The sequence below is a fragment of the Lacinutrix sp. 5H-3-7-4 genome (assembly GCF_000211855.2).
Lineage (GTDB): Bacteria > Bacteroidota > Bacteroidia > Flavobacteriales > Flavobacteriaceae > Lacinutrix.
Map to the genome: position 1 here is coordinate 2,643,546 of NC_015638.1, position 461,373 is coordinate 3,104,918.

The 461,373-nt window shown below is 30.4% G+C and carries 423 protein-coding genes, 3 tRNA genes, 2 other RNA genes, 2 pseudogenes and 1 riboswitch (2 of these 431 running past the window's edge); of the genes and pseudogenes, 233 read left to right on the forward strand and 197 right to left on the reverse strand.

The annotated features are described in order from the left end of the window. Positions 1–418 carry the 3' portion of an RNA polymerase sigma factor gene (locus LACAL_RS11900; protein ID WP_013870994.1) on the forward strand. The gene continues 167 nt to the left of window position 1, outside the view, so 418 of the gene's 585 nt are visible here — the last part of the coding sequence; the start codon falls outside the window, past its left edge; it ends in the stop codon at positions 416–418. A 58-nt stretch (positions 419–476) separates the two neighbouring features. Then, entirely contained in the window at positions 477–620 is a 144-nt protein-coding gene (locus LACAL_RS15460) for a hypothetical protein (RefSeq protein WP_013870995.1), read from the forward strand. Positions 621–672: 52 nt separating this feature from the next. On the opposite strand, the gene nth is transcribed toward LACAL_RS15460, so the two are convergent. Next, positions 673–1,329, reverse strand: coding sequence for an endonuclease III (gene nth, locus LACAL_RS11905; RefSeq protein WP_013870996.1), 657 nt, complete (start codon positions 1,327–1,329; stop codon positions 673–675). Positions 1,330–1,375: 46 nt separating this feature from the next. Between nth and bcp the strand changes: the two genes are divergently transcribed. Further along, a complete protein-coding gene (gene bcp, locus LACAL_RS11910; protein WP_013870997.1) occupies positions 1,376–1,831 on the forward strand; it encodes a thioredoxin-dependent thiol peroxidase in 456 nt (151 codons plus the stop codon). 74 nt (positions 1,832–1,905) lie between these two features. On the opposite strand, the gene LACAL_RS11915 is transcribed toward bcp, so the two are convergent. The 7 genes from LACAL_RS11915 to gcvT all read right to left on the reverse strand — a co-directional run bounded on the left by LACAL_RS11915 (position 1,906) and on the right by gcvT (position 9,084). Continuing rightward, positions 1,906–2,628, reverse strand: a complete 723-nt coding sequence (locus tag LACAL_RS11915; protein ID WP_013870998.1) for a YebC/PmpR family DNA-binding transcriptional regulator — start codon at positions 2,626–2,628, stop codon at positions 1,906–1,908. Between the two features lie 112 nt (positions 2,629–2,740). Beyond that, positions 2,741–3,775: a hypothetical protein gene (locus LACAL_RS11920; protein ID WP_013870999.1), complete on the reverse strand. Its 1,035-nt coding sequence runs from the start codon at positions 3,773–3,775 to the stop codon at positions 2,741–2,743. 3 nt (positions 3,776–3,778) lie between these two features. Then, positions 3,779–5,839, reverse strand: coding sequence for a carboxy terminal-processing peptidase (locus LACAL_RS11925; RefSeq protein ID WP_013871000.1), 2,061 nt, complete (start codon positions 5,837–5,839; stop codon positions 3,779–3,781). Positions 5,840–5,907: 68 nt separating this feature from the next. Further along, complete coding sequence (locus tag LACAL_RS11930; protein WP_013871001.1) at positions 5,908–6,198, reverse strand: 4a-hydroxytetrahydrobiopterin dehydratase; 291 nt, start codon at positions 6,196–6,198, stop codon at positions 5,908–5,910. Positions 6,199–6,243: 45 nt separating this feature from the next. Further along, complete coding sequence (locus LACAL_RS11935; protein ID WP_013871002.1) at positions 6,244–7,077, reverse strand: sugar nucleotide-binding protein; 834 nt, start codon at positions 7,075–7,077, stop codon at positions 6,244–6,246. A gap of 15 nt (positions 7,078–7,092) precedes the next feature. Then, positions 7,093–8,007 (reverse strand): glutaminase, encoded by a 915-nt coding sequence (locus LACAL_RS11940; protein ID WP_013871003.1) that lies wholly within the window; start codon positions 8,005–8,007, stop codon positions 7,093–7,095. Between the two features lie 6 nt (positions 8,008–8,013). Next, complete coding sequence (gcvT, locus tag LACAL_RS11945; protein WP_013871004.1) at positions 8,014–9,084, reverse strand: glycine cleavage system aminomethyltransferase GcvT; 1,071 nt, start codon at positions 9,082–9,084, stop codon at positions 8,014–8,016. Positions 9,085–9,271: 187 nt separating this feature from the next. Between gcvT and LACAL_RS11950 the strand changes: the two genes are divergently transcribed. Then, positions 9,272–10,903: an aminopeptidase P N-terminal domain-containing protein gene (locus tag LACAL_RS11950; protein ID WP_013871005.1), complete on the forward strand. Its 1,632-nt coding sequence runs from the start codon at positions 9,272–9,274 to the stop codon at positions 10,901–10,903. 11 nt (positions 10,904–10,914) lie between these two features. Here the strand turns inward: LACAL_RS11950 and LACAL_RS11955 are convergent, their stop codons facing one another. Continuing rightward, entirely contained in the window at positions 10,915–11,703 is a 789-nt protein-coding gene (locus LACAL_RS11955) for a PhzF family phenazine biosynthesis protein (RefSeq protein ID WP_041301513.1), read from the reverse strand. A gap of 159 nt (positions 11,704–11,862) precedes the next feature. Between LACAL_RS11955 and LACAL_RS11960 the strand changes: the two genes are divergently transcribed. Beyond that, positions 11,863–12,495 (forward strand): SDR family oxidoreductase, encoded by a 633-nt coding sequence (locus LACAL_RS11960; RefSeq protein WP_013871007.1) that lies wholly within the window; start codon positions 11,863–11,865, stop codon positions 12,493–12,495. A 75-nt stretch (positions 12,496–12,570) separates the two neighbouring features. On the opposite strand, the gene LACAL_RS11965 is transcribed toward LACAL_RS11960, so the two are convergent. From LACAL_RS11965 to LACAL_RS12005, 9 genes are all read right to left on the reverse strand, one after another. Then, entirely contained in the window at positions 12,571–13,131 is a 561-nt protein-coding gene (locus LACAL_RS11965) for a hypothetical protein (RefSeq protein WP_013871008.1), read from the reverse strand. A 10-nt stretch (positions 13,132–13,141) separates the two neighbouring features. Further along, positions 13,142–15,544 carry a TonB-dependent receptor domain-containing protein gene (locus LACAL_RS11970; RefSeq protein WP_013871009.1) on the reverse strand — a complete coding sequence of 801 codons (2,403 nt, stop codon included), beginning with the start codon at positions 15,542–15,544 and terminating at the stop codon, positions 13,142–13,144. Between the two features lie 144 nt (positions 15,545–15,688). Then, a complete protein-coding gene (locus LACAL_RS11975) occupies positions 15,689–16,027 on the reverse strand; it encodes a hypothetical protein (RefSeq protein ID WP_013871010.1) in 339 nt (112 codons plus the stop codon). Next, on the reverse strand, positions 16,027–16,521 hold the full coding sequence (locus LACAL_RS11980; RefSeq protein ID WP_013871011.1) for a DUF6787 family protein: 495 nt from the start codon (positions 16,519–16,521) through the stop codon (positions 16,027–16,029). The genes LACAL_RS11975 and LACAL_RS11980 overlap by 1 nt, the downstream gene beginning before the upstream one ends. Before the next feature lie 25 nt (positions 16,522–16,546). Further along, entirely contained in the window at positions 16,547–16,981 is a 435-nt protein-coding gene (locus LACAL_RS11985) for a DUF6146 family protein (RefSeq protein ID WP_013871012.1), read from the reverse strand. A 93-nt stretch (positions 16,982–17,074) separates the two neighbouring features. Beyond that, positions 17,075–17,713 carry a DUF937 domain-containing protein gene (locus LACAL_RS11990; protein WP_013871013.1) on the reverse strand — a complete coding sequence of 213 codons (639 nt, stop codon included), beginning with the start codon at positions 17,711–17,713 and terminating at the stop codon, positions 17,075–17,077. Positions 17,714–17,825: 112 nt separating this feature from the next. After that, entirely contained in the window at positions 17,826–18,788 is a 963-nt protein-coding gene (locus LACAL_RS11995) for a D-2-hydroxyacid dehydrogenase (RefSeq protein ID WP_013871014.1), read from the reverse strand. A gap of 72 nt (positions 18,789–18,860) precedes the next feature. After that, on the reverse strand, positions 18,861–19,922 hold the full coding sequence (gene serC, locus LACAL_RS12000; RefSeq protein ID WP_013871015.1) for a 3-phosphoserine/phosphohydroxythreonine transaminase: 1,062 nt from the start codon (positions 19,920–19,922) through the stop codon (positions 18,861–18,863). Between the two features lie 112 nt (positions 19,923–20,034). After that, positions 20,035–21,093 carry an acyl-CoA reductase gene (locus LACAL_RS12005; RefSeq protein ID WP_013871016.1) on the reverse strand — a complete coding sequence of 353 codons (1,059 nt, stop codon included), beginning with the start codon at positions 21,091–21,093 and terminating at the stop codon, positions 20,035–20,037. A gap of 73 nt (positions 21,094–21,166) precedes the next feature. Here LACAL_RS12005 and LACAL_RS12010 point away from each other — a divergent pair, with 73 nt between their 5' ends. Next, positions 21,167–21,520 carry a 4Fe-4S dicluster domain-containing protein gene (locus tag LACAL_RS12010; protein ID WP_013871017.1) on the forward strand — a complete coding sequence of 118 codons (354 nt, stop codon included), beginning with the start codon at positions 21,167–21,169 and terminating at the stop codon, positions 21,518–21,520. A gap of 77 nt (positions 21,521–21,597) precedes the next feature. Here LACAL_RS12010 and LACAL_RS12015 read toward each other — a convergent pair whose 3' ends face one another. Next, positions 21,598–22,713, reverse strand: coding sequence for a carboxypeptidase-like regulatory domain-containing protein (locus LACAL_RS12015; RefSeq protein ID WP_013871018.1), 1,116 nt, complete (start codon positions 22,711–22,713; stop codon positions 21,598–21,600). A gap of 208 nt (positions 22,714–22,921) precedes the next feature. On the opposite strand from LACAL_RS12015, the gene ychF reads away from it, so the two are divergent. Next, positions 22,922–24,016 carry a redox-regulated ATPase YchF gene (gene ychF / locus LACAL_RS12020; protein ID WP_013871019.1) on the forward strand — a complete coding sequence of 365 codons (1,095 nt, stop codon included), beginning with the start codon at positions 22,922–22,924 and terminating at the stop codon, positions 24,014–24,016. Between the two features lie 75 nt (positions 24,017–24,091). On the opposite strand, the gene LACAL_RS12025 is transcribed toward ychF, so the two are convergent. Further along, positions 24,092–24,916 (reverse strand): phosphatase PAP2 family protein, encoded by an 825-nt coding sequence (locus tag LACAL_RS12025; RefSeq protein WP_013871020.1) that lies wholly within the window; start codon positions 24,914–24,916, stop codon positions 24,092–24,094. Between the two features lie 229 nt (positions 24,917–25,145). Here LACAL_RS12025 and LACAL_RS12030 point away from each other — a divergent pair, with 229 nt between their 5' ends. Beyond that, positions 25,146–27,005: a DNA topoisomerase IV subunit B gene (locus LACAL_RS12030; protein WP_013871021.1), complete on the forward strand. Its 1,860-nt coding sequence runs from the start codon at positions 25,146–25,148 to the stop codon at positions 27,003–27,005. Between the two features lie 75 nt (positions 27,006–27,080). Beyond that, a complete protein-coding gene (locus tag LACAL_RS12035) occupies positions 27,081–29,804 on the forward strand; it encodes a DNA gyrase/topoisomerase IV subunit A (protein ID WP_013871022.1) in 2,724 nt (907 codons plus the stop codon). A 15-nt stretch (positions 29,805–29,819) separates the two neighbouring features. On the opposite strand, the gene LACAL_RS12040 is transcribed toward LACAL_RS12035, so the two are convergent. The 3 genes from LACAL_RS12040 to LACAL_RS12050 all read right to left on the reverse strand — a co-directional run bounded on the left by LACAL_RS12040 (position 29,820) and on the right by LACAL_RS12050 (position 31,533). Next, complete coding sequence (locus LACAL_RS12040; RefSeq protein WP_013871023.1) at positions 29,820–30,614, reverse strand: TerC family protein; 795 nt, start codon at positions 30,612–30,614, stop codon at positions 29,820–29,822. A gap of 10 nt (positions 30,615–30,624) precedes the next feature. Further along, positions 30,625–31,011 (reverse strand): hypothetical protein, encoded by a 387-nt coding sequence (locus LACAL_RS12045; protein WP_013871024.1) that lies wholly within the window; start codon positions 31,009–31,011, stop codon positions 30,625–30,627. A gap of 105 nt (positions 31,012–31,116) precedes the next feature. Beyond that, positions 31,117–31,533, reverse strand: a complete 417-nt coding sequence (locus LACAL_RS12050; protein ID WP_013871025.1) for a helix-turn-helix transcriptional regulator — start codon at positions 31,531–31,533, stop codon at positions 31,117–31,119. A 312-nt stretch (positions 31,534–31,845) separates the two neighbouring features. Between LACAL_RS12050 and LACAL_RS12055 the strand changes: the two genes are divergently transcribed. The 3 genes from LACAL_RS12055 (at position 31,846) to LACAL_RS12065 (ending at position 34,125) form a co-directional block, all read left to right on the forward strand. Then, the gene (locus LACAL_RS12055; protein WP_013871026.1) at positions 31,846–32,991 is read left to right on the forward strand and encodes a M14 family zinc carboxypeptidase; all 1,146 of its coding nucleotides are present in this window, start codon (positions 31,846–31,848) and stop codon (positions 32,989–32,991) included. Between the two features lie 65 nt (positions 32,992–33,056). Continuing rightward, positions 33,057–33,536 (forward strand): Lrp/AsnC family transcriptional regulator, encoded by a 480-nt coding sequence (locus LACAL_RS12060; protein ID WP_013871027.1) that lies wholly within the window; start codon positions 33,057–33,059, stop codon positions 33,534–33,536. A gap of 73 nt (positions 33,537–33,609) precedes the next feature. Then, the gene (locus tag LACAL_RS12065) at positions 33,610–34,125 is read left to right on the forward strand and encodes a DinB family protein (protein WP_013871028.1); all 516 of its coding nucleotides are present in this window, start codon (positions 33,610–33,612) and stop codon (positions 34,123–34,125) included. 7 nt (positions 34,126–34,132) lie between these two features. Here LACAL_RS12065 and LACAL_RS12070 read toward each other — a convergent pair whose 3' ends face one another. Both LACAL_RS12070 and aroB read right to left on the reverse strand, forming a co-directional pair. Beyond that, on the reverse strand, positions 34,133–34,423 hold the full coding sequence (locus LACAL_RS12070) for a hypothetical protein (RefSeq protein ID WP_013871029.1): 291 nt from the start codon (positions 34,421–34,423) through the stop codon (positions 34,133–34,135). Between the two features lie 85 nt (positions 34,424–34,508). Continuing rightward, positions 34,509–35,576, reverse strand: coding sequence for a 3-dehydroquinate synthase (gene aroB / locus LACAL_RS12075; protein ID WP_013871030.1), 1,068 nt, complete (start codon positions 35,574–35,576; stop codon positions 34,509–34,511). Between the two features lie 91 nt (positions 35,577–35,667). Here aroB and LACAL_RS12080 point away from each other — a divergent pair, with 91 nt between their 5' ends. Continuing rightward, positions 35,668–36,840, forward strand: coding sequence for a proline dehydrogenase family protein (locus LACAL_RS12080; protein WP_013871031.1), 1,173 nt, complete (start codon positions 35,668–35,670; stop codon positions 36,838–36,840). On the opposite strand, the gene LACAL_RS12085 is transcribed toward LACAL_RS12080, so the two are convergent. The 6 genes from LACAL_RS12085 to LACAL_RS12105 form a co-directional block, all read right to left on the reverse strand. Beyond that, positions 36,837–37,217, reverse strand: a complete 381-nt coding sequence (locus tag LACAL_RS12085) for a DUF4258 domain-containing protein (RefSeq protein ID WP_013871032.1) — start codon at positions 37,215–37,217, stop codon at positions 36,837–36,839. The two genes, LACAL_RS12080 and LACAL_RS12085, sit on opposite strands and share 4 nt — an antisense overlap. Positions 37,218–37,316: 99 nt before the next feature. Then, positions 37,317–38,516: an alanine dehydrogenase gene (locus LACAL_RS12090; protein ID WP_013871033.1), complete on the reverse strand. Its 1,200-nt coding sequence runs from the start codon at positions 38,514–38,516 to the stop codon at positions 37,317–37,319. Between the two features lie 65 nt (positions 38,517–38,581). After that, complete coding sequence (locus tag LACAL_RS12095; protein ID WP_013871034.1) at positions 38,582–39,136, reverse strand: hypothetical protein; 555 nt, start codon at positions 39,134–39,136, stop codon at positions 38,582–38,584. Continuing rightward, positions 39,078–39,221, reverse strand: coding sequence for a hypothetical protein (locus tag LACAL_RS15465; RefSeq protein WP_013871035.1), 144 nt, complete (start codon positions 39,219–39,221; stop codon positions 39,078–39,080). The genes LACAL_RS12095 and LACAL_RS15465 overlap by 59 nt, the downstream gene beginning before the upstream one ends. A 190-nt stretch (positions 39,222–39,411) precedes the next feature. Then, a complete protein-coding gene (tsaE, locus tag LACAL_RS12100; protein ID WP_013871036.1) occupies positions 39,412–39,819 on the reverse strand; it encodes a tRNA (adenosine(37)-N6)-threonylcarbamoyltransferase complex ATPase subunit type 1 TsaE in 408 nt (135 codons plus the stop codon). A 24-nt stretch (positions 39,820–39,843) separates the two neighbouring features. Next, positions 39,844–41,397, reverse strand: a complete 1,554-nt coding sequence (locus tag LACAL_RS12105) for a response regulator (protein ID WP_013871037.1) — start codon at positions 41,395–41,397, stop codon at positions 39,844–39,846. A gap of 37 nt (positions 41,398–41,434) precedes the next feature. Between LACAL_RS12105 and LACAL_RS12110 the strand changes: the two genes are divergently transcribed. The 22 genes from LACAL_RS12110 (at position 41,435) to hisIE (ending at position 64,309) form a co-directional block, all read left to right on the forward strand. Continuing rightward, positions 41,435–42,664 carry an HD domain-containing protein gene (locus LACAL_RS12110; RefSeq protein WP_013871038.1) on the forward strand — a complete coding sequence of 410 codons (1,230 nt, stop codon included), beginning with the start codon at positions 41,435–41,437 and terminating at the stop codon, positions 42,662–42,664. Positions 42,665–42,688: 24 nt separating this feature from the next. Then, positions 42,689–43,717 (forward strand): UDP-3-O-(3-hydroxymyristoyl)glucosamine N-acyltransferase, encoded by a 1,029-nt coding sequence (lpxD, locus tag LACAL_RS12115; RefSeq protein ID WP_013871039.1) that lies wholly within the window; start codon positions 42,689–42,691, stop codon positions 43,715–43,717. Next, positions 43,704–45,110 (forward strand): bifunctional UDP-3-O-[3-hydroxymyristoyl] N-acetylglucosamine deacetylase/3-hydroxyacyl-ACP dehydratase, encoded by a 1,407-nt coding sequence (locus tag LACAL_RS12120; protein ID WP_013871040.1) that lies wholly within the window; start codon positions 43,704–43,706, stop codon positions 45,108–45,110. Before lpxD ends, LACAL_RS12120 begins: the two co-directional genes overlap by 14 nt. Positions 45,111–45,121: 11 nt before the next feature. Beyond that, positions 45,122–45,907, forward strand: a complete 786-nt coding sequence (lpxA, locus tag LACAL_RS12125) for an acyl-ACP--UDP-N-acetylglucosamine O-acyltransferase (RefSeq protein WP_013871041.1) — start codon at positions 45,122–45,124, stop codon at positions 45,905–45,907. 19 nt (positions 45,908–45,926) lie between these two features. Continuing rightward, positions 45,927–46,493: an elongation factor P gene (gene efp / locus LACAL_RS12130; RefSeq protein WP_013871042.1), complete on the forward strand. Its 567-nt coding sequence runs from the start codon at positions 45,927–45,929 to the stop codon at positions 46,491–46,493. Between the two features lie 61 nt (positions 46,494–46,554). Continuing rightward, positions 46,555–47,487 carry a UDP-3-O-(3-hydroxymyristoyl)glucosamine N-acyltransferase gene (locus tag LACAL_RS12135; RefSeq protein WP_013871043.1) on the forward strand — a complete coding sequence of 311 codons (933 nt, stop codon included), beginning with the start codon at positions 46,555–46,557 and terminating at the stop codon, positions 47,485–47,487. A 4-nt stretch (positions 47,488–47,491) separates the two neighbouring features. Beyond that, complete coding sequence (locus LACAL_RS12140) at positions 47,492–47,896, forward strand: nuclear transport factor 2 family protein (protein ID WP_013871044.1); 405 nt, start codon at positions 47,492–47,494, stop codon at positions 47,894–47,896. A 63-nt stretch (positions 47,897–47,959) separates the two neighbouring features. Further along, positions 47,960–48,832 carry a succinate--CoA ligase subunit alpha gene (gene sucD, locus LACAL_RS12145; RefSeq protein ID WP_013871045.1) on the forward strand — a complete coding sequence of 291 codons (873 nt, stop codon included), beginning with the start codon at positions 47,960–47,962 and terminating at the stop codon, positions 48,830–48,832. A 190-nt stretch (positions 48,833–49,022) separates the two neighbouring features. Beyond that, positions 49,023–51,998 (forward strand): pitrilysin family protein, encoded by a 2,976-nt coding sequence (locus LACAL_RS12150; RefSeq protein ID WP_013871046.1) that lies wholly within the window; start codon positions 49,023–49,025, stop codon positions 51,996–51,998. 150 nt (positions 51,999–52,148) lie between these two features. After that, on the forward strand, positions 52,149–52,895 hold the full coding sequence (fabG, locus tag LACAL_RS12155; RefSeq protein ID WP_013871047.1) for a 3-oxoacyl-[acyl-carrier-protein] reductase: 747 nt from the start codon (positions 52,149–52,151) through the stop codon (positions 52,893–52,895). Positions 52,896–52,947: 52 nt separating this feature from the next. Then, positions 52,948–54,981, forward strand: a complete 2,034-nt coding sequence (locus LACAL_RS12160; RefSeq protein ID WP_041302003.1) for a hypothetical protein — start codon at positions 52,948–52,950, stop codon at positions 54,979–54,981. 12 nt (positions 54,982–54,993) lie between these two features. Beyond that, complete coding sequence (locus LACAL_RS12165; protein ID WP_013871049.1) at positions 54,994–55,806, forward strand: prohibitin family protein; 813 nt, start codon at positions 54,994–54,996, stop codon at positions 55,804–55,806. A 269-nt stretch (positions 55,807–56,075) separates the two neighbouring features. Further along, positions 56,076–56,933: an ATP phosphoribosyltransferase gene (gene hisG / locus LACAL_RS12170; RefSeq protein WP_013871050.1), complete on the forward strand. Its 858-nt coding sequence runs from the start codon at positions 56,076–56,078 to the stop codon at positions 56,931–56,933. Continuing rightward, complete coding sequence (hisD, locus tag LACAL_RS12175; protein ID WP_013871051.1) at positions 56,934–58,217, forward strand: histidinol dehydrogenase; 1,284 nt, start codon at positions 56,934–56,936, stop codon at positions 58,215–58,217. Between the two features lie 81 nt (positions 58,218–58,298). Then, positions 58,299–59,348, forward strand: a complete 1,050-nt coding sequence (hisC, locus tag LACAL_RS12180; RefSeq protein ID WP_013871052.1) for a histidinol-phosphate transaminase — start codon at positions 58,299–58,301, stop codon at positions 59,346–59,348. Positions 59,349–59,380: 32 nt separating this feature from the next. Continuing rightward, positions 59,381–59,596, forward strand: coding sequence for a GIY-YIG nuclease family protein (locus tag LACAL_RS12185; protein ID WP_013871053.1), 216 nt, complete (start codon positions 59,381–59,383; stop codon positions 59,594–59,596). A 111-nt stretch (positions 59,597–59,707) separates the two neighbouring features. Continuing rightward, positions 59,708–60,847: a bifunctional histidinol-phosphatase/imidazoleglycerol-phosphate dehydratase HisB gene (gene hisB / locus LACAL_RS12190; protein WP_013871054.1), complete on the forward strand. Its 1,140-nt coding sequence runs from the start codon at positions 59,708–59,710 to the stop codon at positions 60,845–60,847. Beyond that, positions 60,847–61,428 carry an imidazole glycerol phosphate synthase subunit HisH gene (hisH, locus tag LACAL_RS12195; protein WP_013871055.1) on the forward strand — a complete coding sequence of 194 codons (582 nt, stop codon included), beginning with the start codon at positions 60,847–60,849 and terminating at the stop codon, positions 61,426–61,428. The genes hisB and hisH overlap by 1 nt, the downstream gene beginning before the upstream one ends. 20 nt (positions 61,429–61,448) lie before the next feature. After that, positions 61,449–61,895, forward strand: a complete 447-nt coding sequence (locus LACAL_RS12200; protein ID WP_013871056.1) for a DUF3592 domain-containing protein — start codon at positions 61,449–61,451, stop codon at positions 61,893–61,895. A 113-nt stretch (positions 61,896–62,008) separates the two neighbouring features. Then, the gene (gene hisA / locus LACAL_RS12205; RefSeq protein WP_013871057.1) at positions 62,009–62,752 is read left to right on the forward strand and encodes a 1-(5-phosphoribosyl)-5-[(5-phosphoribosylamino)methylideneamino]imidazole-4-carboxamide isomerase; all 744 of its coding nucleotides are present in this window, start codon (positions 62,009–62,011) and stop codon (positions 62,750–62,752) included. A gap of 78 nt (positions 62,753–62,830) precedes the next feature. Next, on the forward strand, positions 62,831–63,586 hold the full coding sequence (hisF, locus tag LACAL_RS12210; RefSeq protein ID WP_013871058.1) for an imidazole glycerol phosphate synthase subunit HisF: 756 nt from the start codon (positions 62,831–62,833) through the stop codon (positions 63,584–63,586). Between the two features lie 120 nt (positions 63,587–63,706). Next, positions 63,707–64,309 carry a bifunctional phosphoribosyl-AMP cyclohydrolase/phosphoribosyl-ATP diphosphatase HisIE gene (gene hisIE, locus LACAL_RS12215; protein WP_013871059.1) on the forward strand — a complete coding sequence of 201 codons (603 nt, stop codon included), beginning with the start codon at positions 63,707–63,709 and terminating at the stop codon, positions 64,307–64,309. Between the two features lie 46 nt (positions 64,310–64,355). Here the strand turns inward: hisIE and LACAL_RS12220 are convergent, their stop codons facing one another. From LACAL_RS12220 to LACAL_RS12230, 3 genes are all read right to left on the reverse strand, one after another. Continuing rightward, positions 64,356–65,555 (reverse strand): S41 family peptidase, encoded by a 1,200-nt coding sequence (locus tag LACAL_RS12220; RefSeq protein ID WP_013871060.1) that lies wholly within the window; start codon positions 65,553–65,555, stop codon positions 64,356–64,358. A gap of 95 nt (positions 65,556–65,650) precedes the next feature. Further along, entirely contained in the window at positions 65,651–66,448 is a 798-nt protein-coding gene (locus tag LACAL_RS12225) for a LytTR family DNA-binding domain-containing protein (RefSeq protein WP_013871061.1), read from the reverse strand. Positions 66,449–66,515: 67 nt separating this feature from the next. Next, a complete protein-coding gene (locus tag LACAL_RS12230) occupies positions 66,516–66,932 on the reverse strand; it encodes a hypothetical protein (RefSeq protein WP_013871062.1) in 417 nt (138 codons plus the stop codon). Between the two features lie 97 nt (positions 66,933–67,029). On the opposite strand from LACAL_RS12230, the gene LACAL_RS12235 reads away from it, so the two are divergent. From LACAL_RS12235 to LACAL_RS12255, 6 genes are all read left to right on the forward strand, one after another. Further along, the gene (locus LACAL_RS12235) at positions 67,030–67,806 is read left to right on the forward strand and encodes a tRNA pseudouridine synthase A (protein ID WP_013871063.1); all 777 of its coding nucleotides are present in this window, start codon (positions 67,030–67,032) and stop codon (positions 67,804–67,806) included. A gap of 155 nt (positions 67,807–67,961) precedes the next feature. Beyond that, complete coding sequence (locus tag LACAL_RS12240; RefSeq protein WP_013871064.1) at positions 67,962–68,465, forward strand: Dps family protein; 504 nt, start codon at positions 67,962–67,964, stop codon at positions 68,463–68,465. Between the two features lie 50 nt (positions 68,466–68,515). Then, on the forward strand, positions 68,516–69,421 hold the full coding sequence (locus tag LACAL_RS12245; protein WP_013871065.1) for a mechanosensitive ion channel family protein: 906 nt from the start codon (positions 68,516–68,518) through the stop codon (positions 69,419–69,421). A gap of 44 nt (positions 69,422–69,465) precedes the next feature. Continuing rightward, the gene (locus LACAL_RS15220) at positions 69,466–69,621 is read left to right on the forward strand and encodes a DUF1328 family protein (protein WP_013871066.1); all 156 of its coding nucleotides are present in this window, start codon (positions 69,466–69,468) and stop codon (positions 69,619–69,621) included. 113 nt (positions 69,622–69,734) lie between these two features. Then, the gene (locus tag LACAL_RS15470; RefSeq protein ID WP_013871067.1) at positions 69,735–69,875 is read left to right on the forward strand and encodes a hypothetical protein; all 141 of its coding nucleotides are present in this window, start codon (positions 69,735–69,737) and stop codon (positions 69,873–69,875) included. A 93-nt stretch (positions 69,876–69,968) separates the two neighbouring features. After that, positions 69,969–70,643 carry a DUF2461 domain-containing protein gene (locus tag LACAL_RS12255; RefSeq protein WP_013871068.1) on the forward strand — a complete coding sequence of 225 codons (675 nt, stop codon included), beginning with the start codon at positions 69,969–69,971 and terminating at the stop codon, positions 70,641–70,643. 15 nt (positions 70,644–70,658) lie between these two features. Here LACAL_RS12255 and LACAL_RS12260 read toward each other — a convergent pair whose 3' ends face one another. Beyond that, entirely contained in the window at positions 70,659–71,075 is a 417-nt protein-coding gene (locus LACAL_RS12260; protein WP_013871069.1) for a hypothetical protein, read from the reverse strand. 112 nt (positions 71,076–71,187) lie between these two features. On the opposite strand from LACAL_RS12260, the gene LACAL_RS12265 reads away from it, so the two are divergent. Next, entirely contained in the window at positions 71,188–72,087 is a 900-nt protein-coding gene (locus LACAL_RS12265; RefSeq protein WP_013871070.1) for a DUF72 domain-containing protein, read from the forward strand. Positions 72,088–72,090: 3 nt separating this feature from the next. Further along, positions 72,091–72,477 (forward strand): acyl-CoA thioesterase, encoded by a 387-nt coding sequence (locus tag LACAL_RS12270; protein ID WP_013871071.1) that lies wholly within the window; start codon positions 72,091–72,093, stop codon positions 72,475–72,477. A gap of 22 nt (positions 72,478–72,499) precedes the next feature. Here the strand turns inward: LACAL_RS12270 and LACAL_RS12275 are convergent, their stop codons facing one another. Continuing rightward, on the reverse strand, positions 72,500–72,781 hold the full coding sequence (locus tag LACAL_RS12275) for a DUF3817 domain-containing protein (RefSeq protein ID WP_013871072.1): 282 nt from the start codon (positions 72,779–72,781) through the stop codon (positions 72,500–72,502). 102 nt (positions 72,782–72,883) lie between these two features. Here LACAL_RS12275 and LACAL_RS12280 point away from each other — a divergent pair, with 102 nt between their 5' ends. The 3 genes from LACAL_RS12280 (at position 72,884) to LACAL_RS12290 (ending at position 79,615) form a co-directional block, all read left to right on the forward strand. Next, complete coding sequence (locus LACAL_RS12280; RefSeq protein ID WP_013871073.1) at positions 72,884–75,715, forward strand: pitrilysin family protein; 2,832 nt, start codon at positions 72,884–72,886, stop codon at positions 75,713–75,715. Between the two features lie 124 nt (positions 75,716–75,839). Beyond that, positions 75,840–76,748 (forward strand): serine hydrolase, encoded by a 909-nt coding sequence (locus LACAL_RS12285; protein ID WP_013871074.1) that lies wholly within the window; start codon positions 75,840–75,842, stop codon positions 76,746–76,748. A gap of 32 nt (positions 76,749–76,780) precedes the next feature. Further along, positions 76,781–79,615, forward strand: coding sequence for an Npt1/Npt2 family nucleotide transporter (locus LACAL_RS12290; protein ID WP_013871075.1), 2,835 nt, complete (start codon positions 76,781–76,783; stop codon positions 79,613–79,615). Here LACAL_RS12290 and LACAL_RS12295 read toward each other — a convergent pair. Both LACAL_RS12295 and LACAL_RS12300 read right to left on the reverse strand, forming a co-directional pair. Beyond that, positions 79,612–80,934: a serine hydrolase gene (locus LACAL_RS12295; protein ID WP_013871076.1), complete on the reverse strand. Its 1,323-nt coding sequence runs from the start codon at positions 80,932–80,934 to the stop codon at positions 79,612–79,614. The genes LACAL_RS12290 and LACAL_RS12295 overlap by 4 nt on opposite strands. A gap of 17 nt (positions 80,935–80,951) precedes the next feature. Further along, a complete protein-coding gene (locus tag LACAL_RS12300; RefSeq protein ID WP_013871077.1) occupies positions 80,952–83,855 on the reverse strand; it encodes a PEP/pyruvate-binding domain-containing protein in 2,904 nt (967 codons plus the stop codon). 218 nt (positions 83,856–84,073) lie between these two features. On the opposite strand from LACAL_RS12300, the gene LACAL_RS12305 reads away from it, so the two are divergent. After that, complete coding sequence (locus tag LACAL_RS12305; protein ID WP_013871078.1) at positions 84,074–84,502, forward strand: PepSY-like domain-containing protein; 429 nt, start codon at positions 84,074–84,076, stop codon at positions 84,500–84,502. A gap of 64 nt (positions 84,503–84,566) precedes the next feature. Here LACAL_RS12305 and LACAL_RS12310 read toward each other — a convergent pair whose 3' ends face one another. Beyond that, positions 84,567–84,722, reverse strand: a complete 156-nt coding sequence (locus tag LACAL_RS12310; RefSeq protein WP_013871079.1) for a YqaE/Pmp3 family membrane protein — start codon at positions 84,720–84,722, stop codon at positions 84,567–84,569. 182 nt (positions 84,723–84,904) lie between these two features. On the opposite strand from LACAL_RS12310, the gene LACAL_RS12315 reads away from it, so the two are divergent. The 6 genes from LACAL_RS12315 (at position 84,905) to LACAL_RS12340 (ending at position 91,291) form a co-directional block, all read left to right on the forward strand. Further along, positions 84,905–85,411 carry a peroxiredoxin-like family protein gene (locus tag LACAL_RS12315; protein ID WP_013871080.1) on the forward strand — a complete coding sequence of 169 codons (507 nt, stop codon included), beginning with the start codon at positions 84,905–84,907 and terminating at the stop codon, positions 85,409–85,411. 21 nt (positions 85,412–85,432) lie between these two features. Beyond that, entirely contained in the window at positions 85,433–86,479 is a 1,047-nt protein-coding gene (locus tag LACAL_RS12320) for an NAD(P)-dependent alcohol dehydrogenase (protein WP_013871081.1), read from the forward strand. 21 nt (positions 86,480–86,500) lie between these two features. Next, the gene (locus tag LACAL_RS12325; protein ID WP_013871082.1) at positions 86,501–87,403 is read left to right on the forward strand and encodes a YihY/virulence factor BrkB family protein; all 903 of its coding nucleotides are present in this window, start codon (positions 86,501–86,503) and stop codon (positions 87,401–87,403) included. Positions 87,404–87,542: 139 nt separating this feature from the next. Next, positions 87,543–88,940: an NAD-dependent succinate-semialdehyde dehydrogenase gene (locus LACAL_RS12330; protein WP_013871083.1), complete on the forward strand. Its 1,398-nt coding sequence runs from the start codon at positions 87,543–87,545 to the stop codon at positions 88,938–88,940. Between the two features lie 130 nt (positions 88,941–89,070). After that, a complete protein-coding gene (locus tag LACAL_RS12335; protein WP_013871084.1) occupies positions 89,071–90,390 on the forward strand; it encodes a DEAD/DEAH box helicase in 1,320 nt (439 codons plus the stop codon). A gap of 91 nt (positions 90,391–90,481) precedes the next feature. After that, on the forward strand, positions 90,482–91,291 hold the full coding sequence (locus tag LACAL_RS12340; RefSeq protein ID WP_013871085.1) for a DUF1566 domain-containing protein: 810 nt from the start codon (positions 90,482–90,484) through the stop codon (positions 91,289–91,291). Between the two features lie 4 nt (positions 91,292–91,295). Here the strand turns inward: LACAL_RS12340 and LACAL_RS12345 are convergent, their stop codons facing one another. The 6 genes from LACAL_RS12345 to LACAL_RS12370 form a co-directional block, all read right to left on the reverse strand. Then, a complete protein-coding gene (locus LACAL_RS12345; protein ID WP_013871086.1) occupies positions 91,296–92,297 on the reverse strand; it encodes a type IX secretion system membrane protein PorP/SprF in 1,002 nt (333 codons plus the stop codon). Between the two features lie 21 nt (positions 92,298–92,318). Next, on the reverse strand, positions 92,319–100,529 hold the full coding sequence (locus LACAL_RS12350) for a T9SS type B sorting domain-containing protein (RefSeq protein ID WP_041301523.1): 8,211 nt from the start codon (positions 100,527–100,529) through the stop codon (positions 92,319–92,321). A gap of 61 nt (positions 100,530–100,590) precedes the next feature. Then, on the reverse strand, positions 100,591–103,122 hold the full coding sequence (locus LACAL_RS12355; protein WP_013871088.1) for a PorP/SprF family type IX secretion system membrane protein: 2,532 nt from the start codon (positions 103,120–103,122) through the stop codon (positions 100,591–100,593). Between the two features lies 1 nt (position 103,123). Next, entirely contained in the window at positions 103,124–104,587 is a 1,464-nt protein-coding gene (locus LACAL_RS12360) for a gliding motility-associated C-terminal domain-containing protein (RefSeq protein ID WP_013871089.1), read from the reverse strand. A gap of 89 nt (positions 104,588–104,676) precedes the next feature. Then, complete coding sequence (locus tag LACAL_RS12365; RefSeq protein WP_013871090.1) at positions 104,677–105,978, reverse strand: hypothetical protein; 1,302 nt, start codon at positions 105,976–105,978, stop codon at positions 104,677–104,679. A gap of 191 nt (positions 105,979–106,169) precedes the next feature. Continuing rightward, positions 106,170–106,622, reverse strand: a complete 453-nt coding sequence (locus LACAL_RS12370; RefSeq protein ID WP_041302007.1) for a hypothetical protein — start codon at positions 106,620–106,622, stop codon at positions 106,170–106,172. A gap of 468 nt (positions 106,623–107,090) precedes the next feature. Between LACAL_RS12370 and LACAL_RS12375 the strand changes: the two genes are divergently transcribed. Both LACAL_RS12375 and LACAL_RS12380 read left to right on the forward strand, forming a co-directional pair. Beyond that, complete coding sequence (locus tag LACAL_RS12375; protein WP_013871092.1) at positions 107,091–108,548, forward strand: tail fiber domain-containing protein; 1,458 nt, start codon at positions 107,091–107,093, stop codon at positions 108,546–108,548. Between the two features lie 106 nt (positions 108,549–108,654). Beyond that, a complete protein-coding gene (locus tag LACAL_RS12380) occupies positions 108,655–109,407 on the forward strand; it encodes an aspartate/glutamate racemase family protein (protein ID WP_013871093.1) in 753 nt (250 codons plus the stop codon). Between the two features lies 1 nt (position 109,408). On the opposite strand, the gene LACAL_RS12385 is transcribed toward LACAL_RS12380, so the two are convergent. Then, positions 109,409–109,753: a helix-turn-helix domain-containing protein gene (locus LACAL_RS12385; RefSeq protein ID WP_013871094.1), complete on the reverse strand. Its 345-nt coding sequence runs from the start codon at positions 109,751–109,753 to the stop codon at positions 109,409–109,411. Between the two features lie 246 nt (positions 109,754–109,999). On the opposite strand from LACAL_RS12385, the gene LACAL_RS12390 reads away from it, so the two are divergent. The 19 genes from LACAL_RS12390 (at position 110,000) to LACAL_RS12480 (ending at position 125,944) form a co-directional block, all read left to right on the forward strand. Next, positions 110,000–110,674: an NAD(P)H-dependent oxidoreductase gene (locus LACAL_RS12390; protein WP_013871095.1), complete on the forward strand. Its 675-nt coding sequence runs from the start codon at positions 110,000–110,002 to the stop codon at positions 110,672–110,674. 26 nt (positions 110,675–110,700) lie between these two features. Then, the gene (locus tag LACAL_RS12395) at positions 110,701–111,708 is read left to right on the forward strand and encodes a zinc-binding alcohol dehydrogenase family protein (RefSeq protein ID WP_013871096.1); all 1,008 of its coding nucleotides are present in this window, start codon (positions 110,701–110,703) and stop codon (positions 111,706–111,708) included. Positions 111,709–111,728: 20 nt separating this feature from the next. Further along, positions 111,729–112,202 (forward strand): cupin domain-containing protein, encoded by a 474-nt coding sequence (locus LACAL_RS12400; protein ID WP_013871097.1) that lies wholly within the window; start codon positions 111,729–111,731, stop codon positions 112,200–112,202. 34 nt (positions 112,203–112,236) lie between these two features. Beyond that, complete coding sequence (locus LACAL_RS12405) at positions 112,237–113,070, forward strand: DUF4437 domain-containing protein (RefSeq protein WP_013871098.1); 834 nt, start codon at positions 112,237–112,239, stop codon at positions 113,068–113,070. 1 nt (position 113,071) lies between these two features. Continuing rightward, positions 113,072–114,178: an L-dopachrome tautomerase-related protein gene (locus LACAL_RS12410; RefSeq protein ID WP_041301528.1), complete on the forward strand. Its 1,107-nt coding sequence runs from the start codon at positions 113,072–113,074 to the stop codon at positions 114,176–114,178. A 111-nt stretch (positions 114,179–114,289) separates the two neighbouring features. Beyond that, positions 114,290–115,153 carry an AraC family transcriptional regulator gene (locus LACAL_RS12415; RefSeq protein ID WP_013871100.1) on the forward strand — a complete coding sequence of 288 codons (864 nt, stop codon included), beginning with the start codon at positions 114,290–114,292 and terminating at the stop codon, positions 115,151–115,153. Positions 115,154–115,287: 134 nt separating this feature from the next. Beyond that, positions 115,288–116,133, forward strand: coding sequence for an enoyl-CoA hydratase/isomerase family protein (locus tag LACAL_RS12420; RefSeq protein ID WP_013871101.1), 846 nt, complete (start codon positions 115,288–115,290; stop codon positions 116,131–116,133). A 38-nt stretch (positions 116,134–116,171) separates the two neighbouring features. Continuing rightward, positions 116,172–117,155, forward strand: a complete 984-nt coding sequence (locus tag LACAL_RS12425) for a zinc-dependent alcohol dehydrogenase family protein (RefSeq protein ID WP_013871102.1) — start codon at positions 116,172–116,174, stop codon at positions 117,153–117,155. A gap of 204 nt (positions 117,156–117,359) precedes the next feature. Further along, the gene (locus LACAL_RS12430; RefSeq protein ID WP_013871103.1) at positions 117,360–118,322 is read left to right on the forward strand and encodes a 2OG-Fe(II) oxygenase; all 963 of its coding nucleotides are present in this window, start codon (positions 117,360–117,362) and stop codon (positions 118,320–118,322) included. Positions 118,323–118,456: 134 nt separating this feature from the next. Further along, positions 118,457–119,248 carry an SDR family NAD(P)-dependent oxidoreductase gene (locus LACAL_RS12435; RefSeq protein ID WP_013871104.1) on the forward strand — a complete coding sequence of 264 codons (792 nt, stop codon included), beginning with the start codon at positions 118,457–118,459 and terminating at the stop codon, positions 119,246–119,248. Positions 119,249–119,334: 86 nt separating this feature from the next. After that, complete coding sequence (locus LACAL_RS12440; RefSeq protein ID WP_013871105.1) at positions 119,335–119,955, forward strand: MarC family protein; 621 nt, start codon at positions 119,335–119,337, stop codon at positions 119,953–119,955. Positions 119,956–119,976: 21 nt separating this feature from the next. Next, the gene (locus LACAL_RS12445; RefSeq protein ID WP_013871106.1) at positions 119,977–120,573 is read left to right on the forward strand and encodes an NAD(P)H-dependent oxidoreductase; all 597 of its coding nucleotides are present in this window, start codon (positions 119,977–119,979) and stop codon (positions 120,571–120,573) included. Between the two features lie 4 nt (positions 120,574–120,577). After that, a complete protein-coding gene (locus LACAL_RS12450) occupies positions 120,578–122,470 on the forward strand; it encodes a monovalent cation:proton antiporter-2 (CPA2) family protein (protein WP_013871107.1) in 1,893 nt (630 codons plus the stop codon). Continuing rightward, entirely contained in the window at positions 122,470–123,351 is an 882-nt protein-coding gene (locus LACAL_RS12455; protein WP_013871108.1) for an AraC family transcriptional regulator, read from the forward strand. The genes LACAL_RS12450 and LACAL_RS12455 overlap by 1 nt, the downstream gene beginning before the upstream one ends. A gap of 120 nt (positions 123,352–123,471) precedes the next feature. After that, on the forward strand, positions 123,472–123,837 hold the full coding sequence (locus tag LACAL_RS12460) for a hypothetical protein (RefSeq protein ID WP_013871109.1): 366 nt from the start codon (positions 123,472–123,474) through the stop codon (positions 123,835–123,837). A gap of 294 nt (positions 123,838–124,131) precedes the next feature. Next, complete coding sequence (locus tag LACAL_RS12465; protein WP_013871110.1) at positions 124,132–124,509, forward strand: nuclear transport factor 2 family protein; 378 nt, start codon at positions 124,132–124,134, stop codon at positions 124,507–124,509. Between the two features lie 8 nt (positions 124,510–124,517). Then, a complete protein-coding gene (locus LACAL_RS12470; RefSeq protein ID WP_013871111.1) occupies positions 124,518–125,138 on the forward strand; it encodes a ferric reductase in 621 nt (206 codons plus the stop codon). 3 nt (positions 125,139–125,141) lie between these two features. Further along, a complete protein-coding gene (locus LACAL_RS12475) occupies positions 125,142–125,402 on the forward strand; it encodes an FAD-binding oxidoreductase (RefSeq protein WP_013871112.1) in 261 nt (86 codons plus the stop codon). A gap of 35 nt (positions 125,403–125,437) precedes the next feature. After that, positions 125,438–125,944, forward strand: a complete 507-nt coding sequence (locus tag LACAL_RS12480; RefSeq protein ID WP_193364034.1) for a hypothetical protein — start codon at positions 125,438–125,440, stop codon at positions 125,942–125,944. 39 nt (positions 125,945–125,983) lie between these two features. On the opposite strand, the gene LACAL_RS12485 is transcribed toward LACAL_RS12480, so the two are convergent. After that, entirely contained in the window at positions 125,984–126,889 is a 906-nt protein-coding gene (locus LACAL_RS12485) for a DMT family transporter (RefSeq protein ID WP_013871113.1), read from the reverse strand. Positions 126,890–127,109: 220 nt separating this feature from the next. Here LACAL_RS12485 and LACAL_RS12490 point away from each other — a divergent pair, with 220 nt between their 5' ends. After that, positions 127,110–129,251, forward strand: a complete 2,142-nt coding sequence (locus LACAL_RS12490; protein ID WP_013871114.1) for a catalase — start codon at positions 127,110–127,112, stop codon at positions 129,249–129,251. A gap of 66 nt (positions 129,252–129,317) precedes the next feature. Here LACAL_RS12490 and LACAL_RS12495 read toward each other — a convergent pair whose 3' ends face one another. Then, positions 129,318–129,701, reverse strand: coding sequence for a DUF983 domain-containing protein (locus tag LACAL_RS12495; protein ID WP_013871115.1), 384 nt, complete (start codon positions 129,699–129,701; stop codon positions 129,318–129,320). Between the two features lie 125 nt (positions 129,702–129,826). Here LACAL_RS12495 and LACAL_RS12500 point away from each other — a divergent pair, with 125 nt between their 5' ends. After that, positions 129,827–130,705 (forward strand): AraC family transcriptional regulator, encoded by an 879-nt coding sequence (locus LACAL_RS12500; protein WP_013871116.1) that lies wholly within the window; start codon positions 129,827–129,829, stop codon positions 130,703–130,705. A gap of 897 nt (positions 130,706–131,602) precedes the next feature. Here LACAL_RS12500 and LACAL_RS12510 read toward each other — a convergent pair. Beyond that, positions 131,603–132,334 carry an NUDIX domain-containing protein gene (locus tag LACAL_RS12510; RefSeq protein ID WP_013871118.1) on the reverse strand — a complete coding sequence of 244 codons (732 nt, stop codon included), beginning with the start codon at positions 132,332–132,334 and terminating at the stop codon, positions 131,603–131,605. A 216-nt stretch (positions 132,335–132,550) separates the two neighbouring features. Between LACAL_RS12510 and LACAL_RS12515 the strand changes: the two genes are divergently transcribed. Genes LACAL_RS12515 through LACAL_RS12540 form a run of 6 tightly spaced genes read left to right on the forward strand, consistent with a single transcriptional unit; the run spans position 132,551 to position 139,432 of the window. Continuing rightward, entirely contained in the window at positions 132,551–133,372 is an 822-nt protein-coding gene (locus LACAL_RS12515; protein ID WP_237700988.1) for a hypothetical protein, read from the forward strand. A 53-nt stretch (positions 133,373–133,425) separates the two neighbouring features. Then, complete coding sequence (locus LACAL_RS12520; RefSeq protein ID WP_013871120.1) at positions 133,426–134,490, forward strand: substrate-binding domain-containing protein; 1,065 nt, start codon at positions 133,426–133,428, stop codon at positions 134,488–134,490. Between the two features lie 15 nt (positions 134,491–134,505). Then, a complete protein-coding gene (locus LACAL_RS12525; protein WP_013871121.1) occupies positions 134,506–136,029 on the forward strand; it encodes a sugar ABC transporter ATP-binding protein in 1,524 nt (507 codons plus the stop codon). A gap of 20 nt (positions 136,030–136,049) precedes the next feature. Continuing rightward, positions 136,050–137,018, forward strand: coding sequence for an ABC transporter permease (locus tag LACAL_RS12530; RefSeq protein WP_013871122.1), 969 nt, complete (start codon positions 136,050–136,052; stop codon positions 137,016–137,018). Positions 137,019–137,032: 14 nt separating this feature from the next. After that, positions 137,033–138,517 (forward strand): mannitol dehydrogenase family protein, encoded by a 1,485-nt coding sequence (locus LACAL_RS12535; protein WP_013871123.1) that lies wholly within the window; start codon positions 137,033–137,035, stop codon positions 138,515–138,517. A 12-nt stretch (positions 138,518–138,529) separates the two neighbouring features. After that, entirely contained in the window at positions 138,530–139,432 is a 903-nt protein-coding gene (locus LACAL_RS12540; RefSeq protein WP_013871124.1) for a carbohydrate kinase, read from the forward strand. Positions 139,433–139,547: 115 nt separating this feature from the next. Here LACAL_RS12540 and LACAL_RS12545 read toward each other — a convergent pair whose 3' ends face one another. From LACAL_RS12545 to LACAL_RS12570, 6 genes are read right to left on the reverse strand one after another with little or no spacing between them, the layout of a single operon-like run. Beyond that, positions 139,548–140,354 (reverse strand): type 1 glutamine amidotransferase domain-containing protein, encoded by an 807-nt coding sequence (locus LACAL_RS12545; RefSeq protein ID WP_013871125.1) that lies wholly within the window; start codon positions 140,352–140,354, stop codon positions 139,548–139,550. Positions 140,355–140,370: 16 nt separating this feature from the next. Then, positions 140,371–141,528, reverse strand: a complete 1,158-nt coding sequence (locus LACAL_RS12550; RefSeq protein ID WP_013871126.1) for an iron-containing alcohol dehydrogenase — start codon at positions 141,526–141,528, stop codon at positions 140,371–140,373. Positions 141,529–141,549: 21 nt separating this feature from the next. After that, positions 141,550–142,545 (reverse strand): NADP-dependent oxidoreductase, encoded by a 996-nt coding sequence (locus LACAL_RS12555; protein ID WP_013871127.1) that lies wholly within the window; start codon positions 142,543–142,545, stop codon positions 141,550–141,552. Positions 142,546–142,557: 12 nt separating this feature from the next. Next, the gene (locus tag LACAL_RS12560) at positions 142,558–143,190 is read right to left on the reverse strand and encodes a nitroreductase family protein (protein WP_013871128.1); all 633 of its coding nucleotides are present in this window, start codon (positions 143,188–143,190) and stop codon (positions 142,558–142,560) included. Between the two features lie 6 nt (positions 143,191–143,196). After that, complete coding sequence (locus tag LACAL_RS12565) at positions 143,197–143,862, reverse strand: NAD(P)H-binding protein (RefSeq protein WP_013871129.1); 666 nt, start codon at positions 143,860–143,862, stop codon at positions 143,197–143,199. A 1-nt stretch (position 143,863) separates the two neighbouring features. After that, positions 143,864–144,448, reverse strand: coding sequence for a TetR/AcrR family transcriptional regulator (locus tag LACAL_RS12570; protein WP_013871130.1), 585 nt, complete (start codon positions 144,446–144,448; stop codon positions 143,864–143,866). Between the two features lie 161 nt (positions 144,449–144,609). Between LACAL_RS12570 and LACAL_RS12575 the strand changes: the two genes are divergently transcribed. Continuing rightward, a complete protein-coding gene (locus LACAL_RS12575; RefSeq protein ID WP_013871131.1) occupies positions 144,610–145,698 on the forward strand; it encodes an alkene reductase in 1,089 nt (362 codons plus the stop codon). 83 nt (positions 145,699–145,781) lie between these two features. Here LACAL_RS12575 and LACAL_RS12580 read toward each other — a convergent pair whose 3' ends face one another. Next, positions 145,782–147,095: a Na+/H+ antiporter NhaC family protein gene (locus LACAL_RS12580; protein ID WP_013871132.1), complete on the reverse strand. Its 1,314-nt coding sequence runs from the start codon at positions 147,093–147,095 to the stop codon at positions 145,782–145,784. A gap of 49 nt (positions 147,096–147,144) precedes the next feature. After that, positions 147,145–147,241, reverse strand: a riboswitch (SAM-I-IV-variant riboswitch). 508 nt (positions 147,242–147,749) lie between these two features. Between LACAL_RS12580 and LACAL_RS12585 the strand changes: the two genes are divergently transcribed. The 8 genes from LACAL_RS12585 to LACAL_RS12615 all read left to right on the forward strand — a co-directional run bounded on the left by LACAL_RS12585 (position 147,750) and on the right by LACAL_RS12615 (position 157,358). Beyond that, positions 147,750–148,334, forward strand: coding sequence for a DUF6515 family protein (locus LACAL_RS12585; RefSeq protein WP_013871133.1), 585 nt, complete (start codon positions 147,750–147,752; stop codon positions 148,332–148,334). A gap of 129 nt (positions 148,335–148,463) precedes the next feature. Beyond that, positions 148,464–149,087, forward strand: coding sequence for a TetR/AcrR family transcriptional regulator (locus LACAL_RS12590; RefSeq protein ID WP_013871134.1), 624 nt, complete (start codon positions 148,464–148,466; stop codon positions 149,085–149,087). Positions 149,088–149,099: 12 nt separating this feature from the next. Then, positions 149,100–149,585: a DUF962 domain-containing protein gene (locus tag LACAL_RS12595; protein WP_013871135.1), complete on the forward strand. Its 486-nt coding sequence runs from the start codon at positions 149,100–149,102 to the stop codon at positions 149,583–149,585. Between the two features lie 173 nt (positions 149,586–149,758). Further along, positions 149,759–151,393 (forward strand): tetratricopeptide repeat protein, encoded by a 1,635-nt coding sequence (locus tag LACAL_RS12600; protein ID WP_013871136.1) that lies wholly within the window; start codon positions 149,759–149,761, stop codon positions 151,391–151,393. 183 nt (positions 151,394–151,576) lie between these two features. Further along, complete coding sequence (locus LACAL_RS12605) at positions 151,577–152,068, forward strand: hypothetical protein (protein ID WP_013871137.1); 492 nt, start codon at positions 151,577–151,579, stop codon at positions 152,066–152,068. Positions 152,069–152,253: 185 nt separating this feature from the next. Continuing rightward, positions 152,254–153,267 (forward strand): LLM class flavin-dependent oxidoreductase, encoded by a 1,014-nt coding sequence (locus LACAL_RS12610; protein WP_013871138.1) that lies wholly within the window; start codon positions 152,254–152,256, stop codon positions 153,265–153,267. 422 nt (positions 153,268–153,689) lie between these two features. Next, complete coding sequence (locus tag LACAL_RS15475; RefSeq protein ID WP_013871139.1) at positions 153,690–153,827, forward strand: hypothetical protein; 138 nt, start codon at positions 153,690–153,692, stop codon at positions 153,825–153,827. Positions 153,828–154,019: 192 nt separating this feature from the next. After that, positions 154,020–157,358 (forward strand): P-loop NTPase fold protein, encoded by a 3,339-nt coding sequence (locus LACAL_RS12615; RefSeq protein WP_013871140.1) that lies wholly within the window; start codon positions 154,020–154,022, stop codon positions 157,356–157,358. Positions 157,359–158,236: 878 nt separating this feature from the next. Here LACAL_RS12615 and LACAL_RS12620 read toward each other — a convergent pair. The 3 genes from LACAL_RS12620 to LACAL_RS12630 form a co-directional block, all read right to left on the reverse strand. After that, complete coding sequence (locus LACAL_RS12620) at positions 158,237–158,926, reverse strand: Crp/Fnr family transcriptional regulator (protein ID WP_013871141.1); 690 nt, start codon at positions 158,924–158,926, stop codon at positions 158,237–158,239. An 88-nt stretch (positions 158,927–159,014) separates the two neighbouring features. Then, complete coding sequence (locus LACAL_RS12625; RefSeq protein WP_013871142.1) at positions 159,015–159,302, reverse strand: hypothetical protein; 288 nt, start codon at positions 159,300–159,302, stop codon at positions 159,015–159,017. Positions 159,303–159,390: 88 nt separating this feature from the next. Continuing rightward, positions 159,391–161,142 (reverse strand): hypothetical protein, encoded by a 1,752-nt coding sequence (locus LACAL_RS12630; protein WP_013871143.1) that lies wholly within the window; start codon positions 161,140–161,142, stop codon positions 159,391–159,393. A 159-nt stretch (positions 161,143–161,301) separates the two neighbouring features. Here LACAL_RS12630 and hpf point away from each other — a divergent pair, with 159 nt between their 5' ends. Beyond that, positions 161,302–161,604, forward strand: a complete 303-nt coding sequence (gene hpf, locus LACAL_RS12635) for a ribosome hibernation-promoting factor, HPF/YfiA family (RefSeq protein ID WP_013871144.1) — start codon at positions 161,302–161,304, stop codon at positions 161,602–161,604. A 69-nt stretch (positions 161,605–161,673) separates the two neighbouring features. On the opposite strand, the gene LACAL_RS12640 is transcribed toward hpf, so the two are convergent. From LACAL_RS12640 to LACAL_RS12650, 3 genes are all read right to left on the reverse strand, one after another. Beyond that, positions 161,674–162,906 (reverse strand): class I SAM-dependent rRNA methyltransferase, encoded by a 1,233-nt coding sequence (locus tag LACAL_RS12640; protein WP_013871145.1) that lies wholly within the window; start codon positions 162,904–162,906, stop codon positions 161,674–161,676. Between the two features lie 4 nt (positions 162,907–162,910). Further along, positions 162,911–164,032, reverse strand: coding sequence for a DEAD/DEAH box helicase (locus LACAL_RS12645; protein ID WP_013871146.1), 1,122 nt, complete (start codon positions 164,030–164,032; stop codon positions 162,911–162,913). Positions 164,033–164,166: 134 nt separating this feature from the next. Further along, complete coding sequence (locus LACAL_RS12650) at positions 164,167–165,720, reverse strand: DEAD/DEAH box helicase (protein ID WP_013871147.1); 1,554 nt, start codon at positions 165,718–165,720, stop codon at positions 164,167–164,169. A 102-nt stretch (positions 165,721–165,822) separates the two neighbouring features. On the opposite strand from LACAL_RS12650, the gene LACAL_RS12655 reads away from it, so the two are divergent. The 8 genes from LACAL_RS12655 (at position 165,823) to LACAL_RS12690 (ending at position 176,083) form a co-directional block, all read left to right on the forward strand. Further along, positions 165,823–166,638, forward strand: coding sequence for a DUF1853 family protein (locus tag LACAL_RS12655; protein WP_013871148.1), 816 nt, complete (start codon positions 165,823–165,825; stop codon positions 166,636–166,638). A 90-nt stretch (positions 166,639–166,728) separates the two neighbouring features. Beyond that, positions 166,729–169,026: a type IA DNA topoisomerase gene (locus tag LACAL_RS12660; RefSeq protein ID WP_013871149.1), complete on the forward strand. Its 2,298-nt coding sequence runs from the start codon at positions 166,729–166,731 to the stop codon at positions 169,024–169,026. Further along, on the forward strand, positions 169,027–169,602 hold the full coding sequence (locus LACAL_RS12665; protein ID WP_013871150.1) for a pseudouridine synthase: 576 nt from the start codon (positions 169,027–169,029) through the stop codon (positions 169,600–169,602). 71 nt (positions 169,603–169,673) lie between these two features. Continuing rightward, positions 169,674–170,921 carry a mechanosensitive ion channel family protein gene (locus tag LACAL_RS12670; RefSeq protein WP_013871151.1) on the forward strand — a complete coding sequence of 416 codons (1,248 nt, stop codon included), beginning with the start codon at positions 169,674–169,676 and terminating at the stop codon, positions 170,919–170,921. An 85-nt stretch (positions 170,922–171,006) separates the two neighbouring features. Further along, on the forward strand, positions 171,007–171,684 hold the full coding sequence (locus LACAL_RS12675) for a TetR/AcrR family transcriptional regulator (protein WP_013871152.1): 678 nt from the start codon (positions 171,007–171,009) through the stop codon (positions 171,682–171,684). Further along, positions 171,684–173,348 (forward strand): peptidase domain-containing ABC transporter, encoded by a 1,665-nt coding sequence (locus LACAL_RS12680; RefSeq protein WP_013871153.1) that lies wholly within the window; start codon positions 171,684–171,686, stop codon positions 173,346–173,348. Before LACAL_RS12675 ends, LACAL_RS12680 begins: the two co-directional genes overlap by 1 nt. A 1-nt stretch (position 173,349) precedes the next feature. After that, entirely contained in the window at positions 173,350–174,696 is a 1,347-nt protein-coding gene (locus tag LACAL_RS12685; protein WP_013871154.1) for an HlyD family secretion protein, read from the forward strand. A gap of 1 nt (position 174,697) precedes the next feature. Next, on the forward strand, positions 174,698–176,083 hold the full coding sequence (locus LACAL_RS12690; protein ID WP_013871155.1) for a TolC family protein: 1,386 nt from the start codon (positions 174,698–174,700) through the stop codon (positions 176,081–176,083). Between the two features lie 54 nt (positions 176,084–176,137). Here LACAL_RS12690 and LACAL_RS12695 read toward each other — a convergent pair whose 3' ends face one another. Then, a complete protein-coding gene (locus LACAL_RS12695; protein ID WP_013871156.1) occupies positions 176,138–176,590 on the reverse strand; it encodes a cold-shock protein in 453 nt (150 codons plus the stop codon). Between the two features lie 97 nt (positions 176,591–176,687). Continuing rightward, entirely contained in the window at positions 176,688–177,404 is a 717-nt protein-coding gene (locus LACAL_RS15085; protein WP_148256143.1) for a hypothetical protein, read from the reverse strand. 503 nt (positions 177,405–177,907) lie between these two features. On the opposite strand from LACAL_RS15085, the gene LACAL_RS15605 reads away from it, so the two are divergent. Then, positions 177,908–178,042 (forward strand): hypothetical protein, encoded by a 135-nt coding sequence (locus LACAL_RS15605; RefSeq protein WP_013871158.1) that lies wholly within the window; start codon positions 177,908–177,910, stop codon positions 178,040–178,042. 71 nt (positions 178,043–178,113) lie between these two features. Here the strand turns inward: LACAL_RS15605 and LACAL_RS12705 are convergent, their stop codons facing one another. After that, positions 178,114–180,102, reverse strand: coding sequence for a thiamine pyrophosphate-dependent enzyme (locus tag LACAL_RS12705; RefSeq protein ID WP_237700989.1), 1,989 nt, complete (start codon positions 180,100–180,102; stop codon positions 178,114–178,116). Between the two features lie 144 nt (positions 180,103–180,246). Here LACAL_RS12705 and LACAL_RS12710 point away from each other — a divergent pair, with 144 nt between their 5' ends. The 6 genes from LACAL_RS12710 to LACAL_RS12735 all read left to right on the forward strand — a co-directional run bounded on the left by LACAL_RS12710 (position 180,247) and on the right by LACAL_RS12735 (position 185,005). Beyond that, on the forward strand, positions 180,247–181,194 hold the full coding sequence (locus LACAL_RS12710; RefSeq protein ID WP_013871160.1) for an isopenicillin N synthase family oxygenase: 948 nt from the start codon (positions 180,247–180,249) through the stop codon (positions 181,192–181,194). 70 nt (positions 181,195–181,264) lie between these two features. Further along, entirely contained in the window at positions 181,265–181,591 is a 327-nt protein-coding gene (locus LACAL_RS12715; RefSeq protein ID WP_013871161.1) for a translation initiation factor, read from the forward strand. 4 nt (positions 181,592–181,595) lie between these two features. After that, positions 181,596–182,537, forward strand: coding sequence for a DUF1835 domain-containing protein (locus tag LACAL_RS12720; protein ID WP_013871162.1), 942 nt, complete (start codon positions 181,596–181,598; stop codon positions 182,535–182,537). After that, positions 182,527–183,396 carry a nucleoside phosphorylase gene (locus LACAL_RS12725; RefSeq protein ID WP_013871163.1) on the forward strand — a complete coding sequence of 290 codons (870 nt, stop codon included), beginning with the start codon at positions 182,527–182,529 and terminating at the stop codon, positions 183,394–183,396. Before LACAL_RS12720 ends, LACAL_RS12725 begins: the two co-directional genes overlap by 11 nt. Before the next feature lie 106 nt (positions 183,397–183,502). Beyond that, positions 183,503–184,357, forward strand: coding sequence for a substrate-binding domain-containing protein (locus LACAL_RS12730; RefSeq protein ID WP_013871164.1), 855 nt, complete (start codon positions 183,503–183,505; stop codon positions 184,355–184,357). Positions 184,358–184,408: 51 nt separating this feature from the next. Next, positions 184,409–185,005 (forward strand): hypothetical protein, encoded by a 597-nt coding sequence (locus LACAL_RS12735; RefSeq protein WP_013871165.1) that lies wholly within the window; start codon positions 184,409–184,411, stop codon positions 185,003–185,005. On the opposite strand, the gene LACAL_RS12740 is transcribed toward LACAL_RS12735, so the two are convergent. Continuing rightward, positions 185,002–185,670, reverse strand: coding sequence for a uracil-DNA glycosylase (locus LACAL_RS12740; protein WP_013871166.1), 669 nt, complete (start codon positions 185,668–185,670; stop codon positions 185,002–185,004). The two genes, LACAL_RS12735 and LACAL_RS12740, sit on opposite strands and share 4 nt — an antisense overlap. Before the next feature lie 63 nt (positions 185,671–185,733). Between LACAL_RS12740 and LACAL_RS12745 the strand changes: the two genes are divergently transcribed. From LACAL_RS12745 to LACAL_RS12765, 5 genes are all read left to right on the forward strand, one after another. Next, the gene (locus LACAL_RS12745; protein ID WP_013871167.1) at positions 185,734–187,227 is read left to right on the forward strand and encodes a YfcC family protein; all 1,494 of its coding nucleotides are present in this window, start codon (positions 185,734–185,736) and stop codon (positions 187,225–187,227) included. Positions 187,228–187,247: 20 nt separating this feature from the next. Then, entirely contained in the window at positions 187,248–188,372 is a 1,125-nt protein-coding gene (locus LACAL_RS12750) for an FAD-dependent monooxygenase (protein WP_013871168.1), read from the forward strand. A 20-nt stretch (positions 188,373–188,392) separates the two neighbouring features. Then, entirely contained in the window at positions 188,393–189,202 is an 810-nt protein-coding gene (locus LACAL_RS12755) for an SDR family oxidoreductase (RefSeq protein WP_013871169.1), read from the forward strand. Between the two features lie 129 nt (positions 189,203–189,331). Beyond that, a complete protein-coding gene (locus LACAL_RS12760) occupies positions 189,332–191,500 on the forward strand; it encodes a DNA mismatch repair protein MutS (protein ID WP_013871170.1) in 2,169 nt (722 codons plus the stop codon). Further along, complete coding sequence (locus LACAL_RS12765) at positions 191,500–191,940, forward strand: thiol-disulfide oxidoreductase DCC family protein (protein WP_013871171.1); 441 nt, start codon at positions 191,500–191,502, stop codon at positions 191,938–191,940. Before LACAL_RS12760 ends, LACAL_RS12765 begins: the two co-directional genes overlap by 1 nt. 67 nt (positions 191,941–192,007) lie before the next feature. Here LACAL_RS12765 and LACAL_RS12770 read toward each other — a convergent pair whose 3' ends face one another. From LACAL_RS12770 to aroC, 14 genes are all read right to left on the reverse strand, one after another. Further along, positions 192,008–192,262, reverse strand: coding sequence for a hypothetical protein (locus LACAL_RS12770; protein WP_041301536.1), 255 nt, complete (start codon positions 192,260–192,262; stop codon positions 192,008–192,010). Between the two features lie 237 nt (positions 192,263–192,499). After that, the gene (locus LACAL_RS12775) at positions 192,500–193,156 is read right to left on the reverse strand and encodes an aspartate/glutamate racemase family protein (RefSeq protein ID WP_013871173.1); all 657 of its coding nucleotides are present in this window, start codon (positions 193,154–193,156) and stop codon (positions 192,500–192,502) included. Between the two features lie 6 nt (positions 193,157–193,162). Further along, positions 193,163–194,110 (reverse strand): L-histidine N(alpha)-methyltransferase, encoded by a 948-nt coding sequence (locus LACAL_RS12780; RefSeq protein ID WP_013871174.1) that lies wholly within the window; start codon positions 194,108–194,110, stop codon positions 193,163–193,165. 1 nt (position 194,111) lies between these two features. Further along, positions 194,112–195,266 (reverse strand): ergothioneine biosynthesis protein EgtB, encoded by a 1,155-nt coding sequence (gene egtB / locus LACAL_RS12785; protein WP_013871175.1) that lies wholly within the window; start codon positions 195,264–195,266, stop codon positions 194,112–194,114. 2 nt (positions 195,267–195,268) lie between these two features. Continuing rightward, a complete protein-coding gene (locus tag LACAL_RS12790) occupies positions 195,269–195,619 on the reverse strand; it encodes a DUF1622 domain-containing protein (protein WP_013871176.1) in 351 nt (116 codons plus the stop codon). Between the two features lie 23 nt (positions 195,620–195,642). Continuing rightward, positions 195,643–196,368 (reverse strand): flavodoxin family protein, encoded by a 726-nt coding sequence (locus LACAL_RS12795; RefSeq protein ID WP_013871177.1) that lies wholly within the window; start codon positions 196,366–196,368, stop codon positions 195,643–195,645. Between the two features lie 83 nt (positions 196,369–196,451). Beyond that, positions 196,452–197,492 (reverse strand): glutathione synthetase, encoded by a 1,041-nt coding sequence (locus LACAL_RS12800; RefSeq protein ID WP_013871178.1) that lies wholly within the window; start codon positions 197,490–197,492, stop codon positions 196,452–196,454. Between the two features lie 100 nt (positions 197,493–197,592). After that, entirely contained in the window at positions 197,593–199,434 is a 1,842-nt protein-coding gene (locus tag LACAL_RS12805; protein WP_013871179.1) for a flavohemoglobin expression-modulating QEGLA motif protein, read from the reverse strand. Beyond that, entirely contained in the window at positions 199,435–200,265 is an 831-nt protein-coding gene (locus tag LACAL_RS12810; protein WP_013871180.1) for an N-formylglutamate amidohydrolase, read from the reverse strand. An 8-nt stretch (positions 200,266–200,273) separates the two neighbouring features. Continuing rightward, positions 200,274–200,609 carry a hypothetical protein gene (locus tag LACAL_RS15090; protein WP_013871181.1) on the reverse strand — a complete coding sequence of 112 codons (336 nt, stop codon included), beginning with the start codon at positions 200,607–200,609 and terminating at the stop codon, positions 200,274–200,276. 2 nt (positions 200,610–200,611) lie between these two features. Further along, on the reverse strand, positions 200,612–201,442 hold the full coding sequence (locus LACAL_RS12820; RefSeq protein ID WP_013871182.1) for a sulfurtransferase: 831 nt from the start codon (positions 201,440–201,442) through the stop codon (positions 200,612–200,614). 18 nt (positions 201,443–201,460) lie between these two features. After that, positions 201,461–202,498, reverse strand: a complete 1,038-nt coding sequence (gshB, locus tag LACAL_RS12825; RefSeq protein WP_083817729.1) for a glutathione synthase — start codon at positions 202,496–202,498, stop codon at positions 201,461–201,463. Between the two features lie 169 nt (positions 202,499–202,667). After that, positions 202,668–203,993, reverse strand: coding sequence for a dicarboxylate/amino acid:cation symporter (locus LACAL_RS12830; protein ID WP_013871184.1), 1,326 nt, complete (start codon positions 203,991–203,993; stop codon positions 202,668–202,670). Positions 203,994–204,096: 103 nt separating this feature from the next. Further along, complete coding sequence (gene aroC / locus LACAL_RS12835) at positions 204,097–205,155, reverse strand: chorismate synthase (protein ID WP_013871185.1); 1,059 nt, start codon at positions 205,153–205,155, stop codon at positions 204,097–204,099. Between the two features lie 205 nt (positions 205,156–205,360). Here aroC and LACAL_RS12840 point away from each other — a divergent pair, with 205 nt between their 5' ends. Further along, complete coding sequence (locus tag LACAL_RS12840; RefSeq protein ID WP_013871186.1) at positions 205,361–206,212, forward strand: UDP-2,3-diacylglucosamine diphosphatase; 852 nt, start codon at positions 205,361–205,363, stop codon at positions 206,210–206,212. Here LACAL_RS12840 and LACAL_RS12845 read toward each other — a convergent pair. Next, the gene (locus tag LACAL_RS12845) at positions 206,204–209,116 is read right to left on the reverse strand and encodes an FAD-binding and (Fe-S)-binding domain-containing protein (protein ID WP_013871187.1); all 2,913 of its coding nucleotides are present in this window, start codon (positions 209,114–209,116) and stop codon (positions 206,204–206,206) included. The genes LACAL_RS12840 and LACAL_RS12845 overlap by 9 nt on opposite strands. Before the next feature lie 111 nt (positions 209,117–209,227). Here LACAL_RS12845 and LACAL_RS12850 point away from each other — a divergent pair, with 111 nt between their 5' ends. Beyond that, positions 209,228–209,719: a hypothetical protein gene (locus LACAL_RS12850; protein ID WP_013871188.1), complete on the forward strand. Its 492-nt coding sequence runs from the start codon at positions 209,228–209,230 to the stop codon at positions 209,717–209,719. A gap of 34 nt (positions 209,720–209,753) precedes the next feature. Here the strand turns inward: LACAL_RS12850 and bshA are convergent, their stop codons facing one another. From bshA to LACAL_RS12910, 12 genes are all read right to left on the reverse strand, one after another. Further along, the gene (gene bshA, locus LACAL_RS12855) at positions 209,754–210,899 is read right to left on the reverse strand and encodes an N-acetyl-alpha-D-glucosaminyl L-malate synthase BshA (RefSeq protein WP_013871189.1); all 1,146 of its coding nucleotides are present in this window, start codon (positions 210,897–210,899) and stop codon (positions 209,754–209,756) included. A 90-nt stretch (positions 210,900–210,989) separates the two neighbouring features. Then, a complete protein-coding gene (locus LACAL_RS12860) occupies positions 210,990–213,953 on the reverse strand; it encodes a glycoside hydrolase family 3 N-terminal domain-containing protein (protein WP_013871190.1) in 2,964 nt (987 codons plus the stop codon). Positions 213,954–214,081: 128 nt separating this feature from the next. Continuing rightward, positions 214,082–215,305 carry a phosphoserine phosphatase SerB gene (gene serB / locus LACAL_RS12865; RefSeq protein WP_013871191.1) on the reverse strand — a complete coding sequence of 408 codons (1,224 nt, stop codon included), beginning with the start codon at positions 215,303–215,305 and terminating at the stop codon, positions 214,082–214,084. Positions 215,306–215,346: 41 nt separating this feature from the next. Next, positions 215,347–215,832 (reverse strand): hypothetical protein, encoded by a 486-nt coding sequence (locus tag LACAL_RS12870; RefSeq protein ID WP_013871192.1) that lies wholly within the window; start codon positions 215,830–215,832, stop codon positions 215,347–215,349. A gap of 31 nt (positions 215,833–215,863) precedes the next feature. Continuing rightward, the gene (locus LACAL_RS12875) at positions 215,864–217,375 is read right to left on the reverse strand and encodes a PH domain-containing protein (RefSeq protein ID WP_013871193.1); all 1,512 of its coding nucleotides are present in this window, start codon (positions 217,373–217,375) and stop codon (positions 215,864–215,866) included. Further along, the gene (locus tag LACAL_RS12880) at positions 217,362–217,877 is read right to left on the reverse strand and encodes a PH domain-containing protein (RefSeq protein WP_013871194.1); all 516 of its coding nucleotides are present in this window, start codon (positions 217,875–217,877) and stop codon (positions 217,362–217,364) included. Before LACAL_RS12880 ends, LACAL_RS12875 begins: the two co-directional genes overlap by 14 nt. Positions 217,878–217,881: 4 nt before the next feature. Continuing rightward, on the reverse strand, positions 217,882–218,076 hold the full coding sequence (locus LACAL_RS12885; protein WP_013871195.1) for a hypothetical protein: 195 nt from the start codon (positions 218,074–218,076) through the stop codon (positions 217,882–217,884). Positions 218,077–218,096: 20 nt separating this feature from the next. Beyond that, positions 218,097–218,888 carry a (Fe-S)-binding protein gene (locus LACAL_RS12890; protein ID WP_013871196.1) on the reverse strand — a complete coding sequence of 264 codons (792 nt, stop codon included), beginning with the start codon at positions 218,886–218,888 and terminating at the stop codon, positions 218,097–218,099. A 21-nt stretch (positions 218,889–218,909) separates the two neighbouring features. Further along, positions 218,910–219,248, reverse strand: coding sequence for a hypothetical protein (locus tag LACAL_RS12895; protein WP_237700990.1), 339 nt, complete (start codon positions 219,246–219,248; stop codon positions 218,910–218,912). After that, positions 219,241–220,554, reverse strand: a complete 1,314-nt coding sequence (locus LACAL_RS12900; protein WP_013871198.1) for a (Fe-S)-binding protein — start codon at positions 220,552–220,554, stop codon at positions 219,241–219,243. Before LACAL_RS12900 ends, LACAL_RS12895 begins: the two co-directional genes overlap by 8 nt. Before the next feature lie 14 nt (positions 220,555–220,568). Continuing rightward, a complete protein-coding gene (locus LACAL_RS12905) occupies positions 220,569–221,507 on the reverse strand; it encodes an MlaD family protein (protein ID WP_013871199.1) in 939 nt (312 codons plus the stop codon). A gap of 56 nt (positions 221,508–221,563) precedes the next feature. Then, positions 221,564–222,751, reverse strand: coding sequence for an N-acetylmuramoyl-L-alanine amidase (locus tag LACAL_RS12910; RefSeq protein ID WP_013871200.1), 1,188 nt, complete (start codon positions 222,749–222,751; stop codon positions 221,564–221,566). A gap of 17 nt (positions 222,752–222,768) precedes the next feature. Between LACAL_RS12910 and LACAL_RS12915 the strand changes: the two genes are divergently transcribed. Together LACAL_RS12915 and LACAL_RS12920 are read left to right on the forward strand one after the other, a co-directional pair. After that, entirely contained in the window at positions 222,769–225,543 is a 2,775-nt protein-coding gene (locus tag LACAL_RS12915) for a putative LPS assembly protein LptD (RefSeq protein WP_013871201.1), read from the forward strand. A gap of 43 nt (positions 225,544–225,586) precedes the next feature. Further along, the gene (locus LACAL_RS12920; protein ID WP_013871202.1) at positions 225,587–225,967 is read left to right on the forward strand and encodes a RidA family protein; all 381 of its coding nucleotides are present in this window, start codon (positions 225,587–225,589) and stop codon (positions 225,965–225,967) included. 13 nt (positions 225,968–225,980) lie between these two features. On the opposite strand, the gene LACAL_RS12925 is transcribed toward LACAL_RS12920, so the two are convergent. From LACAL_RS12925 to LACAL_RS12955, 7 genes are all read right to left on the reverse strand, one after another. Next, a complete protein-coding gene (locus tag LACAL_RS12925) occupies positions 225,981–227,669 on the reverse strand; it encodes an NAD(P)/FAD-dependent oxidoreductase (RefSeq protein ID WP_013871203.1) in 1,689 nt (562 codons plus the stop codon). 48 nt (positions 227,670–227,717) lie between these two features. Further along, on the reverse strand, positions 227,718–228,329 hold the full coding sequence (locus tag LACAL_RS12930; RefSeq protein ID WP_013871204.1) for a MarC family protein: 612 nt from the start codon (positions 228,327–228,329) through the stop codon (positions 227,718–227,720). Further along, positions 228,330–228,839, reverse strand: coding sequence for a DUF3124 domain-containing protein (locus tag LACAL_RS12935; RefSeq protein WP_013871205.1), 510 nt, complete (start codon positions 228,837–228,839; stop codon positions 228,330–228,332). A gap of 98 nt (positions 228,840–228,937) precedes the next feature. Further along, positions 228,938–229,801 (reverse strand): BadF/BadG/BcrA/BcrD ATPase family protein, encoded by an 864-nt coding sequence (locus tag LACAL_RS12940; protein ID WP_013871206.1) that lies wholly within the window; start codon positions 229,799–229,801, stop codon positions 228,938–228,940. 102 nt (positions 229,802–229,903) lie between these two features. Further along, entirely contained in the window at positions 229,904–230,905 is a 1,002-nt protein-coding gene (gene gap, locus LACAL_RS12945) for a type I glyceraldehyde-3-phosphate dehydrogenase (protein ID WP_013871207.1), read from the reverse strand. Positions 230,906–230,927: 22 nt separating this feature from the next. Then, a complete protein-coding gene (pfkA, locus tag LACAL_RS12950) occupies positions 230,928–231,914 on the reverse strand; it encodes a 6-phosphofructokinase (RefSeq protein WP_013871208.1) in 987 nt (328 codons plus the stop codon). A 180-nt stretch (positions 231,915–232,094) separates the two neighbouring features. Continuing rightward, entirely contained in the window at positions 232,095–236,468 is a 4,374-nt protein-coding gene (locus LACAL_RS12955; RefSeq protein WP_013871209.1) for a translocation/assembly module TamB domain-containing protein, read from the reverse strand. Between the two features lie 148 nt (positions 236,469–236,616). Here LACAL_RS12955 and tsaD point away from each other — a divergent pair, with 148 nt between their 5' ends. The 8 genes from tsaD to LACAL_RS12995 all read left to right on the forward strand — a co-directional run bounded on the left by tsaD (position 236,617) and on the right by LACAL_RS12995 (position 243,624). Then, entirely contained in the window at positions 236,617–237,639 is a 1,023-nt protein-coding gene (gene tsaD / locus LACAL_RS12960; RefSeq protein WP_013871210.1) for a tRNA (adenosine(37)-N6)-threonylcarbamoyltransferase complex transferase subunit TsaD, read from the forward strand. A gap of 52 nt (positions 237,640–237,691) precedes the next feature. Continuing rightward, the gene (locus LACAL_RS12965; RefSeq protein ID WP_013871211.1) at positions 237,692–238,306 is read left to right on the forward strand and encodes a hypothetical protein; all 615 of its coding nucleotides are present in this window, start codon (positions 237,692–237,694) and stop codon (positions 238,304–238,306) included. Between the two features lie 114 nt (positions 238,307–238,420). Next, a complete protein-coding gene (locus LACAL_RS12970) occupies positions 238,421–239,056 on the forward strand; it encodes a peptidylprolyl isomerase (RefSeq protein ID WP_013871212.1) in 636 nt (211 codons plus the stop codon). Then, complete coding sequence (locus LACAL_RS12975) at positions 239,056–239,760, forward strand: 16S rRNA (uracil(1498)-N(3))-methyltransferase (protein ID WP_013871213.1); 705 nt, start codon at positions 239,056–239,058, stop codon at positions 239,758–239,760. The genes LACAL_RS12970 and LACAL_RS12975 overlap by 1 nt, the downstream gene beginning before the upstream one ends. A gap of 144 nt (positions 239,761–239,904) precedes the next feature. Beyond that, positions 239,905–240,573, forward strand: coding sequence for a DUF4159 domain-containing protein (locus tag LACAL_RS12980; RefSeq protein ID WP_013871214.1), 669 nt, complete (start codon positions 239,905–239,907; stop codon positions 240,571–240,573). A 197-nt stretch (positions 240,574–240,770) separates the two neighbouring features. Further along, positions 240,771–241,271, forward strand: a complete 501-nt coding sequence (locus LACAL_RS12985) for a TrmH family RNA methyltransferase (protein ID WP_013871215.1) — start codon at positions 240,771–240,773, stop codon at positions 241,269–241,271. A gap of 69 nt (positions 241,272–241,340) precedes the next feature. Next, positions 241,341–242,432 carry an AI-2E family transporter gene (locus LACAL_RS12990; protein ID WP_013871216.1) on the forward strand — a complete coding sequence of 364 codons (1,092 nt, stop codon included), beginning with the start codon at positions 241,341–241,343 and terminating at the stop codon, positions 242,430–242,432. Between the two features lie 10 nt (positions 242,433–242,442). Then, complete coding sequence (locus LACAL_RS12995) at positions 242,443–243,624, forward strand: hypothetical protein (protein WP_013871217.1); 1,182 nt, start codon at positions 242,443–242,445, stop codon at positions 243,622–243,624. On the opposite strand, the gene pdeM is transcribed toward LACAL_RS12995, so the two are convergent. The 9 genes from pdeM to LACAL_RS13035 form a co-directional block, all read right to left on the reverse strand. Then, on the reverse strand, positions 243,621–244,271 hold the full coding sequence (gene pdeM, locus LACAL_RS13000) for a ligase-associated DNA damage response endonuclease PdeM (RefSeq protein ID WP_013871218.1): 651 nt from the start codon (positions 244,269–244,271) through the stop codon (positions 243,621–243,623). The two genes, LACAL_RS12995 and pdeM, sit on opposite strands and share 4 nt — an antisense overlap. A 1-nt stretch (position 244,272) precedes the next feature. Then, entirely contained in the window at positions 244,273–246,726 is a 2,454-nt protein-coding gene (locus LACAL_RS13005; RefSeq protein WP_013871219.1) for a ligase-associated DNA damage response DEXH box helicase, read from the reverse strand. 1 nt (position 246,727) lies between these two features. Further along, the gene (locus LACAL_RS13010; protein WP_013871220.1) at positions 246,728–248,317 is read right to left on the reverse strand and encodes an ATP-dependent DNA ligase; all 1,590 of its coding nucleotides are present in this window, start codon (positions 248,315–248,317) and stop codon (positions 246,728–246,730) included. Next, positions 248,317–249,345, reverse strand: a complete 1,029-nt coding sequence (locus tag LACAL_RS13015) for a ligase-associated DNA damage response exonuclease (RefSeq protein ID WP_013871221.1) — start codon at positions 249,343–249,345, stop codon at positions 248,317–248,319. Before LACAL_RS13015 ends, LACAL_RS13010 begins: the two co-directional genes overlap by 1 nt. A 108-nt stretch (positions 249,346–249,453) precedes the next feature. After that, on the reverse strand, positions 249,454–249,615 hold the full coding sequence (locus LACAL_RS15480; protein WP_013871222.1) for a hypothetical protein: 162 nt from the start codon (positions 249,613–249,615) through the stop codon (positions 249,454–249,456). Between the two features lie 78 nt (positions 249,616–249,693). Further along, positions 249,694–249,767 (reverse strand) — tRNA-Arg (locus LACAL_RS13020). Positions 249,768–249,785: 18 nt separating this feature from the next. Beyond that, positions 249,786–249,860, reverse strand: a tRNA-Pro gene (locus LACAL_RS13025). A gap of 30 nt (positions 249,861–249,890) precedes the next feature. Then, positions 249,891–249,979, reverse strand: a tRNA-Ser gene (locus tag LACAL_RS13030). A 91-nt stretch (positions 249,980–250,070) separates the two neighbouring features. Further along, entirely contained in the window at positions 250,071–252,116 is a 2,046-nt protein-coding gene (locus LACAL_RS13035) for an HD family phosphohydrolase (RefSeq protein WP_013871223.1), read from the reverse strand. 137 nt (positions 252,117–252,253) lie between these two features. On the opposite strand from LACAL_RS13035, the gene LACAL_RS13040 reads away from it, so the two are divergent. Then, positions 252,254–253,429 (forward strand): acetyl-CoA C-acyltransferase, encoded by a 1,176-nt coding sequence (locus LACAL_RS13040; RefSeq protein WP_013871224.1) that lies wholly within the window; start codon positions 252,254–252,256, stop codon positions 253,427–253,429. 24 nt (positions 253,430–253,453) lie between these two features. Then, positions 253,454–254,203: a C40 family peptidase gene (locus LACAL_RS13045; RefSeq protein ID WP_013871225.1), complete on the forward strand. Its 750-nt coding sequence runs from the start codon at positions 253,454–253,456 to the stop codon at positions 254,201–254,203. Positions 254,204–254,260: 57 nt separating this feature from the next. On the opposite strand, the gene LACAL_RS13050 is transcribed toward LACAL_RS13045, so the two are convergent. Both LACAL_RS13050 and gyrA read right to left on the reverse strand, forming a co-directional pair. Beyond that, positions 254,261–255,499 carry a tetratricopeptide repeat protein gene (locus LACAL_RS13050; RefSeq protein WP_013871226.1) on the reverse strand — a complete coding sequence of 413 codons (1,239 nt, stop codon included), beginning with the start codon at positions 255,497–255,499 and terminating at the stop codon, positions 254,261–254,263. Positions 255,500–255,526: 27 nt separating this feature from the next. Continuing rightward, positions 255,527–258,058 (reverse strand): DNA gyrase subunit A, encoded by a 2,532-nt coding sequence (gyrA, locus tag LACAL_RS13055; protein ID WP_013871227.1) that lies wholly within the window; start codon positions 258,056–258,058, stop codon positions 255,527–255,529. A 422-nt stretch (positions 258,059–258,480) separates the two neighbouring features. On the opposite strand from gyrA, the gene LACAL_RS13060 reads away from it, so the two are divergent. Next, positions 258,481–261,039 carry an ATP-dependent Clp protease ATP-binding subunit gene (locus LACAL_RS13060; RefSeq protein WP_013871228.1) on the forward strand — a complete coding sequence of 853 codons (2,559 nt, stop codon included), beginning with the start codon at positions 258,481–258,483 and terminating at the stop codon, positions 261,037–261,039. A gap of 69 nt (positions 261,040–261,108) precedes the next feature. Further along, positions 261,109–261,519 carry a hypothetical protein gene (locus LACAL_RS13065; RefSeq protein WP_013871229.1) on the forward strand — a complete coding sequence of 137 codons (411 nt, stop codon included), beginning with the start codon at positions 261,109–261,111 and terminating at the stop codon, positions 261,517–261,519. A 124-nt stretch (positions 261,520–261,643) separates the two neighbouring features. Here the strand turns inward: LACAL_RS13065 and hutH are convergent, their stop codons facing one another. Continuing rightward, the gene (gene hutH, locus LACAL_RS13070; RefSeq protein ID WP_013871230.1) at positions 261,644–263,155 is read right to left on the reverse strand and encodes a histidine ammonia-lyase; all 1,512 of its coding nucleotides are present in this window, start codon (positions 263,153–263,155) and stop codon (positions 261,644–261,646) included. 131 nt (positions 263,156–263,286) lie between these two features. Here hutH and LACAL_RS13075 point away from each other — a divergent pair, with 131 nt between their 5' ends. Continuing rightward, positions 263,287–264,345: a TlpA disulfide reductase family protein gene (locus tag LACAL_RS13075; protein ID WP_013871231.1), complete on the forward strand. Its 1,059-nt coding sequence runs from the start codon at positions 263,287–263,289 to the stop codon at positions 264,343–264,345. Between the two features lie 85 nt (positions 264,346–264,430). Here the strand turns inward: LACAL_RS13075 and LACAL_RS13080 are convergent, their stop codons facing one another. Next, positions 264,431–265,993, reverse strand: coding sequence for a bifunctional ADP-dependent NAD(P)H-hydrate dehydratase/NAD(P)H-hydrate epimerase (locus LACAL_RS13080; RefSeq protein ID WP_013871232.1), 1,563 nt, complete (start codon positions 265,991–265,993; stop codon positions 264,431–264,433). 152 nt (positions 265,994–266,145) lie between these two features. Here LACAL_RS13080 and thrA point away from each other — a divergent pair, with 152 nt between their 5' ends. The 3 genes from thrA to thrC are packed head-to-tail and all read left to right on the forward strand — an operon-like array spanning position 266,146 to position 270,847. After that, positions 266,146–268,590, forward strand: coding sequence for a bifunctional aspartate kinase/homoserine dehydrogenase I (thrA, locus tag LACAL_RS13085; protein ID WP_013871233.1), 2,445 nt, complete (start codon positions 266,146–266,148; stop codon positions 268,588–268,590). A gap of 8 nt (positions 268,591–268,598) precedes the next feature. Beyond that, positions 268,599–269,519, forward strand: a complete 921-nt coding sequence (locus LACAL_RS13090) for a homoserine kinase (RefSeq protein WP_013871234.1) — start codon at positions 268,599–268,601, stop codon at positions 269,517–269,519. Between the two features lie 32 nt (positions 269,520–269,551). Then, a complete protein-coding gene (thrC, locus tag LACAL_RS13095) occupies positions 269,552–270,847 on the forward strand; it encodes a threonine synthase (RefSeq protein ID WP_013871235.1) in 1,296 nt (431 codons plus the stop codon). A 2-nt stretch (positions 270,848–270,849) separates the two neighbouring features. Here thrC and LACAL_RS13100 read toward each other — a convergent pair whose 3' ends face one another. Genes LACAL_RS13100 through msrA form a run of 3 tightly spaced genes read right to left on the reverse strand, consistent with a single transcriptional unit; the run spans position 270,850 to position 272,354 of the window. Beyond that, a complete protein-coding gene (locus LACAL_RS13100) occupies positions 270,850–271,152 on the reverse strand; it encodes a hypothetical protein (protein WP_013871236.1) in 303 nt (100 codons plus the stop codon). 55 nt (positions 271,153–271,207) lie between these two features. After that, positions 271,208–271,804: a GTP cyclohydrolase I FolE gene (gene folE / locus LACAL_RS13105; RefSeq protein ID WP_013871237.1), complete on the reverse strand. Its 597-nt coding sequence runs from the start codon at positions 271,802–271,804 to the stop codon at positions 271,208–271,210. A gap of 1 nt (position 271,805) precedes the next feature. Next, on the reverse strand, positions 271,806–272,354 hold the full coding sequence (gene msrA, locus LACAL_RS13110; RefSeq protein WP_013871238.1) for a peptide-methionine (S)-S-oxide reductase MsrA: 549 nt from the start codon (positions 272,352–272,354) through the stop codon (positions 271,806–271,808). Positions 272,355–272,533: 179 nt separating this feature from the next. Between msrA and LACAL_RS13115 the strand changes: the two genes are divergently transcribed. The 5 genes from LACAL_RS13115 (at position 272,534) to LACAL_RS13135 (ending at position 279,592) form a co-directional block, all read left to right on the forward strand. Beyond that, complete coding sequence (locus LACAL_RS13115; RefSeq protein WP_013871239.1) at positions 272,534–275,053, forward strand: DUF5916 domain-containing protein; 2,520 nt, start codon at positions 272,534–272,536, stop codon at positions 275,051–275,053. 52 nt (positions 275,054–275,105) lie between these two features. Further along, positions 275,106–275,765 carry an ABC transporter ATP-binding protein gene (locus LACAL_RS13120; RefSeq protein WP_013871240.1) on the forward strand — a complete coding sequence of 220 codons (660 nt, stop codon included), beginning with the start codon at positions 275,106–275,108 and terminating at the stop codon, positions 275,763–275,765. A 54-nt stretch (positions 275,766–275,819) separates the two neighbouring features. Next, on the forward strand, positions 275,820–277,520 hold the full coding sequence (locus LACAL_RS13125) for a hypothetical protein (protein ID WP_013871241.1): 1,701 nt from the start codon (positions 275,820–275,822) through the stop codon (positions 277,518–277,520). Then, positions 277,513–278,277: a TIGR02757 family protein gene (locus LACAL_RS13130; RefSeq protein WP_013871242.1), complete on the forward strand. Its 765-nt coding sequence runs from the start codon at positions 277,513–277,515 to the stop codon at positions 278,275–278,277. Before LACAL_RS13125 ends, LACAL_RS13130 begins: the two co-directional genes overlap by 8 nt. 112 nt (positions 278,278–278,389) lie before the next feature. Continuing rightward, complete coding sequence (locus tag LACAL_RS13135; protein WP_013871243.1) at positions 278,390–279,592, forward strand: ATP-binding protein; 1,203 nt, start codon at positions 278,390–278,392, stop codon at positions 279,590–279,592. Between the two features lie 68 nt (positions 279,593–279,660). Here LACAL_RS13135 and LACAL_RS13140 read toward each other — a convergent pair whose 3' ends face one another. Together LACAL_RS13140 and LACAL_RS13145 are read right to left on the reverse strand one after the other, a co-directional pair. After that, a complete protein-coding gene (locus LACAL_RS13140; protein ID WP_013871244.1) occupies positions 279,661–279,975 on the reverse strand; it encodes a DUF6799 domain-containing protein in 315 nt (104 codons plus the stop codon). A gap of 109 nt (positions 279,976–280,084) precedes the next feature. Next, positions 280,085–281,992: a peptidase M61 gene (locus tag LACAL_RS13145; RefSeq protein ID WP_013871245.1), complete on the reverse strand. Its 1,908-nt coding sequence runs from the start codon at positions 281,990–281,992 to the stop codon at positions 280,085–280,087. A gap of 129 nt (positions 281,993–282,121) precedes the next feature. Here LACAL_RS13145 and LACAL_RS13150 point away from each other — a divergent pair, with 129 nt between their 5' ends. The 5 genes from LACAL_RS13150 to LACAL_RS13170 are packed head-to-tail and all read left to right on the forward strand — an operon-like array spanning position 282,122 to position 287,337. After that, complete coding sequence (locus LACAL_RS13150; protein ID WP_041301543.1) at positions 282,122–283,129, forward strand: glycosyltransferase family 2 protein; 1,008 nt, start codon at positions 282,122–282,124, stop codon at positions 283,127–283,129. A 32-nt stretch (positions 283,130–283,161) separates the two neighbouring features. Then, a complete protein-coding gene (locus LACAL_RS13155; protein WP_237700991.1) occupies positions 283,162–285,108 on the forward strand; it encodes a BatA domain-containing protein in 1,947 nt (648 codons plus the stop codon). Continuing rightward, positions 285,105–286,358: a dihydroorotase family protein gene (locus tag LACAL_RS13160; protein WP_013871248.1), complete on the forward strand. Its 1,254-nt coding sequence runs from the start codon at positions 285,105–285,107 to the stop codon at positions 286,356–286,358. Before LACAL_RS13155 ends, LACAL_RS13160 begins: the two co-directional genes overlap by 4 nt. Continuing rightward, positions 286,358–286,687: a DUF4870 domain-containing protein gene (locus LACAL_RS13165; protein WP_013871249.1), complete on the forward strand. Its 330-nt coding sequence runs from the start codon at positions 286,358–286,360 to the stop codon at positions 286,685–286,687. The genes LACAL_RS13160 and LACAL_RS13165 overlap by 1 nt, the downstream gene beginning before the upstream one ends. 2 nt (positions 286,688–286,689) lie before the next feature. Then, a complete protein-coding gene (locus LACAL_RS13170; RefSeq protein WP_013871250.1) occupies positions 286,690–287,337 on the forward strand; it encodes an alpha/beta hydrolase in 648 nt (215 codons plus the stop codon). A 6-nt stretch (positions 287,338–287,343) separates the two neighbouring features. Here LACAL_RS13170 and LACAL_RS13175 read toward each other — a convergent pair whose 3' ends face one another. Both LACAL_RS13175 and LACAL_RS13180 read right to left on the reverse strand, forming a co-directional pair. Beyond that, positions 287,344–287,784 (reverse strand): hydrolase, encoded by a 441-nt coding sequence (locus tag LACAL_RS13175; protein ID WP_237700992.1) that lies wholly within the window; start codon positions 287,782–287,784, stop codon positions 287,344–287,346. Between the two features lie 121 nt (positions 287,785–287,905). After that, on the reverse strand, positions 287,906–288,667 hold the full coding sequence (locus tag LACAL_RS13180; protein WP_041301544.1) for an MBL fold metallo-hydrolase: 762 nt from the start codon (positions 288,665–288,667) through the stop codon (positions 287,906–287,908). A 105-nt stretch (positions 288,668–288,772) separates the two neighbouring features. Between LACAL_RS13180 and LACAL_RS13185 the strand changes: the two genes are divergently transcribed. Next, positions 288,773–290,224: a hypothetical protein gene (locus LACAL_RS13185; protein WP_013871253.1), complete on the forward strand. Its 1,452-nt coding sequence runs from the start codon at positions 288,773–288,775 to the stop codon at positions 290,222–290,224. A 69-nt stretch (positions 290,225–290,293) separates the two neighbouring features. Here the strand turns inward: LACAL_RS13185 and LACAL_RS13190 are convergent, their stop codons facing one another. The 8 genes from LACAL_RS13190 to LACAL_RS13225 all read right to left on the reverse strand — a co-directional run bounded on the left by LACAL_RS13190 (position 290,294) and on the right by LACAL_RS13225 (position 297,647). After that, positions 290,294–291,322 (reverse strand): hypothetical protein, encoded by a 1,029-nt coding sequence (locus LACAL_RS13190; RefSeq protein WP_013871254.1) that lies wholly within the window; start codon positions 291,320–291,322, stop codon positions 290,294–290,296. Positions 291,323–291,835: 513 nt separating this feature from the next. Beyond that, the gene (locus LACAL_RS13195; protein ID WP_013871255.1) at positions 291,836–292,384 is read right to left on the reverse strand and encodes a 1-acyl-sn-glycerol-3-phosphate acyltransferase; all 549 of its coding nucleotides are present in this window, start codon (positions 292,382–292,384) and stop codon (positions 291,836–291,838) included. A gap of 1 nt (position 292,385) precedes the next feature. Beyond that, positions 292,386–293,468: an iron-containing alcohol dehydrogenase family protein gene (locus LACAL_RS13200; protein WP_013871256.1), complete on the reverse strand. Its 1,083-nt coding sequence runs from the start codon at positions 293,466–293,468 to the stop codon at positions 292,386–292,388. 20 nt (positions 293,469–293,488) lie between these two features. Continuing rightward, positions 293,489–294,109 (reverse strand): CatA-like O-acetyltransferase, encoded by a 621-nt coding sequence (locus tag LACAL_RS13205; RefSeq protein WP_013871257.1) that lies wholly within the window; start codon positions 294,107–294,109, stop codon positions 293,489–293,491. Position 294,110: 1 nt separating this feature from the next. Next, entirely contained in the window at positions 294,111–294,815 is a 705-nt protein-coding gene (locus LACAL_RS13210; RefSeq protein ID WP_013871258.1) for an HAD family hydrolase, read from the reverse strand. Position 294,816: 1 nt separating this feature from the next. Beyond that, the gene (kdsB, locus tag LACAL_RS13215; protein WP_041301546.1) at positions 294,817–295,545 is read right to left on the reverse strand and encodes a 3-deoxy-manno-octulosonate cytidylyltransferase; all 729 of its coding nucleotides are present in this window, start codon (positions 295,543–295,545) and stop codon (positions 294,817–294,819) included. A gap of 77 nt (positions 295,546–295,622) precedes the next feature. After that, the gene (locus LACAL_RS13220; RefSeq protein ID WP_013871260.1) at positions 295,623–296,189 is read right to left on the reverse strand and encodes a DUF4126 domain-containing protein; all 567 of its coding nucleotides are present in this window, start codon (positions 296,187–296,189) and stop codon (positions 295,623–295,625) included. Positions 296,190–296,210: 21 nt separating this feature from the next. After that, entirely contained in the window at positions 296,211–297,647 is a 1,437-nt protein-coding gene (locus LACAL_RS13225; protein WP_013871261.1) for an ATP-dependent RecD-like DNA helicase, read from the reverse strand. 119 nt (positions 297,648–297,766) lie between these two features. Between LACAL_RS13225 and LACAL_RS13230 the strand changes: the two genes are divergently transcribed. Genes LACAL_RS13230 through LACAL_RS13240 form a run of 3 tightly spaced genes read left to right on the forward strand, consistent with a single transcriptional unit; the run spans position 297,767 to position 299,863 of the window. Further along, a complete protein-coding gene (locus LACAL_RS13230) occupies positions 297,767–298,507 on the forward strand; it encodes a hypothetical protein (RefSeq protein ID WP_013871262.1) in 741 nt (246 codons plus the stop codon). Further along, on the forward strand, positions 298,491–299,312 hold the full coding sequence (locus tag LACAL_RS13235) for a DUF3822 family protein (RefSeq protein ID WP_013871263.1): 822 nt from the start codon (positions 298,491–298,493) through the stop codon (positions 299,310–299,312). Before LACAL_RS13230 ends, LACAL_RS13235 begins: the two co-directional genes overlap by 17 nt. Continuing rightward, the gene (locus tag LACAL_RS13240) at positions 299,312–299,863 is read left to right on the forward strand and encodes an RsmD family RNA methyltransferase (protein WP_013871264.1); all 552 of its coding nucleotides are present in this window, start codon (positions 299,312–299,314) and stop codon (positions 299,861–299,863) included. Before LACAL_RS13235 ends, LACAL_RS13240 begins: the two co-directional genes overlap by 1 nt. Positions 299,864–299,907: 44 nt before the next feature. Here the strand turns inward: LACAL_RS13240 and rnpB are convergent. Beyond that, positions 299,908–300,232, reverse strand: an RNA gene (gene rnpB / locus LACAL_RS15140) — RNase P RNA component class A. A gap of 221 nt (positions 300,233–300,453) precedes the next feature. Between rnpB and LACAL_RS13245 the strand changes: the two are divergent. From LACAL_RS13245 to LACAL_RS13255, 3 genes and pseudogenes are all read left to right on the forward strand, one after another. Next, positions 300,454–302,183, forward strand: a pseudogene (locus LACAL_RS13245) (DNA polymerase III subunit gamma/tau). A 54-nt stretch (positions 302,184–302,237) separates the two neighbouring features. Continuing rightward, positions 302,238–302,798, forward strand: coding sequence for a hypothetical protein (locus tag LACAL_RS13250; protein ID WP_013871265.1), 561 nt, complete (start codon positions 302,238–302,240; stop codon positions 302,796–302,798). Between the two features lie 11 nt (positions 302,799–302,809). Then, positions 302,810–303,391 carry a tRNA-(ms[2]io[6]A)-hydroxylase gene (locus LACAL_RS13255; protein ID WP_013871266.1) on the forward strand — a complete coding sequence of 194 codons (582 nt, stop codon included), beginning with the start codon at positions 302,810–302,812 and terminating at the stop codon, positions 303,389–303,391. Positions 303,392–303,477: 86 nt separating this feature from the next. Here LACAL_RS13255 and LACAL_RS13260 read toward each other — a convergent pair whose 3' ends face one another. The 4 genes from LACAL_RS13260 to LACAL_RS13275 all read right to left on the reverse strand — a co-directional run bounded on the left by LACAL_RS13260 (position 303,478) and on the right by LACAL_RS13275 (position 307,632). Continuing rightward, the gene (locus LACAL_RS13260) at positions 303,478–304,008 is read right to left on the reverse strand and encodes a porin family protein (protein WP_013871267.1); all 531 of its coding nucleotides are present in this window, start codon (positions 304,006–304,008) and stop codon (positions 303,478–303,480) included. A gap of 107 nt (positions 304,009–304,115) precedes the next feature. After that, a complete protein-coding gene (locus LACAL_RS13265) occupies positions 304,116–305,027 on the reverse strand; it encodes a Ppx/GppA phosphatase family protein (protein ID WP_013871268.1) in 912 nt (303 codons plus the stop codon). After that, a complete protein-coding gene (gene ppk1 / locus LACAL_RS13270; RefSeq protein WP_013871269.1) occupies positions 305,021–307,084 on the reverse strand; it encodes a polyphosphate kinase 1 in 2,064 nt (687 codons plus the stop codon). The genes LACAL_RS13265 and ppk1 overlap by 7 nt, the downstream gene beginning before the upstream one ends. A 38-nt stretch (positions 307,085–307,122) precedes the next feature. Then, positions 307,123–307,632: a histidine phosphatase family protein gene (locus tag LACAL_RS13275; protein ID WP_013871270.1), complete on the reverse strand. Its 510-nt coding sequence runs from the start codon at positions 307,630–307,632 to the stop codon at positions 307,123–307,125. A gap of 410 nt (positions 307,633–308,042) precedes the next feature. On the opposite strand from LACAL_RS13275, the gene LACAL_RS13280 reads away from it, so the two are divergent. Genes LACAL_RS13280 through LACAL_RS13305 form a run of 6 tightly spaced genes read left to right on the forward strand, consistent with a single transcriptional unit; the run spans position 308,043 to position 324,073 of the window. Next, a complete protein-coding gene (locus LACAL_RS13280) occupies positions 308,043–311,810 on the forward strand; it encodes a hypothetical protein (RefSeq protein ID WP_013871271.1) in 3,768 nt (1,255 codons plus the stop codon). Further along, positions 311,767–315,402 (forward strand): hypothetical protein, encoded by a 3,636-nt coding sequence (locus LACAL_RS13285; RefSeq protein ID WP_013871272.1) that lies wholly within the window; start codon positions 311,767–311,769, stop codon positions 315,400–315,402. Before LACAL_RS13280 ends, LACAL_RS13285 begins: the two co-directional genes overlap by 44 nt. Then, positions 315,386–316,582: a hypothetical protein gene (locus LACAL_RS13290; RefSeq protein WP_013871273.1), complete on the forward strand. Its 1,197-nt coding sequence runs from the start codon at positions 315,386–315,388 to the stop codon at positions 316,580–316,582. Before LACAL_RS13285 ends, LACAL_RS13290 begins: the two co-directional genes overlap by 17 nt. Then, positions 316,539–321,179 (forward strand): gliding motility-associated C-terminal domain-containing protein, encoded by a 4,641-nt coding sequence (locus LACAL_RS13295; protein WP_013871274.1) that lies wholly within the window; start codon positions 316,539–316,541, stop codon positions 321,177–321,179. The genes LACAL_RS13290 and LACAL_RS13295 overlap by 44 nt, the downstream gene beginning before the upstream one ends. An 8-nt stretch (positions 321,180–321,187) precedes the next feature. Further along, positions 321,188–322,132, forward strand: a complete 945-nt coding sequence (locus tag LACAL_RS13300) for a type IX secretion system membrane protein PorP/SprF (RefSeq protein WP_013871275.1) — start codon at positions 321,188–321,190, stop codon at positions 322,130–322,132. Next, on the forward strand, positions 322,133–324,073 hold the full coding sequence (locus LACAL_RS13305) for an OmpA family protein (RefSeq protein WP_013871276.1): 1,941 nt from the start codon (positions 322,133–322,135) through the stop codon (positions 324,071–324,073). A 207-nt stretch (positions 324,074–324,280) separates the two neighbouring features. On the opposite strand, the gene LACAL_RS13310 is transcribed toward LACAL_RS13305, so the two are convergent. Beyond that, positions 324,281–324,772, reverse strand: coding sequence for a CAP domain-containing protein (locus LACAL_RS13310; RefSeq protein ID WP_013871277.1), 492 nt, complete (start codon positions 324,770–324,772; stop codon positions 324,281–324,283). Positions 324,773–324,955: 183 nt separating this feature from the next. Beyond that, a complete protein-coding gene (gene pdxH, locus LACAL_RS13315) occupies positions 324,956–325,603 on the reverse strand; it encodes a pyridoxamine 5'-phosphate oxidase (RefSeq protein WP_013871278.1) in 648 nt (215 codons plus the stop codon). Between the two features lie 83 nt (positions 325,604–325,686). Here pdxH and LACAL_RS13320 point away from each other — a divergent pair, with 83 nt between their 5' ends. After that, the gene (locus LACAL_RS13320; protein ID WP_013871279.1) at positions 325,687–326,001 is read left to right on the forward strand and encodes a DUF3784 domain-containing protein; all 315 of its coding nucleotides are present in this window, start codon (positions 325,687–325,689) and stop codon (positions 325,999–326,001) included. On the opposite strand, the gene LACAL_RS13325 is transcribed toward LACAL_RS13320, so the two are convergent. From LACAL_RS13325 to rpsA, 5 genes are all read right to left on the reverse strand, one after another. Next, on the reverse strand, positions 325,998–326,903 hold the full coding sequence (locus LACAL_RS13325; protein ID WP_013871280.1) for a ribonuclease Z: 906 nt from the start codon (positions 326,901–326,903) through the stop codon (positions 325,998–326,000). The two genes, LACAL_RS13320 and LACAL_RS13325, sit on opposite strands and share 4 nt — an antisense overlap. Beyond that, on the reverse strand, positions 326,903–327,235 hold the full coding sequence (locus LACAL_RS13330) for a hypothetical protein (protein WP_013871281.1): 333 nt from the start codon (positions 327,233–327,235) through the stop codon (positions 326,903–326,905). The genes LACAL_RS13325 and LACAL_RS13330 overlap by 1 nt, the downstream gene beginning before the upstream one ends. A 3-nt stretch (positions 327,236–327,238) precedes the next feature. Continuing rightward, the gene (locus tag LACAL_RS13335) at positions 327,239–328,168 is read right to left on the reverse strand and encodes an aspartate carbamoyltransferase catalytic subunit (protein WP_013871282.1); all 930 of its coding nucleotides are present in this window, start codon (positions 328,166–328,168) and stop codon (positions 327,239–327,241) included. Between the two features lie 119 nt (positions 328,169–328,287). Further along, positions 328,288–328,827, reverse strand: a complete 540-nt coding sequence (pyrR, locus tag LACAL_RS13340; protein ID WP_013871283.1) for a bifunctional pyr operon transcriptional regulator/uracil phosphoribosyltransferase PyrR — start codon at positions 328,825–328,827, stop codon at positions 328,288–328,290. Between the two features lie 179 nt (positions 328,828–329,006). Further along, positions 329,007–330,845, reverse strand: coding sequence for a 30S ribosomal protein S1 (gene rpsA / locus LACAL_RS13345; protein ID WP_041302028.1), 1,839 nt, complete (start codon positions 330,843–330,845; stop codon positions 329,007–329,009). Between the two features lie 375 nt (positions 330,846–331,220). On the opposite strand from rpsA, the gene LACAL_RS13350 reads away from it, so the two are divergent. Next, positions 331,221–331,598, forward strand: a complete 378-nt coding sequence (locus tag LACAL_RS13350; protein ID WP_013871285.1) for a LysM peptidoglycan-binding domain-containing protein — start codon at positions 331,221–331,223, stop codon at positions 331,596–331,598. Positions 331,599–331,661: 63 nt separating this feature from the next. Here the strand turns inward: LACAL_RS13350 and cmk are convergent, their stop codons facing one another. The 6 genes from cmk to lon form a co-directional block, all read right to left on the reverse strand. Then, entirely contained in the window at positions 331,662–332,357 is a 696-nt protein-coding gene (gene cmk / locus LACAL_RS13355) for a (d)CMP kinase (RefSeq protein ID WP_041301555.1), read from the reverse strand. Positions 332,358–332,471: 114 nt separating this feature from the next. Further along, a complete protein-coding gene (locus LACAL_RS13360; protein WP_013871287.1) occupies positions 332,472–333,527 on the reverse strand; it encodes a hypothetical protein in 1,056 nt (351 codons plus the stop codon). A 69-nt stretch (positions 333,528–333,596) separates the two neighbouring features. Continuing rightward, positions 333,597–334,616, reverse strand: coding sequence for a type IX secretion system protein PorQ (porQ, locus tag LACAL_RS13365; RefSeq protein ID WP_013871288.1), 1,020 nt, complete (start codon positions 334,614–334,616; stop codon positions 333,597–333,599). 78 nt (positions 334,617–334,694) lie between these two features. Further along, positions 334,695–335,165 (reverse strand): LysM peptidoglycan-binding domain-containing protein, encoded by a 471-nt coding sequence (locus LACAL_RS15580; RefSeq protein WP_013871289.1) that lies wholly within the window; start codon positions 335,163–335,165, stop codon positions 334,695–334,697. A 19-nt stretch (positions 335,166–335,184) separates the two neighbouring features. Continuing rightward, positions 335,185–336,300 carry a LysM peptidoglycan-binding domain-containing protein gene (locus tag LACAL_RS13375; protein ID WP_013871290.1) on the reverse strand — a complete coding sequence of 372 codons (1,116 nt, stop codon included), beginning with the start codon at positions 336,298–336,300 and terminating at the stop codon, positions 335,185–335,187. 1 nt (position 336,301) lies between these two features. Continuing rightward, positions 336,302–338,749 (reverse strand): endopeptidase La, encoded by a 2,448-nt coding sequence (lon, locus tag LACAL_RS13380; protein WP_013871291.1) that lies wholly within the window; start codon positions 338,747–338,749, stop codon positions 336,302–336,304. Between the two features lie 277 nt (positions 338,750–339,026). Here lon and LACAL_RS13385 point away from each other — a divergent pair, with 277 nt between their 5' ends. The 4 genes from LACAL_RS13385 to LACAL_RS13400 all read left to right on the forward strand — a co-directional run bounded on the left by LACAL_RS13385 (position 339,027) and on the right by LACAL_RS13400 (position 342,063). Then, positions 339,027–339,584, forward strand: coding sequence for an RNA polymerase sigma factor (locus tag LACAL_RS13385; RefSeq protein WP_013871292.1), 558 nt, complete (start codon positions 339,027–339,029; stop codon positions 339,582–339,584). Between the two features lie 38 nt (positions 339,585–339,622). After that, positions 339,623–340,180: a hypothetical protein gene (locus LACAL_RS13390; RefSeq protein ID WP_013871293.1), complete on the forward strand. Its 558-nt coding sequence runs from the start codon at positions 339,623–339,625 to the stop codon at positions 340,178–340,180. Beyond that, positions 340,158–341,249 (forward strand): hypothetical protein, encoded by a 1,092-nt coding sequence (locus LACAL_RS13395; protein ID WP_013871294.1) that lies wholly within the window; start codon positions 340,158–340,160, stop codon positions 341,247–341,249. Before LACAL_RS13390 ends, LACAL_RS13395 begins: the two co-directional genes overlap by 23 nt. Before the next feature lie 82 nt (positions 341,250–341,331). Next, the gene (locus LACAL_RS13400; protein WP_041302032.1) at positions 341,332–342,063 is read left to right on the forward strand and encodes a head GIN domain-containing protein; all 732 of its coding nucleotides are present in this window, start codon (positions 341,332–341,334) and stop codon (positions 342,061–342,063) included. Between the two features lie 70 nt (positions 342,064–342,133). Here the strand turns inward: LACAL_RS13400 and LACAL_RS13405 are convergent, their stop codons facing one another. From LACAL_RS13405 to LACAL_RS13435, 7 genes are all read right to left on the reverse strand, one after another. Continuing rightward, the gene (locus tag LACAL_RS13405) at positions 342,134–343,288 is read right to left on the reverse strand and encodes a hypothetical protein (RefSeq protein ID WP_013871296.1); all 1,155 of its coding nucleotides are present in this window, start codon (positions 343,286–343,288) and stop codon (positions 342,134–342,136) included. A gap of 36 nt (positions 343,289–343,324) precedes the next feature. After that, positions 343,325–344,626, reverse strand: coding sequence for an MFS transporter (locus LACAL_RS13410; protein ID WP_013871297.1), 1,302 nt, complete (start codon positions 344,624–344,626; stop codon positions 343,325–343,327). Between the two features lie 63 nt (positions 344,627–344,689). Then, positions 344,690–345,520, reverse strand: a complete 831-nt coding sequence (locus tag LACAL_RS13415) for a M48 family metallopeptidase (RefSeq protein WP_013871298.1) — start codon at positions 345,518–345,520, stop codon at positions 344,690–344,692. Between the two features lie 102 nt (positions 345,521–345,622). Then, entirely contained in the window at positions 345,623–348,028 is a 2,406-nt protein-coding gene (locus LACAL_RS13420; protein WP_013871299.1) for a glycoside hydrolase family 31 protein, read from the reverse strand. A 119-nt stretch (positions 348,029–348,147) separates the two neighbouring features. Then, complete coding sequence (gene glgB, locus LACAL_RS13425; protein WP_013871300.1) at positions 348,148–350,055, reverse strand: 1,4-alpha-glucan branching protein GlgB; 1,908 nt, start codon at positions 350,053–350,055, stop codon at positions 348,148–348,150. 4 nt (positions 350,056–350,059) lie between these two features. Continuing rightward, positions 350,060–351,325, reverse strand: coding sequence for a glucose-1-phosphate adenylyltransferase (locus tag LACAL_RS13430; RefSeq protein WP_013871301.1), 1,266 nt, complete (start codon positions 351,323–351,325; stop codon positions 350,060–350,062). A 6-nt stretch (positions 351,326–351,331) separates the two neighbouring features. Then, positions 351,332–352,735, reverse strand: a complete 1,404-nt coding sequence (locus LACAL_RS13435) for a glycogen synthase (protein ID WP_013871302.1) — start codon at positions 352,733–352,735, stop codon at positions 351,332–351,334. A gap of 165 nt (positions 352,736–352,900) precedes the next feature. Between LACAL_RS13435 and msrB (LACAL_RS13440) the strand changes: the two genes are divergently transcribed. From msrB (LACAL_RS13440) to LACAL_RS13450, 3 genes are read left to right on the forward strand one after another with little or no spacing between them, the layout of a single operon-like run. Continuing rightward, positions 352,901–353,380 (forward strand): peptide-methionine (R)-S-oxide reductase MsrB, encoded by a 480-nt coding sequence (gene msrB, locus LACAL_RS13440; protein WP_013871303.1) that lies wholly within the window; start codon positions 352,901–352,903, stop codon positions 353,378–353,380. Next, positions 353,380–353,775: a peptide-methionine (R)-S-oxide reductase MsrB gene (msrB, locus tag LACAL_RS13445; RefSeq protein WP_013871304.1), complete on the forward strand. Its 396-nt coding sequence runs from the start codon at positions 353,380–353,382 to the stop codon at positions 353,773–353,775. Before msrB (LACAL_RS13440) ends, msrB (LACAL_RS13445) begins: the two co-directional genes overlap by 1 nt. Continuing rightward, the gene (locus LACAL_RS13450; RefSeq protein ID WP_013871305.1) at positions 353,768–354,298 is read left to right on the forward strand and encodes a DUF1572 family protein; all 531 of its coding nucleotides are present in this window, start codon (positions 353,768–353,770) and stop codon (positions 354,296–354,298) included. Before msrB (LACAL_RS13445) ends, LACAL_RS13450 begins: the two co-directional genes overlap by 8 nt. Before the next feature lie 4 nt (positions 354,299–354,302). Here LACAL_RS13450 and LACAL_RS13455 read toward each other — a convergent pair whose 3' ends face one another. Beyond that, positions 354,303–355,586, reverse strand: a complete 1,284-nt coding sequence (locus tag LACAL_RS13455) for an NAD(P)/FAD-dependent oxidoreductase (protein ID WP_013871306.1) — start codon at positions 355,584–355,586, stop codon at positions 354,303–354,305. A 118-nt stretch (positions 355,587–355,704) separates the two neighbouring features. On the opposite strand from LACAL_RS13455, the gene lpdA reads away from it, so the two are divergent. Next, entirely contained in the window at positions 355,705–357,081 is a 1,377-nt protein-coding gene (gene lpdA, locus LACAL_RS13460; protein ID WP_013871307.1) for a dihydrolipoyl dehydrogenase, read from the forward strand. 79 nt (positions 357,082–357,160) lie between these two features. Here lpdA and LACAL_RS13465 read toward each other — a convergent pair whose 3' ends face one another. From LACAL_RS13465 to LACAL_RS13480, 4 genes are all read right to left on the reverse strand, one after another. Beyond that, entirely contained in the window at positions 357,161–357,799 is a 639-nt protein-coding gene (locus tag LACAL_RS13465; protein WP_013871308.1) for a porin family protein, read from the reverse strand. 208 nt (positions 357,800–358,007) lie between these two features. Further along, positions 358,008–358,424, reverse strand: a complete 417-nt coding sequence (aroQ, locus tag LACAL_RS13470) for a type II 3-dehydroquinate dehydratase (protein WP_013871309.1) — start codon at positions 358,422–358,424, stop codon at positions 358,008–358,010. 77 nt (positions 358,425–358,501) lie between these two features. Next, positions 358,502–359,131 (reverse strand): outer membrane beta-barrel protein, encoded by a 630-nt coding sequence (locus tag LACAL_RS13475; protein ID WP_013871310.1) that lies wholly within the window; start codon positions 359,129–359,131, stop codon positions 358,502–358,504. Between the two features lie 242 nt (positions 359,132–359,373). Then, positions 359,374–360,063, reverse strand: a complete 690-nt coding sequence (locus LACAL_RS13480; protein WP_013871311.1) for a porin family protein — start codon at positions 360,061–360,063, stop codon at positions 359,374–359,376. 165 nt (positions 360,064–360,228) lie between these two features. On the opposite strand from LACAL_RS13480, the gene xerA reads away from it, so the two are divergent. Continuing rightward, positions 360,229–361,125: a site-specific tyrosine recombinase/integron integrase gene (gene xerA, locus LACAL_RS13485; RefSeq protein ID WP_013871312.1), complete on the forward strand. Its 897-nt coding sequence runs from the start codon at positions 360,229–360,231 to the stop codon at positions 361,123–361,125. A 144-nt stretch (positions 361,126–361,269) separates the two neighbouring features. Continuing rightward, positions 361,270–362,388, forward strand: coding sequence for a PAS domain-containing sensor histidine kinase (locus LACAL_RS13490; protein ID WP_158306398.1), 1,119 nt, complete (start codon positions 361,270–361,272; stop codon positions 362,386–362,388). A gap of 38 nt (positions 362,389–362,426) precedes the next feature. On the opposite strand, the gene rny is transcribed toward LACAL_RS13490, so the two are convergent. The 4 genes from rny to LACAL_RS13505 form a co-directional block, all read right to left on the reverse strand. Then, a complete protein-coding gene (gene rny / locus LACAL_RS13495) occupies positions 362,427–363,998 on the reverse strand; it encodes a ribonuclease Y (RefSeq protein ID WP_013871314.1) in 1,572 nt (523 codons plus the stop codon). Between the two features lie 70 nt (positions 363,999–364,068). Continuing rightward, a non-coding RNA gene (gene ssrS / locus LACAL_RS15225) (6S RNA) lies at positions 364,069–364,207 on the reverse strand. Between the two features lie 58 nt (positions 364,208–364,265). After that, the gene (locus LACAL_RS13500; protein WP_013871315.1) at positions 364,266–364,559 is read right to left on the reverse strand and encodes a cell division protein ZapA; all 294 of its coding nucleotides are present in this window, start codon (positions 364,557–364,559) and stop codon (positions 364,266–364,268) included. 15 nt (positions 364,560–364,574) lie between these two features. Continuing rightward, positions 364,575–364,865 (reverse strand): hypothetical protein, encoded by a 291-nt coding sequence (locus LACAL_RS13505; RefSeq protein ID WP_013871316.1) that lies wholly within the window; start codon positions 364,863–364,865, stop codon positions 364,575–364,577. 258 nt (positions 364,866–365,123) lie between these two features. Here LACAL_RS13505 and LACAL_RS13510 point away from each other — a divergent pair, with 258 nt between their 5' ends. Together LACAL_RS13510 and LACAL_RS13515 are read left to right on the forward strand one after the other, a co-directional pair. Further along, positions 365,124–366,809, forward strand: a complete 1,686-nt coding sequence (locus LACAL_RS13510; RefSeq protein WP_013871317.1) for a M23 family metallopeptidase — start codon at positions 365,124–365,126, stop codon at positions 366,807–366,809. 11 nt (positions 366,810–366,820) lie between these two features. Continuing rightward, positions 366,821–369,280 (forward strand): carboxypeptidase-like regulatory domain-containing protein, encoded by a 2,460-nt coding sequence (locus LACAL_RS13515; RefSeq protein WP_013871318.1) that lies wholly within the window; start codon positions 366,821–366,823, stop codon positions 369,278–369,280. On the opposite strand, the gene LACAL_RS13520 is transcribed toward LACAL_RS13515, so the two are convergent. Further along, positions 369,277–370,116: a tyrosine-type recombinase/integrase gene (locus LACAL_RS13520; RefSeq protein ID WP_237700993.1), complete on the reverse strand. Its 840-nt coding sequence runs from the start codon at positions 370,114–370,116 to the stop codon at positions 369,277–369,279. The genes LACAL_RS13515 and LACAL_RS13520 overlap by 4 nt on opposite strands. Before the next feature lie 129 nt (positions 370,117–370,245). On the opposite strand from LACAL_RS13520, the gene LACAL_RS13525 reads away from it, so the two are divergent. From LACAL_RS13525 to LACAL_RS13585, 13 genes are all read left to right on the forward strand, one after another. After that, entirely contained in the window at positions 370,246–371,874 is a 1,629-nt protein-coding gene (locus tag LACAL_RS13525) for a hypothetical protein (protein WP_013871320.1), read from the forward strand. Between the two features lie 346 nt (positions 371,875–372,220). Next, entirely contained in the window at positions 372,221–373,162 is a 942-nt protein-coding gene (locus tag LACAL_RS15100) for a TIGR02281 family clan AA aspartic protease (RefSeq protein WP_083817726.1), read from the forward strand. Positions 373,163–373,167: 5 nt separating this feature from the next. Continuing rightward, positions 373,168–373,392, forward strand: a complete 225-nt coding sequence (locus LACAL_RS13535; RefSeq protein WP_013871322.1) for a hypothetical protein — start codon at positions 373,168–373,170, stop codon at positions 373,390–373,392. A gap of 191 nt (positions 373,393–373,583) precedes the next feature. After that, positions 373,584–374,471 carry an AraC family transcriptional regulator gene (locus tag LACAL_RS13540; RefSeq protein WP_013871323.1) on the forward strand — a complete coding sequence of 296 codons (888 nt, stop codon included), beginning with the start codon at positions 373,584–373,586 and terminating at the stop codon, positions 374,469–374,471. Between the two features lie 83 nt (positions 374,472–374,554). Then, a complete protein-coding gene (locus LACAL_RS13545; RefSeq protein ID WP_013871324.1) occupies positions 374,555–375,313 on the forward strand; it encodes an SDR family NAD(P)-dependent oxidoreductase in 759 nt (252 codons plus the stop codon). A gap of 38 nt (positions 375,314–375,351) precedes the next feature. Beyond that, on the forward strand, positions 375,352–375,639 hold the full coding sequence (locus LACAL_RS13550) for a hypothetical protein (RefSeq protein ID WP_013871325.1): 288 nt from the start codon (positions 375,352–375,354) through the stop codon (positions 375,637–375,639). Positions 375,640–375,723: 84 nt separating this feature from the next. After that, positions 375,724–376,338 (forward strand): hypothetical protein, encoded by a 615-nt coding sequence (locus LACAL_RS13555; protein ID WP_013871326.1) that lies wholly within the window; start codon positions 375,724–375,726, stop codon positions 376,336–376,338. Between the two features lie 53 nt (positions 376,339–376,391). After that, complete coding sequence (locus LACAL_RS13560; protein WP_013871327.1) at positions 376,392–377,471, forward strand: NAD(P)/FAD-dependent oxidoreductase; 1,080 nt, start codon at positions 376,392–376,394, stop codon at positions 377,469–377,471. A gap of 324 nt (positions 377,472–377,795) precedes the next feature. Beyond that, a complete protein-coding gene (locus LACAL_RS13565; protein WP_013871328.1) occupies positions 377,796–378,245 on the forward strand; it encodes a hypothetical protein in 450 nt (149 codons plus the stop codon). Beyond that, positions 378,245–378,691 carry a UPF0158 family protein gene (locus LACAL_RS13570; protein WP_013871329.1) on the forward strand — a complete coding sequence of 149 codons (447 nt, stop codon included), beginning with the start codon at positions 378,245–378,247 and terminating at the stop codon, positions 378,689–378,691. Before LACAL_RS13565 ends, LACAL_RS13570 begins: the two co-directional genes overlap by 1 nt. Before the next feature lie 126 nt (positions 378,692–378,817). Continuing rightward, positions 378,818–379,630, forward strand: coding sequence for a metallophosphoesterase (locus tag LACAL_RS13575; RefSeq protein WP_013871330.1), 813 nt, complete (start codon positions 378,818–378,820; stop codon positions 379,628–379,630). Between the two features lie 152 nt (positions 379,631–379,782). Then, positions 379,783–380,604, forward strand: coding sequence for a hypothetical protein (locus LACAL_RS13580; protein WP_013871331.1), 822 nt, complete (start codon positions 379,783–379,785; stop codon positions 380,602–380,604). 343 nt (positions 380,605–380,947) lie between these two features. After that, complete coding sequence (locus LACAL_RS13585) at positions 380,948–381,799, forward strand: hypothetical protein (protein ID WP_013871332.1); 852 nt, start codon at positions 380,948–380,950, stop codon at positions 381,797–381,799. A gap of 76 nt (positions 381,800–381,875) precedes the next feature. Here the strand turns inward: LACAL_RS13585 and LACAL_RS15230 are convergent. After that, a pseudogene (locus LACAL_RS15230) lies at positions 381,876–382,184 on the reverse strand (transposase); the annotation flags it as partial. Between the two features lie 597 nt (positions 382,185–382,781). Here LACAL_RS15230 and LACAL_RS13595 point away from each other — a divergent pair. From LACAL_RS13595 to LACAL_RS13625, 7 genes are all read left to right on the forward strand, one after another. Beyond that, positions 382,782–383,021, forward strand: coding sequence for an ArsR/SmtB family transcription factor (locus tag LACAL_RS13595; protein ID WP_371200053.1), 240 nt, complete (start codon positions 382,782–382,784; stop codon positions 383,019–383,021). Positions 383,022–383,065: 44 nt separating this feature from the next. Beyond that, positions 383,066–383,335: a hypothetical protein gene (locus tag LACAL_RS13600; RefSeq protein WP_013871334.1), complete on the forward strand. Its 270-nt coding sequence runs from the start codon at positions 383,066–383,068 to the stop codon at positions 383,333–383,335. Positions 383,336–383,345: 10 nt separating this feature from the next. Further along, entirely contained in the window at positions 383,346–383,951 is a 606-nt protein-coding gene (locus LACAL_RS13605) for a short chain dehydrogenase (RefSeq protein ID WP_013871335.1), read from the forward strand. Positions 383,952–384,179: 228 nt separating this feature from the next. Continuing rightward, a complete protein-coding gene (locus LACAL_RS13610; protein WP_013871336.1) occupies positions 384,180–385,400 on the forward strand; it encodes an alpha/beta hydrolase-fold protein in 1,221 nt (406 codons plus the stop codon). 32 nt (positions 385,401–385,432) lie between these two features. After that, the gene (locus LACAL_RS13615; protein ID WP_013871337.1) at positions 385,433–385,861 is read left to right on the forward strand and encodes a VOC family protein; all 429 of its coding nucleotides are present in this window, start codon (positions 385,433–385,435) and stop codon (positions 385,859–385,861) included. Positions 385,862–385,915: 54 nt separating this feature from the next. Further along, on the forward strand, positions 385,916–386,314 hold the full coding sequence (locus LACAL_RS13620; protein WP_013871338.1) for a VOC family protein: 399 nt from the start codon (positions 385,916–385,918) through the stop codon (positions 386,312–386,314). 42 nt (positions 386,315–386,356) lie between these two features. Then, a complete protein-coding gene (locus LACAL_RS13625; protein WP_013871339.1) occupies positions 386,357–386,818 on the forward strand; it encodes a RidA family protein in 462 nt (153 codons plus the stop codon). A gap of 9 nt (positions 386,819–386,827) precedes the next feature. Here the strand turns inward: LACAL_RS13625 and LACAL_RS13630 are convergent, their stop codons facing one another. After that, positions 386,828–387,586 carry a helix-turn-helix domain-containing protein gene (locus LACAL_RS13630; RefSeq protein WP_013871340.1) on the reverse strand — a complete coding sequence of 253 codons (759 nt, stop codon included), beginning with the start codon at positions 387,584–387,586 and terminating at the stop codon, positions 386,828–386,830. A 42-nt stretch (positions 387,587–387,628) separates the two neighbouring features. Further along, positions 387,629–388,771: an MFS transporter gene (locus LACAL_RS13635; RefSeq protein ID WP_013871341.1), complete on the reverse strand. Its 1,143-nt coding sequence runs from the start codon at positions 388,769–388,771 to the stop codon at positions 387,629–387,631. Positions 388,772–388,973: 202 nt separating this feature from the next. On the opposite strand from LACAL_RS13635, the gene LACAL_RS13640 reads away from it, so the two are divergent. The 7 genes from LACAL_RS13640 to LACAL_RS13670 all read left to right on the forward strand — a co-directional run bounded on the left by LACAL_RS13640 (position 388,974) and on the right by LACAL_RS13670 (position 395,545). Continuing rightward, positions 388,974–389,921 carry an SDR family oxidoreductase gene (locus LACAL_RS13640; RefSeq protein ID WP_013871342.1) on the forward strand — a complete coding sequence of 316 codons (948 nt, stop codon included), beginning with the start codon at positions 388,974–388,976 and terminating at the stop codon, positions 389,919–389,921. 23 nt (positions 389,922–389,944) lie between these two features. Next, positions 389,945–390,553, forward strand: coding sequence for a hypothetical protein (locus LACAL_RS13645; protein ID WP_013871343.1), 609 nt, complete (start codon positions 389,945–389,947; stop codon positions 390,551–390,553). 18 nt (positions 390,554–390,571) lie between these two features. Next, a complete protein-coding gene (locus LACAL_RS13650) occupies positions 390,572–391,384 on the forward strand; it encodes an AraC family transcriptional regulator (protein ID WP_013871344.1) in 813 nt (270 codons plus the stop codon). A gap of 19 nt (positions 391,385–391,403) precedes the next feature. Continuing rightward, complete coding sequence (locus LACAL_RS13655; protein WP_013871345.1) at positions 391,404–391,907, forward strand: heparan-alpha-glucosaminide N-acetyltransferase domain-containing protein; 504 nt, start codon at positions 391,404–391,406, stop codon at positions 391,905–391,907. A gap of 139 nt (positions 391,908–392,046) precedes the next feature. Then, complete coding sequence (locus tag LACAL_RS13660; RefSeq protein ID WP_013871346.1) at positions 392,047–392,373, forward strand: multidrug efflux SMR transporter; 327 nt, start codon at positions 392,047–392,049, stop codon at positions 392,371–392,373. A 175-nt stretch (positions 392,374–392,548) separates the two neighbouring features. Next, positions 392,549–393,595: an ACR3 family arsenite efflux transporter gene (gene arsB / locus LACAL_RS13665; protein WP_013871347.1), complete on the forward strand. Its 1,047-nt coding sequence runs from the start codon at positions 392,549–392,551 to the stop codon at positions 393,593–393,595. A gap of 102 nt (positions 393,596–393,697) precedes the next feature. Further along, entirely contained in the window at positions 393,698–395,545 is a 1,848-nt protein-coding gene (locus tag LACAL_RS13670) for a PLP-dependent transferase (protein ID WP_013871348.1), read from the forward strand. A gap of 67 nt (positions 395,546–395,612) precedes the next feature. Here LACAL_RS13670 and LACAL_RS13675 read toward each other — a convergent pair whose 3' ends face one another. Beyond that, complete coding sequence (locus LACAL_RS13675; RefSeq protein WP_049791526.1) at positions 395,613–395,888, reverse strand: helix-turn-helix domain-containing protein; 276 nt, start codon at positions 395,886–395,888, stop codon at positions 395,613–395,615. Positions 395,889–396,044: 156 nt separating this feature from the next. On the opposite strand from LACAL_RS13675, the gene LACAL_RS13680 reads away from it, so the two are divergent. Both LACAL_RS13680 and LACAL_RS13685 read left to right on the forward strand, forming a co-directional pair. Beyond that, entirely contained in the window at positions 396,045–396,557 is a 513-nt protein-coding gene (locus LACAL_RS13680) for a VOC family protein (protein ID WP_013871350.1), read from the forward strand. 107 nt (positions 396,558–396,664) lie between these two features. Next, positions 396,665–397,300 carry a transglutaminase family protein gene (locus tag LACAL_RS13685; protein WP_013871351.1) on the forward strand — a complete coding sequence of 212 codons (636 nt, stop codon included), beginning with the start codon at positions 396,665–396,667 and terminating at the stop codon, positions 397,298–397,300. Between the two features lie 75 nt (positions 397,301–397,375). On the opposite strand, the gene LACAL_RS13690 is transcribed toward LACAL_RS13685, so the two are convergent. Continuing rightward, complete coding sequence (locus LACAL_RS13690) at positions 397,376–399,754, reverse strand: TonB-dependent receptor (RefSeq protein WP_013871352.1); 2,379 nt, start codon at positions 399,752–399,754, stop codon at positions 397,376–397,378. 223 nt (positions 399,755–399,977) lie between these two features. On the opposite strand from LACAL_RS13690, the gene LACAL_RS15325 reads away from it, so the two are divergent. Further along, complete coding sequence (locus tag LACAL_RS15325) at positions 399,978–400,151, forward strand: Lacal_2735 family protein (protein WP_013871353.1); 174 nt, start codon at positions 399,978–399,980, stop codon at positions 400,149–400,151. Here LACAL_RS15325 and LACAL_RS13700 read toward each other — a convergent pair. Together LACAL_RS13700 and LACAL_RS13705 are read right to left on the reverse strand one after the other, a co-directional pair. Continuing rightward, positions 400,148–400,930, reverse strand: a complete 783-nt coding sequence (locus LACAL_RS13700; RefSeq protein WP_013871354.1) for an alpha/beta fold hydrolase — start codon at positions 400,928–400,930, stop codon at positions 400,148–400,150. The two genes, LACAL_RS15325 and LACAL_RS13700, sit on opposite strands and share 4 nt — an antisense overlap. After that, on the reverse strand, positions 400,930–402,072 hold the full coding sequence (locus tag LACAL_RS13705) for a cysteine desulfurase family protein (protein WP_013871355.1): 1,143 nt from the start codon (positions 402,070–402,072) through the stop codon (positions 400,930–400,932). Before LACAL_RS13705 ends, LACAL_RS13700 begins: the two co-directional genes overlap by 1 nt. Before the next feature lie 133 nt (positions 402,073–402,205). Here LACAL_RS13705 and LACAL_RS13710 point away from each other — a divergent pair, with 133 nt between their 5' ends. Next, the gene (locus LACAL_RS13710) at positions 402,206–403,168 is read left to right on the forward strand and encodes a hypothetical protein (protein ID WP_013871356.1); all 963 of its coding nucleotides are present in this window, start codon (positions 402,206–402,208) and stop codon (positions 403,166–403,168) included. Here LACAL_RS13710 and LACAL_RS13715 read toward each other — a convergent pair. After that, positions 403,165–403,728 (reverse strand): Smr/MutS family protein, encoded by a 564-nt coding sequence (locus tag LACAL_RS13715; RefSeq protein ID WP_013871357.1) that lies wholly within the window; start codon positions 403,726–403,728, stop codon positions 403,165–403,167. The two genes, LACAL_RS13710 and LACAL_RS13715, sit on opposite strands and share 4 nt — an antisense overlap. Further along, positions 403,725–403,934: a hypothetical protein gene (locus tag LACAL_RS13720; RefSeq protein ID WP_013871358.1), complete on the reverse strand. Its 210-nt coding sequence runs from the start codon at positions 403,932–403,934 to the stop codon at positions 403,725–403,727. The genes LACAL_RS13715 and LACAL_RS13720 overlap by 4 nt, the downstream gene beginning before the upstream one ends. 154 nt (positions 403,935–404,088) lie before the next feature. Here LACAL_RS13720 and LACAL_RS13725 point away from each other — a divergent pair, with 154 nt between their 5' ends. The 3 genes from LACAL_RS13725 to LACAL_RS13735 all read left to right on the forward strand — a co-directional run bounded on the left by LACAL_RS13725 (position 404,089) and on the right by LACAL_RS13735 (position 406,604). After that, complete coding sequence (locus LACAL_RS13725; protein WP_013871359.1) at positions 404,089–405,882, forward strand: T9SS type A sorting domain-containing protein; 1,794 nt, start codon at positions 404,089–404,091, stop codon at positions 405,880–405,882. A gap of 95 nt (positions 405,883–405,977) precedes the next feature. Beyond that, on the forward strand, positions 405,978–406,262 hold the full coding sequence (locus tag LACAL_RS13730) for a DUF2752 domain-containing protein (RefSeq protein WP_013871360.1): 285 nt from the start codon (positions 405,978–405,980) through the stop codon (positions 406,260–406,262). 12 nt (positions 406,263–406,274) lie between these two features. Continuing rightward, the gene (locus LACAL_RS13735) at positions 406,275–406,604 is read left to right on the forward strand and encodes a CCC motif membrane protein (RefSeq protein ID WP_013871361.1); all 330 of its coding nucleotides are present in this window, start codon (positions 406,275–406,277) and stop codon (positions 406,602–406,604) included. Positions 406,605–406,679: 75 nt separating this feature from the next. Here the strand turns inward: LACAL_RS13735 and rocD are convergent, their stop codons facing one another. After that, positions 406,680–407,924: an ornithine--oxo-acid transaminase gene (gene rocD, locus LACAL_RS13740; RefSeq protein ID WP_013871362.1), complete on the reverse strand. Its 1,245-nt coding sequence runs from the start codon at positions 407,922–407,924 to the stop codon at positions 406,680–406,682. A 172-nt stretch (positions 407,925–408,096) separates the two neighbouring features. Between rocD and rlmD the strand changes: the two genes are divergently transcribed. Genes rlmD through LACAL_RS13760 form a run of 4 tightly spaced genes read left to right on the forward strand, consistent with a single transcriptional unit; the run spans position 408,097 to position 411,260 of the window. Continuing rightward, positions 408,097–409,509, forward strand: a complete 1,413-nt coding sequence (rlmD, locus tag LACAL_RS13745; RefSeq protein ID WP_013871363.1) for a 23S rRNA (uracil(1939)-C(5))-methyltransferase RlmD — start codon at positions 408,097–408,099, stop codon at positions 409,507–409,509. A gap of 2 nt (positions 409,510–409,511) precedes the next feature. Next, positions 409,512–410,030: a DUF6452 family protein gene (locus LACAL_RS13750; protein WP_013871364.1), complete on the forward strand. Its 519-nt coding sequence runs from the start codon at positions 409,512–409,514 to the stop codon at positions 410,028–410,030. Then, positions 409,996–410,733, forward strand: coding sequence for a DUF6048 family protein (locus tag LACAL_RS13755; RefSeq protein ID WP_013871365.1), 738 nt, complete (start codon positions 409,996–409,998; stop codon positions 410,731–410,733). Before LACAL_RS13750 ends, LACAL_RS13755 begins: the two co-directional genes overlap by 35 nt. Beyond that, the gene (locus LACAL_RS13760; protein ID WP_013871366.1) at positions 410,733–411,260 is read left to right on the forward strand and encodes a DinB family protein; all 528 of its coding nucleotides are present in this window, start codon (positions 410,733–410,735) and stop codon (positions 411,258–411,260) included. The genes LACAL_RS13755 and LACAL_RS13760 overlap by 1 nt, the downstream gene beginning before the upstream one ends. Here the strand turns inward: LACAL_RS13760 and LACAL_RS15105 are convergent. Genes LACAL_RS15105 through LACAL_RS13775 form a run of 3 tightly spaced genes read right to left on the reverse strand, consistent with a single transcriptional unit; the run spans position 411,257 to position 414,783 of the window. Beyond that, positions 411,257–412,012, reverse strand: coding sequence for a DUF2181 domain-containing protein (locus LACAL_RS15105; protein ID WP_013871367.1), 756 nt, complete (start codon positions 412,010–412,012; stop codon positions 411,257–411,259). The two genes, LACAL_RS13760 and LACAL_RS15105, sit on opposite strands and share 4 nt — an antisense overlap. After that, positions 411,999–413,660 carry a sulfatase-like hydrolase/transferase gene (locus tag LACAL_RS15110; RefSeq protein ID WP_013871368.1) on the reverse strand — a complete coding sequence of 554 codons (1,662 nt, stop codon included), beginning with the start codon at positions 413,658–413,660 and terminating at the stop codon, positions 411,999–412,001. The genes LACAL_RS15105 and LACAL_RS15110 overlap by 14 nt, the downstream gene beginning before the upstream one ends. Continuing rightward, positions 413,611–414,783 (reverse strand): class I SAM-dependent RNA methyltransferase, encoded by a 1,173-nt coding sequence (locus tag LACAL_RS13775; protein WP_013871369.1) that lies wholly within the window; start codon positions 414,781–414,783, stop codon positions 413,611–413,613. The genes LACAL_RS15110 and LACAL_RS13775 overlap by 50 nt, the downstream gene beginning before the upstream one ends. A 133-nt stretch (positions 414,784–414,916) precedes the next feature. On the opposite strand from LACAL_RS13775, the gene LACAL_RS13780 reads away from it, so the two are divergent. From LACAL_RS13780 to LACAL_RS13790, 3 genes are read left to right on the forward strand one after another with little or no spacing between them, the layout of a single operon-like run. Continuing rightward, positions 414,917–415,648, forward strand: coding sequence for a bifunctional 2-polyprenyl-6-hydroxyphenol methylase/3-demethylubiquinol 3-O-methyltransferase UbiG (locus LACAL_RS13780; protein ID WP_013871370.1), 732 nt, complete (start codon positions 414,917–414,919; stop codon positions 415,646–415,648). Further along, positions 415,648–416,322, forward strand: coding sequence for a zinc/iron permease (locus LACAL_RS13785; protein WP_013871371.1), 675 nt, complete (start codon positions 415,648–415,650; stop codon positions 416,320–416,322). The genes LACAL_RS13780 and LACAL_RS13785 overlap by 1 nt, the downstream gene beginning before the upstream one ends. A gap of 10 nt (positions 416,323–416,332) precedes the next feature. Further along, positions 416,333–416,761: a DUF4268 domain-containing protein gene (locus LACAL_RS13790; RefSeq protein WP_013871372.1), complete on the forward strand. Its 429-nt coding sequence runs from the start codon at positions 416,333–416,335 to the stop codon at positions 416,759–416,761. Between the two features lie 17 nt (positions 416,762–416,778). Here the strand turns inward: LACAL_RS13790 and LACAL_RS13795 are convergent, their stop codons facing one another. Together LACAL_RS13795 and LACAL_RS13800 are read right to left on the reverse strand one after the other, a co-directional pair. After that, positions 416,779–417,405, reverse strand: a complete 627-nt coding sequence (locus LACAL_RS13795; RefSeq protein ID WP_013871373.1) for a hemolysin III family protein — start codon at positions 417,403–417,405, stop codon at positions 416,779–416,781. 5 nt (positions 417,406–417,410) lie between these two features. Next, positions 417,411–418,079 (reverse strand): DUF4294 domain-containing protein, encoded by a 669-nt coding sequence (locus LACAL_RS13800; protein WP_013871374.1) that lies wholly within the window; start codon positions 418,077–418,079, stop codon positions 417,411–417,413. 124 nt (positions 418,080–418,203) lie between these two features. On the opposite strand from LACAL_RS13800, the gene LACAL_RS13805 reads away from it, so the two are divergent. The 5 genes from LACAL_RS13805 to LACAL_RS13825 all read left to right on the forward strand — a co-directional run bounded on the left by LACAL_RS13805 (position 418,204) and on the right by LACAL_RS13825 (position 422,442). Continuing rightward, the gene (locus LACAL_RS13805) at positions 418,204–419,292 is read left to right on the forward strand and encodes a M42 family metallopeptidase (RefSeq protein ID WP_013871375.1); all 1,089 of its coding nucleotides are present in this window, start codon (positions 418,204–418,206) and stop codon (positions 419,290–419,292) included. Positions 419,293–419,367: 75 nt separating this feature from the next. Continuing rightward, positions 419,368–420,528, forward strand: a complete 1,161-nt coding sequence (locus tag LACAL_RS13810; protein ID WP_013871376.1) for an aminotransferase class V-fold PLP-dependent enzyme — start codon at positions 419,368–419,370, stop codon at positions 420,526–420,528. Continuing rightward, positions 420,529–421,077: an NUDIX domain-containing protein gene (locus LACAL_RS13815; protein WP_013871377.1), complete on the forward strand. Its 549-nt coding sequence runs from the start codon at positions 420,529–420,531 to the stop codon at positions 421,075–421,077. 18 nt (positions 421,078–421,095) lie between these two features. Next, positions 421,096–421,779 (forward strand): PrsW family intramembrane metalloprotease, encoded by a 684-nt coding sequence (locus LACAL_RS13820; RefSeq protein ID WP_013871378.1) that lies wholly within the window; start codon positions 421,096–421,098, stop codon positions 421,777–421,779. A gap of 33 nt (positions 421,780–421,812) precedes the next feature. After that, entirely contained in the window at positions 421,813–422,442 is a 630-nt protein-coding gene (locus LACAL_RS13825; RefSeq protein WP_013871379.1) for a hypothetical protein, read from the forward strand. 5 nt (positions 422,443–422,447) lie between these two features. On the opposite strand, the gene LACAL_RS13830 is transcribed toward LACAL_RS13825, so the two are convergent. The 4 genes from LACAL_RS13830 to LACAL_RS13845 form a co-directional block, all read right to left on the reverse strand. Further along, positions 422,448–423,071, reverse strand: a complete 624-nt coding sequence (locus LACAL_RS13830) for a MarC family protein (protein ID WP_013871380.1) — start codon at positions 423,069–423,071, stop codon at positions 422,448–422,450. A 93-nt stretch (positions 423,072–423,164) separates the two neighbouring features. Then, positions 423,165–424,946 (reverse strand): cytochrome-c peroxidase, encoded by a 1,782-nt coding sequence (locus LACAL_RS13835; protein WP_013871381.1) that lies wholly within the window; start codon positions 424,944–424,946, stop codon positions 423,165–423,167. 1 nt (position 424,947) lies between these two features. Continuing rightward, complete coding sequence (locus LACAL_RS13840) at positions 424,948–426,399, reverse strand: alkaline phosphatase PhoX (protein ID WP_013871382.1); 1,452 nt, start codon at positions 426,397–426,399, stop codon at positions 424,948–424,950. A gap of 135 nt (positions 426,400–426,534) precedes the next feature. Continuing rightward, the gene (locus tag LACAL_RS13845) at positions 426,535–428,304 is read right to left on the reverse strand and encodes an ABC transporter ATP-binding protein (protein WP_013871383.1); all 1,770 of its coding nucleotides are present in this window, start codon (positions 428,302–428,304) and stop codon (positions 426,535–426,537) included. Between the two features lie 120 nt (positions 428,305–428,424). Here LACAL_RS13845 and LACAL_RS13850 point away from each other — a divergent pair, with 120 nt between their 5' ends. Together LACAL_RS13850 and LACAL_RS13855 are read left to right on the forward strand one after the other, a co-directional pair. Next, positions 428,425–429,636 carry a multidrug effflux MFS transporter gene (locus tag LACAL_RS13850; RefSeq protein WP_013871384.1) on the forward strand — a complete coding sequence of 404 codons (1,212 nt, stop codon included), beginning with the start codon at positions 428,425–428,427 and terminating at the stop codon, positions 429,634–429,636. A 313-nt stretch (positions 429,637–429,949) separates the two neighbouring features. Continuing rightward, a complete protein-coding gene (locus LACAL_RS13855; protein ID WP_013871385.1) occupies positions 429,950–431,329 on the forward strand; it encodes a hypothetical protein in 1,380 nt (459 codons plus the stop codon). 104 nt (positions 431,330–431,433) lie between these two features. On the opposite strand, the gene LACAL_RS13860 is transcribed toward LACAL_RS13855, so the two are convergent. Continuing rightward, positions 431,434–431,619: a CsbD family protein gene (locus tag LACAL_RS13860; protein ID WP_013871386.1), complete on the reverse strand. Its 186-nt coding sequence runs from the start codon at positions 431,617–431,619 to the stop codon at positions 431,434–431,436. A 206-nt stretch (positions 431,620–431,825) separates the two neighbouring features. On the opposite strand from LACAL_RS13860, the gene LACAL_RS13865 reads away from it, so the two are divergent. Next, positions 431,826–433,133, forward strand: coding sequence for a patatin-like phospholipase family protein (locus LACAL_RS13865; RefSeq protein ID WP_013871387.1), 1,308 nt, complete (start codon positions 431,826–431,828; stop codon positions 433,131–433,133). Here LACAL_RS13865 and LACAL_RS13870 read toward each other — a convergent pair. The 7 genes from LACAL_RS13870 to LACAL_RS13900 all read right to left on the reverse strand — a co-directional run bounded on the left by LACAL_RS13870 (position 433,126) and on the right by LACAL_RS13900 (position 441,058). Then, entirely contained in the window at positions 433,126–433,860 is a 735-nt protein-coding gene (locus LACAL_RS13870) for an acyl-CoA desaturase (RefSeq protein ID WP_013871388.1), read from the reverse strand. The two genes, LACAL_RS13865 and LACAL_RS13870, sit on opposite strands and share 8 nt — an antisense overlap. Positions 433,861–433,920: 60 nt before the next feature. Then, positions 433,921–434,493 carry a Crp/Fnr family transcriptional regulator gene (locus LACAL_RS13875; protein ID WP_013871389.1) on the reverse strand — a complete coding sequence of 191 codons (573 nt, stop codon included), beginning with the start codon at positions 434,491–434,493 and terminating at the stop codon, positions 433,921–433,923. Between the two features lie 109 nt (positions 434,494–434,602). Beyond that, on the reverse strand, positions 434,603–435,163 hold the full coding sequence (locus LACAL_RS13880; RefSeq protein WP_013871390.1) for a YceI family protein: 561 nt from the start codon (positions 435,161–435,163) through the stop codon (positions 434,603–434,605). 96 nt (positions 435,164–435,259) lie between these two features. Beyond that, positions 435,260–435,844: a Crp/Fnr family transcriptional regulator gene (locus LACAL_RS13885; RefSeq protein WP_013871391.1), complete on the reverse strand. Its 585-nt coding sequence runs from the start codon at positions 435,842–435,844 to the stop codon at positions 435,260–435,262. 89 nt (positions 435,845–435,933) lie between these two features. After that, positions 435,934–437,643 carry a serine hydrolase gene (locus tag LACAL_RS15115; RefSeq protein WP_013871392.1) on the reverse strand — a complete coding sequence of 570 codons (1,710 nt, stop codon included), beginning with the start codon at positions 437,641–437,643 and terminating at the stop codon, positions 435,934–435,936. Positions 437,644–437,700: 57 nt separating this feature from the next. Beyond that, positions 437,701–439,608 (reverse strand): acetate--CoA ligase, encoded by a 1,908-nt coding sequence (gene acs / locus LACAL_RS13895; RefSeq protein ID WP_013871393.1) that lies wholly within the window; start codon positions 439,606–439,608, stop codon positions 437,701–437,703. Positions 439,609–439,675: 67 nt separating this feature from the next. After that, positions 439,676–441,058, reverse strand: a complete 1,383-nt coding sequence (locus LACAL_RS13900; protein ID WP_013871394.1) for a sodium:alanine symporter family protein — start codon at positions 441,056–441,058, stop codon at positions 439,676–439,678. Positions 441,059–441,231: 173 nt separating this feature from the next. Between LACAL_RS13900 and LACAL_RS13905 the strand changes: the two genes are divergently transcribed. The 9 genes from LACAL_RS13905 (at position 441,232) to LACAL_RS13945 (ending at position 447,182) form a co-directional block, all read left to right on the forward strand. Further along, complete coding sequence (locus tag LACAL_RS13905) at positions 441,232–441,795, forward strand: TetR/AcrR family transcriptional regulator (RefSeq protein WP_013871395.1); 564 nt, start codon at positions 441,232–441,234, stop codon at positions 441,793–441,795. 74 nt (positions 441,796–441,869) lie between these two features. Beyond that, on the forward strand, positions 441,870–442,421 hold the full coding sequence (locus tag LACAL_RS13910) for a carboxymuconolactone decarboxylase family protein (protein ID WP_013871396.1): 552 nt from the start codon (positions 441,870–441,872) through the stop codon (positions 442,419–442,421). Between the two features lie 93 nt (positions 442,422–442,514). Beyond that, entirely contained in the window at positions 442,515–443,207 is a 693-nt protein-coding gene (locus tag LACAL_RS13915; protein WP_013871397.1) for an SDR family oxidoreductase, read from the forward strand. 63 nt (positions 443,208–443,270) lie between these two features. Further along, positions 443,271–443,585 carry an EthD family reductase gene (locus LACAL_RS13920; RefSeq protein WP_013871398.1) on the forward strand — a complete coding sequence of 105 codons (315 nt, stop codon included), beginning with the start codon at positions 443,271–443,273 and terminating at the stop codon, positions 443,583–443,585. A gap of 18 nt (positions 443,586–443,603) precedes the next feature. Then, positions 443,604–444,275: a hypothetical protein gene (locus tag LACAL_RS13925; RefSeq protein ID WP_013871399.1), complete on the forward strand. Its 672-nt coding sequence runs from the start codon at positions 443,604–443,606 to the stop codon at positions 444,273–444,275. 23 nt (positions 444,276–444,298) lie between these two features. Then, a complete protein-coding gene (locus tag LACAL_RS13930; RefSeq protein WP_013871400.1) occupies positions 444,299–444,943 on the forward strand; it encodes a DsbA family oxidoreductase in 645 nt (214 codons plus the stop codon). Positions 444,944–444,945: 2 nt separating this feature from the next. After that, positions 444,946–445,353, forward strand: a complete 408-nt coding sequence (locus LACAL_RS13935) for a hypothetical protein (RefSeq protein WP_013871401.1) — start codon at positions 444,946–444,948, stop codon at positions 445,351–445,353. Positions 445,354–445,365: 12 nt separating this feature from the next. Continuing rightward, entirely contained in the window at positions 445,366–446,445 is a 1,080-nt protein-coding gene (locus LACAL_RS13940) for an L-dopachrome tautomerase-related protein (RefSeq protein WP_013871402.1), read from the forward strand. A 29-nt stretch (positions 446,446–446,474) separates the two neighbouring features. After that, positions 446,475–447,182 (forward strand): haloacid dehalogenase type II, encoded by a 708-nt coding sequence (locus tag LACAL_RS13945; RefSeq protein ID WP_013871403.1) that lies wholly within the window; start codon positions 446,475–446,477, stop codon positions 447,180–447,182. 178 nt (positions 447,183–447,360) lie between these two features. Here LACAL_RS13945 and LACAL_RS13950 read toward each other — a convergent pair whose 3' ends face one another. Both LACAL_RS13950 and LACAL_RS13955 read right to left on the reverse strand, forming a co-directional pair. Next, positions 447,361–448,314, reverse strand: coding sequence for a phosphoribosylaminoimidazolesuccinocarboxamide synthase (locus LACAL_RS13950; RefSeq protein WP_013871404.1), 954 nt, complete (start codon positions 448,312–448,314; stop codon positions 447,361–447,363). A 76-nt stretch (positions 448,315–448,390) separates the two neighbouring features. After that, positions 448,391–449,347, reverse strand: a complete 957-nt coding sequence (locus tag LACAL_RS13955; protein WP_013871405.1) for a PhoH family protein — start codon at positions 449,345–449,347, stop codon at positions 448,391–448,393. A 122-nt stretch (positions 449,348–449,469) separates the two neighbouring features. Here LACAL_RS13955 and LACAL_RS13960 point away from each other — a divergent pair, with 122 nt between their 5' ends. The 6 genes from LACAL_RS13960 to LACAL_RS13985 all read left to right on the forward strand — a co-directional run bounded on the left by LACAL_RS13960 (position 449,470) and on the right by LACAL_RS13985 (position 455,651). Further along, positions 449,470–450,318 (forward strand): S-adenosyl-l-methionine hydroxide adenosyltransferase family protein, encoded by an 849-nt coding sequence (locus tag LACAL_RS13960; RefSeq protein ID WP_013871406.1) that lies wholly within the window; start codon positions 449,470–449,472, stop codon positions 450,316–450,318. Positions 450,319–450,341: 23 nt separating this feature from the next. Beyond that, entirely contained in the window at positions 450,342–450,638 is a 297-nt protein-coding gene (locus LACAL_RS13965; RefSeq protein ID WP_013871407.1) for a putative quinol monooxygenase, read from the forward strand. A 4-nt stretch (positions 450,639–450,642) separates the two neighbouring features. Then, positions 450,643–451,437: an SDR family oxidoreductase gene (locus LACAL_RS13970; RefSeq protein ID WP_013871408.1), complete on the forward strand. Its 795-nt coding sequence runs from the start codon at positions 450,643–450,645 to the stop codon at positions 451,435–451,437. A 32-nt stretch (positions 451,438–451,469) separates the two neighbouring features. Then, positions 451,470–453,869 carry a gliding motility-associated ABC transporter substrate-binding protein GldG gene (gene gldG / locus LACAL_RS13975; protein WP_013871409.1) on the forward strand — a complete coding sequence of 800 codons (2,400 nt, stop codon included), beginning with the start codon at positions 451,470–451,472 and terminating at the stop codon, positions 453,867–453,869. A 124-nt stretch (positions 453,870–453,993) separates the two neighbouring features. Beyond that, positions 453,994–455,112: a DNA polymerase III subunit beta gene (gene dnaN, locus LACAL_RS13980; protein WP_013871410.1), complete on the forward strand. Its 1,119-nt coding sequence runs from the start codon at positions 453,994–453,996 to the stop codon at positions 455,110–455,112. A 152-nt stretch (positions 455,113–455,264) separates the two neighbouring features. Next, the gene (locus LACAL_RS13985; RefSeq protein WP_013871411.1) at positions 455,265–455,651 is read left to right on the forward strand and encodes a hypothetical protein; all 387 of its coding nucleotides are present in this window, start codon (positions 455,265–455,267) and stop codon (positions 455,649–455,651) included. 60 nt (positions 455,652–455,711) lie between these two features. Here LACAL_RS13985 and LACAL_RS13990 read toward each other — a convergent pair whose 3' ends face one another. From LACAL_RS13990 to LACAL_RS14010, 5 genes are all read right to left on the reverse strand, one after another. Beyond that, the gene (locus tag LACAL_RS13990) at positions 455,712–456,269 is read right to left on the reverse strand and encodes a hypothetical protein (protein ID WP_013871412.1); all 558 of its coding nucleotides are present in this window, start codon (positions 456,267–456,269) and stop codon (positions 455,712–455,714) included. Between the two features lie 65 nt (positions 456,270–456,334). Further along, a complete protein-coding gene (locus tag LACAL_RS13995) occupies positions 456,335–458,869 on the reverse strand; it encodes a T9SS type A sorting domain-containing protein (RefSeq protein ID WP_013871413.1) in 2,535 nt (844 codons plus the stop codon). Positions 458,870–459,056: 187 nt separating this feature from the next. Continuing rightward, the gene (locus tag LACAL_RS15120) at positions 459,057–460,274 is read right to left on the reverse strand and encodes a hypothetical protein (protein ID WP_013871414.1); all 1,218 of its coding nucleotides are present in this window, start codon (positions 460,272–460,274) and stop codon (positions 459,057–459,059) included. 113 nt (positions 460,275–460,387) lie between these two features. Further along, complete coding sequence (locus LACAL_RS14005) at positions 460,388–461,140, reverse strand: LytTR family DNA-binding domain-containing protein (RefSeq protein ID WP_013871415.1); 753 nt, start codon at positions 461,138–461,140, stop codon at positions 460,388–460,390. Between the two features lie 3 nt (positions 461,141–461,143). Then, positions 461,144–461,373, reverse strand: partial view of a histidine kinase gene (locus LACAL_RS14010; RefSeq protein WP_013871416.1) — the end only. 2,674 nt of this gene lie beyond the right edge of the window; the window shows 230 of its 2,904 coding nt (coding positions 2,675–2,904); the start codon falls outside the window, past its right edge; the stop codon is at positions 461,144–461,146.

Consider the following 461,373-nt stretch of genomic DNA (forward strand, 5'->3'; position numbering starts at 1 on the left):
TATTAAAGTAATACGTACCTTAAAAAAAGGCAAATATAACGAAGAAGGTAAATTTTTACCTTGGGTTATGCGTATTGCTCATAATCTTGTTATAGATTATTTTAGAAAAAATAACCGTATGCCTAAATTTGATAATAGTGGTGAGTTTAGTATTTTTTCTGTACTTAGTGACTCTACACTAAATGCAGAAAAAGCCATAATTAAGAACCAGGTTGAAACAGATGTAAGACGATTAATAGAAGAGTTACCATGCGATCAAAAAGAAGTTTTGGTAATGCGTATGTATCAAGATATGAGTTTTAAAGAAATCTCTGAGCGTACTGGAGTTAGTATAAATACTGCATTAGGACGTATGAGATATGCAATTATTAATATGAGAAAAATAATAGAAAAACATAATATTATTTTAACAAATTAATATTTACAATATTAGCATAAAAGTTACGTTATATATTTGATTTTAAACAAACAAATACATGGCAAAACTTTACTCTAAAAACTCAAACACAAACAAACAAATGAACCCAAAAGATGAGACAGTAAGTTTCATTCTTAATTACTCCAAGGCTTTAAGTGTTATAAATTATAATAAAATGAAGTTTGAAGCACTTCTGAATTAGACTAAAAAATCCTGATTTTATAAATCAGGATTTTTTTATATAGCTTAAAATATTATTTTTTAAGTTTTTCGTATGCTTTTAAAACAGTACTTCTACCAATAGTTTTAGTAATGATATCTTTTTCTAAATCCCAACCACGAGCTGGTGAATACTCTCTACCGTACCAAATTATTTGAAGGTGTAAGTCGTTCCAGGTTTCTTTAGGGAATAAACGTTTGGCATCTTTTTCGGTTTGAGTTACACTTTTTCCATTTGTTAAATTCCATCTATACATTAACCTGTGTATATGCGTATCTACAGGAAAAGCTGGTACTCCAAAAGCTTGAGACATAACTACACTTGCTGTTTTATGCCCAACGGCTGGTAAGGCTTCTAGAGCTTCAAAACTTTTTGGAACTTCACCATTATGCTTATCTATTAGTATGTGAGACAATCCATGAATGCCTTTACTTTTCATTGGCGATAATCCACAAGGTCTTATTATTTCTTTTATTTCTTCAACACTCATTTTTATCATGTCGTAAGGATTGTCTGCTTTTGCAAACAATAAAGGCGTAATTTGGTTTACTCTTACATCTGTACATTGTGCAGAAAGTAAAACAGCAACTAATAAAGTGTATGGATCTTTGTGATCTAACGGAATAGGAATTTCTGGATATAATTCATTTAACGTATTTATAACGAAATCAACCTTTTCTTGTTTAGTCATTAATTGTATTTTTGATAAAAATTATTGAAAACTCAAAATTACAACTATGAATACATTAAAGCAAGGAGATAAAGTACCAGATTTTACAGTTAACGATCAAAGTGGAAATGCTATTTCATTAAGTGATTATAAAGGAAAAAAATTAATAGTATTTTTCTATCCTAAAGCAAGTACACCTGGTTGTACAGCAGAAGCTTGTAATCTTACAGATAATTATAAAGCATTACAAGATGAAGGTTATGAGATTTTAGGTGTTAGTGCAGATTCTCAAAAACGCCAGACTAATTTTAAAGAAAAATATAAATTCCCATTTCCGCTTTTAGCAGATGAAGATAAAGAAGTTATTAATGCTTTTGGTGTTTGGGGAGAAAAGAAATTTATGGGTAAAACTTACGATGGTATCCATAGAAAAACTTTTTTAATTGATGAAAATGGAGTAGTGGAGCATGTAATTGATAAAGTAAAGACCAAAGATCATGCAGCGCAGATATTAAGTTTATAGGTATAAATTTATAATCGTAAAAGAAAAGGAACTATTTTAAATAGTTCCTTTTTTTTGTTGTGCTTTATTTTTTATTAAGCCTCTGTACTTTCTTCCATAGTGTGATATACATTTTGCACATCATCATCTTCTTCAATTTTCTCTAATAGTTTTTCTACATCTGCTTGTTGTTCTGGAGTAATTTTTTTTGTGACTTGCGGTATACGTTCAAAACCAGAAGATAATATTTCTATTTCACGTTTTTCTAATTCTGCTTGTATGGCTCCAAAACTTTCAAAAGGAGCATAAATTAAAATACCATCATCATCGGCAAAAACTTCTTCTGCACCAAAATCTATAAATTCTAGTTCTAATTCTTCAGGATCTAAGCCTTCAGCATTAATTCTAAAATTACAAGTATGGTCGAACATAAAAACTACAGAACCAGAGGTACCTAAACTACCATCACATTTATTAAAATAGCTACGTACATTTGCTACTGTTCTTGTATTGTTATCTGTAGCTGTTTCTACTAAAATGGCGATGCCGTGTGGTGCATAACCTTCAAAAATTACTTCTTTATAATCACCTTGACCTTTTTCACTTGCTTTTTTTATAGCACGTTCAATATTGTCTTTTGGCATGTTTACAGACTTCGCATTTTGAATTACTGCACGTAGTCTAGAATTAGCATCTGGATCTGGACCACCTTCTTTTACTGCCATTACTATATCTTTTCCAATACGTGTAAAGGCTTTACTCATAGCAGCCCAACGTTTCATTTTTCGTGCTTTACGAAATTCAAAAGCTCTTCCCATTTAAAAAAATTATTTTTATAGTTTTTGTTTTTTCTATTTGAAGAATGTTAAAACCAAAAACTTATTAGTTATTTATAGTGTTTTGACAAATTTAAAAAAATCTCAGTAAATTCTAGTCTTTTGGTATATGTCTATCTAAAAACTTTGCTTTTGTAGTTTCAAGTTTTTCTAATACTTTTTGACGTTCTGTATTTAATTTAGTATTTGTTTTATTATAGATAGTACCTGCTTTATTTATTTCTTTAATTTTTTTGTTGTAGGCATCTACTTGAGGTTTAGTTCTTTTTTTCTCGGGTGTTTTTTCTAATGTGTTTTTTATAGTTTTAAAATCTTCCTGTAAAATAAAAAAATCTGCTATTACCGGAATTTTATTTTCAGTTTCATCTATAAAAAAGTCAAAAACTGCTTTTGTAGCTAAAATTATGCTTTTGTCATTTTTATAAGGTTCTATTGTTTTTAAAATTTCTAAGCCTTCTTTTGCAGTTTGATTTAATGCATTAGCATTTTGTTGTATGCCGCTAACATCGTTATTTTTAATAGCATCCCAAAGATAAACTTCATTTATATATACTTTAAAAAAGATTAGATATAGTGCATTAGAGTGATTAAATACAGCATTAGATATGGTCATTTTCTTTCCTAAATCGTTATCACTTTCAATAATATTTATATTATGTTTTGCTGCATATTCATAGAAATTTGCTTCGTATTCTGCTTGAGAGTCTGCCATTTTTTTATCGGCTAATTCTTGAGCTAAAATGTAGGCTTCCATTAAATCGTACGATTGCTCTGCAACAGCTTTCATATCAATTATTTTTGCATAATCTTGTTTTAACAAACTTTCATTTAAACGTATGTGTTTTAAAACATTGTTCTTATAATCATCATTATTGTAAGCTTTAGCTTTTTCAATTTTACTTATAGCTTTTTCAACAGTTTTAATAAGTGTTTTTCTTTTGTTATTTACATTGCGGTCGCTTTTACTGTGCGCGACTGCTTTTGTATATTTCCAAGTGCTTTTGGTTACAGTTTCAAGTTCTTCTCCTAAAAATTCTAAATATTCTAAAGCGGTATCAAATTGCTGTGCATTGCTTTGAAATGAAATAAGCAACAATATAATTAGACATAATTTTGTGAGTAGTTTCATAAGTTAGTTAGGTGTTAGTGTTAGTGTTAGGTAGTCTATTAATATATTAAGGGATTCTTTTATAACTATATCCTGAGATATTATTTTTTTTATTTTTTCGTTTTCTACTTTATCTTTTTCATTATAGTTTATAATTTCTTGAGTAGATGTTGTATTAGATGTACTAAAAAGAATAGGCGCTTTAGTTTCATTATTAAAAATATAATCCATTATTTTTTTTCGTTTTTCTTTTTCAAGAGCAATACTTTTTAATGATAATGGGTATTTTTCACCTTTATTAAATAATAGTTTGTGTAATGTTTTATTTGTTTCTTTAATTTTAGAGAAGTTACTATCTAATTCTAATCGAGTTTTACTTTTCTCTGCAATATTTTTTACACTTATTAATTTTAAAGGTTTATGCTTAAGTTTTATGGTTGTAGAATCGTTTTTTAGTGCATAGGGTTTAAAACTTTCGGCAGTTTCAAAATTATCATATAGCGATGGAAAAGTGATATCTGGTATAACACCTATGGATTGATGACTTTTACCAGTTGGTCTATAAAAAACATCTGTTGTTATTTTACTAAAACCGTAATTTTTATTGGCGCTAAGCGGAAGAATTAATTGTGCGCTAGATTTACCATAGGTTTGAGAACCAACTATAATTGCACGATTATAATCTTGCATTGCAGCCGCAAAAAGCTCTGAAGCTGAAGCACTAAATTCATTAACTATTATAAGTAATGGTTTATTAAAAAATTGCCCTCTTTTATTGTCTCTAATTGTAAAGTTTTTATTGTCTTTAGATTGTATTATTGATATTGGTCCACGATCTATAAACATACCAGATAATGCTATAGCCTCTTGCATAGATCCACCACCATTAAAACGTAAATCAAGAATTAATGCGCTAATATTTTCTTTTTGAAGCTTATAAAGTTCTTTTGCAATATCACTGGTTAAACCTTTACCGTTAGGTGACTCTCTATCTGTATAAAAGCTAGGTATTTTTATATAACCTATTGTTTTATTTGTATTTAATAAATAGCCTCTTACAGCATTATCTTCAACATTAATTTTACTTTTTATTAGTGTTATGTTTTGCAGTGTTCCGTTTTTCTTTTTTAGAGAGAATGTGACTTCTTGATTGTTTTCGTCTTCTAAAAACATATTTACATCTTGATTAGAAACGCAAAGTATTTCTAAACTGTTTTTGTTTGAAGTTAAGGATTTTATAACATCATTTTCTTCAATTTTACCATTTTTAAAGGCAGAACTTCCAGGAATTATATGTGCAACTACAATATCTCCAGTATTATTTTTTTGTGTTATTATACCAAAGGATTGTATGCTTTTTGATAGTTGATTTTCGTAAGTGGTTTTTTCGGTATTATTAAAAAAAGTTGAATTAGGGTCGTTAACTTGAACCATTGCATTTAAAAAGGCTTCTTCTACAAAGCGCAAAATACCATTACTTTTATTTAAAAACTCTTCTAACAAACATAATTCGTTATTTATAACTTTAGTTTTGGCTTCTGTTTCTAAAGTTTTAAAATTAGCTTCTATGGTATTAATATCTTTTTGCTCCTCAATTAATTTTGTAATTATTTTATAACTAATTTTTTTTCTTAATCTTAATTCTTGGGCACTTTCAGTTTTACTATAGCTAAAGTCTTTACGTGGCGTAAATTGCAGCGTTAAATTTCCAGAATAATCAAGAGGTTCATTTTTTAATGCTTCAATTTTCTTTTTTAAAGCTTGTATTCTTTTTTCTAAGACTAGCGCATAATTATTTAAAAATTGGCAATTGGAATTAGAAATGTAATTATCGAATTTTAGTTCTTCTGTTTTAAATTTTAAAATATCACTTTCTAAAAAATAGTCTTTTTCAGGATCTAAGATTTTAATAAATATTTCAAAAACACCTTGAGATGTACTATCGTTAAGGGCTTTTGCAGAATAATGTTTTGCATTAATTAGGTTTTGTAAAGCATTTATTTGCTCACAAAAGCGCAAGTTGTCTTGCGAAAAACTTAAAAGAGAGCAAAAAAAGAAAAAAAGAAGTGTTAGTTTTTTAATCATTTAAGGGATAACAGTAAAAACCGTAAAGTACAAAAAAAGAGTTATTTATAAAGTTTTAGTCTTTTTTATTACTCTTGTTCGTCTATAATATCTTCTATTGCTTTTGCTAATTCAATATCTTTTAAGGTGACACCATTAGCATCGTGTGTTGATAATGAGATGTTTAGCGTGTTGTAAACATTTGCCCAATCTGGATGATGGTTTAATGCTTCACACTCAAAAGCGATACGAGACATTACACTAAAACAGTCTTTAAAATCTTTAAATTCAAACTCTGTATGTATGGCGTTATCTTTAAAATTCCAACCAGATAAGGTTTTTAGATGTTTTTCTATTTCTATTTCTGTAAGCTTAGACATTTTATTTTTTTTAATTTATAAGCCTAAGTTAATAATTTTAATGTATTAAACTTCTAATTCGCTTAAAATTTCGTTGCTATACAGTTGTAGGTGTTTTGGTAGCATATTGTGTTTGCTCATTACTGCTAAATAGCGTTCATTATTTGTAGTATATACGTTTTTTAACGACGGTTTACTGTATCCTAAACTTTGTATAATTTCTTTAAAGAAATCGTCGTGATGTACAAGGTCATTACTTCCTAGGTGAAAAATACCATGTTTGTTACGGTTAATAATATAATGTATTTGTTGTGTTACTTTAGTATCTGTAGTAACATTCATTACCAGATTAGGAAATACCTCTATTGGTAAACCTTCTTTTATAAAGGCTTTTATTTCTTTAATTCTTGGTGATTGTGCACCAAAAACCATTGGCAATCTAAGTATTGCGGTATATTTTTTTGGTAGTCTAAGCAGCATGTTTTCAATTTTAATTTTAAAATGACCGTACATGCTATGGCTTAATGTTTTGTCGTTTTCGTAACTTGGGAATTTGCTATAGGCATCAAATACATTTGCTGAAGATAGAAACAAAAGTCGTGCATTGTTTGCTACTATATATTCTATTATATGCGAATGTGCTAATACTTGTGCTGAAAAATTTCCGCGTAGCGCAGAAATAATTACGGTTGGTTTTATGGCTTCTAAAATTTCAAAAATATCATCTTCTTCAACATTATATTGAAAGTAATGCTGGTTTTTATCAAAGCTATATTTATCTGTTCTATAAGTACCAAATGTTCTAAAGTAGGAGCATAGTTCTTTATAAATTGCTTCGCCAATAAAACCACTGGCTCCAATTATTAAAATTCTATGTTTCTTATCAATTTCGTGCTTCATTAATACTATTTACTATTAAAAAATAGAACGTTTTGTTTTTGTAGTAAATTGCTCTAAAGCTTGCATTCCTATTAAAGAATTTCCTTTTTCATTTAATCCTGGAGCCCAAGTAACAATTACAAAATCATTAGGTAAAAGAGCAACAATACCGCCACCAACACCACTTTTCCCAGGTAAACCAACCTCGAAAGCAAATTCTCCAGCTTCGTCATAAAAACCGCAGGTAAGCATAATTGCATTAATACGTTTTACTTGATTTAATGTAAGGTGCTTTGTTTTATTTATACATTCTCCTCTGTGAGTAAATAAATAGAAAGCATTAGCCAATTGCTTGCAACTCATTTCTATTGCGCATTGGTGAAAGTAAAAGTCTAAAACCTCTTCTACATCATTGTCGAGATTATTGTATGCTTTTAAAAGATTTGCAGCTGCATAGTTATTAAAACCAGTACGCTTCTCAGACGCGACAACTTTTAAATTAAAATCTATAGTTTGATCTCCAGTAATTTCTCTAACATAATTTAAAAAGTCTTCTTTAGGATTTTTTAAATGTGTTACTAAAATATCTGCAATAACAATAGCACCAGCATTTATAAGTGGGTTTCTAGGTATGCCGTTTTCCTGTTCTAAAAGTGATAAGTGATTAAATGGGTTTCCAGATGGTTCCACATCTACACGTTGCCATAGGTTTTTATTTTCGAAAGTAATAGCTTTAGATAAAGCTAATACTTTCGAAATACTTTGTATAGAAAATGCTACATCCCAATCTCCTGCATGGTAATCTTTACCGCCTAAATGTTTTAAGTATATACCAAAACTAGAAGCACTTTGTTTTTCTAGCTCTGGAATGTAAGAAGCTACAGTACCTTTATCTTTAGTGGTTTTTAAATCACTATAAATCTCATTTATAACTTCTTGAAAATCTATCATTAACTATTATTGTTTGTAAAAAGGTAGTTTTACAACTGTAGCAGGCACTGCTTTTTTACGAATTTGAATATTAATTTTACTATTAACGTCTGTAAAAATAATTGGCACATAACCTAAACCAATACCTTGACCTAAGCTTGGAGACATTGTACCAGAGGTTACTTCACCTATTTTTTTACCTTGGTTATCTACAATATCATATCCTTGTCTTGGAATACCACGCTCGTCTAATTTAAAAGCAATAAGTTTACGGTCTACACCTTGGCGTTTTTGCTCTTCTAAAGCATCAGAGTTTGTAAAATCTTTTGTGAATTTTGTAATCCAACCTAAACCAGCTTCTAAAGGTGATGTAGTATCTGTAATATCATTACCGTAAAGGCAATATCCCATTTCTAGACGTAAAGTATCTCTGGCAGCTAAACCAATTGGTTTTGCACCAGCTTGTGTAACTTTATCCCAAATTTGTTTTACTTCATCATTTTTACAGTAAATTTCAAAACCGCCACTACCCGTATATCCAGTTGCAGAAATAATTACATTTTCTATACCAGCAAAATCACCAACAACAAAGTTGTAAAATTTAATTTCAGCTAAATCATGGCTAGATAAAGGTTGCATTTTTTCTACTGCGTTAGGACCTTGTATAGCTAATAAAGAATAATCTTCACTTAAATCTCGCATATCTGCATTTACATCATTTTTAGATGAAATCCAGTTCCAATCTTTTTCAATATTGCTAGCATTAACAACTAGTAAATAGGTTTCTTCTTTTAACTTATATACAATTAAATCGTCTACAATACCACCATCATCATTTGGCATACAAGAATATTGTGCTTTACCAACAGTTAGTTTAGAAGCATCGTTACTACAAACTTTTTGTATTAAAGCAAGCGCATTTGGGCCTTCAATTAAAAATTCTCCCATGTGAGATACATCAAAAACACCACAATCCTTACGTACAGCTTCATGTTCTACATTAACACCATCGTATTGTACAGGCATATTATAACCAGCAAATGGTACCATTTTAGCATTTAAGGCTTCGTGTGTTTTTGTTAAGGCAGTATTTTTCATAGTCTTGTATTTTATTATTCCGCAAGTGCGTATTCTATTTTAGATTGATTTTGAAAAGCAAAAGTATTGAAAAATATCGATTTGACTTTCACTATAAATCGATAAAAAAAGTGTTAATTTCTTTAACGCTTTTAAGTATATATACTTATAATTGATTAATTTTCAACATCGAAAAAACTATATATAAATGAAAACTAAACGTTTACTCTTTTTTATACTTCTTGCAGTTAATATAATTTTCGCTCAAGATGGCAATCCTACAGATTATTTAAAACCAGAATTTCACAAAGGAAGACGAGATGCTTTAAGAGCAAAAATGCCAAAAAACAGTGTCGCAGTATTTTTTGCAAACCCTGTAAGAAATCGAGCTAACGATGTAGACTATATTTACCATCAAGATCCAGATTTTTATTACCTAACGGGTTATAAAGAACCTCATACTGCTTTAATTGTTTTTTCTCAAAACCAAACAGATAGTGATGGAAAACAAGTAAATGAAATTTTATTTGTACAAGAAAAAAATAAACAAGCCGAAATGTGGACAGGCTCTAGATTGGGAGTAGAAGGAGCTAAACAAAAACTTGGATTTAAAAACGTTTTAACAAGTAAAGACTTTTTAGATTTGGATATAGACTATTCTAAATTCGACAAAGTGTTTTTTCATAATTTTAATGATGATTACCGTGATTCTTCAAGAAATAAAGCAGATTTATACAACTTGATAAATACATTTAAAACACAAGTGAATTTTGAAAAAGATAAAGAGTCACCAATGGTGAAGCAAATAAAAACTATTATTAAAGCTACAGAAATAGAAAACAGTGCGAATGTAGCACAAAGAATAGGTGAAGTAATAACGCAATTTCCAGAGGTTAAAGAAGATGTAGAAATAATGCAATATGTAGAAGCCGAAAGCAATAGCATTAGAGATGAAATAAAAAAACAACTTATTAAAATTGATGCTAAGCCAGAAGAAAAAAATTACGATACCAGAAGTTTATCTACATATATGGCAGAGTTGAGAGAAATTAAAACAGCCGAAGAATTAGTATTATTAACCAAAGCCATTCGTATTTCTGCTCAAGGTCAAATTGAAGTTATGAAAGCCATGCATCCAGGCATGTCTGAAACCGAAATACAAGGTGTTCACGAATTTGTGTATAAAAAATATGGTAGTGAGTACGAAGGTTACCCAAGTATTGTTGGCGCAGGAAACAATGGTTGTGTTCTACACTATATAGAGAATACAAAAATGAAAGTTGAAGACGATTTAGTACTTATGGATTTAGGTGCAGAGTATCACGGTTACACAGCAGATGTTACAAGAACAATTCCTGCTAATGGAACTTTTAGTAAAGAGCAACGCGCTATTTATGATATTGTCTTAGAAGCACAAAATGCAGGTATAGAAAAATGTCAAGTAGGAGAAGTGTTTTGGGCTAGTAATCAAGCTGCACAACAAGTAATTAATAAAGGTTTAGCTAGGTTAGGCATTATAGAAAATGAAAATGTAAAGCATAATTATTTACCTCACGGTACATCACACCATATAGGTTTAGATGTTCATGATCCAGGCACTTATGGACCTTTAGCAGCAAATCAAGTAATAACGGTAGAACCAGGTATTTATATACCAGAAGGAAGTGATTGCGACCCAAAATGGTGGCGTATTGCTGTTAGAATTGAAGATGATATATTAATAACCGAAAATGGACCCGTTAACCTTTCGGCTGAAGCGCCAAGAAAAGCAGATGAAATAGAAAAATTAATGAAAAAGAAAAGTGCTCTAGACGATTTTAAACTACCTAAATTAGATTAAAAATAAAGTTATTATTCTGTCCATAAATACCCACAGGAATAGGTTTTAGCTTTACCAGAAATTATAACACGATTTTCTTTATTTATACATGATAAGTGTCCGCCGCGTTTAGATAGTTGTATTGCTTCTAAACTATTTTTTTGTAAATATTTAGCCCAAAATGGTACTAAAGAGCAATGCGCAGAACCTGTAACAGGATCTTCTAAAATAGAAGCTTGTGGTGTAAAAAAGCGTGAAACAAAATCGCAAGTATTTCCTTTTGCAGTAACAATTACTCCGCCAGGATCTAAATTAATTTTATCGAAAACAGCGCGATTTACTTTAATATTTTCAATAGCTTTTTGTGAGTCGTATACTAAAACATAATCTCTTGATTTATATATAGCTTTAGGTTGAATGTTTATAGCATCTTTTATTATACTAGGTAAAGTTGCTTTAGCAGGCATTCTAGATGGTAAATTTAAAGCGTAAGTACCATTATTTATTAATACCGTTAATTCACCACTTAAAGTTTTAAATGTAATTTTATTTTCAGGATATTTTAAAATAGTTTTTATGCAATGTGCAGTAGCAAGTGTTGCATGACCACACAAATCCATTTCAATTTCAGGTGTAAACCAACGCAAATGAAATATGTTATCTGTTTTTACAAAAAAAGCAGTTTCTGCAACAGCATTTTCTTTAGTGATATTAAACAATGTTTTATCTGGTAACCAATAATCTAAAGGTACTACACAAGCAGGATTACCTCCAAAAATGGTATTAGTAAAAGCATCTATTTGATAAAGTTCTAATTTCATACACTTTAAATATATAAAATATTGCTTTATAGATATATTTAAGTGCATTCTTAAAATTACTATAATCATATATTAAAAGCGCGTTAAACCTGTATTAAAATGGAGTTAAACACTTTAAAATATTACTGTTACAGATTTTATTATAATTACCTTTAGAATATGGAAAATATATTAGTAGCAGGTGCAAACGGCACCACAGGAAAACAAATAGTAAATCTTTTAAACGAATCGCAATATTTTAATCCTATTGCAATGGTTAGAAAAGAAGAGCAACAAGAACAATTTAAAGCTAAAAGTATTGACACCGTTTTAGCCGATTTAGAAAAGAATGTAGACCATGCTTTTAATAATGTAGATAAAGTAATATTTGCAGCAGGATCTGGAGGTAAAAAAGTTAAAGAAGTTGATGAAAATGGTGCTAAAAAAATGATTGATGCTTCAAAAAACACAAATGTAAGAAAGTTTGTTATGTTAAGTTCTATGGGTGCAGATAATCCAGAACAAGCAGAAGATCTTCAAGAGTATTTAAAAGCAAAACATAATGCAGACGTTTATTTAAAAAATAGTGGTTTAGATTATACTATTGTTAGACCAGGAACTTTAACAAACGATAAAGCAACAGATAAGATTGAGCTTCAAGAAAAATTAAATAAAAGCGGTGAAATTAGTAGGGCAGATGTGGCACAAACTTTAGTGAGAACTCTAAATGATGATATTTCAAGTCAAGCAACTTTTGAAATTATAAAAGGTGATACACTTATTGGTAAAGCATTAGAGCCAGTTGCTGTATAATTAGCTTCAATAAATAGATAAAAAAAAGAGAAGTCATTGACTTCTCTTTTTTTTTATCTATCAATACTATAAATATTACTCTACTGTAACATCAAAAGTAACTTCAATATCTGTTTCTCCACCAGCGTCACTAGCTCCTGTGTTAGGTTTTGTTGGTTCGTGACGTAATGTAAATGTTAAGGTTCCAGCACTTGCAGTTAAAGCTTCTAAATCAAACGTTGTACCTAAAGGGTTGCCATCTGTATCAAAACTTGTATAAGTTGTACTTACGTCAAGATTTCCGCCTACAGTATAGAAAAATTGGTGTTCAACGCTTTCTTCTTCAACTTCTTCTGTAATAACTTCTGCAGGATCTTCAGTTTCGTTTAATAACTCAATTGTACCATTATAAGTTGTTCCTGCAATTAAATTTCCAGAAACAGTTACCGTTGGTAAATTTGGTCCATCACCATCTAAATCTTGGCTAGAATACTCAACTACAGTTCCTCCACCAACAGGTGTTAATGTTACATTAATTGTTGTAATTAATTCTTCTTCGTTAACAGGAACTATTGCTATAGCATCATCATCATCTGAACATGAAACAGTTAATAAAGAAGTAAATAAGATTGCTGCTAAAATTTGTATTTTTTTCATTTGTTTTGTGTTAATAGTTAATTTTAAGGTTTATTAAAAAATTTCTACTTAAATCGTCTGCATAATAACGTAAGCGATTTAAGTAATTTCGGTAGGATTTATTAAAAATATTAGAAACATCAAAACCTACCGTTATTGCTGTTCCTTTGTTAATTTTAAAATCTATACTAGAACTAAAATTTAATAAATGGTAAGCATCTGGTGGTGTACTTACATCTACAGTTTCCATTGTTCCGGTTTCGGGAACAAAGACTTCAAAATTATTATTAGGGTATTCATTTTGTTCAAAAACATAATCACTTTGTAATTTTAATCTCAGGTTATTAAGTTTTGAATTTTTGTAAATAACCTCATTTTTAATATTTACTGGAGGAATATTTATTAAAGCTTCATCTCTTGTTTTATCGTAACCTTTTACTAAAGAAAACTGGTGATTATATTGAAAATTATTTGTGAATTTATAAGCGGCATCTATATCTAAACCTATAAGTTGCGCATTTGTTTGCCTATATTCCCAAACTTGAAAATTACCTCTAATGGTTTGAGAAACTCCAGTTGGCTCTATAACAATAAAATCGTTTATAAAATTAATATAAGGATTTATAGAAAAGTTAAAAACATTACTTTCTCGTTGTAGTGTTAATGAAATTTTGTTTGCTGTTTCAGATTTAAATTGCAAATCTCCATATTCTATTCTTGAAGCAGAGTGGTGCAGTCCTTCGCTAAAAAGCTCTGAAGGATTTGGTGCTCGTGAAGCTAAAGAGTAGTTAAACAATAACTTATATGTATTGTTAAATTTATATGTAAAACCTGCTGTTGCAGATGGATTGTAAAAATTTAATTTTGGATTCGCTAAAACTTGGTCTCCAAAATCTCCTTCAATAACAATATCTTGAAAAATTGTATCGTAATTTCTGCTTTCCCAAAACGATGTTCTATAAAACTTTAAAGCGTCTACATGCGTATAATCAAACCTGGCTCCAATTTCTAGCAAAATAGTATTATTAATCTCGCTATTATATACTGCATAAGCTGCTAAATCGTATTTATCATAGTCTGGTATTAACCTTCGAACACCAGTATTAGGATCTGCAAAATTGTTTTGATATTTAGCCATCACACCTGTTTTTAAGTTAGATTTATTAGATAATTTTGAGTCTAAATCAAAAAGTAAAGTGTGTGTTTGTAAATTTAAATCTAAAGAAGGTTTGTCTTTATCATCGCCACGCCTAATATCAAATTCTAACCTTTTATTTTGTTGATAATCATATTGAAAACTTAATTTACCAAGGTTTTCTAATTTTTTAAAACCTTTTAAAGTTGCTAAATGATGTTCAACATCCTGTTTTGGTGCGTCTATATCGTAAGAAAAATCACTTACAAATAAAGGTTGAGGATTGTTAATTGCTCTAACTTGATCTTGTGCGCCACCTAAGTGCGATGCTCTTAATATTCCAATTTCACTTTTATATAACGAGTAATAAGCCTCGATACCGTAATTAAATTTATTTAAGCCACCACTTAAAGAAAAATTACGTTCAAAAACACCTGTATTACTTAAATTGTAATTTGGAGCTTCAAAATCACCAAACCTTTTTAAAGTACCTTGAGCTTTTGCAAACCAACCACTTTGAAAGCTTTTGGTAAGTTGTGAGGTTATTGTTCCTCCACCTCCATTTGATGCTCCTGTAATAATGGTTTTACCATATAAAGTATCTTTTACCGGTGCTTTTGCAGTTTCGGTTATAATAATACCACCAATAGCATTACCGCTATATTGTAATGCGCTTGCACCTTTAATTACTGTAATATTATCTACAGCATTAATATCAACATTTGGAGCATGTTCTGCTCCCCAATCTTGATCTTCCATTCTAACGCCATTATTCATCATAACTACACGACTACTGTGTAAACCATTAATTAATGGTTTTACAATTGCATTTCCTGTATTTAGAGATGAAACACCAGAGATACCATTTAAAGCATCTCCTAAAGAAAAACTACTGTAACGTTCTAATTCATCTTTAGAAATTTTACTTTCTAAAGTTGTATTTGTCTTGTTATTATAATGATTTCCTTTTATTATAATTTCATTTAATTCTTCTAGATGATGCTCTAGCCAAAACACTTTATTTAAATCTTTAGAGATATCAATATAGTGAGTTTGTGTTATGCAAAATGGATGAGATATTTGAATTGTATATTTGCTATCACATAAATTAGTAATAGAAAAAGTACCATCTGCATTTGCTAAAACAGTTTGGTTTGTTTCAATTATTTCAACCTTAGCATCAACCAAAGCTGTGTTGTCGTGACTGTCAATAATTTTTCCAGAGAACGTATTATTACAGTTTTGTGAAATACCTGTAAAACATCCTATAAAAAATAATATTAGCGTTAAAAAGCGCATATGTTTTATGTGTAATTGAATTTTATTAATTATTAGTTTAGAAATAATTAATAAGGAATAAATATATAATCATGATATTATAGCTGTAAATAGCTATAAACCATGTTATAAATTGTTTTAAATATGTTGAGAGAGTGTTTCTCTTTATGAGAAAATGTAGTGTGGTGGACCACGTTGTTTTATGTCAAAATAATTTTGACTGACTATGGATTTGTAAAAAGAATAAATACGTTTATTCTTATACTCTTGCTTAAGTATAGTTATTTTGTTAAAAACTAAAGCGTAAGCATTATTTAATTTAAATTTATAAAATTCACATTCAAAATCTGTAGCATGAATGTGAGTTGTAGATTTATCAACACAAACAACGTGTTCGTGAGATTCAAATACATGAAATGCTTTTACAACCGTAGGTAATGCAACCGCTAACACTAATAAAAGTGAAGCACATTTAATAATTATATGATTTTTAATTTTTTGCATTAATCTAAAAAGCGTCCTAAACCAAAACGGCGTAACATTTTTTTCTCAAACTCCCAGAAAAATTTACCTTGACCTAAAAGCCAACCAATGGTTACTAGTAATATTTGGTAAAAAATTAGCCCAATGATAATATATAAAATCCAGTATACAAATATATTTAAGTTTTCTTTAGTAATTCCTATAAATTTAATTATTGGTTTACCAACTAATACAGAGGAAGAACCAGTGATGGCAAATACAATAAATATTCTTATAATTTCCCAACGTTGTTTAACAATCCATTTATTTTCTAGTTTTTTAAAAAGTAATAATGTAATTTTTAATAGAAAAAATGTGATTAACAAGGCAAATGCAATTTGAGCTGCTATATGATATTCTTTTCTAAATAACCCTGTTAATCTATATGCCGAATAAAAAAGTCCTAAAAGACCTAAAGCAGGAAAGAGTAATTGCCAATTCTCTGTTATTTCCCAACGCTTTTTAAATGCTTTCATGTATTAAATTTGGCAGCAAAGGTAATTAATTTGTGGGAACAACACCTCCTAAAAGGTTTTGGTTATATTGATTTTGAAAAAAAATGAAATAATTATAAAGTTTGTAGTTAACATCGTAACCGTAATCTATATTTGGTTGATAATCTATTTGCATTTCGTACAAATTAGGATTATAACGTTGTGGTCTTAACACACGCGTATTCCATTCTATTACATAGCGTTGGTTTTTATTTTCTAAGTAGTTTTGAGAATAATAATTTTTGGGTTGTGCTCTTGAAGCTAACCATGTATTAAAACCTGGTTCGATAATAATAATATCGTATTCAAGTTTATCACTAGATATTGTTAAGGTATCTCCAACCTGGGCTTTTGCTTTTTGTATTGTGCTGCTGCTATTATTAGTAGATTTACAACTTACTATTAAAATAAAAACTGAAACAATAAGAACTATATTTTTCATGATTTTATTTTAAAAATACAAAATATATAGGAGTTGTATTAATAAAAAAGAGCCAAACACTAGTTTGGCTCTTTTTTAATAATTTTTAAAAGCTTATTTACCTCCAAAAAGGCCTCCAAGTAAACCACCTAATCCTCCAGATTTTTTTGCGTTACCTAAAACCATTCCTGCAACATCGTCTACAATACTACCATCACCATCTGCATCAAGTATAGACTCTAAGAAGCTTTGTTCTTTATCTGCAGAGTTTCCTCCTAAAAGTCCACCTAATAAATCTCCAATACCATTAGATGAGCTTACATTTTGTTGTTGCGCTTGTTTACCTAAAACACCCATTAAAATTGGAGCGGCTACTTTTAAAATATTACTAACAGATCCAGCATCAAGACCAGATTTTTCTCCTAATATTTTTTCAACACCTTGTTTTTTAGCACCTAGTACGTGACCTAGAATTTTATCTCCATCTTGCTTAACCTCTTCATCAACTCCGCCACCAAATAATCCACCAAGATTATCTAATATACTACCATCGTGTTTTCCTTGAATAGCTCCCATTAAACCTTCGGCTCCTTGAGGAGTTGCTGCGTTACGTTGCATAGCTTTCATTAATACAGGAAGCGCCATTGTTAATACACTACTTGTTTTGTTTGTATCGTTTCCTGTTGATCCAGCAACACCACTAATAATAGTTTTTCCTAAATCACTTTGTAATAAATCTAAAATTCCAGACATTCTAATAATTGTTTTAAGTTATAATTGTTTTGAAAAGGTACATAAAAAAAGCCTCAACGTTAAAATTGAGACTTTCATTTTATTTGAAATTTTATTTTTCACCGATTAAGTGTTAGTTTTTATCGACAAGCAACAGGTTTTTTATTTGTGATGCTAACTCTAAACCAATACGGTCTTGAGCTTCGTTAGTAGCTGCACCAATGTGTGGTGTTAATGAAACTTTAGGATTCATTAGTACTTGAACAGCTGGTTTTGGTTCGTCTTGAAAAGTATCTAATCCTGCAAAAGAAAGCTTACCGCTATCTAAAGCTTTTATTAATTCTACTTCGTTAACAACACCTCCACGAGCAGCATTTATTAATGCCGCACCATCTTTCATCATTTCAATTTCTTTAGCACCAATAACATAGTCTTTTTGTGCAGGTACGTGAAGTGTAATAAAATCTGATTGCTTTAAAACGTCTTCCATTGGTTGCGTTTCAATAGTAATATCTATAGATTGCCCATTAAAAAATTCAACTTTAATATCTGCTTTTTCTAAAAATTTATCGCTTGCTATAACTTTCATTCCAACGCCTAAAGCGATATTTGCAACTTCTTGGCCAATACGTCCAAAACCTATTATACCCAAGGTTTTTCCTTTTAACTCAACTCCTTTAGCGTAATTTTTCTTTAGTTTTTTAAACTGTGTATCGCCATCTAAAGGCATATTACGGTTTGCATCAAATAAATAACGAACACCTGTAAAAAGGTGAGCGAATACTAACTCTGCTACAGAGTGAGATGAGGCTGCTGGAGTATTTATTACATATAAACCTTTGCCACGAGCATAATCTACATCTATATTATCCATACCAACGCCACCACGACCTATAATTTTTAGACTAGGACACGCGTCTATTAAATCTTGTCTTACAGTTGTTGCGCTTCTAACTAAAAGCACAGTAATATTATTTTCGTTTATATAATTTATTAATTGTTCTTGAGCTACTGTTGTTGTAGAAACCTCAAAACCAGCTTCTTCTAAAGCGTTAATTCCACTTTGAGAAACACCATCGTTTGCTAATACTTTCATTTAAAAAAGGTATTTATAAATTCCGTTATAACGGAAATAATTTTTATTTAATTTTTAATTACTATAAAATTATTAAGCTTTACTTTCAAGCTCGCTCATAACTTCAACTAAAACTTTTACACTATCTAGAGATAATGCATTGTACATAGATGCTCTATATCCACCAACACTACGGTGACCATTAATACCATTAATTCCAGCTTCTTGTACCATGGCATCAAAAGTTTCTTTTAAATTTTCGTTTTCTAGAGTAAAGGTTGCATTCATTTTAGAACGGTCTTCTTTTGCTGCATAACCTTTAAATAGCGGATTTAAGTCTATTTCAGAATACATTAACGTTGCTTTCTTTTCATTTTCTTCTTCTATAGCTTTAATACCGCCTAAGTTTTTAAGCCACTCCATGGTTAGCATTGATGTGTACACTGCAAAAACTGGAGGAGTATTAAACATACTTCCTTTTTCTATATGTACTTTATAATCCATCATAGATGGTATTTTACGAGAAACTTTTCCTAAAACATCTTCTTTTACAACAACAAGAGTTGTTCCTGCTGGTCCCATATTTTTTTGTGCACCAGCATAGATTAAATCAAATTGAGAAAAATCTAACGTTCTTGAAAATATATCGCTACTCATATCGCAAACCATTGGAATATCTAGCTTTGGAAAACTTTTCATTTGGGTTCCAAATATGGTGTTGTTTGATGTGCAGTGAAAATAATCGTAATCTGAAGGGACATCGAAACCTTTAGGGATATAATTATAATTTGCATTTTTTGAAGATGCTACCTCGTAAATATCATCGTAGATCTTGGCTTCTTTAATGGCTTTAGCACTCCAAGTCCCTGTATTTAAATAACCAGCACGTTTTTCTAATAAATTTAGCGCAACCATTAAAAATTGTGTACTAGCTCCGCCTTGTAAAAATAGAGCTTTGTAGCCTTTGCCTTCAAGACCTAAAAGCTCTAGAGCAAGTGCTCTGGCTTTTTCCATTACATCTACAAACGGTTTACTTCTATGGGATATTTCTATAAGTGATAATCCGTTATCAAAATCTAGTAAAGCTTCAGATGCTTTTAAAATTACTTCTTTTGGTAATACGCAAGGTCCTGCGCTAAAATTATGTCTTTTCATTGAAAAATTAATTTTTCATTTCCGATAAAGCGGAAATATTATGTTTGTAATAACAGTTACAAAGGTGCTAAATTATGTGCGCAATTTTGTTATAAATATGATAATTTATCAACTATAATTTTAACAAAAAAGCAATTGTGTCTTCATTATCTGCATAATCCCAAAGTTCTGGTTTTTGGGTGTTTCCAAATTTAATTTCTTCTTCTGTAAAATTATTTGCTACTATGCATTGTATGTTTTCTGCTTCATTTTTTAATTTTGATTGAAGCGATTCTTTAGCGTCATAATACTCGTAAAACACTGTGGCAATGGGTGAAGCAAAGCTTTTATCTTCTTTAATCATTAAAAAACCGTTTTCAAGCATATCAAACTCGCTCATTAAATATACGGCTTTATTATAATCGTAATTATTTGCGTATTTTGCTTCGTTTATTATGGGATGCCACTTGTATATAGCTTCAAAAAATGCATTAAAGTTATAGTTTTTTGGTACAAATAATTTTGAAACATTTCTACAGCCTAATCCATAGTATCTAAAAATATCTTCAGACAGTTGTTCTAATTCTACTTTAGTTTCGTTGCCAGTAAGAACTGCAACCGAATTTCTATTTTTTCTAATTATAGATGGCTTATTTTTAAAATAATACTCAAAATAACGTGCAGTATTATTGCTTCCTGTAGCAATTACTGCATCAAAGTTTTCAAGCTTGTCTTCAGTAAAACTAATTTTTCCTTTAAATTCTGGTTCTACATGTTCTAAATATTTTGCTAGAAATGGGAGTAAATGCTTATCGTTAGACGATTGCTTAACAAGTACAGCATGTCCCGAAATTAAAACAGATAAAAAATCATGGAAACCTACTAATGGTATATTTCCAGCCATGATAATGGCTACTTTTTTTTTGTTAGTTCCTGCAAAATCATACGCTAATGTCCATTTGTTTAATTTGCTCTCTGTAAGCGAATTACACCAACCTTTTATAGCGTATACAATATTTGTTTTTGTAAACCAACCGTTATGTTCTTGTGCTAGTTTAATTTGATGTTTAAAACCGCCAAAAAACAGTTCGTTATGAGGTATATTGTTTTTTTGCTCAAAATCCTCTGTTGAAAATTGTTTTAAAAAGGCTCCTAGTTTGGAGAAAGCGTTAATTCTTTGTTGTAATTCCATTTGGTATTTGCGTAAGACTTGTTTAGTCGTTATTTTTGCGCTGCAAAGTTAAGCAAACAAAAACGAATCTACTATGGCAATTATTATAACAGACGAATGTATAAACTGTGGTGCTTGTGAGCCAGAATGCCCAAATACTGCAATTTATGAAGGAGCAGACGATTGGCGTTATAAAGATGGTACAAGTTTAGAAGGTAGTTTAGTATTACCTGATGGAAAATCTGTAGATGCAGATGAAGCTCAAGAACCTTTAAGCGATGAGATTTACTATATAGTTCCAGATAAATGTACAGAGTGTAAAGGTTTTCACGAAGAACCACAATGTGCGGCAGTTTGTCCTGTGGATTGTTGTGTTCCAGATGATGATAATGTTGAAACTGATACTGTTTTATTAGCAAAGCAAAAATTTATGCATCCAGAAGAATAAACAAAAAACACATTTTTATACAAATTAAAAAAGCCGGATGTTTTATAACAACCGGCTTTTTTCTTTTTCAATGCAATTTATTCTGTATCTGTCATTTCGAAAACTAAAAACTCCATAATTCTATCTGTAGTTGTAAAACCGAAATCATCATTTTCGGTATGGAAAGAAGAATAAAATACGGCACCTTGACCTAAAAGAAAGGTAAACGCTAGGTCTTTGTTTTCAGTTATAATAGTATTGTTTTCATCTCTATAGTCAACGCTACCATTTAACCATGAAATAGTAGTTGCAGGATCATAAGTGTCAACAACTTGCCATGAATTTAAAAACTCATCTATTTCTACGGTATCGTCTATAGAGATTCCAAAATTTAGTAATAACCATGCACTTAAGTTCCCATCTAAAATTGTAGCATTTGTACTTAAAGATTGTCCGCTTCTACGTGGTGTATAAAACGATAAATAATTAGTGTCATTATTTGTAATTGTATTTAATAAGCTCGAAGACCAATCTGTTACATATAAAAAACCACCATTGTTTACATAATTCATAAGGTTTTGTTCATAAGTTAGGTTATCTATATGCGAGCTACAGTTTATAAATAAAATATCGTAAGATGCTAATAGGGTAGGATTTGACATTAAATCTGAAAATGAAAAATCTACATTTGGTTCTAATTCAGGATTTCTATTTTGCATATCTTTTTTTGTGCTAAAATGGTTATGAATTAGGTTAGTGTTTTTTCCTGTAGATGTGCCATTAATAATATCGAACAAAGGTTCGCCACTAATTGGGTTTACCAAACCAATACCGTAGAGAACACTTTCAATATTATCAAAACTTCCTGTTATAACTCCAATATTTGGTAATGTTTCAATTTTATAATTCTCCAATATTGTTTCTTCTTCAATATTTATTTGTTTTATAGTAGAAAACAAACCTTTGGTGATTTTTAATGTATAATTTCCGCTTTCTAAAGAGAGGTTAAAATTTCCTTCAGCATTAGTTGTTGTATGGTGAAAAACTTCATTATCTATACTTGCTTCAACCTTAGCGTTTACAATTGGGTCTAAATTATTTGGTGCTAAAAACTTACCAGAAACAATAAAGCTTTCAATTGTTGAGTCTGGTTTTTCATCTTTACTACAAGAAAATGCAAGAAAAAGGCTTAAAATTACAATTAAATGTTTCATAAAAGTTGGTTTTAAATTATTGATTATAAATAAATTATGAATATCTATTATATAGATACAACAACTTAAAAATAATAATTCCTACTATTAAAAATTATTATGTTGCCTATTAACTGAAGATTTAAAGAATTAACTACATTTGCAAACATTAAAAAAGAAATTAAAATAATAAAATTCTCAATGAGTTGAGAGTGAAAATATATTTACAATGAAAGCAGGAATTGTAGGCTTACCAAACGTAGGAAAATCGACATTATTCAATTGTTTATCTAATGCAAAAGCGCAAAGTGCAAATTTTCCTTTTTGTACTATAGAACCTAATATTGGTGTAGTAAATGTACCAGATCCAAGGCTTCAAAAATTAGAATCTTTAGTAAATCCAGAACGCGTAATACCGGCAACAGTAGAGATTGTTGATATTGCAGGTTTAGTAAAAGGAGCTAGTAAAGGAGAAGGTTTAGGTAATCAGTTTTTAGCAAATATTCGTGAAACTGATGCTATTTTACACGTATTGCGTTGTTTTGACAACGATAATATAGTGCATGTTGATGGTAAAGTAGATCCTATTAGCGATAAAGAAACTATAGATATTGAGTTGCAGTTAAAAGATTTAGATACTGTAGAAAAAAAGCTTGATAAAGTAAAACGTGCTGCAAAAACAGGTAATAAAGAAGCTCAAAAAGAAGAAGCTGTGCTTTTAAAACTTAAAGCAGGTTTAGAAGCAGGAAAGTCTGTTAGAGCAATTGAGTTTACAGAAGATGAAGATAAAGAGTTTGTAAAGCCAGCACAATTAATTACAGATAAACCAGTAATGTATGTTTGTAATGTAGATGAAAGTGCTGCTGTTAATGGAAACGCATACGTAGATCAAGTAAGAGAAGCCGTTAAAGATGAAAATGCAGAGGTTTTAGTACTTGCAGTTGGAACTGAAGCAGATATTACAGAATTAGATGATTATGAAGAGCGCCAAATGTTTTTAGCAGATATAGGTTTAGATGAGCCAGGATCTGCTAAATTAATTCGTGCTGCATATAAATTATTAAACCAGCAAACGTATTTTACTGCAGGCGTAAAAGAAGTGAGAGCTTGGACAGTAAATATTGGAGCTACAGCACCACAAGCTGCTGGAGTTATACATACCGATTTTGAAAAAGGCTTTATTAGAGCCGAAGTAATTGGATATAAAGACTATGTAGAATTTGGTAGTGAGGCTAAAGTAAAAGAAGCAGGTAAAATGAGAGTAGAAGGTAAAACATACATCGTTAAAGATGGTGATGTAATGCACTTTTTATTTAATGTTTAAATAGTAACAAAAACTAAATTATATAAAAAAGCGAGATGAATTTTCATCTCGCTTTTTTATTATAACATTTATACTTTAAAAAGTATAAGTTAAAGATAGTGCCTGGTAATTATCTCCAAACCTAGTTTGTCCCATAATAGGATGAAATCCTATTTTAGAATCTTTTTTCTTTTTATGTAATTCAGGAATATAATAACCAGCTAAAGCACCTAAAGCGTAACCCAAAGCAACATCTGTTAAAAAGTGCTGTCCAGCTTCTATTCTAAGGTACCCAACCGCAGCAGGTAAAACTATTGCTCCAGCCCAAATATAAGGTATAGCAGGAGAATCTGGATTAAAGTCTTGAAACACTTTTGCTGTGAAAAAAGTAGCTGTAGTGGTTGCGGCTACGTGGCCAGAGTAAAATGATCTAGTAGCAGTAGTACGGTTAATTTTATTTAAAGGTGTAGACTCGTTATAAACATATGGTCTTGCTCTGTTACTTAATCCTGCAGCAATTGTGAATAGAGTAGATGTTGTAGCTAAACTTTCTATATAAATACCAAAAAGTTGTCCACTATGGTCGTTTGCTTCATCATCAAACATCATAACCATTGGAGCAGCAAACGATAGGTAAAAAGGAATATCACTAAGGTTACTTGCGTTTTCACTATAATTACCAACAGCCCATTTATCTATAAAATTAATATCGTCTTGTCTAGCTCTAAAATCTTCAATCTCTTGAGTAGTAAAAGGATCTTTTTCAGAAATAATTAAAACACCACCAACAGTTCCTGCTAAAGCAGCTCCAGTCCAAATACCATCTCTAGTCCAATCCCACTCGTATGGAGATTCACTTTTTTGAGCATTAAGGTTAAAAATTATAGTAAATAAAAGAAATGTAAGAATACTGTTTTTCATAAAAATTAGAATGGTTTTCCTACTAAATTAGAAATAGAGAGCTTGATAAATAAGTAATTAAGTTTATCTTAAGACTAATACAGTATACGAGCAAAAAGTTTTAGCATACGAGCACAAAAAGTAGCTCACTTATTAAAACGTTATTGTTAATTACTTTATTAAAGCAGTGTTTCATTTTTTATGGCGTTGTATTATATTAGCAACCTATCACGAAAATTTACTCAATTCTATGTCTGAACAAACCAAATATACCGAAGATAATATACGCTCGTTAGATTGGAAAGAGCACATACGTATGCGACCAGGTATGTATATTGGTAAATTAGGTGATGGTTCTTCGCCAGACGATGGTATTTATATTCTTTTAAAAGAGGTTCTTGACAACTCTATAGATGAGTTTGTTATGGGAGCAGGAAAAACCATAGAAATTTCTGTTCAAGGTAGCAAGGTCATTGTTCGAGATTATGGACGTGGTATCCCATTAGGTAAAGTGGTAGACGTTGTATCTAAAATGAATACCGGTGGAAAGTATGACTCTAAAGCCTTTAAAAAATCGGTTGGATTAAACGGTGTTGGTACAAAAGCAGTAAATGCATTATCATCTTATTTTAGAGTAGAATCTTCTAGAGATGGCAAAAGTGCATCGGCAGATTTTGAACAAGGAAACCTTGTAGACGAAGAGTTTTTAGAAGAAACATCACGTAGAAAAGGAACAAAAGTATCTTTTATTCCGGATGAAATCATCTTTAAAAATTACAAATTCCGTAGTGAATATGTAGTTAAAATGCTTAAAAACTATGTATACTTAAATCCAGGGTTAACCATAGTTTTTAATGGCGAAAAATATTATAGTGAAAATGGTTTAAAAGATCTTTTAGCTGAAAAAACAACTGAAACAGATTTACTATATCCAATTATTCATCTTCGTGGAGATGATATTGAAGTAGCTTTAACACACAGTAAAACGCAGTATAGCGAAGAATATAATAGTTTTGTAAACGGACAAAACACAACGCAAGGAGGAACACACTTAACAGCTTTTAGAGAAGCAGTTGTAAAAACCATTCGTGATTTTTATGGCAAACAGTATGATGCGTCAGATATTAGAAAATCTATAATTTCTGCCATAGCCATAAAAGTTATGGAACCCGTTTTTGAGAGTCAAACAAAAACAAAATTAGGATCTACAGATATGGGAGGCGATTTGCCAACCGTTAGAACCTATATTAACGATTTTTTAAAAACCCACTTAGATAATTACTTGCATAAAAACTCTGACACAGCAGAGAAAATTCAACGCAAAATACTTCAGGCAGAACGCGAACGTAAAGAATTATCAGGAATTAGAAAATTAGCCAAAGACAGAGCTAAAAAAGCCAGCTTACACAATAAAAAACTACGTGATTGTCGTGTACATTTTGGCGATACTAAAAACGAAAGAAACCTTGAAACGACCTTGTTTATTACCGAGGGAGACTCGGCATCTGGTAGTATTACAAAATCAAGAGATGTAAATACACAAGCCGTTTTTAGTTTAAAAGGAAAACCATTAAATTGTTACGGTTTAACAAAGAAAATTGTTTACGAAAACGAAGAGTTTAATCTCTTGCAAGCAGCATTAAATATAGAAGAATCTTTAGAAGATTTACGTTATAACAATGTAGTAATTGCAACCGATGCCGATGTTGATGGTATGCACATTCGTTTGTTATTAATTACGTTTTTCCTTCAGTTTTTTCCAGAAGTGATAAAAGAAGGACATTTATATATATTGCAAACACCTCTATTTAGAGTTCGAAATAAAAAAGAAACAATCTATTGTTATTCTGAAGAAGAACGCCGCGATGCAATAGAAAAATTAAAACCAAAACCAGAAATCACGCGATTTAAAGGTTTAGGTGAAATTTCGCCAGATGAATTTGTTCATTTTATTGGTGAAGACATTCGTTTAGATCCTGTAATGTTAGACGATAATATGTCTATAGACGAGCTATTATCTTTTTACATGGGAAAAAACACACCAACAAGACAAGAATTTATTATTGATAATTTAAAGGTGGAATTAGATTTAATTGAGGAAGATAAATAAACCATTTGTCATTTCGTACTAGATACGAAATCCACAAAAGAAAAATAGATTTCTGCTTTAGCAGAAGTAATAAGTATGACTGAAGACCAAAACGACGACCTAACAAACGAAAATTTAGAAAATCAAGAACCACAAGAAACTATTACCAGGATTACTGGTATGTATAAAGAGTGGTTTTTAGATTATGCTTCGTATGTAATTTTAGAACGTGCAGTACCAGCAATTGAAGATGGTTTTAAACCTGTACAACGTCGTATCATGCACTCTATGAAGGATCTTGACGATGGGCGTTACAATAAAGTGGCTAATATTGTTGGTCATACCATGCAGTATCATCCGCACGGTGACGCCAGTATTGCAGATGCTATGGTGCAAATTGGTCAAAAAGATTTGCTAATAGATACGCAAGGAAACTGGGGAAATATTTTAACTGGAGATCGTGCAGCAGCCTCAAGATATATTGAAGCTCGTATTTCAAAATTTGGTTTAGATGTTGTTTATAATCCTAAAATAACCGAGTGGCAACAAAGTTATGATGGACGTAGAAAAGAACCAGTAAATTTGCCGGTAATGTTTCCGCTATTATTAGCACAAGGAGGCGAAGGTATTGCTGTTGGTCTATCAACAAAAATTTTACCTCATAATTTTATAGAGCTAATTGAGGCTTCAATAAAACACTTACAAGGCAAACGTTTTACACTAGTTCCAGATTTTCCAACAGCAGGAATTGCAGATTTTTCTAATTATAACGATGGGTTACGTGGAGGAAAAGTGCGTGTACGTGCAAAAATTTCTCAAGTAGATAAAACAACTTTAGCTATAACCGAAATTCCTTACGGTACAACAACATCATCGCTAATAGATTCTATTCTAAAAGCAAATGATAAAGGAAAAATTAAGATTAAAAAAATTGAAGACAATACTGCCGCCGAAGTAGAAATATTAATTCATTTACCATCAGGTTTATCGCCAGATAAAACCATTGATGCTTTATATGCTTTTACAAGTTGTGAAAGTTCAATTTCACCATTAGGCTGTGTAATTGAAGATAACAAACCATTATTTATTGGTGTTACCGAGATGCTTAGACGCTCTACAGATAACACTGTTCAATTATTAAAACAAGAATTAGAAATTAAACTTGGTGAGTTTGAAGAGCAATGGCACTTTGCAAGTTTAGAGCGTATTTTTATAGAAAATAGAATATATCGCGATATTGAAGAAGAAGAAACTTGGGATGGTGTTATAAATGCAATAGACAAAGGACTTCAGCCACATATAAAACATTTAAAAAGAGCAGTAACAGTTGAAGATATTACACGTTTAACCGAAATTAGAATTAAACGTATTTCAAAGTTTGATATTGATAAAGCACAGCAAAAAATTGATGCTTTAGAAGAGCAAATTGCAGAAGTAAAACACCATTTAGCAAACTTAATAGATTATGCTATTGCTTATTTTTCAAGACTGAAAAAAGAATACGGTGAAGGTAAAGAGCGTAAAACAGAAATTCGTGCTTTTGAAGATGTAGATGCTACAAAAGTTGTTATTAGAAACACGAAACTTTATGTAAATAGAGAAGAAGGTTTTATAGGTACATCTTTACGTCGTGATGAGTATGTTTGCGATTGTAGCGATATAGATGATATTATTGCATTTACAGCTTCTGGAAAAATGATGGTTACCAAAGTAGACTCTAAAACATTTATAGGAAAAAATATAATTCACGTTGCAGTCTTTAAAAAGAAAGACAAACGCACCATTTATAATATGATTTATCGAGATGGCACTAAAGGCGCTAGCTACATTAAGCGTTTTGCAGTAACATCAATGACTCGCGATAGAGAATACGATTTAACAAACGGAAGTAAAGGATCAAAACTTTGGTATTTTTCTGCAAATCCTAATGGTGAAGCCGAAGTTATTTCGGTATTTCTACGACAAGTAGGTAGTGTTAAAAAATTAAAATGGGATATTGATTTTGCCGATATTTTAATAAAAGGTAGAGCAAGTAAAGGTAATGTAGTTACAAAATATGCTATTAAAAAAATAGAACTAAAAGAAGAAGGCGTGTCTACATTAAAACCAAGAAAAATATGGTTTGATGACGCAGTACAACGTTTAAATGTAGATGGTCGTGGAGATTTAGTTGGTGAATTTAAAGGAGAAGACAAGCTATTAATAATAAATCAAAAAGGAATTGTAAAAACTGTAACACCAGAGGTAACACTGCATTTTGATAGTGATATGATTGTTATGGAAAAGTGGAATCCTAAAAAACCTATTTCGGTTATATATTTTGATGGCGAAAAGGAGAAGTATTACGTAAAACGTTTTCTAATTGAAAATGAAGATAAAGAAGAATTGTTTATCTCAGACCATGAAAACTCACAATTAGAAATTGTATCTACAGATTGGAAACCTATGGCAGAAATTGTATTTGCTAAAGAAAGAGGTAAAGATCGTAGAGATAATGAACAAGTAAACATTGAAGATTTTATTGCCGTTAAAGGTATATCTGCATTAGGAAACCAGCTTACCAAATACAAAGTTAATCAAGTAAACTTATTAGAGCCTTTAGAATATATTGAGCAAGAAGAAACTCCTGTTGAAGAAATAGAGGAAAAAGATGAGGTTACAACAGATACAACTTTGCCTATAGATGTTCCTGTTGTGGAAACAGAAAAACCTAAAAAAGAATTTATTAGTAAAGAGGAAAAAGCTAAAAAAGCTTTAGAAAGAGCAATCCAAAAGAAAAAAGAAAACCTAGAAGATGATGAGCAAACATCATTATTTTAATAGCTTTTCTAATTTCTAATTTCTAATTTTTGGTTTTCTTGTTTTGTTATTTAAAAATTCTACAAACAACGAAAAAGCAATTGCAAAGTATAAATAACCCTTAGGTATAGCGCCTACTTTTTTACCAAATAGAGTAGCTTCACTTAAATGTGCTGCTTCGGTAATTAACATAAAGCCTATTAAAATTAAAAAGGCTAATGCTAATATTTGGATACTAGGATGGCGCTCTATAAAAAGTCTTATTTTATTAGCAAAACCAATCATTACAGCAATAGAAATTACAACAGCAATAATCATTAAAACAAGATTGTAATTGTGATTATCACTCAAACCATTAGTCATACCAACAGCTGTTAAAATAGAATCTATAGAAAATATAAAGTCAATAATTAAAATTTGAACTAAAGCTTGCTTTAACGATTTAATAACTTTGCCTTTTACAGAGTTTTCATCATGATTTGGTGTTTCTACCTTTTCTCTAATTTCAGAAGTGCTTTTATATATTAAAAACAAACCTCCAGCAAATAATATAATACTCTGCCAAGTAAAGTCTATAGTTAACCAACTAGATTCTAAGCTGTAAAAAGGTTTAGATAAACCTATTAAAAACGATACAAAAAACAACAAAATAACACGTTGTACCATTGCTAGTAAAAGTCCAATATTAGTAGCTTTTTTCCTTTGCTCTTCAGGTAACTTATTAGCGGCAATAGATATAAATATAATATTATCAATCCCTAAAATAATCTCTAAAAACGTTAAGGTAAGAAGAGCAAAAATAGCATCAGTTGATAATAAGAAGTCTAACATAGTTATTTAGTTATTTTTTTAGTTTGTAAGCGGTACCTTTTTGTTTAATAGATTTACCAACATAACTGTATTCAAAAGTATAGCTTGAATCTGTAGTTGTAAGAATTTTTAAATGAATATCATTTTTGTCAACCATACGTTTTGGGTTGATAGTTTTAAAAATAACTTCACAATCATTAATCCATCTAATTTTAGATTTCTGTACTTTACCATCAAACTCTTCAATTTGTAAAGTATCATTTCTAATAATTTTACCTTGTTTTTCTACACCAGCATCTGTATAGTTAAAAGTAAAAACACCTGTTTTATAATTTGTACAATTTCTTTCTGGTTGTTGGCAGCTATAATTTAAAAATAAACTAAAAAAGATAATTAAAAGTAAAAGTGTTTTCTTCATGTTATAAAATTGTATTTAAGCAAAATTACAAAATGAAAACCTTAAAATGTTATTTTTTTGTACTTGCTTAGAATCGCGTATTTAAAAATAAATAGGAGATAGTGCTTAATTTTCAAAATTTGAAAAACTACCATCTTTATAAAAAATGATGATACGTTCAATTTCTTTTTTAGAATTTGAAGAAATTATTTTTTCAACAGAAATTTCTTTCGGTAAATTTTCATTTTCAGATTTTGAAAATAAATCTTGATTTTCGGCAATTGGTTTTTTTTCAATTTTTGGCTTATTATTTTCAACTGATGGAAAATTTCCTTTTCCATTCATTAACCAATACAATTCTACTTCCGGAAAAGTGGAGAGTACTTTAAGTACAAATTCTAAACTTGGTTTATTTCTTCCAGAGAGAATGTGTGAAATACTAGAGCGTTGCACACCAATTTTTTCGGCAAAAGATGATGCACTTTCACCGTAATAATCTATTACTTTTTTTAGTCTTTTAGTAAATTCTTGGTTGTTTATCATTGCGATACAAATGTAAACAATTAGTTTGAATTTACCTGTTTACATTTGTAAAACTATTAGTTTTTATAGCAAATATTCAACGCTTAGACCACTATTTTAATTAAATTATAACTTTATATAAATAGATTTAATAGACTGATTAGCAATGTAGTGAAATATATTTTAAAAATTCAGCAGGTTTTTATAATTACTAAAGTTTTTAAATCTTAAAAAAACCTATTTATTGGTTACAGCTGTAAATTACATTTGTAACATTTTGTGTTTACATTTGTAAAACAGATATTGTTTACATTTGTAACATAAAAATACCTAATGAAAAACGATCTCTTAAAAAACCTTTATAAAAAACATAAAGAAACCAGTTTGTCTGGTAGATATATTCACACAAATACTATTGCTCCTCTTTTGGGTAAGCATAGTAAATTTTTTAAAATAGAAACTATAGGTCAATCTGTTTTAAGTGAAAATATATTCTCAATAACTCTTGGTGCTGGTCCAAATAAAATACTAATGTGGTCTCAAATGCATGGTAACGAGTCTACAACTACAAAAGCATTATTTGACTTATTAAACCTCTTTAGTGAAGACGAGTCTAATATCATTCTTAAAAATTGTACTATTGTTATCGTGCCTATTTTAAACCCAGATGGCGCTTTAGCTTACACACGCTTAAACGCTAATAGTGTAGATTTAAATCGAGATGCACAAACTCTATCGCAGCCCGAAAGCGTGGTGTTAAACACTCTCTTTAATAGTTTTAAACCGCATTTTTGCTTTAATCTCCATGGGCAGCGCACTATTTTTAGTGCAGGAAATACTAGTAATAGTGCAAGTTTGTCTTTTTTGTCTCCAGCGCAAGATCAAGAGTGTACTATTACAGATAATAGAAAAATAGCAATGTCTTTAATTGTAAAGATTAATAGTATGCTTCAGGAAGAGTTGCCAAATCAAGTAGGGACTTATGATGATGCATACAATATAAACTGTGTAGGTGATGCTTTTCAAAGCTTAAACGTGCCTACGGTGCTTTTTGAAGCTGGACATTGTAAAAACGATTACAATAGAGAAGAGGTAAGGCGTTATATCTTTCAGTCTTATTTAGTGGCTTTAAACGCAATAGCAAATAACCAAATAGACTTGTTAGATTTTAAAGATTATTTAGTTATTCCTGAAAATAAAAAGCTATTTTTTGATATAATTATTAAAAATGCACTTGTAAATAATAAGCTTATTGATATTGCAGTGCAATTTGAAGAGCAATTAATTAACAAAAAAGTAAAATTTATACCAAAAGTTTCAAAAATTGATAATTTAGACGGTTTTTTCGCACATAGATACTTAGATGCCAATGGTTGTAAAGTACTCGAAGGCTTGGACATAGAATTAGAAATAGGTAGCGAAATCGATTTCGTAATCATCGACAATGTAAAATTATTATTAAATATTAAGTATTCTTAGTTTTTGATGTATAAAATTCATTAAAAATGTATTATTTTTGCTTTTTATTTAAGAAAATAATCAAAATGGCAAAATTTAAATTAGACGAAATTGATCATCAAATACTTGATATGTTGATTGATAATACAAGAGTTCCTTTTACAGATATCGCAAAAAAATTGTTAATATCTGCTGGAACTGTGCATGTAAGAGTGAAAAAAATGGAAGATGCAGGAATTATTAAAGGCTCTTCATTAACTTTAGACTACAAAAAATTAGGATATTCATTTATAGCTTATGTAGGTGTTTTTCTTCAAAATACATCTCAAACAAAGTTTGTTTTAGAGCGTATTAACGAAATTCCATTTGTAACAGTAGCTCACGTAACTACAGGGAAATTTAATATTTTCTGTAAAATTAGAGCAAGAGATACAGAACATGCAAAAGATGTTATATTTATGCTAGATGATATTGATGGCGTTTACCGTACAGAAACAATGATTTCGTTAGAGGAAAGCTTAAATGATAAAAAGCGTTTAATGCACGATATTTTTAATACTTTATAAGTTTTTAATAACAACAATTTAAAGTCCTTTAGCTATCTTGCTAAAGGATTTTTTTTTAACTCATTTTTAAATTATGCGAGTAACAGACTTAAACGATACTGAATTTATACCTTATTTCCAGCCCTATATTAACAAGTTAGGAGATTTAATTTTAATTGATAGTTTAGAAGATGGTTTGGAAAAAACAATTAACTTTTTTCAATCCATTCCCGAAGAAAAATTGGAATTTAGATACGCAGAAGACAAGTGGACAATTAAAGAGATTATTAATCATTTAATAGATTCAGAAAGGGTTTTTTGTTATCGAGCATTGCGTTTTTCTCGTCAAGATAAAACTGCCTTAGTTGGTTTTAATGAAGACGCTTATGTGCTGAATAGTAATGCAAACGACAGACAACTTAAAGCTTTACTTGAAGAGTATTCTTTGCTTAGGCAAGCTACAATTATTATGTATAAATCTTTTAATTCTGAAGTTTTAAAATTAAAAGGCCAAGCAGGTAGCGGTATGGTTTCGGTAAGGGCGTTAGGTTTTTTAATTGCTGGTCATGAAAAACACCACTGCGAAGTTATAAAGGAGCGTTATTTATAATGTTAAACTAACTATCCTCATTGTCGTTAAATGACTCATCTATTAAAATGTGACCGTCTTCATTTAAAACTAAGTCATCCTTATCACTAAAATTCGCCATAGAGTAATGCAGTTTACTGCCTACTTTTACAAGATAAATAGTGTCTTCAGTTTTAATTTCTACAGCTTCTATAGTTTCGTTTTTATGGTTGTCAAATACCACAATATCATCGTCTCCATAACCGTCTGGAAATTTTTGCGTTAATAAGGTTAACACTTTGGGAGTTAATTTTTTATAGTCTACAATTACTCTGCGCATAACATTTGGATTTTAAGTTAGTGCTTAAGTCTAGTAATAAAATTAATAGCTCTATAAAATTACAAATTTTTAAATAAATAAGAGGCTAGAGGTTGTAAAATTTAAAAGCTTCTATAATGTGTTTTTCATCAACAATACAATTAGCCTTAGGTTTGCCAATAGCTTCTAGAAGCACAAAATTTACATTTCCATGTTCATTTTTTTTGTCGTATTTTAATAAATCTATAATAGGAGCGTAGTCTGCTTCTAGAATTTCTACATGACCGTAAACGGCTTTTAAAATGGTTTTAATTTCGCTGTTTAATGTTTTAGGAAAATCACAGTATATTACAGATAAATAGTTAGCTAAAACCATTCCAATAGCAATAGCTTCACCATGTAATAGACGTTTTTTACTGTCATTGTTTATGTAATAAGACTCTATGGCATGACCTAGAGTGTGACCATAATTTAAAGTTTTTCTTAAGCCTTTTTCTTCAGGATCTTGTTCTACTATGTTTTTTTTAATAATAATAGACTCGTAAATTAAGCCGTCTAAATCATCAATTGTAGATTGAGATAAATCTTTTAGTTTGTTCCAGTAAGTATAATCATGTATTAATCCATGTTTAAGCATTTCGGCTAAACCAGAACGCATCTCTAATTGCGGTAAAGTATTTAGGTATGATGTATCTACAACAATTAATTGCGGTGTGTTAATTACACCAATTTGATTTTTTAAATGCCCTAAATCAATACCTGTTTTGCCACCAATAGAGGCGTCTACCATAGCAAGTAAAGATGTTGGTATATTAATAAAATCTATACCGCGCTTAAAAGTAGAAGCTACAAAACCGCCTAAATCTGTAACAACGCCACCACCAATATTTATAATAACACTTTTTCTATCTGCTCCATATTCAGACAGTGCTTCCCAAAGACCAAGACATATATCAAGATTTTTTTGTTCTTCACCAGCTTCTATTTCTAGAATATCGTACTCAATTTCGGTGCTAATTTGGGCTAAAAAAAATGGAACACACTCAATATTAGTGTTTTCATCTGCTAAAATATAAACCTTAGAGTAGTTTGCTTCTTTTAAATGTTTATTTAAAGCTGTATAACCATCGTTGTTAAAAAAAATGGTGTAATCCTGAGTTGTAATTGGTGTCATTTAAAAGTGAATTTTTATGATGTAAAAATAAGGAGTTTTTAAAGAAATATGATAGACATCAATTATATTTGCGTAAATTTTTTTTTAGCATATGAATACCGAAAAAATCTTTAATAACACCAAAATTGCTTTTGCTTTAAAAAGTAATTCTGAATTAGACCGTGCTTATTATTTATTTAAAATGATAGCAAATAGACCTTTGGTGAAAATTGGTACTACACTTACAAATATTGCTTTAAAATTAAGGTTACCTGTAACTAGTTTAATACGTATTACGGTTTTCGATCATTTTTGTGGTGGTGTTAATGAGAGAGATTGTATACCAACTATAGATAGTATGTATGGTGCTAGGGTTTGTTCGGTATTAGATTATTCGGTTGAAGGAAAAGCTTCCGAAAATCAATTTGATGATGCTACAGAGCGTTTAATTAAAATTATTGAATTTTCAGAAAAAAAAGACGCAATGCCTATTGTAGTTTTTAAACCTACAGCATTAGGTAGGTTTTATTTATTTCAGAAAAAAGGAGAAGGAAAAGCTTTTACAGCTGAAGAAGAAGCAGAATGGCAAAGAATAATTGGAAGGTTAGATAGGCTTTGTAAATTATCAAAATCTAAGGATGTTGAAGTTTTAATTGATGCTGAAGAAAGCTGGATGCAAACAGCAGCAGATGAGATAATTGAGTTAATGATGGAACGCTATAATAAAGATGTTCCTTATGTGTATAATACATTACAAACCTACCGTTGGGATCGGTTTGATTTTTTAAAGGCTTCTCACGAAAGAGCTAAGGAAAATGGTTATAAACTTGGCTACAAAATTGTGCGTGGCGCGTATATGGAAAAAGAGCGTGAACGTGCAATTGAAAGAGGTTATGAGTCTCCAATTTGTAGAGATAAAAAAACAACAGATGACAATTTTAATAAATGTCAAAAGTATATTTTAGAAAATATTAACGACATCTCTATTTTTGTTGGTACGCATAACGAGGAAAGTACATACTTAGCAATGCAGCAAATGGAATTGTTAAATATTAACAAAGAAGATAATCGTGTTTGGTTTGGTCAGCTTTATGGTATGAGCGATCACATTAGTTTTAACTTGGCGGCAAAGGGATATAATGTTGCAAAATATTTACCTTTTGGACCAGTGAAAGATGTTATGCCTTATTTAATTAGAAGAGCAGAGGAGAATACATCGGTTGCTGGACAAACAAGTAGAGAGTTGACTTTGCTTGATAAAGAAAGAAAAAGAAGACGCGCTTAGTTTATAAATTTTATAGTTTTTATAAAAGCTTTCTCTTTACAGTTTTCTATTATTAAAGCCGTTTCTTTATTATCTATTTCGCCTTCAACAAAATATATTCCACAAGGTTTTTTTCTACTTTCACTTTTAGAAAAATTTATATCACCTTTATATAAAATATAATTTATTTGAGTAGTATCAATACTTTTATTTACTAAAAAGTCTTGAGCCTCTGTAGTGTAGATAAGTTGTTTTGAATTAATACTTTTTAAAACTCTTGCATCTGGACCATAATCAAATTTACAAGATGCTTTTCTTCCATTAAGAAAAAAAGCGAGCAATATTAAACCAATGGCAAAACCGCCAAAATAATATCCAAATCTTTTAAGTAATTGCATTAAAAAGAGAATTTTTAGTCACCGTTATAGTGATGAGCTATCGTTTTGCAAAACTCGGTAATTTAACCGATTAATAATAGGAAAAATTCAAATTGTTATTTAAAAAATAAGTAAGTTAACATCGTTGTATTTTAAATCAAACCATTCACCAACAGCTCGGCTTGTTAAAATACCATGATAGAAATATAAACCGTTTTTTAGGCCGCGATCCATTCTTAAAGAATGCTCTAAACCACCATCTTCGGCAATTTTTAATAAATAAGGTGTAAAAATATTGCTAATAGAAGCAGAGGCAGTTCTAGAATAACGTGCAGGAATATTAGGAACACAGTAATGTGTTACTCCGTATTTTTTAAACGTTGGGTTTTTATGTGTTGTTACTTCGCTAGATTCAAAACAGCCACCCATATCAATACTTACATCAATAATTACAGAGCCTTTTTTCATTTGTTCAACCATAGCTTCGCTAACAATTACTGGAGATCTGTCTTTACCACGAACAGCACCAATAACTACATCGCAACGCTTTAGTGCTTTGTTAAGGTATTTTGGTTGTATGGTTGAAGTATATAATGTTCGGCCTAAATTAGCTTGAACACAACGTAGTTTTGTAATAGAATTATCGAAGATTTTCACATTAGCTCCTAAGCCAATAGCGCTTCTAGCAGCAAATTCGCCAACAGTTCCTGCTCCTAAAATCACAACCTCTACAGGAGGTACGCCGCTTATGTTGCCAAACATTAGGCCGTTTCCTTCGTTAGAATTACTCAATAATTCTGAAGCAATTAATACTGAAGCTGTTCCAGCTATTTCACTTAATGCTCTAACAGCAGGATATGCGCCATCATCATCTCTAATAAATTCAAAAGCTAAAGCTGTAATGCGTTTTGTAGCTAATGTTTCAAAATATTTTTTGCTTTGTGTTTTTAATTGAAGTGCAGAAATTAATATAGTTTGTGGGTTTATTAATTTTAATTCTTCTATAGTTGGTGGTTCAACTTTTAAAATCATTGGGCAAGCGTAAACTTTTGCAATGTCGTTTGTGATTTCAGCTCCGTTTTCACTATAATCTTTATCACTAAATTTAGAACCTTCGCCTGCGCCAGACTCTATAAGTACACGATGTCCATTATTTACTATAGCAGAGACTGCATCAGGTGTTAGGCAAACGCGTCTTTCTTGAAAAGAAGTTTCTTTTGGGATACCTATAAATAGGGAGCTTTTGTCTTTTAAAATTTCTAATTTTTCTTCTTGAGGAAGTAATTGTGCTTTAGAAAAAGGAGTAATGGATTCTGCCATTTTTAATTATTCATTTTTATATGCATTCAAAATACAAATAAAAATTTTATATAAGAAAGTATAAATTAAAAATACTGCTTAATTTTTCCCCAAATAGTTTTTGGTTTAAACATTAATTCGTCTTCTAATTCTTGTGTGGTTTTGTTTATAGTGTTTAATGTATTGAACATATGGGACCTCATTAAATATATTGAAGGAATTACTATAGCCATAACAGGAACTAAATGAATTAATTGAAATTCATCAATATATTCCATATCATCGTTTAATGCGCCAAAAATTTGATATGTAAACATTGCAATTGGAACTAATAATGCATGATACCACCAGTGTCTGCATGTAAAAAACCAAATAAATAATAAAAGAACAGGAACTGCTTTCATTAAAATAGACCATATGCCTACTTGGGCATCTTCATAGAAACCACTTTCGTAAGTAAAAAACCATGTCTCCCACGTTTTAGTTTCGGGAACATATTCATAAGTATAAAAAATAAAGGGAGTAATTGCTATAATTGTAGCAAAAATACTCCCTAAAATAATACTCTTGTTGAACTTTAGTTTATCCGTGTTTACGTATTTTAAGTTTTGCTTTGTCAACTCCTGTGTGCGTTTGCTCATTTAAATCAATAATGTTTGTCGCGTTTGCAGTGAATAATACACCACCAAAAATAGCTAATGCTAATACATACTTTTTTGTTTTCATAATGTTAGGGATTTTAAAGGGATTAAATTAATTAATTACTCAAATCTATATAAAAACCTAACTGGTATGACGCGCAAATGTTAAAAAAATGTTAAAAAAATGGTTTTGCTCAATTTTGGTTACGGGAAAAACCGTAAACGGCTCAAAAATACACTTTTTTATGAGATAAAAAAGCGCATTACTGCTATCGTTAATTAACCAATGTTAATATTCTTTCTTTTGGATTAGTTGCTGTAATAGAAATCGTGTTAAAATCGCTTTCAATTATGTTTTTAGCAATTTCAGGCCATTCTATTAAAAGCCAGGCATCTTTATTTAAATAGTCTTCTATGCCAAAATCGTATAATTCTTCTTCGTTCTCAACTCTATATAAATCGAAATGAAATATTGAGGTGTGTCCGGTATTATATTCGTTAACTAAAGAAAAGGTTGGGCTACTTACAACATCATCACTTTCAAGAGCTTTTACAATAGCTTTAATAAGTGTTGTTTTGCCCATACCCATTTCTGCATCAAATAATAAAATTTTTGATGTACTTTTTTTTATAATTTTTTTAGCTACAATATCTAGCGTATCTAAAGTATATGTTTCCTGCATTAAAAATTTTTTAGCAAAAATAATTTATTTCGGATTTAAAACTACAAACGGAATAATCATTTCTTCAAGAGAAACACCACCGTGTTGGTATGTGTTACGGTAATAACTAACATAATGATTGTAATTATTTGGATAAGCAAAAAACAAATCGCTTTTAGCGAAAATGAAAGAGCTATTCATGGATAAAGAAGGTAGGTGTATTGTTTTAGGATTCTTTGCAGCTAATACATCTTTGTTTTCATAGCTTAAACTACGACCTGTTTTGTAACGTAAATTTAAACTTGTATCTCTATCGCCAATAACTTTAGAAGGGTTTTTTACATTAATAGTACCATGATCTGTTGTTAGTATAAGTTTAAAGCCCATTTGTTGTGCATGTTGTATCATCTCTAATAAAGGAGAATTTTTAAACCAACTTTGGGTTAGTGACCTGTAAGCTTTATCGTTAGAGGCTAACTCTTTTACTACATCCATTTCTGTTTTAGAATGAGATAACATATCTACAAAATTGTAAACAACTACAGTAAGATCGTTTTCTTTAAGGCCTTTAAAATTATCAGCTAATTTTTTTCCGTCTTTTAAATTAGTGATTTTATAATACTCGTGTTTAAGGTTTGTTAGTCCTAAACGTTTCATTTGAGCATTTAAAAAATCGGCTTCATGTAAATTTTTTCCACCTTCATCAGTATCGTTTTTCCAGTATTCAGGATGGAGTTTTTCCATATCACTTGGCATTAAGCCAGAGAAAATAGCGTTTCTTGCATATTGTGTAGCTGTTGGTAGTATGCTATAAAAAGGAGTTTCGGTTTCTTTTTTATAATGGTTACTTACTATTGGTTCGAACGCTTTCCATTGGTCGTAACGTAAATTATCTATAACAACTAATAAGGTAGGTTGTTCTTTGCTTAATTCTGGTACAATTTTATCTTTAAATAATACATGAGATAGTATAGGTGCGTCTGTATTTGGTTCAAACCAGGTTGGGTATTCTTTATCTATAAATTTTCCAAACTGAATATTTGCTTCGTTTTTTTGTGATTCTAAAATCTCAAACATGCCAGAATCTTCAATACCTTCTAGTTGCATTTCCCAGTAAATAAGTTTTTGGTACAAGGCTGCCCATTCATCATATGAATTTACCATAGACATATCCATAGCAATTTTCCTAAATTCCTGTTGGTAATTAGAGGTTGTTTTTTCAGACACTAATCTTGAGTGGTCTAAATTCTTTTTTAAACTTAAAAGAATTTGGTTAGGATTTACAGGTTTTATAAGGTAATCTGCAATTTTATTCCCAATGGCTTCTTCCATTATATACTCTTCTTCGCTTTTGGTAATCATAACCACAGGAAGCGCAGCTTCTTTTTCTTTTATCTCGTTTAAAGTTTCTAAACCAGTTAAACCTGGCATGTTTTCATCTAGAAAAACAATATCAAACTTTTTTTCATCAAGAATTTCAAGTGCTTCTGTGCCACTATTACATTTAGTTACTGCGTAGTTTTTTTTCTCTAAAAAGAGAATATGAGGCTTAAGTAAATCTATTTCATCGTCAACCCAAAGTATATTTATTTTATCCATGTATATTTGTTGTATAATTTTAGAAAAAAGTATCAGTTTGCAAACAAGTAACAAACTTAAAATATTAAACGACCCAATTTACGGATTTATTACTATCCCAAATTCTTTAATATTCGATTTAATAGAGCATAAATATTTTCAACGTTTACGCCGTATAACGCAAATGGGAATGAGTTACTTGGTTTATCCAGGTGCACATCACACTCGTTTTCATCATGCGATAGGTTGTATGCATTTAATGCAGAAAGCGGTGCAAGTACTTAGATTTAAAGGTGTTGAGATTAATGAAGAAGAAAAAAACGCACTATTAGTTGCTATATTATTACACGATATAGGTCATGGGCCATTTTCTCATGCTATGGAGCATAGCATTGTAAATGGTGTGTCTCACGAGCATATTTCTATGCTTTTTATGGAAGTTTTAAATAAAGAATTTAACAACGATTTAACTTTGGCTATTAAAATATTTAAAGGAGAGTACCATCGTAAGTTTATGTGCCAGTTAATTTCCAGTCAAATTGATATGGATCGTGCAGATTATTTAAAACGTGATAGTTTTTATACAGGTGTAGCCGAAGGTAATATAAATAGTGAACGTTTAATAACGATGTTAAATGTTAAAAATGACGAGCTTGTAATTGAAATGAAAGGCATATATTCTGTCGAGAAATTTTTAGTAGCAAGACGTTTAATGTACTGGCAAGTATATTTACATAAAACAAGTTTGGTTGCAGAGCAGTTGTTAATTCGCGTGCTTAAACGAGCAAAAGAATTAACAAGAAAAGAAGTTGTTTTAAATGCAAGTAAACCACTTCAGTTTTTTTTAAGAAATGAAATTAATTTAAGTGACTTTAACAAAGAGACGTTAGATACTTTTTCTAAGCTTGATGATTACGATATAGTTTCGGCTATGAAAGAATGGCAAGATCATGATGATTTTATTTTAAGAAATTTGTGTAGAATGATTATTAATAGAGACTTGTTAAAAGTTAAAATTAAAAAGAAACCTATTAAAAAAGAAAAATTAATAGCGTTTAAAGAGCAATTAACAAATGCTTATTCTATAACAGATAAAGAGGCCGAATACTTTGTGTTTACGGGAGAAATTTCTAATCAAGCGTACACTCAAAAAAAACAAGGAATTAAAATTTTACATAAAAACGGAAGCATAGAAGATTTGGTAAAAGCATCAGACCAACTTAACCTTAAAGCTTTGTCTAAACCTGTTACCAAATATTATATATGTTACCCAAAGGAAAAATTGTGATTATTTTTTCTATTTTTGCGAAAGATGAAGTTTACAGCAGAACAAATAGCAGGTATTTTAGAAGGTGATATTGTAGGAGATTCACAAGTTGAAGTTTCTAAACTATCTAAAATAGAAGAAGGCGTAGAAGGCGCTTTAACATTTTTGGCTAACCCAAAATACACACAATATATTTATACAACTAAAGCATCTATAGCTATAGTTAATAAAGATTTTGAGCCAGAACAAGAAGTACAACCAACCTTAATAAAAGTTGAGGATGCTTATAAGTCCTTTTCTAAATTATTAGAGTATTACAATCAAGTAAAGCTTAATAAATTTGGAATAGAGCAACCATCATCAATTTCAGAAACAGCAACATTAGGCAATGATGTTTACGTTGGTGCATTTACATATATTGGAGACAATGTAACTATAGGAGATAATGTAAAAATTTTTCCAAGCAGTTATATAGGAGATAATGTAACAATAGGAGAGAATACGGTAGTTTTTTCTGGAGCAAAAGTATATTCAGAATGTATTGTAGGAAATAATTGTGTTATAAATTCCGGAGCTATAATAGGAGCAGATGGTTTTGGTTTTGCGCCAAACGAAAAGGGAGAATACCACAAAGTACCACAAATAGGAAACGTAATATTAGAAGATTTTGTAGATATTGGTGCTGCAACTACAATAGATAGAGCTACTTTAGGATCTACGGTAATTAAACGTGGTGTGAAATTAGACAACCAAATACAAATCGCACACAATGTTGAAATTGGAGAAAATACAGTAATTGCTGCTCAAACAGGAGTTGCAGGATCAACAAAAATTGGCCAAAATTGTATTATAGGAGGCCAAGTAGGTATTGTTGGACACATTACAATAGGTAATGGTGTGAAAATTCAAGCGCAATCTGGTATTGGAAGAAATGTAAAAGATAATGAAGTGCTTCAAGGTTCACCAGCACTTTCTTATGGAGATTATAATAAATCTTATGTATATTTTAAAAACTTACCAAAATTGGTAAAAACTATAAACGAATTAGAAAAAAAAGGAAATGGCAATAATTAATTCGGAAGTAAAACAAAAAACGATACAAAATGAAGTGTCGTTATCTGGTGTTGGTTTACATACAGGTCAAGAAGTAACATTAACTTTTAAGCCTGGAGCTGCAAATACAGGTTTTGCTTTTAAACGTATAGATTTAGAAGGGAATCCGGTTATAGAAGCAGATGCAAACTATGTAACAAACACACAACGTGGTACTTGTTTAGAAAAAAATGGAGTAACCATTCAAACTTGTGAGCATGTATTAGCAGCATTTGTAGGCTTAGATGTAGATAATGCAATTATAGAATTAGACCAATCTGAACCACCAATAATGGATGGTTCTTCTAAGTTTTTTGTGGAAGCTATAGAAAGTGCAGGTATTGTAGAGTTAGATGCACAAAGAGAAGAATACGTTGTAAAAGATGTTATTTGTTATACAGACGAAGAAACAGGAAGTGAAATACTTGTTATGCCAGCTAAAGAATACCAAATAACTACAATGGTAGATTTTGGCACTAAAGTTTTAGGTACACAAAATGCAACATTAAATAATATAAGTGATTTTAAAAGAGATATATCAGACTCAAGAACATTTAGTTTTTTACATGAGTTAGAGGCACTTTTAGAACATGGATTAATAAAAGGAGGTGACTTAAATAATGCTATTGTTTATGTAGATAAGGAATTATCTCAAGAAACAATGGAGAAATTAAAAGTTGCTTTTAATAAAGACAATATAGCTGTAAAACAAAACGGGATTTTAGATAACTTAACGTTACATCATCCAAACGAAGCAGCGAGACATAAACTTTTAGACGTTATAGGAGATTTAGCCTTAATAGGAACTAGAATTAGAGGTAAAGTAATAGCTAATAAACCAGGTCATTTTGTAAATACACAGTTTGCAAAAAAAATGTCTAAAATTATTAAAAACGAAAGACGTAATAATGTTCCAGAAATAGATTTAAACCAAAAACCATTAATGGATGTTGGTCAAATTATGGATATGCTACCACATAGGCAGCCATTTTTACTAATAGATAAAATATTTGAGCTTACAGACCAAAAGGTAATAGGAATGAAAAATGTGACTATGAACGAAGAGTTCTTTAAAGGTCACTTTCCTGGAGCACCAGTTATGCCAGGTGTTTTAATTGTTGAAGCAATGGCACAAACAGGTGGTATTTTAGTTTTAAGTACAGTTCCAGATCCAGAAAACTACCTTACTTTCTTTATGAAAATAGATAAAGTAAAGTTCAAACAAAAAGTAGTGCCAGGCGATACCTTAATTTTTAAGTGTGAGTTAATTACTCCTATTAGACGTGGTATTTGTCACATGCAAGGTTATGCCTATGCAAATGGTAAACTATGTGCCGAAGCAGAATTAATGGCACAAATTTCTAAAGTTAAATAAAAACACAAAAAATGAACCAACCCTTAGCTTACGTTCATCCGGGCGCAAAAATTGCTAAAAATGTAGTAATTGAGCCTTTTACAACAATAAATAATAATGTTACCATTGGTGAAGGTACTTGGATAGGCAGTAATGTAACTATTATGGAAGGTGCGCGCATTGGAAAAAATTGTAATATTTTTCCAGGAGCCGTAATTTCAGCAGTACCTCAAGATTTAAAATATAATGATGAAGATACTTTAACCATAATTGGAGACAATGTAACTATTAGAGAATGTGTTACAATAAATCGTGGTACAACAGATAGAATGAAAACTGTTGTAGGCGATAATTGTTTAATTATGGCTTATTGTCATATTGCTCACGATTGTATTGTAGGGAATAATTGTATCTTTTCAAATAATAGTACACTAGCAGGACATATTACTATAGGTGATTATGTTATATTAGCGGGAATGACAGCAGTACATCAATTTTGTTCTGTAGGGAATCATGCCTTTGTAACAGGTGGATCTCTTGTAAGAAAAGATGTACCACCATTTGTAAAAGCAGGAAGAGAACCTCTATCTTACGTTGGTATAAACTCTGTTGGTTTAAGAAGAAGAGGTTATTCAACAGAAAAAATTAGAGAGATTCAGGATATATTTAGAATATTATATCAAAAAAATTATAATAACACACAAGCTTCAAATATTATAGAAGCAGAGATGGAAGCAACCACAGAACGTGATGAAATTCTTCAGTTTATTAAGAATTCTCATCGTGGAATTATGAAAGGTTACTTTAAATCAAATTAAAAAATAGAAATAAAATATTATGGCAAATACTTCAGATATAAGAAACGGTTTATGTATAAAATACAACAACGATATTTATAAAATAGTTGAATTTCTTCATGTAAAACCAGGAAAAGGACCTGCATTTGTACGTACAAAAATGAAAAGCGTAACAAATGGTAAAGTGTTAGATAATACGTTTTCAGCAGGACATAAAATTGATGATGTTCGTGTAGAAACACATAAGTTTCAGTATTTATATAATGATGGAGAATTTTATCATTTTATGAATGAAGCAGATTATACACAAATTAGATTATTAGAATCTGCTTTAGATACGCCTCAATTAATGAAAGAAGGAGAAATTGTTACAGTAATTATTAATACTGAAGACAATATGCCGCTTTCTGTAGAAATGCCTGCAAGTGTTATATTAGAAGTAACAGCTACAGAGCCTGGTGTTAAAGGTAATACAGCAACAAATGCTACAAAACCAGCAACAGTAGAAACAGGAGCAGAGGTAAATGTACCATTATTTATAAATGAAGGAGATAAAATTAAAGTTGAAACTGAAAAAGGAACTTACAAAGAGCGCGTTAAAGAATAATTTCCACCAAACCGTCTTTAGTTTGTAATTCTAGGAAACTAAATACTAAATTTTAATTGTTATGAAGTTTTCTAAACCGCATACTCTAAAAGAAATAGCACATTTAATAGATTGTAAATTTATTGGTGCAGATAATTTTCAGGTTTTAGGCATGAATGAGATTCATGTGGTAGAACCAGGAGATATTGTTTTTGTAGACCATCCTAAATATTACGATAAAGCGTTACAGTCTGCCGCTACGATTATTTTAATTAATAAAGAAGTAGAGTGTCCAGAAGGTAAAGCTTTATTAATAAGTGATGATCCATTTAGAGATTTTAATAAGTTAACATTACACTTTAAGCCATTTCAATCTTCAAATGTAAGCATTGCGGCTTCAGCAAAAATTGGAGAAAACACTGTAATTCAGCCTAATTGTTTTATTGGTAATAATGTTACAATTGGAGATAATTGTATAATTCATGCTAATGTTACAATTTATGATGATGCTGTAATAGGAAATAACGTGACTATTCACTCTGGTACCATTTTAGGAGCCAGTGCGTTTTATTATAAAAATAGACCAGATGGTTTCGATCAATTACTGTCTGGAGGTAGAGTTGTAATAGAAAATAATGTAGATATTGGAGCACTTTGTACTATAGATAAAGGTGTTACTGGCGATACAACTATTGGAGAAGGATCAAAACTAGATAACCAAATTCAAATTGGTCACGATACAATAATTGGAAAAAAATGCCTTATTGCATCGCAAACAGGAATTGCTGGTTGTGTTGTAGTAGAAGATCAAGTTACTATTTGGGGTCAAGTAGGTGTTAAAAGCGGAATCACAATTTCAAAAGGAACAGTTTTATATGCACAATCTGGATTAGGGCATACCACAGATCCAGATACAGCTTATTTTGGGTCTCCTGCAGTAGAAGCAAGAGAAAAATTTAAAGAAATGGCATACATTAAAAAAATTCCTGAAATTCTTAAAAAAATTAATAAATAGAGCTATGTCAGCAAAAGAAATAATAAAAAAGTTTTACGATACAGACTTGGCAAAAGACGATTCTGTAATAGATATGTTTCACGAAGACTGTGTTTTACATTGGAATAGTAGTCAAGGTTTTACCTCTTTAGATAAAAACGGAATAAACCATAAGCTACAAGAAGTAAGAGAAGCTTTCACCTCTTTTAATTATAAGTTAAGTCATTTATTACAAGATGAAAATACTGTAACAGCAAGACATACTGTTTATGTTACAACTATAGAGAACCCAGAGCAAGAAGAACCATTGGCACATTTTATTTCTATTTGGGAAGTAAAAGATGGTAAAATATATAAGGGATATGAGATTAGTCAGCTATTAGACGATAGTACAGATAACATGACATCATTTTCTGAAATAAAAATTTAAAATACATTTAAAAATTCGCTATCAAAAACTTACTTTTGTAGCAATATTAAAAAAAATATTCAAATGAGCGTTTTAGTAAACAAAGATTCAAAAATAATAGTTCAAGGATTTACAGGTAGTGAAGGTACTTTTCACGCCGGACAAATGATTGAGTACGGTACAAATGTCGTAGGTGGTGTTACTCCAGGAAAAGGAGGACAAACACATTTAGACAAACCTGTTTTTAATACAGTAACCGAAGCTGTAGAAAAAGTAGGAGCAGATACAACAATTATTTTTGTACCACCAGCTTTTGCTGCTGATGCAATTATGGAAGCTGCCGATGCTGGAATCAAAGTAATTATTTGTATTACTGAAGGTATTCCTGTAGCAGATATGATTAAAGCTTCAGATTATATTAAAGGTAAAGACTGTAGATTAGTTGGGCCTAACTGTCCGGGAGTTATTACTCCAGGTGAAGCTAAAGTTGGTATCATGCCAGGTTTTGTATTCAAGCAAGGAAAAGTAGGTATTGTTTCTAAATCTGGAACTTTAACTTATGAAGCTGCAGACCAAGTTGTAAAACAAGGTTTAGGTATTACAACTGCTATTGGTATTGGTGGAGATCCAATTATTGGAACAACCACTAAAGAAGCTGTAGAGTTATTAATAAATGATGATGCTACAGAGTGTGTAGTAATGATTGGAGAAATTGGAGGTCAGTTAGAAGCAGATGCTGCAAACTGGTACAAAAACTCAGGAAGTAAAAAACCAATTATAGGTTTTATAGCAGGAGAAACAGCGCCAGCTGGTCGTACAATGGGACATGCAGGAGCAATTGTTGGTGGAAGTGATGATACTGCACAAGCAAAAAAAGCAATTATGAGAGACTGCGGAATTCACGTTGTAGATTCTCCAGCAGAAATTGGTAAAAAAGTAGCTGAAGTTTTAGGATAATAGCTATTACTACAGATTTTTATTGTTAAATTCTGTTAAAAAAAATATAAACTAGAAACGTTATTAGTTCGTTGGCTTTACTTTAGCTAACGAACTTTTTTTTTATCATATTTTAAATAAAACGGTAATCTTTTTAAAATAACTACAATTTAAGAGGAAAGTAATATTTAATAACCAAATACCAACCAAAATGAAACATTTAAAATTAGTTGTAATTTTTATGCTTGTAGCTTTCGTCTATAGTTGTAAAAAAGACAATGCAACAAGCAAAGATCTTGCTTACAAAACCGAAGCACAAACAGATGCAAATGGCTTTAATTACGAAACTGTAGCTAACGACCCTACAGGTTTACGCTTGTATACCTTAGATAATGGTTTAAAAGTGTATTTAAGTAAAAACACTGATGAACCAAAAATCCAAACGTATATAGCAGTTAGAGCAGGATCAAATTATGACCCTAAAGAATCTACTGGATTGGCGCACTATTTAGAACATATGGTATTTAAAGGAACAGATGAAATAGGAACTATAGATTGGGAAAAGGAAAAAGAGTATTTAGATAAAATATCAGAGCTTTATGAGCAACATAGAGCAGAAACAGATCCTGATAAAAAATTAGAACTATACCGTGAAATAGATAAAGTGTCTTTAGAAGCTTCAAACTATTCAGTAGCAAACGAATATGATAAAATGACAAGTTCATTAGGAGCGACAGGTACAAATGCACACACTTGGTTCGAAGAAACTGTTTATAAAAATAAAATTCCGGCTAACGAATTAGGTAAATGGTTAGAGCTTGAAGAAGAACGCTTTAGTCAACTAGTATTGCGTTTATTTCATACAGAATTAGAAGCTGTATTCGAAGAGTTTAACCGTGGCCAAGATAACGATGGTAGAAAACGTTATGCAGCAATGTTAGAAGGCTTATTTCCTAATCACCCATACGGACAACAAAAAACTATAGGTACTGCAGAGCATTTAAAAAACCCATCTTTAGTAGATATAAATAATTATTTCGATAAATATTATGTACCTAATAATATGGCTATGGTTTTAGTAGGAGATTTAGATTTTGACGAAACCATAAAAAAAGTAAACAACACATTTGGTAACTTAAAAAGAAAAGAAGTTACTCACCCAACACTACCAAAAGAAGAGCCAATTACTAGTGTAATAACAAACGAAGTATTTGGGCCAACATCAGAAAGTGTATCTATTGCATTTAGATCTAATGGAGTAAACACCAATGATGAAAAAATGGTAACACTATGTGATATGGTTTTAGCAAACGGTAATGCTGGTTTAATAGATTTAAATTTAAATCAAGAACAATTAGTACAATATGCTGGTTGTAATACAACATTTTTAAACGATTATGGTTACCATAGTTTTAGTGGGTCGCCAAAAGAAGGTCAATCTCTAGACGAAGTAAAAAGCTTAATCCTTGACCAAATTGAAAAGCTTAAAAAAGGAGAGTTTGAAGACTGGATGATTGAAGCTGTTGTAAACGACTTAAAAAAATCCCAATTAAGAGAATACGAAAATAGTACTGCTTTGGCTTCAGCTTATTTTAATGCCTTTATTCATCATGAAAAATGGGAAGACAAAGTTAAGTTTTTAGACGAGTTAAAAGCAGTATCAAAACAAGAATTAGTAGATTTTGCAAACAGCTTTTATAAAGGTAATTATGTTGTAACATACAAAAGAAAAGGAGAAGATAATAACATAGTAAAAGTTTCTAATCCAGGAATTACACCAGTAAACTTAAATAGAGATAAATCTTCGCAATACATTAAAGATTTCAACGCAAAACAATCACAGCCTATAACACCTAAATATGTAGACTATAGCTCAGCTATTAAAAAAACAAAAACAAGTAGCGGATTAGAAGTGTCTTACATAGAAAACGAAACTAACGATTTATTCGATATGAATATCATTTTTGATATGGGAAGCGATAATGATAAAAAGTTAGGATTAGCAGTAGGTTATTTAGATTATTTAGGAACAGATAAATATTCAGCTGAAGAATTAAAGAAAGAATTTTACAAATTAGGTATCGATTACTTTGTAAATGCTCAAGGAGAACAGAGTTATGTAGGACTTAGAGGTTTAAAAGAAAACTTACCTAAAGGTTTAGAGTTGCTAGAGCACTTATGGGAAAATGCTGTACCAAATAAAGAAGCCTATAATAAATATGTCGAGTCTATAGCAAAAGGAAGATCAAACAACAAAACAAGTAAAGGTAGAATTTTACGTTCAGGCTTATTAAATTATGCTAAATATGGAGAAAATTCTAGATTACGTAATATTATTCCTATTAGCGAAATGCAGGAAATTAATCCTCAGGAATTAGTAGACTTAACCAAAGGACTAAAAGATTTTAAACAGCGTGTTTTCTATTATGGTAAAGATGTAGATGCAGCAGTAAAAGCATTAAACGACTACCATAAAGTTTCAGGAGATTTAAACGAGTATCCAGAAGCAATGGCTTATTTAGAAAAAGAAACTGGAGGAAATGTGTACTTTGTAGATTATGATATGGTGCAAAGTGAAATGATGTTTTTAGCAAAAGGAGAACCATTTAAACCAGAAAACATGGCAGCTTCTACTTTGTTTAATACGTATTTTGGTGGCGGATTATCATCAATAGTTTTTCAAGAAATTAGAGAGTCTAAATCATTAGCGTATTCTGCATGGTCAAATTATGCAACAGCACGTAAAAAAGACGATGCAAATTATGTAATGGCTTACATTGGTACACAAGCTAATAAAATGCCAGAAGCAGTAGATGCAATGATGAGTTTAATGAGTGATATGCCAGAATCTGAAGAGCAGTTTAATGCTGCAAAAGAATCTACATTAAAAAAATTAGCAGCACAGCGTATCACAAAATCAAATATCTTCTGGAGCTACGAAAGATTACAAAAATTAGGTATAAACGAAGACAATCGTGAAGCTATGTATAACGCTATAAAAGATATGACTATGGAAGACCTACGCGAGTTCTTTAATAAGAATATAAAAGGTGAAAATTATAATGTTATGGTAATAGGAAACAAAAAGGATATTAATTTTAAAGCACTTGAAAAATTAGGAAAAGTGCAAGAAATGGATGTTGATTACCTGTTTAATTACGAAAAACCTAAAGAAGTGAAATTATAAACACTTTGTATAAGATTACTTGAGACACACAACTCAAGTAAGTTGTTAATCACCAAAAAACCTCATAGTTCTTTAGAATTTATGAGGTTTTTTAATATACAATAACATAGTAATTACTATATTTGAATTACAAAAAAACCAAAATAATTAATGAAACTTTTAGAAGGAAAAACAGCCATAATAACAGGAGCAAGCCGAGGTATTGGTAAAGGTATTGCACAAGTTTTTGCACAGCATGGTGCTAATGTAGCATTTACATACAGTTCTTCTGTAGAAGCTGCAAATGAATTAGAAAAAGAATTAAATACTTTAGGCATTAAAGCTAAAGGATATAAAAGTAATGCAGCAAATTTTAATGAAGCACAAACTTTAGCTGAAGATGTTTTAAAAGAATTTGGAGCAATAGATGTATTAATTAATAATGCAGGTATTACAAAAGATAATTTGTTAATGCGAATGGGTGAAGAAGACTTCGATAAAGTAATTGAAGTAAACTTAAAATCTGTTTTTAACATGACAAAAGCTGTACAGCGTACAATGCTTAAGCAACGTAAAGGTTCTATTATAAATATGAGTTCTGTAGTTGGTGTAAAAGGTAATGCCGGACAAACAAACTATGCAGCCTCAAAAGCAGGAATTATAGGTTTTTCAAAATCTGTAGCTTTAGAGTTAGGGTCAAGAAATATTAGAAGTAATGTAATCGCTCCTGGTTTTATAGAAACCGAAATGACAGCTAAATTAGATGAGGACACTGTAAAAGGATGGCGCAACGCAATTCCTTTAAAACGTGGTGGTACACCAGAAGATATTGCAAATGCTTGTGTGTTTTTAGCAAGTGACATGTCTGCATATGTTACAGGACAAACCTTAAATGTTGATGGCGGAATGCTAACATAAATTAAGCATTGCATCCTAAAACTGGATGTTATTATTTAACTTAAAAAACTTAATGAGTTCTCAAACTCTTTTATATATAATAATTGCTGGAATTGTTGCTATTGCATTAGCGCTTTTTCAATATAAATACAAAGCAAAAGGCGCATCTAAAACGAATGTGCTTTTTGCTTTTTTACGTTTTTTAAGCATTTTTGGAGTATTACTTTTATTAATAAACCCAAAATTTGAAAGTACTAAAGTATATACTGTAAAACCTAATTTGGTAATAGCTGTAGACAATTCAAACTCTATAAAACACTTAAATCAGGAAGAAAATGTAAAAAATATTTTAAACAGTTTAAAAACGAATAACACACTTTTAAACAAGTTTAATATAGATGTATTTTCCTTTGGAAAAAACTTAAATACTTCAGATTCTTTAACATTTATTGAAAAACAAACCAATGTAGACAAAGCGTTTGTAGAGCTAAATCAAATATATAAAAATACAATATCACCAACTATAATCATTTCCGATGGAAACCAAACGTATGGAAACGATTACGAATATTCTGCAAAAAAAATAAAGCAAAATTTATATCCTATTATTGTTGGAGATACAACACAGTATCAAGATTTAAAATTGCAACAACTTAATGTAAATAAGTATGCATTTTTAAAAAATAAGTTTCCTGTAGAAGCTATTTTAGTGTATTCTGGAGATCAGGATGTGAATACTAAGTTTGTAATAAATTCAGGAGACGCTACAATTTATTCTCAAAATATTCAGTTTTCAAAACAAAATAATTCAAGAATTTTAAATTTCACTTTACCTGCAAATGCGGTTGGAGTAAAAAGTTATCGTGCATCTATTATTCCTATTAATTCAGAAAAAAATAAAATAAATAACAGTAAAAATTTCGCAGTAGAAGTTGTCGATGAAAAAACAAAAGTAGCAATTGTAAGCTCGGTTTTGCATCCAGATATTGGTATGTTTAAAAAAGCTATTGAAGCTAACGAGCAACGAGAAGTTGTATTTTTATCACCACAAGAAGCTATTAGTCAATTATTTGATTTGCAATTAGTTATATTGTTTAATCCAAACAGTTTGTTTAAAAGTTTATATGCTGAAATAGAAAAACAAAATAAGAATAAATTTGTAGTAGCTGGACCAAAAACAGATTTTGTATTTTTAAATAATATAAGTGATAAATACGAGCAAGATATTACAACTCAAACAGAAGATTATCAACCAAGTTTAAACTCAAATTTCAATGCGTTTATAGTTGAAGATTTAAATTTCGAATCTTTTCCTCCATTACATTCAAATTTTGGAGAGCCAATATTTTCTATTCCTTACCAAACAATATTATATAAAAAAGTAGGAGCAATAAATACAAACGAACCACTATTAGCGGTCATAGAATCTAATGGAAAAAGAGAAGGTGTTTTATTTGGAGAGAATTTATGGAAATGGAGAGCGCAAAGTTTTGTTAACACAAAAAGCTTTGATGCATTCGATAATTTTATTGGAAAACTTGTACAATATTTAGCTTCTACAAAACGTAAAAACCGATTAGAAGTAGATTATCAATCTTTCTATCAAGGGAATAATAGTGTGATACTTAGCGCTCAATTTTTTAATAAAAATTATGAGTTTGATGCTACAGAGCGTTTAAATATTACGGTTACAGATAAATCTACAAAAGTGTCTAAAACAGTACCGTTTATTCTTAAAAATAATAATTATCAAGTAGATTTAAGTGCTTTTCCTGCTGGAGATTATTCATTTACTGTTGATGCTTCAAGAGAGAAGCTATCTAAATCAGGTAGCTTTAAAATAATTGAATATAATATTGAGCAACAATTTTTAAATTCTAATGCAAAAAAACTTATAAATATTGCTAATAATAGTCAAGGAAAACATTATTATGCAGATAATTTTAAAAACATAATAAAAAATTTAAATAGCGATGATCGCTACAAACCAATTCAAAAAAGCTCAAAAAGTACGGTTCCTTTAATCGATTGGAAGTATTTACTTGCTTTAATAGTTTTAACGTTAGCTATTGAGTGGTTTTTAAGAAAATATAACGGACTAATATAATATTAAATACATATGGAGAAATTACCAAAATTAGGAATACCAGTAATTATAGGAATCATTATTCTAGTGATTTTAATAGCAAAATCTGCCGTAACAATAGGACCTGGTGAAGGTGGCGTTATTTTTGAACGTTTAGGGAATGGTATAAATACAGATAAAACTTATGGAGAAGGTTTTCATATAGTTGCACCTTGGAACGATATGATTGTACGTAAAGTTCGCCAGCAATCCATCTCAGACCAAATGAATGTACTTTCTGTAAATGGATTAGAAGTAAAAGTTAATGGTACAATTTGGTACGAACCAGAATATAGTAAATTAGGACTTTTAATAAAAACTAAAGGTGAAGACTACGAACGCGAATTATTAGATCCTGCAGTAAATGCAGCAGCAAGAAGTGTTGTTGGACGTTACACACCAGAGCAATTATATTCTAGTAAAAGAGATTTAATTGAGCAGGAAATTTTAGACGAAGTTACAAAGCTGTTAGAAGGGCAATACTTAAATGTAAAACGTGTTTTAGTAGAAGATGTGCAATTACCACCAACTATTAGACAAGCAATCGAGCGTAAATTAAAGCAAGAACAAGAGTCTTTAGAATACGAATTTAGATTAGTTACAGCTAGTAAAGAAGCAGATAAACAACGTATTGAAGCTCAAGGTAAAGCAGATGCAAATAAAATTTTGAGTGCCTCTTTAACCGATAAAATTTTGCAAGACAAAGGCATTGAAGCTACAGTAAAACTTTCAGAATCAAGTAATAGCAAAGTAATTGTTATTGGTTCTGGAGATACTGGAATGCCAATAATTTTAGGCAATCAATAATTGTTAACAATTAATTAATGTTTATTAATTAGGATTTGTGAAAATATTTTCACAATCTTTGTGAACACAAAAACAGAAATGACTTTTATTCAATTACATCATCATCATTTTCATACTTGCACTCAAGCGAGCTGAAGATGTATTGACTAAAATCAACATATTTTTAAAAACCGTTTGAGTATATCAAGCGGTTTTTTGTTTTTATACATTTTACTAAATGATTTACTCAAACTTTTAAATGAAATTAAAACATTAAAAAAGAGACCAAAATGAGTAAATTAAAAATTGCAGTTCAAAAATCAGGACGATTAAACGAGGATTCAATGAAAATCCTTAAAGCTGTTGGTATTTCTATAGACAATGGTAAAGATCAATTAAAAGCTTCGGCTAAAAACTTCCCTTTAGAAATTTTTTACCTGCGTAATGGCGATATTCCACAATACCTTAAAGATGGAGTGGTAGACGTTGCTATCATTGGAGAAAATGTTTTAATAGAAAAAGGTAACGATATCAAAATTGCCGAAAAACTAGGCTTTTCATCTTGTAAAGTTTCTGTAGCTGTACCAAAAGCTGCAACATACAATTCGGTTAAAGATTTAGAAGGAAAACGTATAGCAACATCTTATCCAAATACAGTAAATCAATTTTTAAATAAAAACGGAATTAAAGCTAATTTACATATCATTAATGGTTCGGTTGAAATTGCTCCAAATATTGGATTAGCAGATGCTATTGTAGATATTGTTTCTAGCGGAAGCACATTATTTAAAAATGGTTTAAAAGAAGCAGAAGTTATTTTAAAATCTGAAGCCGTGTTGGCGGTTTCACCTAAAATTTCTGAAGACAATCAAGCTATTTTAAATAAATTACAATTTAGACTACAGTCTGTTTTAAAAGCAAGACAATCACGTTATGTGTTGTTAAATGCTCCAAATAATAAGGTTAACGATATTATTAATATTCTTCCAGGTATGAAAAGTCCAACGGTTTTGCCACTAGCAGAAGACGGTTGGAGTTCAATTCACTCTGTAATTAACAAAAATGATTTCTGGGAAATTATAGATGAATTAAAAGAAAATGGAGCAGAAGGCATCCTAGTTTGTCCAATCGAAAATATGGTGATATAAATGAGAACTATTAGCAATCCTAAACAATCCACTTGGTTAGATATTTTAAAACGACCAACGCAAACCGTTAACGATATTGAAACTACGGTCACTCAAATTTTTGAAGACGTACAACGTAATGGAGACCAAGCAGTAGCAAAATATACACAATTATTTGATGGTGTAGAATTAACATCAAATATTGTAAGTACTGAAGAAGTTGAATTAGCAAGTTCTAAAATCTCAGAAAATTTAAAGCAAGCCATACAACAAGCAAAAACAAATATTGAAACTTTTCACAAAGCACAAAAAACAGAAAAAGTTAGTGTTGAAACTACTCAAGGCGTAAACTGTTGGCAAGAAAAAAGAGCCATTCAAAAAGTTGGTATTTACATTCCTGCTGGTACAGCACCATTGTTTTCAACCGTTTTAATGTTAGCTGTTCCTGCGCAAATAGCAGGATGTAAGGAGATAATATTATGTTCGCCTCCAAATAAGGAAGGAAAAATAGCTAATGAAATTTTATACGCAGCGCAATTATGTGGTGTAACCAAAATTATTAAAGTTGGTGGCATTCAAGCCATTGCCGGTTTAACCTTTGGAACAGAAAGTATGCCGCAGGTTTATAAAATTTTTGGACCAGGAAACCAATTTGTAACCGTAGCAAAACAATTAGCAACTAAATATGGTGTCGCAATCGATATGCCAGCAGGACCAAGTGAGTTATTAGTTGTAGCAGATGATACTGCAAATGCAAGTTATGTGGCTTCAGATTTGTTATCTCAAGCAGAACATGGCGCAGATAGTCAAGTCATTTTGGTGTCTACATCTCAAAATTTCATTAACGCTGTAGCGGAAGAAATAAAGGTTCAAATAAAAGCACTTCCAAGACAAGATATTGCTAAACAAGCGATAGAGAATTCAAAATCTATTTTAGTTGAAACTGATGCTATAGCATTAGATTTAATCAATCAATATGGACCAGAACACTTTATAGTGTGTACAAAAAATGATGATTTTTACGTTAACGGAATTGAAAACGCAGGATCTGTATTTATTGGTAATTATACACCAGAAAGTGCTGGAGATTATGCATCTGGTACCAATCACACCTTACCAACCAATGGGTTTAGTAAAGCGTATTCTGGAGTGAATTTAGATAGTTTTACTAAAGCAATTACATTTCAAAATATAACAAAACAAGGTTTGCTTAATATTGGGAATACTATTGAGTTAATGGCTGAAGCTGAAGGTTTACAAGCGCACAAAAATGCAGTAACTCTTCGTTTAAACGATTTAAAGTAACTATCTGTCACCTCGAGCGCAGTCGAGAGGTCACATTATTATAGAGATTAAATAGGTCTCGACTGCGCTCGACCTGATATAATGAAAATGAAACAAAATTTAAACATAAACAACCTAGTTAGAGCTAACATCAAAGCTTTAAAACCGTATTCATCAGCAAGAGAAGAGTTTAAAGGTACAGCAGATGTGTTTTTAGATGCCAACGAAAATCCGTTTGGTGAGTTAAACCGTTATCCAGACCCTAAGCAAATAAAGATTAAAGAAAAACTATCAGAAATTAAATCTGTAGAAACCAATCAAATTTTTATAGGTAATGGTAGTGATGAAGTTATAGATTTAGCGTTTCGTATTTTTTGTGAACCAGGAAAAGATAAGGTGTTAACCTTTACGCCAACTTACGGAATGTACGATGTGTCTGCAAACATCAATAATATTGAGGTAATTAAACAACCTCTAATTAACGATTTTCAAATAAATCTAAATCAGCTACAACCGTATTTAGATGTTGAAGAGGTGAAAATCATTTTTATTTGTTCACCAAACAATCCAACAGGAAACACTATTAATACTGAAGATATTGAATATATTTTAGAGAATTTTAATGGTATCGTGATTGTAGACGAAGCTTATATCGATTTTAGCTCGCAAGCATCATTCATTAAAAATATAAATAAATACAACAATCTAATTGTAAGTCAAACCTTTAGTAAAGCTTGGGGATTAGCAGGTGTTAGAGTTGGTGTTGCTTATGCAAGTGAAGCCATTATTGCACTTTATAATCGTGTAAAACCACCATATAACGTTAGTACATTAAATCAAGAAGCAGTTTTAAATAGCTTAAATAATCAAACTGAAGTTGCTAAAAATATTGACACAATTCTTTCAGAAAGAACGAAATTAAAAGACGCTTTAAGTCAATTACCTATCGTAAAAAAAATATACCCAACAGATGCTAACTTTTTATTGGTTGAAGTAGATAATGCTAATAAAACGTATCAATATTTAATCAATAAAAAAGTAATTATTAGAAACAGAAATACTCAAGTAGAGAATTGTATACGTATTACTGTGGGAACAAGTGAAGAAAATGAGAAATTAATTGAAAACCTTCAATTAATTTCGAAATCCTGAACTTGTTTCAGGAACTTTTAAAATAAAACTAAATGACAAATAATTACTATTGTTACATTTTAACAAATAAGAATAGAACTGTCTTGTATGTTGGTTATACAGAAAATATTCGTCAAAGAATAGAACAACATGAAAAAGGGAAAGGTTCTGTATTTACTAAAAAGTACAATGTATTCGATTTAATCCATTTAGAAAAATTTGAGTTAAAAAAAGAAGCAAAATCAAGAGAAAGACAACTTAAAAATTGACATAGAAAATGGAAACGGGAACTTATTAAAGTTACTAATCCTAGTTTAAAAACATTAGAAATTAAATAAAAAGATCCTGAAACAAGTTCAGGATTGATTAACAAGTTAATCATGAAAAAAGTACTATTCATAGACAGAGACGGAACCTTGGTTTTAGAGCCACCTGTAGATTATCAATTAGATAGTTTAGAGAAATTAGAGTTCTACCCAAAAGTGTTTCAATACATGGCTAAAATAGCTTCAGAGTTAGATTTTGAGCTAGTTATGGTAACCAATCAAGATGGTTTAGGGACAGATTCTTTTCCAGAAGACACCTTTTGGCCAGCGCAAAACAAAGTGATTTCAGCATTCGAAAAAGAAGGTGTTGTGTTTTCTGAAGTTTGTATAGACAAAACCTTTCCGCATGAAAATGCTGAAACTCGTAAACCAAGAACAGGTTTGCTAACAAAGTATTTTGATAAAGCTGAATACGATTTAGAAAACAGTTTTGTTTTAGGTGATCGTATTACAGACATGGAATTGGCTAAAAACCTTGGAGCAAAAGGTATATTTTTATCTGAAGATCCTGAATTAGGAGCAGATGAAATTGAAAGCTCAAAACAAGCTATATTAGATTGTATTGCTTTAACAAGCACAGATTGGAAAACTATTTACGAGTTTCTAAAATTAAATGATCGTGTCGCTGAAATTACTCGTAATACTAACGAAACCAAGATATATATTAAATTAAACCTTGATGGTTCTGGTAAAAATGAAATTGATACAGGTTTAAAGTTTTTTGATCACATGTTAGACCAAATTGGTCGTCATGGCGCAATGGATTTAACCATTAAAGTAGATGGTGATTTAGAGGTAGATGAGCATCACACGATTGAAGACACCATGATTGCTTTTGGCGAATTGTTTAATAAAGCCTTGGGTAATAAATTAGGTATTGAGCGTTACGGATTTTGTTTACCAATGGACGATTGCTTAGCTCAAGTAGCTGTTGACTTTGGAGGTAGAAATTGGTTAGAATGGGAAGCCGATTTTAAACGCGAAAAAATAGGCGATATGCCAACCGAAATGTTTTTCCACTTGTTTAAATCCTTTACAGATGGCGCAAAATGTAACTTAAATATTAAAGCTGAAGGTACTAACGAGCATCACAAAATAGAAGGTATTTTTAAAGCCTTTGCAAAAGCAATGAAAATGGCAGTAAAACGTGATGCTAATAAAATGTTTTTACCATCAACTAAAGGTATGTTGTAATGAAGTTAGTAATTATAGATTACGGAGCAGGTAATATAAAAAGCATTCAATTTGCCTTTAAACGCTTAGGTTACAATGCTATTTTATCAAACAATCCAGATGAGATTAAAGCAGCAGACAAAGTTATTTTTCCAGGAGTTGGCGAAGCAAGTTCAGCAATGAAAATGCTTAAAGAGAGCGGTTTAGACACTTTAATTCCAACATTAAAACAACCAGTTTTAGGAATTTGTTTAGGCATGCAATTGATGTGTAAATCTTCAGAAGAAGGTAACACCAAAGGTTTGGGAATTTTTGATGTAGATGTAAAACGTTTCAACAATACAGTTAAAGTACCACAAATGGGATGGAATACGATAACAGATTTAAAATCAGATTTGTTTAAAGGTGTCAAAAACCAAGAGTTTATGTATTCTGTACATAGTTTTTATGCCGAAAATTGTAAACAAAGTATTGCCACAACTACTTATAGTTTAGATTTTGCTTCAGCTTTACAAAAAGATAATTTTTATGGTGTACAATTTCATCCAGAAAAATCATCAGTAGTAGGAGAGCAAATATTAAAAAATTTTATAACGCTTTAGTTATTTTAGAAGAATAAAAAATGAAACTTAAATATCTTTTTATAGTTCTGGGATTAATAGGAATTACAATGCTTTTAGTAGCTTTTTATAAGTGTATAAACACTTTTGAATTTCTTTCAAAATCTAATGAAACTGAAGGTGAAATTATAGAAATAGTAAGTACGTTTAATGCCACAAATACAAGTGATCAGTCTTTAAGAGTGCTTTATAAGCCATTAATTAGGTTTTATGATTTAAAAGGAAATCCTATAGAATTTCATTCACCTATAGGAAGCAAATTGCCTAAAAACTATAATGTTGGAGATAAAATAACTATTCTTTATAATACACAAGACCCTAAAAAAGCTGTGATTAAAAGCTTCAGTTCTTTATGGTCTGAGAGTATACTATTAGGAATATTTGGAATAATTTTAATTAGCATCGCTATTGTTTTCTTTGTTTTATCAAAAAAAATAGCGCACGCTTAATATAAAAATGGATAAAAAAGCATTCAAAAATATTAGAACGCTTTTTTTATCTGAATTAGCATATAATAAATTATACTCTTAAAAATAATTAAGGGTTATTAACAAGTAAATTAATGAGAATAATACCAGCAATAGACATAATAGACGGAAAATGTGTACGCTTAACAAAAGGCGATTACAATACCACTAAAATTTATAATGAAAACCCACTAGAGGTTGCAAAACAATTTGAAGACGCAGGAATCGAATATTTACATATGGTAGATTTAGATGGTGCAAAAGCCGATCATGTTGTAAACTATCGAGTTTTAGAGCAAGTAGCATCTAAAACCAACTTAAAAATCGATTTTGGAGGTGGTTTAAAGTCTGATAATGATATTATTACAGCATTTAATTCTGGTGCAAAACAAATTACAGGCGGAAGTATTGCTGTTAAAAACAGAGATACTTTTGAGCGTTGGATTAGTAAATATGGTTCTCAAAAAATCATTTTGGGTGCAGACTGTAAAAATGAAAAAGTAGCCATAAGTGGTTGGTTAGAAGAGAGTAGTTTAGAAGTAATTCCGTTTATAAAAGCGTATCAAAAACAAGGAATTAAGTATGTGGTTTGTACAGATATTTCAAAAGACGGAATGTTAGAAGGTCCATCAATAGAATTATATAAAAATATTATTCAGCAATGTTCAAATGGTAGTTCTGGTCAATCCATAAAACTTATAGCATCTGGTGGAGTAACGACTATTCAAGATTTAGAAAAGCTTTCAGAAATTAATTGTGAAGGTGTAATTATTGGTAAAGCGATTTACGAAAACAGAATTTCTTTAAAAGAATTGACAAATTTCATTTTAAAACAATAGTTTTTTGTCATTCCGCACTTGATGCGAAATCCATATATTTTTATAATTAATAAAATACCCGCTTTCGCGGAAAATATTATGCTCACAAAACGAATTATACCATGTTTAGACATTAAAAACGGAAGAACCGTTAAAGGTGTCAATTTTGTAAATCTTCGTGATGCTGGAGATCCAGTAGAATTAGCAAAACAATATGCTGTAAAAGGTGCAGACGAGCTTGTTTTTCTAGATATTTCAGCAACTTTAGAAGGTAGAAAAACTATGATTGATATGGTTTTAAAGGTAGCAGAACAGGTTAATATTCCGTTTACAGTTGGTGGTGGAATTTCGTCTGTTGAAGATGTTGACATCCTTTTAAAATCTGGAGCAGATAAAGTGTCTGTAAATTCTTCAGCAGTAAAACGACCAGAATTGGTTAATGAGTTAGCAAATAAATTTGGTAGCCAATGTGTTGTGGTTGCTATAGATGCTAAGCAAATTGATGGTGAATGGATGGTGCATTTAGCAGGAGGAAGTATTCCAACCAATTTAAATTTATTCGATTGGGCAAAAGAAGTTGAACGTAGAGGTGCAGGAGAAATACTATTTACATCCATGAATAACGATGGTACAAAAGCAGGTTTTGCAAATAAAGCTTTAGCCAAGTTATCTGAAACATTAAATATACCAATTATTGCTTCAGGTGGAGCAGGAACAGTTCAGCATTTTGTAGATACATTTAAAGATGGAAAAGCGGATGCTGCATTGGCTGCAAGCGTATTTCATTTTGGTGAAATAGCAATTAAAGATTTAAAAGAAGCATTAAAAGACAACAATATAGCAGTAAGACTTTAAGTCGATATGCTGTACTCGTTTCAGCATCTCACAAAAAAATAAAGTCACCTCGAGCGCAGTCGAGAGGTTATTAAAATATTAAGGTCTCGACTGCGCTCGACCTGACAAAAGAAACTAAAAATGAACATAGATTTTAATAAAAACAACGACGGATTAGTGCCAGCAATCATACAAGACGCAACAACAAAAAACGTGTTAATGTTGGGCTACATGAATGAAGAAGCATTTAATAAAACCAAAGACACAAAATTAGTTACCTTTTTTAGCAGAAGTAAAAATCGTTTATGGACTAAAGGTGAAGAAAGCGGAAACGTTTTAAATCTGGTTGACATTAAATTAGATTGTGATAACGATACGTTATTAATTCAAGTTAACCCAAAAGGACCAACGTGTCACAAAGGAAGTGATACCTGTTGGAATGATACTAATGCTGAAAATTTTGGGTTTATTTCTAAATTAGAAAACACAATTGAAAGTCGTGTAAAAGCAGGAGATTCAGAAAAATCATATGTCGCTTCATTATTCGCCAAAGGCATAAATAAAGTGGCTCAAAAAGTAGGAGAGGAAGCTGTAGAAGTGGTTATTGAAGCAAAAGATGATAACGACAATTTGTTTTTAAACGAAAGTGCAGATTTATTGTTTCACTACTTAATGTTATTGCAAGCTAAAGGTTTTAAACTTAATGATGTGGTTAACGTTTTAAAAGGACGTGAGAAGAAATAAATTATTAAAGTCGCTAATTATTTTAGCGACTTTTTTAGTATTAACTTTATTTGTTTTCACTAATAATATCTAAAGTTTGCCTAATCCAATCTGTTTTAAAATCTAGAGTTATATCTGGTTTTATTCCTATACTTTCATATTGAAAATATTTATGAAAATTCATATCTGTAGGAGTAACAGAAAAATATTTTGAAGGTGTTGTATAGCTTCTTCCGTAATTTAATCCATATGCAATAACGCCAAATGTAGTTTGCCCTAAATGTGTTGCGTGCTTGAGTTTTTTTAATTTTAAAGTAAATTGCTCGCCATTGCTAGCTGTAAAAGCATTTGTTAATATATATACATTTTTATGTTTTAAAAGTTTTATAAAAGGATCTGAATATTTTTTATTTCCTCCGGTGTTACTTCTTAAATCTACTATTATATTTTTTGCTGTTAATTTGTTTTTAGTTTCTTCATAGAAAGCTAATAAATCTTTCTTTTTACTATTACTAAAATTGGCAAAATATAAATACTGTGTATTCTCATTAAGTTGTTTAAAAGTAAAAGATTTTTGATTCTTTTTAATAAATTCAACATCGCTTGTGCCTTTCTTTTTATAACTCCATAATCTTCCATTTTCAAACGTTAAACTCTTTAATAATCTAGGTGTTTTATTCTCAAGTTTGTAGTGATAAATATTGTATTTATTATTAATAGTTTTGTATGCGTAGAAACTTATATCTCCAATTTCCCATTGTTTTAAATTACTTTCAAGTATAACACCTATATATTGGTTTTTGTTATCATCATAATATATTCCAACTTTTAAAGATGTGCTGTAATTGTAAATACCTTCAATAGAATTAGTTTTCTTTTGGCTTAATTCGTTTTTTAAATCTTCAATATTTCTATCTGTTTCTGGGTGATTAAAACCAATTTTTCTAGTATTTGAGTTTATATCTAAAAAGGGTTGTTTTATAGATAAACTTAAATGGTTGTCATTAATTAGGTTTGTTTGTTTTAATAAAAGTTTAAAGCAGGCTTCTATAGCAATTGGTTGTTTCATTTGTAATGAAAGCATTTTATAAACAGTCTCAAAATTTTCTTTTTTATCTCCTTTTATTTGTTTTTTATAAGATGGCATTTTCTTTAATTTACTTACTATAAAATCTAAGTCGGCTTTACAATTGCAGGTTTCGTTTTGTGTGAAAGCGAATGAAATTCCGAAGAAAAAAATTGTGCTAAAAGCAATTAAATGTTTCATAATTAAAATGATTTGAATTAAAATTTATCTGTTGCTAATATATTTCAGATTGTATTATTAATTCAACTATAGTAGGTGTTTGGGGTGAAATGATACTATGCTGTGGTAAAATTTAAAGTGTTTTTTACTGTCTGCAAGTAAGTTTTAGAAACAGGTACTTTTATACCATGAGAAAGTATAAGAAAATGTTTCCCTTTACTTATTTCCCACGATTGAAAATGATAAGGATTAATAATATACGATCGATGTGTACGTTGCAATTTTGTAAAGTTGGTTTCTATATAAGATAGAGTATTTCGTATTATGCTTTTTTTTAAAACATTACCAGAAATGTATAATACTACAATATAATTGTCTGACGAATTTACAGCTATTAAATCGTTTAAATGAAGTTTTAAACTTTCGTAATTTCCTTCTCCTTGAATTTCTATTTTTATATCTTCAATTTGTTTTTCATAGTATTTTCCAAAAGCATATCTACCAATTATAATAATTGGTAATATTATAGCTAAAGCAGGTAAGAATAGTGCTTTTAGCATATAGCCAAAAGAATGTGGGTTTGGCTGATTTTTAACCACAATATATAAATAGACAAATCTAGCTAACAAAATTGCTATTAGAGACAAACTGAATAAAAATAGTATTTCGTGTTGTAACAACCACCTTTTTGAATACTTCGTATTAAATAAATATTGTAAGGGAATAAATATTATATAAGATATTGTAGCAATTAAGCTGTAAATTGGAAGGAATTTGAGTTTTTCGTTATTATTAAACTCATTAATATCAAGAGGTTCTGTAAAATATAAAAACAAAAACACCCACAAACCTAAACTTATACCAATTATAAAATGGTGTTTAATTAATGGATCTAAAGGGTATTTAATTTGCAAAATAGTTATTATATAGAATAAAAAGCATCAGTTAAAAACTGATGCTTTTTTATAAAATTTCAATAGCTTAAGAAAGCCATCCTTTTTTTGTAGCATATTTTGAAAACCAAACTAAACCAATAGAAACTATAATAATCATTGGTGTCATAGCATTCGCCATTTTAATACCAAATGCTAAATAAGACATTTGTATAACAGCAGCTATTGCAGATAAAAGTAAAAGAAAGTAAGCCCATTTTTTTCTAAGTAATAAAGCAATACAACCTAATGCACCGCCAAAAACGGCAACTGCGTAAGCAATCATATACCAAGACGGTAAATTAGCATATAAATCTTGCATATCTTGTGGTAATTCTGCCATCATTTCAGCAGTCATTCCTATTTGAGCAAAATAGGCGCCAACACCTAAAATATTCCAAATCAATGCAACAATAGTAATAATCCAAAACCAAATTGGTGGTTTTTGTGTAGAAATTGTACTCATAATTAAAAGTTTAGTTAGTTAATAAAAAGACAAGTTATAAATTTTTTGTTTAACGTTTGCATATAAGTTATTTTCGGGCAAAATATTAGGTGCAATTTTGAAAAAATTCTTCTACGTTATAAAAATTCAATATTTAGGCTACCGCTTTCACGGTTGGCAAAAACAACCAGATGTAAAAACGTTACATTTAATGGTAGACCGTACATTAAATTTTATATTAGAAGGAAAACGCTTTAAAAGTTTAGCTTCTGGAAGAACAGATGCCATGGTTTCTGCAGAAGAAACAGCAATAGAACTTTTTTTATATGAACCAATAGAAGATCAAAAGGCTTTTTTAAAGTTGTTTAATACCAATTTACCACAAGATATTAGGGCTTTAGAAATTACGGAAGTTGATGCTAAGTTTAATATTATTAATAACCCTAAAGTAAAAGAGTATATATATCTATTTGCTTTTGGAGATAAATTTCATCCTTTTTGTGCGCCAATACTAACAACTATTCTTGACGACTTAGATGTTGAAATAATGAAAATAGGAGCAAAGCTCTTTGAAGGTGAACATTATTTAAAAACTTATTGTTATAAACCATCCAATAACGGGATTTATACGCGCGAGATACTTACTTGCGAAATTGTGGAGAACACAATATATACTGCTAATTTTTTTCCTAAAAAAAGCTATTTATTGCGTGTAAGAGGTAAAGGTTTTATGCGAAACCAAATACGTTTAATGATGGGAACATTAATAGATTTAGGTAAAGGAAAGCTAACTTTAGAGGATATAAAAGCTTCGTTAGAGCCCGATAACACTATAAAAATGGAATACATCGCACCAGCTTCAGGCTTAATACTAAAAAGTCTAAAATTCGATTAACTGTTAATTTAATTAACAGCAACTCTTTCTTCTTAACATAATTTAAGTTAATAACTTTTGGATACCGTTAAATGCAGTTAAACTGCTCTTTAACAGTTTTGTTTAATTGTATATTTACAATAGTTAGACAAAATAACAGCTAAACAAAATCAACCATGAGTTACTTAAATATACAAGACGAAAAACTAATTCCAGTAGTAATGGAATTAAATACACTATTAGCAGATTATCATTTATATTATCAAAAGCTTAGAACATTCCATTGGAATGTGTTGGGTAAAAACTTTTTCGATTTACATATTAAGTTTGAAGAAATGTATAATGAGGCTCAAGTTAAAATTGATGAAATAGCAGAAAGAATCCTAACATTAAGGCATCATCCTGTAAGTAAATTAAGTGATTATTTAAAAATTTCATCTTTAAATGAAGCATCAGGAATGACTACAGATCAAGAAATGGTTGACATTTTATTAAATGATCATAAACTTATTTTACTACAAATGAGTAAAGTTTTAGAAGCTTCTGAAGCTGCTGGAGATGAAGGTACAATTGATTTAATTGGAGCTTATACAAGAGAATTAGAAAAGTCAAGTTGGATGTTAAATGCTTGGTCTAAAAGTACAAATGATCAACTTAAGCAAGATGAAGTTAAAAGTTAATATCAAATAAAGGTACAACTAAAAACTAAATCTTAATTAATAAAAAAAACATGACAGACGAATTAAATAAAGCATACGATCTTTTATCAGATAAACTTATAGGTTGGTTTAATGCTATAATAAAAAATATACCAAACTTAATAATAGCTATAATAGTTTTAGTAGTCTTTTATTATGTTGCTAAATATGTATCTAAACTTGTAGGAAAGTTAGTTTCTAAAAAAGTGCACCAAGATTCATTAGTGAATATTATTACTAAAATGGTGGCAATAGTTATTATCGCAGCCGGTTTATTTTTAGCTCTTGGCGTATTAAATCTTAGTAAAACATTAGAAACATTAATTGGAGCCGCAGGAGTTTCTGGACTGGTAATAGGTTTAGCATTACAAGGTACTTTAAGCAATACTTTTGCTGGTATAGTATTAAGCTTTAGAAAAAGTATAGAATTAGGTCACTGGGTAGAAACCAATGGTTTTGCTGGCGAAGTAGTAGAAATTAGCTTAAAAAACTTTGTGGTTAAAGAAGCTGATAATAAGCTAGTAATGATTCCTAATAAATCCATATTAGAGAATCCTGTTAAAAACTACTCGTTAACAAAAAAAATGAGAATCATTGTAAGTTGTGGTGTTGGTTACGAATCAGACTTAGAGCAAGTTAAAAAGCTTACAAAAACAGCTATTGCTCAACAATTTTCTAATATAGAAAGTGAAGATGATGTAGAATTTTATTACCAAGAATTTGGAGATAGTTCAATAAATTTTATTACTAGATTCTGGATAAAAGGTAATAAAGCAAAAGATAGAATTACGGGACAAAGCGATGCTATAATTGCTATAAAAAAGGCATTTGATAAAGAAAATATTAATATCCCTTTCCCAATACGAACGCTACAATTTGATAATAAATTGAATGTAGCTCAAGATATAGAACAAGAATCAAACGAGGCAGAAGCCTAATCGATTATAAATCAAATATTATTAACCTTTAAAAACTAAAAATTATGTTACGTTGGACAATCACATTTATTATTATCGCAATTATTGCAGGAGTCTTAGGCTTTGGTGGAATTGCAGGAGGAGCAGCAGGAATTGCTAAAATATGTTTCTTTATATTTATTGTATTATTTATTTTATCTCTAATTAGAGGAAGAAGATAATCTATAAAAAATAACAAAATCAATGATTAATTTGTATCAATAACGTTTAGAAGCAAAAATTCACACAATTAATCATTACATTTAAATTATTAACCAATAAAATTATAACCAAAATGAAAAAATTATCTTATTTATTTTTATTGATGTTTTCAATGTCAATAGTATTAACCGGATGTAGAGAAGAATCAACAGGAGACAAAGTTGAAGACGCAGTAGAAGACGTTGCAGACGATGTAGAAGACGCTGTAGATTAACTCTGTAAATTTAATATATTTAAAAAGTCTCAATTTCAAATTACTTGAAATTGAGACTTTTTTTTAAATTTACATTAATTCGAAAACTAAAAAATGATTTCTAAAAACGTACTAGAGTTTCTAAAAAAATTAGAAGAAAATAATAATAGAGAATGGTTTAATGAGCATAAGCCAGAGTTTAAGGCACTTGAGACAGAAGTGAAAGCGTTTTTTACTGCTATAAATCAAAAATTAAATGTGCATGATGAGACAGATAAAGTAAAAGTTTTTAGAATTTATAGAGATGTGCGTTTCTCAAAAAATAAAACACCATATAAAACCCATTTTGGAGGTTCATTTCATAGGGTAAAACCTAGATTGCGTGGTGGTTATTATTTTCAAATACAACCTAATAATCAAAGTTTTTTAGCTACTGGTTTTTGGAATCCTTCAAAGGAAGATTTATTAAGAATTAGAAAGGAATTTGAAATGGATGATGAAGAAATTAGAACAATAATAAATCAAGAGGCATTTAAATCTGTTTGGGGAAGTATTGAAGGTGAGGCGCTTAAAACAGCTCCAAAAGGCTTTGATAAAGAACATCAAGCCATAGATTTAATTAGAAAAAAGCAATTTATATTTACTAAAAAAATTACAGATAAAGAATTAGTAAGTAAAGATTTACTAACAATAATAGATGAATCTTTTAAAACAATTCGCCCATATTTTGATTATATGAGCGATGTGTTAACTACAAATTTAAATGGTGAGTCTCTAATAGATAATTAGTAATTTTATTTGTTTTTACACTGCTAAAAGTACATTGTCTTTTTCAAACAATTGAATACTACTTTGCAAGCGTTGTATAACAATATTCATCATTCGTTTATTTAAGGCCGAAGAGTTTTTAATGTAAAGTAAATATTCTTCAGTTGTAAATTGTCCAATAACAATACCTTTAAGCGAGTTTCTAAACTTTATATCTTTATGTATGGCATTATCAATATAATGCAAGCGTCTTTCAGTGTTTAAATCATAAAAAACATTTTTATGTTTTGTAATGTAGTTTTTAAAAACTTCAATAAATAAGTCGTTTTGTAATTTAATTACAGGACGTAACGTTAGGTTTTGAAAACGCTCATCGCTACTCATATTGTCTGAAATTTTAATTGAAGAAATTGTAGGTCTAATTGCTAATAATTGTTGATCTCTTGAAGTCATAATTATAAGTGTTTTTATAAAAATATTAATTATGATGGTATAATCATTTCATATAGTAATTTCTTGTTAACTGTTTTATGAACAATTACCTTTATATAAAATAAAAAAAGCCATGAAGTTTGGAAAAGTAGAACATCCAGAATTAATAGATTTTAGTTTGCCAAAAGACCATAAAGACACTAAACGTGTGCTTAATTTGGTAAAAGATGATAACATACCAGACATTTATGTAGGTTGTGCAAAATGGAATAGAGCAGACTTAAAAGGTTTTTATCCTCGAGGCACAAAAGATGAGCTGGCTTATTATTCTTCACAATTTAATGCTATAGAATTAAACGCAACTTTCTATCGTATTTTTCCAGCAGAACAATTTGAAAAGTGGTATGAAAAAACACCTTCAAATTTTAAATTTTTTCCAAAACTTAATCAAGAAATTAGCCATTGGAAACGTTTACAAGATACAAATGCAGCAGTAGAAAATTACTTGTATAACGCTTCAAATTTAAAAGAAAAATTAGGTACTATATTTTTGCAAATGCATTCAAATTTTGCACCTAAAGATTATGATCGTGTTGTAGAATTTGTTGAAAATTGGCCTAAAACAATTCCGCTAGCGATTGAGTTTAGACATACAGATTGGTATAATACAGCAATAGCCCAAAAACTTTACAAATTACTAGAAGATAACAACATATCTAACATTATAGTAGACACTGCAGGACGTAGAGATATCATGCACATGCGTTTAACAAACAGTACGGCTTTTATTCGTTATGTTGGTGCTAATCACCCAAGTGATTATACACGACTAGACGATTGGGTACAACGAATAAAAGAGTGGAAAACACAAGGAATAAAAGAAATAAACTTTTTTATACATCAAAATATAGAGAAAGAATCACCATTACTTTCTGCATATTTTATACAAAAACTTAATAATACATTAGGTTATAATTTAAAAATACCTAATGAAGATTTAAATAAAAATAATTCACAACAAAACTTATTTTAAATTATGAGATTTCATACAAGAAAATGGGTAAAACCCGAAGACTTAAACCCAAACGGAACGCTTTTTGGCGGTAGATTATTAGCTTGGATAGATGAGGAAGCTGCATTATACACAGTTGTACAGCTTGACAACCCTAAAATAGTGACTAAATACATGAGTGAAATTAGTTTTAACAGTAAAGCCTTAGAAGGTGATATTGTTGAAATTGGTATGGAAGTTAAAAAATTTGGCAGATCATCGATTACTTTAAAATGTGAAGTAAGAAACATGATGACACGAGAAACTATTATAACAGTAGAAGATATAATTATGGTAAACCTAGGAAAAGACGGTAAGCCAAAAGCTCACGGTAAAACCAAAGTTGAGTATGTAAAAGACAGGTTAAAATAGCAATAACCTAAATTAAGCAGTATTAAGCTAAAGGCTTTAAGTATTTTTTATCTACATAAAAAGTTCCAAAAGGAATTAAAGAACCTAAAAGAATAATTGCAAACGTTTTAGAGTTCCATTTAAAAGTACTTTTTAGTAAAATAGCCAAAGCAATATAGGCAACAAATAACAAGCCATGCGGCATACCTAAAAGTTTTACAAATTCATCGTTACCTTCTGGCATTCGTTTATATATTGAAGCGCCCATAAGTAATAAATAAGATACGCCTTCTAAAAAAGCTACGATTCTAAAAGTTTTAAGCATAAAATTTTAATTCTAATTTGTATTGCAAATTTAAGAAAAGTAGTATTTGGTTTAACCATTTTGGTATTAATATTTATCTTTATAAAAATTAAAACCAAAACCATGCGAATATTAAAAACAACAGCATTAGTTGCTGCTTCTTTGTTAATGATTAATTGTTCAGATTCTAAAGAAGAAAAAAACACTACTTCTGCAACAGAATTTAAAATTGATTACGAAAAATTTACTTTAGATAATGGGCTCGAAGTGATACTTCATGAGGATCACAGTGATCCAATTGTAGCTGTAGCAACAATGATGCATGTAGGTTCAAATAGAGAAAAACCAGGACGCACAGGTTTTGCTCACTTTTTTGAGCACATGAGTTTTAATGATAGTGAAAATGTACCTGTTGGTGCCAATAGAAAAATGATACCAGAATGGGGAGGAAGTAGAAATGGCGGTACATCAAACGATTATACAGTATATTATGAAGTTGTACCAAAAGATGCTTTCGAGAAAATCCTTTGGATAGATTCAGACCGTTTTGGTTATATGATTAATACAGTAACAAAAGAAGCTTTAGAGCGCGAAAAACAAGTTGTAAAAAACGAAAAACGCCAACGTGTAGATAATGCAGCTTATGGTTATACAGATGAAATTAAACGTAAAAACCTTTACCCAGAAAATCATCCATATAACTGGACGGTTATTGGTGCATTACCAGATTTACAAGCAGCAACAATAGACGATGTAAAAGAATTCTATAAAAAATATTATGGCGCTAGTAATGCATCGCTTGTAATAGCAGGAGATATTAATATAGAAGAAACTAAAAAACTGGTAGAAAAATGGTTTGGCGAAATACCAAGCGGGCCAAAGGTAGAAAGCTTACAGCCTATGCCAGTAACATTAGAGAAAACAAAATCGTTATATTTTGAAGATGGTTTTGCTAAATTACCAGAGTTACGCATCACATTTCCAACTGTAGAACAGTATAATAAAGACAAATATGCCTTAGAAATTCTTGGGCAAGTTTTAAGCGGAAGTAAAAAAGCACCATTATATAAAACAATAGTTGAAGAGCAAAAACTAGCACCTAGAGTTGGTACTTACCAAAGTAGTAGTGAACTTGCAGGTGAGTTTGTATTTAGAGTACGAGCAAATGCAGGTACAGATTTAGATAATGTAAAAAGTGCCATTGATGAAGGTTTACTTCGCTTTGAAAAAGAAGGTGTTAACGAAAAAGATTTAAAACGAATTAAAGCAGAGCTTGAAACTAGCTTATATAGAGGCGTTAGCACTGTTTTAAACAAAGCATTTCAACTGGTAGAAGATAACGAGTTTAAAGGTGATCCTAGTTATATTACCCAAACAGCAAAATTAACAAACGCTGTTACAGCAGAAGATGTTATGGCTGCTTACAACAAGTATTTAAAAGGAAAAAACTATGTAATGACAAGTGTTGTACCTAAAGGAAACTTAGATTTAGCAGTAGAAAATGCAGAGCAAGCAACTGTTTGGATTGAAGAAGTTAAAAAAGATGTAGCCAACGAAGAAGTAAGTCAAGGTGCAGAAGCTGTTTACGAAAAAACACCATCTAAACACGATAGAAGCGAACCTGGTTACGGTGAATTACCATTATTTAAATCTCCAGAAGTATGGACAAATGAGTTAAGTAACGGTATGGCAATTTATGGGATTGAAAATAACGAAGTACCTTTAGTACAGTTTGATATTACAATACCAGGAGGTCATTTATTAGATCCTGTAGAAAAATCTGGTGTAGCTAACTTATTAACCGATATGCTTATGGAAGGTACAGCAACAAAAACTCCTGCAGATTTAGAAGAAGCTATAGGATTATTAGGTGCTAGTATTGGTATGTATTCTACAAACGAAGATTTTCATATTACTGGAAGTTGCTTAGCTAAGAATTTTGATGAAACAATAGCTTTAGTAAAAGAAATAATTTTACAACCACGTTGGGACGAAAAAGAATTTAGTCGTCTTAAAAAAGCATTAGAAACAAGTTTAAAAGGTAGAGAAGCCAACCCTAATAGTATAGCTACTTTAGCATATAATAAATTACTGTATGGTGATAACCATATTTTCGCTGTTCCAGGTTCAGGAACTTCAGAATCTACACAAGAAATTACTTTAGATGATTTAAAAAAATATTACAAAAAATTATCTCCAAAAGAAGCAACATTTCATATTGCTGGAGCTTTAGCAGCGTCTCAGGTAAAATCAACTTTAGAAACATTAAACGATTGGAATACAAAAAGCGTAGAAATTCCAACCTATGCTATTCCAGAAGCAAACGCTAAAAATCAATTATATTTTATAGATTTTCCAGGAGCTAAACAATCTGTAATTCGTATTGGTAAATTAGCATTATCTCAAGAAAATGAAGAAGCAAATAACTTACGTTTTGCAAACGAAATTATTGGTGGTGGATCTAGTGGTAAATTGTTTCAAACCTTAAGAATTGGAAAAGGTTATACTTACGGTGCATATTCTGGTATTAGTAGTAATAAAGAAGTTTCTCCGTTTACAGTAAGAACGAGTGTTAGAGCTAACGCAACGCTAAAATCTTTAGAAATTATAAAAAATATGATTTCAAATTATTCTAGCGACTTTTCTAATAATGAAGTAGAATTAACTAAAAATAAAATTTTAAAAGGAAATACTAGAGCTTACGAAAGTTTAGGTGCACAATTAGGAATGCTAAGAAACATTAGCAAGTTTAATCTTTCACACACCTTTACAGAAGAAGATCAAGAAGAATTAGTAAATATGACTCTTGAAGACTATAAAACTATTATAGATAAATATTTAACTGAAGAAGATATGATTTATGTAGTTGTTGGTGATAAAGAAACACAATTTGAAGAAGTAAAAAAACTAGGAAAAAATATTATTGAGTTAGACATTAATGGTAATAAAATATAAAAACTAACACTTTAAAAATCAGCTAATTAATTTTGTTTAATTAACAGCAATTTATGACTAAAAATTATCACCTTTGGCATATAATTTGTAAGTTATAGAAACACTTTAATTTTAAATATAAAATATGAATAAAACATTGATTAATTTTATTGCAATAGTATTAATGTTTGTTGGCACTATGTCATTTGCACAAAATGAATTGCCAATAAAACATAGTCAAGACATTGATCCTATAGCAGAATTACAAAATTCTAATCTACAAAAGCTATTAGAGGCCGAAATAATGGCTAACCCTAAATGGAGACAACTTATTAGAAATAAAAAAATGTCTGTAGGTGTTGTAGATTTAACAGATGAAACTAATATAAAATACGCAGGTTTAAATGATGAGCATATGATGTATGCTGCAAGTTTACCAAAAATCGCCATTCTTTTAGCAGCTATGGATGCTATTGAAACAGGAGAGTTAGTAGACACTAAAGAGGTAAGAAAAGACATGCGATTAATGATTAGTAAATCTAACAACGCAGCATCAACCAGAATGATAGATCGTGTAGGTTACGAGAAAATTGAATCTGTTTTACGCGCTCCTAAAACCAAACTTTACGATGAGGAAGTTGGTGGTGGTTTGTGGGTTGGTAAACGTTATGCTTCTGGAGGAAGACGTTATCCAGACCCAATTAAAGGACTAAGTCATGCTGCAACAACAAAGCAAGTATGTAGTTTTTATTATCAATTAGCAATGGGAAACCTAATAAGTACAGACCGTTCTAAAGAAATGCTTGATATTATGAAAGATCCAGCATTACACCATAAGTTTGTAAATACATTAGATAAAATAGCACCTAACGCAACTATTTATAGAAAATCTGGTTCTTGGAAAAACTATCATGCAGATTCGGCATTAGTTTGGGGACCAAAACGTAGATATATTATAGTGGCACTAATAGACAATAATTTTGGTGAACAAATAACCAGAAATTTAGTAGTACCAATTGAGAAAGTGTTAAAAAAATCACGTTCTTTATTATAATAAATAAACTATAATTTAAAGTATAGTAGCCTTTGCTAAAAAAACTTTTTAATAAAACATTTGGACTAAGAGATGGTGAAATATACATCTCTTTTTTAATGCAGTTTTATATCTTTTTAATAATAACTGTGTTACTAATAGTTAAACCAACGGTAAATGCCCTTTTTGTAAATAAATTAGGAGCAGATAGTTTACCGTATGGTTATTTGTTAGTTGCAATGGTAGCTGTAATTACTACTATATTTTATAATAAAGCAATACGAGAGTTTTCGTTATTACGCGTAACAATAGTATCTTTAATAGTATTTAGTTTAGCGTTTATAGTTTTAAGTATAGTATTACATTTTAATGTGTTATTTAATTGGATACTATATTTTTATTATTTAAGTATTTCGTTATTTGCTGTAGTTGCTACGTCTCAATTCTGGATTTTAGCTAATATGGTTTTTAATGCCCGAGAAGCCAAACGGTTATTTGGTTTTATTGGAGCAGGAGCAATAGCTGGAGGCGTTTTTGGTGGCTACCTAACCAGTTTAATTGTTTCAACTTATGGTAACAAATTTGCAATTTTATTGGCTGCAATTTTAATATTATGCTGCATTCCAATTATAAAAAAAATCTGGACACTTCGTATACAAAAAATGACAACTTATGTGAGGAAACAACGCGTTTATAATGATACAAATGCGCAAGTACCTTCATTTAAACTTATACTAAAATCCAAACATTTAACTTATTTAGCATTAATAACGGGAATAAGTGTAATTGTAGCAAAGTTAATAGATTTTCAATTTAGTGATTTTGCAAATAAAGCCATATCAGATTCAGATGAATTGGCTTCATTTTTTGGTTTTTGGTTCTCTACATTTAATGTTATAGCCTTAGCACTTCAGTTATTTGTAACTAATAGATTTTTAAGTAAACTGGGCGTTTCATCTACATTATTAATTTTACCATTAGGCATTGCTTTAGGAAGTTTATTGTTTTTAACCTTTCCAGAATTATGGGTATTAGTTGTTATAAAAGGTATAGATGGGAGTTTTAAGCAATCGCTAAATAAAGCGGCTGTAGAATTGTCTATAATGCCTATTCCTTTAAATATTAAAAATCAAGCAAAGTCTTTTATAGATGTAGCTGTAGATAGTGTTGCTACTGGTGTAGCAGGTTTTTTATTAATATTTTTAATTAGAAAACTAGAGCTAAATACAGCTTATATAACCGTTATTATTTTACTTTTTGTATTTATCTGGATAATTTTAATTTACAGACTACGTGAAGCTTATTTTAATTCGTTTAGAGTTAATATTCAAAAAACATTAGTAGAACATGAAAAAACACCTAAAAAACGTAAATACGAAACAACCCTAATAGCGGCAAGACGTATATTAAATTCTGGTACAGAGGCCGAAATACTAAGTTTATTAAACCAGCTAACCACATATAAATTAATACCTTTAAAGGATAGTATTATAAGTTTACTAGATCATCCTTCAAATACGGTTAAAACGGAAGCTATAAAGCAATTGTTTCAATACGATAAAGGTACAGCTCTTTATAAAGTTAAAGCGTTAGTAGAAGAAAAAGATGATGATTTGGTGTATACTGCTTTAAATTATATTATTCATCATTCGTATATAAATACCAATCAATTTTTTGATGAATATTTAAACCATGAAACAGATTATATTTCTAATGCTGCTTTGTTGTGTCTTTCTATTGAAGCAAAAAATAATAAAAAACTATCTGTAAAATATAATTTACATTCTAGAATTGCAGATCGTGTACGTACGTTAAATACACCAGAAGGTTTTAGCCGTAAAGAAGCTGTTGGAGAATTGTTAATTACCATTGCGTACGCTGGAATAGAAAAGTTTTATCCGTTTATCACTGTACATTTAAATAACAGAAATCCTTATATAGTAAAACAAGCTATTAAGGCAGCAGGTATTACCGCTAGCCAAAGATTTGTTGATGATTTACTTCATTTTTTACCAGAAAAAGAATTTAGAAAAACCGCTGTAAAAGCACTAAGAAATTATGGATTAGGTATTACAAAAACCATTCTTGAGTTTGATAAAAATGAAGATTTACAAGACAATATTAAACAACATCTACCTAAAGTTGTAGGTTCGTTTAAATCTCAAAACTCGGTAAAAGTATTATTAAATTTACTTAAAAGTAATGATATTGTAATTCGTTTAGAATCATCAAAAAGTCTTTTAAAACTTAGAACAAAAAATCCAGATTTATTTTTTAATAAACGCATTTTTAGAAGAGAAATTATAAGAGAAAGTAAATATTATAAATCTACTCTAGATGCTATAGCATCTATTCAAAACACTATTAATCAAGAAGTGGTTTTAGAACCTAAAAACGATAGTGATACCGAAATTTTAATAGCAAGACAAAGTTTAATAGATATTTTAGAAGAACAACTAGAAACCAGTTTGCAATGTATTTTTAAACTTTTAAGTCTTGTTTATGATGAAGCCGATATTGGCGTAACTTATTCTGGTTTATTAAGTGAGGTTAAAGAGGCTAGAGTAAATGCTTTAGAGTTTTTAGATAATTTGCTAAATGCACAATTAAAATCTAAAGTTTTTCCTTTAGTAGAACATACTGTTTTTGCTGAAGATAATTTTGAATCTACGGTATTAAAACTTAATACAATACCAGAAAAAGCTTATTTGGCCATGTTACTTAAACGTAGAGGTAAGCGCGTTAAGCTAGAGATATTATACCTCATTAAGGTGTTAGATGATAAAAGTTACGTCCCAATCGTGATGCCTTTAAAAAAGCATCGCAATAAGGACGTAAAATTCTTTGCATATTCAACAATTGAGAGCCTTACAGATGTGAGACGTTAATTATCTCCTGTATCGTCTTCGTCGTCTTTATCTTTAAAATTTTCATCTAATTTAGCATCAGAGTTTTCGTTATTTTTTTCAATAAGGTCGTCAATTTTACTAGCTAAATACATATGTGCTCCAGCAGAGTTTTTGTCTAGTACATTAGACATTAAACACACAATATATTTTGATCCCTTATTAGGGTGTTCTACAATAATAACAGAATTCATATAATTAAATACATTTCCTGCATAACTTTTGCAATCTGGATTTTTTTCTCTGTCACACTTATAATAACTGCCAGATTTAAAATATACAGCAGCACTATCTAATCTATTAGATTTTGCATAACGTATACGTCTGTCTGTAGAGTAGAGTAGGCGTTTCATTTCTAAACTAGATTTGGTATCAATAATTTTACCTTGTTCTAATTTTACAAGCCATTTCATTAAACCTTTTGGCGTACCAATACTACCACCTTTTCTACCTACATATTTTCCTGCAGGTCTTGTAAACATGCCACCAAGTCTCCAATCATCTTCAGTAATACTTAATTCACGTAACGGTTGGTTAACTACAGTATTTGCTAAGCTTGTTAAGCTATCTCTTTTAGTGTTTTTAAAATAGTTTTCGCCTTCTTCTTCGGTTAAATTAACATAATCTGCACCAAAAGCGGCCATTAGCATGGCTTCGCGATACATTACACTTGCAGCACCATTATTACTAACCGAAACCATATGATCTAACCATTCAAAAAGTGAAAATTTATCGCTAGCAACAACTTGTCTTTTAACCAATTTATCTTTTTCTATATCATAAATAGGTATGGTGTGGTGATCTCCAGTTCCCCAATAACGAGCAGAAACTTTAATGTCTTTTAAGTACATAATTCTATCATCCCAATTTGGGCAAACCTTTGCCATTTGGGTAAATACAGCATTTAGCACTGCTATTTTACCAACACTACCAGGTTGATATCCAACATTTTCTCTGTGCGATGCGTATTTTAAATCATCTGGATTAGACATATCTAAAACTGCAACCGAGTAGTTTCCGCCAGGAATTAATCTTTTAATTTTACGCATAAAATCATCATCATCTACAAGTATAGTATTTAAACTATCTGTAGCACGAGAGGTTAAATTAAGTTTTATGTCTTCAAGTTTTTTATAGGCACCAAAAGGAATACGATTATAAGGCACACTATCTTCTTGCATTTTTTGCAGTTGATATAAACGTTTTATTCCTGTACGTTGGTAACCATCTATTGGATAAGATATAAAGCCAAAAGAAATTAAAATACAAAGGCTAATGGTTATATAGAATAGTTTTTTCATGTATACGTATTATTTTTTTATAATTTTTCTGAAAGATTAATAGTTTGTTTTGAATCTGTATTTGGAGCAATAGAAGATAAATACTCAGAGCTTTTAGCTTGTTTATTTTCTACAAATGGTCTAATTTGAAACAACCATAATTTATTATTTTTAAAACCAAATTCCACATCGTAAGCTTGTTTAGCATCATCATTATGTTTAGCCATAGTTTTTCTAATTTCTGAAGCTAAAGTTCTAATATCTTTAATGTTTTGTTGATTTAGTATTGGTGTTTCAAAACTAGTGGTATATTGTTTAGTTCCGCCATAATCTGGTAGTCTAATGTAATCGCTTTGTCTTGCTGGAGCTAATAGTACATTGGCTTTTGAAGTGATTAAGCGTGTTTCGGCACTTTGTCCATCTACAGCGCCACCAGCACCACGACTAAATGCAACGGTTAAATCTTCATCATTACCAGAGTTTATACCTTTAGTAATCATTACACCAGAATAATCTACATCTACACTAGGAATAATTAAAATTGAAGGAAAAACATTTTCGGGATTACTTAAATATTTTTGTCTCCATTTAAAGCTACGCTCTGTATATGCACTTGCCCAAACGCGTTTAATGCCTTTTATTATTTCATCTTCAGCTTTAATATTAAAAAGTGTAAGGTTTAATCCTGCACCAGTAAATTCTTTTAAATCTTCCATATTAGTATCACTTCGTAAAAACACAGGAACATTACCAATAGCATCTCCAAAGGCCGAAGCAAAGCTTGATTTCATATCATTTAAAAAAGCAGCCTCTAAAGGCATATTTATTATTGCTTTGTGCAAAACCTCTAAAGCGTCTAATTGAAATTTCTCAACAACCTCATCACTTTTATTTGCTTCACGCATGGCTTTAGCTGTATTAAAAGTGCTATTTAAATACTGCCAATAGGTTTTATTTTGATTTGGCATTTGTTGGTCCATATGCGTTCTAAAAATCCCAAAAGGAATTATTATACCTTCAACAACTTGCTTTGGAAACATTTTTTTTAAAGCTCCTAAATTGGCTGCTTTTGGTCCGCAAAGTTTACCAGAATCACTAGCGTCTACATCACGCATATTAATAACTTTAGAAACATCTAATCGTATTTGATCTACAGGAACAGCAATTACATTTTTATTTCTTTCCTTTTTATTGAAAAGTTTTTTTTCGATTGAAGACATATCATCTTCAGTTTTTAAAATTACATTTCCCTTGTTAGATACTGCATAAAATACTGTTTCACCATTATGTTTTTTTAATTCTTTTAAGTTGTTATAAGACAACGCAGCATTTGGTATGCCAAGGTTTCTGGCAAGTAGCTGTACGTGAGAAACCAAATTACCTTCAGACACGGTCATGATTCCTGCAACAGGTTTTAAATCGTGTGGTGGTTTTTCAAAAATGTATATTTTATTAGTGTTAACCTCAATATTATCTGGGTTACCATCAACAACAACTAATTCGCCATAGGCATAACCAGGATTTAAACCACGTATTGCACTTTGGTTTTCAATAGCCATAACACTATTATTTATATGAGACGTTTTGGCAATAAAGGCACCAAACAAACTTACTGTTTCACCTAAATTTAATGCAATACTACTTCTTATACGATCGTCTATAAAACCATAAGATAAAGGCTCGAAAGCAGTATATTTACCTACAATATCTTGATAATTTGCTTTAACGGTAGATGCGCTCCACTCAACAACACTGCGGCTTGTGGTTAGTAATTGGTTTAATTCATATAAAGTTAAATTGTTTTGCGCAATTTTGTTATTGAGTGTATTTTCAATAGCATTATATTCCCAAATTTCAATTAAACCGGTTCCCATCGCAGCACAGGTTAGAGCATTAATTTTATCTAAACTTTCGCCAACGGTATTAATTTGCCAATTTTGAGTTTCGGTAAGTAAAGTATGTTCTAATTGGTTTGATAAATCTAAAAGCTGAAGTCTATGTTTACTATTTTTATAGCTTAGTATATTTTCACGTATTTCGGTTAATATTGAAGCAATCTCAGAAACAAATGAAGCCGATGTTTTTTGGTTTTTGTTAGATGTTATAAACGCTTTAATTTTTAAAGTTGTTGGATTTGAAACCGGTAGTTTATTTAATTCCTTTTCTAATTTTGAAAAATCTATAGGAGAATAAAATTTATACATGGTTTCAACTAATTCGTCAAAACCTTTTTTTAAATCATTAGGTATAGTGTTATTAGCTATATAATCCTTAACTAGTTTTATATCTGTAACTTCTGGTTGTCCATGAATTTTTATTCTAATATCCATGAAAGATTTTAAATCTTCAGATAGTGTTTTACTTTGACTACGCATTAGCTGTGCTATATTATCATCTCCATTATGTGGTATATCTTTTAAGGCTTGCCTTAGTAAATAGTACTTAGAGGTTATAATTTGCTCATCTTTTAGTAACCATTCAAAAAAATCTTTTCCCCAAGCTTCTTCATCTTCACTTTGTATTGCTCCTCTATAAAATTGAGCTTTTTGCAAAACCCAACCATTATCTACACTTGCTAAGTACTTGCCTAGTTGATATTGTTTTAAACGACTATAATTATTGTTGTGGTCTAAAAAATCTTTTGGTTCTAAAGCTGCTATAATTTCACCAAAATATAAATTATTTGTCTTGCGTAAATCTAGAGCAGTGGTTTTAAATGCAGCATGTTGAATACCTCCACCAATATCGTCTGGGCATGGATCTCTAGGTTCTCTTTCTGTACCATCTTTACAAAACCATTTAATACGATGGTATGGACCACGAGGATCGTTTTTATAGGTTTCAATTAAATTTTTTATTTGTTTAGTAGTGCGTTGTTGAGCATTACTATAGCTAATAAAAGCATAAAACAAAATAAAAGTGAAAAAGGTATTTTTAAGCATTGTAGTTTTTAGTTTTATATAAAGAAACAAAAGTATTCTATTTGGTAATTGAATATTTGCATTTTACTTTAATTTAATAAATATATTTAATGCAATCGCATATAGTATTTGTTATTTTAGTTAATCTATTCTTAATAGCTAAGTTTTTAAGATAAAATTATAAAACAATTATTTTCTAATATTTAGTTTTACATTAATAATTAATTAAACTTTAGATTATGAAAAGCAAATCGATAGTACTAATAGCAACTTTTTTAATGGCATTTTTTGGTTGCCAAGAAAAAGTTCAAAGTCAAGCTCCAAAAGCGGTACAAGAAGCATTTCAAGCTAAATATCCAGGAGAAAATGATCCTGATTGGGAAATTGATGCTCACGGAAATTACGAGTCGCACTTTAAGATAGATGGTATTAAATATCGAGCAGATTTTTCACCAAATGGAGATTGGATAGAGACCGAAACTAGTATCAAGAAAAAAGAATTACCAAAAGCAATTAGAAAAGCAATTAAAGATAATTATGGAGATGAACATATTACCGAAGTAGAAAAAGTAGATTCTGCTACTAAAGGAGAGTTTTACGATGTAGAATTTAGGCGAAAAGGTAAAAACAAAGATGTTGAATATAGAGCATCAGGTGAAGAATTATAATTCCAGAAAATAGTTTAAATAAAAAAAAGGATGGTCATATGGCCATCCTTTTTTTATTTTTGTTTTATTCTTGACTCACATAAAATGCATGAATTACGCCAGGTAACCAGCCAATTAAAGTAAGTATTAAATTAATTAGAAACTTACTACCAATACCATGCTGCATAGCAACAGATACTGGTGGTAATAATAAATTTAAAATGATTGTTAGTAATGACATAAAAGGTTGTTTTTAAATTGTTTATCTTAAATATATTGAAAAACATGGGTATTAGCAGGTATATTTAAGATATGTTTAACTCATAAAATACCGTATAAACAAACTTTAATTGCAAATGAGATAATATACACTAGCTACTGTGTCTAAATTTACTTTTAACTAATAATTTAAAAAAAATAATTATGATAAAGCCAAGAGAAAAAGCACCAGAACTTACAATAAATTTAGTTAATGATAGCGTTTGGAAACTAAGTGAACAAACACCAGAACATTTTACAGTAATATTTTTTTATAGAGGAAAGCATTGTCCAAAGTGTAAAGAGCAATTAGAAGAAGTACAAGAGCATATTGAAAAATTTTCTAAAAGAGGAATTAATGTAATAGCAATAAGTTCTGATACTGAAGCAGTAGCAAAAGAAACCTATAAAGATTGGGAAATAGATGATATTCCATTAGGCTATGGTTTTCCTATTGATGAAGCTCGAAAATGGGGATTATTTATTTCTGGAGGAATAAAAAAAGAACCAGAATACTTCACTGAACCTGGATTATTTTTATTAGATAAAGAACATAAAGTGTATTGGGAAGATATACAATCTATGCCTTTTGGAAGACCATCATTAAGAGATATTTTAGGTGGAGTAGATTTTATTTTAAAAGAAGATTATCCTGCAAGAGGAGAAGCATAATCAATAATTAAATAAGAATTTATGACAGAAGTAAAAGCATACGGAACAGAAAGTAAAGAAGCAGATTTAAAACAAATAAAAATAGAACGTCGAGATCTTAAAGAAAATGATGTAGAAATAGAAATACTATATTGTGGTGTTTGCCACAGTGATATTCATGCAGCAAAAAACGATTGGGGAAATACAACATATACTTTGGTTCCTGGTCATGAGATTGTAGGTAAAGTCAAGCAAGTAGGAGATAAGGTTTCAAAATATAAAAAAGGAGACTTAGTTGGCGTTGGTTGTATGGTAGATTCTTGTCAAGAATGTAGCGCTTGTAAAGATGACTTAGAGCAATTTTGCGAAAAAGGTATGGTAGGTACTTACAACGGTGAGAACAAACATACAGGTAAACAAACATTTGGTGGTTATTCTACAAGTATAACTGTACGAGAAGAGTTTGTAGTTAGTGTACCAGAAAATTTAGATTTAAAAGCTGTAGCACCATTATTATGTGCTGGTATAACAACTTATTCACCTTTAAACCATTGGAATGTAAAAAAAGGAGATAAAGTAGGAATAATTGGTCTTGGTGGTTTAGGGCATATGGGTATAAAATTTGCTCACGCAATGGGAGCCGAAACATATATGATTACCACATCACCAGATAAAGCAGATGATGCCAAGAAACTAGGAGCAGATGCTGTATTAATTTCTAAAAATGAAGATGAAATGAAAGAACACCATGGAACTTTCGATTTTTTATTAAATACAGTACCAGTAAAACATGATATAAACCCTTATTTGCAGTTGTTAAAAAGAGACTCAACAATGGTAATGGTAGGAGCAATTGAACCTTTAGAGCCTATGCATGGTGGTAATATTATTATGGGTAGAAAAAGAGTAGCTGGATCCTTAATTGGTGGTATTAAAGAAACTCAAGAAATGTTAGATTTCTGTGGAGATAATAATGTTACAAGTGAAATAGAACTTATTGAAATTAAAGACATAAACAAAGCTTTTGAACGTGTACAAGATAGTGATGTTAAATATCGTTTTGTTATAGATATGTCTAGTCTAAAATAAATAGAAATGAAATTATAATTAATGAGTGATTCCAAAAAATTTAAACTTATTCAATTACCAAAACTACTAGCAAAAGCTGGTAGTTCTTGGTTTAAAGGCAAACCTTTTGAGCGTAGTGCAATAGTAGCTTACTATGCAATACTATCTTTACCTGCATTAATAATTATTATTTTAAATATTGTTGGCGGTATTTGGGGAAGAGATATTGTGCAAGGCGAGTTATTAAACGAAATTACAAAAGCAATTGGTCCAGATACGGCAGAGTCTATACGATTAATGATTGTGCAAAAAGGTAGTGAAACGACATCGGTTTTTGCTACTATTGTTGGTGTTGGTACGCTAATTTACGGTTCTACAGGTGTGTTTTTTCAGTTGCAATCTGCTTTAGATAATATTTGGGAAAGCGAATCAAACTTTGAAAATAGTATTGTAGCAACAATTGTAAGTCGATTAAAAAGCTTTGGTTTCATTTTAATTATAGGGTTCTTGTTACTAACAAGTTTTATTTTAACCTCATTATTAAGTACCTTTAATAAACGCCTAGAAAATATTTTACCAGAAAATCTATTAGATTTCTTATTCATATTCGATTTTTTAATATCTATTGGTTTTATCTACTTGCTATTTGCTGCTATGTTTAAGTTTTTACCATCAGCAAAAATAAGTTGGAAAACCGTAAAAGTAGGAGCTTTGTTAACTACCGTTCTTTTTTTAATTGGCAAATATTTATTAGCTATTTATTTTAGTGAAATGGAACCTGGTTCAACTTATGGTGCTGCAGGATCCATAATTTTAATTATGTTATGGGTTTCATATTCTTCATTAATACTATTATTTGGAGCTCATTTTACTAAAATATATTCAGATGAATATGTAAATAAAAAAGATGTTTCAAATCTTTTAAATAAAGCACTAAAATCATAAATAATTAGCAGCTTGTGCGCATTTAGAAAACATGTTAGCACATATGCTATTTAGCATCCTAAGCTTTTCTTAAAGTGATTGGTAATGCTTTAGAAGATGTTTAATTTTATTTCAATCAAGAAAAAATAAAATAAAAACTATGGAAAGAGATACTGAAAAAGGGTTTAAAACAATAAACCCAGCAACAGAACAAGTAATAAAAAGTTATACATACATGTCTAAAGAAGAAGCATTAAAAGCTGTAGAAAACTGTAATAGTGCTTTTTTAAATTGGAAAACAGAATCTTTAGAAGATAGAGCAAAAATTATAAAAGCTATTGGTGAAAAACTAAAAGCTAATAAGGATGACTTAGCTAATTTAATGACTACCGAAATGGGTAAATTAGTGAAGCAAAGTCACCAAGAAATTGAGCTTTGTGCTGGTATTTGCGAGTATACTGCAACTCAAGGTTTAAAAAAGTTAGAAGATGAAGAAAGAGAATTGCCAAATGGAGGCAAAGGTATTATTACGTACTCACCATTAGGAGTTATTTATGGTATTCAACCATGGAATTTTCCTTTATACCAAGTTATTCGCTACGCAATTGTAAACTTAATGGCTGGAAATGGTGTGTTATTAAAGCATGCTAAAAATGTTACTGGGTGTGCACTTAAAATTCAAGAAATATTTAAAGAAGCAGGATTACCAGAAAATTTATTTACAGTATTAATTATAGATCACGGCACATCTGATGAAATTATAAAAAACGACTTTGTTAGAGGTGTAACCTTAACTGGTAGTTCTGGAGCAGGTAGAAAAGTAGCAGAAAATGCAGGTAAAGCGTTAAAGAAAACAGTATTAGAATTAGGTAGTAATGACGCCTATTTAGTACTTGATGATGCAAATATTGAAAAAGCAGTAAAAACATGTGTACAAGGTCGAGTTTATAATAATGGAGAAACTTGTGTCGCAGCAAAACGTTTTATTGTTGTAGAAAGCGTATACGAAGATTTCAAAAAAGGTTTTGTAGAAGCCATAAGTAACGTAACATATGGAGATCCAATGGATTCAAATTCTAAAATAGGACCTATGGCAAGAGAAGATTTAAGAGATAAAATTCACGATCAAGTAAAAGAGAGTATAGATAAAGGAGCTAAAGCACTTTGTGGTGGTGAGATACCAGAAGAAAAAGGCTATTATTATCCTTCTACTGTTTTAGATAATGTTACTCCAGGACAACCAGCTTATGATGATGAGCTATTTGGTCCTGTTGCATCACTAATTAAAGCAAAAGATAATGAAGACGCTATGCGCATTGCAAACGATAGTCGTTTTGGTTTAGGTGGTGGCATTTTTACAGAAGACGAAGATAAAGCTATAGACTTAGCTAAAAATCATTTCGATACAGGAATGGTAAATATAAATTCTTTTGGTTTAGCGCATCCAAATATGCCTTTTGGTGGTATAAAAAATTCTGGATATGGTAGAGAACATGGAGGATTTGGTATTCATGAATTTGTAAACACAAAATCAATTTTATTAAATAATAAGAAATAAAAATTCTATTAATAATATTTTAAATCTGCAGAATCACTTTCTGCAGATTTTTTTTATATAAATAACTCAAACAAATCATAGGTGCTTTCTGTAAATAATGTAAGTATCTTTGTGAAAATTTTATCTGGTAATGGGCATTAGTAAAAACGACATTAAATCTCAAAAACAAATTCTTGCTAAACTAAATATAGAAGCGTTAAATCCTATGCAGGAAGAGGCACAGCTATCTATAAACTCTACAGCAAATACAGTGTTGTTATCGCCTACAGGAACTGGTAAAACGGTTGCATTTTTGTTACCAACCATTGCAGAGTTAGATGCCAATGTAGAAAATATACAATTACTAATCTTGGTACCTTCTAGAGAATTAGCAATACAAATAGAACAAGTTATTCGTGAAATGGGAACAGGATTTAAAGCAAATGCTGTTTATGGAGGAAGACCTTTTTCTAAAGATAAAATAGAATTAGCTCATGCGCCGGCAATTTTAATAGGAACTCCAGGACGTGTTGCCGATCATTTAAGGCGTGAAACTTTTATAATTGAAGATATAAAAACTTTAGTTTTAGATGAATTTGATAAATCTCTAGAAATTGGATTCGAAAAAGAAATGAGTGAAATTCTTGCCAGCTTACCAAACATAAAAAGGCGTGTTTTAACCTCAGCAACTCAGGATATGGAAATTCCTAAATTTGTTGGTTTAGAAAATGAAATTACTATTGATTATTTGGATACTAAAATTTCAAATTTAGAAATTAAAAAAGTGATTTCTCCAGATAAAAATAAGCTTCAAACCTTAGTAGATTTAATACACCAAATAGGAAATAAGCCAGGAATAATATTTTGTAATTTTAAAGATACAATACAATTTGTAAGTGATTTTTTAGAAGATAATAATATTCCGCACGGTACATTTTATGGTGGTTTAGAACAAATTGAAAGAGAACGTGCTCTTATAAAATTTAGAAACGGAACACATCAAATAATAATAGCAACAGATTTGGCAGCACGCGGTTTAGATATTCCAGAACTAAACTTTATCATTCATTATCAACTACCATTAAAAGCTGAAGAGTTTACACATAGAAATGGTAGAACTGCTAGAATGAATGCAAAAGGAACAGCTTATGTTTTACAATGGGAAAATGAATATTTACCAGAATTTATAACAACTTCTCAAATTGAAAAATTAAACGGAAAACATTCAAACATAAACAGTAATTGGTCAACATTATTTATTTCTGGAGGAAGAAAAGATAAAATTTCTAAAGGTGATATTGCGGGTTTATTTTTTAAACAAGGTAACCTGGAAAGAAACGAGTTAGGTGTTATAGAACTTAAACAAGACTGTGCATTTGTAGCAGTTCCAAAATCTAAAGTAAATAGCATTATTACAAGTACAAACAATACGCGTTTAAAAAAGAAAAAAGTTAGAGTAACACTTATTTAAATTTAATCAACTATTAATTGACTGAATATTAGGGCTATATACTTATGAGGTGTTGATATTTTTATATCTTTAATTATTAATAATTAAAGATATGGATGAAATTTATAAAATTATTACTTCAAGTGCTTTTTCAATTGTAGCACCTTTAATTTTAGGGGTTTTAGCATCTTGGTATATTTCGAAACATTTTTTTCAAAAAAAACAGCCTTCAATATTACAGTTAGCAAAGCGATTAAAAACCACCAATTTTGGTAATTATTATAATCTTACTCAAGAAATTGATATACGCGTAATAGACACCAAGTATTTTGGTAAATGGCATATAAAAACTAATGGAACAGTTACAGATACTAAACATTATTTATGTTGGATTCGGGCGCCTTGGGGAACCAAATGGAACGGCAATGCATTTGAAGGAAAGCCAATAGCTGTTAATTGGAGAGATGCAAGTAGTCTTTTTGGTGAAGGTATTTATAGAGAATATTATAAAAATACCAAAGAAGTTGATTGCCTTGATATTGATATTAATTCACATAATTATAAAAAAGGAAACTGCGAAGTGGCTTTTGCAAACAATAGCAATTGGAGATTACCAACATCTCTAGAGTTAGAAACATTACACTATAAAAATGCTATAGAAGTAAATAATAGAAATGAATACTCTAATGCGTTATTAGCACTTAAAACAGAATTGTTTCCTGGTTTTAAAGTAAATTCAAAAAATTATAATGTTTGGAGTGCAGACCAAGCAGGCTCTAATTGTGCCTGGATTTCAAATGAGTTATACTGCCAATCTGATGAAAAGATTGACAGTAAATTTCATATACTTTTTGTTAGAACAGTTAGCGCTATTGAAATTGAAAACGAACGAAAACTAATTTTAAAAAAACGGATAAGTTAAGTTATTAATTTTTTTTGTTTAAACCAGCGCCTCTGTATTTTCTCCAACTTGTTCCTTGAGTACATGGGCAATCACTCATGCCTTGTAGAAAATCTATACCAATGGTAACAGAATGTGTTCCAGAATTATATCCAGATAAATCATTTATAGTCATTTGGTACGAATAGGCTAAGTAAAAACCACTTTTCATTACGCCTGCCATAGGTCCAATATTTAAAGGTTTTCCAATTTGATCGTTTAAAAAACGATAAGAAGCTCCAATCCAGTAATAATCTCCTTTACGATTAAATTTTCTGTATTTAAAATTAATGTCTGTACTAGAACGTCCATCATTATTATACCTTTGGTAAAAAATAGAAGGTTCTATTTCGGTATTTTTTTTAGTTTGAATAATATAACCTGTGTAACCTTGAAAATTTAAAAGTTTACTTGGTTCAATTCCTGTAAAAGCATCAATGTCTTTTTCTAAAATATTATTTGCATTAAGACTTAAATAAAACATTTTATATCTATACAATATTCCAACATCAAAGTTATTGTTGTTTATAGATCTATCATCTGTTATACTGGGATCTACAATTGGCATTTCTTCTGTACCTTCAAAATTTTCAATATCAATTTTAAAACTATTTATATTGTATGATAAACCAAAAGATAAATATTGTTGAGATTTTGAATCTAATACAAGGTGTTGAGCAAAAGAAAATTTAGCTCCTTTTTGTCTTGTATTTCCATTTTTATCATTGTACAAAGTAATACCAACTCCAGAACGATTAGCAATTCTAAAATCTGCATAAAGTGCTTGATTGTCTGGAGCGTTTTTAATACCAACCCATTGTGTTAATCCATTAGCCCTAATTCTTAAATTATCTCCAATTCCTGCATAAGTAGGAGAGATTACAAAATCATTATCTGCTAAATATTGTGTCCAAACAGGTAAATTAAGTTCTTGTGCGTAACTATTAGAAACAATAAAAAGAACGATATATAATGCTAGTTTTTTCATAATAATAAGTTTTTAGTTCTTTTATCTATATAGTGTAAAATGTCCTACGTATTCTTTTTCTAGAAGTTCGCTATTTGGTTTAACAACATACCAGTAGTCACCAGTAGGAAGCTCGGTACCATTATAACGTCCATCCCAATATTGACCAACTCTATAAGTTGCAACTTTACGGCCATAACGGTCAAAAATATCAAAAGTTAAATCTGGAAAATCGTCTACACAACCAGGAGCCCAAGTATCTGCAGTTCCATCTCCATTTGGAGAGAAGTAATTAGGAATACAAGGTCCAATAATTTCTATTTCAATTGAAGCTTCATCTTGGCAGCCTAAACTATCTGTAACAATAACAGTGTATGTACCAACTTGTGTTACCGTAAATTCATTTTCACTTCCATAGTTTTCATTATTAAACGTATATGTATAGCCACCAGTTCCACCAGTAGTTTGAGCTATAATTTCACCAGGTTCATCACCTTCAATTAAATTTAAAGCAAGAGGTTGATAATTTTCTATTGTAAAAAAGTCTGTGTATTGTACACAACCATTATCATGAGTAACTTCAATATAATGTTCTGCTCCACCTGCATAATCTACATTAGTAAATACGTTACTAGTTTGCGAGCCAATACCATCTAATGAATAAGCTAATACGCTTGTATCTGTAATGCTTTCATCTACATAAACAGTTACTGTATTGCTTAACGCGTTGTCATCACATAAATATTCAATTTCTACTGTTGGATTTATTCTTACAGCTTCAGGAAAAGTAATATTCCATTCGGTTCTACAGCCTTGGTTATCTGCTACGTAAACTATGTGGTCACCACCATTTAAATTGGTAAAGTCGAAAATAGTTTGTGTCGCTGTTCCAACGGTATATGTTCCGTTAATATCATCTAATACGACACTGTAAGGTAGACTTCCGCCAGAAATATCTACGCTAAAGGCACCATTTGCTTCGCCTTCACAAGTTTCTTCAAACATAGAATCTGGAACAATTTGCAGAATTACCGGAACTGGATCTGTAATTGTAAAGGTATCTGTATAGAAACATCCTAATACGTCTTGTACGATAAATTGATAGGTTCCTGGTGCTAAGTTTTCAAATATATTAGTATCAAAAAATTGATCTAATTGTGGTGAAATAGCATATTTAATAATTCCTGTTCCGCCAGAAGCGTTAATTTCAATTCCACCATCGTTACTACCGCTACAGGTAATTTCATTAACAACAAAATCTACTTGTAATGGAGCACTAGGTTCTGTTATTGTTACAGTTTCAGACGTTGTTAAACAGTTATCGCTAATTACATTTACTGTATATGTTCCTGCTGTTAATCCTGTAAATGATGCTGGACTATCTGTTGTAGTAGTAATATTGTTAGAAGCGTCTTCTAATTCGTAAGTGTAGTTTCCTAAACCACCTTGAGCGGTTGCAACAATACTTCCGTTAGTATCACCAGCACAGTTTATAGTTGGATTATCACTTTCTAAATTAATAACTAAATCTGGTAGAGTGTCTATAGTAATTTCATTTGAAACGTTAGCAACACAGCCATTAGCATCTCTAACATAATATTGGTATGTTCCTGGTGTAACAGCTATTGTGGTACTATTTGTAAAAGCACCTAAAATATTAGCAAAATTACTTGTATTACTGTAACTGTAAATACCAGTCCCACCATTGGCTGATAAAGTAAGTTCGTAAGTTATTGGACAAGTTTGCGTACTAGAGTTAACTAAACTAGCAGTAATAGGTGTAGGTTCGTTTATAATAATAGTTGGTGAGTTTAATTCACAATTATAACCATCTGTAATAGTTACAGAATATGTTCCAGCACCTAAATTATTAAACACATTACTGTTTTGTGGTCCAGAAATACTAGTTGTTGGAGAATCTGTATTTAATGTATAAGTATAATTTGTTCCTTGTCCGCCAGTGACGTTACTAACTGTAATACTTGCATCTTGGTCTCCAAAACAATCTACAGTATTTGCACTAGCTGTAAATGTGGCGTTTATAGGTTGCGGAGTATTTAATGTAATACTTTCTGAAACTATACAACCTTCATTATCTCTCACATTTACGGTATATGTTCCTGCAGATAGGTTTTCGAAAGCACCATTAGTACTGTACGGGACCGTTGCATCACCAGTTAATTCATATTCTAGATTTCCCCAACCACCAGAAGCTACTGCTGTTATTGTTCCTATATTATTATCGCAAGTAACATTAGAAGTTTCTGAAAGAGCTAATGTTAATGCTTGAGTTGGAGAAGCTATAACAACTGTTGAAATTGCAGAACAAAATGGACTTTCGGTTTCTATAATTTCTACTGAAAAAGTTCCTGCTTGCATTCCTGTTACAGTAAGCGGGTTTGTAGATGTATTTGCATTTACAACACCAGTAACTGAAGTTCCAAAATCATTATAAACATTATAGGTATAAGCTCCAGAATAACCGCTTACATTAATATCGAAAGTTCCAGAATTATCACCAAAACAAATAACAGCAGTTGGTGAGGTAGTAAATGTTGGAGCAGTGGCAGAAGCTAATGAAACAGTAACATCTTCTGTACAAGAAGTAACAGTATCTGTAACAGTTATAACATATACACCTGAAGGTACTCCAGAGAATACATTTCCGCTTAAACTAATAGAAGCAGGATTTGGACTAATACTATAATTAAATGATCCAGAACCATTTAAAGCATCTATTGTAATTTCTCCATCATTATCATTACAAGTCGGTAATGCAGTTACACTTGGTGTAACAGTTATTGGAGCAGGAATGTTAACAGTTACTGTATTACCACAACCATTTGCATCTTGAATCTCGATAGTATGCGTTCCTGAAAATAAATTTGAAATTGTAAACGGAGCATTTTGTGATTGAAAACTTCCTCCATTTATACTAAAACTATATGGAGCAATTCCTGGATTATCTAATGTAACATCAATTTCAAAATCACCTTCATCTGTAGTACATAAGTTATCGACTGTAGCCGAAATTACAGGAGAATCATCCATTGGTAATACAACTACTGGACTAGAAATAATACAACCATAAGCATCTATTACATGTACGTAATAGTTTCCAGCATTTTCATTAAATGTACTTGCTGTTGCCCACGCAGGATCTGTAGCTGTTGGAGTAGTAGCTGTTGTTGTTATTTGATATTGATAAGGAGCAGTTCCGTTTTGTGCCACAGCACTTATAACTCCAGAATTAGGGTTACAATTGGCATTTTGATCTACAGAAGTTGTTAAGCTTAACAGAAAAGCAGATTCTGTAATATTAAAAGGAGCTGTTACTATACCACAACCAGCATTTGTTCCTGAGGTTTCTGTTATTGAAACAAAATAGTTACCAAAAGGTAACGGACCTAAATTTGTTTGTGTAAAAGAACCATTAGCAGTAACAGTACCAGTTCCTGTAACACCTGTAGTTTGCAATGATAAAGAATCGAAAATTTCGAAAGAAATTGAAGTGTCTACACTATAAACACTATTTACAGTAAAAGAAACATTTCCATCTGCACTACCTGTACAAGTAATGTTATTTGCACTTACAGCATCTACTGTTAATGTAGAGTTTGTTGGGATTGGAGTAGTAGCAGGTTCATAATAACTACACATTGTAGACTCATCATAAACTATAAATGTATATGTTACTCCAGAAGTTAAACCTGTAAATGTGGCTGATTGACTTCCAGGACTATCTTCTGGCAACCATGTTCCTGTAGGATATACAGTACTTGGACCTTCGTAAATGCTAAAATAAAATGGACCTGTACTACTTAAAGTAGAGCCAACACTTACTTCTGCTTCACCACCAGTTGTACAATCTACAGTTGTAGTAATATCTATATCCAAATCTGTTGGAGGAGAAGCTACTAATACATCTTGTTGTAAAATAGAACATCCATTAGCATCAACTATATTAATTTCATATAAACCAAAATCTACAACATCAAAACTTACAGAGGTAGATCCTGTATTGTTTAATTCAGAATTTGAATATCCATTTGTTCCTGTAACAAAATAATTATAAGGAGCCGTTCCGCCAGTAACGGAAGTAACAATAACCGAACCTTGAGAAACACCACTACTTGTACATGTTATATCTACGGTATCAAAAGTCATTACTATAGGATCTGGCTCATTAATTGTAATGGTATCTGTTCCCGTACACGAATTAGCATCGGTTATAGTAACAGTATAGGTTCCTGCATTTAAACCAGATGTTTGTGTGCCATAGTTAACACCAGTTGTATCGTTATTTACATTAATTGTAAATGGTGCTGTACCAACAGTATCATCAATAGTTATATCTATAGAGCCATTTGAATCTCCATTACAAATAACACTTTGTGATTCTACTACAGCACTTAATGCCGGAGGAGAAATTGGGCTTATGGTAATACTATTAGATTCTGCAATACAGTTATTAGCATCTGTAATTTGAAATTGATATGTTCCTGGTGTTGAGGTCGCATAGTTAAATGTAGATGGAGTAGTACCTAAATCTGTATATGCACTACCATCTACAGAAACAGCGTATGTATAAGGTGCAGTTCCTGTAATTGTGCCCAAAATTTCAGCATCTGGTGTTGCAGTACAATCTAAATTTGAAGTTAATACTACATTTACAGTTGGAGTTGCGATAGGATCTATTGTGATAGATTCACTATAAATACAATCGTTTTCGTCTCTTACCTGAAATGTATAAGTATCTGGAGCTAAGCCAGAAAAAACGGTTCCTGTTTGGTATGCTGTTACACTTGATGCAGGAGCAATAATTTGATATTCTAAAGCACCTGTTCCTCCAGTAGTTGTTAAGGTAACATCTGCGGTGTTTGAAGGACAAGTTATAGGCGACACATTAAAAGTTAAATCTGTTGGCGGGTTTAGAGGATCTATTGTAATATCATTAGTTGTTTGTGTACAATTACTAGCATCTTGAATAGTAATTGTATAAGTACCTGCAGTTAAATCTGAAAACGTACTGCCTAACTGAAATGTAACACCATCTATACTATATTGGTAAGGTGCATTACCGCCTGAAACAGCAGTTACACTAATTGTTCCGTTAGTAGAACAAGTATAATCTGTTGTTAACGTAGCCGTTGCATTAATAGGGTCACTTTCAGATATTGTTACTGTTTGAGGATCTGTATTACAAACTGAAGTTCCAACAGTATATAATAAAACAACATCATAATTACCAACACCTAAACCAGTGAATATTGGAGAATTAAAGAATGTAACGCCACCATCTATACTGTATTCTATACTGTTTCCGTTAGCGTTTGTTACATTTATTTCAATACTTCCAGTGTCTAATCCAGCACAAGCAATATCATTTGTAACGACATTAAAATCTGGTTCTGGAATAATATCTACAGTAATGGTAGTGTTAGCACTACAGTTGTTAGAATCTACAACAGTAATGTCGTAAACTCCAGCAGTTGTAACTACTATCTCTGGTACAGTTTGAAAATCGGTTGTACTGTTTACAAAGTAAAAATATGGAGGTGTACCACCTTGAGGATATACTGTTATTTCTCCTTCAGTACATGTTAAAGGACTTGTAATTGCAGCTGTTGTTGTTAACAATGGTGGTTCTGTAATTGTTATATCTTCAGTATAAGTACAACCATTTTCAGTTTCAACAGTAACTGTATAGTCTCCAGGATTTAAATTTTCAAAAGAATAAGTATTATCTACTATTGGACCTACATCATTTACTAAAGTTCCGTTTTCAAACAACTCGAAAGAATATTGTGGATCTACATCATTTGCTGCTAAGTAAATACTACCTAATTCACCATGACATAATGGTTGAGTTACAATAGACGATACTGTAAAATTGCGTTCTCGAATTTGAACATCTAATACAGTAAAAATACATGGATTTGTATCTATACCAATTTGTCTAATATAAACCGTGTAATAACCTGCAGTATTAATTGTAAAAACATTACTGGTTTGAAATGTAACATTATCTAAACTATACTCATAGCCAGACGGTACATTGTTTACAGTAATACTTCCAGGAGTTGTACAAATAATATCTGTAGCAACAACTGTAGGTTCTAATAAATTTTGATACACATTAAAATGAAACTGAACAAAACAGCCTCCTTGATAATTAATGGTTAATCTAAATTGACCTGCTGTATTGGCTATATAATCTGCTCCAGTTGCCACTTGATTCCATACACAGGCATTATCTTCATTTGCACAATCTGGATTTGAAACTGCAGCACAACTTGATTCGTCTAATTGTTCCCATATAATTGATGTTGCACCAGCGATATTGGTTTGGATGTCTCTAAAATCTTCGGCACCACATAAAAATATATTTGGAAGTAATTCGCCATCGTTAGGACAGGTAACAACCTCATCTGCATACGGTATAACAGGATTATCTATTTCACCACCATAAAGTTCAACATTAAATTGTTGTTCTATAGATTGGCAAGGTGCAATGGCCGTGTTAAATACATAATAACTTCCTGTTTCGGTAACAGTTATAGATTGATTTGTGCCAATTACAGGAGATCCAGTAGGACTTGTTGACCATGAATATGAATCGTAGCCATCTGCCGCAGTAATTTCTAAACTTGAACCACATAGAATTTCATCTTGAACGAATTGACAATCTAAGTCGGTTAAAAAATTTGTAGCTTGTGGCGTTAATAAACATCCAGTGTTACTATTTAAACTAGGGTCATCTGTAATTTGAAACGTTGGGTTATAAAAACCATTATAGGTTGCAAACGCTTGATTATTAATAATGTTAGAACAGGCATCTGCTAACTCATTACAATTATCAACGACTTGAACTTCAATTCTAATTTCATAAACAGGATCATTTTCTTCAACTAAATAATCTTCTATATTAAATATTATTTCTCTTGTAACAGGATCATAACTAGCAACAGTTACACCTGGCGGAAGAACCAAATCTGTAGGATAATTAAAAATGATATTAATTGGTAAAACATCTCTTATTTGAAAACTGGTAGCATTATCGTTTCCTGTATTTTGAAAACCGATAACATAGTTTAACGAATCTCCTAAGTTTACTGTTTGTCCTCCAATATTATTACCAGCATCATCTTCTACAATTTTTGTTAAAACAATATTTGGTTCAATAATTTCTACAGCAAAGGCAAAAAAGTATTGAAAATAAGTATCTCCAGCGGTTTCTAGCCTTACTGTTGCAGATGTGGCATCGTTTGCAATAACAGTATTTCCTGGGTTAGGAATTGCCATTACTCCAGTATCAAAACCTAAAGTATTTGTACTGTTTGGCACTCTATTGTTAACCGGTGTTGCATCGAGTTGAGTAACTGAACTATTAAAAAAATTAAATGCTGGACGATCTGCTGCAGAAAGATTGACTCCATTAAGTAACATTTGATCACCAGTAATTGGTTTATCTCCTTCTAAAGTAGCAAAGGCAAAATTAGCTCTTACCGGAGCAGGAGCAGGTACGGTTCTAAAACCATTTATTGGAATATCTGCAGTTGGATTTTGTGAAGCACTAATAGCACTAAAACCATCGAAACTTGTTATAGATTTACCAGGTAGTGTTGGGTCTTCATAAACAACAAATAGTGACCAACCGGCAGATTGACCTGTGCCATTGTATGGATTGAAAGTAGAAGTTTCTCCTGTTCCTGAAGAAACATTAGCAACGGTGTAAGTCCCTAAATCTGTACCAGAGCCAAAAGCTGTAACAATATCTGTTACATCTGCATAACACGCATAAGAAAAACTATTTCCACCATCGACAGAGTTGCCATTAGCATCAAATATAACAGTACCTTGAATGTCATTATAACCTCCTGTGGGACCTTTAAATTTTACATCTGTAATGGGTTCATTACCTGGATTTACAGCACCCCAATAAAGTCCTGCATATTTTATTAAATAACAGTTTGGATTTGGTATGTTTAAATCTGCACTAGAAGAGCTAAAGGTTGTGTTGTCACTATCAATATCAATATAATTCATATCAACATTGTGGTTGTACACAGAGTTATTATTAAAGGCATTATTGTCTGGGCCAAGAATGTTATTACCAATTAATACTATATCTCCTTTTAAATCTTCATCGAATCTAGGTGTAAATGGTTCAAAATTTTGTCCAAAGGATTTGAGGCTAAGGAAAAGTAGTGAAACAATAAATATTGCTTTAACATAAGTAGGGATTTTCATGTTTTTCTGATTTACTAACAATTTTATTTTATCCAGTAGGCTTAGATAAAAACAAAATTTATTATTGGTTTTCTATTTTCACGATTGACATTTGTTTGTTATATATATTAGTTCCCTTAGCGTTTAAGGATTTATTAGCGGCTTGAATATTATTATACTTTTTTGAGTAGATATAATATTTACTGGTATTTACATCGTAGAAAAAGTTAACATCTTTTTCTCCAGATTGTATTACTTTAGTTAAAAAGTCATCACGTTTATTAACATCACTATGTACAGCGATTACTAAATAATATCCACTTTCTTCTTTATTAATGTTTTTAAGAATTTGAATATTATCACTTTGTTTTACTCCAAAATCAAAATCATCTTCTGTAAATTCTTGCTCTGTGATTGAAGTATTATTTTTTAATTTTTGTAATGTAGCTCTATCTTGTGCGTAGCGTTCATCTTCATTATCAAATGATGCTCTTTTAATTCTCCTTCTACGTTCATATTCTGTAGATATATTAATGTCTTTTAGCTCTATATCTAATTGATTTTTAGCTTGTATGGCTTTATTTTGTTCTAACTCTAATCGTTGTATCGTTTTTTTATAGTATAAGTCTACATTTTCTAATGCTAGCGTGTTAGATTGTTTATTTTCTTCGTATAAATCTTTTAATTTTTTAATTTCTTCATTACGATCTTTTATAATTGTTTCTAATTCGGCTTTAATTCTATTTAGCTTATTATTTTCTTCTGTAATACTTTTAAATGCTTTTGGCTTAACAGCAAGACCTTGTTCGCTTAAATCATTTTCTTCTTTTAAATCTTTTAAATCTTGATCTTTAATTTTTACAATATCATCAAACTGTTTTAAAAGTTGATTTTGAGTTGTTTTTGATGCTTCGGCTTGTTGTGTTAATGCTAACATTTCTTTTCCTAACTCGTTTGTTGGATTTATGATTGCATCATCTAAAACTTCGGTTTCGTTTTGTATTGTTTCTTCTTGTTGAACTATATTTTCTTCAGCTTTTGCTTGTTGTTCTGCTAATAATTTCTCTTGTGCTTCGGCTTCGGCTTTAGCTTGTTGTTCTGCTAGTAATTTAGCTTGTGCTTCAGCTTCAGCTTTTGCTTGTTGTTCTGCTAGTAATTTAGCTTGTGCTTCGGTTTCGGCTTTAGCTTGTTGTTCTGCTAGTAATTTAGCTTGTGCTTCAGCTTCAGCTTTTGCTTGTTGTTCTGCTAATAATTTAGCTTGCGCATCGGCTTCTGCTTGTGCTTGTTGTTCTGCTAGTAATTTAGCTTGTGCATCGGCTTCGGCTTGTGCTTGTTGTTCTGCTAATAATTTAGCTTGCGCATCGGCTTCAGCTTGTGCTTGTTGTTCTGCTAATAATTTAGCTTGTTCATCGGCTTCGGCTTGTGCTTGTTGTTCTGCTAATAATTTAGCTTGTTCATCGGCTTCGGCTTGTGCTTGTTGTTCTGCTAATAATTTAGTTTGTTCTTCAGCTTCGGCTTGTGCTTGTTGTTCTGCTAGTAATTTAGCTTGCGCATCGGCTTCGGCTTTTGCATTTCGTTCTGCAGCTACTTTTGCGTTGTTAGCTTTTCTCTTTTTAGCTGCAATTCTTCTACGTTTATTATCATTTCCAGAAATTAAACTACTTACTTCATCGCCACTGCTATACTCATATCTTTCGGTATTTTTAAATCTATACGCTATAGAGATTTCATGAGATGATCCAAAATCTGTTAAATCTCCAAAAGGTTTTTCAAAATTGTACTCAATAGCAATTTGTGGTGAAATATTAATACCAAGTCCGCCAGAAGCTCCATAAACTGTATTATAGCCAACTTGTGCCCAAATTCCTTTTGGAACTGTAAGCATTGCGATTCCAGAAATAATTGTTTCGTCTTTTCTGAATTCTGATTTTACTAATCCTGAAAACTTACTTTCATCAAAAAAACCGCGAGATGACAAATAACCAGTATACATTATATGTCCCTGAATGGCTTGCTCTGGATTGTTTTCTATAAGTGTAGATGAATTAAAATTATATGATACTATATTGTTTAATGATACTCCAAAATCGAAAAAACCAGTTCCATAATTAATTGCTGGATTTACGGTAAGTATAAAGTTTTCTGGAATATTTTCTAACGAAGGATCATTAAAATTAGTTACTACTTTACCATCATTTAATCCGCTTTTGTATGCACCAATATTTAAACCAAATGTAAGGTTACTGTCTCTTTCTAATCTTGCATTGTAAGCAAAATTTAATATACCTCCAAATGTTGTTAGTACACCATAATTTTGTTGAAAAACGCTTAAACCAGCACCTATGTTTTCTCCAAATCGACCTGAGTAACTAGCTAAATAGGTGAGTGGAGCATCTTCAAATTGTGTCCATTCTCTTTTATTTGATATGCTTATATATTTATTTTGTTCTCTAACAAAACTAAATGTTGGGTTTATGGTAAATCTATTAAAGGTTAGTGAGTTTCTTATGGGAATATTTAGAGCAACAACACCATCATCTACAACTTCTTCTTGAGAAATTAATAGTTGTATAGAACAAATACATAATACTAAAACGAGAAGTAGAGTTTTCATATTATTTTATAATTGTTATTGAACCTTTTTTAACTTCATTATCCTGTGTTGTTATTATATAATAAAACACTTGATTTACACTTGTTAGTTCTAAATCGTTTTCTGGCCAATTATTTAAATAGTCATTTGTTTGAAAAACTATTTTCCCACGATTGTCCATGATTAAAACTCGAGTATTTGTACCTGTTACATATTTTGTAGGTAAAGTCCAGGTATCATTTATTGTATCTCCGTTAGGACTAATTAAATTAGGGATTTTTTCTACATCAGGAAATGGATCGAAAGCTTCGTTAATTTCAAATGTAAATTCTCTAGAGCCTTCACAACCTGCAGTTTCGGTTATAATTACCGTGTAATTTCCAAAGTTTGATGCGTTAAAACTGTTTCCTGTTGCTTCTGGAATTAATGAATTATTTAAAAACCATTCGAATTGAGGATTGTTTGCTGTAGCAGTTATTATGACGTTTAGTGTTTGTTCTTCTTCAATTGTATTGGTTTCTTCTACATTAATTGAGGCTTCAAAAAGTTCGCTTATTAAATCTATTTCTCCAGAAACCGAGCATTCTCCTAAGTCTACTTGTACAGCGTATATTCCAGACTCTGTAGTTTCGTACATTTGACTTGTTGCCTCTGGTATACTTGTACCATTTTTAAACCATTGGTAACTATTACCATTTATTGTACTTAATACTGTTGGACCTTGATCTGGACAAAATGGATTGCTTAAACTAGATGAAATACCAGCATTAGTTTCTCCAGAAGTTACTTCGCTTATGGTTACTCTATTTGAAAATGAATTAGAAGTACATGAGCCATAATCTGTTTCTACAAAATATGTTCCTTCTTGATTTACAGAAAGCGTTGCTCCATTAGATACAAATACAGATGTGGTTGGACTTGTTTCTCTATACCAACTATATGTTAGAGATGGATAATTTAAAGGAGAATTGTTGTTACCTGTACCTGGGTTATCTATTGATAGTAAATAACTGCCTCCAGTACAATAGGCTCCAGTTGATACTAAATTATTTATAGTAAAAGGTGCATCTTGAAGTTTGTAGTATGCTGCAAAAGAAGCAGAACTCGAACTTGTAGCTACAGGTGCAGTACTTTTTATTCTAATTCTATAATTTTCTCCTCCTGTTGTTGTGGGTATTGAAAAATTTAAAGTTGCTGGAGATGTGGTTACACTTCCTGCAGTAGATGTATAAATTGTTGTAGCATTAGAAAAATCGCCGTTTTCATTAGATAATTCTATTAAAAATTGATTAGATGAATCTAGCCCATTTTCTGGTGAAAATACAAATGAAGTAGAGTAGTTGTTAAAATTTTCGCTCGCACATGCTTGTGAAAAACCTAAATTAGGAGCTCCAATTACTATTTGTGAGTTAGCTTTTTCTTGTGCTATAAGTATGAAAAAGCATAATAAGCAATATAGATGGTATTTTGTTTTTTTGATGTACATTTTGTTTATACTTTTCTATCCTATAGGCAATTATGTTGTTTTTTAGCGAAATATATTTTGGTTTTATTTAGTTAAGGGTAATAGATTGTTTAGTCGTCTCTTGAAGCGACAATTTGATTTATTCTTAATCTGAAATCTGGGTTTTTTTGATTGTTTGAATCAATAAAAGTTTCAGAGTCTGGTCCTTTTGAGTACACGTTGTTAAACGCTCTACTGCCATACCAATTTTCTAAATCTTCATTATTGCTTTTGTCTTTTACAAAAATGTTTCCGTTGCAATTATTAAAGTAAGTGCTAGAAAAAACTATTTTCTCTAAGTTGTTGCTGTTTATTTTTATTTTTTTATCTAGTATTACAGCAGGATTAAAGCCAGATATTACACTTCTGTCTATTTTAAATGTTGCAGTTTCTCCTATATAAATAGCTTCGTTTACTAAACCTACTTTAATGTCGTAGTCTAAATCTTTACTTATATTTAATAAAGTTAGATTCTCTGCATTAACAGTAGTTTGACATTTTGTAAGGTCTACATTTATTTTATCATCATGATTTAAAACATATAAACTTCTAGATGGACCTGAGCCAGAAACATATGGCGATTTAATTGCTAATGAGTTAATTAGGTTGCACTCTGATCCATAATTAATAACATAATCGTTTTTACTTGATTTATATGAAACAAATTTATCTAGTGTTAATGACCCGCCTAATATTTTATACGAGCTACCTTGACAATAGCTAACCATTACATTATTAAGTTTGGTTTCTCTACCAACACCGGCTAATGTTAATGCACTTAAGTAACCATGCTCTTTAGTTCTTTTTCCTGCATACTCAATTCTTACATAATTTAATACACCAGAATTACTATCTAAATTTTCACCACCATAGCTAATGTGTTTAGCATCTGTAGTTTCTAAACCATAAGCAATTTTAGAATTATTGTTTGTAAGATTAGTTTGTGCATCTCCAAGAATTATTAATCCACCCCAATCTCCAGGTTTTTTAACACTTCTATTTGATGTAAATACAATAGGATCTGTAACTTTTCCATTTGCAATAATTTTAGATCCATTAGAAATAGTTAAGGATCCTTTAGTATCAAAGTCTCCTAATATAACAGTTCCGGGTTCTATTGTTAAAGTTGTACTGTCTGTTACAAATACATCTCCTAATAATAAGTAAGTATCACTTTTATTTAATTTTGTGTCGTTTACTATATTACCTGTTAATATTTTAGTAGGTTTATTATAATCTACTTTATTAGGTCTAAATTCTGTCCAGGATTTTAACCAGTTTTCATAACCGGTAATTCCTTTTTCTTGTTGTGCAAAAAGTGAACTGCATATAATAAACAGAAGTAGGGCGAATAAATGGGTTTTTTTAGTCATGGTTAAAGTCTTTGTTATAGATTATTGGGGATAATATATAGATCAATTTTAATCAAAAATAGTATGAAATACAAATAATATCGATAAAATACAATATTTATGTTAATAGCAAAGTAATTTCTTACATTAGGTTTGTTTTTTAAGACCAATCATTACAAACAATTATTTATTTTTTTTAGTAATTTAAATTATTAGTCAACTTTAAAATCGTTATAGGTATGTAGAGATTTTAATGTTTCTTCATAAAACAATATTGCAGCAATTAAATCTTTAGAATCTGAATATGGTAATATTGATTTTTGAAACTGAATTGTACTATCAAAATATTCTACCGAAGCTTTTTCATTTGCTTCCAGCGCTTTTTTGTTTTCTTTAGTTTCTGGTATTCCTAAGCTTGACATTGTAACGTTTGGTTTAGTTGCAAAAGCAATATTTGGTAAAATATTTACAATAACCTCAATACGCTCTGTATATAAAATAAGTAAATCACCTTTAGGAATTTTTTTTAACTCATCAAGACTATGATATTTACTAATACTAACCTTACCAGTAATAAGTCTAATTTGGTTCTTTTCTTTTTGTGCATAACCGATACTCAAAATCATAAAAAAGATAACGGTAAAAAGTGTTTTTTTTGCTTTCATTGTAATGTCGTTTTCACATGTAATTACAACAAAACTATATAAATTATTGGATAAAACAACTCTATTTCCAATTTTTTTTAACTTTTTTTTATCGAACAAATGTTGTTTTTATCGGTTAAAGTGCATTTTCATTGGATTAAATGCTAATTTATAGGTTGTAAAGCGAGCTGTTGAATAATTAAGAAATTTTAAGTTAAAATTTATAAAATCTCGATTTATGGTGCTGGCAGTCAGTATACAATTGTAAAAGAAAATAGCCTTATATTTAATATTTGAGTGCGTTTTTTATGTGAATATATTATATGGTCCCCAAAAAAATCACACAATCTGTAATACTTTTATATATAAAGATGATATTAAATGTATCCTAATACTTAAAGTTATGTTAAAGTAACTGCTTTTATAAATATAACTATTGTCAGGTTTGTTTTAAAAATATAAGTTTGCCAGCCCTAATCAAAAATTTAAATGAAAAACTTAACCTTATTACTTTATTTTTTAGTAACCACTAGTTTTGCTCAAGTAGGAATAAATACTACAGCGCCAGATGAATCTTCAATTTTAGATGTAACAAGTTCTAATAAAGGAATTTTAATTCCAAGAATTAGTTTAACTTCTACAACAGATGTTACTACTATTGAAACGCCAACAGTTAGTTTACTTATATATAATACAGCATCAATTGATGATGTAACTCCTGGATATTATTTTTGGAATGGTTTAGATTGGTCGAGAATAGCTACTTCAAATAGAGAAAATAATTCGTGGAGTATTTTAGGAAATACTAATACAGATGATGCTATTAACTTTATAGGTACAAGTGATAATCAAGATTTAGTTTTTAAAAGAAACAATATTCAGGCCGGTTTTTTAAAAGAAAACAACACTGCTTTTGGAGTAAATAGCTTACCGCTTAGTAGCACAGGAACAGACAATGCTAGCTTTGGAGTTAACGCAATGTCTTCTAATAATTCAGGAAGAGAAAATACAGCCATAGGGCAAAATGCCTTAAGAGATAACCAAAATGGGACGAGTAATACTGCAGTAGGATTTAATACACTTCTTGCAAATACAGCGAGTTCAAATACAGCAATTGGATCAAGCTCCTTAGTTAATAATACTTCTGGCTCTGGAAATATAGGAGTTGGTTCTTTAACTTTAAATCAAAATACTACAGGAGGAAATAATACCGCAATAGGTATGCAGTCGCTTACAAAAAATACAACCGGAACTAATAATACTGCTAGTGGGCTTTTTGCATTGTTCGATAATACTACAGGAACACACAATACTGCAAATGGCTCAGAATCTTTAACTTTTAATACTAGTGGCGATTATAATACTGCTATTGGTACTAATGCATTATATTCTAATACATCTGGTTATAATAATACAGCAGTCGGTAGTAATGCTTTAGATAATGTTACAACGGGTCATAATAATACTGCAATTGGATATTTGGCTAAAGTCCCTTTTGGTAATGGAAGTAATCAAGTGCGTGTAGGTAATACTCTTATTGCTTATGCAGGAGTTCAAGTGGCTTGGGATGTAACTTCAGATAAACGTTGGAAAAATACCATTGAAGATTCTAATTTAGGATTAGATTTTATAAACACTTTACGTCCTGTGTCATATTTCAGAAATAATGATAAGACTAACAGAATTGAATATGGTTTTATTGCTCAAGAATTAAAACAAGCTTTACAAAGTTCTGGTGTTAAAAGTAAAAGTATCGTTTCTGAAGACAGTGAAGGTATGTTAAGTGTAAGATATAATGATTTGTTTTCTCCTATAGTTAAAGCTATACAACAGCAAAATGATGAAATTGAAACACTAAAAGCTGAAAACAAAACCTTGAAATTAAAACAGCAAGCTATTGAAAATGAACTTCTAGAAATCAAAAAACTATTATTGAATAAAAAATAACTAGCTTCAAGAATTTAATTTAAAAATTATAATAATATTAAGAAACACTTTCAATTAAAGGTCTTTAATTTGAGCTCTTATTTTTTTAATAAATAAAGAGCATATTATGACTAATAAAATGATTGGTATAGTTGGTGGTGTAGGCAGTTACGCAGGAATAGACTTAATTAAAAAGGTGTACGATTTAACCGAAGCAACTTCAGATCAAGACCATTTACCTGTGTCTATGTTATCTGTTCCTCACAAAATTATTGACAGAACAAAATATCTGTTAGGTGAAACCGAAACCAATCCTGGAATTGCAATTGCCGAAATTATTGCCTCATTAATTGCTAGTGGTTCATCAATCATTGGTATACCTTGTAATACAGCTCATGCTAAACCTATTTTAAGTTTAATTGAAAAGAGTATACCAGAATCTTGTGTTTTGGTTAATTTAATAGAAGAAGTAGGATTGCATATTTCTACAAAACATCCTGAAATTACAAAAGTTGGTGTTTTAGGTACAACAGGTACTATTTTAGCAAAAGTATATCCCGAAGTGTTATCTAAATACAATATTGAAGTTATTCAGCCATCAGAAGATATTCAAGATTTATTTGTACATCCATCAATATATGATACATCTTACGGTATAAAAGCATTTTCAAATCCCGTAAACGAAAAAGCAAAAGAAAACTTAAGTATGGCAGCAACATATTTATCAAGAAAAGGCGCCCAAGCTGTTATTTTAGGATGTACCGAAATTCCATTAGCCATCCAATACGAAAAGATTGAAGACAGTTTAATAATTGATGCTACAACAGTTTTGGCTAGTGCATTAATTAGGGAATCTAAAAAAATGGAATTAAGTAATTAAACTATTTAATATGGCTCTTTTGTTCAGAAACAGCATAAATGCCCCAATCTGCAATAGATTGCACTACAGGAATTAAAGTTTTACCAAAATCGGTTAACGAATATTCTACCTTTAAAGGTGGTTTAGAAGTGTATACCTTTCTTTTTACAATACCATCTTCTTCTAAAGTTTTTAATTGTAAACTCAATGTACGCTCTGTAACTGTTGGCATTTCTTTTCTTAATTCATTATATCGGAGTGTTTTATCAATTAAATGAAACATAATTACCGTTTTCCATTTTCCTCCAATAATTCCCATGGTTAAACTGGCACAACATGGATATTCCTTTCCTTTAAACGTATACATAATTATTTTTTAAGTATTAAATCTTTGGCTAAGATAGAATACTATACTTATTTATACAACTATACTTTTTATAGTAAATTTAACATTCAGCTGAATGTATTGATTTTGTTGGGTTTACAAACTTTTTAAGTGTAATATTTTATACTATCCTTTTTGACCGTTATTGTGAAAAATAGATACTACAATTACATTTGTACTATACTTTTTATAGTATAATTAATAATCAACTCAAAAAAACATATAATAATGAATACACCAAACATTGCACAAGAAGATATTTTAAACGCATTTAACTACAGACATGCTACTAAAGAATTTGATGCTACCAAAACATTAACTGATGAGCAAATCAATTTCATCTTAAAAACAGCGAATTTATCACCAAGTTCTTTTGGTTTTGAACCTTGGCATTTTATAGTGGTACAAGACAAAGATTTACGCGAACTTTTAAAACCTGTAGCTTGGGGAGCACCAGTAAAACTAGACACTGCAAGTCACTTTATTTTAGGTTTAGCAATGAAAGCGCCAATGGTAAAACACAATGCAGAATACATAGAACATATGATGAAAGACGTTAAGCAAATGCCAGAAGATGTTGTAGAAATGTATTCTAAATTTTACAGAGAGTTTCAAGAACGTGATTTTAACTTAGATTCAGATAAAAAATTATTCGATTGGTCATCAAAGCAAACGTATATTGCCTTAGGTAATATGATGACAGCTGCTGCTTTAACCGGAATCGATTCTTGTCCTATAGAAGGCTTTCATATTGAAGAAACTGAAGCTTTGTTAAGAGATAAGTTCGAAGTGGATACTGACAAATATGGAATTTCATTTATGGCTGCTTTTGGTTACAGAAAAGCAGATCCAGAATTCGGAAAATCAAGACGTAATTTTGAAGATATTGTAACATTTAAGTAAGCAACTCCTTCTAAAAACACAAAAAAATGAAAGCAATAGGATACAAAGAGAATTTACCAATTGAGAACGTAAAGTCTTTACAAGACATAACATTAGAAACTCCAAAAGCAACTGGAAGAGATATTCTTGTTGAAATTAAAGCGATTTCTGTAAATCCAGCAGATTACAAAGTGCGTGCAGGAATGCCAGCAGAAGGTGACAACTGGAAAGTTATTGGTTGGGATGCAACAGGTATTGTAAAAGAAGTTGGAGAAGATGTGACTCTTTTTAATGTTGGAGATGAAGTTTGGTATGCAGGAGATTTTACACGTCAAGGGAGTTATGCACAATTTCAAATTGTAGACGAGCGTATTGTTGGTAAAAAACCTTCAAGCCTATCCTATGCTGAAGCTGCTGCTTTACCGTTAACCACACTTACAGCTTACGAAATGCTGTTCGATAGGCTACAAGTTACTAAAGATGATGCTAGCAAATCCATTTTAGTTATTGGTGCTGCTGGTGGAGTTGGTTCTATCTTAGTACAATTAGCTAAAAAGCTGACAAAATTAAACATTATTGGTACTGCTTCTCGCAAAGAAACCACAGCTTGGTTAAAAGAATTGGGTGCAGATACTGTGATTAATCACAGAAATAAATTGAGCGAAGAGTTTGAAAAATACAACTTGGCTGCTCCAGAGTATGTAGTAAGTTTAAACGCTACAGAACATCATGTAGATGAAATTGTAAAACTGATTAAACCTCAAGGTAAATTCGGGTTTATTGACGATCCAAAATCGTTAAACGTCATGCCTTTTAAAGGAAAAGCAGTTTCTACACACATAGAGTTAATGTTCACACGCTCAATGTTTCAAACGGAAGATATGATAGAGCAACACCATATTTTGAACAAAGCTTCAGAATTAATTGACAACGGAACAATTAAAACTACTTTAGGTGAAAATTTCGGAACCATAAATGCTAAAAATCTTCGTAAAGCACATGCTTTCTTAGAGACAGAAAAAGCTAAAGGGAAAATTGTTTTAGAAGGATTTTAGATTTAGTAAATTTTATAAAAATGAAAAACATACTAACAGCAGCATTAACTATAATTATTTCTATAATTAGTAATACAGTTGATGCACAAGTAACAACTATAGATTCTGTAGCCACATCAAAAGTGCAACATTTTAATTTTGATGATATGGCATCGGAAACCATCGGAAAAGGCATAAAACGCAAATGGTTTCATGGTGAAAAAGGACAAATGACTATTTTTAATTTAGAAAAAGATGCGCATATTCCTTGGCATAAACATCCAAACGAACAAATTACTTACATAATGTCTGGTAAGGTTAAAATAAAAACCATTATAGATGGAAAAGAAACATTTGTAGAAGTTGGAGCAGGAGAAGTCATTGTTTTTCCTGAAAATGTACCACATGAGTTTTGGGCTTTAGAAGAAACCGTAGATTTAGATGTGCACGTTCCTGTTCGCCAGGATTGGTTGTCTAAAGAATTACCAGAGTATTTAAAGAAAACGAAAAAATAAAATTAATCAGTATTAAAACTGAAAATCAAACATCATGAAAAAAAATATTTTAATCGCATTAGCACTAATAGCAGGTATTTTTGCAACCGCGCAAACACCAACAACAGACAATATTAAGTCTATAAACGAAGTAGTAACTGTAGATACTGTAGAATGGGGCTGGTTAAATCCGTTACGAGGCGATAAAAGTCCAGCTGCAGGAAAACTTTGGGGAGACAGAACCAAAAACGAACCAGCAGGTTTTTTAGTAAAATTCAATAAAGGATTTTCTTCGCCAGCACACATTCACAACATTACGTATCGTGGTGTGGTCATTAAAGGTTTATTGCATAATGATGACGAACAAGCCGAAAAACAATGGCTACCAGCTGGATCTTATTGGCAGCAACCAGCAGGAGAAGCACATATTACTGCAGCAGATGGTGAAGAAAACATGGCTTTTTTAGACATACAGGAAGGACCATATTTAGTACAACCAACAGACGAAGCTTTTGATAATGGTGAACGACCAATTAATGTAGATAAAACCAATTTAGTATGGTTAAACGCTAATGATATAGAATGGGTTTCAGAAAAAAGTAATGTAGAAACTGCTTTTTTATGGGGAAGCCACGAAAATAATCAATTACGTGCTTCTTTAATAAAATTACCAGCTGGTTTTAAAGGAAAAATTAAAAATTTAAGTCCAAATTTTAGAGCTGTAGTTATTTCTGGAGGAATTTCACACCAGTTTTCTAAAAAAGAAGATAAAAAGGAATTAAACGCACCATCTTATTTTGGAGCAGAAGAAAATGCAACTTCCATAATTTCAGCAGAAAAAGAAACGGTTCTTTATATTAGAAGTAACGGTAATTTTGAAGTCAAGTAAAATGAAAAAGATAAGTTTACTACTAAGTTTAATCACTTCGGTTATGACAACACAAGCACAAAATACTTTAACGGAAGTAGAAACGTATGCAACCGTAGACCAAGCAGTAGGTAATATTGCTTTCACCAATGATGGCGAATTGGTTTATAGCCATCATCCATTTTTTGGACCAGAAATTAGAGTAGTAAAGTTTGACAAAAAGACAAACACAACTACACCTTTTCCAAATTTAGAATGGAACACACCACGAGACACCGACGATAATTATTTAAGTAATGTCTTAGGTATTCGTAATGATGAAAACGGCATTATTTGGATGATAGATATGGCACAGCGTAATAATGTAACGCCAAAAATTGTAGGTTGGAATACAAAAACGAATGCTTTAGAACGTATTTATTATTTACCAAAATCATCGGTTCCAAAAATTGCGCAACCTAATGATATGGTAGTCGATACCAAACATGGCTACTTTATAATTGCAGATGAAGGCATAGGAAATGGAGGAGATGGAAGTCAAGCTGCGTTTATAATTGTAGATATGAAAACGGGTAAAGCACGTCGTGTTTTAGAAGGTACACGAACAACTAAACCAGAAAACACACCAACAGTAATTAAAGGCAAACATTTAGCTGTTAACGGAAAAGATTTATTGGTTGGTAACGACGGAATTACAGCTGATAAAGATTTTGAATATATTTATTACGGTCCGTTAAACGGAACTAAAATCTACCGAATTAAAACGCTTGATTTAGTTAACGAAGCGTATACAGATGAAGATTTAGATTCTAAAATAGAAACCTATTCTAACAAACCAAATAATGGAGGAATGTCTATAGATAAAGATGGAAACATTTATTTAACTGCTTTAGAAAGCAACAGTGTTGCTGTTGTTTTGGCCAAAGATAAAAGTGTAAAAACAATGATTGCTGATGAAAATATGGTTTGGCCAGATGGTGTAAGCTATAATCATGTAGATGGTTACATGTATGTGTCAGCAGCACAGGTAAATAAAGGTGCTGTTTTTAACAATGGTAAAGATCAATCCACAAAACCATTTTACATTTTTAGATTTAAGCCTGTTGTTGACGGTGTTTCATTCAGATAATTTTAGTTGATTAATAGTTGAATCCCTAATTATTGATTAATAGCAAGAAGAAGTCACCATGTTGTGGCTTCTTCTATTTTAAATATTTAGTACCTTTAAAAAAAGATTTACATGCCAAGAACTATTATCGAAAATATCGTCATTGCGCAATACAAAGACCAAACATTTTTTGAGTTTTGTAAATACACTACTATTCGTTTTTTCGAAATTCTTTATTTTGAAAAAGGTACAGGAACCATAAAAATTAATGGTAAAACGGTAAATTACACACCAAATAGTGTGTTTGTTTTTATTCCAGATGATATTTATATCGTTAATGCAGAATCGGCTACAACTACAGTAGCTATAAAGTTTTTAAAGAGTTTTTTTAGAAAAACAAGTTCGCAAAACTCCAATCTTCCAGTAAACGATTGGTTTCGTAAAATTGAAGAAATTCTAAATAGCGAAAGTCACGAACTTCGTGAAATGCAATTTGAAACCGATGCAGACAGATCACATTTAGTATCCTTAATTAATATGGTGGCTACCGAATATTTAAACAAACAATCTTTCGATATTTTTATTATTGAAAATTCATTGTCTGTAATCCTTCATTTAATTGCCAGAAATATTCAGTTCATAAATACTTCAGATTCGGTAAAGGAAGTAAAGTCTTCAAAAATTCAACAAATCATCAATTATATTCATTCTAATATTTATAATTCCGAAGTATTATCTACCAAAAGTTTAGCTGAAGAATTTCATATGGCAGATAATTACATCAGCGAATATTTTAAAAAACATACCGATGTGTCGTTAAAAAAATACATCATTAATTATAAATTAAAATTAGTAGAAACAAGGTTGAAGTATACCGATTTGCAATATTCTGAAATTGCTGCAGAACTCAGTTTTACAGATTCTAGTCATTTAAACAAAACCTTTCAAGCCTATAAAGGCACAAGTTTAAGTGCTTTTAAAGCGAGTTTAGCCTAGTTTTTAGCTTAGTTTTTTACAAGAAACCTCTTTTTTTACTAATACCACTTTGTTTTCTACCAAATAAAAGCTTGGTGTCTATTTTAAATTTGCAGTGTAATTAATACACACACAATAATTTAAAACATGACATCATGAACTACAAGAACTTTCAAACATTTACCGCAACACAAAAAGGAGCAATATTAACCGTTGGCATTAACTTCGGACCAGTAAACGTACAGGGACAAGAAATGCTAGCAGATTTAAGCAGTCTTTGCTTACGATTGGAACGCGATAGAAGTGTAAAAGTTGTAGTTTTTGAATCGTCTAATCCAGGATATTGGGTTTGCCATTATGATACCGATTTATTAAAAGATTTATCTACAGAAGCTGTTCCAAGAAATGAAATTCAGCTATTAGACTTACAAGCTGTTTTAGAAAGATTAAGCAATGTACCACAAGCAACTATAGCAAAAATTGAAGGTTTTGCTCGTGGTGGCGGACACGAAATGGCATTAGCTTTAGATATGCGTTTTGCAGCCAGAGGAAAAGCCAAATTCATGCAAATGGAAGTAGGTATGGGCATTTTACCTTGTGGTGGTGGCGCATCACGTATGGCTAGACAAGCAGGTTTAGGAAAAGCATTAGAAATTATTTTAGGTGCTAGAGATTGGGATGCAGACGAAGCTGAAAAATTCGGAACCATAAACAAAGCTTTAAATGCAGATGAAATTGGTCCTTATGTGAATGCTTTGGCAGAACGTATTTCAAAATTTCCTGCAGATTCTATTGCAGCTAGCAAACGCGCAGTTTATGCGTCTATAGACTTATCAATAAAAGACGCTTTAAAAGAAGAAGCGTACCAATTGTTTCAAGCAACCAGTAAAACACCTGCAGTAAAACGTTTTCAATATGCAGATGATAATGGTGCTCAATTTGACCATAACAATCAAAAAAATTGGGAGCAAATGGTAATGGATATTCAAGCAGTAAATTAATAAAAAACAATAATTATAAATTAAAAAAGAAGATAGAAATGAAAGCAATGTTAATTAAAGAATACGGAGAAAATGGAAATTTCGAAGTTTCAGAAATAGCAAAACCAGAAGTAAAAGCGAATCACGTATTAGTAAAAATAGCAGCATCAAGCGTAAATACTATTGATACTATGATTAAAAATATGGGATCAGATTTACCATTATCACCAGCTGCTCCAGCGTTGTTAGGTATGGATTTTTCAGGAACTGTTGAAGCTGTTGGAGAAGGAGTAACAGGTTATGCTGTTGGAGATGAAGTCTATGGTTGTGCTGGCGGACTTGCAGATTTACCAGGAACTTTAACCGAATATATTGTTGCAGATAGTAATTTAATGGCGCATAAGCCAAAAGATTTAACCATGCGAGAAACTGCAGCTTTACCATTAGTAGCAATTACTGCTTACGAAGGTTTAACAAGAGCAGGAGTAAAAGCAGGACAAAAAGTATTGGTACATGGTGGTTCTGGAGGCGTTGGACACTTAGCTGTACAATTGGCTAAATATTTTGGTGCTGAAGTTTTTGCTACAGGTACAGGCGATAATCAAAAAGCTATTGTAGAAAAATTTGAAGCAACCTTTATAGATTTTAAAACGGAAAAAGTAGCAGATTATACCGCAAAATATACCAATGGTGGTTTTGATGTGGTTTTTGATACGGTTGGTGGTGCAAATCTTACCAATTCTATTGAATCAGTTGCTTTAAATGGACATATTTCTACTACAGTTTCATTATGTGAATTAGACTTAACGCCATTACATTTTAAAGGTGCATCCTTGCACGTAGTATTTATGTTAATCCCAATGTTGCATAATTTTAATAGAAATAAACACGGAAACATTTTAGAAACATTAGCTAAAATTTCAAACGAAGGACATTTAACACCAATTGTAGATGAAAATCAATTTTCATTAGAACAAGTTGGAGATGCTTATGCACATTTAGCAAGCGGAAAAGCTATTGGAAAAATAGTGGTAGAGCATTAAAAATAAATGGATTTTTTATAAATCCTTTTAAGTTGATTAGTAGTTAGAATGCCTCTTTTTTAGGGGCATTTTTCATTTACATACTGCAAACCTTGTTTTTTACTAAAACTACCATTTTTACTACCAAACACCATCTATCGTTTAGCCTTAATTTTGCTTAAAACAATTACAATAACAGTAGTTATTAATTAAAATATATAAATCATGAAAACAATAACAAATACAAATGCACTAGAACAAGCACGTGCACTTACACAACCAACTCGCGAAGCTTCATTAAAACGTGAACCTTCTGTATCTCATTTTTGGAATAGCAACAGAAAATTACTGGAAGAAGCATGGGCAACATGGGAAATGGAAAACAAAGACAATTTACTAATTCCTGATGAAACACTACTTGATCCAAAATTGCGAAAAGCAATAAATGACGCTTGGGAAAACCCAGAAAAAGAAAATGCTGTTGCCGATTTATGGGAAGAAATTATTCCAGGCGTTTATGTAGCACAATTTTTTGATCTTGAACGTTTAGCGGAATTCCGTAAGTATTTAGAAGATGCAGTAAATTCTGAAATCCCAAAACGTGCACCTTATGGTATTCAATTAAATCGTTATGGAATGATGTTAGATGAGCGTTCTGAAGGTCATTTAGCTGCACCAAGTTTCCAAGCCTTTTATAACGACATGATGGATCGTTATATGCGTCCAATTGCCCGTTTATTGCTTGGTACTTATGGTTACGATAACCAAACGTTTGGTTTTTCAATTCAATATAATCCAGATAAGGATAAAGATTTACATGCACACACAGATGCTTCAGCAGCGACTTTAAATATTAATATTAACTTACCTAATGAAGTATTTACAGGATCTGAAGTTGATTTCTATGATAAAGCTTCCGGAAAAACAGTGCAAACCATTTTTGAACCAGGAAAAGCAATCCTTCACAGAGGTAATGTGCCACATGCTACACATCCAATTACTAGTGGACAACGTAGTAACTTGGTAGTTTGGTTATACGGAGATCAAATGCAAATTCCTCGTGGTAGTACTAGTAGCTACGGAAATATCAGTAGTAACACAATCAAAGATGTTGCATTAGAAAGCGTTACAGCGCGCCAACGTTGGAGCTTACCAGATGGACCAAAAGATACAGCTGCACCGTTTTAAAAAGAATAAAAAATAGAATACATTGCAATAAAAGTAAAATGTCAGTTCAAGTGATTTTTCTTCAGAAGAATTTCTGAAGAAAAATAGTATCAAGAACTTCTCTCTAATTGACATTTCAATAAAACACAACAAAAATGAAAACCATATTAATCACAGGAAGTACAGACGGTATAGGAAAACTTACTGCTCTTAAACTAGCCAAAGAAGGCCATGAAGTATATGTTCATGGAAGAAGCAAAGCTAAAGTAGACAGCGTTATTGCCGAAATTAAAAATGCTTCAAACAACGAAAATATAAAAGGATTTGTTGCCGATTTTTCAGATTTAAATGCTGTAAAACAAATGGCAGCACAAATTAAAAATGAAGTATCAAGTTTAGATATTTTAATTAACAATGCAGGAGTTTTTAAAACATCTTCGGAAAAAACAAAAGACGGATTAGATATTAGAATGTCTGTTAATTATATAGCACCTTATATTTTAACGGAGTCTATTGTACCTGTTTTAGAAAAAGGTACAAATACAAGAATTGTTAATTTAAGTTCTGCAGCACAATCTACCGTTAAAAAAGGTATTTTAACAGGAGTTGTTTCTATTAACGCAAGTGATGCTTATGCACAAAGTAAATTGGCATTAACCATGTGGAGTTTTTATTTTGCAAAACAACATCCAAATATTACGACTATAGCTGTAAATCCAGGTTCTTTATTAAATACCAAAATGGCTAAAGAAGCTTACGGACAACATTGGTCTCCGGCAGAAAAAGGTGTAGATATTCTTTATGATTTGGCCATGTCTGAAGCAAATAAAAATGAGTCAGGCAAGTATTTTGATAATGATAAAGGTGGCTTTAGTAATGCACATCCAGATGCTTATGATGAGGCTAAAATTCAAACATTATTAGAGATTACAAGTAGTTTGGTTTAAAAGTTAAATTTAATTGTTAAATTATAGAAAATTAATTTTTTAGTTAAAAAGATATTCAAGTTCTTGCTAAATTAAATTTTAAATTAATGGATAACCTAATAACTTTCTCAATAGCAGTTTTTACTGCCTTTTTTGCGATAACAAATCCGATTTCTAATATGACGGTTTTTTTATCTTTAACGCAAGGTGCAGACAAAAAAACAAAGCATGACATTAACAGGCGATCAAATATTATAGCATTTGTTATTGTTGCAGTTTTTGTATTATTAGGAAAATATATTTTCGAGTTATTTAATATTAGTATTCCGGCATTTAAAATTACAGGAGGAATACTAATATTTTTTATTGGCTTTGATATGTTACAATCAAAACGTTCTAACGTAAAAAGCCTTAAACATGTTCATGTTGATGAGAATATTGCGGTTTCACCTTTAGCAATTCCTATTTTGGCAGGTCCAGGAACCATTGTTACTGCAATGAATTTTGTTGCCAATGTAGAAACTGTCCATATAATAATTGTAATTCTTATTTTTGGTTTAATGAGTTTACTAACGTATTTCACTTTTAGATTAAGTGATTTAATTGTTAGAATTGTAGGGAAAAATGTGATTTCTGTTATAGGAAAGATCATGGGTTTAATTATTGCTATTATTGGTACAGGAATGATTATAAACGGAATAAAACTTTCTTTTGATTTTATAACATAAACCTAATTTACTACTGTTAATATGAAAAAAATCCTAATTCTATTTGCGCATCCAAAACTTGAAAAATCCAGAGCTAATTTATCTTTAATTAATCATATTAATGATAAAGAAAATGTGACTGTTCATGATTTATACGAAGAGTATCCAGATTTTCATATCGACGTTCCTAGAGAGCAAAAATTATTAGAATCACATGATATAATTATATGGCATCATCCTTTTTATTGGTATAGTTGTCCGCCATTAATGAAACAATGGATTGATATGGTTTTAGAGTTTAATTGGGCTTATGGTCCAGAAGGTAATGCACTTCAAAATAAAACATGTTTAAATGCCATAACAACTGGAGGTTCTAAAGAAGTTTACTGTTCAGCCGGATATAATAGCTTTACTGTAAAACAATTTTTAAGACCTTTTGAGCAAACTGCTAATTTATGTGGAATGATTTATTATCCACCATTTGCAGTTATGGGAACACATAATCTTTCCGATGAAAAATTAAACGATTATAAAATTAATTATGGAAAATTAATCGATTTGCTTCAAAACAATTTAGCAATAAACGATTTTGAGAAAAAATCTTTTATTAACGATATACCACAACTTAAAAACTCTTAATTATATGACAGGAAGTTTACTTTTTGAAGCTATCATGTTTTTGCTTGGAGCCATTATTTGTGTCTCTATAGCAAAGCGATTAGGTTTAAGTTCGGTTATTGGTTACTTATTAGCAGGTGTATTAATTGGGCCTTATGTTTTAGGTTTTATTGGAGAAGAAGGCGAAGATATATTGCATTTTGCAGAATTTGGAGTCGTCATGATGCTGTTTCTTATTGGATTAGAAATTGAACCTAAAAATTTCTGGAACATGCGGAAAACCATACTTGGTATGGGAGGCATTCAAGTAGGAGGAACCATGTTGTTATCCTATTTGTTATTTACTTTTTTAGGTTACGATTGGGAAGTCGCTTTAGTGATTTCTATGGCTGTAGCATTATCATCTACAGCAATTGCTATGCAAACCATAAAAGAAAAAGGTTTGATGGAAACTACTTTTGGAACTTCGGCATTTTCCATTTTATTGTTTCAGGATATTATAGTGATTTTTATGATTGGTATAATGCCATTATTATCTAATTCTAATACAGAAACAGAAACCAATGGACATGCTGAGTCTGTTAGTCTAATTGAAAGTTTACCTTTAGGACTTCAAACAATAGCTATTATACTATCGGTTGTAGTAATTATTGCTTTAGGGCGTTATGTCATTGTACCAATGCTAAGAAAAGTTGCAAAAACAGATGTAAGAGAATTACTTATTGCTGCAGCGTTTTTAATTGTTTTTGGTATTTCATTTATTATGGAATTGGTAGGTATAAGTCCAGCTTTAGGTGCTTTTTTAGGTGGTGTAGTATTATCTAACAGTGAGTTTAAACACGAATTAGAAAGCACTCTAGAACCTTTTAAAAACTTACTATTAGGTTTGTTTTTTATGGCAGTTGGCGCTTCAATAAACTTTATAGTTATTGCCAAAAGTCCGCTTACTATTGGTGGTGTTTTAATTGCTATAATTATATTAAAAGCGGTAGTTTTATTTGTTACCGGTCGTGTATTTAATTTAAAATTAGACCAAAAACTGCTATTAACTTTTAGCTTATCACAAGTTGGAGAATTTGCTTTTGTATTGTTGTCTTTTGCTTTCGGTTTAAATATTTTAGAACAAGAGGAAATGGATATGCTGTTGGTAATTACAGCTTTAAGTATGGCTTTAACACCAATAATTAGTATTGTAAACGAGCGTTTTATTCTGCCTAAAGTTGGAACTAAAGAGTCTATTAAACGTCCAATGGATCATATTGCAAAATCGCAAAAAATAATTTTGGTTGGTTTTGGTAATTTTGGAAGTACGGTAGGTCGTTTTTTAAGATCGCATGGCGTAGAAGCTACTATTTTAGATCAAGATTCAAACCGAGTAGATTTTCTTCGGAAAATGGGATTTGAAGTGTATTATGGAGATGCTACACGTCTAGATTTATTAGAGTCTGCAGGTATTGCTGAAGCAAAAATAGTAATTATTGCTACTAATAGATTAAGTGTAACTAAGGCAATTACTAAAATTGTAAATGAAAAATATCCACACATCGAGCTCATGATTAGAACTAAAAACAGAGAAGATGCTTACGAGTTATTAAATCTTGGTCATGAAAATTTTTATCGTGAATCTTTGGATACTTCATTGGCATTAGCTAGTGATGTTTTACATAAATTAGGTTTTAGAAAATATACTTTAAAGCGACAAGTGAAAAACTTTATTAAGTATGACGAAACAAGTTTAAGGCGCTTAGCAAAAGCACCAAAACGCGATGAGGAATATATATTTAAAGCCAGAAAAGAGCTTAAAGAACAAGAAGAATTATTAGATGCAGACTTTAAAAGAGGTATTGTAGACTTTGACAATCATTGGGATAGTGACCATATTAGAAAAGCTTTAGAAAAATCTAATACAAAAATGTAATGCAAAAAAAAGTACCGCAAATTGTTTTCGATTCTAAAAAACCAAAAAATAGTGGTATTGAAATTTTGACCATTGAAGGTCTTGCCTCTCGTAAAACCGAAATTATAGACCATAATCCAGAAAAAGCACATCAGGTTGCTTTTCACATGATTGTTTTTTACACGCAGGGAGAAAGCAAACAATTGGTAGATTTTGTATGGCATCCTGTAAAGGAAAATACCATTATCCATCTGTCTAAAGGGCAAATAAATGCCTTTCAATTTACTAAAAAATTAAAGGGTTATATTTTATTATTTACGGAAGCTTATTTAAAAAAACAGATAAATAATTTACCAAAAAATGAATATTTAAGGTTGTTTAATACGCACTTATTTTCACCAAGTATTCAAGTGCCACAATATTCTAATATTACACGTTATTTTGATTTGTTTTATGAGGAGTATAACAATCATACAGAAGATTTAAATCAGCAAAACACCTATAAATCATTATATTCTATCATTTTCTCCAAGTTAGAAGGCTTAAAGCAATTCCAGCCTTTTCATTTAAAGCAATCTAAACAAGTTAATATCTTTTTAGATTTTAAAGCACTTCTAGAGCTTCATTTTAAAGCCAGTAGAAATGCAGATTTTTATGCTGAAAAACTTCATATTACTTACAAACATTTAAACACTATCTGTAAAGACATTCTTTCTATAACAGCAAAGCAATATATAGATAGTTTTATTATACTTGAAGCCAAAAGATTGCTTATAAATTCAGATATTAAAAGTTCAGAACTTGCGTATGATTTAGGTTTTCAAGAACCCACAAACTTTGTAAAATACTTCAAAAAACATACAGGTTTTACGCCAAACAACTTCAAAAAGAACTATTTGTAAGTTTAGGTTCGATATTTACCATTTTTGCACTCATATTTATCTCTATAGTAATTTTGTTAAAACTTAAATTTGTTTACATAAATACTTGTAAACAAGTAACATTTAAAAAATAGCAAAATCATGAAATATCTATTAATTCTATTAACAAGCTTAACCTTAACGAGTTTTGCAAAAAAGGAAAAAAACATAAAACCTTATGTTATTGAAGTAACAACTTATAAAATTAAAGCATCTGTAAGTCATGCGAATTTCTGGATTGAAGACGCAAAAGTAGATACTAATTACACAAGTAAACAACCTGGTTATATAAGTAGAGAAAGTGGTTACAATAAAGACACGAAAACATTTTTGGTAGTAGCTAAATGGAAAACAATGGAAGATGCAGAAGCTTCAATGGCTAAATTCATGAAAGATAAATCTGTAGCAGATTTTGCAAATATGATTGATGGAAGCACTATGAAAATGTCACGTTATTTAGTAAAATAAAGTAGTAATGATTGATTGATAGCAGTAGAAAAAGGTTGCCTATGGTAGCCTTTTCTATTTAAATTAATAAAGTGAAGTACTTAATAAATTAAAAAATTATGTCAGATATAAAAAAACATGCCCAAAGTGTGGCGCTAAAGCAAAATATAAAGTAAAAGGAGATATAGAATCTTTTGAAGCTGTACAAGATGATGAAGCCTTCAAAAAAATAGGGCAACTAAAAAAAGCAATGCAAAAATTTAAGGATAAAGCTGAAGCTCTAGAGAAAGAATTAGCCGAATTAAAATCTAAACTATGAATATAGCACAAAACAAAAAAAACGCTATCGCATTTTATAAAATGGCTTACGAAGGCAATCCAACAAAAGCAGTCGAGTTATATGTTGGAGACGAATATATACAGCATAACCCAATGGTTGCTGATGGTCCACAAGCATTTATAGATTATTTTAATCGTATGGAAAAAGAATATCCTGTTAAAACAATGGATTTTGTAAGAGCAGTTGCCGAAGACGATTTGGTAGCATTACATACACATCAAATCTGGCCAGATAACGACCAATATATAACCATGGATTTTTTTAGGTTTGATACCAATGGAAAAATTGTAGAACATTGGGATAGTATTCAGCAAATACCAGAAACATCTGCTAATAATAATACGATGTATTAAATAATTATATGAATATTATCAAAAAAAATTACGGTTGGATACTTGTCACCATTTTAGCTAGTTTACCATTATTGGTGGTTTTTAAAATGATAAACATTGAGTTTTCTAATGGTTTATCGTTTTCATTCGCAGAAAATGCAGTTGGAGAAGGACGTGCAACTGTAGAAATGTTATATCATGTTACAGGTGAGTTTGCTATACGTTGGATGACTGCAGTATTAACGTGTACACCTTTTTTTATAATATTTGGTGTAGCAAATCTTTTTGTAAGACAAGCTATGGGAATTGCCACAGCAGTATGGAGTTTATTACATTTTATATTTTTTATGGCTGCTGAAGGTTTTATGGAAACTTTCACACAGGTTAACTATGTGCTAGGATTTATAGCAATACTAATTTTAATTCCGTTGCTTTTAACATCTAATAGAAAAGCTATGAAGTTTCTAAAAAGTAATTGGAAAAAACTTCAACAATATGCATATGCTGCTATTTTACTGTCTTTAATACATGTTGCAATACTAGATAAAACATGGATTATTTATGCAGTTGTAGTTGGTTTGGGTTTTATAATTAGAATTCCTATAGTTAAGAATAAAATTTTAGAGAGTAGAAAAAACAGAACACATTAAACAATGAGTATAATAGAAAATATTCTAAAAAAAGTAGTGTTAGACCATGCTGTTTTAACCCAAAAGCAACAAATATCTCCTTCTGTTTATAAAGTGAGATTACAAAGTGAAAATTTTAAAACAATAACCTTTAAACCTGGCTATTTTTTACGCTTAGGCATTGGTATTGGTAATGATGATATTTCGTTTAAAGATAAAGTTAGAAGCTATTCTGTTTGGAATATTAATCAAACAGAAGGTTTTATAGACTTAGCAATTGTATAGTAGGAGCAGAGGAGAATAATGCTTTTAGTCCAGTTGTGCAAAGTAATAGGCAAACCGAAAAAGATATTCAAAACTCAGGTTTAGATTGGGTTATTGGAAGAAACGGAATTTATATTGAGCCAGATTTAGAATATATTGAAACCTATGTAAAAGAAGGTGAAATAAGAAATTGTGCAGGTGATGGAAAATGCACTTACACAAGTAGAACAGCGTTAGGTTTTGCTTATGCAAATATGCTAACCGAAGCTAAACATAGCCAGAAAATCTATAATTTAGTTGGAGAGGCAATTACCCAAACACAATTAGCTAATTATATAAATGAAGTTTACAACACCAATTTGGTTTATACACCGGTTTCTATTGATGCTTATAAAACGGAAAGAATAGCAGAGTTAGGTGATTTTATGGGTACAATAATAGCAGGTATTTACCAAGGTATTAGAAGTGGAGCAAACAACGTAACTTCAGATTTTGAAACAGCTTCAGGTAGAGCACATAAATCTGCCTTACAAATTATAAAAGACTTTAAAATTGCGAATTAAATAAGTAAAATATGTCCATTAATAGCATTTAAAAAAATCTTATTCAGAAGCATATAAAATCAAGCAAACGCCAATCATGATCCCTAATAATGGAACCATTTTTTTACGTTTGTTTTTCTCTTTAAAAACCAATCCGCCAATTACAACAGCAATTATAATTTGACTACGTTTTATGGCAGAAAGTAGCATAATTAATGCATCAGGATCTTGTAGTGCTTTAAAGTAAAAATAATCTGCAGATTGTAATAAAATACCAACAGCTATAATAGACCATCTAAAGGTAAATGCTTTACGTTTTTCGGCATAAGGAAACCACGTTATGGTTAAGATTGCCAATAAAATTATAATGGTGTATAAGCAAAACCAAAACTGTAAAGTTTGTGGATTTAAACTTAAATTCTGAATTAAAAATTTATCATATAATCCACTAGAAGCACCTAAAAAAGTAGCTCCAATAATGGCAAAAACCCATTTGTTGCGTTTAAAATTTATGCCTTCTTTTTTACCAATTCTAGAATATAATATCACAGAGAAAATAATAAGAAAAAATCCAATCCATTGGTAAGCATTTGGACTTTCTTTATAAATTAATATAGCACCAATAAACGTAAAAAATGGTCCCGCAGATCGTATAGGAGTTACAATTGTTATGGGTAAATGTTTTAAAGCCTGATAAGCTAACACCCAAGAACTAGCCATTATCATAGATTTTATAAAAATAAAACTATGTGTTTTTGCTGTAATATCTTGAAAATCGTAACCTTTTTCTAAAGCATATTCTGGATTAAATTTTGAAAACAAATAAAAACCAGCTATAAATAAAAATCCGCTAGAAACAGTTCCTAAAAGTACCGGAAACACTTCGTTTCCTTGTACTGCATGTTTTTTACATAGATTGTGTAATCCTAAAAAAAGTGCTGCTAATAAGCCTAAATACATCCACATGGCGCGAATATACTTTATTGTAGTGTTTTGTTTATATATCTATTTTCAAAATTTTTAAAAAAAACTAAAATCAAAACATTAACAAAATGTTAAAAAGAAACTATAATTAACAGATATAAAAATAATATTAACTCATATAATATTTAAAGTATTTGCTATCAAATAATATAATTAAATTAGAGATATACATACATATAACACTAATAATTACTTATAAATCATGGCAAAAAAATCAACAGGAAAACACTCCAAAACACAAAAGATAAAAGACCTTGAGGCAAATCGTGTAGATTACGATAATAGCGCGATGACAACTAACCAAGGTTTAAAAGTTAATGATACAAATAATTCATTAAAATCTGGCGAGCGTGGTTCAACATTACTCGAAGATTTTTTATTAAGAGAAAAAATTACACATTTCGATCACGAACGCATTCCAGAACGAATAGTTCATGCAAGAGGTAGTGGCGCTCATGGTTATTTTGAGCTTACAAAAAGTATAAAAAAATATAGTAAAGCAGGAATATTTAATGATACAGAACGTAAAACACCAGTATTTGCCCGTTTTTCTACTGTAGCAGGCTCTAAAGGTTCTCCAGATTTAGCTAGAGATGTTAGAGGTTTTGCTGTTAAGTTTTATACAGAAGAAGGTACTTGGGATTTAGTTGGTAATAATATGCCAATTTTCTTTATTCAAGATGCTATGAAATTTCCAGATTTAATTCACTCTGTAAAACCAGAACCAAATAATGAAATTCCTCAGGCAGCTTCTGCACACGATACATTTTACGATTTTGTTTCGCATACAACCGAAACTTTACACAATCATATTTGGGCAATGAGTGATCGTGCTATTCCTAGAAGTTTAAGGATGATGGAAGGTTTTGGTATTCATACTTTTAGATTGATAAACGATAAAAACGAATCACATTTTGTAAAATTTCATTGGAAACCAAAATTAGGTGCGCATTCTGTTACTTGGGATGAAGCGGTTAAGATAAATGGAGCTGATGCCGATTTCCATAGGCGTGATTTATGGGAAGCTATTGACGCTGGTCATTTTCCAGAATGGGAATTAGGTATTCAAGTTGTACCAGAAGCAGATGAGCATAAATTCGATTTTGACTTGTTAGACCCAACAAAATTAATTCCTGAAGAATTAGTACCTGTTGAAATTATAGGAAAAATGGTTTTAAATAGAAATCCAGATAACTTTTTTGCAGAAACAGAACAAGTCGCATTTTTACCAGGACATATTGTTCCAGGAATCGATTTTACAAACGATCCATTATTACAAGGTAGATTGTTTTCTTATCGAGATACGCAGTTGTCAAGATTAGGAACACCAAATTTTCATCAAATACCAATAAATAAGCCTATAACAAAAGTTCATAACAATGAGCGAGATGGGCATATGCAAATGGATATTCCTAAAGGTCAAGGCGCTTATTTCCCAAATACTTTAATGGGAGGTTGCCCACATCTTAATGCTATGGCAGATGGAGGTTTTACACATTATGAAGAGCGTATTGATGCTAAAAAAATAAGAGGTAGAAGCGAAAGTTTTAGCGATCATTTTTCTCAACCCGCTTTATTTTATAGAAGTTTATCAGATTGGGAAAAAGAACACGTTGCAGGTGCTTATTCTTTTGAGTTAGGAAAATGTACGCAAAAGCATATTAAAGAACGTATGTTGTGGCTTATTAATAAAATTAATAATGATTTAGCTCTAACTGTTGCTAAAAATTTAGGATTAGAAATACCAAAAAGTATTGAAGAGCCAATTAATCAAGCTATTGGTGCAGATGCAGATGTTGAAAAACACCAACCAGGCGATGCCAAAAACTATTTAGATAAAGATGAAGCACTAAGTCAGGCTAATACTAAATTTGATTCTATTGAAACAAGACAAATTGCAGTACTTGTTGCAAATGGTTTTGATATGAAAGCCTTTAAGAAAATGAAATCGCTTTTAGAAGATGAAGGTGCTATGCTTAAATTAATTGCTCCTCATGGAGGTACAGTAAAATGTAGTGAAGCTATGGATCACGAAGTTGATGCAGCAATTTCTACAACCGAAAGTGTTTTGTTTGATGCTATTTATATACCAGGAGGAAAAGATGCAATTAAAAAACTTATAGATACACCAAAGTATACCAAATTTTTAAACGAAGCATTTAAGCACTGTAAAGCTATTGCTGCAGATGATGAAGCTGAAGATTTAATAGATAATACTTTTATTAAAGATTATAAAGATGATGGTGCAGTATTTATTAACGAAAAGCCTAAAGCATTTAGAGATGCTATTGCTAAACATAGGTACTGGAAAAGGCGTGATGTTGCAGCTAAAGTTCCTGCATAACAATGTAAATATAAATAAAAAAGGCTGCTTATTTAAGCGGCCTTTTTTATTTAAATTACTAAACAATTACTCTGCTTTGCTTTTGTCGTATTTCATAAAAATATTAATCCAAATATTTCTAGATAATCTTAAAATTATAGGTAAGCAAAGAAGCATAAACAATACTAAAATAATGTAAGAAGTTAATAAAGACAGTTCTAAAACTATATATGAAAGAAATAAAGAAAAACCACCAAAAATTAAACCAACAGGATAGCTAACATACATTGCTCCAAAAAAGAAAGAGGGTTCAATCTGGTATTTTGTATTACAATGGCTGCATTGCTCTTCCATCGTTAAAGTACTAGTTACTTTGTATGGATTTTGTACAGAATACATACTTTCATTTTGACAAACAGGACAACTTCCTGTGAAAATACTGTTTATTTTCGTGCCTTTTAATAACTTCATAATCAATGATTTTAGTTAAAATACATTTTAAGTAAATTTTACTTTACAAAAGTAATATTATTTACGCCTTATTCTATTGTTTAAATGATGCGACTATTTGTATATTTAGGACATATTTAGCTTTTATGAAAAATCTACCTGTTTTAAGTATAAATCAATTTGAGCAGCAAGAAAGTCTTACTAATTTTTATAGCAACGATTTAAGTACACATTTAAAACAGAATGCTAAAATTGTACATAAATCACATAGCCATGATTTTTATCTATGTGTATGCTTTACTGCTGGAGAAGGTATTCATGAGATAGATTTTAACAGCTATAATATAGCCAAAGGCAGTGTGTTTTTTTTACGTCCAGGACAAACACATCGATGGCATTTTACAAGCCCAGCAAAAGGTTTTATTTTTTTTCATACTGCAGCTTTTTTTCAATTTCAGTTTACTAATATTAATTTAAATCAGTTTCCTTTTTATTTTTCATTAGAGAACCCACCAATGCTTCAGCTTGATGATTTTCAGTTAAATAGTGTTGTGTCTCATTTTAGTATTATTAATACTGAATATAAAGGAAAACTAGCTTATAAAAAAGAAAAAATAGCAAGTTTAATAAACTTGGCATATATAGATTTATCAAGATATTATACCGCAAATGTTTCAAAAAAAGATGTAGTCTCATCTTCATATTTAAGTATTTTAAAGGCTTTAGAATTAGAAATAGAATTACATTTTAAAGCAGAAAAAACGGTTCAGTTTTATGCAGATGCTTTAAATATTACGGCTAAACATTTAAATAGGGTAACAAGAGCGACAATTAATAAAACAACTTCAGAGTTTATTCTAGATCGAGTAATTTTAGAAGCAAAACGATTAATAGTTCATTCTAATAATTCATTATCTATAATTGCAGAATCTTTAGGTTATTTTGATTATGCGCATTTTTCTAAACTATTTAAGTCTAAGGTTGGTATAACTGCTTTAGCGTTTAAAAAGAAACACTCAGATTAAAAGTAAGTTTCCTCTATGTTTTTTTTGTCTTTAGAATTTGTCTCTGAAATGAATTTCATAAAAAGGTAAATAGATAAATAATGACAAATAAGAATAAGTATTGTAAAGGTTTTATTGTAGAAATAATACTCGTTAATAGGTGATAAGCCTATGTTAAATAAAGATGCTATACCCGAAGCGAAAATAATAATAGTATTATCGTAATTATTATTTAGGTATATTCTAGAAAATATTACAACGTAGATAAATAAGCTGGAAGCGCATAAAAACACATAAATTACGCTATAATTTGGGATATGATTTAAAATTAAGTCTATTACAGAAAATATAATATAACCAATTAGTAGGCAGCCAATTAAAACAGATAAAGACAATATTTTTTTTATGTTACTTTTATTTAAATACTTTTTTAAAATTAAACTATAAATTATTAAATAAAAGCAGGTTAACATTGTTATTAAAACAAAATATTTTTGAAAAGAATAAAACGTAAGAAAATTTATAGCTATCAGTGCAAATAAAGCGATTACAAATAACAAGTTTGCCTTTTGTTTTGTGACACTTAAGTATTTTACTAAAATAGTAAATACTACTATTGGAGAAATATAAAGCAATTTCTCTCGTTCCATAGTAAAACTCATTATAATACTAGTTAAAAATGATATTAAAAACAAAACATCAAATATGTTTATCTTTTTTAAAAACAGAAAAGCGTTTGTATTTTTTCTAGTCATTTTAGTTAACTTATTTAATTAAATGATATGTTTTATTACATGTGTATTTTAAATTTACGAAACTATAATTTAAGAAATTAATATTTGATGCTTTATTGTGTGATAACAATCATTTTGTAGTTAATAGATTACAAAACAACCTTTTTAAAGTTTGTTTTTAAAATTATATACTAATTAGATAGTTTTTCTGAAACATTTTATCGTAAATATCCTTGCTAAACATGTACAGTTGTGCTGGTCTTTTTGAGACGCCTACTTGTTTTTCGTCTAAAGCAATAATATATTTTTTATTAATTAATTTTCTTCTAAAATTTCTGTTATCTATTTCTATTCCTAAAATAGATTCGTATAAATCTTGTACATCATTAATTGTAAATTTATCTGGTAACAATTTAAAGATAATAGGTTCAGAGAGGCATTTTTCTTTTAAATCCTCATAAGCTTCTTTAATAATTTTATTGTGGTCAAATCCTAACTCGGGTAAATTATTTAAAGGAAACCATCTAGCATTATTCATGTTGCTTTCAATATCAACATCTTCTGTATTTAATAAAAAATAATAAGCAACAGTAACAGTTCTAGTATCAAACTCTTCATTTTTAATCCAAAGTAAATCTTTTTCATTTGTTAAACGATCTGGGTTACCAAAAGCTTTAAATTGTTTTTTATATTGGTTTGTTAAGCCTGTTAACTCTTTTAAAACTCTAGTTGCAGTATCATCTAAAGTTTCGTGATTGTACATGTGGTATCCAGTTAAAACATAATCATCAACCAAAACTTTCCCTTCATTTTCTAAGTGTCTTTTTATTAATAAAATATTTAAAGATTTTGTAGTTGTATCATATCCAAAAACAACACAATCTACAGAGATATTTAATATTTTTTCAAGCTTCATAATCTAATTTTATTTATTAAACGTCATATTTACATTAGCAATAATAGTGTTTTTATTTAAGTTTTATGTAATAAAAAATCAATTTAGAACACATAAATGTTAAAATAACATATTTTTATTGAGTATTTTTTGGTTTTTATTTGATTTTTGTAATACATTTGAAAAATAAACGTAAAAATGACGTTTGTTATCGCATTAATCTTTAACTATTTAAAAATGAATCGAAAATCAAAAAACATTACACTCGTTTTATTTCTATTAGTTTCTTGCATTTTTAATCCACTAAGTGCTCAAGAAAATAATACTAAAGAAAGTTATTCGCCATTTAGTTTAAGTGCTCATTTAAAAAATATGCATACTTGGCATGGATTTGTTGTGCATCCTGGAGCGATGTTGGCAAGTAGTTTGGAATATAATACTAAAAACAAAAAATTCACTTTTGGTTTTTGGGGAGGCGCAAGTTTTTCATCTGTAGATGTAAAAAATATAGAAACAGGCGAAAACGAAAGTGCTTACTATAAAGAAGTTTCAATTTATACAAAATATCGTTTTTCAGATAAATTTTTTATTGAAGCTGTTACACATAATAATTATACAGGAGTAGAAGAAAGAGGTGATGAGTTAAGTTACTGGAGCTACGATAAAACACAAGGTTATAACTTTGTCGATCTAAATTTTGGTTACAACATAACACCTAATACCTTATTGTATTTTGCTACAATTATTGGTGGTGGATCTGGAGATTACGAAGTGCAAGATAATGGCGATTTAAAAGATTCATGGACACATTATTTTGAAGTAAATAGTAAAGTTTGGCAAAATAAAAATTCTAGTTTGTCATTATTTGCTGGTGGCGCTTGGTCTTTTATTACAGATAAAACATTTTATACAGAAGGTACAGGAAATATTATTAACGTAGGCGCTACTTATAATAAAAAGTTTGAAGTTTTAAAACACACTATTCCAGTAGATGTTACATTAATGTGGAATCCTGAACAAGAAAAAACAGTAATTCAGTTAGATGTTGCCTTGTTTTAATATATAAAAAATACACTTAACTTTAATAGCGTGTAACCATTAAACTTAAAATTATGAAAACAAAATCTTCAATAATCAATTTTAAAAAATTGTGTTTTCCAATACTAGTGCTTTTATTGTGTTTTAATTTCTTTAGTTGTGCAGAGCAATTAAACGAGGTAGAAACTTCAACTAATACTTCAGAAGAAACAGGAGATATTTTTGAGAGTAAAATAGATTTAACTAGCAAAAAAATTGGTTACTGTTCACCATCATTAAACGCTCCTTATTACCAGGCTTTATGGAATAGTATAAAAACTACTACAGAAAAAAACGGAATGCAATTTTTATCTGCAGATGGTCAAGGCGATATTAACAAACAAATTGCAGCTGTAGAAGATTTAATTACAAAAGGAGTGGATGCATTATTGCTAAATCCTAAAGATCCTGATGCTTTGGTTGGTGTTACTAAAATTGCAAAAGCTGCAGGAATACCTGTTTTTATTATTGATAGTTCTATTAGTCCTGAAGCAGAATTTGTTACCACCATACAATCTAACAATTTAGCAAATGGCGAATTGGCAGGAGAATGGCTAGCTAAAAAGTTTGGAAGCAAACCAATGAACATCGCTTTATTAAGCGGAAATGCAGGAAACCCAGTGGGTCGCACTCGTAAACAAGGTTTATTACAAGGAATTACAGAAGAACAATTACGTACTCAAGGAAAAATTAATTTAAATGTAAAAACACAAGCGTATACCGAGTGGTCTTATGCGGGAGGATTGCAGGCAATGGAAGATATTTTAGTTGCGCATCCCGATGTTAATGTAGTGATTACAGAATCGGATGTTTGTGTATTAGGTGCTATTAAAGCGATTGCACAAGCTGGTAAAACAGATGATATTTTAATTGTTGCTGGTGCAGACGGACAAAAAGAAGCGATTAAATATATCATGGAAACCGATTTTTATGGTTGTACAGCAATGAATAGTCCTGTGCAAATTGGTAAAAATGCAGTGCAATATGCAATTGAATACATGAATGGTAAAACCGATTTTGATAAAAAATCATACACAGCACCTTTATTAATTACCAAAGAGAATGCAGCTAAGTACTACAATCCAAACGCGATATTTTAATCTAATCTAAGAGATATGAAAAACTCAGCAAGCGAATATCGTCTAGAAATGTCAGGAATTTCCAAAAGTTTTGGTGTTGTTTCTGTACTTAAAGACGTAAACTTAAAAGTTAAAGCAGGAGAAATTCATGCTTTATTAGGTGAAAATGGAGCTGGTAAATCTACTTTAATTAAAATTTTAAGTGGTGTACACCAAAAAGATACAGGTACTGTAATTTTAGATGGCGAAGAAATAACACCAAAAAACACACATGAAGGTCAGGTTTTAGGTATTAATGTAGTCTATCAAGAATTGTCTTTAGTGAATGACTTATCGGTTGCAGAAAATATTTATTTACACAAATTAGGTGCCAGTAAATCTTGGATGAACTGGAAAGGATTAATTAAAGATGCTCAAGAGTTATTAGATTCTTTAGACTTTAAAATTGATGCTTCTGCTAAAGTTAAAAATTTAAGTATCGTTCAAAAACAAGTAGTTGAAATTGCGAAAGCCATTTCAGAAGATACTAAAATTTTAGTCTTAGATGAGCCTACAACTGTCTTCGATCCTAAAGATGTAAAAAAACTGTTTCAAATTCTTTTCAGATTAAAAGAACAAGGTGTTTCTATAATTTATATATCGCATCACTTAGATGAAATTTTCAAAATAGCAGATACTGTAACTGTACTTAGAGATGGTGTTGATACTGGTAGTATGCCTATTTCTGAAACGGATAAAGATGGCGTAATTCACTTAATGATTGGTCGTGAACTTAAAGATTTATATCCAAAAAGAGATATTAAAATTGGAGAGATTCCAATCTTTCAAGTTAAAAATTTAACTGCTAAGGAAACCATGGTTAATGATGTTTCTTTCAATGTAAAACCTGGTGAAGTATTAGGTATTGCTGGTTTAGGCGGAAGCGGAAGAACAGAAACTGCTAAATTAATTTTTGGTGCAGATAAAAAGAAATCTGGGACTTTAATTTTAGAAGGTAAAGAGATTAAAACAAACTCTCCTGTAGATGCTGCAGGTTATCAAATTGGTTTTGTTTCCGAAGATAGAAAAGAAGAAGGTGTGTTTTTACCACTATCTATTAGAAGAAATATTAGTGTAACAAGTTTTAGTTCCATTTCAAGTAAACTAGGTTTCATAAACATTGAAAACGAATACAAAAAGGTCTTAGGTTTAATTGAGAAGTTAAACATCAAAACACCAAATTCTGAGGTAAATGTAAAAAATCTTAGTGGTGGTAATCAGCAAAAAGTAGCTCTAGCAAAATGGTTGAGCATTGATAGTAAAGTCATTTTTATTGATGAACCAACTAGAGGCGTAGATGTAGGTGCAAAAATTGAAATCTACAACCTTATTAATGAGGTTGCAAAAAAAGGTGTTGGTGTTGTAGTAATATCTTCCGATATGCCAGAAATTATGGGTATTTCAGATCGTATTTTGGTAATGCATGAAGGTACTGTTTATGGCGAATTGCAAAAAGAACAATTTTCAGAAGAAAACATTTTACGTTACTCCATTGGAGAAGCATTAAAACAATATAATTAAACTAATTAAACTTTTACGTTATGGCTTTAACATTAAAACAACAGCTTAGTTCTCCTGGAGGAATACTTAAGTTTTTAGTCAAGTATAATACTATATTCATTTTTATATTATTAGTGATTTTTTCAGCACTAATTTCCGATGTGTTTTTTACTTCTGTAAACCTTTCAAACTTATTAAAACAAGTTTCTGGTATTGGTATTATTAGCATTGGTATGCTCATCGTAATACTTACAGGTGGTATTGATTTATCGGTTGGGTCTATGGTAGCATTATTAGCTGTCGCTTTTGCCATTTTAGTCAATATTTTTGCTTTACCATTAGCCATTTTAATGACTATAGTTATTGGGTTTGGTTTAGGAAGCATTTCTGGTTACTTAGTTGCTTATCAAAAAATGGCACCTTTTGTGGCTACTTTAGCATTAATGACTATTGCTAGAGGTATGAGTTTTATCTATTCTAAAGGTTCTCCAGTTACATTCACAACCGTTGGCGGAAAATTTATGTCAGACTTCGCAAACAACTCAACTTTAGGTATTCCTAACATTGCAATCGTATTTTTTATCATCGTCATCTGCACAATGGTTATGCTACGTTATAACGTTTTTGGACGATTAATAATCGCTATTGGTAGTAATGAAGAAGCGTCTCGTTTATCCGGAATTAAAGTCAATAAATATAAATTTTTAGTCTATGCCATTTCTGGTGCTTTAGCGGCAACTGCTGCTATTATTGTGGCTTCTAGAACCAACTTAGGATCTCCAAACATGGGAATGGCTTGGGAGCTAGACGCTATTGCTGCTGTAGTTATTGGTGGAGCAAGTTTAAATGGAGGAAAAGGTACTGCAATAAATACCTTAATGGGTGTGCTTATTTTAGGATTAATAGGAAACATTTTAAACTTATTAAATGTGCCTTCATATCCACAACAAGTGGTTAAAGGTGCTATCATCATTTTCGCAGTATTATTACAAAGATTCGAAAGCAAATAAATATATATTCTGTAATGGAAAATTTAAAATTAAATACTAAAAACCTTTCTGCAATTGGAGAACGAATTGCAATACCAAAGTATAGTAGATCTGATATTAAAACAGGAATCGTACATGTTGGTATTGGCGGATTTCATAGAGCGCATGAAGCTTTTTATACCGATCAACTATTACAAGACGAAAGCGTAAAAGATTGGGGAATTTGTGGTGTGGCTTTATTAGATTTTGATACTAAAATCTATAACACATTAAAGGAACAAGATGGTTTGTATACATTAATTGTTAAAGAATTGGATGGCACACATACCAAACGTGTTATTGGTGCGATAACAGAATGTCTTTTTGCTCCAGAAAATCCAACAACTGTCATTGAAAAAATGGCAAGTCCAGAGGTTAAAATTATCACTTTAACCATTACGGAAGGTGGTTATAATTATAATGAAGCTACCAAGCAATTTGATTTTACAAATCCGTTAATTACTCACGATTTAGAACATCCTAATACTCCAAAAACGGTTTTTGGTTACCTAACACAAGCTTTAAAATTAAGGCAAGAACGTAAGTTGAAAGGCGTTACTATTCAGTCTTGTGATAATATTCAAGGTAATGGTCACATGACGCAAAATATGCTATTAAGCTATGTGTCTAAAGCTGAGCCATCTTTAATAGATTGGATTAACGAAAACGTTTCTTTTCCAAATGCAATGGTAGACAGAATTACACCTGTAACTACAGCAGAAGATATTGCACATTTAAAAGACACTTCTGGTATAAATGATGCTTGGCCAGTAGTTTGCGAACCTTTTAAACAATGGGTTATTGAAGATCATTTTATTGCAGGAAGACCAGCTTGGGAAAACGTAGGAGCACAGTTTGTTGAAGATGTTGTGCCTTATGAAAAAATGAAGCTAAGTTTATTAAATGCAGGACATTCAGTATTAGGGATTTTAGGTGCATTAATGGGTTACAATACCATTGATGAAGCGGTTAATAATCCAAATATTAGACTCTTTTTAAAGCATTATATGGATGAAGAAGTAACACCAACTTTAGGAGATTTAGAAGGTGTGGACTTAGATGCTTATAAAAAATCGTTGTTGGAGCGCTTCGGAAATATAAATATTAAAGATCAAATTGATCGTATTTGTTCGGAAACTTCAGCAAAATATCCAATTTTCATTTTACCAACTATTCAATCACAATTAGAAAATAATGGTGCTATTCAATTGGCTGCATTTGTAACAGCTGCTTGGGCAATTTATAGTTTGGGTACTAACGAAAATGGAGACACTTTAAACATAAAAGATGTTCTTAAAAAGGAGTTAAGCGAAAAAGCTAAAGAAGCAAAACAAAATCCGATTGCATTTTTGGATATGGAGTCTGTTTTCGGTTCGTTAAAACAAAATCAATTGTTTTCTGAAATGTTTAAGAAAGCTTATGAAACAATTGAAAATAAAGGCATAGAAAAAAGTATAATTGAAATTAATAGTAATTATTAAAAAGTAATTAGTATGAAAAATATAGTTTGTTTTGGAGAAGTGCTGTGGGACGTTTTTCCTACTCATAAAAAAATAGGTGGAGCACCTTTAAATGTAGCTTTACGCTTAAAATCTTTAGAAAATTATGTGTCTATTATAAGTAAAATAGGCAAAGATAATAATGGTCAAAAAATACTATTTCATATAGTTGATAATGATATAAATACCGAGAATTTACAGATAGATAAAAATTTAAAATCTGGAGAAGTGAAAGTGACTTTAGATAATCAAGGTTCTGCATCTTATAAAATTGAGTCACCAAGAGCTTGGGATAATATTGAATTAACCGAAACAGCAATAAAATCTACTAAAAATGCTGATGCCTTTATTTATGGGAGCTTAATAACCAGAAATAAAACATCTAAAGAAACATTGTTTGAACTCTTAAAATTTGCAAAGTATAAAATTTTTGATGTTAATCTTAGAGCTCCTTTTTATTCTACGGAAATTTTAAATCATTTAATGAATGAAGCCGATTTTATAAAATTTAATGATGACGAATTATTTGAGATTTGTAAAAGTTTAAATTATGAATCTGAAACAATTGAAGATTATATAAAATTTATAGCAGTACAAACAAAAACGAAATCTATTTGCGTTACAAAAGGAAATGAAGGTGCAATTTTATATTGTAATAACACATTTTATTATAATGATGGTTATGCAGTAAAAGTGATTGATACCGTTGGTGCCGGTGATTCTTTTTTAGCAACTTTAATAAATAAATTATTAAATAAAGACAAGCCTCAAGAAGCAATAAATTATGCTTGTGCAGTTGGTGCGTTAGTAGCCGCAAGTGAAGGAGCAAACCCAATAATAAATAGAGAACAAATCACAAAATTTATTAGTTCTAGTAAAGTTATGTGTGATAAATAGTTGATTAATAGCAATTCAATTATGATAAGTGCTATAACTTGTTTTAGCACTTTATTTAACAAAAAAGGTTGTCCTATTTTAGGACAACCTTTTTTATAAGTACAATGTTTAAAGTTTATTTTAAACTCTCTAATAACTTTTCTGCCACTAACTCAGACGATGCTGGATTTTGACCAGTAATTAAATTACCATCTTGAATAGCGTAAGCTGCCCAATCTTCTTTTTTAGAGTAGATTCCTCCGTTTTCATTTAGCATATCTTCTACTAAAAACGGAACAACTTCTGTTAAACCAACAGCAGCTTCTTCAGAGTTTGTGAACCCTGTTACTTTTTTACCTTTTACTAAAGGCTCTCCATCTGTTCCTTTTACACCTTTTAATGCAGCAGGTGCGTGGCATACAAATGCTACAGGTTTATCTTGAGCATTAAATTTTTCAATTAAAGCAATTGACGTTTCATCGTTCGCTAAATCCCATAATGGTCCGTGACCTCCTGGATAAAATACAGCATCAAAATCATCTGCTTTTAAATCGGCTAATTTATGTGTATTTGCAATTAACGCTTTAGCTTCTTCATCTTTATTGTAACGCTCAGTATCTTCTGTTGCAGCATCTGGTGAGTCACTACTTGGATCTATTGGTGCAGCACCACCATTTGGTGTTGCAATAGTGATTTTAGCACCTTTGTCTAATAATGTGTAATATGGATTTGCAAATTCTTCAACCCAAAATCCTGTTTTCTTTCCTGTGTCTCCTAATTTATCGTGAGATGTTAATACAAATAATACGTTCATATCTTTTTCTTTTTTTGTTTCTGTTTTTTCTTCTGAAACGCTTTCAGAAGGTGTTTCTTTTGTTTGATCTTTACAACTTGAAGCTGTAATAATGGTTAGCGCTAAGGCTACCGTTTTTATTATTTTCATTTAAATAATTATAAATTTAGTAGGCCATTTTTACTATTTTCTCTGCATCTTCTGGCATTAAAGCTTGACGCTCACCAAGTTTCCAACCTCTAGCTTTAAAACGTTTGGCAACTTCTTCCGCAGTTCCTTCGTACTCTTTTGTATAGTCTGATAATTTAGTATCAATACCTAATTCATGGAAAAAAGCTTCGGTTTTAGCAATAGCTTCATAGGCTTTATCGTCTGTGCTACCTTCAGTAATATTCCAAACACGTTCACCATATTGTGCTAATTTTTCTTTTTTAGCTTCAAAATTATATTTGTAATGACTTGGTGTTATTACAGCCAAAGTACGTGCGTGATCTATTCCAAATAAAGCTGTTAACTCGTGACCCATCATATGGATTGCCCAATCTCCAGGAACTCCTTTTTGAATAAGTCCGTTTAAAGCCATAGTACAACTCCACATAAAGTTAGATGCTGCTTGGTAATTTGTAGGATCTTTTAATACTGTTGGTGCAACTTCTACTAATGTTTGTAATATACTTTCTGCAAAGCGATCTTGTAATAATGCGCCAATTGGATACGTCATGTATTGCTCTAAAACGTGTGTAAAGGCATCGGTTAATCCGTTTGCTAATTGACGTTCTGGAATAGAGGTAATCACTTGAGGATCTAATATTGAAAACACTGGAAATAAACCAGGTCCACCCATTGCTAATTTCTCTTTAGTTTCTTCACGTGTAATAACGGCTCCAGAATTCATTTCAGATCCTGTTGCAGGTAAGGTTAAAACGGTTCCAAAAGGCATGCCTTTTTCTGTTCTAATATTTTTGGTTAAAATATCCCAAGGTGTATCACCATCGTAAACTGCTGCTGCAGATAAAAATTTAGTTCCGTCAATTACAGATCCACCACCAACTGCTAGTAAATACGTAATGTTTTCATCTTTTATTACTTTTAAAGCTTCCATTAGTTTAGCGTATTCTGGATTTGCAGGAATACCTCCAAACTCAGTCACATCAACGTCTGCTAAAGCGGTTTTTACTTGGTCGTAAATTCCGTTTTTCTTAATACTTCCGCCTCCATAAAGCAGTAATACTTTAGCATCTGCAGGAATTTCTTCCTTTACTTTTTCTATTGTGTCCTTTCCAAAAATAATTTTGGTTGGGTTTTTAAAATCAAAATTGTTCATTTTCTTTTTCGGTTTTACTTGTTATATTTTTACTATCATTTTTCCTTTGTTTTTACCTTCAAATAAATCGATAAAAGCTTGAGGAATATTATCAAAACCATCAACGATAGTTTCGGTATAGGTTAATTTGTCTTCAGCTAACCAACCTGCTAATTTTTGCATGGCTTCTGGGAATTTTTCAGCAAAATTGCTTACTATAAATCCTTGCATTAATGCACTGTTTTTAACTAAAAATGGTTGTACGCTTATGCTTTTAGGTAATTCAGTTTCATTATAAACCGAAATGGCACCACAAATAATAATTCGTGCAAATTGATTAATACTAAATAAAACAGCATCAGAAATTGGTCCGCCAACATTATCAAAATACACATCTACACCATTTGGTGCAGCTTCTGCAATTGCAGATTTCATGTCTTCTGTGGTGTTGTAATTGATACCTTCATCAAAACCGAATTTACTTTTTAGCATTTCGATTTTCTCATCTGTACCAGCAATACCAATAACGCGTAAGCCTAGTATTTTTGCTATCTGTCCAACAACGCTACCAACAGCTCCTGCTGCTCCAGAAACCACAATAGTTTCGCCTTCTTTAGGTTTTCCTATTTCGGTTAAACCTAAATAGGCTGTTAAACCTGTCATTCCTAAAATACCTAAATAGGCACTTAAAGGTGCTTTTTCTGGATCTACTTTATTTAAGCCTTCGCCATTAGACACTTGTTGTGTAGACCAGTTTAGCATACCAGAAACGTAATCTCCAACTTGAAATTTATCGTTTTTAGACGCTGTAACTTTAGCCACAACACCAGAGTGTACAGGTTCGTTTAACTTAAAAGGTTCAACGTAAGATTTTGCATCACTCATGCGTCCTCTTAAATAAGGATCTACAGAAACATAAGCAGCTTCTAATAAAATCTCACCATCAGCTATTGTTAATGTTTTATCTTTTTCTACAAATTCAAAGTTTGAAAGTGTAGGTTTTCCTTCGGGTCTACTATTTAATAATATGGTTTTCATTTTAATTCTTTTTTAATCTATAATTGTTACTAAATCTTCCATTGGTTTTCTAACTTTTACTAAGTCTGAAAGCCAATCTTCTTCTGTTTTTCTATATCCTATTGGTAGTAATACAGCGCTTCTTAAGCCTTTTGCGCGAAGTCCTAAAATTTGATCTACAGCTTCTGCATCAAAACCTTCCATTGGTGTGGCATCCACACCTTCGTAAGCAGCAGCAACAATAGCATGAGCAAAGGCAATGTATGCTTGTTTTGCTGCATGATTAAAGTTTTCTTCTTCGTCTTTTTGAGGATACGAGTTTAATAGTTGCTGGCGGTAGTTTTCCCAACCTTCGTTTTTAAATCCTCGAATATCGTTTGTTAAATCGAACATATAATTAATACGCTCTTTAGTATAGGTATCCCAAGCAGCAAAAATGAATAGGTGAGAGCAGTCTGTAATCACAGATTGATTCCAACCAACTTCTCTTATTTTTTCTTTAATCTCTTTATTTTTTATAACTATAATTTCAAAAGGTTGTAATCCTGATGACGTAGGCGCTAAACGTGCAGCTTCTAAAATGCGTTCTATTTTATCTTCTGGCACAGTTTCACCATTCATAGCTTTTGTTGCGTATCTCCAATTTAATTTGTCTAGTAATTCCATATTTTTTTAGTTGTTTTTTGTAATTCGTTTTATATCTGTTGAAGTAATAATGACTTCGGCATGATTTTCACTATTAGCCAGATTTATCATGGCTTGAGCCATTTTTTCAGGATCTGTGATTTTATATTTTTTTAATTTTCCGAAGAATAAAGGCTGAATAACTTTAAATACAGCTTTACCAATAGCTTCTAGCGTGCGACTTTCTTCGCGATCACCACCAATTAATGAAGGTTGAAAAATGAACGTTTTCTTTATGTTTTGTTTTAAAACATCACGTTCCATTTCACCTTTTGTTTTGTTGTAAAATACGCTACTGTTTGCATCTGCACCTAAAGCCGAAATGACTAAAAACGTTTCAACACCATTAGCCTTTGCTAATTTTGCAGCAGAAACCGGAATGCCATAATCTATTTTTTTGTACAAGTCTTTATCTGGAGTTTTGGCTTTGGTTGTACCAATACAACAGAAAACATGGTCGCCAGTAAAATCGTTTTTAAACTGTTCTATTTCTAATAAATCACCAATGTATTGCGTGACTTTATTTGGTAAGTCTTCTATTTTTGAACGCGAAAATAACTTGATACTTTCGTAACGCTCATCATTAATAAGTTGGTCTAACAATAAACCACCTGTTAATCCTGATGCGCCTAATATAATTGCTGTTTTTTTCATGTTATTGGCATACTTTAATACTGCTCCATGCAGATTGATAGGCTTCTTCTAAATGTGCTTTATCTAATGTAAAAACACCACGTTTTTGGATAATCATTAAAAACGATAACGGATTTATAGCATAAGCATATAGTAAATAGTCTGATAATGGTTTTATAATGCCTTCTTGTCTGCCACGTTCCCAAAGGTCGAGTAGTGGTTGCAAGTGTTTAATACCTTCTTGTCTGCTTTGTTCATCAATCATTGGAGTGTTATCACATTGTGCTAAAAACATCGCATTTTCACTTTCTTTAAGTTTAAAGTCTGCAATACGATTCCAAATCAATTTAAAACCTGCTTCAACCGGCATTGTTTCATCATAAGTTGCAAAGGCGTATTTTGTGTATTCGGCTTTAACTTCAACGTAAGTCTTATTAACTAGGTCTTGTTTATTTTCAAAATATAGATAGATTGTAGCAGGTGAGACGTTTGCCATTTTAGCTATTTTACTCATTGGTGTTGCATGAAAACCGTTGTTGTTTACCAACTCGATTGTCGCTTTTATTAATGCGTTACGTTTATCTATACTTTTTTGAAGTTTTGCCATTTCTGTTTAAATTCTAATACAAAGATATGTAAAAATGAATGTTCATTCTTTTTTTTAACAAAGGTTTATACTTTGATTAAATACTTCGTTAAACTTTTGAAAATTAGTCGTTAAAAGACAATCTATATTATAGTTTTGTGTAAAAAGAAACCAAAATTACTATGAGCAAACAACACCTTTTAACACCTTATAAAAAAAATATTTCACTAAATAATAGAGTCGTAATGGCACCAATGACACGTAGTCGTGCAGATAATGATGCTAAAGCACCAACTAACGATTTACACGGTTTGTATTATGAACAGCGTGCATCGGCTGGATTAATAATTACCGAAGGCTCTCAAGTTTCTAAACAAGCTGTTGGATATATAAACACACCAGGAATCCACACAGAAGCACAAGTAGAAGGTTGGAAAAAAGTAACTAAACGTGTACACGATAAAGGTGGAAAAATATTTATACAGTTATGGCATGTTGGCCGAATATCGCACCCAGATTTTCATGATGGCGACTTGCCAGTTTCGGCTTCAGCCATAAATCCTAACGCTAAATCGTTTACACCAGATGGCTTCAAGGATACAGTTACACCAAAAGCAATGACTATTGAAGAAATTAAACAAACGATTAAAGATTTTCAAGATGCTGCAGCAAATGCAGTAGAAGCTGGTTTTGATGGTGTAGAAATACATTCGTCTAACGGTTATTTGTTTCAGCAATTTTTTAATGGCTGTTCAAATGAAAGAACGGATGAGTATGGAGGTTCGATTGAAAATAGAGCGCGTTTCTTTTTTGAGGTTTTAGACGCTATAAAAGAAGTGATTCCGCAGGAAAAAATAGGAACACGTTTTAATCCGTCGTTGCATGGTATGTCTGGAATTACGGTAGATGAAGAGACTATTCCAACATTTGAATACATCATTAAAAAGTTAAACGATTACAATTTAGCCTATATTCATTTATCTGAACCTTTTACAGATGTATCTGAAGTACCTTTTGCTGTCACAGAAATTGCAAAACATTTTAGACCATTATATAATGGAACTTTAATTATTAATACCGATTTTGATCAAGACAAAGGAAATGAGGTTTTAGAAGCTGGTAATGCTGATTTAGTTGCTTACGGAAAACCATTTATTTCTAATCCAGATTTAGTAGAGCGTTTTGAAAATAATATTGAATTAGCAGATTGGGATAAAGACACATTTTACACCACAGGACCTGAAGGTTACACAGATTATCCAAAGGCTTAAAGCCAATAAATAATAAGTAAAAAAAGCATCTAAAATTAATTTTTAGATGCTTTTTTTAATTTATATAAAATTTTGATTTACAATTATTTATGTTTAATATTTGAAAGCAAAGGTTTAAATGATATAAATAATATTGTATAAATAAATAATAGTAATAAATACCAAGTATTAGATACTAAATCTAAGTAATCTATCTTACCATTAGAGAAGCTTAAAATCATTAAAACTTGTGCTCCATAAGGTAAAATACCTTGTACAATACAAGCAAAAATATCTAAAATTGAAGCTGTTTTTTTATTGTCTAAGCCATACTCATCGTTAATGGTTTTAGCAATTGGACCAGCAATAATTATTGATACTGTATTATTGGCAATTGCCATGTTTATAGTACCAACCAGAGAAGCTATTCCTAATTGTGCAGAGGTTTTGTTTTTTATAAGCTTTTTAATATTTTTTAATATGTAGTCTATTCCTCCGTTTTTAGAGACCAAAGCAGCTAAACCACCAGTTAATAGCGATAGTAAAAATATTTCGGTCATGCTTGTAAAACCAGTGTAAGCTAGTTTTGTAGATTCAATAAGTGTGAAATCGCCATAAATAATTCCTAAAAGGCCACCAGCAATAACACCTAAAAGTAAAGTAATAAATACGTTAATTCCTATAATAGACAGTATGATAACTAATAAATAAGGCAATATTTTAATTACAGAATAGCTGTAAACCGTAGCGTCTTCAACATTAGTTTCTAATTCTAAACCTTGAATAATTAGTATAGCAATAGTAAATAAAGCTGCTGGCAACGCTATTTTAATGTTCTGCTTAAATTTATCGCTCATTTTACAGCCTAGCGATTGTGTAGCAGCAATGGTAGTGTCTGATATTACAGATAAATTATCACCAAACATACTTCCGCCTAAAAGCGCGCCACAAAGGATTGCTAAATCTACACTGCTTTTATCTGCAAAACCTATAACTATAGGTGCTAAAGCTACAATAGCACCAACTGAAGTTCCTGTAGAAACCGATAAAAATGCAGCAATTACAAACACACCAAAGTAAATGTATTGTATGGCAATAAAGTCTAACCCTAAATTTACAATAGCGTCAACACTTCCTGTGGCCTTTGTAATAGTAGCAAAAGCACCTGCTAATAAATAGATTAAACACATAGTTAAAATCTTATCATCGCCACAGCCTTTTAAAAGGGTTTCAATTTTAGAGTTAATCGATTGTCTAAACATTAAAAACGCGACTATAATGCCTACTATAACTGCAATTGGTGCAGGAAGTGCATAAAAATCATTTTGATAAATTCCAACACCTAAAAACGTAAATACAAATACGAATAGCGGAATTAAAGCTGTAAATTTTGGAGTAATTTGCTGTGGACTTGCCATTTTTCTTTTTCATTTTAAAAAGGAAATAGCAATCAAAAAATAAGAAATATGAGTTAACATTTGTTCCAATTAATTGGCTTATCTATTTAGCACCTTGCTCGTTATTGCAGGTTGCTATCTCCTTTTAGAGATTCTTGATAATTATTTTTAAGTCTGCAAAGGTAGGGTAGAAAGCAATGCGTAATTCTTAAAAAGTGTTAATTTTTAAAAAAGTCAAAATTCTCGTCGATAGATTTCCCGATTTCGTATAGTAAAAACCCTCAAACGTCTATCGCTTTATAATAAGAATGCATATAGTTTCATCTTTGAAGTGTAAAATTAAAACACCTTAAAAAATGAAATTATATTTAATCTTAGTTAGTTAGTTAGTTAGTTAGTTTATTTTTAGTGCAACTATCTCTTTATCAGTAAAAATCAACTAAATAAGCCTAAGTTTTTAGAGTATATTAATAATAACTCTTTGCATTAATTTTCAGGAATTTTATCTTATAAAAAAATCTCATCTATAAAAAATCCAATTTGGTAGATACAATCTAGCTAACGGTCTATTTTCATTTTTTAACAGAAATAATTCAAATACCTTTAAACTATTAATACTAATAACGGTCTTAGTATTGATGGTAAAATAAAGTTGAATTATTAAACCTTTAAATTATGAAAACATTTATAAAAACATATATACTACCTGCGGTATTATTGGTTGCATTTACAACACAAGCAGAAGCACAAACAAGAAGAACAACAACAACAAATAAAAAAGTAACTACAACTAAACGTACAGTTGCTAAGCGTGTACCAAGTACAAAAGTGACTTATAAAACGCCTAAACGTAAAGTAGTTTCGGTTAGAAATGTACCTAATAGAATAGTAGTTGCACATCGTGGTCAAAATTATTACTATGCTAATAATAAGTATTATACACAATCCAGAGGTCGTTATATTGTTATAGCTCCAAAAGTTGGGTTCAGGATTAATACATTGCCTGTAAACTATAAAAGAGTACGTTATAATAACCATAATTATTACAATGCTCATGGTATATTTTATGTTCAAATAAATAACCAGTATGAAGTTGTAGATCCAGAAGTTGGTACCATAGTTTATGAGTTACCCGACGATTATGAAAAAGTGGTTATAAACGACGAAACGTATTATGAATATGCAAATATATTATACGAGAAAGTACAAGTAGATGGTACCAGAGCTTATGAAGTTGTAGGTATTATAGAAATGGAATAGTTATGTTTATTTTGATTGGTTAATAACGGGAATTGAGGTTAGTTTTTTGCTAACCTCTTTTTTTGCCTCAGAATTAGTAAGCGTTTACTAATTTTATTTATATATTAGTAAAATAAAACTAATTTTATTTTGAAAACAAAAAGTAAATTAAAAGCAATTTCATTATTTAATAGCAACGGTATTGCTAATGTTTCTATGAAGCAAATTGCTGATGCGCTTAATATTAGCGCTGGCAATTTAAGTTATCACTATAAAAATAAAGCTGTACTATTAGCTTCAATTTATGAAGATATGTATGCAGAAACTTTAGATTTTATTCTACCAGAAAACACGTACATTACCTTATTTCATTTTGAAGAAATGATGCTAAAATTTGCGAATTTACAGCAACGCTATTCGTTTTTTTTTAATGATGTTGTTCATATTATTAAAACCTATCCAAAAATAGCAAAACAGTACGAACAGTCTAACTTAACACGATTTAAAGAAGCTAGAAAATTAATAGACTATTATATAGAAACTAAACGTTTAAAGCCCGAAAATGATATTATAAATTATAATAAAACCATTCATACTATTTGGATGATAAGTACATTTTGGCAAGCTCAAAAACTTGCTATACAATCACCTAAATATAGTATTAATAAATGCGAATCTATTACTATGCTTTGGCAACTATTGTTACCACATTTAACCCAAAAAGGCACAGAAGAATACCTACAACTAAAACAATTTGTAAACAGAACTAACTAAATTATATCCTTTATGAGAACCATTGATTCATTATTAGCAGAATATGCAGAAAGCCACCAAAAAAAATTAAACATTGCCATACATTATATTTGTGTACCGCTTATATTTTTTAGTTTAATTGGCTTATTAGCATCCATACCATTACCTGATAGCATCACTAATGCGCTGCCAGTAAGTATTTTACCATACGCACATCTTGGAACAGTTGTTATTATTTTGGGTTTAATTTATTATTTACGCTTATCGGTGGTATTATTTATTGGTATGCTTCTATTTTCTGCACTTGTTTTATTTTTTATACACCAAATAGAATTATTGCAATTGGCTCCTTTGTGGCTAATTATGCTAATTATTTTTATTGTAGCATGGATTGGTCAATTTATTGGGCATAATCACGAAGGCAAAAAACCATCGTTTATTAAAGACTTACAGTTTTTAATGATTGGTCCAGCATGGACTATGAGCCATTTATTTGATGCATTAGGCATAAAATATTAGTAGTAAATTATTTATTTTAAATAACTGGTAATTAGTTTTTTAGAAAGCAATTTTTACTTTAATAGCTGTATATTTGATTAACCAACAAATATATTATTCTCGTTTTGAAGCTATTAAAAAACAAGATTGCTATTCTCTTTTTTTGTTTTTCCTGTTCTGTAATAAGTCAGGAAATGCTTTCAAGCGAAGCTGCGTATAATAAATACCAAGCACTGCAACTCCAAATAAAAGACAATAATTTAAAGTTTAGTGATGAAACATATTGGGCTTATTATTTTGAAATAAACGATTTAGTAAAACAAATTAAAAACAATAACGAGCTTGTATTACTACATTATTACAAGTGCGCTTATAATTTTAGATACTTAGACTTGCCAAAAGAAGCTATAAAACACTACAAAGCTTTTTTTAAATATTACGAAACCAATACTCAATTTTTTTCTGAAGCAGAATTAAACAACTTTCGGCATTACCGTGCACAATCTTATGGTTATTTAGCAGATAGTTACGCTAAAGTAGCATATTTAGATAGTGCTAATTTGGTGCATAAAAAAAATATAGAATTTACAAAAGCAGATAAAAATTTAAATCGGGCTTCAGCATTAAACAATTACGGCCTTTTTTTCTATTGGAATAAAAAAGAATTAGATTCTGCATTAATCTATTTTAATAAATCCTTTCAGCTTACAAAAGCTTTAAAACCTGTTAATCATTTACTTGGTAGCGTAAGAGATAATATAGCAGATGTTTATGTGGAACAAGGTAAAATTGCAGAAGCCAATGCTTTGTACAAGGAAAATTTCGAATTCTACAAAACCTCAAGAATTAAAGCAGCGAATGCATTTAGTGAAAGCCGAATTGATTATAAACGCTTTGCAGCCGCAGGATTTCAACTAATAGATACAGCTATAATTTTAAAAGATTTTAAAAGTGTAGATACTGTATTACAACAAATGCATAAACTACTTTATAACCCAGAAAAGAAAGTTAATGCAAGTTCACGATTGTATTATTTACAAGGCAAAGAATTAGTATTACTGGCTAAAAACCAGCCAAATGAAGCCTATTTATGGTCAAAAAAAGTAAAACAATTATCAGATAGTATCGTTGCTATAGAAAACAATAAAAAAAGCACAATAAAAAATGCAATAAGTGATGTCGCTTTTCAACGTTTAAAAGCCAGACACATTTTTGAAAAACAGGAAAAAGAAAGCAAAATTAAAAATCAGAGATTAAAACTTTGGATTATCTCTATCTCTTCAATTTCAATTTTCAGTTTTTTAGCATTCTTATATTTTAGTCGTAAACAACACCTTATAAATGCTAAAAACAAACAAAAAATAGCAGAATTACAAAACGAAAAACTAAACTCTCAAATTGAATCTAAACAACGAGATTTATCAGACTTTGCCATTAATTTAACCCAAAATCAAGAATGGGCAAAAGCACTTGCTACCAAGTTAGAGCATTTAAAAACAACCAAAGGCAGAGAAAGAAAAAAACTGTTCGATGCGTTTGAGCAAGACATACAAAATAAAATAACGTTTGATGTTGATACTAAAGATTTCTACCAACGTTTAGATACTTTAAACGATGCATTTTATAGCAAACTTCAAAATAAATTTCCAAACCTTAGTAAAACCGAAAAACGTTTATGCTCTTTAATAAGGCTAAAAATAGAAAGCTATGAAATTGCAGCACTTCAAAACATAACTTTAGCTTCATTAAATACCAGTCGATACCGTTTAAGAAAAAAATTAAACCTTGATAAAGATGAAGATTTAAATGATTTCATTCAAAGTTTATAAACAGTAGCAACCCTTTATTTTACAGGTGTTTCAAGCCTGAAAAATGCAACTTGTACACTATTTGTCTATAGGTTAAATAGTTAATTAATAGGTAATTGTGTCTAAATTAGACATAACAAAACAAGACGTGATCAATCTTGTTTTACGCTATTAATCATTTCTATTAACAAAAAAACAAGTATTATGAAAACATGTATTTTAGGTTTACTATTTTTAGGTCTAACCAGCCAGGCATTTGCCCAAGACGAATTAGCATTAAATACCACAACACCAGATTTAGAGTCACGTTTTACAAAAACCAAAAGTAAAGCAACAAAAACAACTCAAATATCAAAACGCATTTCTGCTTTTCAAAAAGTAGTATCAAATTACGATATTACTTCAAAGCAAATTTATACACCTAAAAAACCAGCAACCTATACCGTTGTGTTTAAAGAGGCAAATAATGTAATTACCAATGTGTATAATAAAAAGGGTGAAGTAATTGCCAGTAAACAAAAGTTTGAAAATGTGCGTTTGCCAGATCATATAAGTGTAGCTATCTTAAAAAAATATCCAAACTGGTCTGTTAAATCTGTAAAATGCACAATAGAGCTTAAAGAGAATGCTCAAGAAAATATTAGTTACAAAATTAAAATAACTAATGGTAAACAGAGCAAAATAATTAAAGCATAGACTAAGCACATAATATCCCTTAAGTTAATAGTATAGCAGGCAACAGTAGTTGCCTGTTTTTTTGTGTTATACTTAGGGTTTAATTAACAAATTATTAGATTAAAAATTTAAGCTGTTCTTTAACTTTGTAATGTAATTAAAAGAAGAAAATCCTTATGATTAAAAAGGATTAAGAATCTCACCTTATGGCAGTAAAAAACACATTATATTCTATTTTAGATTTAGCACTAGTTTCACAAAACCATAGTTTAAAAGAAACATTTAATAATACTTTAAAATTAGCACAAAGTGCCGAAGCTTTTGGTTATACACGCTATTGGCTGGCAGAGCATCACAATTCCCATAATATAGCCAGTAGTGCAACATCTGTTTTAATAGGTTACGTAGCTCAAGGCACAAATACTTTACGAGTAGGATCTGGTGGCATTATGTTACCAAACCATTCGCCATTAATAATTGCAGAACAATTTGGAACATTAGGATCACTTTATCCAAACAGAATAGATTTAGGATTAGGCAGAGCGCCAGGAACCGATAGAGAAACCGCTCAAGCCATACGTTCAGATTTTATGCAGGCAGCACAATCCTTTCCTAATGAGTTAGAAAAAATACAAGGCTATTTTTCTGCTGAAAACACAAAATCTAAAGTTCGTGCAACAGTTGCCGAAGGTGTAAACGTACCCGTTTATATTTTAGGTTCGAGTACAGATAGTGCACATTTAGCAGCCAAAAAAGGACTGCCTTATGCTTTTGCAAGTCACTTTGCAACCGCTCATTTATGGGATGCTTTAAGTATTTATCGTAACGAATTTAAGCCTTCTAAAGCTTTAGAAAAGCCATACGTAATAGCAGGAGTAAATATTATAATAGCAGATACAGATGAAGAAGCTCAAAGGTTATCAACCTCATTAATTCGTATGATTGTTGGTCTCTTTACAGGAAAACGTGATTTTGTACAACCACCAACAGATATGACTAACGATTATAGAGAAGTCATGCAAAATCCACAAGTACATCAAATGCTTAAATATTCTTTTATAGGTAGTAAAGCAACTGTAAAAGCTCAAGTAAAAGCATTTATTGAAAATACTCAGGCAGACGAATTAATAGCCGTAACAAATATTTATAGTATAGACGATAGAATAAAATCGTATAAACTATTTGCCGAAATTATGACTGAGTTGAATAGTGAAATGTAATTTTTAGAGTGTAATTTAATAGCACTAATAGCTGCACATCTAAATTACTCTAACGAAGCCACAATTAGCTTGTACATAATTACTCGATATCAGTTTAAAGACGTTATATCTGCAATTATGTCAAATATCGCCCAAAAGCGCTATTACGCAAATTGCTATAAAATGTACTATAATGTTCTGCGTTATGTAACTTTGATTTGGGAAAAGCGAAGTTTAAACTACTATATTTTCTTATTTTTTTCTTCTCAAATGTTTCTTTAAAAATGTAATGAAATACGCTTTGCCCGAAGCGACGATAGGAGCGAAGTAGGAATGTGTATGTAATGGGATAAATATTCCTTACTTTCTTTATGGTTTACCGTAACCTATTACCTTTTCACTTCTATATATTTATACTTGAATATTTAAAACCAAATATCATAATGAAAATTGAAGCTATTAAACCTGGTCCAAAACCAAAAAAAGATGATGGTTCGTTAGACAAAAGAAGACGAGTTAGTCCAGATAAAAAGAAAGACTATCCTCCATTAAAAAAACATAAACACAAAAAGGGTGATTAATTTAATCGTAAAACCTGTTTTTTGACTTGAACAAAACGACTAATGAATCGTATAGGGATTATAATCAATGACTTATTGTCGTATTTTTATTATAATTCTTTTGTTTTTGTCAGTTATTTGCTTAAAAACATATGGATTCCCAAACGGTACAACTCTTGATTTAGTAAACCTTTAACATTTTAAAATCTATTTATGAGTGAACCATCCATTAAACCAAAACCAACTTATATTTCTAGTTCTCCATCAGGAGAAGATTTGTTTGAAGGCAAATCACACGAAAAAATTTCAAATACAATCTTTGAGCTTATAAAAGATAAATCTTTGCCTAACAATATAATTGGTCTTCAAGGTAAATGGGGTTCAGGTAAATCAAATGTAGTTAGCATACTTAATTCTAAATTCGATAAGTTAGATTCAGATTATTTCTTTTTTACCTATGATGCTTGGGGACATCAAGAAGATTTAACAAGAAAAACATTTCTAGAAGAGTTAATTTCACAACTTAAGAAAAAAGATAAGTTTAAAGGCAGTATTGACTGGAATAAAGAATTAAATAAGTTACTTTCAAAAACTTCACTAAAAACTACAGAAAAATTCCCTAAAGTAAAGTTCTATTGGATTTTAATAATGGCTTCCATATTATTATTTTCTTTTTTAGATATTTTAAATGAAGACTTTTTTAGTACAAAAGATTTTATTCCATCATTTCAATCTCCAATATTAAAACTTATACTAATAAAATATTTTTTACCTGTAATATTATTTGTTTGGGGATTAATTGAAATAAAGAAAGAATATAAAGATTTTGATAAAGACGAAAAAACAAAAAATTTAAACTTTAAAGATAGATTTAAACAGTTGTTTTACATTTTTAGTGGTTCAGATTTAACTTCAGAAGAATTAGAACACACATTAGAAGATGAGCCATCTGTTAAGAGCTTTAAGGAATACTTTGAGAAAATTACTAAAGATTTAAAATCAGACGGTTTAGTTATAGTTTTTGATAATATGGACAGGTTATCAGATAGTGCAAAAGTACTGTCATTATGGTCTTCGATACACACTTTCTTTGCGGAAGAAAAAATTGATAATGTCTGGGTTATTATTCCTTACGATAAAGAACACTTATCAAGTCATTTTGATAAAAATGAAGACTCATATATAATTGATAATTTTATAGGTAAAACTTTTTCAACAATTTTTAGAATTTCTCCGCCTGTTTTATCGGATTGGAAAAAATTCTTTGTTTTAAAATTTAAAGAAGCTTTTAAGGAAATTATTAGTAGTGATGATATTGACTTTATTTCATCTCTTTATGAAATAGTTACTGATACAAATAATAGAAGACCAAGAGATATTATAACATTTGTTAACAACCTAGTCTCTCTTTATTTACAGCATAATAATTCAATTGACATTAAATATTTAGCACTTTTTTCTTTAAGAAAGAAAGAGATTTTATCAAATCCTCTAACTACTATTTCAAGTAAACAATTCCTAAAGCAAGAATCATATCTCTTTAACAATAACGCAGAATTGGAGGAGAGTCTAGCTGCTATAGTATATAATGTTAATAAAGAGAAATCAAGCGAAATTCTACTAAAAAATAATATTGAAGATATATTTTTCAAAGCTAATTTCGATGTTCTGAAAGAGGTTAAAAAGCACAGTGAGTTTAAAACATATTTTGATAATGTAATTCAAAAAGGTGATTTTCCAAGTTCGAGACCAGAGAATACTGCAAAAATATTAGATGAGATTAAAGATGTAGTCTCTTCGAAATCTTTATCTTCATATTGGGAAAAATTTGGTAAAAACTTAGATAGAAGACCAGAAGAGGAATTCCAATTATTAACTGATTGGCACAAAAATATTTTAGCAAAAACTTCAAAAGGAACGTCAAAGAAACTTGCTGACAAAATTGCTTATAATAGCAAACAAAAATTTATAAAATCTAAAAAAGGAAGTGATTATTACTCAACTGTATATGATTTAATTGAATATATAAATGAAAATTCAATTAAGATAAATATAGATTTAGATAAAGTTGAATTTACATCTGACCAATTTGTTTATTTCATAGATGATATGGAGAACCTTTTTAAAGAAGGCAAATGTACTTTTAAAGATTTGAAAATCTACTCAACTTCAAAAGAATTAAACAAATATTATATTGAACATAAAGACGGAATACCTATGAACCATAATTGGTTACACGTCATAAAGTTTTTAAAGAAAAATGATAAGTCTTATAATTTTGAAGAATTCAGAAAACATATTGAAACAAAACTACAAGCTGTAGGTTATACGTCGAAAGAAGATGTTGAATATTTAATAGAAATTATCAAAACACTCACAGGGAAAAAAGCTTTAAAATTAATACCTGAAGCTACTGCAACAAATTATCTAAACCATAATGGAAGTAGTGATGAAAATCCTTATTTTGATGTAATTGCTAATCAAATTGCTCATTTGGAAACTACTGTGCCAAGAAGTTCATTTTTCACAACAGAGCTTGGTAAAATAGATAATGCAGAAAGAATTGCTGAAATTATTCATTATTATATTGATTATGGCTCGTTACTTAAATTAGTCATAGACAAAGGAAGAAATCATCTTTTACTTAATGAAATAATTAATATAATAACACGTAATCAATTCGGGTTTACACAATCATTAAGTATAAAATGGGTTTTTGAAAATTTAGACAAAATCAACACTAAAATTTTCCCAGATAATTTTAATGACTTCCTAAATATGTTTGATAATTGGAATACTAAATTTGAAGAAAGCTTTAAAGGAGAAGATGTGTTTGATTTAAGAACAGCTATCATAGAATTAACTTTCTCTGAAGACAATCACAGTTTTAATTCTATCAAGCATATTCATAATAAAATTATAAATAAGTTGAATAATACTTCGAAAGAAGTTTGGTTAGAGAATTTTGATACTGATAACAATTTAAATTTTACTTATAAAGGGCTTATAGAAAATGAACTTTTGGATAAAAAAATAACTAAAGATGCTTCATTTATGAATGCATATGATGAATATTTTGAATCTATTGCCAAAACTGAAAAAAGCATTCCAGATGATGTTGAGTTTTGGGATGAATTATTAAAGAATAATTATCTTGATGGTAGAAAATTAAACAGGATTTTTAATGACATTTTAGATGTAATAATCAATCAAACAGAGGTTTCTTCTAGTCATATCAAATTTTTTGCATTAGGACTTTTTGAATACTCGTCAAATATTCTTTCTAAAGCTGACGAAGTTTGTAGAAAAATTATTCTTCATTTTAAAGATGATGACGACTTATTTGTTTTTATAATACAAAACCATTTAGAAAAACTAATTGAAATTCTTAATTCATCAAAAGGACTCTATAATCAAGATTTATCAGAGATGTTCGATTCTGCTGGAGAAAGAGAGTTAATTGAACCTAAAATTATAAGTTCTATTTTTGAACGAACTAAATTAGTTGTTCCTACTAAAAAAGAGAATAACGATGAAGTAAAGGAAGGTTAATTTAAATTTGAGTTCAACTCGACCTCATAAAATTTTGGCAAAACAATAGGTGAGTGAAGCGTACATATTTTAGGCTATACAAATGCAATTATCCAGTGGGTGATTGGATGTGGATACAACACTTTGCTAAAATCACGTTTCAAATCGTATTTAACTAAAAATGTACTTTGGGTACATTTTCTTAACGCTAAATAGTCTAAAATATAGCGTAACGAGCCGTAATTGTTTCCAAAATTTTATGCAGTCTTGATTTTTTTGTTTCTTTTTTATCAAGAAAAAAAGATATAATCAAAACTTAAGAAGTTCAAAACATCAATTTCTATTTTACATAATATTAGAAGTTCCTAATTAAAAAAGTTTAAATAGTAACGAGAATAGAATAAGTGCTTGGAATTTTATTTTTACTCACTTATTAAATTATTTGCAGAAACTTCAAATGTGTTCGTGAATCTCCTAAAAAACTCGATTTCATAAAATTTAAGCTCTTATGGCAATCCACGAGCATCGCGTAGAAAAAAATATTCCCTACATATACTCAATTACGAGAATTTTGATATTTACATAACGGCTAATTATAGTATCAAATTTATAGTTTCTAAAGTTTCTTTAGAATCGCGTATTTAAAAAATCATGAATGATTGTACAGAATATTCAATTCAAAAATTAGTTACATAGTAATATTTATAACTACGAAGCCACAATTAGCTTGACATAATTACTATCGATATAAGTCTACGACGTTATATCTGCAATTATGTCAAATATCGCCAAAAACGCTATTTCGCTAATTGTTGTAAAATGTACTATAATTAATATTATGTAAAATAGAATGTTTAAAACGCTATTCTTCCATTGTGGAATTTAAATATTCAAAATAATTAAAAACCATTTACTATAGTTTCAAGGGCTTTAATATTTTCAATTTTAATTTGTTTTCCTTTTAAGCTAATTAAGTTTTCTTTTTTTAAACTAGATAAAGTTCTTATGCAAGCTTCGGTTGCAGTACCAACAACATCTGCAATATCTGCTCGAGATAATACAATACTAATGTAGCCATCGTTATCAAGACCAAAATTAGTATATAAATAAATTATAGCTTCAGCAATTCGTTGTTTAACTGTTTTGTTAGAAATATTTACAATTAAATTATCGGCAGATTTTAAATCCTTTGCCATATGTAAAAGCAATTGTTTTGTAAATTCTGGATTGGTATTTATATTATCTTCAAAATGGTTTTTAGGTATAAAGCACACTTCCATATCATCTAGTGCCACAGCACTCAAATTGGTAGTTTCATGAGAAATTACAGAACGTTGTCCTAAAACTTCGCCTTTAGTAGCCAGTTTTACAATTTGATTTTTACCATCTGTACTTAGCTTAGAAAGTTTAGAAACACCATTTCTTACACAAAAAACACCATTAAGCAACTCTCCTTCTTTAAATATGGCTTCTCCTTTTTTTAAAGTTTTAGTTTGTTTACTATCAGATATTGTTTTTAATGTTTTTTTATCTAAGGTTTTTAAAGCATTAAGTTGCCGTATTATACAATGTTCACAACGGTTTTCCATCTAAATAGTGTTTAATACCTTAAAGTTAAAATAGAAAAAGGAAATAACGATAAAATTATTTCCTTTTTTTTAATTTAAAACATTCTAGTTAAAACACAACATTTAATGTTGTTAGTAAAACACTTAATAAAACGCTTATTATTAATAAATTAAATGTTGTTTTTGGCTTTTGCACAGTTAATATTGATGCATTGTGTAAACTACAAGCTACAACTATTAATAATACTTGAGACATTTGTAAAAAACCATTGCCATTTGCCAAAGTGTACATTACTGCTATTGATCCTAAACAAGTGGAAAGTATAATGGCTAATGCCGCAAAACCCATAAAATCTTGTTTAACTTCGCTTAATAATTTACTGTATAATGTATTCATAATCAATTGTATTAGTTATTATACATCAAAGGTATGGCAGCAAATAATTTTAAAATATGACTTTTATCATACTTTAAAAAATATTTCTTTAAACTATAAAATCGGCTTCGGTTTGGTTTAAATATGTCTTTGTAAAATACTTACTCAAAAATGCATCGGTATTATTATAAAAAAGCTTGTCTATAGCTTCTACAAACGGTTGTCCTACCATTAAATCGTCTAATTCTTGTATGGTAAATTGTGTTTCATCTGGTAAATTAATGACATTAAAACCTACATAATCTTCTAATACATAATGGTTTAAAGATTCAAGTATTTTTGCTCTAAATGTAGGTAAATCTGCCGCTGTACTATAATGGTCAAAAGGATCTACAATACCGTCATTATCACTACCTAAACAAACAGTCTTCCACGCCTCTACTTCGTCTATTTTAGAGGTTGTTCTGGTTTTATTTACGGTTCTTATATAATTTAAATTTACTTTAACTATATGAAAAACATTGGTTAAAAATAGCTGTACATGTAGTTTTTTGGTTGTTTCAGCATCTGCTTTTTTTAATAATTTTCTAAACCTGTTTCCTGGCATCCTGCCATCGTGCATGCAAATACCAATTAAACCATCAGACTTAAAAATTTCAACAATATCCTCATCTGTTAAATTAATATCCCACAAACTCACGTATGAGTTTTTATCTAATTCAAAATTGTCTTTTTTATGTAACGCATCGTCTAAAGTCTTAATACCGCTTATTGCTGTATGACTACTAATAATGGGTATATTATCATGCAATGCATCGCTTTTTTCTCTAAAATGAGCTAACATATTGTAATAGCTTTTTCGTGCTAAAACAGACATGTGTTTAATGTCTATTAAAATACGTTGTCCGTTTTCTCGAGATAATAAATGATCGGAAATTAAAATGGCTCCAAAACTAGAAATACCTAAATCTTGACCTAAAGTTTGGTCAAAAATATCTGAAAATCCAGGATCAAAAGTGCCTTTGCCATCCATAAAGCTTTTAGCATGACCAACTAATAAGTTATTAAAATGGTGTGCAAAGGTTATAAAAAACGGCGGAAACATTTCCTTTTTTAGAGCTTCAATATTTTCTATAAACGACAACTTTAGCTTGTTTTGGCGCTCTAATGGCAAGGATTCTATTTTTTCGGTTTCAAACAAATCGTTTTTATTATAAACACCCAAACCATGCATGCCTTCAATAGTCATAATACCACAAATAGTATCATTCGCTTGCATTTCTAAAAAATGCTCGTAGTTTTTTACAAGCTGAAATTTAGGGTTTATACCGTTAAAACTTTGTTGAGATGTACTTCGGTTAGCATGTAATAAAAACTGGTATTCAAAAATATAATCATTAAAATAATCTATGGTATCAATACTATTATCGTGAATAGGATCTATTAACCGACTTGCCGTTTTAATTGAAATGCCGGCAAGTAACGACACTATTTTTTTATCTACAGCAATATTTTTTGAATTAAACTGTTTCCCGAAAATTAAACCTAATATAAACCGATGAACTCCAGTGCTTTTTTTAAATGGTCTTACGGGCTTTAAAAATTGTTTTTCAATGGGATAAACCGAACAGAATATTAACCTATTATTACCTTTAAAACAACTGTCTAAATTAGACTGTGAATAGGTAGCCATTTTTTTTAACACCAGATTAATAATCCATTTTCTTACACTTATTTGTTTAAAATAATCTTTAGGTTCTTTATTTTTAAAATAATCCCAAATGTCTTTAATATTGGCAGGATTGCCGTAAGGCTTTAAACTTGGATGATTGTGTAAATCGGAAATGGGTTTGCTACTCATTGCTGTTTAAAGAGTTATAAAAATTCACAACTAAAAGTACAAAAAATATGTGAGGAAGAACATTTACAGACTACAGAATAAAACTCACAATTTTTGGTTAAAAGGGATTTTGCTACAAGATTTTTTTCTATCTTTAAGTATAACTATAAAACGAATAATATGACAGTGAACTATGAATATGATGGCGTAACAGCTAGTCAAGAACTAGAAGCCTATGTAAACGGAAAATTAGAGAAATTATTTAATAAATATGAATTTGTAGTACGCGCCGATGTGTTTTTTAAAACTGAAAATACTAGCGATAGAAATTCTAAAATGAAAACCTCTATTAGACTAAGTGCTCCAGGACCTAGATTGTTTGCAGAAAACGCAACAGATTCTTTTCATAAGAGTTCTGCAGAAGTTATAAATGCTTTAGAGCGACAACTTGATAAACGAAAAGATGCAATGCAAACGCATTAATCACTAGATACTAAATATTAAAAAAGCCGCTATTTAAGCGGCTTTTTTATGTATATAAAGTATTTGTTATTACACATCAAACCTGTAATAGCCACATTTTAAATATGCGCCTTCTGGAAATCCAATAGGATGGTCGCTATCGTGGTACGTTTTTAAAATACAGTCTGATGTTCTACTGCTTTCGCGTAAAACTTGTGCATTAATATCAAAAAACGTTTGAGCTAATACTCTTGATGAACAAGAAGCTAATACTAATAATCCTTTTTTAGCAGTAAGCTGTACGCCTAATTGTGCTAATTGTGCATATTTTTTCTTTGCTAGTTCTATTTCGCTTTGCTGCTTTGCAAAACTTGGCGGATCTATAACTACAACATCAAACGTTTGCTTGTTTTTTATTAGCTTTTTTAAAGCTACAAAGGCATCGTCTGCAATGGTTTTATGAGTTCCTGAGTAATTATTTAATTTTCCGTTTTGGTAAGCAATGTCTAGCGCTTGTTTACTTATATCTAAACTGGTAACTTCTTTAGCTCCATTAGCTAATGCATGTACCGAAAAACCACCTGCGTAACTAAATACATCAAGTACTGTTTTGCCTTTACTCCACTCGCCTACTTGTTTCCTGTTAGCACGATGGTCTAAAAAATAACCGGTTTTGTGTCCTTTAATTACATTTGCCGAAAAATGAACACCATGCTCTATAAACTGTATAACTTCGTTAGGTAAAGTACCATAAACAACTGCTCCGTTTTTAATATTATGAAGTTTTGATTGTTCTAAGCTTCGGCTTAATCTAATGACTATAGTTTGTGCATTACTAACAGTTTGTAAGCTTTCTAAAATACCATCTAAATACGGAAGCCATATTTCAGAATATAACTTTACAACTAAAACATGTGCATAAACATCTGCTATTAAACCTGGGAAACCATCATTTTCACCAAATAATAAGCGGTAGCTGTTTGTATTGGTTTGCAATAAACCACTACGCTTAGCAAATGCTGCTTCTATTTTTTGTTTAAAAAAAGTGTTATCTATTGTGGCTGGAGTATTACCACTATGTAACATTTTTATACGAATAGGAGAATTAGCATCGTATAAACCTAAGCCTATAACTTTGTTTTTATTTTTACTAAAAATTATGGCTAAATCACCACTATTAGCATCGGTATTTACTTTTGTAATATTATCACTAAAAACCCAAGGATGACCTTGCAATACAAATTGCTCCCCTTTTGCATTTAGCTTGATTGCTAATCGCTTAGGGCTGTAATTTAAAGTATTACTTTTAATATTTAAAGACATGGAATTATAAAGTTAATTCCTTAATTTTTATACCTAAAGCCTTTTCTAGTTCTGCAACTTTTTTAAGTTCACTTGGTAAGACTAAAGCTATAGATTCTCCTTTTTTTCCAGCTCTTGCTGTTCTTCCACTTCTATGTGTGTAATATTCTATATGTTCTGGTAATTGGTGGTGAATTATAAATGCTAAATTATTTACATCTATACCTCGCGCAGAGACATCTGTAGATATTAAAATTTGTAAGTTGGTGTTTTTAAAAGCACGCATAACTTTATCACGTTCTTTTTGCGTCATGTCACCTTCTAAAGCATCAACATTAAAACCTTCTTTTTGTAATTGTTGTTTTAAAGCTTGTGTTCCTGCTTTTGTTCTACAAAATATAATACCACGCTCATCTGCTCTATCGTCTAGCAAACGCATAATAGTATGCGCTTTATCAACAATTGGTGTTTGTACAAAATGGTGCGAAATATTTGCGTTTACTATGCTATTTCGGTTAACCTCTACTCTAGCCGCATCTTTAGAAATATAACGATTTACAATAGCTTTTAAATCGGTAGGCATTGTTGCAGAGAACAACCAAGTATTTCTAGCGCTTTTTGTAGTAGCGTCTAAAATTATATTTAAATCTTTTTTAAAACCCATACTTAACATTTCGTCTGCTTCATCAAGCACAAGCGTATTAATATGTTTTAAATCGATTATATTTTTATCTAATAAATCTACTAAACGTCCTGGTGTAGCAACAATAATGTGTGTTGGACGCTTTAAATTACTAATTTGAATATCTATTTTCTCGCCACCATAAACACCTTCAACAAAAATCTTTTTGTCGTTGTATTTGGTAAACTTAAAAAGTTGCTTTTTTATTTGTTGTACTAATTCACGTGTTGGTGCTATTATTAAGCCTTGAACACTTTTTTTATTAGCATCAACTTTGTGTAAAACAGGTAAGCCATAAGCTGCAGTTTTTCCTGTTCCAGTTTGTGCTAAGCCAACAAAATCTACTTTAGATTTTATTAAAATTGGAATCGCTTGTTCTTGAATTTCTGTTGGTGTTTTTATATCCAACTCTTTAAGCGATTTTATATAGTTTTTGTGTATTCCTAAGTCTCTGAAAGTACTCATTTTTAGATTTTTTTGTCTGGTCGAGCGCAGTCGAGACCTTATTATAAATAATATAAAACCTAAGCGTCCCGACTGCACTCGACGAGACTATATTTGTAATTGTAAAATAAGTATGTTAAAAGCTACTTATTTTATTAATCTTCTGGTGGATACCCGTGAATTTCTTCAAACATCTCATCGAAATTAGCACGTAAATAAGCGTTTAATTTCTTTTTGTAATCATCTTTTAACCATTCTACAAAGTTAAAAGTACTTTTACTTATACATTTTGTGTAACGTTGTATACGGTAATCTATATCGTCTTTTAGCATTTTTGCTAAGCCTAAAGCATCCCATAAATCTTCACTGTTTTCTATACACATTTTAGCATGATGCTTTATCGAGCGCTCTAAAATTACTTTAGACGAATCACCTTCTCTTACAGATCTAATGTACATGGCTTTAACATCAAAATACACATCTTCAGACTTAGCAAATTCTGCTCTAAGTTCTTCAGGCATTTCATACCTAAAGTTTTCTTCTAAATCTTCATCACTTAAAATACCATCTAAGTAAAAGTTTGGAGATCTAAATATTTTGTGCCAATCTAAGTCGCTTCCCCAAGGTCCAAAACGGTGAAGGTTGTTACCTAAATCTATAACAGTAAATTTGTTTTTATTCTTTAAAATACGCGATCCACGACCAATCATTTGGTAGTAAAGCGTTAAAGATTTTGTTGCCCTATTTAAAATAATACAATCTACAGTAGGTTCATCAAATCCAGTTGTTAAAATACTTACCGAAGTTAATACTGCATCAGGTGTTTCTTTAAACCATTTTAAAATAGCTTTACGCTCTTTTTTTGTATTATTATTATCTAGGTGAGCAATTGGGTAACCTGCTCGCCTAAAAGTATCATAAACGTGTAACGATGTATTAATACCGTTGTTAAATATTAAGGTTTTCTTTCCTTTACAGCGTTCTTCGTAAGCTTGAATAAGCTTAGTAAGCATGTCTGTATTTGTATATAAATCTTCAGATGATTTTACAGTATAATCACCATTTGCACCAACTATTAAAGAGGTTAAACCTACGTTATAAGAAAACACTTCGGCACGTGCCAAAAACTCATTATCTATTAAAGATTGAATAGTTTCTCCAACAATAAGCTCATCATAATTATCCTTCATTGGAAGGTTAATATTACTACTTAATGGTGTTGCTGTTACTCCTAATACAAAAGATTTCTCAAAAAACTTAAATAGTTTAGTAAATGAGTTGTAGTGCGCCTCATCAATAATAACTAAACCAATATCACTAATGTCAAGTTTGTTATCATTTAACCTATTATTTAAGGTTTCAACCATGGCAACAAAGCAATTAAAATCACCTTGATCACTTAAATCTGCCTTAGAATCTACAATTTTATTACTTACACCAAATTCAGACAGCATATTAGATGTTTGCTTACAAAGCTCAATCCTATGCGTCATTACTAAAACTTGCTTTTTATGGTGTTTTAAATATTGGCGAACAATTTCAGAGAAAATAACTGTTTTTCCACCACCAGTTGGTAATTGATACAATAAATGGTAATCCTCAGGTGCTTCTTCAAAACACTTGAAAATTTTATTAATTGCTCCTTGTTGGTAGCTATATAAACTTTTGCCTTCTTGTCTTTCTTCTAATTCTAAAGCTGTGACTTTCATTAATGGTAAATAAAATTTTGAGATGTGCAAAAATACAACGAATTAAAGGCTTTTGACGAATATTTTTAAAAAAATTTAAAATGTTTACATTCGTAATCTCTTATGAAAGACTTTTTTACTAGCTTACAAGCCCAATTTTGTGGCTTTTACAACACACCGCATTTATTTTTAAATCCTGTAAATGGTATGCAACCATTGCGTTTACCAAAACAAAAAACACCTGTTTTTAGTGGTAGCGGTTTAGAGCGAATTAGATTAGGACAGCGTGTAGAACGTTTTGTTACTACCGAGCTACTTTTAAATAAAAATTTTTCAATTTTAACCGAAAACCCTCAAATACAAACTAAAAACAATCAAACTATAGGTGAATTGGATTGTTTGTTTTTAGACAGCAACCAGCCAATACACTTAGAAATTCAATTTAAATTCTATTTGTATGATGAAACGCTTGGTGATAAAGAAATAGATTGCTGTATTGGACCAATGCGTCGTGATAGCTTAATAGAAAAACTAAACAAGCTAAAATTAAAACAATTACCACTACTCTATGCGCCAGAAACTAAAGTATTGTTGGATAGTTTAAATTTTAAAGCTGAAGATTTTAAACAAAAAATTTACTTTAAAGCACAATTGTTTATTCCTTTTGGAAAACAAATACAATTAAAAACTTTAAATCCAGAATGCATTTATGGCTTTTATTTTAAGTATTCAGAATTACCACAATTTGAAAACTGTAAATTTTACATTCCTAAAAAAACCAATTGGTTAGTAGATGTAAATCCAAATGTAGCTTGGAAAAGCTATAATAATATACTTCCAGAACTAAATACATTTAAAACAGAAAAGTATTCGCCAATGCTATGGTTAAAAAATAAAAATGGTGAAATAAACAAGTGTTTTGTAGTCGCTTGGCAATAGCGTTACAAAAACCGTTAATAACTCTCTAAAAATAAGCTTTAGCAATACAGTGTAAAGTCTTATTTTGCGTCTCCAAATTCTATTAAATTAATGAAAGTCTGTATTGCCGAAAAACCTTCTGTAGCAAGAGAAATTGCCGCTGTTCTTGGTGCCAAAACAAAACGTGATGGTTATTACGAAGGCAATGGTTATGCGGTAACTTACACTTTTGGACACCTTTGTACACTTAAAGAACCTAGCGATTATAAACCTTATTGGAAAAGTTGGGATTTAAACAACTTACCAATGCTACCAGAACGTTTTGAGACCAAGGTTTCTAAAGATTCTGGTATAAAAAAGCAATTTAATATTGTTAAAGGATTATTTGAAAAAGCAGATGTTGTTATAAACTGTGGTGATGCCGGTCAAGAAGGAGAACTTATACAACGTTGGGTTTTAAACCAAGCAAATTATAAAGGTAAAGTAGAAAGACTTTGGATTTCATCACTTACTACCGAGGCGATAAAAGAAGGTTTTAATAATTTAAAACCAGCCAGCGATTACGATAATTTATACTATGCAGGATTTTCTCGTGCTATTGGCGACTGGCTGTTAGGCATGAATGCTACAAGACTTTATACCGTAAAACATGGTGGTTACAAACAAGTATTATCGGTTGGTCGTGTACAAACGCCAACATTAGCAATGCTTGTAAACAGGTTTAAAGAAATTGAAAATTTTAAACCACAACCTTATTGGGAGCTACAAACATTATATCGTGATACTTTATTTAGTTATGAAGAAGGTAGATTTTTAAAAGTTGAAGACGGAGAAAAACTTGCTAATATTGTTAAAACGCATGATTTTGAAATCGTCTCTATTGCAAAAAAAGCAGGTAATGAATACGCGCCAAAACTATTCGATTTAACAGGTTTACAAGTGTATTGTAATACTAAGTTTGGCTTTAGTGCAGATGAAACCTTAAAAATAGTACAAAAACTATACGAACAAAAAGTAGTAACCTATCCAAGAGTAGATACAACATTTCTACCTAACGATGTGTACCCAAAAGTACCAGCGATATTAAAAAACCTAACTAAATACGCTACTTTAACACAACCTCTTCAAGGAAAAAAACTAAAAAAAACCAAAAAGGTTTTTGATGATAGTAAGGTAACAGATCACCATGCCATAATCCCAACAGGACAAGAAATGAACTTGCAATACAACCAGCAGCAGGTTTACGATATTATTGTACGTCGTTTTATAGCCGTGTTTTATCCAGAATGTAAAGTATCAAACACTACTGTTATTGGTAAAGCCGAAAAAGTAAAGTTTAAAACTACAGGAAAAGAGATTTTAGAAAAAGGCTGGAGAATTGTATTTGAAACTCCTGGAAAACCTACAAAAGAAACAGGAATGTTACCTACGTTCGAAAAAGGTGAAAAAGGACCACATGAGCCATCATTTTTAGAAAAACAAACCAAGCCACCAAATCAATATACAGAAGCTTCTCTCCTACGTGCTATGGAAACCGCAGGAAAACAAGTAGATAATGATGAGCTTCGTGAAATAATGAAAGAAAATGGCATTGGTAGACCATCTACACGCGCCAATATTATTGAAACTCTTTTTAGAAGAAAATACATAAAGCGAAATAAAAAGCAAGTATTACCAACAGTTACAGGTATTCAATTAATAGATACCATTCAAAATGAGTTACTAAAATCTGCAGAACTCACAGGAAAATGGGAAAAGCAATTAAAAGATATTGAAAAAGGAGAATTTAGCGCTGTAAGCTTTATAAAACAAATGAAGCAAATGGTAGATCGCTTAGTTTACGAAGTAAGAAGCGAAAATAGAAAAGCAAACATAACCTCTATAAACAACAAGCCTGCTGGAGCAAAAAAGAAAAAAGCTACAAAAAAAGCGGCCGGAATAGCTTCTCAAAAATGTCCAAAATGTAAACAAGGTGCTATTTTAAAAGGAAAAACCGCTTATGGCTGTTCAGAATATAATAAAACTTGTGACTTTGTAATGCCTTTTAAGTTTGAAGGGAAAACAATTTCTGAAAAACAATTTATACGTTTATTAGAAAAAGGCTCAACTGTAAACTTAAAAGGATTTAAAATTGATGGCGCTTCCGCTGAAGGACTAGTAAGATTTGATGATGATTTTAAGTTAAAGTTCGAACCTAAAAAAGGAAAAGTTCAACCTAAAAGTACTTCCGAAGAAAATAAATGTCCAAAATGTAAAAAAGGCACAATAATAAAAGGAAAAACGGCTTACGGTTGTAGTGATTATAAAAGCGGATGTGATTTTAGATTTAGTTATGATTTAATTCGCGAAAAAGCGAACGGACAACAACTAACTAAAGCTTTGGTTTTTAAAATTATAAACGAAAACTAATTGCATCAACATTTTAAAATATACAAACCTTACGGTATGCTTTCGCAATTTGCGAGTAATTCTACACAACAAAAGCGCAAGCGTTTTTTAGGTGAGTTGGGTAGTTTTCCTCAAGGTACAATGCCTATTGGTCGTTTAGACGAAAAAAGTGAAGGCCTATTGTTATTAACTACAGATGGGAAATTAAGCGATTATGTTAACTCCAGTGGTATTGAAAAAGAATATTATGCCTTAGTTGATGGTGATATTTCTCAAGAGGAAATTAGTTCACTAAAAAAAGGTGTAGAAATTGGTTTTGATGGTAAAAAGTACCAAACCAAACCATGTAAAGTTTTTAAATTAGACAACGCACCTCTTTTACCAGAGCGAGGAAAAAAAATACGTGATGCTAGACATGGTCCTGTTTCTTGGATTTCTATAACTTTAACCGAAGGTAAGTTTAGGCAAGTTAGAAAAATGACAAGCGCTGTTGGCTGTCCTACACTTCGTTTAGTACGTGTTAGAGTTGGAAATATACAACTTGGGAATTTGGAATCTGGCGCTGTAAAACCAATAGATATCCCTAGTTTACTTTAACTATTTTTTATAGGTTAATTTAGCTAAGACAAATTAAATCTCTTTAATTTTGTTAAAAATTTTAATAGACTATGCAAGAGCAAATTGCCTGTTTTTTTTATGATTACTATGAGGTTTTTGGTTTTAATGAAACCGCAGCCAAATATCTTAATATGTTTACATTATTAATAATAGCCTTATGTGTTATTTATTTTGTAGATAAAATTATCACAAAAACATTACGCGTAGCCTCTGTTCGTATTGCAGAGCATACAAAATCTCCTTTTGACGATTTATTATTAGCCAATAAAGTTCCAAGAAATGTAGCACATATTTTTCCGTTAATATTAGCTTTAAACTTGCTACCTATAATTTTTGCAGATTTTGGCTATATAGAATCACCTGTTAGAAAACTACTTCAGGTTACATTTATAGTTCTAGTATTATGGATTGTTAGAAGTGTTTTACATACCATTGAAGATTTTTTAAAAACCTTACCTAGTTTAAGAGACAAACCAATAGACAGTTACATACAAGTATTCATGATTTTTGCTTGGATAGTTGGTGCTTTTGCGGCTATTGCTGTGTTTACAAACCTTTCAATAATTAAATTCATCACTGGATTTGGTGCAGCATCTGCTATAATACTTCTTATTTTTAAAGACACCATTCTTGGTTTTGTTGCAAGTATACAAGTGTCTATTAACGATATGGTGCGTATTGGCGATTGGATAACTTTCGAAAAATATGGTGCCGATGGTGATGTTGTTGAAATTAATTTGGCAACTGTAAAAGTTCAAAATTTCGATAATACAATTACCACAATTCCTACCTATGCCATGATTTCAGACTCGTTTAAAAACTGGCGTGGTATGAAAAATTCTGATGGTAGACGTATTAAAAGACACTTAATGATTAAGCAAGATTCTATTAAATATTTAACACCCGAAGATGTAGAGCGTTTAAAAGACGTGCAGCTTATCTCTAGTTATTTAGCAGGAATGCAAGAGAAACTAGATAAATATAACACCGAAAACAATGTAGATAAAACCTTATTGTTAAACGGAAGAAACCTTACCAATATTGGTGTTTTTAGAAAATACATTCAAACTTATTTAGAAAATCATTCTGCAATAAATAAAGACATGTTGTTAATGGCTAGGCAATTACAACCTACCACTCAAGGTGTACCATTAGAGGTTTATGCTTTTAGTAAGGATAAACGTTGGGAAAATTACGAATATGTAATGTCTGATTTATTTGACCATTTCCTTGCAGCAGTTCCTTTTTTCGAATTGGAGATTTTCGAATTACCAAGCTCTAAGACCTTTAAAGCCTAATTTTACAGTAAAAAAGTTAATTAATAGTTAATCTGATTTCAAAATTAATAGTATTACTATTATATTTGCAACTAAATAAGTTGTTATGAAATATTTACTATCAAATATAAAAATTAGTATTAACGAGAAAATTTATTTAAAAGATCCAGAATCTTCTTCGTTAGGTAAACGCATTATAAAAAACAGCATTTTATTAATAGATGAAATTGGTTTTGATTTATTCACTTTTAAAAAATTAGGAGTTAAAATTGGATCTAACGAAAGTTCAATTTACAGGTATTTTGAAAACAAACACATGCTTTTACTCTACCTTACTTCTTGGTATTGGACCTGGCTAGAATACCAATTAGTACTTTCTACAAATAGCTTAGCAGATAAAGAATTAAAACTAAAAGCTGCAATAGAAGTACTTACACAAACAACTACAATAGATAGTGCTTTTGGTCATATAGACGAAATTATTTTAAAGCGTATAGTAATAAATGAATACTCTAAATCTTATTTAACAAAAGAAGTTGATGAAGAAAACAAAGAAGGCTATTTTTCAGTATATAAAAGATTAGTAAACAGGTTAAAAGATTTTATAATAGATGTTAATTCATCATATAAATATCCAAAATCGCTTGCAAGTACAATAATTGATGGTGCAATGCACCAACATTATCTAAAAGATCATTTTAAATCTATTACAGAATGTAGTGAAACCTTGGCTCCTACTGTATTTTTTAACGATTTGGTTTTTAAAATTTTAAAACAGAACTAATGGCAAAAACAATATTAACTACTACACAAAGATTAATAGGTCTTTTAAAACTTGATAAAAAAGATATTAAACAAATATTCTTTTATGCCATTTTTGCAGGTATAGTAAGTTTATCATTACCGCTAGGAATTCAAGCTATTATTAACCTTTTGCAAAGTGCTCAAATTAGTACATCTTGGATGGTTTTAGTTGGCTTAGTAACCTTAGGCGTTGTATTTGTTGGTGTATTACAGCTTATGCAAATTAGAATTATAGAAAATGTACAACAAAAAATATTTACGCGATCATCATTTGAGTTTGCATATCGCTTTCCTAAAATGACAATGAAAGGCTTAAATGGTTCTTATGCACCAGAATTAGCAAATAGATTTTTCGATACATTAACAATACAAAAAGGACTTTCAAAAATTTTAATAGAATTTCCCGCTGCATTATTGCAAATAATTTTCGGTTTAATATTACTATCCTTTTACCACCCGTTTTTTATTATTTACGGTTTTTTGCTGTTACTATTAGTTTACATTGTATTTAAATTTACCGCTCAAAAAGGACTAGAAACCAGTTTAGAAGAGTCTAATAGCAAATATAAAGTTGCACATTGGCTACAAGAAGTTGCCAGGTCTATACTAAGTTTTAAACTTTCTGGAAAAACTAATTTGGCAATGCATAAAAACGATAGACTTGTAACTAACTATCTAGAAGAAAGAGAAAAACATTTTAATGTTTTAATTCTTCAGTTTATGCAATTGGTAGGTTTTAAGGTTTTAGTAACTGCTGGATTGTTAATTATTGGAGGCCTTTTGGTTTTAAATCAAAAAATGAATATTGGACAATTTGTTGCTGCCGAAATTATAATACTTCTAGTAATTGCATCTGTAGAAAAACTAATTCTTGGCTTAGAAACTATTTATGACGTTTTAACCTCTATAGAAAAACTAGGAAAAATAGTAGATAAACCTTTAGAATCACAAGAAGGAGAAATACTAAAAGTTAATAATGAGTTTCATTTAGAATTAGATGATATTTCATACTCTGTACCAGATAGAGAAGATAAAATATTAGACAACATCTCATTAGAAATTAAACCTAAGCAAACATTGTTAATAACAGGACAAAATGGTTCTGGAAAATCTACTCTTTTAAAATTAATAGCAGGCTTAATTAAGCCAACTAGCGGTAAAATTTATATAAATAACAAATCGCTTTTAGGAATTAATATAAACTCTTACAGATCTTTTATTGGGCAAACACTCGCGCAAGAAATGCCTTTTGAAGGTACTTTGTTAGAAAACATCACTTTTGGTGATACTACTATAACATTAGATCAAGTAAATGATGTAATAAAAAACTTAGGCCTTAAAGATTATGTAAAAAGCTTACCCTTAGGCTTAAAAACAATGCTTTATCCAGAAGGAAAAGGAATGTCTTTTACAATTTCTAAAAAAATTATGTTAGCACGAAGTGTTGTTAAAAAACCAAAACTACTATTACTAAAAGAACCATTAGATCAATTTGAAGCAAAAGAAGCTCAAGACATAATTCAATATTTAACCTTACCATCTCACGACTGGACTCTGGTAGTGGTAAGCCATAATAATATTTGGTTACCTAAAGCAAATAATGTTATAGAATTAAATGAAGGTAGAATAATTAACAAGAAATAATATGCTAAATATATCTACAAATAAATTAAACGAAAAAGTAGACATTTCTAACTACATGTCTCATAAAAAAGCTTTTGGTAAAAAGCATTTTAAAAACTTTAATAGACTATTAGTTTCATTTGCTATACTTTGTATAATAATCTTGTTATTACCATGGACACAAAATATATCGGCCAATGGTGCAGTAACAACGCTTACACCAGACCAAAGACCACAAAGCATACAATCTCCAATTCCTGGACGTATAGAAAAATGGTTTGTACGTGAAGGTGATTTTGTAAAAAAAGGCGATACAATTCTATTTATTTCTGAAGTTAAAAACGATTATTTCAATCCAGATTTAGTGAAAATTACTGGTCAGCAAATAAATTCTAAAACAGCATCTGTAGAAAGTTATGGTTTAAAAGTAAAAGCTTTAAACAATCAAATTTCAGCATTATCAAAAGAGCGTGTATTAAAAATTAAGCAAGCAGAAAACAAACTATTACAAGCAAAGCTTAAAATGAAAAGCGATAGTATAGATTTTGAAGCAGCTAAAACAAATATTGAAATAGCAAGAAAACAATTAAATCGTGCAGAAATTTTAGAAAAAGAAGGATTAAAATCATTAACAGATGTTGAACAAAAACGATTAAAACTTCAGGAAACTCAAGCCAAACTTATATCTCAAGAAAATAAATTTTTAGCTTCTAAAAACGAAATATTAAATGCCCGAGTAGAAATCAACCGCTTAAAAGCTTCATATATAGACAAAATATCTAAAGCACAAAGCGATAAGTTTACAGCAGAATCTAACCAATATGATGCAGAAGTACAAGTTTCGAAATTAGAAAACAACCGTACCAATTACGAGATACGAAATGCTATGTACTATATAAAAGCGCCTCTAGATGGTTATATTAATAAGGCTTTAAAAACAGGGATTGGAGAACGTTTTAAAGAAGGCGAACGTATTGTTGGTATTATGCCTGCAAATTACGATTTGGCTGTAGAAACCTATATAGATCCTATAGATTTACCATTAGTACATATAGGTGAAACATTTAGAGTACAATTTGATGGTTGGCCAGCAATAGTATTTAGCGGTTGGCCAAATGTATCTTACGGTACCTATGGCGCAAAAGTAATAGCAATAGAAAATTTTATAAGCAGCAATGGTAAATTTCGAATCCTTTTAGCTCCAGATGAAAACGATTACAAATGGCCATCTGCAATTAGAGTTGGCTCTGGTGTTAGAGCAATTGGCTTATTAGAAGATGTACCTATTTGGTTTGAAGTCTGGAGACAATTAAACGGATTCCCGCCTAATTATTACCAACCAGAAAACAATGGAGACAAAACAAAATAGCATGAAAAAAAATATATTAATATTATGTATTTTATTATGTACTAATGCTTTTTCACAAAGTATTAATGAATTAGAATTAAGTTTTGAAGAATATATAAGCTACGTAAAACAATTTCATCCTATTGTTAAGCAGGCAAACTTAAAACTTGAAGAAGGCGAATACAATTTATTAAAAGCACGTGGAAGTTTTGATCCAAAAATTGAAGCTATTTACGACCGAAAAGATTTTAAAAACAAAGAATATTATAACTTATTTAACGCAACATTTAAAGTGCCTACTTGGTATGGTGTAGAATTAAAAGCAAATTTTGAAAATAATGATGGACTCTTTTTAGACCCTCAAAAAAATGTACCAGATGATGGTTTGTTTTCTGCAGGAATATCGGCATCACTAGGACAAGGATTGATTATTAACGAAAGAATGGCTACTTTAAAAAAAGCAAAATACTTTATAGAACAAAATAAAGCAGAAAGAACTTTAGCTGTAAACAAAGTGTTATACGAAGCCTCAATAGCCTATTTTGAATGGCTTCAAACTTATAACGAACAGAAAATGTATAGTCGTTTTCTAGAAAACGCTAAAACACGATATAATGGAGTGAGAAAAAGTGTTTTAGCTGGTGATAAACCAGGAATAGATAGTTTAGAAGCAAACATAAATATTAATAATAGAAAACTTTCACTAGAGCAATCAAATATTAAATTTTTAAAAAACACCTTAAAGGTCTCTAATTTTCTGTGGTTAGATTCTGGTGTGCCTTTAGAAATAAATACAAGTGTAACACCTGCACAATTACCGGAAACCACTGTAGATAAGGTTTTAAGTTTAAATCAAGATATTAATTTTGAAATAAACAACCATCCAAAATTAAATGCTTTAAATAATAAAATAAAAAGTTTGGATGTAGATGCTAAACTAAAAGCAAATATGCTTTTACCAAAAGTAGATATACAATATAATTTTATTACTGAAAATCCAGATATAAGTAATAGTTATAGTTCTAACAATTACAAATTAGGATTAAACGTCTCATTTCCTTTATTTTTAAGAAAAGAACGTGGAAGTTTAAAATTAACAAAACTAAAAATTGATGCTTCAAAGTTTGAGCGATTAAACACTAGTATTACAATAATAAATAAAGTGGAATCGCTAAAAAAAGAGCTTGATTCTTATATTACGCAAATAGAATTAATAAACTCTGTAGTAAAAGATTATAAAACTTTACTTAATGCTGAAGAAAGAAAATTTAGCTTTGGAGAAAGCTCTGTTTTTTTGATTAACTACCGTGAGTCAAGTTTAATTGATGCAGAATTAAAAGCTTTAAAACTAAAAAACATGTTTTACAAAACTAAAGTTAAGTTATTTGAAGCTTTAGGTAATATTTAAAAAAAAGCCTTGGTTAAAAAACCAAGGCTTTTTTTAAACATGCGCTTTATTGCGTTATATTTTTTTAACACGAACGGCATTTAATCCTTTCATGCCTTTTTCTAATTCAAATTGAACTTTGTCATTTTCTGTAATTTCATCAATTAAACCACTAACGTGACAAAAGTATTTCTCTTGATCTTCGGTATCTATAATAAAACCAAAACCTTTTGATGAATCGTAAAATGAAACTTTTCCTTTTCTAATTGGATCTACTTCTGGCAAATCTTCTTTTTTAGGTACACCTAAAATAATATTATCTGCTTTTACTTTAATTTTATCTTCTGGATCTGGCGGCGTATCTACTAAATTACCGTTAAAATCTACGTAAGCAAATTGTATTCCATCTGTACCATTTTCTTCCTTAGCGGCCTTTCTAGCCTCCATTTTCTTACGTTTATCTTCTCTTTTCTTTAAGCGCTTTTTTTCTTTTTCTAATTTGTTAAATGTCTGTTGCGACTTTGCCATTCTTCTTTTTTGTGAGTATTAAAAATTAACTTAGTTGTTAATTATGTTTGTAAAAATACGATTTTCAGTTGGTTAAATAAAAAAAAATTGAAGTTTGCTATTCTTTATCTCCTTCTTCAGGTAAATCCTGAGGTAAAAGTACTACTGTAAAAGTACCGCGAACACCCGTAAGTAGGTTCCATTTGCTATTTAAAAGCATGTTTCCTGTAGTTTTTTCAAACACTGCAAAAGCTGCTGTATTTGGTCCAGATGTTCCTTGGTTTAAAGCCTCAAATTCAACAACATTTTCTCCAGGCTCTAATGTAAGTGTAAATTTTTTATTAGCATTTGCTAAAGCTACTCTACTGTTTACAACAGTTCCGTTTACCCAAATTCTAACCAAATCTCCATCTTCTGCTCCAAAATCTCTTAATGAAACATCTTGATATTTAGATTTTGTAAGGTATTTACCAAAAAACTGATTTACTTTTCGGCCTTCTTCACGATATTCATCTTCTCTTAACTGTAGAGCATTTTTTAATTGCTTACCAAATAATTCAGCAGGATTTCTTAATTTATCGTCATGAACCATAGAGAATTCCTTCCTTTTTGCAATACTCATTTGTTCTTCTTTAGAAAGCGTTTCTTTTACATCGTCTTCTTTCTCGGTTTTTTCGTCATTCTTCTTTACAGGTTGAATAATAATTTCGTCATCTTCTAAAGGATCATCCACGTTTTCTGCTGGTATCGCAATAGATCTGTTTTCGCTATCTATTTGGGCATTTACACCTATTATAGAGCAAAATAAAAAGAATGTTAGTAAATAGATTTTCATAGGTATTTGGTAATATGTCAAAAATAAACCAAAAACCATACCTAAATATTAATTTTTTATTAATTACTGTGAAAATATTCTTAAACCAAGCTATTATTAACAAATACATTATTGGAGTTACTCCATTTTAAGGGTGTCTAAATGTTAAATTATGTTAAATTAGTACTATGCATTACAAAGTACTGTAACAATTTTGAAATTGCGTCGTCTTTATAGTATAACAAAACAATTATCAATCAATTTAAAACCAATAATTATGAGAACTTTAAACACAAATCAATTATCAGCAACATTAAACGGTACTAAAAGTAACACTTGGAATACTAGAAGACGTTTTAGATAGAAGAAAATCATCAATCAAAAAATTAACCATCATGAGAACTTTAAATACAAATCAATTATCAGCAACATTAAACGGAACTAAAAGTAACACTTGGAATACTAGAAGGCGTTTTAGATAGAAAAAATCAACAATCAACCATCAATCAAAAAATCAAACAATTATGAAAGCAATTATTAATACCTTAAGAAAAACCAGCAGTATTACAGATGAACGTTTATTTGTTAATAGAGAAGTTTTTAAATTTAGTAATACTAAAGGAACACTATGGAATGGCGTAAAACGCTATGCACATTAAAATTGCTCGATTAATTAAAAAAAGCCAGCGAGTTAGGGTTCGCTGGTTTTTTTATATAATAGTATTAGCTATTAATATTCTAATAAGGTTAATAATTCTGCTTCAAACTTATCACGAGCTAAATATTGATCTTCTAGCTGGTTTATAAAAGGAATAGGTGTTTCAAGACTTGCAACACGTTTTACTGGTGCATCTAAATGTTCGAAACAATTTTCCATAATTAGTGCAGAGATATCACTGGCAATACCGCCAAAAAGTGAATCTTCTTGTAGTATAATTACGCGTCCTGTTTTTTTAGCTGAAGCATAAATAGTTTCTGTATCTAATGGCTGTAAAGATCTTAAATCAATAACATCGGCAGAGATGTCTTGGTGTTTATCTAAAGTATTTAATGCCCAATGTACGGCTTGACCATAGGCAATTACAGTAATATCATCGCCTTGTTTTAGTGTTGCTGCTTTACCAAACGGAATTGTAAAATAGTCTGTTGGTACATCTTGACGAATACTTCTATATAAAGCTTTGTGCTCAAAAAACAATACTGGATTTGGATCATTAATTGCTGTTGCCAATAAGCCTTTTGCATCTTTTGGAAATGCAGGATATATAACTTTTAAACCTGGAGTTTTAGTAAACCAAGCTTCGTTTGTTTGACTATGAAAAGGTCCTGCAGCTACGCCTGCACCACAAGGCATTCTTAGTACAACATCTGCATTTTGGTTCCAGCGATAATGTGATTTTGCTAAATAATTTACAACAGGATTAAAACCAGATGTTACAAAATCACTAAACTGTAACTCTACAACGCTTTTTATTCCTGCTATGCTTAATCCCATTGCAGTTTCAATTATTGCCGATTCGCAAATTGGAGTATTACGTACTCTGTCTTTTCCAAATGCTTCTACAAAGCCATCTGTAATTTTAAAAACACCACCATATTCTGCTACATCTTGACCCATAATGACTAAGTCCTTATGCTTTTCCATAGACTGTTTTAAACCTACGTGTATCGCATCAATCAAGCGTAACTCTTCGGTGTTTTTGTTTTCTTTAACACCTTGATAATCAAAACTTTTAAAAACATCATTTAATTCGTTACTTTCAGTTGAAACAATTGCAGCTTCAGCATTCGTTCTGTCTAAATGTGTATCTATTTCAGCCTTAATTTCAGCTTTAAAAATAGCGTCTTCTTTTTCGGTTAAAATACCTTCTTCTAAAAGGTGTAACTTATAATTATCTATTGGGTCTTTTTTTGCCCATTGGTCCATTAACTCCTGTGGCACATATTTAGTACCACTAGCCTCTTCATGACCACGCATTCTAAAAGTTTTGAATTCTATTAAAACAGGACGTGGTTTTTTTCTTATACTTTCTGTTATTTTAGAAATTTTAGTAAACACTTCTAAAATGTTATTACCATCTATAATATGAGATTCCATACCATAACCTAAAGCACGATCTGCTAAATTCTCACAATTATACTGTTCTTTGGTAGGTGTTGACAACCCATATCCATTATTTTCAATACAAAAAAGCACAGGCAATTGCCAAACAGATGCTACATTTAAAGCTTCGTGTATATCTCCTTCACTTGTTCCGCCTTCACCTGTAAATACTGCTGTTACTTGGTTTTTATTTTTTAATTTACTAGCTAATGCAATACCATCTGCAACGCCAAATTGAGGTCCTAAGTGAGAAATCATACCTACAATATTAAACTCTTGCGTTCCAAAATGAAATGAGCGATCTCGACCTTTTGTAAATCCGTTTGCTTTTCCTTGCCATTGGCTAAATAAACGGTATAGTGGTATGTCTCGAGTTGTAAAAACACCCAGATTTCTATGCATTGGTAAAATATATTCTTCTGCATGCATAGCCATTGTTACACCTACAGAAATAGCTTCTTGGCCAATACCAGAAAACCATTTACTAATTTTACCTTGACGAAGTAAAATAAGCATTTTTTCCTCTATTAATCGAGGTTTTAACATGGCTTGATATAATGCTATCTTGGTTTTGCTAGATAACTTTGTTTTATTATAATTTATGTTAGATTTCATAAGTGTGTTTGGCATCCTAAAAAAGTTTATCAAATATAACATTATTGCATAAAAATCAATTATTGATCATAATAATTATCAATTATTAAATATGGTAACTTTTCTTTACATTTGTATATAAAAGATTATAAAACGAAAGTAGAAATGACAAGTATCCCAAGTGTTAATTTAGAAGATTTTCTTTCTGATGACCCAAAGAGAAAACAAAAATTTATAGATGAAATAGGAAAAGCTTATCAAGAGATAGGTTTTGTTGCTTTAAAAGGGCATTTTTTAGATAAAAAACTAGTTGATAGATTATATTCTGAAATAAAAAACTTTTTTTCTTTACCTGTAGAAACTAAACAAAGCTATGAGATTCCTGGAATTGGAGGTCAACGTGGTTATGTTTCTTTTGGAAAAGAGAGTGCAAAAGGAAAAAAAGAAGGTGATTTAAAAGAGTTTTGGCACTTTGGTCAATACGTAGAAGATGATCCAGAACGCGCAAAAGAATATCCTGATAATGTAGAAGTTAAAGAAATTCCTGCCTTTAATGAAGTTGGTAAAGAAACATACCAAATGTTAGAAAAAACAGCTAAATATGTTTTACGTGCTTTAGCTTTACATTTAGATTTAGAAGAAACGTATTTTGATAAACATATTCATAATGGTAATTCTATTTTAAGACCAATACACTATCCTCCAATTACCGAAGAGCCAAAAGCTGCAGAACGTGCAGCTGCCCATGGCGATATTAATTTAATTACTTTGTTAATGGGCGCACAAGGTCGTGGTTTACAAGTACAAAACCATGATGGCGAATGGATTGATGCTATTGCAGAACCAGATGAATTAATGATTAATGTTGGAGATATGTTATCTCGCCACACAAATAATAAATTAAAATCTACAATACATAGAGTAATTAATCCGCCAAGAGAACTTTGGGGAACTAGCCGCTACTCTATTCCGTTTTTCATGCACCCAATTAGCGAAATGAAATTAGATGTATTAGATAGTTGTATAGACGAAAACAACCCTAAGCAATACGAAGATATTACTGCAGGAGAATTTTTAGACCAACGTCTTATCGAACTAGGACTTAAAAAATAAGTTATAAGTACTACAGTCTTCAGTAAATAAAACTACTGAAGACTGTTTCTATATACTTAATAATTAATATATGGACTTAAAAGACCAATTAAAAAATCTTTTTCCAGAACACGAAGAAAAAGATATAGAACCTACAACAGAAGATCAAGGTCTTTGGTTGCAGGACGATCCTATTATTTGTAAATACGAAAAACGAAAAGGAAAACCTATTACCATATTAGAAGGTTATACTGGAGCTACAGAAGATTTTAAAGCTTTAGCTAAAGAGTTAAAGCAAAAACTAAGCGTTGGCGGAAGTTTTAAAGATGATAAAATTATAATTCAAGGAGATTATCGTGATAAAATCATGACAATTCTTAAAGAAAAAGGCTTCAATGTAAAACGTGTTGGCGGTTAATAATATGAGTAAAAAAACACTTCACATTACAAATGGCTCAAGCCTTACAGATTTTCTTATAAAAGAAAAATACGAAGGAAATATTGTAACCTGGCATGAGATGTTATGCGAAGGCCCAACCGAAAAAATAATAGATACCGATTCATTTTTTGAAAACCGAAAAACCTACCTAGAATCTATTTACGATTTTAAATACGATATTTCTAAAGTAAGAGATGAATTAAAAGTTTTAAATACCGTAAATGAATTTGATGAAATAGTACTTTGGTTTGAGTACGATTTATTTTGTCATATTAATTTAATAGCTGCCATTAGCTTACTAAAGCAAAAGGATATTAGAAAACCTTTAAGTTTAGTTTGTAGTGGTAGAATTGAAAATGAAAAAGAATTAAAAGAATTACCACAATTAACACCAACACAATTAAAAACACATTATAACGAGCGTGTTTCACTTACTATAGATGATATTGCATTGGCACAAAAAGCTTGGAGAATATACTGTGAAGACGATCATAACTTATTAAAACCGTTAATTGTTAGACCTTCAAATTTTAAATATTTAAGTATTTGTTTAAAAGCACATTTAAAACGTTTTCCGGATACTAGAAGTGGTTTAAGTACATTAGAGTATAATATTTTAAAATTAGCAAAAGAGCATAAAGTTAAATCACGACACCATTTAGTTGGTTATGCACTACATTACCAAGGTTATTATGGTTTTGGAGATATACAAATAAAGCGTTTAGTAAATAATCTTGAAGCTTTTTATACCGAAACCGAAGATAGCCTTACACTAAATAGAAATGGGCATTTAGCCTTAGAACATTTAAAAAACTTTAGAAACGAAATGGATTGTAATTTTGTTTTTGGAGGTGTTAATAAATGTGAATTTCAATTTAATAAAAAAGAAAATAAACTTATTAAAAATATAATGAATGCCAATTAAAGATTCAGAATTAATATTAAATCCAGATGGTAGTGTTTATCACTTAAATCTAAAACCTGAACATATATCTAACACCATAATTACAGTTGGTGATCCAGATCGCGTATCAAGTGTAACAAAACATTTTGATACTATTGAGTTTAAAACACATAAGAGAGAATTTCATACTCAAACAGGAACCTATAAAGGCAAACGCATTACTGTAATTTCTACAGGAATTGGTACAGATAATATTGATATTGTATTTAATGAGCTTGATGCTTTAGTTAATATTAATTTAGAAACTAGAGAAGTAAAACAAGAATTAACCGCATTAAATATAATACGTATTGGTACTTCTGGCTCAATAAAAGAAGACATTCCTGTAGATGCTTTTTTAATTAGTGAATTAGCAGCAGGTTTTGATAGTTTACTTCATTTTTATGATAGCGAATCGTTTCAACACAAAGATATTTCACAAGCATTAATAGAACAAACTAATTGGTTTAAAGCAAAATCAGACCCTTATGTAGTGAGTTGTGATGATTCTTTATTAAACAAACTAAGTTCAGACAAAACAGTTACTGGTTTTACAGCAACTAACGTAGGTTTTTATGGACCTCAAGGTAGAATTTTACGATTAGCACTTCAGGATAATCAATTAAATAATAAATTAGCTAGCTTTAATTTTAATGGTAAATCTATTACCAATTTAGAAATGGAAACTGCTGGTATTTATGGTATTTCTAAATTATTAGGCCATAAAGCATTATCTATGAATGCTATTATAGCAAACAGAGCAACTGGTGAATTTAGCGAAAATCCTACAGCAACTGTAGACAATTTAATAACTTACACATTAAATAAGTTAGTAGACTAATTTTAATAACACTTAAAAACAAACGCTATTACTACTTTTTAAGGTAAAAGAAAAAAACTTATTTTTAAATAAGAATAATTTAGAGTACCGTTTTCACGGAAACATTATGAAAAAAATAAATATAGGAGGTGTTCCAGAACATTTTAATCTTGCTTGGTATTTAGGCTTAAAAAACGGTGAGTTTAAAGACGAAAATATAAACCTACGTTGGAAAGACTATTTTGGCGGCACAGGTGCTATGTGTAAAGGCCTGCGTGATGGAGACATAGACATGGCAGTTATTTTAACCGAAGGCATTATAAAAGATATTATCGCCGGTAACAAATCTAAAATTGTACAAGTATTTGTTAAAACACCACTTATTTGGGGAATTCATGTAGCACAAAACTCTAATTATAAAACAATTGAAGACATAAAAGGAACCAAAGCAGCAATTAGTCGTTATGGTTCTGGATCTCATTTAATGGCTTATATAAATGCCCAAAATAATGGTTGGAATTTAGAAAAAGATTTAGATTTTGAAGTTATTAAAAACTTAGATGGCGCTGTTGAAGGTTTAACCGAAGGAAAAGCCGATTATTTTATGTGGGAAAAATTTACCACAAAACCATTAGTAGATAATGGTGTTTTTAGACGTATAGACAACTGTCCGTCGCCATGGCCATGTTTTGTTGTTGCTGTACGAGAAGAGTTTTTAGAATCTAATAAAGATGATGTAAAAACCATATTAAATATTGTAAATAATACCACATCAGAATTTAAAGATATTCCTAGTATAGATCGCATGATAGCAAACCGCTATGAGCAAGAATTAGAAGATGTGCAAGAATGGCTAACCTTAACCGAATGGTCTCAAGAAAACATATCTAAAGCAACAATAAACAAAGTTCAAGACGAGTTGCTTGCTTTAAATATAATTCCTGAAAAATGGAAATATGAAGATTTAGTAGAAAAACTCTAGCCAAAAACACGCAACCTTTTTTATTTCTGGCATCTACTAAAAAATAAACTAATGAAAATTACTTCAGTTATTATTTTAGTATCCATTTCGCTTTGTGCCTCATTATGTTGTTCTGGTGACGATGATTATTTTGCTCCAGAAATACTTATCGAGAATAACGCAATTGTACAAATAGAGAATAATCAAACTGAATTTAATGTAAATGAAAACATTACTATAGAAACTTATATTTCTAACGCACAAACGACAATAAATAACCAAAACATAATTTTAAGTGATTTTGATTATGCTGAAGTTGGCCAATCACGCTATTACTACAATTTAGCCTTGTATAAGTTAAATGGATTTGGTACTGTTTCTCAAATTCCATTAACTACAGATAGTATTACAAACTTTAATGGAGAAACTTTAATAAACGGAAATTATATAGAGGTTATAAGTTATTTTGATGGATCAGGATATAAAAATAAGTTTAGTATTACACTTGCAGAATCTGGGACATATTATTTAGCAGGATTAAATTTCTTAAATGCTAATACTGGAGAATTTACTATACATGGCGGCATTTATGAGTTTGGGTTTATAAACATAAAATCTACCATAAGTAATAGTAATGCAAATGCTGCTTACCAATTTATTGTAAATTAAGACCATTTAACTTCACACAAGTTTTGTGTTTTTAAAATTGAATTTACCTTACTAAAATGTTTATTACCAAACCAATACCCTCGATTAGCACTTAATGGCGAAGGATGTCCAGATGTTAAAATGTGATGTTTACTCTCATCTATTAATTTAGATTTCTTTTTAGCAAAACCACCCCAAAGAAGGAAAATTACACGCTCTTTTTTATCGCTTATTGTTTTAATAACAGCATCTGTAAAAGTTTCCCAACCTTGTTTTTGGTGACTTCCGGCTTCGTGAGCGCGCACTGTTAAAGTTGCGTTTAGTAAAAAAACACCTTGTTCTGCCCAACGTTCAAGATTCCCACTTTTTGGATATGGTATTTGTAAATCGTTTTCAATTTCTTTAAAAATATTTATTAACGATGGCGGATGTGTAATACCGTTGTTAACACTAAAACATAAACCGTTTGCTTGATTATAGTTATGGTATGGATCCTGTCCAATTATCACAACTTTTAAATCATTAAAATGACATTTTTCAAAAGCATTAAATATTAAATTTTTAGGAGGAAAACATTGGTTTTCTTCATATTCAGCTTCAACAAAATTCATTAAACTTTTAAAATAAGGTTTATTTAATTCAGCTTGTAAATAAGGTTGCCAACTGTTGTGTATTGTAATGTCCATTATTAGTTTTGTATTTCAGAATAAAAATAACACTATCTTTATTGCTGCAAAAATATATTCCACTTGAAAAATATAAAATTTCCCACAGCACAAACAATTCTTTTAATTATAGCAGGACTTGTAACACTTTTAACATGGTTTATACCTGCTGGTAAATATGATACTTTATTATATAATAGTGCCAGCAATAACTTTACTCAAACAAGTACAACACAAACTTTAAATTTACCAGCTACACAGCAAACTTTAGATGCATTAGCTATAAAAATTCCTTTAGAGAAATTTACAAATGGTGATATTTATAAAGCTATAAACATACCAAATACATACAAAAAACTAGAAGCACAACCACAAGGTGTGTTAGAATTTATAAAATCGCCTGTAAAAGGTATAATTGAAGCTGCAGATATTATTTTTCTAGTTTTAATAATTGGAGGATTAATAGGTATAATTAATAGTACAGGTGCTTTTGATGCTGGTATTTCATGGTTAGCAAATAAATTAAAAGGGAACGAATATATTTTAATTATTCTAGTAACAACTCTAGTAGCTGCTGGTGGTACAACCTTTGGCTTTGCCGAAGAAACAATTGCCTTCTTCCCTATTTTAATTCCTGTTTTTCTGGCAGCAAAATATGATGCTTTAGTTGGTGTTGCTTGTATTTTTATTGGTTCGTCTATAGGTACAATGTGTTCTACTATAAATCCTTTTAGTACAATTATAGCAAGTGACGCAGCAGGAATAAGCTGGACAACAGGTGTTTGGGGAAGAGTTTTTATGTTAGCAGCTTGTTTAACAATTTGTTTGATATATATAATTCGATATGCAAACCGTGTGAAAAAAGACCCTACAAAATCTATTATATACGATCAAAGAGAACAAATTGCGGCATTATTTGGTAATACAAATGCTAAAGTTATACATTTTACAACACGATTACGTTTGGCTTTATTTGTGTTTGCAATGTGTTTTGCTATTATGATTTATGGCGTTGTTTTCTTAGAATGGTGGTTTGTAGAAATGACAGCAACTTTTCTTGTTGGTGCTATAATTATAGGATTTATTGCCAATATAAAAGAATCTGTTTTTGTAGATACTTTTGTTAAAGGCGCTGGAGATTTACTAGGTGTAGCTTTAATTATTGGTATTGCACGAGGTATTACCGTAATTATGGCAGATGGTCTAATTAGTGATACCATGTTATATTATGCTAGTGATTTAACTACAGGAATGAATAAAGGTTTATTTGCTACTGCTATGACTGGTATTTATGCAGGTCTTTCTTTTTTTATACCAAGTTCTTCTGGTATGGCAGTACTTACCATGCCTATAATGTCTCCACTAGCAGATACCGTAGGTGTTGGACGCGAAATTGTAGTAAATGCTTATCAATATGGATTAGGCTTATTCTACTTAATTAACCCAACAGGTCTTATTTTAGCTTCACTAGCAATAGTAAAAGTTGGATTTAATAAATGGCTAAAATTTATCATGCCGCTTTTTGTAATTTTAATTGTATTCACTTTAATAGTCATGACGCTTTCAGTATATTTATAGAAGCCAAAAAAAAGCATTAAATGTATACAATTATAGGCGCAGGAATTGGAGGATTAACCACTGCGTTAGTTTTCGAAAAACTAAATATAAACTATCGATTATTTGAAAAAGCCAAAGGTCCAAACGCTTTAGGTGCTGGTATTTGGTTAGCGCCAAATGCATTACAAGTATTAGAATTTGCGGGTGTTTTAGATAATGTTACCCAAGCCGGTAATATTATTAATAGAATTACTTTAACTAATGAAAAACTTAATACTTTAGTAGATAGTAGTCAACTACCAGCAAAAGAAAAATATGGTTTTTCTACAGTTGCAATACATCGAGGTAAACTACAATCTGTATTAATTAATGCACTCCCAAAAAACAAAATACAATGGAATAAAGCTTTTAAATCTTACACTCAAGATAATAATAATGTAACAGTCACTTTTAGTGATGGTTCTCAAACAAAAAGTACTTATTTAATTGGTGCAGATGGTATAAACTCTAAAGTAAGAGCACAATTATTTCCAGAATCTACAATTAGGTTTTCTGGACAAACGTGCTGGCGCGGAGTTATGCAAACAGCTTTACCTGAAGACTATAAAGATCGAGGTATTGAGATTTGGGGAAAAGGTATTAGGTTTGGTTTATCTCAACTATCTAATAACGAAACCTCGTGGTTTGCTGTGAAAAAAAGTAAGGCTTTTGGTAAAGATGATACCGCTGTTTTAAAAGAAAAACTCCATGCATACTATAAAAACTTTCACCCATTAGTTCATAATTTAATAGACAATACAGATTTAGAGCATATTATTAGAAATGATATTACAGATTTAAAACCGCTTAAAAGCTGGCAGAAGCAAAACGTTTGTCTTCTTGGTGATGCAGCACATGCAACAACTCCAAACATGGGTCAAGGTGGAGCACAAGCCATAGAAGACGCCTATTATTTAGGGAAATTAATAGCTAAATCTCCTAATAAAAATAATTTTAAAGCTTTTGAAAAAAAACGCTTTAAAAAAGCAAATGCTATTGTTAATCAATCTTGGAGAACAGGAAAAATTGCTCATTTTAAAACATTAGCTCCAATAAGAAATATAATTTTTAAAAGCATTCCTAAACCAATTCTTGACAAAACAATGTTTTCGGTTTACGAATTATAATTCAGGATTTAAATCTATAAATGAAAGACCTAAAAAACAAAATAGTATTAATTACTGGTGGCGCTTCTGGAATTGGTAAAATAATGGCGCGCTTAATGTTAGAGCGACAATCTAAAGTAATACTTTGGGATATAAACCAAGAAAATATAAATAATACTTTAAAAGAATTTTCAAATTATAAAACTATATATGCTTACAAAGTAGATGTTTCTAATATAGAAAACATAAAAGAACAGGCTTTAAAAGTAAAACAAGACATTGGTATTGTAGATGTATTAATAAACAATGCGGGAATAGTAGTTGGTAAATTTTTTAACACACAAACATATGCAGATATAACCAAAACTATGAGCATAAATGCTAATGGACCAATGTATGTTACAGTGGAATTTTTAAGTGATATGATTCATAAAAATACTGGACATATTTGTAACATAGCATCGTCAGGAGGATTAATTTCAAATCCAAAAATGTCGGTTTATGCTGCAAGTAAATGGGCTGTAATTGGTTGGTCTGATAGTTTAAGGTTAGAAATGCTTCAGCTTAAAAAAAATATAAATATTACTACAATTATGCCTTATTACATAAACACAGGAATGTTTAATGGTGTAAAATCTAAAATCCCAATTCTAGAACCAGAAGCAACCGCATTAACCATAATAAAATCAATCGAAAAAAATAAAAGAATGGTTACTATTCCTGGTTATATTTATAGAGTAACACGTTTGGGTCAGGCATTAATGTCTGTTAATATGTTCGATTGGTTTACTGGTAAAGTTCTTGGTATTTATAAAACTATGGAGCATTTTGTAGGTCATAAAAAAGCGTAAATAACAGCCAAAACGTAAGAAAACCAAGGTAACTTCTTAATAAAATTCCATTTCCCATTCCTATTCCGTAACTTTGTTATGCTAAGAAAAAGATATAATTAAAAGTTTTCCGTTAACACGGAAAGTACTATGATAAACATTCATAAAAAAACATTACAAGATTTAGAATTCGCGACCGTTTTAGAACAAGTTAGTGAATATTGTGTAACCCATTTAGGAAACCAAAAAGCCTTACAAATAGAACCTTTTAATAATAAGGAGGCATTACTAAACGCGTTACAATTAACTAATGAATATGTATCGTCATTTTATAATGATAATCGTATTCCTAACCATGGATTTGATGCCATAACAAAAGAACTACAATTACTACGTATAGAAAACACGTATTTAGAAACACATAGTTTAAAAAAAATCGTTTCAATTTCACTTACAGCAAACGATATTGTTAAGTTTCTAAATAAATTTGAAGACTACTACCCTAACCTAAAGCAATACTCACTTAGTATTGAAGTTACAACTGCAATAATTGAAAAAATTGATAGTGTTGTTGACCGTTTTGGAGATGTAAAAGATAATGCTTCTGCTTTGCTGTTTGAGTTACGCCAAAGTATGAATAAGCTAAAAGGTAAAATTAATTCAAGTTTTACATCGGCTTTAAACCAATATCATAATCTTGAATATTTAGATGATATTAGAGAATCTGTAGTAGAAAATAAACGCGTACTAGCTGTTAAAGCAATGTATAGACGTAAGGTTAAAGGTGCCATTATGGGTGGCAGTAAAACAGGAAGTATAGTTTATATAGAACCAGAAGCAACACTACAACACACAAGAGAATTAAATAACTTAGAGTACGAAGAAAGCGAAGAGGTTGTTAGAATTTTAAAAGAAGTCACCAATTTTTTACGTGATTTCTTACCATTAATAGAAGCGTATCAAGTATTTTTAACTAACATAGATGTTATTGCAGCTAAAGCTAAATATGCAAAGTCTATGAATGCTATTTTACCAGAAATTAGTAAAGACAGGCATATATATTTACGTGATGCTTACCATCCATTACTATATTTAACCAACGTAGAAAAAAAGGAGAAAACCTACCCGCAAACCATAGAACTTAATAACGATAAACGCATTATTGTAATTTCTGGACCAAATGCTGGAGGTAAAAGTATTACCCTTAAAACAGTAGGCTTATTACAGCTTATGTTGCAAAGTGGTATGCTAATTCCTGTGCACGAACGTAGTAAAGTCACTGTTTTCGATAGAATTTTAACAGATATTGGTGATAACCAATCTATAGAAAACCACTTAAGCACTTACAGTTATAGGTTAAAACAAATGAATTACTTTTTAAAAAAAGTAAATAAAAACACATTATTTTTAATAGATGAATTTGGAACAGGTTCTGATCCTGAACTAGGTGGTGCTTTAGCCGAAACTTTTTTAGAAGAATTTTACGCCAGAAATGCCTTTGGAATTATCACAACACATTACGCCAATTTAAAAATGTTGGCCAATGAAAAAGATGAAATGATAAATGCTAATATGATGTTTGATGAACGTACATTAGAACCTATGTACAAATTAGCATTAGGTCAAGCGGGAAGTTCGTTTACATTTGAAGTAGCACAAAAAAACGGCATACCTTATAGTTTAATTAATCGAGCAAAAAAGAAAATTGAACGCTCTAAAGTAAGGTTTGATGCTACCATAGCAAAACTTCAAAAACAACGTGCAAAGCTTGAAAAAACCAGTGAATCTTTAAAGGTTAACGAAAGAAAAAAACAATCTGAAGCAGATAAACTTGAAGAAATAAATAATAAAATTCAAAAAAAATTAGAAAGCTATCAGGAACTGTATGATAGCAATCAACGTTTAATATACTTAGGACAAAAGGTAAATGATATTTCTGAAAAATTCTTTAAAGATAAAAGGAAAAGAGAATTAATGGCCGAGTTGTTTAGATTAGTACAAATTGAAAATTCTAAACGCAAAAAAGTTTCTGCAAAGCAAGCTAAAGCAGAAAAAGCCAAAGAAGCTAAAATAAAGCAGGAAGCCGAGAAAAAAGTTGAAGTTATACGTAAAAAGAAAAAAGAAGCTAAAAAGAAAGCAGTTGTACAAGAAAAACCAAAACCAGTTTTAAAAGTTGGAGATCGTGTACGTATGCATGATGGTAGAGCTGTTGGTAGTATAGACACATTAGAAAAAGGTAAAGCGACTGTTAATTATGGTATATTTACTACTAATGTAAATGTAGATTTATTAGAATTAGTTGAAGCTGTAAAAAAGTAATGATAAATCAATTACCTAAACATAAAAAATTAATATTATTTGATGGTATTTGTAACCTTTGCAATAGCTCTGTTCAATATGTAATTAAAAATGATAAAACAAATAAATTCATGTTTGCAGCTTTACAAAGTGATGTAGGCAAACAAATTATTAAACATTTTAAAGTTGACCCATTAAATACAGATTCAATACTACTTTACTCTCCAAAAAAAAATACAATAAAAGTTAAATCTACAGCTGCGTTATGTATTACTAAAGACTTAGGTTTCCCTACTAATTTAATGGCTATATTTTTAATTGTACCAGCATTTATTAGGCATTGGGTTTATGATTATGTTGCAAAAAATCGCTACAAATGGTTTGGAAAAAAAGAATCCTGCTGGTTACCTACGCCAGAGTTAAAATCTAAGTTTATTGGCGAAGTTAAAAATGAGGCATAAAAAAAGCCTGAAAATAATTTCAGACTCTACTCCTAATACATTTATTTAGATTGGCATCTAATTAATATTAGCACATTTTAGGTTTTTGCTTTGATGAAGCAATTAACTTTAATAGTGATGTTTTATTATAATTTTCAATATCTATTTCTTCCATAGTTTTAATGCCTTTTACACTTATAACTACAGTATTTTCTTCAACTTGAGTAGCTGCTTGGCTCTCAACTTTTATTTCAGTTGTATTTTCTTTATTGTTTACCTTATTATCTTGAGCAGAAGCAAAAGAAACGAAAAGTACTAAAAGTAATGTTGTTAAAAATTTCATAGTTTGGAGCATTAATTCTGTTTAACACTGTAAAGATATATTGCATGTCTTCTACAATAATAAATTTCTCGTTAAAAAGCCAAACTATTTGATTTGCGAGATATAAATACAAAAAAAACCGATTAAATACACTCTTTTTAAGAGGTGTATTATAAAAACAAGTCGCATTTTTTATAAAAATCTTATAATCAAGATGTAAGAGTTTATAAAATGTAAAAATAATTTTAGAAATAATATTTAAACAGTTAATACTGCTTCTTCACATTGCATTCTTGCTAAATCTATTATGTTTATTGTATGGTTGGTATTAATAACAGATAACTCACTACAGGCAATAATAACCAAGTACTCTTCACTATATTCTTTTAATAGTTGATTATACTTATTAATGTCTTGTAAAGTTTCTGTACCGTTATAAACCGCTTGTCGTAACACATCTAAAAAACTAACTTCATCTTTATTTAAACCTATAATTTGAATATTAGAAAACTGTAACGCCTTACCTATACTTGAATTAGCTTTTGTATGTCGTGTACCAAACACAACACATTTATTTATAACACTATTTCTTGTTTTTTTTTCTAAAAGCTTTATTGGATGTATAATATTTAGTTTAAAATCTAATGTATCTAAAATATTGTGTAATGTAATATTAGGAACCAATAAATTGATTTTAGAGCTATTGTAGTTCTCTAAAGTATTTTTTAGTATGGGTGCAATAATATCATGACCATTAGGTAAATATGGGTTTATTGTATTGAAGTTTATTTGTTTTAAAATAAACGGACAAGTTGAATAAGACCTATATTTTTTAAAATATAAATCGTGTAGTGTTTTTTGATAAAATAAAGTACTTTTTACTCCTAAACCAAGTATAACTAATTTGTTTTGCATATACACTTATACTCTTTCTAAAATATAGCTGTTAAAGTAGTTTTTAGAATCGCTAATTTTAGAAATTTGCTTCAGTTTAGTATTATTTAAAAAAGAATTTAATATCTCATCGTTATATTTTCTTGAAATTTCAGTAAGAATTTTTTCTCCTTTTTGAAACTTAAAAATAATATTATCACCATTAAAGGTTACTTCTTGATCTTCTTTACTTACTAAATAGCTTTTTGCAATTCCTGTTTCTTCGTTGTATTCTGGGCTATGATCAAAGTTTTCAATTTCAAAATCTGCTTCTAGCTCATTATTAATTCTGTTTAATAAATTAAGATTAAAAGCTTTGGTAACACCTTGACTGTCATTATATGCAGGTAAAACAACATCTTTAGGTTTTATAGTATCTAAACCCATAATGACCTTATCGCCTACTTGTAAAGCATTGCTTAATTTTATTAAAAAATCTTGAGCTTCATGATCTTGTAAATTGCCAAGATTTGAGCCTAAAAACATTATTACCTTTGGTGTTGTATTAGTTTTAATATCGTTTAAAACACCAAAATAATTACCTTGAATAGTTTCTATATTTAATTTTGAAAACTCTTTGTGTATAGATTGTTCTAAATCGTCTAAAGCGTTTTGAGAAATGTCTATTGGTAAGTATTTAAAGTTATAATCTTCGTCAAGTAAAACTTTTAAAAAGGCTTTTGTTTTTTTACCGTCACCAGCTCCAAGCTCTATTAAATCGAATGGCTGATCTTTATTAATTTCTAATTTAGAAATTATGTTTTTTGATTTTGTGCTAAATATTTCAAATTCTGCTCGTGTTAAATAATACTCTGGTAAATGCATTATTTTCACAAAAAGGGCATCGCCAATGGCGTCGTAAAAATATTTTGAAGGTAAAGTTTTTGGCGAATTTTTCAATCCGTTTTCTATATCTAATCTAAATTGTGATTTCATTTTATTTGGCTAGTCGTATTCCTGTAAATTGCCATTGTGTTTCTGGCGAAAAAAAGTTTCTATAAGTATATCTACTATGGTTTGGTGAAGTTGCAACACTACAACCACGTAATACCATTGTGTTAATCATGAATTTGCCATTATATTCTCCAACAGCTCCTGGTTCTTGTTTGTAATTTGGATATGGTAAATATGCAGAGTTTGTCCATTCCCAAGTGTTTCCCCAATTTAATTTTGAAGCAGCAATTTCCCATTCAAATTCTGTTGGCAAACGTTTATTAACAAAGTTTGCATAGGCATTGGCTTCGTAATATGATAAATGTGTTACTGGCGCTTTAAGATTTATTTTTTTTAATCCAGCTAGTGTGTAGACAAACCATTCGTTATCTATACTATACCAGTATAATGGTGCTTTTAAATTATTATTATTAATCCATGCCCAACCATCGTCTAACCAATATTTTGGGCTATCATAGCCTTTTGAGGTTATAAAATTTATATAATCTTCGTTTGTTACTAATTTATTTGAAATTGTATAGGGTTCTAAAAAAACACGATGTTTACATGTTTCATTATCATAACAAAATCCATTACTATCATGACCAATGGTGTAGATACCTTCTTCTATTTTTATAAACTCTTGCTTTTGTTCTTCTACTATATTGTTTGCAAAAGCTTCTTTGTATAATTTTGGATTTATTGGGTTTTTAGATAATGTATATTTTATATCTGTTATTAATAATTCTTGATGTTGTTGTTCGTGGTTGATACCTAAAACTAGCAGATTAGTAATATCGCTATCATTTGGAAAATACTTTAATAGCAATGTAATATGCTTATCTACATAAACTCTATATTTATAAATTGTTTCTACGCTTGGTCTTGTAATTAAACCGCGTTCACCTCTATTAATTCGCTTACCTAAGCTATTGTAATAGCTGTTAAATAAAAAACCGTATTCTTCATCAAAAACTTTATAATCTTTAAAATAAGGTTTTAAAATCATTTCTTCAAAAAACCAAGTTGTGTGTGCCAAATGCCATTTTGGTGGGCTTGCAAAAGCTACAGATTGTGGTGTATAATCTTCAATCTCTAAAGGTTCACAAAGTGTTTTTGTATACTGTCTTGTAGTGTTATATTTTACAAGTATATTCATTTTTACTTTTGTAGTTGGTTGCTGGATTTGTTTTGCCAAGGAAATTTTCCTTCAATTTCTACTTGTATTGATAGGCTTAAAACGGTTCTAATTAATACTATTAATCCAAGTATTAGTGTTGATTTTAATGTTGGTTCTGTTATTACTGTTGCTACAATATCTGCAGCAATTAAAATTTCTAATCCTAAGAGAATAAACTTACCCAGATTTTTACGTAACTCTATATAACAATGCGCTCTTTTTTTTAAAGAAGATATTGTATAATTAATTAAAGAATATATTAAACCTATTAATATTATAGCAATGCCTATAGCTTCTATTATTCTTGCAATTATTTCAATATAATGTTTCATTAATTAAATATAACTGTAATTAATTATCTATACTCTGGGTTTTCAAAAGACCAATGTGTACCACTATCCCAATCTTCTCTTGAATTGCCATAATTATTATAGCCATTATTATCTTTTAGCATTTTTGCTAAATGCAATAAATTATATGTCATAAAGGTAGTATTTCTATTTGTAAAACCTGAATTAAACCCTTTTGGAGGATTCAATTTTTCTCCTTTCCATTTGGTATCTCCGTAACTTGGTCCTGGTCCAACTTCACCAATCCAGCCAGAATCTGCCTGTGGCGGAATAGAATAACCTACGTGCTGCAAAGCATATAAAATACCCATTGCACAATGTTTTACACCATCTTCATTACCTGTTATCATGCTACCACCAACTTTTCCATAAAATATATATTGACCTTTAGAATTGGTTAAACCGCTCATGGCATAAAGCCTCTCTATAAGTTTTTGTGCTTCAGATGATTTTTCACCCAACCATATTGGTGTACCAATTATAAGTACATCTGCATTCATCACTTTTTTATAAATTTCAGGCCAATCGTCTTTTTCCCAACCATGCTCTGTCATGTCTGGATAGACACCAGAAGCAACATCTTTATCTATAAACCTAATGCTTTCAAAAGCTACATTTTCTTTTTTTAAAATGTCTTGAGAGACTTTCATTAAAGTTTCTGTATGGCTAACGTTTGGTGATTTTTTTAAAGTACAATTAATATAAAGTACAGTTAGGTTTGAGAAATTCATATTTTTTGGTTTTGGTTTATTATTATAGTCGGTTTGTCTTATAAAACTTAACGCTTAATATAAAAGTTTGCTTTCTTTGGTTATTATAATGTTGCTAATCTACTATTGTCTAAATAACCTGAATACATATCTCTAAAATATACTTTTTTTTCTATGGCTTTAATTACTGGAGTACAAAAATCTGCATCATACATATCTCCTGTAACATTTAAACCACCAGGACTAAATACATTTATCTCCATTAATTTATCTCCAACAATATCAATACCTACTAAAAACATACCATCTTGCACTAATTTTGGTTTTACAATTTCTGCTAGTTTTTTTATTTTTTCTGTCATTTTTACTGTTTCAGGTCTTCCACCAGCATGAATATTACTTCTTATATCTTTTGAGTTATTTACGCGTTGCATCATTGCATATTTACCATCGACTTCTAGTGGTTCTCCATTCATTAAAAACAACCTTGTATCGCCTTTACTTGCTTCTGTTAAATATTCTTGTGCAATTACATAGCCATCTCTAGCTATAGCATCTATGGTTTGATTTAAGTTGTGTTCATTTTTTTTATCCATCATAAACACATTTGTACCACCAGAACCTTGTAAGGGTTTTAAAATCATTTTTTGTTTTTGTGTTTTAAAGAATGCTTTAATCTCGCCATGGTCTCTAGAAATTATTGTTTTTGGTCTTAAAATTTCTGGAAAGTGCTGGAAATACATTTTGTTAACTGCTCCTGCTAAACTTGCTGGGTGATTTAAAACTATTACGCCATTACGCATTGCTATTTCTCCAAATATAAATGCTGCATTTTGTGCCCAATCGCGTTCATTAATCTCATCGGCTGGATTGTTTCTTAAAAATAAAACGTCTAAATCTTGAGAGGTAATACGGGTAAATTCTTCTTTTTGAACTGCTTTAAAGTAAGTTTCCTGAGAATTAAAGTTTTTATCTTTAATTGTTTTACAACGCACAGATAAATGACCTTTTGATGCATAAGACAATTCACCTACTCCAATAAAATAAACATCGTGACCACGTTTATAAGCAGCGTATCCTAATCCTGGTGTAGTATAGAACGGTTTTTCTGTATTATGATCATTAATTATAAAAGCAAGTTTCATGTATTTTAGTTTTAATTATCTCTAAAATACCATATACTTTTAAAAATGGTTAGTGCTTTAACAATGTGTTAGGACTCATTTAAGAATAAAATAAGATTAGTTATTTAACCAAATCTATTATAGCAATACCTTCACGCAATTTTTTTAACCTCTTTTTTACACTTTTTCTTTCTAATAATCGTGGTAATTCTGGTTTTAAAAGTACGTTTCTATCTAATAATTCTTCTATTAAATTAATGTGATTTGTATTAAACTTTCCTGTATAGAGCGTTTCTAGGTTTCCGCCAGATTTTAAATATTTTAATAAATCTATAATTCCTGCTAAGTATACTGCGTCTTTTGTTAAACCACCACCACGATATACTCGCATAGTTATGTAATATGATATACGATCTGAGAAATTATATCTTTTCTTTAAAAGTTTAAAAGTTTCTATAAAGTCTGACCCATTAACCATAGCATTTACAGCAATAACACGACCTGCTAATAATCGTAATCTATTTACGGTTAATCCTCCAACAAGATATTCTGCAAGTACAGCTAAACCTTCTTGAAGCTGATCGTAACCTTCAAAACCTTCATACATTTGTTTTAAAGGCTGTCTTTTACCGTTACAATAGGTTAAAATATGCGTAGCAATCTCGTGTTGTATTAAAGCATCACATCTATTAGCATCTAACGAAATTTGATCGTTTATTAATAGTTTTGTTTTAGAAACCATTATGCCCGCAACATCATTTCTAATTTCTAATGATAAATTAAGGTTTGGAAATTTAGAATTATAATAGTCTAATTCTTCTTGTGCATATTTTGCAAACTCATTACAGTTATATCTTTTCTCGCTTTTAAGTTCTTCTCTTTCAGGATATGCTTTAAGTATTTTTTTTGCTTCTTTTAAAACACTTTTTTTAATTACACCATATAAACTTTCTCCAACAAATCTAAAATTTTTAGTCCCACGTTCTTCTAGCATTGTTAACTGCTTTTCAATTTCTAAACGCTTACCTCTTAATATAAAAGCAATGGTTGGATCTTCAATTTTATCCATTGGTATATTATAAAGCTTTCGCTTTTCTAATTCTGGATCTAAAGCTATTAGTCTGTACTTAAAATTAGGTGGTTTTCTGTATTTTTTCTTTTTAAATACTTCCCACTCTTCATTACTGTTAACTGGTGTTGTACGTAATAAAAAGGACATGCCTGAACTAATTTCGGCTAACTCACTATCAGACTGTATTGTTATATTATCTATATGTGTTTTACCTAACATAAGATAGTTTTTAAAATCGTCTGTTGTTTGAATTCTTATAAACTCGAAAACTGCTTTTTTTATGGTTTCGGAAAAAACGGTATAGTATTCTCTAAAAAATAATGAGTACAGCTCGTTTGTCTCGTCGTTTTTATACAATGTTGGTGTTGAAATACCAAAAACTAATGTTCCTGTTTTTTTAGAACTTTCTATATTTATTATGGGTTGTAAATGTACTGGCTGTCTTTTATCTGTATTAGATATTTTTGCTGAAACATTTGGGTAGATTTGATTAAGCTCGTTAAATCCCATTTTTAATGCATTTGCTGTTGCTGGAGCTTTATCTTCTGGACATGCTATATTAAATGTTGTGCTATTATTATCTTGATTTGGCCAACATTCTATTATTAAAAAACTATTAAATTTTTTAGATCCTGCTTCTCTTACTTTTTCGATTATTGTACTTATATCTATAGACTCATCTATTAATAAATACGATGCTTGCGTTTTTATAAGCCTAGAAAAATAGACATCAAGTTTTTTAAATCTATAAACACATATGTAAGGTAGTAATTTGTCTATATGTAATAAACCATTGTTTGGCAACTTAAGGTTTATGGCTTTATTGGCTTCAATATCACTAAAAATACTATCAAGTTTTGTAGCATCTATAGTATCTTCTAATTTTATCATTTATTTTGAAAATGTTTTGTAGAAAATTTCAGCGTTAATTTTAATTTTTAATTGCAATTGTTTCTCTACGGCTTTTACCACTTCTGGAAACATAATATAGTTATATTCATCACAATAAATTTTAGCTATTTCTGTTGCTAATACAAGTGTATTGCTGAAATTTTGTGTAATATACTTTAAAAAATAACCGTTACCTCTAAAGGTATCGTTAATTTTTGAAGTGTTTTTTATATTGTTTGGAAGTTGTATTTGCGATAAGCTTTTACTCCAATTTTCTATATGTTTTTTAAAACGTAGGTTATCTACATTATCTATTCCTAAATTCCATGTTGGCACTTCTCTATCCCATCGTTTCCAATTATAGCTATGCATATCGTAAACAACGCAGGTGCTAAACTCTTTTTCTATTTTAGTAATTAACGCATGTACAACTTTATAAAAATTATGGTGTTTATTAAGGGATTTTTCTATTTGTGATATTGGTAATGGTGTTTTCCATAATTGTTTTCCCCAAGCGTCTTTATAAATAGCAGATTCAGGATCACGATTTAAATCGTATTCAAAACGAGAATCCATACCAGCTATAATTATAGGTTGGTCACCCAACATGTTTTTTGTTTCTGGGTCTTCTTCATACCAACGTTCATATTCTGTATGCAAACAATTATTCCATAATTCTTTTCTAAACTGATGGCCATCGTGAACTGCAGCGCAAACATAAGGCACATAACTTTCAATTTTTAAAGTGAAAGAATAATCAATCGATACTGCACTAAAAGTTTCTTTAGCTTCTATTTTATCTATGATTTCGTTTACCGACAGTTTTTGCATTTAGAATGTTATTTTTTTAAAATTTTACGCAAATACATAAAGGTGGTTTCTTCCATTTCATCTGCTTCACCATCTGCATAGAGCATAAGTTTAATATCTGAGAATAACTCAGAAAAATCATCTTTAAAGTAATCGTGTGTTTTTACACTTTCTATTATTTTTTGAAGGCACTGATAGTCGTTATCATTATCAAACTCCTCATGTACATTAGCAAAGGTTTCCCTATCGACTTTAGACAATATAAATTTTTTTTCGTCGCTGGTTTCATGTAAATCGGAATTTGCTATATATAATAATATATAAGCAACGAGTTCTTTTTTACTCCATTTACTAGGTTTATCCATAATTATGCTATTGTTAAAGTTCCATATTCTGTCCACGAACCATCGTAAACACTATTTTTGTAACCTACAATGGTTGCTGCAAAAGCAAGCACTGCCGCAGTTATACCACTACCACAAGTAAATACTAAATGTTGATGTGGTTTTGCTATACCTTTAAATATTTGTTTTAAATCTTCTTTTGTTTTAAAAGTATTATTATCTAATACCTGGTTAAAAGGTAAGTTTGAAGATGATGGAATTGTACCGCTTCTTAAACCTTTTCTAGGTTCTGCTACTGTACAATTAAAACGATCGCTAGAACGTGCGTCTATTATTTTAAAATTTTCGTCTTTAGAAATTGCTTCTAATGAATCAAAATACACAACACTTTCTGGATTGTAGTTTGCTTTAAAGTTTCCTTTTCTAAAATTATATTTTTTATTTTTTTCTTCGGTTTTAAAATTCATTTTTTTCCATTGTGGAAATCCACCATTTAGAACAGCTACATTTTTAAAACCAAATGTTTTTAATAACCACCAAGCTCTAGCACTAGAATATACACCGTGATAATCATAAACAACTATAACCGAGTCTGAATTTACACCTAAATCCTGTAACGCAGCTTCAAATTGTAAAGCAGAAGGAATAGTATTTGGAAAAGGTGCATTAACGTTACTAAACTGCTTTTTAATATTAAAAAACTGAGTTTTTGGTATTTGTGAATGTGATAGTTGTGAAACGTCTCCAATAACTTTAGAGATAGTAGCATCGAAAACAAATAAATTTTCGGCTTGCAAATGTTTATTTAACCACTCTGCAGATACTAGATTTTCTATTTTAGTAATTTTAGACATTTATATTTTATTAATTTATCAGGCTTCTTCTACAGCTTTTCTTAAACGCGATAAACGGTTAAAAGCCTGCACATTATCCATAACCTTACTCTCAAGAAAATCTACAACTTTCTCTTCTATTTTATATTTATTTTTATAAACCTTATTAATATAGGTTATGCCGCCAGGTGACATAACATTAACTTCTACTAATTTACCTCCAATAACATCTAAACCAACAAAATATAAGCCATCTTTAACTAGCTTTGGTCCTATTTGCTTGCACAATGCTTTTTCTGTTTTTGTTAACGAATGCTTTTGTACACTTCCGCCAGCCGACACATTAGATCTATGATCTTCTGTACCTGGAACACGTTTCATGGCACCAACAGGTTCTCCATTAAGCATCAATATTCTTACATCACCTTGGTCTGCGCCTTCTATATAATCCTGAAGTATAACATAATTTGAAGAGCCATCACTTTTGTTTATGTAAAAGTCTAAAAGTGAATTTATATTACTCATGGCAGATTTTTCAATTAAAATAACTCCAGAACCTCCAAAACCGTTTAAAGGTTTTAGTATCATTTTATCTGCTTTAGATTCTTTTATTTGTTGTACCAAATATTTCTTGTTTTTAGAAACATGTGTGTTTGGTATTATATTACTGTGTGCATCGCCAAAAGCTGCTGTATAAAGTTTATTGTTTGCTTCTCGCATACCTTGCAAAGAGTTTACTATAAAAACATCATCTTTAACAGAGTCTAAGAAATTAAGCATTATTGGATCTAATGGCGGATTTGCTCTAAAAAATATAGCATCAAATCCTGCTAATGGTAACATTTCTTCTCTTAATACTGCTTTATTATAAAAGCCTTTTAAGCTCGACGGTACTTTATCCATGCGTCCAACAACAGTACAAAAAGCATTTGTAACACTATTTCTAATAGTTAAGTTTGCTGGAGTACACAAGGCAACACCGTGACCTCGTTTTACACATTCTTTAATTAATGCTAAGCTTGTATCGTTTTCTGGATCAATTTCTTCCCAAGGATACATTAAAAAGCAAACATTCATAAATTTATAGTTTTGGTTATTAGTTTCCATAAATTTATTAATAATATTTGGTTATACAATATTTACAAAAAGCTAAAAGCATATTTAGAGTTTTAAATATGCTTTTAGCTTTTCTAACAATCTATTTAGTTAGAAAAATTAAATTTATAACTAAAGATTTAAAAATTATTTATTTTACTGCATCGTAATTATCATCCCATTCTTTAGCCTTAGGATTGTCATGTAATTTACCTAAAGACTTAGCAACAAGCATAGATACTGTAGCATCTCCAGTAACATTTACAACAGTTCTACACATATCCAATGGTCTGTCTACAGCGAATATTAAAGCCAAACCAATTGGTAATAATTCTGCAGGAAAACCAATAGACTCTAAAACAATTACTAACATTACCATACCGGCACTAGGTACAGCAGCACTACCAATAGAAGCCAATAAAGCAGTTGCTATAATAACTATTTGATTTGTAAATGTTAAGCCTTCTGGCCAAATTACTTGCATAATAAAAACCGCAGCAATACCTTGGTATAAGCTTGTTCCATCCATATTTACAGTAGCTCCAACTGGTAAAACAAAACCAGCAACTTCTTTATCTACACCTAAATGCTCTTCTACACGCTCCATAGTTACAGGTAATGTTGCAGCACTAGAACTTGTAGAAAACGCCAATAATTGCGCTGGAGATAATTTATTTAAAAACCATAATGGTGATTTTTTTGTGTATACTTTTACTAAAATTAAGTAAAAACCAATCATTAAAGCTAAACCAAATACTACACACAAAGCATAGCTTAAAAGTTTTAAAAGAATCTCTGTATCATCAAAAGCTATAATAACATTTGCCATTAATGCAAAAACTGCATACGGTGCAAAAAGCATGATTAAATCTACCATTTTCATAACTACTTCGTTTAAAGAGTCGAAGAAATCTACGAGTGGTTTTGCCTTTTTTTCTGAAATTAATAATAAACAAATTCCCACAAAAAGAGCAAAAAAGATAACCTGAAGCATTTTAGCTTCACCTAATGCGGTAAAAATATTACTAGGAAAAATATCTACTAATGCTTGTAAAGGTCCAGCATCGTTTTGAGCAGAAGCTTTCATAAGTTTATCTGAAACACCTGCATCATTTTCATATTTCATTTTTATTTTCTCAATAGTATCCTGCGGCATTCCTGCTCCAGGTTTTATAGTATTTACAATAGTTAAACCTATAACAATAGCGACTACAGTTGTACCAACATATATTAGTATGGTACGCAAGCCCATTTTTTTTATTTTAGAAATGTCTTTTAAATCTGAAATTCCCTTTATTAACGATGCTAAAATTAAAGGTACTGCAATTAGCTTTAAAAGGTTAATAAAGATTTTTCCAAAAGGAGCAATCCAATCGGAAACAAAATGTCTTCCGCCATCAACAGAATTCATTATGAATCCAAAGATGATACCTAAAATCATTCCGATTATTATTTTCCAATGTAATGCTAATTTCATATTATAATTGTTTTATTTTCAGTTTTTCACAAAATGTAATATACTGCAAAAAATGAAAATTTAGTTGTTAGTATTTGTATTCTATTTTTTCTAGAGAATTGCGTTAGTACATTTTATTCAGCAAATAAAAATCTGCTAAAACTAAAGCTGCCATTGCTTCTACAATTGGTACTGCTCTAGGAACGACACAAGGATCATGGCGACCTTTACCTTGCATTTCTATAATATTGCCATCTTTATCTATAGTATTTTGATTTTGCATAATTGTAGCAACCGGTTTAAATGCGACACGAAAATAAATATCCATACCATTACTTATACCGCCTTGAATACCACCAGAAAGGTTTGTTTTTGTAGTACCGTCTTGATTGTATAAATCATTATGTTCGCTACCTTTCATCTTAGCACCACAAAATCCACTACCATATTCAAAACCTTTAACTGCATTTATAGAAAGCATTGCTTTACCTAAATCTGCATGAAGTTTATCGAATACAGGCTCGCCTAAACCTACAGGAACATTTTTAATTACACAAGTAATTGTGCCTCCAATTGTGTCTCCTTGCTTTCTAATTTCTTTTACACGAGCTATCATTTTTTCTGCTGAAGCTTCGTCTGGGCAACGTATAGCATTCGTTTCAATTTTAGAGAAATCTAAATCTTGGTATGGTTTATCTATAAAAATATCTCCTACTGAAGATGTAAAAGCGTTTATTTGAATATTTTGAAGCACTTGCTTTGCAATGGCTCCTGCAACTACTCTACTTGCCGTTTCTCTTGCCGAACTTCTTCCACCACCACGATAATCGCGATGCCCATACTTTTTATCGTAAACATAATCTGCATGACTTGGCCTGTAAGAATCTTTTATGTGCGAATAATCTTTAGATTTTTGGTTAGCATTTTCAATTACAAAACCAATAGGTGTTCCTGTAGTTTTGCCTTCAAAAATACCTGATAAAAATTTTACTTCATCTGGCTCTTTACGCTGTGTTACTATTGCAGATTGTCCAGGTTTACGCCTATTCATTTCATTTTGAATAGCATCTAAATCTAAAGTTATATTTGGCGGACAGCCATCTATAATGCCGCCTAAAGCAACACCATGAGATTCTCCAAAAGTTGTAAGTTTAAATAATTGCCCAAAGCTATTTCCTGCCATAAAGTTCTAATTTGTGCTAAAATATATTTAAAATAACAGAAACAAAAATTGTATTATAAATTATTACTGCTTATGCCTTGTTAATATGTAATTTACATAATTGTAATTAATTTTACATACAGTTAACGTATTACTATTCTTTATATAAACTCTAAATAATATTCCATTAATATTAAGTTTTAATCTTTGTTTAAAATCTATTAGTTTGGAAATTAAAAGAAAAGTAGAAGTTGTCGTTATCTCTGATGTTCACTTAGGTACCTACGGTTGTCATGCAAAACAACTACTTACCTACTTAGAAAGCATCAACCCTAAAACACTAATTTTAAATGGTGATATTGTAGATATATGGCAATTTAGTAAACGTTATTTTCCTAAATCTCATTTAAGAGTTATAAAAAAAATAATGGATTTTGCTGCAAATGGTGTTGAAGTAATTTACATTACTGGAAACCATGACGAAATGCTTAGAAAATTTACAGATACTAAAATTGGTAACATTTCTATAGTAAATAAAAAAGTATTGAATTTAGATGGAAAAAAAGCGTGGTTTTTTCATGGTGATGTATTTGATGCTTCAATACAAAATGCTAAATGGATTGCTAAATTAGGCGGTTACGGTTATGATTTTTTGATACTTATAAACAGATTAGTAAACTGGTTTTTAGTAAAAATGGGAAAAGAAAGATATTCACTTTCTAAAAAAATAAAAAACAGTGTTAAAAGAGCAGTTAAATATATTAGTGATTTTGAAAATGTAGCTACAGATTTAGCTATTGAAAATGGCTATGACTATGTAGTTTGTGGTCACATACACCAACCTAAAATGGTTATTAAAAAAAATAAATACGGAGAAACCACGTATTTGAATTCTGGTGATTGGATAGAAAATTTCACAGCACTAGAATACCAGTTTAAACGCTGGAAATTATATAGCTATAAAGACGATAAACGTGCTCCTTTTTTTGCAGATAGTGATTTAAAAGAAATGGATTTTAAAGACCTTGTTGCGGCAATAACTATTATTGATCCAAAAGAAATAAAAAAATCAAGCTAGAGCTCGTTTTAATATTGTAATTGGATGTAATGCTTCACGTTGGGTTCCATCTTTTATTTGATGCCTACAACTTGTACCATTGGCAGATATTAAAGTGTTTGCCTCTGCTTTTTTAACTGCTGGAAATAAGGTTTGATTTCCTATTTGCATACTAACTTTATAATTTTCTTTTTCATAACCAAAACTTCCAGCCATACCACAACAACCGCTTGGTATTAAGGTAACTTTATAATTAGCTGGTAAATTAAGGACATTAAAACTATGAATTTGATTACTCATTGCTTTTTGGTGGCAATGTCCATGAAACTTAATTGTTTTAGCCTCTTGCGTAAATTGAGATGCATTAATATTACCTATTGCTATTTCGTTGCTAATAAACTCTTCAATTAAATAACTATGTGTTGCTATTTTTTTAGCAGATTCGTTATCATCTGCCAACTTTAAATACTCATCTCTAAATGTTAAAATAGCTGAAGGTTCAATGCCAATTAATGGTGTTTCATTTGTAATTAAATCTTTAAATAAAGCCACATTTTTATTAGCTACTTTTTTTGCTTCTTTTAAAAATCCTTTTGATATAAATGCACGACCAGATTCTTGATTTTTTATGACCTTTACCTGATAGTTTAATGCCTGTAAAAGCTGAATTGCGTCTACTCCAATTGTTGTATCTAAATGGTTTGTAAATTCATCATTAAACAAATAAATAGTTTTAATGCATTTATTGTTAATGTTTTGATTTTTAATGCTTTTAAATTCGTTGTCTAAACTTTTACTTGATATGCTTGGCAAACTTCTTTCTTTCGCAATACCTAAGATTTTTTTTACTATTGAGGATGTAAATTGGTTTGAAAATATAAAGTTTGATGTCTTAGGTAGTATAGCTGCATAAGCGTTTAACTTATTATTATATGCAAAGATTTTTTTTGCTAAACTACTTCCGTTTTCCTTTTTATATTGGTATTCAAATTCGGCTTTTAAAGTAGCTACATCAACACTACTTGGGCATTCGGTTTTACAAGCTTTACAACTTAAACACAAACTAAAAACATCTTTTAATTCTTTATGATTAAACTTGTTGTTTTTTTCAGAATGCGTTAAATATTCTCTTAATGCATTTGCTCGTGCACGCGTAGAATCTTTTTCGTTTTTAGTAGCTCTATAGCTTGGACACATTGTACCACCAAAACGTTCTGTTTTTCTACAGTCTCCAGAGCCATTACATTTTTCTGCTTCTCGTAAAATACCTTGAGAACTAGAGAAATCTAATAGTGTTTTTACTTCTGGTTCTTTTCTGTCAACTTCATATCTCAAGTTCTTATCCATTGCAAATGGCTCTACAATTTTACCTGGATTAAAGATATTATTTGGATCGAAAGTATTTTTAATGCGCTTTAAAAGCTCATAATTTTTATCACCAATCATTAAATTTATAAACTCTGCACGCACAATACCATCACCGTGTTCTCCACTAAAAGAGCCATTATACTTCTTTACTAAATGTGCTACATCTGTTGTTATTTTTCTAAATAAAATAACATCTTCTTCTTTTTTTAAATTTAAAATGGGTCTTAAATGAATTTCTCCTGCACCAGCATGAGCATAGTAAACAGCATCTTGATTGTAACCATCCATTAACTTGGTGAAATCTGCAATAAAATTAGCTAAATCTGGTAATGCAACAGCAGTATCTTCTATGCAAGCAACCGCTTTTTTATCGCCAATAATATTAGCAAGTAAACCTAAGCCAGCTTTTCTAAGTTCAACAGCTTTATTAATTTCATTATTAACCAAACTAACATTAGCATAACTTAAGCCACTATTCTCTATTGTGTTTATTAAATCTTGTGCTTGCTTATTTGCTTCTTCTTTACCGTTAGCTTTAATTTCACACATTAATACAGCTTCAGGATCTCCTTTAATAAATTGCCTATTTTCTGCTTGGGTTTTATTATTTTTAGTACAATCTAAAATGGTTTTGTCCATCATCTCACAAGTAAACAAGCTATGTTGCATAACTGGTTGTACTGCATTTAGACAACTTGAAATTGATTTAAAATGAGCAACAACCATAATACTTTCTTTAGGAGGTAAAGTATCTAGTTTTAAAGTAATTTCTGTTGTAAAAGCTAAAGTACCTTCACTTCCTGTTAGTAACTTACTTAAATTAAAGTTTTCTTGAGTGTTTAAAAGTTCGTCTACTGCATAACCTGTATTTCTTCTATGAATTTCTTGTTTAGGAAATTCTTTAATTATTTCATTTCTATTTTCTTCAGAAGTAATTTCTTCTATTATTGATTTATAAATAGAGCCTTCTAATGTGTTTAAATCTATTTTTTTAATAAGCGCCTCTCTCGATATTTCTTTAAACTCTACCTCACTACCATCACTTAACAATGTTTTTAATGCAATTACTTTATCTCTAGTAACACCATATTTGATTGATGTTGTTCCTGATGAGTTATTACCAACCATACCACCAATCATGCAACGGTTAGATGTTGATGTATTAGGACCAAAAAACAAACCAAATGGTTTTAAATATGCATTCAATTCGTCTCTAACAACTCCTGGTTGTACAGTTACAGTTTTATTAGTTTTATCTAAACTTAAAATTTTTGTAAAATGTTTAGATATATCTACTACTATTCCTGGACCAACACATTGTCCTGCTAATGAAGTTCCTGCAGCTCTAGGTATTAAAGATATATTATTAGCATTTGCAAAATGAATTAACATTTGTAAATCTGTAACAGTTTTAGGTACTGCTACAGCTAACGGAAGCATACGGTAAACTGATGCATCTGTAGCATATAGGCGTTTAATTAATTCATTATTATAAAATTCGCCAGTTAATGAATCACTTAAATCTTGTAATTTAAAAGTAGAAATGGTTTTGCTCATAATTTTTTCAAATTTAAGATATCTTAACAATTATTAACCTAATTTTAGCTTTATACTTTTAATATGCATCTATCTTAATATTATTTTTGAGTACTTTAAAAATGAAAAATTATGAAAAAAATATTTTTAGTATTGCTTATTGCAGTTGGATATACTGCTGGAGCTCAAGAAATTTCTAAAAACGCTATTGGTCTTAGATTAGGAGATGATGATGGTTTTGGAGCAGAAGTTACTTACCAACGTGCTATACAAGATAATAATAGGCTTGAATTTGACTTAGGTGTACGATCTGGTAAAAACTACGATGGTTTTAAATTAGCTGGATTATACCAATGGGTATGGAACATTGATGGTGGTTTTAACTGGTATGCTGGTGCTGGTGGTGGAATTGGTGCTTATGATTATGATAATGATTTTTATAGAGATGAATTTAGAAACGATTATAATGAGACTTTCGCTTTTGTAGCAGGTGATGTAGGTATAGAATATAATTTTGACATCCCTTTATTATTATCACTTGATGTAAGACCAGAGATTGCTTTTGGCGATATTAGAGACGATTTACATTTTGATCTCGCACTAAGTGTTAGATATCAATTTTAATAAAAAAAGCTATTTCAAATGAAATAGCTTTTTTTTATAGTTTTTGTGTTAACAAACATGTTTTTAAAGTATCCTCGTATAACGCTTCATACTGAGGTACAATATTATCTATAGTGAATTTTGCTGCTTGAGTTTTCGCATTAATTTTAAAAGTAGCTAACTTAATATCATCTTCAAGAATTTTAACGGCATTACTGCTCATAGCATCTACATCTCCAACATTACTTAAATACCCAGAAAACCCATCTAAATTAACTTCAGGAATTCCTCCAGTATTACTCGAAATAACAGGAACACCAGAAGCCATAGCTTCTAACGCTGATAAACCAAAACTTTCAGTTTTACTTGGCAATAAAAACAAATCGCTAAAACATAGTATACGGTCTATTTCATTACTATTACCAAAAAACACCACTTTGTCTGTTAAACCTAATTCTCTACATAATCTTTCAGCTGGTTCACGTTCTGGTCCTTCTCCAACCATCATTAATTTTGCTGGAACTTGTTTTTGAATTTTATTAAAGATTTTTATAACATCAGGAATGCGTTTTACTTCTCTAAAATTACTAATATGAGTAACAATTTTTTCTTCTTTAGTTGCCATCATATCACGTTGGCAATCTGTGAAATTTGTTTTAAATTTTTTAGTATCTATAAAGTTAGTGATTACATTAATATCCTTTTTTATATCAAAAAGCCTTAGAGTATCTTCTTTTAGACTTTGTGATACTGCTGTAACCGCATCAGATTTATTAATACTAAATGTAACTGCTGGTTTGTAAAACGGGTGATTACCAACAAGAGTTATATCTGTACCATGTAATGTTGTAACTATTGGCACATAAATATCTTCCTCACGTAACATTTTTTGTGCCATATAAGCTGCGTAAGCATGAGGTATAGCATAATGCACATGTAATAATTCTATTTTGTGTAACTTAACCATGTCTACAAGCTTACTTGATAAAGCAAGTTCATAAGGTTGATAATGAAATAAAGGATATTCTGGTACATTAACCTCGTGGTAGTGTACATTATTACCCAATAACTCTAACCTAACTGGTTGGTTATAGGTTATAAAATGAATGTTATGACCACGTTTAGACAACTCTAAACCTAACTCTGTTGCTACAACTCCACTTCCTCCAAAAGTTGGATAGCATACTATGCCTATTCTCATAATTTTTAATTAACGTGCCTTACTTAAAGTAGACATGTGTTGGTTTTTTATTGGTAGTAATAACTATTAATACTTTACAGTAATTACGTATTATTTTATAATTGCATTATATATAGCTTCTTGAATATTGGTTCTAATATTCTCACGAAGTAACATATTTTTTCCTTTAGATGTTGGGTATGTTCTATTTGCCATAAAAACATATACTAACTCTTCATCTGGGTCTGCCCATGTGTAGGTACCTGTAAATCCTGAATGACCAAAACTAGCCATTGAAACACAGCCACAGGTTGGTCCTGATTCTCCTAATTGAGGCTTATCGAAACCTATACCTCTTCGTACACTTTTGTGACAATAATGGCAGGTGTTAAACTTATCTATAGTTTCTGGTTTTAAATAGCGTACACCACCATAATATCCTTTTTGCAGAAACATTTGCATTATTTTGGCAATATCATTGGCGTTACTAAAAACTCCTGCATGACCACCAACTCCATCTTGCATGGCTGCACCCATATCATGAACGTAACCTTGTACTTTTTGAAAACGAAAATAATCATCTTCTTCAGACGGAACAATTTTTGTGTTACTAACTGTTTTGTAAGGATTATAAATTGTGTGGTTTGCACCTAAAGATTTATAAAAATGTTCTTGTGTTAACTCATCTAAAGGCTTGTTGTAATGACTTTCTATGTATTGTTTTAAAATATAATATGGTAAATCGCTATAGCGGTAACGTAAACGTGACAGTAATTCTGTTTCTTCAATTATTTTAGGAATAGAATCTTTATAATCTTTTCTCATCCACATATTATTAGCCACTTTAATACTGAATTTATCAGATTTTGTTTTACGGTAATATTTCGTTTGTGGTTTTTTTGTAACAGAATCCAAAGTTTTATAATAAAAAGGAATCCAAGGTTTTAACTGCGCATAATGTGATAGCATTTTTTTTATAGTAACGTCCTTTTTATTTGTGCCTTTGTAATTAGGAAGGATTTCTGAAAGTTTCGTATTTAAACTTACAACTTCTTGTTCTTCTAATTCCATTAGTAATGGCAATGTGGCTACAATTTTTGTTAATGAAGCAATATCATAAATATCATCATCTTTTACTTTTGGCGCATCTTTACTATAGGTATGGTGACCAAAATTTTTGTTGTAAATAACTTTTCCTTTTTTTGCAACAACAATTTGTATTCCTGGTGTCATTCCTGCTTTTACTGCATGATTTGCGATAGAATCTATTTTTTCTAATTTATAAGAACTCATGCCAACACGTTCTGGAAAACTATAACCTAAACGCTCTAAAGAATTAGTTTGCACACCTTGCCCAACACTAAAATAAGGACCAGAAGACACTGGTAAAGTACCTTGTGCTGCTAAAGCACCAAAAATAATTTCGGCAGATGTTTCTTGCGCTATTTTACTGTTTTGATAACTAACTATAACACTTTCAATGTTTGTAATAGATTTTATATCTAATAACGCATATGGTTTAGCAAAAACATCTAAAATAACATTATTTGTTCTCGCTATTTCATAAAGCCATGTCAACTCTTTATCGCTAAACTTATAGCTTTTCCATGGGTTTTTATTCGATTTATGAAACCCTATAATTACGGTATTATAATTTTGAAGTTTTTTAATTAATTCATCTAAATGCGTTGCGGAAACTTCATGTACTTCACCATATTTTTTAAGAGCATTATAAAATGGCTCTCCATCTGCATCACCCATTTTTACATAAGCTATTTTTTTGGTATCTAAATTACGAAGCGGCAATAACTGTACAGAATCATGAGCTATAGTAATGGCTTGTTCCATTAGTTTTTCATAAAGCATATCATCTTGTAAGCGGTTTAAATCGTTTACAATATTATACAATCCAATAGGCTCATAATTATTTAAACCAACTTTATATTTAGCCTGCAATACTTTTTTTACAGAATGTGATAAACGTTCCTCTGTAAATAATCCTTTTTCAAAAGCTTTAAAAAGTTTATTAATTCCTGCTTCGACGTTTTCAGACATTAGCATTACATCATTTCCTGCTAAAAAAGCCGCTAAATCTATATTACCTACAGTATTTTTAGCATTATTTGCTTCACCATCTAAACCATCAAATTTAAAATTTGCAGCACCTTTCATTGTTAAAGCATCTGTAAATATTAAACCTTTAAAACCTAAACGTTGTTTAAGAATGTTGGTTACAATATTTTTTGAAATAGATGATGGATAACCTGGTCTTGGTTCTAAACTAGGAATGTTTAAATGAGCAACCATGACACTAGACAATCCTTCTTTTATAAGTTTTTTATATGGATATAATTCTACTGAATCTATACGTTTTTCATCAAAAGAAACGGTTGGCAACGTTAAATGCGAATCGTCTTCTGTATCACCATGTCCTGGAAAATGTTTTGCATTAGCTAATACTCCTGCGCTTTGCATGCCTTTCATAAAAGCCGCTGCTTTATTTGTTACATTATCTCTATCCTCACCAAACGAACGGTTACCAATTATTGGATTATTTGGGTTTGTATTAATATCTACTACAGGAGCAAAATTAAAATGAACACCTAAGCGTTTACAATGCTCTCCTAATTGCCTTCCTGTTTGCTCAATTAAATAATTATCTTTTATTGCACCAAGCGTCATATTCCATGGAAAAGAATATGTAGAATCTAAACGCATACTCAATCCCCATTCTGCATCCATACCTATTAATAAAGGTACGTGAGATGCTGCTTGTAATTCGTTATTTAATTTAGCTTGGCGCACTGGTCCACCTTTAGAATAAATAATACCACCAATTTTTTGTTCTTTTATAAGCTTAACAACTTTTGCTTTTTCGGCAGCAGATTGACTTGAAAATACTTGCACCATATATAATTGTGCAATTTTCTCTTTTGTGCTTAATGTGTTATACAAACTATCTACCCATTTGGTTTGAGCCATTACATCTTTTGCCTGTAAAGGGTTTTGAGTTTCTTGTGCAGAAATGGTTATAGTAAATAATATAGAGAGGAAAAAATAAAGTGTTTTGCGCATGTAAATTTTTCTTTTTGAATCGTTACTTAGATAACAACTAAAAACTATGCCAAATTAGTATAATTACTATACTTATTAAAGTCTTTAAGATAGATTTATGAAGAAATAATGAACAATTAAAATAATGTTTATTCTAATAAATCTATATGTCTATCGTGGTAGCCTAAAAGGTATAAAACGCCATCTAAACCAATACTTGAAATAGAACTTTGGGCATTGTCTTTTACCTTTGGTTTAGCATGGAAAGCAATACCTAATCCTGCTAAATTTAACATAGCCAAATCGTTAGCTCCATCACCAATAGCTATGGTTTGACTAATATTTAAGCCTTCTTTTTTTGCAATTTCTTTTAGGTATTCGGCTTTTTTATTTCCATCTACAATTTCACCAAGATGATTACCGGTTAATTCTCCATTTTTAATTTCTAATTGGTTAGCATAAACGTAATCTATACCTAATTCTTTTTGAAGATATTCACCAAAATATGTAAAACCTCCAGAAAGTATTGCTGTTTTAAAACCGTAACTTTTTAAAGTATTTATTAATCGTCTTGCGCCTTTTGTAATTGGTAAGTTAACAGCAACATTTTGTAAAACGTCTTCTTTTAACCCTTTTAAAAGTTTCATACGTTTTGTAAAGCTTTCGTTAAAATCTATTTCACCTTGCATTGCAGACTCTGTAATAGCTTTAACTTTTTCACCTACTCCAGCAAGTTCTGCTAATTCATCTATAACTTCGGTTTGAATAAGTGTAGAATCCATATCAAAACATACTAAACGTCTGTTTCTACGGTAAATATTATCTTCCTGAAAAGCAATATCAACGTCTAATTCTTTTGATGCTTGCATGAATTTTTCGGTAAGTTCTTCCTTATTGTCTATTTTTCCTCTTATAGATAATTCTATTGAAGCTCTAGGATAATCGTTAGTTTTAACTAAAGAAGTTCTTCCGGTTAGTCGTTTTATAGCATCTATATTTAGGTTTTTATCTGAAATTATGTTTGTAACCTTAGACATTTGCTTAGCCGTAAGTCTTTCGCCTAAAATGGTAACGATATAGCGATCTTTACCTTGTAAGGTTACCCAATTTTCATAGTTTTCTAATGTAATTGGAGTAAATTTTGCCTGTATTCCTAATTCGTAAGATTTAAATAACAAATCTTTTAATACAGGTGAGGCACTTTCTCCAGATTCTATTTCAAATAAAATACCTAAAGATAAAGTATCGTGAATATTTGCTTGACCAATATCTAAAACTTTGGCTCCATATTGTGCTAAAACAGCTGTTAAACTTGAGGTTAATCCTGGTTTATCTTGTCCTGAAATATTTAATAAAAAAATCTCATTAGTCATAGCGTATGGCTTAGTTTATAGTATGGGTTTTATGTGTTTTTTTAATTTAAGAAACGGTTATGCCAGCTATCGCTAGCAGGAACTTCCCAGTTTTCGTTTAGTTCTGCAATATTGGTAACTAAATTATTAAAAACAATAGTGTTTTTAGAAACGGCTTTATCTTTTGCCATTTTTCTAAAATCTGTTAAAGATTTATAAGCAACATATTCTCCTTGTTTGTAAGACACGTTCATTTTATCCATTAAATCTACATTGTAATCTTTTTCTAATTGTTGAATAAAATGTACAGATGCATCAATACTACAACCTGTTGCAGACTGCGAATCTTGATTAACAGCTATAATTATAAAACGCTTATATCTTATTTCGTAACCAGCTTGTAAACCAGCACCATGAGCAGTCCAATTTGCTATAAAAGTATCTAATTTCGCTTTAATTTCTTCTAATTCTGTAACAGAAAAAGAACGATTTGCTTGATATATCCAGACTCTTGACTCTTTTGGTAGTGTATTAAATTCTACTAACATAATTTTATTATTGAATTACAAAAATAATAGATTACATCCAATCTCTATCTTCAGATTCTACTTTATATAATAAGAAATTTTTAATGTCTCTTGCTATATTTAATTCTATATGTGGTATTGTAATTGCTTTTGATGCAGAATACACTTTTACCGTTGCTAATTTGCGCTTTTTTTGAAATATGGTTTGCTTTATTTTTACTGCTTGTACCTTATGTGTTTCTAAGAAACTAGTATGTGTTTCTATTAGCTTCCCTGTACCTACAACTATATAATTATTGTCTATACTATAGTATGCTTTTTTATAAGCGTATAAAGTGTTGGCTGCAAATAATATTACCAAAGGAATATTTATTAAAAACACTAATGGTGGAGCAAAAATTATAGGGATATTGATTAATAGTAATAGAAATATATTAACCATTACTTCTTTTAAAATAAAATAACGATTGGGTTTATATTTTTGTATAGATGTGTATACGCCAGAATAAAACTCATTAATTAACTCATTAATTTGAGTTTTATTTAAACCTATAATATTGAATTTTAATTGTTGCTTTTTATTAACCATTGCCTGCGTAAATGAAAGTTTATAAAGCCCAAGTGCTTTTTTAAACTTGTTTGTAGAAATGGTTGTGTTTTGGATTCTTGAAGAAACTAAACCTAAGTTTATTTTATTAAATAATCCTTTAGATATTTCTAATCCATCTTTTTTACGATAGACTGTTAAATTGAAGTTTTGTACTACTGTTTTTATAAGAGAAAATAAAAAAGATGTAATTAATAATAGAATTAATAATGTAACATTAAACATTATTAATCCTAAAAGTGCTTGTTCATCTAACTCAAAGTATTCATTAAATCTTGAGGTGACTTTAAATTGCTTTATAAATTCTTTAAAATCGTTATACAGACCAAAAATAAAAGCTAAAACAAAGACTAAACTTTTTAAATGATTCTCGCTTATACCTTCTAAAAGTAATTTTTTAAAAGAGGCTTTATAGTATACATTGGTTGTTTCAACGCTGTTTTTTATATCTTCTGTCTTTTCTAAATTATCCTCTACTTTAGAACTAGATAATAACTGTTTTTTTAAAGCTTCAGCTTTTGGTTTAGATAATGCTTTTATTTCAATTTCAGTTTTATCATCTCCTGCAGTTTCTATAGATAAGGAAACTACATTTATAAGTTGCTGAATTACATTTTGCTTGATGTAAACGTTTTGAATTTTAGATTTGGATATCGAGGTTTCTTCTTTATTAATTATACCTTGTTTTAATATAAAGTAGTCTTTATTAATATAAAACTTAAAGTTTAGGTATTTTAATATAGCAAATATGATAAAGTATAAAATAAATGCTGCTACAGAAAGTATTACTTTATAGTTGTAAATATCTAAAGCTTCACCACTTTGAAAATATTTTAAAAAAAAGGCAGCAATAACAATTATTAAACCTTTAATTACTTTATAAACGCTAACTCCAAAAATTACAATAATGCCTTTTGCAGATTGTCGAGAAGGTATATTAAAGTTATTCTCGCTCATTTAAAATATTGGTTAAAAAAGCATATTGAGAATCGGCTACTTCTCTTGGTAAGCCTTTTATAGATAAATCTCCACCAGATTCTCCTGCAGAGAAAATTTTTAATGTAGATAAGCCAAATTTTCTAGCTAAAAAAGATCTTGAAATTTCTAAATGTTGTATACGATTAAATGGTAATGTTGTTGTAGAATTATTTAAATAGCCATGAGAATAGGTAATGTCTTTTTCTCTTAAAGCATACTTACGTTTTTTAAAACCTAATTTATATAAAATAAGTTGTGCTAAAAAAACAATTAAAACTCCAGCTAATAGGTACCAAAATACAGTATGAAAACCTTCTTTTTTAGTAAAATACTTTACAGCACTTAAAACTGCTATTATAATACCATATAGTATTACAAGGTTTATTACTATTATGGTAAAATATTTTTTTGCTATAGGCTTTAACTCTAATGCTTCAACTTTTGGTAAAGTTTCTATATCTATTTGACTGTTTGAAAACAAATGATTATTTTTTATTGTTATTCATAAAATAAAATCCAGATACAAGTCCTTGAAATAATCCAAAAGCTACAAAATGAAAAAGGAATTTAAGAATATTAAATTCTTCATGATTATAATGATCTAAAGCCCACATAAATATGGCAAAAAACAAACCAGATATAAAACCAAATAATATTCTAGTAATTGTTTTCTTACTCATTTACTTATGTGAATTTTGACTTATAAACCTTGTGCTTGAGCAATTAACTCTGCAACATCTAACACTTGAATTTCGTTTTCTTTTTCTTTAACTTTTACGCCATCTGACATCATTGTCATACAATAAGGACAACCAGTTGCTATAATATTGGGATTTGTTTTTAAAGCATCTTCTGTACGTAACTCATTAACATCTTTGTCTCCTTTTTCTGGTTCTTTAAACATTTGAGCTCCACCAGCACCACAACATAATGCTGTAGACTTGCTTCTTTTCATTTCAATTAATGTTGCATTTAGAGTATTCAATACATCTCTAGGTGCTTCGTATTCTGAATTTGCTCTACCTAAATAACATGGGTCATGAAATGTAATACGCTTATTATTAAAAGTGTTTGAGCTAATTTTAATTTTACCTGTATTTATAAGTTCTTTTATAAATTGAGTATGGTGTACAACCTCATAGTTACCACCTAAACCTGGATATTCGTTTTTTAAGCAATTAAATGAATGAGGATCGCAGGTAACAATACGTTTAACTTCGTAAGCGTTAAGTAATTCGATATTCATAAACGCCTGCATTTGAAACAAAAATTCGTTTCCAGCGCGTTTTGCTACATCTCCTGTAGAGCTTTCTTCGGTTCCTAAAACAGCAAAATTCACTTCAGCTTTATTTAATATTTTAACAAATGCTTTTGTTATTTTTTTTGCTCTATCGTCGTAACTTCCAGCAGAACCTACCCAGAATAAGATATCTGGTGTTTTACCTTCTGCCATCATTTCTGCCATTGTAGGCACTATTAGTTGCTCGCTCATGTTAATTGGTTATATGAGGTTTTACTTATTGTCTTTCAGTTTTGCAAAATCTTTTTTAGCAATTCGTATATAAATTGCTAATCTTTTTTTGCCTTGTTTTAATTTATTTTCTGGCAAATACTTTTCGGCATCTGCTCTATACAATGCTTCTTGACCTATACTTTCCAGTTGTTTTTCGTTACAATAATCGCAAAACACTTTTTTTAACCAAATGCTATCTGCCTTGCTATTGTTATAAATAATTTCTGTATAAGCTTTTATTTGAAGTGAATCTTTTTTGTAGGATTGACTAAACATTACATTTGAAACACATAACATTATAAATATAATTATATGGTATTTCAAGGTTTGTTTATTCATCTTTCCAGTTTAATCTATCCATTTGGTTATATGGCCAAGGTGCTCCATTGTTTTCAACATTAGTCATCATGTTGTTTAACTCCATTGGTGCAGCACTTTCTTCCATAACTAAGTAACGACGCATCTCCATAATAATATTTAATGGGTCTATACTAATTGGACAAGCTTCTACACAGGCATTACAACTTGTACATGCCCATAATTCTTCTTTTGTAATATAATCATTAAGTAGTTGTTTACCATCGTCTACAAAAACACCTTTGTTAGTGTCTATATTTTTACCAACTTCTTCTAGACGATCTCTGGTATCCATCATTATTTTTCTTGGCGATAATTTTTTACCTGTTAGGTTTGCAGGACACTCGCTGGTACAACGTCCGCACTCTGTACAAGTATATGCATTAAGTAGGTTTAACCAACTTAAATCTTGCACATCACTAGCACCAAATTTTGCTGGTACTTCTTCCTCTTCGGTTTCTGCTGGCGCAGCAAATGGATCTGCATCTGGATCCATCATTAATTTTACTTCTTTTGTTACGGCATCATTATTATCAAATTGACCTTTTGGTGTTAATTTACCATAATATGTATTTGGAAACGCTAATAATATATGTAAGTGTTTAGAGAAATACAGGTAGTTTAAGAATACTAATATTCCTAAAATATGTAACCACCAAGCGCTACGTTCTATAATATGTAATGTACCTTCTGATGCTCCACTAAATAATGGCGCAATAAACTGGCTCACTATATTTCCAGATGCTATATTTTGAAATGTAGTATCTGTTGCATTCATGACTAAAAACAATGCCATTAAAACCATTTCAAAATAAAGTATAAAATTACCATCGTTTTTTGGCCAGCCTTTCATTTCGGCACTCATAAAACGTCGTAATTTTATAATATTTCTACGAACCCAAAATACAACAACTGTTATAAATACTAATGCTGCAAGAATTTCAAAGCTTCCTATTAAAAAACCATAAACAGATTCTGGCAAAATACTTAAGCCTATTCTATGTGTTCCAAAAAGGCCATCGATTATTATTTCTAAAACTTCGATATTAATAATTACAAAACCAACATATACAATAACGTGCAAAAATCCTGCTATAGGTCTTTTTACCATTTTGCTTTGTCCTAAAGCTATCATTGCCATGTTTTTCCAACGTTGAGATTTATTGTCGCTAACGTCTTTGGGTTGGCCTAATTTAATGTTTCTAATTAGTTTTTGTACATTTTTTGCAAAGTAGCCAATGCCTAAAATTAATGCTATGGCAAAAATAATGTTTGGTAAGTAGTTCATTTATATTAGTTAGTTTATTCTCTTTCGTCTTCAGGTTCTACGTATGGTTTGCTCTTTTTTCCAAATACAGATATGTTTACATAACGTTTTGGGTTAAGTTTAAAATCTTGTAATAGTTCTTTTAATTGGTAAGATGCTACTTCAAGATTATTGTATAATTTATCATCTTTTAATAATTTACCCATAGAACCTTCACCTTTATTTAAATCGGCAATAAGTCCATCTACACCAGCTAAAGTGTTGTCAAGATTTTTTACAGTTTGGTCTATATTAACATCTTTTAAATTATTTGACAAAATAGCTAAATCTTGACTTACTGTATTAAAATTTGTCAATACCTCGTTTAAATTCTTTTCGTTTGAAGCAATTACACCATTAAATGATTTTGATAGTGTTTGAAAAGATCTTAAGGTATTGTTAAGTTCTGAAAGTGCATTTCTAAGTCCTTTTTCTGAGTCGTCTTGAACTAGATCGTTTAAACTTAAAAGTAGAGAATCTGCTGCTTTTAAAGTACCATCAAGTTCATTACTTAATCCAGAAAAGTTACTTGTTAAGCTTGAAATTAAGCCGACTTCTACTTCACTTTCTATATAATCTCCAGATTTTGCTAATTCTTTAGAATCACCTGGAATAATAGCAATACCATTGCCTCCCATTAAACCTAATTCGTACAACCTAATTTTACTATCTTTTGAAAATTTTAATTGTTCGTCTACCTGAAAAGCCACTCTTGTTTTTCCTGTTTCGAAGTCGTATTTAATATCTGAAATTCGTCCAACATTATTACCTTTTATAGTAACTGGAGATGAAGAAGTAAGTCCATTATATTCAAAAGTTGTATAAAACGAATTATCACCTTCTAAAAGATTTTCACCTTTTAGATAATTAAATCCAAAAACGAATAATGCTATTCCTGCAATAACTAATATGGCTGTTTTTACTTCTCTTGACATGTATAGGTTGTTATTTGAGTCGAAAACAAAAATAGGATATTTTTATAAAGAACAGGCTATTTTGCGCCCTCATTTAGTGCTTTTTCCAAACTTATTCGTTTTCCATCTTTATAAGCTACAATATATGCGCTATTAAATCCTTTTTTACGAGCTTCTTTTTGAAGCAGTTGAATTTTATTAATATCTGACGAATATCCATAAAAATATTTGTACAATTTATCTTCTTTTTCTCTCGAGACAGGATTTAATCCTTTAAAATTGTATGGTTTAGGCTCTAATTTTTTAGAACTAGCAGCTATTTGCACTTTAAAGACAGTGTTATTTATAATTTTTTCTTCAGTAGAAATGTCTTCTTCCTCTATTGTTTCTAAAGGCATATCTACAACACTAATGTTTAAATCTAAATTGTTTTTATACTTTAAAATTGCATTTTCAATAGAAGTTGCAATATTACTTTGACCTTTACTAGAATTTAAATAAGCGCCTTCACTTTTATTTGTTACAAAACCTGTTTCGATTAAAACACTAGGCATATATGTGTTATGCATTACCCATAAACTAGCTTGTTTCACACCTCGACTTTTTCTTTTAGACTTATCTCTAAAATTATTTTCTACAAGTCTAGCTAGCATAATACTTTGGTCTGTATATTCTTCTTGCATTAAACTTAAACCTATAAAAGATTCGGGAGAATCTGGATCAAAACCTGCATAATGTTCTTCGTGGTTGTCCTCTAAGAATATTACTTCGTTTTCTTTTTTAGCTATTTCAAGATTTCTTTTTGTATTGGCAACACCTAAAACAAAAGTTTCTGTACCATAGGCTTGAGAATTATGTGCATTACAGTGAATAGAAACAAATAAATCTGCATCTGCTCTATTCGCAATTGCAGCACGTTCTCTTAATTCTAAAAACACATCGGTTTTTCTTGTATAAATAACTTTTATGTCTTTATTTTTTTCTAAAGCTGCTCCAACTTTTTTAACAATTTTAAGAGCAATATCACTTTCTCTATAACCGTATTGAGAGTGTTTTCCAGGATCTTTTCCACCATGTCCAGCATCTAACACAACAACAAATTTTCCTTTATTTGATTGAGCATCAACAGTTGAGAATACAGAAACTGTTAATACTATTATAAAAAATACGAAAACTGTTTTTAGTTGCGTTTGCATTATATTGTAACTCATTTTTAAAGCTTTTACTGTGGTTTTATAAATTTTTGAGAATAATAAATTAATCATAAAAAATATATGTAATTTTGGGATTTCAAAAACCGAGCCATAGTTTAGCAAAAATACATTTAAAAGCATTGCATACAAATACAAAATACATACTTTTTGCCTTAAGTTTTACAGTGTTTATCAACACTTTTTGCTTTGCTCAAGACACGCCAAATAAAAGTTTAAGCATTCCTGCAGATAAAAAAGAAGCTCCTGTAGAAGTTTCTATAGACACTTTTTTAACAAAAGATGTAAATAAACCTATTGCTAATAAAAAAGAAAACGATTCTACACTTAACGATAGTATAACTCCAAAAAAAGCAAAACTTCTTGAAGCCATAGTATCTTATAAAGCAAAAGATTATACGCTTTTTAATAGAAAAGAGCAAAAGATGTACTTGTATAATGAAGCTCAAGTTTTGTATCAAGATATGGAATTAACGGCTGGTAATATTGTAATAGATTATAGTACAAATAAAGTTTACGCAGGTCGATTAAAAGATTCTGCAGGGAATTACACACAGCGTCCTGTTTTTAAGCAAGGTACTAATGTTGTAGAGCCAGATTCTATTATATTTAACACCAAAACACAACGTGCTTTAATATTTAATTCTAGAACCGAACAAAACGGAATGAATATTTTAGCAGAACGCTCTAAAAAAGAAAATGACTCTGTTTATTTTTTAGGTAATACGCGTTTTACTACTGCCGAAGATTTAGATGACCCTGAGTACTATTTTTTAACTAACAAATTAAAATTAGTACCAGATAAAAAAATTGTTGTTGGTGGTACACAAATGTTTATTTACGATGTACCTACACCTATTTTTATTCCATTTGGTTTCTTTCCATTAACCTCAAAACAAACCTCAGGTGTTATTATACCTAGTTTTGGAGAACAAAACGATCGTGGTTACTTTTTACAAAATGGTGGTTATTATTTTGCAATTAGCGATTATGTAGATTTAGCTGTATTAGGAGATTATTATACCAATGGTAGTTATGGTTTACGTTTTGAGTCTAAATACAAAACACGCTATAAATATAGTGGTAATGTAGGTTTTAGGTACGAAAACTTAATAAATAGTGAACGTGGTTTTCCAGATTATTCTAAAAGTACTATTTATAATTTACGTTGGTCTCACCAACAGGACACAAAAGCAAACCCTAACTCTAGATTTTCTGCATCTGTAAACTTAGGTAGTAGTAATTACTATCAACAATCTGTAAACCAGGTTAACACAGCAAGTTTTTTAAATAACACGTTGGCATCTTCTATATCTTATGCAAAAACCTTTCAAGGTGAGCCACAAGTAAATTTAAGCTTAACTGCAACACACTCGCAAAATACACAAACCGAACAAATTAACATGACTTTACCAACACTACAAGCCAGTGTTAGTAGAGTGTATCCTTTTGCTCCTAAAATTGGTTCTAAAAAAGGAATTATTCAAAATATTAATTTACAATATAATGTTCGTGCAGAAAATAGTATTCAAACAACAGATTCTTTATTTTTTAAAAGTGAAATGTTTGATGACGCTCTTATTGGTATGCGACACACAATTCCTGTAGCTACTAACTTTAAAATTTTTAAACATTTTAGTGTAAGTGCTTCTGCTAATTATGATGAAACATGGACTTTAAATACAATTAATCGTTTTTATGATCCAGAAGAAGAGCTAGTAGTAACCGAAGATTTAAATGGTTTTGATTCTTATAGAACATATAATTTTGGTACTAGTATTGGTACTACAATTTATGGTCTCTTTAATTTTGATAAAAATGAAGAAGGAAAAAAAATACAAGCCATTAGACATGTTATGCGTCCATCTATAAGTTATAATATAAATCCTGCCTTCGATAAATATTATGACACCTACGAAGTTACAGATATAGATGGAAACCCTATAGAAGAAGTAGAATTCTCTAGATTTGATGAAAGTTTATATGGTTCTCCAAATAAAACATTTTCAAGTTCTATAGGTTTATCTTTATCAAATAATTTTGAAGCTAAAGTGCGTGATAGAGATAGTACTAAAACCGAACCTAAAAAAATTGTTTTACTTAACAATTTAAATTTCTCTACATCTTATAATGTTGCTGGAGATTCTTTAAAATGGAGTCCTGTGAGAATGTCTGGTGGCACACAATTATTTAACAATAAAATGAATGTTAACTTTGGTGCCACTCTAGATCCTTATGCTTTAGATAATAATAACAGACGAATTGACACTTACAATATTAACAATGGCGGAAGCTTATTTAGACTTACCAGCGCAAACCTAACACTTAGTTACAGTTTAAGTAGTGATGGTGGCGAAAGAGAAAGCAATACCAGCCAAAGTAGTAGAAACGAAACCTTACAAAGTGGTGGTCGTGATGATGATTTATTTGGTCGTTCTCAAGATTTTGCCGACCAACGTTTTAATAAAGATGATGAAGATAAAGAAGAGACACCAAGTGAACTATATAATTACAAAATACCATGGAGTTTACGTTTAGCCTATGCTGTAAACTACGGTAATGCTACAAGACAAAACGAGATTACATCTAACTCTTTAATGTTTTCTGGAGATTTAGAAATTGCACCTAGATGGACTATTGGTGCTTCATCTGGATACGATTTTAAAAACAAAGGTTTCTCTTATACACAGCTGCGTTTTGAAAGAGATTTATTAAGCTGGAGAATGAATTTTAGTTGGATTCCTTTTAGCACAAGAAGTTCTTGGAATTTCTTTATAGGTATTAAATCTAACTTGTTAAAAGATTTAAAATACGAAAAACGTCGTCAACCAGACCAACAATTATAATTACGTTTTCGCTTTCGCGGAAATATTAAAACATTATTTCCTTATGAAAAAAATTATTACTACAACCAAAGCTCCTGCTCCAATTGGACCATATAATCAAGCTGTTTTAAGCGGAAACACACTTTATACATCTGGACAAATTGCATTGCATCCAGAAACAGGTGAACTTGTTATAGATGATATTGTAACAGAAACAAAACAAGTTATGGAAAATATGAAAGCTGTTTTAGAAGCTGCAGACATGACTTTTGAAAACGTAGTTAAAACTTCTATTTTTATAAGCGACATGAATAACTTTGCCGAAATAAATGCAGTCTACACTCTTTATTTTAACGATGAAACTGCACCTGCAAGAGAAACTGTAGAAGTAGCTAACTTACCTAAATTTGTTAATGTAGAAATAAGTATGATAGCTATTAAATAAATTTTAACTTAAATTATATTTTACTAGCTCTGGCTTGACGCATTTTAATTTTTTTCTTCATCCATTCAGGATAATTAGTACTATCTTCAGCTTCAAAAACTCTTAAATTTTGTGTGTCACAAGGTTTAATTAAATCGTCTTGACGGCAACCTAATATTGCAGCTGCAGTTTGTACACCAGAGTAACTTGCTCCACCAACACCATGAGATGCAATACTTGCCCCACACAAATATAAATGCTCTATTTCAGACTTTGCTTTATAAGCAAAAGGACCAATATGTTTTAAACTCTTTTCTGTACCATAAACACTGCCTTTTGTAGCGTTTATATAGTATTCATTAGTAAGTGGTGTGCCTAATTCTTTATGCACTATACTATTTGTTATTCCCGGTACAGCTTTTTCAACTGTAATAAGAAATTTAGCTATAAGTTTTTCTTTAAACTCTAAATATGCTGCAGAACGTTTTGAATCTTCATTTTCAAACGTTTTAAAAGCCTCATAATTTATATAAGTAATAACTTCTAAAGTATGGTGTTTACCATTAAAACTTATAGGGTCTTTTAATGTAGTACAACTTATAAACATTGCAGGAAACTCTTTATCTTCTAATAAATTGATTTTTTGCATGTCTTTATCAAGTTCATCTAAATCTTTATTAGGAATTAGCCAAATATTTCCAGAGTCTAAACCTGCTTTTTTAACATCCATTTCAACCGTTAAAAACAACATTAAAGAGGTGCATGAATATTTTGTTTTGTTTAATTTCTTTTTAAGCTTATTACTTAAATTTTCTGGTTTTATTAGTTTTTGATATGTTATACCTGGATCTGCATTAGATATAATGTGTTTTGCAAAAACTTGATCACCATTTTCTAACTTTACACCTATGGCAGTGTTATTTTTTTTTGATTTTTCTATAATTATTTCTTTTACAGATGTACTTGTTTTAATCTGCCCATTTTTTGCTTTTATAGCATTAGTCATTGCTTTTACTATCGCGCCGCCGCCGCCCATAGGATAAAAACCTCCTTTATGATAATGATACATAATTGCAGCATGCAATACAAAACTAGCTTTTGCAGGAGCTAAGCCATGATCTCCAAATTGAATGCATAAAATGCGCTGCAACAAAGGGTCTTTAATATACCAACTTAAAACACGCTTTAGGCTAAATGGTGAATATTTACCCATATGTTTTGTTCTAAAAGGAATGGTAATTTGCTGCCATAATCCTCTTATTTTGGGTATTAAACTAAGTTGGTAGCCAATATTTGTAATAAGCTTTAAATACTTAATTATGTTTTTCTTTTCCTTAGGGAAACGTGCTATTAGTTTTTTTTGAAACGCATTAAAATCTGCCGGATAATCAAAACGCTCTTCTCCTATCCAGCAATGCTCAAAAGCACTTGGGTTTTGACGGTAAAAAACGATATCATTTGCAATACCTAAACCTTCATAAAGTTCTGTTGTAGACAAACCATCTCCAACTAAACCAACATAATGAACTCCTGGTGTAAACCTATTTCCATTTAGATAAAAACTATGACACCAACCACCAGGAACATCGTGTTGCTCTAATACTAAAACATTTTGTCCTGCACGTGATAAACAAATAGCTGCTGCTAAACCTCCTACTCCAGACCCAATAATTATAGTATCGAAAGTTTTATTATTTAAACTCTTATTTTTATTATCTAACATTTAATTATAGTTATAAAAACTAAAGATAAAAGAATTTATAACTTGGGATTATACATTAGCAAAATAGCTTGCAATACCACTTAAAATACTTTGTACTGCATAAGAAGCCAGTATTAAGCCCATAATTTTACTTATTACAGTAATACCATAACTTCCTATTCTGGCCTGTAAATGGCTTGCCATTAAGAGAATTAAACATGTAATACCTATTACAATTAATACTAGTATTGTTGTAAGGGTTTGTTGCTCTATTGAATATAAGTGGTTATCTGTTAAAAGTACAACTGCCATAATTGCTCCTGGAGATGCTATTGATGGTATTGCTATTGGAAACGTAGTAACGTGTTTGTAGTCTGTGATTTTATTTTTTTCGTCTTCGGGTTTACCATCACCAAAAATCATGGTTAGTGCAAATAAAAATAAAATTACACCACCAGAAATTTGAAAAGCATCTAGTGAAACCGACATGCCTTCTAATATTAACTGACCAATTACTATAAAAAATAATAGTATAAAAAAAGCAATTATTGATGCTCTAATTGCTATTTTCTTTTTGTGAGCTAAATCAAATTCTTTTGTAGCTTCAAGATACACAGGTACCGAGCCTATGGGATCAATTACAGCAAAAATAAAAAAAATTTTAGTTAATATTTCTACCATTTACTGTATGCGTTTTGCCTGTGTAATAAATGATAAACCTTGTTTTCCCATTGTAGAAGTCATTACAGCTTCAAATAAAGGTTCTGGTGAATTTTTTGGTGTTTTCCACTCGAAAATAAAGTTAGATCCTGTTCCTCCAGAAGTATCTATTTCATCTATAATAATTTCGGTAGTTTCCATAGGTAATAAATATATTGGCTCATCAAAATATGTTCTTACTTTTACACCATGAGTATCAAAATATTTTGCTTTTAATATATATACGGTATCTACATCGCTCGTATTTCTTAAACTTACCATAGCTGTTAGATTATGCCTTTTGTGCTCTGACATGCTGTAAATTTGAGAGTATATTGATAAATAAGATTTACCATATTCTAATGAATCCTGAGCCGAAATATTTGCTGTACGTTTAGACCAATTTTCTGGACTTATAGAGCTAATTTCACGCTCTTCAACACAACTAGAAAGTGATAATATTAACGATAAAATAAGGATGTTTAATTTCATGTTACAAATTTCTTATTTAAAATCTAAATCTATTTTTTGTTTAGAATTTCTAAATTACAAAACTTGAACAATAAAAATACTACAAGAGTAATTAATTATTATTTTAATGCTTCTGTATGAAATGTTACTAAGCCTTCAATAGGACGGCGTTCAAAATTACCTACTTTATAATTAAATTCTTTTGCAACTATTTCAATTTCGTCTTTACAGAAAAAAGCTATAGAGCCCGCAAAGTGTACAGGTACTGTTTTTAATTCTTCTTTAAATTGCATTATCATGTTTTTTGAAAACACACGTATGCCTTCTTTTATTAGCTCTTGTATGTATTTAGAATCTTTATTCAAAATCATGAATTCTGCAAATGTTGCCAAATAAGCATTTGGATTTGGTTGCTTGTATAGATTACGTTTTATAAAATCTGAATCTACATTGTATTTATCTGCAAAAGCTACTTTTAAAGTTTCTGGCATGTGATTAAAATAATAATCTCGTAGTAATTGTTTTCCAAAGTAGTTTCCAGAGGCATCATCCATTATTGTATACCCCAAAGAATCTACTTTTTGATGAAGTTTTTCACCATCATAATAACTGCAGTTAGATCCTGTTCCCATAATACAAACTACAGCTGCTTCATCCTTTGATGAGATTGTAGAATATACTGCTGCCATTGTATCTTCGTTTACGGCAACGTCTGCATTAAAAAATAATTCTTCTAAAACACCTTTTAACATTAACCTTGGTTTCTCTGTACCACAACCTGCTCCATAAAAAAAGACATGTCTTACTTTTTCTCTGTTTTTTTTAAGTTTTTTAGATTTTTTAATAATCTTACGTAACTTTTTTTCTTCAAGAATGGCTGGGTTTAAACCTTTTGTTCTAATTTTCTCGAACAATTGATTGCCTTTATCATCTACTGCAATCCAATCGCATTTTGTAGAACCACTGTCAACTATTAATATCATGTTTTAACGTTATTATGTATTATTAAAAATAAAAAAGCACAGTGATAGTCTCTATTAAAAGAGACAAATAATACTGTGCTTTAGTATATAACAATTATAAGCTTATAGGCTATTTACTTTCTCTGCTAAATCTACTAATTTATTAGAGTATCCAAATTCGTTATCGTACCAAGATACTAATTTGAAGAATGTTGGGTTTAATTCTATTGCAGAGTCTGCATCAAAAACACTAGTTTTTATTTCACTTACGAAATCTTGAGATACTACTGCATCTTCAGTATAACCTAAAATACCATTCATGTCTCCATCTGCGGCTTTTTTCATTGCTGCTTTAATTTCATCAAGAGACGTTTCTTTTTTCGTTTTTACTGTTAAATCTACAACTGAAACATCTACAGTTGGTACTCTAAAAGCCATACCTGTTAACTTACCATCTAATTCTGGAATTACTTTTCCTACAGCTTTTGCTGCTCCTGTTGATGTTGGTATAATATTATTTAATGCCGAACGCCCTAAACGGTAGTTTTTACGCGATGGAGCATCTACAGTAAATTGTGTTGATGTTGTAGCGTGAATTGTAGTCATTAAGGCTTCTTCAATACCAAAATTATCTTCAATTACTTTTGCTAATGGAGCTAAACAGTTTGTTGTACATGATGCGTTTGATACTATAGTATCATCTGCTGTTAGTTTATTATCGTTTACACCCATTACAAACATTGGTGCGTCTTTACTTGGTGCAGAAATTACTACTTTTTTAGCACCACCATCAATATGGTAGTTTGCTGTTTCTAAAGTTGTAAATATTCCTGTACACTCTGCAACAACATCTGCTCCTGCTTCGTCCCATTTAAGGTTTTTTGGGTCTTTTTCTGCAGTTACTCTTATTGTTTTACCGTCTACAATTAAGTTTCCATCTTTTACTTCTATAGTACCATCAAATCTACCATGAACAGAATCATACTCTAGTAAATATGCTAAATGATTAACATCTAACAAATCGTTAATTGCTACTACATCTACATTATCTCTTTTTACAGTTGCTCTAAAAACGATTCGTCCTATTCTTCCAAATCCGTTAATTCCTAATTTTAATTTTGACATCTTTATTTTTGTTTATTTACGATTATGTAGTCATAATATCTGACACTCTAATCAATTCTTTATTTATTTTAGATTTTCCTTTTACTGCTTTTTCTAATGGTGTTAACACAATTTTATCACTAGATAAACCAACCATATAATTAGATTCGCCTTCCATTAAACTTTCTACTGCTTTAACTCCCATTCTACTTGCTAACACACGATCAAAACATGATGGTGCGCCACCACGTTGCATGTGGCCAAGTACAGATACTCTAACTTCATATTCTGTCATGTTTTCTTCAACATAATCTCTAAGTTCGAATACATTTTTACCTATTTTATCACCTTCGGCAACAACTACAATACTTGAAGATTTACCAGATTTTTTACTTCTACGAAGTGACTCTAATAATCTATCTAAACCTAGGTCTTCTTCTGGAATTAAAATTTCTTCAGCTCCAGCTCCTATTCCAACATTTAATGCAATATGTCCAACATCACGTCCCATAACTTCTACAAAAAACAAGCGGTTATGTGAACTTGCTGTGTCTCTAATTTTATCTATAGATTCTACTACTGTATTTAGTGCTGTATCGTAACCTAATGTATGTGAAGTACCATAAATATCATTATCTATAGTGCCTGGAATTCCTATTACTGGAAAATTGTACTCTTGATTAAATATTAAAGCTCCTGTAAAAGTACCATCTCCACCAATTACTACTAGAGCATCTACTCCATTTTCTTTTAATGCTTTATACGCTTTTTTTCTACCTTCTGGAGTTCTAAATTCTGTAGATCTTGCAGATTTTAAAACGGTTCCTCCTTTATTAATAATACCTTTCACACTTCGTGCGGTAAGCTCTTCAAAATCACCTTCTATCATGCCTTCGTATCCTCTATAAATACCTACACATTCTATACTATGAAATGCACAAGTTCTGGCTACAGATCTAATTGCGGCATTCATTCCTGGAGAGTCACCACCAGAGGTCATTACACCTATTTTTTTTATTGTTTGAGACATTAATTTTTTTAGTTTTTTAGGAAATAATTATAGTAAATCTAAGAAAGTAAAATCACTTAAGACTATGCTTTTGCCAAAAATTAACACGTAAACCACACTATAACGTTTTAGTAGGCTTGAATTTTATTAGTTTTTAATAAAATAATTGAGAATATATAAATGAATTAAAATAGAATGGAATTATTCCTTTTTAAAACCAACGTTATCGTCTGAAAACTTAGAGTCTTCTTTTTCTTCTTGTACAGGAATTTCTTCTACTGCTGAAGGTTCTTTTTCTTTACCAAAAATTTTACGTAGTAATTCTCCAAATGTATCAAAATCTACAGAGTATGCGATACCTAATCCTTGAGTATAACCTATTTCTTCGGCAAAATTTCTAATACTGTTTTCTCTATTAAATACCGTTGCTGTTAGTGTTCCTTCTTCATTTAAAAGAAAATCTATTTGTACATCTCCAGCAATTACAGACTCTGATGCTCCACCACCTACTGGTACTCCAACTTTACCATTAATTAATACGCGGTCTGTAATTTTAGTTTGTAATGTTACACCTAACCTATCATCGGTTTCGTAATCTAAACGACTTTGTCCTGCTTCGTAATTTAAACCTATATTTATTTTACTATCACTATCTGTAAAGAAACCATTTATTAAACCGTTTAATCTTTCGGTTAAGGTTCCTGTTAGATTTATATCTCTAAACTGCCTATTAAATGCTCCTGTTGCTAACAGGTATAATGCTTGGTTATCTCTATCTTCTTTTGAAGCTATTCTATAATTAATTTCAGATTTAAGCGTAGAACTTACATTTGGAAATTCGAAATTAAAATCTGGCTCTGGTTTTTCAAGATTACCTGTTAAGTTTATTTCTAACTCTACTGGTATGGTTTGAGATATTGGAGTGTCTAATAAAGGTGATGGATTTGTACGTGTTCTATATATAGCTTGAATATCTATTTGTGCTTTTAATGGACTACCATCCCAACGCAATACACTTTCGTATGGTGTTACATAAAATTCTTTTTCTACTACTCCACCATAAAGAAAATTATAAACGCCTTCCCAAACAACAAAATCTCCATACATATTAAATTTACCATTTGTATTTATATTAAATAGTAAACCTCCAATACCACGACCTTTTATTGTACTTCCAGATTCGCGATCCATAACGATTTCTATTAGTGCATCTTCTGTAACATCTAAATCGAAGTCTAATTCTAAACCTGAAATATCATTTATAACAACTTCCTTTCCTTCTTTTTTTGCTTGTTTTTCTTCTGGTGTTAAAAAATGAATAAATGAATTATCACCAAAAGATTCTACATCGTTTAATGGGATATAAAATTCTGTTCCTGACTCTGTTGTTGCAATAGCGTTTATTCTTAATGCTTCGGTTGGTCCTTCAATCTCTGCGCTACCACTTATAAATCCTGTTCCATAGTAAAGTGATTCTTCAGAGTATTTTGTATCTAACACTAATAATCTATCGGTTTCGATACCTAAACCTAATCTCCAATTGCTAAAGTTTGTATGGCTTATTGTTCCATCTAAAACACCTTTAGTTTTATATTTAACATCTGTTATATTTACTTTATTAAACTTAAATTGTTGATCTCTTAGAGTTACAGAAGCTTGATTTTGAAAATCGAAATCTACATTAAGGTATGGTACTTTTAAACCGCCATTATCTACTAATAATTCTCCCTCAAAACGTGGTTGATTTAGGTTACCTACAACTTTAGCTTGTCCTGTAACATCACCTCGAACACGACTTAAAATAGGCTCTAAAAGCGGAGACAGAATATCAAGTTTAAATTTATTAAATACTAAATCTACATTTATAGATGAGTTTTCACCAGCTACACTAACATCTCCTATAGCTTGAAAACTTTTTGTTTTATCACCTTTTATATTTGCATTAATTTTATAATTAGAAAGGTCTTCATTTCCTGTAATATTAGCATCAAAGGACCCAAAATTTTGTTTGTTTACAACTAAGTTATCTATAGTTAATGTAGAGTTTGGTACATATGCACCATTTTGTTGTTGTATATGTAGTTTACCGTTTACATTACCTGCTAAAGATAAACTGTCTATACTTGGTGTTATTTTACTTAAGTCTACATCCTTAAAATTTAATTTTAAGTTTTTATAAGTACTATCTTTAACGTAACCTGCAAGGTTTATTTCTTCGTTTTGATGACTCATTACAATTTTTTTAATATCGATATTTTTAAATCCATTATCGAATATTATTTTATTGTATTTATCTCCTTTTTCGTTTACAACCCAAGTATTGTCTTTAAATTTAACTTTGCTTTTTTTGAAACCAAAAACAGATTGATTTTCTTGGTTATTGGTATGGTAAAAACTTAAATCGTATTCATCATTATTACGTTTACCACCTTTAAACTCTGAACGCATATAAAGCGTATCATTTAAAGTTACGTTTATAAGGTTAAACTTTGAAGCATTATAAAAGCCTGTATTTATACTGTCTATTTCTACATAGGTATTAAATAATGGGTTTTTATTATCTACTTGTAATTCTATGTCTTTAACGAAATAGTCTAAAAGTTCTATTCTTGGCGATTTAAAAGTAAGTTTAAACTCTTTTTCATCGGTTTCTACTCTTCCTTTTATATAGGTGTTTTTTCCAAGTTTTAAATCTGGATAAAATACTTCTACAATTTTATTATAAATTTTAAAGTTGAAGTTTATGTATTGGTCTGTTTCTATTGTATTTGGCGCTTGATTGGTGTAAATACTTTTAATAGAGTTTTCAAATAAAGAAGCAACATCTTCAAATTTAAAATCACCGCTCATTTCTCCTTCTATTATATCTGGAGAATTTACTGTTATTAAATGCTCATTATCATTAAAGGAAGATGTTATTGCAAAATCTTCAAAATAATAATCTTCGTTTTCGTTTTTATAATTGGTTTTGTTAAATGAAATACTACCAAAGGCATCGTTTATTGTGGTGCCTTTCATTTTCATATCTACAATACCTTTAAATTTAGAGATTTCGTCTCGCGTATAAAAGTTTAATATTTTAAAATCTGCATATTCTACATTTGCTACAAAATCAAAACTGTTTATTGTTTTAGATAAGTCTGCAAGACCATTAAATTCTAATTTTAAATTTTTATCGTTTACAATAAGTTTTCCGTTAAATACGCTTTGTTTGTATTGCCCATCTACAATAATATCTTGGTATTTATAATTATTATAATCTATAGAATATACGTCGCCTGTAAGGTTAGAGCTTAAGTTTTCTTTTTTAAAACCAACACCATCAACATCTAAATTAGAAGATATTTTTCCCAAGTTTGGATCTTCAAGAAAAACGCCCATATCAAACTCATCAAAAATTACATTACCATTATATTTTGCAGTATCAATATTAGATACATTTTTTATACTAAGTTTAGATTTTACAAAACCTAAATTTGTATCTATGTTTAAATCTGCATTTATATTATTGGGTGTAATATCTGTAATACCATTTATAGTAAAGTTTCCTAATTTATTAAAAATAGAAGGTATTGTTGCTCCTAAAACATTTGGCAAAAGGCTTTTTAAATCTCTGTAATTAGATGATAAATTATTAAACTCACCGTGCATAGCAAAGTCATTTTCTGCACTATTTAAAAGGTTTTTAAACTTTATATCACCATAAATTTTGGTATTATTACTTGTTGTAAGTTTTAAATTGGTAAGGTTTAAATTGTTTAAAGTACCCGAAACTTCTGTATCGAATTTTGCGTGTTCATTTGCGCCAAATTCATTATAAAAAGTATTTAACTCGTTTAAAGCTACATCTGCATTTTTAAAATTAGCTGTTACTAAAACTTTGTTTTCAAAGTCTGAAAAATCTTCTCTATTATATGAAAATTTTAAATCTCCTTTAAGTACTGAATTTTTAGTTTTTATATCTAAATCATCAAAAGTCATTTGAGTTAAAGTATACCCAAAATTAGTTGATAGATTTTCCATCTCTAAACCACGACTATCTTTAAATGATAAAGTATTTATTCGTGCGCTAACATCACTCCCGTTTATTAAAAAATTGGTGGCATTAATATTTAATTTAGAAAATTCAAGAATTTTTGGTGTTTGTTTATTTTCATCAATAAATTTAAATAGGCCATTATAAATAGAAACATCACTTGAAGATAATAGAAAACTGCTTTTATCTTTTCTTGGGTTGTCATCATCAAAACGCGCTACAAAAACATCTAAATTAGTTTCGGTAGCATCTTTATACGTTTTAATATTAAAAATTAAATCTTCTAAATCTATATCACCAAAATTAAGTTTTCCGTCGTATAAATTTTTAAAATTTAATATTGAAGTGTTTAATTCTGAAGCACTTATAAGTGTGTCTTTTTTGTAATCACGAATTAGTATTTCTTTTAACTCTACATCACCATTAAATTGAAGACCAACTTTACCAACTGTTATATTAGTATTAAAATCGTTATTTAATCGCTTAGTAACATAACCTCCAAGCTTTGTTTGTATAGCGGGAATAGACAATAACAACACCAATATGATGAAGATTAGCAATAAAATTGCTATTAATTTGCCTAATATTTTGAGTATTTTTTTGATGCTATAATTAAGTTATAAAAAACTACCTTTGTATTTTAAAATTTAGTTCAAAATTAACAATAATAATGCCGATTATACGCTAATGGCAAAACAAAATATTTATATACTAGGTATAGAGTCGTCTTGCGATGATACATCTGCCGCTGTTATATGTAATAACGTTGTTTTAAGCAATGTTGTTGCCAACCAAAAAATACATGAAGAATATGGTGGTGTTGTACCAGAATTAGCTTCTAGAGCGCACCAACAAAATATTGTTCCTGTAGTACATCAAGCCTTAAAACAAGCAAATATAACTAAGCACGAATTAAGTGCTATTGCATTTACAAGTGGTCCTGGATTAATGGGTTCTTTATTAGTAGGTACATCGTTCGCAAAATCTTTTGCTTTTGGTTTAAACATTCCAATTATAGATGTAAACCATATGCAAGCGCATATTCTTGCTCATTTTATAAAAGAAGAAAATTTTAAACAACCAGAATTTCCGTTTTTAGGTTTAACCATTTCTGGCGGTCATACACAAATTGTTCGTGTAGACGATTATTTTAAAATGAATGTTATTGGCGAGACTATTGATGATGCTGTTGGAGAAGCTTTTGATAAAAGCGGAAAAATTTTAGGTTTAGGTTATCCTGCTGGCCCAGAAATAGATAGGCGTGCAAAATTAGGAAACCCAAAAGCTTTTAAATTTACAAAACCAAAAGTTGATGGTTTAAACTTTAGTTTCTCTGGATTTAAAACTGCTGTTTTATATTTTATTCAAAAAGAAGTAAAAAAGAATCCTAATTTTATTGAAAATAATCTTAATGATATTTGTGCTTCAATACAATACACAATTATTGGAATTTTAATAGACAAACTAAAACTTGCAAGTAAAGAAACAGGTATAAAACACATTGCTATTGGTGGTGGCGTATCGGCAAATTCTGGTATTAGAAATGCACTTAAAAGTGGTGAACAAAAATTTGGTTGGACTACGTATGTTCCTAAATTTGAATACACAACAGATAATGCTGGAATGATTGCTATTGTTGGTTATTTAAAGTATTTAAAAAGTGATTTTGCAACACAAGATGTAATGGCATCTCCAAGATTAAAAATATAATTTTTTTTGAATTTTTAAAGCTTTAAAATTAAGCAAAACCTCTATATATTAAATGCATAACGAAACCATAATTTTTATTTTAAACTTATTTCTTTATGGTTTTTGTTTTACAGCTATAGCTAGTTATATTTTAGCTGCTTTTAAAATTAATAATTTACGTAGTTGGAACACTTCATTTTACTATTATATAATTAAAACAATACGTATAATTGCATTATTATACTTTAAATACTACCTAAGCTATTTAATATCATTTTACCTATCTACAGACCAGGTTTTATTTACAATTAGAGCAACAGGACCTTATTGGTTTTCCTATTGGTTTATGTTGTTAAGGCCATTATTATTTTGCTTATTAATTCAACTGTTTTGGTTTAAAAGTTTTCAAATAAAAAATATAAAAAGTTTTCTTTTAATTCTATCAATTTTACTGTTAATAATAGCTTCTGGCGAAAATTTAGAACGTTTTGTAATTTTAACAATAACAATACATCGTGACTACATACCAGATACTTTAATTACTAATTATTTTACACATCAAGGCTTTAACTTAAACCTATATTTACTTTTTATTCTTGTATTTATAATAGAACGCCTATTAATTTTCACTGCATTAACACTATTAATTAGAAGTGTATCACTAAGAATCAAGATAAAAACAAGCTAAAAAATTAAAAAAATATAGCTTGTTGAAATTAGTGTTAATAACCTTATAGATTATTTTAAATAAGAACTTTATTTTTTGTTTTTTTGTATTGAAAAGCCAACAAATATTCAATAAATGAAGAATTTACTACTACTCTTATTTTTAAGTTTAACAATTTTAACAAACGCTCAAACTGCCATAAAAAAAGAGTTAAAATCTATTGAAACCGAAGAACAAGCAGAAGCTTATTTAGAAACTAAAAAATCTAAAAAAAATAAGATTTTAGTATTTAATGAAGAAAAACACCAATCTAAACTCGCAAAAGAGCTTATAGAAATGCCTGTTGGTTTTACTAAAAATGAAAGAACCCAGTTTAAAAAAACACACTATAAAGTAATTAAAAAAGAAAAAGTACCGCATTATAGAATTAGCTATATATTTTTTGATGGTAATAAAATGGATGCTAGCAAAATTTACGACTTAAGAAAAACAATCATGGTAGAACATGGTAAAGGTGTGCCTTTTGAAGATTTAGCAAACAAATATTCTATGGCTAAAAACACACGAAAAGGTGCCGATTCTGGTTGGGTAAAAGATGGAGACATGCCAATAGAAATAGAAAATGAGGCTTTTAATTTAAAACACCAAGTAAACGATATTTACGATGTAAAAACCGAAAAAGACAACGGCTATTATATCATTAAAAAAACGTATCGCATTAAAGAAATTAGAGAAGTAAGTGTTTTAAAAGTTTTAGAAACAATAGACTAATGCAACTATTCTACAGTCCAGACATCTCGAAAAACCAAGACCAATTTACTTTCTCTAAAGAGGAAAGCAGACATATTGTTAAGGTTCTTAGAAAAAGAGATGGAGACATATTACATATTACAAATGGAAAAGGTGACGTCTTTACAGCAGTAATACTTATTGCTGCAATAAAAAGTTGTACTGTAGAAATTAAAGAAGTAGTTACACAAAACCCTTTAAATTATAACTTGCATTTAGCTGTTGCACCAACAAAAATGAATGACCGCTACGAGTGGTTTTTAGAAAAAGCTACAGAAATTGGTATAAGTAGCATCACGCCTATTATTTGCGACCATAGTGAGCGAAAAGTAATAAAAGAAGACAGATTTGAAAAAATATTGCAATCTGCAATGAAACAATCACTAAGCGCTTATTTACCAAAATTAAATCCTGCAATAGCATTTAAAGAATTTTTAAAGCAAGATTTTAACAGTGCATTATATATTGCGCATTGCGAAGAAACCAATAAAAAATCCTTAAAAAAGGTATTACAAACCAATACAGATATTACTATTTTAATTGGACCAGAAGGTGATTTTAGTACAAAAGAAATAGAATTAGCACTTGCCAATAATTATATACCTGTTACATTGGGAGAAACACGTTTAAGAACAGAAACCGCGGCAATTGTTGCTTGCCATTCTGTTGCATTTGTAAACGAATAATTACATATTTATAATATTACAAAAGCATCAATTAATATTTAGATTATAAAGTTTTATAAAAAATTATAATTCTAGCTTAATATGTAAAGTAATAAATTAGATCTAAAATGTATTTTGCATAACAATTATAATTATTTTTGAAATATGATCTACAGTCCAAAAACGTTTATATCATTAGTTATAATTGCTTTGTTTACCTCATTTTTCTCTGTAAAAAGTGACGCTCAAGATTTAGCAATTTTAAAATACAAAGGTGGTGGCGATTGGTATTCAAATCCTACAGCTTTACCAAACCTTATTAAATTTTGTAATGAAAATATAGAAACAGAAATAAACACTAAACCAGAAACAGTAGAAGCTGGAAGTACAGATATTTTTCAATATCCTTTATTACACATGACAGGACATGGTAATGTTTTTTTTAATGAGGAAGAAGCACAAAACTTAAAGCTATATCTTGAAAGCGGCGGTTTTTTACATATAGATGATAACTACGGTATGAAAGATTATGTAGTCAAAGAATTAAAAAAAGTGTTTCCAAATCAAGAATTAAAAGAATTACCAAAAAGTCACGAAATATTTAATACAGCTTTTAAATTTGCTCAAGGATTACCAAAAATTCATGAACACGATGGAAAGAGACCACAAGCTTTAGTGTTATTTTATAAATCACGATTAGTTGTATTATTAACATTAGAAAGTGATTTAGGTGATGGTTGGGAAGACCAAGAGGTACATAACGATCCAGAAGATGTAAGACTAAAAGCCCTACAAATGGGAGCTAATATTGTTAAATACGCTTTTGAAAATTAAAAATCTATGAATACTATTTTGGATATAGTTTCTTCGGTTTTTGATTTCTTTTTTCAATTTTCTCTAAAAGACAAAAACAATAAAAAACTTCCTAAATCACTTTTAATAATAATTATATTTTTAACTATTATCATCCCGATATCAATTATAATATACATTGAATCACAAGTGTAATAATACTAATTCAATATAAAAATTTGCAACTCACTCATTACAATACCACTTTTAAAAAACAACAATTTTCTATCACTATTATTTGTGAGAACGTTACAAATGCTCCAAATATTGGGAGTTTATTTCGTACTGCAGATGCTTTTGGTGTAGAAAAAATTATTTTTTGTGGCAGCAAAATTCCTTTAGGAAGAAAAATGACAAAAACCTCGAGAACTACAGAAAAATTTATAAAATACCAAGAAAGAGAAACTGTTGAAGAAGTAATTATAGAACTAAAAAAAAGTAATTATTCTATTTTAGCTTTAGAAATTACAGATAATAGTAAACCAATACACACTTTTAATGTACCTACAAAAAAGCCTATTGCAATAGTAATTGGTGATGAAAATTTTGGCATATCTAATACTGCTTTAAAACAAACCGATGCCATTATACACATAGATATGTTTGGGCAAAACAGTAGTATGAATGTAGTACAAGCAACCACAGTTGCACTATATGAAATTACAAAACAATTACGTTAAAAAATACGATTTCTAAAGTTTTACATTAAAAACTAATTGTTTAGCTTTACTAACTAAAACTAATAAATTTTGACATCTAAAATTATATCAAACGGTATTTTAAGGGCATTTGCCATTATTGTAGGCATTGTTATATTGCTTTGGTTTCTATACACTATACAATCTGTAATTGCATATTTAGCAATAGCAGGTGTAATTTCTCTAATAGGAAGACCTTTAGTTATTTTTTTAAAACGAAAATTAAAATTTAATGATACGGTTGCAGTAATAACCACGATGTTTCTATTTATTTTAGTTATCGCTGCTATAATTGGTATGTTTATTCCGTTAGCTATAGAGCAAGGTCAAAATTTATCGCTTTTAAATATAGACCAATTACAAACTAATATAGAAAACCTATACCAGGAGTTTATTCAGCATTTTAATTTAAATAAAACAGATGTAGAAGAATCTATTAAAGATTCAAAAGTGTTTTCAAAATTAAATTTTGGTTTTATACCAAACTTCTTAAACGCTGTAGTAACAGGTTTTGGAAGCTTTAGTATTGGTTTATTTTCGGTGTTATTTATTTCATTTTTCTTTTTAAAAGACAGTAATTTATTTGGCTCTTCAATATTAACAATATTTCCAAAAGCTCAAGAATCTCGTATTAAAAAATCATTTATAACAATTAGAGATTTATTATCAAGATACTTTGGAGGTTTATTATTACAGTTACTTATTTTGTTTACAATTTACTCTATTGTCCTCCTTATTTTTGGTATAGAAAATGCCGTAATTATAGCTTCACTTTGTGCTCTTTTAAATATTATACCTTACGTTGGACCAATAATTAGTGGTGTTTTAATAATATTACTTACCATGTCTAGCAACTTAGGCCAAAGTTTTAGTGATGTTATTCTACCTAAAACCATGTATGTCATGATTGGGTTTATTGTGGCACAATTAGTAGATAATTTCTTTTCACAACCTTTTATATTTTCTAAAAGTGTAAAGTCTCATCCTTTAGAAATTTTTATAGTAATTATTATTGTTGGCTTGTTATTTGGCATAGTAGGTTTAATAATTGCAGTGCCATTATATACAGCTTTAAAAGTAATTGCAAAAGAATTTCTTTCGGAATACAGAATCGTAAAAAGATTAACCAAAGGATTAGAATAAAACTATACTTTTGAATTCCAATATTTTAAACAAAGACGTACAAGAATACATCGCTAATAATATTAATTCTAATATTACCGAATTAATATTAAAAGGTATAAGCTTTCCAAATATTGAAACATCTCAATTAATAGAACAAATTGAAGCTAAAAAACGTTCTCAAAAAAAGCTACCTACTTGGTTTTCTACTAAAAACATATACTATCCCAATAAATTAAATATAGAGCAAACCTCTTCTGAGATTACTGCAAAATATAAAGCAAGTTTAGTTTCAGGAGAATCAATAATAGATTTAACAGGAGGTTTTGGTGTAGATTGTTATTATTTTTCCAAGCAAATAAACCATGTAACACATTGTGATATAAATATAGAATTATCGAAAATTGTCAAACATAATTCTAATAAATTACAAATAAAAAACATGACTTGTTACCCTAAAAATGGGTTAGATGTTTTAACCGAAGAACAAACAAACTACGATTGGATATATGTAGATCCTTCAAGACGTGATGATATAAAAGGCAAAGTTTTTTTGCTAAAAGATTGCTTACCAAATATTCCAAAACATTTAGATTTATTATTTAAAAAATCTAAAAATGTGATGATTAAAACATCTCCTCTAATAGATATTACGTCTGGAATTAATGAATTATCACAGGTTAAAGAAATTTATTGTGTTGCAGTAAACAATGAAGTAAAAGAATTGCTTTGGATTTTAGATCGTGAGTTTAATGGTGAAATTAAAATTAAAACAACAAACATTACAAAACAAAACAAGCAGGTTTTTAATTTTAGCTTAACTGAAGAAATACAAGCTAATGCTCAACTTAGCGAGCCACTAACTTATTTATACGAACCTAATGCTACCATTTTAAAAGCAGGTGCTTTTAATGTTATTGCTAATAAATTAAATCTCTACAAACTACATAAACATTCACATTTATATACTTCTGAAAAAATAGTAGATTTTCCTGGAAGACAATTTAAAATTGAAACCGTAGTAGAGTATAATAAAAAGAAATTTAAAAAAGCTTTTAAAGAAACTAAAGCAAATGTAACTACAAGAAATTTTCCTGAGCCTGTGCAATTAATTCGAAAAAAATTATTACTTAAAGATGGTGGAGATAAATATTTATTTTTCACAACTAATACTTTAAATAAAAAAATAGTGATTATTTGCACTAAAGCCTAAACCTTATAAATACCACCATCTGTAAAAGCGTAATTAACACATTCTTTAGGACAGTTTTTTGTATTCAAACCTGTAAATAAACTAAACGCAGGCAATATAAGTTGGTTACTACTAACTTGATAACAAGGTAGTTTTATAAATTGTTTAGCTTTACCTTTAATAATAACACCAGGATGTGTGTGGCCAGAAATTATAAATTCATTTGCATTACTTTTCACATTATCATGTACAAAAGATGTTTTTTTAATACTCTTTTTAGGTCTGTGAATAGTAATGTTTAAATCCTTATATAAAGCTAGAAAAAGTCTATCGTGATTTCCAATAATAAGCTCGAAATTTATATTAGGAAACTGTTGTAGCCAAATTTTAAAATGTGCTACATCGGTATTAAACTCTGCATGAAAAAGATCACCTACAATTAGTACTGTTTTAGGTTTAAAAAACGTTATTAAAGCTTTTAAACGCTCCAAATCTTTAATTAAAACATTATCAGGAATTGGAATGCCATGTTTTCTAAAATGAGCAGATTTACCTACGTGCAAATCTGAAAGCACAAGTGCGCCTTCACTTTCCCAATACAAAGCACGTTGATTGGTAAGTGTAAATGTTTCTTGATTACAAATTATGTTTTTTGTTACAATGTGCAACTTAATCTAATTTAAAAACTTGCTGTTGAATGCGAGCAATACGTTTTCCTATAGCTTCGTTACTAATTGTACTTCGAAGTCTATCTACTTTTATAGGAAAACTCAAAGGTGTAAAAGATTTTGCTCTTTTAATAATAATCTTACTATTTTCTATTCTTTTAAATGCTGCCTGCATGCGTACTTCTTCTAATTGCTGATTAAAAACTTCGGTATAAGCTTGTTTTAAAAGTAAATTATCTGGTTCGTTTTCATCGAGAACTCTAAAAATTAAACCCGAACTTGATTGCAAACTCTTATTATTTTTACGTGTTCCTGGTTGCGATTGTACAACCAATCCTGCAATTACAGCAATATCTCTAAATTTTCTAGAAGCCATTTCTGCTGCATTTATACTGGCTGTGACATCTTCCATTAAATTTTCTTTAGACAAAATATTTTTTATATTACTTTCATCTAAAGGAATGGCTTGGTCGCTTAATAGCTCAAAACCATAATCATTCATTGCTATTGTAAAGGTTAACGGCATTATTTTTCCTAATCTATAAGCTACTAATGCAGCAATTACCTCGTGTACCAAGCGACCTTCAAAAGGATACATAAATAAATGAAAACCATCTTTGGTTTCTATTAATTCTACTAAAAACTCATTTGCCTTTGGAATGTGAGATGTTGTTTCTTGTCTAGACAATAAAGGATGTAAAAATTTAAGTTCTTTTTCTCTAGAACCTGGTTTTAACGCATCATTAAGTTTTAATCTTAAAAAATGACTTAAATATGAGGTTAATGGTAAACGTCCACCCATCCAACTTGGTGTTATGGCTTTTTTAGATTTGCTTCTTTTAACCAAGACACTCATATCCTTTACCTGTATCATTTCTAAAACACGACCTCCAAGAATAAAACTCATTCCTGGTTTTAATTTTGAAATAAAATACTCTTCTATCATACCAATATATCCGCCAGAAATAAATTTAACCATTAGCATGGCATCGCTAACAATTACACCAATATTCATTCTATGCAACATAGAAATTCTTCGGCTTTTTACTTTATATAAGCCATCTTCATCTAAAATTACTTTATGAAATTCTTCATAAGCTTTTAAAGTATTACCACCTTGAGTTATAAACTGAATAGCCCAATTAAAATCGGCTTTAGTCATATAATGAAATGCATGAACTTTACTTAATAAAGAAAATGTTTTTTCTGCATTGAAACCTTCACCAACTGCTAATGTTACTAAAAACTGAACTAAAATATCGTAAGTTAAAACCATAGGTTCTCTAGACTCAATTTCGTTAGTTTTAACAGCTTCTTTTATTGCTGAAGCTTCAATTAATTGAAGAGAATGTGTGGGTACAAAATATATTTTTGAACGTTCGTATGGCGAATGTCCACTTCTTCCTGCACGTTGCATAAAACGAGCAATGCCTTTAGGAGAACCTATTTGTATTACACAATCTACAGGTTTAAAATCTACACCTAAATCTAATGAACTGGTACAAACTACGGCTTTTAAATTTCCAGCACTAATATTTTCTTCTATCCAATTACGTGAAACTTTATCTATAGAGCCATGATGTATAGCTATTTGTCCTGCTAAATCTGGAGCTTCTTCAAGAATTATTTGATACCAAAGTTCACTTTGGTTTCGTGTATTTGTAAAAATTAAAGTGGTGCTGTTTTCTAAAATTACAGGTACTATTTTAGAAGCCATATTTTTTCCTAAATGTCCGGCCCAAGGCAATACTTCTACTTCGTCTGGCAATATAGAAATTATGTCTATTTTCTTTTTTTCTTTAGCACGAATGGTAGTTGTTTTAATTTCTGGATATGGTATTAAAACTGTTTTTGCCTGTTCTAAATTACCTATAGTAGCTGTTATTCCCCAAATACGAAGACTTGGAGATAATACTAATAATCTTGCAATTACTAACTCTGTAAGTACGCCACGTTTACTACCCAATAATTCATGCCACTCATCTACCGCTACACATTTTAAGGATTTAAACCATCTTGAATTCTTTTTTTGAGAAAACAATAAATGCATTGTTTCTGGTGTAGTAAGTAAAACGTCTGGCATTAAACGTTCTTGCCGTCTTCTATCTTTTTGTGGTGTATCTCCGTTTCTTACTTCAACTGTCCAATCTAAACCTATAGATTCTACTGCTTCGCTCATTGCTTTTGCTAAATCCTTAGCTAAAGATCGTAACGGACTAACCCATACTAATTTTAGTCCTTTTTTATATTGATTTGGATGATTTAAGTAATCTATAACTACAGCAAGAAACACCGAAAATGTTTTACCAAAACCTGTTGGAGCAATAACTAATCCCGAATATTTATTACTATACCTTTGCCAGGTTTTATATTGAAAACTAAAAGGCTCATTACCATCTTTTGCCATCCAGTTTTCTATTATCTTGTAACCTTCGGAGTCTTTAAATGTACTCATTTTATTGTGCTTCAATTAATGCGGTTACAGACTCAATAGTATCTATTTCGCTTACAGGTTTATCTTTTCTCCAACGTTTAATTCTTGGAAAACGTAGTGCTACTCCAGATTTATGACGTTTACTGTATGCAATACCTTCAAAAGCAATTTCAAAAACCAACTCTGGTTTTACAGTACGTACAGGTCCAAATTTTTCTAAAGCATTTTTATTTACCCATTTTGAAATTTCTGTTATTTCTGCATCTGTTAGTCCAGAATATGCTTTTGCCACTGTAACTAAACCGTCATCTTTTTTTACTGCAAAAGTATAATCTGTGTACTTGCTACTTCTTCTTCCGCTTCCTTTTTGCGCATATATCATTACTGCATCTATAGTTAGCGGTTCTACTTTCCATTTCCACCAATCTCCTTTTTTTCGACCAACATGGTAAGGTGAAGCTTTTTGTTTAAGCATTAAACCTTCAGAATTTATTGTACGTGCATTTTCTCTAATTTCTTTTAAAACTTCCCAATTTTTAAAATTTATTATTTTAGAAAGCTTTAATTTGTCGTTTATAACCACAGTTGAAAATAATGTTTCAAGTTGATTTCTTCTTTCCTGCATTGGTTTATCTCTAAAATCTTGATTGTTATATTCTAGCAAATCGTAAGCATAAAATCCAACAGGTATGTCTTCTAAAAGCTTTTTGGTTATATTTTTTCTATTTAATCGTTTTTGTAAATCATTAAACAGTAAAACAGTACTGTCTTTTAATGCTAAAATTTCACCATCAATTACAAAATCGTCTTTAAAATTAGTAATAGTTTCAACAATTTCTGGAAACTGAGAGGTCACTAATTCTTCACCTCTAGACCAAATATAAACCTCATTATTCCGTTTTACAATTTGTCCGCGAATACCATCCCATTTGTATTCTACTTGCCAATCTTCAGGTTTTCCTAGTGCTAATAAATCTTTTTCTAAAGCATAAGCTAAACAAAACGGATAAGGTTTTGAATTGTCGTAATTAATGTGACTACCATTTAATAAATCGGAAAAATTTATGGTTTCAATATTCCAATTTCCAATTATACTGTGCATAAGTTGATTAGCATCAATTCCAGATAATTTTGATAAAGCATTTACCAATGTTTTTTTAGAAACACCTATTCTAAAACTACCTCCAATTAATTTATTAAAGATAAGACGCTCTTGCTTTTCTAATCCAGACCAAGCATTTAAAACGTATTTTTTTTTCTCTTCTTCTGTTTTAGGTTTTAACGCAATTAATTCTTGCATCCATTGGTGTAAAGGTTTTTCTATTGTATGTGTTGGGTTAGGTAATATTAATGCTATAGTTTCTCCTAAATCGCCCACCGTACTATAACTTTCAAGAAACAACCATTCTGGAAGTTTTGTAATTTCAAAAGCCCATTGTTTCATTAAACTCGATTTTACAGGTCGTGGTGGTCGTTTTCCTGTAAAAATAGAAATTAACCAAAGTTTATCTTTTTCAGGTGCGGTTTTAAAATAATTAACTAATGCTTCAATTTTTGCATTGGTTTTATTAGTAATTTCTAAAGCACTAATTAAGTTTGAAAAGTGTTTCATTATATACTACTGGCTTTAGTTTGGTTTTCTTTATCTTGTGATGCTAATTCTTCTTCACCATATTCTGTTATAACTTCTTCTGAAGCGATACCAATTTCATTTAAATATTTTGAAAAAGTAGCTTGAGATCCATGTGTTACATATACCTTTTCTGCTTCTGAAGCTTTGACAGCAGACAATAAACCATCCCAATCTGCATGATCACTTACAGGAAAACCTGCGTCAACAGCTTGCCATCGTCTATTACCTCTAATTTGCATCCAACCAGAGCATAATGCAGTTGCTGCATTTGGTATTTTTTTTAATAGTTTAGAACCTAATAATGCTGGCGGAAGGATTACTATTTTATTTTGAATCGCCTTTTTATCAAAATCATATTTTAATAATTCTGTTTTTGGTAAAGCTATTCCTGAGTTTTCTATTGCATTATTTAAGTTATGTATAGCAGAATGTACATGAATTGTATCTAAACCCTCTAAAAGTTTCATTAAGCGTTGAGCTTTACCCAAAGAATAACCTATAAAAACACTTGTTCTATTTACTGACTGATTTTTTAAAACCCAATTATGAATATTTTTTTGGATCTTTTCCTCTGGCAACCATTTATATATAGGTAAACCAAAAGTACTTTCGGTAATAAATTCGTGACATTTAACACTCTCAAAAGGCGCACTTATAAAATCTGGTTGAGTTTTATAATCTCCAGTAAAAACTACTACAAAACCTTTAAATTCTAATCTAATTTGTGCAGAACCTATTACATGACCTGCAGGATGAAAACTAACTTTTACACCATTAATTGTTTTAGGTTCGTTATAAGCTAAACTTTCAATAGCTATATCTAAGCCTAACCTATGTTTTAAAATGGCTTTAGAATCGTTTTGACATAAATAATGTTTATTGCCTTTTCGAGCATGATCTGCATGACCATGAGATATTATAGCGTGTTTTACAGGATACCAAGGATCTAAATAGAATTTACCTGGAACACAATAAATACCTTTTTTAGTAAATTTTATAAATTTCAATTATTAGCTTTTATAGTGAAGCTATAATTTACAACATAAGAAATTTTAAGAAGTTGAGATTAACTAATTTTTAACCCATTTAGCAGAAAATTAACTACTATATTATATTTATTCTTCTTCGTTAGATGCTTTTTTTGATCTTTCTACTATTGCTCGCAAGCGTTCTTTTCTAGTAATTTTTTCCTGACGAAGTTTATTTTTCTTCCTACCCATCAACTTAGAATGTTTAGCTTTATTCTTTGTGTTTTTGGCGCTTCCAAATTTTGCCATGAGTATAGAATAGATTTTATAATAATTAAAAAGAATTTAAAACAAGAAATCCCTTTCAAATTAATGAAAGGGATTCTGTGAGCCCTGAAGGATTCGAACCTTCGACCGCCTCCTTAGAAGGGAGGTGCTCTATCCAGCTGAGCTAAGAGCCCTTAGCACTTAAAAAATAGTCGGGGTGGCAGGATTCGAACCTGCGGCCTCCACGTCCCAAACGTGGCGCGATAACCGGGCTACGCTACACCCCGAAAATTATTATTTTGTGTTAATTTAAACTGCGGAGAGACAGGGATTCGAACCCTGGGTACCTATTTCTAGGTACGACGATTTAGCAAACCGCTCCTTTCGGCCACTCAGGCACCTCTCCAATTTTGTAATGAACGTTGCAATAAATTGCGGATGCAAATGTATAACAACATCCTAAATAACACAACAAATTTACCTGTTTTTTTTAATAATTATTCTGGATATTCAATTCTTAAATGGTAAATGTTTGCTAGCTTGCGTTTTAGCACTTTTTTAATATGTTGAATTTCTTTAAAAGTAATATTTGCATTTAAGAATTGACCATCTTCCATTTGCTTATTTAGTATATTTTCTACAAAATTATCAATTTTTATAGAGGTTGGTTCTTTTAAACTTTTAGATGCCGCTTCTACACTATCACACATCATTAAAATTGCAGTTTCTTTACTAAATGGTTTTGGACCTTTATATGAGAAGTCTTTAATATCTATAGCCTCATTAATTGCTTTCTCTTTCATATAAAAATAATAAACTGTACTAGTACCGTGATGTGTTCTAATAAAATCTATAACTCGATCTGGCAAATTATTTTTCTTTGCTATTTCAATTCCATTAATAACATGATCAACTATTATTTTTGCACTTTCTTTTGCAGAAAGCTCATCATGAGGGTTTAATCCTGACGATTGATTTTCTGTAAAATATGTAGGATTTTTCATTTTACCTATATCATGATATAATGCTCCTACTCTAGTTAGCATTGCATTTGCACCTATTTCATTTGCTGCTGCTTCAGCTAAATTAGCTACGTTTAATGAGTGATGAAAGGTTCCTGGCGCTTCATCAGCTAGACGCTTTAAAAGCTTTGTATTGGTGTCTGACAATTCTAATAAAGACACGTCTGAAACTAACCCAAAAAGTCTTTCATAAATATAAATTAGAGGTTGTACAAAAAGTGTTGCTAAGCCACAAAGCGCAAACATACCAAAGGTTTCCCATTTTAAATTGTCTACACTACCTTCATGAATTACAAAAAATGCAAAATATGCTATAATATATACCAATGTTATTTGTCCAACTGATATAAATAAATTAGCACGTTTATATAATTCAGACACTGTTAAAATTGTAACTATTCCTGCTATAATTTGCAAAAACATATATTCATAACTATTAGGCACTATAGAACCTAATAGTAATACTGTTATTACGTGTGTAAACAAACCTAATCTTGCATCAAAAAAGGCTTTTAAAACCAGAGGTAATACTGCAATTGGAACTATATAAATAAAAGATATATTATAATTTACAACCAACGTAGTTAATAAAACCATTAAAAAAACATTGAAAAAAATAAAGGTCACTTTGGTATTATTATTAAATACATCTAACCTGTACTTTCTTAAAAAAAGTAATAACATTAATAGAGCTAAAGCAACTAACAATGTATAAGCGAATACGATTAAATTATAGTTTGATTGTGTCCAAACCTGAGATTGATATTCTGATTCTAATGATTTTAAAATGGTGTATTTATTACCTTCTACAACTTCTCCTTTAGAAATGATTAATTGATCTTTTTCTATACTTCCTCTTGTATATGAAATTGTTTTTAAAGCTTCATCCAAAGCTTTATCTGTTAAGTTCTTATCGTATTGAAGATTAGATTTTATTATGTTAAAAAATAAATTTTTTAACGGTGTTTTATACTCTAATAAATTGGCCTTTTTAAGGTCTGATTCTATTTTACTACTTATATCTTTAAGCGTGTATAAATTAGAATACTGCGTTTTGCTTCTTTCTACTCTATCTTCTAAAATTATAACATTAGAGAGTTTTGATAATGCTAAATCTTGATCTACTATTCCAAAATTATATAAATCATTTAATATCGTTTTTCCTTTATTATATATGGTTATTGTTGAACCATATATAGAGTCCGGAAATTGTGTTTTAAATTCTTTTTCAAATTGTCTTTTAACTTCGGGATATATAGTTGTATTTATATTAAAATACTTAATTGTATTTTCTTGAATTTGTATTTTTTCTTTCTCTAATTCTTCAGTTGTTTTTTGTACAGCAAAATTAAATGGCGCATATAAGGTTTCAGACTGCCATGGTTTTCCTTTTTCAAAATCATATTTAAATCTTCCGCTTTTCGGAAATAAATAAACCACTAAAAATGTGGTACATATAAAAAGAATAATTTTATATATAAGAGAATGATTTTTATAAAAAGAATTGATAAAGTCTTTCATTTTAAAGCTAATAGATTTCTATAGAAAATCAAATGTAATAAATCTTGACTTCTAATAAGAGTTATTATCTTGCTAAGGTTCTCATTTTTTATAAAAAATCCTTAATTTCGCAAGAATTAAAATAAAGACTTATAATTATGAAAGAAGTTGTTATTGTTTCTGCTGCTAGAACTCCAATAGGAAGTTTTCTAGGTGCATTATCTACTATACCTGCACCAAAACTTGGTGCAATTGCTATAAAAGGCGCTCTTGATAAAATTAATTTAAAGCCAGAATTGGTTGAAGAAGTTTTAATGGGGAATGTTGTACAAGCTGGAACAGGCCAAGCTCCTGCAAGACAAGCAGCAATATTTGCTGGAATTCCAAATACTGTACCTTGTACAACTATTAATAAAGTTTGCGCATCTGGAATGAAAACAGTCATGCAAGCTGCTCAAGCTATTGCTTTAGGTGATGCTGAAATTGTTGTTGCTGGAGGTATGGAAAATATGAGTTTAATACCACATTATTACCATGCAAGAACTGCTACAAAATTTGGCCCTGCTAAATTAGAAGATGGTATGCAAAAAGATGGTTTAGTTGATGTTTACGATCAAAATGCAATGGGCGTTTGTGCAGATGCTTGTGCTACGGAATATAATTTTTCTAGAGAAGATCAAGATGCTTATGCTATACAATCTTACAAAAGATCTGCTGCTGCTTGGGAAACTGGTAAATTTAATAATGAAATTGTACCAGTTGCTGTGCCACAAAGACGTGGTGATGATATTATTGTTACTGAGGATGAAGAATATAAGAATGTAAGAATGGATAAAATTCCTGGACTACGTCCTGCATTTTCTAAAGAAGGAACTGTAACGGCTGCTAATGCATCTACCATTAACGATGGCGCAGGTGCTATGGTTTTAATGAGTAAAGAAAAAGCTGAAGCATTAGGTTTAAAACCTTTAGCTACTATAAAAAGTTATGCGGATGCCGCACATGAGCCAAAATGGTTTACTACAGCTCCTGCTAAAGCATTACCAAAAGCTTTAGATAAAGCTGGAATTGACATTAAAGATGTTGATTATTTTGAATTTAACGAAGCATTTGCTGTTGTTGGATTAGCAAATATGAAAATTTTAGGATTAAAAGATACAAACGTAAATGTTAATGGTGGTGCTGTTTCTTTAGGGCATCCATTAGGTTGTTCTGGAGTTAGAATACTTATAACTTTACTTAATGTTCTTGAACAAAATAATGCTAAAATTGGTGCTGCTGCTATTTGTAATGGTGGTGGTGGTGCATCGGCTCTAGTTTTAGAACGTAATTAATATTTCTATATCTAAAAATAATAAATGCTATACGGAATTTGTAACTTAAGTATTGTTCCTTTAAGACTTGAAGCTTTAGATGCCAGTGAAATGGTTTCACAGGTTCTATATGGTGATCTTTTTAAAGTTATTGAAGTACGCAAATCTTGGGTTAAAATCCGTTTAGCATTTGATAAATATGAAGGCTGGATTGATATTAAACAGTATCAAGAAATTACAGAATATGATTATAAAATTTTAACTTCTGAAACTCCAAAACTTTCAAAAGATTTAATAGAATTTGTAGAAGCTGAAAATCAAGAGTTATACTCTATACCTTTAGGTTCTCAATTAAATGCTCTTTCGCTATTAAAACACACTTTTGACGGAAATATTTCTAACGGAACACAAGATAAAAGCCAGTTAATTTCTACTGCTTTTAACTACTTAAATGCTCCATATCTTTGGGGAGGAAAAACTCCTTTTGGTATAGATTGTTCTGGTTTTACCCAAATGGTATATAAAATTAATGGATATAAATTATTACGTGATGCTTCACAACAAGCAACTCAAGGTGATGCTTTAAGTTTTATTGAAGAAAGTGAACCAGGAGACCTTGCTTTTTTTGATAATAATGAAGGTGCCATTACTCATGTTGGTATAATTATGAAAGATAATTACATAATACATGCACATGGTAAAGTTAGAATTGACAGGTTAGATCACTCTGGAATTTACAATGTTGATAAAAATACACATACTCACAAACTAAGAGTTATTAAAAAGATTATATAAAAAAAACCACTAATTAAAATTAGTGGTTTTTTTTATGAATGTGTATTTAATTATGTATTAAATACCATATTTTTCTTTAAGCTCTTTAGCTTTTGCTCCTTCGTCAATAGCAATATAAATATTTACTAAAGTTTTTGCTGCTTCAATATTATTGTCGCTAATAGATAATACTTTTTCTAAATACGGTACAGCTCTTTTATAAACTTCTAAACGCTGACCTTTTAATTCATCATATCTTTTATCATCTTTTGCACTACTTCCTAAACCATTCATTTCTTCAATAATTGCTTGCTCATCACTTAGCACCAATGAAGCCATATTTGTTAATGCATTAACATAATTAGGGTCAATTGCTAAAGTTTTTTCATAGTATGCTCTAGCTTCTTCATTTTTACCTGTTTCTGCAGATAAAACACCTAAGTTGTATAATAAATCTACATTATTAGGGTCTTTGTCTACTGCTTCTTTAATTAATTTTGCATACGCATCAACATTTCCTAATTGATATTGAGTATTAGCTTCTGTTACAATTAAGTTTACATCTTCTGGATCTGCTTCTCTAGCGTCTTTAATTGCAGCTAAAGCTTCCTCTTTTTTACCTTGGTTTAAGTATATAAGAGCAATATTTTTAGTAATCTCTGCTTTTTTAGACTCGGTTTGACGCTCACCTGGATTAATGTGTGTCTTTGTTTTATTTACATAAAGATCTCTCACATTTTTAGCAAATACTTCCTCTTTTCCAGATTCTTTGTTTGTTGCGTAATATTCAGTTTTAACACCATCGTAACCAATTTTATTTAATTCTTTGTAGAAATTTAGCGCTAAATCATAGTCTTGACCACTAATAGCACTTATTGCTGCAAAATACAAGTATTCTTGATCTGCAGAATCTATTTCGTATAAAATTGAAAATAAATTTGCTGCTTCCACAAAGTTTTTGGAACTGTAAGCTGCATTTGCCTTAGTTAAAAATTCGTTTTTAATTACTTGTTTTGTTTCAGCAAATTCTGACACGTATTTACCATCAACTTTATTAAAATTATCTAAAGCTTTTTGTAAGTCTGCTGGTGCTCCTGTTCCATTAGCATAAAAAGCTTTTGCAGATGCAAAATAAAATTTAGATTTCATTTTATCATCCATTGAGCCTAACATTGGCTCTAATTGAGAAACCATTGCTTTAGCTTCAGAATAATTATTATTTTTAATTGCTTTCTCTAGTTTCTTTAATTCTTTTTTCTGTGCAAAAGAAAAAAGTGTTACCATCAAGGCTAATGAGAGAATTAATTGTTTTTTCATTTTAATAGTTATTTGTTATTTGTGTTTTTATTCTTCTTCGTTTGAAGCAAGAGTCGTGCCATTGTCTTCTTCGTTAGTGTTTTCAACACCTTCAATAGTTTCATCTACAACCTCTTCTTCTTCGTGCATTACTTTTGCAACAGCGGCAATAGAGTCTTTTCCTTTTAAATTTATAAGCTTTACTCCTTGTGTTGCTCTACCCATTACACGTAAATCTGCAACTGCCATTCTAATTGCGATACCAGATTTATTAATAATCATTAAGTCATCTTCATCTGTTACATTCTTAATAGACACTAAGTTACCGGTTTTTTCTGTAATAGAAATAGTTTTTACACCTTTTCCACCACGATTTGTAATCCTGTAGTCTTCTAAGCTAGAACGTTTACCGTAACCATTTTCTGAAACTACTAGAATGTTACTGTCCATATCGTTTACTGCAATCATTCCTATTACTTCGTCTGTTTTCTCGTCTTGTAATCTAATTCCTCTTACTCCAGATGCTCCACGTCCCATTGGTCGTGTTTTTGCTTCTTCGAAACGAATAGCTTTACCAGATTTTAAGGCTAACATTACTTGACTTTCTCCTGTTGTTAACTTTGCTTCTAATAAAACATCATCTTCTTTAATGGTAATTGCGTTTATACCATTAGTTCTTGGTCTTGAGTATTGCTCTAAAGAAGTTTTTTTAACTTGACCTTTTTTAGTGGCCATAATTACATAGTGATTATTTACATACTCTTCATCTTTTAAATCTTGAGTACAAATAAAAGCCATAACCTTATCGTCTTGCTCAATATTTATTAGATTTTGAATTGCTCTACCTTTAGAAGTTTTTGAGCCTTCTGGTATTTCGTAAACACGCATCCAGAAACATTTCCCTTTTTGTGTAAAGAATAACATGTATTGGTGATTAGTACCAACAAACAAGTGCTCTAAAAAGTCTTCGTTACGTGTTGTTGATGCTTTTTGCCCAACGCCACCTCTATTTTGAGTTTTATATTCTGTAAGAGATGTACGTTTAATATATCCTGCATGAGAAATTGTTATTACAACTTTCTCATCTGGAATCATATCTTCGATACTTAAATCTCCACCGGCATATTCTATTTTAGAACGACGTTCGTCTCCATATTTATCTCTAACTAATTGAAGCTCTTCCTTAATTATAGACATTCTACGGTCTTTTTTGTCAAGAATATCTTTAAGGTCTTCAATAGTTTTCATTAACTCCTCGTATTCTGCACGAAGTTTGTCTTGCTCTAGTCCTGTTAATTGACGTAGACGCATTTCTACGATTGCTTTGGCTTGAATTTCAGATAACTCAAAACGTTCAATTAACTTAGAGCGTGCTTCATCTGCATTAGATGATGCTCTAATTAGTGCAATTACTTCATCTATATTGTCTGATGCTATAATTAAACCTTCTAATATGTGTGCTCTTTCTTCGGCTTTACGTAATTCGTATTTTGTTCTTCTAACAACAACTTCATGTCTATGCTCTACAAAATAGTGAATAAGTTCTTTTAAGTTTAGTAATTGAGGCTTTCCATTTACTAAAGCTATATTATTTACACTAAATGAAGATTGTAATGCTGTGTATTTGTAAAGTTTATTTAATACAATATTTGGTATTGCATCTCTTTTTAAAACGTACACAATACGCATTCCGTTTCTATCAGATTCGTCTCTAATACTAGAAATACCTTCTAATTTTTTATCGTTTATTAAATCGGCAGTCTTTTTAATCATGTCTGCCTTATTAACTTGATAAGGTATTTCTGTTACAATAATACACTCTCTACCTTGAACTTCTTCAATGTTAGCATTCCCACGCATTACAATTCTACCACGACCTGTATGGAATGCTTCTTTCACACCATCATAACCGTATATAGTTCCTCCTGTAGGAAAATCTGGTGCTTTAATATGTTGCATTAACTCATCGATTTCAATTTCATGATTATCGATGTAAGCGATTGTACCATCTACAACTTCTGTTAAATTATGTGGTGGCATATTTGTAGCCATACCTACAGCGATACCAGATGCTCCGTTTACTAATAATCCAGGAATACGCGTTGGAAGTACTGTTGGTTCCTCTAAAGTATCATCAAAATTTAATTTGTGGTCTACTGTCTCTTTGTCAATATCTGCTAACATATCCTCAGATATCTTACGCATTCTTGCTTCTGTATAACGCATTGCTGCTGGACTATCTCCATCTACAGACCCAAAATTTCCTTGACCATCAACTAACATATATCGTAAGCTCCATTCTTGAGCCATACGAACCATTGCATCATAAACCGATGTATCACCATGTGGGTGATACTTACCTAAAACCTCACCAACTATTCTTGCAGACTTTTTATGCGCACTGCTTGCTCTAACACCCAGTTCATGCATACCGTAAAGTACACGTCTATGAACTGGCTTTAATCCATCTCTTACATCTGGTAAAGCACGTGACACAATGACTGACATTGAATAATCAATGTAAGCCGATTTCATTTCATCTTCAATATTAATCGGAATAAGTTTCTCTCCTTCTGCCATATATATTTAAGTTATTATTTATAGTAATTTCAAAACGTGCTAATATAATTATTTCATTAGTCATAGTAAGCCTTTAAGCGCTATTTTTTAACAGTATTTATTAACAATTTTAATATGGTTTTTCGTTAATAACTATCTTGTTAATTGTTTTGATTTTATAAACTTTTTTTTGTCTATTAGCATAGAATACCATGTCTTACATGAATTCATGAAATAAAAACCTTATTTTTCTTTCTAATTATTGTAGAAAAAGAAGCTAGAACTAACACTATACTTGCCTTTATTTACTTTTTTAAAAAAGAAAACACCTTTTTATTTTATTATAATTTTAACTTAATAATTAAGATGTCATATTATTTAAGGTATAGTTTTTGCCATTTATACTATGATTTATTAAATTTAATGACGAAAGGAACAACTATATGGATGATAATTTTTCACCAAGAGTAAAAGATGTAATTGCTTACAGTAAAGAAGAAGCTCTTCGTTTAGGTCACGATTTTATTGGAACCGAACACCTTATGCTTGGTTTATTAAGAGACGGAAACGGTAAAGCTATTAATATTCTAAATGCTTTAGATATAGATTTAAACCATTTAAGGCGAAAAGTAGAAATATTAAGTCCCGCTAACCCGAACGTTACTATTACCTCTAACGAAAAAAAGAACTTACACCTAACAAGGCAAGCAGAACGTGCTTTAAAAACAACATTTTTAGAAGCAAAACTTTTTCAAAGCACTTCTATAAACACAGCACATTTACTGCTTTGTATTTTAAGAAATGAAAACGATCCTACTACAAAACTTTTAAACAAGTTAAAAGTGGATTATGATAACGTAAAAGAACAATTCAAGTCTATGATAACAAGTGACGATAACTTTACAGATAATTCCGGAGAACCTAAAGCCGAATCTTTTCAAGATGATGCCCAAGGTAGTGACGGCAATGAATCTAAAGACATATTTAACACACCTAGTGGAAAAGGAAACAAAAAATCTAAAACTCCTGTTTTAGATAATTTTGGACGTGATTTAACAGCAATGGCCGAAGAAGGAAAACTTGATCCTGTGGTAGGTAGAGAAAAAGAAATTGAGCGTGTATCTCAAATTTTATCACGTAGAAAGAAAAACAACCCATTACTTATTGGTGAACCTGGTGTTGGTAAAAGTGCAATTGCTGAAGGCTTAGCAAACAGAATAGTTAAACGTAAAGTTTCTCGTATATTATTTAATAAACGTGTAGTGACTTTAGACTTAGCAAGCTTAGTCGCTGGAACAAAATACCGTGGTCAATTTGAAGAACGTATGAAAGCCGTTATGAACGAGCTTGAAAAAAATGATGATGTCATTTTGTTTATAGACGAAATTCACACCATAGTTGGTGCTGGTGGAGCAACAGGAAGTTTAGATGCATCAAACATGTTTAAACCTGCATTAGCAAGAGGCGAAATACAATGCATTGGCGCTACAACTTTAGATGAGTACAGACAATATATTGAAAAGGATGGCGCACTAGAACGTCGTTTTCAAAAAGTAATTGTAGAACCAACTACTGTAGAAGAAACAATCGAGATTTTAAATAACATTAAAGGTAAATACGAAGAACACCACAATGTTGATTACACAGATGCTGCAATAGAAGCTTGTGTAAAATTAACAAATAGGTACATGACAGAACGTTTTTTACCAGACAAAGCTATTGATGCGTTAGATGAAGCTGGCTCAAGAGTTCACATCACAAACATAGATGTACCAAAACAAATTATTGAATTAGAAAAAAAGCTTGAAGAAGTTAAAGCAACAAAAAATTCAGTAGTAAAAAAACAAAAATACGAAGAAGCAGCACGTTTACGTGATGACGAAAAACGTATTGAAAAAGAATTAGCTATTGCTCAAGAAAAATGGGAAGAAGATACTAAGCTTCATAAAGTTACAGTTACCGAAGACAACGTAGCAGATGTAATTTCTATGATGACTGGCGTACCAGTAAACCGTATAGCACAAACCGAAAGCAATAAATTAGCAGAATTACCAGAACTTATAAAAGGAAAAGTAATAGGTCAAGACGATGCAGTTGCAAAAGTAGTAAAAGCAATACAACGTAATCGTGCCGGGCTTAAAGACCCCAACAAACCAATTGGTTCATTTATATTTTTAGGTCAAACAGGAGTTGGTAAAACACAGTTAGCAAAAGTGCTTTCTCGTGAACTTTTTGATAGCGAAGAGTCACTTATTAGAATAGACATGAGTGAATACATGGAAAAATTTGCTATTTCTAGATTAGTTGGAGCGCCTCCAGGATACGTAGGATACGAAGAAGGCGGGCAATTAACCGAAAAAGTAAGACGTAAACCCTATGCAGTTGTGTTACTTGATGAAATAGAAAAAGCACATCCAGATGTTTTTAATATGTTATTACAAGTTTTAGATGATGGTTATTTAACAGATTCTTTAGGGCGTAAAATTGACTTTAGAAACACCATAATTATTATGACTTCTAATATTGGAGCGCGTAAATTAAAAGATTTTGGTACAGGAATTGGTTTTGGTACAGCATCACAAAAATCTCAAGAAGATGCTAACGCACGTGCTGTTATACAAAACGCATTAAAAAAATCTTTTGCACCAGAATTTTTAAATAGAATTGACGACGTTGTAGTTTTCAACGCATTAGAAAAAGAAGATATAAATAAAATTATAGATATAGAATTAGATAAATTATTAATACGTATTAAAGGTTTAGGTTACACGTTACAATTAACCGATACTGCAAAAAATTACATAGCAGATAAGGGTTTTGATAAACAATATGGAGCAAGACCATTAAAAAGAGCCATACAAAAATATGTAGAAGATGCTTTAGCTGAAGAAATTATAACTTCCTCTATTACAGATGGAGACATTATAAAAATGGATTTAGACGATAAAACCGATGAGATTAAAATAACAATCGAAAAAGCACAAAAATCCACAGAATCTTAAAAATATTTTCTAATTAACATTGTATAATCCTGCAAAAATTTTAATAGTTTTGCAGGATTATTTTTTAAAATGAATCTCCCTACAAATTCCCCAAATAAAAATATAGCATTACCTTTTGTTACACTTAGCTTTTATAATAATTATTTTATAGGCATATTTAAAGAAGGTGAATTAGTTACTATTGAAAAAAGTAACCTAATAAGCAGTTATGCTTTAGATTTTTTTAAAGACAAACCTTTTGTCTATATCTCTAACCGTGTAAACTCTTATGCTGTAAATCCAGAAATATATCCAGATATGCTTGGCATAAGTAATTTAGCTGGCTTTGCAGTAGTTTCAAAAAATGCAATGGCACTAAAAAATGCCAAATTCGAGAAAATGTTTTTTAAAAAACCTTTTGAAACCTTCAACACAATTGATGAAGCTATTGTATGGACAGATACACTAATTAAAGAGCATATTAGTAATAAAGCCATTTAAACATAGTTACAAACTTCACCTAATAAATCCTTTGTCAATAGATTTAAAGCAAATCTCTATACGAAGCATTACTAATTTTTAAACCTAAACGTTTTAAAATATTTCTTTAAATATTTAGCACATTTTAAGAAAACAAATCGTTTTCATCAATTATTAAATTTTGAATAAAATGTATTGAAGCAGCAATATCATCATGTAATACTTCGTCTTCTTCTATAAAAGGAACTTCGGTTCTATAAGCTTGTAAAAACGCCTCAATAAAATCGCTAGATTTTAAAGGACTTCTAAACGCTAACGCTTGAGAAGCATTCATTAATTCTATTGCCAAAATACGTTCTACATTATTTACTAAAGTAAAAGCTTGCGTTGCTGCATTTGCGCCCATACTAACATGATCTTCTTGCCCATTACTAGATACAATAGAATCTACAGAAGCTGGAGAAGCTAATTGCTTATTAGCACTTACAATACTTGCAGCAGTATATTGTGGTATCATAAATCCAGAATTTAAACCTGGATTATTTACTAAAAATGCTGGCAAACCTCGTAAACCAGATACGAGTTGAAACACACGACGTTCAGATATATTTCCTAATTCTGCCATAGCAATCTTTAAATAATCTAATGCTAAAGCTAATGGTTGACCGTGGAAATTTCCGCCAGAAATTATTTCATCTTCCTCAGAAAAAATATTTGGGTTATCGGTTACCGCATTTATTTCAGTTTTAAAAGTTTTAAGTACAAATGCTAAAGTATCTTTTGTTGCTCCATGAACTTGCGGTATACATCTAAAAGAATAAGGATCTTGAACATGTTGTTTTTCTTGAACAATTACTTCACTCCCATTTAAAAAGGTTCTAATTCTTTCAGCCGTTTTTAACTGTCCATTATGTGGTCTTACTAAATGTATTAATTCATTAAAAGGTTCTATTCTACCATCAAAAGCATCAATAGAAACACTACCTATTAAATCTGCCAAATAAGACAATTTATAGCTTTTTAATAATAAATAAACGCCATAAGCACTCATAAACTGTGTACCATTTAATAACGCTAAACCTTCTTTAGATTGTAGCTGTATTGGTTCCCAGTTAAACTCTTTAAGCAAATCTTCTCCAGTTACAATGTTTCCTTTATAATTAACTTTTCCTTTACCTATTAAAGGTAGAGACAAATGTGCTAAAGGCGCTAAATCACCAGATGCACCAAGAGATCCTTGTGTATAAATTACTGGTAAAATGTCATGATTAAAAAAAGCTATTAAACGCTCTACTGTTGCTAATTGGCTTCCAGAGTGTCCATAATTAAGCGACTGTATTTTTAATAGCAACATTAATTTCACAATCTCCTGCGGTACTTCTTCACCTGTACCACAAGCATGAGACATTACTAAATTTTCCTGAAGCTTAGTTAAATTATCTTTAGATATTTTTACATTATAAAGCGAACCAAAACCAGTATTAATTCCGTAAATAGGTTTTTCTTCTTCTTTAAGCTTATTGTCTAAATAAGACCTACAATTTTGAATGCGAGTTTTAGATTCTGGAGACAATTTCAAGGTTTTTCCTTGGGTAATAATCTCATTAATAGTTGTTAACTCTAAAACTTGGTTCGATATAAAATGAATATTGCTCATTAATTGGTGTAAATTTCTATCAAAAATGAAAAAACCAAGCGTATTATGCAAGTAATGTTAATAATTTATGAATTTAATGACATTGTTAATTGAATCTATTATTTTTGAATAAATCAAAATAAATTAAAAAAATGAAAAAACTATTAATATGTTTATCCATTCTTGCAATTGTAGCTTGTAAAGAAGAAGCGCCAAAAGACTATGTAACGCTTTCTGGTAAAATTGAAAATCAAAGCAGTGATTCTTTATTTGTTTACCAAGGAAGAGCATTCACAAAAACTATTAAAGTAAATGAAGATGGTACATTTACAGATACTTTAAAAGTAGCTCCTGGAATGTATGGCGTTTACGATGGTAACGAGTCTACAAGTGTATATCTTAAAAACGGTTACGATTTAAACTTAACTTTAGACACTAAGGAGTTTGATGAAAGTATTAAATTTTCTGGCGAAGGTGCAGAGGCTAACAATTATTTAGTTGAAAAAGCATTAATGCAAGAAAACCTAATTGAACCTAGTATTTTTGATCTTGAAGAAGCAGATTTTAATGCTAAAATTGTAGAGCTTGAAAATGAAATGAACGCTTTTTTAGAAAAAAATGCAACAGCTTTAGACTCTACTTTAATGGCTAATGAAAAAATGCAAATTAGCCAATTTAAACCAGGTATTACTGGCGCATATAAACAGCAACAAGCTAGAACAGCTCAGTTTGCATCTTATATTGGTAAGCCAGCACCAAATTTTAATTTTGAAAATGTAAAAGGTGGAAAAACAGCTTTAATAGATTTAAAAGGAAAATATGTTTATATAGATGTTTGGGCAACGTGGTGTGGACCTTGTATTAGAGAGATTCCAGATTTAAAGAAACTTGAAAAAGATTTTCACGATAATAATATTCAATTTGTAAGTTTATCTGTAGACGATGGTCGAGGATTTAAAGGTGATACAAAAGAGGAAAGAGCAGAATTAGCCTATGAAGGTTGGAAAAAAATGATTGCCGAAAAAGAATTAGGTGGTATTCAAGTTATTTCTGACAATGGATGGAAATCAGACTTTGTTCAAGAGTTTAAAATTAACGGTATCCCTCGTTTTATTTTAATTGATCCAGCAGGAAATATTGTAAATGCAGATGCACCAAGACCTTCAAGCCCTAAACTTAGAGAGGTTTTAAATAATTTAGAAAACATCTAATTTTTTTTTTTTAAAAAATAAAATATCTTTTATAAAAAAACACCGAATATAACATTCGGTGTTTTTTTTATTTCAATATAATTAATTACTTCTTGTTTTTTGAGTCTGCTTCTTCTACTTGTGGTTGTTCTGGTTGTTTAAACAAATCTAAATATGCTTTAGATATTCCAGAAATAACATCACTTGCTATTAAACTTTGGTAACCAAATTGCTCTAGTAAAACATCAGCACTTTTACCGTGTAGGTATACCCCAAACAATGTAGCTTGTAAAGCATCATAACCTTGCGAAATTAAACCAGTAATTACTCCTGTTAAAACATCTCCTGTTCCTGCTGTAGCTAATCCTGGATTTCCAGTTGCGTTTACAAAGTACTTATTATTAAATACTGTAATTGTATTAGAACCTTTAATTACTACTATTACTTTATACTTAGTAGCAAAAGCTTTTGTTTTTTTAAGTTTATCAAAATCATCATTCCACTTACCTATTAAACGTTCTAATTCTTTTGGATGTGGTGTTAAAACAGTTAGTTCTGGAAGTAGTTGTAGTAAGCCTTTCTTTTTAGACAAAATGTTTAGCCCATCTGCATCAATTACAAGTGGTTTTTTGTTTGCTTTTAAAAAGTTTTCAAAAGCTAGAATAGTTTTATCGTGCGTTCCTAAACCAACACCTACACCAATTACAGTGGGTTCAATTTCTAAATTTATACCTGTTATTTTTTCTTCGTCTGCATCTGTTAAAACCATGGCTTCAGGTAAAGCGGTTTGTAAAGGTATGTAACCACATTTTGGTACATAAGCTGTAACTTTTCCAGCTCCTGCTGTTAAAACTGCACGACTTGCTAAATTTACTGCTCCTATTTTACCATAACTACCGCCAATAATTAAACTGTGACCAAATGTACCTTTATGACTATATTTTTCTCGAGGTTGATACATAGGAAGAATTTCATTTTTCCCTATTAAATCTGCTTCAGTTACTGTGCTATATAAATATTCAGGATCTATACCAATATCTAAAACCTCCCATTGCTGTGTATATTTTGCTGTTTCAGGCAAAAAGAATACTAATTTTGGTGTTTGAAAACTTAATGTATAGCCAGCTGCAACAACAGCTTCTTGGTCATCTACAGCTTTATCTGTATGTAAACCCGAAGGTAAATCTATAGACAAAGTAAAAGCTTTCGTGCTTCTAAAAAATTGAAAAAGTGCTTTTACCCAAGCATCAACTGGTCTATTAATTCCAATACCAAATACAGCATCTACTATAATATCTTTGGTATCAATTTGCATTTCGCTAAAATCTTCTGCACAACTTAATAGTGTTGGCCAGTCTTTGGTTGTGTTTTTAATACGGTCGTAATTAATTAAAAAATCTTTAGAACGTTTATCACTACAATTAACTATGTACACTTTAACATTATAACCATGAGTTATTAAATGCCTTGCTACTACCAAACCATCACCACCATTATTACCTATGCCACAAAATACATGTATTGGTACTTGCGCGCCTTGCATACGCATGTGTAACCAATTAAAAATTTGTATTCCTGCGCGCTCCATTAAATCGGTTGAAGAAATTTTTTGTCGTTCTTGAGTTTGCTTATCGCCAGCGTAAATTTGTTCTTTTGAGAAAATTTTCATTTAATATTTTTTAACTTAGAGACACTTTTATCTATAATTTTGTAATGAATTTGCTTTAAATTTAGAATAGTATAAAAATGAATGATTAGTTTTCTTATTCAGGTAAAAGTAATACATTTCAGTATCATTTATAAATATTTAACTCAACACAAATGCAAGTACTTAAATTTGGTGGAACATCTGTTGGTTCTTCAAAAAATATAAATAGGGTTATTACAATTCTAGAAAATTACGCGACAAAAGATAAAGTTATTTGTGTTGTTTCTGCTGTTGGAGGTATTACAGACAAACTACTAAAAGCTGGACGCTTAGCACAAAAAAAAGATGAAGATTATCTATCTGAATACAAAACAATTAAATCCATACATTTAAAGTTGTTATTAGATTTAGTACCAAGTAAAAACAAAACTATTTCTAAGACCATTGAAGATAAATTAAAGCAATTAAAAGAACTGCTAGATGGCATTTATTTAATTAATGAATTATCTCCACAAACATCAGATAAATTACTAAGTTTTGGAGAATTACTTTCTTCTTTTATAATTACCGAAGCTTTAAAGTATAAAGGCGTTAATGCAAAAAGAAAAAACACTCAAGATTTAATTGTTACAAACTCTAATTTCACAAAAGCTGAAGTCGATTTTGAAACAACAAATTTAAAAATTAGAGATTATTTTAATGAAAGTGATTATAGCATAACCATAGTTCCTGGTTTTATTTCTAAATCTAGTAAAGGAGAAATAACAACTTTAGGCCGTGGCGGTAGTGATTATACAGCGGCCATTATTGCTGCAGCTTTAAATGTAACACAGTTAGAAATCTGGACAGATGTTAGTGGTATGTATACTGCAAACCCTAAATTAGTTAAGCATGCATTTCCTATAGAACGTATAAGTTACCAAGAGGCTATGGAATTATCACATTTTGGCGCTAAAGTTTTATATCCGCCAACAGTGCAACCTGTTTTAGATTTAAATATTCCTATACATATAAAAAACACTTTAAAACCTGAAGCTGCAGGCACAATAATTTCTAATGAAAATAATAATAAAACTAACATTGCAACTGGTATAACTAATATTAATGATATTGCGTTATTAACCTTACAAGGTAATGGTATGGTTGGTGTTCCTGGTTTTTCTAAACGTTTATTCGAAGTTTTAGCACAAGAAAAAATTAATATTATTTTAATTACACAAGCATCATCAGAGCATTCTATATGCTTTGGTATTTTACAAAGTGATGCTAGTGCTGCAGAAACGGCTATAAACACTGTATTCGAGCATGAAATTTCAATTCATAAAATAGATCCTATAATCGTTGAGCTTAACCTATCTATAATAGCTTTAATTGGAGATAGTATGAAAAACCATCAAAGTATTAGTGGTAAAATGTTTAGCACATTAGGAAAAAACAACATTAATATTCGAGCTATTGCTCAAGGCGCATCAGAAAGAAATATATCTGCTGTTATTGCAGAAAAAGATGTTGAAAAAGCTTTAAATACAATACATGAACGCTTTTTTGAAGACAATAATAAGCAACTCAATGTTTTTATTACAGGAATTGGTAATGTTGGAGAAAAACTAATAGACCAAATCGAGCAACAGCACGAATTTTTAAAGAAAAATTTAAAACTAGATGTAAGAATTATTGGTCTTGCAAATTCTAGAAAAATGGTATTTAATGCTAAAGGTATTGACCTAAAAAACTGGGCAGCACAATTTCATCATGCAGACAAATCTACTCTTGAAGGCTTTTTTGAGAAAGCAACTCAGCTAAATTTACGCAATAGTATCTTTGTAGATGTTACTGCAAACGAAGCTGTTTCTAAAATGTACGCAGGCTATTTAAAAAATAGTATTGCTGTTGTTGCTTGTAGTAAAATAGCATGTTCTAGCGATTATAAAAACTACAAACATTTAAAAGATTTATCTTTAAAATACAATACGCCTTTTTTATACGAAACTAACGTTGGTGCAGGTTTACCAATAATAAACACATTAAATAACCTTGTGGCTTCTGGCGACAAAGTTACCAGTATACAAGCAGTTTTAAGCGGTAGTTTAAATTTTATATTCAATAATTTTAATGATCATACTAATTTTCATGACACTGTAAAACGTGCACAATTTGAAGGCTATACAGAACCAGACCCAAGAATTGATTTAAGCGGTATTGATGTAGCAAGAAAGATGTTGATTTTAGCCAGAGAAAATGGAGGCACAATGGATATTGATGCTATTGAAAACGAATCGTTTTTAACAAAAGCAAATTTAGAAAGCGGATCTGTAGATGATTTTTACAAAACACTTAAAAAAGACGAAGCTCATTTTCAAGCATTATACGCCAATGCAAAAGCAAAAGATTGTCAACTTAAATATGTAGCAGAATTTAAAAACGGTAAAGCTAAAGTTGGCCTTCAAGAAATACCTAACAATCATCCATTTTCAAATTTAGAAGGTAAAGATAATATTGTAATGTTTTACACACAACGCTATCCAGAACAGCCACTAATAGTTAAAGGTGCTGGTGCTGGTGCAGATGTAACTGCATCTGGTTTATTTGCAGATATTATAAGAATAGGAAATAATTAAAATTGCAAATGAATCAAATAAAAATCTTTTCGCCGGCAACGGTTGCAAATGTTTCTTGTGGTTTCGATGTATTAGGCTTTTGCTTAGATACTATTGGAGATGAAATGGTTATTAAAAAAACCTTAAAAAAAGGCATAAAAATAACCAAAATTGAAGGTTATAATTTACCTTTTAAAACCGAAGAAAATGTTGCTGGAGTTTCTGCTTTAGCCTTAATTGAAGCATTAAAACCAGATTGCGGTTTTGAGATAGAAATTTATAAAAAAATTAAACCTGGAAGTGGTGTTGGTAGTAGCTCTGCAAGTGCTGCAGGAAGCGTTTGGGCAATTAATGAGTTGTTAAACAAACCTTTTAACACAACAGAAATAACAAATTTTGCAATGAAAGGTGAAGCACTAGCAAGTGGTTGCGAACATGCAGATAATATTGCTCCTGCTCTATTTGGTGGCTTTACATTAGTAAAATCTATATCTCCTTTAAATATATTGCAATTACCAACTCCAGAAGATTTATACGTAACAATTATTCATCCACAAATAGAAATTAAAACATCTCAAGCAAGAGCCATTTTACCTAAAGAAATTCCACTTCAAAATGCCATTACACAATGGGCAAACGTTGGAAGTTTAGTACATGCATTGCATACAAATAATTATAATTTATTAAGTGATGCGCTTCAAGATGTAGTTGTAGAACCTTATAGAAGCCAATTAATACCTAACTTTAATTCTATAAAAACACAAAGCATTATTGCTGGTGCGTTAGGCGTAGGTATTTCTGGTTCTGGGCCATCTATATTCGCTTTATCTAAAGGAGAAGAAACAGCTAATAAAGTAGCAAAAGCTATGAAAAAAGTCTATTCTAATACAACTATTAATTTTGAAATATATGTTTCAAAAATTAATAAACAAGGCATGAAAATTATATAAAAATAAAGCATTTCCGGTAACGGAACATTATTATGAAATATTACTCACTAAACCATAAAGCTGAAAATACAAGTTTTAAAAATGCTGTTGTTAAAGGTTTAGCACCAGATAAAGGATTGTACTTTCCTGAAAACATAACACCTTTACCAAAATCTTTTTTCGATAACATTCAAAATCTAAGTAATACCGAGATTGCTTTTCAAGCTATAAAACAATTTGTAACACCAGATATTCCTGAGCAGGTTTTAAAAACAATTATAGAAGAAACGCTATCTTTTAATTTTCCTATTGTAAATTTAAGTGAGCATATTTCTACATTAGAGTTATTTCATGGACCAACAATGGCTTTTAAAGATGTTGGAGCTAGATTTATGGCAAGATGCTTAGGCTATTTTAATAAAGAAAACAGTAACGAAGTCACAGTATTAGTAGCTACTTCTGGAGATACTGGAGGCGCAGTGGCAAACGGGTTTTTGGGTGTAAAGGGAGTAAATGTTGTTATATTATATCCTAGCGGAAAAGTAAGTGATATACAAGAAAAACAATTAACAACGTTAGGAAACAATATTACAGCTTTAGAAGTTGATGGTGTTTTTGATGATTGCCAAGATATGGTTAAGCGTGCATTTTTAGACGAAGATTTAACAAGTAAAATGCAATTAACCTCTGCAAATTCAATTAATGTTGCGCGTTGGTTACCACAACTTTTCTATTTTATGTTTGCATACAAACAATTACATAAAAAACATGAAAACATTGTATTCTCGGTACCTAGCGGTAATTTTGGAAATGTTTGCGCTGGTATGATGGCACAGCAATTAGGGCTACCAATTAAACATTTTATAGCTTCTAATAATGAAAACAATGTTGTTACTAATTACTTACATACAAAGGAGTACAAACCAAAACCATCTGTACAAACTATTAGTAATGCAATGGATGTTGGTAATCCAAGTAATTTTATAAGAATTAAAGAAATTTATAAAAATAATTTCGATAGTTTAAAAACAAACTTATCCTCATATAGTTTTAATGATATTGAAACTAAAAAGGCTTTAAAAGAAATTTTTGATAACTATAATTATGTAGCAGATCCACATGGCGCTGTTGGATATTTGGGCTGTAAAGCATATTTAAAAGATAATAAAAATAGCCATTGTGTGTTTTTAGAAACAGCACACCCAACTAAGTTTTTAGATGTTGTAGAAGAAGTTATTAAAGAAAAACAACTATTACCAAAGCAAATTCAAGCGGTTATAGATAAAGAAAAAGTTTCAACCCAAATAAGTACTTATAATGAGTTGAAACAGTTTCTTTTAAATAAGTAAAGTTATTCTACTTCTATAATAGTTTCTTCTTTTTTAGTACTTATTAAGTAAGTATAAAACCACATGATAGTAAATGTTGGAATTATATCTAATCCTGGTAAAATTTCTTCAACAAAACTAACTGCTGCGGCAACTTTACCTTTTCTACCTTTGTACATCTTAGTCATAAGCCAAGATGATGCTGGTGCCCAAAATAAGTCTATAAATTCTCCTAAAAAAGGAACTACAAAACTTACATAACCTACGGCATCAAATAATATACCTAAGGCTAGTTTTTTGTATTTGCTTGTGTTTTCTAAATTCATTATGTTGTATTGTGTTAATACTCAACACATAGCAAATAGTGTTCCAAATTAATATTTAAGACAAGGTCTCACTAATAAGTTTTAAAAATTCGGTACGCGTTTCTATATTTTTAAAAGCACCTCTAAATCCAGACGTGGTAGTGACAGAACTTTGTTTTTGTACACCTCGCATTTGCATACACATATGGCTAGCTTCTAAAACAACTGCCACACCTTCTGGTTTTAAAGTATCATCAATACAATTTAAAATTTCATGCGTTAAGCGCTCTTGTACTTGTAATCGCCTTGCAAAAACATCTACTATTCTTGGTAATTTACTTAAACCTACAATGTGACCGTTTGGAATATATGCAATGTGCGCTTTACCAAAAAAGGGTAAAATATGGTGTTCGCATAAAGAATAAAACTCAATATCTTTTACAACAACCATATCGTTATAGTCTTCTTTAAACATTGCGCCTTTTAAAATTTCTGCTGCGTTTTGATTATAACCTTGAGTTAAAAACTGCATGGCTTTTGCTGCACGTTCTGGCGTTTTAACTAAACCTTCTCTACTTGTGTCTTCACCTAAATCTTCAATAATTTTTTTATAACGATCTTTTACATCGTCTGTAACCTTAATATTGTATTCTTCAAATTTTTTATATGGCATTCTAGTTCGTTTTTAATTTATCGCTATAATAAGTACTTAATTTTTTAAGTTTTGGGTCTATTACATATTGGCAGTAAGAGGCTTCAGTATTACGTTCGTAAAATTCTTGGTGATCTTCATCTGCATTATAAAAAGCACCTAAAGCTGTAACTTCTGTTACTATTGGTGCATTAAAAATATTTTCATTATTTAAAAAAGTTATAAAAGCTTCAGCTTCATTTTTTTGTTTTTCAGTGTTATAAAAAATTGCAGATCTGTATTGTGTTCCTATATCGTGACCTTGACGATTTAATGTAGTAGGATCATGAGTCGCAAAAAATATTTCTAAAAGTTCAACAAAACTTACTTTTGTGTCATCAAAAAAAACCTGAATACCTTCAGCATGACCAGTTCTTCCTGTACAAATTTCTCTGTATGCTGGATTTTTAATATTACCTCCTGTATAACCCGAAATCACTTTGTTTACACCTTCTACCCTATTAAACACAGCTTCTGTACACCAAAAACATCCTCCAGCCAAAGTCGCTATTTTTAATTGTTTTTCTTCCATAATATAAATTTAATTAGAAATCTATTGAATTAAGCAGTATTAGTATTAAAAGAATTTTAGTTTTAACTTTTAATTATGAAAAAAAAGCCATTCTAAAACTAGTTTTGTTTAACTAACTGTAACACTATAAAAAAAATATAGTCTTTAAAACACCAATCAAAAAAAAATACCACTTCATAATGAGACGTTATTTATTACTATTGCTTACTTTATTATTATCAATACATTCTTTTTCGCAGCATAAAAAAAAGTACATTGTTAACCGTACAAACATTGCACCAAAAATTGATGGTGTTTTAGATGATGCCATTTGGGTTAATGCTCAAATTGCTACAGATTTTGTACAATTTAGACCAACTGCTGGTAAAACAATGCCAAAAAATAAACGTACCGAAGTTAAAATGACTTATGATGATTCTGGTATATATATCGCTGCATATTTATATGATAATCCGGAAGATATGTTAAGGCAATTTACACAGCGCGATAATTTTGGACAGTCAGATTTTTTTGCTGCTGTTTTTAACCCAAATAACGATGCGCAAAACAACACCGAATTTTTTGTATTTAGCTCTGGTACACAGGCCGATGCTGTAGAAAATACTGGTGGCGAAGATTTTGGGTGGAATGCCGTATGGGAAAGTGCCACTAAAACAATGAGTGATGGTTGGATTGTAGAAATGAAAATTCCTTACCGTGCTTTACGTTTTACGCAACAAGAAAACCCTATTTGGGGAATACAATTTCATAGATTATATAGAAAAACAAGAGAACAAGCAACTTGGAACCCTTTTGATATTAAAAGTGGTGCGGCTATTGGTTTATATAATGGTGAATTACGTGGGTTAAAAAACTTACAGCCACCAACAAGATTAAACCTTTATCCATTTGCATCTGCTGTTATAGACGATTTTGATGGTGAAACTAACCAAGATTACAACGTAGGCTTAGATATTAAATATGGTATAACAGAAAATTTCACTTTAGATGCTACTTTAATTCCAGATTTTAGCCAAGCAGGTTTTGATAATGTACAATTAAATTTAGGGCCTTTTGAGCAAACGTTTTCTGAACGTAGACAATTTTTTACAGAAGGTTTAGATCTTTTTAGAAAAGGAAACTTATTCTTTTCAAGACGAATTGGTAGCGCTCCAATTGGTAGCCCTAATCTTGCTGAAAATGAAGTTTTAGATGAAGAATACCCAAGAAAAACAAATCTTTTAAATGCTGTAAAAGTTTCTGGTAGAACAAAAGGTGGTTTAGGAATTGGTTTTTTTAATGCTATTACAGAAAAAACAGAGGTTAGAGTTAAAACAACTAATGTACAAGACGATCCAAATACAGAAATAAATGAAGAAGTTATTTCATATAGAGATGAAGTTGTAGAACCTTTAGCAAATTATAATATTTTAGTTGTAGACCAACAGTTTAATAAAAACTCTTCTGTAAGTTTAATTAACACAAACGTTGTTAGAAATGGATCTAATAGTAGAGATGCTAATGTTACAGCCTTAGTTACAGATTTATCTAACAAAACAAATAGTTTTGGTTTAAATGCTCAAGCTAAAATGAGTAATATTAATTATCCTAACCAAAGCAGTAATGTAGTAGAAGAAGAAAGTTTATTAGACAAATTAGAAACTGGATATAGCGGAAGCATTTGGGCTGGAAAAACTAGCGGACAATACCGCTACAGTGCAAATTATTCTTTTGCAGATACTAAATTCGATATTAACGATATGGGATTACAGTTTAGAAACAATTACAATAATTTTGGCTTAGATGCAACATATAGAATTTTTGAACCTACAGAAAAGCACAATAACTTTGAATTAGGGCTTTGGTTTAATTACAATCAACTATTTAGCCCAAATACTTATACAGGTAAAAACTTTGGTGGTCGCGTTTATGCTGTTGGTAAAAAAAGCTTAATGGCTTATGGTGGTAGCTTTAATGTACAACCAGGAAAGCAATTTGATTATTTTGGACCTCGTGTTTCTGGTCGCTATTTTATAAGTGAAGACTGGTTAAATACTTCAATCTGGATGTCTTCAGATTATAACAAAACCTTTGCTTTAGATGCAGATATAGGATACGAAACACTATTTGAAGATGGTAGATCTTACCAAAGTGTGTTTTTTGAAGTTGAGCCAAGAGTAAGATTAAATGAAAAATTTATTATCGTTTATGGTTTTCAATGGGATCAAGAACTTAGAGAGCGTGGCTGGATTGATTTTATTGGTGACGATATTATTTACGGGCAACGCGACCAGTTAACTATAGAAAATAATTTGTCTGCTAACTATAATTTCAATCCGTTTCACGGTTTAACATTAAGTTGTAGAAATTACTGGAGTGCAGTACAGTATGAGAATGAATTATTTGCTTTAGGAGAAAATGGCCGTTTAAATCGTGATGACAATTATACAAAAGATGATTTAAGTGATCCAGACATTAATTTTAGTACTTGGGACGTTAACTTCACATACAAATGGCAATTTGCACCAGGAAGCTTTTTAACAGCACAATACAGAAATCGTATTTCTAATTTTAATACCAATGGTTCACAAAATTTTGGGAATAGTATAGATGAATTATTTGATAACCCAAAAGGAAACACTGTTTCTTTAAAAATGGTATACTTTATAGATTATAACAATATTAAAAATTTATTTAAAACTAAATCTAAAACCATATAAACTTGTGCAATAGTAGACAAAGTACTATTTTCATTTTTTTTAAAATTGAAGTATGATTAAAGCGGAAAATATACAAAAGTATTATGATGATTTACACGTTTTAAAAGGTGTTGATGTTCACATTAAAAAAGGCGAAATAGTTTCAGTTGTAGGTGCATCAGGCGCAGGAAAAACAACCTTATTGCATATTTTAGGCACTTTAGATTCTGTTTCCAAAACCTCTAATTCATCATTAATTATAAATGATAAAAATATAAATTCACTTTCTGAAAAACAATTAGCAAAATTTAGAAATGAAAATATTGGATTTATATTTCAGTTTCACCAGCTATTACCAGAATTTACAGCAATAGAAAACGTTTGTATTCCTGCTTTTATAAAAAAAACACCCAAAACTGAAGCTACAAAACGCGCCAAAGAATTATTAGATTTTTTAGGCTTATCGCATAGGTATGACCATAAACCTAACGAATTATCTGGTGGCGAGCAGCAAAGAGTTGCCGTAGCAAGAGCTTTAATTAATAATCCTGCTTTAATTTTTGCCGATGAACCTTCTGGAAACTTGGATAGCGAAAGTGCAGAAAATTTACATAACTTATTTTTAAAACTAAGAGATGAGTTTGGGCAAACCTTTGTTATTGTTACGCATAACAATGACTTAGCAAATTTAGCCGATAGAAAACTAACCATGGTAGATGGTAAAATTGTTTAAGTTTTTAAACAGTTTATAAAAGTTGTATTTTCGTTAGCAACTTAAATCGCATTAATGCTTTTAATTTTACTTTCTTGGATTTATATTTTTGCTACAACTCTTGTATTTGGAGTTGCTACAGCAAAATTATTTAGAATACAAGCTATAGATACTATAATCGCAGTATTTATTGGTTGCTTTACAGTAACTCTTTACATTGGTTTTTGGTCTATTTTTAATGCTGTAAACACGTTTTTTTATATTGTATTTTTCGTAATAAGTTTACTACTATATTTAAAAAACAAAACAGATGTATACTATAAACTCAAGCAACTTAAAACATCGTTTCTTCAATTAACATCCTTTTTTAAAGGGTTTATAATTTTTCTGTTATTTGTAATTTTAGCTAAATGCGCATCAGCACCATTTTTACTTGATAACGAAACCTATTATATTCAAACCATTAAATGGTTAAACCAATTTGGTTTTACAAAAGGATTAACAAATTTACATCTATTTTTAGGGCAAACTTCTGGATGGCATATTCTACAAAGTGGTTACAATTTTGAGTTTTTAAATAGTAATTTAAACGATTTGAGTGGTTTCTGTTTATTTTTAGCAAATTTTTATGCCATAGAAAAACTAAACAATTTTGTTATAGACTCAAGTAAAAATAAATTGGATTTAATTATAGGTTTATTTCCTATTTTTAATGTGTTTTTATTTCAGTTTGTTTCTGCTCCATCACCAGATATTGCAATCTACTGTTTAGGTCTCATTATTTTTTATGAGTTTACATGTTGCTACAAAACATATAATATCTATTCATTTTTTGCTGTATTTTTACTTTCAATATTTGCAACTTTAATTAAGCTAACAGGCTTGATGTTTTTTATTCTTGCGCTTGTACTCTACTTCCGCTTTTATAATTACACTAGAAAAGACAATAAAATTTTAGCTGGGTTTGGTATTGTTACATTAGCTTTATTTATAATAAAAAATACAATTATTACAGGTAATCCATTTTACCCATTACATTTAGATTTTTTGAAAGCAAGTTGGAGTTTACCACATAATATAAACACCTATTTTTCTCAATATGAAACCGCAGCTAGTTATGGTCTAGATGTAGAAAGCTATAAAATGTTTTCATATTTAAATCGCTTTAAAAGTTGGTTAAGTTACTCTTTAGTAGATGGTGTTTTTAATGCTTCAATGCTAATTTTATTATTAATTACGCCACTGTTTATTTTAAAATTAAAAGATAAAAAACCTCTACTTACAATATATGCTTTAGGTTTTTTATCTTTCACTATTTTATTGTTTACTGTACCACAGTATCGTTTTTTCTTTCAGTATTTAGTACTATTTTCTCTCATTATATTTTCATTTATAATCAAACATAAACATTTAATAACTGTAGTATTATCTATTAGTTTAATTACCATTATAATAGCTACATTTTTTAATTTAAATGTTTCAGCTTTAACAAATACACAAGCGCATAATACTACCAATTCATTTTCATTTAAAAATATAGTAAAACCATATAAAAACTCGAAATACAGCATGGATTTTGAGGTTATTAAAATTCAAAATACTACAATAAATTCACCGTTATTTATAGATTTTTTCTGGGCTACTGGTGAGTTGCCATTACCTGCTTTAAACAAAGTTCAACTTGAATACTTCAAAAATAATTTTAATAGTATACCGCAGCAGTATAGCGAAGATTTAAAAGATGGTTTTTATTCTAAAAAAATAATAAATGACTAAAAAAGAATTAAAAGAGTTTTTAGATGCTAAAGTTGAGCAATATAACAGGCTTGATTTTATTGATAGCGATCCAATTCAAATTCCACATAAATTTAGTAAAAAAGAAGATATTGAAATTGCAGGCTTTTTAAGTGCGACTATAGCTTGGGGAAACCGTAAAAGCATAATTAACAATGCTAATAAAATGATGCAATTATTAGACAATGCACCTTTTGACTTTGTAATTAATCATGAAGAAAAAGATTTAGAACAATTAGAAAGCTTTGTACATCGTACATTTAATGGTATAGACTTTATAACGTTTATTAAAGGTCTACAACATATATACAATAATCACAATGGTTTAGAAGCTGTATTTTTTAATCACGTAAATAAGCACTCTATACAACCTGCAATACATGAATTTAAAACTATTTTTTTTGAAATAGAACATTTAAAAAGAACCGAAAAACATGTTAGTGATCCTTTAAAAAAATCTGCAGCAAAACGCATAAACATGTTTTTACGCTGGATGGTTAGGCAAGATAAAACAGGTGTAGATTTTGGTATTTGGCAAAGTATATCACCAAGTATATTATCCTGTCCGTTAGATGTGCATTCTGGTAATGTAGCAAGAAAACTTGGGCTTTTAAAGCGTAAACAGAACGATGCTAAAGCATTAGAAGAACTTGACCAATCGCTTAGAAAATTAGATGAAAATGATCCAGTTAAATACGACTTTGCGCTTTTTGGATTAGGTGTTTTTGAAGGTTTTTAAAAATCAAAATGTATTAAAGGCTCAATACCTTAAAATTTTCAACTTATAAAAGAAAAAAAGGATGATGTAAGTATTTTAATACTATCTTTACATTTAGTCTAAATTCGAAAATGTGATAAGTCCTTCAATTCCTGAAAATGAAGCAGCCAGATTAAGAGCTGTAAAAAGTTATAATTTGTTAGATACACTTCCAGAAAGTGACTTTGATACAATTACAGCATTAATAGCTTCTCTTTTTAATGTACCTATAGCATTAGTTACTTTATTAGACGCCGACAGAAATTTTTTAAAATCACATTATGGTGTACCATTTAACGATTCTCCTAGAGATATCTCTTTTTGCGGTCATGCTATTTTAACAGATGATGATATATTTGTTGTTGAAGATTCCCGAAAAGACATTAGGTTTCAAAACAATCCATTAGTAAAAGATCATAACGCTATCTTTTATGCCGGTGCGCCATTAGTAAATAAAGATGGTTTTAAATTAGGAACTCTTTGTGTATTTGACACTAAGCCTAGAAAAATATCTAAAATCCAGCGTGACGCTTTAATTGCTTTATCTAATCAAGTTGTAAATCTTTTTGAATTAAGAAAGCAAAACAAAGAATTAATAGAAACCAAAGCTGTTTTAAAAGAAAGAAATGAAGAATTAAAATCTTTTGCAGGTACTGTTTCTCATGATATGAAAATGCCTTTAGCTAACTTAATTGTTACGTCTGATATTATTAAAGTTAAATACGGCAAAAAGTTAGATGAAAAAGGTTTAGAATATTTAAACTATTTAAAAAGTGCATCACTAAACCTTAGTAAATATATTACTGGTTTATTAGAGCATTATGAAAGTGATAAAATAGATAATGAAACCGAGAGTTTTGATTTACATCATTTATTAGAAGAAATAGTAGATCTTTTAAATATAAATTTAAACTGTGAAATTAATTTTCCAGATAAAAACGAAGAACTTTATTGTAATAGAGCTGCTTTAGAACAAGTATTTTTAAATTTAATAGGAAACAGCTTAAAGTATAATGATAAAGAAGAAATTATAATTGATATAGATTGTAAAAAACAAGATGACCACTACTTTTTTACAGTTAAAGACAATGGTATTGGTATTCCAAAAGAAAAACAAAAAGAGATATTTAATTTATTCTCTACTATTGGTAATGTAGATCGTAATGGTAATAAAGGTCATGGTATTGGCTTATCTACAGTTAGAAATATTGTACAATCTTTAGGTGGTACTATTTCTGTATCTTCAATAGAAGGAGAAAGTACAACTTTTGAGTTTTCAATTCTTATAGAACAGTAATAAACATATGTATAAAAAAAGACCAGCATAAACATGCTGGTCTTTTTTATATTTAATTTCGAAGTAAGTTATCGCTTCATTTTCTTTTTAAGCTTTTTATTTAAATCTGCTTGTGATTTGTATTTCTTTCCGCTCATCCCTAAGCATTCTCCATCAGATAATTTCATAGATTTATCGTCTAAAATATAAGTACCATTAGGTTTAACTACAGTACCATTTTTTAGCTTTAAATCTTCTTTTAAAGGTTTAACACCTTCAAATGTGTAATGAAACACTTTATCATTAAGCAAAATCACATAATCACTATCTACAGGTTTCTCTTGTGCAATAGCTGTTGCTATACTCATTAAGAAAACAAAACTCATTAAAATTAACTTCTTCATTTTTTATTATTTAAGGTTAAAACTTGCATTTTTAAGTATTTAAAGATACTCAAAATTATGCTTTAAAGCAATTTATTCAATTACTATGCCAAGCTTTAAATACTAATTACTAGCCTTTTAACCAAGCTTGTCTTAATTCGTTTTGTTTAGCTGTTGCGTTTGGGTCTACTTCTAAATTAGAACCTGTTGTATAAGATTGTGTTAAAGTAGTTTTAACTACAATTTCTTCTCCATTTCTATCTAAACGTACATCTACTTCTCTACCTGGTTTCCATAAATAAGCAGCAGAAAGTAATTGGTTTGCATTACTTAAAGTTAATTTTTCGCCATCTATTGTTTTTATTACATCTCCTGGTAATACACCATTTTCTGCCCAAAAACTATTGTCTTTTACTGCTTCAGAAAAAGGAATTGTTCCGTTAGCTATATTTGGCGCAAAAATTAAAACACCATCATTTTGTATGTAGTTTGTTTTTACTTTGCCTTCAGTCATTTTTAAACCTACTTTAGCAAAAAAATCGTTATAGTTAATTGGTGTTCCATCTACAACATGTTTTTGTAAAAATGAGCCAATGCTAGGATACGTCATTGCCGTGATTTCACTAATTAAGTTATCATCTTCAAACGGTTTATTTTTTCCGTATTTAAGAGATAATTCTTTCATTAAAGATAAAATACCACGGTTACCGTTGCTCTCTTCACGCATTAAAATATCTATACACATACCAATTAATGCTCCTTTTGAGTATACATTTATATATTGTCCTGCGTAAGGCTCATCAAGAATATTTTCACTCATTGTAGTAAAACTCATGGCATCATTGTAATTTGATGCAGATTTAATTTTACCCATTATTTTATTATAAAATTCTTGCTCTGTAACTAAATCTTGATCTACTTGAAAAAGTGTTGCAAAATATTCTGTTACACCTTCATACATCCATAAATGCTTAGAAAATGTTGGTTCGTTATAATCAAAATAATGTACATCTTCAGAGTGTACACTTAATGGTGTTACAATGTGAAAAAACTCATGCGAAACAACATCAATCATACTTTCTGCTAAAGCTTCATCTGGCATAGACTCTGGTAAAACTACAACCGTAGATGTGTGGTGTTCTAAAGCACCAAAACCTTTAGGAGATTCGGCTTTACCTTCAGATAAATATAAATATATATCATACCTAGGTGTGCTGTTTACATCTCCTAAATATGTTTTTTGTGCTTGCATCATTTTCTCCATAGTTGCTTTTACTTTTGCTGCACTATGCACATTGTTTGGAGAATACACACTTAATACAATTTTAATATCGCCAACCTGAAATTCTTCAACATCCAAATTACCATAAAACATTGGGTTATCTGTAATATCAAAATATCTTGGAGCAAAATAACTTGAGGTCATTGCTAAACCATCATCACTCATTTTTGTACCTGTTTCTTGTAATGCAGATGTTCTTGCCATTGTTTTTGGAGCTGTAACATCTAATTTATATTGTGCATTTTTTAAAGAATCAAAATAGCCAATAAACCCATGTAAGTTAAGTACATAGTTTGTATCTTCAATGTTAGTTCCTGCTGGAGAAAATGGTACTTCACCACCAATGCCACCACCATTTGCTTCCATATCAAAGGTATCGTTAACATTGTACATTATTTTATCTAAGTTTGAAGCATTCGCAATAGTCCACGTGTTTGTGTCTAATTTTGTTACCTCTAAAGCATTACCGTTATAATCTATAGCTTGGAAGTTTTCTATGTATTTTCCAAAATCACTAACAGAATAAGTACCTTGTACAACTCTAGGCAGTCTATAAGTTACTGTTGGCGTTGTAAAACGACCAGGATTGATAACTACTGGCGCTTTATCATCTACAACTTTTGTTAAGTCTAAAGTAGTTTCAATTGGATTTAAGGTTGCTAAATCGCTGTTAGATTTGCTACTTGCGTTTTTAGTAGAATTACAACCTACTAAAAGCAAACCTGCAAATGCAACGGTAAAAAATTGGTTTTTCATTATTAAAGTGTTTTGTTAAAAATCTTAATGCTTTTAAGACGCTCAAAAATATATCTTGTTACATAATTTTATTTAAAAATTATGTTAATTAGTATTTTCACGACATTTAATTCATGCTATATTGCAGCAATGAAACAAGCGTTAATTAGTATTCTCATTCCTTTTAAAAACACACAAGATTATATTGGCGAGTGTTTACAGTCTATTATTAACCAAACTTATAATGATTGGGAATTAATAATTATTGACGATAGTTCTACAGATAATAGCTACAATATTGTTAACGCTTTCGCGGAAAAACATAGCAATATTACCTTACTAAAAAACAATGGTTCTGGCATTATAGATGCATTAAACCTTGCTTTTAAACATAGTAAAGGTGAATTTATTACTAGAATGGATAGTGATGATATAATGGATGAAGACAAGCTAAAAACGCTTCATAATAATTTAATTACAAACGGAAAAAACCATATAGCGACAGGATTGGTAAGTTATTTTTCTGCTAAAGGCATTAGTGATGGCTATAAAAAATACGAACAATGGCTTAATATGCTTACCAAAAATGGTAATAACTATAATGAAATTTATAAAGAATGTGTTATACCATCACCTTGTTGGATGTTACATCGTGAAGATTTAGAAGCTATTAATGCTTTTAATACAAATCGCTATCCCGAAGATTATGATTTAACTTTTAGATGTTACCAAGCTAATTACAAAATAATACCAAGTAACAAAATACTTCATTATTGGAGAGATTATGGTACTCGAGCTTCTAGAACCGATGCTAATTATGCCGAGAATAGCTTTATAGATATAAAAACACACTACTTTTTAAAATTAAATTATAACAACAAAAAGCCTTTAGTTATTTGGGGTGCAGGAAAAAAAGGAAAAAGTATTGCAAAAAAATTACAGGAAAACAATATTCCTTTTTATTGGGTTTGTGATAACCATAAAAAAATAGGAAAACATATATACAATGTTGAAATGAAACCGTTTCAACACATAGCTACATTAACTAATCCACAAATTATTGTAAGTGTTGCTAACAGTATAGAACAAGACACTATTAAAACTTACTTACATGCGCATAATAAAATTTCTATGCATGATTATTTTTTCTTTTGTTAAAGCAAGTAATAATTAAGTTTAAGTTTTTATATTTGTCTAATTCAAAATTAGCAATGCAGTTTAAAAACCCAGAACTTCTTTACGCACTATTCTTACTGCTAATTCCTGTTTTAATTCATTTATTTCAATTACGTAAATTTCAAAAGGAATCGTTTACTAATGTTGCCTTTTTAAAGAAAGTTACTTTACAAACTAGAAAAAGTTCACAAATTAAAAAATGGTTAGTTTTATGTTTAAGAATGTTACTACTTGCCGCAATTATTTTTGCGTTTGCACAGCCGTATATTTCTAAAAACAAAACTTTTAATGCAAAAACCGAAACTGTAATTTACCTAGATAATTCTTACAGTATGCAAGCTAAAGGAGATAAAGGTGAATTATTAAAACGTGCAGTAAATGATATTATAGAAAATGTTGGTGAGACAGAAACACTATCTATTATAACAAATAATGATGCGTTTAGAAACACTACCATTAAAGCAATTACTAATGATTTATTAAGTTTAAATTACTCCTCTAACCAATTAAGCTACGATGCTGCGCTTTTAAAAAGTAAAAAATACTTTACTAAAAACGAAAACACAATTAAAAACCTCTTGTTTATTAGTGATTTTCAGCAAAAAAATCAAAACTTAAACTTAAATGATAATTTAGATATAAACCTAAATTTAGTACAATTACAACCAGTAAACACGACTAATGTCTCTGTAGATAGCTTATACATTTCTAAACAAAACGCTAGTAATTTAGAGCTTACTGCGGTAATAAAAAACAACGGCAATACTATAGAAAACCTTCCTGTTTCTCTTTTTAATAATCAAAATCTACTAACAAAAAGCGCTGTAACTATTACAGATAAAGCTACTGCTGTTTTTACCTTACCAAATAACCAAATAATAAATGGTCAAGTTAGTATAGACGATACAAATCTTCAGTTTGATAATACGCTATATTTTAATATAAATCGCAGTACAAAGCTTAATGTATTAACAGTTAACCAAACCAATGATTCGTTTTTAAAACGTATTTATACCGCTCCAGAATTTAATTATACGTCTACAACATTTAATACTTTAAACTATAGCGATATAAGCAAGCAAAACCTTATTGTTTTAAACGAATTAGAACAAATACCAGGAGCATTAAATACAGCATTAAAATCGTTTACAAATAATGGTGGCATAGTAGTAGTAATACCTCCAGCAACAACTATTGATTTAGCATCTTACAATACTATTTTAAATAACTTTGGTTTAAGTAAAATTTCCAGCAGTAATACTACCGAGAAAAAACTAACTACAATAAACTATTCGCATCCTATATTTAATAGTGTTTTCGAAAAAAAAGTAAGTAATTTTCAATATCCTAAAGTTAATAGCTTTTATGCACAAAATGTAACGACTTCTCCTCTATTACAATATGAAGATGGTAAACCTTTTTTATCTGAAAATAACGGACTTTACTTTTTTACAGCAGCTTTAAATACCAAGAATAGTAACTTTACCAATATAAACTTAGTTGTTCCTACGTTTTATAACATTTCGCAACAAAGTTTAAAACGCTCAAACTTATACTATACAATTGGTAAAGAAAATAAATTTGACGTTGTTACAAACTTACAGCAAGATGCTGTACTAACGTTACAAAAAGGCGAACATAAAATAATACCACAACAACAATATTTTAATAATAAAGTAACTATAACAACAAACGAAACGCCAGAATTAGCAGGAATTTATACCATAAAAAATAAAACCGAAATTCTTGAAAATGTAAGCTATAACTATTCTAGAGACGAAAGTGTTTTAAACTATCAAAAATTTTCTAATAACGATAATGTTACGGTTAGCAACTCGATTTCACAAACCTTTAATAACATAAAAAGTGATAATAATATTAATGCGCTATGGAAATGGTTTGTTATTTTTGCCTTGTTACTTTTAATTACCGAAATGCTCATCTTAAAATATTTTAAATGAACGTACTTATAAAATCTGCAACTATTATTGATGCAAAGAGTAATCACCATAATACTACTCAGGATATTTTAATTGAAAAAGGCATAATTTCTAAAATTGCCAAAAACATAAAAAATACAAATAATTACAAAGAGATTACTTTAGAAAACCTACATGTATCTCAAGGTTGGTTTGATAGTAGTGTTTGTTTTGGTGAGCCTGGTTTTGAAGATAGAGAAACCATAGAAAACGGACTTAAAACTGCGGGAAAATCTGGCTTTACAAGTGTAGCATTACAAGCAAATACACTACCAGTTATAGATACAAATGCTTCAATTTCGTTTTTAAAAGCTAAAGCCCAAAATAATGCAGTAAACTTATACCCTATTGGAGCATTAACCATAAAAAGTGAAGGCGTTGATTTAGCAGAATTATTTGACATGAAAAATGCTGGAGCAGTAGCATTTTCAGATTATAAAAAACCAATTAAAAATCCAAACCTTTTAAAAATAGCTTTACAGTATGCTAGTAACTTTGAAGGCTTAGTGTGTTCTTATCCACAAGAAAACAAAATAGCTGGAAACGGAGTAATGAACGAACATATTACTAGTACTGGACTAGGCTTAAAAGGAAATCCTAATTTAGCAGAAGCTTTACAAATTGCACGTGATTTATATATTTTAGAATATACTGGAGGGAAATTACACATACCAACAATTTCTACCTTAGAAGCTGTTAATTTAATTCGTGAAGCAAAACAGAAAAAATTAAACGTTACTTGTAGCGTTGCAATACATAATTTGTGTTTAACAGATAATGAATTAAGCGATTTTGAAACTAAATACAAAGTATTACCACCATTAAGAACACAACAAGATGTAAATGCACTTTTAGAAGGTTTAAAAGATGGTACAATAGACATGGTTACAAGTGATCATAACCCACAAACCATAGAGAATAAAAAAATGGAGTTTGATTATGCGTCTTATGGAACTATTGGATTAGAAAGTGCTTTTGGAGCTTTACAAACAGTTGTAACCACTAAAAAGGCAATACAATTACTAACCAATGGTAAACAAACATTTAATGTAAATACTCACATAATAACTGAAGGAGAAAAAGCAGATTTAGCGCTTTTTAGTCCAACGTATACATACAATTTTTCTACAGAGAATATTATATCAAAATCTAAAAATAGCATATTTATAAACCATAAGTTAAAAGGAAAAGCTTACGGTGTAATAGCAAATAAAAAAATAGTTTTACAATAATGAATACAAATGCAGCAGAAGAAGGCAAAACACTAAGTGTAGTTGCTTATTTAACCATAATAGGTTCAGTAATAGCTTTAATAATGAATCAAGATAAAAAAAATCCATTTACTTCATTTCATGTAAGACAAGGTTTAGGGCTTTGCTTATCATATATGATTTTAGGATATTTTGTTGGAAGTTTTGATAGCTGGATGATTTCTACTGCTTTTTGGGTAGGATTTGGTATACTATTTATTTACGGTATAATTGGAGCTATTACAGGAAAAATGAACGAGGTTCCATTAGTAGGACCTTTTTATCAAAAACTATTTTCAAGCATAGGATAATAATGAGCACACTTTCTTTAACACACGTAGTACGCGAATCTTCTTTAAAAGAAAATGCGCCTTTATTAATTTTATTTCATGGTTATGGTAGTGATGAAAACGATTTGTTTTCTTTTGCTACAGAGTTACCCGAAGAACTTTTTATTGTTTCGGCACGTGCACCTTACCCAATGCAACCTTTTGGTAATGCTTGGTACGCCATAAATTTTGATGCAGAAAAAGGTAAATGGAGTGATAATGAACAAGCTATAAAATCTAGAGATTTAATAGCTAGTTTTATAGACGAAGTAATTGCTAAATATCCTGTAAATAAAGATAATGTTTCACTTTTAGGATTTAGTCAAGGTAGTATTTTAAGTTATGCTGTGGCATTAACTTACCCAGAAAAAATTAAAAATATTATTGCCTTAAGTGGTTATGTAAATTCAGATTTATTTGAAATTAAATCTAAAGATAATTATAAGCATTTAAGCTTCTATTGTTCACATGGTAGTGTAGATCAAGTAATTCCTGTAGATTGGGCAAGACAGTCTCCAAAATTTTTAGAAGCTTTAGATATAGATTATAAATACTCAGAGTTTCCTGTTGGTCATGGTGTTGCACCACAAAACTTCTACGAATTTAAAGATTGGCTTATAACTAAACTTTAAAAATAATTAATTTATTGGGTATAAAAACGATTTGGCAACATTGTATTTTAATTCGCCTTTTTCGTTTATATCGTAAGTTATAAATAATTCACCTTCAAATTGCCCATCTGTAAAATCGGCAATAATCCATTTATGGTTTAAAATGCGAACAATATTTATTTGCATTCTGTTACCTTCACTAGAACCGTAAGGTACTAATGGATGTTGATCGCCTTCAAAAATATTTTGAGCATAAATACCATCTTCTATCGCTTTTAAAAGTTGATCAACATCATAACCTTGATCTTGAAAATAGAAATAAGACTTTTCATTACTATCAAAATTAAAGTATGATAAATCTGTAATTTCATCATTTAATTTTAAAATAGAATCTTGATATTTTTTAATTCGTTTTTCGCTATTTGCGACTTTTCGGTTGCTATCATCAAAAATATTTTTCGAATTCATATATTGAAATAATATAAGTAATAACGAAAAAATAAATAAGTACATAAAAATGCGATTCTTCATAACAACAGGTAAATTTAATTTTGGATTTTATTTATTTGGCGAAAATAATTTTTAAATTTTATAATTCTAAGGTTAATTCATCATAAGCTAAAAAAACATTTTCCGGAAGCTTTTTTTCTACTTCGTCATGAAACCCTAAATAATGGCTTATATGAGTTAAATATGCTTTTTTAGGTTTCACTCTATCAATAATACTTAATGCTTCGTCTAAATTAAAATGAGAAATATGAGCTTCTTCTCGCAATGCATTTATTACTAAAACATCTAAATTATAAAGTTTTTCTAATTCCTTTTCAGCTATCGTTTTCATATCTGTTAAATAAGCAAAATCTTTAAAACGGTAACCAAAAACTTGTAGCTTGTGGTGATAACCTTCAATAGGTATCATGTTTATATTCTTTAATTTAAATGGTGTGTTTTTTATTTCATGTTCTATTACATTTGGTACACCAGGATATTTATCTTTAGTGGTAAAGATATAAGCAAAACGCTTTTGCAGTTCACCTAACACACGCTTATGTGCATAAATATCTATATCGCCTTGACGAAAGAAAAAAGGTCTAATATCATCTAATCCAGCAGTATGGTCTGCATGCTCATGAGTAAAAATAACACCATCTATTTTGTTACAGTTAGCACGAAGCATTTGCTGCCTAAAATCTGGGCCACAATCTATAACAAAAGTATAGGTATCCCATGAGACTAATACCGATACACGTAAGCGTTTATCTTTAGGGTTGTCACTTAAACATACTGGATGTGTACTACCAATAACGGGTATACCTTGTGATGTTCCTGTACCTAAAAATGTGATTTTCAAAAGAGAATATATAATTAATTTATACTCACACAAAAATAGGATATTTTTTTTGTTTGGTATAGTTATTTGGTACCTTTGTCTGTAAGATAAATCAATGCTATTACTATGGAAATTACCCTAAAAGGAGATACTAATATTGAAAGTATTCCATCAATAAAAGATAAAGCACTACGTATAAATTTAAATCAAAATATATATGGTACTTTTTCAGAAATTGGCGCAGGACAAGAAACTGTAAGACAATTTTTTAGAGCTGGTGGTGGCTCTGGAACTATTGCAAAAGCAATGTCTGCTTACGATAAAGATTTTAGTGATGCCATATATGGTATTGAAGATGATAGACGTTACGTTACAGAAGCACGTTTACGCAAAATGCTTGATCATGAAATTAATTTAATCGAGCAACGTATTACCAGAGATAAACATCCTCATAAAATGTTTTTTAGTTATGCAAACACTGTAGCAACTATAGATTTTGCAAAAAAATATAAAGGACACGGTTGGGTTGGTATTAAGTACCAAGTAGATGCAGAGCAAGATTATAATGAAATTGTTTTGCACATTCGTTTTAAAGAAAATGATGCTCGCTTACAACAAGAAACTCTAGGTAAATTAGGAACTAACTTAATTTATGGTGCTTTTTATAAATATAATGAACCAAGAAAATTACTGCGTTACTTATACGACCACTTAGATAAAGACCAATTAGAAATTGATACTATTAATTTCTCTGGTCCTATTTTTGAAGATGTAGATAACCGTTTAATGAGTTTACAACTTGTTAAAAATGGTATGACAGATGCCGTTATGTTTGCACCAGATGGTAACAATGTATTACCTGCTAGAGTATTATATAAGAAAAATATTTTAGCACTGCGTGGTAGTTTTAGACCTGTAACAAAGGTTAATATGGACATGTATCAGAAATCTTTGGATATGTTTATAAAAGAAAGTAAAGTAGACGAAGAAAAAACACAAGTTATTTTTGAAATTACTTTATCTAACCTTAGAGCCGAAGGTGAAATTGATGAGCAGGATTTTATGGATCGTGCCAGGTTATTATGCTCTTTAGGCCAAACAGTACTTATTTCTAATTTCCAAGAATACTATAAATTAGTAGAATACTTCTCTCAATACTCTAAAGCTAGAATGGGCTTAGCAATGGGAGTTAATAATCTTGTAGATATTTTTGATGAGAAATACTATCGTCACTTAAGTGGTGGTATTCTTGAAGCTTTTGGTAAATTATTCTTTAAAGATTTACGTGTGTATTTATACCCAATGCAAAATGATGATGGTTCTTTAACTACAAGTAATGATTTAAAAGTACACCCAAGAATGAAAGAACTTTACAAATTCTTTAAGTATAATGGTAAAGTTGTTGATATAACAGATTATGATGCGTCTACATTAAATGTATTTTCAAGAAAAGTATTAAGTATGATATCTAAAGGAGAAGATGGTTGGCAAAAAATGTTACCAGAAGGTGTCTCTAACCTAATAATGGAAAAAAGTTTATTTGGTTGTGAGACTGAAGAAATTCCAAACAGAGAATAAATTTAAAATTATCCATAAAAAAAGCCGCTATAAATAGCGGCTTTTTTTATGGATGAAATATTATAAATATTAATCTTTAGATAAATAAACGGCAGAAGCAGATGCTAATCCATTATTTAAAACAGGAGCAATATCTCCACCTGTACCAATATTATTAAATGCTAATATCGTTCCGTTTGCAGCTTCAGCAATAAAAACTGTTTCAGTTTCTGCATCATAAGCAACATCTACTGGGTTTCCTAAAACTGTAGAAGCTCCAGCAACTCTAACTTGACTTGTTAACGCTAAAGTATCTCCATCTGCTGTATTATTAAATTTAGTTAAGAAATCTGAAATTACATGAAATCCACCATCTGTAGCATCTCCTGCAGATCCAATATCTGTTAATACCATTGTATTAGAAGACACATCATAAGTTAAACCGTGAGTTCTAACAATACCTTCTACTGCAATAGTTTTAGTTGCAGAAACTGTAGCATCTGTTGTGTTAGATAAGAAATCTGTATAAACTGCTAATTGGTTAGTAGTATCAACTACGGCAAATAAATCGTTTCCGTTAAAAGTAATTCCCCAAAGTTTAAAGTCTGTAGTAATTGTATTTCTTAAAGTAAATGTTCCGTTTGATCTTTCATAGATATATAAACGTCCATCTGCTGTTGTATCATCTCCATCAACATCTGCATTATCTGCAACTACATAAAAGTTTCCGTTTACAGCAACTTCTCTCGGGCTAACCATATCTGCAGTACCTGTAATATCACTAGTTACAGTTGTACCTGTAGCAACATCGCTAATATCTGTAAAACCTTCTAAAGCTAAACCAGAACGTGAAGCTTGTATAGCTGCATCTGTAGAAGCATCATAATAAATACCATCTGCAGCAACACTTGCCGTAACTAAAGTTGTAGCACTTACGTTAGATAAATTTGTTACATCATAATACGTTATGTTACCATCTGCATTGTTAGATGTATATAATCGTGTACTCTGCGTATCTACTGGTATTTCAATATTATTATTATCATCATCATCACTACAAGAGTTAAAAGTAATTATAGATAATGCTATAAGACTTAATGTTTTAATTTGTTTTTTCATTTTTGTTATTTTTAGATTCGTATTATGTGTTTAAACTCCTGCTTAAACTTCTAATTAAATCTACGTAAGCATCTAACCTGAGGTTTTGCTCTATCGATTATTTAACCGTTTTTTAACAAAAAAACAGTTTACATCTTAATTTATGTTAAACACTAATTATTGTTAATAAAACACTTTAAAACAACCGTTTAAACGTTAAATATTATATGATTATAACGAAAAATAAAAAATTAAGAAATTTCTCTATTTATTAATTTTAGGATTTAATTAAGAAAATATTTGTAAGAAAAAAGCACAAAAAAAATAAATCGGCTTTATTTTTATAAAGCCGATTTATGATTAAGTAGTAGATTAATGTTTCTTTTTAGGGACTAAGAAGTTTACTTTATGTTTCATTACCAATTACTACACAATTGTAATAAACAATTACAATGCCAAAATATAAATTTTTTTTTAATTTTTCTAATAAATTGAAATAAAAATAAACACAACTAACTAAATAACAGTTATTTACTAGGAGTATTTCTCTATTTTACCAACTACATCTTGGTAAAATGAATACATAAATTTAAAGTCTGCTTCCATATCATCTGTAGGATAAAATGGTTGAGATATTACATTTTGTTTATTTTTAAAATCAAGAGTAAACATTATAATTGGCACATTAGCTTCCTTTGCGATATAGTAAAAACCAGTTCGCCATTTATCTACCTTTTTTCTAGTACCTTCTGGTGCAAAAGTGATTCTAAACTCTTCGTTCTTTTTAAAAACCTTGGCTATAGCTTGAACCTTATTTTCATTTTTACTTCGGTTTAAAGGTACGCCTCCAACTGCTTTAAAATAGTAGCCAAATGGCCAAGTAAACAGTTCTTTTTTTCCAACAAAATTTGTTTTAATATTTATTACTTTTCGTAATAAAACACCAATATAGAAATCATGCCAACTTGTATGTGGTGCTGCAATAATTACAGCTTTTTTAATCTCATTTTTAGACATGGTTGTGTTACCAACCACTTTCCATCCAAGTAGTTTAAAATAAATAAATTTTGCTAGACTTCGCATATTACATTTTTTGATATAATGCTCTTAAAGTATCGCGAGTAATTGTTTTTTTCCAATTTTTACCAATAGCATTTTCCCATAAAGGTTCTAGGCTTAAAGCAACATCTATCATGGTATCAAATTCTTTGTCTGATAGTTTTGCGCAAATACCTTGTGGTAATTGTATGTTGTGTTTCTCTTTCATTTGCTTAAAAAGAGCAACACCTTTTGGGTAATATTCTTCTAAGTGATCAAAAACGATGCAGTTTCCTATACCATGTTTAATGCCTAATAAATAACCTAACCCATAACTTAATGCATGTGCTACTCCAACTTGAGAATAAGCAATACTCATACCACCGTGCCAACTGGCCATCATTAATTTATCTTGCGACTCTTCGGCAGTTAAGGTATCTTCTAAAAATATTTCTTTACATAAAGAATATGCTTTCTCACCATAAGATTTACTAAAAGCATTTAAATATGTCCCGTTTAAAGATTCTATACAATGTACATAACAATCCATACCGGTGTAAAACCATTGATCTTTAGGTACATCTTTTGTTAATTCTGGGTCTAATACTACTTGATCAAAAGGTGTATAATCACTATTTATTCCTAACTTACGTTCGGGACCTGTTAGAATAGTTGTTCTAGATACTTCTGCTCCTGTACCAGAAATGGTAGGAATACCAACGTGGTATACGGCAGGATTTTTTACTAAATCCCAACCTTGATAATCTTTAGATTCACCGTTATTAGTTAACATTATTGATACTGCTTTGGCAATATCTAAAACTGTACCACCACCAATACCAATTATTCCAGATGGTAACTCTTTATATTTTACTATAATATCTTCAACTAAACTATCTATTTGCGATGTTTTAGGTTCTTGCTCTGCAGATACATAAATTACCTTATCATCGTAAGACAAAGGTATTCTAGATGTTAGCCATGCATTACCTTTAAACACATCATCCACAAAAAATATAAATGGTGCAGTAGCATTTAAGCGTTTAGGTGATAAAATATCTTCTAATTGATTAAAACTACCACGTCCAAAAATTACTTTGGACACCATTGGAAAATTTTTATAACTCATTGACTTGCGTCTTTAATATTCTATTTATTATTTAAATTATTCTGAAATGTTTCTGCAAACATTGCCAAATGGTAACCATCTACCAAAGCATGATTTACATTTATTGAAACATTCATTTTATAAATTCCATTTTCTTCTAATACTTTAGAAAAAGCTAGTTTTGGTACAGATTCTTCTATTCCAGATACAGGTTCTTTATGTCCCGAAAAATGAAGCCAAGGCATTGCCGAAGCATGAACACAATCTAAACCGTTTTTAGGCGGAAACAAATCTTTTGAATTAATAATTCGTTGTTTTTCGCATTCTAAATTTTTCAAAAATAAGTTTAAATTTTCATTAAATTCTATAAATGAAAAACCAAAGGTTTTATCTGCTCTCATAATTGTTGCAGATGCATTTATAGTTTCAAAATCTATAACTTTTTCATTTACAATTCTATACCTTAAATTTTCGGTACTATTTATTGCTTTCATACAATCATGTAAATACACACCAAAAAAAGATAATTTATTTTCTTTTGAAAATTTATACGTTGCTGTTACATTTAATGGAAATGTTATTGCAAAATATGGATCTTTAAGCGTTTTAAAATGCTCAAAGTGCTGTTTTCTATTCCATGTATTTAATACTATTTCTCGCATATTAATTAAGCAAAGAAATTAATTCGTTTAAATTTGATAAGGTTTTATATTCGGTTTCATTGTTGGTAGATGTTTCTACTTCCTCATGTGCCCAAGTGGTGTGAAACGGAATATGTATTGCCTTTGCTCCTATTCTTGTTAATGGCAAAACATCAGATTTTAAAGAGTTACCAACCATTAAAAATGATTTTGGTTTTATTTCTAAATGTTTTAATAGTTTTGTATAATTAGTTTCTTTTTTATCGCTTAATACTTCTATATGATGAAAATATTGCAATAATCCAGATTTTTCTAATTTGCGTTCTTGGTCTAACAAATCGCCTTTTGTAGCTACAATTAATTTATAGTCTTGAGATAATGTTTTTAATACCTGCTCTACATTTGGTAACAATTCTACAGGTTTATTAATCATCTCTTTACCAATGTCAAGAATCTTTTCTATTGTTTTATTTGAAACTGTATAATTAGAAAGTTCTAGAGCCATTTCAACCATAGATAACACAAAACCTTTAACACCATAACCGTATACAGGTAAGTTTTTAATTTCCATTTTAAATAACTCTTGGTCTATTTTATTTGGCGTTTCAAATTGGCTTAAAAGTTTGGCAAATTCTGCTTCGGCCTCACGAAAATAGGTTTCGTTTACCCAAAGTGTATCATCGGCATCAAAGCCTATAACTTTTATATTATTGTATTCTTTTTTCAAATTATTTCCACAATTTTTTAGCACGTTCTAAATCTTCTGGTGTATCAATTTCTACACCTTGAACGCTTGTTTCAACCATTTTAATTCGCTTTCCATATTCTAAATAGCGAATACATTCTATTTTTTCTGAAGCTTCCAACATTAACATTGGTAGATTATAAAAGTCCATTAATGCCTGTTTTCTAAACGCATAAACACCTTTGTGCTTATAGTATTTTGTAGCGACTTCTTTATCTCTTGGGTATGGTATTGGACTGCGAGAAAAATATAATGCAAAATCTTTTTGGTCTACAATAACCTTTACTGTGTTTGGGTTATTTATCTCTTCAATGTCTTTAATATTAACCATTAATGAGGCTAAATCTATAGACTTATCACTGTCATTTTCAAAAACTTTAATAAGCTTTTTTAAGGATGCTACTTCGGTAAAAGGCTCGTCTCCTTGTACATTTACAACAATATCTACGTCTAAATTTTCTACAGCTTCTGCAATACGGTCGCTACCACACTCGTGTGTTTTAATACTCATTATGGCTTTGCCTCCAATGCTTGTAATTTCTTTAAAAATTATTTCACTATCTGTAACCACGATAACTTCATCAAACAAATTGGTAGCTACTGTAGCTTCGTAAGTACGAGTAATCACAGGTTTACCTTCTAAATCTTGCATTAATTTACCAGGAAAACGAGATGCACTATATCGTGCGGGAATCATTGCGATTATTTTCATCTAAAAAATTGAAGTATTAAAGATTCAAAAATATAATTTTTAAAATGAAAGACAGAGTCTTTTTATGGTTTTTTGAGCTAAGCGCTAGCCGATTTCATTTTTTTATAGAGTTTAAATATTACAAAAAATAGTATAGCCACAAAGAAAATTGCTAAAACCGGTAATAAAACTGAAACTATAGACATGCCTATTGCTGTTCCCGTTTCTACTGTGCTAACTAAAGGATTTGCAACACCACCAGTTGTTGCGGTAGATGCCAAACGTGTTGCTCCAGATGAACTTGCTACTGCTGCTGCCGTTCCGCCACCAGCAATAATGGCTAATGCCCATGTTATTACTGGACTTAAGTCTGCTACTGTAGAAACCATAACTGCTGTACCAGCAATAGCCGCTAATGGTATTGCTACTGTATCTAAAATGTTATCTACATAGGGAATATAATATGCTAAAATCTCTACTACAGTTGCTACGCCTAATACTATTAATGCAGATAAACTTCCTATCCATTGCCAAGATTCATTTAATTCCCAAATACCTAAATAAGAGACTAGACTTAAGGTAAAAAGTGGTACAAAAACACGAAATCCAACAGATGCAGATAAACCTATACCAAGGCAAATACTTATAATTGTTTCGGCTGTCATAATATATTGCGTTTATTATTTTTATTCAGATTCAAAAAAATTATCCTTAAAGCCAAGTAAATATACTTTTTCTTTTGCACGTGTTATTGCTGTATAAAGCCATCTTAAATAATCTTTAGTAATTACACCATCTGGTAAATATGGTTGCTCTACAAATACTGTATTCCATTGTCCACCTTGCGACTTATGGCAGGTTATAGCGTAAGAAAACTTAACTTGTAATGCATTAAAATGTTTGTTTCCTTTTATTGCTAAAAACTTTTTATAATTACTTTTCTCTTCTTCGTAATCTTTTTGAACTTCTTGATATAAACGGTTAGAGTCTTCATAGGTTAACGAAGGTGTTTCTGCCGAAATAGTATCTAATAACAATACTGTTTCAAAAGGTTTCATTTTTGGGTAATCTACCATTCGTATTTTTACTTCAGCAAAACGAAAACCGTATAATTCTTTAATGCTAAATATTTCAAGAACTTCTATTATGTCACCATTTGCAATAAAACCAGCTTCGGTTGTAGGCTTTAACCAAAAATAATTATTTTTTACAACCATTAAATAGTCTCCAGAAGACAATTCGTTTTCATTAAATAAAATTCTGCTTCGTATTTGTTGGTTGTAAAGGTTTGCACGTTTATTGCTTCTAACAATTATTGCCATTTCTTCATTTCCTAAAGTGCTATAACTATCGTTTATAGCATCCATAATATCATAACCATCAACCAATCTAACAATGTCTTTAAAAGCTTTAAGATTAAATTGAAAACTTTCAAAAAAACCGCTAGATAAGGTTTCTCTAAGCATTGTCGCATTTTCTAAAATTCCAGAGTTTTGTTCTTGACGCATTACTTCGTCTAACTCCATTTTAGAAACTAATTTATTATAATTTAAACTTAGTGTGTTCTCATCTAAAGCAGGACTTATATCTAATTTTACTGGTGGTAATTGTGCAGTATCTCCTATTAATAGTAATTTACAATTATGACCTTGATATACATATTGCATTAAATCGTCTAATAACGATCCATTAGCAAATTGTTTAGAATCTCCAGGAGTATCTGGTATCATAGACGCTTCATCTACAATAAAAAGTGTATTTCTGTGTTTATTAGGCTGTAAAACAAAATTTACGCCACCACCTTTATCTTTTTTAGGAAAATATATTTTTTTATGTATTGTAAAGGCTTCTTTTTTAGAATAATTTGAAATTACTTTAGCTGCTCGCCCAGTTGGTGCCATTAGCACAGCGCTTTTTTTAGCTTTCCATAAATTATTAACTATTGTACCAATTATTGTTGTTTTTCCTGTTCCTGCATACCCTTTTAAAAGAAAAATACCGTTAGATTTATCATCAAAAATGAATTCTGATAGCTGTAAAAGTAAAATATCTTGTTTTTGAGTTGGTTGGAACGGAAACTGCTGTTTTATAAGGGAATAAAATTCAGATTTAGTGATTTCCATTAGGTGTTTTATAACTTTTATTCAAATATATAAATGATTTTTACTCTTATTGGTTTTTACGAATAAAAAAAAATTGTAGATTTGCGTTAGACCTTAATTAAATTAAATTTAAATAAAATATGAAATTAGCGCTTATTATTATTGGAGCAATACTACTAACAATTTTAATTGTTTGGCTTATTGATAAGTTTATTCCTGCAAAAATTAAACCTGTTGTAACTTTAGTTCTTTGGGTACTTATTGCCTTTTTGGGTTACCAAACATTTATGTCTGTATACAAACCAATTTTATTTAACCAAGTAAAAGAAAAGCGTTATGCTCAAGTAATTGAAAAATTAGTTGACATTAGAGATTCTCAAGTTGCTTATAAAGAAGTTAAAGGAAAATATACAAATAGCTACGATTCTTTAATTAACTTTATTGAAAATGGAAAATTTGCAATTGTAGAAAGAAGAGATACACTTGTAATTGATGAAGAATTAACACGTCGTTTCGGTGGTGTTGAAACTCGTGTTGAACAAACTATAATAGATACTTTAGATTTTGTTTCTGTAAAAGATTCTTTATTTAAAACTTCTACAAGATATAAAACAATGATGAACGTTCCTTTTGCTAAAGAAGGTACTAAGTTTAAATTAAACGCTGGAGAAGTTGGTGAAGATGAAGATGATAAATTTCCTGTATTTGAAGCTTATGTATTGAAAAAAGATGTTTTACACGATCAAGACAAAGCTTATATTGCTCAAGAAAACAAAGCAATTTCTGTAGAAGAAATTAAAGGAGATGCTGTAAGAGTTGGATCTATGGAAGAAGTAAAAGTTAACGGGAACTGGCCAAAAGTATATGACCCAAAAAGTTAATACAATTTTAGAAATAACAGATAAAGAATTGTCCATTCAACTAAGTTTGAATGGACTTTCTTTTTGTGTGCTAAATACTAGCAATAATACTGTTACAACTATAAAGCATTTCTCTAAAGAAAAAAAACTAACTCCTTTTGAGCTTTTAGATTTTGTAAAACATTTATTTAATACAGAATCACTATTAAAAGAAAACTACAATAAAGTAACAGTAATACATACAAACGAATTATCTGCATTAGTGCCACAAGCACTTTTTAACGAAGATGCTATGGCAGATTATTTAAAACTAAGTTCTAAAATTTTAAAGTCAGATTATATAACGTATGATACTATTACAGCAAACGAAACTGTAAATGTTTATGTACCATATATTAATGTAAACAACTTTATTTATGACCATTTTGGAGCCTTTACATACAAACACTTTTCTACAGTATTAATAGAAAATTTAGTTGCAGCTGAAAAAAATGCAAGCGATGATAAATTATATATAAATGTAAATACTACACATTTTGAATTGCTTGCCTTTGCAAAAGGAAAATTATTACTTTATAACACTTTTGAGTATACAACACCCGAAGATTTTATCTATTATGTTTTATTTACAACAGAACAATTAGAATTCAATCCAGAAACAATTTCAGCTATTTTATTAGGTGCAATTGAAAAAGATGATACCTTATATAATATACTATATAAATACATTAGAAATGTATCGTTTGGTAATAGAATGGATTCTTTTAGTTTTACAGAAAAGCAAAACAATCAATATTCAAATTTCACCCTTTTAAAAAGCTTATAATGCGTATAGTTTCAGGAGAATTTAAAGGCCGAAGAATTACAGCTCCAAAAAAGCTTCCAGTTCGTCCTACAACAGATATGGCAAAAGAATCGTTATTTAATATTTTAAACAACCATTATTATTTTGATGACATTTCGGTTTTAGACCTATTTGCAGGTACAGGAAATATAAGTTACGAGTTTGCTTCCAGAGGTACACAACAAATTACTTGTGTAGATGCAGATTATGGTTGTATAAAATTTATAAACGAAACTGCCGAAAGTTTCGATATGCCAATACAAACCATTAAAAGCGATGTTTTTAAATTTTTAGAAAATAGTAATACAAAACATACTGTAATATTTGCAGATCCACCATACGATTTTCCTGTAGAAGCATTTTCTAAAATACCAGAACTGGTATTTAAAAACAATCTTTTAAAACCAGATGGTATGCTAATAGTTGAGCACTCTAAACATACAGATATATCACATTTAGACCATTACAGCCATTCTAAAAGTTATGGTGGTAATATGTTTAGTTTTTATAAACTTCCAGAAGAAAATGAATAATATTTAAATAAAAAAACCATCTAAAAAATTAGATGGTTTTATTATATATAAGTAAATCTATAAGCCGGATTCTGTATTAAAACATTACTGTTTTAACCCTTATCATTTATCTTCGTGAGTTGTTACCAACACACTTTAGCTGCCTACCCTCTAACTCGCGCGTGCACGCTCAAACGCTAGTATACATGACATTGCACCACATAGAGTTTACCTGGTTTCACTACAGCATGACCTGTACATACTTTCTGTTGCACTTTTCCTAACCTCACGGCTGGTGGCTGTTAACCACTATATTGCACTACGGTGTCCAGACTTTCCTCACTTGCACTAAATTTACTTTAGTATAAGCGCGATAAGGCGATTTACTTATTTGCAAAAATAGAATAAACTATATGAAATATTTATACAGAAAAGCGTTTTGTTTAATAATGCTTAAAAAAGGACATCTATAACTAGTGAAAGTTTGTTAATAACTCCTTGCAAATTATAGCTGCAAAATTCTAAAATACAAATTGAATTTTTAACTTTGTTATTCTAAAAAATCACCTTTAAAAAGTATCTTAAAAGTACAAAATTTAGCAAGAATATAAATGGAACACTTTGTAGTATCGGCAAGAAAATACAGACCACAAACATTTAAAGATGTTGTTGGGCAATCTGCCATTACAAATACTTTGCTAAACGCTATAGATAATAATCACTTAGCACAAGCCTTATTGTTTACCGGACCACGAGGTGTAGGTAAAACCAGTTGTGCTCGTATTTTGGCTAAAATGATTAATAGTGATGGTACAGAATCTAACGAGGAAGATTTTGCTTTTAATATTTTTGAACTTGATGCTGCTTCAAACAACTCGGTAGACGATATTAGAAGTTTAACAGATCAGGTACGTATTCCTCCACAAGTTGGAAAATACAAAGTTTATATTATTGACGAGGTACACATGCTATCTCAAGCCGCTTTTAATGCTTTTTTAAAAACTTTAGAAGAACCGCCAAAGCATTGTATATTTATTCTTGCAACTACAGAAAAGCATAAAATAATACCTACAATTTTATCACGTTGTCAAATTTTCGATTTTAAACGTATTACTGTAAAAGACGCCAAAGAATATTTAAAATATATTGCACAAGAACAAGGTATAAATGCAGAGGATGATGCTTTACATATTATAGCTCAAAAAGCAGATGGCGCTATGCGTGATGCTTTATCTATTTTTGATCGTGTTGTAAGTTTTTCGGGAAAAGAATTAACACGACAATCTGTTACAGAAAATTTAAACGTATTAGATTACGAAACTTATTTTACAAGTACAGATTTAATTTTAGAAAATAAGATACCAGAATTACTAATACAATTTAATGAAACCTTATCTAAAGGTTTTGATGGACACCATTATATAGCAGGACTAGCATCTCATTTTAGAGATTTATTAGTCTGTAAAAATCCAGCTACTATAGAACTTTTAGAAGTTGGAGATCAAACTAAAGAAAAATATTTAGAGCAATCTAAAAAAGCTTCTCAAGCCTTTTTATTAAAAGGAATTGAGTTAGCTAACGAAACCGATTTAAAATATAAATCCAGTAAAAACCAACGACTACTCGTTGAACTTTGTATCATGCAACTTGCCTCTATCACTTTTGATGGAGATAAAAAAAAAATAGCAGTCGGTACATAATTCCACCATCCTATTTTAAACGTGTAGGTATTACGCCTATTCCGGTAAAAAAAGTAGAACAAACTACAAACGCTCCTGTAGAAAATAAACCACAATCTGTAGTATCTACTAAACAACCTATATTAAATACGGCAGATACAGCAACAAAAACTGCTCCTAAAATAATACTTAATAGCGGTAAAAAACCAACATCTGGATTGTCTTTAAAAAGTATTCGAGCTAAAAAAGAGCACGAAATAAAACAAAAAGATAATACTATAGATGAAGAAAACCTACCAAGAGAACCTTTTACTCAAGATGAATTAACCCAAGTTTGGAACACATTTATTAAAGATATTGAGAAAGAAGGCAAAATGAATCTTGCCGCAATACTCTCAATAGACAAACCAAGATTAAAAGGAACAACAATACATTTAACGTTTCCAAATGCCACTAATAAAGTAGAGGTTGAAAGACAATCGTACGATTTGCTTCAATTTTTACGCAAAACATTAAGAAACTTTGATATAAGTCTGGATATTGATGTTAATGAAGAAATGCAAAAGAAATTTGCTTACACGCCAGAAGAAAAATACGAGAAATTAAAAGAAAAAAACCCTAATATTGAGTTACTTAGAAAAACTTTCGATTTAGATTTATAATTCTTTTCACTTCAAATTAACTATCTTTAAATCTATTTTTATTTATTTTTTAAAATGAAAAACATCTTATTCCTTCTAGCTATTATAAGTGTATTTTTTGTGAGTTGTGACGGTAAAGAACGTGTACATAAAAGTAATACACAAGTGTTAAAAGAACACAAATTATTAGATTCTTTCTCTAAAGTTGTAAAATATTTTCCAGAAAAATACTCTGAAAATGAAATAGATACACTTTTTAGTAATGGACACCGTATAAAAATAAAAAGCTTCTCAAATATGGAAGACAGTTATTTAAACGAGTTTACAAACAATAATATCACATACAAACACTATTATAGAGATACAAAAGCTTTAATTACTGTAACTAACAACTCTATGATTTTTAATGAAATTATAGACAAAAATTTTATTTTAAATATAGATGACACCTACAAAAGCTTTTTTAATAAATCTATTTTACAAGGTGTTTGGCTTAATGAAGCTGAATCTTTAAATAAAAAAAATATAAGTATAGATATAACATTTTGTAAACCAGAAACAGATTGGTGTGAGTATTTTACCCTACAAATTGAAGCTAACGGAAATTACAAACTAAAAAATGTTACAAAAGAATAAACTAATAAAATATGTTAGGACTTAAATTACCAACAGATCCTCGTTGGGTAAATATTGTAGAAAAAAATATTGAAGATATTTTAACAGATCATGCTTTTTGCGAGCAAAAAGCAACTAGTACTGCAATTTCTTTAATTGTAAGCTTTCCTGAGTACACAGATTTGGTACAAGAAATGGTTGCCTTAGTAAAAGAAGAAATTAGCCATTTTAAAATGGTACACGATTTAATTTTAGAAAACGGTTGGGTTTTAGGTCGTGATCGTAAAGATGAGTATGTTGCTAAGTTACTTCAGTTTTTTCCTAAAGGAGGCAGTAGAACAACGCAATTAGTACATAGGCTACTTTACGCTGCTTTAATTGAAGCTAGAAGCTGTGAACGCTTTAGGTTGCTTAGTGAAGAATTAGAAGATAAAGAGTTAGCAGAGTTTTATAGAAAATTAATGGTGAGTGAAGCAAACCATTATACTATGTTTTTAGGTTTTGCTAGACAATATGGTGATAGAAAAGAAGTAGATAAAAAATGGCAAGCTTTATTAGATTTTGAAGCCGAAATAATGAAAGATTTAAGTAAAAGTGAAACAATACATGGCTAAATAACCATTATATCAACATATATTAAACATAAAAAAACGCCAAAACATTTAATGCTTTGGCGTTTTTTAGTTTAATTTATTGTTGGTTAAAACTTAAGACCAAAACCAATTTGCATATTAGTGTTAATAGCATCTAATTCTGTTTCGTCATCAAATATATTTGTTAGCCCATAAGAATATCTAAAATCTAAGAAAAACTCATCAGATAACATATACTCTATTCCTCCTATACCAGAAAAAGCAAAGTTTTTTAAACCATCTTCATAATCATGAGTTTTTAAACTTGCTTGCGGTCCTACTCCAATAGCGAATCTATCACCAATTTTGTATTTGAATACAATAGGCATTTGTAAATAATCTATTTTAATACCTTCATCATTTGCACCTTCAGCCGAAAACTGAATTTCTGGTGCAATTGCTAAACTATTAGATAAAGAGTATTCGCCAAAAAAGCCAATAGCGAAACCATTTCTATGTTTATTTGCAAATCCTGTTGGGTCTGGATCAAAATCTAAGTTTGAAATATTATAACCAGCACGTACACCATAAAGTGCGTTTTGAGAAAAGCCGTAGATTGTACAAAGTAAAAAGGCTAATAAGAGTACAGTTTTTTTCATAAAAAAAATATGTTTTTTGTTAGTTTATATAGTTTATATAGTTTATATATACAAAGCTAATATATATTAAATTTAACTAATATTAAATAATAAAAAGATAAAGTGTATTATTTTAACTGTGTATGGCTTAAAACGGTGTCATTATGTATACTTTTTATAATACCATCAGCTAATCCTATTTTTGGTACATATATATCTTTTGCTCCACACCACTTCATTGCAGATAGATAGATACGTGTCGCGGGAATAATAACATCTGCTCTATCTTGATTTAAACCTAATTGCGTGATGCGTTCTTCATAAGAATGAGTTTGAAGCATATTGTAGTACGACGTCAAATAAAAGTAAGTTAACGGTTTGCCCATTGCTTTACCAGATACTTTAAATATCTTATTTATATTACCTCCAGAGCCTATAACATCAATTTTATCGTATTTTTTTGTGTGCGTTTTTATCCATAGTTCTAAATCCTGCCAAGTTTCTTTTTTTACAATATCATTTAACAAACGTACTGTTCCTATTTTAAAAGATTTTGATATAATTTTTTCACCACGATAAATTACACTAAACTCTGTACTACCACCACCAACATCTACATATAAATACGTTTTTGCTTTATCTATAAATGTATGAAGATCTGTAGCTGCTATAATTGCCGCTTCTTCTTCTCCTTCAATAATGTCTATTGGTATACCTGTGCTTTTTAAAATTTTGTTAGCTACTACTTGTCCGTTTTTAGCTTCACGCATTGCAGATGTTGCACAGGCTTTAAATTTTTCAACTTTATGAGATTTCATTAATAGCCTAAAAGCCTGCATAGTGTCTAACATGCGCTCTGTGTTTTCTGGAGAAATTTCTTCGTTCAAAAAAACATCTGCTCCTAAGCGTATTGGTACTCTAACCAACGAACTTTTTTTAAAAGTTGCTGGCTTATCTTTTTCTTCAATTATGTTAGCTATAAGTAATCTCACGGCATTAGATCCAATATCTATTGCTGCGAATTTTTTTATTTTTAGCATTCGTTTAATTTATTTTTATAATAGTCGTAGGTTGCGAATTGGGCTCTTACTTTTTCTTTGTCGTTGCGCTTATATATATTTTTTTGTTTAGCATCTATTATTCTTGCTTTAACATTATCATTCCAACAAATATTAAAAGTATCTATTAATTCTTCTTTTATACTAGCATCGTAAATTGGGCAACTTACTTCTACTCTATTATCAATATTCCTAGTCATCCAGTCTGCCGAAGAGATGTATACTTTTTCATCGTTATTATTACAAAATACATAAAGCCTAGTATGTTCTAAAAACTTATCTATTATACTTACAACTTCAATATTTTCACTCATACCTTTTACACCAGGAATTAAACAACAAATTCCTCTAACAATCATTTGTATTTTTACACCTGCGTTACTGGCCTCATATAATTTATCTATCATTTTATAACTAGATATACTATTCATTTTTAGTCTTATATAAGCTGGTTTACCTTCTTTTTTATTTTTAATTTCTTTATTTATTAAATTAAAAAAAGCATTTTGCGTATAATGTGGTGATGTAATAATGTGCTTATAGCGATACATTTTATAGTTTACAGAAAAGAAATTAAAAACTTTGTTTACGTCTTTTAATATTTTTTGGTTTGATGTAAATAAAGTATAATCTGTATAAATTTTTGCAGTAGACTCGTTAAAATTCCCTGTACTTATAAAGCCATATCGTACTAATTTAGGTCCTTCTTCTCTTTCTATAACACACATTTTACTGTGCACTTTTAAACCTTGTACTCCAAATATTAATTGTATGCCTTCACGTTGCATTTGTTCTGCATATTCAATATTGGCTTGTTCATCAAAACGTGCTTGAATCTCCATTGAAACAGTAACTTTTTTACCGTTAATTGCAGCGTTAATTAGCGAGCTGGCAACATGAGAAATTTGTGCCAGCCTGTAAATTGTAATTTTTATGCTTTTTACTTGAGGGTCTAATGCTGCTTCACGTAAAAACTTTACAATGTATGCAAAGGTATGATATGGTGTGTATTGTAAATAATCTTTTTTTGAAATTGCTTTAAATATGCTGTTTTCTAATCCTAAGTTTTTAACGGGTAAAGCTGTAATTTTATCATATAACAAATCTGTTCTTCCTAAGCTTGGAAAATTCATATAATCACGACGGTTGTGATATCGACCTCCAGGTATAATACTGTCTGAAGATTCTATACTCATTTTATCCATTAAAAAATCTAGTGTATGTTTATCTATACTTTTATCGTAAACAAAACGAACCGGTTGGCCATCTTGCCTATCTTTTACACTATTACTAATTTTTTCCATAAAACTTTTACTTAAATCACTTTCTAAGTCAAGCTCTGCATCACGTGTAATTTTTATCATATGTGCCGATATAGAATTATACTCGAAAATATTGAAAATATCATCTAAACAGAAACGTAATAAATCGTCTAAAATAATAATAGACTGTTTTCCATTCTCTTCTGGAAGTTCTACAAAACGATCCATGTTTTTGGAGATTTCTATAAGCGCATATTGGTGCTCTCCATTTTCTAAACTCATATTTATTGCAAGATATGCTGCGCTATCCTTAAGATTTGGTATTGCTGCATCTTCATTTAAAATTATAGTTACTAAAGCAGGACTTACATGCTGAATGAAATAATTTTTTATAAAAGATTTTTGAGTATTACTTATTTGTTTTTCGGTGATAATAAATATGTTTTCAGATTTTAATTTTTGCTGAATATTATTTAAAATCTTTAAGCTTTCAGCTTGTTTTTTTATTACTGTTTGAGTAATAATTTCTAATAATTCTGAAGCTCTTATACCTCCTAATTGACTTTTTCCTTCTTTTCCAGCTTCGTCTATACGTTTTACTGTTGCATATCTAACTTTAAAAAATTCATCTAAATTATTAGAAAAAATCCCTAAAAAACGAAGACGTTCAATTAATGGAACGTTCTCATCTGATGCTTCCTGCAGCACTCTTTCATTAAATTGTAACCAACTTAATTCTCTATTAATATAGCTGAAATTAGAAGTTTTTTTAATCATTTAATTATAAATTTTTTAACAAATATATTATAGTTTTCTTATTTAAGGTGTTTTGGAAAAAGTATTGTTTTAGTTTCTCCTTTTTTTATGTTTTCCCATTTATCTGTAGCAAAGTGAATTTCCACAAAACCAGAAGTTGTTATGTTATCTATAGCTTTACTTCCATAGGTATTTGCTATATTGGTTAGCGCATTATTATGTCCAAAAACAAGCAGTTTATCGATAGAATTATTACAAGATTTTAAAACGTTCAATAAAGACTGACCTGAAAAATCATAAACTTCATTATTTATTAAAAAATTTACTTTTTTAAGATTTAAGTTTTCAATAAAAATTTTAGCTGTAGTTTTTGCTCGCTCTGCTCCACTACTTATAATTAAATCTGGACTTAATGAAAAGGTTTTTAAATGGTTTGATATTAAATTAGCATCATTAAATCCTCTTTTTTTTAAAGGACGATCAAAATCTCGCAAATCATATTTCCATGATGACTTTGCATGACGAACTAAATATAGAACTTTATTGCTTTTTGTCGGTATTTCTTGCATTTAATCGGATTTAGTGTTACATTTGGTTTTTTAACGAATATTTAAGTTATTAAACTCATTTATTTGAATTAGAATTTAAATACTATTTCATTTGTATACGCTATTAATACCCAATAAATCAACCTACTTTGTGACGCTTATGGTGCACTTCCCTTGACTGTAGATTAATATCATAATAGTAATTAATGGCATAACTTTTATTAAAACAGTTAAAATTTTTGTTATGAAAATAAATCATTTCAAAGCAAAGTTAAATATTAATATTAATGTTTTCGTTTATAGCAAGTTAATTATTTGTTATGCGGAAACACTTTTTTATGCAATTATTTCTCAGTTAATGGAGAATAACAATATTAAATCAAATGTAAATCTTGTGCCTACTTATAGATCCATTTGTAAAATCCCAAATTATGCTATCTAAAACCAACTTTTCAAAAATGTCTTTAGTTAAGCGCACTATTACAGTGCTTCCGCTTTTTATTTTATTTTTATCAGCGTCAACTTTAAATGCTCAAATTAAAAAAGCGTTTACGCCTAGGTATAACGAAACAATTAGTGGCCAAGTAACAACTATTGCAAATAATGTTGTTTCTGCACATCCTACGTTAAATTACAATGGTTCGTTTGACAATCATAATTTCAACACTTTTTATGTTGATATAGATAATGACAACTCTACGTTTAACTCTAGCAGTGCTAATTTAGCAAACCCTAGACCTGGCGATAGCTGTTTAGAGATTGAAAGAGTGTTATTATATTGGGCTGCTGCAGATAAAGGACCTATTTTTGGAGGTACTGAATTTGATAATGAACCTAATTGGAATTTTAACGATGTAAAAATAAAACTTCCTGGTCAAGCTAATTACACAACCATAACTGCTGATGAAGTTATTTACCGAGGTAGAGATGAACACTTTATAAACGATCCTTACGTTTGCTTTAAGGACATAACTGCAGATGTAAAAAGCTTAAGTTCACCATTTGGCACCTATCAAGTAGCTAATGTTGAAGCTAAAACTGGTACTCTTTTTTCTCATGCTGGAAACAACACTGGTACTTCTGGTGGTTGGCAAATTGCAGTGGTTTATTCTAGTCCAGATTTAGAGCAAAGAAATATTACTTTATCTGATGGTTATGTACATATAGCTAGTTCTACAAATAATATAGATTTTAACTTTAGTGGTTTTCAAACTGTACCTAATGGTCCTGTTAACACCAATGTTTTGGTTGGTGCACTGGAAGGTGATAGAAGTTTAAGTGGAGATAGGCTTCAAATTCAAGATATAAATGGAAGTTTTGTAGATATTAGTACACCTTCACGAAATGCCAATAATTTTTTTAATAGTAGAATTACCATTGATCCAAATGGAGCGGATTTTACAAACAGAACACCTGCAAGTACTAACACTTTAGGTTTTGACGTTGCTTTATTTCCTTTAAGCAATCCTGGTAAATCTATTTTATCTAACAACCAAACGTCTGCAACAATTAGATTAAGATCTACGCAAGAAACTTATGGTTTATTTTTATTAGGTTTTTCAATAGAAGTTTATCAACCAGATGTAGAAGTTGCTTTATTAGGATCTCCAACATCTGTTACTCCAGGTCCTACTCCAACTATAATTAATTTTAATACACAATTAATTAATAGTGGTAATGATAATGCTGAAAATGTAATTCTTTCTACGGTAATAGACTCTGAAGCAGAACTCGTTTTACCAATTACAGGTTTACCTGCTGGTGTTAATTATACTTATGATGAAGCTACACGATTATTAACCTTTACTGTAGATGATGGTATTTTAACATCAAACTCTCAACCTTTAGATATAAATTTCCAAGTAGAAATAAATGATGAATGTTACTTTTTAGAAAATAATGATGATGGCAATTTTTCTATTCAATTAAACACAAGTTATAACGGACAGATTAATAATTCAAATCAATCAACTGTTAGTTCTCAAGATTTTGATGCTTGTTCAAACGGAAATCTTAATACTACAACTGTAACAATTAATACACCTGAGCCTCCAACTTGGGAAACTGAACCTGGAGAATTAGATGTTACAATAGAATGTGATGATGCTAATGCTTTAAATGATGCTCAAGATTTAGCTCCTGTTACAAATTGCGAAGGGTTACCGCCTATAAAAACTTCTGGTTCATTCGTTCAAAACGGAACATGTAATTCAAACGGAACATATACAAATACATTTACTTTAACAGACGCTTACGGTAATGAGATTGACACTTATACACAAACCATTACAATTCAAGATACTCAAGCACCTGTAATAGATACAACTGCTTTCGATTTTACTGTGCAATGTGATGGTAATGGAAATACAACAGCACTTAACGATTGGTTAAATTCTAATGCTGGAGCCGTTGCTTACGATACTTGTAGTGAACCAATTATCTGGACTAATGATTTTAGTGGATTGTCAGATGAATGTGGTGGTACAGGATCTGCTATTGTTACTTTTACAGCAACAGATCAATGTGGAAATTCTAGTACTACATCTGCTTCATTTACAATAATTGATACATTACCTCCAACAATTGTTGGTTTCCCTTCAAATGTAGATAATAGTCAACCATCATGTGTAGATGTTCCTGTTTTAAGTTTTGAAAATTACACAGAAGAATCTGGAGACGGAAATGTAAATACCTATTTACAAGGAGAGGTTTTTAGATTTACTGAAATAGCTCCTGGTGTTGATGCTTTAGTTAATATTGTAGCTACAGTTAATACAACAATTCCTGTTTTTGATGATAACTCTACAGGAAGTGATTCATTTAGACCAAGAACAGCTTTTTCAATAGCAAATAATGGGGATAGAGCTTATACTGAGTTTAGATTCGATTTTGTTCAAGCAGGAACAACAACGCCTACTAGTTTACCAGAATTCTATTCAAATTTTAATGATATTGATGGTAATAATAATTATGGAGAAGTAAATTGGACTCAATTTACAAATAGTTATACTGTTAATGACCCTACAGATTTAACAATTACAGAAGAAGGACCTTGGATTGTTGCTACTTCTGGAACTACGGAATATACAGGCGTAACAAATGCAAATCCTCAAGCTAATTTTACTACTAGAAATACTAATGCATCAAGTTTTTCTTTTAGAGTTGGTGTTGAAGCTAGAAAAAACAATGTTTCTGGAAGTGGAAGACAACATAATATTGAATTTACTTGTATTTCTAATTATACAGATGCTGTTACAATTTCTGAAGAAATTACAATTGAATGTGATGAGCTAGAACCTGCTGAAGATTTAACAGCTACTGATGAATGCGGAAGTGCTACTATTAATTTTGAAGAAACAACAACTCCAGGAACTTGTGAAAATGAATTTACTGTAGAGAGAACATGGACTGCTACAGATGAATGCGGTAATACAACAACAAGAACTTTAATAATAAATGTTGTAGATACCACTCCTCCTACTTTTACTGCGCCTGCTGATATTGAAATATTTACTGATGACTCTTGTAATTATGATGCGACAGTAACTCAAACTGGTGATGTAACAGATGAAGCTGATAACTGTTCTACTTCTATCGATGCTACTTTTACTGATGTAGTGACTGCTGGTGATTGTGAAGGTGCTTATATCATTACGAGAACTTGGACCTTAACGGATGATTGTGGAAATACTGCTACTGAGCAAACACAAACTATTACGGTTTCTGATAATACTGCGCCTACTTTTACTGCACCAGCTGATATTGAAATATTTACTGATGCCTCTTGTAACTATGATGCTACAGTAACTCAAACGGGTGATGTAACGGATGAAGCTGATAACTGTTCTGCTTCTATCGATGCTACTTTTACTGATGTAGTGACTGCTGGTGATTGTGAAGGTGCTTATATCATTACGAGAACTTGGACCTTAACGGATGATTGTGGAAATACTGCTACTGAGCAAACACAAACTATTACGGTTTCTGATAATACTGCGCCTACTTTTACTGCGCCTGCTGATATTGAAATATTTACTGATGTTTCTTGTAATTATGATGCTACAGTAACTCAAACGGGTGATGTAACGGATGAAGCTGATAACTGTTCTGCTTCTATCGATGCTACTTTTACTGATGTAGTGACTGCTGGTGATTGTGAAGGGTGCTTATATCATTACGAGAACTTGGACTTTAACTGATGATTGTGGAAATACTGCTACTGAGCAAACACAAACTATTACGGTGTCTGATAATACTGCGCCTACTTTTACTGCACCAGCTGATATTGAAATATTTACTGATGCCTCTTGTAACTATGATGCTACAGTAACTCAAACGGGTGATGTAACGGATGAAGCTGATAACTGTTCTGCTTCTATCGATGCTACTTTTACTGATGTAGTGACTGCTGGTGATTGTGAAGGTGCTTATATCATTACGAGAACTTGGACTTTAACGGATGATTGTGGAAATACTGCTACTGAGCAAACACAAACTATTACGGTGTCTGATAATACTGCGCCTACTTTTACTGCGCCTGCTGATATTGAAATATTTACTGATGCTTCTTGTAATTATGATGCTACAGTAACTCAAACGGGTGATGTAACGGATGAAGCTGATAACTGTTCTGCTTCTATCGATGCTACTTTTACTGATGTGGTGACTGCTGGTGATTGTGAAGGTGCGTATATCATTACTAGAACTTGGACTTTAACTGATGATTGTGGAAATACTGCTACTGAGCAAACACAAACTATTACGGTGTCTGATAATACTGCTCCTACTTTTACTGCGCCTGCTGATATTGAAATATTTACTGATGCTTCTTGTAACTATGATGCTACAGTAACTCAAACGGGTGATGTAACGGATGAAGCTGATAACTGTTCTGCTTCTATCGATGCTACTTTTACTGATGTGGTGACTGCTGGTACTTGTGAAGGTGCTTATATCATTACGAGAACTTGGACTTTAACTGATGATTGTGGAAATACTGCTGCTGAGCAAACACAAACCATTACAGTGTCTGATAATACTGCGCCTACTTTTACTGCGCCTGCTGATATTGAAATCTTTACTGATGCTTCTTGTAACTATGATGCTACAGTAACTCAAACGGGTGATGTAACGGATGAAGCTGATAACTGTTCTACTACACTTGATGCTACTTTTACTGATGTGGTAACTGCTGGTGATTGTGAAGGTGCTTATATCATTACAAGAACTTGGACCTTAACTGATGATTGTGGAAATACTGCTACTGAGCAAACACAAACTATTACAGTGTCTGATAATACTGCGCCTACTTTTACTGCGCCTGCTGATATTGAAATATTTACTGATGCCTCTTGTAACTATGATGCTACAGTAACTCAAACGGGTGATGTAACGGATGAAGCTGATAACTGTTCTACTACACTTGATGCTACTTTTACTGATGTGGTGACTGCTGGTACTTGTGAAGGTTCGTATATCATTACTAGAACTTGGACTTTAACTGATGATTGTGGAAATACTGCTACTGAGCAAACACAAACTATTACGGTGTCTGATAATACTGCGCCTACTTTTACTGCGCCTGCTGATATTGAAATATTTACTGATGCTTCTTGTAACTATGATGCTACAGTAACTCAAACGGGTGATGTAACGGATGAAGCTGATAACTGTTCTGCTTCTATCGATGCTACTTTTACTGATGTGGTGACTGCTGGTACTTGTGAAGGTGCTTATATCATTACGAGAACTTGGACTTTAACTGATGATTGTGGAAATACTGCTACTGAGCAAACACAAACTATTACGGTGTCTGATAATACTGCACCTACTTTTACTGCGCCTGCTGATATTGAAATATTTACTGATGCTTCTTGTAATTATGATGCTACAATAACTCAAACGGGTGATGTAACGGATGAAGCTGATAACTGTTCTACTTCTATCGATGCTACTTTTACTGATGTGGTGACTGCTGGTACTTGTGAAGGTTCGTATATCATTACAAGAACTTGGACTTTAACTGATGATTGTGGAAATACTGCTACTGAGCAAACACAAACTATTACGGTGTCTGATAATACTGCGCCTACTTTTACTGCGCCTGCTGATATTGAAATCTTTACTGATGCTTCTTGTAACTATGATGCTACAGTAACTCAAACGGGTGATGTAACGGATGAAGCTGATAACTGTTCTACTACACTTGATGCTACTTTTACTGATGTGGTTACTGCTGGTACTTGTGAAAGTGCTTATATCATTACGAGAACTTGGACTTTAACTGATGATTGTGGAAATACTGCTACTGAGCAAACACAAACTATTACGGTGTCTGATAATACTGCGCCTACTTTTACTGCACCAGCTGATATTGAAATATTTACTGATGCTTCTTGTAACTATGATGCTACAGTAACTCAAACGGGTGATGTAACGGATGAAGCTGATAACTGTTCTGCTTCTATCGATGCTACTTTTACTGATGTGGTGACTGCTGGTACTTGTGAAGGTACTTATATCATTACGAGAACTTGGACTTTAACTGATGATTGTGGAAATACTGCTACTGAGCAAACACAAACTATTACGGTGTCTGATAATACTGCCCCTACTTTTACTGCGCCTGCTGATATTGAAATATTTACTGATGTTTCTTGTAATTATGATGCTACAGTAACTCAAACGGGTGATGTAACGGATGAAGCTGATAACTGTTCTGCTTCTATCGATGCTACTTTTACTGATGTAGTGACTGCTGGTGATTGTGAAGGTGCTTATATCATTACGAGAACTTGGACCTTAACGGATGATTGTGGAAATACTGCTACTGAGCAAACACAAACTATTACGGTGTCTGATAATACTGCGCCTACTTTTACTGCACCAGCTGATATTGAAATATTTACTGATGCTTCTTGTAACTATGATGCTACAGTAACTCAAACGGGTGATGTAACGGATGAAGCTGATAACTGTTCTGCTTCTATCGATGCTACTTTTACTGATGTAGTGACTGCTGGTGATTGTGAAGGTGCTTATATCATTACGAGAACTTGGACTTTAACTGATGATTGTGGAAATACTGCTACTGAGCAAACACAAACTATTACGGTGTCTGATAATACTGCGCCTACTTTTACTGCGCCTGCTGATATTGAAATATTTACTGATGCTTCTTGTAATTATGATGCTACAGTAACTCAAACGGGTGATGTAACGGATGAAGCTGATAACTGTTCTGCTTCTATCGATGCTACTTTTACTGATGTGGTGACTGCTGGTACTTGTGAAGGTTCGTATATCATTACTAGAACTTGGACTTTAACTGATGATTGTGGAAATACTGCTACTGAGCAAACACAAACTATTACGGTGTCTGATAATACTGCGCCTACTTTTACTGCGCCTGCTGATATTGAAATATTTACTGATGCTTCTTGTAACTATGATGCTACAGTAACTCAAACGGGTGATGTAACGGATGAAGCTGATAACTGTTCTACTTCTATCGATGCTACTTTTACTGATGTGGTGACTGCTGGTACTTGTGAAGGTGCTTATATCATTACGAGAACTTGGACTTTAACTGATGATTGTGGAAATACTGCTACTGAGCAAACACAAACTATTACGGTGTCTGATAATACTGCACCTACTTTTACTGCGCCTGCTGATATTGAAATATTTACTGATGCTTCTTGTAATTATGATGCTACAGTAACTCAAACGGGTGATGTAACGGATGAAGCTGATAACTGTTCTACTTCTATCGATGCTACTTTTTCATGATGTGGTGACTGCTGGTGCTTGTGAAGGTGCGTATATCATTACAAGAACTTGGACTTTAACTGATGATTGTGGAAATACTGCTACTGAGCAAACACAAACTATTACGGTGTCTGATAATACTGCGCCTACTTTTACTGCGCCTGCTGATATTGAAATATTTACTGATGCTTCTTGTAACTATGATGCTACAGTAACTCAAACGGGTGATGTAACGGATGAAGCTGATAACTGTTCTGCTTCTATCGATGCTACTTTTACTGATGTAGTGACTGCTGGTGATTGTGAAGGTGCTTATATCATTACGAGAACTTGGACCTTAACGGATGATTGTGGAAATACTGCTACTGAGCAAACACAAACTATTACGGTTTCTGATAATACTGCGCCTACTTTTACTGCGCCTGCTGATATTGAAATATTTACTGATGCTTCTTGTAATTATGATGCTACAGTAACTCAAACGGGTGATGTAACGGATGAAGCTGATAACTGTTCTGCTTCTATCGATGCTACTTTTACTGATGTGGTGACTGCTGGTGATTGTGAAGGTGCGTATATCATTACTAGAACTTGGACTTTAACTGATGATTGTGGAAATACTGCTACTGAGCAAACACAAACTATTACGGTGTCTGATAATACTGCACCTACTTTTACTGCGCCTGCTGATATTGAAATATTTACTGATGCTTCTTGTAACTATGATGCGACTGTAACTCAAACGGGTGATGTAACGGATGAAGCTGATAACTGTTCTGCTTCTATCGATGCTACTTTTACTGATGTGGTGACTGCTGGTACTTGTGAAGGTGCTTATATCATTACGAGAACTTGGACCTTAACTGATGATTGTGGAAATACTGCTACTGAGCAAACACAAACTATTACGGTTTCTGATAATACTGCACCTACTTTTACTGCGCCTGCTGATATTACTATTAACTGTGAAGAAAACCCAGATAATTTAACTTTAACTGGTGATGTGACTGATGAAGCAGATAATTGTTCTTCTGGATTAGAAGCAACATATACTGATACTACTAATCCTGGTGCTTGTGAAAATGAAGTAACAATCACAAGAACTTGGTCTTTAACTGATAACTGTGGGAATACTACAACAGCTATACAAACTATAAATGTTCAGGATAATACTGCGCCTGATATTTCTGCACTGCAGTAGTGAATCTGTTATTACTAGAACTTGGACCTTAATTGATGATTGTGGAAACACAACTACTCAAGTACAAACCATTACAATTCAAGATACAACCGTACCTACTTTTACTGCGCCTGCTGATATTGAAATCTTTACTGATGCTTCTTGTAATTATGATGCGACTGTAACTCAAACGGGTGATGTAACAGATGAAGCTGATAACTGTTCTGCTTCTATCGATGCTACTTTTACTGATGTGGTGACTGCTGGTACTTGTGAAGGTGCGTATATCATTACTAGAACTTGGACCTTAACGGATGATTGTGGAAATACTGCTACTGAGCAAACACAAACTATTACAGTGTTAGATAATACTGCGCCTACTTTTACTGCGCCTGCTGATATTGAAATATTTACTGATGCTTCTTGTAATTATGATGCGACTGTAACTCAAACGGGTGATGTAACGGATGAAGCTGATAACTGTTCTGCTTCTATCGATGCTACTTTTACTGATGTGGTTACTGCTGGTACTTGTGAAGGTACTTATATCATTACTAGAACTTGGACCTTAACGGATGATTGTGGAAATACTGCTACTGAGCAAACACAAACTATTACGGTGTCTGATAATACTGCGCCTACTTTTACTGCGCCTGCTGATATTGAAATATTTACTGATGCCTCTTGTAACTATGATGCTACTGTAACTCAAACGGGTGATGTAACGGATGAAGCTGATAACTGTTCTACTTCTATCGATGCTACTTTTACTGATGTAGTGACTGCTGGTACTTGTGAAGGTGCTTATATCATTACTAGAACTTGGACCTTAACTGATGATTGTGGAAATACTGCTACTGAGCAAACACAAACTATTACGGTTTCTGATAATACTGCACCTACTTTTACTGCGCCTGCTGATATTACTATTAACTGTGAAGAAAACCCAGATAATTTAACTTTAACTGGTGATGTGACTGATGAAGCAGATAATTGTTCTTCTGGATTAGAAGCAACATATACTGATACTACTAATCCTGGTGCTTGTGAAAATGAAGTAACAATCACAAGAACTTGGTCTTTAACTGATAACTGTGGGAATACTACAACAGCTATACAAACTATAAATGTTCAGGATAATACTGCGCCTGATATTTCTGCTTGTAATGTTACTGATCAAACTGTTGAGTGTACTGCTGATCTAAATCAAACGATCGCTGACCAATGGAATGCTGATAATATTGCTGCTTTGGAAGCTTGTGCTACTGACAATTGTGACACTTCTTTCTCTGGTCAAGTATCTTCTGATTACGATTACAACAACTTAAACACGGTATGTGGTCCTTGTGGAAATATTACTGTAACATATACGGTATCTGATAATTGTGGTAATACTTCAACGGTAACTGCTACTCTTTCTTTTGGTGATACTACTGGTCCTGATCTTTCTTCTTGCGATGTTACTGATCAAACTCTTGAATGTGATGGGCAAAACAACCAAACAATTGCTGATAACTGGAATAATGATAATATAACTGCTATCCAAGCTTGTGCTGATGATATTAATGTTACTATTACTTCTAATTATGACTTTAATAATTTAAATGCTACTTGTGGTGCTGGTGGAACTATAAGCGTTACTTATACTGCTACTGATGATTGTGGAAATACTGCAAATATTAATGCTACTTTAACTCTTGAAGATTCTACTGATCCATCTTTTACAACGCCTCAAGATATTACTATTAATTGTGATCAAGATCCTACAGATTTAACGCTTACTGGTGATGTAACGGATGAAACAGATGCTTGTTCTGGCGCTTTAAATGCTACTTTCCAAGATTCTATCGCTGCTGGGAACTGCAGTAGTGAATCTGTTATTACTAGAACTTGGACCTTAATTGATGATTGTGGAAACACAACTACTCAAGTACAAACCATTACAATTCAAGATACAACCGTACCTACTTTTACTGCACCAGCTGATATTGAAATATTTACTGATGCCTCTTGTAACTATGATGCTACAGTAACTCAAACGGGTGATGTAACGGATGAAGCTGATAACTGTTCTGCTTCTATCGATGCTACTTTTACTGATGTAGTGACTGCTGGTGATTGTGAAGGTGCTTATATCATTACGAGAACTTGGACCTTAACGGATGATTGTGGAAATACTGCTACTGAGCAAACACAAACTATTACGGTTTCTGATAATACTGCGCCTACTTTTACTGCGCCTGCTGATATTGAAATATTTACTGATGCTTCTTGTAATTATGATGCTACAGTAACTCAAACGGGTGATGTAACGGATGAAGCTGATAACTGTTCTGCTTCTATCGATGCTACTTTTACTGATGTGGTGACTGCTGGTGATTGTGAAGGTGCGTATATCATTACTAGAACTTGGACTTTAACTGATGATTGTGGAAATACTGCTACTGAGCAAACACAAACCATTACAGTGTCTGATAATACTGCACCTACTTTTACTGCGCCTGCTGATATTGAAATATTTACTGATGCCTCTTGTAACTATGATGCTACAGTAACTCAAACGGGTGATGTAACGGATGAAGCTGATAACTGTTCTGCTTCTATCGATGCTACTTTTACTGATGTGGTGACTGCTGGTGATTGTGAAGGTGCTTATATCATTACGAGAACTTGGACTTTAACTGATGATTGTGGAAATACTGCTACTGAGCAAACACAAACTATTACAGTGTCTGATAATACTGCACCTACTTTTACTGCGCCTGCTGATATTGAAATATTTACTGATGCTTCTTGTAACTATGATGCTACAGTAACTCAAACGGGTGATGTAACGGATGAAACTGATAACTGTTCTGCTACACTTGATGCTACTTTTACTGATGTGGTGACTGCTGGTACTTGTGAAGGTGCGTATATCATTACGAGAACTTGGACCTTAACGGATGATTGTGGAAATACTGCTACTGAGCAAACACAAACTATTACGGTGTCTGATAATACTGCACCTACTTTTACTGCGCCTGCTGATATTGAAATATTTACTGATGCTTCTTGTAACTATGATGCGACTGTAACTCAAACGGGTGATGTAACGGATGAAGCTGATAACTGTTCTGCTTCTATCGATGCTACTTTTACTGATGTGGTGACTGCTGGTACTTGTGAAGGTGCTTATATCATTACGAGAACTTGGACCTTAACTGATGATTGTGGAAATACTGCTACTGAGCAAACACAAACTATTACAGTGTCTGATAATACTGCACCTACTTTTACTGCGCCTGCTGATATTGAAATATTTACTGATGCTTCTTGTAATTATGATGCTACAGTAACTCAAACGGGTGATGTAACGGATGAAGCTGATAACTGTTCTACTTCTATCGATGCTACTTTTACTGATGTGGTGACTGCTGGTGATTGTGAAGGTGCGTATATCATTACGAGAACTTGGACCTTAACTGATGATTGTGGAAATACTGCTAATGAGCAAACACAAACTATTACGGTGTCTGATAATATAGGACCAGACTTATCAAATTGTGATGTGACAGATGAGACAATTGAATGTACAGGTTCAGATAATGAAACAATTGCTAATGATTGGAATGCTTCAAATATTGCAATTTTAACAAGTTGTGGAGTTGATAATTGTAATACAAATAACACAAATACAGTAGTTTCAGATTATGACTTTAACAACTTAAACTCATCTTGTGGTGTTGGAGGAACAATAACTGTTAATTATACAGTTGGTGACAACTGTGGAAACACGACAACTATTCAAGCTACCTTAACAATTGAAGATAGTATTGCTCCAATATTATTAACAGATATAGATGCTTCAATTTATGTGACTTGTTCAGAAATACCAGAACCTCCTACTTTAGAGTTTACAGATGACTGCTCTACTTTAGATGTAACTATCGATTTTACAGAAACTGATACAAGCGATGGATCTGGAGAAGATTATCAAATATTTTGGACTTGGACTGCTACAGATTCTTGTGGTAATATTAAAGAGATTACACAAACTTTAAATGTTGTAAGTGAAGATTTTGTTGTAGAACAAGAAGATGCTAGATGTTTTAATGATGGACTAATTGATTTATTTGAATATTTAGATGAAGGAGCAGATATTACTGGAACATGGACTGTAATTTCTGGTGACACAACAATAGAAGATGGTATATTTGATCCGTTAGAAGTTGAATTAGGTAATTATACTTTCAGTTATACATTACCTGAAGGAAATTGCTTAAAAACTACAGAAGTAACAATAGAAATTAATGATGAATGTATTGAATTACCATGTGGTGTAGACACATTCAAAATTTCTAAAGCTGTCACACCTAATGGTGATGGATTTAATGATTTCTTTGAAGTTGGTGGTGTTAAAAAATGTGGGTTTATAATCGAACTACAAATATTTAATAGATATGGTGGCATTATTTTTGAATCTAAAAACTACCAAAACGACTGGAATGGTTCTTCTATTAGAACATCTTTAGGAGGTGCAGATAAGTTACCAAACGGAACTTACTATTATGTTGTTATAATTCAAGACAGTGGTTTAGATCCAATAACAGGACCACTATACTTAGGTACTAAATAATTATTTTAATGAAAAATAAAACAATATTAACATTTGCAATTATAGTTTTTAGTTTTGCGTTAAGTTTCGCTCAACAATTACCACAATTCTCGCAATATATGTTTAATACTATATCTATAAATCCTGCTTATGCAGGAAGTAGAGAGACTTTAAGTGTTGTTGGTTTACACAGAAGTCAATGGGTAGGATTAGAAGGTGGTCCTAGTACACAAACACTGTCTATTCATTCTCCAATGAAAAACGAAAAAGTTGGATTAGGGCTTTCTATAATTAATGACCAATTAGGATATGAAAATTTCATATTTGTTTATGGTGATTTTTCATATACCATACAAACAGGAGAGAAAACAAAATTAGCATTTGGATTAAAAGCAGGTTTCACTCACTATAGCTTAGATAATATTGGTTTTTTAAATGAAGAAGAAGTTTATTCAGATCCTTTTTTTAGTGATGTTAGCAGCCGTTGGAACCCAAATGTAGGTGTTGGTTTATTTTGGCACACTAATAAATGGTACGTAGGTTTATCTGCTCCAAGAATATTAAATACAGATTATAATTTAGCAAATAAAGTAGATAACGTAGATTACGTCGCATTAGAACGTGTTGGCTATTATTTAACTGGAGGTTATGTATTTAATTTAAGTGAAAATACTAAACTAAAACCAGCTGTATTAGCCAAAGTAGTTAATGGCGCACCACTTTCTTTCGATATTAACGCAAATCTATTATTTTATGAAAAACTTTGGCTTGGTGCCGGTTACCGCTATAATCAAGATACAACTACACTAGGAGCTTTAGTAGATTTTCAAATAGACAAACAATTAAGAATTGGTTATACTTACGAATATTTTCTTTCAGACTTAAGACCATATACAAGTGGAACACACGAAATTATACTTATGTATGAGCTCTTTAAACCTCAAAAACGTATAAAATCTCCAAGATATTTTTAAATGAAAAAAATACTATTCATACTAACTTTTATATCAATATCTGCTCTTGGTAGTGCACAAGTAAAAGTTGCAGATAACTTTTTTAGAGACTATGCTTATTATCAAGCAACAGAACTTTATTTAGAAGTACTAAAAAAAGGAGATACTACAGAACATGTTTTAACAAGACTTGGTGATTGCTATTACAACAACTCTAATGTTAAAATGGCTAGTTACTGGTATAAAAAAGCAGTTACAAAATATAATGATGTAAATCCAGAATACATTTATAAGTACATACAAACACTAAGAAGTTTAAATCAATTTTCAGAATCTAAAAAATGGACGCAAGTTTTTAAAGAAAGAAAGAAAAATGATAAACGTGTAAAACAAGAAGAAGATTTTGATATAGAAAAATTTGAAGCATTAGAAAATACAGAACGTGTTTATGTAGATTTTAAAAATTTAGATTTAAACACAGAATATTCAGACTTTGGAAGTTTTGAAATTGATAACAAACTATACTTCGCCTCTACTAGAGTAAGAGATACTATTATAGATGAAAAATTAATATATCAATGGAATAAAGAACCTTTTCTAAATATATATCAAGCCGAAGTTAAAATTGAAGATTCAAAACAAGTAATTAGTGATCCAGTAGAAATTAATTCTAACAGTATAAACTCTGCTTTTCACGAAGCTTCTGTTACTATAACTAATGATGGGAAAACAATTTATTTTACAAGAGATAATTTAAATAAAAAAGGAAAAAAAGTAACCTACGATAAAAAGGGCACATCAAACTTAAGAATTTTTAGAGCCAAATTAGAAAATGATAAATGGAGTAAACCTGAAGATTTACCATTTAATGGAGACGATTTTTCTAATGGTTCACCTGCACTGAGTCCAGATAATAATACATTATATTTTGTTTCAGATCGTGAAGATGGTTTTGGGCAAACAGACTTATACAAAATAAAAATAAATAAAGATGGTACCTTTGGTGAACCAAAAAACTTAGGTTCTAAAATTAATACTGAAGGACGAGAAAACTTTCCATTTATAGCGAAAGACTCTACTCTATATTTTTCATCTGATGCCCATTTAAACTTAGGTCTATTAGATATTTTTGAATCTAATATTTTAAAAAAGGATACTACAGACGTTTATATTAAAAACTTAGGAGCTCCATTTAATAGTGGGTTTGATGATTTTGCTTTTTTTATAAATTCTGATACTAAAACAGGCTATTTTTCATCAAACAGAGATGGTGGAAATGGTGGAGATGATATTTATTCATTTGGAAAATACGAATGTAAACAGACTATTACTGGTATAACAAGAAATAAACTCTCTAACGAACCACTGCCTAAAACTGTTGTAAAACTTATGGACGAATCTGGTAAAGTTATAGAAATGGTAACGTCTGACGAAAATGGGTTTTATGAATTTAAAGATGTTGCTTGTAATTCTAAATTTGTAGTATTAGCAGAGAAAGTTATTTATAGGCCAGACCAAAGAGATATTAAAACATCTGAGGTGAATGCCGAAGAAACTCAAGTTGATTTATTTTTAACACCATTAATTGTTGACAGTGAAATTGTAATAAACCCAATTTTCTTTGATTACGATAAATCTAACATACGACCAGATGCAGCATACGAACTAGAAAATATTGTAGTTGTTATGCGAGAACATCCTAATATGGTAATTAAAATTGAATCTCATACAGATAGTAGAGGAAGAGATAAATACAATGAAAAACTCTCGGACAGAAGAGCAAAATCAACCAGAGATTATTTATTCTCTAGAGGAATTGCCAAAGATAGAATAGAGAGTGCAATTGGTTATGGTGAATCTCAATTACTAAATAAATGTTCTAATGGTGTTAAATGTAGTGAAGAAGAGCACCAGAAAAATAGACGTTCTAAATTTATTATAACAAGTGGTTATTCAAAATAATAAATTTAATGGTTTTAAATAAACTATTAACTAAATAATATAGATAAAACCTCTACTCTAGATAAAGACTTTTAAAACGGCTTAAAATGATTAAACTAGTTGTTTTATAAACAATTTATAGACTAAATAATCTATTAAAATTAATTAATAAAAAAAGCATCTAAAATTAGATGCTTTTTTTTATATATAAACCTGAATAGGTAGCTGTTATTTGTTTATAAAAATATTTGTGTAGTACCACTTGCCCTCATCGTTTTGTTCAGCAGATACTTCAAAATTTGTAAAGTCGCCTTCTATATTAGCTTTATGTCCTTCACTGTTTAACCAGGCATCTACAACAGATCGTGCATTAGTAAAACCATAAGCTACATTTTCTGTTACTGTTTTTGCACCTGCATTATTAATTAAATAAGCTTTTCTAGAATAAAAATTATCATGAGACACATTGTTTGTCTCTACCATATAATCTGAATGAGAAAATGCCTGACCTTTTATAGCATCCATAGGAGCTAAACTATTAAAGCCATTTGCTATTCTATACTCATTAATAAGTTCTAAAATTTCTATTTCAATTGTTTTAGATTCAGGAATGACTACAAACTCTTTTTCATTAGAAAACTCTTCTGAAGAATCACTTGAACAAGATGTAGATGTAACTAAAATTAATGCAATAAAAAGTAGGTTAAGTACAGTTTTCATAAGGTTACAATTTTGGGGGCATGTAAATATAACCAGAGAGAAACTTACAAAATGTTAAAGAAATGTTAAAATCGATGAAAAACGTGCATTTCATCGAAAAACTATGTTTTTAATCGTTAAAATTGATTTTTTCGAGTTTTGAAAACACTTATTGTCGTTGTAAAATGCTTTTAAACGATTGAGCTATGGTGCTAATCTATTTTTGTTCCAATCTTGATTTTTAGCTTGTTTATATAAAATTCTATCATGTAAACGGTTTGCTCTTCCTTGCCAAAATTCAATTTCTATAGGTTCTATAATAAATCCTCCCCAATAATCTGGTCTGTCAATGGGTTTATTGTTATATTTATTTTTTAAAACTTCAAGAGTACTATCCAAAATGGCTCTACTTTGTACTGGCTCACTTTGATTAGAAGCTACAGCTCCTAGCCTACTTCCTCTAGGTCTGGAATTAAAATAATTATCGCTAATAGTTTTATCTACTTTCTTTGCATTTCCTTTTATAATAATTTGTCTTTCAGCTTCAGCCCAAAAAAATGAAATACAAACTTTTGAGTCGTTTAATATCGCTTTTCCTTTATCACTATTGTAATTGGTAAAAAAAACAAATCCTTTTTCATTATAACTTTTTAAAAGAACAACTCTGTTTTTTGGAAAACCATCTAAACCTAAAGTAGAAAGTGTCATTGCATTTGCTTCAATGTCTGGGAAATTAGTATCAATATCTTTAAACCATTTTTCGAATAGATTTAATGGATTATCTGGCGTATCTTCAAGTAATAATTCACCTTTTTCGTAAGATTTTCTATAGTTTGATAAGTCTTTATTCATGGATCATGTACCTAAGTTAAAATTTAATATATTTTACAGTTTATAATCATTTTAATATATTTAATAAAGTTAAATATATTAAAATGATTATAGGTCAAGTTTTATTAAGTAGTATTTTAATTATAACTGGTTATTTTGTTAGTAAGTATCCTAATTTAATTGCAGGATATAATACTATGTCTAAAAAAGAGAAACAAAAAGTAAATATAAAAAATTTACAAAATTTTCTACAATGGTTATTAATTGGTTTAGGTGTATTTTCTCTAATATTCTATTTTATATTAGACATTATTAATATCCCAAGTGAGCGTATTATATCAATAAACTCTTTAATAATTGTTATTACAGTAATTATTGCTTTGGTATATGTTAATACACATAAAAAGTTTAAAAACTAAAGGTTAAACACCTTTCCATCGTCTGCTAATTCTACGTTATCAAAATACTCTTTTGCTTCTGTTTTAAACATATTCAAGTTATCATATCTAGTAGAGTAATGTCCTAATATCAATTTACCTGCATTAGCTAACTGTGCTATTTTTGCAGCTTCTTTAGCTGTACTATGTTTTGTTTTTGGTGCTAAATGAGCATGTTGTTCTAGAAAGGTAGACTCATGATAAATAACATCTATATTTTTTATTAATGGCACAATAGCTTCGTTATATGCTGTATCACTACAAAAGGCATAACTTTTAGGCTTTTCTGGCGGAAATGTTACTGTTTCATTTTTTACAAGATCTCCTTTTTTGTTTTCAACATTAAAACCTTGTTTTAACTTTCTATAATATGCTACCTCAATATCTTCATTTAGTACAGCATTCATGTCTAATTTGCGTTCACCAGGCTTTTCTTTAAACAGAAACCCGTTGGTATACACTCTATGATCTAACGGTATAGTACTAACTTGGACTTTATCGTCTTCAAAGAGAACTTGAGATTCTAAACTAGTTAATTCATGAAATATAAGCTTATAATTGGTCCATGACTTACTTAATTTCATTTGAAGCGTTATAACCTCTTTTATCCCTTTAGGGCCATAGATATGAAGATCTGCTTCTCTAGTCAACAATCTAAATGTTGAAATTAAACCTACTAAACCAAAAAAATGGTCACCGTGTAAATGGGAAATAAATATGTGTTTAATACGATTAAACTTAATTTTATGTTTTCTAAGTTGTACTTGTGTACCTTCTCCACAATCTATTAAAAAAATATGGTTTTTAATCTCTAAAACTTGAGCTGTAGGATTTGTAAATGTACGTGGTGTTGCACTATAGCAACCAAGAATATTTAATTTCATTAGAAGCCTAAATCTCGTTCCATTTCTTCCATTTCAATAATATCGTAAGCTTCTTGTAATGTAGGTACCACTACAATTTCATATGGAGTTTCGTTTGCATTTATAGCATTTGTTACAATTACAAAAGATTGTTTTGCTGCACGATGTTTATTAGAAAGTCTTAAAAATTCAATAATATCTTCTAAGGCAATTTTCCCTAAAGCAGATAATTTTACTATTATATTATGTTTTTGAAACTTTGGGTATAATGCTTCTATTTTTTTCACTAATTCAACAACTGTTGCTTTTTCTTGTGTTATAATAGAAATATTTTCCTGTTGATCTATAATCATAATCTATTGTTTTATTTTTGAAGCTAATAAATATATTACAGCCATTCTTACAGCAACACCATTTTGTACTTGATCCAGAATTATAGCTTGTTTAGAATCTGCAACATCACTAGTTATTTCAACTCCTCTATTTATTGGTCCTGGATGCATGATTGTTATTTCTTTATTGAGCGAATCTAGTAACTCTTTATTAACTCCAAATTGTTGTGTATATTCTCGTGTAGATGGAAAATAACTAATTTCCATACGTTCGTTTTGTACACGTAGCATATTTGCAACGTCACACCATTCTAACGCTTTGCGCAAGTTTGTTTCTACTTTTACACCCAAATCTGCAATATATTTTGGTAAAAGTGTTTTAGGACCGCAAACCATAACATTTGCACCTTGTAATTTTAAAGCGTATATATTTGATAAAGCCACGCGACTATGCAAAATATCTCCTACAATTACTACATTTTTTCCTGCTACATCTCCTAATTTTTCTCTTATAGAATACGAGTCTAAAAGGGCTTGTGTTGGATGTTCGTGTGCGCCATCGCCGGCATTAATTATATTAGCTTTTACATGTTTAGATAAAAACACACCAGCACCTGGATTAGGATGCCGCATTACTACCATATCTACTTTCATAGATAATATATTATTTACAGTATCTATTAAAGTTTCTCCTTTTTTAACAGAGGATTGTCCTGCTGAAAAATTAATAACATCGGCAGATAATCGTTTTTCTGCTAACTCGAAAGAAAGTTTTGTTCTGGTTGAGTTTTCAAAAAATAAATTTGCGATAGTAATATCGCGGAGAGATGGTACTTTTTTTATTGGCCTATTAATCACTTCTTTAAAATGATCGGCTGTTTCAAAAATAAGTTGAATATCTTTTTCTTGAAGGTACTTAATTCCTAATAAGTGATCAACACTTAACTCGCTCATGTTTTTATACTTCAGTTGGCAGTCTTCAAGTGCCAGTTTTTATTTTATAAGTTATCTTTTTTGTTATAAAGAGTTTACCTGTTTTTACCTAAACAAGTATTTATTTCTTATTTATAACTTTAACTATTAATTAAATAAACTGCATCTTCTCCTTCGTTTTCTTCCCAGTTTACTTTTACTTTTTCTTTATTTATGGCATCTACTTGTCTACCTCGATAGTTAGGTTGTATTGGTAAATGCCTACTAAAACGTCTATCTATAAGTGTTAATAGTTCTATTTCTGTTGGTCTTCCAAAAGATTGAATTGCTGTTAAAGCTGCACGTATGCTTCTTCCTGTATAGAGTACATCGTCTATAAATACTACTTTTTTATTTTCTACTACAAAATTAATATTAGTAGTATTTGCTTCGTGAATTTTATCTCCACGCCTAAAATCATCTCTATAAAATGTAATGTCTAAATGCCCTAATTTTAGGTCTTTTATATTGTATTCGGTTTTAAGCATATTGGCTAATCTATTAGCCAAAAATTTACCTCTAGGTTGTATGCCTATTAATACTGTATTAGAAAAATCTTTATGATTTTCAATTAATTGGCAAGCCAATCTATGAAGAATGATATTTATGGTTTTAGCATTAAGTAATACTTTGTGACTCATATTGATTTTCAAACGGATTTGATGAACAAAGTTAAGCTAAAAAATTAGTGTTTGCAATGGCTATTAAAATTTATATTTTTAAAGTTCTTGTATAGATTTACCATATAAAAAAGCCTCACATTTCTGTGAGGCTTTTAGATATTTATTGGATAAGATTCCTTTTTACAAAGGAATGAATATTACTTCTTCCCGTCCATTTTATCTTTAAGAGCTTGTAAAGCGTCGTTAGCGTCACCTAAAGTTGGTTTAGCTTCAGCAGCTTGAGATGCTTGCTTAGCTTGTGCAGCTTTTACGTTTGCCATTTCTTCTTCTCTAAAGATTGCAGTATGCGATGCTACTACTCTCTTAAACTCTTTGTTAAATTCAATGATTTTGAATTCTGCAGAATCACCTTTCTTTAATTTCTTACCGTCTTCTTTTTCAAGGTGACGAGAAGGAACAAATGCTACGATGTCTTCATTAAATTCAATAGTTGCTCCTTTGTCTACAACTTCAGCAATTTCTGCTGTATGTGTAGTTCCTAAAGCAAATTCAGTTTCATACTTATCCCAAGGATTTTCAGTTGTCTGTTTGTGACCTAAAGATAATTTACGTCCTTCAACATCTAACTCAAGTACTACTACATCTAACTTATCTCCTACGTTACAGAACTCTGATGGGTGTTTAATTTTCTTAGTCCAAGATAAATCTGAGATGTAAATTAATCCATCAATACCTTCTTCTAATTCTACAAAAACTCCAAAGTTTGTAAAGTTACGTACAATACCAGTGTGCTTAGAACCTACTGGGTATTTAGTTGTAATATCTGTCCATGGATCTTGCGATAATTGCTTGATACCAAGAGACATTTTTCTATCTTCTCTATCTAAAGTTAAAATTTGTGCTTCTATTTCGTCTCCAACGTTAACAAAATCGTTAGCAGAACGTAAGTGAGTAGACCAAGACATTTCAGAAACGTGAACTAAACCTTCAACACCTTCTGCAACTTCGATAAATGCACCGTAATCTGCGATTACAACTACTTTACCTTTTACTTTATCTCCAACAGAAACTTCTTCTCCTAAAGCATCCCAAGGATGTTTAGATAATTGTTTAAGACCTAATTGGATTCTTGATTTGTTTTCATCAAAATCAAGGATTACAACATTTAATTTCTGGTCTAACTCAACAATCTCGTTTGGATGGTTAATTCTTGACCAAGATAAATCTGTGATATGAACTAAACCATCAACACCACCAAGATCGATAAATACACCGTATGAAGTAATGTTTTTAACTACACCTTCTAATACTTGACCTTTTTCTAATTGACCAATGATTTCTTTCTTTTGCTCTTCGATATCTGCCTCAATAAGAGCTTTATGAGAAACTACTACGTTTTTGAATTCGTGGTTGATTTTCACAACTTTAAATTCCATAGTTTTGTTTACGTATTGATCGTAATCTCTAATTGGTTTAACATCAATTTGAGAACCTGGTAAGAATGCTTCAATTCCAAAAACATCTACAATCATACCACCTTTTGTTCTACACTTAACGAAACCATTAACGATTTCACCTGTATCATGTGCATTATTTACACGATCCCAAGCTTTAATAACACGTGCTTTTCTGTGAGATAATACTAATTGTCCTGTTGCATCTTCACGCACATCAATTAATACTTCTACTTTGTCTCCAACTTTTAAATCTGGATTGTAACGAAATTCGTTTAAAGAAATTACACCTTCAGATTTTGCGTTGATGTCGATAATAGCATCACGATCTGTCATGTGTACTACTTCTCCTTCTACTACTTCGTCATCTAATGTATCTACGAAATTTTCAGATACTAACTTTTCAAATTCTTTTAATTGAGAATCTTCAACCTCATCGATACCTTCTTGGTAGTTGTGCCAGTTAAAGTCTGCTAAGAATTTTTCAGGGTTTGCTTGTGCTTCAGATACTACTGGAGCTTCTTTTTTTGCTGTTGCAGCGTCTTGAGCTTCAACTTCTGCTTGTTTTGCTTTTTCAGCCATTGCAGATAATAATTTGTATTCTGTTATGTTTAATAAGAAATAATGCGCTAACACACAGAAGTGTTTAAAATAAAATTGTTTAATCCCTTTTATTTCTTACTTGCGCTAAAAAGGAGTGCAAAAATACTACTTTTTAGTTATATTACCTAATACAATTTAAAAAGTTTAATATTACTGATTATCAAGAAAATATACTTCAAAATTGGTTATGTCTTTTTTATAAATTCTATCGATAATTATGTAAATAATCGATTAAATAGATCACTTTATCTAATTTTAGTTTAATTTTTTACAAATTGGAAATTGAATATCCTTTTTAAATTGATTAATTACTATCTTTAATACAGTAAGAATAACATTAAAAACAAAACAATTATGGTAAAAGCAAAATATCAAGGTGTACTTGATTTAGGCGAAAAATTAAACATTCAAAACGGTGACGTTTCTGAAACTAATGGTGTATTAACAGTTAAAGGTACTGCTGCTACACAATATGAAAAGAATTTACTTTGGGATGAAATTAAAGCAGCTGGTGGTGAAAACCCAAGCGATATTGTTGCAGATATAAAAGTTGAAGATACTAGCGTTTTTGCTAGACATACAGTAAAAAGTGGTGAAACTTTAGGTGGTATTGCTAAGCAGTATTATGGTAATGCTAGTAAATACAATACTATTTTTGAAGCTAACACTAATATTTTAAAAAACCCAGATGTTATACACCCAGATCAAGAATTAGTAATCCCGAATTTGTAGGGATTAATAGCGAATTTCTTTTTTAAAAGCGAGTTAACTTTGGTTGACTCGCTTTTTGTTTTGTTATTTTAAATTTTTAAAAGTCATGTTTACAAGTTGTAATACTTTTTCAAACTGCTCTTTTAAAGATAAATCGCTATTATCTATTTCTATAGCGTCGTCTGCTTTACGTAATGGTGAATCTTCGCGATGCGAATCTATATAATCACGTTCTTGTACATTTCTTAATACGTCTTCATATTTAACATCATCACCTCTTTCTATTAACTCATTGTAACGACGTGTTGCTCTTTTTTCGGCAGAAGCTATCATAAATAATTTTAGTTCTGCATAAGGGAATACCACTGTACCAATATCTCTACCATCCATAACAACACCTTTGTCTTTTCCCATTTGTTGCTGTTGTTTTACTAACTGGTAACGAACTTCTGGTATTGCTGCAACTTTACTTACAAAACTAGATACTTCTAAAGTTCTTATTTCTCTTTCTATGTTTTCACCGTTTAAGTATACCTCGGCAAAACCTAAGTCTTTATTAAATTTAAAAGTAATATTTATAGCTCCTAATTTTTCTACTAAGCCATTAACATTAAAATCTTCTTTTGAAATATAACCGTTGCGCATAGTAAATAAAGTTACTGCGCGATACATGGCGCCTGTATCTACATAAATGTATCCTAAGTGTTTTGCTAATTGTTTAGCGACTGTACTTTTTCCTGTTGACGAAAAACCGTCTATAGCTATTGTTATTTTTTGCATGTGATATATTGTGCTGCAAAAGTAATTATAATATTCAAGCATAAAAAAACTCAAATCTTAATTATAAAATTTGAGTTTTTTTGTTTCACTTTTAATATTTAAATTTAAAAATTATTATTTGCAACTGTTAGAGATTTCAACTTTAGCTATATAGTAATTTTTACTAAACGTTTTTATACATTCGTCTGTTTTACTATTATACCACAATTTATAAGTAACATTCCTGTCTTGGAATGTTTTAGTATTACCAAAACCACTTTGTTCTATACTTGTATATACTGCTTTAGACTTTAAGCCTTTATATTTACTATTGTAAACATTAGTATTATTACAATTATTAGAGTTTTCTGTTTTAACAATGTAAAAATTTCTACTAAATGTTTTTAAACATTCACCCGTTTTGCTATTATACCATAACTTATAAGTTACATTTCCTTCTTGAAATGTTTTGCTATTAGCGTAGCCATTTTGCTCTAAAGTTACATATGCTGCTTTAGATTTCATACCAGAGATATCACTTATAGAAAAAGAATTATTTACACTTGTAACTGTTGTTGTATTTGTTTGAGTGGTTGAAATAGTTGGTGTTGATGTAGTTGAAACTGTATTGTTATTTAAATTATCTATTGAGCCAAGTCCTGTATTGGTATTACCTCCACAATTATTAGAGTTTTCAACTTTTACTATATAAAAGTTTCTACTATAGGTTTTTACACATTGTCCTGTTTTACTATTATACCAAAGCTTATAAGTTACATTTCCTTCTTGAAATGTTTTTGTGTTTCCAAATCCATTTTGCTCTAAAGTAGTATAACCCGCTTTAGATTTCATTTTACTTAATTCACTAATATTGTAAGGATTATTCGCTGAAGTGTTTTTACCTTTGCAACTAGTAGAATTCTCTACTCTAGCAATGTAAAAGTTTTTACTATAAGTTTTTATACATTGCCCGCTAACACTATTGTACCAAAGTTTATAGGTTACATCATCTTCTTGAAAAGTTTTACTATTGCCAAAATTATTTTGTTCTAAAGTAACATATGCTGCTTTAGATTTCATTCCATTTAATTGGCTTACGTCAAGTAGGTTTGTGTTAGACTGAGATTGAGAAGAATACGTCACTGCTAAAACAATGACTAAAAAAATATTTTTGAGTTGTAGACACTTCATTTTTTTTATATTTTGGTTTGTATTAACAATATAAAAAAATTTAACTTAAAATTTTAAGCTAAATGTAACTTATCTCAAATCTATTTGTAGCCCAAAAAAGTTTGAATTTGCTGCACTTGTATATTTTGCATGTGTATAACTAAAACGGAGTTTGTTTAGTTTTACTGAAAAACCTGCCGAAATACCAGAAAAATTACGCTGTTCTTCTATTCGAAGTTCTTCTCCACGTCTAAAACTGTAACCCAATCTAATATTAAAACCTTTATCTGGAAACAGCTCTGCTCCTACTATAGTATGACGAATAACTTGAGCTAAAAACCCTACTTTCTCTGGTGTTATATTACCTTCTAAATCTGTAGTTGCTCTTGCTGGATTTTCTAAGCCTATTGGCCATTGTTGTAAATTCTCGAAAGTTAAATGCCAACGTAATGGTACATTTTCTAAAGTTTGAGACAAACCTAAATCTATCTCTAATGGTAAACGCTCTCTATTACCTGCGTAGGTTGTAATTTGTGTTCCTAAATTTCTAACTACTAATGTGCCTTGAAATTCTAAACGCTCGTCTATATACAACAAACCTAAATCTGCAGCAATACCAAAAGAATTGTATTGCTCTAATGTAGATGTAATAAGTTTTACATTTGCTCCTGCATAAAAATCGCTATATCCTATTTGTTTAGCATAACCAACAGACAATGCAGCTTCAGATCCTGTAAAAGTACCTGTTGAAATTCCGTTTTCATCATAACCATCAAAATCACCATAATTTACATAAGTCATTCCGGCATGTATGGTTTGTGTTCTTCTATCCCAAGTATAAGCGTATGCTGCAGTACCATAACTAATACCTCCTAAATAACTGGTATAATTTAAAGCAAATTGATTATCCATTTCTATATTAATAGTTGATGGATTATAAAGTGCTTGAGTAACATCCCAATCTACATTGGTAAGTACTTTTCCTCCTAGGGCAGCTTGCCTTGGAGAATTAACCAAGTTAAGAAACTGATAAGTAGATTGTCCTCCTAATTGCGCAAAGCAAAAGGTGCTGAATAATAGTGTGCAGGTTAGGACAGTTTTTTTAAGCATGAAGTTGCAAAGTAACTAAATCTATCTTAAAACGTATATATGTATTTTTTATTTTTATGAAAGAAAAATATTATAGAATTATTTAAGCATTAGTACTTGACCAATACTTATAATATTATTTTGCAAACCGTTTAATTCTTTTAAATAAGAAACTGATATATTATTACTTTTAGCTATACTATAAAGCGTATCTCCCTTAACAACAGTATGTGTGTTTTTATTTACAATTATTCTTGAAGTAGAATAACCTATAGCTAGTTTTTGATCAACTTTTAAATAATTAGAACTTAAATTATTTACACTTTTAATTTGTGCTATACTTATATCGTATTTTTTTGATATAGAATATAGTGTTTCTCCTTTTTGTACAACATGCAAACCTGGCGTTTTATCTATAGTTTTATTTAGAGATCCATCTATAAATTTATAATCGCCAGTAGTAATATTTAATTTTGCTGGTTTATTATCTATTAAAACGTCTACAACGTTGTCTTGAGAAAATGCAGCGAGTGATAAAGACAGAAAAGCTACAGTAAGTACTTTTTTCATTTATTTATTATGAGATGTTTTATTGTTTAGCTATTGGCTTAACCTTGAGTTTTTGCCCAACGCTAATATTATTATTTTTTAAAGCATTTAATCTTTTAATCTCAACTACAGTCATACCGTGTTGTTTTGCAATACTCCATAAAGAGTTCCCTTTTTCAACAGTATAGAAGCTAACTTTAGACTCGGTTTTCTCACGTGTTATTTTAGACTTGCTTTCAGCTTGTTCCTTTTTTGTATTACGAACTTCTTCTATAATTCTTGCTGCTTTTTCTGCAGTAGTTTCTTTATGTATTGTAACTTCTTCTTCAGTATTATTTTCAAAAACCATTAATTTTTTGCCATTATCTTCTTTAATATTGGCTTTAGGTTCTTCAACAATAGTTTCGTTAATTAAGGTTTCTGTTTCTTCTACTAACGGTTCTTCAACATCACTTTTAGTAGCTTCAGTCTCTTCAAGTTCGGCTTCTAGTGCTGCCATTTCACTTTTTAAACGTGCTAAACGCTCTTTTTTAGTTTCGGTAGTTTCATTTACTACTTTATTAGTTACCTCCGAATTGGCCTCGACATCTAAAATTGGATTTTTTACGCTTTTTTTAACTTTATAAACCTTTTGATTTGGTTTTTCTTGGCTAGTTTTAGTTTTAACGAGTTTTTTTTCAATCTCTTCCATTGGTGGTGGTGGCGCTAATGCACCTGGAGATTCACCTGGAGGTAGTTTTGCTATTATACGCTCTTCACCAGAAGTACCAATTACTGGACTACTTGATTTTAAAAGTATTTTAGATTCTATTTTTAATTTTGCACCTGGTTTTAAGTTTAAAGCGCTTGCTTTGTTACTTTGTTTTAATTGAGCTACAGTTGTATTATTCTTTTTTGCTATAGCAAATAGTGTTTCTCCTTTTTTTACTTCGTGATATATTGTTTCTGTATAAACCACGCCACTAGGCGTGGTTTTTAAATGCTCTGCATTGGTCTCTTTATGCGCTCGATAAGTATATTCTCCTGTTTTAGTAGAAATAAAAGCTTCCTTACCTTCTACTTCTATTGGAATAAACTCTTCTGCAATTTCGGTTGTGTCTTGAGCATAAATGCTTAAGCTTAGTAAACCAAATAATCCCAATACAATTTTTTTCATTTTATAATTTTTTAGCGTTCTTAACTTTTTGATTTGTTAGGGCTAATTTTAAAACATCTTTCATATCTGTTACAAAGTGAAACTTTAAACCTTTTACATATTCTGGTTTAATTTCTTCGATGTCTCTTTTATTCTCTTCGCAAAGTAAAATTTCTTTAATTTTTGCACGTTTTGCTGCTAGTATTTTTTCCTTAATTCCGCCAACAGGTAAAACTTTTCCACGAAGTGTTATTTCTCCAGTCATTGCAATACTCTTTTTTACCTTTTTTTGTGTAAATAAAGAAACTAAAGAAGTTAGCATTGTTACACCTGCACTTGGGCCATCTTTTGGTGTAGCACCTTCTGGAACGTGAATATGCACATTATACTTATCGAAAACTTCTGGATTAATACCAAACTCATCTGCATTCGCTTTTATATATTCCATAGCGATGGTTGCAGATTCTTTCATTACTTTTCCAATATTTCCAGTAATAGATAAAGATCCTTTTCCTTTAGACAGTATAGACTCTATAAATAAAATATCACCACCAACTCTTGTCCATGCCAAACCTGTTACAACTCCTGCAACGTCATTATTTTCATATTTATCGCGCTCTAATTTTGGTCCGCCTAAAACGTCTACAACAGTATCATTAGTTACTTTAACATCATACTCTTCTTCCATTGCAATATTCATTGCTGCGTAACGTACCATTTTGGCTATTTTTTTATCTAGTGTTCTAACACCAGATTCTCTTGTATAACCTTCAACAATTTTTTCAAGTTGTGGTTTTCCTAGCTTTAAGTGCTTATCTTCTAAACCGTGCTCTTTTAATTGTTTTGGCAATAAATGGCGTTTACCAATTTCTACTTTCTCTTCTATTGTATAGCCAGTTACATTGATAATTTCCATTCTATCACGCAATGCTGGTTGAAGATTAGCCAAACTATTTGATGTTGCTATAAACATAACCTTAGATAGGTCGTAACCCATTTCTAAAAAGTTATCGTGAAACTCACTATTTTGCTCTGGATCTAATACTTCTAACAAAGCAGAAGATGGATCACCTTGATGAGAGTTAGAAAGTTTATCTATTTCATCTAATACAAATACAGGATTGGATGTTCCTGCCTTTTTTAGAGACTGAATAATACGTCCTGGCATTGCACCAATATAAGTTTTACGATGACCTCTAATTTCGGCTTCATCTCTTAAACCACCAAGAGACATACGCACATATTCTCTCCCTAATGCTTCGGCAATAGATTTACCTAAAGATGTTTTACCAACTCCTGGAGGTCCATAAAGACATAAAATTGGAGATTTCATATCATTACGTAACTTTAATACGGCTAGATATTCTATAATACGCTTTTTAACATCATCTAAACCATAATGGTCTCTATCTAATATTTTTTTAGCACGTTTAAGGTCAAATTTATCTTTACTAAACTCATTCCATGGTAAATCTAGAAATAAATCTAAATAATTACGTTGTATAGAGTACTCTGCAACTTGAGGATTCATACGTTGCATTTTAGATAATTCTTTTTCAAAATGCTCAGCAACCTTATCATCCCATTTTTTTGCTTTAGCACGCTTTTTCATGTCTTCCATTTCCTCGGCATTACCACCACCAAGTTCTTCTTGTATGGTTTTCATTTGCTGATTTAAGAAGTACTCACGTTGCTGCTGGTTCATATCACTTTGAACCTTAGATTGTATATCGTTTTTAAGCTCTAATTTTTGAAGCTCAATATTCATAAACTTTAAAGTCTCTAAAGCACGATCTTTAAGGTCGTTTTTTTCTAATAAAGCTTGTTTGTCTTTTACAGGCAAATTCATGTTAGACGAAACAAAGTTTATTAAAAACGAATCGCTTTCAATATTCTGTATTGCAAAAGATGCCTCACTTGGAATATTTGGTGAATCTTTAATAATTTGTAAGGCTAACTCTTTAATAGAGTCTATTATAGCCTGAAACTCTTTATTCTTTTTCGCTGGTTTCGCTTCTGGCACCTCGCGTACTGTAGCATTAATATAAGGTTCTTCGGTAATTACTTCTGCAACCGAAAATCTTTTTTTACCTTGTATAATAACTGTAGTATTACCATCAGGCATCTTTAAAACCTTTAATATTCTTGCTACTGTACCAATTTCATGTATATCTCCTGCCTTTGGGTCTTCTACAGCTTCGTCTTTTTGCGAAACAACACCTATAACTTTTCCACCGTTATTTGCATCATTAATTAGTTTTATAGATTTATCTCTACCGGCTGTAATTGGTATTACTACACCAGGAAATAAAACCGTATTTCTAAGCGATAGAATTGGTAAGGTTTCTGGTAAAGACTCATTGTTTATTTTCTCTTCATCTTCTGGCGTCATTAATGGAATTAACTCAGAATTTGCATCAAAATCCTGCAATGACAAACTGTCTAGACTAATAAAATTTGATTTCTTCATATGTATATAAGTGTCATTATGTCGCTCGTTTAAAACAAAACATAATGCAATATTTATAAAATTAAACTACTTTTTTAACAAAAACCACTGATTTTCAAAACATTATTAACAATCAATATGTTTTATATGTTAATAAAAATCAATTAATATGCCATAATTCACCTTCTTATTTAAAGCTTCTAAAAGTCAATTTTAAATAAATTTTTAAAATAGTTTTATAAAACTGTAACAATTTAATTTTACCACTATCTTTAATACAACAAACCATAATAACAAATTGAGTTTAACCAACCATAATACCGAAACATTAATAACACTTTGTTTATCTAAAAACCAAGCGGCGCAATTAGAGATTTACAATAGATATTATAAAGCAATGTTTAATACAGCTTTTCGTATTGTAAAAGATCGTTATGAGGCAGAAGATATTATGCAAGATGCTTTTTTAAAAGCCTTTACGAAGTTAGACACATTAAAAGAGCTTAAAACCTTTGGATCTTGGTTAAAACGTATAGTAGTAAATATGAGTATTTACCACTATAATAAAAGCACAAAGTTTGACGAAGTACCATTAGACGATGTACTATATAAAGTTGAAGATTGTGATGGCATAGCATCAAACCACGAGTTTAATAGTATAAAAGCAAAACAAGTAATAGAAAGTATGTCGCTTTTAAAAGACAATTATAGAGTATCTCTCACATTACATTTAATAGAAGGTTATGATTATGAAGAAATATGTGAAATAATGAAAATCTCTAATGCTAATTGTCGCACAATGATCTCTAGAGCAAAAGAAAGTTTAAGACACAAAATGCTTGCAGTAGTAAGCTAAAACATTAAAATAATAACGCTTTCGCGGAAAAACTAAATATGAAAAAAGATAATATAGATAATGTATTTAAAAAGCTTCAAGACGATTTTGATTTTGAAACACCAAGTCTTAATCATAAGGCAAATTTTCTAAACAAATTAGAAGCACAAAACAATACAAAAAGTATAACAAGTAAAACTAGCATTTGGAAACCTCTATTAGGTGTTGCAGCCTCAATACTATTAATTGTAACTCTGGTATTTAATTTTAATACTAATACCGAAACTAAAGATTTAGCAAGTGTATCTCCAGAAATGGCACAAACACAAAGCTTTTTCACATCGGTTATAAACCAAGAATTAGAAAAAATAAAAACTAAACGCACACCAGAAACCGAATTATTAATAAAAGATGCCTTAATACAATTAGAACTTTTAGAAAAAGAATACAAACAACTAAAAATTGACTTAACAGATAGTGGTAATGATAAACGCGTAATTCATGCCATGATTAACAACTTTATGAATAGAGTTGATTTGCTAAAATCGGTTTTAGAGAATATAGAAGAAACAAAAAACTTAAAACAAACTAATAATGAAACTACAATTACACTATAAAATTTTCTTACTCTTTATGCTTCTGCCATTAGTAATGGTAGCCAATAATGGTAAAGGAAAACATAAAAAAGAAAAAACAATAAACAAAACGTTTAATGTAAGTAAAAATGCAACTTTAAAAATAGATAACAGCTATGGTAATTTAGATATTGTTACTTGGAATGAAAACAAAATTGTTTTCGAAATTAAAATAATAACCAGCGGTAATGACGAAGAAAAAGTTACTAAAAAACTAAACGAAATCACAGTAGATTTTTCTGGAGAAGGCGATTATATTTCAGCAAAAACACGCTTTAATAAAGAAAAAAACAAATCTTGGTGGAGCAGCTGGACTAGTAACAATAGTAATGTAAATATGGAAATTAATTACATAGTAAAGATGCCTATAACTGGAAATGTAGATTTAAGTAATGATTATGGTAGCATTAACCTTGCTACTCTAGAAGGCAAAGCTATATTAGATTGTGATTATGGAAAAATTACAACAAAAGAATTGTTAGCAGATAACAACGAAATCTCTTTTGACTATTCTAACAACTGCTATTTTGAATACATAAAAAGTGGAAAAATAAACGCAGACTATAGTGGCTTTACAGTTTCTAAAACCGAAAACCTAGACATTAATGCAGATTACACAAAATCTAAAATAGAAATTGCAGAAAACATATCTTACAACTGTGATTATGGTGGTGTAACAATAGAAAAAGCAAACAATGTAAAAGGAATTGGAGATTATTTAACATTGAGATTAGGAGATATTTATAAAAGTATTTCTATAGATGCAGATTATGGCTCAATAAGAATAGATAAACTTCACAAAAGTTTTCAAAAACTTAATATAGACAGCGACTACGTAGGTATTAAAATTGGTTACGATCCTGCATTAGCATTTAATTTTGATATAGACCTAGATTATGCCTCTTTAAAAGATGAAGACGCTTTTGAATTTATTAAAAAAAGAGAAGAATCTTCTGGGAAATATTATATGGGATATTATAAAAATGAAAACGCAAACAGCACAATAAAAATTAATAGTGATTATGGCAGCGTTTCTTTTTACAAAAATTAAAATAATTTCAATCAATCAATCAATCAATCAATCAAAAAACGAGCACTTAAAATATAATAGTGATCTACAAAAACCAACAATCATGAAAACATTAAAATTAACATTAGTATTAGCCATTACAGTATTTAGTTTTTCTTGTGTAAATGCACAATGGAATGGAAAAAAAATTAAAGGAAACGGAAAAGTAACAACTATTAAAAGATCTACATCAAACTATGATGCGGTAAAATGTGCCGGATGGATGGATTTTATATTAGTTAAAGGAACCGAAGGCAATATAACTATAGAAGGCGAAGAAAACCTATTAGATTATATTATAACAGAAGTAAATGGGAACACACTTAAAATTAAAACTGAAAACAACATTAATTTAAGTCCAAGTCGTAATAAAACAATTAAAATTACTATACCTTTTAATGATATAGACGAAGTAACATTATCTGGATCTGGAGATGTTAAAAATATGGATAAAATAATTACTAATAATTTTGAAAGTAAAGTTTCGGGTTCTGGTGATATTATTTTAGAAATAGATGCTAAAAATATTGAAGCTGGTGTAACTGGTTCTGGAGACCTAACGCTAATAGGCACAACAAATAATTTAAAAGCTAGCGTTACAGGTTCTGGAGATTTCCATGGTTTTGATTTAGAAGCTAATGATGTTGAAGCAAAAGTAACAGGCTCTGGAGATATAGAGATTATTTGTAACGGTGATTTAAAAGGGCGAGTAACAGGTTCTGGAGATATTGAATATAAAGGCAACCCAAGAAAAGAAGACACTAAAGTAACTGGTTCTGGAAGTATTGGTAATTAGCAGTTAGCAAAACTAAAAAAGCCGCTTTTCTAAATTTAGAAAAGCGGCTTTTTTTATTACTGTATTTTTTTTAATAAGAAATATTTATTGTGCCTTGACTTAAACTTAAATCACCACCACTAGAGTTTGATACAACACCTCCAAAAGAACCTACAAGAGTACCTGTTCCATTCTCTGTGATTGTAGAGGTAAAATCATCAAAACCTTGTGTAGAAGGAAAATAATCTGGATCTGTGGTAGATAAAGTTAAAACAAACGTATCGTTTATAATTTCCATTCCAGTTGCACCTTCTTCAACTTCAAAATAAATTGAATAATTATTAGCTGCTGAAGTTTCTCCCGTAACTTGTAATATATTACCAACGGTAACAACCTCAACTAAATCAAACTCTATTGGTAAAGTTCCTGCAGTTAAACTAATTTCAACTACTGGTACAGGTTGTGTATCGTCTTCTTCACAGTTTCCTAAACCATCAATAATAGATTGTATTTCACCTGTTGAATCACCACAAGAATCAATTAACTCTTCTAATGCAGATTTATATGAAATACATAAATTAACACTGTCTTGGTTATTATTATAAGCTATTTCAGCTTGCTCTGCAAAGGCTGTAGCATCATCACAACTTGTATCTATATTATCTATTTTTGTCCAAGTAGATGAACCTGTAACTGTAGATGTACTTGTTGCTCCACCTGCGCTATTAACTTCTGTTGTATCTTGAATAAAAGTTAATGTTTGTCCATCAGCTGAAATTGAATAATTTATAGTTTGTTCTCCTTGCAGCTCCGAGAAATCCATACCTTGAAACTCTATTGTAAAAAATGAACCATCTATAGTTAACTCTGTATTTGTAGCAGTATAAGTTCCTGCACCTGTAACATTTTCTAAAAACAAATCTTGAGAATTAGTTATACCATTAACTGTTGTTGTTGCTGTATAACCATAACTTCCGGTAGTAAAAAAAGCATCGTTTGTAAAAGTTAAGTTATAATCTGGATTAGGCAAACCATCTACTAAAGATGACGATTCAACAGATATACCACCTACTTCTGTTGTTGATACTACAGATACATCAAAATCTACTAAAGCCCAAGTACCAACTAAACTGTTTCCAAAAGGATTGTTACCTTCTTCTTCGAAACCTTCAAGTGGTTCATTGTCACAAGCCGTATAAGTTAATGATATTAATACTAGTAAAAGAAATGTCTTTAAATTTTTCATAATTAAGTAATTTAAGCAAACATAATAAATTTAACTTTAATTTGCTGTTGATTTTTTGGGTACTCTAAATAATAATATTATTCCGAAAAGGAAAAATACGAATAAAAATAATATTGCGTATCGCATTGTACTTATTTGATCTACAACCGCAAAAATAGTCATACCTATTACAATACCTATTTTTTCGGCTACATCAAAAAAGCTAAAGTACGATGTGGTGTCTTCTGTATTATCTGGTAAAAATTTTGAATATGTCGATCTTGCTAAAGATTGTACACCACCCATAACTAAACCTACAAATCCTGCTGCTATGTAAAACTGAACAGGTGTTACCATAAAGTATGCATAAAAACACAATAGCATCCATATAGCATTTACAATAATTAGTGTTTTTATATTGCCAAATTTAGCTGAAGCTTTAGAGGTTAAAACAGCCCCAATAATTGCAACTATTTGAATTACTAATATACTAACTATTAGTCCTTGAGTTTTTTGATCTGTATCTACCCAAGAAATTTCTTTTTCTCCAAAATAAACTGCCATTAACATTATAGTTTGTACAGCCATACTAAAAACAAAAAAGGCATATAAATAACGTTTCAGCCTTAAGTTTTGTTTTAATTGTGCCCAAACCATTTTTAACTCTTTAAAACCATTAAATATAACTGCTTTGGTTACTTTATGACCACTTGAAACACCTTTTGGTAATATATAGAATGTATATTGACTAAATATTAACCACCATAATCCTACTGTTACAAAAGCATACCTCATCATCTCTACTTTCTCTGCACCTGTTTCTTGACTCATTACCATACCTAGGTTTACAACTAGTAAAATTACACTACCTATATAACCTAAAGAGAATCCTTTTGCACTAATACTATCTTGTTGCTCATCGAATGCTATATCTGGCAAGTAAGAATTATAAAATACCAGACTTCCCCAATAACCAATAAGTCCCATAAAATAAAACAAAAGACTTAAATGTATACGCTCTTTAGAAAACCAAAATAAGCCTATACAGCCTAAACTACCTATGTAGCAAAAAAACTTCATAAAATTCTTTTTGTTTCCTACATAATCTGCTATACCAGATAAAATAGGAGACGTAAATGCTACTACTAAAAATGTAAATGCTGTAATTATAGATATTAAAACAGTTGGTTTCATTACAAAACCAAAAGCTGAGATGGTTTCATTTTCTGAAGTAAATAAAGTTCCATAAAACAATGGAAAAATTGAGGATGCAATTGTAAGTGTGTATACTGAGTTTGCCCAATCGTAAAACGCCCATGCGTTAAGAAGTTTTTTACTTCCTTTTTGTAATGTTTCCATAATTAAAAAAGCCACTTATTTTGGTAAGTGGCTTCGAAAATAATAATAATTAATGACTTATTGTTAAAACTTAGTAATAGGTCTAAAAGATTGTACTCCAAATTTTCTAGCTTCTTCTTTTGCAGTTGGTGCTAAAGCTTCTAAATTTGCTATTCTAGTTGTTGTTGCTGGATGCGTACTTAAAAATTCTGGTGGTGCTTGACCGCCACTAGCTTCTCCCATTCTTCTCCATAGGTTTGCTGCTTCATCTGGATTGTAACCTGCTAATGCTGTTAAAATTAACCCTATTCTATCTGCTTCTGTTTCATGACTTCTACTAAATGGTAACATAACTCCTACTTGAGAACCAACACCATAAGCTTGATTAAAAATATTTAAGGTTTGTTGATCTTTAATTAATACATTACCTGCTACACCACCAACTTGTTGTAAAATTCCAGCACTCATACGTTGTTGACCATGGTTTGCTAAAGCATGAGCAACTTCATGTCCCATAATTGCTGCTATTGCAGCTTCATTTTCTGCTACTGGTAGTATTCCTGTATAGAATACAATTTTTCCTCCTGGCATACACCAAGCATTTACTGTGTTGTCGTTTACTAAATTGTATTCCCATTTATAGTCGCTTAAATAACCTTGTTGACCATTAGCGTTTAACCAACGCTCTGCTGCAACTGCAATACGTTGTCCTACTCTAGAAATCATTTCAGATTCTTTTGTTCCTTTTACTACATTATTTTCACTTAAAAATTGATTGTATTGTGCAAAAGATGTTGGGAATAACTGAGAATTACCTACTAATGCTAAAGTACTTTTTCCTGTAAACGGGTTTGTTGCGCATGAGAAAAAAATTATGACAGTTAGTAAAGTTACTATTCTAGATTTGAGTTTCATTTTAATTTATTTTTTATTGTTGTTTGTTACAAGTTAATAAAAGTTAAGCAATATCTAATTTTTTAATGGTTAATAGCTAGCAATTTATTCTATAAAGCGCTACTATTTACCGATAATGTGTATTTCAGAGAAGTTTTTATCTATACTCATAGTATTAACTTTATCTTCCATTAATACATTTAGTGGCACTGTTACATTATCTATTTGTATTTCCCCTATTTCAAATGGTAAACCGTGTATATTGAGTTTAAATGTTGAGTACTCTGTTATAAATTTACCTTGTTTATGTTGCTGGATTATTAACTCTTCAGTTTTACCTGTTAAATTAAAGGTTCTAAAACTGTAACGTCCTTTTGTATAATCGTATCCATCATGTGCATCATCATATAATTGAGAGCTTTCTTTTCCTTCTTTATAATATACATCTAATGTTATTTCTTCAATTTTCTTTTCGCCTGTATATTGTTGTATTGGGTATTTTGGAATTACTGCTCCTTCTTTAATAAAAATTGGCATGCTATCTATTTCAGCATCAACCCATTTTTCTTTGCCTCCTTCTACTACTTCATCTGTCCATAAGTTATACCATTTTCCTCTTGGTATATACATACGTCTTCCTTTAGAGTTTGGTTCTTGAATTGGGCAAACCAATATTTTTTCACCATATATAAACTCGTCTGTTCTATAATGTGTTTGGTTGTCTTCTTGATCGAATAGTACCAATGATTGCAAAATTGGTGTTCCATGTTCTACTAAATTCCAGAATGCAGTATATAGATATGGTAATAATTGATAACGAAGGTTTATGAACTTTCTAACCACATCTGTTACATCATCATCGAAAGCCCAAGGTTCTTGGTCACCATGATCTCCAGAAGAATGCACACGGCAAAACGGATGAAATACACCTAATTGTATCCAACGTGTAAATAACTCGCCTTGTGGCTGCTCTGCAAATCCACCAATATCACTTCCGGCAAAACTAAAGCCAGACATTGCCATACGTTGCGCTTGTACGTTTGCAATCCATAAGTGTTCCCATGTTGCAACATTATCTCCTGTCCAGGTTGATGTATAGCGTTGTGTCCCTGAATATGCTGCTCTAGTAATTACAAATGGTCGTTTAGGGTAGTTAAACTTTTTTAAGCCTTGATATGTGGCTCTAGCCATTTGCATTCCATAAACATTATGAGCTTTTCTATGGCTACATGGGTTACCATCATAATCATGCCTTACATCGTTTGGAAATGTTTTATTTGGTACTTCCATAACCGCTGGTTCATTCATATCATTCCATACGCCTTTAACACCAATTTCCTCTATAAGTTCTTTAAATAATCCAGCCCACCATTCTCTAACTTCTGGTTTAGTGAAGTCTGGAAAATAACAATCACCTGGCCAAACTTTTCCTTTCATGTATGGTCCATCTGCACGACGACAGAAGTAGTCTTTCTCTAAAGCTTCTGCAAAAACATCGTAATCTTTATCTATTTTAATTCCAGGATCTATAATTACTACGGTTTTAAAACCATCGTCTGCCAGTTCTTTAACCATACGTTTAGGGTCTGGAAAGTATTCTTTATTCCATGTAAAACACCTAAAACCATCCATATAATCTATATCTAAATATATAGCATCACATGGTATTTGTAAATCTCTAAATTTTTTAGTGACTTCTTTTACGTTTGCTTCTGGATAGTAACTCCATTTACATTGGTGAAAGCCCAAAGCCCATAATGGTGGTAGTTGGTGAGGCTTTCCTGTTAGGTCTGTATAGTTCTCTACAACATCTTTCATTTTTGGACCATAAATAAAATAGTAATTCATTTCTCCACCTTGTGCCCAAAAACTTGTTACGTTTCTTCGTTCTTGCCCAAAATCGAAAAATGACCTAAAACTATTATCAAAAAAGATACCGTATGCTTTATTATGGTGTAAACCTGTGAAAAAAGGAATGGCTTTGTAAATAGGATCTGTTTCTTTACCAAACGCATAGGAGTCTGTCACCCAATTTTCAAAACGTTTTCCTTTTAAATTTAAATGTTCTGGTTTATCACCTAAACCAAAATAGCTTTCACGCTCATTAATGGTTTTACTCATTTTTACAATATTACCACCATATTCATAGCTTTCTTCCCAATGAAAACCTATTTCATCTTCATTTAGTAAAGTTCCATCAATAATATCATAGATTGAAATTCTTAAATTTGCCTTAGCTACATTACAAATAAGTTTTGATGTTCTTATAATATAGTAAGCATCATTTTCTGTAATTTCTAAATGATTGTACCCTTTACTGGCATATTTTGTAATAGCATAAGAAAAATCTTTCTCAAAAGTTCCTGTAGTTGTATATCTAAAACGAAGTACACTATCTCTAAAAATAGTAAGCTGAAGTACTACACTATTTTCGGTTGAAAAATATAAGGTATCTACATCTTTATTAAATGCTATTATTTTAGAAGGAAATAGATTTCCTTTTTGTTCAAGTTCGGTATTTACAATCATATAAATAGAGGTTTTTGGTATAACAAAAAAACGGAAAACTTATTAAAATATATAATTGTTACACTGATTTATTAACGAAAACGATGTAATTGTAATATTCTCAAAATTAATAGATTATATTAAGAATATTTTAAAGCAATCATGGCTAATGGAGGTATAATTATTGCTACCGAATGTTTTTTAAAATGTGATGTTATGGCTTGAGAAGTAAGTGTTTTATTTTTAAAATTCCCAGAGCCAAAATACTCTAAGTTATCACTATTAAAAACTTCTTTTAGTTTTCCTTTTTTTGGTAGACCAATACGGTAGTTTTCTCGAGGTATTGGCGTCATGTTACAAACAATAATTAAGTTTTCTTTTTCTGCTTCTCCTTTTCTTATATATACCAATACCGAGTTTTCTGCATCGTTATAATCTATCCACTCAAACCCATCATTACTAAATTGTTTTTGATATAATGCTGGTTCTGTTTTATAAAAAGTGTTTAAATTTTTAATAAGCTGTTGTACACCTTTATGTGGTTTGTACTGTGTTAAATGCCAATCTAAACTGTTTTGAAAATCCCATTCTTCACTTTGACCAAATTCTGCACCTTGAAACAATAATTTAGTTCCTGGATGTGTAAACATGTAACTATATAATAGTCTTAAGTTTGCAAAACTTTGCCACTCGTCTCCAGGTTGACGCCTTAAAATTGAGCGTTTTCCATATACAACCTCATCATGAGAAAGTGGTAGCATAAAGTTTTCTGAAAATGCATAAGTCATTGAAAACGTTAAATCGTTTTGATGGTGTTTTCTATATATAGGCTCTTTTTCAAAATATTGTAAGGTATCATGCATCCATCCCATCATCCATTTCATACCAAAACCTAATCCTCCTAAGAAAACAGGTTTTGAAACTCCTGGAAACGATGTAGATTCTTCGGCTATAGTTTGTATATCTGGAAAAGATTTATAAACGGCTTCGTTCATTTCTTGTAAAAAGGCAATAGCTTCTAAGTTTTCTCGACCTCCAAATTTATTAGGTTCCCATTCGCCATCTTTTCTAGAATAATCTAAAAACAACATTGATGCTACTGCATCTACACGTAAACCATCAACATGAAATTGCTCTAACCAAAAAATAGCATTACTTATTAAAAACGACTTTACTTCGTTTCTGCCATAATTAAATATTAAACTTTTCCAGTCTTGATGATAGCCTTTGCGCTTGTCTGGATGCTCGTATAAACATGTACCATCAAAAAAACCTAAGCCGTGTGCATCTTCTGGAAAGTGTGATGGTACCCAATCTAGAATTACACCTATATTATTTTGATGCAGTTTATCTATTAATACTTTAAACTCTTCAGGATAACCAAAACGCGAAGTTGGTGCAAAATATCCTGTAATTTGATATCCCCAACTAGGATCGTACGGAAACTCCATAATTGGCATAAACTCTACATGTGTAAAGTTCATTTTTTTTACGTAAGCAACTAATTGGTCTGATAATTCTAAGTATGATAAAAACCTATTTTCTTTAATTTCTTTTTTCCATGAACCTAAGTGTACTTCGTATACAGAGAATGGCGCATTAAGAGTATTTACTTGTTTTCTGTTAGATAGCCATTGTTTGTCTTTCCAGCTATAATTATCTTCCCAAACAATTGATGCTGTTTTAGGATTGTGTTCATAGCGACGTGCATAAGGATCTGCTTTTTCGGTTTTAATACCTTGGTTATGACTTTCAATTTTATATTTATAGGTAGTGCCTTTTCCAATATTAGGTATAAAACCTTCCCAAATTCCACTTTCGTCCCAACGTACATTTAATTTGTGTTCGCCTTCCTGCCAGAAATTAAAATCTCCTATTACAGAAACTTGCTTTGCACTTGGAGCCCATACAGAAAAGTAGGTGCCTTCTACTCCATTTTTTGTTATTATATGCGAGCCAAACTTATTATATAAATTATAATGCTTTCCGCTTTTAAATAAACTAACATCAAACGCTGTAAAAAGACTATGGTTTAATACGTTATCCATAGGTTTATATTACGAATCCTTTTGGAATTATTGCTCCTTTTTTAACAACTACTATTCCTTCTTTTATAAACACTTTATCGGTTTCCATATCTTCTAAATGGCTACCGCCGTTTATTCTAACATCATCACCTATTTTTACATTTTTATCTATAATGCAGTTTTTTATAAAGCAGCGTTCTCCAATACCTATTAGTGTTTCTATTTTAGATGCTTCAATTTCATTTAAGGTTTCATATTTATCATTACCCATCATGTAGGTATTAATAACCGTAGATTCTTTTCCAATTCGAGATCGAATACCAATTACAGATTTTTCTATTTTTGCTGCATGAATAATGCAACCTTCTGCTATTACTGCTCTATCTAAAGCTGTTCCAGATATTTTAGATGTTGGTAAAATTCTCGCTCTTGTATACACTCTTTGTGCTACATCGTAAAGGTTAAATTTTGGAATCTCATCTGTTAGTCCAAGATTAGCTTCAAAAAAGGAGTCTATGTTTCCTATATCTGTCCAATATCCTTCAAATTGGTAGCTTAATGTTTTATGTTCTTTAATGGATTGTGGAATAATTTCTTTACCAAAATCTATAGTTGATTCATCATTCATTAAATCAACTAACAAATCTCTGTTAAAAATATAAATTCCCATTGATGCTAAATGGTTTTTGCCTTGTTTTTGCATGTCTTCACTAGTTTGCGACGTCCAATCTGGAAGCAATGAAGCATCTGGTTTTTCTATAAATGAGGTTATAATATTATTTTCATCGGTTTTTAAAATTCCAAAAGAGGTTGCATCTTTTTCATTTACAGGTATTGTTGCTATAGATATTTTGGCATTAGCCTCTATATGAGCATTTATCATATCATTAAAATCCATTTGATATAATTGATCTCCAGAGAGTATTAAAGCATACTCAAAATCATGCCTTAAAAAATGATGCATACTTTGCCTAACAGCATCTGCTGTTCCTTGAAACCAACCTTTATTTTCTGGTGTTTGTTCTGCTGCTAATACATCTACAAATGCCGAACTAAAAAAACTAAAATGAAACGTATTTTTAATATGCCTATTTAATGACGCTGAATTAAATTGTGTTAATACAAACATGCGCTTAATATCTGAATTTATACAATTAGATATTGGTATATCTACCAGACGGTATTTACCTGCAATTGGCACGGCTGGTTTAGAGCGTGCCTCGGTTAATGGATACAATCTTGAGCCTTGGCCACCACCTAGAATAATTGAGAGTACTTTGTCATTAATCATAGTTTTTTAGTTTATGGATTGGTATAGGTTTAAATAGTCTTTTGCCGATTTATCCCATGAATGATCAATAGTCATTATGGATTTTCTAATGTCTTTAAATTTATTTTGGTTTTCGTAAAGTGCAATACCTCTAAAAATACTATCTACTATATTTTTAACAGTTAGTGTATTAAAGCATATACCAAAACCATTATTAGATATATCTATTACAGTATCTTTTAAACCTCCAATACTTCTTACAATTGGTATTGCGCCATATCTAAGTGCATACATTTGGTTTAAACCACAAGGTTCTACACGAGATGGCATTAATAAAAAATCTGTTCCAGCATAAATTATATGTGAAAGTTTTTCATCATAACCTATATAAGTATTATAAAGCCCTTTGTTATTTACTTTTATTGCCTCTAACGCTTCTTCTCTTTGTTTTTCTCCAGAACCTAAAACCAAAACATTACATTGTTTAGATTCTAGAACTATTTTTAAAGCTTCAGGTAATAAATCTGCTCCTTTTTCTCCTACTAGCCTACCAATAAAAGCAAATAATGGTTTATTAATATCTAAGTTATAAGTATCACAAATCCATTTTTTATTTGCCGCTCTTCCAGACTGTACAGTAGTTTTACTAAAATTTTCAACTATAAAACTATCAGTTTCAGGATTCCACACCTTAGTATCAATTCCGTTTAAAATACCAATACATTTATTCCTTTCGTTACTAAGTAAGGTTTCTAATCCATTTGCATTCTTTTTTAATTCCTCCATATAAGTTGGAGATACAGTGGTCACACGCCATGCACATTTAATAGCAGCAGCAAGAGGATTTATTTGTCCGTCCCAATCTAAAAGACCAGAATTTTCGTTATTAAATTTTGGAATGAGGTGAAATTTATCATAATTAAACCAGCCTTGGTATTGTGCGTTATGTATGGTTGTAATTACAGGAATAGTATTTAATTCTTCATATTTATAACATTCTTGAGCCATAAATGGAATTAGTCCTGTATGATGATCATGACAATGTATAATTGTTGGTCTATTATCCAAAGTTAACATCCAATCTAAACAAGCTATTTGAAAAGCTAAAAAACGCTTAGCATCATCATAAGAATATATAAAGTTTTTGTAAAGTAATTCTGGAACATCCACAAAGCAAACAGGAAACTCTAAAACATCTTCATTTACCTTTAAAACTCTAAAATCAAATTCCTCATGACCTAAAGTAATCGTGCCATTATAAATTGAAGTAAATATATGTGTTTGTGTAAAAGTATTGTTATAAAATGGCATTAAAACAGTTGCACTAACGTTTTTATTAGCTTGATATTTTGGTAGTGCTCCAACTACATCGGCCAGACCGCCTATTTTTGCAATTGGGTAACACTCTGCGCTAATGTGAAATATATTCATTCTGGTTTTTTATATAAAATTGTAGTTGGACTACTAATTTAAATAATTCATACAGAAAAAAGTAAAATAAAATAAGTTTTTAAAAAATTATGAAATGATTAACGCATTCTACATTAAGATTTTATTTATTTAACGACTAATAATTTAAACTAATTTAAAGTTATTATGAAAAAATTGTTATTACTTGCCATTTCTGTTATCCTATTTAATTGTAATGGCATTGCCCAAGACAAAACCAAAGAAAATAAAGTTTACAAAGTTTCTAAAACGGAACAGGAATGGAAGAATGAATTAACAGAAAGTGAATTTAAAGTACTAAGAGAAGCTGGGACAGAAAGACCTTTTTCTAGCAAATTAAATAAAGAATATAGAGCAGGAACTTATGTTTGTGCAGCTTGCGAAACACCATTATTTAAAAGTGAACATAAATTTGATTCTGGTACCGGCTGGCCAAGTTTTGATAGAGAAATTAAAGGAAATGTAGATTTTTCTGTAGATTACAATCTAGGTCATGCTAGAACCGAAGAGCATTGTGCAACATGTGGTGGTCACTTAGGGCATGTATTTAGCGACGGTCCTAGAGACACTACTGGCAAAAGACACTGTATTAATGGTGTGGCATTAAATTTTATACCAGAAAAATAATGAAAGAATTTAAAGTAAATAAAACTGAAGAGCAATGGCGTAAAGAGCTAACAGATGAGCAATACCGTATTTTAAGAAAAAAAGGCACTGAAATGCCACATACTGGAAAATACAATTTACATTTCGAGTCTGGAGCTTACCATTGTGCAGCTTGTAACCAACAGCTATTTGAAAGCGATAGTAAATTTGAATCAAGTTGTGGTTGGCCAAGTTTTGATGAAGCTATTCTTGGTAGTATTACTAATATTCTAGATAAAAGCCATGGCATGATTAGAACCGAGATTGTATGCTCAAATTGTGGCGGACATTTAGGTCATGTTTTTAACGATGGTCCTACAGAAACCGGAACAAGATTTTGTGTAAATAGCGCTAGTGTAGATTTTAAAAATGAATAACAACTATATTACAAGTATAATAAAACAGTTTAACTATTATAAAACTGCTGGAGATAAAACTCTCCAGCAGTTGTCGTTTAATGAAATAAACTGGCAATCTCACGACAATTCTAACAGTGTTTCAATAATAGTAAAACACATGGTTGGTAATATGTTAAGCCGTTGGACTAATTTTTTAACCGAAGATGGCGAAAAAACCTGGAGACAACGTGAGCAGGAATTTCAAGCTACTTATACTACAAAAGAACAATTATTAGCCGATTGGAATAAAGGATGGACTTGCCTTTTTAATGCAATTACACCTTTAAACAACGACGATTTAAATAAAACAGTTTATATTAGAAATGAAAGTCATTTGGTAGCCGAAGCTATTTTTAGACAATTAGGTCATTACAGTTACCATATTGGGCAAATAGCACATATTGGAAAACAAATTAAAAATGAATCATGGCAGAGTTTATCCATACCCAAAGGACAATCAGACCAATTTAATGCAGAAAAATTTAGTAAACCAAAACAATAAAAACTTAAGATTTTAATTCCTTTTTAAACGGCCTAATTATTAAGCGTGCTTCTCTATCAAACCTAATATAATTATAAACCCAATTTATAAAAACAACCATTCGGTTTCTAAAACCTATTAAAAAAAACAGGTGCACAAACATCCAAACAAACCAAGCAAAAACACCTTGAAATTTAAATTTTGGCAAATCTACAACAGCCTTGTTTCTGCCTATTGTTGCCATAGAACCTTTATCATTATACACAAAAGGTGTCATAGGCTTACTTGCTAACAACTTTAATAAATTTTCTCCTAATAATTTACCTTGTTGTATCGCCGGTTGTGCCATCATTGGGTGCCCAAATGGTACAGTTTCTGTTTCCATTTGCGCTACATCGCCTATTGCAAAAACGTTATCACACCCTTTTACTTGATTAAATTCATTTACAATAATTCTATTGCCTCTAGTTACAAACTGTTCTGCATCTAAGCCTTTAATAGTGGCGCCTTTTACACCAGCTGCCCAAACTACCGTAGCAGCATCAAAAGTTAAATCGCTATTTGTAGTAACTGTTTTTCCATCGTATCCTGTAACTCTAATATTTTTCCAAACATGAACTCCTAAATTCTCTAAAAAATCTTCTGCCTTTTTAGAGGCTTTGGCACTCATGGTTTTTAAAATTTTATCTCCAGATTGAATTAAATTAATTTGCGCTAAACGCGTATCTAAATCTGGATAATCTTTAGGCAATATTCCTTTTTTAATTTCGGCTAAAGCACCAGCAAGCTCTACTCCTGTTGGTCCTGCTCCAACAATTACAAAATTCATTAAAGCATTTCTCTCGTTTAAATCTGAAGTTAATAATGCATCCTCAAAATTTTCAAGAATTAAACTTCTTAAGTTCAAAGCTTGCGGTACGGTTTTCATCTCCATACTATTTTCTTTAATGGATTTGTTACCAAAATAATTGGTTTTAGATCCAGAAGCGACTACCAAGTAATCAAACTTTAAGTCACCTATATTGGTAATAACAGTGTTTTTTTTGGTATCTATCTCTAAAACATTTGCAAGTCTAAAAAAGAAATTAGGGAAATCCTGTAACACTTTACGTATTGGGTAAGCAATAGAGTCTGGCTCTAAACCACCTGTAGACACTTGATATAATAAAGGTTGAAACGTATGGTAATTGTGTTTATCTAAAAGTACAACTTGCACTTCTTGTTTAGATAATTTTTTTGCTAAAGCAATGCCAGCAAAACCTCCACCAATAATTATAACTCGTGGAAAACTAGACTTAGGTATGTTCATATTATTTAACTTGCTTTACAAAGGTAGTAAAAGATATATTTTTTTTAAGATTCTAGATTCTTTATTAAATTTTGGTTTTGTAACTTCGTAACTTCTTAAAACGACAAAAAAATACACAATGAGTAAATACGATATTATTGTACTTGGTAGTGGTCCTGGAGGCTACGTAGCTGCCATTAGAGCTTCTCAATTAGGGTTTAAAACAGCAATTATTGAAAAAGAAAGTCTTGGTGGAATATGTTTAAATTGGGGATGTATACCTACAAAAGCGCTACTAAAATCTGCGCAGGTTTTTGAATATTTAAAGCATGCTGAAGATTATGGCCTTTCAGTAAAAGAATACGATAAAGATTTTAATGCTGTTGTAAAGCGTAGTCGTGGTGTTGCCGATGGTATGAGTAATGGTGTAAAGTTTTTAATGAAAAAAAACAAAATCGATGTTATTGAAGGTTTTGGAAAGTTAAAAACAGGAAAGAAAATAGATGTAGATGGTAAAGAATATAGTGCAGACCATATTATTATAGCTACTGGTGCACGTTCAAGAGAATTACCAAGTTTACCACAAGATGGTGAAAAAGTAATTGGTTACAGACAAGCAATGTCTTTACCAAAACAACCAAAAAAGATTATTGTTGTAGGTTCTGGTGCCATTGGTGTTGAGTTTGCATACTTCTATAACTCTATGGGTACTGAAGTAACAATTGTGGAATATTTAGATAGAATTGTACCTGTAGAAGATGATGATGTTTCTAAGCAATTAGAACGTTCTTTCAAGAAAAACGGTATAAAAGTAATGACATCTGCCGAGGTTACTAGCGTAGACACTTCTGGTGATGGCGTTAAAGCTACTGTAAAAACTAAAAAAGGTGAAGAAGTATTAGAAGCTGATATTGTATTATCTGCCGTTGGTATTAAATCTAACATAGAAAATATTGGCCTTGAAGATGTTGGTATTGCAGTAGATAGAGATAAAGTATTAGTAAATAATTATTACCAAACAAATATTCCTGGTTACTATGCAATTGGAGATATTACTCCAGGTCAAGCATTAGCACACGTAGCATCGGCTGAAGCAATTTTATGTGTTGAAAAAATTGCAGGAATGCATGTTGAAGCTATAGACTATGGTAATGTACCTGGTTGTACTTACTGTACGCCAGAAATTGCAAGTGTTGGTTTAACAGAGAAACAAGCTAAAGAAAAAGGTTACGACATTAAAGTTGGTAAATTTCCTTTCTCTGCTTCAGGTAAAGCAAGTGCTGGAGGAAATAAAGAAGGTTTTGTAAAAGTAATTTTTGATGCTAAATATGGTGAATGGTTAGGGTGCCACATGATTGGTGCTGGTGTTACAGATATGATTGCCGAAGCTGTTTTAGGTCGTAAATTAGAAACTACAGGTCACGAAGTGTTAAAAGCTATACATCCACACCCAACTATGAGTGAAGCGGTAATGGAAGCTGTAGCAGATGCTTACGATGAGGTAATACACTTATAAAAACACTTAATCATTTAAGTTAAAAACAAAAAAAGTTCCAGAAAATTCTGGAACTTTTTTTATAGCTATTTGTTTGGTTTTAAAACATAAAACCAACTCCAACTTGCCATACATTATTTTTAGCATCTACACCTTCAAATGGTGTACCATCGTCAAAAATATCTGTTACTCCAATATTATAACGACCACTTAAGAAAAAGCCATTATCGAATTTGTATGAAGCACCAACGGCAACATTGGTATCAAAATCTTTAACATAAGAATCTTCTGAATCTATTTCAATATCTCCTCCATCGCTATTAGGTTGAGAATCGAATTCCTCATGAATTTTAAATCCAAATTGCGGACCTGCTTCAACACTTAACCCTTTAACTAAATATACTTTTAATAATAATGGTACCTGAATATAATCTAATTGATATTCAATATTATCATCTGTATCAAAAACATTGTCTTGATCAATTTCTCTTACATCAAATCCTTGTCCAGAATAAAAAACCTCTGGCTGAAAAGATAAACGTTCAGAAATTGGAATTTCGGCTACGAAACCAGCGTTAAAACTTGTTCTAGAATCTGGATCGCCAAAATCGTCCCCACTAATTGTTGAAAAATTTGCTCCACCTTTTACACCTAATTGCACTTGTTTAGAATCTGACTGAGCATTTAATAATGCTAATCCTGAAACAAAAACTACTGTACTTAAAATTAATTTTTTCATGTTTTCTTTTTTTGGTTATTACAGCAAAACTAATAACTGAAAACAAAAAAAGAAGCACTATTAACAGGGTTTAACAACGAATTTGAACTTTTTAACTTTTATTAATAAAACTTAAAAGTTAGCTAAAAAAAATTAATTTTTATTTAAGAAAAATCATACTAATGTATTGCCAAAAATTGACGATTTTATATGTAAAACTTTCTTGTAATTATAAGAAACTCTGGATTGCTAACTCGTAACTTTGAAGACCAAAACCTAAAATTACGCCTTTAGCATTTGCAGAAATATAAGATTGGTGCCTAAACTCTTCTCTACCAAAAGTATTAGAAATATGTACTTCTATTACAGGTGTTTCTATAGCTTTAACCGCATCGCCAATACCTACAGAAGTATGTGTATAGGCAGCAGCATTTAAAATAATACCATCGTAAGTAAAACCACATTCTTGAAGTTTGTCTATAATTTCACCTTCTATGTTAGATTGAAAATGCTCTAAAACAGTTTCTGGATATTTAGCTTTAACGGTATCAAAAAACTCTGTAAACGATAAATTACCGTATACATTAGGTTCTCGCTTACCTAATAAGTTTAGGTTTGGTCCATTTATTATAATAAGTTTTTTCATAATGTAAAAGTACAAAAGTTATGGTATAAAAAAAGCCGAAGCGTATTGCTTCGGCTTTTTTATAATTATATATCTAATTAAAATTTGTATGCAATACCAAAGTTAATGTTAGAGAAATCTAAACCAACATTAAAGTTGTTTCTAGCTTCTGCTCCTTCTGTATCTGCTTTAAAAGTATTATATCCAATAATACCATAAGATGCTTCTAAAGTAATACAATCTGAAACAAAGTAGCTAATACCTGGTGCTAATTCAAAGTTTAAGCCATCAAATTTAGCATCTTCATCTACAAATGCTACTTCGTTTTTTGAAGCGACAAAACTTGCTGATAATTCAGCAAAGAAAGAAAATTGGTTTACTGGAGTCGCATAATAACGTCCAAAAACTCCCGCACTAAATGCTGTAGTTTTATCTTCTGCATCTACAAGCTCTAAAGTTGTAGGATTTATTGCAGGTCTTTCACTAGTTTGTGAAGCATAACCTAATGTTGCACCAATAGCAATGTTATCACTTACAAAAAATCCAACTTTTGGAGAAATTTCAAATTGGTTACCTTTAATATCTCCTTGAGATGTAGAACCAAATCCTACAGATCCTGAGATAAAAATATCTCCTTGATCAAAACCACCAACAGTAGTTTGTTCTTGCGCACTTACGCTTGTAAAACCTAATACTGCAATAGCAGCTGTAAATAATAATTTTTTCATTTTTAAATTGATTTTATTGATTTGAATACGCAAATATAGGTCTCGGTTTATATTGCTCCAAGCACATTTTAGAGTAAAAAAAACATGTTTTCGCAAACGTTTGCATTACAATTATTTACTTAATAAGTTTAACATCTTGTTATGAGTTTTATTATAAAAACCATAAAATCATTGATGTAAAAATTTATTATAAAAAAAGCCGAAGCTATTAACTTCGGCTTTATTATAATTACTTTATATGTTTAGAACATGTATCCTACTGAAAGTTGAAATACTCTATTTTTTGGCTCGAAAAAATCGTCAAATTCTTCAAAATCATCACTGTCATCTTCTTCATCAATATCTGCTAACCCAAAATTATATCTTGCTTGAAACATGATACCATTTTCTAATCTATATCCAACACCAAAGTTAAGTCCAAAATCAATTGATTTGTATAAATCTTTAACGTCAACACCATCTTCTGATCCAGATACTGTTTCTCCTGTTCCAGAATCTGTATAACTAAACTCATTATCAGATTTTGCAGAAACTAAAAAACCTACTTGTGGTCCTGCTTCAATAGAAAAACCTTCAAAAGGCATAAATTTCGCCATTATTGGTAGTGTTATATAATCTAACTTAATAGTTGACTCTGAGTTTTCAAAATCAAATCCATCATCATATCTATAAGTAGATTTAGCTCCTTGTGAAGAATAAAGTACTTCTGGTTGAATAGCAAATTTTTCTGAAATTGGAATTTCTACTAGACCGCCAACATGAAAAGATGTTCTAGCTTCAAAGTCATTAGTTTCATCAAAATCGAAATTACCTAAATCACCACCAATATTAGCAATGTTTAATCCAGATTTAACTCCAAATTTTAATTCTTGCGCTTGGTTAGTTGCTAAAGTCATTACAGCTATTGCAGCTGTTAAAAATAATTTTTTCATAATAGTTTATTTTAAATTTAATTGATTAACGAAACTAAATTATGCATTTTTTTTAATTCCATTACTAATTATATAAAAAAGTAACCATATTTTAATAATACATTTATAATTGGTGATTTAAATAATAATAATTTGTAGTTAGCAATTAAATAGTATTTTTAAACCATGAATTGGACTAATGCTTTAAACGATTATAAGCTGTATTTAAAGATAGAACGTGGTTTGTCTAATAATTCTATAGACAACTACAGTTTTGATGTAAAAAAACTTATAAAACACCTTGAAGAGAATAATATTGTTAGCTCTCCTGTAAACATACAAAAGCAAACCATTCAAGAATTTATTTATGCCATTTCTAAAACAATTAATTCTAGGTCGCAATCCCGGTTAATATCTGGGCTTAAAGGCTTTTTTAACTATTTAGTTTTCGAAGATTATAGATTTGATAATCCTCTAGATACTATAGATGCTCCTAAAATAGGTCGAAAACTTCCAGATACTTTAAGCGAACAAGAAATTAACAACCTTATAAGTGCTGTAGATTTAAGTACGCCACAAGGCGAAAGAAACCGCTGTATTCTTGAACTTTTATATGGTTGTGGTTTACGTGTAAGCGAATTAACACATTTAAAAATTTCAGATTTATTTTTCGACGAAGGTTATATAAAAGTAACTGGTAAAGGAGATAAACAAAGGTTTGTACCTATTGTTCCTGCTACACAAAAATTTATAAATATTTATAGAAACGAAGTAAGGAACCATATGGTTATACCTAGCGAATATAAAGACACACTTTTTTTAAACCGAAGAGGAAAACAGCTTACAAGAGCCATGATTTTTACTATAGTTAAAAGTTTAGCTATCAAAATTAACTTAGGCAAAACAATCTCTCCACATACATTTCGTCATTCTTTTGCTACGCATTTATTAGAAAACGGAGCCGATTTGCGAGCCATACAATTAATGCTTGGTCATGAAAGTATAACAACTACAGAAATTTATATGCATGTTGATAAAAGTCACTTAAAAGATGTTATGCAAAGTTATCACCCAAGGCAATAACGCACTTTTTTTATCTATATAAGAAGTATTTGTAATACTTATTTTACATATATTTGTAGATAACTATCTATAATACACTGTTTTGTTCTCCCTTAAAAACTATGTATAAGTCGTACTATGCCTAATACTAAGACCCAATTTTTAATGGATATTGATACACCTGAATCTAATTTAGAAATGTTACAAGCCGCGCTTGGAATCTCTAAAATAGGAGTTTGGAATTTTAATGAAAAAAGAAACAGAGTATATTTCTCTAAAGCATCTAAAGCCTTAATAGGTTTAGAAAATGATCACACCTTTGGAAACAATATTGACGATTGGAATAATCGCGTACACAAAGATGATAAAGAAACATATTTTAGTGATTATAAAAACCACATAGAAGGTAAAACAAAAATGTATGTGAATAAGCATCGCATACGTTGTGAAGATGGTAGTTATAAATGGATTTTAGATCAAGGACAAATTATTAACGACCATACTACAGATGGTTACATACATTTTGTTGGTACACATATAGATATTACCACTCAAGTTAAAAATCAAACAAAAGTAGATAATGCTCTAACAATAGCAACAGAGCAAAATAACAAATTAAAAAACTTTGCGCATATTGTTACTCACAACCTAAAACAATACTCTAGTAATTTTGAAAACTTATTAGACTTTTATGATGAGGCAAACTCTGTAAACGAAAAAGAAGAAATTATTTGTCATTTAAAAAGTGTTTCTAGTTCATTAGATAGAACTATTCAAAATCTAAACGAAATAGTTTCTGTACAATCTAAAAAGAATAAAAACATACAGTCACTTAATGTTAATAGTTTTATTGAAGACACTTTAAAATTATTAGAAATTATTATTATTGAAAGTAATGCTACAGTAATAAACAATGTAAGTCCACAATTAAATATTAGTTATCATTCTGCCTATTTAGAAAGTATAATTTTAAACTTACTTTCTAATGCCATAAAATATAAACATCCAGAACGTGATCCTATAATTCATATTATTTCTAAAATTGAAGGCGATTTTATTAACCTTTACTTTAAAGATAATGGTCGTGGTATTGATTTAAAGAAATTTGGAAAAGATGTTTTTGGCCTCTATAAAACATTTCATTATAATGATAATGCTGAAGGTGTTGGTTTATATTTAGTAAAGAGTCAAATTGAAAGTATAGGTGGAAAAATTAGTATAGAAAGTGAAGTAAACGTTGGCACAACTTTTAAAATCAGCCTAAAAAACAAAAAATCCAGTTAATAATTAACTGGATTTTTTTATACTCTATTTTTTAAATTTTATTTAGCAATATTAACAGCACGTGTTTCTCTAATAACTGTTACTTTAACTTGTCCTGGATAAGTCATATCTGTCTGGATTTTTTGTGAGATATTAAACGATAAATCTGCGGCATTTTGGTCGTTTACCTTTTCACTTTCTACAATAACACGTAATTCTCTACCAGCTTGAATAGCATATGCTTTTTTAACTCCATTAAATCCAAATGCAACATCTTCTAAATCTTTTAAACGTTGTATGTACGAATCTAAAACCTGGCGTCTTGCTCCTGGTCTTGCTCCAGAAATAGCATCACAAACCTGTATTACTGGAGATAAAAGAGAATTCATTTCTATTTCGTCATGGTGCGCACCAATAGCATTACAAACCTCAGGCTTTTCACCATACTTTTCTGCCCATTGCATACCCAAAATAGCGTGAGGTGTTTCCATATCTGCCTCTGCGTCTGGCACCTTACCAATATCATGTAATAAACCAGCACGCTTAGCTAATTTAGAATTTAAACCTAACTCTGCAGCCATTATGCCACAAAGCTTAGCAACTTCACGTGAGTGTTGTAGTAAGTTTTGACCGTAAGATGAACGATACTTCATTCTACCAACCATTTTAATAAGTTCTGGATGTAGACCATGAATACCTAAATCTATAACTGTACGTTTACCAACTTCTATAATTTCTTGTTCTATTTGTTTTTGTGTTTTCTTAACAACCTCTTCAATTCTTGCTGGATGTATTCTACCATCTGTTACCAGTTTATGAAGCGATAAACGTGCAATTTCACGTCTAACAGAATCAAAACAAGATAAAATAATAGCTTCAGGTGTATCATCTACAATAATTTCTACACCAGTAGCAGCTTCAATGGCTCTAATGTTACGTCCTTCTCTACCAATTATTCTACCTTTAACATCGTCACTTTCAATATTAAATACAGATACACAGTTATCTACAGCCTCTTCTGTACCAATACGTTGTATTGTGTTAATTATTATTTTTTTAGCCTCTTGTTGCGCTGTTAATTTAGCTTCTTCTATTGTATCTTGTACGTAAGCCATAGCATCACTTTTAGCTTCACTCTTTAAAGATTCTACTAATTGAGATTTTGCTTCTTCGGCAGATAGGCTTGAGATTACTTCTAGTTGTTCTACTTGATTTTTATGAAGTTTATCTAACTCTTCCTGTTTTTTATCAAGTATGTCTAGTTTATGATTAAAGTCTTTATCTTTTGCTTCAATAGAAGCGTTTAGTTTTCGGTTTTTAGATAACTCGTTAGAAACTTGAGACTCTTTATCACGAGTACGTTTTTCAGCATCAGCAATTTTTTTATCACGAGAAAGTATCACTTTTTCATGTTCAGCTTTAAGCTCTATAAATTTTTCTTTTGCTTGAAGTATTTTATCTTTTTTTATGCTTTCTCCTTCATTATTAGCTTCTCTAATAATTGACGAAGCAGATTTTTTTGCATTTTTTATCAATTTTGAGGCATTATTTTTTTCCATCACCTTGGCAATAACAAAGCCAATTATGGCGCCTATGGCAACACCTGCAACAATTAAAATTATATTATCCATTTTTTAGTTAGTTTTGATTGTTATTTGTTTTGGTTACAAAAAAAAAGCCTACACTAATTTTGTTTTGTATAAACTCCTTAAAAACAAGTTTAGGGTTAACAAGCTGATCAAGTATCTGCCCAAATGGATACTGAAAAAATTCAGTAAAACCATTAGCAGCACGCTTTTACAACTTAAACTCACCCTTTTTAAAAGAATTAACGTTGAGTTTATCAAAAAGATAATTAATGTAGGCAGTAACCTAATTTTATTTATATGAACGTTTTTTTAAGAACTTAAATGCTCTTGCAACACTGTATTTAAAGCTTTTAACTTTTCTTCTACGTGCTCGTTAACATGTTCTTTGTCTAAGCTTTTTTGTTCTACTTGAGAGGCAAATTGTAATGCACACATGGCTAATACATCTTGTTTATCTCTTACAGAATAACTTTGCTCAAACTGTTTTATCATAGCATCTATATTTTTAGCGGCTTTTCTTAATCCTTCTTCCTGACTAGGCGGAATAGTTAAAGGATATACTCTATTCGCTATTGAAAGCTTTATTTTAAGCGTTTCGGCCATATATACTATTTGGCATTATTCAGATAATTGACCTATACAATGGTCTATTTCTCTTATTAATGCGTTTATTTTGAGTTTTGTTTCTCTTTTATCATCGTCACTGCCAAGTATTGTATTAGCCATTTTAAGTGTTTCGTACTTTTCTTTCCAAGTTAAAATTTCATTTTCTTGGTTTTGAATAGTAGATTGAGATTGTTCTAATTCTTGCGATAATTTATTGTTAGCCGCTTCTAAAAGGCGTTGTTTATCTAAAACTTTGCTAATTTTATTCTCAAGAGCATCTACAATTGCTTCAATATTACTCATTTACTAATATCAATACTTATCTTACAAAGTTAACAGAACACAACCTATTTTACAATTGTTTTAGCATAAATTTTTAATTTTAAACTTCTTATATAATTCATTAAATATTGCACTCTCATAATCAACACAATGGCGTAATGTTTGTTTGTTACTTACTTTAACATATAAACATTTAAAATTCGTTTGGTATAATTGTTATCAAATGTATATTTTAGCAATTACGCTTCAATAAACTTTTAAACATTCAATTTTTAATTTATGCGCATACTCCTTTTTTTAATGCTATTAAGTATGCCTGTTTTATCTCAAAACGGTTACCCTCAAGATTATTTTAGATCTCCTTTAGATATTCCAATTGTATTAGCAGGAACTTTTGCAGAGTTACGTTCTAATCATTTTCACTCTGGGTTAGATATTAAAACAAAACGCGTAGAAGGTTTAAAAGTTTACGGCATTGCAGATGGTTATGTAAGTAGAATTAAAGTAGCTCATTTTGGTTATGGAAAAGCATTATATATAACACACCCAAATGGTTACACTAGTGTTTATGCACACTTGCAAAAATTTGGACCAGAAATAGAAAAATATATTAAATCGAAACAATATGAAAAAGAATCTTTTGAAATAGAACTTTTTCCAACTCCAAATCAACTTAAAATTAAAAAAGGAGATATTATTGCTTATAGCGGAAACACAGGAAGTTCTTCTGGGCCACATTTACATTTCGAAATTCGTGATAATGCAGAACGCCCTATAAACCCAATGCTTTTTGGTTATGATATTAAAGACACAAAAAAACCAATAGTAACTAATGTTTATGCTTATCCTATTGGCGAAAAATCACATATTAATGGGTCTAATAAAAAACAAAAATTACGTTTAATACCACAAGCTAACGGCGATTATAAAATTAAAAATTTAAAAGCTTTTGGAAAAATTGGTTTTGCAGTGCAAACTATAGACAGACAAGATTTAGCAGCTAATAAAAATGGTGTTTATAATATTAAAACCTTTTATAACGGAGTTGAAAATTTTGAAATAGATTTTAGGCGTTTTTCTTTTGCAGAAACCAAACACCTAAACCGCTTAATAGATTACGAGCATTACAAAACAAAAAAGCAAAGACTGCAAAAGTTGTTTTTACAACCTAACAATCCATTAAGTTTATATAATAATATTATAGACGATGGTTATGTTTCAATTATAGACGAGACTGCTTCTGTTTATAAAGTAAAAATAAACGATTTTAAAGGTAATGAAACAACAATAGTAATAGATATTCAAGGTTTAAATATACCTCCAAAAGATGTAGAAGAAGAAAAGGTTTTACAACATTACATTCAACACGATCTTGAAGCCGAATTAGAAGAAGGAAACATTAAAGTTAAATTTTATAAAGACACCTTCTATGATGATTTTTTTATAGATTTTAGTGTTAATAATGATACACTAACACTTCATAAACCAACAATTCCTGTAAAAAAGAATTTTACAATAAGTTATGATATTTCAAATTATAAAGAAGAAAACACAGACCAGCTTTATATTGCAGAATTAGTAGGTTGGAATAACTGGCCAAGCTATTCTTCAACAAAAAGAAAAGGAAATATTTTAAGTACACGTACTAAAGATTTAGGTACCTACGTTTTAGCAAGAGATACCATTGCACCAACCATAAAACCTTTAAAATTTAAAAACGGATCTTGGCTAAGTAAATACCGCTTTTTAAAATTAAAAATTGAAGATAAAATTACTGGTATCTCTAATTACCGCGCTACTATTAATGGTAAATGGATTTTAATGGAATATGATTACAAAAGAAAAACATTAACTTACGATTTTAATGATGCTGTAAGTACCGAAACCAAAAACAATTTAAAAGTAATTGTTACAGATAATGTTGGAAATAGCACTACATTTGAAACGATTTTTTATAGAAAATAATACTTGCTACCTTGACTAAAAAAACCATTCTATTTTATTTTACTGCCTTGCTTCTGCCCTTTTTTGCTCTGGCACAATCTGCAACAGTTACCGGCGTTATTTTAAACGAAAACAACACACCTATAGAAGGTGTAAATATTAAAGCTAATACAAGTGGAACTACCACAAATCGTGATGGCTTTTACGAATTAAAAATAGAAAATAATACAGAGGTTTCTATAAACTACTCTCACGTATCGCATAAAAAAGTAGCCATTAAAGTAAATTTAAAAAACGGAGAGGTTTTTGAGTTTAATCCAGTAATGAAAATTGATGTTGAGCAAATTTCTACAGTAGTTATTAGCGGAAAAAAACGTAAAGATGTTGAAGGCGTTACAACAATAGCTCCAGCAGTTATTAGAAAAATTCCTGGTGCACAAGCTGGTGTAGAAAATATTTTAAAAACCTTACCAGGAGTAAGTGGTAATAATGAGTTAAGCACACAGTATAATGTACGTGGTGGTAATTTTGATGAAAACCTTGTATATGTAAATGGTATTGAAATTTACAGACCATTTTTAGTTAGGTCTGGACAACAAGAAGGTTTAAGTTTTGTAAACAGCGACATGGTACAAAATGTAGATTTTTCAGCAGGAGGATTTCAAGCCAAATATGGAGACAAACTATCTTCAGTTTTAGATATTACATATAAAAAACCCGTAGATTTTGGTGTCGCTTTAGATTTAAGTTTATTAGGAGGAAGCCTTACTTTAGAAACAGCAAGTAAAGATTCAAAATTCACATCCATTACAGGTGTACGTTATAGAGATAACAGTTTACTTGTAGATGCAAAAGAAACAGAAACCAACTACGACCCTACTTTTATAGATGCACAAACTTATTTAACCTATAAGTTTACAGATAAGTTTGAGTTAAGTTTTTTAGGTAATGCCTCGTTAAATAAATACCGTTACGAGCCACAAACAAGACAAACAAATTTTGGAACACTAGAAAACCCACTAGCTTTATTAGTGGTTTATCAAGGCCAAGAGCGTGACAGTTACCAAACACTTTTTGGAGCATTACAAGCACGTTATAATTTAAATGATAATGTTAATTTAAATTTAGTAGCTTCTACATATCACACTACAGAAGAAGAACATTTTGATATTTTAGCACAATACCGTTTAGGAGAAGTAAACAGTAATATTGGAGATGAAGATTTAGGTGAAGTAGAATTTTCTGAAGGTATAGGCAGTCAATTAAGTCATGGTAGAAATGATTTAGATGCTTTAATAACAACAATAGAGCATAAAGGAACTGCAACAGTAGAAGACAACGAGATAAAATGGTCTGTTAAATATACAAATGAAGATATTCGAGACCGTTTAATAGAATGGGAAGTTATAGATTCGGCAGGATTCTCTGTAAATCCTCCAGGCGCAGGATTTAATGATGAGCCATATGCACCAGACGAGTTTCCATTAACTGCATTTACAAATGTACAGTCGCGAAACAACACACAAATTAATAGGATACAAGCCTATTTACAATGGAGTAAACGCAGTACAATTGGCGATGCAGATGTTTGGTATAATGCAGGAGTTCGTGCCCATAACTGGCAAGTAAAAAACAATGGAGTTAGTGGTGATTTTCAAACAGTAATAAGCCCAAGAGCACAATTTGCAATAAAACCAAATTGGGAAAAAGATATGCTTTTTAGAGTAAGTGGTGGTTTATACTTTCAGCCTCCATTTTACAGAGAATTACGAGACGCAAATGGCGACGTACAATTAAACGTAAAAGCACAAAAATCTATACACTTAGTATTAGGAAACGATTATAGTTTTAAAATGTGGGATCGCCCATTTAAATTAACTACTGAGGCGTATTACAAAAAACTATCAGACGTCAACCCATATACTGTTGAAAATGTAAGAATACGCTATGCAGCAAATAATAATGCGAAAGCTTATGCTTATGGTTTAGATATGCGTTTAAACGGAGAGTTTGTTCCAGGAACCGAGAGTTGGTTTAGTTTTGGATATTTAAAAACCGAAGAAAATATTAACGACCGTGGTTATATTGCTAGACCAACAGATCAACGTTTAAAATTTGCTGCTTTATTTCAAGATTATGTACCAAATTTACCAAACTTTAAAATGTATTTAAACCTTGTTTATAATACAGGATTACCAGGTGGTTCTCCAAGTTATGCAGATCCTTACGATTACCAAAACAGATTGCCAGATTATAGACGTGCAGATATTGGTTTTCAATTTGTTTTAGTAGATGAAAACAAACAATTTAATAGCGGCTGGAAAAAACCTTTTAAATCGTTAAGTTTAGGTTTCGAAATTTTTAATGTATTTAATAACCAAAATTCAATTACCAACACATGGGTGCGTGATGTTTATAGTAAACGTCAATATGCAATACCAAATTATCTAACACCCAGAGTATTTAATGTTCGATTAACTTCTAGGTTTTAAAGAAAATCTATTGGACTTGGTATGTTTTCTAAAGTTTTTTGTGTCACATGTGTATAAATAAGTGTGGTTTTAATAGAACTGTGACCAAGTAACTCTTTTATAATTCTAACATCTGTACCTCTATCCATTAAATGTGTGGCATACGCATGGCGCAAACTATGTAATGTAATTTGTTTATTTATTCCAGCTTTAAATACGGCCATTTTAAACACTTTACGCAAGCTTTCTGGAGCATATTTATCTCCATTTCTACCACAAAACAAATAGTTTTTAGGCCTATATTGTAAGTAATACTCTCTAAATAAAACCCTTAGAGAATTAGGCAATGGTAAAACGCGATCCTTTCTACCTTTGCCAGAGCGAATAAAAATTTGATTTCTATCACTATTTATATCTTCAATTTTAATATTAATTAATTCGCCACTTCTTAAGCCCAACGCATAAATGGCTGTAAGCATAGCTTTATGTTTAATATTATTATGACTTTCTGAAATAGCCTTAACCTCTTTAGTAGAAATAATATTGGGTAACGGGCTTGGACGCCTGGTGGGATAAACCGGTGAAAAATCTATATCTCTACTATACATTTCTCTATAAAAAAGTTTTAATGCCGCACACAGTTGTTTGTGAGTAGTATAAGCAAGGTTTTTATCATGAACAATTTGTATAATAATAGCAAGTAATTGTTTGTTTTCAAGACTTATTAAATCTATTTGAAAACCAACATATTTATGAAACGATTTTATTAAACCTAAATAAGTATTTATACTATTTTCACTATATCTTTTAATTTTTAAAAGCTTCTGAAAGTCTAAAAAAGTTGCGATATCTGCCATAAAATCAAATATATACAAACTTTAACAAAAGTTGGTATATTCCTACAAATTAGTTTGCTAACCGGTACAAAATGATTATGTTTGGTATATACAATTGTTATATTGCATTTAAACGAACACCAGAACTGAATGACAGAATCCAATAGAGCACTTATAAATCTAAATGGAAATGAAGAAACAATTTCTAATATTGATTTTACTTCTGTAGTTAATATTACCTATACAGAAAATGTTGTACTCGAAAAGAAAAAAGTCGTATTCCAAAAATGTATATTTAGACAAGGAATTGTATTTATGATTGACCTTACTCAAACCAAAATATCTGAATTGGATTTGATGTTTGAGGACTGTATCATTGAAGAGAACAAAGAGAAAAATGAAATCAAATCCAATAAACAAAAACAAAAGCTCTTTTTATATTTTAATACTTGTCTAATTCGAGATTTAGGGTTAGATAAATGTGATTTCACTAATGCATCTTTTTTTAAAAGTCTAATTCTAGAAAGATTATTAATAACAAACTCTTCAGTTAGAATTATCACAATTCGAAATTGCTTTGGCTCTGTATTTATTAATAATAATCCCAAATCCAAATTGTTTATTTATTATGCTGACGATAATCTTTTCATCGAGAATTATAATTTGCGAAAAGTTAATAAACTAATAAAAAAAAGAGATTCACTAAATAAGATATTTTCACACAAAACAAGATTTCATATATCCAATACCCAAGAAATTTCTGTTGAATTCAAAAAATCATCTGAAAACGGAATTAAACGAATAAAAAATGAAGATAAATCATTAAAAGAAGCTAAATACTACTTAAAAGAAAGTGAACTAAAAGAACTAGATATTTCAGTTTCAATTAGACTAGAATCTGATATTACTAAAAATATAAAGATTTCTAATTGCATATTAAACGGTCTATCACTTAATGGAGATTCGAACACAATTATTGATATTAAGCATACAACTTGTAATCGTCTATTTATTGATAAATTTAGCAGTGCAAAACTATTACTTTACGATTTTCAAGCTACAAAAGAAGACAGTAAATTAGAAATTAAAAATTCAGATTTATCGAACACTTGGTTCAACAAAGTGCGATTAAATAGCTTCGACATAGTTAGCTTTTACAGAACAACATTAGAAAACACCAAATTTTCTGCCACAGAATTTCCGAATTCTATTGAAGCTTTGGAAAACATTCATTACCCTTTAGAAAAAGAATCTGAATATTTTAATAATCAATATGAAAATTATAAGCAATTAAAAGTTGCTCTAGCAAATCAATCTGACCAAATTCAAGCTTTGCAAATGCACCGAAAAATGTACGAAGCAATTCGACAAAGCAAAAAACTAAGTAGTCAAGATAAATTCATCTTATTCTTAAATAATATTTCCAACAAACACGGAACCTCAATTACGCATTCATTTTTCTGTTTTTTGGTTATTCTATTTAGTTTATATATAACTTACACATTAGCATTACCAAAAGCCCCATATTCATTTGGTTGGAATGGCTTTGGTTCATTTTGGGAAAGTATTTGCGAAACGACAAATTTTGTTCTAAATAAATGGAAAAATTTATATGCATTAGCAAATCCAACTCATAGATTAAGCCAGTTAATAGAAAATAATTTAGGACAAGAATTATCAGGAATGAATTATTTCATTTCTTTCTGTTCAAGAATTCTAATCGGTTGGTGCTATTATCAATTCGTGAGTGCATTTAGGAAATTCGGAAAGAAAGTTTGATTAAAAAACGCAATATAACACCGTGTATAATTAATGGCTGGTTCTCGCCTACTTACAAAATCCTCGCGGATTTTCTATTCAGTAATTATTTATTAAATTAGGTGCTTAAACACGCCACTAATCATACACAATAACGTTATTGTTAATGCTGCGCTACGCTTGCATTAACAATAACCCGACGAGGGCTTCGCCCGAGTTATTGCTCACCGCAGTAGCTTCGCTACGCACTGAACAATAACTCTGGTTATAAGTTATTTTAAACTTACAGATATTTGCAATATCTTACAGTTCAAAACAACTCATAACCCTCGTCGGGTTGGCAAACATTTAAGACAAACGAAAATCAATGAGAATTACGACATTATTAATACTTCTACTTTTTTCTTTTAAGACATACTCTCAAACCATTATTGAAATGGAGGAATATAAAGGAGTTTACAAACTTGAATGTAAAATTAATGGAATCCCAATGGATTTTATATTTGACACAGGAGCATCAAATGTGTCAATTTCTTCAACAGAAGCTCTTTTTCTTATAAAACAAGGTTTAATAACAGACGAAGATGTTATTGGAAATGTGAATTACAAAATTGCAAACGGAAAAACTCTTGAGGGAACTAAAATCAACCTTAAAACAATTGAAATTCAAGGTTTGATTTTAGAAAATGTAACTGCGACAGTAGTTCACGAACTGAATTCACCTCTTTTACTTGGACAATCTGTTTTATCACGATTAGGAAAAATAACTATTGAAAAAAACAAACTTATCGTTCACAATGAAAATAAAGTAACATCAAAAAATGTAGAAAAAGAAATTGAAGAAACAATTAGTTGGCTGAATGACAAAATTCAAAAATTTCAAATTAACGGAAAAATAAAAGCGGAATACGAATTGTTTTTTGAAAAAGTGAACAGCGAATACTACATAAAAGTTCATCAAGATTTCTACTTATATGGGAAAGATAAAGGAATAACCGAAAAGTCTGTTACTTACATTCCAGTAAAAGAAATCGGAAGTATTGAATTTAAAGATAGAGGTTACGAATGGGAAACAGAAGATAAAAGAGGTTACATTTTATTCATTTATATCAAAAATGACAATCATAAAATTGTAAAAGAAAGTATTTCCTATTTTATGGGTAAAGAGAATAAAAGCTCGGAAAAGGAAAGCTATTATGTTATCAATTTAAAAAGAGCAATTGACGAGGAAAATCTTCGTGAACGAATAAAAAAATCATTTGGTTACTTAAAAGAAATGACCAACGAAAAAAAGATAGAAAAATTTTAATAAAAATGGCTGAATTGATATTTAAAGGTTTTTTACCAATGGAGGAAAAACCAGAGCAGTTTGAGGAATTTAGAAAAATAGCACCTGAATTACTTGCGGATTTGAATGGTCAATTGATTTTTGACTATGTTTCAACTTACAATCAATTTGACATTACTGAAAATACGACTGACAAAACCTATTCGGAAATAAGAAATATTTTAGGAAATGATTCAAAATATTTAATCTGAAAAAAAAACGATTTGCCAACACCGTATATAATTTATTGCTGGCTTCTCGCCTACTTACGAAAGTCCTCGCGGACTTTCTTGGTCGGTAATTATTTACTAAATTAATTGCTTAAACAACGCAACAAATCATATACAAACACGTTGGTGGTAATGGCAGAATTAACCGAAAAACTCAAGGAAAATTAAATTAAATGTCAAATAAAATAATTGAATATCATTTAAACAGGCATCAGCCAGATAAGCCTCAATTAGCCATACACGATTTAAACAAATACATTACCAAACATAAAGGCCATACTACCAAACCACACATACATAGTTATTACCAAGTGATATGGTTTAAGCAAGGCAACGGAAAACATTTTATAGATTTTGAAGCGCATGATGTTACTGATAACACCATATTGTTTGTCGCTAAAAACCAAGTGCATTATTTTGATGACAATACTAATTACGAAGGTATTTTATTGCATTTTAATGAGACCTTTATTGTACAAAAAGACAATGAAACCGACTTTTTTTTAAAGTGTAATCTTTTTAATAATCCGTACCTACAACCACTTTGTGCTTTAAAAAAGCCAACTGCTATTATATTTGAAGAGTATATTGCGCAAATAAAACGTGAGTTTAGTAATCCTGACCAATTTGGTAAAGAAGAATTACTAAAGTCGTATTTAAAAGCCTTTCTTATTCAAATACAACGTGTAAAACAAGCCTGTGAGCAAACCGAAGAACAAACTAATACTGTATTTGACGACAAAAAAGTACAGCTTATAAAGTTTATTAATCTTATAGACGAAAATTACACCAAAGGACTTTCGGTTTCCGAATATGCTAAACTGTTATTTATATCTTCCAGAACATTGTCAGATCTTACCAATCAGCAATTAAATAAAACACCATCGCAAATGATACAAGAACGTATTGTATTAGAAGCGCAACGTTTGTTATTGTATTCCGAATTAAACGTGAATCAAATTGGCTATCGTTTAGGTTTTGACGATCCATCGTATTTTGTAAAATACTTTAAAAAACACACAAACCTCTCGCCTTTAGGCTTTAGAAAATCCGTTTCCTAAAAGTACCATTCCTTTTCGTTTTTGTCCATCGTATACCACTCGAGTTATCCTGAACTTTGCTGTGTAATTAAAAAAAGTATATCATGGAAAAAACACAAGCACTTATAATTGGCGGAACTACCGGAATGGGTAAAGCTACAGCACAACTTTTACTTGAAAAAGGTATTGAAGTTACTATTGTTGGTAGAGCAAATAAAAATCTAGACACTGCCAAAACAGAATTAGCAGCTTTTGGTACTATTAACACCAAAGCGGTTGATTTATTGGATATGGAAGCGGTAAAAACATTTGCTTCAAATATATCTAAAAACCTACCTAATTTAAAATATCTAGTAAATTCTGCTGGCTATTTTAGTCCGAAACCTTTTTTAGAACACACAGAAGCGGATTATGATATTTACCATAATTTCAACAAAGCGTTTTTCTTTATCACACAAGAAGTAGCAAAAGTAATGGCTACTAATGGTAGTGGTTCTATTGTAAATATTGGATCAATGTGGGCAAAACAAGCTATAAAAGCCACACCATCTTCGGCATATTCTATGGCTAAAGCAGGTTTACACAGCTTAACACAACATTTAGCAATGGAGCTTGCAGAAAGTAATATTCGAGTAAACGCTGTATCGCCTGCAGTGGTTGTAACACCAATTTATGGTTCGTTTATAGAGGAAGATAAAATTGCAGAAACTTTACAAGGTTTTAACGATTTTCATCCCATTGGTCGCGTAGGAACATCACAAGATATTGCCAAAACTATAGACTTTCTTTTAGGTGAAGATAGTGCTTGGGTTACAGGTGCAATTTGGGATATTGATGGTGGTGTAATGGCAGGAAGAAATTAAGTGAAGCATTAAAATAATAACAATTAAAATAAATTAAAATGACAAAAGCATATTTAGAAATTAGTCTTAAAATAAACGATTCAGACAGAGCAAACGCAGCAGGTGTATACAGCAAATACAAAGCACCTTTTTTAGAAACTATTACAGGAGCAACATCCAAAGAACTTTTAATTATAGATGAAGATGTACAAGTGTTACATGGTTTTAAAACCAAAGAAGATGCTCAAAACTATTTAACAACAGCCTTATTTACAAACGATGTGGTAACTGGTTTGAAACCGTATTTACAGGATAATCCTGAGGTAAGAATCTATACAGTAGCTTAATTAAAAGCAGGTTATTAGTTTTACAAAAGAAGCTTTATTGGTTTAAAATAAAGCTTCTTTTTCATCTTTAAAACATTCAAAATTATGGAAGCAAGTTTTTATTTTTATACCATATTAGCAGCTATAGGTTACCTTTTTATAGAATCGTTATTTATGGTTGGAGTTTGGATTTCGGCAAAAGGCGGAACAGAAAAAATGCCTAACGGAAAGGATTATGATAGTGAAATGATTTTATATCCATTTAAAAAAAGGGTTATGAAATCTACCAAAGATATCGTGTTTTATAAAGCCGATTTTTTGGAAGCACTTGTTAAAAAATTACGTGTACAACTACCAGAAATAGATTTTAAAACCTCTACTAATGAAATACTCTTAACACGAAAGGATAGTGATTTTGTAGCGTTTATGAATTTGCTAAACGAACGTATAAAACGTATTGACCCAAATATTGTGATAACCTTATCGGAAACTGGAATACAGTTTCACAAAGAATATACACAGTATAAAGTGAATAAATACTTAAGAAAACCCATTATACAATGTCCAATATGTATGTCGTCGGTTTGGAGTATATTCACCTATTGGATTCCGATACTTTATTGGTTTGGTTTTAGTTGGCCAATTGTATATTTAGGTATTGCAAACACCTGTATATTAGCTTGTGTAAATTGGTTAATCTTTTCAAGCAGACCTCAATAATATAAATAAAAGCTATTGTATTTTTACAATAGCTTTTTTCTTAAAACAGAATAATGAAAGAACGAATTATAATTATAGGTGGTGGCTTAAGCGGATTAACGTTAGCTTATTTATTATCAAAAAGGGGAATAGAATCAAAAATTTTAGAAGCCTCTTCAAGAGTTGGCGGAAGAATTCAAACCATAAAAGGAGCATTAGAAACACCTTTAGAGTTGGGTGCAACTTGGTTTTCGGATATGCACCAAAATTTATTGTCGCTTATAGATGAATTGGGCTTAGAAAAATACCCACAGTATTCAAAAGGAACTTCATTATTTCAAACCAAATCATTTGAACCACCGCAACAGTTTTTTGTTCCTGAATCTGAAAACCCTTCCTACCGTTTAAAAGATGGAACACAAAAGCTTATCGATACATTAGCTCAAAAATTGCCTTCTGAAAATATTCGCCTGAATACAAAAGTTGTTGGTATTACTGAATTCGATGGCGAAATAATAGTTCAAACTTCCAATGGAGAAAAACTTTATGCCGATAAAGTTATACTATGTTTGCCACCACAATTAGTAGGTTTAAAAATTAAGTTTTCACCAGAATTACCTAATGCTATTTCTGAACTATTGCCAAGTGTTCAAACTTGGATGGCAGGTGCTATAAAATTTGTATTAGAATATGAAGTACCTTTTTGGAGAAATAAAGGATATTCCGGAATGCTGTACAGTCACTCAGGAATTATTTCAGAAATGTACGATCACTCTAATTTTGAAGAAAATAAATTTGGCTTTACAGGATTTTTAAATGGTGGAGCCGTGTCTTATCCTCAAGACGTAAGAAGGGAATTAGTATTAAAACACTTAGCGGAAATGTTAGGAAAAGAAGCATCAAATTCTATTACTTATTTTGACAAAATTTGGACAGACGAATTTGTATTGTGTGAAAATCAAATAATACAAAGACCACATCAAAACAATGGACACCCATCATTACAAGATAGTTATATGAATGGAAAATTATTATTTTCAGGAACAGAAACAGCTAAAGAATTTGGAGGATATATGGAAGGTGCAGTTATTTCTGCTTTAAAAATAGCAAGAAAAATAAAACCACATACCACCAACACCGTGTATAAAACATAGCTATTATAGGCTTTCCGTGAGGTTTTTGTATATTTACAAAGTACGCCATTTTTTTTATTTGGTTATATTTATTAAAGAAAATTAAACATAAAAATAAAAAATTCGGCTCGTGCTAAATCCGAAAAGTTTGCGTTTATTTATACGCTACATTTCATACACAAAACCGTTATTGTTAATGCTGCGCTACGCTTGCATTAACAATAACCCGACGAGGGCTTCGCCTGAGTTATTTTAAACTTACAGATATTTGCAATATCTTACAGTTCTAAACAACTCATAACCCTCGTCGGGTTGTGCGCAAGCTGAAAAAACCATCGTAATCGAATGATATTTAAAGGAATTAACAACCAATCTGTTGAATTTAGGATAACGAATTATCAGTTTCCTGAAATAACGAATTGTGAATATGATTCTAATTGGTTGTTGGTTTATTTAAAAGTAAAAAGTGATTGTGGAAATTGGCAAACAGTTGACCCATCACTTTTAGTTGGAGATTTAAAAGACATTAAAGATTGGTTTGAAAAACTCTCGAATAATATAGAAACTGATTCTGATTCACTTGTTTTTATGGAACCAAACTTGGAATTTGTACTGACGAAAATGAATTTAGAAGAAAAGCATATCAGAATAATATTTGACTTGGAATATCGACCACAAAGTGCAGATGATGATAAAGATTATTTTGTAGATTGCGTTTTTAACAACAGCGAATTAAAACTAATTGTAAAGGAATTAGAAAAACAAGTTGAACAATATCCGAGAAGAGCAATCTAATGAAAAAAAGACATTCAGAAATAATAAAGGAAATAGCGCAAGAATTGGATTGCGGATTTCACTGTTATTACAATTCTAAAACTGACGAAATTGTTGCAATCCCAAATTTTTCACAATTTTCGGACGAGGATAAATTTAAAGAGGCTTTTAGTGAAAGTATAGAAAAAGTAGAAAAACATAAAACGGATTTTATAAAATTTGAGGCATTAGAAAGCTTTGAGTCCTTTAAAATTATGGAGCTTTTTGTTGAGCATTTATCTGACCAAAATCTAAAGTCGGAATTAGTAAATACTTTAGCAAATAAAAAGCCATTTCAGAATTTTAAGCATAAAATCGACCATTCTGAATTTAGACAAAGTTGGTTTGAATTTAAGAAAAGTGAGTTGGAAAAAATAGTAGAAAATCAATTAGACATCGGAAAAGCCAGCGCACAACAACGTGTATAATTAATGGCTAGTTCTAGCTTACTTACGAAAGTCCTCTCGGACTTTCTATCTGTGATTTATTTGCTAACTTTAGTGTTTAAACACGTAACGAAATCATACACTAGACCGTTGCCAGTAATTTGAGAAATGACGAACTTAACTAGAAGAAAATTTATTAAAAGAGGAATTTTAGCCTCAATTGGATTAGTTCTTTTGGATTCGTTTTGGTTTGAAAAATATGTAATTGACTGGAATTATTTTGACATCTCTAAATCCGAAAAAGACAAAATAAAAATCATTCAGATTTCGGATTTGCATTTTGACCAATTAAGATACTTTCACAAATCTATTGCGAAAAAAATAAATTCTATAAAACCTGATTTAATATTTATAACAGGAGATTCTGTTGACAAAACAGAAAAAATAAAGTCTCTGAATAAATTCCTTGAATTAATTGATAATTCGATTAAAAAGTATGCAATAACTGGAAATTGGGAATATTGGGGAAATGTAAATCTGACAGAACTTAAAAACATCTATTCAAAAAATAATTGTGAATTACTGATAAACGAGAATAGATCAATTTCAATAAAAAATCGAGAAATATCAATAATCGGAATTGACGATTTTGTTGGTGGAAACGCTGATTTTGGAAAAGCGCTTGAAAGCCTAAAAGAAACTGAAACCAATATTGTTTTATCACATTGTCCTGAATACAGAGATATAATAACAAAACAAAAAGGAATTTTAAATATTGATTTAGTACTTTCTGGACATACTCACGGAGGACAAATTACATTTTTAGGAATTGTTCCTTTTAAACCTCAAGGAAGTGGAAAATATTTAAAGGGATGGTATAAAGAAACCGAACCGAAAATGTACATATCAAAAGGAATAGGAACAAGTATTTTACCAATCCGATTTGGAGCAAGAGCGGAAATGGTAGAAATGGAAATATAAAAACTACTGGCAACAATGCATATATTTTATTGCTAATTATAAACTACTTACGAAAGTCCTCGCAGACTTTCTATTTGTGATTTATTTGCTAACTTTAGTGTTTAAACACACAACAAAAACATACACAAAAACGTTTTACAACATCAAAAAAAATGAAAACCAAAAACATATTTTTATTAACATTAGCATTGTTTTGCTCAACTTCTATTATTTGTGCTCAAAGTGTGGAAAAGAGTTTGAAAATCAAGAAAATTATTCAGGCATCATACAGCGTAAAAAAGACTCCAGAAACGCCACGAAATTCTGCATTTAAAGGAGAACTTCTCGAGAGGTATGAAGTCTATGATGACAATGAAAAAATAATTGAGTATGGTATATACGATCGCAGAGGTAATATTTATAGAGTTACAAAAACTCAAAAAGACGAAAGTGGAAAACAATTAAAAAAAACAACCTGCGATTCAGAAGGTAACTTGAAACAATATTATATTTATACATTAGATGATAACGGAAATGAAATAGAGTTAAAAAATTATAACAGCAAAAATAAATTATTTTATTTACAGAAAAATAAGTATGATATAAACGGAAATGTAATATCAAAAATTGGAGGCATACCAGAATCAAATAAGGTCTCTACAACAGTATTAGAATATAATTCTAATAATGAAATGACACAAAAAATAATTTACGAATCATATGGAAGTAACACAACTCAAACTTACATTTATGATTCAAATGGAAATGAAGTAATATCCGAATTGTTCAAATCTAATGGTGATTACACAAAATTTATTTCTACTTATGATGAGCGAAACAATATCTTAACACAATATTTGTACGATAAAGATGAAATACAAATGCAATGGTACAATTGGGAATATAAATATGACAAACAAGGAAATTGGATAACAAAAAAAGAGTATTCAAATGGAGAACTAAGTTTAGTATGGGAAAGAAAAATCGAATATTAAGATAGCGTTATACAACATCGAGTATAATTAATGGCAAGTTCTAGCCTAATTACTAAAGTCATAGTGAACTTTATATCTGTAATTTTTTCTAAATTAGTTAATTGACCACGCAACAAAATCCTACGTTAACACGTAAAGATTTAATAAACAATGAATAAAAAACTACACACAACAATGTATAACCGCAATTACGGCGGATTCGACTACGTCCGAATCCACTCGGAATTACTAAAGTCAGTCCTAAACCGAAAATTAACGTATATTAACCCATAACTGACGGCTATACGAGACTGTTGGGCTTGATAATTATTAAACAGCATCGATATTATTTATGAAAACCTTTATGAAACGAATTTTTAAACTTATTTTAATACTTCTTGCTCCAATATTTAGTTATAGTCAAGACTGGCAATATTATGTTGGTAATAATGCATTTGATGGAGAATTTAAATCAGCAAGCATCCAAGGTCTTTCAGATAACTATCCTTATGTTAATCCATTATTGAATGTTAATGTCTGGAATGAAAAAACACTAAATTTTCACATTAAAAATAGTGGATTCTCTCAAGAAGGTACTATGCATAGTATTTTATTCCTACCTAACATTGAACCTAAAGTCATTTATTACGTAGGAAATATTAATATTTCTTCAGATGGAAAAACAATCTTTCTTAAATCTTTTAAGACTGATTATGTCAAAAATATATCCTTAATAAATTTTTTAGAAATACTTAAAAAGGCTTCAAAGATTGATGTCAGAGTAAAAACTGAATTTGGTAATTATGATATTCATTTTAATATGGATGGATATGCTGATGCTCTAACAAAAGTTCTGACAAAGAACTTTATACGTAATTCAAACTTAACAAATGTTGATATTCAAAAAAACTCTGATTTAATACTTAAAAATATATCTGATCACATATCAAAAGAAAATGAGGGAATTAATAAGATTAAATCTCTACTATTGAATATTGGAGTTGAAGAAAATGAAATAAGTGATGCAGCTAAAAATTTAAAAATTAAACTAGACGAATATAATATTGAAGTTAATGAACTTAGTAGAATTGAACCGAAAATTAACTTTCTTAAAAATTTAAATCTTGTGTTGTATGATTCGAAAAACATGAAAATAACGAGTGTCCTATTAGATATTCCAAACTTTCTTAATAAGTTAAAAAAAGAAAAGAATTAATCTGCAAATAAAAAATATTCGTCTTTTATATAAATCACTAAGCCCAATAAAAGACTGAGTTAAAAAACAAGCAATTTTAAGCTAATTTTGAAACAAAGTTTTCATCATAAGGCAACCCACTTTTTGTAATAGCAAAGGCTTGTTTTAATAGCTTATTTGCTACTGCTATTAATGCTAGTTTTTTACTCTTTCCTTTGGCTACTATTCTGTCAAATAATGCTTTACAAGATTTGTTTTATTTATAGGATGAAAAGGCTGCTAAAAACAATAAATTTCTAAGTTTTTTATTACCTACTTTACTTATGCGACTTCGTCCTCGCACACTACTTCCTAATTCCTGAATGGTTGGAGTAATACCTACATAACTACAAAGCTGTGATGCGCTTTAAAACTTTTTAAATCCAGATTCATCATTTTTTAATTGAACGTGACCTTTTGCTTTACTGTATATATCAAATACAGATTTACTAATGTCGATACCATAAATTTTTCTATCTTTAGTCATAAGAACTGAATTTTGGAAAGAACAAATGCTACTCACATTTCAACAACTTGAAAACGAGATCTAGGTCTCACAGAACTGAACAAAGTTTAAGTAGAAAAAGAGAGCGGATTATCAATGTTATCGAAGTCTAAAGCTTCACCGTATAAAGTAACCTTAATGCTCTCTTTTGTTCTTTCTAATTAATATTTAAATTTAGTGAATTACAAACTTAAGCCGTATATAATTTATTACTAGTTCTAGCCTACTTACAAAAATCTTCCAAATTCTCTACCTTTTTTATTTGCCAACTCTAGTGCTTAAAACCTGCAACTATTCATAGATATAACCATTAGTAACAAGTTCAAAAAGCACCTTGTTTCAAATAAAATTACACTATCATTTTTATATATCGGTAATTATAGATATATTTATATTATGAATTTAAAAATAGCGACAGAAATTGGCAAATGTTTATCAAACCAAACAAGGTTTCAGATATTGGAATGGCTTAAAGAACCAGAGAAACATTTCCCACCACACGAGACATTAAAACACTTTGATGATGGTGTTTGCGTTACCTATATTCATGAAAAAACAGGGTTATCACAATCAACCATTTCTACTTATCTAAGTAATATGGAAAAGTGTGGGCTACTAATCTCAACAAGACACGGTAAATGGTCTTATTTAAAAAGAAACGAAAAGATAATTAAACAGTTTACCAATTTTCTAACATAAAAAAATTTACTAAAACATATCGATATTTCTCAATGTAACAAACTATGAAATTATTAATTGACATTTTAGGTTGGTCTGGTTCAGGATTAATAATCCTTGCCTATGCCCTAACCCTTATTGAAAATAAAAAGTATTTAGATTATGGTAAGTATTTAAACTTGCTAGGAGGACTTTTAATAGCCATAAATTGTTATTACTATAATGCAATTCCACCATTTGTAACTAATTTACTTTGGAGTGTTATTGCAACCTTAACAATATATAAGTCAAGAAATAAAAAAGAGAAATGTAACAAGACTAAATGTTTAACTTAAAATTAAAACAATGAAAATTTTAATAATTGGAGGAAACGGAACAATAGGCAAAACTGTTGTTTCACATTTTAAAGAAAAGAACGAAATTTTAATCGCTGGACGAACCAATGGAGATGTAAATGTCGATATAGCCAATAGTAGTTCAATACAATTAATGTTTGATAAAATTGGCAAAGTAGACGCTATAATTTGTATCGCTGGTGAAGCCAAATGGGCATATTTTAACGAACTTACCGAAGACGACTATTATATAGGCTTAAAAAGTAAATTAATGGGCCAAGTAAACCTTGTACGCATTGGGCAAAATTATTTAAACCCTAATGGCTCAATTACATTGTCAACAGGAATTTTAGCAGATGACCCAGTTATAAAAACTGCAAGTGCTGCAATGGTAAATGGAGGCATTCATAGTTTTGTGCAAGCTGTTGCACTTGAAATTGAAAACGGAATTAGACTAAATGTTGTTTCTTCTGGAATGGTAGAAGATGCTTACGACAAATACAAAGATTATTTCCCAGGACACAATCCAATACCAATGAAAAAAGTAATTAACGGATATGTAAGAAGTGTAAACGGAAAAGGAAATGGCGAAATAATTAGAATTTACAACCAATAAAGCCAGTTAACAAAAACATATAAAATCAATTATTATTTCTAGTCTCCTTTCCAAAGTAATCAAGAAATTTTAATCTATATTTTATTTGCTAACTTTAGTGCATAAACCTCATAATTAATATTATATAAGGATTTTTGAGGCTATATAAAAAGAGTTGAGTGTTATCCTATTTTTAATTTTTATTTTAACCTATACTATTAATCGTGTACTAAAACCTTACCAAAAAAAATGAGGAAGTCTAAAATTATAATTTCAATTATTATATTGTTACTATCTTTTCAAGGTGCTGCACAATTTAATGAAAATGACAAAAAACAAATAGTAATAGGAAAAGTTGATAGCTTGTACTCAAACACACTCCAAGAGCAAAGAGAAATTTGGATACACATACCTGAAGATTTTGATAACAATAAGCTATATCCTGTTATTTATGTTTTAGATGCCTCTCAAAACTTCTATGTTCTTACCGGAATGCTAAAACAATTATTACCTTGGCAAATACCTAATTCTATAGTAGTTGGTATTAAAAATACAGATAGAACACGAGATTTCACAAATACTAACGTCCCTTTTCAACGTGGACAAGAATCTAAAACTTCTGGAGGAGCTAGTAATTTTTTAAAATTTATAGACAAAGAGTTAAAACCATTTATAAATAACAAATATCCAACTGAAAACAATAACACAATTATTGGACATTCTACAGCAGGTTTGTTTGTTCTTTATACGTTTCTACATCACGAAAATTCTTTTGATAATTATTTGGCAATTGATCCAAGTCTTTGGTGGGACAAAGAAAATCTAGTTAAAGAAACTCAAAAATTACTAAACAGAGGAAATCGTAAAGAAAAATCATTATATATAGCAGTAGCTAACAGTATTGGTAAAGCAATTGACACGGTTAAAGTTAGAAAAGACAAAACAATACCTACTGAACAAATTAGAGCCAATTTAAAGTTTCACGATATATTAGTAAAAAATAATAAAGACATTAATTTTAAATGGGAGTACTTTGATAATGAAGACCACAGAAGCATTGTTGTTCCAGCACAATATAATGGGTTAAGGTCTATTTTCTCATGGTTTCCATTCCCAGAGATGTGGCGTTTCAACACACCAAAAAAGTATTCATCCAAAGAATTAACAGAACCATTCCTGTCTCATTATAAAAAATTAAGTATCCGTATGAAGCGAGAAGTAAAACCTGAATGGGAATTACTAAACCAAATTGGGTTCTTTATGTTAGATGGACACAATCTACCTAAAAAAGCCTTGGCTTATTTAGAACTGAATGCTAGTTTCTATTCAAATGAATCAAAAAGCTTTGTTGCTTTAGGAAATTATTTCTTATCCCAAAAAAACAAATCAAAAGCTATTATAAACTACAAAAAAGCATTAGAAATAGATGCAAATCAAGAAGCTCAAGCTAAACTTAAGGAATTAGAATAATGCTAAAAAATAACTTGTACTAAATTTAATAAATGAAAACAACAACATTTCTAACATTTGTTGGCGACCAATGCGGTAAAGCTCATGAAGCAATAAACCTATACACTTCTATTTTTCCAAATTCGGAAATTAAAAACATTCAAAAATATTTTAAAGGAGAAGCTGGAGGAACACCAGAACTTATTAAACATGCTACCTTTTCACTAAATGGTACAGATTATATGATTTCTGAAAGTAATTATAATCACGCTTGGTCTTTTACGCCTGCTGTATCTATTTTAATAACTGATAAATCTAATAATTTAATACAAACACTTTTTACAAAACTGTCTTCAAATGGTGGTAAAATAATGGTTCCATTAAAAAATTACCATAGCGAAGGAGATTATGGTTTTGGTGAAAAATTTGGATGGTGCGAAGATAAATATGGTATTTCTTGGCAATTTATTCTTATTGATTAATATATTTAAGAATAGAGAATATTGAAAACTTTAATTATTTAAAACGAAACTATTATGAAAAATCAAATAATAAGGTCACTTACTTTTCAAGACGGAAACGCAGAAAATGCAATGAATTTTTATATAAACATATTTAAAAATTCTAAAATTATAAATCTTAAACGTTGGGAAAAAAATGCACCAATGGCTGAAGGTAAAATCATGCAAGCTACTTTTAATTTAGATGGTAATTTATTTATGTGTAGTGATAGTCCACCAATTCATGATTGGAATTTTACACCTGCTGTTTCAAATTACTTAGAGTGCGAAAATGAAAAAGAACTTGAAAGCTTATTTACTAAACTATCTGAAAACGGAAAAGTTATGATGCCTTTAAACAATTATGGGTTTAGCCAAAAATTTGGCTTTATTGAAGATCAATTTGGAGTTTCTTGGCAGTTAAATCTAGAGTAAATTAAACGTTTTTAATACGCTATTATAATTAGACTAATTAATATGAATCCAAAAGAAAACTTAAAAAAGTTAAACCTTATACTTCCAGAAGTTTCAACACCTGGCGGTAGCTATGTTTCTGTTAACATTAGAGAAAACATTGCATATATAGCGATACAGTTTCCAATATTAAATGAAAAATACCTCTACCAAGGAAGATTAGGAAAGCAAATTACAACTCAGCAAGGTTATAAAGCAATGGAATTGTGCGCATTAAATGTCTTGGCTCAAGTAGATAATAAAATTGGATTCGATAAAATAGTTGGACTAAATCACATTGATGTCTACTTTCAATCTGGCGAAAATTGGGATAGTTCTCCTGTTGTAGCTAATGGAGCTTCAGATTTATTTGTAAATGTATTAGAAGAAAAAGGTAAACACTCTAGAGCCATTTTTGGTGTTGAAAAATTACCTAGAAATTTTAGTGTTGGCTTAACGTCAACTTTTACAATAATTAGTAACTAAAAACAGTAATTAGCGTTGCCTGTAAGCGGTAGGACTCATACCAATATGCTTTTTAAAAAATCTTGAAAAACTGCTAATAGAATCGAAACCTAATTTAAAGGCTAGTTCCTTAGTTGTAATTTCACTTTTAATAAGTCTTCTTTTAGCTTCTGTTATTTGCCTTTGTTGTATAATTTGTTTTGCTGTAAGATTTAGTTTTTCTTTTAAAATTTGATTTAATCGTTTAATACTAATTCCTATTTCATTGGCATAAAAATGAGTTTTTGTATGTATTAAAAAATGAGTTTCCATTAGTTCTAAAAACCGAAATACTCTCTTTTGATTTAAATCCTGTTCTAAAAAACTATTATTTTGAAACCTAATTAAATGTAACAATAAGACCTTTAATAAGGTTTTTAGCATTATATAAGACATTTCGCTACTATAATACTCACTTCTTAGTAATTGAAATACTTTTTTTATTTGGTCTATTTTTAATTTTTCGGTTATTTCAAATTGTGGATATTTATTAAAAAGTGAAAATACATCTAAAGCATATTCAATATCGTCTTCATCTATAAGTTCGCGTTCAAAATTTAATAAAACACCATTACTTGTTACAAATACATCCTTTTTAAAAACTTCATTTAATGGTTTAAAATAGATTATTAAATTACTTTCAGATTTAAATTCAAAAAAAATACCCATAGAATTTCCAGAAAGTAAAACGGAGTTACTTTTAAAATTTTCAACAATTTGAATAGTTCTTATTGGGTTTTCTTTATCCATTTACTTTTAAGGTCTACCTCAAAAGTAAGAAGTTTTTTTTTATTAGTTTTTATTTAATTGTTTTTGAAACATAACATATATACATCCTGAAATAATAAGAGCTAAACCTGATGATATTGCATAAATTATAGTGTAGTTATTCGATAAATACTCAATAAATGTTGATAAAAATTGACCTCCAAAAACACCCATTGAAAATAAACCTAAATTTTTACCTTGATTATGTATTGTACTTGCCTCAAGCATCATATGGTTTAGTAGTGGTATTGTAAACCCAAAACCTATACCTATAAAAACTGTAGTTAGCAATAAAAAATAAAAGCTTGTAGATGTTGCTAATACTAAATAACCCAACATAAAAAACAAAAAACCAAGAGCAACTGTTTTACTGTCTCCAAAGGCTTTTACCATTTTTGGCATTTGGCTGGCAGTAATTATTGCTATAACCGAAATAAAAGCCATTAAATAACCCGTTTCAGACTCAGTAAAACCAAAGGTTTCTGGTAAGTATAATGGTAAGGTTACAAAGCCTACAAAAAACAGCATCATTGCTAAAAGAGAAGCTGTAAAAATAAGTTTTACTTTTGTGTTTTTAGGTTTAGTTGATTGCTCAGTTTTATTTACTATAGATTTAATGTTTTGTTTAGGTAGCGATAATGCTACTAAAACTAAACATAACAGAGCTACCAGGTAAATGTAAAATGGAAATTGCCAATTTAATTCTCCTAAGAATCCTCCAATAGCTAAAAAAACAACGCCACCTAACTCTATAGACATGCCTTGCCAGGCAATCATTTTAATTCTTGTCTCTCCAGTAAAAAAATCTGCTATATAAGCAGTAACAGACACTTGTATAGCTACTGTAGCTGCACCAAGTAAAATTCTGTCAACTATTAATAAAAAATCATTAGTAACAAACGCACCTATAAAACCTAAAACAGCATAAGGTATTAAGCCTAATCTTAATAATTTAATAGTACCTAACTTATTAAGTAACCTTCCTACAATAGGTGCAAAAAGCACAACACCTAGCGAAGGTAAAGTTATAATCCAACTAGGTGAAAAACCTAAATTTTTATGTTCTACAATACCAGATAATGAAGGCGCAACAACTGTTCCAACCATTATGGTTAAACTACTTACAAATAATAGTGTGAAAATTCCGAAGTTTGATATTTTACTCATACTGCAAAATTCAAACTAATTTTAACCAATATGTTTACCTATTTTCTAATATAGTTTGCAAAATTGGAAACTATATTAATTTTAAAGAAATCACAGAAAAAAAAGCAACTTTTAAACAAACTAATTTAGCCTTTTAAACAAAACTGCGTAGCCATTAAATCGAGACCTTTACATCCTGTTAATAACATGTAAAATAATTAAAATGGATAAAAATAAATTTGGTAAACAAGGTTGGACACCACAACAAATAAAAAACTTAAACGAAAAAACATACCTTATAACAGGTGCAAATGCAGGTGCAGGTTTCGAGGCTACAAAAATATTATTAGGTAAAGGCGCTACTGTTGTAATGCTTAATCGCAGTGAATCAAAATCTAATACCGCTATTAAAAACCTTAAAGCATTATTTGGCGCAAATGCTAAAGTTTCATTTATAAAAATGGATTTAGCCTCATTATCTTCTGTTCGAAATGCAGCAAATAAGGTAAACAAAAGTACACCTAAAATTGATGCTTTAATATGTAATGCTGCTGTTGCACAAATAGCAAAACAAGAATTTACAACAGACGGTTTTGAAAGTCAACTAGGTATTAATCATTATGGTCACTTTTTATTAATTAATTTATTGTTTGACACAATTGAAAACTCTAACGGAAGAATTGTAGTTGTTGGTAGTGAAGGCTATAAAATGGGATTAAAAACCATTCAGTTTGACGATATGAATTTTGATAAAAACTATCATCCAAATAACACATATTGCCATAGTAAACTGGCTCAAATGATGTTTGCTTTCGAATTACAACAAAGAATTAAAGCTTCAAATAAAAATACTAAAGTTTATGTGTGTCATCCTGGAGCTTCAAAAACTTCGCTAATTAAAAAAGATGCACCATTAATGACCAGATTTATGTGGTCTATCCTATCTAATTTACCAATTGTGCAGTCTGCCGAAAAAGGTGCATATCCTGAAATTATGTGCGCTACAGAAAACAACTTAAAACAAGAAGCCTACTATGGGCCAACTGGACGAAGTAATTGGGTAGGTCCTGTTGGAGAATGTGAAATGGAGCCTTTTGTTATAAATAGAACAGTAGCTTCAAAATTATGGACTGTTTCCGAAGAAAAAACAGGAGAATCTTTTCAACTATAAATTAATTTTTAAAATTTAAAACAATGAAAAATTTAATTTCAATATTACTATTATTTATTAGTTTAAGTGCTTTAGCCCAAAATAGAGACTGGACAATAAAAACATCTAAAGACAATAAAACTAAAGTAAAATATGACATTACTAAAGTAGATGGTGGCACACATTTATATTATATAGCTTCTCGTAAAGTTAATGTATCTTTAAATGCATTAGATAGTTATTTTTCAAATTCTGAAAACCATAAAAACTTTCTAGAAAATACGCCTGAAAGCAAACAAATTGAAAAAATTAACAATAACGAATGGATTACTTATTATTATTTTGATGCACCTTGGCCAATGCCCAATAGCGATGTTGTAGTAAAATTTATAAAAGAGCAAAATGACAATAGTATTATGTATACTGCAACGGCAATTACAGGTGTTTATGAAGACAAAGATGTAGACAGATTAACAACATATAAATTTATTTACAATTTTGAAAAAATAGACGAAAACACAACTAATATTACCATTAATGCCAATTTTATCTCTGTTGGATCTGTTCCAAAATTTTTGGTAAGAACATGGTTTCCTGAAGGACCTGCAAGAATTATTACTAATTTAGGTTCAAAAAAATTAACTTCACATTAATATATTTGTTTACAAATTATGGCATCTATAAACAAAATTGAAAAAGGCAAGGTCTTTATGACCTGTAAAATTGAAGAAGAATACACATGGGAAAACGTGTACCCACAACATATTGTAGCTTATATTTACTCTGGAGAACTTGAAATCACTTACGGAAAAAACACTTTAACTTTTGTTGCCGGTGATACCGTTTTAGTACCTAAAAATCAATTATCACGAAGTATAAAAAAACCAATAAACAACCAACCTTTTAAATGTTTATCTATAACTCTACCTGAAGAAGAGTTACGTAAATTTTATTTAAACCAAACTATTTTAGAAACTTGGAATGAAGATGTTTTAAAACAAAGACCAGTAAAATCTCATACATTATTGCATAGTTACTTTAAATCGTTATTGCCATATTTTGAAATTCAAGACAAACTTCCAGACGCCATTGTACCTTTAAAAATACAAGAAGTTTTAACTATAATAGATGAAGTAGATAAAAGAGCAAGTTCAATTTTAGGTACTTTTAGCGAATTAGGAAAAATTGATATTGAAAAATATATGGAAGAACATTTTATGTATAACCTTCCATTAGAAAAATTTGCCTATTTAACAGGTAGAAGTCTTACAACTTTTAAAACAGACTTTAAAAAAACATTTAAAAACACGCCAGGAAAATGGCTTACAGAAAAGCGATTAAACTTAGCTCACTATAAATTAAACAAGGAAAAACTTAAGTCTTCTGATGTTTATTTATCTGTAGGGTTCGAGAATTTATCACATTTTTCATTCGCTTTTAAAAAAGCATTTGGTTACAGTCCTAGTGCTTTAGCAAATAATTAAAATTTAAAAATATAATATTATGGAAATATTTAAACTAGCAACAGATTGGGCTAAAGCCGAAGTTTTTTCTTCTAAATTTTTCATCCTTTTTGGAGTGTTCTTTATACTTGCTTTCTTAGGTTTTAAACAATTAGGTAAAAGTGAAATTGCTAAAGCCTATATTACACCAACTTTAGTTGCCGGTATTTTACTTTTAATAATTGGTATTGGCTTAGTATATACAAACACTGCTAGAGTTAAAGCCTTTACAAAAGATAATAATACCACAGTATTTTTAAATACTGAAATTTCTAGAGCAGAAAAATCTATTGCAGAATATAAACTTATTGTATTTAAAGTTATACCAGTAATTATTGTTGTGTGTGCTTTATTAATTGTATTTATAGATAAACCAAACTGGCGAGCAATTTGTATTACAACAATTGCTATGATGATAGTAATTTTATTAATAGATAGTAATGCTCATTCTAGAATAAACACTTATCACAAACAATTACTATGGGTTAAAAATCAAAACATCTAGTTTTTTAGTTTTGTTTTAAATATCAAAACAAATTAAAAGCACATTAATTTTATTGGTTACTTACATTTAAATAAAAGTTAATTAAGCCATAATTGTATTTAAATGTAATAACCTTTGTAGTGATATTTAAAAATAAATTATGAATTGGATTTATCTCATTATTGCAGGATTATTTGAAGTTGGCTTTGCTTTTTGTTTAGGTAAAGCTAAAGAGGCTACAAACAGCAATACTTATTGGTGGTATGGTGGTTTTATAGTTTGCCTAACAATTAGCATGACGCTTCTTATTAAAGCCACACAAACATTACCTTTAGGCACTGCTTATGCTGTATGGACAGGTATTGGAGCTGTAGGTACTGTATTAGTGGGCATACTATTTTTTAAAGATCCTGTTAACCTATGGAGAATTGTATTTATACTTACTTTAATTAGTTCTATTGTAGGCTTAAAATTTGTTTCCAATTAATTTAACACTTCATTTTAATACAAAATTTACTTGTATTATAATTTTATAAGTATTCTTATTTCAATACTACTCCCAATTAATTTTTTATAAGATTTTTAAAATAATTTGTTTTGCAATTTCATTAATCGTAATATTGCAATGTAATAATTAAACAATAATTTTAAATTAGTTTACTATGAGTAAGAAAAAATTAAGTTTTCTAGATAAAAATCTAACACTTTGGATTTTTGTTGCTATGGCAATTGGTGTTTCAATAGGTTATTTTGCTCCTAATTTCCCAAACTTTATTAACTCATTTAATAGTGGTACAACCAATATACCTATTGCTATTGGTTTAATTTTAATGATGTATCCACCACTTGCAAAAGTTAATTATGCATTGCTACCAAAAGTATTTAAAAACACAAAAATACTTTCAATCTCTTTAATTTTAAATTGGATAATTGGTCCTGTTTTAATGTTTATACTAGCCATTATATTTTTAAGTGATTATCCAGAATATATGGTTGGTCTTATATTAATAGGTTTAGCTAGATGTATTGCTATGGTTCTAGTTTGGAATGATTTAGCCGAAGGCAGTAGCGAATATGGTGCAGGTTTAGTAGCATTAAATAGTATTTTTCAAGTATTTGCTTATAGTTTTTACGCTTGGTTATTTATTACAGTACTTCCACCCTATTTTGGTTTTGAAGGTGCTATTGTAGATATTTCTATTGGTACAATAGCAAAAAGCGTAGCTATTTATCTAGGTATACCGTTTGCAATGGGTATTTTAAGTCGTTTAATTTTAGTAAAAATAAAAGGTGAAACGTGGTATACAAAAAAATTTATTCCTACTATTTCTCCAATTACTTTAATCGCATTACTATTTACAATTGTAATAATGTTTTCTTTAAAAGGAGAATTAATTGTAGAAATACCAATGGATGTTGTAATTATTGCCATACCATTACTTATATACTTTACATTAATGTTTATAATTGGTTTCTTTTTTACAAAAGCTACTGGAGCAGATTACGATAAAACTACAGCTGTAGCATTTACTGCTGCAGGTAATAATTTTGAGCTAGCAATAGCTGTGGCAATTGCTGTATTTGGTTTAAATTCTGGCCAGGCATTTACAGGTGTTATTGGACCATTAGTAGAAGTACCTGCTTTAATTTTATTAGTAAAAGTTTCTTTTTGGTTTAGAAAAAAATACTTTACCAAAGCTAAGATATAAAACAATCTTAAATCTTAGTTAATAGATAGCTAAACCTAGTGTATTTGCATTTAAAATCTCTCAAATTAACGTAAATTGCGTTCTTATTTCGAAAAATTAATTATGCAAGAGACTAAAGTAATAAACTATATAAAAAATGTTATTGATAATATGCCAATTGGCTGGTTAAATATAACAACTCACCGTTTAGATATTTATAATGAAGAATTAGCAAAAGTTCAGTTTTTAGAGCAGTTTGAAAATTTATTTGAAAACGATAATGCCACTCCAGCTGCTTTAGAAAATTTACCAACGGCCTACGACTATATTAGACTAGGTCACCCACTATCTTGTGTTTTAGAATGGGCTATTGCAAAGCTTAATACTATAGACGCACAAAATGTTATTAGTTTTGGGTCTAAAACCACACCTATTTTAGCCGTTTTAAGACAAAATTTATTAGAAAATAAAAACACTCAAATAAATTATACAGGAGCATTACCAAGTAACTTTAATCCTGAAATTATAAAACAAGTTTACGGTTATAATTTTGATTTAAAACAAGTAGATTCTCCAGATGCTATTGAAGCTTTTAATGGAAGTACAATTTATATAAGTGAGCAAAACACTATAAATACTATAGCTTCTAAAAATACTAACATAGATTTTTTAGTTAATTTACATAGTGATTTAGGAAGTGTTATTATAATAAATGGAGAAGAAAACAATAGTTATATTTCTAACATTCAACACGTAAGACGAAGAGAAACTATTGCAATAACACCTGCTAATGCCTTAGTTGCCTTACAAGCATTGGCTGCTATGAAGCCTTTTGACTTTAAGACAAATACTATTGTAGAAGATAAAGCTTCAGTTTTAACATCAATTAAAAAAATCACAAACTCAAGCTCAAAAGCTATTGTAGCATCAAGTGGTTTATCTATGCAATACGCAATCATGATGGGATTAATACATGATGCTCAAATAAACCATAAAGGAAAAGCAATAAAAATTGTAGTACCGCCAAACTGTTATGGTGGTACTAACGACCAAGCTAGACGAGTTGCTGCATGTTTAGATAATGTAGCTATTGTAGATTTACTGGTTGATGGAGATAACGATATGGTCACTAGTATAGATAGTGTTTTAAACACCATTGCTAGCCAAGATGCAATACCATATATTATTGCCGAAATACCTACAAATCCAAGAGTTGAAGTGCCAGATCTTATTAAATTAAAAGAAGCGCTAAGCAAACCTCGTAAAACACCAAATGGTACAGTTGCCATTGATCCTGTTTTTATTTTAGACCAAACATTTTGTCCAAATGTTCAGTTTTTAGGCGAAAATGATATTTTATCTACAGTACGAACCATTTCTTATGTAAGTGGCTCTAAATTTCCTAGTGGAGGAAAATGTACTGCCGGATATTGTGTTGCGAATGAAAAAGCTAAAGACTTAATTAATAACATAGAAACGCACTTAACAATTTGCGATAACGAAGCAACGGCATTACAGTATAACATATTAGCATTACAATTGCCATCTATGAATCAACGTATTGCAGATGCTTATACAAACACACGTGAGTTTGTAACGTTTATTAATAAAGCGCTACCAGAAGCTAAAATAAATTTTGTTTCAAGAGAATTAGCCTCACAAGGTTTTACACCATCGGTTTTTTCGTTAGATCTTCCAACAAAAGGAAATACTGATGACGAAAAAGAAACATATAAACGCGAATTAAATCTTAGATTAATTAATTTAATGATTACCGAAATTCCTAACGAAAGTAAATTTTGTGTGAGCTACGGACAATTAAAAGGATGTTACTGGACCATTCCTGCAACCTCAACACAAGGTACTACAAAAGAAGGTGATAAAGATTATATTGTAAGAGCATCACTATCTGCAAATTTAGATTTAGAGCAGCATAAAGCTGTATTTTTAAAATTTGTAGAAACGTTATAATACGGTTTAAATAAATATAATAAAGCGTTTTAGAATAGTAGTATTTTAAAACGCTTTTTTATTGTAATTACTGTTTAGCATCTTCAATTCCCCAAGCATCTAAGCTTTTTAAAATAGCCTCAAGAGATTGTCCTCTTTTAGTTAACATGTATTCTACTTTTGGAGGAACAACAGGATAGACTTTTCTAGAAATTAATTTATCTTTTTCTAATTCTCTTACCGTTTGCGTAAACATTTTATTAGAAATTCCTGGTATATGCTTTTGCAAAACACCAGAACGTAAAGCACCATCTAACAAATGAAATAAAATTAACGGTTTCCATTTAGTACCTATTAAATTCATTGTGTAATTTAAAGGGCAAGCATTTTCTTTATTCAAAATTAAAATATATTGTATTAATAATCAGTATTTTACTCCTTTAAGTAACTATACTACTTTTTAGTAAGTTATTGCCTACTAGGCAAATATAGATTATTTTTGTCTTCTAAATAAAATGTTATGAAAACAAATAAAAATTATCCAAAATCATTTTCACATATTGGTTTAACAGTACCAGATATAAACGAAGCTGTCAAGTTTTATTCTGAAGTTATGGGTTGGTATATAATCATGGAACCTTCAACAATAAAAAAAGAAAGCGAAACAGCAATTGGCCAAATGTGTATTGATGTTTTTGGTGATGACTGGACAACGTTTGAAATTGCACACTTAGCAACTTCAGATGGCATTGGTGTAGAATTATTTTCTTTTCCGCAAGGCAAAAAAGAAGCTCCAGAATTCAACCCTTTTAATACTGGCCTATTTCATTTTTGTATTCAAGATCCAAACATTGAAGATTTAATTGAAAAAATAGTTTCTTATGGTGGTAAACAACGCATGCCTATTCGTGAATACTATCCAGAAGATAAACCATTTAAAATGTGTTATGTAGAAGATCCTTTTGGTATTGTATTTGAAATTTACACACACAGTTATGAGTTAACATACTCCTCTGGAGCTTATCAAAAATAGGTTGAAAATACAATCAATATGAAGTAACATTTATGTTAATTAAAATGAATTAATAATAAGGTTGCTTCATATTTATTATCTTGGTTTTTTAATTTTAAAAGCCCTTTATGACGTATTTAGAATCTTCATATTTTCTTGATTTTGAATCTAAAATCATTCAAAATTTAATTTCAGAATTTAAAAATGAAAATTTAACACCTAACCAAAAAGCCATTGGTATTTATACCAAAGTACGTGATGGTTATAAATACGATCCTTATCATATTAGTTTACTAGAAAATAATTATCGTTCTAGTGTCATTGCAAAAAAACAAACTGGTAATTGTGTAGATAAGTCTATACTTTTAATTTCTTGTTTACGTGCTTTAAATATTCCGGCTAGATTGCATCTTGGCAAAGTAAAAAACCATATCGCTGTAGATAGATTAATTGAGAAATTTGGCTCTAACGAGCTTACACCTCATGGTATGGTAGATGTATATTTAAATAATACTTGGTTAAAAATGTCTCCTGCATTTAATGCTAGTTTATGTGAGAGATTTAAAGTCGCTCCTTTAGAGTTTAATGGTAAAACCAGCTCTTATTTACAAGCATATAATAACGATGGTAATTTGTTTATGGAATACACTCAAGATTATGGTTTTTTTGAAGATGTACCTTTAGATTTTATGAAGCAAAATTTAAAAACACATTATCCGCATATTTTTGATACTAAAGATAATATTACAGAGTTTAAAATATAATTGACTTTAAATAAAAAAGTACAACCTAAACAGGCTGTACTTTTTTTAAATTTAGACTAATATAAAATAGGATTATTAAAATCTGTAGGTTAATACTCCTGCAAAATTTCTTGGGTCTGTTTGGTTAATATAGCTTGTTCTATATGCGTTATAACCTATATTATTAAACACATTATTAACAAGTACTCTAAAATTAAAGTGTCTATTAAACCTATATGCAGCTTGCGCATTAACTTGTGTATAAGCATCTACATTAAATGGTTCTTGATTTGGTACAATACCTTCATGTGTTACTGCTCCTGCACTCCAGTCGTTAATTGGTCTTTCGCCAGTATAGTATACACCAGCTCCTAGTGATAAGCCTTCTAGCTTTTGTTTAAAACTGTAATTAGCATACGCATTAAAAGTATGTTTTGGTGTATTTAATGGTGCAGATCCATAGACATAAGATGTATGCTCTTTGTACTGTGCGTCTATATAAGAATATCCTGTTATAACTTCAAGGTTTTCTAAAACACGACCACTAAGCTCTACTTCAATACCTTTACGTTCATCGTTTCCACCTTTAGCATAATATCCTGTTTCTACCCAATTTTCATCATAAACAGGAAGGTTAATATCTTTATTATTAATTTTAAAATAGGTGAAATTAAAACGTAACCTACTGTTTAACCAATTGGTTTTAATACCTGTTTCAAATTGGTCGTAACGTTCGTTACCCAATTCTTCTCCATTAATATCTAAACGTGTTCCTGTTCTTGGATAAGAGCTATTGGTGTAAGAAGCAAATACATTTATGTTTTTAAATGGAGAAATTATAATTCCTCCTAATGGGTTAAAAGCATCACTCTCGGTCGTTTCTGTTTCTGTAATTGTTCTAGTTTTGCTATAACGTAAACCTATAAAAGCTTTTAAATATTTATTAAAAGTTACAACATCCTGTGCAACAAAACCTAAGGCTTTTGATTGAGCTCCAGCTGTAGTTTGCGCAGAAAGCTCTATATCACTTGGTAAAATTCTATTGTTGCTTGTAAATACATCTATAGTATCTACTGTAGTAACACGTTGTGAGGTTGTATTGTACTCATTTGTACGATAATCGAAACCAACCTGGAAAGTATGAGAAATGCTTCCTGTTTTTAAGTCGTCTCCAATTAAATCAAACTGTATTACACTATTATTATCTTCTCTTGTAGCTACAGAATAACCTCTAGACCTTTGATTGTAAATTGCATTTCCTAACGCGTCGCTTACAACACCACCTAAGCTTGCACCTTTATCATCTAACTCTAAATTAGATTTGTAAAAAGCTACTTTAAGACTTAATTTATCGCTTAAAGTTCTATCTATTCTTAAAGAGAATGTTGTGTTTGTGGTTAATGATTTATCATCTTCAAATCCTAAAAATTGATCATAAGGTAAATCATAAATTAAGTTTTGATTATTTTCACCAAGATTAACTGTACCTAAGTCTGGCGTTCTACTATCCTCAAAATAGTCCATTTCAAAAGTAAATGTTGTTTTATCATCTGCTTTCCATTCAAATGAAGGATTAATATAAAAACGGTCAGAATCTATTCCGCTTCTATAGCTATCTGCGCGTTCTAAAGCACCGTTAATTCTAAAGGCTGTGTTTTCGGTTTTTGTTAAAGGTCCATAAACATCAAAAGTTGTTCTTGCTTGACCATAGCTACCACCACGTAAGGACACATTTCCACCAAAAGCATATTTAGGTGTTTTTGTAACAAGATTTATAATTCCTCCAGGACTTCCTAAATCTGTAGCAACGCCTTGGGTAATAGATGCAGCTCCTTTTAAAACTTGAATATTATCTACACCTTGCATATCTGTTAAAACACCAACACCTCTAAAATCTGAATGTACTCGTACTCCATTTTTTAATATAGGGATTCCTCTAAATCCTCGAGACGACATACTTTCTCTTTTGTTACCATATGTAGCAAAAGTATAAACACCAGGAACATTTTTTGTAGCGTCTGATATTGTTAAATTACCTTGTTGTTCTATTAATTTATCTGAAATTATAGAAATACTTTGAATTTGCTCATATGGCGCCAACGGTAAACGTGTTAAGGCTTCAATTTTATCTGGATGTTTAAAACGATTTCCAAACACTTCAACCGCTTCTAAATCGCCATCACTTTGAAGTTTAAATGTTACGGTTAAACTTTCGTTATTGTTTAATTGAATTGTGTTTGTTTGTGTTTTATACCCAACAGAAGATACTTTTATAGTATAAGTACCTTCAGTTAAATTAGTGAATTCAAAATACCCGTTTTCATTTGCAGAAACACCTTTATTAGTGCCTTCTAACATTACCGATGCAAAAGGTATATTTTCATTTAAATTGTTTGTTACCGTTCCACTTATTTTAGATTGTGAAAACGAAAATTGTATAGCAAATAATACTATAAAGCTTATGTTTTTTAACATGACTACTATTTAGATTGGTTTTAAATAAAGCGCAAATATAGTAGCCAAAAGTAAAACAACAAACTTTATTTAGATTAAATCTAAATAAAAAGTTTTACTAATTTGATTATTAAATAAATAGCAAGAAATAAAACATAACGAGGAAAGCGTTAAATACTTTACAATTAACAAATTATTAAAAATCTTAATTTGTTTTCATCCCTAAATTTGCAATAAAAAAGCTATGTTTAAACTATTTAAAAGCAAAAGTAAGGTAGATAAGTTATACAATGAATATAGAGCTTTGCTAGAGGAATCCTATAATTTATCTTTTACAAACCGAAATGAGAGCGACAGAAAAAAAGCTGAAGCAGAAGTAATTTTAGAACAAATTGAAGCACTAAAAAAGTGTGGCTAACTTACACTATTAATAAAAGAGATGGTTTGTGTATTAAAAACATCTGGTTGATCTACATTTACAACATGTCCAGAATTTTTAACTACAAACAAATTTGAAAACACATGTTGCGATGTAATTTTTTTTATAGATGGTAAAAATAAGTGGTCTTCTTCCCCCATTAAATACAGCGTAGGTATTTTAATATCTTTTGCCCTAAAAAACTTTAATAGTGGATTTATTTCTGATGTTAGTTTAAACCAGCGAACAAATTCTTTTTGATATAATTTTTTAGCCTCGTTTACAAATAGTAATCTTGATTTTTTATGGTTTCGTTTAGGCATTATTACAAAAGCAAAAAACTTGTACAGTAACATATATGGCACTACAGATTTAAATATTACTCCCAATTTAATTAATAATTGAGATCTAAAATTTAATTTCATTACTGCTCCACCCATTATCATACTTTGTACTCTTTTTGGGTGTATTTCGGCAAGGTTTCTTATTAAAATTGTTCCTAAAGAAATACCTACAAAATGCGACTTTTTTATTTTTAAAAAATCTATAACTTCTACAATATCGTTTGTAATAGAATTAAATGTATATTTTTTATTAAAAGCATCTTTTAATGCCGGTTTACTATTGCCATGGCCACGTAAATCTAACACAAGCACATTAAACTCTGCTCTAAAACTACGTAGTTGCTTAAACCATATAGATGCACTCCCACCTGCACCATGTACAAAAGTAACCCATTGTGTTGCGGTTTCATGTTTATATGTAGTATAATTAATCATTATAAAAATTCTTTTAAAACGTTAACAACGTAATCTATTTCTGTTTTGGTATTGTACTTGCTAAGAGAAAAACGTATAGATGGTTTTTTTTGATCTTCAGTATTTAAAATTTGAGCTAAAACGTGCGAAGGTTTAACGCTTCCGCTTTGGCATGCGCTACCTCTAGAACACGCAATACCTTTTAAGTCTAATTGAAATAATATTGTAGATGTTAAGGTTGCAGAGAAAGGTAAACAAACATTAACTATTGTATAGGTACTTGTATTTAAATTATCACTATTACCGTTAAATTTTACTCCTGGTAGTTGTTCTGTTATACTTGAAATTAAATACGTTTTTAAATCTATAATATAATCTCTCTCTAATTCTAAATTTTTATAAGCATAGTTTAAAGCTTCTGCCATACCTACAATATTATGTATAGATTCGGTTCCTGCCCTTAATCCGCGTTCTTGTTCGCCACCAATTATTAAAGGTTTTAAACCAGAATTCTTTTTTATATAAGCAAAACCAACACCTTTTGGACCATGAAATTTATGTGCACTTACTGCCATAAAATCAATAGATATATTTTTTAAATCTAAATTGTAATGCCCAACAGATTGTACTGTATCACTATGAAATAAAGCATTGTTAGCTTTACACAACGCTCCTACTTTTTTTATATCTAAAATATTACCAATCTCATTATTAATATGCATTAAGCTTACTAATTGCTTGTTTGTGGCTTGTAAAAGTGTCTCTAAATGAGAATAATCTATTTCTCCAGATGCTGTTAAATTAACATACTTTACATTTATATTAAATTCTTTTTGCAAAGCTTCTACAGTATGTAGCACGGCATGATGCTCTATTTTAGATGTAATTATTTCTTTTACACCCAAATCTTTAACAGCACTTTTTAACACTAAATTATCTGCTTCAGTTCCTCCTGCAGTAAAAACAATTTCTCCAGCAGCAACATTTAAATGTTTAGCAATAGATTTTCTGGCACTTTCAATTAAAGCTTTAGATGTACGACCAAAACTATGAGAAGACGATGCATTACCATAGTTTTCAAGCATTACTTTGGTTATCTGCGCAGCAACTTCTTCTCGAATTTGTGTTGTCGCTGCATTATCAAAATATACCTTTTTATTCATTTATAAAAAATTGTCCCTTTGTAATTAATAGTCGCTTTGAAACCTCAAAAATAACCCAAATAAAATTAATTGTATAAAGCTGCGTTATCATTTATACATTTCCATTATTTTTGTTTGAAATTCTATAATTTATATGAAAAACATTTTATCTCTTTTAGCTATATCTTTTCTTTTTTACTCTTGTAACGATGGTGATATTATTACTGAATCTTTAGAATTTGATGATACTTTTAATGCTTGCGATTTAAACTCTAACGATAATTTTACTGTATATAAAACTAAAACAGATCCTTTTGAATCGCTTTCTTTTATTGGCGACAGAACTTTAGCAGAATTATTTGCAACTACTATTGATCCTGATAATGATTTGCTTGTTAATTTAGTAAACGATGAAAATGTTAGTATTGCTATAAATAGTTCTAACGCTTTTAATTACAGAACTTATGATGCAGACCCAAGTAATGTTTTTTGTACTGCAATACCACAATCAAGTGTTAGTATAACTAACGATGCTATTGCTACTGGTGGAACTGCTGTTTTTACCGTAGGTTTGATTGAAGATGATAACGATGGTATTCCTGCTGAATTAGAAGATATAAATAACAACGGAATTCTTGATGATGATGATACAGATGGCGATGGTTTACCAAACTATCTTGATGACGATGATGATGGTGATAACGTTAAAACAATAGATGAAGGTATTGTTTATGATGCTGACACCGAAACTTTAACAGCTAGAAATACAGATGAAGAAAGTGAAGATCCAGATAACTTAATACCAGATTATTTAGATAATGATGATGACAATGATGGTGTTTTAACAATTAATGAAGATACTGAAAATATAAATCTAGATCCTACAGATGACTTTACAGATGGTGGCGCATTACCAGATTATAGAAACCCATTAATTGTAAATAGTGTTGATACTACAGAATATAGTGAGCATAATATAGACCAAACATTCTCTTTATCTTTAACAATATTTGATTTAGCATTACCAACAATTAATCAAGATGTATTAGAATTTGGAACACTAACAGATGATGCAAACGTAAATGTAACCTCTCGACAAGTAACTCCAGAGTTTTAATACTCTGGTTTTATATTTTGATAGATATAAACCTCTGTAGCGCCTTGCCCATATTTTCTATAATCGGCATCATAATGTTTTACATTATTATATCGCCCAAAAAGGTATTGTAATTCAATTTTTAAAGTACCTTCTCCTACACCATGAATAAATACTACTTTTTGTATTTTCTTTCTCATGGCAAACTCTAATTTATGTTTAGCAGTATCTAATTGAAGTAACTTTTTATCATGACTAGACATACCTCGTTCAGATTTTACTAATTGATGAATATGCAAATCAACTTCCATTGTAGGCTGAAAACGTTCTTTAGGCTTAACTTTAGGTGTGTGTTTTCTTTTTATAGATGCTTTTTCTAAAGCAACCTGATGTGCGCTTTTTTTAGAAAAAGCTTCATTTTTTAATGTTGAATCTTGTTGTTTTACAACTTCAGAAAAACTAAAAGTTAACTCAAAACCATTAGTATCTTCAATAACAACGCTATTGTTAAGAACTTTAATTACATGTCCTGAAAGCGCTTCATCTAAAACAAAAACCTTATCTCCTTTTTTAAAACTCACTCTTCTTCGCCTGTAAAATAATTTTTCTCTTTTTTGTCTTTAACCTTACTACTAAGCTTTGAGTTTAACCTAAAAGCACCAAACATAAGCATAAATATACCCAGTATTAATAAATAAACATTTTGCTTTTCATTTGCATTGGCATAAATAGCAATAGCTCCACCAATAATTATGGATAAATAACTAATAATATTTGCTTGTTTCATTTGCACAAAACTAATAAACTAAATTATTAAAATAATCGCTAATATTATTTTTAACTAATTAATGTTAAAATTGAAAAAAAAACAAAATAACTTTTTACAACTACCTAAAAATCAGTATATTTGAACACCCCTAATTTACCTTAAAACTATTGTTATGAAGAAATTATCCTTAATTTTCTTACTCTTATTACCTTATACTTATTGTATTGCACAATTAAGCATAAGAAACGACGCATTTATTTTTGCCAAAGACGAAGTTGTTTTTGTTGAAGATGATATTAATTTAAAAGAAGCTAATTCTACTTTTTATTTAAGAGATGAAGCTCAATTAATTCAAGGCTCTGGAACAACTGGTAATTCTGGTTTAGGCAAACTAAGTATTTTTCAAACTGGAACTGTAAACAACTACGCTTATAATTTTTGGGCTTCGCCTGTAGGTAATGTAGATACAGATGTTGCTGGTAATAGTGATTTTAGAGCCAACGCTAACCTTTTTGAATGGATTGGCCATATAGATCCTTTACTAAACGACATTACAAGCACACCTGCACTTTATACAACTGCGCTTGATGGTACAAGTGCTCCATTAACCATTTCAAGCTATTGGTTATACAGCTATAATCCTGGTTCCTTATATTCAGATTGGGATCATATTGGTGAGACTGGCAACTTAACTAGTGGATATGGTTTTATTATGAAAGGTATTACTGGTTCCTCATCACAATTATATGATTTTAGAGGGAAACCTAATTCAGGAACCATAAACGTTGCTGTATTAAATGGTGAAAGTACTTTAATTGGCAATCCATATCCTAGTGCTATAGATGCACATGCATTTATTCACGATACTAATAATAACGCACTTTTTAATGGTACCTTATTAGTGTGGGAACAAGATTTATCTGTTAGTTCTCACCAAACTGTTAACTATAAAGGTGGTTATGGTTCGTATACAATAAGTCTTGATGAATCTACTGAGTCTTGGAATGCTCCAATATTTTCATCTCCAGATGCTAATGGTTACCCAAGTGGTGTAGGAAGCGCATCTACATCATCTAAAGAATTACATAGATATATAGCTGTTGGGCAAGGATTTATGGTAGATGGTACCGCAAATGGAAACCTACAGTTTAAAAATGAGCATAGAGTATTTTATAAAGAAAGTGATACAGAAAGTGAATTTTTTAAAATAAGTACACAAAATAAAAATGAAACTACAACTATAGAAAACAGCTTTACATATAATGAATTCGGGCAAATAGTACCTGTTGACTATAAGCGTTTTAGGTTAAACATAAATTTTAATAATCAATTTACAAGACCCTTATTACATAACTTCCATACTACTGCTACAAATGGTTTTGATTATGGTTTAGAATCTATTATTAATGAAACAACACCAACAGATGCTTATTTTGTTTTAGGAGATGTACCTTATGTAACACAAGCACATAATTTTGATTTAAATTTAACTATACCTGTTGTAATTAAAGTAGAACAAAATATGCCAGTTGCGATTAAAATATACGACATACAAAATTTTAATAACCAACCAATTTACTTACACGATAAACAAACAGGCGTTTATTATGATTTAACAGTATTAAATTTTGAAACAAATCTAGCTACTGGAATTTACGATAACCGTTTTGAAATAACATTTACAAATTCTAATACATTATCTGTTGATAATTTTGATGATTTAGAGCTGTCAATATTTCAAAACAATACCTTATCTCACTTAGTTATATCTAATCCAAAATCTAAACAAATTAATAGTGTTTCAATTACAGATGTTTCTGGAAAACAAATTGCAAACCTTAACGATTTAAATACGACTACAGAATATCAATACTCAACAAAATCATTAAGTACTGGAATTTATATAGTTACTGTTAATATGGAAAACAATATAGTAGAATCTAAAAAAATTATAGTTAATAATTAATAGTTAACTTTATAATACATTTAAAAAAGTTGGTACTTTAGTACCAACTTTTTTTATACCTTTATTTTTAAAATATTTTATTTTATAAAATTTTCATGCAAAACTTACAAGAATACATGCTGCCTTGTCTTAATAAAAAACTATTTGGTTTTGATTGTATGGGCTGTGGTTTACAACGTAGTTTAAGTTTTCTATTTCACGGTGAAATAATTGCTGCGTTTAAAATGTATCCTGCAATTTTTACCCTAATACCTTTAGGATTATTAATAGTTACTTCTTTTTTTTATAAATTTAAAAACATCAATAAAATTATTAATGGCTTGGCAATAGCTTCAGTATTAATAATAATTATTAGTTTTATAGTCAAACAATTAATTTAAATCAACCAACTTATGAAGAAAAAACTGAACCCAATTTTAGTTTATGTATTATCAATTATTGGCTTACTTTGCTGCTGCTTTGGCGGATTAGGTATCTTATTATCTGGACCAGCATACTTTATAGCTGCTAATCAAATTAAAGCAGCGCAGTTAAATCCAGATGCTTATGAAGGAGATACAAAAGCAATGCAAACTGCAAAAACTGTTGCTTTAGTAATCATGATTATTAATGTTTTATACTTAGCCTGGACTATTTACCAAATTTCAACTGTTGGTTGGGATGAGATGATGGAGCAATCTAGACAGATGATGGAGCAATACCAAACTCAAACTGCTGAGTAAGTTTATAAATTATTAAAATTAAAAAAGCCTTTCAACAAGTTGAAAGGCTTTTTATATAAAATTAATTAAACAATTTTATTTTTCAAATTGTTTTAATGTTTTAGTTATTATAGATACACAGTCTAGCAATTGCTCTTTAGTCATTACTAAAGGTGGCGCAAAACGTATAATGTTTCCATGAGTAGGTTTTGCTAACAATCCATTATCTCTTAATGCCAAACAAATATTCCAAGCTGTATCACTATCTTCAGTATCGTTAATTAATATAGCGTTTAATAAACCTTTACCTCTTACTTTATTTACAATGTTTGAAGTTTCTATAAACTTAGCCATTTCAGATCTAAATAACTCACCTAAATTTTGAGCATTTTCGGCTAAATTTTCATCTTTTATAACTTGTAAAGCAGCCATCCCAACTGCAGCCGCAACAGGATTACCTCCAAATGTACTACCGTGATTTCCTGGTTTAATAACATCCATTATAGAATTATTAGCTAAAACCGCAGATACTGGATAAGCTCCACCAGATAAAGCTTTACCTAAAATTAAAATGTCTGCTTTTACATTTTCATGGTCTATAGCTAACATTTTTCCTGTTCTTGCAATACCCGTTTGTACTTCGTCTGCAATAAATAATACGTTATGTTTTTCGCATAAAGCTTTAGCAGCAGTTAAATAACCTTCGCTTGGTACATAAACACCAGCTTCACCTTGTATTGGTTCTACAAGAAAACCTGCTACATTTTTATTACTATTTAAAGCGTTTTCTAAAGCTTGTAAATTATCGTATTCAATTTTAATAAATCCTTTTGTATAAGGACCAAAGTTTTTACGTGCTACAGGATCATTAGAAAATGAAATAATTGTTGTTGTTCTACCATGAAAATTATTTTCGCAAACAATAATCTCTGCTTCATTTTCATCTATTCCTTTTACTTCATAAGCCCATTTTCTACAAAGTTTTAAAGCTGTTTCTACAGCTTCTGCACCAGTATTCATTGGTAATAACTTATCGTAATTAAAAGTTTCACTTGCATACTTTTCAAACTTTCCTAACATATCGTTATAAAAAGCACGAGATGTTAATGTAAGTGTTTGTGCTTGACTGGTCATTGCTCCTACAATTTTTGGGTGACAATGCCCTTGGTTTACAGCAGAATAAGCCGAAAGGAAATCGTAATACTTTTTTCCTTCTACGTCCCAAACATGAACGCCTTCGCCTTTACTTAATACTACTGGTAACGGATGATAGTTGTGTGCTCCGTATTTGTTTTCTAAATCTATCGCTTGTTGCGATGTTAAATGTTCTAAAACAGCCATTTTAATAATGTTTATTAGTGAATAAAAAAGCCATTCCTTATCTACCTTTTTCCTTTCGAAGTGTCGAAAATTCAGCGTGGGAAAGAAATCATCCCTAAGGCTTGCAAATTACTAAATATAAAGTGCTAATTAAAATTTTTATCATGCAAAAAAACAAACTACTTTTGCAGCTATGGGAAGAAGTAAAAATAGAAAGAAGGTTTTCACTAATGTTGAAGTTATAGATGCTGCAGCAAAAGGAAAAACTGTTGCAAAAGCACCAGACGGAAAAGTGATTTTTTTGCCTAATGCTGTACCTGGAGATGTTGTAGATGTGCAAACTTTTAAAAAACGTAAAGCTTACTACGAAGGTAAAGCTACCGTTTTTCATACATTAAGCGATAAACGTACGCAACCACTTTGTGAGCATTTTGGTGTTTGTGGTGGTTGTAAATGGCAAAGTATGGCCTACGAGCATCAATTATTTTATAAACAAAAAGAAGTTACAAATAACTTAGTAAGAATTGGGCATATAGAACTTCCAGATGTAACACCTATTTTAGGGGCTGCCGAGCAATATTACTACCGTAATAAAATGGAATTTTCTTTTAGCGACTCACGTTGGTTAACTTTAGAAGAAATACAAAGCGATAAAGATTTAGGAGATAGAAACGCTTTAGGTTTCCATATTCCGGGAATGTGGGATAAAATTTTAGACCTCAATACATGTCACTTACAAGCAGATCCTTCAAACGCTATTAGAAACAGTATTAAAGCGTTTGCTGTTAAAAACGATTTAGAATTTTTTAATACCAGAAATCAAACCGGATTATTAAGAACTTTAATGATTAGAACCTCTACAACAGGAGATATCATGGTATTGGTTCAGTTTTTTAAAGAAGATAAAGCAAAAAGAAAATTATTATTAGATTTTATTTCTGAAGAATTTCCGCAGGTTACCTCATTACAATATGTAATTAATGGTAAAGCTAACGACACTATTTACGATCAAGAGGTTATTTGCTACAAAGGAAACGACCATATTTTTGAAGAAATGGAAGGCTTAAAATTTAAAATTAATGCCAAATCTTTTTATCAAACTAACTCTAAACAAGCCTACGAGTTATATAAATTAACAAGAACTTTTGCAGGTTTAGAAGGTGACGAACTAGTTTACGATTTATATACAGGAACAGGAACCATTGCGCAATTTGTAGCAAAACAAGCCAAAAAAGTTGTAGGTGTAGAAGCTGTACCAGATGCTATAACTGCTGCTAAAGAAAATGCACAATTAAATGGTATAGATAACGTTTCTTTTTTTGTGGGTGACATGAAAAATGTATTTAACCAAGAGTTTATAGAAACTCATGGTCAACCAGATGTTATTATTACAGATCCTCCAAGAGATGGAATGCACAAAGATGTTGTAAAACAAATATTAAACATTGCACCACAAAAAGTAGTATATGTAAGTTGTAATAGTGCAACCCAAGCAAGAGATTTACAGCTTATGGATGCTATGTATAAAGTAACAAAAGTACAAGCTGTAGATATGTTTCCACAAACATTTCATGTAGAAAATATTGTACTTTTAGAGAAACGCTAATTATGAAAAAAAATATTGCTATACTTTTAGTATTGTTTTGCCTCGCATTTAGTTGCGAACGTGATGATATTTGTCCAGAAAGTACACCAACTACACCAAGATTAATTATAGACTTTTTAGATTTACAAAACCAAGACATTGTAAAATCTGCCGAAAATTTTCGTGTTGAATCAGCTGAAGATCCAGAAATGGTAATAGATGATTACCAAGGTGGCGGCACAGTATCTAGTATTATTTTACCATTAAAAACTACTGGAAACGAAACACGTTTTGTTTTTTATAGAGATTATGAAGAGGATACTGATGGTACTGTAATAGATGGAAATCCAGATGTGGTAGTAATTAATTATGAAACCGAAGAAATATATGTTTCCAGAGCCTGTGGTTATAAAACCATTTATAAAAATGTAACTATAGCAGTGGAAAATGACACAGATAATTGGATAAACCTAATAGAACCAATAAACGAAAATCAATCTATTGAAGATGAAACAACAACACACTTTAACCTTTTACACTAGCCTGTTTTTTTGTCTGTTTTTGTGTTACAGTTCTGTCTATACACAAAATGAAACAATAGAAGAAACAACAACTATAACTGATTCTATAAAAATTAAACAAAAATATGGCATCCGCTTTGGTGCAGATATTAGTAAACTTGTACGCACCGCGATAGATGATGATTATAAAGGTTTTGAAATTAATGGCGACTACAGAATAACTAAAAACTGGTATTTAGCTGCAGAGCTTGGTAACGAAGAAAAAACCACAACTAACGATTTTTTAAGTGTCACTGCCAAAGGTAGCTACCTAAAAGTTGGAGCAGATTACAACTTATATTCCAACTGGTTAGGTATGGAAAACATGATTTATAGCGGATTTAGATTAGGAACAAGTACCTTTTCTCAAACCAGAAATAGCTTTACTGTTTACGCACAAGATCAATTTTTTACACCACAATTTACATCTACCGAAGCACTTGAAGTTAATGGACTTTCGACATTATGGATTGAATTGCAATTTGGTATTAAAACCGAAATATTAAACAACTTATTTTTAGGTTTAAACCTTCAGTTAAAAGGTAATATTACTCAAGATCAACCTAATAATTTTGAAAACCTTTACATTCCAGGATTTAATAAAACTTTTGATAGTGGTCGTGTTGGAGTTGGATATGGGTATACAATTTCTTATCTTATACCTATATTTAAAAAAGCTAAATAATGGAAAAAGATGCTATTGTTAGTTTATTAGAGGATAGCCACAATAAACTTTACCAATGGCTAGAAACCCATGCGCCGGAAAAATGGACTTTAGGTCCAAAAGGAAAATGGACAACAGGACAACATACTTTACATTTACTACAAAGTATAAAGCTTCTTAATAAAGCCATGGCAACGCCAAAAGTTTTACTTAAATACAAATTTGGTAAAGCTAATAGACCTGTTAGAGATTATAATACAATTATAGCGCGATATAATAGCCGTTTAGCCAATTTTAAAGGTACACCAACATTTCGTCCTTCTCTAAAAATGAAAATCCCTAGTATTAGAGAAAAAAACGGTTTGCTTGATTCTATTTTAGTTGAAAATAAAAAATTACAAGCTAAAACTAAAAAGTGGACAGATAAACAATTAGACAATTATATTTTACCACATCCATTAATGGGAAAAATGCCTGTAAGAGAAATTATTATGTGGACAGCTTACCATACAGACCAGCATTTAAATACGCTTAAAAAAAACTATTAACGGTTTCCTTTTTTTGCTTTAAAACTACTTAAAAGTATTGCAACAGTACTATCTTTTAAAACCTCACGTATTTTTAATTGTTTAAAATGATATGCAGATGTTATTGCCCACATATATTTAGTTTCTTTAGGGAAATATTTATGCATTAAATCATAATTCTCATAACTAGCAGAAATTGCTAAATACGGTTGATTTTTTAAAACCGTTCTTATATTTTTTATTTCTGTTTTTAAATTTAAACTATCATGTAAATATAGTTTTGGTTTCAAGTAGTAACTTGTTTTAAAACCAGAACCATTAAAAGGTCTTAAAGCCACAGGAACTAAAGATTCTACTAATAATTTATCTTTTGGGTAATTAAAATTATTAACTAAATACTCTAATTTTGATAATATTTTATAACTGTTTTTAGACTCTAAATTTTTAATATCTAACCATAAAAAAGGTAAAGTATCTGTTTTTATAGCAGATAAATAACTTTCAAAAGATAAATTTATAGATTCTGCTGGCGGATGGTTTACATCAAAACTATTGGTGTTTTCATTATAAACTAAGTCTAACTCAACACCTTTAAAATGTTTTAAAGCTTGGTTTAATTTTTCTATGCTATTTACTCTATGCGCATAGACTTTATTGTAATAACCTAAAAACTCTAATCGCTTTACACTATATTGATAACTATATAAAAGTGCTGCAAATATTATTAAAAGTAATGCTAAAATAAAAAGGTTTCTTTTTTTACCTTTTGTCATAATTAATTCCTTTTTTAATCAATCTTTCTTTCTTTTTAAACGCTTTATTAAAAATACTTTTTTCAGGATTAAAGCCTTCAAAATTAATACGACTTAAATCTGAAAAACTATGAAAAAAATCATCTAACATATAAGGCCTGTTTTTTAAACCATTAATAGTAAAAAGATTTTTGTTTGTATTTTTATATGCTTTAGAAAACCATACTATAAATGGCACCTCATACATTGGTCTTGTGGCATGAAACTCATTATGTCCAACTAAATCCATTGTATCAAAAACTTCATCTCCATGATCTGATAAGTATAAAACAAAACTATTTGTATTTTTGGCTCTTACCGCTTCAATAACTTCTCTTATAATATAGTCGTTGTATAAAGTAGCATTATCATAAAAATTAATACTTTCTAAAGCGTCAATATTATTGGCTTTTGTATTCTTTTTATTATTCTTAAACTTATTAAATTGCTCTGGATAACGCCTTTTGTAAGCACTATGATTTCCTATTAAATGTAAAAAAATTATCTTCTTTTTTGCTTTATCATCTAACGCTTTTTTTAAGTAAGGCAGCAATGCTTCGTCATAAATATTATAAGCACTATGCTCGGTTGTTACAAAATTTTTATTTTTTGCAGCATTACCAATAAGAGTAGGAATACTTTCATGCAAACCCACTGGTTTTTGATTTGATATCCAAAACGTTTCAAATCCTGCATTGTTTGCTAATTGCACAATTGATGCATTGTCGTTTAGTTTTGGAGCATTATAATCTGCTAAGGTTAATATTTTTTCTAAAGCAACTATAGTATGTACATTAGGCGTAATAACACTATCAAACACTACTAATTCTTTCTCTATGGCTTTTAATTTTGGGTTTGTTTCTCTATCATAACCATACAACTGCATGTGCCAGTTTGAGGTAGACTCGCCAATAACTACAACATACGTTTGAGGTATATTTAAAGTGTTAGTTACAGTAATTGTTTTTGTGTTTTCTTTAGCTAAAGCCGCCTTTAAATTTGCTTTTGCTATTGTATAATCTTCATAAGAAGTAATAGTTGTATACAGTAAGTTTTCATTATTAAAACGTGTGAAAATAAAAAATAATGCTATTAAAATACTTACTAACCCTAAAGCCTTAATAGGAAATGAAAACTGTAAATTTTTTAATTTTTTTTGTTTTAAAAATATAATAGAAAAGCCTACTACTGCTATAAAAAACAGAATTAAACCTATAATTTTTACATTAAAATAATTAGAAAGAAAATCTGATGCTTCACTCCTATTTGTTTCAAAAATTACAAACAAAATTGAAGAACTAATTTTAACACCATAATTAATATAAAAACTTAATTTTATTACTGCTAAAACGCTTAATAGAATAACTGAAAATAGCAAATACCATTTACGTAACTTTTCAGATTTAAAAAAAAGGAAAATACTACTAAATATCGCTGTTAAAAAACCAAATGCAATAACTTCTTTTAAATAAACGTAAGTAAAAGGCATTACAAACCAGCCCAAAACAATAATGACAAGCAATGGTAAACTTAGTAAACATACTAAGCTTAATATAGATTGTATTTGTTTAAATAAGTGTTTAATCAAGAGTGTTATTATTCTTATACTTTGCTTTTTTACTTCCTGCATACATCTCGTATTTTACTAAACGAGATTCTAATTTCGCATTCATTAATTTTATTTTTCGTGACGGACGTAAACCAACATGTTTTATGGCATCTAAATTAGAGGTAATAAACCAAGCATTTGTATTTGGATATCCTTGTTTTAAAGTATCGCCAATGTTTTTATAAAAACTTTCCATTTCTATATCTAAACGCTCACCGTACGGCGGATTAAAAACCATATGTAATTTATTGTCTCCTGCTTTTTGAGTTTTAAAGAAGTCTTCGTGCTTTATAGTAATAAACTCATCTAAATGTGCATTTTTAACATTATCCTTTGCTTTTGTTACAGCACTTGGCGATTTATCGTAACCTAAAATTTTATAATGAAAATCTCTGGTTTTTTTAAGCAGCGATTCTTCAATTTTTTCAAATAACTCAACATCCCAATCATTCCAGCGCTCAAAAGCAAACTCTTTACGCATTAAATTTGGTGGAATATTACAAGCAATCATAGCAGCTTCGGCTAAAACAGTACCACTACCACACATTGGATCCATAAAATCAGATTGTCCATCCCAACCAGAAAGCATAATCATTCCTGCTGCAAGCACTTCGTTTATAGGAGCTATATTTGTAGCCGTTTTATAACCACGCTTGTGTAAAGATTCTCCAGAAGTATCTAAAGAAATAGTACATATAGAACGGTCTATATGAACATTAATTTTTAAATCTGGAAAACGTAAATCTACATTTGGGCGCTCACCAGTTTCATCTCTAAACTTATCTACAATCGCATCTTTTACTTTTAATGCAGTGTATTGCGAATGTGTAAACACTTTAGAGTGTACAGTAGCATCTATTGCTAAAGAACCAGAAGATTTTAAGTATTTAGACCAATTCATTTTATAGACTTGAGAATACAAATCTTTTTCACTACTTACTTTAAAAGTTCTTATAGGTTTTAAAATTTTAATTGCTGTACGTATTGCAAGATTTGCTTTGTACATAAAACCTTTATCTCCAACAAAACTAACATTACGCACACCAGTTTTAACCTGCATTGCTCCTAATTGAGTAAGCTCTCGTGCTAATAAATCTTCAAATCCAAATAAGGTTTTGGCTACCATTTTGAAATTATCTTCCATACTTTTCGACAAATAGGTTACAAAAATAATCTATTTTTGCGCTAAAATCATTTACTACTAGTAATTACTATTAAAGAAAGTGATTTAAATCTAATAAACTAAAATTACATTCCTTTTTTAATAGGAAATGAATATGACAAAAGAAGAGACTACTTGGTTTGCATCATGGTTTGATACGCCATTTTATCACATTTTATATAAAGACAGAGATTATGCTGAAGCTGAAACGTTTATGTGTAATCTTACCAACTATTTAAACATTCCTGAACACGGAAAAATTTTAGATTTAGCTTGCGGTAAAGGTCGCCATTCGGTTTATTTAAATACTTTAGGCTATAACGTTACCGGTGTAGATTTATCTGCAAATAGTATTGCACATGCAAAACAATTTGAAAACGAAACACTAAATTTTGAGGTGCACGACATGTGTAAACCTTATAGTGATACTTTTGATGCCGTTTTTAATTTATTTACAAGCTTTGGTTATTTTGATAATCTAGAAGATAACCTAAAGACAATTGAAGCCATAAAAGCAGATTTAAACGAAACTGGTTTTGGAGTTATAGATTTTATGAACAGTGAGTATGTTATTGAAAATTTAGTACCAGAAAATGTAAAAACTGTTGATGGTATAGATTTTTACCAAAAACGTCGTGTAGAAGATGGTTTTATAATTAAAGACATTTCTTTTACTGTAGATGGTAAGGATTATGAATTTCAAGAACGTGTACGTGCATTTACTTTAGAAGATTTTGAAGTACTGTTTGAAAAAGCTGGTGTGTATTTACTAGATGTTTTTGGAGACTATAAATTAAGTAAATACATGAGAAAACAGAGTGAGCGTTTAATCTTGATTTTTAAATAATGATTTTAAATATAATTCTTCCAATTATATCTGTAGTAATTGGTTTTGCTATAGTTTTATTATTTAAGCCTAAGCAAAATAGAAACCTTAAATTATTACTAGCTTTTAGTGGTGCTTTTTTACTGTCTATAACAGTATTTAGTTTTTTACCAGAAGTATATAAAACTAACAATAGTAATATTGGTTTGTTTATTATGGTTGGTATTTTACTGCAAATAATTTTAGAGTTTTTCTCTCAAGGAGCAGAACATGGACACGTACATTTAGATAAAAACACCGTTACATTCCCGTGGTTATTATTTATAAGTTTGAGTATTCATAGTGTTTTAGAAGGTATCCCAATTCATGGACACCATAGCTTAATTTACGGCATAATTATACATAAATTACCAGTAGCTATTATTCTAGCAACATTTTTTGTAGCTTCAAAAATGAGTAAAAGTAAAACGTTTCTATTTTTACTTTTATTTGCATTAATGACGCCTTTAGGCGTGTTTTTATCTACAAATATTGCTATATTAGAAACATATTTTCAAGAAATTTCGGCAGTAGTAATTGGTATTTTCTTACACATATCTACTACTATTTTATTTGAAAGTAACGAAGGTCATAAATTTAACATAACTAAGTTATTAACTATTGTAGCAGCTATAATATTAGCGTATTTTATATAAAAACTATCAAGTGTTTAGCAGGGAAGAATCTAAAAAAATAAAGCAGTTATTCTGGACTAGTTTTGGAAAATCGTTTCCTAGAAAATGGATTAAATACGACACCAAAATAAAAGGCTTTAGTTTTAAATTTCATTTTGATAATAAAAAAGCATTAGTTGCTTTAGATCTTGAAGATGATTTAGAAAACCGTATTAATTACTGGGAAAAACTTGGACAGTTAAAAAGCATATTATTAGACGATTTTTTACCAGATGCTATTTTTGAAGAAGAATATTTTTTAGAAAATGGTAAAGAAATTTCTAGAATTTATGTGCAATTAGACGAGAAAGTGAATATACACAACAAAAATCACTGGCAACAAGTCATGACCTTTTTTAATGAAAAAATGGCCGCTTTTGAAGCATTTTATTTTGAATATGAAGATTTTATAAAAGCTTAGTAAAAAAACCACTTACACTAAACCACAAAAAAGTACACCATAAAAAAGTGGCTAACAGCACCAGCTAAAACAAAAATGTGCCAAATAACATGATTATAAGGTATTTTTTCAATGGCATAAAAAACCACACCAAGCGTATAAAATAAACCACCAGCCATTAAAAGCCAAACACCTTCTTGTGGCATTGCTGCTTGTAAAGCACTATAATCAAACACTACAAGCCAACCCATTATTAAATATAAAGCCACAGATAAAATTTCAAATTTACCTGTAAAAAATAGCTTTAATATTATACCAAAGGCTGCAATAGCCCAAACTATTGTAAATAAGGTCCAGCCTAAACTTTCCTCTAAAGTAATAAGTGTTATTGGCGAATAGGTACCTGCAATTAAAAAATAAATATTTATATGGTCGGCAATTCTAAAATAGTGTTTGTACTTTTCATGACTCACGTAATGGTACAAAGCAGAAGCTAAAAACAAAACAATAAAAGTTATACCGTAAGTGGTAACGCTAAAAAAACTCCATTCGGTTTTATTCGTATCTTTTAATATTAAAAGTATTAAACCAACAATACCAAACACAGCACCAAAGGCATGAGTAATTGTATTCCATTTTTCTTCAAATGGTGTTTGTATACGCATCTACTCTACTTTTTATTAATCCATTTATTAGTAAGCGCATAAAAATCGTAATCAATTACAGATTTCTGTCGTTTTAATGAGCCATTTTGAAAATTACGTTGTAAAATATCTTCAATTAAATAATCTTCTTTAACATTTTCAGGATCATATTCACGCTTTAAATCTATATTAAATAGTTTAGCGGTGTTATTAAACCAAAAGGCACGCCAACCATTTCTCAAGTTTTTTACCAGATTAAAAGTAGTTTCGCCAGTTTGCCTGTGTACTAATTTAATAAGTATTTGTCCTTCGGTTTTTGTAAGCTTTTTAAGCTCATCAGAAAATTCTCCTTCAATATATTTTTGAATTTTCCTCGAGTAACGTCGTTTTTGCCTTTTACTTTCTAAAGACTCTAATCTTTCAGTCAAACTCTCTAAACGCTCGGCTGCTAATTTGGCATACGGATAGACTTTTTTAGTTTTTCGCCTTAAAATTAAATACGTTCGTCTATCTTCTTTACTAGAAAACTTCAGCTTATGTAAAATCATAACTTCTTCTAAATCTATCGCTTCACGCGGAATAGAATCACCGTCAATTATCATATATTCTATCATTGTAGAATCTTGAACCACTTCATCTTGTTGTGCCCAAAAAAACAACGGAAAAAATAAAATAAAATAAAATTGCTTTTTCATAATTACTTAAATGCTAAAATCATTCCAAAATTTAATTTATTAGCAGCATAAAATTACTAATTAACTTTATGCTAACTATTAATTATACTCGAATATTGTTATTTTAGTGCAAAATTAAAAACAGATGGCAAAACAAAGCATACTAAACAAAAAGTCTATGGACTTTTTAGAAAAATATTTAAACAACGCAGCTCCAACAGGTTACGAGTGGGAAGGACAAAAAATATGGATGGATTACCTAAAACCTTATGTAGATGAATTTATTACAGATACTTACGGTTCTGCCGTTGGTGTTATAAATCCAGATGCTAAGTATAAAGTTGTTATTGAAGGTCACGCCGATGAGATTTCGTGGTATGTTAATTACATAAGTGATAATGGATTAATTTCTGTTATTAGAAACGGTGGTAGTGATCACCAAATTGCACCTAGTAAAATTGTAAATATCCACACAAAAAATGGTATTGTAAAAGGTGTTTTTGGCTGGCCAGCTATACACACCAGAAACAAGTCTAAAGAAGAAGCGCCAAAACAAGACAATATTTTTATAGATTGTGGTTGTACTACTAAAGAAGAAGTAGAAAAACTTGGTGTACATGTAGGATGTGTAATAACATATCCAGATGAGTTTCACATTTTAAATAAAAGCAACTTTGTATGTCGTGCTTTAGATAATAGAATGGGCGGTTTTATGATTGCCGAAGTAGCACGTTTGCTAAAAGAAAATAAAAAGGAATTACCTTTTGGATTATACATAACAAACTCTGTACAAGAAGAAATAGGATTACGTGGCGCACAAATGATTACAGATCGTATTAAGCCCAACGTAGCTATTGTTACAGATGTTACACATGATACTACCACTCCAATGATTAATCAAAAAGTACAAGGTCATGTTGAAAATGGTAAAGGTCCTGTAGTGGCTTATGCTCCTGCCGTACAACAAAAATTAAGAGATTTAATTACAGATACTGCCGACGAGAAAAAAATACCATTTCAGCGTGCAGCATGTTCTCGTGCAACAGGAACAGATACAGATGCTTTTGCTTACAGTAACGGTGGTGTTGCTTCTGCTTTAATCTCTTTACCGCTACGCTATATGCATACTACAGTAGAAACTGTACATAAAGATGATGTAGAAAATGTAATTAAATTAATTTACGAAACACTTTTAAAAATTGAAGATGGTGAAACATTTTCTTATTTTAAATAAAAACACGGTTACGTTTAATAAAACAAATTATTTTTAAGCCTCTTTTTTAGAGGCTTTTTTTATACTTTTAATCTCATGATGCACCAACAACATTTATTTGATATTCCAGAAGATGTTAGCTACTTAAATACAGCAAGCTTATCACCATCTTTAAAAACTAGTGAAATTGCAGGATTAGAATCTGTTTTACAAAAATCAAGACCGTTTACTATACCAACGTCAAATTATTTTGAGCCTGTAACCAAATTAAAACAACTGTTTGCTAAAGTTATTGATGTTGATAATTATAACCGTATAGCAACAATTCCTTCGGTTTCTTATGGTATAGCAACTGTTACTAAAAACATTACATTAAATCCTGAAGACGAAATATTAATTATTGGTGAGCAATTTCCTAGTAACTACTATGCTTGGCAAAAACTTGCAGACCAAAATAATGCAACAATTAAAACGGTTACAATACCTCAAGCACAACAAAACCGTACAAGAGACTGGAACACCTTAATACTAAATAGTATTTCTAGTAATACTGCTGTAATTGCTATGGGAAATATACATTGGTCTAACGGTTCACTTTTTAATTTAAAAGCAATTAGTAAAAAAGCAAAAGCGAATAATAGCCTACTTATTATAGATGGTAGCCAATCTATTGGTGCTTTGCCTTTTTCGGTAAAAGAAATAAATCCGGATGCCGTTATTTGTGCAGGATACAAATGGTTATTTGGACCTTATGGTTGTGCTTACGCTTATTTTGGTGCTTATTTTGATAATGGAGAACCTATAGAAGAAAATTGGACTAATAGATTAAATAGCGAAAACTTATCGCAATTAACACAATATCAAAACCAATATAAACCATTAGCAAATAGATATTGCGCTGGAGAACATGCAAGTTTTATTTACGTAAACATGCAAATTAAAGCGCTAGAACAAGTATTAAAATGGTCGCCACTAGACATACAAAACTATTGTAAATTAATTACTAAAGAAACTGTAAACACTTTACAAGGTCTTGGTTGTTTTATTGATGATGATCACTATAGATCGCATCATTTATTTGGTGTAGAATTACCAAAAACAATAGACATAGACCTTTTAAAAACAAAATTAACTAAACAAAAAATTTATGTTTCCTTTAGAGGAAAATACATACGTTTGTCTTGCCATTATTTTAATACAGAAAGACATTTTAAAAAATTAGTTAATTGTATAAAATCTGTTATTATTAACAATTAAATGGACGAACTTATAGACATTGTTTCCAATACAGGAGAAACAACAGGAAAAACTGCTCTAAAAAGCGTTATACATAGTAAAGGTTTATACCATAACACCGTTCACATTTGGTTTTATACAACTACTGGAGAAATTTTATTACAACAACGTGCTGCAACAAAAGCTATTTGTCCATTACTTTGGGATGTTAGTGTTGCAGGACATATAGATGCAGGAGAAACTTTAAAAAAAGGAGCTACTAGAGAAATAGAAGAAGAAATTGGATTATCTATTTGTGAAGATGATTTAACAAAAATTGGCACTTTTAAATGCTTTAAAAAATATGATAATGGTATAATAGATAATGAATTTCATCATACTTATATAGCCCAATTAAAAGTAGATATAAATAAACTTACACCTCAAAAAGAAGAAGTTGAAGCTTTAAAATTAGTTTCAACTGAAACCTTTCAGAAATTATTAAATCACTCTAAAACAAACGGTCATTTTGTAGCATCAAATAAAGCGTATTATGAGATTGTTTTAAACAGCATAAAAAAAGTGCTATAATTTATCTACATTCGTTTTATGGATTTAATTCTTTATGCACTTGCTCCTGTTGCCGCAGTAATATTATATATTTATTTTAAAGATAAATATGAAAAAGAGCCAAAAAAACTTTTAATACTATCTTTTATTTTAGGAGCTATTGTTAGCGTTATACTAGCTTTAATTTTATATGGTGTTTTTGATATTGTCTTACCGCTAACTAATAGTTTAAGCATTGGGCAACAGTTTGTACAAGCTTTTTTTGTTGTTGGTTTTACAGAAGAATTAAGTAAATATCTTATTGTGTTCTTTTTTGCACAACGCAATAAAGAGTTTAACGAACCTTTTGATGGTATTGTTTACGCCGTAATGGTATCAATGGGTTTTGCTGCAACAGAAAATATTATGTACGTAATGGAAAGTGGTATTTCTACAGCAGTTTTAAGAGCTTTTACTGCCATTCCTGCTCATGCAACCTTTGGTATTCTTATGGGATATTTTATGGGTAAAGCAAAGTTTTCTAATAATAGATTTATACTTAATATGGCTGGTTTAGGCTTAGCAATTTTATTTCATGGTGCTTACGACTTTTTCTTATTTATAGATTTTGTACCAGGTATTTGGATTGGTGCAATAGTCTCTTTAATAGTAGCTATTTTATTGTCTAGAAAAGCAATAAAGAAGCATCAGGACATATCATATTTTAATATTGAAAACAAATAAATTTGTATCTTTAAAACAAGCAATTCTATAATTTTGAAAACTGTTTTAAAATATATACTTCTACTCGCTTTGGTACAGTCTTGTGCTACAAAAAAATATGTAAACAAAAAACAACTTACAGGCGCTATAAAAAGCATAACAAAAACAACTTACCTTGAAACTAATGGTAACAAAAAATTGGTTGAAACTACCAAAATGCAATTAACTAATAACGGACGCATAAATTATGCTGAAGTTTATAATGCAGAAAATACACGTATTGAAACCATAGAAAAGAAACTTTTTTTTAACAAACGCTCATTCCCAAATAAAGAAGCTTATTACTGTAAAACCAGATGGAAACCTAAACAAAGAGAACGTATAAGTTGTTATACCCAAAAGCAATATAAAGTAAACGAATATATAGCTTATTACAACCCAGATGGAACTTTAAATAAAACCGAAGACAATTTTACAGACTTTAAAACCAGGCTATACAATTACAACGCTAAAACCAACCTTCTAGAAACTATTATTGTTTTAAATAAAGCTAAGGATACTATAAATACTGTACAATTACAATGCTTAAAAATGGACATAAATGGTAATTGCATAAGTTTACAAAAAAGCTTTACTAACACAAATAGTAAAAAAATAATAACAAGAGATATTACATATTTTTAAACCTTTTACAACCCAAGTACAGAAACTACAGAGGCTATAATATATTCTACACCAATAGCAATTACAATAAAACCTATAATTCTTGATAAGGCATTTATACCAGAAGCACCTAAAAATTTCACTATAAAATGTGCACTTTTTAATACCAAATAAATAGTTAGCGCTGCAGTAAATAAAGCACCAACTATTATACAAATATCTTGTGTTAATTGAAATTCTTGATTATACGTAATTAGTAAAGAAATAGTTCCAGGACCAGCAAGCATAGGTATTGCTAAAGGTGTTAAGCTTATTGCTTCACGACTATGTATATCTTCTTGTACTTTTTGGCGTTTCATACCTTTATGTTCACGAAATTTACCAGTAAGTAAAGCAAATCCAGATGATGCAATAATTAAACCTCCAGCAATTTTTAATGCGTTTAAACTTATGCCAAAAAAAGATAAAATATACTTACCAGCAAAAAAGGATAGTAATAGAATAATAAGCACATCTACAGCAGTCCAGAAAGCCGTAACTGCACGTTCTTTTTTAGTATGTTCAAGTGTTAAGCCTACAAATACAGGTACGGTTCCTAGCGGATTCATTATTGAAAATAAAGCGCCAAAAGCAATTAAATATAACTCCATTGTTTTTTCGACAAAGAGATTATTTTTATCAATAAAAAAGGTTAATTTAAATTGAATAAATACTTAGTAAAACATCAATAAAATTTACATTTTCTATTCATCATTTAACGTTTTCATAAAGTTTACAACGTCTTTAATTTCAGAGTTAGATAAGTTTAAACTATCGCTAGGTAAAGTTTGATATTCTAAATCTAAACCTAAGCCACTTCCTCCACCGTTATTATAAAAAACAAGAACCTCATCTAAAGTATTATAAACGCCATTATGCATGTATGGTGCAGTTTTTTCAATATTTCTAATTGTTGGTGTTTTAAAAAAGAATTTACGCTCTTTAGTATTAAAAACATTGTAACGTCCTAAATCTGGACTAACTTTTGGTTTCATTTTAGTTGAATTTGGCACACCAATTAATTCCATTTCACTCTCGGTAAAATTTGGAGGAACTGTACCATTAAAAACTGGTGCAAAATGGCAGGTTGCACATTTACCTTTACCGTTAAAAATATTAAATCCGTTAATCTCGCTTTTGGTTAATGATTGTTCTAGGTTATTTATATTTCTATCGAATTTAGAATTGAATGTATTTAAACTACGAATGTAAGTTGCTATCGCATGTCTTATTTCTCTATCGGAAATTTTACCATAATACTCATTAAAAGCCGACACATATTTAGGATTTTTTAAAACGGCATTAGTAATCGTTTTTAAATCTGAATGAAACTCGTCTTTATTATCAATTACACTTACAATTTGACCTTCTAAACTTCCCGCGCGACCATCATAAAAAAAACTCTTTTGAAGTGCCGCATAAGCAACAGTTGGTGTGTTTCTGGTTTGTTTTTTAAAAGTTTTAAAACCATCTGTAAATGCTTTTTCTTTTACATGGCATGTTGCACAACTTATCTCTTGGGAAGTAGATAAATTTTTATCGTTAAAAAGCAGTTGTCCTAACGTGGCCTTTTTTACTACTTTATGATCTTGTTTATTGCTATCTGAAAAATAATTTAAATTAAATGTTTCATTAGAAAACAAAGATGTCATATTATTTTTAAAAGCCAGCTCAAAAGGAAAATTAACATTCCAATCGCTTTGTGTTTCTACTAATAAGCGAAGTTGTTTGTTTGTATGGTTTTTTATAAAACTATATCTATCAAACGTATTAAAATCTGCATTTAAAATCGCTATAGTTTCAGCAATTTCTGTGTTCCAATTTTTTACTAGGTTTTGGTTTTTAAAATTACTTTTAAATACATTAAGAATATCTTGTATTGTTTTATAGGCTATTTGTGCTTCAAATAAAGAGTTTTCAAGAACAGGTGAATCAAAACCAGTAATACCTGTTAAAGCTACACGGGCAATTTCATCTCTAATTAACCAAATTACATGGTGGTTTTTAAGCTTTAAACTTGTGTTTTTAAGTACTAAATTTAAGCGATTTTTAGTTGCTTTTGCAGTGGTTTTAATTGTTGCTAAATCTACGTCATCGTCAAAAAGCATTTCTTCTAACACTTGAAATCCTTTTGGATTATTTATTTTAATATCTGTAGCGTCTTCTTCTTCTATTTTTAGAATATTTGGTGCATTTAAAAACTTGTAGTTAGCCTTATCTACAAATGCTAAAATAGGTTCTAAGCTTTTAAATGCAGAACGTGCTAATTTATAAGCTTTTATTCCCTGAGTTTTATTTTTAGCAACTTCTAAAGCCTCTAAGTGCTTAATACATGTTTGTAAACCAGACTTATAATTAGATTGTAATATTAAAACAGGATCGCTTTCGTAAGCTTCTTTTTTTTGATTACAGCCTAAAAGTAAAACTAAAAACAAACACGCACTTAAAGTGCGTGTTATGTTTAAATTTAAATAAATTGAAAACATTTTATCTTTCTAAACCGTTTATAGTAAAAATCATACTTCCTTCTCCTGTTGTTGGTGATGGATTTGCTGCAGGATCTGTAAAGTTACCTTGCCAACCATGGTTTTGTGTTATTAATAAAAACGTGTCATCTATTCCTACAGTTTCAGAGATATCAATCATACCTGTTAATTCCCAAGTACTACTAGTTGTACCATAGCCTTGAATTTCTGCTAAATCTTGATCTGCTTCTAAAACGGTTTTAAATGTACCATCGTTTAAATTATATTGGTATAAACGTGCGTAATGCATTTTATCTGCATTATCAAAATAACCATTTGGGTCTTCTTGAATGTAAGCATAATTTTCTGTAACTAAAATGTTATCTGGACTGTGGAAAGCTTTTGCTTTACCACTTTCTAAATCACCATCTAATACACAAGTAATTGTTCCAGCTCCAGATGGATCATTTTCATTTAATGTAACTTTATAAATACGACCATAAGTTGTTCCTTTTCCAACTAATCCTGGTTTTTTTCTTCCTGTAACACAAAAATAAATCTCTCTATTATTTGCTGCAGAACCTCTTCTCCAATCGATATCTTCTAAACGAGAAAAGCCCATTGCTCCTTTTGTTTTAGCTTCGGTATCTAACATTGTAATTTCAGTTTCTTCTAAAGGCACAAAATCTATACTATAACTTTGTCCTTCTTGCATATCTACTTCAAAATCTATTGCTGTATCTGTTACACGTAAAGCATATAATTGACCGCCATATAAATCACCACGATTACCAACATACATTCCTAATTGTCCTGATGGTGCTTCGTTATCTGAATGGTCATCGCCAATAAAAACAACAGTTTTATCTTGGTAAGCATCTTTACCAATAACTACAGCATTTTCTGTAGACCATTGTCCTAATGCTGGTAATAATTGAGCATAAGATGCGTTTCCAGAACTTCTAAAAGGATCTGTTGCAAAAACACCTTTACTTGCTCCACCCCATTCACCACCAGATAAATATAATGGTCCAAAACCGTGCTCTTCTTGTGTTACTAAAGAACCTGAACATTGTGCTGTTGCAGCTGTTGCTGTAGCGTTTAATATGTATTCTCCTGCAACTGGCTTGAAAGTTTCATCTAATTCAATTCTAGCAATAGAAAAATCTGCTTCTATATTATTAATTAAAGTAAATGTACCATTATCATTTTTTATTAATCCAGCACCATCTGCCATAGAACCGTAAACGAAATTTGGTGTTTGTTCTAATTGATCTTCAGATGTCATTAATGGATACACATCAATGTTACTAAATTCTGGGCTTACTTTTAATAAAGTAGGTGTTGTAGAATGTGCTTTTAATTCTACAGGATTCGAGTTTTCTACTATGGCTGCATTGTCATCATCATTTTTACATGCGGCTAAGGCTAAAAAGCTTAATCCTAATGCGGTTACTTTTAAGTAATTTTTCATTATGTTTTTGGTTTGTTAAATTGATTACGTAAAGCAACCAATTAAACTTTAACACAATGTTTATTAAAAAATATGTAATTATTAAGGTAAGTTTATGTGAATGTTAAATGTAAAACTAAAGTAAAAATAGTGTTTCTAAATCTTTGCTTGATAGGTATACAAATCAAAATAACGTCCTTGTGATGCTATTAACTCATCATGATTTCCACGCTCTGCGATTTTTCCGTTTTCAATAACTAAAATTTGATCTGCTTTGCGAATTGTACTTAATCTATGTGCAATAACAATTGTTGTTCTATTTTTTGTTAACTGTGCTAAACTTTTTTGAATTAAAGCTTCACTTTCTGTATCTAAATTTGAGGTTGCCTCGTCTAAAATAATAATTTTAGGATCTGCTAAAATAGCTCTTGCAATGGCTATACGCTGTCTTTGTCCTCCAGAAAGTTTTACGCCTCTTTCTCCTATTAAAGTTTCTAAACCATTTTCAAAACGGTCTGTAAACTCATTTACATAAGCCGCTTTTACTGCTGCTTGTAATTGAACTTCTGTAGCGTTTGGCCTTGGAAACATAATGTTTTCTTTAATTGTACCTTCAAACAAAAATTCGTCTTGTAATACTACACCTAAATGTTGTCTAAAACTATTTAATTTTATTTTAGATAAATCCTTACCGTCTATAGTAATTTTTCCAGATTTAGGATTTAAAAATGTAGCCGATAATCCTGCTATTGTAGATTTTCCTGAACCAGAACTTCCTACTAATGCAATTACAGATCCTGATGGTGCTTTAAAATCTATATTATGCAATACAGGTTTATTATCTTCATATTCAAACGAGACGTTACTAAACTCTATTTCGCCTTTAAATTCTTGTAATTCTATGGTTCGGTTTTTATCGTCTTCTTCGGCCGCCATATTCATTAGCTCTTCAGTTCTATCTAAACCTGCTAAAGCTTCGGTTAATTGACTTCCTATGTTACTCATTTGTATTATTGGTGCAATCATGAATCCTAAAACTAGAGTAAAAAATAGAAAATCACCTGTGGTCATTTCATTTTGAATCATATAATAACCACCAATGCCCATAATACCTGTAGTAGCAACACCTATTAAAAAGGTTGAAGAACTCGTCATTAAAGCTGTTGCTGTTAAACTCTTTTTTACGTTTTTATATAGTCGCTCAACACCTTTTTCAAAAGCAGAATTTTCTTGTTCTTCGGCATTAAAGGCTTTTATAACACGAACACCTGCTAGGGTTTCGGTTAAACGTCCTGTTACTTCGGCGTTAATTTTTCCTCTTGATCTAAAAATTGGTCTTATATATTTAAATGCTTTTAAAGCAATAACTCCAAAAATTGATAATGGAATAAACACAAAAAGCGTCATCCATGGATTTAGTTTTATTAATATTATTAATGATATAACAGCGGTAAATGTACCACCAACTAATTGTACTAAACCTGTACCTATTAAATTTCTAACGCCTTCTACATCTGTCATGATTCTGGATACTAACGCACCAGATTTAGTATTATCGAAAAAACTAATGGGTAACGATAATACCTTTTTTTGTACTTGAGCGCGTAACTCACTAATTAGATATTGTGCTTGAACACTTAATATTTTTGTTAATAAAAACGAAGTTACCGCCTGTACTGTTATTGCTCCTATTACAATTGCTATTAAAACCCATAGTTTACTAGTATCGCCACTTGGTACAACCTCATCAAGCAGTACTTTACTTTGCCATGGTAATATTAAACCAGATAAACTTTTTATTACTATTAAAATTAAACCAATAAACACCAACTTACGTCTTGGCCAAATTATAGTTTTAAAAGCTTGAGCCATTGTAACTTTTGGTTTGGCTTTATTTTTGTTTTCTGAAGTTTTATATGATCGCATATCTACAATTTATCTTGCAAAGATACGCTTGTAAATATTATACGTTTTACATTGAAAAATTAATGTTTTGTTAATTCATTTTTTAGTTTGAAAAGCTCCTTACAATTACCTTACTTTTGCATGATGCAAAAACAAGCGCCAATAAAAACCGAATTTATAGCATTAATGGCTGCATTAATGTCTTTAGTTGCTCTAACTATTGATGCCTTACTTCCTGCTTTACCAGAGATTGGTAATAGTCTAGGAGTTACAAATCCTGAAAATAACCAACTTTTAATTACCATGATTTTTCTTGGTATTGGTTGCGGTCAATTAGTTTTTGGTCCATTGTCTGATAGTTTTGGGAGAAAACCAATGGTTTACATAGGCTTTGTAATTTTTGCTATTGCAAGTTTTATTTGTGTAACTACAGAGAGTTTTGAAATGATGATTTTAGGACGCATACTGCAAGGTGTTGGTTTATCATCACCACGAACTATATCTATTGCAATGATTAGAGATACTTATAGTGGCGATTATATGGCAAAAGTACTATCTATAGTTGTTATGTTTTTTATTTTGGTTCCTGTAATTGCTCCTACTTTTGGTCAGTTTTTATTAAATTTCTCTAACTGGAAAGCTATTTTTAATGTTAATTTAGTAATTGGTGTTTTAATTATTTTTTGGTTTTGGAAACGCCAACCAGAAACCTTAGCTAAACATAATACCATTAAATTTTCTCCAAGAATATTTATTACAGGTACAAAAGAATTTTTAAAATTTAAGCCTGCAATTGCTTTTACTTTAGCATCTGGATTTATTACTGGTTCTTTTATGGTATATTTAAGTACCTCTCAACAAATTTTTCAAGAACAATATGGCTTAGGTGAATTATTCCCTTACTTTTTTGCAAGCACAGCTATTTCTGTTGGTTTATCTACATTTTTAAACAGTAGACTAGTTGTTAGGTTTGGATCTTTTAAACTTGCATCTGTGGCTGCATTTGCCTTTTTTGTAATTTCTGTACTATATGTGATTTTATTTTGGCAAGGTATAAATCCGCCTGTTGCAGTATTGCTAGGTTTTTTATTAGTACAATTTTTTGCTGTAGGTTTATTATTTGGAAACTTACGTTCTCTAGCCATGGAACCTTTAGGACATATTGCAGGAATTGGTGCTGCAATAAATGGTTTTGTTTCTACAGTTATGGCTGTACCAATTGCTAATTTTATTGGTAGTTATGTAAAAACTTCAGTATTACCTTTGTTTCTTGGCTTTATGGTTTTTGGTTTATTAACTGTACTTGTATTTGCTTATGTTAGGCGTATAAATGGTGTTGCAAAAACTGTTTAATTTAATAGTTATAGGCTATTTTATTATTTATTCTGAGTAATAAATATTTACAACAAACCCTTTGCCTCTTAGGTAGTATAATTTTTTAGTATATACATATCCAAAATTATTTCTAGTTTTATTTAGACACCAATACCTTAGCGTTTTATTGATAGTATTTTGGTGGAAAATCATCTTTATCCAAATAAAAAAAACCAATACTACTCTCCTATTACAACAAATAATTTAATTATCTAAAAATCAGAATATTAAACACGTGTTTAGTAAATAAAACTGTATTTTAGCTATGCTATTTAATCTATAAAAAAACATTATGTATTCAAAACTTTTATACCTGTGTCTTGCTATACTATTTATTAATTTAAGCTTTGCTCAAGAACAAAAAATATGGGAGCTTGAACATGGTGAGTTTAAACTCTATAAATCTAATGGTATTTCTGCTAGATTTGAATCTCAAAATTCTAAAAGACATCCAGGAAAATTTATAGCTTCTACAGGAAACCGTAAAGGCAACCGTCCGTCTGCAGAAGATATATTTATTACTTATAGAGGAACTTGTGGCCAACAAATTAAAATAGAAACTGGCCAATTGTTTAATCACAACCCATTACTTCAAACTTTTATAAAAACAAGAAAACTAGAAGACTTACCAATTAAAAACATGTTAAATGCACTATCTAAAGGTTTAAAAAAAGAGTGTGAAGAACTTGAATCTATTAGAGTTAATATTGGGCCTTTATACATACCCAAAACAGAATCTAATACTAAAGCCGAAACAATAACGGTGCAAGCAAACATGTCTAAAACTAATAATTGGAAACTTAAAGAAGGTTTTGGTGCATCTTTAGATAACTTAAAAATAAAATTTAACACAACACCATTTTTAAACACTTATTTAGCTGTTAATTATGAAGGACCATGTAAAACCGTACAACAATTAAATATAGCACCTGTTTTTAGTAACAATACAGAGCGTTATGCTTATAAAAAGCCAACAGGAATGCTTTATTATGAAAAAATTGCAAAACGAACAATTAAACCTTTCCTTTTAGAATGCCCAGATGTGGAAACTTTTGAATTTTCTTTAAAAGATGTACCTGATAATGTTTTTATAAGAGAAGGCACTAAAGGTGTTATTAAGGCTAATAAAAGCAACAATTGGCAGTTAAATTTGTCTGATTTTGGTTACTACAGCGCAGAAGCACCTAGAATAAACTCGTACAGCGACTTAATAACACAATTAGAAACCAATGAGTTTCCTTTTTTTGAACGCTACTCTGACTTTTTTAAACTTTTCTACGAAGATTTTATGGATGCCTATGGAACCACATGCCGAAACAATTTATCTAACGTAACAAAAATTAGTATTCATGCTTTTGAAAGCCGATATAATAGTGATGGATTTAAAATTAGTGAAACCTCGCTTGGAGAACCTCAAGTATCTTATGTAGAAACAAAATACTTTAACATCTACAATAAATTTGCTGCTTATAATAAGCAAACAGTAATGTATAATATTTTTAAAGCTTATTTAGAGGGAAAATCTCAAAACAATATAGAACCAGTGAGACAAGCCATATTATTTAGGCTCGAAGGCTCACAACAAATTAATAAGTACATAAACTCTAATTGTAACGATGCTAAGCTAAAAGCTATGTATAATTATATTCAAAAATTAGCGAGAAGTTTATAATTTACAGCTGAAGTATACTGTAGGATAGTTATAAAGGTTAAAACAAAAAAAAAGCGTTTTTAAATATTACTTTAAAAACGCTTAGCTCAGTAAACAATACAATTTTACCAGTTATTAATTTCTTCTTTTACTTCTTCTTTAGTTTTACCATACTTTTCTTGAATTTTACCAGCCAATTTATCTAAATTTCCTTCGGCTTCTTTGTATTCATCATCTGTGACTTTACCATATTTTTGTTTAAAATCACCTTTTATCTGTTTCCACTTTCCTTTAAATTGTTCTTCGTTCATAAGTCTGTTTTTTTTATTGTTTACATTAAAATTAATACTTTAACCAGTCTTTACTTAATTCATTTGCATTAAATCTTATCTCATTTAAAATTTCATTCTTTCTTAAAGATTAATTTACAAATAGAATAGTATTTTTATACACAGTTACATCGCTTACTCATAATTTATTCAATTTCAATAATGCATTTACACATGCATAAACATATATGATAAACAAACAAAAAATAGGATTAAGCCTTTCTGGTGGTGGTTATCGGGCTACTATATATCATTTAGGAACTTTTAAAAAGTTAAAAGAATTAAACCTTTTAAATAAAGTTGATGTTATTTCTACTAATTCTGGAGGCTCTATTACTGGAGCTACTTATGGTCTATACGAGCACGATTTTGAGACTTTTGAACGTGTTATTAGAAATGGAGTAAAACAAAGTGTTATAAAAGGTGTATTAACATCATGGCGTATTTTACTTACGCTTTTTACCTTTTTTGCAAGTATCGTTGCTGTATTCTATTTGCTTTACACAAACCATAACTGGTATGCATTAAGCTTATTAATTTTTGTAGTAGTTATGATGCTTTTATTTCAGTTTCAGTTGTTACCTATTAGTAAATTAAACGAGCGCATGTACAATCGTATTTTTTTTAAAGGAAAAACCTTGTCTGCTTTATCTTCAAATATACGGTTTGGAATAAATGCTACAAATTTAGAAACTGGTCGTTTATTTACTTTTTCTAATGCCTATATGGGCGATTCGGTTTATAATTATCCAGATGATGAGGATAAAACTAAACCTATTCATTTTAAAGCAAAAAAATTTCCAATAGCTCGTGCTGTCGCGGCTTCTACCGCTGTACCATTTGTTTTTACACCTGTAAAAATAGACAAGCAGTTTTTTAGTAATCCCGAAGATTTTAATCGTGTAAAACCTCGATTAGTAGATGGTGGCGTTTACGATAATCAAGGTGCACATAAACTTACTCAAACAAAAAGTGCTTATGGTTGTAATACTGTAATTATTAGCGATGCTGGTAACATAATGCCTTTTAAAAACACTTATAAAAACACACTTACTTTACTTATAAGAACGAGTGATGTTTTTATGAATAGAATTAAAAACCTGCAAATGGTTCAATATTTATATGAAAACCATAAAACTGGCAAGCGCGAAATTGCTTATCAATCGCTTGGTTGGAATATTGAAGATTCTATAAAAAAGTTTATTGATGGCGTTAAAGAAGGCACAATTATGCCTCACGTTTTAAACCACCACAATATTACTGAAGATGATATTACTAGTAAAAACTGGAAACTAATTAAACAGAAATTAAAATTGAGTATAGATTATAACTCAATTATAAAAGATATTAATACTACCGAGGCACTAGAGATAGCAAGAAAAGTAAGCACCAACTTAATACCTTTAAAAGATAACCAAATTGATGCTCTTGTAAAACATGCATCTGTTTTAACCGAAATACAAGTAAAATTGTATTGTGTTAGTTTATTTAAATAGCAGCTTTTTTAAGCTTTATAATTTTAAGCTTATCTAAAACTACCATTATACAGTATGTAAAATCTATTTCGTGCCATTTTACTCCAAAATTAGCACGACCACTATGTGTGTGGTGATTATTATGGTAACTTTCTCCCATCATTAAAAAATCGAACGGTAATAGGTTTTTAGAAGTATCTTTTACTTTAAAATTTGTATAACCATAAATATGTGCAAACCAATTAATTATAACACCATGAATTGGTGCCATAAAAAATGCTACTGGCAATAATAACCATTGCCACCATGCCGTAGCAAATAGTGCAAAAAAAGTAATATATAACGCAGCCCATGTTAAGCGTGATGCTCGTGAGCTTGCAAATTGGTCAAAACGTTTCCATTGTGGTACGTTTTTGGTAAATTTATTTGCAACCGCAATACGTTTTTTATTTATGTCTTGATAAATATTTTTTGTTCGCCACATCATAGAAAACAAATTAGGATCGTATTTTGGTGAATGTGGATCGTTTTCTGTATCTGCATAAGCGTGATGCATTCTATGCATTACACCATAACCATAAGCACTTAAATAGTTACTTCCTTGGAAAACCCATGTTAATACAAAGCAAACACGCTCTGTAATTTTAGACATTGTAAAGGTTTGATGTGCTGCGTAACGGTGTAGAAAAAATGTTTGAAAAAATAAACCTGTATACCACAGAATAATTATAAATATTAAAATAGTCATAGCCTTTGCTTTAATTTTGCAAAGTTCTATATACTTAAGGCTAATTAAAATGAACCTAAGTTAAGAAATACGTTTTCTAATTCTACTTAAAGCTTGCGCTGTAACGCCAATATACGAAGCGACATACTTTAAAGGTATTTCTTTAATTAAGTTAGGTCGTTCTGTAAATAATTTAAGGTAACGCTCTTCTGCTGTGTGATTTAAAAGGGATTGTTCTCGTTTAGATTTTATAAGAAATAAACGCTCTGAAGATAGGCGACCAATAACATTTCCTGCAAAACTCTTCTCGTAAACCTCTTGCAAATCGTTATACGAAATACTCCACATAGAAATATCAGACAATGCTTGTAACTTATATAATGAAGGTTTTTGGGTTAAAAAAGAATCGTAAGCACTTACAAATTCATTTTTAAAACAGAAACCAAAAGTGATGTCTTTATCTTTATCTTCTTTAGGAATTAAAAATCTTGCAATACCACTTTCTATAAAAGATATATAGTTTTCTGTCTCGCCAACATCTAGAATAGTACTTTTTTTCTTAAAGACTCTATTCTTTAACTTTGATGAAAATAGTTGCCAATCTTCATCTGAAATTGCTACCGTTTTTTCTATATACTCTCTAATGTTTTTCATTGTAAATTATTCCATACAAATAACGTTATTTTTTACTCTATCCTTTCAATTTTTTATATAAAAAAACGTCCCTTTTCAAGGACGCTTTTAAAAACTTAATTAATATAAATTAAAATTGTAAATCTGCTACTAAATCAAATTCGTCGTATATAGCTTTATCCTTTAAACCATCGAAAAAGCTTGCAGAACCATACTTTACGTCAAATTTTGTTCTGTCTACTTTTAACGTTGCTGTTGCTTTACTTCCATAAACAGATATTATTACTGTTACGGGATTTGTTTTATCTTTAATAGTTAAATCTCCTGTAACACTATAAGAGTTCTTTCCTGTTACCTTAACATTATTAAAAACAAGTTTTGCTGTTTTATAATTATTTACACCAAAAAAGTCGTCAGACTTTAAGTGCCCATCTAATTGATTTTTATAATCACCTTTTAAATCTGTAGTACTAATAGTGCTCATATCCATAACAAATATTCCTCCAGTTAAAACCTCATCTTTAAAATCTAGACTACCCGATTTTAAATTAATTGTACCTTCATGAGATCCTGCTACTTTATAACCTTTCCATACAACCTTACTGTCTGCTGTATTAATTGTTTTGTTTTGTGCCATAATTGTTGTTGTAAATGCTGCAAATATTAGTATTGCTGTTAAAATTTTCTTCATTTTTTTAAATTTTAATATTAATACAGCAAAGATCTAACAACAACAAAACACAAAAAATAAACTGGTTTATTAAATAAAGTTAAACTAGATTAACATTTAATTTTCTAAAGTAATTTGACTTTTAATTTTACTTAAAAACTCTTTAGTTATACCCAAATAAGAAGCTACCATATATTGTGGAATACGTTGTTCTATTTCTGGATAACTTTGCTTAAAAACTAAGTATCTTTCTTTAGCAGACATACTAAAATTTCTAACAATTCTATTTTGTGAAGCTACAAGTGCTTTTTCAATTATTTTTCGAAAAACCCGTTCTAACTTTGGAATTTTTTCAAATAACATTTCAATTGTATTAAAATGAAATTGAATGATTTCTGTATCTTCAAGACATTGCACATTAAAGTTTGAAGGTGTTTGAGAAATAAAACTACCAAGATCTGATGTCCACCAGTTTTTTATTGAAAAATTAATAATATGCTCCTGTCCATCATCATCAACAAAAAACATTTTTGTACAACCAGAAATTATAAAACATTCGGTTTTACTTACATCTCCTTGCTGTAAAATATACTGTCCTTTTAAATATTTCCTTGAAGTTAAATGACTTTTTAAAAAAGTTTTTTCATCTTCTGTTAAGGTTACATATTCACTAATATAAACCAAAAGTGGCTCTACATTCATTTTTAAAATTTAGTTACTTAACAAATATAAAAAAAGCCATTTTAAGAAATGGCTTTAATATATTTTTGCGTTTAAATATGTGTAATAAGTTATTCAACTCTTTTTCCTGGCATAATTTGCCCATTTTGATATAGCGTCATACTATCTACTTTTCCTTTATTATTAGTATTAAACTCTACACGTGCTTCAACAACTTTTAAATAAAATTTATTATAGTTTGATGGGAAAATTTCAAATTTAGGCTGACCTGTTGCTTGTAAAAAAAGACGTCCATTATTTGTGGTTACTGTTATAAAAAAGGTTGGTGCCAATTGGTATTTACCTGTATAACTTTGCAACATCTCTTTACTTACGGTTACGTCTTCTATAGTAACATTTAAGCTTTTTAAAACATCTTTTGCATTAGTATTTGCAGGATTTAGCTCTAAAGATTTTTTATAATTTTGAATTGCCAAATCTTGTTCTCCCATTTTTAAATATAACTCTGCTAAAGAGTCGTAAGGATTTGAAGCTTCAGGAAATTCTGCCACATTTAATTTAAAAATTTCTAAAGCAATATCATTTTTATTTTGTTCTATAAGTTGATAGCCTAATGTATTTAGTTGGTTTTCATCAAAATTATATGCGTTTGGATTTGATGATTTTGTAGACCTATATAAAGCTAAAGCTCTTTCAATACCGTTAGTTTCTATTTCTTTAATTATAAGTTTAGCTATTGATGGTTTTATAGGTTTTAATGGGTATGATGGCACCATTAATTTAATTGCAATAGCATCTACATTTTCGTTTGTATTGGTTAAAACTACAACGCCTTTTTTATTGCCTTTGTCTATTGCAGACATTGCACTATAACCACCAGTAGCACCATTATGCATTAAAAATTTGCCATTCTCGATATGCCATGCTAATGCCATTTCGGTTTTTTGCTCCTCACTTTTAAATGAAGATTGATGAGCCAAAGCCATTGCATTATGTAATTTTGAATCTATAATATCACTATCTAAATTTGCTTGTAAATATTTAACCATATCGCTAGCTGTAGAACGAATTCCTCCTGCTCCACCAAGAGTAGTAATATCCCAGTTTGATGTTTCAGTTAGTCCAGAATGACCTTTAGCTAATCTGTTTTTCATTGCTGGTGTAAATGCTAATCTGGTGTCATTCATTTGTAAAGGATTTGCTATATGTTCTATCACTAACTCCTCGTAAGATTTTCCGCTTTGTAATTCTAAAACATGCCCAAGCAAACCCATTCCTAGATTGGAATATTCGTAAAGTGAACCAATATCCCTAGTTAAAGTGTGGTTAGATAAAAAACTATATAACTGCTCTTTAGTATAATCTGCAAATGGGTTTAAAGGATCTGAAGGTGAAAAATTACTTGGCATTCTTGGCAATGCAGATGTATGTGTTGCCAAATGCTTTAAAGTAATCTCTTGTTCGTTTCTTGTTGGAATGTTTACTGTTTTAGGTAAATATTTTGAAACAGGATCGTTTAAATTTATTTCTCCACTATTCACTTTTAAAGCTAAAAGTGTTGTGGTGAAGGTTTTAGAAATAGAACCAATTTCGAAAACTGTATTTTCGTCTACTTCTTTTCCATTTTCTATTGCTGTTTTTCCAAAACTATAATATGTTACATTATCGCCATTAATAAAGCCAACGACAATACTAGCATTAATTTGATTATCAATCCTAGATTGAATATATTCTTTTACCTCTTTTGGTATATTGTCTTGCTGAGAAAAACCAACAAAACTTAATATAAAAAAACTAACAAGTAATACTATTTTTCTCATGACTTTATATTTAAACTAACAATACAATTTAGACGCAGGTTTATTTAAAATGTTACATTACAACACATTATCTATAATTTCTTGAACACATTCTGGGTTTAATAAGGTACTAATATCTCCTAAATTATTTGATTCATTACTAGCTATTTTACGCAAAATACGACGCATAATTTTTCCGCTTCGGGTTTTTGGTAATCCATTAGTAAATTGAATTTTATCTAATTTAGCAATAGGTCCAATTTGATCTGTAATTAACTGGTTAATTTCTTTACGTAAATTATTTTGATCTCTACTTTCTCCAGTTTCTTTTAAAGTTACATAACCGTACAATGCATTTCCTTTAATATCATGTGGAAAACCTACTATTGCACTTTCGGCAACAGCTGGATGCTCATTTATGGCATCTTCAATTGGTGCTGTACCTAAATTGTGACCAGATACAATTATTACATCATCTACTCTACCAGTAATTCTATAATATCCAACTTCGTCACGTAATGCACCATCGCCTGTAAAGTATTTGTTTTTATAAGCCGAAAAATAAGTATCCTTATAGCGCTGGTGGTTTCCCCAAATGGTTCTTGCCATACTTGGCCAAGGATATTTTATACATAAACGACCATCAACTTGATTGCCTTTTATTTCTTTACCGTGCTCATCCATTAATGCTGGTTGAATACCAATAAATGGTAATGTTGCATAAGTTGGTTTTGTTGGTGTTGCATAAGCTATTGGCGTAATCATGATGCCTCCAGTTTCGGTTTGCCACCACGTGTCTACAATTGGAGATTTACGTTTACCAACATTATCATCATACCAATGCCAAGCTTCTTCATTAATAGGTTCTCCAACTGTACCTAATACTTTTATTGAAGATAAATCGTGTTTTTCTAAATGTTCTACACCTTCTTTTGCTAATGCACGAATAGCAGTTGGTGCTGTATAAAACTGATTCACTTTATGCTTTTCTATAATCTCCCAAAAACGACCAAAATCTGGATAACTTGGTACACCTTCAAACATTATAGTAGTAGCGCCATTACATAATGGGCCATAAATAATATAACTGTGTCCAGTAATCCATCCTATATCTGCCGTACACCAATACACATCTTTTTCACGGTATTGAAATACATTTTTAAAAGTATAAGCAGCATATACCATATAACCTGCAGTAGTATGTACCATACCTTTTGGTGTTCCTGTAGAACCTGAAGTATATAAAATAAATAATGGATCTTCTGCATCCATTACTTCTGCTTTTAATTGGTTTGAAGCTTCGTCTAAAAGCGGTTGTAACCATTGGTCACGACCAGCTTTCATTTTTACGTTAGAGTTGATGCGTTTTGCAACTAATACTGTAGAAACATTTTCACATTCATTTAAAGCATCGTCCACAATCCCTTTTAAATCTATAGTTTTTGCGCCACGATAAGAACCATCACTTGTAATTACAAGCTTACAATCACTATCATTTATTCGTGTTGCTAATGCTGAAGCTGAAAAACCTGCAAAAACCACAGAGTGTATTGCTCCTATTCTTGCACAAGCTAAAACTGAAACTGCTAATTCTGGTATCATTGGTAAATAAATACACACACGATCACCTTTTTTTACACCTTGACTTTTTAAAACATTTGCAAATTTATTTACACGATGGTAAAGCGCTTTATAAGATATGTGTACCGCCGCTTCTTTAGGGTTATTAGGTTCAAATATTATGGCTGTTTTATCTCCTCTTGTTGCAAGGTGTCTGTCTATACAGTTTTCGGTAATATTTAACTTTGCACCTTCAAACCATTTTACCTCTGGTTTAGTAAAGTCCCAACTTAAAACATTATCCCATTTTTTTCGCCATAGAAAATGCTCTTCGGCTATTTCTTCCCAAAAATGTTCTGGTTCTCTAACTGATTTTCGATATACCTGGTAGTATTCTTCTAAGTGTTTTATGTGGTAATTACTCATGTTTTTAAAATTTTAGTAATACGATATCTTACTAACGGCTCTTAAAAATAGTAAATAATCTATCAGTTTAAAATTTTACTGCTTTCATTCTTTTAAAATACGCTTTTGCTTCTTTTATAACTCTTGGTGCTAATATTAATGTCGCTGTCATTGTTGGTATTGCCATTAAAGCAAAAACACCATCAATAAGATTTATCATTAATGCCAACGATGTTGTAGCTCCTAAAATAATACTTAATATATAGAAGTAGTTGTAATAATGTTTGTACTTATCTCCTATTAAAAAAGACAAACATTTACCGCCATAATAAGCATAAGAAAATAATGAAGACACACTAAATACCACAATACATAACAATAGTAAATATTTACCAAACGTTGGCATTGCAGCACCAAATGCATTAGCTGTTAAACTAACACCATTAGCTTCAGTAGTTTGCCAAACACCTGTTACTAAAATTGCTAAAGCTGTAAGTGTACACACAATTAAAGTGTCTATTGCAGGACCTAACATAGCTACTAATCCTTCGCGAATAGGTTCGTTAGTTTTTGCTGCACCATGTGCTAAAGGCGCAGTACCAATACCTGCTTCGTTAGAGAATGCACCACGACGAATTCCTAAAACAATTAGTCCACCCAATAAACCACCTAAAAAGGCATCACCTTTATAATTTTCTGCAGCAAAAGCATCAGTAAAAATAAGTTTAAAATAATGTGGTACAACTTCAGCATTAACAAATAAAACAATTAGAATAAGTACAAAATATAATAAAACCATACTTGGTACTAACTTAGATGCTACTTTACTTATTCGGTTTAAACCACCTAAAATAACAATAGATGTAATGGTTACTAATACTAAACCAATAATTAGATTAGAACTAAAATCTACGGTAAATCCATTAGGTTTTAAAACAATATCATTAATTGCCTGTGTTAATTGATTAACGTTAAAAACAGGTAAAGCACCTATTAAACCACAAAAACTAAATAAAACGGCTAAGGGTTTCCAATGCTTACCTAAACCTTCCATAATAAAATACATTGGTCCGCCTTGAGTTTTTCCCGCGCTATCTTTACCTCTGTACATTATAGCTAAACTTGAGGTAAAAAACTTTGTAGACATACCAACAATGGCACTAATCCACATCCAGAAAACAGCACCTGGACCACCAATTGAAATAGCAACTGCTACTCCAGCTATATTTCCCATACCAATAGTAGACGATAAAGCAGTGGTTAATGCTTGAAAATGGGTGATTTCTCCTTCATCTTCTTTATTATCATATTTACCACGAAGCACTTGTATAGCGTGACCTAAATATCTAAATGGTAAAAATTTAGATAAAATAAGTAAATACAATCCACCACCAATTAATAAAACCAATAATGGTAAACCCCAAACAAATGAAGCAAACTCCGCAATAAAATCATTAATAATCTTGTACATCTACATTTATATTTTAAAACCTTAAATATAGCTATAATCTATACATTACTTAGCATTATTTTAATGCATTTACGGTCTAAAAACCCAAATATTTGTTAATCCCTTTTTTATTTCTAAACAATTAGTTAGTTTTGTTGAGTAATTAAATATTATCGCTTTCGCGGAAATAATAAATGGCTAGAAAAAAACAATATAACGAAGCTGAAGTTGTAGAAAAAGCAATGAATCTTTTTTGGAAAAAAGGATATGAAACAACTTCTATGTTAATGCTTGAAAAAGAAATGGGCATTAATAAGTTTTCTATATATTCTAGTTTTGGTAACAAACATGGTTTGTTTTTAGAAAGTTTAAAACTTTATAAGTCTAGAGTTAATATTACTCTAAATAAACTAAAAAAAGGAAACAAAGGCGTTGAGGATATTAAAGATTTTTTTTATGAATCTATTAATTCAAACTTAAAAAGTGGCAATAGAAATGGATGTTTTGTAACTAATACCTATAATGAGTTTTCTAATAATGAAGACGAGATAATTAAGAATCAAATGAATAATTTCATGAATAATTTAAAAGAAATTATAATTGCAAAATTAAAAATTGATTCTAGTAAAGATGAAGCTACAATATTAAAGCAGGCTAATTATTTATTATTAGCAAAACATGGGTTAGCTGCTGCATCTAGAGTAAATACAAGACAAGAAATTGAAGATTATATAGAAATGATTTTTGACGCTATCTAAAATCATTTTTTTTTAACAATAACTAAACGAGTGTTTAGAAAATATTAACATAACAATAAATAAAAAGAAAAATTATGACAAGTTTAAAAATTCACAACATTGAAACTGCACCAGAAGGAAGTAAATCTTTATTAGAAAACTCACAAAAAGCTTATGGTATGATTCCTGGTTTACATGGTGTTTTAGCGGCTTCACCACAAATTTTAGAAGCTTACCAAAAACTACATGAATTATTTACACAGTCTTCATTTAATGAAGAGGAATTAACTGTAGTTTGGCAAGCCATTAACGTAGAACATGCTTGCCATTACTGTGTACCTGCACATACTGGTATTGCAAATATGATGAAAGTAGATGAAAATATTACCGAAGCTTTACGTAATGAAACACCTTTAGAAAGTGAAAAATTAGAAGCATTACGTACAATAACGTTGTCTATTGTAAGAAATCGAGGTAATGTATCTCAAGCAGATTTAGATGCCTTTTATGCAGCCGGTTACGAAGAGAAACACATTTTAGATATCATTTTAGGTTTATCTCAAAAAACAATAAGTAACTATACAAATCACATTGCAAATACACCTGTAGATGCTGCTTTTGAGAAGTTTGCTTGGTCAAAAAAATAATTAAGAATCCCTTATTAATTAGTAGCTATAAGCCTTCCGTGTTATTCGGAAGGTTTATTAATCATTAAATTATCAACCTTAAAAAATAAAACTATGAGTATTTCAGTAGAAAATAAAATTGCATTAGTAACCGGTGCTAATAGAGGAATTGGTAAATCTATAGTCGAAACTTTTTTAAAACATGGTGCTAAAAAAGTATATTTAGCTGTACGTGATACAGACTCAACAAAAGCATTAGAAGAAAAATATGGTGATAAAGTAGCTACTTTAAAAGCAGATGTTTCTAAAACTGAATCTATAGAAAATTTAGCTAAACATGCTACAGATGTAGAAATTGTTGTAAATAATGCTGGTGTAGGTTCTCCTCAATCAACTATTAGTAATGGCGTTGAAGACGATTTACAATTTCAGTTTAATGTTAATACTTTAGGTCTATTACGTATTGCAAATTCATTTTCTAATATCTTAGAAAATAATAAAGGTGCCTTGGTACAATTAAACTCTGTTGCTTCAATTAAAAATTTCCCTAAACTATCTACCTATTCTGCATCAAAAGCAGCGTCATATTCTTTAACACAAGGTTTAAGAGCAGATTTTCAAGAAAAAGGAATTCGTGTACTTAGTGTACATCCTGGACCTATAGATACAGATATGGCAGAAAAAGCTGGTTTTGAAGAAACTTCAACAAAAGAAACAGTTTCAGAAGGTATTGTTAGTGCATTACAGTCTAACGATTTCCATTTATTTCCAGATAAAATGGCAAAAAAAAATAGAAGATGCTTATAAAGAATTTTCGCAAAATGTAGTTTTAGGAGATTCCTAAAAAACAAATACAATAAAATTAAAAATATGATAAAAGTTTCAGTAATGTATCCAAACAGTAAAGATGTACAGTTTGATGTAGAGTATTACAAAAACACACATTTACCAATGGTAACAAATGCAGTTGGTTCTGCTTTAAAAGGTTTAGAACTAGATTTAGGTTTAGCCACTAGAGCTCCTGGAGAACCTGCTCCATACGTAGCTATTGCTCATTTAAAATTTGAAAGCTTACAAGCTTTTCAAGATGCTTTTGGGCCACACCAAAACACATTTGCTGCAGATGTAAAAAATTATAGTAATGTAGATGGTAAACTTCAAATTAGCGAACTTGTTACATTTTAAACTTAATATATTTCTTCAATGAAAATTAAAGATGAAAATATAAAACAAATAGCTAAAGAGAGTTTTAAAAACGTTTTTAGAACAACTACTTCTGCGCCAGGTTTTATACATCTTATTTTCAACAAAAAACAATTAACTCCTTTTCAATTTAGGTCTATAATGGTAGATTTAAAAAAGGAGTTATCCTCACTTAGTCTTTCAAAATTCAACAAAAAATTAAGTTATCACTGGTTAGTTAGGTTTGACCAGCAAGTAAACACTCCTTTTCATGTGGATAATGCAGGAGATCAATCAATATTAATGTTAGGCTACGAACCTAGTACTGTTGATAGTGAATTGCATATTGCAGACTATCATACTTATGCTAATAAAGCATTCAATTCTCCCAAGGATTATTATAAAATGTTCTCTCCTATTTTTAAGGGAGAAGATAAATTATTGGTACCTTTTACTTCTAAAATAAATTCTAATAACAAAGGTAATTATGCTATTGTAATATTAAACAATAGCAATCCTAAATCTAGTTTAGAAACTTTAGGTGTTTTTCATAAAGCAAAAATTTTAAAGAAAGATTTAACTAAAAGTAGAGTTGTAAATTCTATGGTTTTAAATCTAGTATCAAAAAATAAAATTACAGAAGACAAAACGAATGAAACTAATTTTTTAAAAAACACTGTAATTAGTAAATAAATATAACAGAATTAAAAAATATTATGGCAGATAAATTAAAAATAGATATCGTATCAGATGTTGTGTGTCCTTGGTGTACCATTGGTTACAAACGTTTAGAAAAAGCAATACAAGAATTAGGTATTGAAGATAAAATTGAGATAGAATGGCAACCTTTTGAGTTAAACCCAAACATGCCTGCAGAAGGTCAAAATGTTATTGAACATATAGCCGAAAAGTATGGTTCTACTTTAGAGCAACAAAGAGCATCGCAAAAGCACATGACAGATGCTGGTGAAGCACTAGGTTTTAAATTTGATTATTATGACGACATGAGAATGGCAAATACTTTTGATGCACATATTTTATTAGAATATGCAAAAGATTTTGGCAAACAAACCGAGTTAAAAATGACCTTAACTAAGGCTTTTTTTAGCGATAGAAAAGATGTATCTAAAAGAGAGGTTTTAAAAGAAGCTCTTTTAGAAGTTGGCTTAAATGCAGAAGAAGCTTTAGCAAAGTTAGATAGTGATGACGCACGAATAGAGGTTAGAAACAAGCAAGACTTCTGGAAAAATATGGGTGTAAACTCGGTACCAACTATAGTTTTTAATCGTAAAAGTGCAGTAACTGGTGCACAACCTGTAGATACTTTTAAACAAGTACTTTCAGAATTATTAGCAGAATAATCATGAGTAAATCAGTTAGAATTATCACAGGAATCCTAGGTTTCATCATGTTTGTTCCGGGTTTAGCAAAATTTAGAGAACCTTTTAAAACATTTATTTACAAACATCTTACAGGTATTGGTTTTCCGTTACCAGATGTTATGCAATATGTTGTAAAATTTAGCGAAATTGGTGTTGGTTTAGCCATGTTATTTTTAGCATTTAAAGGTAATAGTATTAGTAAAAACCTAAGAGAAAAAATATTCTACTTAGGCAATTTAACCATTATTATAATGATGGTAGTTGCTGTGTACACGCACTTGCACCCAGATATTCCTGCCGATGTATTACCATTAGAATTTAAACCGCCCGTAATGCCTATATCTTATATAGTATTGGTATCTTTAAACCTCTATTTATATAAAAAATAAAAATCGTAAATTATGAAAACGTTTTACTGTATTTTTGTTCTATCTGTGCTTTTTATGTCTTGCAAAGACAAAACACAAAGCAAAACAGAATCTATTCCTGTAACAGAGCAAACCAAAACGCCAAAAGTTACCCAAATAACGGCGTTTAAAGGTCAACAAGTTACCGGTATTTCTGTTAGTAACGACGGACGCATTTTTGTGAATTTTCCAAGATGGAGAAAAGGTGTTAATAATGCTGTAGTGGAAGTAAAAAACGACACGAGTTTACCATTTCCTAATAAAACATGGAACTCATGGGAAATTGGAGATCAAGTAGAAACCAATAAATTTGTTGGTGTACAATCTGTAGTTGTATATAATGATTTAATTTACATTTTAGATACTAGAAGCGCATTGTTTCAAGAGGTTGTAGATGCTCCAAGAATTTTTGCATTTAATATAAACACTAAAAATTTAGAGCATACTTACATTTTAAATGAAGAAGCTTATCATCCAAATTCATATATAAATGATTTACGTTTAGATAAAAAGAATAACAAAATTTACTTTACAGATTCTGGAAATTCCGGATTAGTAATTTTAGATTTAAAATCTGAAAAATTTACACGTGTTTTAGATAATCATCCTTCAACTGAAGCTGATGCTGAGTTTTTAACCTTTGGAACTAACAAATTTGAAAAGCAAATACACTCCGATGGAATTGCTTTAGACACTAAAAATGATAAATTATATTATCACGCACTTACAGGTTATAATTTACATAGTATATCTACTGAAGCTTTAACTCAAAATAACACTGAAACCATTGAAAATGCAGTAACATTTGAAACTAAAACAGCTGCACCAGACGGTATGATAATGGATGAAAACGGCAACCTATATTTTGGTGATTTAGAAAACAGTAAAATTATGTACCGTAAACCAGATGGTAGCATACATACTTTAGTTGAAGGTGATGTTATAAAATGGCCAGATACATTTAGCATTTATAATGGCTATTTATACTTTACCAATGCTAGAATTAATGAAGCTGGTGAAGATATTTCTAAGATGGAGTTTACCGTTAACAAAATTGCTTTAGCAAAAAAATAATTATAAATTTTAAGTAAAATTTTAAACGCATGAGTACTACTATTAAAACTATAAATTTTATAAAACCTAAAGTAGTATTCTTTGATGTAAACGAAACACTTTTAGATTTAAAGCCATTAAAAAAGGAAGTTAAAGCCGTTTTAAATAATCAAGACCATTTGTTGTCTTTATGGTTTACTACACTTTTACAATATTCATTAGTAGTTTCTGCAAGTAAACAATATAAACCTTTTGGACACATTGGTGCTGCAGCTTTACAAATGGTTGCTGCAAACAATAATGTTTTTATTTCTGAAGAAAAAGCAAGAAATATTGTGCTTAAAGGTTTACAAAATTTGCCACCACATCCTGAAGTAAAAAATGCTTTAAATAATTTAAAAAACGAAGGTTTTACACTTGTGGCTTTAACCAATTCTAACAATGAAAGTTTAAAAACTAAAATTGAAAATGCAGGTTTAACCCAATATTTTGACAATTTATTAAGTATAGAGTCGGTTGGAAAATTTAAACCTTTTACAGATGTTTATAATTGGGCATCACACAAAATGAACATACAACCAGAGGATTGTATGCTTATTGCTGCACATGGTTGGGATGTTGCTGGAGCACTTTGGGCTGGCTGGCGTGCGGCTTTTATAAGCAGACCTGGACAACAACAATTTCCTTTAGCGCCAGAAACTGAAATTAACGAAAGTGACTTACAAAAAGTAGTAGATATTTTAGTGACTTATAAGTAATATTTTGTTTATAGTTTAAAGCTAAATCTGCTTTTGCTAAACTATTAGGTTTAAATAGTAATACATATACTCCTTTATTAGATTTAGAAAGTGATTATCTTAAAATTTAAAAAACAGATAAAAAAAAGAGCTTGCAAACGCAAGTTCTTCTTTTTTATTTTAAATAGTAGAAATATGCTTATTTTAAGTAGTCTAAAACATTTGCTTCAATACGTGCTTGTATGTTAGACACATCGGCTTTTATAAAAGGTTCTCCCATAATGTTTTCGTATAATTCTATATAACGTTCAGAAACTGTTTCAATATATTCATCACTCATTTCTGGTACAGTTTGCCCTTCTAAACCTTGAAAATTATTTGCAATTAACCATTGTCTTACAAACTCTTTAGATAATTGTTTTTGGGTTTCGTTATTATCTTGACGTTCTTGATAACCTTCAGTATAAAAATAACGTGAAGAATCTGGTGTATGTATTTCGTCTATTAAAACAATTTTTCCTTCTTTAGTTTTTCCAAATTCGTACTTGGTATCTACTAAAATTAAACCTCTAGAAGCTGCTATTTCAGTTCCTCGTTGAAATAATTTACGCGTATAATCTTCTAAAACACTATAATCTTCTTTAGATACTATGCCTTTTTTAAGTATATCTTCTCTCGATATATCTTCGTCATGATCTCCCATTTCTGCTTTAGTTGCAGGAGTAATAATAGGCTCTGGAAATTTATCATTTTCCTTCATACCATCTGGCATGGGTACACCGCAAAGCATACGTTTTCCTGCTTTATACTCACGTGCTGCATGACCAGAAAGGTAACCACGAATAACCATTTCTACTTTAAAAGGCTCACATAAATGACCTACTGCTACATTTGGATCTGGTGTTGCTGTTAACCAATTTGGCACCAAATCCTCTGTGGCTTTCATCATGCTTGTAGCAATTTGATTAAGAATTTGTCCTTTGTAAGGAATTCCTTTAGGCATCACAACATCAAAAGCACTAAGCCTATCGGTTGCAATCATTACTAATTCTTCATCATTTATATTATAAACTGCTCTTACTTTTCCTTTATACACGTTTTTTTGTCCTGGAAAATTGTAATTTGTATCTGTAATTGTATTGCTTTTCGCCACTTTTTATAGTTGGTTTTAGTTGTGTTGTTTGTATAATTGACAAAATTATAAATTACTTACTAATATCGCTTATAGTTTAAGCATCAATATTTTCAATTTTTTTATAGGCTGCAATAACTTTTTTAACCAGTTTATGTCTAATAACATCTTTATCATCTAGAAAAACCATACCAATACCATCAATATCTTTTAGTACTAATAGTGCTTCTTTTAAACCAGAAATTGTACGGCGTGGTAAATCTATTTGTCCTGGATCTCCTGTTAGTAAAAACTTTGCGTTTTTTCCCATACGTGTTAAAAACATTTTCATTTGTGCGTGTGTGGTATTTTGCCCTTCGTCTAAAATTACAAATGCATTATCTAATGTTCTACCACGCATAAAAGCTAAAGGTGCAATTTGTATAGTACCATTTTCTATATATTGTGCAAGTTTTTCGGGAGCAATCATATCGCGTAACGCATCGTATAAAGGCTGCATATAAGGATCTAATTTTTCTTTTAAATCTCCTGGTAAAAAACCTAAATTCTCTCCTGCTTCTACTGCCGGACGTGTTAATATAATACGTTTTACTTCTTTGTTTTTTAAAGCTTGTACAGCTAAAGCAACACCTGTATATGTTTTTCCAGTTCCCGCAGGACCAATGGCAAAAACCATATCATTTTTACGCATTAATTCTACTAACTTACGTTGGTTTGCAGTTTGTGCTTTTATTAATTTACCATTAACTCCATGTACAATAGTTTCACCACTTTTAGCACTTGTAGTGTAATCATCACTACTTTGGCTAAATAAAACACGTTCTATAGAGTTTTCGTCTAACTTATTATATTTAGCAAAATGCTTGAATAACATGTTGAGCCTTCTATCAAACTCCTCTAAAAGATCTTCTTCTCCGTAAGCTTTAATTTCGTTACCTCTGGCAACAATTTTTAATTTTGGAAAGTGCTTTTTTAAAAGCTTAATGTTTTCGTTTCCAGCTCCAAAAAATTCTTTTGGATTGATTTCTTCAAGTTGAATAATTATTTCGTTCAAAAGCGCATAGATTTAATTAAGAATTTCTATTCTAATTTCTTAGTTTTGTTTTGTGTTATAAACTTAAGGAAGTTACACAACTTTTATTCACTTTAATCAAAATAAATATCAACAATTACTAAATGGCTATTATCACATTAACAACAGACTTTGGTGAGAAAGATCACTTTGCTGGTGCGATAAAAGGCGCTATTTATACTGAAATGCCCGATGTAAAGATTGTTGATATCTCACATTCTATTTCACCTTTTAATATACCTGAGGCTGCTTATATTATTCAAAATGCATATAGTAGCTTTCCAGAAGGAACCATACATATTATTGGAATAGACTCTGAAATCAACCAAGAAAACAAACATATTGCCATAGAATTAAATGGGCATTATTTTGTTTGTGCAAACAATGGTATTATGAGTATGATTTGTGCCGAAATTTCACCTAAGCAAATTGTAGAAATTAATATTCACGATAAAATAGAAACCAGTTTCCCAGTATTAGATGTTTTTGTAAAAGTCGCTTGCCATATTGCACGTGGCGGCACTTTAGGAGTTATAGGTAAAAGTATAGATAAAATAAAACCTATAAAAAACCTAGAACCTTACATTAACGAAGAAAAAACACAAATTATTGGTAGTATTATTTATGTAGATAATTACGGTAATGTAGTTACAAATATTAAAAAAACATTTTTTGATACAATTTGTAAAAACAGAACTTACGAGATTTCTGCTAGAAACCATAAGTTTAAAAAAATATACACCAAATACAGCGATATTATAAACTTTAATACGCCTGAAGAATCAAGAAACGACGAAGGCCGTGGTTTAGTAGTGTTTAACTCCTCTAATTATTTAGAAATTGCTATTTACAAAGGTAATACTGGTAATGTTGGCGGAGCAAGTTCTTTAATGGGATTAAAACTAAGAGACACAATAACAATAAATTTCTTTAAAGAAAATAGAGCCTTTTAAACTTTAAAAATAAAAAATATATAATGTTTGTAAGAATTGTAAAAATGAGTTTTGCTGAAGAACATATAGAACAATTTCTAAGTAATTTTGAAACTGTAAAACAGAAAATTCGCAATTTTGAAGGTTGCCAGTTTTTAGAACTTTATAGAGACAAACACAATACAAATATTTTTTTTACGTATTCTTATTGGAATACAGAAACCGATTTAAACAACTATCGCCACTCTAAATTATTTAAAGGCGTTTGGGCGCAAACAAAACCAATGTTTAATGCTAAACCTGAAGCTTGGAGTGTAGATAAATTAACGAGTTTAACGTAATTAAATGACTTTTAAAGATAAAATTATTTGGATTACAGGAGCATCTTCTGGCATTGGAAAACACCTTGCTATGGTGTTATCTCAATATAATGCCAAACTTATTTTATCTTCAAGAAACGAAAACGATTTAAAACTTGTTAAAGCGCAATGCAAAAATCCAGACTTAGTTATAATAATACCGCTAGACTTAGAAAACACAGTCACTTTTAAGCAAAAAACAGAAACTGCAATTAATAGTTTTGGTCATATAGATATTTTGGTTAACAATGGTGGAGTAAGTCAAAGATCACTAGCCAAAAACACTACATTTGAAGTTGATAAACGCATTATAAATATTAACTATTTAGGCACCGTTGCACTTACTAAAGCTATATTACCACATTTTATTGCAAGACAAGCAGGACAGTTTGTAGTAACTACAAGTATTGTTGGTAAAATTGGTACACCTTTTCGCTCTAGTTATGCAGCAAGTAAACATGCATTACATGGCTTTTTTGATAGTTTAAGAGCAGAAGTATTTAGTGATAATATTCAGGTTACAATAGTTTGTCCAGGATTTGTTAAAACTAATGTTTCCATAAATGCATTAACAGGAAATGGTACTGCTCAAAAAACCATGGATATAGCCACTAAAAATGGTATAAAACCAGAGCAATTTGCAAAAGTAATGGCTAAAGCTATTTACAATAAAAAGCAAGAAGTTTACATTGCAGGTTTTAAGGAAAAACTTGGTGTTTTTACCAAACGTTTTTTTCCTAAATTGCTCTCTAAAATGATTAGAAAATTAAGCGTAACCTAAAAGGTTACTCAAAATATAACATAAAGTAAATAATGTTCGCACTTTTAAAAAAAGAAATAAACTCATTTTTCGCTTCTCCAATTGGTTATTTGGTAATAGCCATTTTTCTATTACTAAACGGCTTATTTTTATGGCTGTTTAAAGGTGAATTTAATGTGTTAGATTACGGTTTTGCAGATTTATCATCATTCTTTTTATTAACACCATGGATTTTAGTTTTTCTTATTCCGGCGGTTACTATGCGAAGTTTTAGCGATGAGAAAAAACAAGGAACTTTAGAGCTTTTATTAACCAAACCTATTTCACATTTACAAATTGTACTAGGTAAATACTTTGGCGCATTTTTACTAATTATTTTAGCGCTTATTCCTACTCTACTCTATGTTTATACCGTTAACCAATTAGGGAAACCTGTTGGTAATTTAGATGTTGGTAGTACATTAGGCTCGTATTTTGGATTACTTTTTTTAGTTGCTGCATATACCGCCATTGGCATATTTTCTTCAACATTAAGCGACAATCAAATTGTAGCATTTATTATTGCTGTATTTCTATGCTTTTTATTTTATGTTGGTTTTGAAGGGCTTTCAGAGTTTTTAAACAGTACATTTATTGAACAATTAGGCATGGCTTCTCACTTTAAAAGTATGAGTCGCGGTGTTTTAGATACGCGAGATATATTATATTTTTTAAGTATTACAATCTTTTTTGTGTTTTTAACGGTAAAACGAATTAATCTAGAAGGTGCAAAAACCATTAACAAATTCAACCTTTTATTATTACCACTAGCACTTCTGCTAATAAACATATTTATTAGTTCAAGATTTTATGGCAGATTCGATTTAACATCAGATAAACGTTACACTTTAAACGAAGCATCATTAAATGTTATAAAAGATGTAAACAGACCAATTGTTATTGATGTATTTTTAGAAGGTGACGATTTTCCTTCGGAATTTAGAAGACTTCAAACTGAAACAAGGCAGTTACTTGAAGAATTTTCGGCTTATAACAGTAATATAAAATTTAGTTTTATAAATCCAATTGAAGATGAAGCTACTCGTGACCAAAATATAGCACAATTAAGTGAACGTGGTTTAAAACCAATGCAACTTAGCGTACAAGAAAACGGGCAGCAATCACAACGTGTTATTATTCCATGGGCATTGGCTAGTTACGATAATCACACCATAGACATCCCGTTAGTAAAATATAAAGTAAATGCCAACCAGCAAGAATTAGTTACTAACTCTGTACAACATTTAGAATACGCCTTTGCAGATGGTTTAAGCAAATTGGTAAACCCAAAACGTAGAAAAATTGCCATTTTAAAAGGAAATAATGAATTGCCAGATCTTAAAATTGCCGACTTTTTAAAAACATTAGGGCAGTATTATTACATCGCACCATTTACTTTAGATAGTGTTGCTACTAATGCACAAAAAACATCAAAATCTTTAAATAGTTACGATTTAGTTATTGCTGCTAAACCTACTGAAGCGTTTACAGAAGCCGAAAAATATGTACTAGACCAATACACCATGAATGGTGGTAAAAGCCTTTGGCTAGTAGATAAAATTATCATGGAAAAAGACAGTTTATTTAATCCTGAAGGAAAAAATATAGCGGTACCAAGAGATTTAAATTTAACCGATTTCTTTTTTAAATATGGTGTTAGGGTAAACCCTTTACTAACTAGTGTAAAAAGTCAAAATATTGGGCGTATTACTCTAGAAACAGGACAAGACGAAAGCTTAAAATTACAGCATTTTCGTTGGCCATATTCTCCATTAGCACTTAGTGACGTTAATCACCCAATTGTAAATAACATAAACTTTGTAAAGTTTGATTTTGCAAACCAAATAGACACACTTAAAAACGCTATTAAAAAGACTATTCTTTTAAAAAGTGACAAACCAAGCCGTTTAGAAGGTACGCCTAAAGAAATTAGTTTAGGTTTTGCACTTAAAGAACCTGCTCAAGAGTTATTTACTAAAGACAGGCAAAATCTTGCAGTGTTATTAGAAGGTGAATTTACATCGGTTTACAACAATCGTGTTAAACCAATTACACTTGAAAACGACAAAACAAAAAGTAGCAATACAAAAATGATTGTTATTGCAGATGGAGACGTTATTAAAAACGATTTAGACAAAGGAAGACCAACAACTTTAGGCTTCGATAAATGGACAAAAGAAACCTACGGAAACAAAGAATTTTTACTCAATGCTGTTAATTATCTATTAGATGACGATGGACTTATAAACATTCGCAGCAAAGAAGTTAAAGTTGCCTTTTTAGATCATGCAAAAATTGCAAAACAAAAAACCAAATGGCAACTGGTTAATATTCTATTGCCATTATTGATATTAGCAGTGTTTGGCTTAATATTTAATTTTATAAGAAAACGTAAATACGCTAAAAAATCTTAAAAAATAATGACGAAACATACCGTTTCTTAAGAAAAAACTTGTTAATAAGTTTGTTTCAGTTTTAAACAGTTAAACAATATATTTGTAATAATCAATTTTATAGAATTTAACGACCATTTCATATATGAAGTTTATAGTATCAAGTACTTATTTACTTAAGCAACTACAAGTTTTAGGAGGTGTAATAAACAACTCAAACACCTTACCTATTTTAGATAATTTTCTTTTCGATATTGATAACAATGCGCTTACAGTTTCGGCTAGTGATTTAGAAACCACTATGTCTTCAACATTAGATATAGAAAGTGATAGTAAAGGTAGTGTAGCAATTCCTGCTAGATTATTATTAGATACTTTAAAAACATTTCCAGAGCAGCCATTAACTTTTACAGTAGAAGAAAACAATACGGTAGAAATTAGCTCAAACCATGGTAAATATGCTTTAGCTTATGCAGATGGTGCAGAATTTCCAAAAGCTGTATCTCTTGAAGATCCAAGTGCTACAACAATTTCTGGAGATATATTAGCAACAGCAATTAGTAAAACAATTTTTGCTGCTGGTAACGATGATTTAAGACCAGTAATGAGTGGTGTGTTTTTTCAATTCTCTACAGATAACTTAACTTTTGTAGCTACAGATGCGCACAAACTAGTAAAATACACTCGTGAAGATGTTTCTGCTTCTCAAGTTGCAGAATTTATTATGCCTAAAAAACCATTAACGTTATTAAAAGGTATTTTATCTTCTAGTGACCAAGATGTAACTATAGAGTATAATGACTCTAATGCTAAATTTACTTTTGAAAACACAATTTTAATTTGTCGTTTAATTGATGGTAAATATCCAAATTACGAAGCTGTAATACCAAAAGAAAACCCTAATAAATTAAGTATAGACAGAACACAATTTTTAAATTCTGTAAAACGTGTTAGTATTTTTTCTAATAAAACTACACACCAAATACGCTTAAAAATTGCTGGTGCAGAATTAAATATTTCTGCAGAAGATATAGATTACTCTAACAAAGCTGAAGAACGTTTAACTTGTGATTATCAAGGAGACGATATGCAAATAGGTTTTAACTCTCGTTTTTTAACAGAGATGCTTAACAACTTAAATGCTACAGATGTACAATTAGAAATGAGCATGCCTAATAGAGCAGGAATTTTAACACCAATTGATGGTCTAGATGAAGGAGAATATGTTACTATGTTAGTAATGCCAGTAATGTTAAACAGTTAAAAAAAACACCTTTTTAACTATAAAAAAAGCAATTCATCCGTGAATTGCTTTTTTTTTAATCAAAATAAAAATAAAACTGTACATTTATAATATAATTACCATTTATTAAATAGATAATTTTACATTTTAATAAAATTATTTTAGAAACAGATATGAAATTTATAGCTAAACTAACACTAATTGTTCTTATTTGCTTGACACAATGGTCTTGTAATAGTGATGATGATTTAACAGAAACTAAATCTGCAACAGAAACTGCGTTGGTTGGAGAATGGCTAAGAGCAGATCACCTTATTGATCCTAATGTTGAATATAAAATAACATTATCTAACGATAATGGTAGTGGTCTTATTACAGATTTACGTATTACAGATGAAGGTATAATTTCTAGTGCTAATGAATTAACGTGGCATGTTAATAACAATATGCTATACATTACTTTAAGTGATGATACAGAAATTACAAGTTCTGTTGAGTTTATAGATAATGGTACTGTTATTCTAGCTAACATATCAAACCATCATTTTATAAAACAATAATTACAAATTATTATAAAAAAAGGGCAACCAAATGGTTGCCCTTTTTTCTTTAAATATTATTTATTCTTGATCATCTAAAGGTAAAAGTATACCATTATAACTTCCTGAAATTTCGGTACCATCATGTCTTAAAAAGTTAAAACTTAAAGTTAAATTATCTGTAGAATAATTAGTAACCGTAATACTACCTTGGGTAACCTCTAAATTCTCATCACTACCACTTTTATAAAATTGACTAAAACCATTTTCGTATTCAGAATTTATAACGTCACCATCTACAATAAATTCTAAATTTGATATTTCAGTTAAATCATAAGTGACATTAGATGTCAAATCTGAATGGTTTATTCTAGCCGTAAAGTAATCTACATTGTTAAGTATAGTACCGCTATAAGATGCTTCAATTTCTGCTTGTATTTTATTTGTTAAGCTTAAAAATATCGAATTATTTAATGTAGGTTCAACAATTGCTGTACTCATTTCAAAATCTGAATCGCCTACAGTTATTTTATTTGTTATTGTAGTATTGTTTTCATTTGAGTTATTATCATCATCTGATGAACAAGATGCAAAAACGATTACTAATAGACTTAAGTATAAAATTTTTAATGTTTTCATTTTTTTTTATTTTTTAAAAGTTGAAAAGCACCTTATAAGCAAGGTGCTTTTTTAATTAATACGTATTAGTTTTTAATAAACTTTTTAATGCTCTCTCCGTTATCAGATTTAATATTTATAAAATATAAACCTGCATTTAAAGCAGACACGTCTAATCCGTTAGAAAATGCTTCTTTTTGTTTAATTATTTGTCCATTTACATTATAAATTGTTATTGAGTCTATTCTGTTATCCGATTTTATAAACAATCTATCATTTACTGGATTAGGATATAATTTTATTGAATTTGTATTTAAAGAAATAGCATCAACACTTAATGTAGAATTGTACTCGTAAGCTCCTAAATCTATCGTAGTGTTAAAAATTCTTGTAATACCCGCTAAATCTAAATCGCCAAATAAAGCTTCATCGTAGTAAGCGTTATCTCCTTGATCAACAATATAATTTGAAGCTGATGTTGGTTTGTATTCTGCGTCTAAATTTAAATTATCTGTTGCTGGATCTAAAGTGGTTAGGTTAGTCGTTGAAAACGTTCCATAAGTTCCAGCGTTTGACGGAACATTTGCAATAGCATTTCTAATAAACACATCGTAATGCTCGTCTAACCCATTAGAAATATCTCTAGTGGCTGCTGTACCATTAACAGTATTCTGCCAAAAAATAGTATTATTAATATTAAGGTTTACACTTCCATTACCTGATGCCGTTATAGAATTGCCATAAGTACCATTATAATCGTTATTAACAAACGTACTATTATTAATTACAACATCTAATGTGCTTCCGTTATTCCAATCTTCTCTGTAAATATCTAAGGCTGTAATATTTATATCGTTATCTGCTACCAAGACATTTGCCCAACGTGTAAAAATATAACCGTTTGTACTATCAGAGACTAAGAGAACCAATCCCATATTAACAATGGTGTTATTTATAAACTTGGTGTTTTCAATTAGTAATCCTTGATTAAACTTTCTAATTTTTAGTAAATACCCATTAGAATAGTTATTTCTAAATACCGAATTTTTAATTTTTAAGTTATTAGCATTTAAATTATTTGGTATAAATATCACACCGTTTTCCTCTACTCCACCAGATTGTGAAGTATCGTAAATGTTTTCAAAAATAATACCATCAAAAGTGACGTTGCTTGTTCTTAATTCAAATAATCGTTCTGCATTATCTGTTTTGTTCGATGAGAAATCACCATCAATATCATCACCATTAATATCACCTGTAAAAATAGTAGCATTTGTAGTATGAATAGCTGTTAAAACTCTATCAGCTAGAGTCGTTTCGGTTCCTGCAAAACCTCCAATAATATCTACTTCGTTTGTACTAACGGCTATTGGTGTGTTTTTATCTGCTAATGTATAGGTTCCTTTTGCTACCCAAACAGCATCATTTAAATTGGTAAGTGCTAAAGCGTCCGTTACGTTTGTAAAAGCATCTGTCCATGAACTTCCATCGTTGGCGCCTGTTGCATTTGCATCTACATAATACACTGAAGGAATACAATTTTCGCTATAACTTGCTTGACCATCTTTAGTCCAACCTACATTATACAGACCAGTGTTTGCTGGTGGTGAAAAGCCTGCATCTACCTGAATACAATTTAAACTTGGATTATTATAAGCTTTCATATAGATGAAATTGCTATTATTTCCGTTAGAGATTAATAAGGTATCTAATAAACTATTTTCATGACAAAACAATTCATCAACATTTGTATTTAAACGTATATCTAAACTTGTTAAGTTATTGAAACCAGCATGCAAACGTGTTAATGATAAGTTATTACTCACGTCTATAGTAGTTAAGCTATTATTAGGAACATCTAAACGTGTTAAATTTATAAAGGCTTCTATACCTGTTAAATCTGCAATACCAATACCGTTCATAATTAACTCGGTAGTAGCTTGTGCTTCAGCCATTGTAATTTCAGTATCATTATTTAAATTGATACTACTATCGTTTACTAAAAAACTTTTAAAATTGGCATCTGGAATGTTTACAGTTTGGTTTAACGCAGCACAATCGTCGCCATAAACTGCCGTATTACCTTTGGTCCAACCTTGGCTGTATATTCCGGCATCTGCAGGCGGCGTAAAACCAGCATCTTTTTGAATGCATGATAAACTATTTCCATAGGCTTTCATATAGCTAAAGTTGCTGTTATTACCGTTGGCAATGTTTAATTCATATAACACACCATTGTTATGACATTGTATATCTGTAATTGATGTATTTGCGCTAATATCCAAGGTTTCAATTTGATTAGCAGCACAGTGTAAACGTGTTAATGCTAGGTTATTACCTACATCTAAAGACGTTAAATTATTATTGTAACAATCTAATCGTGTAATGTTTATAAATTCTTCTATTCCTGTTAAATCTGAAATTGACAAACCATTAATTAATAATTCACCTGAAAAAGCTTGTGCTTCAGCAACTGATATTTCAGAGTCACCATTTGTATTAATAGCTGGATCTCCAACAAGATACGCTTTAAAATTAGCATCGGGAATGTTTATTTGTGCATGTATGCTACACCATGCAGTCGCTATTAAAAAAGAAAATAAGAGTAAAGTTTTTTTCATTGTAATTGAGATTAATATTCAACAACAAAATAACTGCACTTTTGAAGGTTTTCAATTTGCTTTTTTCTGAATAGCTCTAATTTCTTTCTGAATGATTTATAAAGATTATTTTTACACTAAATATTATAAAAAAAGCCTGCTTAAATAAGCAGACTTAAAAAACTATGGGTTATTAGCGCATTTTTAATTATTCGCAATTCATTTTTTGTCCGTAAGGCATTTGACCGTGAATAACACCACCAAATTGTGAGCTACCATAGCCGCTACCATTGTACTGTTGCTTGATTAAAAATCCTTGTAAATAGCAATCGTTATTTTTATTTTTTTCTGTGAATGCACCTTTTATCCAACGGTATAAAATACGACCTGTGTATTTGTTTTTTACAATACTCCAGTCGTTAGATTCTATATTTAACTTTAGAAGTTTTGCACCATCTTTTGCAATGGTTTTAGATACATTTTCTTTAGCAAAACTCACTAATGATGTATTACTATTCATGCTACCTACTTTTGGCATTTTTATAGCATCCATAGTTGATTTTGCAGCTGCATCATAATTTGCTTTTAACGTGGCTTCAAATTCTTTTACAATTGGTTTTGCTTTTTCTAACCACTCTACATGAAATTGTTGTTCGCCTTTACCAATAACGTTTAAAATAGTAATATCTTTTTCGTGCATATATGATGGTACGTTAAATGCGTGTCCGCCTTGGTGCGATGCAGCATAAATAACAAAAACATCGTCTGCAATTAACATTCCTCTTACTAAAATTGGCATGCCTGTACCAAACTCTAAAGTTTGCGATCGGTCTGCTCCAACTTTGGTTGTAAACATTCCTGAAACCAACTCATAACCAACATAACCTTCTGGTGACATGGCTACTAGTTCTGGTGTTGTTAAAAAGCGTAACCATGCATAATCTGGATCTTGTGCAGGCAATAAATCTACATTATCGCCCATGTCTGTCATTTGGCGTCTTAATTTTACACGATCAACACCAACTGCGCTCATGCCTTTTGTCATTGCAAATGGATACGACATGTATAAAAACTCATCACTTACTGAATTTTCAGATTTTGGCTTATTAGCGTCTGCTTCTTGTTGCTTTTTTTCAAGATATTTTTGATAGTATAAATCTTGCTTTGCCTGGTCGTTTGGATATTTTTTGGCTAATTCTGCTTTAAATTCTTCATCGGTATATTCTGTTTTTGATGAATTTTCAGTTGAAGAATTGCCAACCATTCCTGAAGCGTTTTCAGATTTTGAAGATGTACTGCTCGTTTCTTTTTTATCTAACTTCTTCTCTACTGCTGCTTTGGCTTTCTTTTTTAGCATTTTACCAAATTGAGCATGAGAGACGTTATAGCATAATGCCAAAACGAATAATAGAACTATTTTTTTCATAAGAATTGTGTTTAATAGACTTCAAAATAAAGCACATAACCACTATTCTTAATTTGGTTTTTTCTGAAAATGATGATTTTTTTTCTGAAGGAATTTCAAAAACTTCAAATAAATCACATAAACGTTTCCTTAATTACTTCAAGAAACTGATCGCGTTTCGATTTTGAAATTGGGATGCGTTTTTGGTTATTCATTAATAAATAATCGCCATCATCCTTAACTAATTCATCAACATATTTTAAGTTAATTAAATACGAACGATGACATTTAAAAAACATCGCGTTACGCTCTAATTGATCAACAAAATGCTTTAATGGCTTGCAAATGGTTTTTTGTTTACCATCCATAAGTTGTACGTTGGTATACATACCATCGGCTTCAAAATAAACAATATCATTATGCGATGCGAACATGATGCCTTTTGGGATTTCTAAAGCAATTTTGTCCATTGAAAGTTGCTTTAACGAATCGCGTAACTTATTTAATTGGTCATTTAAATTGTTGGCTTTTATCGCTTCTTCAGCTTTTGTTACTGCTTCTTTTAACTCGTTGGTATCAACTGGTTTTAACAGATAATCTACAGCCGACAGTTTGAAAGCTTCAATCGCATATTGATTGTATGCCGTAACGAAAATGATTTTAAAATCGATTTGGTTTGGAAAGTATTCTAAAATATCTAATCCAGACTGATTAGGCATTTCAATATCTAAAAATACAACGTTTGGTTTACTGGTTTTTATTAAATCGACACCAGATGCTAAATCTTGCGCTTCTTCAATGCTAGTAATACTTGCGCAATGTTCGGTTAATAGGTTTGATAGTAAATGTCTGGCGCGTTTTTCGTCGTCTATAATTATCGCTTTCATATCTTAATGTATTGGCATGGTGATAACCACTTTTGTACCTGCAGCTACGTCGTTTTCGTCATACAAATCGTTGGTAGTTATGGCTATATCACGCTTTAATTTGTTTTTATAAAGATGCACACGTTCTTCGTTAGCTTTAGTAGCAAACGGTTTGTGCTGTTGGTTTGGTCGTTTTAATTTTTCGGATTGTGCGCGACCAATGCCGTTATCTTTAACTGTAATTTCTAATTTAT

Bases quoted from the DNA above. Each gene is read 5' to 3' on its own strand.
- LACAL_RS15460 (WP_013870995.1), top strand. From the start codon at position 477: ATGGCAAAACTTTACTCTAAAAACTCAAACACAAACAAACAAATGAAC.
- nth (WP_013870996.1), bottom strand. From the start codon at position 1,329: ATGACTAAACAAGAAAAGGTTGATTTCGTTATAAATACGTTAAATGAA.
- bcp (WP_013870997.1), top strand. From the start codon at position 1,376: ATGAATACATTAAAGCAAGGAGATAAAGTACCAGATTTTACAGTTAAC.
- LACAL_RS11915 (WP_013870998.1), bottom strand. From the start codon at position 2,628: ATGGGAAGAGCTTTTGAATTTCGTAAAGCACGAAAAATGAAACGTTGG.
- LACAL_RS11920 (WP_013870999.1), bottom strand. From the start codon at position 3,775: ATGAAACTACTCACAAAATTATGTCTAATTATATTGTTGCTTATTTCA.
- LACAL_RS11925 (WP_013871000.1), bottom strand. From the start codon at position 5,839: ATGATTAAAAAACTAACACTTCTTTTTTTCTTTTTTTGCTCTCTTTTA.
- LACAL_RS11930 (WP_013871001.1), bottom strand. From the start codon at position 6,198: ATGTCTAAGCTTACAGAAATAGAAATAGAAAAACATCTAAAAACCTTA.
- LACAL_RS11935 (WP_013871002.1), bottom strand. From the start codon at position 7,077: ATGAAGCACGAAATTGATAAGAAACATAGAATTTTAATAATTGGAGCC.
- LACAL_RS11940 (WP_013871003.1), bottom strand. From the start codon at position 8,007: ATGATAGATTTTCAAGAAGTTATAAATGAGATTTATAGTGATTTAAAA.
- gcvT (WP_013871004.1), bottom strand. From the start codon at position 9,084: ATGAAAAATACTGCCTTAACAAAAACACACGAAGCCTTAAATGCTAAA.
- LACAL_RS11950 (WP_013871005.1), top strand. From the start codon at position 9,272: ATGAAAACTAAACGTTTACTCTTTTTTATACTTCTTGCAGTTAATATA.
- LACAL_RS11955 (WP_041301513.1), bottom strand. From the start codon at position 11,703: ATGAAATTAGAACTTTATCAAATAGATGCTTTTACTAATACCATTTTT.
- LACAL_RS11960 (WP_013871007.1), top strand. From the start codon at position 11,863: ATGGAAAATATATTAGTAGCAGGTGCAAACGGCACCACAGGAAAACAA.
- LACAL_RS11965 (WP_013871008.1), bottom strand. From the start codon at position 13,131: ATGAAAAAAATACAAATTTTAGCAGCAATCTTATTTACTTCTTTATTA.
- LACAL_RS11970 (WP_013871009.1), bottom strand. From the start codon at position 15,544: ATGCGCTTTTTAACGCTAATATTATTTTTTATAGGATGTTTTACAGGT.
- LACAL_RS11975 (WP_013871010.1), bottom strand. From the start codon at position 16,027: ATGCAAAAAATTAAAAATCATATAATTATTAAATGTGCTTCACTTTTA.
- LACAL_RS11980 (WP_013871011.1), bottom strand. From the start codon at position 16,521: ATGAAAGCATTTAAAAAGCGTTGGGAAATAACAGAGAATTGGCAATTA.
- LACAL_RS11985 (WP_013871012.1), bottom strand. From the start codon at position 16,981: ATGAAAAATATAGTTCTTATTGTTTCAGTTTTTATTTTAATAGTAAGT.
- LACAL_RS11990 (WP_013871013.1), bottom strand. From the start codon at position 17,713: ATGTCTGGAATTTTAGATTTATTACAAAGTGATTTAGGAAAAACTATT.
- LACAL_RS11995 (WP_013871014.1), bottom strand. From the start codon at position 18,788: ATGAAAGTATTAGCAAACGATGGTGTTTCTCAAAGTGGAATTAACGCT.
- serC (WP_013871015.1), bottom strand. From the start codon at position 19,922: ATGAAAAGACATAATTTTAGCGCAGGACCTTGCGTATTACCAAAAGAA.
- LACAL_RS12005 (WP_013871016.1), bottom strand. From the start codon at position 21,093: ATGGAATTACAACAAAGAATTAACGCTTTCTCCAAACTAGGAGCCTTT.
- LACAL_RS12010 (WP_013871017.1), top strand. From the start codon at position 21,167: ATGGCAATTATTATAACAGACGAATGTATAAACTGTGGTGCTTGTGAG.
- LACAL_RS12015 (WP_013871018.1), bottom strand. From the start codon at position 22,713: ATGAAACATTTAATTGTAATTTTAAGCCTTTTTCTTGCATTTTCTTGT.
- ychF (WP_013871019.1), top strand. From the start codon at position 22,922: ATGAAAGCAGGAATTGTAGGCTTACCAAACGTAGGAAAATCGACATTA.
- LACAL_RS12025 (WP_013871020.1), bottom strand. From the start codon at position 24,916: ATGAAAAACAGTATTCTTACATTTCTTTTATTTACTATAATTTTTAAC.
- LACAL_RS12030 (WP_013871021.1), top strand. From the start codon at position 25,146: ATGTCTGAACAAACCAAATATACCGAAGATAATATACGCTCGTTAGAT.
- LACAL_RS12035 (WP_013871022.1), top strand. From the start codon at position 27,081: ATGACTGAAGACCAAAACGACGACCTAACAAACGAAAATTTAGAAAAT.
- LACAL_RS12040 (WP_013871023.1), bottom strand. From the start codon at position 30,614: ATGTTAGACTTCTTATTATCAACTGATGCTATTTTTGCTCTTCTTACC.
- LACAL_RS12045 (WP_013871024.1), bottom strand. From the start codon at position 31,011: ATGAAGAAAACACTTTTACTTTTAATTATCTTTTTTAGTTTATTTTTA.
- LACAL_RS12050 (WP_013871025.1), bottom strand. From the start codon at position 31,533: ATGATAAACAACCAAGAATTTACTAAAAGACTAAAAAAAGTAATAGAT.
- LACAL_RS12055 (WP_013871026.1), top strand. From the start codon at position 31,846: ATGAAAAACGATCTCTTAAAAAACCTTTATAAAAAACATAAAGAAACC.
- LACAL_RS12060 (WP_013871027.1), top strand. From the start codon at position 33,057: ATGGCAAAATTTAAATTAGACGAAATTGATCATCAAATACTTGATATG.
- LACAL_RS12065 (WP_013871028.1), top strand. From the start codon at position 33,610: ATGCGAGTAACAGACTTAAACGATACTGAATTTATACCTTATTTCCAG.
- LACAL_RS12070 (WP_013871029.1), bottom strand. From the start codon at position 34,423: ATGCGCAGAGTAATTGTAGACTATAAAAAATTAACTCCCAAAGTGTTA.
- aroB (WP_013871030.1), bottom strand. From the start codon at position 35,576: ATGACACCAATTACAACTCAGGATTACACCATTTTTTTTAACAACGAT.
- LACAL_RS12080 (WP_013871031.1), top strand. From the start codon at position 35,668: ATGAATACCGAAAAAATCTTTAATAACACCAAAATTGCTTTTGCTTTA.
- LACAL_RS12085 (WP_013871032.1), bottom strand. From the start codon at position 37,217: ATGCAATTACTTAAAAGATTTGGATATTATTTTGGCGGTTTTGCCATT.
- LACAL_RS12090 (WP_013871033.1), bottom strand. From the start codon at position 38,516: ATGGCAGAATCCATTACTCCTTTTTCTAAAGCACAATTACTTCCTCAA.
- LACAL_RS12095 (WP_013871034.1), bottom strand. From the start codon at position 39,136: ATGAGCAAACGCACACAGGAGTTGACAAAGCAAAACTTAAAATACGTA.
- LACAL_RS15465 (WP_013871035.1), bottom strand. From the start codon at position 39,221: ATGAAAACAAAAAAGTATGTATTAGCATTAGCTATTTTTGGTGGTGTA.
- tsaE (WP_013871036.1), bottom strand. From the start codon at position 39,819: ATGCAGGAAACATATACTTTAGATACGCTAGATATTGTAGCTAAAAAA.
- LACAL_RS12105 (WP_013871037.1), bottom strand. From the start codon at position 41,397: ATGGATAAAATAAATATACTTTGGGTTGACGATGAAATAGATTTACTT.
- lpxD (WP_013871039.1), top strand. From the start codon at position 42,689: ATGAAGTTTACAGCAGAACAAATAGCAGGTATTTTAGAAGGTGATATT.
- LACAL_RS12120 (WP_013871040.1), top strand. From the start codon at position 43,704: ATGGCAATAATTAATTCGGAAGTAAAACAAAAAACGATACAAAATGAA.
- lpxA (WP_013871041.1), top strand. From the start codon at position 45,122: ATGAACCAACCCTTAGCTTACGTTCATCCGGGCGCAAAAATTGCTAAA.
- efp (WP_013871042.1), top strand. From the start codon at position 45,927: ATGGCAAATACTTCAGATATAAGAAACGGTTTATGTATAAAATACAAC.
- LACAL_RS12135 (WP_013871043.1), top strand. From the start codon at position 46,555: ATGAAGTTTTCTAAACCGCATACTCTAAAAGAAATAGCACATTTAATA.
- LACAL_RS12140 (WP_013871044.1), top strand. From the start codon at position 47,492: ATGTCAGCAAAAGAAATAATAAAAAAGTTTTACGATACAGACTTGGCA.
- sucD (WP_013871045.1), top strand. From the start codon at position 47,960: ATGAGCGTTTTAGTAAACAAAGATTCAAAAATAATAGTTCAAGGATTT.
- LACAL_RS12150 (WP_013871046.1), top strand. From the start codon at position 49,023: ATGAAACATTTAAAATTAGTTGTAATTTTTATGCTTGTAGCTTTCGTC.
- fabG (WP_013871047.1), top strand. From the start codon at position 52,149: ATGAAACTTTTAGAAGGAAAAACAGCCATAATAACAGGAGCAAGCCGA.
- LACAL_RS12160 (WP_041302003.1), top strand. From the start codon at position 52,948: ATGAGTTCTCAAACTCTTTTATATATAATAATTGCTGGAATTGTTGCT.
- LACAL_RS12165 (WP_013871049.1), top strand. From the start codon at position 54,994: ATGGAGAAATTACCAAAATTAGGAATACCAGTAATTATAGGAATCATT.
- hisG (WP_013871050.1), top strand. From the start codon at position 56,076: ATGAGTAAATTAAAAATTGCAGTTCAAAAATCAGGACGATTAAACGAG.
- hisD (WP_013871051.1), top strand. From the start codon at position 56,934: ATGAGAACTATTAGCAATCCTAAACAATCCACTTGGTTAGATATTTTA.
- hisC (WP_013871052.1), top strand. From the start codon at position 58,299: ATGAAAATGAAACAAAATTTAAACATAAACAACCTAGTTAGAGCTAAC.
- LACAL_RS12185 (WP_013871053.1), top strand. From the start codon at position 59,381: ATGACAAATAATTACTATTGTTACATTTTAACAAATAAGAATAGAACT.
- hisB (WP_013871054.1), top strand. From the start codon at position 59,708: ATGAAAAAAGTACTATTCATAGACAGAGACGGAACCTTGGTTTTAGAG.
- hisH (WP_013871055.1), top strand. From the start codon at position 60,847: ATGAAGTTAGTAATTATAGATTACGGAGCAGGTAATATAAAAAGCATT.
- LACAL_RS12200 (WP_013871056.1), top strand. From the start codon at position 61,449: ATGAAACTTAAATATCTTTTTATAGTTCTGGGATTAATAGGAATTACA.
- hisA (WP_013871057.1), top strand. From the start codon at position 62,009: ATGAGAATAATACCAGCAATAGACATAATAGACGGAAAATGTGTACGC.
- hisF (WP_013871058.1), top strand. From the start codon at position 62,831: ATGCTCACAAAACGAATTATACCATGTTTAGACATTAAAAACGGAAGA.
- hisIE (WP_013871059.1), top strand. From the start codon at position 63,707: ATGAACATAGATTTTAATAAAAACAACGACGGATTAGTGCCAGCAATC.
- LACAL_RS12220 (WP_013871060.1), bottom strand. From the start codon at position 65,555: ATGAAACATTTAATTGCTTTTAGCACAATTTTTTTCTTCGGAATTTCA.
- LACAL_RS12230 (WP_013871062.1), bottom strand. From the start codon at position 66,932: ATGAGTACAATTTCTACACAAAAACCACCAATTTGGTTTTGGATTATT.
- LACAL_RS12240 (WP_013871064.1), top strand. From the start codon at position 67,962: ATGAGTTACTTAAATATACAAGACGAAAAACTAATTCCAGTAGTAATG.
- LACAL_RS12245 (WP_013871065.1), top strand. From the start codon at position 68,516: ATGACAGACGAATTAAATAAAGCATACGATCTTTTATCAGATAAACTT.
- LACAL_RS15220 (WP_013871066.1), top strand. From the start codon at position 69,466: ATGTTACGTTGGACAATCACATTTATTATTATCGCAATTATTGCAGGA.
- LACAL_RS15470 (WP_013871067.1), top strand. From the start codon at position 69,735: ATGAAAAAATTATCTTATTTATTTTTATTGATGTTTTCAATGTCAATA.
- LACAL_RS12255 (WP_013871068.1), top strand. From the start codon at position 69,969: ATGATTTCTAAAAACGTACTAGAGTTTCTAAAAAAATTAGAAGAAAAT.
- LACAL_RS12260 (WP_013871069.1), bottom strand. From the start codon at position 71,075: ATGACTTCAAGAGATCAACAATTATTAGCAATTAGACCTACAATTTCT.
- LACAL_RS12265 (WP_013871070.1), top strand. From the start codon at position 71,188: ATGAAGTTTGGAAAAGTAGAACATCCAGAATTAATAGATTTTAGTTTG.
- LACAL_RS12270 (WP_013871071.1), top strand. From the start codon at position 72,091: ATGAGATTTCATACAAGAAAATGGGTAAAACCCGAAGACTTAAACCCA.
- LACAL_RS12275 (WP_013871072.1), bottom strand. From the start codon at position 72,781: ATGCTTAAAACTTTTAGAATCGTAGCTTTTTTAGAAGGCGTATCTTAT.
- LACAL_RS12280 (WP_013871073.1), top strand. From the start codon at position 72,884: ATGCGAATATTAAAAACAACAGCATTAGTTGCTGCTTCTTTGTTAATG.
- LACAL_RS12285 (WP_013871074.1), top strand. From the start codon at position 75,840: ATGAATAAAACATTGATTAATTTTATTGCAATAGTATTAATGTTTGTT.
- LACAL_RS12295 (WP_013871076.1), bottom strand. From the start codon at position 80,934: ATGAAAAAACTATTCTATATAACCATTAGCCTTTGTATTTTAATTTCT.
- LACAL_RS12300 (WP_013871077.1), bottom strand. From the start codon at position 83,855: ATGCTTAAAAATACCTTTTTCACTTTTATTTTGTTTTATGCTTTTATT.
- LACAL_RS12305 (WP_013871078.1), top strand. From the start codon at position 84,074: ATGAAAAGCAAATCGATAGTACTAATAGCAACTTTTTTAATGGCATTT.
- LACAL_RS12310 (WP_013871079.1), bottom strand. From the start codon at position 84,722: ATGTCATTACTAACAATCATTTTAAATTTATTATTACCACCAGTATCT.
- LACAL_RS12315 (WP_013871080.1), top strand. From the start codon at position 84,905: ATGATAAAGCCAAGAGAAAAAGCACCAGAACTTACAATAAATTTAGTT.
- LACAL_RS12320 (WP_013871081.1), top strand. From the start codon at position 85,433: ATGACAGAAGTAAAAGCATACGGAACAGAAAGTAAAGAAGCAGATTTA.
- LACAL_RS12325 (WP_013871082.1), top strand. From the start codon at position 86,501: ATGAGTGATTCCAAAAAATTTAAACTTATTCAATTACCAAAACTACTA.
- LACAL_RS12330 (WP_013871083.1), top strand. From the start codon at position 87,543: ATGGAAAGAGATACTGAAAAAGGGTTTAAAACAATAAACCCAGCAACA.
- LACAL_RS12335 (WP_013871084.1), top strand. From the start codon at position 89,071: ATGGGCATTAGTAAAAACGACATTAAATCTCAAAAACAAATTCTTGCT.
- LACAL_RS12340 (WP_013871085.1), top strand. From the start codon at position 90,482: ATGGATGAAATTTATAAAATTATTACTTCAAGTGCTTTTTCAATTGTA.
- LACAL_RS12345 (WP_013871086.1), bottom strand. From the start codon at position 92,297: ATGAAAAAACTAGCATTATATATCGTTCTTTTTATTGTTTCTAATAGT.
- LACAL_RS12350 (WP_041301523.1), bottom strand. From the start codon at position 100,529: ATGAAAATCCCTACTTATGTTAAAGCAATATTTATTGTTTCACTACTT.
- LACAL_RS12355 (WP_013871088.1), bottom strand. From the start codon at position 103,122: ATGAAAACTCTACTTCTCGTTTTAGTATTATGTATTTGTTCTATACAA.
- LACAL_RS12360 (WP_013871089.1), bottom strand. From the start codon at position 104,587: ATGTACATCAAAAAAACAAAATACCATCTATATTGCTTATTATGCTTT.
- LACAL_RS12365 (WP_013871090.1), bottom strand. From the start codon at position 105,978: ATGACTAAAAAAACCCATTTATTCGCCCTACTTCTGTTTATTATATGC.
- LACAL_RS12370 (WP_041302007.1), bottom strand. From the start codon at position 106,622: ATGAAAGCAAAAAAAACACTTTTTACCGTTATCTTTTTTATGATTTTG.
- LACAL_RS12375 (WP_013871092.1), top strand. From the start codon at position 107,091: ATGAAAAACTTAACCTTATTACTTTATTTTTTAGTAACCACTAGTTTT.
- LACAL_RS12380 (WP_013871093.1), top strand. From the start codon at position 108,655: ATGACTAATAAAATGATTGGTATAGTTGGTGGTGTAGGCAGTTACGCA.
- LACAL_RS12385 (WP_013871094.1), bottom strand. From the start codon at position 109,753: ATGTATACGTTTAAAGGAAAGGAATATCCATGTTGTGCCAGTTTAACC.
- LACAL_RS12390 (WP_013871095.1), top strand. From the start codon at position 110,000: ATGAATACACCAAACATTGCACAAGAAGATATTTTAAACGCATTTAAC.
- LACAL_RS12395 (WP_013871096.1), top strand. From the start codon at position 110,701: ATGAAAGCAATAGGATACAAAGAGAATTTACCAATTGAGAACGTAAAG.
- LACAL_RS12400 (WP_013871097.1), top strand. From the start codon at position 111,729: ATGAAAAACATACTAACAGCAGCATTAACTATAATTATTTCTATAATT.
- LACAL_RS12405 (WP_013871098.1), top strand. From the start codon at position 112,237: ATGAAAAAAAATATTTTAATCGCATTAGCACTAATAGCAGGTATTTTT.
- LACAL_RS12410 (WP_041301528.1), top strand. From the start codon at position 113,072: ATGAAAAAGATAAGTTTACTACTAAGTTTAATCACTTCGGTTATGACA.
- LACAL_RS12415 (WP_013871100.1), top strand. From the start codon at position 114,290: ATGCCAAGAACTATTATCGAAAATATCGTCATTGCGCAATACAAAGAC.
- LACAL_RS12420 (WP_013871101.1), top strand. From the start codon at position 115,288: ATGAACTACAAGAACTTTCAAACATTTACCGCAACACAAAAAGGAGCA.
- LACAL_RS12425 (WP_013871102.1), top strand. From the start codon at position 116,172: ATGAAAGCAATGTTAATTAAAGAATACGGAGAAAATGGAAATTTCGAA.
- LACAL_RS12430 (WP_013871103.1), top strand. From the start codon at position 117,360: ATGAAAACAATAACAAATACAAATGCACTAGAACAAGCACGTGCACTT.
- LACAL_RS12435 (WP_013871104.1), top strand. From the start codon at position 118,457: ATGAAAACCATATTAATCACAGGAAGTACAGACGGTATAGGAAAACTT.
- LACAL_RS12440 (WP_013871105.1), top strand. From the start codon at position 119,335: ATGGATAACCTAATAACTTTCTCAATAGCAGTTTTTACTGCCTTTTTT.
- LACAL_RS12445 (WP_013871106.1), top strand. From the start codon at position 119,977: ATGAAAAAAATCCTAATTCTATTTGCGCATCCAAAACTTGAAAAATCC.
- LACAL_RS12450 (WP_013871107.1), top strand. From the start codon at position 120,578: ATGACAGGAAGTTTACTTTTTGAAGCTATCATGTTTTTGCTTGGAGCC.
- LACAL_RS12455 (WP_013871108.1), top strand. From the start codon at position 122,470: ATGCAAAAAAAAGTACCGCAAATTGTTTTCGATTCTAAAAAACCAAAA.
- LACAL_RS12460 (WP_013871109.1), top strand. From the start codon at position 123,472: ATGAAATATCTATTAATTCTATTAACAAGCTTAACCTTAACGAGTTTT.
- LACAL_RS12465 (WP_013871110.1), top strand. From the start codon at position 124,132: ATGAATATAGCACAAAACAAAAAAAACGCTATCGCATTTTATAAAATG.
- LACAL_RS12470 (WP_013871111.1), top strand. From the start codon at position 124,518: ATGAATATTATCAAAAAAAATTACGGTTGGATACTTGTCACCATTTTA.
- LACAL_RS12475 (WP_013871112.1), top strand. From the start codon at position 125,142: ATGAGTATAATAGAAAATATTCTAAAAAAAGTAGTGTTAGACCATGCT.
- LACAL_RS12485 (WP_013871113.1), bottom strand. From the start codon at position 126,889: ATGTGGATGTATTTAGGCTTATTAGCAGCACTTTTTTTAGGATTACAC.
- LACAL_RS12490 (WP_013871114.1), top strand. From the start codon at position 127,110: ATGGCAAAAAAATCAACAGGAAAACACTCCAAAACACAAAAGATAAAA.
- LACAL_RS12495 (WP_013871115.1), bottom strand. From the start codon at position 129,701: ATGAAGTTATTAAAAGGCACGAAAATAAACAGTATTTTCACAGGAAGT.
- LACAL_RS12500 (WP_013871116.1), top strand. From the start codon at position 129,827: ATGAAAAATCTACCTGTTTTAAGTATAAATCAATTTGAGCAGCAAGAA.
- LACAL_RS12510 (WP_013871118.1), bottom strand. From the start codon at position 132,334: ATGAAGCTTGAAAAAATATTAAATATCTCTGTAGATTGTGTTGTTTTT.
- LACAL_RS12515 (WP_237700988.1), top strand. From the start codon at position 132,551: ATGAATCGAAAATCAAAAAACATTACACTCGTTTTATTTCTATTAGTT.
- LACAL_RS12520 (WP_013871120.1), top strand. From the start codon at position 133,426: ATGAAAACAAAATCTTCAATAATCAATTTTAAAAAATTGTGTTTTCCA.
- LACAL_RS12525 (WP_013871121.1), top strand. From the start codon at position 134,506: ATGAAAAACTCAGCAAGCGAATATCGTCTAGAAATGTCAGGAATTTCC.
- LACAL_RS12530 (WP_013871122.1), top strand. From the start codon at position 136,050: ATGGCTTTAACATTAAAACAACAGCTTAGTTCTCCTGGAGGAATACTT.
- LACAL_RS12535 (WP_013871123.1), top strand. From the start codon at position 137,033: ATGGAAAATTTAAAATTAAATACTAAAAACCTTTCTGCAATTGGAGAA.
- LACAL_RS12540 (WP_013871124.1), top strand. From the start codon at position 138,530: ATGAAAAATATAGTTTGTTTTGGAGAAGTGCTGTGGGACGTTTTTCCT.
- LACAL_RS12545 (WP_013871125.1), bottom strand. From the start codon at position 140,354: ATGAAAATAATAAAAACGGTAGCCTTAGCGCTAACCATTATTACAGCT.
- LACAL_RS12550 (WP_013871126.1), bottom strand. From the start codon at position 141,528: ATGAACAATTTTGATTTTAAAAACCCAACCAAAATTATTTTTGGAAAG.
- LACAL_RS12555 (WP_013871127.1), bottom strand. From the start codon at position 142,545: ATGAAAACCATATTATTAAATAGTAGACCCGAAGGAAAACCTACACTT.
- LACAL_RS12560 (WP_013871128.1), bottom strand. From the start codon at position 143,190: ATGGAATTACTAGACAAATTAAATTGGAGATACGCAACAAAAGCTATG.
- LACAL_RS12565 (WP_013871129.1), bottom strand. From the start codon at position 143,862: ATGAAAAAAACAGCAATTATATTAGGCGCATCAGGATTAACAGGTGGT.
- LACAL_RS12570 (WP_013871130.1), bottom strand. From the start codon at position 144,448: ATGGCAAAACTTCAAAAAAGTATAGATAAACGTAACGCATTAATAAAA.
- LACAL_RS12575 (WP_013871131.1), top strand. From the start codon at position 144,610: ATGAGCAAACAACACCTTTTAACACCTTATAAAAAAAATATTTCACTA.
- LACAL_RS12580 (WP_013871132.1), bottom strand. From the start codon at position 147,095: ATGGCAAGTCCACAGCAAATTACTCCAAAATTTACAGCTTTAATTCCG.
- LACAL_RS12585 (WP_013871133.1), top strand. From the start codon at position 147,750: ATGAAAACATTTATAAAAACATATATACTACCTGCGGTATTATTGGTT.
- LACAL_RS12595 (WP_013871135.1), top strand. From the start codon at position 149,100: ATGAGAACCATTGATTCATTATTAGCAGAATATGCAGAAAGCCACCAA.
- LACAL_RS12600 (WP_013871136.1), top strand. From the start codon at position 149,759: ATGCTTTCAAGCGAAGCTGCGTATAATAAATACCAAGCACTGCAACTC.
- LACAL_RS12605 (WP_013871137.1), top strand. From the start codon at position 151,577: ATGAAAACATGTATTTTAGGTTTACTATTTTTAGGTCTAACCAGCCAG.
- LACAL_RS12610 (WP_013871138.1), top strand. From the start codon at position 152,254: ATGGCAGTAAAAAACACATTATATTCTATTTTAGATTTAGCACTAGTT.
- LACAL_RS15475 (WP_013871139.1), top strand. From the start codon at position 153,690: ATGAAAATTGAAGCTATTAAACCTGGTCCAAAACCAAAAAAAGATGAT.
- LACAL_RS12615 (WP_013871140.1), top strand. From the start codon at position 154,020: ATGAGTGAACCATCCATTAAACCAAAACCAACTTATATTTCTAGTTCT.
- LACAL_RS12620 (WP_013871141.1), bottom strand. From the start codon at position 158,926: ATGGAAAACCGTTGTGAACATTGTATAATACGGCAACTTAATGCTTTA.
- LACAL_RS12625 (WP_013871142.1), bottom strand. From the start codon at position 159,302: ATGAATACATTATACAGTAAATTATTAAGCGAAGTTAAACAAGATTTT.
- LACAL_RS12630 (WP_013871143.1), bottom strand. From the start codon at position 161,142: ATGAGTAGCAAACCCATTTCCGATTTACACAATCATCCAAGTTTAAAG.
- hpf (WP_013871144.1), top strand. From the start codon at position 161,302: ATGACAGTGAACTATGAATATGATGGCGTAACAGCTAGTCAAGAACTA.
- LACAL_RS12640 (WP_013871145.1), bottom strand. From the start codon at position 162,906: ATGTCTTTAAATATTAAAAGTAATACTTTAAATTACAGCCCTAAGCGA.
- LACAL_RS12645 (WP_013871146.1), bottom strand. From the start codon at position 164,032: ATGAGTACTTTCAGAGACTTAGGAATACACAAAAACTATATAAAATCG.
- LACAL_RS12650 (WP_013871147.1), bottom strand. From the start codon at position 165,720: ATGAAAGTCACAGCTTTAGAATTAGAAGAAAGACAAGAAGGCAAAAGT.
- LACAL_RS12655 (WP_013871148.1), top strand. From the start codon at position 165,823: ATGAAAGACTTTTTTACTAGCTTACAAGCCCAATTTTGTGGCTTTTAC.
- LACAL_RS12660 (WP_013871149.1), top strand. From the start codon at position 166,729: ATGAAAGTCTGTATTGCCGAAAAACCTTCTGTAGCAAGAGAAATTGCC.
- LACAL_RS12670 (WP_013871151.1), top strand. From the start codon at position 169,674: ATGCAAGAGCAAATTGCCTGTTTTTTTTATGATTACTATGAGGTTTTT.
- LACAL_RS12675 (WP_013871152.1), top strand. From the start codon at position 171,007: ATGAAATATTTACTATCAAATATAAAAATTAGTATTAACGAGAAAATT.
- LACAL_RS12680 (WP_013871153.1), top strand. From the start codon at position 171,684: ATGGCAAAAACAATATTAACTACTACACAAAGATTAATAGGTCTTTTA.
- LACAL_RS12685 (WP_013871154.1), top strand. From the start codon at position 173,350: ATGCTAAATATATCTACAAATAAATTAAACGAAAAAGTAGACATTTCT.
- LACAL_RS12690 (WP_013871155.1), top strand. From the start codon at position 174,698: ATGAAAAAAAATATATTAATATTATGTATTTTATTATGTACTAATGCT.
- LACAL_RS12695 (WP_013871156.1), bottom strand. From the start codon at position 176,590: ATGGCAAAGTCGCAACAGACATTTAACAAATTAGAAAAAGAAAAAAAG.
- LACAL_RS15085 (WP_148256143.1), bottom strand. From the start codon at position 177,404: ATGAAAATCTATTTACTAACATTCTTTTTATTTTGCTCTATAATAGGT.
- LACAL_RS15605 (WP_013871158.1), top strand. From the start codon at position 177,908: ATGAAAGCAATTATTAATACCTTAAGAAAAACCAGCAGTATTACAGAT.
- LACAL_RS12705 (WP_237700989.1), bottom strand. From the start codon at position 180,102: ATGAAATCTAACATAAATTATAATAAAACAAAGTTATCTAGCAAAACC.
- LACAL_RS12710 (WP_013871160.1), top strand. From the start codon at position 180,247: ATGACAAGTATCCCAAGTGTTAATTTAGAAGATTTTCTTTCTGATGAC.
- LACAL_RS12715 (WP_013871161.1), top strand. From the start codon at position 181,265: ATGGACTTAAAAGACCAATTAAAAAATCTTTTTCCAGAACACGAAGAA.
- LACAL_RS12720 (WP_013871162.1), top strand. From the start codon at position 181,596: ATGAGTAAAAAAACACTTCACATTACAAATGGCTCAAGCCTTACAGAT.
- LACAL_RS12725 (WP_013871163.1), top strand. From the start codon at position 182,527: ATGCCAATTAAAGATTCAGAATTAATATTAAATCCAGATGGTAGTGTT.
- LACAL_RS12730 (WP_013871164.1), top strand. From the start codon at position 183,503: ATGAAAAAAATAAATATAGGAGGTGTTCCAGAACATTTTAATCTTGCT.
- LACAL_RS12735 (WP_013871165.1), top strand. From the start codon at position 184,409: ATGAAAATTACTTCAGTTATTATTTTAGTATCCATTTCGCTTTGTGCC.
- LACAL_RS12740 (WP_013871166.1), bottom strand. From the start codon at position 185,670: ATGGACATTACAATACACAACAGTTGGCAACCTTATTTACAAGCTGAA.
- LACAL_RS12750 (WP_013871168.1), top strand. From the start codon at position 187,248: ATGTATACAATTATAGGCGCAGGAATTGGAGGATTAACCACTGCGTTA.
- LACAL_RS12755 (WP_013871169.1), top strand. From the start codon at position 188,393: ATGAAAGACCTAAAAAACAAAATAGTATTAATTACTGGTGGCGCTTCT.
- LACAL_RS12760 (WP_013871170.1), top strand. From the start codon at position 189,332: ATGATAAACATTCATAAAAAAACATTACAAGATTTAGAATTCGCGACC.
- LACAL_RS12765 (WP_013871171.1), top strand. From the start codon at position 191,500: ATGATAAATCAATTACCTAAACATAAAAAATTAATATTATTTGATGGT.
- LACAL_RS12770 (WP_041301536.1), bottom strand. From the start codon at position 192,262: ATGAAATTTTTAACAACATTACTTTTAGTACTTTTCGTTTCTTTTGCT.
- LACAL_RS12775 (WP_013871173.1), bottom strand. From the start codon at position 193,156: ATGCAAAACAAATTAGTTATACTTGGTTTAGGAGTAAAAAGTACTTTA.
- LACAL_RS12780 (WP_013871174.1), bottom strand. From the start codon at position 194,110: ATGAAATCACAATTTAGATTAGATATAGAAAACGGATTGAAAAATTCG.
- egtB (WP_013871175.1), bottom strand. From the start codon at position 195,266: ATGAATATACTTGTAAAATATAACACTACAAGACAGTATACAAAAACA.
- LACAL_RS12790 (WP_013871176.1), bottom strand. From the start codon at position 195,619: ATGAAACATTATATTGAAATAATTGCAAGAATAATAGAAGCTATAGGC.
- LACAL_RS12795 (WP_013871177.1), bottom strand. From the start codon at position 196,368: ATGAATTTCTCAAACCTAACTGTACTTTATATTAATTGTACTTTAAAA.
- LACAL_RS12800 (WP_013871178.1), bottom strand. From the start codon at position 197,492: ATGAAACTTGCTTTTATAATTAATGATCATAATACAGAAAAACCGTTC.
- LACAL_RS12805 (WP_013871179.1), bottom strand. From the start codon at position 199,434: ATGATAAAATTAGAAGATACTATAGATGCTACAAAACTTGATAGTATT.
- LACAL_RS12810 (WP_013871180.1), bottom strand. From the start codon at position 200,265: ATGCAAAAACTGTCGGTAAACGAAATCATAGATAAAATAGAAGCTAAA.
- LACAL_RS15090 (WP_013871181.1), bottom strand. From the start codon at position 200,609: ATGGATAAACCTAGTAAATGGAGTAAAAAAGAACTCGTTGCTTATATA.
- LACAL_RS12820 (WP_013871182.1), bottom strand. From the start codon at position 201,442: ATGTCTAAAATTACTAAAATAGAAAATCTAGTATCTGCAGAGTGGTTA.
- gshB (WP_083817729.1), bottom strand. From the start codon at position 202,498: ATGAATGTTTGCTTTTTAATGTATCCTTGGGAAGAAATTGATCCAGAA.
- LACAL_RS12830 (WP_013871184.1), bottom strand. From the start codon at position 203,993: ATGAAATTAGCATTACATTGGAAAATAATAATCGGAATGATTTTAGGT.
- aroC (WP_013871185.1), bottom strand. From the start codon at position 205,155: ATGGCAGGAAATAGCTTTGGGCAATTATTTAAACTTACAACTTTTGGA.
- LACAL_RS12845 (WP_013871187.1), bottom strand. From the start codon at position 209,116: ATGAGCAAAACCATTTCTACTTTTAAATTACAAGATTTAAGTGATTCA.
- LACAL_RS12850 (WP_013871188.1), top strand. From the start codon at position 209,228: ATGAAAAAAATATTTTTAGTATTGCTTATTGCAGTTGGATATACTGCT.
- bshA (WP_013871189.1), bottom strand. From the start codon at position 210,899: ATGAGAATAGGCATAGTATGCTATCCAACTTTTGGAGGAAGTGGAGTT.
- LACAL_RS12860 (WP_013871190.1), bottom strand. From the start codon at position 213,953: ATGCGCAAAACACTTTATTTTTTCCTCTCTATATTATTTACTATAACC.
- serB (WP_013871191.1), bottom strand. From the start codon at position 215,305: ATGACTAATGAGATTTTTTTATTAAATATTTCAGGACAAGATAAACCA.
- LACAL_RS12870 (WP_013871192.1), bottom strand. From the start codon at position 215,832: ATGTTAGTAGAATTTAATACACTACCAAAAGAGTCAAGAGTCTGGATA.
- LACAL_RS12875 (WP_013871193.1), bottom strand. From the start codon at position 217,375: ATGAGCGAGAATAACTTTAATATACCTTCTCGACAATCTGCAAAAGGC.
- LACAL_RS12885 (WP_013871195.1), bottom strand. From the start codon at position 218,076: ATGAGTAAGAAAACAATTACTAGAATATTATTTGGTTTTATATCTGGT.
- LACAL_RS12890 (WP_013871196.1), bottom strand. From the start codon at position 218,888: ATGAGCGAGCAACTAATAGTGCCTACAATGGCAGAAATGATGGCAGAA.
- LACAL_RS12895 (WP_237700990.1), bottom strand. From the start codon at position 219,248: ATGAATAAACAAACCTTGAAATACCATATAATTATATTTATAATGTTA.
- LACAL_RS12900 (WP_013871198.1), bottom strand. From the start codon at position 220,554: ATGAACTACTTACCAAACATTATTTTTGCCATAGCATTAATTTTAGGC.
- LACAL_RS12905 (WP_013871199.1), bottom strand. From the start codon at position 221,507: ATGTCAAGAGAAGTAAAAACAGCCATATTAGTTATTGCAGGAATAGCA.
- LACAL_RS12910 (WP_013871200.1), bottom strand. From the start codon at position 222,751: ATGATTAATTTATTATTCTCAAAAATTTATAAAACCACAGTAAAAGCT.
- LACAL_RS12920 (WP_013871202.1), top strand. From the start codon at position 225,587: ATGAAAAAAATTATTACTACAACCAAAGCTCCTGCTCCAATTGGACCA.
- LACAL_RS12925 (WP_013871203.1), bottom strand. From the start codon at position 227,669: ATGTTAGATAATAAAAATAAGAGTTTAAATAATAAAACTTTCGATACT.
- LACAL_RS12930 (WP_013871204.1), bottom strand. From the start codon at position 228,329: ATGGTAGAAATATTAACTAAAATTTTTTTTATTTTTGCTGTAATTGAT.
- LACAL_RS12935 (WP_013871205.1), bottom strand. From the start codon at position 228,839: ATGAAATTAAACATCCTTATTTTATCGTTAATATTATCACTTTCTAGT.
- LACAL_RS12940 (WP_013871206.1), bottom strand. From the start codon at position 229,801: ATGATATTAATAGTTGACAGTGGTTCTACAAAATGCGATTGGATTGCA.
- gap (WP_013871207.1), bottom strand. From the start codon at position 230,905: ATGTCAAAATTAAAATTAGGAATTAACGGATTTGGAAGAATAGGACGA.
- pfkA (WP_013871208.1), bottom strand. From the start codon at position 231,914: ATGTCTCAAACAATAAAAAAAATAGGTGTAATGACCTCTGGTGGTGAC.
- tsaD (WP_013871210.1), top strand. From the start codon at position 236,617: ATGGCAAAACAAAATATTTATATACTAGGTATAGAGTCGTCTTGCGAT.
- LACAL_RS12965 (WP_013871211.1), top strand. From the start codon at position 237,692: ATGCATAACGAAACCATAATTTTTATTTTAAACTTATTTCTTTATGGT.
- LACAL_RS12970 (WP_013871212.1), top strand. From the start codon at position 238,421: ATGAAGAATTTACTACTACTCTTATTTTTAAGTTTAACAATTTTAACA.
- LACAL_RS12975 (WP_013871213.1), top strand. From the start codon at position 239,056: ATGCAACTATTCTACAGTCCAGACATCTCGAAAAACCAAGACCAATTT.
- LACAL_RS12980 (WP_013871214.1), top strand. From the start codon at position 239,905: ATGATCTACAGTCCAAAAACGTTTATATCATTAGTTATAATTGCTTTG.
- LACAL_RS13005 (WP_013871219.1), bottom strand. From the start codon at position 246,726: ATGAGTACATTTAAAGACTCCGAAGGTTACAAGATAATAGAAAACTGG.
- LACAL_RS13010 (WP_013871220.1), bottom strand. From the start codon at position 248,317: ATGAAACACTTTTCAAACTTAATTAGTGCTTTAGAAATTACTAATAAA.
- LACAL_RS15480 (WP_013871222.1), bottom strand. From the start codon at position 249,615: ATGGCAAAATTTGGAAGCGCCAAAAACACAAAGAATAAAGCTAAACAT.
- LACAL_RS13035 (WP_013871223.1), bottom strand. From the start codon at position 252,116: ATGAAAGACTTTATCAATTCTTTTTATAAAAATCATTCTCTTATATAT.
- LACAL_RS13040 (WP_013871224.1), top strand. From the start codon at position 252,254: ATGAAAGAAGTTGTTATTGTTTCTGCTGCTAGAACTCCAATAGGAAGT.
- LACAL_RS13045 (WP_013871225.1), top strand. From the start codon at position 253,454: ATGCTATACGGAATTTGTAACTTAAGTATTGTTCCTTTAAGACTTGAA.
- LACAL_RS13050 (WP_013871226.1), bottom strand. From the start codon at position 255,499: ATGAAAAAACAATTAATTCTCTCATTAGCCTTGATGGTAACACTTTTT.
- gyrA (WP_013871227.1), bottom strand. From the start codon at position 258,058: ATGGCAGAAGGAGAGAAACTTATTCCGATTAATATTGAAGATGAAATG.
- LACAL_RS13060 (WP_013871228.1), top strand. From the start codon at position 258,481: ATGGATGATAATTTTTCACCAAGAGTAAAAGATGTAATTGCTTACAGT.
- LACAL_RS13065 (WP_013871229.1), top strand. From the start codon at position 261,109: ATGAATCTCCCTACAAATTCCCCAAATAAAAATATAGCATTACCTTTT.
- hutH (WP_013871230.1), bottom strand. From the start codon at position 263,155: ATGAGCAATATTCATTTTATATCGAACCAAGTTTTAGAGTTAACAACT.
- LACAL_RS13075 (WP_013871231.1), top strand. From the start codon at position 263,287: ATGAAAAAACTATTAATATGTTTATCCATTCTTGCAATTGTAGCTTGT.
- LACAL_RS13080 (WP_013871232.1), bottom strand. From the start codon at position 265,993: ATGAAAATTTTCTCAAAAGAACAAATTTACGCTGGCGATAAGCAAACT.
- thrA (WP_013871233.1), top strand. From the start codon at position 266,146: ATGCAAGTACTTAAATTTGGTGGAACATCTGTTGGTTCTTCAAAAAAT.
- LACAL_RS13090 (WP_013871234.1), top strand. From the start codon at position 268,599: ATGAATCAAATAAAAATCTTTTCGCCGGCAACGGTTGCAAATGTTTCT.
- thrC (WP_013871235.1), top strand. From the start codon at position 269,552: ATGAAATATTACTCACTAAACCATAAAGCTGAAAATACAAGTTTTAAA.
- LACAL_RS13100 (WP_013871236.1), bottom strand. From the start codon at position 271,152: ATGAATTTAGAAAACACAAGCAAATACAAAAAACTAGCCTTAGGTATA.
- folE (WP_013871237.1), bottom strand. From the start codon at position 271,804: ATGCCATATAAAAAATTTGAAGAATACAATATTAAGGTTACAGACGAT.
- msrA (WP_013871238.1), bottom strand. From the start codon at position 272,354: ATGGAAGAAAAACAATTAAAAATAGCGACTTTGGCTGGAGGATGTTTT.
- LACAL_RS13115 (WP_013871239.1), top strand. From the start codon at position 272,534: ATGAGACGTTATTTATTACTATTGCTTACTTTATTATTATCAATACAT.
- LACAL_RS13120 (WP_013871240.1), top strand. From the start codon at position 275,106: ATGATTAAAGCGGAAAATATACAAAAGTATTATGATGATTTACACGTT.
- LACAL_RS13125 (WP_013871241.1), top strand. From the start codon at position 275,820: ATGCTTTTAATTTTACTTTCTTGGATTTATATTTTTGCTACAACTCTT.
- LACAL_RS13130 (WP_013871242.1), top strand. From the start codon at position 277,513: ATGACTAAAAAAGAATTAAAAGAGTTTTTAGATGCTAAAGTTGAGCAA.
- LACAL_RS13140 (WP_013871244.1), bottom strand. From the start codon at position 279,975: ATGAAGAAGTTAATTTTAATGAGTTTTGTTTTCTTAATGAGTATAGCA.
- LACAL_RS13145 (WP_013871245.1), bottom strand. From the start codon at position 281,992: ATGAAAAACCAATTTTTTACCGTTGCATTTGCAGGTTTGCTTTTAGTA.
- LACAL_RS13150 (WP_041301543.1), top strand. From the start codon at position 282,122: ATGAAACAAGCGTTAATTAGTATTCTCATTCCTTTTAAAAACACACAA.
- LACAL_RS13160 (WP_013871248.1), top strand. From the start codon at position 285,105: ATGAACGTACTTATAAAATCTGCAACTATTATTGATGCAAAGAGTAAT.
- LACAL_RS13165 (WP_013871249.1), top strand. From the start codon at position 286,358: ATGAATACAAATGCAGCAGAAGAAGGCAAAACACTAAGTGTAGTTGCT.
- LACAL_RS13170 (WP_013871250.1), top strand. From the start codon at position 286,690: ATGAGCACACTTTCTTTAACACACGTAGTACGCGAATCTTCTTTAAAA.
- LACAL_RS13175 (WP_237700992.1), bottom strand. From the start codon at position 287,784: ATGAATTCGAAAAATATTTTTGATGATAGCAACCGAAAAGTCGCAAAT.
- LACAL_RS13185 (WP_013871253.1), top strand. From the start codon at position 288,773: ATGGAAATTACCCTAAAAGGAGATACTAATATTGAAAGTATTCCATCA.
- LACAL_RS13190 (WP_013871254.1), bottom strand. From the start codon at position 291,322: ATGAAAAAACAAATTAAAACATTAAGTCTTATAGCATTATCTATAATT.
- LACAL_RS13195 (WP_013871255.1), bottom strand. From the start codon at position 292,384: ATGCGAAGTCTAGCAAAATTTATTTATTTTAAACTACTTGGATGGAAA.
- LACAL_RS13200 (WP_013871256.1), bottom strand. From the start codon at position 293,468: ATGAGTTATAAAAATTTTCCAATGGTGTCCAAAGTAATTTTTGGACGT.
- LACAL_RS13205 (WP_013871257.1), bottom strand. From the start codon at position 294,109: ATGCGAGAAATAGTATTAAATACATGGAATAGAAAACAGCACTTTGAG.
- kdsB (WP_041301546.1), bottom strand. From the start codon at position 295,545: ATGAAAATAATCGCAATGATTCCCGCACGATATAGTGCATCTCGTTTT.
- LACAL_RS13220 (WP_013871260.1), bottom strand. From the start codon at position 296,189: ATGACAGCCGAAACAATTATAAGTATTTGCCTTGGTATAGGTTTATCT.
- LACAL_RS13225 (WP_013871261.1), bottom strand. From the start codon at position 297,647: ATGGAAATCACTAAATCTGAATTTTATTCCCTTATAAAACAGCAGTTT.
- LACAL_RS13230 (WP_013871262.1), top strand. From the start codon at position 297,767: ATGAAATTAGCGCTTATTATTATTGGAGCAATACTACTAACAATTTTA.
- LACAL_RS13235 (WP_013871263.1), top strand. From the start codon at position 298,491: ATGACCCAAAAAGTTAATACAATTTTAGAAATAACAGATAAAGAATTG.
- LACAL_RS13240 (WP_013871264.1), top strand. From the start codon at position 299,312: ATGCGTATAGTTTCAGGAGAATTTAAAGGCCGAAGAATTACAGCTCCA.
- LACAL_RS13250 (WP_013871265.1), top strand. From the start codon at position 302,238: ATGAAAAACATCTTATTCCTTCTAGCTATTATAAGTGTATTTTTTGTG.
- LACAL_RS13255 (WP_013871266.1), top strand. From the start codon at position 302,810: ATGTTAGGACTTAAATTACCAACAGATCCTCGTTGGGTAAATATTGTA.
- LACAL_RS13260 (WP_013871267.1), bottom strand. From the start codon at position 304,008: ATGAAAAAAACTGTACTCTTATTAGCCTTTTTACTTTGTACAATCTAC.
- LACAL_RS13265 (WP_013871268.1), bottom strand. From the start codon at position 305,027: ATGCTAAAAATAAAAAAATTCGCAGCAATAGATATTGGATCTAATGCC.
- ppk1 (WP_013871269.1), bottom strand. From the start codon at position 307,084: ATGATTAAAAAAACTTCTAATTTCAGCTATATTAATAGAGAATTAAGT.
- LACAL_RS13275 (WP_013871270.1), bottom strand. From the start codon at position 307,632: ATGCAAGAAATACCGACAAAAAGCAATAAAGTTCTATATTTAGTTCGT.
- LACAL_RS13280 (WP_013871271.1), top strand. From the start codon at position 308,043: ATGCTATCTAAAACCAACTTTTCAAAAATGTCTTTAGTTAAGCGCACT.
- LACAL_RS13290 (WP_013871273.1), top strand. From the start codon at position 315,386: ATGCTACTTTTTCATGATGTGGTGACTGCTGGTGCTTGTGAAGGTGCG.
- LACAL_RS13295 (WP_013871274.1), top strand. From the start codon at position 316,539: ATGTTCAGGATAATACTGCGCCTGATATTTCTGCACTGCAGTAGTGAA.
- LACAL_RS13300 (WP_013871275.1), top strand. From the start codon at position 321,188: ATGAAAAATAAAACAATATTAACATTTGCAATTATAGTTTTTAGTTTT.
- LACAL_RS13305 (WP_013871276.1), top strand. From the start codon at position 322,133: ATGAAAAAAATACTATTCATACTAACTTTTATATCAATATCTGCTCTT.
- LACAL_RS13310 (WP_013871277.1), bottom strand. From the start codon at position 324,772: ATGAAAACTGTACTTAACCTACTTTTTATTGCATTAATTTTAGTTACA.
- pdxH (WP_013871278.1), bottom strand. From the start codon at position 325,603: ATGAATAAAGACTTATCAAACTATAGAAAATCTTACGAAAAAGGTGAA.
- LACAL_RS13320 (WP_013871279.1), top strand. From the start codon at position 325,687: ATGATTATAGGTCAAGTTTTATTAAGTAGTATTTTAATTATAACTGGT.
- LACAL_RS13325 (WP_013871280.1), bottom strand. From the start codon at position 326,903: ATGAAATTAAATATTCTTGGTTGCTATAGTGCAACACCACGTACATTT.
- LACAL_RS13330 (WP_013871281.1), bottom strand. From the start codon at position 327,235: ATGATTATAGATCAACAGGAAAATATTTCTATTATAACACAAGAAAAA.
- LACAL_RS13335 (WP_013871282.1), bottom strand. From the start codon at position 328,168: ATGAGCGAGTTAAGTGTTGATCACTTATTAGGAATTAAGTACCTTCAA.
- pyrR (WP_013871283.1), bottom strand. From the start codon at position 328,827: ATGAGTCACAAAGTATTACTTAATGCTAAAACCATAAATATCATTCTT.
- rpsA (WP_041302028.1), bottom strand. From the start codon at position 330,845: ATGGCTGAAAAAGCAAAACAAGCAGAAGTTGAAGCTCAAGACGCTGCA.
- LACAL_RS13350 (WP_013871285.1), top strand. From the start codon at position 331,221: ATGGTAAAAGCAAAATATCAAGGTGTACTTGATTTAGGCGAAAAATTA.
- cmk (WP_041301555.1), bottom strand. From the start codon at position 332,357: ATGCAAAAAATAACAATAGCTATAGACGGTTTTTCGTCAACAGGAAAA.
- LACAL_RS13360 (WP_013871287.1), bottom strand. From the start codon at position 333,527: ATGAAGTGTCTACAACTCAAAAATATTTTTTTAGTCATTGTTTTAGCA.
- porQ (WP_013871288.1), bottom strand. From the start codon at position 334,616: ATGCTTAAAAAAACTGTCCTAACCTGCACACTATTATTCAGCACCTTT.
- LACAL_RS15580 (WP_013871289.1), bottom strand. From the start codon at position 335,165: ATGAAAAAAGTACTTACTGTAGCTTTTCTGTCTTTATCACTCGCTGCA.
- LACAL_RS13375 (WP_013871290.1), bottom strand. From the start codon at position 336,300: ATGAAAAAAATTGTATTGGGATTATTTGGTTTACTAAGCTTAAGCATT.
- lon (WP_013871291.1), bottom strand. From the start codon at position 338,749: ATGAAGAAATCAAATTTTATTAGTCTAGACAGTTTGTCATTGCAGGAT.
- LACAL_RS13390 (WP_013871293.1), top strand. From the start codon at position 339,623: ATGAAAAAAGATAATATAGATAATGTATTTAAAAAGCTTCAAGACGAT.
- LACAL_RS13395 (WP_013871294.1), top strand. From the start codon at position 340,158: ATGAAACTACAATTACACTATAAAATTTTCTTACTCTTTATGCTTCTG.
- LACAL_RS13400 (WP_041302032.1), top strand. From the start codon at position 341,332: ATGAAAACATTAAAATTAACATTAGTATTAGCCATTACAGTATTTAGT.
- LACAL_RS13405 (WP_013871296.1), bottom strand. From the start codon at position 343,288: ATGAAAAATTTAAAGACATTTCTTTTACTAGTATTAATATCATTAACT.
- LACAL_RS13410 (WP_013871297.1), bottom strand. From the start codon at position 344,626: ATGGAAACATTACAAAAAGGAAGTAAAAAACTTCTTAACGCATGGGCG.
- LACAL_RS13415 (WP_013871298.1), bottom strand. From the start codon at position 345,520: ATGAAACTCAAATCTAGAATAGTAACTTTACTAACTGTCATAATTTTT.
- LACAL_RS13420 (WP_013871299.1), bottom strand. From the start codon at position 348,028: ATGATTGTAAATACCGAACTTGAACAAAAAGGAAATCTATTTCCTTCT.
- glgB (WP_013871300.1), bottom strand. From the start codon at position 350,055: ATGGATAACGTATTAAACCATAGTCTTTTTACAGCGTTTGATGTTAGT.
- LACAL_RS13430 (WP_013871301.1), bottom strand. From the start codon at position 351,325: ATGATTAATGACAAAGTACTCTCAATTATTCTAGGTGGTGGCCAAGGC.
- LACAL_RS13435 (WP_013871302.1), bottom strand. From the start codon at position 352,735: ATGAATATATTTCACATTAGCGCAGAGTGTTACCCAATTGCAAAAATA.
- msrB (WP_013871303.1), top strand. From the start codon at position 352,901: ATGAAAAAATTGTTATTACTTGCCATTTCTGTTATCCTATTTAATTGT.
- msrB (WP_013871304.1), top strand. From the start codon at position 353,380: ATGAAAGAATTTAAAGTAAATAAAACTGAAGAGCAATGGCGTAAAGAG.
- LACAL_RS13450 (WP_013871305.1), top strand. From the start codon at position 353,768: ATGAATAACAACTATATTACAAGTATAATAAAACAGTTTAACTATTAT.
- LACAL_RS13455 (WP_013871306.1), bottom strand. From the start codon at position 355,586: ATGAACATACCTAAGTCTAGTTTTCCACGAGTTATAATTATTGGTGGA.
- lpdA (WP_013871307.1), top strand. From the start codon at position 355,705: ATGAGTAAATACGATATTATTGTACTTGGTAGTGGTCCTGGAGGCTAC.
- LACAL_RS13465 (WP_013871308.1), bottom strand. From the start codon at position 357,799: ATGAAAAAATTAATTTTAAGTACAGTAGTTTTTGTTTCAGGATTAGCA.
- aroQ (WP_013871309.1), bottom strand. From the start codon at position 358,424: ATGAAAAAACTTATTATAATAAATGGACCAAACCTAAACTTATTAGGT.
- LACAL_RS13475 (WP_013871310.1), bottom strand. From the start codon at position 359,131: ATGAAAAAATTATTATTTACAGCTGCTATTGCAGTATTAGGTTTTACA.
- LACAL_RS13480 (WP_013871311.1), bottom strand. From the start codon at position 360,063: ATGAAAAAATTATTTTTAACAGCTGCAATAGCTGTAATGACTTTAGCA.
- xerA (WP_013871312.1), top strand. From the start codon at position 360,229: ATGAATTGGACTAATGCTTTAAACGATTATAAGCTGTATTTAAAGATA.
- LACAL_RS13490 (WP_158306398.1), top strand. From the start codon at position 361,270: ATGGATATTGATACACCTGAATCTAATTTAGAAATGTTACAAGCCGCG.
- rny (WP_013871314.1), bottom strand. From the start codon at position 363,998: ATGGATAATATAATTTTAATTGTTGCAGGTGTTGCCATAGGCGCCATA.
- LACAL_RS13500 (WP_013871315.1), bottom strand. From the start codon at position 364,559: ATGGCCGAAACGCTTAAAATAAAGCTTTCAATAGCGAATAGAGTATAT.
- LACAL_RS13505 (WP_013871316.1), bottom strand. From the start codon at position 364,865: ATGAGTAATATTGAAGCAATTGTAGATGCTCTTGAGAATAAAATTAGC.
- LACAL_RS13510 (WP_013871317.1), top strand. From the start codon at position 365,124: ATGCGCATACTCCTTTTTTTAATGCTATTAAGTATGCCTGTTTTATCT.
- LACAL_RS13520 (WP_237700993.1), bottom strand. From the start codon at position 370,116: ATGGCAGATATCGCAACTTTTTTAGACTTTCAGAAGCTTTTAAAAATT.
- LACAL_RS13525 (WP_013871320.1), top strand. From the start codon at position 370,246: ATGACAGAATCCAATAGAGCACTTATAAATCTAAATGGAAATGAAGAA.
- LACAL_RS15100 (WP_083817726.1), top strand. From the start codon at position 372,221: ATGAGAATTACGACATTATTAATACTTCTACTTTTTTCTTTTAAGACA.
- LACAL_RS13535 (WP_013871322.1), top strand. From the start codon at position 373,168: ATGGCTGAATTGATATTTAAAGGTTTTTTACCAATGGAGGAAAAACCA.
- LACAL_RS13540 (WP_013871323.1), top strand. From the start codon at position 373,584: ATGTCAAATAAAATAATTGAATATCATTTAAACAGGCATCAGCCAGAT.
- LACAL_RS13545 (WP_013871324.1), top strand. From the start codon at position 374,555: ATGGAAAAAACACAAGCACTTATAATTGGCGGAACTACCGGAATGGGT.
- LACAL_RS13550 (WP_013871325.1), top strand. From the start codon at position 375,352: ATGACAAAAGCATATTTAGAAATTAGTCTTAAAATAAACGATTCAGAC.
- LACAL_RS13555 (WP_013871326.1), top strand. From the start codon at position 375,724: ATGGAAGCAAGTTTTTATTTTTATACCATATTAGCAGCTATAGGTTAC.
- LACAL_RS13560 (WP_013871327.1), top strand. From the start codon at position 376,392: ATGAAAGAACGAATTATAATTATAGGTGGTGGCTTAAGCGGATTAACG.
- LACAL_RS13565 (WP_013871328.1), top strand. From the start codon at position 377,796: ATGATATTTAAAGGAATTAACAACCAATCTGTTGAATTTAGGATAACG.
- LACAL_RS13570 (WP_013871329.1), top strand. From the start codon at position 378,245: ATGAAAAAAAGACATTCAGAAATAATAAAGGAAATAGCGCAAGAATTG.
- LACAL_RS13575 (WP_013871330.1), top strand. From the start codon at position 378,818: ATGACGAACTTAACTAGAAGAAAATTTATTAAAAGAGGAATTTTAGCC.
- LACAL_RS13580 (WP_013871331.1), top strand. From the start codon at position 379,783: ATGAAAACCAAAAACATATTTTTATTAACATTAGCATTGTTTTGCTCA.
- LACAL_RS13585 (WP_013871332.1), top strand. From the start codon at position 380,948: ATGAAACGAATTTTTAAACTTATTTTAATACTTCTTGCTCCAATATTT.
- LACAL_RS13600 (WP_013871334.1), top strand. From the start codon at position 383,066: ATGAAATTATTAATTGACATTTTAGGTTGGTCTGGTTCAGGATTAATA.
- LACAL_RS13605 (WP_013871335.1), top strand. From the start codon at position 383,346: ATGAAAATTTTAATAATTGGAGGAAACGGAACAATAGGCAAAACTGTT.
- LACAL_RS13610 (WP_013871336.1), top strand. From the start codon at position 384,180: ATGAGGAAGTCTAAAATTATAATTTCAATTATTATATTGTTACTATCT.
- LACAL_RS13615 (WP_013871337.1), top strand. From the start codon at position 385,433: ATGAAAACAACAACATTTCTAACATTTGTTGGCGACCAATGCGGTAAA.
- LACAL_RS13620 (WP_013871338.1), top strand. From the start codon at position 385,916: ATGAAAAATCAAATAATAAGGTCACTTACTTTTCAAGACGGAAACGCA.
- LACAL_RS13625 (WP_013871339.1), top strand. From the start codon at position 386,357: ATGAATCCAAAAGAAAACTTAAAAAAGTTAAACCTTATACTTCCAGAA.
- LACAL_RS13630 (WP_013871340.1), bottom strand. From the start codon at position 387,586: ATGGATAAAGAAAACCCAATAAGAACTATTCAAATTGTTGAAAATTTT.
- LACAL_RS13635 (WP_013871341.1), bottom strand. From the start codon at position 388,771: ATGAGTAAAATATCAAACTTCGGAATTTTCACACTATTATTTGTAAGT.
- LACAL_RS13640 (WP_013871342.1), top strand. From the start codon at position 388,974: ATGGATAAAAATAAATTTGGTAAACAAGGTTGGACACCACAACAAATA.
- LACAL_RS13645 (WP_013871343.1), top strand. From the start codon at position 389,945: ATGAAAAATTTAATTTCAATATTACTATTATTTATTAGTTTAAGTGCT.
- LACAL_RS13650 (WP_013871344.1), top strand. From the start codon at position 390,572: ATGGCATCTATAAACAAAATTGAAAAAGGCAAGGTCTTTATGACCTGT.
- LACAL_RS13655 (WP_013871345.1), top strand. From the start codon at position 391,404: ATGGAAATATTTAAACTAGCAACAGATTGGGCTAAAGCCGAAGTTTTT.
- LACAL_RS13660 (WP_013871346.1), top strand. From the start codon at position 392,047: ATGAATTGGATTTATCTCATTATTGCAGGATTATTTGAAGTTGGCTTT.
- arsB (WP_013871347.1), top strand. From the start codon at position 392,549: ATGAGTAAGAAAAAATTAAGTTTTCTAGATAAAAATCTAACACTTTGG.
- LACAL_RS13670 (WP_013871348.1), top strand. From the start codon at position 393,698: ATGCAAGAGACTAAAGTAATAAACTATATAAAAAATGTTATTGATAAT.
- LACAL_RS13675 (WP_049791526.1), bottom strand. From the start codon at position 395,888: ATGAATTTAATAGGTACTAAATGGAAACCGTTAATTTTATTTCATTTG.
- LACAL_RS13680 (WP_013871350.1), top strand. From the start codon at position 396,045: ATGAAAACAAATAAAAATTATCCAAAATCATTTTCACATATTGGTTTA.
- LACAL_RS13685 (WP_013871351.1), top strand. From the start codon at position 396,665: ATGACGTATTTAGAATCTTCATATTTTCTTGATTTTGAATCTAAAATC.
- LACAL_RS13690 (WP_013871352.1), bottom strand. From the start codon at position 399,754: ATGTTAAAAAACATAAGCTTTATAGTATTATTTGCTATACAATTTTCG.
- LACAL_RS15325 (WP_013871353.1), top strand. From the start codon at position 399,978: ATGTTTAAACTATTTAAAAGCAAAAGTAAGGTAGATAAGTTATACAAT.
- LACAL_RS13700 (WP_013871354.1), bottom strand. From the start codon at position 400,930: ATGATTAATTATACTACATATAAACATGAAACCGCAACACAATGGGTT.
- LACAL_RS13705 (WP_013871355.1), bottom strand. From the start codon at position 402,072: ATGAATAAAAAGGTATATTTTGATAATGCAGCGACAACACAAATTCGA.
- LACAL_RS13710 (WP_013871356.1), top strand. From the start codon at position 402,206: ATGAAAAACATTTTATCTCTTTTAGCTATATCTTTTCTTTTTTACTCT.
- LACAL_RS13720 (WP_013871358.1), bottom strand. From the start codon at position 403,934: ATGAAACAAGCAAATATTATTAGTTATTTATCCATAATTATTGGTGGA.
- LACAL_RS13725 (WP_013871359.1), top strand. From the start codon at position 404,089: ATGAAGAAATTATCCTTAATTTTCTTACTCTTATTACCTTATACTTAT.
- LACAL_RS13730 (WP_013871360.1), top strand. From the start codon at position 405,978: ATGCAAAACTTACAAGAATACATGCTGCCTTGTCTTAATAAAAAACTA.
- LACAL_RS13735 (WP_013871361.1), top strand. From the start codon at position 406,275: ATGAAGAAAAAACTGAACCCAATTTTAGTTTATGTATTATCAATTATT.
- rocD (WP_013871362.1), bottom strand. From the start codon at position 407,924: ATGGCTGTTTTAGAACATTTAACATCGCAACAAGCGATAGATTTAGAA.
- rlmD (WP_013871363.1), top strand. From the start codon at position 408,097: ATGGGAAGAAGTAAAAATAGAAAGAAGGTTTTCACTAATGTTGAAGTT.
- LACAL_RS13750 (WP_013871364.1), top strand. From the start codon at position 409,512: ATGAAAAAAAATATTGCTATACTTTTAGTATTGTTTTGCCTCGCATTT.
- LACAL_RS13755 (WP_013871365.1), top strand. From the start codon at position 409,996: ATGAAACAACAACACACTTTAACCTTTTACACTAGCCTGTTTTTTTGT.
- LACAL_RS13760 (WP_013871366.1), top strand. From the start codon at position 410,733: ATGGAAAAAGATGCTATTGTTAGTTTATTAGAGGATAGCCACAATAAA.
- LACAL_RS15105 (WP_013871367.1), bottom strand. From the start codon at position 412,012: ATGACAAAAGGTAAAAAAAGAAACCTTTTTATTTTAGCATTACTTTTA.
- LACAL_RS15110 (WP_013871368.1), bottom strand. From the start codon at position 413,660: ATGCAGGAAGTAAAAAAGCAAAGTATAAGAATAATAACACTCTTGATT.
- LACAL_RS13775 (WP_013871369.1), bottom strand. From the start codon at position 414,783: ATGGAAGATAATTTCAAAATGGTAGCCAAAACCTTATTTGGATTTGAA.
- LACAL_RS13780 (WP_013871370.1), top strand. From the start codon at position 414,917: ATGACAAAAGAAGAGACTACTTGGTTTGCATCATGGTTTGATACGCCA.
- LACAL_RS13785 (WP_013871371.1), top strand. From the start codon at position 415,648: ATGATTTTAAATATAATTCTTCCAATTATATCTGTAGTAATTGGTTTT.
- LACAL_RS13795 (WP_013871373.1), bottom strand. From the start codon at position 417,405: ATGCGTATACAAACACCATTTGAAGAAAAATGGAATACAATTACTCAT.
- LACAL_RS13800 (WP_013871374.1), bottom strand. From the start codon at position 418,079: ATGAAAAAGCAATTTTATTTTATTTTATTTTTTCCGTTGTTTTTTTGG.
- LACAL_RS13805 (WP_013871375.1), top strand. From the start codon at position 418,204: ATGGCAAAACAAAGCATACTAAACAAAAAGTCTATGGACTTTTTAGAA.
- LACAL_RS13810 (WP_013871376.1), top strand. From the start codon at position 419,368: ATGATGCACCAACAACATTTATTTGATATTCCAGAAGATGTTAGCTAC.
- LACAL_RS13815 (WP_013871377.1), top strand. From the start codon at position 420,529: ATGGACGAACTTATAGACATTGTTTCCAATACAGGAGAAACAACAGGA.
- LACAL_RS13820 (WP_013871378.1), top strand. From the start codon at position 421,096: ATGGATTTAATTCTTTATGCACTTGCTCCTGTTGCCGCAGTAATATTA.
- LACAL_RS13830 (WP_013871380.1), bottom strand. From the start codon at position 423,071: ATGGAGTTATATTTAATTGCTTTTGGCGCTTTATTTTCAATAATGAAT.
- LACAL_RS13835 (WP_013871381.1), bottom strand. From the start codon at position 424,946: ATGTTTTCAATTTATTTAAATTTAAACATAACACGCACTTTAAGTGCG.
- LACAL_RS13840 (WP_013871382.1), bottom strand. From the start codon at position 426,399: ATGAAAAATTACTTAAAAGTAACCGCATTAGGATTAAGCTTTTTAGCC.
- LACAL_RS13845 (WP_013871383.1), bottom strand. From the start codon at position 428,304: ATGCGATCATATAAAACTTCAGAAAACAAAAATAAAGCCAAACCAAAA.
- LACAL_RS13850 (WP_013871384.1), top strand. From the start codon at position 428,425: ATGATGCAAAAACAAGCGCCAATAAAAACCGAATTTATAGCATTAATG.
- LACAL_RS13855 (WP_013871385.1), top strand. From the start codon at position 429,950: ATGTATTCAAAACTTTTATACCTGTGTCTTGCTATACTATTTATTAAT.
- LACAL_RS13860 (WP_013871386.1), bottom strand. From the start codon at position 431,619: ATGAACGAAGAACAATTTAAAGGAAAGTGGAAACAGATAAAAGGTGAT.
- LACAL_RS13865 (WP_013871387.1), top strand. From the start codon at position 431,826: ATGATAAACAAACAAAAAATAGGATTAAGCCTTTCTGGTGGTGGTTAT.
- LACAL_RS13870 (WP_013871388.1), bottom strand. From the start codon at position 433,860: ATGACTATTTTAATATTTATAATTATTCTGTGGTATACAGGTTTATTT.
- LACAL_RS13875 (WP_013871389.1), bottom strand. From the start codon at position 434,493: ATGAAAAACATTAGAGAGTATATAGAAAAAACGGTAGCAATTTCAGAT.
- LACAL_RS13880 (WP_013871390.1), bottom strand. From the start codon at position 435,163: ATGAAGAAAATTTTAACAGCAATACTAATATTTGCAGCATTTACAACA.
- LACAL_RS13885 (WP_013871391.1), bottom strand. From the start codon at position 435,844: ATGAATGTAGAGCCACTTTTGGTTTATATTAGTGAATATGTAACCTTA.
- LACAL_RS15115 (WP_013871392.1), bottom strand. From the start codon at position 437,643: ATGAGAAAAATAGTATTACTTGTTAGTTTTTTTATATTAAGTTTTGTT.
- acs (WP_013871393.1), bottom strand. From the start codon at position 439,608: ATGAGTAATTACCACATAAAACACTTAGAAGAATACTACCAGGTATAT.
- LACAL_RS13900 (WP_013871394.1), bottom strand. From the start codon at position 441,058: ATGTACAAGATTATTAATGATTTTATTGCGGAGTTTGCTTCATTTGTT.
- LACAL_RS13905 (WP_013871395.1), top strand. From the start codon at position 441,232: ATGGCTAGAAAAAAACAATATAACGAAGCTGAAGTTGTAGAAAAAGCA.
- LACAL_RS13910 (WP_013871396.1), top strand. From the start codon at position 441,870: ATGACAAGTTTAAAAATTCACAACATTGAAACTGCACCAGAAGGAAGT.
- LACAL_RS13915 (WP_013871397.1), top strand. From the start codon at position 442,515: ATGAGTATTTCAGTAGAAAATAAAATTGCATTAGTAACCGGTGCTAAT.
- LACAL_RS13920 (WP_013871398.1), top strand. From the start codon at position 443,271: ATGATAAAAGTTTCAGTAATGTATCCAAACAGTAAAGATGTACAGTTT.
- LACAL_RS13925 (WP_013871399.1), top strand. From the start codon at position 443,604: ATGAAAATTAAAGATGAAAATATAAAACAAATAGCTAAAGAGAGTTTT.
- LACAL_RS13930 (WP_013871400.1), top strand. From the start codon at position 444,299: ATGGCAGATAAATTAAAAATAGATATCGTATCAGATGTTGTGTGTCCT.
- LACAL_RS13935 (WP_013871401.1), top strand. From the start codon at position 444,946: ATGAGTAAATCAGTTAGAATTATCACAGGAATCCTAGGTTTCATCATG.
- LACAL_RS13940 (WP_013871402.1), top strand. From the start codon at position 445,366: ATGAAAACGTTTTACTGTATTTTTGTTCTATCTGTGCTTTTTATGTCT.
- LACAL_RS13945 (WP_013871403.1), top strand. From the start codon at position 446,475: ATGAGTACTACTATTAAAACTATAAATTTTATAAAACCTAAAGTAGTA.
- LACAL_RS13960 (WP_013871406.1), top strand. From the start codon at position 449,470: ATGGCTATTATCACATTAACAACAGACTTTGGTGAGAAAGATCACTTT.
- LACAL_RS13965 (WP_013871407.1), top strand. From the start codon at position 450,342: ATGTTTGTAAGAATTGTAAAAATGAGTTTTGCTGAAGAACATATAGAA.
- LACAL_RS13970 (WP_013871408.1), top strand. From the start codon at position 450,643: ATGACTTTTAAAGATAAAATTATTTGGATTACAGGAGCATCTTCTGGC.
- gldG (WP_013871409.1), top strand. From the start codon at position 451,470: ATGTTCGCACTTTTAAAAAAAGAAATAAACTCATTTTTCGCTTCTCCA.
- dnaN (WP_013871410.1), top strand. From the start codon at position 453,994: ATGAAGTTTATAGTATCAAGTACTTATTTACTTAAGCAACTACAAGTT.
- LACAL_RS13985 (WP_013871411.1), top strand. From the start codon at position 455,265: ATGAAATTTATAGCTAAACTAACACTAATTGTTCTTATTTGCTTGACA.
- LACAL_RS13990 (WP_013871412.1), bottom strand. From the start codon at position 456,269: ATGAAAACATTAAAAATTTTATACTTAAGTCTATTAGTAATCGTTTTT.
- LACAL_RS13995 (WP_013871413.1), bottom strand. From the start codon at position 458,869: ATGAAAAAAACTTTACTCTTATTTTCTTTTTTAATAGCGACTGCATGG.
- LACAL_RS15120 (WP_013871414.1), bottom strand. From the start codon at position 460,274: ATGAAAAAAATAGTTCTATTATTCGTTTTGGCATTATGCTATAACGTC.
- LACAL_RS14005 (WP_013871415.1), bottom strand. From the start codon at position 461,140: ATGAAAGCGATAATTATAGACGACGAAAAACGCGCCAGACATTTACTA.